This window comes from Fulvimarina uroteuthidis (assembly GCF_034321785.1).
Taxonomy (GTDB): domain Bacteria; phylum Pseudomonadota; class Alphaproteobacteria; order Rhizobiales; family Rhizobiaceae; genus Fulvimarina; species Fulvimarina uroteuthidis.
Map to the genome: position 1 here is coordinate 1 of NZ_JAXLPB010000001.1, position 461,373 is coordinate 461,373.

The window sequence follows — 461,373 nt, forward strand, 5'->3', positions numbered from 1 at the left end:
GCCCCGCGGCACCGAGCGGCTCCGCATCACGCCGACCCCCCTCCACGACGACACCCTCGTCGAGCACCTGAAGATCGCCCTCGTCGAAACCTGGCAAACCCTCGGAATCGCGTTCGCCTCCGACCGCCCGGATGCGGAAGAGTGTTCGTCCGAAGTCACACCGCTCGTCGTCTCGAAGGCCGGCGGCTGACCATCGGTCAGGGAGTCTCTTCCCCGACGCCGCCGCGACGATCTTTCCTCCGGATGCTGCGTGCGAGAAACGGCACGATCAGCGCGATCGCCATGAAGCGAACCACGTGGTGCGCGGCCACATAGGCCGGATCCACGTCGAACTGGAACGCCAGGACGGTCAGCGCCTCGAGCGCGCCGGGCGCATAGGCGAGCGCCACCTTGCCCGGATCGAGCGGCAGGATCAGAACGGCGACGAGACCTGCGAGCGCCGAAAACGCGATGCCGATCGCAAAGCAGATGACCGAGACCGGCAGGAGCGTTGCGAGCGCCCGCCTCTCGACACCGTAGATCCGCGAGCCGATGACGGTTCCAAGAAGGACCAGGCAGGGCAACGCGATGACGTCCGGCACCGGTACGGAGGAGAGTTCCGTGCCGTGCAGGACGGCGCTGCCGATCAGCGCGCCGAGCATCATGCCGCCCGGCAGCCGCACGAGAGCTCCGAACAGCGCGCTCGCGAGGCAGACAGCCAGCAGCACGGCGTAGTCGAACACCGTCCCGCCCGCACCTCGCGCCAGCTCCAGACCGCCGCCGCCGCCGCTCTCGAGCCAGGCGAGGAACGGCGTCAACGCCCCGATCAGGAGGAGAAGCCGCGCCGTCTGGACGATGAGCATGCGCTGCATGTCGGTGTTGGTGTCCTCGGCGGCCGCGACCACGAAGGCGAGCGCGCCGGGAAGGCTGGCGAACAGAGAGGTCTCGTGGTTCCAGCCGAGAAGGTGGCGCAGATAGACGTAGGTGCCCCCGGTGATGAGCAGGACGCCGGCCATCTGGATCGCGAAGGAAAACGGCCAGATCGCGAACTGGTTCACGACATCCGGCGTCACGCCGGAGCCGGCCTGGACGCCGAGCACGAAGAAGGCGATCTGCCGAAACGGTCGGGGCAAGCGAGTGTCGAGCCCCAGAACGCTGGCGATCGCGATCGCGACAAGCGGCCCCAGCAGCCATGCGACGGGCATGGAGAAAGCGGCGGCCAGCGCGCCGCCCGCCGCCGCCACGAGAAGCGCCACGGCGACCTGCCGGATGCGCTGCCGTCGCGCGCTCGTCATGACACCCATGGCTAGGCGTTCCGGCCGATCCAGTCGGCGATCCGGTCCGCGGCCATCTCGACCTCGTCCAGACGGCGGTGGAAACAGGCGCGCAGGAATTGCGGCCCGACCGGACCGAACGCGGTACCCGGCGCGAGCCCGACGCCCGCCTCGTCGATGATGCGGAAGGCGGCAGCCCGCGTGTCGGTGACGCCGTCGATCGCGAAGAACGCATAGAACGCGCCGGCCGGCGGCGTCAGGGACACCCGGTTCGTCGCCATGAGACGTTCGGAAAACAGATCGCGCGCCGTGTGGGCGCGGGCGATCTGCTCTTCGACGAACGGCTCGCCGTCGCGCAGCGCCGCGATCGCGGCCCGCTGCATGAACGGCGCGACGCCGGACGTCGAATATTGAATGAGATTGGCGATGACCGCCTCGAGTTCCGCCGGCGCCTCAATCCAGCCGATGCGCCAGCCGGTCATCGCCCAGTTCTTCGAAAACGAATTGACGAACAGGATCGTGTCGCTCTCGTCCATCACATCGTGGAAGGACGGGGCGCGCGCGCCGCCATAGTAGAACCGGCTGTAGATCTCGTCGGCGATGATCGCCGTGCCCGTCTCCCGCGCGATCGCGAGGATCGCCCGCAACTCGTCCTCGCTCGCGGTCCATCCGGTAGGGTTGGCGGGCGTGTTGACGAAAATTGCCTTCGTGCGCTCCGTCACCGCGCTGCGCACCTTGCAAAGATCGAGGTGCCAGGCACCTTCGACGGGCTCGAGCGCCACCTCCACCGGTCTTGCGCCCATCAGTCCCGCGGCGGCGGCGAAATTCGGCCATGCGGGACCGAAATAGACGACCTCGTCACCGGCGCCGGCCAGCGCGCCGATGGCGATCTGGATCGCCTGCATGCCCGACCCGGTGACGAAGAACCGCTCCTCGCTCTGGGGCCGGCCGTAAAGCCGCGCCGTATAGTCCGCGAGCGCCTGACGCAGCTCGGGAAGGCCGCGCTGATAGGTGTAGAAGGTCTCGCCGCGCGCAAGGCTGTCGGCGGCCGCCCGGGCGATGAAGTCAGGCGTCGGGAGATCGCCCTCGCCCGCCCACATCGGCAGCAGGCCCTCGCGGCCGAGCGCATACTGGATGACGGCGACGATCCCGCTCGCGGGGGCATTGAGAGCTTCGGAGCGCAGGCGCGACAGATGGGTCATGGGAAAACCGAACGGACAAGAGGTGAGGGAACGGAAGGCTCGTCGAGCTTCGGAAACGAGCTAGACCGGAACCGTTCCGGAGCCAACCCTTTCCGGCGCCCGGACCATCGGAAAACGCGAAAAACGCGCCAGCCTTGCCGGCTGCCGCGCCTGTCTTCGTCCGATGTCGCGCCGGGTCCGAACCGCGGATCGATCGTCCGGGCGTCAGCCGGCGAGCTTGGCCGCGATCTGCGCGATGCGCCTGCCCTGGAACTTCGCGCCGCCCAGATCGATCTCGCTCGGCTGACGCGAACCGTCGCCGCCCGCGATCGTCGAGGCACCATAGGGCGTGCCGCCGATAACCTCGCCGAGCTCCGTGAGCTTGTCGTAGGAATAGGGAAGCCCCACGAGGATCATGCCGTGATGCTGCAGCGTCTTCTGGATCGAGATCAGCGTCGTTTCCTGGCCACCGTGCTGGGAGGCGGTCGAGGTGAACGCACCGCCGACCTTGTCGATCAGCTTTCCGCCGGCCCACAGACCGCCGGTGCGGTCGAAGAAGGACTGCATCTGCGAACTCATATTGCCGAACCGCGTCGGCGAACCGACGATGATCGCATCATAGTTGGCAAGATCGTCCGGCTGGGCTTCGGGATGATCGGGATTGCTACGGAAACCGGCCGCCTTCACGACCTCCGCGGGGGCGGTCTCGGGCACGCGCTTGATGTCGACGTCGGCACCGGCTTCCCGTGCGCCCTCGGCAACCGCGCCGGCCATCATTTCGACATGGCCGTAGCTCGAATAGTAAAGAACGAGAACTTTCGTCATTCCTGTCACCTTTTCCGTGTCTCTATGCGTGCAAGGACGCACTTAGAATGAATGCCCGGGTCCGGCGAGCCCAAAAGTGGATGACGGAACGTCGCCTCCCGGTTGACGTTCGGCGCGCGATGCCGATCTCGTCCAGGCGAAACGACAAGGGCGAAATGATCGTGACCGAGCCAGTGCCTTCCACCGCCGCCATGCTCGCCATCGGCGACGAAATCCTGTCCGGGCGGACCAAGGACAGGAACATCGGCCATTTCGCCGAGGTCATGACGCTCGCCGGCATCGATCTTGCCGAGGTGCGCATCGTGCCGGACGACGCGGCTCGGATCGTCGAGGCGCTGAACGCGCTGCGAGCACGCTACGATATCGTCGTCACCTCCGGCGGCATCGGCCCCACCCATGACGATATCACCGCGGATGCCGTCGGCGCGGCCTTCGGACTGCCGGTCGGCGAGCATGAGGAAGCGGTCGAACGGCTCCGCTCCTATTACGAAGGCCGCGACCTGCCGTTCACCGATGCGCGCCGCCGCATGACCCGGACGCCCCAGGGGGCGAGCCTGATTGACAATCCGGTCTCCACCGCGCCAGGCTTTTCCATCGGCAATGTCCACGTCATGGCGGGCGTGCCGCACGTCTTCCAGGCGATGCTCGAAAATCTGGTGAAGAGCCTGCCGCACGGCATCCCGATCGAAAGCCGCGCCGTTGCCTGCCCGCTCGGCGAGGGCGATATCGGCGGTCCGCTGGCCGAGATCGCCAGGGCGCGCGACGGGGTATCGATCGGCTCCTATCCCCGGTTCGCCGAAGGTCGCTACACCACTGAGATCATCATCCGGTCGCGCGACCGGGCAAAGCTCGACGAGGCGGAACAAGCCGTCCGCGCCATGATCGACGCGCTGTCCTGATCGACGCGTCGCAGAAGCGGCCTTGCAAAGAACCGTCCGGCCCGCTTATCGGTGCCTTTCCTGAACCAACCCTTGAAGGCGCAACGCGATGACAGCGGTCGAAAAATCCTTTCCTGTCTCCTGGGACCAGTTCCACCGGGATGCGCGCGCGCTCGCCTGGCGGCTGTCCGGCTTGGACAAGGACTGGCGCGCGATCGTCTGCATCACGCGCGGCGGTCTCGTTCCGGCCGCGATCATCGCCCGCGAACTGGGCGTGCGCATGATCGAGACGGTGTGCGTGGCCTCCTATCACGACTATTCCGAGCAAGGTCAGCTGCAGGTGCTGAAAGGCGTGTCGGCGGAACTGACCGCCGATGGCGGCAAGGATGTCCTCATCGTCGACGATCTCACCGACACCGGCCGGACCGCACGGATCGTGCGCGACATGTTGCCCGCGGCGCATTTCGCCGCCGTCTACGCCAAGCCGATGGGGCGCCCGCTCGTCGATACGTTCATCACCGAGGTGAGCCAGGACACATGGATCTTCTTTCCCTGGGATCTCGGCCTGACCTTCCAGGCGCCGATCGGCAAGGAGACGAAGGGCTAGACGACGCCATCGCCCATGCTGGCCGGCAGCGCCGGAACAGTCGGCGGCGAGGCGAGACGAAGCTGCATCCGGATCGTCAGGCCGTCCGCGTTGAGCTCGCGTTCGATGGACCCCTTTAACTGGTTCGTCACGAGGATATGCAGCAGTTCGGATCCGAAACCGCTTTCGTCCGATTCGTGAGGGTCGAGGCGGGCCGCCTCGCCAAGATTGGTTTCCCGCCACAGAAAATGCAGACGCAGGTCCGTCGCCTCGGTCTCGCTCCACCATCGCAGCGAAAGGAACCCGTCGGAATTGGGGCGCAGCGCCCCGTGCTTGACGGCGTTCGTCACCAGTTCGTGGACGATCATCCCGACGAACACGGCCTCGTTCGCCATGATCGGCACGCTGGATCCGGCCATATGATAGCTTTCGGGCCTTGCGAGCGGCGAGAGCTCACGCTCCACCACGTCGGAGAACAAGACCGTACCGCCGGGCTGCCGGGCGATCAGGTCCTGCGTCGAGGACACCGTCGAGATCCGGTCGATGATTTCGAGCTTCAGGGGCATCAGCGCCTTGTCCCGCATCGACAGGGAGATCACTGCCTGGACGATGGAGAAGGCGTTCCGCGCCCGGTGCTGCAGCTCTCTTGCAACGAGCAGGATCTCGGCCTCGGCCGCCTCGCGCCGGGCGACCTCGAACCGGAGCTCGATCTCGCGCGAAATGAGTTCCGCAAGTTCGGCGAGAACGCCGATATCGTCGTCGCTCCAGGCGTTCGGTCGGTCATCGATCGCACAGAACGAACCGACCCGCTCGCCGGTCGGCAGTTTGATCGGCACGCCGAGATAGGCGACGACACCAAGCGCTTCGATGGCCGGATCGTCCTTCAGCCGAGCGTTGAGGCGCGAGTCGGCGACGACGATCGGCTTGCCCTCGGCCACCACGTCGCTGCACAGCGAATGGATGATCGGCGCTTCGCGCAGATCGGCCCAGGCTTCGGGCAGTCCGACCTCGCTCTTGAAAACCTGCCGGTTCGCTTCCATGAACGTGATGAAGGCGGACGGCACGCGCAGATATCGCGTGGCCAGACGCGCTATACGATCGAATTCGCGCTCGGGCTCGGGCCCGAAGATGCTCCAATCGGCCAGCCGTCCATCCTTCCATGCCATGAGGGGAGCCTCACAGGTTCAAGCGAGGTTTTGCCAAGTCTATCCTGTGTCGATCCCAAAGACAGCGGCCCCGCACTGCGTGTGGGCGTGCGACGACGCCAGGCCGGACGGGCGACAGATGCGCGTAAGCACCTGAAAGGCCGGTCTCTTCCCGTCCGTTACGGGGCTCGTTCGCGGTTTGCGCCATACCGTCGAACGATAACACCCCGTCCGGTCTTTCGAAGATTTCCACAGGCTTTTGTTCAAAAGCCGAAGTCGGTGGACATGTGTCGTTGACGATTTGCCCGAATCGCTTGGGCGACCTACTCTCGCAGCAAGGCAAGCGCACCGCAATCCGCGGCCGGAGGGCTCGCGGAAGCGGTGCATAAGTCCCGTCGAACCGTTCGGGTGACTGCGTTCAGACTCGCTTAAGCCTCTTCGTTCTACTATATATAGCGTCAGCGAACTCTCGGACGGGCATATGTTGTAGCTCCACTGGATGCCACGTCTGGCATGGTGGCTGTTCCAGTGACCATGCCGTCCCGGAGCCACTGCCACGAGCACAATTCAGAACGAACGAGGCCGTCATGGGCATGAAGATCGAACGCCGCTACACCAAGGCCGGCGAGAGCGCCTACGAGACCGTGGAATTCCGCAAGGCGACGAGCGAGATCAAGAATCCGGACGGCTCGATCGTCTTCCGGCTGGCCGATATCGACGTGCCCGCGCAGTTCAGCCAAGTCGCATCGGACATTCTCGCGCAGAAATATTTTCGCAAGGCCGGCGTTCCCGCCCGCCTGAAGCGTGTCGAGGAGAACGACGTTCCCTCCTTCCTCTGGCGCTCGGTCGCCGACCATGACGCGCTCGCCGAGCTTCCCGAAGACGAACGCTTCGGCTCGGAAATGGACGGCCGTCAGGTCTTCGACCGGCTCGCCGGCACCTGGACCTATTGGGGCTGGAAAGGCGGCTATTTCAACAGCGAGGACGATGCCTGCGCCTTCAGGGACGAGCTCGCCTACATGCTGGCGACCCAGAAGGTCGCGCCGAATTCGCCGCAATGGTTCAACACCGGCCTGCACTGGGCCTATGGCATCGACGGCCCCGGCCAGGGTCACTTCTACGTGGACTACAGGACGGGCGAACTCCGCGCGTCCGATTCGGCCTACGAGCATCCGCAGCCGCACGCCTGCTTCATCCAGTCCGTCGCCGACGATCTCGTCAACGAAGGCGGCATCATGGATCTGTGGGTGCGCGAGGCGCGTCTCTTCAAGTACGGCTCGGGCACGGGCTCCAACTTCTCGCACCTTCGCGGCGAAGGCGAGAACCTGTCCGGCGGCGGACGCTCGTCCGGCCTCATGTCCTTCCTGAAGATCGGCGACCGGGCGGCCGGCGCGATCAAGTCCGGCGGCACCACGCGCCGCGCGGCCAAGATGGTGGTCGTCGACATCGACCATCCGGACATCGAGAAGTACATCTCCTGGAAGGTGCGCGAGGAGGAAAAGGTCGCCGCGCTCGTCACCGGCTCCAAGACCGTCGCCAAGCACCTGAAGATCATCCTGTCGGCCTGCATCAATTGCGACGGGCCCGACGGCGACTGCTACGATCCGAACAAGAACCCTGCCCTGAAGCGCGCCGTCAAGGACGCCAAGAAGGCCCAGGTTCCGGAGAACTACGTCAAGCGCGTCATCCAGTTCGCGCGCCAGGGCTTCACCGACATCGAATTCCCGGTCTACGACACGGACTGGGACTCCGAGGCCTACCTGACGGTGTCCGGCCAGAATTCCAACAATTCGGTCTCCCTCACCGACGATTTCCTGCGCGCCGTCGAGAACGATGAGGAGTGGAATCTCGTCCGCCGGACCGATGGCAAGATCCACAAGACCGTCAAGGCGCGCGACCTGTGGGAGCAGATCGGCTACGCCGCCTGGGCCTCCGCCGATCCGGGCCTCCACTTCAACACGACCATGAACGACTGGCACACCTGCCCGGAGGCCGGCTCGATCCGCGCATCCAATCCGTGCTCGGAATACATGTTCCTCGACGACACGGCCTGTAACCTCGCCTCGCTGAATCTTCTCCAGTTCGTGGAGCGGAACGGCGAGATCAAGCGCTTCGATACGGCAAGCTTCGAACACGCGACGCGGCTGTGGACGATCGTGCTCGAGATCTCCGTCCTCATGGCCCAGTTCCCGAGCCGCGAGATCGCCCGCCTTTCCTACGACTACCGCACGCTGGGCCTCGGCTATGCCAACATTGGCGGGCTTTTGATGTCGGGCGGCATTCCCTACGATTCGAAGGAAGGCCGCGCCATTTGCGGTGCGATCTCCGCGCTCATGACCGGCATCGCCTACAAGACCTCCGCAGAAATGGCGGCCGAACTGGGCACATTCCCCGATTACGAGCGCAACGCCGAACATATGCAGCGCGTCATCCGCAACCATGCCCGCGCCGCGCACGGCATCGCCAACGGCTACGAGAAGCTCGCGGTCGATCCGGTTCCGCTCGACCATGCGAACCTTCCCGACAAGCGCCTGTCCGCCCGGGCCAAGGCCGCCTGGACCGAAGCGGTCGAACTCGGCGAACGGAACGGCTACCGCAACGCCCAGGTTTCCGTCGTCGCGCCGACGGGCACGATCGGCCTCGTCATGGATTGCGATACCACGGGCATCGAGCCGGACTTCGCCCTCGTCAAGTTCAAGAAGCTCGCCGGCGGCGGCTACTTCAAGATCATCAACCGCGCCGTGCCCGAGGCGCTGCGCACCCTCGGCTATTCGGAAGCCCAGCTCGCCGAGATCGAGGCCTATGCCGTCGGCCACGGCAATCTCGACCAGGCGCCGGCGATCAATCCGGGCTCGCTGAAGGCCAAGGGCTTCACCGACGAGCTGATCGGCAAGATCAACGACGCGCTGACGGCGGCCTTCGACATCAAGTTCGTCTTCAACCGCTACGTTCTCGGCGACACCTTCATGAAGGAGACGCTCGGCGTATCCGACGAGCAGCTGAACGATTTCACCTTCGAGCTCCTGCCCTTCCTCGGCTTTGCCAGGAAGGACATCGAGGCCGCCAATGTGCACGTCTGCGGGGCGATGACGCTGGAAGGCGCGCCGCACCTGAAGGTCGAGCACTATCCGGTGTTCGATTGCGCCAATCCGTGCGGCCGCATCGGCAAGCGCTATCTCTCGGTGGACAGCCACATCCGCATGATGGCCGCCGCCCAGCCCTTCATCTCGGGTGCGATCTCCAAGACCATCAACATGCCGAACGAAGCGACCGTCGAGGATTGCAACGCGGCCTATATGCTGTCCTGGAAGCTCGCCCTCAAGGCGAACGCGCTCTATCGCGACGGCTCCAAGCTGTCCCAGCCGCTCAACGCCTCGCTGATTGCGGACGAGGAGGACGAGGACGACACGGTCGAGGAGGTGACGGCCGCCCTCATGGCCGCGCCCCCGGCCGAGCAGGCGGTGCAGATCGCCGAGCGCATCGTGGAACGCGTCGTCGAGAAGGTCGTGCGCGACCGCGAGAAGCTGCCGAACCGGCGCAAGGGCTACACCCAGAAAGCCATTGTCGGCGGCCACAAGGTCTATCTGCGCACCGGCGAATTCGACGATGGGCGCATCGGCGAGATCTTCATCGACATGCACAAGGAAGGCGCCGCCTTCCGCGCGATGATGAACAATTTCGCCATCGCCATCTCCCTCGGCCTGCAGTTCGGCGTGCCGCTCGAGGAATATGTGGAGGCCTTCACCTTCACCCGCTTCGAGCCGGCCGGCATGGTGCAGGGCAACGAGGCGATCAAGAACGCCACGTCGATCCTCGACTATATCTTCCGCGAGCTCGCCGTGTCCTATCTCGGCCGGCACGATCTCGCCCACGTCCAGCCGGACGAGTTCGGCGCCTCCACCGTCGGGCGCGGCGTGGAGGGCGACAAGCCCGCCTCCCTGCCGATCTCGAGCGGCATGGTGCGCGGCCAGACCTCGAAGTTCCGTCTGGTCTCCTCCAGCGAGGCGCAAGGCGCGCTCGCGGGCAGCGACAAGCCGGGCAACGCCCGTCCCGCCGGCGGCGCCGCCCCGGTGACGACGGCCAAGGCTTCGAGCAATATCGCCCAGATCGGCACCAAGCCCGGCGCGGCGGGCGCGGCCAAGACGCCCGGCCCCCTCGCCGTCGTCTCCGGCGGCCAGGCCACGGCGTTCAAGCGCGACTACGAGACGGCGCCCGTCTCCGAACCCGCGCCGGTCGCCGACCAGTCGCCGGCCCATGGCCTGTTCGACCAGCCGCTCGCCTTCCCGGCGACCGGCAAGGACACGGCCAATGTCGCCAACGCCCGGATCTCGACGCCCCGCGCCCGCGATGCTGGCGGCGATGCTGCCCCGACGGCCAGCGCCGTCGCCCCCCAGGCCAACGCCACCGTCGGCGAACGCCGCGCCGTCGCGATGATGAAAGGCTACACCGGCGACAGCTGCACCGAGTGCGGCAACTACTCCATGGTCCGCAACGGCACCTGCCTGAAATGCGACACCTGCGGATCCACAAGCGGCTGCAGCTGATCGCCCGGAGGAGTACTGGCATACTGCGATAGGTAAGTTCGCCGAACGATATGGCGTTCGCCGCCGTCCCCGGATCGTCGCGATCTTGCGTCGGACCGGGGGACGGGTCGCGGCTGCAACCGTTCAAGGACGAGGAATGTCGCCTGACATGTCTCGTCCTTTTTCGTTCGGCCGGATCGGTGCGGCGTCCCTGGCGAGACGAGGACCGCGACCGGGACCGTATCATTGGATCTTTCATGTCGAACGACGATCCTTGCGGATAGGCGCGCGGCCCGCAAATGCGGTTCTGACGGCGGTCAGTCGGGAAGCCGAGACATTGCGTGCGATCGGACGCCCTTGCGGCGCACCCGATATCCGATGTCCGACAGCCGCGATCGCGGCGAGCCGGCAACGATCGTCTCAGGGCCGGCGCGATCGCACCGTTCGCGCCTTGCGAGCATCCCCGCGCGCGACGACCTTAAAAGCGGTAGCCGATGCCGGCGCCGACGAACACCATGTCGGCGTCGGACTCGAACGATGCGCCGCCGCCTTGGTAGACCTGCTCGGGAACGACGAGATATCTCGCGACCGCGTTGCCGAACCAGTCGCCGGAGATCCGATAGTCCGCGCCGGCCTGGATCAGGAGGCTGGTCTGGGCCTTCACGTCGAAGTCCGAAACACCCCTGGCCGGTTTTGTCGAGATCGGATGGGAGTAGCTGGCCCCGATGCCGACATAGGGGTTGAGCCGCTGATCGGGGAGGAAATGGTACTGGATCGAGCCTGACACCGCCGCGCTCCAGATCGTGCCGATCTCGAACTCGCCGATGATCGAGCCGACGATCCTCGGGCGCGTCCGCACGACGCCGGCCTGGCCCTCGACGGAGATCCGATCGGTCAGGAAGTAGGCGATCTGCAGATCGGGCAGGATCATGTCCGGCGTCTCGATCCGGCCGCCGATGAGGCCGACCGACGAGGTCTCGTCGACCGGAAACAGGCCGGCGATACGCGCCCGGACGAGCCAGTCGCCCGCCTCCAGTCCCGCAGCCTGTTCTTCGGTCGGGCGCGGCATCGGAATGGCAGCGTCCTGCGCCTGCGCCAGCGTTGCCGCCATCATCGTGCCGGTGAGGGCGAGAGCGCGGACAAGGCCCGGAAATCTGACAGTCGTGGAATGCATTTTCGAACCTGCGAGCGTCCCGGACATATGTGGATCGGGCATTGCCCGTGATGGATCTCCCTCAGACGCCGTCGGACCGTCGAAGGGGGCTTGCGAGCGGCGCAGCCCCTGCGCGCCATGCCGTTGCGAATGACCCGTAACACGGGCGTGTTAACACATCCTATAAGTAATATTCATGAGCGCTTTACGTGTCCGTGGTTTTCTGATGCTACAGACCGCATCCCTTGTCGGCCTGGTGTCGCGAACATGAAAACCGGCCAGCGAAAGCCCCGCACTTGAGACGCCCACATCCCATCCCGTTATCGAACCATCGCATCACCGGGCGATCGCGACCGAGTTTGCGCCATGCAGTTTGATCTCGAAACGCTTCATCTTTCGAGCGCGCTCGGCCGCTGCGCCTATCTGATCGTCTTCACCATCGTGGCGGTCCGAAATCCAGGCGAGCGCTGCCACTGGCACTGGATCGGCGCGATCTTCGCCTCGATGATCGGATCGACGATCATGGCGCGCGTGCCCACCACCCGATGGATGACGTTCGCCGAAGCCTGGGTCATCTACACCTTCTTCGCCGGCAGCCTCGCGCTGTCCTGGAGCGGACTGCGCGAGTTCCATGGAAAGAGCGTGCCGATCCGCACCCTGGCATGGATGATCTTCGTGCCGGGGCTCGTCTATGGCGGCATGATGCTGGCGGGCGTTCCCCTGCGCGTCGCGCTGTCGGCCGCCGTCGTTGCCGGCGCCGCCTATGCGGCTCTCGGCGCCTATGAGGCGGTGCAACGTTCGCAGGGGCAACGCCTGTGGTCGGCCTATATCGTGGCCGGGGCGCTCGGTTCCTATGCGGTGATGCTCTGTCTGACGCTGGTCCTGCTTGTCGCGACCGACATACCGATGAATTCCACCGAAAGCGCCACCGCCTCGATGATCGTCGACCAGGCATCCGGGATCCTGATCTATTTCGGCTATATCGCGATGGCGAACGAGCGTGCGCTTCTGACCATCGAGCGTCTGGCCTATACGGACCCGCTGACCGATCTCGTCAACCGGCGCGGCCTGCAGATCAAGCTGGCCCAGATCCATTCCAACGCGACGCCGGAGGGTGTGGACGGGGTTCTTCTGGTCGACATCGATCATTTCAAGGCGATCAACGACACCTATGGGCACGATGCCGGCGACGCGGTGCTCGCGACCTTCTCGCAGCGATTGCGCGACTCCATGCGCCGGAGCGACATCGTCGCGCGCTGGGGGGGAGAGGAGTTTCTCGTGATCCTGCCGAAGACCGGTTTCTCGGACCTGTTCGCGGTCGCCGAGCGTCTGCGTCGCACGATCGAGGCCGAGCCGTTCGCGCTTCCGGACGCCCAACCAATCCGGGTCACCATCAGCGTCGGCATCAGCGAAATGGTCTTGGATGGCTTCGAGGAAGCAATGCGGCAGGCCGACAGCGCGCTCTACAAAGCCAAGACCTGCGGCCGCAACCGGGTTTGCGGAACGCGACACGACCGGATCGCGCCTCTCGGCATGACGGCCTAGCGAACCTTTCGCACGGGCACCCTGTCGCTTCCGGTATCGCGAACGCACGTTTGATGGCTTTGCGCGCCCGTCTTCGAACGCCGCCGGCCTAAGTCAGGGAGGGTCGCCGGAAAGGGACGAAGGCGGAACCGGCCAGCCGTCGCCGTCCGCAAGTCGTGACTGCGCGGCGATGCTCAGGATGCGGCGGCGTTTCGACCGGCGTAGCGCTTTCGCCCCTTTGAACGTTTCGCTCCCGGCCGTCGGGCCCGCCCGGTCAGACGGACCGCGCCTTCACGAGATGAAACCGCACGAGGAGCCGTCTGAGGGAACGGCGAAACCCGTAATGGACCATGGCGTGCTGGTGCATGTCGAAACGTCCACGCTCTCCGCCACAGGACGAGCGCCCGACGATGATATCTGCAAGCATTGGATTCCTCCCGACAGTTTTTTCTAGTGTATTCCAAGAGACTTAACCGGACGTTGCGTCATGTTTCCGGCGGATGCGCGGAACCGGCGACGCGCCATCGGCTGTTTTCAATAAGGTGCACATCGTGCGTTTTTTCAACCCTTCGAAAGCGCACCTCGTGCATTTTTATTGCCAAGGGTCGGCGGTGCGTTCGGGCGTAACCGACGCCAGGCATTCGCGATTCCCGATTTTGCGCCGGCTTGCGCCTGGTTCGGCCATGGTTGACAGGGAAACCCGTTCCGGGGATTGCAACACGCGACGAACAAGACGCGCGACGATGGATGGAGTTGCCGATGACGCCCGCAGCATTCAGGACCTGGAGAAAGGGTCTCGGGCTCAAGCAGAAAGACGCCGCCGACAAGCTCGGCCTGAAGAAACGGGTGATCCAATATTACGAAAAGGGCGCGCGCGGCGGCAAGGAGGTCGATATTCCGAAGACCGTGGAGCTCGCCTGCTTCGCGCTTTCGATGGGCATCGAAGGCTATGACGGACGAACCCTGCCCGGCGTTGCCGAGATCACCGGCCCGACGTCCCCTTCGCAGTGATCGCGGCCGCCGTCAGCGTCCGGCGGGATCGCGAACGGGACGCGGAAGGCGACCGGTTCCGCCATGCCGCAAAATGCGCGGCTGTCCCCTTTCCCCGTGAACGACTTGTCCCTATAAGGCGGCCTTAGCCTTGAGACCTGTTTGCGCCGCGACCCGGGAACGCTTCTTTGAAAGCCCCGGTGCGGTTTTGCGCGCGAACCCCGTGAAGCGGATGAGAAGCCCATGCCCAAACGTACCGATATCCGATCGATCCTCATCATCGGCGCGGGACCCATCATCATCGGGCAGGCCTGCGAGTTCGACTATTCCGGCACGCAGGCCTGCAAGGCGTTGAAGGCCGAAGGGTACAGGATCATCCTCGTCAACTCGAATCCGGCGACGATCATGACCGATCCCGATCTCGCCGACGCGACCTATATCGAGCCGATCACACCCGAAGTCGTCGCCAAGATCATCGAGAAGGAGCGTCCGGACGCCCTCCTGCCGACGATGGGCGGCCAGACCGCGCTGAACACCGCCCTCTCCCTGCAGCGCATGGGCACCCTCGAGCGGTACAATGTCGAGATGATCGGCGCGAACGCCGAAGCGATCGACAAGGCGGAAGACCGCGCCCTGTTCCGCGAGGCGATGGCGAAGATCGGGCTGGAGACCCCCCGCTCGGTGCTGGCGAATGCCGCGGGCCCGAAGGCCGAGGACCGGAAGGTGCACGAAGACCAGCGCGACGAGATTCGCGCCCGGCTGCCCACGGGCGACGCGCGCAATACAGCTCTCGACGAACTCGAGGTCGCCTGGCAGCTCGGCCGCTCGGATCGCAAGCAGCGCTACATGAACCATGCGCTCGCGGCCGCCGCACAGGCGCTCGACGAGGTCGGCCTGCCCGCCATCATTCGCCCCTCCTTCACCCTCGGCGGCACCGGCGGCGGGATCGCCTACAACCGGCAGGAATTCTTCGAGATCGTCGAAACCGGGCTCGACGCCTCCCCCACGACGGAAGTTCTGGTCGAGGAAAGCGTTCTGGGCTGGAAGGAGTTCGAGATGGAGGTGGTCCGCGACCGGGCGGACAATTGCATCATCGTCTGCTCGATCGAGAACATCGATCCGATGGGCGTCCATACCGGCGATTCCATCACCGTCGCCCCGGCCCTGACGCTGACGGACAAGGAATACCAGATCATGCGGAACGCCTCGATCGCGGTTCTGCGCGAGATCGGGGTGGAGACCGGCGGGTCGAACGTGCAATTCGCGGTCAATCCGGAGACCGGCCGCCTCGTGGTGATCGAGATGAACCCGCGCGTTTCGCGCTCATCGGCGCTGGCGTCGAAGGCGACCGGCTTTCCGATCGCCAAGATCGCGGCCAAGCTCGCGGTCGGCTACACGCTCGACGAACTCGAGAACGACATCACCGGCGGCGCGACGCCCGCGAGCTTCGAGCCCTCGATCGACTATGTCGTCACGAAGATCCCGCGCTTTGCCTTCGAGAAGTTCCCGGGCGCCGAGCCGATCTTGACCACGGCGATGAAATCCGTGGGCGAGGTCATGGCGATCGGCCGCACCTTCGCCGAATCGCTCCAGAAGGCGCTGCGCGGCCTCGAGACCGGGCTCACGGGCCTCGACGAGATCGAGATCCCCGGATCGGGCGAAGGCGACGATCTCAACGCGATAAGGGCCGCGCTCGGCACGCCGACGCCCGACCGGCTTCTGATGGTGGCGCAGGCCATGCGCATGGGCCTGACCGACGGCGATATCTTCGCCGCCTGCAAGATCGATCCCTGGTTCCTTGCCCGCATCCGCGCGATCATCGAGATGGAGGCACGCGTACGGGAGCATGGCCTGCCGGAGGATGCGGACAATATGCGCTTCCTGAAATCCTGCGGCTTTTCCGATGCCCGTCTCGGCACGCTCGCCGGCGTGGAGGAGGCCGCGGTCACGAAGCACCGGCATGGGCTGGACGTGCGCCCGGTGTTCAAGCGCATCGATACCTGCGCGGCGGAGTTCGCCTCGCCCACCCCTTACATGTATTCGACCTATGAGCGCCCCTTCGCCGGCAAAGCACGCTCGGAGGCCGACGTGACCGATGCCAAGAAGGTCGTGATTCTCGGCGGCGGTCCGAACCGGATCGGCCAGGGCATCGAGTTCGACTATTGCTGTTGCCATGCCGCCTTCGCGCTCGGCGACGCCGGTTACGAATCGATCATGATCAATTGCAATCCGGAAACCGTCTCGACCGATTACGACACGTCGGACCGGCTCTACTTCGAGCCCCTGACGGCCGAGGACGTGCTGGAAATCCTGCATACGGAGAAGCAGCGCGGCACGTTGCACGGCGTCATCGTCCAGTTCGGCGGGCAGACGCCCCTGAAACTTGCCGAAGCCCTGGAAAAGGCCGGCATCCCGATCCTCGGCACCTCGCCGGACGCGATCGACCTGGCCGAAGACCGCGATCGCTTCCAGCGCCTCCTCAACGATCTCAAGCTCAAGCAGCCGAACAACGGCATCGCGCGCTCGGTGGACGAGGCCCGCACCATCGTCGACCGGATCGGCTATCCCGTCGTCGTTCGCCCGTCCTACGTCCTGGGCGGCCGGGCGATGGAGATCGTTCGCAACGACCATCAGTTCGAGCGCTACATGCGCGAGGCGGTCGTCGTGTCCGGCAAGTCGCCGGTCCTGATCGACGGCTATCTGAAGGATGCGATCGAGGTGGACGTCGACTGCCTGTGCGACGGCACGCACAGCTATGTCGCCGGCATCATGGAACATATCGAGGAGGCCGGGATCCATTCGGGGGATTCGGCCTGTTCGCTGCCCGTCCATTCCCTGTCCGCCGCGATCACCGACGAGCTCGAACGCCAGACGAAGGAGATGGCCGTCGCCCTCAAGGTCGGCGGGCTGATGAACGTCCAGTTCGCGATCCAGGGGGACGAGATCTTCGTCCTCGAAGTCAACCCGCGCGCGTCGCGCACCGTGCCCTTCGTCGCCAAGACGATCGGCAAACCGATCGCCAAGATCGCCGCGCGGATCATGGCCGGCGAGAGCCTCGACGAGGCGTTCGCGGCCTATGGCGGCAAGCCGGACATGACGAAGCTCACGCATATCGCGGTGAAGGAGGCGGTGTTCCCGTTTTCCCGCTTCCAGGGCGTCGACACGCTGCTCGGCCCCGAGATGCGCTCGACGGGCGAGGTCATGGGCCTTGCCGGCACCTACGCGCTCGCCTTCGCCAAGAGCCAGCTCGGTGCCGGCGTCGATCTTCCGCGCGAGGGAACCGTCTTCGTGTCGGTGAAGGATGCCGACAAGCAGCGCATCCTGCCGACGATCCGGCGCCTCAGCGAGATCGGCTTCTCGGTGATGGCGACGGGCGGCACCCAGAAGTTCCTGACCGAAAACGGCATCGACGCGGTGAGGGTCAACAAGGTTCTCGAAGGACGTCCGCACATCGAAGATGCCATGCGCAACCGTCAGGTCCAGCTGGTCTTCAACACCACGGAAGGCGCGAAGGCGCTTTCGGACTCCCTGTCCCTGCGCCGGGCGGCGCTGCAGCACAAGCTGCCCTACTATACGACGCTCGCCGGCATGGAGGCGGCGGCCGAAGCGGTCGACGCGCTGAAGACGGGCAATCTTGAAGTCAGGCCGCTTCAGTCGTATTTTACAGCCGCCTGAGGTTTTACGACAAGCGCGTCGGGGCCCCTCACGACAGGGCGCTGGCGGGGCTGTTTCAAAGTCCGATCAACCGGCTGGAACCGAGCGATGTCCCCATCGCCCGGGACGGCCTGTCTTTGTATTCCGGATCCGCTCGACCGCGCGTCGGACGGGACCGCACGAACGATAAAAAGACGCGCCGGCCCGTGGGCCGACCGTATCGAAAGGTGGAGTTGCGAAATGCAGAAGGTCCCGATGACGACCAAGGGTTTCGAAACGCTGAAGGAAGAGCTGCGCCGCCGTCAGCAGGAAGAGCGTCCGCGGATCATCCTTGCGATCTCCGAAGCGCGCGCCCACGGCGATCTGTCCGAGAATGCCGAATATCACGCGGCCAAGGAATCGCAGAGCCTCAACGAGGGCAGGATTTCCGAACTCGAAGACTATACGGCCCGCGCCGAGGTGATCGACGTTTCGCGATTGTCGGGCGACAAGATCAAGTTCGGCGCGACGGTCAAGCTCGTCGACGAGGAGAGCGACGAAGAGCGTCTCTACCAGATCGTCGGCGATCAGGAGGCCGACGTGAAGCAGGGCCGGATCTCGATCTCCTCGCCGATCGCCCGCGCGCTCATCGGCAAGCAGGAAGGCGACACGGTCGAGGTCGCGGCTCCGGGAGGCGCACGCTCCTACGAGATCCTCGAAGTTCTCTGGCGGTAGCCGATCTTGAACCACCGGACCGGTCGCAGGAGAGGTTCGGCGCGTGACGTGATCGTCATCGCGCCGAACTTCAAGCGCCGCCTTTCGGGCGTCACCTCCACCATCGTCCAGCTCCTGCCGCTTCAGGCAAGGCGGATCGCCATCGCATCGATGGGGCCCGACGTCCTGCCCGCCGCGATACCCCGCCTGCCCTGGACCGCCCTGCCCGCCCTTTGGGCACGCCCGCGCGAAAAGCCGTTTCGCATCTGGCACGCGCGCCGCAACACCGAAATGCTGCCCGGCCTCGTCATGCGCGATATCCTGCGCATGCCGCTGAGGCTCGTCTTCACGTCGGCCGCTCAACGGGAGCATTCGGCCTACACCCGCTTCCTCATCGGGCGCATGGACGCCGTGATCGCGACATCCGAACGAAGCGGCTCCTATCTGAAAGTGCCGCACACCGTCATTCCGCACGGCATCGATTGCGAGCGCTTCACGCCGGACGGGCCGATGCCGAAGCTGGACGGCAAGCTCGCCGCGCAGCTTAAGGGAAAGCGCGTCGTCGGCTGTTCGGGCCGCATTCGCCACCAGAAGGGCACCGACCTGTTCGTCGAGGCGATGATCGCGGTCCTGAAAGACCGGCCGGACTGGGTCGCCGTCGCGACCGGTCGCACCACCGCCGAACATCGTGACTTCGAAGCCGGCCTGAGACGCCGGATCGCAGAGACCGGAATGGGCGAGCGCATCCTGCTCGTCGGCGAGGTGGACGACATCGCGCCCTGGTTCCGCCGGTTCGATCTCTACGTCGCGCCGCCGCGCAACGAGGGTTTCGGACTGACGCCGCTCGAAGCCATGGCGAGCGGCACCCCCGTCGTCGCGACGGATGCAGGTGCCTTTCGCGAGCTGATCGTCGAGGGAGTCACCGGCTCCGTCGTCGACGCGTTCACGGGAGACGCGATCGCCCGTGCCGTCACCCCGCTGATGGACGATCCGGCAAAACGCGATGCTGCCTCGCATGCGAGCCTTGCCCATGTGCGGACGCGCTTTCCGCTGGCGCGGGAGGCCGGCGAGATCGCAGCCGTCTACGACGCGCTCTGGTCGCGGGAAAATTCCGACAGATCGACGCGCGGCTGGCGAAACTCGTAGAACGTTCCGCGCCCCAGATGCAGCGGCACGAGCCGCAGATGGGTGAGAAAGCGGCGCCAGCCGAAAAGCCAGTTTTCCGGCCGCGCGCTCGAAGGCGGGCGCGGCGTGTGGATCTGCGTGACGGTCCGGATCCCGGGGTCGATCCCGTTGCGGTGCAGGATTTCGGCTTGAACGGCGAGCGCCGGCTCCATCTGCGTGATGTCGAGGCGGCCGCTGGCATAGAGAAATGCGTCGGCCGGCGCGGCGTGCCGATCGAGATCGGCCAGTGCCTTGCGAGCGCCTTCCGGCGAGATGATGTAGGCGGCGGCCCCGGCCTTGTCGCGTGCGACGTCGAACATAACCCCGTCGCTCGCATAGCGGCGATAGAACTTGCGCCGTGCGAAATATTCCAGATTGATCAGGTCGAAGGCCGGCAGCGTGCCGGCCAGGACATCCGGCAGGCGCGGCGACAGGACGGCATCGTCCTCGAAGATGGCGATCGGCGCGTTCGTCTCCATCGCCCGTTGCCACAGGCCCGCATGGGACAGGAGCGCGGCGACCTCGGTGCGCGTCATGGGACGCTCCCAGCGATCGTGCAGGGCCTCGAACCGGACCTCGTCCACATCGTCCGTCGAGATGGCCGCGAACCGGGCCAGATCGAGACCGAGGCGCTCTGCCTGGCCTTCCATGAACGCGCGCCGCTCGCTAGCGCGGGAAAGATTGATGTAGGCTGCAGCGATCATTCCCGGTCTTTCAACTCAGTCGTTCCAGGTGGCCGGGAAGAGCAGGATCAGGACCGTCACCAGCTCGAGGCGCCCGAGCAGCATGGTGACCGAAAGCACCCACAGCGCGCCGTCCGGCAGGGACGAGAAATTGCCCGCCGGCCCGATCACCTGTCCGAACCCGGGCCCGACATTGGCGAGCGCCGTCAAGGTTGCGGTGAACGCGGTGATGAGATCAAGCCCATACATGGACAGGATCACGGTTCCAAGCAGCAGCGTTCCGAAGAACAGGAAGAAGTAGATGGTGACGGTCTGGACGCCTTCCGGGGCGATCTCGTTGTTGCCGTATCGCATGCGGATGACGGCGTTGGGGCGGACGAGACGGCGGAAGTTCGCCTCGACGACCTGATAGAGGATGTAGAGCCGGTTCGCCTTGATGCCGCCCGTCGTGGAACCGGCACATCCTCCGAGGAACGTCGCCAGGAAGAAGACGCCGATCGCCGCGTTCGACCAGAGCGTATAGTCCTCGGACGCGTAGCCCGTCGTGGTGATGATCGAGACGAGGTTGAACGCCGACGAGATCATCGCCTCGTCGAACGGTGTGCCGTTGATGATCCGGCGCGAGATCGCGATGGTCAGGCTCAGCACCAGGCAGAGCGTGAGGAAGACCTTGATCTGGGGATCGCGCCACAGATGGAACCGGCGCGGCAGGAAGGCCCGGATGTAGATGACGAAGGGCAAGGCGCCGAGAATCATGAACAGGGTCGCCGTCAACAGGATCCGGTTGTCGTCGAAATAGCCCATGGACAGATCATGGGTGGAGAACCCGGCCGTCGCCACCGTCGTCATGGCGTGGTTGACAGCATCGAAGAACGACATGCCGAGACCGGTATAGGCGACCGTGCACAACATGGTCAGCACCATATAGGCCGCGACCAGCCCGCCCGAGAGCTGGTTGATACGGGGCAGGACCTTGTCCGACTTGTCGGAATTTTCCATGTGAAACAGCGCCATGCCGCCGGTTCGAAGCGTCGGCAGGATGAGCAGCGCCATGCCGATGATGCCGATGCCGCCGATCCACTGCAGCAGCGAACGCCACATCAGAATGCCGCGCGGCAGTGCGTCGAGCCCGGAGATGACCGTCGCGCCCGTGGCGGTGATTCCGGACATGGATTCGAAGAAGGCGCCCGCCGGCGTCAGATTCACCGAGGAGACGTAGAGCGGAACCGTCCCGACGACCGCCCCGAACACCCAGACCGAGGTGACGATCAGGAAGCCAAGTCGCTGGGTGAAGCGCGGCTTGTCACCCCGCGTCGCCATGAAGACCAGGGCGCAGAGCATGCCGATGAGGGCGCTCGAGCCGACGAACACCTTCCAGTCCTGATTGTTGTCGGCAATATCGACCAATGCGGGAATCAGCATGGCTCCGGCAAGGGCCAGGCCAAAACTCGACGTCACATTGGCGATCGTCTTGAAAATTGCCGACTCCCCTTCTGCAACGCTGTGCTTTTCGGGTTCCGGGGTGGCCGGCCCTCGAACATGTCTCAACCGGATACAGACTGGCGGACGAGGCGGCAACGGCGAAAGAGCGCGCGCAAGCGCACTTGTTGCTGCCCTGCATCCCTTTCGTTCCGGGGAGCGGGCGAAACCGGTCAGTCGGTCCAGGTGGCGGGAAAGAAGAGAATGAGCACGGTCACGAGCTCCAGCCGGCCGAGCAGCATCGTCGCCGAGAGCACCCAGAGCGCACCGTCGGGGATCAGCGCGAAGTTGCCGGCCGGCCCGATCATCTGGCCGATTCCCGGGCCGACATTGGCGAGCGCCGTCAGCGTTCCCGAAAAGGCCGTGTCGAAATCGAGACCGAAAAGGCTCAGCGCCACGGTGCCGATCATCAAGGTGCCGAAGAACAGAAAGAAGAAGATCGTGATGGTCTGCACGGCTTCGGGCGCGACCTCGTTGTTTCCGTATTTCAACCGGACGATCGAATGCGGCCGCACCAGCCGGCGGAAGTTCTGCGCGACGAGCTTGTAGAGGATATAGAGCCGGTTGGCCTTGATGCCGCCGGAGGTCGAGCCGGCGCATCCGCCCAGGAAGGTGGCGAAGACGATGATGCCGACAGCCGCGTTCGACCAGAGCGTATAATCTTCGGAGGCATAGCCGGTCGTCGTGATCACGGAGACGAGATTGAACGCCGAGGACACGAAGGCCTCCTCCAGCGAACTGTCATTGTAGATCCGTCGCGTGATCGCGATCGCCACCGTCAGCACCAGGCAGATCGTCAGGAAGACCTTGATCTGGGGATCGCTCCACAACTGGAAGCGTCGCGGCAGGAAGGCCCGGATGTAGAGGACGAAGGGCAAGGCGCCGAGGATCATGAACAAAGTGGACGCGATCAGGATTGCGTCGCTGTCGAAATAGCCCATCGACAGATCGTGGGTCGAGTAGCCGCCGGTCGAGAGCGTCGTCATTGCGTGGTTGATGGCGTCGAAGAACGTCATGCCAAGGCCCGTATAGGCGACGGAGCACAGCAGCGTCAGCGTGACATAGGCGGCGGCGAGACCTCCGGACAGTTGGCCGACCCGCGGCAGGACCTTGTCCGACCGGTCCGAGCTTTCCATGTGGAACATGGCCATACCGCCGGTCCGCAGCACCGGCAGGACGAGAAGCGCCATGCCGATGATGCCGATGCCGCCGACCCATTGCAGCAGCGAGCGCCACATCAACACGCCGCGCGGCATCGCATCGAGCCCGGCAAGCACCGTCGAGCCCGTCGTCGTCAGTCCCGACATAGCTTCGAAGAAGGCGCCCGCAAAGGTGATCTCGACGGACGAGATGTAGAGCGGGACCGCGCCGATCAGCGCGCCCACCAGCCATACCGACGTGACGATGAGAAATCCGAGGCGCTGGGTGAAGCGCGGGCGATCACCCGCGGTCGCTGCCGATACCAGCCCGCATATCGCGGCGATCAGGACGCCGGACCCGACGAAGACCTTCCAGTCCTCGTTCCTGTCCGAAATGTCCACGAGAGCAGGAATCATCATCGTTCCGGCCAGCACCAGACCGAAATTCGAGGTGACGTTGGCGATCGTCCTGAAAATGGCGAGATTCCCCATAACCGAAACGCCTTGCGGGGCATTCCATCCCTCTGCGTGGCGCGCGCACAGTTACAGGCAGTCGGAACGGCCCGCAACGGCACGGCTTGTTGATCGTCGATCATCAAGCCGTGTTGCGAGCCTTCCGCGCCTGCCTTATTGAACCGGGGAGACCGGCAGGCCATCTGCGGAATGCCAACGACAGACGATGAAGAGGGTCACATGACCGAACGGCACACGGAAGTCCTGATTCTCGGATCGGGCCCCGCCGGATACACGGCGGCGATCTATGCGGCACGCGCCATGCTGAAGCCGCTCGTCATCGCAGGCCTCCAGGAAGGCGGCCAGCTCACGATCACCTCGGACGTCGAGAACTATCCCGGCTACGCCGATCCCGTGCAGGGGCCGTGGATGATGGAGCAGATGAAGACGCAGGCGACGAATGTCGGGGCCGAGATCGTCAACGACCTGATCGTCGACGCCGATCTCGACGTTCGCCCGTTCCGCCTGACGGCCGATTCGGGCGACGTCTATACCTGCGACGCGCTGATCGTTGCGACGGGTGCCCAGGCCAAATGGCTCGGGCTGGAGAGCGAAGCGAAATTTCAGGGTTACGGCGTTTCCGCCTGTGCGACCTGCGACGGGTTCTTCTATCGCGGCAAGGACGTCGTCGTTGTCGGCGGCGGCAACACCGCTGTCGAGGAAGCGCTGTACCTGTCCAACATCGCCAGATCGGTCACCGTGATCCATCGGCGCGATGCGTTCCGCGCCGAGCGCATTCTCCAGGAGCGCCTGTTCGCCGCCGGCAACATCCACACCCGCTGGAACGGCGAGATCGACGAGATCCTGGGCGACGAGAAGCCGATGCGCTCGGTGACGGGCGTGCGGGTCCGCGACACGCGGAGCGGCGAGACCGAGGAACTGGCCGCGGACGGCGTTTTCGTCGCCATCGGGCATGCGCCGGCGGTCGAACTCTTCGAAGGCAAGCTGAAGCAGAAGCCGTCGGGCTATCTGTGGGTCGAACCCGGCACGGTCCGCACGTCGATCGAGGGCGTCTACGCTGCCGGCGACGTGGCGGACGACGTCTGGCGCCAAGCCGTGACGGCCGCGGGCATGGGCTGCATGGCAGCGCTCGACGCGGAGAAATGGCTGCAGGCGCGCTCCATCGAACGTCACAAGCTCGCCGCAGAATAACACTAGGTTCGCGCAGCGTGATTTGTTATGCTGCAGTGCAATATAATCGATTGCCAGAAAATCGATTGCCTCCAAGAGACCGGCAGAACGGATTGCGATCATGGCCCTCGACTGGGACAAGCTGCGAATATTTCACGCGGCAGCCGAGGCTGGATCCTTCACCCGGGCTTCGGAAAACCTGAACCTCAGCCAGTCGGCCATCAGTCGTCAGGTGGCGGCGCTGGAAGCGGAAGTCGGTGTTCCGCTGTTCCATCGCCACGCGCGGGGCCTCGTCCTGTCGGAACAGGGCGAGATGCTGTTCCAGACCGCGAACGACGTGCTGCAACGGCTCGAAGCGGTCCGCATGCAGCTGACCGAGACGAAGGAAAAGCCGAGCGGCAAGCTGCGCGTCACGACCACCGTGGGGCTCGGGTCCGGGTGGCTGACCGAGCGTTCGAAGGAATTCCTCGAACTCTATCCGGAAATCGAACTGCAGCTGATGTTCGACAATGAGGAGATCGACCTCACGATGCGCCGGGCGGATGCCGCCATCCGCCTTCGCCAGCCTCAGCAGCCGGACCTCATCCAGCGCCGGCTCTTCACCGTGCATCTGCATGTCTACGCCTCGCCGGTCTACATTTCCCGTTTCGGCGCCCCGCAGACGATCGACGATCTCGACCAGCACCGCATCATCACCTTCGGTGAACCCGCACCGCCCTATCTGCGCAACCTGAACACGCTCGAGACGATCGGCATCGAGCATGGACAGCCTCGCTCGGCGATCCTGCAGATCAACAATCTGATCGCCATCCGCTCGGCCATCGAGAGCGGCATCGGGCTCGGCCTCCTGCCGGACTACATGATCGACCAGCGCACGAAGCTCGTCCAGATCCTGCCGGAAATCGAGATGCCGACCTTCGATACATTTCTCTGCTATCCGGACGAACTGCGAAATTCGGCGAAGCTGAAGGTCTTTCGGGACTTCCTGATCTCGAAAGCCCGGACCTGGACGTTCTGACGCGGCGATCCTGCGTCCCCGGTCGGGACGCTGGCAAACGTGAAGGGCATGTGACGCGATGATGGCGACGAATCCCGCCGATCTCTTTCCGACGCTTGAACGGCGCGCAGCCGCTCTCGACGCGGACGGCCAGCCGAAGCGCATCGTCGCCATTGCCGACGTGCATGGAATGGCGAGCCATCTCGACCATCTCGTTGCAGGCGTGAATGGCATCGATGCGTTCGCCGACGCCGCCTTCTTCATTCTGGGGGATCTGGTGGATCGTGGTCCCGATTCGCGTGGGGCGATCGACCGTGCGCTTGCCCTCGCGAAGGGGCGCGCGGGGTCCCGTATCTTCCTCGGCAATCACGACGAATGGTTTCTTCGGTTTCTGATTGACGAACTGGCGGCGTCCGAACTGTCGAACTGGATCGAACAAGGCGGCCGCGAAACCCTGGCGAGCTATCAGGCGGGAACCGACCGTTCGCCGCAGGGCGTACGAGAGGCGATTCTCAAGGACTGTCCATCCCATCTCGAATGTCTGAGAAGGGCGGACACGATCGCCCTCGTCGGCGATCTTGCGTTCGTCCATGCGGGCGTCGATCCGACGAAGCCGCTCGACAACCAGTCGGCGCGTGACTGCGTCTGGATCCGTGCCCCCTTCATGCGTCATGCGGGCCCGCTCAGCCATATCGTGGTTCACGGCCATACGCCGCAGAAGGACAACCGTCCGACGCTGACGGAAAACCGCATTTCGATCGACACCGGCGCCTGCTACGGCGGCCTGCTGACGGCCGCCCTGATCGACCGCGAGGCCAAAACGCTGGATTTCCTGTCGACCGATGGCGTCAACCTCGTGATCCGGGAGCCCGTCTTGACGGATCGCGGGTTCGGAACCGTTCGCAAGGCCTACCGACCGGGTGGCGCGCTTGTCTTCCGCAACGAAGCCTAGCGACCAAGGGAGCCCGCACCCCAGGGAACGCGGGCTCGGTTCGCGGCGACGTGGCAAAGCCGGAACGGTTCGGGCGGAGGGCTCTCGCCGGTTCGTTACTCGCCGGCAGCTATGCCTGCGATCGACTTGATGCCGGCATCGTAGATTCCGGTGATCACGCCGATCGCCTCCTCATCCGTCGCGCCCTCGGCTGCGTCGAAGGTTCCGTCCCATGCGAGGGTCGTCAGATTGTCGTTGCCCGACACCGAGATCGTCGATTCGTAATTGGCGACGGGCAACGGACCCTCGACGATCCGATAGGTATAGGTCATCGCGTCATCGTCGCGTGATACGAGGTCCTCCACGAGAGTCCCACCGCCTTCGAGGCTCAGCGTGCGACGCTGCGTGCCGTCGACTTCGCTTTCCTCGCAGGCGGTGACGGCCGGGTGCCAGTCGGCGATCGCGCAGAAACCGCCGACCGTCGACCAGAGCTTGGCCGGATCCGCCTCGATCTGCGCCGACTGGGTGACCTCCAGTGCAAGCGCCGGCGTTGCAAACAGCATGAGACCCGCAAGCGGTGCCGCCACCCTGATCAGGTTCTTCTTCATCTGTGTTTCTCCCGAATTATCGCGGCGTCCGTCCTCTTGCTGGACGTCGGACGCCGTGTACGCGTGCCCAGACGAAAGAGTGGGGCTGACGTTGGGTTTGACAACGCCGCGCCGACCGATGCGGCGCCATGTCCACCGCAGTCATCGGAAATGGACAAGAAAAACCCCCGGCGATGGCCGAGGGTTTTTCGAAGATCGATCGCCGGGCACGCATGTGCCTGAGAGCGATCATGTTGTTGATCTCGGCTTACTGAACGGCGCCGGTGTTCGGCTCGTCCTGCACGACCGAACGCTCGGTATCGGCCGCGTTCTCCGGAGCGAACGTCGCACCCGAACCCGGGATCAGCTGCTCTTCGCCGGCCGCACCCGTGCGATCGGTGGTCTCGGCGGCCGTGCCTTCAGCAACGGTCTCGCGCTCGGCCGCTTCGTTCAGTTCGATCTGCGCCTCGTTGCCCGGGACGATCGTCTCGTTCTCCGGATTGGCGACTGCGTTTGCCGGCTGCGAAAGATCGACGTCGCTCTCGGCGGCGACATTGGTGCGGGTTTCGGCTTCGTTTTGCTCGACGGCGGTTTCACTGCCCGGAATGATCGCGTCCGAGGTCTGGGCCAGAGCAGGCATTGCAAATGCCGAAACGGCGGTCAGGAGCGTGGCGATACGGATTGTCTTCAACATAATGATTCGTTTCCAAAATTCTTCAGCATCGATATTCGATGCAGTGTTGTCTCAGCCTTTACCGGCTGTCGTGATTTGGCTCTTCGTGAACCTTTCATGACGAAGACGTCTGAGCGCGCCAAACGTTGCAGGCGGCGGCGTTGACAGCCTGTATACCGTGCGGCGACAATTACTTCACGCTTGAACAATCACCGCCGCGCATCGCGGCACGCGGATGGACGCGGCAGTTGGTGGAGAGCGCAGTCACACATCCTCGACGGATGGCTGTTGTTCGTTCCACCTCGCCGACCTGCGTCCTCGTTCTGCGTCGTCGTCCCACCTTGCCCGAACAATCCGGCACCGCCCGTTCCAACCATCCGCACGAAAAAACCCCCGGCCGCCAAGCCGGGGGTTTCATCAATCCTTACCGTTCAATCCGCGAGACCGCCGATCGACGACGCTTATGCGAAATTACTGTGGCTGGTCGGGCGACTCGTCCTGAATGACGGATTCCTGACCCTCAGGCTCCGAGGCCGGCGAGAAGGTTGCGCCCGAACCGGGTACCAGCGGTCCGCCATCGCTCTCGGCACCCGTCGTCTCGCCCATGCTCTCGCCTGCGGCAACGCCTTCGCGGGTCTCGGCATTGTTGAGTTCGATCTCGGATTCGTTGCCGGGAACGATCGTCTCGTTCTCAGGATTGGCGGTCGGGCTGTCAGTCGCGGCAGCCGGGTCATCGGCGACGTCCGTCCGGGTTTCGGCCTCGCCCTCCTCCACTGCGGTCTCGGAACCGGGCACGATCGGCGCTGCGGTCTGTGCAAGGGCGGGCAGTGCGAATGCGGAAACGCCTGCAAGAATAGTGGCAGTGCGGATTGTCTTCAGCATGGTGTCGTCCTTTGTCTCGATGCGGTTGTCACGCCGGGTAAGGCGCGTTCTCGCTGGCTGTGTCGTGGTAATCAGCCTCAGGTAAGAAATGTTTTGCTGATAAAATGGTTGCGAGACAGGCCGATAACGCTGGCGTGACTGATCGGGTGACCGGGGCGCCGGGCTCTTGGCGCGTTGCAACCGAAGGACTGGCCGCCATCGCCTTGCGTCAGGGACCGTTTTGCCCGAGGCAGTGCGTGGACGCACGCGCCGGATGGCTGCACACGCACGGAGGAATTCACGCACCCACAGCGGTTGCGCCGCCACAGCCGGCACGCAGGCGTGTTTGGCGCCATGCGAAAGCCCGCGCTACGGTGCGCGCCGTCGCGGCAGGTCGGCGATCCGGAACGAAATGATGGCGCAGGCTGTCTCGTTCGGCGGCGGTGTGGGTTCGCGCTTCGTGCGTGACGGAATGATGAGAAAGAGCAGTTCGCATGGTCGGTTTAGCGACGAAAGCCAACGAAGATCGCGTTCTTCTGGGGATCGGCATGATGCTGGTCGCCTATTTCGCCTTCTCCGGAATTGATACGAGCGCCAAATGGCTGGGGCTTGCCGGGTTTCCGGCGCTGCAGATCGCCTTCATGCGCTATCTCACGCATTTCGTCATTTCCGCGGGCGTTATCGCCAAGGATGGTCTGGAGATCGACCGGTTCCGCTCGCACAGGGCCGGTCTCGTGGTTCTTCGCGGCGGATTCCTGATGGCGTCGACGATCGCCAACTTCATCGCGCTTCGCTATCTGCCGCTCACCTTGACCGCGACGATCATGTTCTCCGCTCCGATCTTCATCTGCGCGCTCTCCTGGTCGATGCTCGGAGAGCGCGTCGGTCCGTGGCGGTGGGGTGCGATTCTCGTCGGGTTCTTCGGCATCATGATCGCCATCCGGCCGTTCGACGCCGACTTCCACTGGGCCGTCTTCCTGTCGCTTTTCGGCGCGGTCTGCATGGCTTTCTACACGATTCTGACGCGCAAGCTCGCCGGCAGCGTCCATCCCGAAACCATGCAGTTCTACAGCGGCCTCGTCGGCACGCTCGCAATCGCCCCGTTCGCGTTCGTCGTCTGGCAGATGCCGGAAGATTGGACGTCGCTGACGCTGCTACTGATCATCGGCGGGTTCGGCTGGTTCGGCCACGAACTCCTGACCCGGGCGCATAGCTATGCGGACGCCTCGGCACTGACCCCCTTCTCGTACGTCTTCATCGTCTACCTGACGATTTCCAGCATCGTGTTCTTCGACGAGTGGCCCGACGCATGGACAATGGTCGGCGCCGTCATCGTCGCGGGCGCCGGCCTCGTCATCTGGTTCCGGGAGCAGCGGCAGGACCGGAAACGGCGAGCGTTGCTGCTGCGCCCTCCCAGTTGAAGCCGGTCAGCGCGATTCCTGACCGGGAACCAGGCCGCCCGACGGCGTCGACGCGCTGATCGTCGGCGTCACGCCGTTGGTGGTGGGCAGGCCGGACGGCGCCCCGCGGGCATCGCCGAAGCCATAGAGGAACGGAATACCGCCCGCATCGACGGGTCTCAGGACGACCCGGCCATCGGGAAGGCGCACCGGACGGCTTTCCTCGCGCTCGCGTTCGCTGAGGCGGATACCGACGATATCGTAGCCGTCCCGGTCCTTCAGACCATTTGCGACCGCGCTCGTCGCCGCGGGAAAGGACGCAAGGGTGAGAGCCGCGGTTGCGGCGAGAAGTCCGACGGAACGCATCAAAGTCTCCTGTTCGAGCAAGTGTGCTTTCCAAGAAGACGGCAGAGGCGCGCCAAGGTTCCCCACACGCGGCAGGGCCGAACGCATGGTCGGGGCTCGCGGCGCGCCGGTCAGAAATGCTTCGGAATGTCGTCGCGGATCTTCTCGCCGGGATGCAGTTCGCTGAGGAGCGCGTGGATCGGTTCGCGGACCTCGGAAAGTTGCATGCCGTCGATGGCGCAGAACATGGTGAAGAGCCGGCCGCCGGACGTCCAGAACCAGATCGGCACCGTCAAGTCGCGATCGTTCACATAGGGACTGTAGACCCGCCGCGCGAACGCCTCGCCCTTGATTTCGAAGACCACCGGCTCATCACGCGCCGACCATTCGCTGACCGGAAGCGACGGATCCTCGATCGGGTTCGACGCCATTTCGTTGAGCTTCGTGCCCATCCACGTCTCGACCGAGCGCCAGGGCCATACTTTCGGGTTCGAGACGTCTTCCGGTTTCAGCCAGCGCGAGGCCGGAGGCCGCGGTGGAGCCGCAGCATAGAGGCACGAGAAGCCGCCGAGGCATTCGGGGCCATCGCAGCGATGGATCTGCCCCACGGCCATCGTCGCGTCCTCGTCTGGCCCGGCGGACCAACCCGAGACGGGTTCGGCGGCGCCGCTGGACATGCCGAGACCGAGGGCGACGAGGCCCGCCGCGAGACGAACTGCGAGACTGGGCATGAAGGCGCATCCGATGGCTGTTCAGGATCGGTCGAAGCGCGATCATGCCTTCCAAGACTTGCCGCAACCTTGGAACGCCCGTGGCCGGGCGCACCAAGGAGTTCCTAAACTCGAAGCCTAGTCGGGCAGCTGTCCAGGAACGATGCCGTCGGACGGCGTTTCCTGATTGTTGATCTCGGTGGTGGCCGCGCTGTTGTTCGATGTGCATGCGCCAAGGAAGACCAGAGCCGCGACGATGGGGAGAAGGGTGATTTTCATGTTCGCTCGTTTCGCTACGATGTTGGTGTCTTGCGGAGTATCGGCCCATAGGCCGAAGGTCGGAATGTCAGCCTTTCCGGGCGACGACGAGATGGCCAGGCGCCGGAAGCCCGTCCTGCATGCGAACCGTGATGGCCTCGAAATGTTCGATCGAAAAACCGAAGACGGACAATCTGTCACGCACATAAGCCTCGCCATGGTGAAAGCGCTGGGCTTTGCCGACGGCGAAAGCGCGACCGGCGAGCATGGCGTCGTCCATGGTTTCGGTTGAGAAACCGACGAGGCCGCCCGGCGACAGCCGCTTGGCGAGGCTCGAGAAGAATGGGTCCAGATCGCCGAGATAGGGCAGCACATCGGTCGCGACGATCAGATCGTAGACCGGGGGCTCTTCGTGCTTCTGGAGAAAGCCGACGGCTTCGGCGACGTAGAGCTTGTCGTAAATATCCTTTTCGCCGGAAATGCGGATCATCTCCTCGGACAGGTCAACGCCGGTCAGCCTGTCCGCCACTGCCTCCAGATACTGGCCGGCGAGCCCGGTACCGCAGCCGAGATCGAGGACGTGTCCGTAGGACGCGCCGCCCGACTTCAGCCGGTCGGCCAGCTGTTCGGGCACGCCGTAACGCAACTGCCGGACAAGGATGTCCTCGAACGATTCTGCGTGCTGGTCGAAGAGCGTGGCGACATAGGCATGACCCGCGCTTGCAGGCGCTTCGCCCTCGCCCATTCCGGCCAGCCGGATCGTCGCCCCGACATGATCGGCGGGGTCGATCTCGAGGCACCTGCGATAGGCCGCTGCGGCCGAGGCAATGTCGCCCCGCTTCTCCGCTTCGAGACCGGTCACATAAGCCTCGCCCAGTTCATCTTCGTCGAACGATGTCAAGGGATCGCGGCTCAGCGACGAACGGCGATGGAGCCGCCGGTCGTTGCCGTATCGTTCTGCAATGGAAGCGGGTTCGCGCTCGACGTGGAAGGGGCGGCCATGCCGATCGCGCCGACATTGTTCTGCAGTCCGCCTGGACCCTGAACACGGACCTTACCGGCCCCGTCCGAGAGATCGACACCCGGCAGACCCGAGAACTCGTCCCGCGCCGTCGTCGGGAACTGGCCGTTCGTCTCGTAGACGACTTCGCCGTCCGGCGCCTGCATGTCGGCTGCGCCCTGCGCGTGGGCTGAGGGCGCCGCGAGACCGGCGGTGACGAGGGCGAGCGCGGCGATCCTGGAAAAGCCTGTAAAGGTCGAGGCCATGAATATTCTCCGTCCTGATGTTACGGCGATAACAGGTCAGGGCCGGTTACGTTCCCCGTGGCGCCGCCTTCTGCGCGGCATCCGCAGGTCGAAGACGCCGATATCAGGCGCTCGCGACCCTGTCTTCGACGGCTGGCCCGGTTCCGGGGAACGTACGGCTCAACCAGTCGCCGAGGACGCGGGCGAACTGGAACAGGGCGGCCGCGGAGATGGAATTGAACACGGCCGGCAGATCCGCCGGACCCTTCAGGAGATCTTCCACCATCTCATCGGTGACGGGCACGTGGATGAACCCGTAATGTTCGATCCCATAGTCTCTCGCATGATGGGCGAGGCGATAGAGCGTATCGTTGCACAGATACGCGCCGGCATTGGTGGACCATTCGAAATCCAGCCCCTCCTGCCGCAGCAACGCGGCGATCTGCGCCCAGGGAAGATGGCTGTCGTACCGTTCCGGCCCGTCGAGTATGCTGGGCCCGGACGGAAACGCCCCGACCCGGTCCTCGCGTCCAAGCTCCCGCTTGTTGCGCGCGCAGAGTTCCAGCCGCACACGCTCTGTCTTCATGTGCAGGCCGAACAGCAGGACGTTGCGCGGGCGATGCTCCTCGATCACGGATTTCAGGACGGTCCAGCTTTGCTCCCAAGCGACCGGCAGCACGACGGAACGAACGCCGTCGATCGGTGGCGCTTTCTGCAAAGCCTCGACGAGCTGGCCGGAAGGATTGAATGGCGCGCCCGGAAACGGCGCGAACCCGGCTATCACTGTCGTCATGCGCCTCAGGCCATTGTTTTCGTGGAACGTTACGATTTCGGCGTATCTATATAGGCACAAAGTCATGTAAGAAAAGTTTTACTTGCCAACGCTTGCCAACGCATGCATCTTTATCGCCGTTCGGGCAATTTCGCGAACGCTAGGTATGGACGATATGCGCATCGGAAGCGCTTTTTCCGAGTGGCCTTGGCTGCGATCCATTTGTTCCTTCCTTAAGCACAAGACTTGCCTGCAGATGCCTTCGGGCGACAATGAATGCTAAGGATCAAGGGTTCATATCATGGCGCAGACCGGTACGGTCAAATTCTTCAACACCGAAAAGGGTTTCGGGTTCATCAAGCCCGACAATGGCGGTGCTGATATCTTCGTTCACATCTCGGCCGTTCAGGCGTCCGGCCTCACGGGCCTCGAAGAAAACCAGAAGGTGTCCTACGAGACCGAGCCCGACAAGCGCGGCAAGGGCCCGAAAGCCGTCAATCTCGAATCCGCCTGACACCGGGCCTAGAATCGCGAACGCGACTGGAAACGAACCGGTCGCGCAGGTCGTGATCGCCGACCCTCGTCCGGTCGTCGTGGGGAACAGGCGTTCGTTTCCTGAGTGGGAGGCGCCGCACAGATGCGGCGCTTTTTTTTTCGTCTTCCAGGATCCCCGATCCGGCATCGAGGCGGCACCCCGCATCGGCGTGCGATCCCTGGCTTCCCCGCCGTGACGCAACTCAAGGAGCCCGACCCGGGAACGTGGGAATGTGGAACTGCGGTGCGTAGGAGTCTCCGTCCGCGATCGTCGACACCTAGCGCAGAATATTCTGCCGCGTCCGCGCGCATCGGGCAATCCGGTCTAAAGCAGCTCCCACGAGTAACTTAAGACCCGGCTCGAACCGCACGCTCGCAGGCCAACGGGACGGCGACGATCGTACGGAACGCAAGGGGTAGCCTTCGCCGTCGAGGTACAAGGCTTTCTCGCAGCCCCGCCGTCCGCCCCCCCCGATCCGAGATAGGATCGGAAGGCCAATCGCGTTTCGCACGGCTTTCCGCCCGAGTGCCCTGCCGTCAGCTCGAAATCAGAGCCACCGACACGACCGCGGTCCAGCCCAAGACCGCGGCAGCGAGAATTGCGTTTTCAGCCAAACGATAATTCATCAACATGGCGTCCTTTCCTGCACCGTCCTCATCGGTGCCAAGCCGGCATCATGATTTAGACATAATTGAACCGGGCAGAATGACAACGCTTTGCCACAACCATGCTTAGCGACTTCAAAAGAAAGCCGATCTCGATTCCTCAAGAAAACGTTAACAGCCAGGGCGTGCGGCGATTGCGGCGCGAACGCGGCGAAGGCTCACATGTCCGTGTTCTCGTCGAACAGCGATGGAAGATCGTGAAGCGTCGCAAGCAGATCGTCGGCCCCGAGATCCTCGTCCGAAAGCGCGGTGTAGCCACCCTTTACTGCCGCGATCCTTGCTCCGGCCGCCTTCGCGGCGTTCACGTCGTTCTCGCTGTCCCCCACGAAGAGACAATCGGCGACCGGCACCGCCAGCCTGTCGGCGGCATGATAGATCAGGTCCGGCGCAGGCTTCGGCCGCGGCCCCGCGTCTCCGCCGACGACGAGATGGAACCGATCGAGGAGTCCGAAATGGTCAAGAATGGCCTCGGCGGGCGCTTGCGGCTTGTTGGTCACGAGCGCGACCTTCGCACCATGACGATGGCAGGCCAGCAGCGCATCCTCGGCACCCGGCAGAAGCGTCGTCAACCGCGTCGCGCGCGGTGCATAGAGCGACAGGAACCGCCGCACGAGCAATGCCCGGTCCGTGTCGTTCATAGAGGCATTGCGACGGTCGAGCGCGCGTTCGATCAGGAGCGGCGAACCGCCGCCGATCATGCGGCGGACGGTCTTGAGATCGAACGGTGCGAGATCCCGTTCGGCAAGCGCCTCGTTCAGCGCCTCGCGAATATCGGGCGCGGAATCGATCAGCGTGCCGTCGAGATCGAACAGGACGGCAAAGGGCCAGCGGGAAGATCGGGGATCTGACGTCATGGTGCGGGCTTTCGTTTGTCCGGCGGCGACCGGCAACATGGATCGGCCGCGCGCCTTCGGCTTCGGCGCCGCGATCCTTCGGTGCGCGTCCAGCGGGGTGAATGATGGTTTGGGGCCGGCCGGGCGCAAGCCGAGGCCGGTTACGCCACCTGGCCGTCGAACATGGCGATCGTGATCCAGTCGGCCGAGAGCGCCGGCTTGACGGATTTCTCGATTTCGATTTCCGCGTTCCAGGAGGTCTGCAGGCTGACCGCCCGCTCCTTCAGCGCCGTCATCCTGAAGACGCCGCGCACCCGCGAACCGGTCTTCACCGGGCTCAGGAACCGTACTTTGTCGAAGCCGTAATTGACGCCCATCTTCGTTCCGGTCACCCCGGGCAAGGCGTCGTAGGCCAACGTCGACAATAGCGACAATGTCAGGAAGCCGTGGGCGATCGTCCCGCCGAACGGCGATTGCGCCGCCGCCCGCACCGGATCGACATGAATGAACTGGTAGTCGCGGGTCGCTCCGGCAAAGGCATCGATCATCGCCTGATCCACCGTCAGCCATTCCGACTGGAACGCCTCGCCCCCGACATAGGCGCGATAGGTTTCCAGCGGAACCAGACGTTCGCGCAAGCGCCTTTCCGTGTCCTCGACCGAACTGAGTGCCATGCGCCATCCTTACGTGTCGTGATTTCGAACTGGCGGACCGCGCCCTTAAAGCGCGGCGCGTCCATGCGTCTTGCATGCTGCTTATATCGCGGCCGGCGCACAAATCGAGCACCGTCGCATCCGTTCCGGGCGCTCGCCTCGCGCTTGCAGCCGCAACGAAAGCCGCCGGCCGCCGTTCGTCGAACAGACACCCGCTTGTGGAAACGAAGCGAAATCCCGAAAGGCATGTGATGACCGATCTACCGACCAAGATGAAAGCCCTCATTCTCAACCATGACGGCTATTCCGGCACGGCCGAAGGCCCGAGCCTCGACGATCTTGCCAGATGGGTGACCCTGAAGGAGATCGACGTGCCGAACCCGACCGACCGGCAGGTGCTCGTCGAGATGACCTATGCCAACGTCAATCCCTCGGACATCCATTACATCAAGGGCGAGTACGGCAAGCCGCGCGACAAGGGCATGCCCGCAGGCTTCGAGGGCTGCGGTACGGTCGTTGCAGCGGGCGAGAAGGCCGGGGATATGGTCGGCACCCGCGTCACGGTTTCCACCAGCCAGGGTGGCAGCGGCACCTGGGCCGAATATGCGATGACCGACATGGCCTCCGTGATACCGGCGAGCGAAGGCCTGAAGGACGAGGACGCCGCGGCTCTGATCGTCAATCCGATGACGGCTTTCGCGATGGTCGATCTGGTGGAGCAGTCAGGCGCCCACAGCTTCGTCATGACCGCCGGATCGAGCCAGCTCGGCAAGCTGATGGCCTCGCTTGCGCGGGAGCGGGGGCTGCACTCCATCGCGACGGTCCGTCGCGAGGAGCATCGTTCGGCGCTCGAGGGATATGGCGTCGGCACGGTCCTCAACACGGAGCGCGACGATTTTCCGGACATGCTGAAGCAGGCGATGAAGCAGCATGCGCCGACCGTGATGCTCGACGCCGTCGGCGATACGGTCTCGGCGAGGATCTTCAATGCGATGCCGCCGGGCGCGCGCTGGATTCTCTACGGCAAGATGAGCCCGGACGTGCCCTCCCTGCCCGATCTCGGCCAACTCGTCTTCATGAAAAAATCGATCGAGGGCTTCTGGCTCTCGCAGTGGATGAGCGAGGCGTCGCCGGAAGAAAGGAAGCGGGCCTTCCAGACGGTTCAGCAGCGTTTCATCGAGGGCAAATGGCGGACGGACGTCGCCGAGACGCTGCCGCTCGCGGAAGCGCCGGCCAGACTTGCGAAGGCGATGGAGGGCATGAATCGCGGCAAGATCCTGTTGCGGCCTTGAACGCGGAATAGGCCGGGTTTCATCCCGCACTGCAAGATTTTTGCGCGGGTTCGCGGTGTCGGTTTGGGATCGGTGGGCTATATCCCCCACACGAACGACCCAATCAGACGATCGGAGACCCTATGTGCGGCATTTGCGGTGAGATTCGCTTCGACGGAGAAAGCGCTTCGCCGGAGCGAATTCAACGCATGGGCGATTGTCTCGCCCGGCGCGGTCCCGACGGCTCGGGCCAGGTGATGCGCGGGCGGGTCGGCTTTGCCCATCGCCGTCTCAAGATCATCGACCTGTCGGAGAAAGCCGAGCAGCCCATGGTCGATCCGACTCTCGGACTGACGCTGACCTTCAACGGCTGCATCTACAACTATCCGGAACTGCGCAAGGAACTGGAAGCGAAAGGCTACGCGTTCTTCTCGACCGGCGATACGGAGGTCATCCTCAAGGCCTATCACGCCTGGGGCCGCGACTGCGTCAAGCGTTTCCACGGCATGTTCGCCTTCGCGATCCACGAGCGCGAGACCGGCCGTGTCATGCTCGCCCGCGACCGGTTCGGCATCAAGCCGCTTTATCTCAGCCAGAACGAGAAGCGCCTCTACATCGCCTCCTCGCTGCAGGCGATCCTGAAGACCGGCGATGTCGACACGGGCATCGATAAGGTCGCGCTTCATCATTACATGACGTTCCATGCCGTCGTGCCGCCGCCGCATACGATCATCAAGGGCGTGAGGAAGCTGCCGCCGGCGACGACACGGATGATCGAAGCCGACGGGTCCTACGACGACGCGGTCTACTGGTGGCCGGACTTTACCGCGCGCGACGGCGATGACAGGCTGTCGTCAGGCGACTGGCGCGATCTGGTCATGGACGCGATGAAACTCGCCGTCGATCGGCGCATGGTCGCCGACGTTCCGGTCGGCGTGCTGCTGTCGGGCGGTGTCGATTCCTCGCTCATCGTCGGGCTTCTCGCGGAGGCCGGCCAGAAGGATCTCAACACGTTCTCGATCGGCTTCGAGGATGCCAATGGCGAGGTCGGCAACGAGTTCGAATATTCCGATCTCATCGCCAAACATTACGGAACCGAGCATCACAAGCTTTTCATCCCCGGTGACGAGCTGGTCAGGGAGCTGCCCAACGCGATCGAGGTCATGTCGGAGCCGATGGTCTCCTATGACAATATCGGCTTCTACCTTCTGTCGCGCGAGGTCGCCAAGCACATCAAGGTCGTCCAGTCCGGCCAGGGTGCGGACGAGATCTTCGCGGGCTATCACTGGTATCCGAAGGTTCACGGCGCGAACGATCCGCTTGCCGCCTATCGCCGGGCCTTCTTCGACCGCAGCCGCGAGACGCTCGCCACTCATCTCAGCCCCGAATGGCTCGCCGAGACGGACGTGTCAGGGGATTTCGTCGCCGCACACTTCGCCAAGGAAGGCGCGACGCTCGCCGTCGACAAGGCGTTGCGCATCGACGCGCACGTGATGCTCGTCGACGACCCGGTGAAGCGTGTCGACAACATGACGATGGCCTGGGGCCTCGAAGCCCGCGTTCCGTTCCTCGATCACGAACTGGTGGAGCTCGCAGCGCGCGTTCCGGCCGAGGAGAAGCTGAAACAGGACGGCAAGGGTGTCCTCAAGGATGTCGCCCGCCAGATCATTCCCTCGGACGTGATCGACCGCAAGAAGGGCTACTTCCCCGTGCCCCAGCTCAAATATCTGTCCGGATCGACGCTCGATTTCGTCAAGGACGCGATGCACTCGGACGCGGCGAAGTCGCGCGGTCTGTTTCAGACGAGCTACGTCGACGAACTGTTCGAACATCCGTCCGATCACATCACGCCGCTGCGCGGTTCGGAACTCTGGCAGGTGGCGCTGCTCGAAATGTGGCTTCAGTCGCAGGGAGTGTGATCGTGGGCCAGTCCGAAGCGGATCACCGCGCCAAGTCCGGCGCCGAATTGCGGCTTAGAAAGAAGCGTTCGACCAGCCTTGCGGCACCGGGCGCACAGGGTGGAGACCGGATGAAGGACGTCGAACCCGACGCCTTTCTCGATTGCGGCTGGGGCCGGCTGGTGTTCGCGCAGACGTTCGAGGATACGGGAAACCTCGTCGCGAACCTGCGCGAGGAGGGACCGGACCGACGCGACATCGCGTTCTACGTCTCGGACCCGCACGTCCTTCTCAGCTACGCGCCGCAGGAACTGTTCCTCGACCCCTCCCACACCTACCGGCTCGACCTGTCCACCTACCGGCCGGGCTCACGCCGTCCCCGCGGCTATTTCATCCGCCGCATGGCGAGCGATCAGGACGGCTCGGAGATCAATCGGATCTACCAGACCCGCAACATGGTGCAGGTACATCCGGCCTTCCTCAACGCCAATCACGACAATCGCTCGCTCACCTATTTCGTGGCCGAGGACGAGACGACCGGCGCGATCGTCGGTACGGTGACCGGCGTCCATCACCGCAGGGCCTTCGCGGATCCGCAGAACGGGTCGTCGCTCTGGTGCCTCGCGGTCGACCCTCAGGCGGTCCATCCCGGCATAGGCGAGAGCCTCGTGCGGCGTCTGTCGGAGCACTTCCAGGCGCGCGGCTGCGCGTTCATGGACCTGTCGGTCATGCACGACAACGACAAGGCGATCGCCCTCTACGAGAAGCTCGGATTTCGCCGCGTTCCCTATTTCGCCATCAAGCGCAAAAACCAGATCAATGAGCAGCTCTTCACCGGACCGGACGAGTTCGAGGAGCTGAACCCCTACGCCAGGATCATCGTGAACGAGGCGCGTCGGCGCGGGATCCACGCCGAGGTCACCGACGGGCCGGGCGGATTTTTCCGGCTGACCCAGGGCGGACGCACCATCCATTGTCGTGAAAGCCTGTCCGAACTGACGTCCGCGGTTGCGATGTCGATCTGCGACGACAAGACCGTGACGCGCCGCATCGTGGAAGCAGCCGACGTTGTGGTTCCCGACCAGATCGACGGCGACAAGGCGGACGATGCCGACATCGCGGCCTTCATCGAGAAACACGGCAAGATCGTCGTCAAACCGGCCCGTGGCGAACAGGGTCGCGGCATCGCCGTGGGCATCGACAATCTCGAGGATGCGAAGGCGGCCATCAAGACCGCGGCCGAGGTGTCAGAGCGGGTACTGCTGGAAGCCTGCTTCGAAGGCGACGATCTGCGCCTGATCGTCATCGACTACCGGGTGGTCGCGGCGGCCTTGCGCCGGCCGCCGGAAATCATCGGCGACGGTGCGATGACGGTCCGGGAGCTGATCGAGGCCATGTCGCGCCGCCGCTCGGCGGCAACGGGCGGCGAAAGTCGCATTCCGATGGACGGCGAGACGACGCGCTGCGTGAAGCATGCCGGCCATTCGATGGACGATGTCCTGCCGGAAGGCGAGAAGATTTCCGTGCGCAAGGCCGCCAATCTTCACACCGGCGGCACGATCCACGACGTCACCGGCCAGCTTCATCCCGCCCTCGTCGAGGCTGCCGTCAATGCGGCGAGGTCCATCGAAATCCCGGTGACGGGGATTGACCTTATGATCAAGAAACCGCACGAACCCGACTACGTCTTCATCGAAGCGAACGAACGTCCGGGGCTTGCAAATCACGAGCCACAGCCGACGGCCGAACGGTTTGTCGATCTCCTGTTTCCCCGCTCGATGCCCTACGCCATGCGAAACGCCCGCAATCGGCAACGAAAGCAAAAGGAATAGCAACCGTGCCACGCCTCGTCATCGACGCCCATTACCTGACGGAGCAACTGAAGGCACTGCTCGATATTCCAAGTCCCACCGGCTACACGGATACGGTCGTCCGTTACGTGGCGAACGAATTGGAACGGCTCGGGCTCAAGATCGAACTGACGCGCCGGGGTGCGATCTCGGCGCTGCGGCAGGGATCGCGGCGGGCCGGCGCGCGCGCCATCGTCAGCCATGTCGACACGCTCGGCGCGCAGGTCAAATATCTCAAGCAGAACGGCCGTCTGGAACTCGTGCCCGTCGGAAACTGGTCGGCCCGGTTCGCCGAGGGCGCGCGGTGCCAGATCTTTTCCGAAAGCGGCATCTATCGCGGCACGATCCTGCCGCTGAAGGCGTCCGGCCATACCTACAATGACGAGATCGACAGCGCGCCGGTCGGCTGGACGCATGTGGAGATGCGGGTGGATGCCCTGTCGCGCAACTATGACGAACTTTCCCGGCTCGGCATCCATATCGGCGACATGGTCGCGATCGACCCGCAGCCGGAATTTCTCGAAAACGGATTCATCGTTTCGCGCCATTTGGACAACAAGGCCGGCGTCGCCGTCATGCTCTCGGCGATAGAGGCGCTCGAGCGCGAGGGCGCCTCGACCCCCGTCGACATCCACTGGCTCTTCACCATCGCCGAGGAGGTGGGCGTCGGCGCATCCTCGATCCTGACGCCCGACGTCGCCTCGATGATCGCGATCGACAACGGAACATCGGCGCCCGGCCAGAACTCGTCGGAATTCGGCGTGACGATCGCCATGGCCGATCAGACCGGACCCTTCGATTATCATCTGACCAAGAAGCTGATCCGCCTCTGCGAAGACGAGGAAATCAAGTTCGAGCGGGATATCTTCCGCTATTACCGGTCGGATTCGGCTTCGGCCGTCGAAGCCGGACACGATGTGCGGACCGGCCTCATCACGTTCGGCGTCGACGCCTCGCACGGATATGAGCGCATTCACGTCCATGCGTTGCGCTCGCTCGCAGAACTCGTGACGGCCTATGTGACGTCGCCGGTCGAGATCGAGCGGGACCGCAATCTGCATGCCGGACTGAAGGGCTTTACCCATCAGCCCAACAGCGAGGCCACGCAGGAGCTGGCCGAGGACTCAAACCCGGCGGAGTAGTGAGCGGACGACAAGCATGAACGAGGTTCTGGACGAGGGCACCGGAAGCATCGACGCGCCAATTCCGGACGCCGGGCCGGCGTTCGAGACGGTGCATGCCTGGCTGGCGGAGCCATCGTTCCGCGTCCTGACCGAAGCCCTATCCGCCCTCGCCGCCCGTGCGGCCGATCATCCAATCGTCGCGATCGTCGCGATTCTGTCCGTCCTCGCCGCGCTGTTCCTCGTTCGGAGCGTCCTCGTCCTCGTCGCGGTGTCGTTCTTCGCCATCGCCGCCGTCGCCGGAACCGAGCCGGTGATGGACGGCCTTGCCCGGGCGGTCTTTCCCGTCGGCTGCTTCCTGTCCCTCGTCCTCATCATGGCGCACGCCCTGTCCCAGCGCCGCAGGATCGACCGGCTCGAACGGGATGCGCCGCCGCCGGGTCGAAGCACCGGGCGATCGGGCGAGACGTAGGTTCCATTCGACGATCCGCAGCGCGGCGCCGCCAGCACGTTACGGACCGGCGTCGGATCGACCACCCTTCATCCGCGGCGGTCGATCCCCGTCAGAAAACCTTGGATCATGCCGACGGTGCGGGCCTTGGAGAAGGCGCAGACCGCGCGCGTTGCGGCGCACGGCAGTGCGCAACCAGGATGAAACAGCGACATGGGACGACAATCCGAAATCGTTCGATCCAAGATCGGACTCCGGCGCGTCACGCTCGATGGCAGGTTTTGAGACACCGTCGCACCGGTGAGACCGTCAGGCCGGCCGCTCGCCGTCCGACGCCGCGCGTTCCACGCGTTCGGCCTCGATCTGGGCGATCGAGAGGCCCTCGACCTTGGTCACGGTCAGGCGCAGATCCTCGATCTCGATGCTGTCGCCGTTCGCCGGAGCCTTGCGCAGATGCTCCAGCATGAGACCGGCGATCGTGCTGGACTTCGACGTTTCGAGCCGCCAGCCGTAGCGCTCGCGCAGGCGGTAGACCGAGGTGGTGCCGGGAATCTTCCAGCGGCGGCCCTGAAAGTTTTCCGTGTCGGGAACGTCGACCTCGAAGCCGGTATGCACCTCGCCCACCACCTCTTCCATGGCGTCCTGAAACGCGACGGCTCCCAGAACGCTGCCATATTCGTCCGCGACAAGCGCCATGTGCGTGCCGTGCTTGCGCATATTGTCGAGGAGCGAGGCGGTGTCGACGCTCGCCAGCGTCTTGGGAAGCGGCCGCAGCATGGTTTCGAGCGTCGCCGCGTCGAGCGGGGTGCCCTCCTCGGTCTTGTGCCGGATGACGTCCTTGACGTGAACAAGGCCCAGGGCATGATCGAGTCCGCCGCGGGTCACGGGGATGCGGCTCGGTCCGGCATCGAGGATCCAGTCGGCATAGTCGTCCGTCTGCACCCGGTCGAGATCGAGGATGATCACGTGCCGACGCGGCGTCATCAGCTCCTCGGCGCGGCGTCCCTGCATCTTGACGATGTTCTGGATGAACTCGGCCTGCTCGTGGGAAATCGAGCCGCCCTCGCCGGAATCCTCGGCGATCGCCGCGAGTTCGCGCGGGGTGTAGTAGCGCGCTTCCGCATGATCGAGCCCGAACAGGGACAGCAGCGACTGGCTGATGACGTTGAGAAGCCAGACGAACGGCCGGAACAGCAGCTCGAAGAACCGGATGATCGGCCACATGACGATAAGGAGGTTCTCCGCGCCCTTGAGCGCCATCGCCTTCGGGATCATCTCGCCGAAAACCACGTGGAAATAGGTGAGAATCACCACCGCGAGGACGAGCGCGACGAGGTGGACGGCCGCGCCATCGATCCCGAGCGCAGCCATCGGCGCTTCGAGCCAGAGCGCGATCTGGTGCTCGCCATACATGCCGAGCCCGATCGAAGCGAGCGTGATGCCGAGTTGGGCGACGGCGACGAAACGATCCTGCGCCTCCGGCCCGTCGAGCTTACCGGCGATCGATCGTCCGTTCTCGGAGATCGCTTCGAGACGCGACAGCCGGCTTCCGACAATGACGAACTCCATCGCGACGAAAATGCCGTTGATGGCGATCAGCGCGACGATGATACCGAGGGCGATCATTTCGGCGCCTCCACGCTGGTGGCGGCACTCGGAAACGAGACCAGCCGCGGCAATCCGTTCTCGACGCTTTCCACGGTGAAATCGACGCCGCCGATCGCCACCTTCGAGCCGCGCTTTCCGTCCTTGACGCCAAGCTTCAGGCCTATGAGGCCCGACATGCTGTCGGCCCGATCTTCGGGAAGCTGAAACGCGAAGGTGCGGTTGACCTCGCGAACCGGAAGATCGCCACGCAGGACGACGCGATCGTCCCGCCGGTGAATCCGCGGCGCCTCTTCGTCGAACTCGTCGACCACCTCGCCGATGATTTCCTCGACGAGATCCTCCACCGACACGATGCCCGACACGATGCCATACTCGTTGAAGACGACGGCGATCGTCGCCCGGCTGTCGTCCAGCCGGCTCCATACCTCGGCAAGCGTCAGGCTGTCCGGCAGGGTCTGGACCGGGCGAATGATGCCCTCGATCGAAGCGTCCGGATCCCGCCGGCTGAGTTCGAAGACCTCGCGGATGTGAACGAAGCCGACGGGCCTCTCGTTCTGCGCATTGTCGATGACGGGAAACCGGGTGAAGGGGGTCGCCAGCATCTGGCGCAGGGCTTCGGCGGCGCTGGGCTCCGGCGTCATGAACTTCACCCGCACGCGCGGCACCATTACCTCGCTGACGGTCCGGTCCTGAAAGGCCAGCACCTGACGGAGCATCTCGTGGGCGTCACGCTTGATCTCGCCGCCTTCGAGACTGTCCTCGATCAGCTGGCGCAGCTCGTCGTGGCTGTGCTCGTCGCCGGCCTCCTTGGGCTTGTCGAGACCCAGCCGGCGCATCACGAAGATCGCCGAACCGTTCAAGAGGCTGATGAAGGGTCCGAGAACGAACAGCGACCAGCGCATCGGACGTGCGGTTCCCATCGCGGTGCGCTCCGGGGACCGCAGGGCGATCGATTTGGGAAACAACTCGCCGAAGATCACCTGAAGCGTCGTCAGGACGATGAGGATGAGGGGTGCGCCGACGACAGCGCTGGTCCACCCGTCCGGCAGCATTTCGTCGAGCGGCGGGCCGACATAGGGCATCAGGGCTCTCTGGCCGTAGACGCCGATGACGAGGCTGGTCAGCGTGATCCCGACCTGGGCGCACGCGATGTAACGATCCATCCGGTATTCGTCGGTCACGGTCCGTTCGAGAAAGCGGGCCTCGGCGTTTCCGTCCTCGGCCTTGGCTTCGAGCTTCGGCTTGCTGGCCGAGACGGCCGCGAACTCGGCAGCGACGTAGAACGCATTGCCGAGCAGCATGGCGCAGATGACCAGTATGATGACGAAGAAGGCCATGTCGCCCGCCCTTTTCTCAAATTCCGTTCGAACGGCAAGGACCGGCGGCGTGTTGAACGCGCCGATCCCTCCGGAAGCGGATCGATCCTGTCAGCGGTTCAGTTGGCGCGTCCCTCGGGACACACCGGTCCCGATGGCGACACTCTCGCAACGCACCGGAACGTCTTCGACACTGCCTTGTGCAGTCGGAAGCGCCCGATCGCCGCGAAAGTTCCGTGCGCGGGCGAGCAAACGTTCGATCAGGAGGTCTCCGCCTGGCGATCGGCGCGCTGTTCGAGCGGCTTGTCGGGTCGGCGGATATGCGGGACCGCCTCCAGCACCAGCGGATGAAGTTCACCCGTGTCGTTCGCATCGATCTTGGCGAACAGCTGGGTGCGCATTCTGGGCTCCCAGAACCGGTTGATGTGGTCGGCGACCCCTTCGGAACGCGCGCCTTCCGGCGTCGACTGAAAAAACGTGGCGATCTGGTTCGCCATATGTACGAGCTTGTCGCGTTCCATCGTGTTTCCTCGCTCAATTGCCTTGCGCGCCTTATGCCCGCAGCTTGCCGTCCGTGTCGAGCGCGTCCACCGCGCCTTCGATCCGTTCGGGACAGGTGAAGATCTCGAACTCGTCGCCCCTGACGATCGCGGCGAGCGTGACATTGGCCGCGCGCGCTTCGTCGATCGCAAGCTCGGTCGGCGCGGAGATCGCGGCGATCAGGCCGCATCCCATGCTCGCCGCCTTCTGGATCAGTTCGACCGATACCCGGCTCGTCATCGTCAGGAAGCCCGGCGCAGGATCGACGCCCCGTCGCGCCAGATGCCCGGTCACCTTGTCCAGCGCATTGTGACGGCCGACATCCTCCCGCAGAACGATCATCGCCCCGGCCGCATCATGGAACGCGGCGGCGTGGACGGCGCGTGTCTTCTTCGAGAGATGCTGGCCCGTCGCCATGTCGGCCATCGCCTCCCGGAGCCGCGCCGGCGCCACCATCGCCCGGTCCCTCACCACGGGCAGGACACGCCCGGCAAGCTCCAGGGATTCGACGCCGCAAAGACCGCACCCCACAGGCCCGGTCATCTGCCGGCGGCGCGCGACGTAGGTTGCCGCGCGCTGCGGAACGAGACGAATCTGGCAATCGATGCCGGCCTCGGTCTCGACGATTTCGACCGCCTCGATCTCGCCGATTCCGTCGACGATCGCCTCGTTCAACGCAAGACCCACGCCGAGCTCCTCGACATGGGACGGCGTCGCCATCATCACCGCATGGGTCGATCCGCCGATGGAGATCGCGACCGCCCGTTCGGCCGGCACGCTCCTCGTCTCGCGAACAAAGACGCCGCCGCGGAAGGCAAGGCTCGTCACGGAGGTGAATTCAGGCCCGTCCGGCACGGCGTCGATCCGATCTTCAGTTCTTCGTCAAACGAGCGAAGCCGCGACAATGCGCGGCTTCGTGTCCCATACGTGCGTCCCCACCTTGCGTCCGATCAATCGCGCCGCGATCTTCGACCTTGCATGGATCATCCACCCGCGCGGGAGGGACGCCGTCGTTGCGATGGGCCCTATTCGGCCGCTTCCAGAGGCGCGATCGTACGGCTTCTCCGGGAGAATTCCTCGTAATCGTCCTGCCATTCGGTCGGACCGTTGGAGGGCGACACCTGAACCGCGGTCACCTTGTACTCCGGACAATTGGTCGCCCAGTCCGAGAAGTCCGTGGTGATGACGTTGATCTGCGTCGTCGGGTGATGGAACGTCGTGTGGACGACGCCCACCGCCATCTTCTCGGTGATGAGCACCTTCAGCGAGGTCTCGCCGACGCGGCTCTGGAGCTTGACGAAATCGCCATCGCGAATGCCGCGCTGCTCGGCATCGTGCGGATGCATCTCCAGAAGATCCTCCGGATGCCAGGCCGTGTTGTGGGTGCGTCGGGTCTGCGCGCCCACATTGTACTGGCTCAGAATACGGCCGGTGGTCAGAAGCAGCGGGAAGCGCGGGCCGACCTTCTCGTCGGTCGCGACATATTCCGTCCGCACGAACTTGCCCTTGCCGCGCATGAACTCGCCGATATGCATGACCGGCGAGCCGACCGGATGCTCCTCGTTGCAGGGCCACTGCACCGAGCCCTCCTTGTCGAGAAGATCGTAGGTGACCCCGGCGAAGGACGGGGTCGTCGCGGCGATCTCGGCCATGATCTCGGACGGATGGCCATAATTCATGTCCATGCCGATGGCACGCGCCAGAAGCTGGGTCACTTCCCAGTCGGCATAGCCGTTCTTGGGTTCCATCACCTTGCGAACCCGGTTGATGCGGCGCTCGGCATTGGTGAAGGTGCCGTCCTTTTCGAGGAAGGTCGAGCCCGGCAGGAAGACGTTGGCGTAGTTCGCCGTCTCGTTCAGGAAGAGGTCCTGGACGATGAGGAGTTCCAACGCGCCGAGGCCCGCGGAGACGTGTTTGGTGTCGGGATCGGACTGCAGAATGTCCTCGCCCTGCACGTACAGCCCCTTGAAGGAGCCCTCGACGGCCGCGTCGAACATGTTCGGGATGCGCAGACCGGGTTCCTTGTCGATCTTCACGTTCCACAGATCCTCGTAGATCTTGCGGACCGCATCCTGCGAGATGTGGCGATAGCCCGGCATTTCGTGCGGGAACGAGCCCATGTCGCACGAGCCCTGCACGTTGTTCTGGCCGCGCAGCGGGTTCACGCCGACGCCCTTGCGGCCGATATTGCCGGTCGCCATGGCAAGGTTCGCGATCGCGATGACGGAGGTCGAGCCCTGGCTGTGCTCCGTCACGCCGAGACCGTAATAGATCGCCGAATTGCCGCCCCGCGCGTAAAGGCGGGCCGCACGGCGGATCAGATCGGCGGGAACGCCGGTGACGATCTCGACGGCCTCGGGAGAACGCCCTGGCTGCGAGACGAACTCGCTCCAGTCGGCGAACTCGTCGGCATCGCAGCGCTCCTTGACGAAGGTTTCGTTGACGAGGCCCTCCGTCACGATGACGTGGGCAAGCGCGGTGAGAACGGCGACGTTCGTGCCCGGACGGATCGGCAGGTGAACGTCCGCCATCACATGGGGCGTCTTCACGAGATCGATCTGGCGCGGATCGATGACGATGACCTTCGCGCCTTCGCGAATGCGCTTCTTCATGCGCGATGCGAACACCGGGTGGGCGTCGGTCGGGTTCGCGCCGATGACGAGGATGACGTCGGTATCCTCGATCGAATCGAAGTCCTGCGTGCCGGCGGACGTGCCGAAGGTCGTGGCGAGACCATAGCCCGTCGGCGAATGGCAGACGCGGGCGCAGGTGTCGATATTGTTGTTGCCGAAACCGGCGCGGACCATCTTCTGGACCACGTAGATTTCCTCGTTCGTGCAACGCGAGGAAGAGATGCCACCGACGGCACCGCGACCGTATTTTTCTTGGATATCCTTGATCTTGCCCGCCGCGAACGCCATCGCCTCGTCCCACGAGACGACTTTCCAGGGATCATTGTAGGTCTCGCGGATCATCGGCTCGAGAACGCGATCCTCGTGCTTGGCATATTCGGTGGCGAAGCGACCCTTCACGCACGAATGGCCGCGATTGGCTTTGCCGTCCTTGTAGGGAACCATGCGGACGACCTCCTCGCCCTGCATCTCCGCCTTGAAGGAGCAGCCGACGCCGCAATAGGCGCAGGTCGTCACCTTCGAGGAGGTCGGCATGCCCTTGGCCTTCACCGTCTTTTCCTGAAGCGCCTCGGTCGGGCAGGCCTGGACGCAGGCGCCGCACGACACGCATTCGGAGGTCATGAAATCGTCGACCGGCGTGCCGGCGCGGATCCGGCTGTCGAACCCGCGGCCTTCGACCGCGAGCGCGAAGGTGCCCTGCACCTCGTTGCAAGCGCGGACGCAGCGCGAACAGACGATGCATTTCGACGAATCGAAGGTGAAATAAGGATTGGACTCGTCGAGCTCGGCGTCGAAATGATTGCGCTCGGACGCGTCGTAGCGAACCTGCGACAGGCCCACCGCATCGGCGACCTCGTGCAGTTCGCAATCGCCGCCGCCGTTGCGCTCGTCCCACTTGCCCGGATGATCGGAAACGTAGAGTTCCATCACGCCCTTGCGGATCCGGGAGAGACGGTCGCTCTCGGTCCGCACGACCATGCCCTCGCCGACGGGCGTGGTGCAGGAGGCCGGCGTACCGCCCTTGCCCTCGATCTCCACCACACAGACGCGGCAGGAGCCGAACGCGTCGAGCATGTCGGTCGCGCACAGCTTGGGAACCGAGATCTCGGCCTCGGCCGCCGCCCGCATGATCGAGGTGCCTTCCGGAACCGTGACCTCGCGTCCGTCGATCGTCAGGGTGACCGTCTTCTCCGCTTTCGAAGCGGGTGTTCCGTAATCTTTTTCTTGAACCAGAGACATGACGTCCTCCCGTTGAATTCCTGTCCGGCGCGGCATGGTCGACCTATTCGGCCGCCTCGCGCATCGGCGTTCCCTTGAAGTCCTCCGGGAAGTGGCGAATGGCGCTCATCACCGGATATGGGGTGAAACCGCCGAGCGCGCAAAGCGACCCGAACTCCATCGTGTTGCAGAGATCCTCGACGAGTTCGAGATTCTCCTCCGGCCGTTCGCCGGCGATGATCTTCTCGACCGTCTCGAGGCCGCGCACCGCGCCGATCCGGCACGGCGTGCACTTGCCGCAGGATTCGACCGCGCAGAATTCGAAGGCGAACCGCGCCTGCTTCATCATGTCGACGGTCTCGTCGAAGATCACGATGCCGGCATGGCCGATGAGACCCTTCTTCGCGGCGAACGATTCATAATCGAACGGCGTGTCGAACAGCGAGCGCGGGAAGTAGGCCCCGAGCGGGCCACCCACCTGAACGGCACGGATCGGTCTTCCCGAGTTCGTGCCGCCGGCGATGGTCTCGACGATCTCGCCGAGGGTCAGGCCGAACGCGACTTCGAAGAGGCCGCCATTCTTCACGTTGCCGGCAATCTGCAAGGGGATGGTGCCGCGCGAGCGGCCCATGCCGAAATCCTTGTAGTAGCGCGCACCCTTGGCCATGATCTCCGGGGTCGAGGCGAGCGAGATCACGTTGTTGATCACGGTCGGCTTGCCGAACAGGCCCTTGATGGCCGGCAGGGGCGGCTTGAAGCGCACCTGCCCGCGCTTGCCTTCGAGGCTGTCGAGGAGCGACGTCTCCTCGCCGCAGACATAGGCGCCTGCGCCGACCCGCACTTCGATATCGAAGGCGTGTTCGGAGCCGAGAACCGACACGCCGAGCCAGCCGAACTTTTCCGCCCGCCTGATCGCCTCGCGCATGACCCGGATCGCCACCGGATATTCGGACCGCAGATAGATGTAGCCCTTGCTGGCGCCGGTCGCGACGGCCGCGATCGTCATGCCCTCGATCAGGCAGAACGGATCGCCTTCCATGATCATGCGATCTGCGAACGTGCCCGAATCGCCTTCGTCGGCATTGGCGACGATGTACTTCTTCGGGCCCTCGGTCTTCATGACCGTTTCCCATTTGATGCCGGTCGGAAAGCCCGCCCCGCCGCGTCCGCGAAGACCGGATTCCTTGATTTCCTCGACGGTGGCCTCGGCACCGATCTCGAGTGCGCGCCTCAGGCCGAGAAGCCCGCCATGGGCCTCGTAGTCCTCCAGCGACAGCGGATCGGTGATGCCGCAACGCTTGAAGGTCAGACGTGTCTGGCCGGTCATGAAGGGATGATCGAGCGGATTTCCGATGCGCTTGTCATGGGCGCCGCCGGTCATGAAGCCGGCGTCGAGCAACGCCGCCATCTCGCCGGGCTCGACCGGACCGTAGCCGATGCGCCCGTCCAGCGTCTCCACCTCGACCAGCGGCTCCAGCCACGCCATGCCGTGCGAGCCGTTGCGGATGATCGTGATGCCGAGACCGCGATCGTCCGACAGCTTCTGGAGTTCCTCCGCGATCTCGTCCGCACCGTTGGCGACAGCGAACGAATCGAGCGGGATATAGACGCGGGTCATAGGCGGGCCTCGGCGGCAAGTTTCTGGACGCGGGCCTCGTTCAGACGGCCGACGATGCGGTCGTCGAGCATGGCCGAGGGCGCGGTCGCGCACAAACCCAGGCAATAGACGGCTTCGAGCGTCACCGCGCCATCGGCGGAGGTTTCCCCGATCTTCACGCCGAGCGCCTGTTCGAGGGCGTCGGCAACGGCATCGCCGCCGGCGGCCTGGCAGGCTTCGGCCCGGCAGACCTTCAGGACATGGCGCCCGTGCGGTTCGCGCTTGAAGTCGTGATAGAACGACACGACGCCGTACACTTCGGCGCGCGTCAGATTGAGTTCGCCCGCGATCACCCGCACGGCTTCGTCGCCGATATGCCCGTAGCGATGGCTGAACGCATGGAGGATCGGCAGGAGCGGACCTTCCAGGTGCTTATGTTCTTCGACGATGCTGATCGCATCGTCCGCGTCGAATTCAACGTGATATGCCACGCCGGCGCCTCCCCGCATGGTTATGATATTTCCATCTGAAGCAAACACGGACCTAAACGTTTGATCAAGTTCCGCTTTCCATCCCTCAATAGAAACATTCTATCATAGCGGCTTTCGCATCACGAAACGAAATTCGCGGGGTTTGGTGGGCTTCGAACCCGAACCTCAACGGAATCAAGGGGCTGGACAGTCTCCGGTGGCTTGGGAACCGTCGCCCGGATGGTCCGGTCGCGCGGCGTTTCTCAAGCGCCCCATAGAATGCGCCAGTCACACCATGCGGTTTTCCGCCGCCCTCGCCTGCTGCGCGGAGCGTTTCCTTCGTCAGCCGACCGGATCGGCCTGTTCGCTCGCCTCGCTCCAGAAGGCCGCCACGATCGGCGGGCGAAGGTCCCGGCGGGCCGTCACGAGGGCGATGGTATAGGTCACGTCCGGATCGTCGAGCGGAATGGCCACCAGCGGATCGCCGAGGCCCAGCATGGTCGCTACGTGGTGCGGCATGATCGTCGCGAGCCCCGCCATGCGGACCTGTGCGAGGATCGCCATCATGGAGTTCGATTCCATCACCGTTTCGAGCACGGCGCTCTTTTCGCCGAGATGTCGGTTCAGGATCCGGCGGTTCTGCATGGAGGGGCTGAGCAGGCACAGCGGCACGGCGTTGGCCTCCTGCCAGCTGATCCTGTCGCGATCGGCGAGAGGATGCCCCCGCGTGGTGATGAAGCTGTAGCGTTCCTCGAAGAGCGGGCGGGCATCCACCCGCCGCACCCGGTCGTCCTCGTGATAGGTCAGGCCGACATCGATCTCGAAATTCTCCACCGCCGCCAGAAGATCGAGCGAGGAGAACGAGGTGACGTCGAAGGTGACGTCCGGGTGGCGCTCGCGGAACGGCGTCGTCAGACGTGGAACCAGCGAGAGAGCGGTCGGGATCGCGCCGATGCGCAGATGGCCCGACAGGCCCCGCCGCACGCTGCGAACCTCCTCGCGCATGGTGCGCACGTCGTCCGTGATCTTGCGGGCCCAGGCCAGCACCCGTTCGCCCTCGCTCGTCATGCCCTTGTAGCGCGAGCCACGGTTGACCAGCGTCACGCCCAGCCGTTCCTCGAGCTGGCGGATGCCGGCCGAAAGCGTCGGCTGGGTGATGCCGAGCTTGTCGGCCGCGCGGCCGAAATGGCGCTCGTGCGAGAGCATGATGAGATATTCGAGCTTATCGATCATGGCGACGGCCCTCCCACGGCGGCGCCATGGTGCGCAGGCAGACGCCCGGCCGTCCAGAGCGCGGAAACGACCGCGACACGAACGCTCCGGCCGGCCGCGATCCGGATAGGCCCGGTCAGCGCCCCATGCCCATCTCGCCCGCCAGTTCGTCGAGCCCCAGCCGCACGGTTTCGACGATCGTGTCGATCTGGCTGTCGTCGATGATCAGCGGCGGGCAGAAGGCGAGCGTGTCGCCGATGGCGCGGGAAATCACGCCGCGCTCCTGGATGAGGCCGAAAGCCCTGGCAGCGAGCGCGCCGGGGGGCTGGACGGCGATTCTGGCCTTCTTGTCGGTGACGAGTTCGACGCCGGCGATCAATCCCACGCCGCGCACTTCGCCGACGAGCGGGTGATCGGACAGCGTGCGAAGGCCCGCCTGCAGACGCACGCCGCGCTCGCGCGCGTTCGCGACCAGATCGCGTTCTTCGATGATCTTCAGATTTTCCAGCGCGACGGCGGCGGCGACCGGATGGCCGGACGTGGTGAAGCCGTGGCCGAACGTGCCGATTTTCGCCGATTCGTCCGCGATCGGCCCGTAGACCCGCTCGTTCACGAGGACCGCCGAGATCGGCAGGTAGGACGAGGACAGGGCTTTCGACACCGTCATGATGTCCGGCTTCATGTCGTAATAGGTCGAGCCGAACATTTCGCCCGTTCGCCCGAACCCGCAGATCACTTCGTCGGCGACGAGCAGGATGTCGTGCCTGCGCAGAACCGCCTGGACCTTCTCCCAATAGGTCGCGGGCGGAACGACGACTCCGCCGGCGCCCATGAGCGGTTCGGCGATGAAGGCGGCGATCGTCTCCGGCCCCTCCGCTGCGATCATGGCCTCCAGATCGTCGGCGCAGCGGGTCGCGAATGCCTCCTCGCTCTCGCCCTCATGGGCTTCGCGCCAGTGGTGCGGGCACGTGGTGTGGAGGATGCCCTCCATCGGCAGGTCGAAGGAACGATGATTGTTCGGCAGGCCGGTGAGGCTTGCGGAGGCGAGCGTGACACCGTGATAGCCCCGCAGCCGGGATATGATCTTCTTGCGGTGCGGCTCGCCCATCCCGTTCGCGCGATAGCGCAGAAGCTTGACGATGAGATCGTTCGCCTCCGAGCCGGAATTGGTGAAATGCACCTTCGACATGGGAACGGGGGCGAGTTGGATCAGCTTTTCGGCAAGATCCACGACCGGCGCATGGGTCTTGTGCGTGAAGGCATGATAATAGGGCAGCTCCGCCATCTGGCGCGACGCGGCCTCGACCAGCCGTTTTTCGGAAAAGCCCACCGCGACCGACCACAGGCCGGCCATGGCCTCGATGTAGCGCTTGCCGTCGACATCCTCGACATAAACACCATCCCCCTTCGCCATGACGATCGGGCCGATCTCCTCGTGCCGCCGGGCATTCGTGTAGGGGTGAAGATGAAAGGCAATGTCGCGCGCTTCGATCGAATTGGGCAGGGGTGGCATCGGGGCGTTTCGCTCATCTTGAAGGGGCTTGTCGCCTGGAGGAAATCCGAACGCGGCGGCGAGCGCAAGAGGCCGGGCGCGATCGACCGGTCAACCAAGGAACGAGAACGCTTCGCTTGATGCCGCGCGGATCCCGATCGGTCTTGGCAGACCCCGCGCGGTCCGGGCGTCCGGTCATGAGAAAATCGCCCGGCCCCCATGATGAGGAGCCGGGCGATCGGTGGTCTGCCGCGTGCGGAAATCCCGGCGTCAGTCCTTGAGCGAGCCGCAGAAGCGCTGGATGCGCGAGCAGGCTTCCTCGAGCAGCGCCTCGGACGTCGCGTAGGAGATGCGGAAGTTGGGGCCGAGGCCGAACGCCGAACCCTGCACGACGGCGACGCCCTCGGCTTCCAGAAGCCCGGTCACGAAATCGGCGTCCGTCTCAAGCGTCTTGCCGGCCGGGGTCGTCTTGCCGATCAGCGCCTCGCACGAGGGATAGACGTAGAACGCGCCTTCCGGCGTCGGGCATTTCAGCCCATGCGCCTGGTTCAGCATGCCGACGACGAGGTCGCGGCGGCCCTGGAAGATCTCCCGGTTCTTCGGAATGAAGTCCTGCGGGCCGGTCAGCGCTTCGAGAGCCGCCCATTGGGAGATCGAGGCCGCGCCCGACGTCTGCTGGCCCTGGATCATGTCCATCGCCTTGATCAGCTTCAGGGGCCCCGCCGCATAGCCGATGCGCCAACCGGTCATCGCATAGGCCTTGGACACGCCGTTCATCGTCAGCGTGCGCTCGTAAAGGCCCGGCTCGACCTGCGCCGGCGTATGGAAGGTGAAGTCGCCATAGACCAGATGCTCGTACATGTCGTCGGTCAGCACCCAGACATGCTCGTGACGCATCAGGACATCGGTCAGCCCCTTGATCTCGTCGCGCGTATAGGCGGCGCCGGAGGGGTTCGACGGCGAATTGAACAGGAACCACTTGGTCTTCGGCGTGATCGCCCGTTCAAGGGCTTCCGGCGTCAGCTTGAAGTTGGAGTCGATGCCCGCCTCGACGAAGACCGGCGTGCCGCCGCAGATGGCGACCATTTCCGGATAGCTCACCCAGTAGGGCGCGGGAATGATGACTTCGTCGCCGGGGTTGAGCGTCGCCATGAAGGCATTGAACAGAACCTGCTTGCCGCCGGTGCCGACGATCGTCTGCTCGGCCTTGTAGTCGAGACCGTTCTCGCGCTTGAACTTCGCGGCGACGGCCTCGCGCAGCTGGGGAATGCCGGAGACGGGCGTATATTTGGTCTCGCCACGCGCGATCGCTGCGATGGCCGCTTCCTTGATGTTGTCGGGCGTGTCGAAATCGGGCTCGCCCGCGCCCAGACCGATGACGTCCATCCCCTGCGCCTTCAACTCGCGGGCTTTCTGGCTGACGGCGATGGTGGCGGACGGCTTTACGCGATCGAGGACATCGGCAAGGAATGCCATGGGAAAACTCCGGCTTTCGGGAACTTCGAGGAAACAGGCGGGCGCGCGCATCGAACGACGACGCCCCCGGCGAAGGGCGAGCGGACCGTAATCCTGTCGCGGGAGAGGCGCAAGCGCGGAAAGGCCGGGACATCCATCATTCAGATCGATGGCCGCGCAACGAGGTTTGATTTGTGCCGGGCCGCCCTGCCCGCTCATCATGGCAATTTCGTGCAGCATGAGGAGCCGCGGTCGTGATCACCCTCTACGGAATGCCGGATTCGGGCAATTGCTACAAGCCGCGACTGCTGTGCGCCCTGACCGGCCGAGCCTTCCGCCACGTGCAGGTATCGATGCTCGATGGCGGCACCCGGACGCCCGGATATCTGGCCATGAACCCGAACGGCAAGGTGCCGCTCCTTCGAACCGGCGACGGGCGCTTCCTGCCCGAATCGAACGCCATTTTGACCTTTCTCGGCGAGGGCACACGGTTCATGCCTGACGATGCGTTCACGCGCGCCGAGATGTTCGCGTGGATGTTCTTCGAGCAATACAGCCACGAGCCGACGGTCGCGGTGCGGCGATCGCTGATGATCTATCCGGACCTTGCCGCGGATGCGACGGCCGAACGTCTCGCCGAGACTCTCGAAGGCGGCGGGAAGGCGCTCGCCGTCATGGAAGGCCGGCTGGCACAGGCGGAATGGCTCGCCGGCGACGCGCCGAGCCTCGCCGACCTGTGCCTCTACGCCTACACCCATGTCGCCCCCGAAGGCGGCTTCGAGCTCGACGCTTATCCCAATCTGACGGTCTGGCTCGAACGGGTCGCGGGCTTGACGGGCTTCAGGCCCATGGACTGGCTTCCCGACGATTGACCGGACCCGTTCGCCGGACCGCCGAACTGTCCCGATCGCGAAACGGGACGGAAAAATATGAGTATCCGGCCAACCAAACAATGCGTGCATTCATGACGAGGTCATGTTGGATCGACACATTGCGACGCCATATGAGGGGACGCGACCGGCCACACCCAACGCCCCTCCAAAGCCATGAACCAACTCAGGTTTTCTGACATATCGTCGGGGCCGGACGTCATCTTCGTGCAAGGCGGACGGGATAGGTGTGGAGTGGCCCGCGCCCTCGGTGGCTCGTCGTCAGACGGGCGGCATCGGCGGCCCTTCGGCTCCGGCCTATGCGGCTTGAGAGACGAATGGTAAAATAGTAAGTCGTAGTTATCAACGGCTTCCGGGACTTCGGCGATCGATAAGCCGGCGCTCGAAAAACGGGGAACGGAAACAGACATGAGCTATCATTTGCGTCACAGGATTCGCCTCGAAGTGGAGAAGAGTCGTGCGCGGGATGCCATCATCGATGTGGGTGCGCTCGCCGCCCTCCTGTCGCAAGAGATCGATGGTGAGAGCTCGACGACCGCGATCATGCTGCAGCGTTTGATCATCGACGAGTGCGCCCATGCCGGAATCGGCATGCGTGTCGGCGGCTCGCCGTTGGAAAAGGCCCATACGGTCTGACGGGGATCGGCAGGCGATCCGACCGATCCCCTGCCGCCCTGCCGCCCTCGCCTCGATCCGGTGCGGAGGTGCGGAACCCGATCGCAAAACCACCACGCTGCAAACCGGGCTGCATGCACAGCCCCGATGAGACGCGGCGGAAGCCCCGTGTTCGCCGCCGCTCTTCCCAACGATCGATGTCGGGCTCGAATGCGCCCCGCGGGCAGCGGCCTTCCGTCAACCGTTCGTCCGCGCCGGATCGGCAAGGCGGGCAGGTTCGGGAGGGGCACCGTCGGCGGGTGCCGGCCAGCCTTCGCGCTGACGGCCGCGCATGCCATCCAGAGTCTCCGTCTGGTCGTGGAAAAGCGAGATCCGGGTCTCGAAAGGCATGTCGATCCCGGCTGCATCGAGTGCCGCCTTGATCTCGGCAAGCGCGGTGGATTGCGTATGGACGACATCCTTGCGCGCCGATGCTGTCCACCACCGCACCCGGAGCGTCACCCAGCTCGCCGCGAGATCCCAGACGAGAACCTCCGGGGCCGGCTCGGTCTCGACACCCTTGGCGCGCGACAAGGCTTTGCGGATGACGCTGGACGCTTCGGCAATATCGTCGCCATAGCCGATCCCGACATCATATTGCGACCGGCGCTTCTCATAGGCGGTATTGACCGTGACCGCCTGGGAATAGACGTCCGCATTGGGAATGATCACGCGGCGATTGTCGTAGGTGGTAATGATGGTCGCGCGGGTCTCGATCCAGTCGACGGTGCCCTCATAGCCGTTGACGACGATCTGATCGCCCACGTGAAAGGGCTGCCGGATGAGGAGCAGGAGACCAGCCAGCCAGTTCTGCAGGATATCCTTGAACGCAAAGCCGATCGCCACCGAACCGATGCCGAGACCGGCCAGAAGGTCGGCCGGATTGAGCGACGGGATGATGATCGTGAGGCCGAGGAGAATGCCGAACAGGACGATCAGCCATTTGACGAAAGACCCCATCACCGAGCCGAGATTGTCCCGGCCGTGCCGCTTCGCCCAGCGATTGAACGCGTGGTTGAACACCCAGCCGATGATCCAGAAGAGGCTGACGACAACCACCGCGACCAGGATGTTCGGCAAGAGCTTCTGGATGCCGATAATCCAGGATTCCACCTTGCCGAGTGCGATCGCCGGGTCGAGATCGACGGCCTGTTCCAAGGATTGGGGCCGGTCGGCCGCGGGGTCGGCCGTTTGCGCGAATGCCTGCATGGGATGTCGGGTCCCGTCGCTATCGTGACGAAAAAGAAGCGCCGGGAGCTTCCGGCGCTTCGGATGGATCGGGAAAGGTCGCGGCGCGTCGAGGCCGGATTGGAAGCCTTTGAAGCCGCCCGGTTTACTGGGCCGGGGCGATGATGCCGCAGGCAACGCGGTCGCCCGCGTCGCCGGAGGGCTGCGATTCGTAATCGTCCGCGCCGCCATGCACCATCACGGCCGAACCGTCCGCATCCATGATCGGCGCGTCGCCTCCGGTCACCGTGAGGTTCGCATTGAACGCGGCGAACTTGGCCGCGCCATCCTCGGCTGCGGTGAAGTTCTCCATGTCGCCGGCATGGGGGCCGCCCTCGACCTTGAAGCCATGCTCCATGTCGGTCGGGTTGTAGTGGCCGCCGGCGGACGTGAAGTCACCTTCGCACGTGCCCGTCTCATGGATATGAAAGCCGTGCTCGCCGGGCTCCAGGCCCGACAGGTCGGCATCGAAGAGAAGACCGTTCGGGGTCGGCGTGATCGTCACGGTGCCGCGGTTCGAACCGTCCTGTGCATTCATGGTGATGGTCATCGGCTCCATCGAGGCCGAGGCGCCGTCACCGGTCGCTGCGGCATCCTGCGCGAAGGCGGGGGCGGCGGCGAAGGCAACGGAGGCGAGTGCTGAAAGAAGGATCGTTTTCATGGATGGGTTCCCGAATGTTTCGCGTTCACGACACGCTGTGAAATTCGTGACGCGGCGTCCATGGCCTGGAAATCCATGCAACGCCGAACTCCATCGGGGAACGAGACGTTGACGGCGTTTGTTCCGGGAGTGCAAGCACGTGACGCACCGCATAAGGCGCGGCGATCGGAACGAACGTGAAGGAACATCATCCATGGGCAAGGTTCTCAAGATCGCGGCCGCGAGCGTCGGCATCCTCGGGGTCGCGGCGATCGGCGCATTCTGGGCGCTCGGACCGGCGAAGGTCTGGCGGGTCGCGGGCGATCCCGACCAGGGTTCGGTCGACTGGGATCATCTGGAACGAAGCGGCACGCCGAACGATTCGTTCGTCGGCTCCGTCGGCGCCTGTGCAACCCCCGCCGACATCACGCTGTCGGCCTACAACGAGCCGCCGGACGCGCTCATCGGGCGGGTCGATGCCGTGATCCGCAGCGGCATCCTGTCGGGCGACGTCCAGCGGGTGGACGATGGTCAGGACAGGCTGGCGCGGCGTTACGTCGTCAGAACTCCGACCATGGGCTTTCCCGATACGCTCAACGTCGCGGTCCGCGCGATCGACGGCCAGAGCGGCCTGCTCCTCTATTCGCGATCGCTGCTTGGCCGGTCCGATCTCGGCGCCAACGAGAAGCGGCTCATGCGTATCGTCGAAGCCCTTCGCGACAAGGCGATCGCCAGCGACTGACCTGCCCCCGATCTCAATCGAGAAAGAAGGAAGCGAGCGCCCGATACGTCTCCTCGGGCGCCTCCTCGACGATGAAATGGCCTGCCTCGAGCGGGCCTCCTTCGACAGCGACGCACCAGTTCGACCATATGGTGGCGGGATCCTCGCCGGCCGCCGGAATGCCGTCCGCGCCCCAGAGCACGAGCGTCGGGCAGGCGATCCTGTTGCCCGCCGCCCGGTCGGCACGATCGAGCGCCCAGTCGATCGTCGCCCCAGCCCTGTAATCGTTGCAGGCCGCATGGACGGCGCCCGGCCGCTCGAAGCTGCGTCGATAGTCCTCGAGGGCTTCGGGCGCGAATGCCGACAGGTCCTTCGCCTTCGTCCAGCTGGCGATCGTGTGGTCGAGATAGTAGACCGGATCGGCCATGATCAGGGTTTCGGGCATGGGCGCCGGCTGGGCCAGGAACGTCCAGTGATAGGTCTTCATCGCGGCCTTGGCGTCCATGCGCTCCCAGACCTCGGCGACGGGCACGATGTCGAGAACCGCCAGCCGCTCGACGGCGTCCGGATGATCGAACGCCATCCGATAGGCGACGCGCGCGCCGCGATCGTGGCCGGCCACCTGGAAGCTATCGTGACCGAGCGCGTTCATCACCGCGATCATGTCGGCCGCCATGGCACGCTTCGAATAGGCGAGATTGTCCGCATCATTGTCGGGCGCCGAAGACCTGCCATAGCCGCGCAGATCCGGCACGACCACCATGAAGCGTTCGGCAAGGCGCGGCGCGAGGCCAGCCCACATGGCGCCGGTCTGCGGATAGCCGTGCAGAAGGAGAAGCGGCGGGCCCTCACCCTTCACCCGCACGAAGATCCGGGCACCCGGAACCTCGATGGTTCTCGTTTCGAATGCGTCGAACATGGACATGGTCCGGCCCTTCCCGATGGTTCGGCTTCGAGGGGAAGCTAAGGGAATGCCGGTGCTTGAGAAGACGCGGGCACGCGATCAGTGCCGGCGGATGTCCGGCGAGGCCTCAATAGTCGCCGGTCGCCACCAGACCGTCGAGAAACGCCCGGGCTTCGCGGCGCGCCGTCGCCACCTTGTCCTCGTTCATCCGGTCGAGGGTCGCATAGGTCCGGTTGAGCCGCGGATTGCCCTTCAGCCGCGCCCTGTTGCGGGCGATGAAGTCCCAGTAGAGCAGGTTGAAGGGACAGGCGCCCTCACCCGTCTTCGTCTTCGGCGAATAGACGCAATGTCCGCAATAGTCCGACATCTTGTCGATGTAGTTCGCCGAGGCGGCATAGGGCTTGGACGCGAACAGGCCGCCGTCGGCGTAGAGGATCATGCCGACGACATTGGGCATCTCCACCCATTCATAGGCATCGTGATAGACCGTGAGGTACCATTCCTGCACCTCGGCCGGATCGAAGCCGGCGAGGAGGCAGAAATTGCCGATGACCATCAGCCGTTGGATATGGTGGTTGTAGGCGCTCGCGCGCACCTCTGCGATGGACTGGCGCAGGCAGTTGAGCTCGGTGTCGCCGGTCCAGAAGAAGTCCGGCAGCTTGCGGCGTGCGTCCAGCGCGTTCGATGCGGCATAGTCCGGCATTTCCCGCCAGTAGACGCCTCTGATGAACTCCCGCCAGCCGATGATCTGCCGGATGAAGCCTTCGACCGCGTTGATCGGCGCATTGCCCTCCCGGTAGACGTCCTCGGCCCGGTCGCACACCTCGCGCGGATCGAGCAGACCGCAATTGATCAGCGCCGAAATGTGCGAATGGAACAGGAGGGGCGAGCCCTGGCGCATGGCGTCCTGATAGGTTCCGAATTCGGGCATCGCCTCGTTTAGGAACCAGCGCAGATAATGCAGCGCCTGGCGGCGGGTGACCGGATAGTCGAAATCGTCCAGCGTGCCGAAATGGTTGCCGAAGCGCGAGCGCACGAGGTCGAGAACGTCCCGTGTCGTCGCGTCCACGGCATAGGTCGGACGCTCGGGCGGCGTGATCCGCGCCTTCAGCGGTTCCCGGTTCTGATGGTCGAAGTTCCACTTGCCCTCGACCGGCTCGTCGCCCTCCATCAGGAAACCGGTCCGGCGCCGCATCTCGCGGTAGAAGTACTCCATGCGCAGTTCCTTGCGCCCCTCGGCCCACGCATCGAACGTTCCGTGGTCGCACAGGAACCGGTCGTCCGGCCGGATCTCGACCTCGACGTCGAGGGTCTCGCGCCAGTCCTTCATCATCTGCAGGACGCGCCATTCGCCGGGTTCGGTCACCACGACGCTCGTGGGCCCGTGCCGGGCGACGGCGCGCTTCAATTCGTCGGTGAACGATCCCGTGTTCGCCTCGTCATCGAGCGTGACGTAATCGACGGTGACGCCGCGCCCGCGCAGATCGCCCGCAAAATGCCGCATGGCGGAAAACAGAAACGCGATCTTGCGCTGGTGGTGGCGGACATAGTTCGCCTCGTCCGCGACCTCGCACATGAAGACGATATCGCCCTCGGCCAGATCGCGCAGGGCGGACAGCTCGCGACTCAACTGGTCGCCGAGGACGAGGCGCAGGCAGGCCAATTCGGATCAGCTCCTCATGACGCGGATGGAGGAGCGCCCGCCATCGACGCCGATGACCTGCCCGGTGATCCACGATCCCGCATCGGTCAGCAGCAGTTCGCCCATGGCCGCGATATCGTCCGGTGTGCCGAGGCGCGGGATCGCATGCATCTTCGCGACGGCATCGGCCATCTTCTCGTTGCCGGCGACCGTCTGGCCGAGCGGCGTATCGACCAGCGAGGGTGCGATGGCGTTGACGCGCACCTTCGGCGCGAACTCCGTGGCAAGGGTGTGCACGAGCCCGACGACCGCGCCCTTCGCCATGGCGATGGAGGCATGGGCCGAAAAGCCCTGATCGACAGCGATCGTCGAAAAGAACAGCGCACTTGCCCCGGTCTCACTGGCCGAAAGGGCCTTGGCCGAGCCCTGGAAAGCCATGGCCGCACCCAGGGCGTTGAGCCTGAAATCGGTCAGCAAATCGTCCGCGGTCAACTTGGCGAACGGTTTGAGATTGATCGATCCGACCGCATAGCAGAGCCCGTCCAGAACGTCGCCGGCCTCTGCGGCACAGGCCGCGATCGCCCCTTCGTCCATCACGTCGCAGACGATCGTCTTCGCCGACAGCGCTTCGCCGATCCTGGCAAGTTCGGATTCGTTGCGGCCCGCCAGAACCAGTTCGTGTCCGGCCTTCGAAAGCCGCCGCGCGATCGCCGCCCCGATGCCGCCATTGCCGCCGTAAATCAGATACCGTCCCATGAGCCGTCCTCTCCGCGCACCAATGCAGGAAGAAATGGCCGGAAAGGACGGCGTATCAACTGCGGCGCGCAGCCACGGCTCGCCGGGTCGACAATCGCCCGAACGATAAACGCGTAACCATGCTCGCCTACGAAATCTTCAGGTTCGTTTTTTATTCTTGGGGAATAACGAAGAGAGATCTGCCACGATGAGCCCGCTTGAACAGAGCGTCGACGATGCCCTGACGCACGTTGTTGTCCTGATGCTGGCGCTCATGAGTGTCCTCTTCATCGCGATCATCTCGCTGAGCCAATATCAGACAGCCAGGGCCCAACACAGAGAAGCCCAACTCGCCAAGTCGACACTCGACGTCCGCGGCGACCTTATTGGCGGACTGGCTTACGACTATTCGACCTGGGAAGACCTGGTCGAGAAACTCGTAGCCGGGAGAGATTTCGATTGGGCCGACGAGAATGTCGGAAAATGGGTCTTCGATAATAATCATTTCAACGTCACCGCCATCGTCGCGCCCGATGGATCGACGATTTACGCAAGCGTCGACGGTGTTCGCACGGACGCCGATGTGCACACCATCCTCGAAGGAGGCGTCGACCAGCTCATCGCCGAATTTCGAGATGGCGCACCGGGCAAAACCCATTCGGCTCTGCTGTCGGACAAGGGCGCACCAACCATTGCCGCAATCGCGCCGATCACGCCGACACCCGATGTCAAGAAACCCCGAAGCAAATATCATCTTCTGATATTTGCAGAAACGCTGAGCGGCGCCACGCTGAACCAAATGGGACGCGACTATCTATTGCCCAATCTGCGTCGGACAGGCGCCGCGATCAACGCGCCAAACGACGGTATATCGATCCCCCTTATCACGGCGAGCGGAGAAACACTGGGCCATCTGACATGGGATGGCGCGTCGCCGGGCATCACATTGCTGAAATTCGCGATCCCGATCTGGGCCGTGTTGTGTATCGTGTTTGCCCTCCTGATGAAGTTCTTCATGCGAACGGTCACGCTGAGCGCGCAACGGCTTCGCGCGAGCCAGCACCGGGCGACCCATGATTCCCTGACAGGGCTTGGCAATCGCGCCCTTCTGGATGATTTCTTCGAACTGTCGGCGCTGTTGGAGGCTGGTGCCGACGCGAAACCGCTTTCGATCCTCTATCTCGATCTCGATGGTTTCAAGCAGATCAACGATCTGCACGGCCACCAGGCGGGGGACGAAGTTCTCAGAACGATCGGCGCCCGAATATCCGCATTCGTCACCAGAGGCGATCTGGCCGTGCGGCTGGGTGGCGACGAATTCGTTCTGGTCCTTAACGCAAAGTGGGAGACAGACGGCATCGAAACAGTCGGGCGCACGATCATCGAATCGGTGGAGCGACCGATCCATGTCTCGGGCGGAGCTTCAGTTTCGGTCGGCGTGACGATCGGCGTCTCTCTGGCGCCCCATGACGGCACGACCGCCGAGACGCTTCTGAGACAGGCCGACGACGCCTTGCGCTACGGCAAGGCGCTTGGCAAGCGTCAGGTGTTCTTTTACCGGAACTTACCGGCGGAGCCGGGTGACAGGGACAGTCGGCCCGCAGGCCCTCGAACGGAAGAACCCGACGTCCGCTCTTTTCCGATCGCCATAGCAGGCTGAACCGAAAGCATAGGGTCTTGGCAGGCGTCTGTTAGGGCGATGTCGAAGCTCATTGGACACCGTCAATCGATTTGATGTCGGCAATCAGCCGGTCGGCAAAGGCGCGCACGACGGGTCTCATGAACCGCACGGACGGATAGGCGAGCACCATCTCGGCTGAACTCACCGCATAATCCGGCAGAACGCGGACAAGCCGGCCATCCCTGAGCGCTTCGCCGGCAAAGAGCGTCTGGATCGGTCCACAGGCATGGCCGGCGAGAAGCGTGTTCAGGATGACATTCGCATCATTGGTGTGAAGGAAGGGCTGAACCGGGATTTCGCGATGAACCCCGTTGCGAGTGAGGGTCAGCATCTTTCGCGGCGAGATGACCTGGGCGGTCGTGACGAGCTTCATGCCTTCCAGACGACCGGGACTGTCGATCCCGCCAACGGCATCCAGAAAGGCCGGACTTGCGACCAGCAGCCGCTCGACGGTTCCGATCTTGCGCACCACCACATCCTGATTTTCGGGCCGGGAATATCGGATCGCCATGTCGAAATTGTCGAAGACGAGATCGATGGCGCGGTTTTCGAGGACGAGATCGACCGAGACATTCGGATGGTCACGCTGGAAGGCCATGACGATCGGATGGATGACCTTTCCGCCGACGCAGGACTGCGCATGTATGCGCAGACTGCCTTCGATCGCGCCTGTCTCGACCCGGATGCCTTCCATCGCGGCGTCGATCGCGGCAAGCCCGGACCGCGTTGCCTCGTAGAGCGCCTGGCCTGCGGCCGTCGCACGCACATGCCGGGGTGAGCGCTCGAGCAGACGTGCCTTTACGTGACGCTCGAGATTGGCAAGATGCTTGGAGATCGCCGGCTGGCTGACGCCGAGATCGTCGGCCGCACCGGTCATCGAACCCCGTTCGATCGTGCGCGCGAAGGCCCGCAACGCGGATGTTACATCCATAGCCATTCCTTACGGTTATAGGACCCATGCTCCGATTGCCATTGTTTATAATAGACCCCGAAGTTTGGGTCATCCCGTTCCGTCCACCACCGCGAAGACCGACATGACCCATTCACCCAGCCCGCTGACTCGTCGCACCCTTCTCGTCGGCGGTGCCGCGATAGGACTGGCCGGCTGCACGACTCCACGTCAGCAATCGAGAAACCTCGTCCCGGCACCGCTGCGCGCTGAACAGGCAGACCTGGGCGCGCCGACCGATCCACGCGAGGCACTGCGCACGAATGAGCTCGACGCACGGTATGCCGCCGTCGTGGACGATGGGCATTCCCTGCCCGCGATCCCCTACTGGAAGATGCAGCCGCGCTTTTATCGCCAGCGCGTTCCGAACCCCACGGGCGAGCCCGCGGGAACGGTGATCGTCGATACGCCGAACAGGTTCCTCTATCTCGTCGAGGAGGACGGGATGGCGATGCGCTACGGCGTTGGCATCGGTCGCGACGGGTTCGAATGGAGCGGCGAAGGCATCATCCATTGGCGCCAGCATTGGCCGCGCTGGAAGGTGCCGGACGAGATGATCGCGCGCAAGCCGTCGCTGGAGATCTATTCCGTCGCGAACGGCGGCATGGCGCCGGGCATCGACAATCCGCTCGGCGCGCGCGCGCTCTATATATTTCATGACGGCAAGGACACGCTTTACCGTCTGCACGGGACCCCCGAATGGTGGACCATTGGCGGTGCGAACTCGTCAGGCTGCGTGCGGCTTGTCAACCAGGACGTGATCGATCTTTATGAGCGCGTTCCATACCATGCGCGCATCGTGGTGCATCAATCACCCATCGGCCAGCAGATCGCCGCCCTCTGACGAACGCCGCCAAATCCAAAGAGGGCCGCCTCGAGCGAGCCTCGTTGGATTTTTCACCAGCAGAATCCTCAGTCGCCGGAACCGGGCTCGGGGGAGAAGTACTTCTCGAACTTGCCTTCCTCGCCGTCGAACTTCTCAGCGTCCTCGGGCTTGTCCTTGGCGATCGTGATGTTCGGCCATTTCTCGGCATATTCGGTGTTGATCTTCAACCATTTGTCGAGACCCGGCTCGGTGTCGGGCTTGATCGCCTCCGCCGGGCATTCCGGCTCGCAGACGCCGCAATCGATGCACTCGTCGGGATGGATGACGAGCATGTTCTCGCCCTCGTAGAAACAATCGACGGGACAGACCTCGACGCAGTCGGTGTATTTGCACTTGATGCAATTGTCCGTCACCAGATAGGTCATGTAAAATTCCTCGAAATCGTCTCGGTTCTCGTCCGGCACGTCCACGGGACGGCGCGGTGTCCTCGTCGTTTTTGCGAACTATCGGCTGTACTGAAGTGTTGCAAGGAAAAACGATGTCGCGGCGGCGGGGCTTTGGAGCAAAAGCGGCCCAACCCTCCCGCGTCTGCCGTCCGGGCAAGACGCCTGCGTCCTACCAGGTTTCGCGCATGCTCTTGGCCTTGCGCGCCGTCCGCCGGTCCTTGTCGCGCTGGACCGGGTCCCTGCGGCCCCGTCCGATATCGTCGAACACGCCTTCCATGACGGCGACCACCGGTTCCGCGGACGGTTCATCCGCCGCGCTTGCCGCGACGGCGGCCGCGGGAACGCTCAGATCCTCGTACAGCGCCTGCGCCTCCGCCGGAGAGCCGCGCCGTTCGGCAAAACCGGTCACCTTGAGAACGTGGACTCGGCTCGAATAGCTGATCGTCAGAACGTCACCGAGGCGGATGTTGCGCGCCGGATTGTCGATCTTGTCCTTGTTCAGGCGGACTTTCCTGGTCTCGACGAGCTGCTGGGCGATCCCGCGCGTCTTCACGATCCGTGCGAACACCAGCCATTTGTCGATGCGTTGGGAGGCGGCCGCAACCACCTCCGCCTCTTCCACGAACGGGCGACGCTTATTTGCCAAGCTTGTCCTTCAGTGCCGCGAGTTTGGCGAAGGGCGAATCCGGATCGACGCGCTGCGGACGGGTCTCCCGCTGGGGTTGTGCGCTGCCGGGCTTGGCCTGGGCGCCGTGATCGGGGCGGTCGCCGCCCTTGCGCTCGCCACCGCTTCGCTCGCCCTGCGGCTTGTCGAAACGACGCTTGCCGCCGCCCTTGCCGCCCGGCCGGTTCTGGCGGCCGCGTGCATCCTGCTGCTCGCCGCCCTCCGCCTGGCCGCCTTCGGTTCCGCCACCTTGGGCCTGACCACCGCGCGCCTGGCGACCGCGCGGTGCGCCCGAGCGCTGACCGCCGCGCTGGCTCGTGCGGTCGCCGCGATGCTGACGCCAGACGAGAACGGTGCGCGGCTCCTCCGGCTCGTCGGTCGAAGCGGCGACAAGATCCTGCCCGGCCGTCTCGCCCTCAGCCGGTGCTGCGGTCGCGCCGGCTTCGCCGCCCGTCTGGTCCTCGCCCGTGGGGGCCACATCCGTATCGGCGTCCTCGCCCCTATCGGGCGATCCGTCGTCGTCCGTCGCCGGGGCGTCCGCCGTTCCTTCGTTTGCGTCCGAGGCCGGCGCGATACCAGCATCGGCATCCTCAGGCGATGCCTTGGCCGCCGGTTCGCCGGACGAGGCGTCATCCGTCGGCGCTGTACCCGCTTCCGGCTTCGCCGCGTCCGCGGGGTCGGCATCGGCTGCGGCCTCGCCATCCGTGCCCATGGCCACGGTTTCGCCCCCGGCCGGTTCCTGCGCCGGAGCGGCACTCGACGCGGCGATCGCCGCCTTGGCGGCATCGGCGTCGCGCGCGGCGGCGATCCGCGCTTCGGCGTCGGCATCGAACTGGTCGAGTTCGACCTCGACCGTGTTCGCGTCCTTCGGGTCGGCTCGGTAGCCGAGGCCCTTCAGGATCTCTTCCATATCGTCCGCGGTCGCGCCGAGGATCGACAGCATGCCCGGCGTGATCAGGAACTGATTGCCGGAATAGCCGCCGTCAGGGCGCCGTCCCTCGCCGGGCTTCCACGAAAGCGCCGGGCGGATGAGATCGGCGAGCCGCTCGAGAATATCCACGCGAACGGCACGGCGGCCGAGCAGGCGATAGCCCGACAGCGCGTAGAATTTCGGATCATAGGTCGGGTCGGCGACGGCCGAGGTCCGTCCGGTCGCCAGAAGGCCCGGAACGTCGCCATAGCCCGGCCGGTCGCGCGCATCGTTGTGGATCGCCCAGAGAAGCGTGATCAGATTGGCCGGTGCGGGCTTCACCAGCAGCGGCACGAAGATGTGGTAGGCGCCGAACCGGACGCCGAGCCGGCGCAGAGCGGCGCGTGCGGCCTGATCGAGCCCGCGAATGTCGTCGGACACGTCCCGGCGCTGAACGAGGCCGAAATTCTCGTACAGCCGATACGCGATGCCCTTGGCGGCGCCCTCGAGCCCTTCGCCTTCGCGCAGGTCGATCAGCGGCTTGAGGACTGTCGTGACCTGATAGCCCAGAAACCGGTCGATGCGCGCGGCGACCTTGTCGCGCGTCGGTCCGTTCAACTGGTCGTCGGCCAGAAGCACGAATTTGGGCTTCAGCGGATCGTCGCTGCCGGACAGCGCGGCCACCGGCGCACCGAGCCAACGCACGATCGCGTCCGATCCGATCGCGAAGTCGCCGTTCGGCGCATTGGCGAAACGCTCCGCACGCTTTTCGAATTCGCCAGCGAGCGCCTTTTGCGAGGCGGCGCGGACGGCCTTGCCGTCCTGCCCCTCGGCGCTCGTGTCGATCGTAAAGCGAAATCCCTGGAGTTCGCCAACGGCATGGCCTTCGACCATAACGGTGCCGTCGTTCGCGATCTCTGCTTCCATGAATGCGTTCTCTCTTAGGCGCTTCATTAATACGCTTGTCCTGCGGTCTACGAAGCGTTTCGTCAACCTGTCGTGCAAGGCGTCGGAAAGACGGTCCTCGATGCTTCGCGTCTTTTCGCGCCAGTGTGTCGGATCGGCCAACCAGCCGGGCCGATGGGATATATAGGTCCATGTCCGGATTTCGGCGATGCGCTGGGACAGCGTATCGATCTCGCCATCGGTGCGATCGGCGCGCGCGACCTGCTTGCCCATATAGTCTTCGGCCACGTGGCTGCGCTTGGCAAGGTCGCGATAGATCGTTGCGATGATCTCCGCATGCTGGGCCGGGGCGATGCGGCGATAGTCCGGCAGCTTGCAGGCTTCCCAGAGAAGCTCGACCTGCTTGGGCGATTGCGCCAGATCCATCACGTCCGCGTCGCGGGACAGAAATTCGAGCGCGCGGCGATCGACCGCCGGCAAGGCCTTGGACAGATTCGTCTGCGTCGGCGTGACGTCGAGACTGTCCTTCAAGGCGTCGACGGACGCGAAGTCGAACCGCGAAGAGCGCCACTGCAGAAGGGGCACGGGCTGGAAGCTGTGGGCCTGCAGGGCATCGACGAGATCGTCGTTCAGAGGATCGACATGGCCCGTCACCCCGAACGTGCCGTCGCGCAGGTGCCGGCCCGCCCGCCCCGCGATCTGGCCGTATTCGGCGGGCGTCAGCTGGCGATACTGGAACCCGTCATATTTCCAGTCCTGCGCGAAGGCGACATGGTCGACATCGAGATTGAGACCCATTCCGATGGCGTCGGTGGCGACCAGGAAGTCGACCTCGCCGTTCTGGTATAGTTCGACCTGGGCGTTGCGCGTGCGCGGCGACAGCGCGCCCAGGACCACGGCCGCACCGCCGCGCTGGCGCCGGATCAGCTCCGCGATCGCATAGACTTCCGACGCCGAGAAGGCGACGATCGCCGATCGGCGCGGCAGGCGGGTGATCTTCTTCTGGCCGGCATAGACGAGGTTGGACAGGCGGGGACGCGTGACGATGGTCAGGCCCGGCAGAAGGCGGCTGAGCACGCCCGCCATGGTCGAGGCGCCCAGCAGCAGCGTCTCCTCATAGCCGCGGCAATTGAGGATGCGGTCGGTGAAGACATGGCCGCGCTCGAGATCGGAGGCGAGTTGCACCTCGTCGATCGCGACGAAGGCGGTCCCCGGATTGCGCGGCATCGCCTCGACCGTGCAGACGGAATAGCGCGAATGGGGCGGCTTGATCTTTTCCTCGCCGGTGATCAGCGAGACGTTCGCTTCCCCCACCCGGTCGCAGACCTTCTGATAGACCTCGCGGGCCAGAAGCCGCAGGGGCAGACCGATCGTGCCGCTCGAATGGGCGACCATCCGTTCGATCGCAAGAAACGTCTTGCCGGTGTTGGTCGGTCCGAGAACCGCAGTGACGTGCGAGTGGTCGGTCTTGACCTTCGCACGTGCCGAAAGGACTGAAACGTTCATGACGACCCATATAACAAGTCGCGGCCCGATGCGCAGGGGGCGCACGCCCACGCGTCTTCCTTAGCACACAGGTCCGACGCGTTGCGATGGCCGCGAATGTCAGCGTTCGCGCGTCAGGAAATGCCGCGCATAGGCCTCGCGCAGCTCAGTCTTCAGGATCTTGCCGGTCGCGGTATGCGGAATTTCATCCACGAACACGATGTCGTCGGGAAGCTGCCATTTGGCGACGTGGGCGGAAAGATAATCGCGGATGGAGGCGGCGTCGGGCGTCGTGCCCGGCCGGATCACGGCGACCAGGAGCGGCCGCTCGTCCCATTTGGGATGCGGAATGCCGATCACAGCCGCCTCGGCGACATCCGGGTGACCGACCGCGGCGTTTTCCAGGTCGATGGACGAGATCCACTCTCCGCCGGACTTGATCACGTCCTTCGAACGGTCCGTGATGCGCATGACGCCGTCGGCGTCGATCGTCGCGACATCGCCGGTCTTGAACCAGCCCTTGTCGTCCACGAAAGACCCCTCCTGCCGGAAATAGCCGTCCGCCACCCACCAGCCGCGCACCATGAGGTCGCCGAAGCTCGTTCCGTCGTGGGCGAGCGTCTCGCCGCCGTCTCCGACGATCTCGATCTCGACGCCGTAGAGCGGCCGTCCCTGGCGCGAGCGGATCTCGTCGAGCGCCTGCGCATCGAGCGTGGCCTCCCCGTGCGAGACGCGAGCGATCGTGCCGAGCGGGCTCAGCTCGGTCATGCCCCAGAAATGCACGATCGTGACGTCGTGGCGCTCACGAAACCGCGTGATCAGCGAAACCGGACAGGCCGAACCGCTGACCACGAGCGTGCGCAGCGTCGGCAGGGTCCGGCCCTCCGCCTCCAGAGATTGCAGGACACCCAGCCAGATCGTCGGGACGCCGCAGGAAATCGTCACCGCTTCCGCCACGACGAGTTCGGTGATGTCCGCACCGCCCAGCTGGTTGCAGGGCAGGACCAGCTTCGCGCCGGCCAGCATCGCGGCATAGGGAAGTCCCCACGCATTGGCGTGATACATGGACGAGGCCGGCATGACGCAATCGCGGGCGGAAATGCCGAACGCGTCGGGCATCACCGAGGCATAGGCGTGGAGGATCGTGGAGCGATGGGTGTAGAGAACACCCTTGGGATGACCGGTCGTTCCCGAGGTATAGCAGAGCGCGGCGGCCGTTTCCTCCGGAAATTCCGGCCATTCGAAGACGTCGTCCTCGGCCGCGAGAAGCTCTTCATAGCAAAGGACGCCGGCAAGTCCCGCATCGTCCGGCATCTCCTCGCGCCGGCAGAGCGCCACGAAGGTGCGGACCGACCCGCAGTTCCGCGCAATGTCCACCACCAGGTCCGTAAAGGTCGGATCGAAGAACAACACCGTGTCTTCGGCATGATCGACGATGTACTGAATCTGATCGATGAAGAGGCGCGGATTGATGGTGTGGCAGACCGCGCCCGACCCCGAGATCGCATAATAGAGTTCGAGATGGCGATGGGTGTTCCAGGCGAGCGTTCCGATGCGGTCGCCCGCCGTCACGCCGATGCGGCGAAGCGCGTTGGCAAGCTGGCGGGCGCGCTGCGCGGTCTCGGCATAGGTCGTGCGATGGATCGAACCGTCGATCTGGCGTGAGACGATCGGCGTCGCCGCGTTCACCCGTGCGGCATGCTCGATGAGGGAGGAAATCGAAAGCTGTCGATCCTGCATCAGGCCTTGCATCGCGAACCACTCCCTGCCGCTTCATCGCAAATCCGTGCCATAGCGCAATTTGCTGCACTGCGGCAAACGATGAAACGGCAGGGCCGGATCCAAGGGCGTCAGCCCTTGAGGCGGTCCCACCCTGCGTCGGGCGTGAAGCGGGGACCGTGCTTTGCGGCGAGACGGTTCATGGTCGAGACGATCTCGTCCACGCCGCGCGTCTTGGCATAATGGATCGGGCCGCCGCGGAAGGGTGCGAAACCGGTGCCGAAGATCATCGCTCCGTCGGCCACGTCCTCGTCCTTCACGACGCCCTCGCGCAGACAGGCGACGACGGCATTGAGCATGGGCAGGATCAGGCGATCGATCAGGTCGGGATCGTCCTTCGACCCGTCCTTCAGCGCCTCGACGGGCTTCTTGATCGGCTTGCCGCTCTCGTCGAACTTATAGAGCCCCTCGCCGGTCTTGCGGCCGAGCTTGCCCTCGTCGACGCGCTTCTTCAGCCAGGCGGGCGTTTCCGGAAAGTTTCCGCCGAGGCGTTCGCGCAGCGACGTCGCGACATCCAAGGCGACATCGAGACCCACCTGATCGTTCAGCTCGATCGGGCCCATCGGCATGCCGAACCGCTCGGCGCGATCGTCGATACGCTCCTTCGGAATGCCCTCGTCCATGAGGATCATGGCCTCGGCCATGTAGGGAAGCAGCGCGCGGTTGACGAGAAAACCCGGCGCGGACTTGACCGGGGCCGGCAGGCGAGAAAGCTCCACGGCGAAGTTCGTCGCCCGCCGTGTCGTCTCCTCGCTGACCGCGTCGTGACTGACGATCTCGATCAGCTGCATCCGGGAGACCGGGTTGAAGAAATGCAGGCCGACGAAGCGAGAGGGATCGGACAGGCCTTCGGCAAGGTCCGGCAGCGGCAGGGCCGACGTGTTGGTCGCGAGAATCGCGCCCTCCTTCATCTTCGCCTCGACGTCCGCATAGATCTTGCGCTTGAGATCCAGTTTTTCCGGCACGGCCTCGATGATGATGTCGGCACGGGCGATGCCGAGCCCGTCCGTGTCCGGGATCAGCCGGTCGAGCGCCTCACGCACCTTGATCGGGTCCTTCAGGACCGCCTGCAGCATTTTCGACGCGGCCTTGATCGCCTTGCCCATGGGCTTGAGGGAAACGTCGCCGAGCGTGACCGTGAAGCCCTGCTTGGCCGACCATGCCGCGATCTCGCCGCCCATGGCGCCCGCACCGATCACATGCACATGGCGAATGCCGGACTTGCCCTGGCGCAGGCCGCGCATGGTTTCGCGCAGGAAGAAGACGCGCACGAGATTGCGTGAGGTTTCGGTCTCGACGAGGTCGGAGAAGCTGAGGATCTCCGCCTCCTGCATCGCCTTTTCCGAACCGCCATGCTGTTCCCACAAATCGATCAGCGCGTAGGGCGCGGGATAGACGTCCTTCTTCGCCTTCTCCGCCGTTTTCCGGCGCATCTGTTTGGCGGCCAGCGAGCGGGCGGGCTTCAGTCCGAAGGCGCTCCTCTTCAGGCTGCCCGAATCCGAACCGATCTCGTCGTGACGCGCCGCCTCGATCGCGCTTGCCACATGGCGCTCCTCGACCACCGCATCGACGAGGCCGATGGATTTCGCCTTTCTGGCGCTCACCGACTTGCCGGTCAGCATCAGTGTCATGGCCTCCAGCGGATCGGCCTTCATGGTGGAGCGGTAGGTGCCGCCGAGGCCCGGGTGCAGGCCGAGCATGACCTCCGGAAAGCCGAGCGAGGCGTCCGATACGGCGATCCGCTTGTCGCAGGCGAGCGCGAGTTCCAGTCCACCGCCGAGGCAATGGCCGTGTATGACGGCGATCGTCCGGGCCTGTACGTTCGCCAGCCGGTCGAGGATGAGATGGGCTTCCCGCAACATGCCGCGAATATCGCCGGTCGAAGCCCCGACGAACTGGTTGATGTCGGCGCCGGCGGCGAAACCGGCAGGCTTTGCCGAGCGAATGACGACGGCCGCCGGCTTCTGGTCGACGATATGGTCGATATGTCGTGCAAGCTCCGCCAGCACGTCGCGATTGATCGTGTTGACCGACTTTCCCGGGCAATCGAGCGCGAGCCAGTAGACATAATCCTCGTCGATCGCTCCGCGCCAGTTTCCGTCTGGCTCCGCAAGGCGTACGGGCCCGAGTTCGAGAGCACGGTCTGCAAGTGCGGAAAGCATTCTACCCATCGGTCATCTCTCTCGTCGTTTGGGGTCGCGGCCCGCCACGATCGCCGACGAAACCGTCGTCTGGACCGATGCGCCCGCGCAAAGGAGCCCGACCGGACCGGCACAGGGCCGTCCGGTCGTCACGAAAATCCGGCGCTCAAGCCGCTTCCAGCAGCATGGCGCCGCCCTGCCCGCCGCCGATGCACTCCGTCGCGATGCCGCGCTTCCTGCCGAGGCGCTTCATGGCGTTCGCCAGATGCAGCGTGATGCGGTTGCCGCTGGTGCCGACGGGATGACCCATCGAGATCGCACCGCCGTCGACGTTCAGATTGTCGCGCGCGATCCGGCCCCCTGCGCCGTGAAGGCCGAGCACGGTGTCGGCGATGTCCGGGGTGTCGAGCGCCTCGACACAGGACAGGACCTGCGCGGCGAACGCCTCGTTGATTTCCCACAGATCGACATCGGCGACCGCCATTTTCTGGCGCTTCAGGATCGGCGCGGTCGAGACGACCGGACCGAGCCCCATGATCGAGGGGTCGAGCGCGCCCCACTCGGAATCGACGATGCGTGCCAACGGCGTCAGCCCGTGCTTCTCGACGGCCTCTTCCGAGGCGAGGATCACCCAGGACGCGCCGTCGGTGATCTGCGAGGAATTGCCGGGGGTCACCTTGCCATAGGGTCGCTCGAAGACCGGCTTCAGCTTGGCGAGGGACTTGACGTCGGAGTTGGGGCGGTTGCCGTCGTCGTGATCGTAGACCGAACCGTCGCGCGCCACCATGGACAGCATTTCGTGCCGGAACCAGCCTTCCCGGGTCGCTTGGGCGAGCCGGAGATGGCTGTCGACGGCGTAGGTGTCGGCGTCACGGCGGGTGATGTTGAACAGATGCGCCAGGATCTCGGCGGTCTGGCCCATGTTGAGATTGGTGATCGGATCGGTCAGTCCGCGCTCGAGCCCGATCACCGGCTTCAGGAAATCGGGTTTGAGCCCGCCGAAGACCTTCAGCCTGTCGCCGGTCGTCCGGGCGCCGTTCAGCCTGGCGAACCAGTCCACCGCACCGCGCCTAAGGACGAGCGGCGAATGGCTGAGCGCCTCCGCGCCGCCCGCCATGACGATATCCGCCGTGCCGCGCTCGATGTAGCGGAACGCGGTGTCGATCGACTGCATGCCGGAGCCGCAATTGATCTGCACCGAAAAGGCCGGCGTCTCGTCGGACAGACCGAGCCTCAGGGACGCGACGCGCGCCGGGTTCATCTCGTCGGCGATCACGTTGACGCAACCCAGAATGACGAGATCGATCGCGGTCTCCGGAAACGGCTGGCGCATCAGCAGGGGCCGCCCGCACTGGACCGCAAGATCCACGGGCGTGAACGGACCCGGCTTGCCGCGCGCCTTGATGAAAGGCGTACGGGCACCGTCGACGATGAAGACCGGTTTCGGCATTATTCGGCAGCCTCACGATGGGTTTCAGGGGTTTGCTGGTTCGAGCCGCGCGCGTCCTCGGCCGTCAGGTGCGAGATCTCGGACAGCTTGAACGAATCGACCATGACGACCTTGCGCTTGGCGGCGAGATAATTCGACAGCGTGTCGAACTCCTCGGTCGTGATCACGCCCTGGTCGCGCGCGACCTCGCTGTCGCGAACCTTGGCCTGGCGCATCTTCTTCTCGATCGGCTCGACTTCGACGGCAAGCTGGAAGGCCCGCTCGAGGTCCTGCAGCGGGTGGTTGTCGCGGCCTTCGCCGAGATAGAGATCCGGCGTCAGGCGATCGCGCTGGGACGAGGGACGCATCAGGATATCGGCGACCTCGCGGACGAGTTCGTCGGACGGCGCCTGATAGGGGACCCCGAGCGGGAACGCGACGAAGCGCGTGAACGCTGCGGCCCAGCGGGCCGGCATGTTGTCGAGAACGCCGTTGAAGGCGAGCGACATGCGGTTGATGCCGTTCTGCATGATGAACTCGATGATCGGCTTGTCCGCCTCGGGCCGACCTTCGTCCTCGAAGCGCTTGAGGCTCGCCGAGAGCAGATAGAGTTCGGACAGAATGTCGCCGAGGCGGCCCGAAATCATCTCGCGGCGCTTCAGGCTGCCACCCAGCGTCAGCAACGAGAGATCCGACAACATGGCGAAGGCCGACGAAAGCCGCGACAATTGCCGCCAGTGACTGGTGAGCGCAGCCTTCGGCGCCGGCGCAGCGAGACCGCCGGTCCAACCGCGCAGGAAGGCCCGGAACACGTTCTTGGCCGAATGGCCGACATGGCTCCAGAACGCCTTGTCGAAATCCTTCAGACCACGTGTCTGATCCTCGTCGGAAAGCGCCAGAAGCTCCGTCAACATGTAGGGGTGCGCGCGGATCGCGCCCTGGCCGAAGATCATCAGGCTGCGCGTCAGGATGTTCGCGCCCTCGACGGTGATGGCGATGGGGACGCCGCGATAGGCCGCCGCCAGATAGTTCGACGGCCCCTCGATGATCGCCTTGCCGCCCAGAATATCCATGCCGCGCTCGATCGATTCGCGCATGCGATAGGTGGCGTTGGATTTCATGATCGCCGAAATGACGGACGGCTTGTGGCCCTCGTCGAGCGCGGCGACCGTCAGGCGGCGCGCCGCATCGACAAGATAGGCGTTGCCGGCGATGTCGGCGAGCGGCTCCTGAATGCCCTCGAACATGCCGATCGGCACGTTGAACTGGGTGCGCACGCGCGAATAGGCACCGGCGGTCCGGGCGCAGAGCGCCGTGGACGCGCTCGACTGCGACGGCAACGAGATGCCGCGACCGGCGGCGAGCGCCGTCATCAGCATCGTCCAGCCCTGGCCGATCTGCTTCTCACCGCCGAGGATCCAATCCATCGGGATGAACACATCCTTGCCGTAGAGAGGACCATTCTGGAAATAGGTGTTGAGCGGCACGTGGCGCTCGCTCTGGTCGACGCCCTTGGTCGAGGTCGGGATCAGCGCGACCGTGATGCCGAGATTCTCGCCGCGACCGAGATGGTTCTCGGGGTCGCGCATCTTGAAGGCGAGACCCATGACGGTCGCCACCGGTGCGAGGGTGATGTAGCGCTTCTCGAAGTTGAGGCGGATGCCCAGAACCCGCTCGCCCTCGTGCTCGCCATATTCCACGACGCCGACATCGGTCATGGCGGCGGCATCGGAGCCGGCTTCCGGCGATGTCAGGCCGAAACACGGAATTTCCCGCCCGTCCGCAAGGCGCGGCATCCAATAGTCACGCTGGGCGTCGGTGCCGAAATGCAGCATGAGCTCGCCGGGTCCCAGAGAGTTCGGGACCATGACCGTCACGCCCGCCGCGACCGAGCAGGACGAGATCTTGCGCACGACCTCCGAATGGGCGGTGTTCGAGAAACCGAGCCCGCCATACTGCTTCGGAATGATCATGCCGAAGAACTTCTTCTCGCGCATGAAGGCCCATGCCTCGGGCGCGAGATCATGGTCCTTGTTGATGATCTGCCAGTCGTCGATCATCTTGCAGAGTTCGGTGGTGGGACCATCGAGAAAGGCCTGCTCCTCCGCCGTCAGGCGGGCGGGCGGCATGTCGACGAGGCTCTGCCAGTCGGGATTGCCGGTGAACAGTTCGCGGTCGAACCAGACGGTTCCCGCATTGATCGCCTCGCGCTCGGTTTCCGAGATCGCAGGCATCACGCCCTTGGCCCATTTGAAGATGGGACGGGTCAGTTTTTCGGCTCGCCAGGACATTGTTTTGCGCTCCTCATTGCCTCGCCCCGTCCACCCTTGGTTAACGTAGGCGATTCGAATTGGTTTCCAGACCATCCATGACGAGCGGACCCGAAAATCTCGCGATCTCGGGTCCGTCACAATGGTCGCGACGGTATGGCTACACCTTACGTAAACGGAAGAGGAAAGTGAAGGGGGGAAGCGGCGACGCGATGTCGCTTCGCGGATCGATCGGTCGGACGGCGCAGCCTACGGTGGAAAGCCGGGGCAATGCGCTCCGGGCAAGGCGAGGGCCCGATCCGGAGCGAGCAGTGCTTCGGCCTTAAATCGAAATCGATTTTCGGAAAGCCTGACGCGAGAAATCCCGCGGATTGCTAGAGCATCGTCCGCCTGGACAGACGCACGATGCTCTAAGCGGCCGCGGTCGGCTTTGTCAGTGCGGCAAGGGCCGGATAGAGCGCACGGTACCGGCGATAGGCATCCTCGAACGCTTCCACCTGCGACGATGAAGGTTCGAACGTGCGCGCGATCGGCGGCATGGTCATGACGCTCGCGGCCGCCTCGCCGGTCGCCGCGCACCGGCCGAGACGGGCGGCGCCCAGCGCGGCCCCGAAGTCGCCGGCCTCGGGCAGGACGATCTCGGTCTCGAGCACCGTCGCCATCAGTTGCAGCCAGTAGGCGGAGCGTGCGCCGGCCCCCACCGCGACGAGGCGGGTGGCCCGAGACGATGCGGCACCTGCTTCCAGGCAATCGCGCATCGAGAAGGCCACCCCTTCCATCACCGCGCGGGTCATGTCCGCGCGGCTCGTCCCGGCTTCGAGACCGACGAACACGCCCCTGATGTCGGCATCGTTGTGCGGTGTCCGCTCGCCGGACAGGTAGGGAAGGAAGAGCAGCCGTCCGGGCTCGGCAACCGTGTCGCCGAGGGCGCCTGTGAGGGCGGCGGGTTTTTCCTGCAGCAGGCCGGAGAGCCATTCGATCGACCCGGCGGCAGACAGGGTCACGCCCATCTGGTGCCACAGACCGGGGATGGCGTGGCAAAAGGTGTGGATCGCCGTATCGGCGGCGGGATGATAGCCGGCGGACGGCGTGAACAGGACGCCGGACGTGCCGAGCGAAAGAAACCCGCTGCCGGGCTCCGAGACGCCGACCCCGCAGGCGGAGGCGGCATTGTCCCCGGCGCCACCGGCGACGGTCACGCCCTTTCGAAGGCCGAACCGTTCGGCGAGGCCGGCGCGCAACGTTCCCGAGGCCTCGGTGCCTTCGACGAGGCGCGGCATGTGCGAGCGCGACAGATGCGTGCGGTCCAGCATCCTGTCCGACCAGTCGCGCGCGCCGGTGTCGAGCCAGGCGGTCCCGGCGGCGTCCGACATGTCGGAAACCTTCTCGCCGGTGAGCCATAGCCTCAGATAGTCCTTCGGCAGGAGCACGGCGGACACCTTGTCGAAAATCTCGGGTTCGTTGGCACGCACCCAGTCGAGCTTCGGAGCGGTGAAGCCGGGAAAGACGATATTGCCCGTGATCCGCCGGGCCTGCGCATCGTCGAGCGATGCGGCCTGCCGGGCGGCCCGCGTGTCGTTCCACAGGATGCAGGGCCGAAGCGGTCCCTCGTCCGCGCCGATCAGGGTCGCGCCGTGCATATGGCCGGACAGGCCGATGCCCTCGACCGCGGCGAGCGCCTCGCCATGCTCGGCTCCGAGCCTCGCGAGCACCGCCTCGCAGGCGACGATCCAGCTTTCGGGATTCTGCTCGGACCAGCCGAAGGCCGGCCGCTCGACGGAGAGGCTCTCGCTCGCCGAGGCCAGCGGCAGGCCGTCCTCCCCGACGATGAGCGCCTTGAGGGAGGACGTACCGAGATCGAGGCCAAGGGTAACGGGCATGGGGTGGGTCCGGCTGTTGTGAACGGGCGCAGAATCGCCTGCCATCGTGTAGCCGAAAGCCTGGTTTCGGCAAGTCTTCGCCTTACCCGATCCGCCTGCCCGTCGCCCGTTCAGACCGTGTTCTGGACGGCGACGTAGCCCGCATAGGCCAACAGCAGCGCGGCGCCGACGCCGCGTCCGACAATGGTCACCCTGTACAGGTAGAGGGCGGCGGCAGCGGCGACCGCGATCATGATCGGCCCGTCGACGCTCGCGAACCGGTCCGCCACCGGAATCGGGCTGATGATCGCGGTGATGCCGAGAATGCAGAGAATGTTGAAGATGTTCGAGCCGACGACGTTGGCGAGCACCACTTCGGCCTCTCGTTTGCGCGCGGCGACGATCGCGGTCGCAAGCTCCGGCAGGGAGGTGCCGATGGCGACGATCGTCAGGCCGATGACGGCTTCCGAAATGCCGAGATCGCGGGCAATTCCCGTCGCGCCGTCCACCATGAATCGGGCGCCGAGAACCAGCATGACGATGCCCGCGACGACGAAGAGGCCGGCGGGAAGCGGCGCAAGGCCAGGCGCCTCCTCCCGAAGCTCGACCTGCACGGCCTTCCTGCGCCGGCGTTCCAGACCGTAGCTGACGACGAGGTAGACGCCGAGCGCCGCAAACAGGCCGATGCCCATGACCCGGTCGATCGTGCCGAACAGGAAGAGCGCGCCGATCAGAAGGGACGCCGCGACCATGACGACGAGATCGCGCCGAATCGACGTGTCCGTGTTGGCGATCGGTGCGATGACGGCGGCCACGCCCAGGATAAGAAGAATGTTGGCGATGTTGGAGCCGACGACGTTGCCGATGGCGATATCGGGCGAACCGGCGAGCGCTGCCTGGATGGACACGAGCAGTTCAGGGGCGCTGGTGCCGAATCCGACGATGACGAGCCCGACGATCAGCCGGGACAGTCCGAAGCGTATCGCGATCGAAGTGGCGCCCTTTACGAGGCCTTCGCCGCCGATGAACAGCAGGACGAGCCCCACCGCCAGAAACGCCAGATCCCACACAAGTCCCATACGGCTTCGTCCCTTCGCTCGTTTCGTTCGGGCGCATCAACGCCCCCCAGGCTCCCGACATGGGCCCGCAGGGGCGCGTTTGGTAGAAGCCATTCGGCGGAATCTGAGCGAAAAAGGCCCGGCTTTGCGGCATTCTCGGCGACGGGTCGGCGACCGCCGTACCCCTGCTGGGACGGCGTGCCTATTCGGCTGCGATCATGCCGACGTCGGCGGCGCCATCGATCCGGTGCGCTTCGAATGTCGCGCGGTCGACCGATGGAAGCGCCTCGAACGCGGGCTTGGCGAAATAGTAGCCTTGCATCAGCCGGACGCCCGCGCTGCGCAGTTCGCGCAACTCCGCCTCGGTCTCGATGCCTTCGGCCAGCACCATGATGTCGAGCTGCCTGGCGACCATGAGAATCGCCGCGACGATCGATCGGCGTGCCGGCGAGGCGTCGATGTTCCGCACGAGATGCATGTCGATCTTGATGAGATCGGGCTGGAAGTCGGCGAGAAGCCCGAGCCCGGCATAGCCCGCGCCGAAATCGTCGAGGGCCGTGATGAAGCCGACGCGCCGATATTCCTCGATGATCCGGTGCAGATGCGCCACGTCGACGACCTGCTCGCCTTCGGTGAACTCGAACATGATCGAGGTCAGCGGCAACCGGTTCTTGCGCGCCGCCGCGAGCGTGCCGCGCAGGCATGTCGCGGGATCGTAGATCGCGTTGGGCAGGAAATTGATCGACAGCCGGGTTCCCTCGCGATCGAACAGACCGGCGGCCAGTTCGATCGCCTTGGTGCGGCAGGCCTGGTCGAAGCGGTATCGCTGTTCCTCGGTCACCTGGGAGAGGATCGACCATGCCCCCTCGCCCGCAAGACCCCGCACCAGCGCCTCGTAACCCCAGACCCGCTCGCCGACGATGTCGACGATCGGTTGGAACGCCATCGAGAACGCAAAACCCAGCGGCTTCGACGTCCGGCAGCCTACACAACTGGTTTTTGACATGTCAGGTTCTCGAACTGCGTCTTAAGGTAGCGATCACACTGAAGCGATTTCCTTGCCGGATCCTTAACGCCGCCGGTTGAAACACTGTTTTCCAACATGCGAACCGGCTCGAAACCCTGCCCCCCGGGAGCAACGCTCCCGGAGGATCGAAGCTCGGCGGCAATCCTCAGCTCTGCGCGGACAGACAGTCCTTCAGCGATGTCGCGAGATTGCGCATCAGTTCGAAGTAGAGGTCCGGCCCGTCGGCCAGGGTTGCGCCGAGCGGGTCGAGCGTCCCTGCGCGGGCGCTCGTGCCCTCGATCAGAACATCGACGAGCTTCGGCTCGAACTGGGGCTCGGCAAAGACGCAGGTCGCCTTCGTCCTCTCGATGGTCTCCCTCACCTCCGCCACATGGGCAGCGCTCGGCGTGCGGTCGGGGCTCACCGTGACGGACGCGTCGGGCGTGATTCCGAATCGCTCGGAAAAATGGGTGTAGGCATCGTGGAAGACCACGAAATGGGCGTCCTTCACCGGTTCGATTTCGGTCTCGATCTCACCTTCCAGCGCCGCGAGACGCAGTTCCAGGGCTTCGGCGTTGGCGGCGTAGGTCGCGGCATTCTCCGGATCCGCTTTCGAGAGCGCTTCCTCGATCCGGTGGACCATGCTCGCCGCCTCGTCCGGGTTGAGCCACACATGCGGATCGCCGCCCTCGTGCGAATGCCCGTGCGCCGCTTCGGCTTCGGTGCCGTGTTCGTGCTCGTGTTCGTGTTCGTTTTCGTGGGCATGGCCCGCTGCTTCGTGCGCATGCTCGCCCGAGGAAGCGCCCGCTTCGCCTTCGTGCGCGTGCCGGTCGGCGCCGTGCTTCTCGCTTTCCTCGTGGCCAGCATGCGCGCCGCCATCCCCATGGCTTTCCAGCGCGGCCTCCATCAACGGCACGGATGCACCGGCGCCGAGTGTTTCGATCGGCCGCGCGAGGAATGTCTCGAGGATCGGACCCACCCAGAAGACGAGGTCGGCATCCTGAAGCATGGCGGCCTGGGTGGGGCGCATCGCATAGGCGTGGGGCGACCCGGCACCCTCGACGATGAGTTCGGGCTCGCCGACCCCGTCCATGACGCCAGCGACCAGGGAATGGATCGGCTTGATCGACGCGACGATCTTGGGCGCAGCCTGCGCCGCGACCGAGACGCCGGACGCCAGCAATGCAAGGGTGACGAGCTTCAACGTGTAGCGAGTTGAGAAAACAAGGTTCGGCATCGTTCGATTCTCCGCGACAGGGCGAGTTGCATGTTATAATGTTACACGACAAGACTGTTATAATGTAACATCCATAAAGCCAAGCCCCATGATGAAATTCGGATCTCACAGCCCCTCGAGGACGCCGCACCCCCTGCCGACGCAGACATTCGGGGAAGGCGACGCTCCACTCGTGTCGCTCCGTGGTGCCGGCGTCTACCGCTCGGGACGCTGGCTTCTGCGCGGCATGGACCTCGACGTGGCGCCGCGCGAGATCGTCACGCTGATCGGCCCGAACGGGGCCGGCAAGTCGACGACGGTCAAGATGGCGCTCGGCATCCTGGCGCCGGACGAAGGCAGCGCCGAACGCAAGGCATCGCTACGCGTCGGCTACGTGCCGCAGAAGTTCGCCATCGACAGGACGCTCCCCCTCACCGTCGAGCGGTTCATGCGGCTGACCCAGCGCCTGACCGGGGACGAGATCGCAGAGGCGCTCGCGCGCACCGGCGTCTCGCACCTGTCGAGGACGCAGGCCGGCAATCTTTCGGGCGGCGAGTTCCAGCGTGTGGCACTGGCGCGCGCCATCGCCCGCAAGCCGGATCTCCTGGTGCTGGACGAGCCCGTACAGGGCGTCGATCTCGGCGGCGAGGTCGCGCTCTACGAACTGATCCAGGCGATCCGCACCGAGATCGGCTGCGCGGTGCTGCTGGTCAGCCATGATCTCCACCTCGTCATGGCCGCCACGGACCGCGTGCTGTGCCTCAACGGCCATGTCTGCTGCCATGGCGCGCCGCGGGCGGTTGCCGCCATGCCGGAATACCGGTCGCTCTTCGGGGCGCGGGCCGCCGAGGCACTGGCGGTCTACGAGCACGATCACGACCACGTCCATCTGCCGGACGGACAGATCGCCTACGGGAACGAAGAACAGGCGCCCGCGGCGGCGCATGGCGGCGTCGACGCTTGCGGCCACGACCATCGTCGCGGCGTCCACACCCTCTCGCATGAGCCCGGCGCGCCCGCCCATGCCCATGCGCACGGGACTGGCGCGACCGGCGAGACGCGCGTCGGCGCCCGCGAGGAGACCGGCCATGCTCGATGATTTCTTCACGCGCGCGCTCGTCGCCGGCATCGGCGTCGCGCTCGTGGCGGGGCCGCTCGGCTGTTTCGTCGTGTGGCGGCGTCTCGCCTATTTCGGCGACACCCTCTCCCACGCGGCGCTTCTCGGCGTGGCGCTCGCCTTCCTGTTCGAGGCGAACGTGACGATCGCCGTGTTCGCGGTCTCGCTGCTCGTCGCTTTGTCGCTGCTCGCCTTGCGCCGCTCCGGCTCGATCGCCTCCGACACGCTGCTCGGCCTTCTGTCCCACTCGGCGCTCGCCATCGGGCTCGTCGCTTTGTCCTTCATGGCAAGCGTCCGAATCGATCTGATGGGCTATCTGTTCGGCGACATTCTGGCCGTCTCCCGTCTCGATATCCTGCAGATATGGTTGGGGGGCGCCGCCGTGCTCGCCGTTCTCGCCCTCATCTGGCGCCCCTTCTTCGCGGCGACCGTCAGCGAGGAGATCGCCAGCGGGGAAGGTCTGTCGCCGCGCAGGACCGAACTCGTCTTCATCGTCCTGATGGCTGGCGTCGTCGCCATGGCGCTGAAGATCGTCGGCGCGCTTCTCGTCACGGCACTGCTCCTCATTCCCGCGGCGACCGCGCGCCGTTTCGCGCCGAACCCGGAGATGATGGCCGTCCTGGCGGCGCTGATCGGCGCCTTGGCCGTCATTCTCGGGCTTTACGGATCCCTCAGCTTCGACACGCCGTCCGGACCTTCGATCGTCGTGGCGGCGCTGATCCTGTTCATCGGCTCCCAATTGAAATTTCCCGCGAACCGCAACGCCCCGCCACCCGCCGACATGAAGGACGCGTCCCGATGAGCGACGATCGCCACGCCCATGCGCCCATCCAGAAGCTGACACGCAACCAGTCCCTGGTTCTCGGCGAATTGCGGGGCGCCGAGCGCCCGATGAGCGCCTACGCGATTCTCGACCGGCTGCGCGCCGAAGGGCTGAAGGCGCCGCTTCAGGTCTACCGGGCACTCGACAAGCTGGTCGCCATCGGCAGTGCCCACCGTCTGGAGAGCCTGAATGCGTTCGTCGCCTGCAGCCACGGCGGATGCAGCGATCATTCCGCCACCGGCTTCCTGATCTGCGAGACCTGCGGAAGCGTCGCGGAGTTCGAGGACGAAGACCTGTCGGACGATCTCACCCGACGGGGCGAGGCCAAGGGCTTTGCCGTGCGCCGCGCCAATATCGAGCTGATCGGCATGTGTTCGATCTGCAACGCGGCGTGACGCTTGCGCCGCGCGGTGAACGCTGCGGTTACGATGTGTGATGGAACTGTCGTCTTCGCGATCTATTAGAAAGGTAAGCTGACCGCATGGCGACGAAGATCCGTTTTGGAACGGATGGCCGCCGCCGCGGTGGATCGGCAATCTTAAAGATTTCAAGGACACTCATCATGGCAACCAAGCGCCAGCCAACGCTGCATCCCACCAAGCATCCGCTTTCCGAGAACACGCGCGGCGCGATGGTGGAACTTCTGCAAACCCATCTCGCGACGGCCCTCGACCTTACCTATCAGACCAAGCAGGCCCACTGGAACGTGAAGGGCATGAACTTCATCGCCGTTCACAAGCTCTTCGACGAGCTCCACGAGACCGCGGAAGAATATGTCGATTCGATCGCGGAGCGTCTGACTGCCCTGGGCGGCCAGGCCAAGGGCACGGTCCAGGCGGCGTCCGAGAACTCGATTCTCGAGCCCTATCCGCTCGATCTCGTCGATTCGGAGGCGCATCTTCGCCGCCTGTCGGATTCCTATGCCGTCTGGTCGAAGGCCCTGATGGCCGCGATCAGCGAAGCCAGCGAGGCGGGCGACGATCTGACCGAGGACCTGATCACCGAGGTCGGGCGCGGCATCGACGAGGCTCTCTACTTCCTCGAAAGCCATTTTCAGGTCGTGAAGACGGACTGATCCGCCGACGTTCGATATGTCGGAGAGGAAGCGCTGCGGCGATGCCGCGGCGCTTTCTTCGTTTGGGGCGATCGATTCCTATATCGTTGCGATAGTCCGCGAAATTCGAATCAGGATTGCATGTGAAGGACGAAGGCGACCTTTTCCCCGCACCAACCGTCCCCGTCCTCGTGCCGCTTCCGGTCGATGGGCCCTATTCCTACGCGGTGCCGGAGGGAATGGCGGTCAGGCCGGGCTCGATCGTGCAGGTGCCTCTCGGGTCCCGGCAGGTCGCCGGCGTCGTTTGGGATGCGGACGCGGGCGGATCCGTCGATCCGAAGAAGCTGCGCGCGATCACGCGGGCCTTCGATTGCCCGCCGCTGACCGACGAGATGCGCCGCTTCATCGACTGGGTCGCCGACTACACTCTCTCGCCTCCGGGTCTGGTCGCCCGCATGGCGCTTCGCGCACCCGCAGCGTTCGACCCGGAGCCCTGGATCGAGGGGCTTGAGCTCGGCGAAACAAGGCCCGACCGCATGACGGAGGCCCGCCGCCGGGTGCTCGAAACGGCGGAAGAGACGTCGGTCTGGACGAAGTCCGGGCTTGCCCACGCGTCCGGCGTGACCGCTTCGGTCGTCGACGGCCTCGTCAAGGCGGGCACGTTCCGGGCCGTCCGCTTTCCCCCGCCGCCCGCCGTCGCCGAGCCCGACACGGCCTATGGACGCGCCGCGCTCAGCCGCGAGCAGGACGATGCGGCCAGTGCGCTGGCCACGACCGGTGCCGAGGACGGATTTTCCGTGACGCTCCTCGAAGGCGTGACCGGCTCGGGCAAGACCGAGGTCTATTTCGAGGCGGTCGCCGCCGCACTCGATGCCGGGCGGCAGGTGCTGATCCTCCTGCCCGAAATCGCCCTCACCCAGAGCTTTCTCGACCGCTTCCATGCACGATTCGGCGCGCCGCCCGCCGAATGGCACTCGGACGTGTCGCCGAAGATGCGCGAGAAGATCTGGCGCCAAGTCGCGGAGGGTCGGGTCCGCGTCGTCGCCGGCGCGCGCTCGGCGCTGTTCCTGCCGTTCGAAAATCTTGGCCTGATCATCGTCGACGAAGAGCACGACCCCGCTTACAAGCAGGAGGACCGCACCTTCTACCATGCTCGCGACATGGCGGTGGTGCGCGGCCGTGTCGCGAACTTCCCGGTCATCCTCGCCTCGGCCACGCCCTCTGTCGAAACGCGGGTCAATGCCGCGCAGGGGCGTTATCGCCATCTTCTCCTGTCGAGCCGGTTCTCCAATGCCGCCTTGCCGGACCTGTCGCTGGTCGACATGCGGCGGGTGCCGCCGGCGCGGGGACGGTTCGTCTCGCCGCTGCTTCTGACCGCGATCAGGGAAACGATCGCACGCGGCGAGCAGGCGCTCCTGTTTCTCAACCGGCGGGGCTATGCGCCGCTGACGCTGTGCCGGGTCTGCGGCCACCGGTTCCAGTGCGCCTCCTGCTCGACCTGGCTGGTGGACCATCGTCTGCGTGGCATCCTGCAGTGCCACCATTGCGGCTTTCAGACCCCGCGCCCGGAAGCCTGCCCCGAATGCGGAACGCTGGATCATCTGGTGGCCTGCGGTCCCGGCGTCGAACGCATCGCGGAGGAGATGCTGACCGATCTGCCCGAGGCGCGCACCATCCTTCTATCGTCCGACCTGCCGGGCGGCGCGCGGCGCCTGAGGCGCGAGCTCGATGCGATCGCCGACGGCGAGGCCGACATCGTGATCGGCACCCAGCTCGTCGCCAAGGGGCATCATTTCCCCATGATGACGCTCGTCGGCGCGATCGACGCGGATCTCGGCCTTGCCAATGGGGATCCGCGCGCGGCCGAGCGGACCTTTCAGCTCCTGCACCAGGTGACGGGGCGGGCCGGACGCACCGGCCGGGCCAGCCGGGGCATGATCCAGACCTATCAGAGCGATCATCCGGTGATGAAGGCGATCGCGTCCGGCGATGTCGAGGCGTTCTATTCGCGGGAAATCTGCGAACGCGAGCGATCGCAGCTGCCGCCGTTCGGGCGGCTCGCCGCCATCATCGTGTCGGCCAACACGCGCAAGGAGGCCGAGACCCATGCGCGCGAGATCCGGAAGGCCGCACCCGACGATCCCGATCTCGAAGTGCTCGGCCCGGCGGAAGCGCCGCTCGCCGTCCTGCGGGGGCGGCATCGCTTCCGCCTTCTGATCCAGGGTTCGCGCCGCGCCCCGCTTCAGTCCTATTTGCGTGAGACGCTCGCGCGGGCGCCCAAGCCGCGCGGCTCGGTACAGATGCAGATCGACATCGATCCGCAAAGCTTCTTGTGACGCCGCGCACCTGCCGTTACGTTCCGGGTGCGTCGAGACAGTGCGAACGCCGGGAGATGGACTGAGCATGAGAACCGTGGGCGAAACGAAACGCCATTTTTCCACCTCGATCGCGACCGCGCTCGTCACGATCGCCGGCCTCACCCTTTCCGCCTCCGCCCAAAGCGCATTGTCCGGCATGCCCGACGAAGGCGCGCTGAAACCACCCCCCTTCGAAAGCACCGTTCCGGGCCAGTCGAAACAGGCCAATCTCGGCGACCCGTCGCGCAGCCTCGTGCTCGGCGAACTGCATTGGGCGCCGATCGAGAGCCAGTGCGGCTTCACCGGCGGCACGGACGCGGCACCCGTCATGAAGACCGAGAAGGCCCAGCCCCTGGTCTTCGTCACCATGGCATCGCCGACCGGCGAGACCACGCCGCCGCTCGAGCGCGGCTACATCATGGCGAACGGGATCGTGCGGGAACTGGAGCGGGGCAAGTCCGCACCGAACAAGCAAGGCACGGTCATCACCGTGTGGCGCTCGGCGGGCGAGCCCCGGATCAACGTGTCCGTCGCGATCTCCGAGACGAAACAGACCGAAAACGGTGTCGAATATATCGGCTCGATGACCGTTCACTGGGGCGACAAGAAGGAGGATGTCGAGATCCAGGGCCGGTGCGCCGAGCAGCACGGAGCCTCGAGCGAGCGTTGACGCCAGCCTCGGCGAGCGCCCGCGCGTTCGCCGTCCGGACCCTGCGACAGGGCGGTCGCCGCATGGGGTGCGGGGGACGAAGCCACCGTTCGACGAACGGCCTTTCGGCGCGCTTCGCGTCCGCCCGGTGCGACCAAATCGCGTCCGTCTCTCCGTGGGTGCTTGCCCCGCGTTGACGAAACCGTAAGCTGGCGGCCACAACGCGCCGCACCCTTGCGGCCAAACGACAACTTCAAGAGGCGTTCCGTATGTACAAAGCTCCCACGGAAGAGATCGCCCACATTCTGCGGCATGTGGCAGGTCTCAACGCGGCGATCGATGCCGGCAAGGCCGGCGATCTCGACGGCGACGTGCTCGACGCGATCGTCGAGGAGGCCGGCCGCTTCGCGAGCGAGCGAATGGCCCCCGCCCTCGCCGACGGGGACCATCAGGGCGCGCGTCTGGCGAAAGGGGACGTCACGACCCCCGAGGGCTGGCCGACGATCTATCGCGAATGGCGCGAAGGCGGCTGGAACGCCCTCACCGGCCCGCAGGCCCATGGTGGCCAGGAGCTGCCCATGGCGCTCTCCACCGCCCTGTTCGAAATCTGGAATTCGGCCTCGATGGGCTTTGCCATCGGCCCGTCCCTGACCATCGGCGCCGTCGAGGCATTGATCCAGCACGGCTCCGACGCGCTTCGGGCGCGCTATCTCGACAAGCTCGTCTCCGGCGAGTGGATGGGAACGATGAATCTCACCGAGCCGCAGGCCGGCTCCGATCTTTCCGGCATGAAGACCCGCGCCGAGCCCGCCGGCGACGGCACCTACCGGATCTTCGGCTCGAAGATCTACATTACCTATGGCGAGCAGGATTTCACCGACAATATCGTCCATCTCGTGCTTGCCCGCCTGCCGGATGCACCGGCCGGCGTGAAAGGCATCTCCCTCTTCCTCGTCCCCAAATTCCTGGTGAACGAGGACGGCTCCCTCGGAGCCCGCAACGATGTCGTCTGCAGTGCGCTGGAAAAGAAGCTCGGCATTCACGGCTCGCCGACCTGCACGATGATCTATGGCGACGGGACGGGCAACACCGGAGAGCGCGGTGCGATCGGCTGGCTCGTCGGCGAGGAGAACCGCGGTCTCGCCTGCATGTTCACCATGATGAACAATGCGCGGCTGCTCGTCGGCATCCAGGGCGTCGGCGTCGCGGAGGCGGCAACACAGAAGGCGCTGGACTTTGCCAGGGAGCGCCGGCAGGGCCGCTCGACGCGCCTTGCGAAGGGACCGGAGGGGAAAAGCCAGATGTCGGCGATCGTCGATCATCCGGACGTCGCGCGCATGCTGTTGACGATGAAGGCGCTGACCGGCGCCGCACGCTCGATCTGCTATGCCTGCGGCCACGCCGGCGACATGGCGAAGCACCACGCCGGGACGGGGGAAACGGACGCGGCCAGATCGTGGAAGGATCGCGTCGACCTTCTGACGCCGATCGCCAAGGCGTTTTCCACCGATATCGGTGTCGAAGTCGCCAATCTCGGCATCCAGGTGCATGGCGGGATGGGGTTCGTGGAAGAAACCGGCGCGGCAAGGCTCCTGCGCGACGCCCGGATCGCGCCGATCTACGAAGGCACCAACGGCATCCAGGCGATCGATCTCGTCACCCGCAAGATCGGGCTTTCGGGCGGCGGCGCGGTCGAAAGCTACATGCTCGAACTGCGCGCGGTCCTCGAAGCCCTGGAGGGCCGCGACGCGCCCGATTTCGGCCGCTCCGCCGCAGCGCTCGACGCCGCCCTTCGGGAACTGGAGACGGCGACCCGCTACCTGCAGGATGCGCTGGCGCGCGGCGAGACGGATACCGCGCTCGCCGGCGCCACCGCCTATCTGAAACTGTTCGGGCTTTGCGCCGGCGGCATCTATCTGGTGAAGAGCGCGCTCGCCTCCGACCCGGACGGCGCGCGCACGGCGCTCGCCCGCTTCATGGCCGAAAACCTCCTCGCCGAATGTGCCGGCCTGTCGACGCAGGTCCGCGAGGGCGCCGAAAGCCTTGCCTTCGGGCGGATCGCACTCGGACTGGAGGCCGCATGAGCCAGCATATCGAAACGTCGAAGGCCGATGGCGTCCTGACCATCCGCCTCAACCGCCCCGACAAGAAGAACGCCCTGACCCGCGAGATGTATAGGCAGATGACGGCGGGCTTTGCGACAGCCGCGTCCGACGAGACTGTCGGCTGCATCCTCATCACCGGGACGCCCGGCGCGTTCTGCGCCGGCAACGATCTCGCCGACTTCATGGAGATCGCCCGAGGCGGCGGCCTGCCGAACGAAGTGCGCGATTTTCTTCATGCGCTCGCAAAGGCCGAACTGCCGGTCTTTGCCGCGGTCGATGGTCTTGCCATCGGCATCGGCACGACGATGCTGTTCCATTGCGACATGGTTCTCGCGACTCCGCGGTCGGAGTTCAAGACGCCCTTCGTCGATCTCGGCCTTACGCCGGAGGCCGCGTCCAGTCTCATCGCGCCGCGCCTGATGGGCGCGCAACGCGCGTTCCAGATGCTGGCCATGGGGCGGCCGTTCGATGCCGCCTTCGCACGAGAATGCGGGTTCGTGACGGAAATCGTCGCCGACGACGTGGAAGGGTCGGGATTTCGCGCCGCCAAGGCCCTCGCCGCCAAGCCGCGCGAGGCCGTGCGGCTGACGAAGGCCCTTATCCGGGGCGACCGCAGCGACGTTCTGTCCTGCATCGACGACGAGATCGAGATCTTCGCACGGCGCCTCGTCTCGAGCGAAGCGCGACAGGCGTTCGAAGCCTTCTTCAGCCGCAAGGGATGAGGCATTGGACGACGCCTGCCGTGAAAGCCGCCGGCATGCCGTGACGGGCCATGACCCGTCCGCATGCCGCGGGGCGTTCCCGAATGCCGGGCGTGAACCATCTAGTCCGGCATGACCGAACCATCCTTTTCCCTCGCCACGCCGGACGGCGACGATCGCAGCCGCCAGATGTGCGACCGATGCGGCTTCGTCCTTTACGAAAATCCGAAGATCGTCGTCGGCTCCGTCGTCCGGCACGAGCGGAGGATCCTCCTGTGCCGCCGGGCGATCGAACCGCGCCGCGGATACTGGACGATCCCCGCCGGCTATATGGAACTCAACGAAACGCCCGAGGAGGGAGCGCGGCGCGAGGCATCCGAGGAAGCCAATGTGGCGCTGCACATCGAGCGCCTGCTGGCGGTCTATTCCGTTCCCAGGATTTCGCAGGTCCAGCTGATCTACCGGGCCCGGCTTGCCGAACCGTCTTTTTCGCCGGGACCGGAGAGCCTGGAGGTCGAGCTGTTCGCGCCGGACGAGATCCCCTATGGGGATCTCGCCTTTCCGTCCGTACACTGGGCGCTGAGGCACGACGCGGAGGCCGAAGCCGGCGCGCCGCCCGTCCCCTTCACCAATCCCGAGGGCGAGACCGCCACCATGATGCCGGGTGGCGAGACCGTCAGGCCCGGGGATTTCTGAGGTCGCGGCCTATTCGGCGCCCGTCGTCTGGCGGATTTCGCGCGCAAGGTCCGGGGGGAGATCGAGCCTCGAGGCCAGAAGATCGAGATAGGCGCGCTCGGCGGGATGGTCGGCGTCGATCGCCAGCACCGATGCGGTGTAGATCTCCATCGCGATCTCCGGGGTCCTGGCTTCGGCGGCGAGATCGTCGATCGTCTTCGGGCGGCGCAACTCGTCCATCACGAGGCCCTTCTCGTCGGCCTCCATCTCCATGTCGTCGATCCGCCCGTAGATCGCGCGCTCCTCGTCGGCATCGATATAGCCGTCGGCCTTGGCCGCCGCGATCATGGCGGACAGCATGAGACGGGCGCGGGCATCTTCCTCGCCGGACGGCATGAAGGCCGTGCCCGCGGGCGCCGGCAGTTCGTCGTCCCGGTGCGCGGCGGGCAGGCTGGGGACCGGCTGGGCGCCCGGCAGCGCGGTGGCGCCGCTTTTCGCCTGGTAGGACTGGTATGCCTTGTAGGCGAGACCTGCGACCAGCGCCGCGCCACCGAGCTTCAGGGCGCTGCCGCCGATGCCCTTGCCGAAGCTCTTGCCCTTCTTGCTGAAGAGCTGAGAGGCGAGACCGCCGACGACGGCGCTGGTGACGGCCGTGCCGCCCCTGCCCTGCATCATGCCGCCAACCTGGTCGAGGAGCGAGCCGCCGGACCCCGACGCCTGCCCGACGCGGGAATTGGTGGCTCCATGGGATGGCTGTCGTTGCGGCGATCCCTGCGTCTGCTTGCCGATGAAGTCGGAGAGTAGGCGTTGGATATCCATGGGCGTCAATTCCTCGAGCGTTCGATCACTATCTTCCGGATATCGAGACGCGGGGCCCGTTTCGCAATATCCCGGCCCTCGAGAGGAAGGCAGGCGCGGCTCATTTCTCGCCGGCGCCGTTCGGCTCCAGAGCGTGCCGCCTGATCATCGGATATTGGGTCAGCATGAAGATGACGGTGATGGGCATCGTCGCCCAGACCTTGAACGCGACCCAGAAATCGGTCGAGAAATTGCGCCAGACCACTTCGTTCACGACCGCCAGGAACACGAAGTACAGGCCCCAGTTGAGCGTCAGCTTGCGCCAGCCCTCGGCATCGAGCTTGAAGGCCTGATCGAAGACATAGCCGAGCAGCGACTTGCCGAAGAAGAGGCCGCCGAGCAGGATCGCCGCGAACAGGCCGTTGACGATGGTCGGCTTCATCTTGATGAAGGTTTCGTCCTGAAGGTAGAGCGTCAGGCCGCCGAACAGAATGACCACGACGCCCGAAACGAGCGGCATCATCGGCAGGGTCTTCTGCACGGCCCAGGAAATCGCCAGCGAAATCGAGAGCGCGGCCATGAACAGGGCCGTCGCAATGAAGAGCGGTCCGCCCAGCTCCTGCAGAACGGGGAAACGCGCCGCGATGTCTTCGCCCCGCGAATTGGCGAAGAAGAAGACCAGAAGCGGGCCGAGTTCCAGGGCGAACTTGAGAAGCGGGTTCATCTCCTTCTTCGCCGGATCGTTCGGAGAGCGTTCGATGATGCGGTCGGTCATTCAGGTCTCGCGGGTTCTGTCTCGAGGGCTCGGACGCAGGGCGCGTCCTGCATCATATCGGTCGGCTTCGCGGCAATTCGTAGACGGGCTCGAAACCGGGGCCTGATTTTCGCCGACACGCAACCCTATATTGCCGCGGACCGCAACCAAGACCGATGAGAGCGACCCGCCGCCATGCGAGACATTTCCGACCAAGACGACACCGGCCGCTACGGTCGCGGTCGTGTTTCCTACAGGCTCGAGCGCTTTCTCGGCGGCTCGCCGCTGGGTGTCGGCGTTCGCCTGATCCTCATGTCGATCGTTGTCGGACTGCTCCTGTCCTGGTTCGACATCTCGCCGCGCCGCGTGATCGACTGGGGCATCAGCGCCTTCAACCGGATCGTCGAGGTCGCGTTCGGCTCGGTCGAGAACGTCGTCACCTATTTCCTGCTCGGCGCGGTCATCGTCGTTCCGATCTTCATCGTCATGCGCATTCTGAAGATGGGCGGTCGCTGAGCACCGCCCGGTCGAGGTTCCGGACGCCGATCGCGCGAGGCAAGCCGCGGTTCGCCTCAAGCTTCCGCCGCGAAGGGCGGGGCGTGACCTTCTCTAGTCGGCGGCCGACTTCAGCGCGGCGCCGGCCGCGAGCGGCCCGATGGTCCCGAAGAACAGGGTCAGCGCGGTCAGGATGAGGAAGGGCGGCAGGAACGAATCCGGATCGTTCACCGCGCCGTAGGTCGCGGACACCCCGAAGATCAGGACCGGGATCGCCAGCGGAAGCACCAGCACCGATACCAGAAGCCCGCCGCGCGGCAGGGCGACGGCCACCGCCGCGCCGACCGCGCCGATGAAGGTGATCGCGGGCGTTCCGACGAGCAGCGTCAGCGCGGTGGCGAAGATGGCGATCGGCTCCAGCGCGAGGAACAGACCCAGAAACGGCGCGGCAAGGACCAGCGGCAGGCCGCCGGCCGTCCACAGGGCCGCGCATTTGACGGCGACGACGATCGGCATCGGCATCTGGCCCATGATCAGAAGATCGAGGGTTCCGTCTTCGCGATCGGCCTGGAACAGCCGGTCGAGGGTGAGAAGCGTCGAGAGAAGCGCGCCGATCCACAGGATCGCCGGTCCGATGCGCGACAGGAGGTTGAGATCGGGGCCGATGCCGAACGGCACGGTCGCGATCACCGCGAGAAAGAAGATGACGCCGGTCATAGCTCCGCCGCCGCCCGAGATCGCGAGCCGCAGGTCGCGGCGGAACAGGGCTCCAAGAGAGGTCACAGCCAGCCCTCCGCTTCGACGAGTTCGTCGTCGCTGACATTGACGCCCGGCCCGGCCGGGCGGCTTTCGCGCAGGTCGGACCGCGACAGGTCGAGACGCCTTGCATGTTCCAGGCCGAGGGGCTGGTGCGTCGCCGCGATGATCAGCCCACCGGTTTCCAGGTGGCGTTGCATGAGCCGGCCGAAGAGCGCCTGGCTTTCAGCGTCGAGCGCTGCCGTCGGCTCGTCGAGGATCCAGATGTCGCGCGGGGCGACGAGGAGCCGGGCAAGGCTCGAACGGCGTTGCTGGCCGGCGGAGAGATAGCCGAACGGCACGGCGGTCAGATCCGGCAGCCCGAGCGCGAGGAGCGCCGCTTCGTTGGGCACGGGCGTACCGGCAAGATCGAGGGTCGCGCGCCAGAAATCGAGATTCCGGCCGACCGATATTCCCGGCTTCATGGCGTTGCGATGGCCGACATAGTGCGCGATCTCGGCGATCGAACCGACCGGTTCGCCGTCGCCCGCAAGACCGCCCGAGACCGCGATCGTGCCGCCGAGCGCCGGCAGGAGGCCGGCGAGCGTGCGCAGCATCGTGGATTTGCCGGAGCCGTTCGGCCCGGTCACGACGAGGCCCTCGCCCGCCGCGAGCGCGAAGTCGAGAGGGCCCGCGGCAATGGCGCGTCCGCGTCCGACGAGGAGCCCGTCCGCAGCAATCGTCAGCATGAATGGTCCATCAAAGAGTTCGTCCTGCACGCGCGGGGATAGCGGCGCCGGTTCGTTGTGCGGTGTAGCATAAATTCGCGGCTTGAGGTCCGGCGGCCCTTTATCACCATTCCAAACAGCGCTAGATGACAAGTGCAACTATGCCAGCGACCGGTGTGGAACGTTATCAGAGCCGATACGGAGGCACCTTATTCCCGAGGGTGCCCGGGGCGGACACAGCGGAAATGGTCGTACCCGCATCTTCGACGCGCGTTTTTCCGCCGCGCGAAGCTTGTTCGCCCTTCGGCCGTCGTCTCGGTTCGAGAAGGAACGACATCCTCCATGTCACATCATCCAGACAGCTTCAAATGCCGCAAGACGCTCGACGTCGGCGGCAAGCCCTACGTCTACTACGATCTCAAGGACGCCGAGAAGAACGGCCTCGAAGGCATTGCCCGCCTGCCGTTCTCGTTGAAGGTCCTGCTCGAGAATCTCCTGCGCAACGAGGATGGGCGCACGGTCACCCGGGACGACATTCTCGCCGTCGCCAAATGGATCGAGGACAAGGGCAAGGCTGGTCATGAGATCGCCTACCGTCCGGCCCGCGTGCTGATGCAGGACTTCACCGGCGTTCCGGCCGTCGTCGATCTCGCCGCCATGCGCGACGCCACGAAACAGCTGGGCGCCGATCCGAAGAAGGTCAATCCGCTGGTTCCCGTCGATCTCGTCATCGATCACTCGGTGATGGTGGATTATTTCGGCCAGAAGGATTCCTTCGAGAAGAACGTCGACGCCGAATATGGCCGCAACGGCGAGCGCTACACGTTCCTGCGCTGGGGTTCGGAAGCCTTCCAGAACTTCCGCGTCGTGCCGCCCGGAACCGGTATCTGCCATCAGGTCAATCTCGAATATCTCGCCCAGACGGTCTGGACGCGCGAGGAGAACGGCGAGACGACGGCCTATCCCGACACGCTGGTCGGCACCGATTCGCACACCACCATGGTCAACGGCCTGTCGGTCCTTGGCTGGGGTGTCGGCGGCATCGAGGCGGAGGCCGCCATGCTCGGCCAGCCGATCTCGATGATGATCCCCGAGGTCATCGGCTTCAAGCTCGACGGCAAGCTGCCGGAAGGCACGACCGCGACCGATCTGGTTCTCACGGTCACGCAGATGCTGCGCAAGAAGGGCGTCGTCGGCAAGTTCGTCGAGTTCTACGGCCCCGGCCTGTCGAATCTCACCCTCGAGGACCAGGCGACCATCGCCAACATGGCTCCCGAATACGGCGCGACCTGCGGATTCTTCCCCGTCGACAAGGACACGATCGCCTATCTCGAGGCGACCGGCCGCGAGAAGGATCGCATCGCCCTCGTCGAGGCCTATTCCAGGGCACAGGGCATGTATCGCGAGGACGGAACGGAAGATCCGATCTTCACCGACACGCTGGGCCTCGACCTTTCCACGGTCGTGCCGTCGCTTGCAGGTCCCAAGCGGCCGCAGGATCGCGTCGCGCTGACCGAAGCGGCCTCGGCGTTCCACAAGGCGCTGCACGAGATCCGTGGCGGCCGCAAAACGGACGACAACCCGACATCGACGGGCGATTCGCGCTACATGGACGAAGGCGCGACCCTGCCGAACGACGTGCCGTCCGACGTCGGCTACCGCCACGACGTGGAGGGCGCGGCGCACGGCCTGTCGCATGGCGACGTGGTGATCGCGGCGATCACGTCCTGCACCAACACCTCGAACCCGAACGTTCTCGTCGCAGCCGGCCTCGTCGCGCGCAAGGCACACGAGAAGGGCCTCACCGTGAAGCCCTGGGTGAAGACATCGCTCGCGCCCGGCTCTCAGGTCGTGACCGAATATCTCGAAAAGGCCGATCTCCAGAAGGATCTGGACGCGATGGGCTTCAACCTCGTCGGCTATGGCTGCACGACGTGCATCGGCAATTCCGGCCCGCTTCCCGAGCCGATTTCCGAGGCGATCACAGCCAACGATCTGGTCGCCTGCTCGGTGCTGTCGGGCAATCGCAACTTCGAAGGCCGCGTCAATCCGGACGTGCGGGCGAACTATCTCGCCTCGCCGCCGCTCGTCGTCGCCTACGCCATCGCCGGTTCGATGTTCGTCGACATCACGAAGGATCCGCTCGGGCAGGACAAGGACGGCAACGACGTCTTCCTGAAGGACATCTGGCCGAGCACCCAGGAAATCGCCGACATCGTCCGCAAGACCGTGACCCGCGAGATGTTCGAAGAGCGCTATGCCGACGTCTTCAAGGGCGACGAGCACTGGCAGAAGATCGACGTGTCCGGCGGCCTCACCTATGATTGGGACGACCGTTCGACCTATGTCCAGAACCCACCCTATTTTGAGGGCATGGGACAGGAGCCGGAGCCGGTCACGGACATCAAGGAGGCCCGCATTCTCGGCCTCTTCGCCGATTCCATCACGACCGACCACATCTCGCCCGCGGGCTCGATCAAGAAGGACGGTCCGGCCGGCGATTATCTTGTCAGCCATCAGGTCCGTCCGATCGACTTCAACTCCTACGGCGCGCGTCGTGGCAACCATCAGGTCATGATGCGCGGCACGTTCGCCAACATCCGCATCAAGAACCAGATGGTGCCGGGCGTCGAAGGCGGCGTGACGATCCATCATCCGAGCGGCGAGCAGATGCCGATCTACGACGCGGCGATGAAGTACAAGGACGAGGGCGTTCCCCTCGTCGTCTTCGCCGGCAAGGAATACGGCACCGGCTCGTCACGCGACTGGGCGGCCAAGGGCACGATCCTTCTGGGCGTGCGTGCCGTCATCGCCGAAAGCTTCGAACGCATCCACCGTTCGAATCTCGTCGGCATGGGTGTCGCGCCGTTCGTCTTTGCCGAAGAAGGCCAGTCCTGGGAGACCCTCGGCCTGAAGGGCGACGAGAAGGTGTCGATCGAAGGCCTCGAGACCATGAAGCCGCGCGACCTGATGGAAGCCCGGATCGAGAAGGCCGACGGCTCGACGGAGACCGTGAAGATCAAGCTTCGCATCGATACGGCCGACGAGATGGACTACTACACCAATGGCGGCATCCTGCATTACGTGCTGCGCCAGCTGGCGGCGTAATCTGCGGCCAGAGCTTCGTGCGTCTGGTCGGACGCACGAAGCCCACGCTTTACCCTGGATGCCACGCATCGGGCGTTTGCGAACATCGATTCCGCTTTGTCGGGCCGATGGTCCAGCCGAACACCCCATTGACGAGAGCCGCCGGATGTCTTCATCCGGCGGCTTTTTCGTGCGCGCGGCACCCGTTCGGACACAGACCGGCGCACCGCATCACGGCAAAATCGCAAATTCGTTTGCGCCTTCACTGCGACGTGACTGGATGGATTCGCGCCCGCCTCTTATCGTGCATGCAAATCGCACGACTTCGTACGATATTGAACATGAAACAATCAGGTCCCGTATTGATCGTGCGTTCCCGTGCCGCTTCCGCGCTGTTCACGTTCCCCGCATCCAAGGCGGGACTTAAGGCCCGGACCCTCACGATCGGACTTTCGGCCTGTCTTGCGATGTTCGTGGCTTCGTCCACCCTTGGGAGCGAGCGAGCGGCGCCGACTGCAACCTCCGCGCCCGTCACCCATGTCATCGAGCTGTTCACCAGCCAGGGCTGCAGCGCCTGTCCGCCGGCCGAGGCGCTTCTCACCGATCTTGCCGACGAGCCAGGCATTCTCCCGCTCGCCTATCATGTCGACTATTGGGACTATATCGGCTGGAGCGACACGCACGGCGCGCCGGAAAACACCGCCCGTCAGGAAGCCTACGGCGTGAGCTTCGACATTTCGACCCTCTACACGCCGCAAATGGTGATCGACGGACGTCGCCAGGTCGCCGGTGGACAAGCCGAAGCGGTGCGCGAGATCATCGACACGCTTCCGGAGATCGTTTCGACGGGCAAGGCCTCGGTCAGCGCGCGCATCGTCGGCGACGACGTGAAGATCACCGCGAGCATGACCGACGTCGACACGCGCGGTCCGATGCCGGTGCTCATCGTCGTCAGCTACGACAGGAGCGCGCAGACGGTCGTGACGCGAGGCGCGAACCGCGGCAGGACCCTCGTTGAGACCCATCCCGTGCGCGACTGGCGCATCCTCGGCGCCTGGTCGGGCGAGCCGATGAAGATCCGCCTGCCGCTCGCCACCTTGACCGAAGGGGCGCACGGCGACAACGGCTTCGCGATCTTCATCCAGACCATGTCGAAGCTCGGCAAGCCCGGCGCGATCCTGGCCGCGGCCCGCCTCGATCTTACCGCGGCCCATGGGAGCGCCTCCGCCGTCCGCGACTGAAATCGCGACACGACCCCCGCGCGACCGTCCGCCGTCGGCGCGCACGGCGACGGCTGGTCTCCGCCGGGGAAAGATACGGGTTTTGCGCCCCCCGAACAGCATGCCCGGACATCGGACGGGACGTCACGCGATGCCGCAGGTGTTTTGCCGCGCTCGCCATTCCATGTCACCATGGCGTCATGAACGGGACGGGCATCGTCGAACGAACGGTCCGTTTTCCCCGTTGTCGGTCGCAAACCCCATGGAAAAGGTGCCGAGAGCCGCATGACAGTCGTGAGTTCCACCGAGACATCGAACCTCATCGCATTTCCGGGAACGAAGGGGGCGGATGCGCAGATCGTCTTCGATCGAAAAGAGCTTTCCGCCATTCTCAAGGTGTACGGGCGGATGGTAGCGGCCGGTGACTGGCGCGACTATGCCATCGACATGCTGAAGGATCGCGCCGTGTTCTCGATCTTCCGGCGAACCAGCGAGATGCCGATCTATCGCGTCGAAAAGAATCCGAAGCTCGCCAGAAAGCAGGGTGCCTATCAGGTCGTCGCCGCCGGTGGCCTCGTCATGAAGCGGGGGCACGATCTGGGGACAGTGCTGAACGTCTTCGACAGGCAATTGAAGGGCGCCGAACAGGACTGACGCGACAGATTTGAACGGGCTTGCCCGGCAGGCCTCGTGCGCGATGCCGCGACGCTTTCTTCTTCCGATGCGCGCCGGCTTCTCCAAAGCGACGAGACGGCGAAGCGGCCGCTCTTCCGTCGGCGGGGAGCGTAGAGCGTTTCACGTGGTGTGGGATGCAGGGCCGGCGCCTGTGGAGCCGCTGCGCCATTCGTCCGGCCGATGGCCGTGACGAGTTGGCCGAGTTGGCACCCGATGTCCGCGACATTTCGTTTCGGGCCATCGCATCGCGCGGTGCACAGGCCGTGACGCCGCGCTCGGCGAACGTCCCTTTCAGATCCCGGGAGCGGGGCGAGACGCAAGGAGACGGGGGGTCCGACCTGTTCGTCGGGGTTTCCTGTCAGAAAAAGACGTCGGACAGGTCCTCGTCCCCGTCACCGTTTTCGCAGGACGCCGCCGATGCGGGCTCGCCGCTCGGACCCTCCGCTTTCGTCGGAACGGCGGTCGGACGCGCCGGAGCGATGGCGAAGATTGTCTCGAAGATCTGGCGCTCCTCCCGCATCGTGTATTGGCGCGAGACGGCCTCGGCGAGCGGAGTGTAATCCACCTCGATCTCGCCGCGATCGCCGAGAGCTGCGCACAGCGCGGTCAGCGCGGCGACGGCGCTGTCCATGAGCTCGCAGCCTTCGACATAGCGTCCCATCAGCGATCGGGCCCGGCTGACGCGGTCCGGCAGGCTGGTGGCGGCGTCTTCGTTGGCGCTCAGCTGGGCGAGGCACTCGGCCTCGGCTTCGGTGAATGTCGTCACCATCAGCGCGATCGCGGCGCGGATCGTCTCGACGGCGGCATCGGAACGGGGCAGGACGTGATCCTGAAGTTCGTTCGCGGCGACCAGCGCCGCCTCGATGCCCGAGCGCACGCGATCAGCGCCAAATTTCGCACCGGACGCCTGTCCGCGAATTTCGCGTGCGATATAGCCGATCGCCTCGTCGCCCTGTTCGATATGGGCGGCGCGGATGGCGGCATTGAACCCGGCGATCTGCAGGTGAAATTCCAGGCTGTCGAGCTGGGCGGTGGTGGCCGAAAAGAAGCCGGCTGTCTCGATATAGGCATCGAGCCCGCTCTGCAGGGCGGTGCGCAATGTCTCGCTCTGGGAGAAGCTTTGCTCGATCTGCCTCGCGCCGCCGAGAAGCGGGGTCGATTGGCTGTCCTGATCGCCTTCGAGCGCGTTGAGGACGAGCCCGGAGCAAAACTGCGATTGCTCGAAGATCCGTCCCAGATGATCTTCGATGTCGCGCATTTTCCCGTCATAGGCGGCGGCGAGATCGCCGAGCTGAGCGATCTCCAGATCGGCCAGCTTGGCGATGAAGGCGTCGCGCGCCTCCGGGCCCGGCGGATGATCCCGACCTGGCAGCGCGACGCCTTTGGCCAGATCGATCATCAGCCGGATATTGGCACTCGTATGTTCCAGCCGCTGGCGCGCGATATCGTGGAACTGGAGGCCGGACACGACACCGGCCACCGCCGCGGCCGCCGCGCGAAACGCCTCGCGTTTCTTCTCCTGGGCCGCCTTGGCGCTTTCCTGACGCGCTGTCAGGGCCTCGTCGATCTCGCCGATCGCGATCGGCAAAGGCCGCGCTTCGTCGCTCGCGCGGCGGCGGGTGGTCTCGAGGATCCCGACGCTGTCCGACAGGCAGTCGCCGAGCTGATCCAGGCGCTCGCCAAGCATGGTCGCCGTTTCCTCGCCCGTGTTGACCAGGTCGACGACATTGTCGACGAAGGTATCGAGCTCGCCGGTGGAGATCGGCATCGAGCGGATATGGGTCCGTCCGACCAGCGTCACATAACGAAGCATCTGGAAGACACTGACGACGCCGAGCTTGCCCTCGATCGCCTCGCTCCGACCGGCGATTGCCGTTCGGATCAGATCGTCGATCCGGTCGATGCTGCCGGACAGGACGGCGGCTTCCTCGACCGCTCGCACGAGCTCGTCATGGACGGCGGCGATGCGCTCGCCCGTCATGATGTCGATCGTTCGCGACAGCGTTGCCTCGATCGTGCACAGATCGGCGTGGATGGCCTGCAGCTCCTCGCCGGTCTTCAGATAGACGCTCTCGCTGGACGTGTTCCATTGGTCGAGAAGGGTCATGACGCGCGCGATCGCGTCGAGATCGGCCGCCGGCGCAGGTTGCTCGAGCAGGTCCGCGTCAGCCGGGACACTATCGAAATGATAAGACGCCATGATCAGGCCACCGCACTTGGAATATCGTTCTGGGCGAAACGCATGATCTCGGCGCCCAGACGATTGAGCGGCATCTCCTCGACCACGGCGCCGAGTTTCTTGGCCTCCTTCGGCATGCCGTAGACGATGCAGCTCGCCTCGTCCTGGCCGAGGGTTCTTGCGCCTGCATTGCGCAGTTCCAAGAGCCCCTTGGCCCCGTCGTCGCCCATGCCGGTCATGATGATGCCGAGGGCATTGCCGCCGGCAGCGCGCGCGGCCGACCGGAACAGGACATCGACCGAGGGCCGGTGGCGCGAGACCAGCGGGCCCTCCCGGACCTCGACCCGGTACTGTGCGCCGCTGCGATGCACGATCATATGATAGTCGCCCGGCGCGATGAGGGCGAGACCGGGGACAAGCCGGTCGCCGGTCGTCGCCTCGCGAACCTCGATGCGACAGAGGCCGTCGAGACGCTGGGCGAACGCCTTGGTGAACGTGCCGGGCATATGCTGGACGATGGCAAGGCCGGGCGCGTAGGCGGGCAGCCCTTCGAGCAGCTTGCGCAGCGCCTCGGTGCCCCCGGTCGATGCGCCGACCACCACGACGCGATCGGTCGTGCGTTCGATCGTGCGAGCGTTTCTCGCGGGCGGCAGGACGGCATCGGCGGTCAGCTTGGCCTGCACGTCGATCTTCGGCGCCACGCGCTCGACCCGGGCCTGGGCCGCACCGCGGACCGCGTCGCAGATCCGGGTGCGCGATTCCAGCAAGAACCGCTGCGTCCCCATTTTCGGCTTGGTGATCACCTCGACCGCGCCCGCTTCGAGGGCGGCAAGCGCCATGCGCGAGCCGGTCTCGGCGAGAGAGGAACAGATCACCACCGGCACGGGGCGCTGGTTCATCAGTTTCCGGATGAAGGTGATGCCATCCATGCGCGGCATCTCGATATCGCAGATGATGACGTCCGGCACCTCGCTTTTCAGACGATGGGCGGCGAAATAGGGATCGGACGCCGTGCCCATGATGCTCATGCCCGGCTCCGATTCGATGATGTTGGACAGGGCTTCGCGAACGCTGGCGGAGTCGTCGATGATGAGTACCTTGATATCGGCCATGTCGCTTCAGTCCTTCCGGCGCTCATAGATGTTGTTTCGAACCAGCCGCAGGGGCAGCGTCGTGTCCCTCAGGACGTCGGCATGTCCGAGGATGAACAGTCCACCGGGCCGCACATGCCTGCAAAGCCGGGCAATGATCTCCTGCTGGGTCTTCGTGTCGAAATAGATCAGGACGTTCCGGCAGAAGATCACATCCATCACGCGTCCCGGATTGAAGCGTTCATGCATCAGATTGATCTGTCCGAAGCTGACATGCTTTCGCAGATCCGGGCCGATGCGGACGGCGTCGCTGGCCCCGTCACGGGCCCGCAGGACATAGGCCGAAAGAAGCGAGGCGGGCACCCGGTCGAATTCGCGCGCCTGGTAGACGGCGCGCCGCGCCTCCGCCAGGACCTTGATCGAAATGTCCGTCGCCAGCACCGACCAGCGCCAGCGCTCGCTCTCGGGCAATCTTGCGGCGGCGGCGGCGGCCACCATCGCCATCGAATAGGCTTCCTCGCCCGTCGAGCATGCCGCCGACCACATTGCCAGATGGCCGGGTTCGCCCTCCATGGCCAAGCGGGTCAGCGTCGCATCGTCGAGAAAGTCGAAATGCGGCCGCTCCCGGAAGAACGAGGTCTCGTTGGTGACCACGCAGTCGACAAAGGCCTGCAGTTCGCCGTTTCGCCCCTCGGGCGAGGTGAGAAGCGCGTAATAGCTGCTGAAATCGGTCAGGCCGTTGGCCTGCAGACGCCGGTGAAGCCGCGTCTGCAGCATGAGTCGCTTCGAGGGCGCCATGGAGATGCCGCAGACCGTGTGAACGAGATGCAGGAATTTGCCAAGCAGGGCGTCGTCGAGCGTGGCCTGCATCCAGCCCGGTGTCTCGATCGCTCGCCTGGCGGGCGGGACGGTCTTGAAGGCGCTGTCCGTCGGCGCGTTCCGGCTGCGCGGGCCCTTGGCGCTCGCCGCGCACGGCGAAGGCGCGTCTTGGGATAGGGGCCGGGTCGCAGTCTGCATGTCTTGATCTCTTTGCCGCTTCCGGTTCGCTTTCGCGACGCGGGTTGAAAGGGTCCGGTGCGAACGGGGGCGATGCGCCCTCGCCGTGCAGCATCAGGTGATGAGCCGGCATCGCCCGATGCTGGCAGTTTGTGGCTCGGCGTGCCGGGTGGTCGAAAAACCGGTGCCCGCTCGTGCGCTCGGCGCCCGAAGCTTGGAAACCCGGCGGGCCCGGTGACCCGCCCGGTTCAAGGTCAGCTCAGGCAGCGAGGGTGTCGGCGAGCAAGTGCCGGTCCCCGCAAAACACCGCGTCGATGTCGAGGAAGGTCAGGAATTCCCGCTCACGTCGGCCGAGACCGTGCATGAAGCTCGCATCCCAACTCTCGCCGAATTGCGGCGGCTCTTCCATCGTCTCGCCGTCATATTCGACCACTTCGTGGACCGCGTCGGCGACGATGGCGATGACCTTCCGGGTCGTATCCGGGCCGATTTCGAGAACCACGATGCGCGTCTCGGACGTGGTCTCGTTCTCGCCGCCGATCATGCGAAGCTTGCGCTTCAGATCGACCACCGGCACGCCCGTTCCCCGCACGTCGATGATGCCGATCAAGTTGGCAGGCGCGCTCGGTATCGGAGCGATCTTCGTGAAATCGAGAACTTCACGAACGTGACGCACGTCCACCGCACAGACGGTGCCACCCAGCCGGAAGGTCAGGATCTGCCTGGCCTCCTCCTCCTGGCCGTCGGATGCGGCCAGGAGGGTCTTGTCGGCTTGAGAGGCGCGTGTCATGCGCTCATCCTCTCGAAGCCGACCTCTTCCGTCTCGTCGTCGAGGTCGAGATTGTAGCCGCCCTGGGCCGTCTTCTGGGCGGGCTTTGTGGCGGCTTTGGTCGGCTTTTTGGACTGTGCCGTCGGGCCGGTCAGCGCCTTGCGGGTGGCAAAGCTTTCGACCTTCGCTTTCAGCTCCCGAATATCGGAACCCTTGCTGGCGCTCGGCGCCTTGGCCGTCTGTTCGAGGGTGAAGAACGAAGCGCGCTCGTTCAGCATGCTGGCCTGGGCCGAAAGCTGTTCGGCGGTTGCCGAGACTTCATTGGCCGCGGCGGCGTTCTGCTGGGTCACCTGATCGAGCTGCTGAATCGCCTGGTTGATCTGCTCGGCGCCCATGTTCTGTTCGCGGCAGGCCGCGGTGATCTCGCCGACGAGCTCGGCGGTCTTCTGGATATCGGGCACCAGCTCCTGGAGCATGCGACCGGCCTCTTCGGAAATATTCAGCGTCGAGGTCGACAGTTCGCCGATCTCGGAGGCTGCCTGCTGAGACCGTTCGGCCAGCTTGCGGACCTCGGACGCGACGACAGCGAAGCCCTTGCCATGCTGTCCGGCACGCGCCGCCTCGATGGCCGCATTGAGGGCGAGAAGATCGGTCTGACGAGCGATTTCCTGCACGATGCGGATCTTGTCGGCGATGGTGCGCATGGCTTCCACCGAATTGGTGACGGCTGCACCGCTCTTGTCGGCATTGGTGCTGGCCTGAACCGCGATCTTCTCGGTCTGGGCCGCATTTTCGGCGTTCTGGCGGATATTGGCCGCCATCTCTTCCATGGCTGCCGAAGCCTGTTCGGTCGCGGCCGCCTGTTCGGTCGACCCCTGGCTCAGCTGCTCGGCGGTTGACGAGGACTGCTGGGAGCCGGAGGCCACCTGTTCGGCGGACGAGAGGACATCGCCGGCGATGTCGCGAAGGTTCTGGTTCATGGTTTGCATGGCGCGCAGCAGATCGGCGATCTCGTCATTGCCCTTTGCATCGATGTCCTGGGTCAGATCGCCCCGGCCGATCGCTTCGGCCGCATTGACCGAGCGGGTGAGGCCGCGGGAGATCGAAATGGCCATCCAGATGGCGGCGGCAACGCCGAGGGCGATCGCAACGAGGATGAGGGAGATCAATGTGATGCGCGTGCTTTCATAGGTCGCAAGGGCAGTGGCACTGGCATTGTCCGACGCGTCGGTCGCGGCCTTGGCGATCCCCGACAACGTCTGGGACAAGGTTTCCGAGATGGGCCGAAGACCGTTCATCGCATTCAGCGCGGTGATGCGATCCGACTCCAGAGCGACGGCCAAGGTCTTGTCGATGACTGCAGCAGCGCTCGACCAGTTCGACTTCAGAGCCGCAAAACCGCTGGCCAATTCCCCGCTGTAAAGGGGAAGCGCTTCGATGTCCGTCAATTCCTGGTTCACGGCGGCAAGCGCCTCCTGGGCGATCGCGACCGTCTCGCGCACCCTGGCGGGATCGACGCGCGAGGCAGACGCGACGGCCTGGGTGCGGGCAGTCGCAGCGTCTCGTTCCACCGCATGGAGCAGGTCGAGTGTGCGCGATATCATCTCGATCCGGTCGCGGTCAGCGGCACCATTGCGATCGAATTCACGCTGGCGCATGTCTTGAACGGCGGTCTGAAGAGTTGCCATCGTCTCGTTGAACGCGCTGATCTGTTCGTTCGTGTCGTTGAACGCGGTCTGGGCAGATTGCGGATCGGCTTCGGCGCCCTTGGCGATCGCATCGGCAGCCGCATCCCTGAACGTCTGCACATCCGTTTCGAGACTGGCATATTGGGCGCGCCGCTCAGGTTCGAAGGCCGCGAGAAGTCGTTCCACTTCTCCGGGAAGCGAGTCGGACTCCTCCTTGAACTGCTGCAAACGTCGCGCAATGTCTTCCGGGGCGGTCGCGAGATAGGTCTGCGCGACGAGACGACGTATTTCGGTCGCCGAGAGGCGAATTGCGCCGGCATTTCTGACTTGTTCGAAAGGGCCCGAGGTGAAACGTGTCATGAGATCGTTGGCCCCGCTGAGGCTCGAAACGGCGATATAGCCGCTCCCGCCCATCAGGAGGAGGATCGTCGCAAACGATGCGATCAGTTTGGTTTTGATGGTTAAGCGCATGATGTTGTTCCTGTTTTCAGTCGATTGAAGCCGATGGAGTTCAGTGGATTGTTGGGGATCTATTGGGGGTTGGCGTCGCCGGTGCCGCGGACGACATTGGCGATATCGAGGAGGAGGACGAAGCGGCCGTCGCGCTGGATGACACCGGACATCAGGTCTCGGGGCCAACGCGTTCCGTTCTCCGGCAAGGGCTGGATGGCTTCGGGAGCGATGTCGAGAACCTCGTAGACCGCGTCGGCCTTCAGCCCGACGAAATAGGTCTCGCCGAGACGCTCCACTTCGGTGACGATCACGCGGGTCGTCTCCCCGTCTTCCCTCTCGTCCATATCGAAGCGCTTGCGCAGATCGACGAGCGGCATGACATTGCCGCGGACATTGATGAGGCCCGGCGCATGCGAGGGCGCGTTCGGCACCCGTGTCATGACCGGGGGATCGAGCACCTCGTGTACGCTGCCGACGCGCATGGCGAAGATGTCGTCGTCGAGGGCGATGGTGAGATAGTCTCGGCCGTGGATCTGATCGTCACTGTCTGTGTCCGCCATGGCAGACCTCCTTCTTGAACACGCGTGTCAGGCGGCTTGCAATTCGTGGGACGAGCGGGTCGGATCCATGGGGCGCCCGATAAGGCTGCGCCGGGCGAGAGCCCCGACATCGAGGATGAGGGCCACCGAGCCATCGCCGAGGATGGTCGCGCCCGCCAGGCCCGGCGTGTGGCGATGCAGCGGCGAGAGAGGCTTGATCACCGTCTGGTGCTGGCCGATCACCTGATCGACCACGACACCGATCTTGCCGGTCTCGGTCTCGACCACGGCGACGACGGAGCCGCGCCGATCGGTCCCGAAAACCTTGTCCATCCACAGCAGCTGAACCATGGTTCCGCGAATGTCGACGAAGTTGCGGCCGTTGGAGGTCCGGGTCGCGACCTGATCGAGCTCGACGCATTCCTCGACGCTCGACAGGGGCAGGATGCACATGGCGTGGCCGACGGCCACCTGGAGCCCGTCGATGATCGCCAGCGTCAAAGGCAGGCGCAGCACGAAGCGTGTGCCAAGGCCCGGCTGGGTGAGGATCTCGATGGTGCCGTGAAGATCCTGGATCGTGCGCTTGACCACATCCATGCCGACACCGCGGCCGGACAGGTTCGAAACGCTCTGCGCGGTCGAAAGCCCCGGATGGAAGATCAGTTCGTCGATCTCCCGCTCGCTCAACTCGGCATCCGGCGCGATGACGCCGTTGGCGATGGCCTTGTCGCGGATCCTCTGCCGGTTCAGCCCGGCGCCGTCATCTTCCACCGTGATGATGATTTCGGTGCCCGACTGGCGGGCCGAGAGCTGAAGCCGGCCGCGGCGCGGCTTGCCGCGCGCAACGCGAACCTCCGGATCCTCGATGCCGTGATCCACGGAATTGCGGATGATATGCACCAGCGGGTCGCCCAGCCGATCGAGCACGGTCTTGTCGAGCTCGGTCTCCTCGCCCGACATTGTGAGTTCGATTTCCTTGCCCAGATTGCCGGACAGATCGCGCACCACGCGGCGATAGCGCCCGAAGAGCTGTTCGATGGGCAGCATGCGCATGTCCATCGCACTGTCGCGCAGATCGGCCGAGAGGCGCTCCACCTCCTCCACGATCGCCGAAAGCGCCGGGTCGTGCCGATTGTGCGCCAGCGTGGCCAGCCGCGTCTGGGCAATGACCAGTTCGCCGACCTGATCGAGAAGCGTGTCGAGCCGGCTCGCCGAGACGCGCACCTGAGACTCGCCCTTGTCCTGGCGCGGGGCCGACGTTTCGCCCGTGGGCGGCTCGTTGCCGGTGCCGGCTTCGGGGCTGATCGTCGTCCGCGAAGGGGCGGCGTCTGCGGCGTCTGTGGCGTCCGCCGGTTCGACCGACAAGGCGGGCGCATCCAGTGCCTCGATCGTGATCGCGCCCGGCTCGTCGACGAAGATGAACACATCCTCGATCGCAGCGTGGCCCTGATCGGTGGCAAGCTCAATCAGCCAGCGTATATGCAGATCGCGCGGCTCCAGGGTCGCCAGATCCGGAATGTCGTCGGTGCAGGCGGTGACGGTGATCTCACCGAGATCGGCAAGCTCGTCCAGAAGGGTCAGCGGATTGGTGCCGTAGACAAGAGCGTTCTTCGGCAGGGCCATCCTGATGCGATAGACGCAGCACGCCTCACGCGCTTCCTTGAACGCGGCTGGCCGCTCGGCGGGCGCTGCGCCAGTGGCCGGCCCCGACGTGCCGACTTCGGCCTCGAGCGCTGCGACGAGACGGGCGCTTTCGGCGTCATGATCGCCGCCCGCCTCGAACAGAAGGCGCCGAAGCTGATCGGTCGATTGCAGAAAAACTCCGACAAGGGTCGGCGTCAGAGGAACCAGGCCCTGGCGGACCTTCTCGAAGGCATCTTCCAAACGGTGGGCGAAGGCTGCCATGGCCGGCGGCCCGAACATGCCGCCCGAACCTTTCAACGTGTGGAGAGCCCGGAACGTCGTGTTCACCAGGCCGGCGTCATCGGGACGCTTCTCCAGATCGAGCAGCGCCTCTTCGAGTTGCTCGAGAAGCTCTCGTGCCTCGGCCAGAAAGGTCTCATTGGGGTCCGAATTGTGCACGATGTCCTCCGGGTGGAATAGATTGGCGCTGGGCAGTCACGACGGTCTCGGTCGGGGGGACCGGACATTCCGGGCAGGCCCGCGCGACGATCAGGCGGGCCCGGCGGGAAGCGCGGGGGTCAGGCCGGGCCGACCAGCTTCTTGACGACGGCCAGAAGCTTGGCCTGATCGAAGGGCTTCACCAGCCAGCCGGTCGCGCCCGCCGCTCTGCCTTCCTGCTTCTTCATGTCGTCGGACTCGGTGGTGAGCATGACGATCGGCACGCCGGAATGCTCCGGCATGTCGCGGACCGCCTTGATCATCGAGATGCCGTCGACATTCGGCATGTTGAGATCGGTGATGATCATCGACGGGCGCGCAGTTTCGAGCTGAGCCAGCGCATCGGCGCCATCGACCGCGGTCGCGGCGTCGTAGCCGGCGGTCTTCAGGGCAAAAGAAACCATCTGCCGGATGCTGGCAGAATCATCGACGCAGAGAACGGAACGTCCCACGGGAAGCAACCTCACGAATTGAGACAAATTTGGTGGTGATGCGACGCGTTCCCGGAACGAAACGCGTCGTAGTCCGGCGGAAATCGCGCAAGCTTCTGCAAGCTCGACGGTTTTCCTGTTCCCTCAGCCCCATGATGCGTCGGCACCCTGAGGCGTTGGCATAAGACGAAAGGCAAAGGCCCGGTGTTGCCGCGAACCGTCGTCCGCGCGCCAGGGGCATCGCACCGAACGTGGAGCTCCTCCGGGAGAGCGGCGTACGCGTTCCGATCATCGTTGCAGGCGTCATCCGCTTTTCATGAAGCCGATCGACGCCTGCTGTTATCCGTCAGACCCCTGGCGGCAGGCAATCGGCGTTGCGGGCAACCGGTCACGGGTTTCAACCGGGGCTCTCACGCCGTCGCCTCGAGCGACAGGCCCGCGCGCTCGACGGCACGTTTGAGAGGCTCGGACATGATGATCGCGAAGGATCTACCGCTTGCGCCAAGCTGTTGGCGGGCGGCCGCGAGAAGCTGGAGAAAACTGACATCGACCGTATCGACTGCCGAACAGTCGATCAGCAGACCGGCCGGCGCGTCCCGCAAGACGGCCTGAAGACTATCCTGCACGGCCACCGCTTCTCCCAGGGTACACGAGCCCGAGAAGGTGACGTTCGCTGTCATGGGACTCTCCGAGTGTCGGGGTGGAAATGTCCGGACCCTTCGGCATGGACCCGGAAGCCGCCTCGCGACGGCTTGAACTGCGTTTCCACAGAGGTTTCAGATTGATGCGCGCCTTCGCGCATCGTCGATAAAAACAGCGGCGTCTTGCCCAAGGGGCAATGCCTGCTGCAGGTCCTGGCTGTATGCAATCTGCTTGCGACACGGATATATGTACTACTCCGGGTCCCTTAAGAATCTCTTTAACAGAAGAGACTTTCACATCTGTTTACTCTGAAAGCGGGGTCGACGTCTCGAAGCGGAACCGGGCGGACGGTCGAGCAGCACCGATCGGACGTGCTTGCCGCTTGCCGATTCTACGGACATACGGGGAAGGCCGGCAGGCATTTCATGCCCGGGACCCTTGGTGAAACCGGGATGTTCGGCGTCGGCAACGGAGCCGAAACGGTCTCCGGTTCTCGGTTCGGTCGCGTCGAAATCCGAACAGCCGACAGGGGGATGTTCCGCTCGAGGGCAGCATGAGGCCGCGAGCGGGGCCATGATCATGGCATTGCGACCGTGAGGGTCGAGCCCTTTGGCGGCAGGACCGTCGCCCTCTGCCGGACGATCGATCAACCTTGCAAAGCGCGGGCGCCGGCCGACCCGGAGATGGTGGCGGGCGATGGGTGCGGCACGGCTTGTAGCATCGGTCCGAAATCCGGAACCGATTTTCGCAAAGCCCGAGGCGTGACGGCAAACAGCGATCCCGATCATCTGCGTCCGAATGGACGCACGATGATCTAGCCGAGCGTTCCGGGATAGGCATCGCTCTGCGGGATCGACGTGGCGCCCTCGCCCATCGCGCGCTGCATCAGCACCGTATCGATCCAACGGCCGAACTTCAGACCGGTCGCCTTCATGGTTCCGACCATTTGGAAGCCCTGATTGGCATGGACCTTGATCGATCCCCGATTGTCCGAGCCGCCGATGACGGCGACCATCTGCCGGAACCCGAGGCGTTCGCTGTCGGCGATGACGTTGCGTAGGAGCTGGGACCCGATGCCCCGGCCACGGGCGTCCGGCGCGAGATAGATCGTGTCCTCGACCATCCAGTTGTAGGCAGGTCGCGGACGGTAGGGCCCGGCATAGGCGTAGCCGAGGATCGTGCCGGCGGCGTCGACCGCGACGATGTAAGGGTAGTGCCTGTCCGTCAAGCCCGTCATGCGCGATCGCATCTCGCTCTCGCCCGGCGGCACCAATTCGTAGGTCGCCGTGCCCGTCAGGACCTCCTCGGCATAGATGGCGGTAATTGCCGGAATGTCGGCCGGTCCGGCCGGACGGATCGTAATGTCTGCACTCATGCCTGAACCCTCGTCTAATGCACGGCGGGCCCCTAACGCCCATTGCCGGCGACGGCCCCGCATTTTTAGAAAACCGCAACGAAAAGGGCGGCCCGAAGACCGCCCCTTCCCTTTATTCCATCGCGCGGACAAGTCCATGTCCGCCCGTTGTGACGCTTAATTATTCGCGGTTGCCGAACAGGTTCAACAACATGAGGAACATGTTGAGGAAGTCGAGATAGAGGCGAAGCGCACCCATCACGGCCTTGCGTCCGGCAACGGCAGACCCGTCGCCCTCATAGTACATTTCCTTGATCTGCTGCGTGTCGTAGGCGGTCAGGCCGGCGAAGACGAGAACGCCGATCACGGAGATCGCGAACTGGATTGCGGGCGAAGCAAGGAAGATGTTCACCACCATCGCGATGATGATGCCGATCAAGCCCATGAAGAGGAACGATCCCCATCCGGAAATGTCACGCTTCGTGGTGTAGCCCCATAGCGAGAGCGCCCCGAAGGTTGCTGCCGTGATGAAGAAGACCTGGGTGATCGATTCGCCGGTATACACTGCGAAGATCGAAGCCAGGGACACACCGACCATCGCCGCATAGACCCAGAAGGTCGTCTGTGCCGCTGCGACGCTCATCTTGTGGACGCGGAACGAGAGGAAGAGGACCATCCCGAGCGGGGCGAGCATGACAAGCCACCTGAGAGGCGTATTGAAGACCGTATTGCCAAGCTGCGTCAGGCCGATGACCTCACCGGCATCGTTGGTCACGAAAGACAGCATATACATGGCGTATGACGCGACGCCGGTCAGTGCGACACCTCCCGCCATTAGGTTGTAAACCTTCAGCATGTAGGTGCGAAGACCGACGTCGACATCTGCTCTCGTACCGGCAGCAGGCACGGTGCGCGTGCTGGAGTTCCGATAATCAGCCATATTTCGTATAATCCTTCTACGAGTGTCCCGTCGGGTACTCGATGTTGGCTCTCGTCAGACGAGAACGGGGTGATCAAGGGCCGCTGGCGGGACGCCCAGCGATGGCTTCAATATGCGGTGGGAAACAGCGCTTCACAAGAGTTCTGGCGGTGTCCGGGAAAGATTCCGGTTCTGTTTGCGCGAAATTGTCGTCAACAATTCGTAAACCCGCCTCCGCCCCGTGGCGGCACGGGGCGGAGGCGTGGGATGTCATCCAAGGGTTGCGCGAGCGTCAGAGATTGCGCAGGACCGGCGCGGCCTTTTGTCCGAGGATCCGCCACGTTCCGGCAAGTCCGAACCCGACCGTCAGCACCAGCGACACCACCAGCGTGGTCAGCGCCACCGTCCAGTCGAACCGGTAGGGCAGCGTCATCACCTGATCGACGACGAACCAGGACGCCGCCGCACCCGCCGCGATCGCGAAGATGCCGGTCGCAAGGCCGAGCAGCGCGTATTCGGTGGCGAACGCCTTGATCAGCGTGGCCCGCGTCGCCCCCAGCGTCTTGAGGACGACCGCATCGTGGACGCGGGCCCGGTTTCCGGCGGCCAGAGCCCCTGCGAGCACCAGAACCGACGCGACCAGCGCGACGCCCGCCGCCACCCGGATCGCCAGTGCGAGCTGGGCGATCAACTGGTTGACCGCATCCAGCGCGTCCTTGACCCGGACCGTGGTCACCGCCGGGAACGCGTTGGTCAGCGTGTTCACGATCGACTTTTCGCGCTCGGTGACGTCGACGCCGGAGCGGTCGGCCCCGCCGTCGTCGAGCGTCAGCGTGGCGAGCCAGGCATGCGGCGCGCCCGCGAAGGTGTTCGGCGAGAACACCATCACGAAGTTGATCGACAGGTCTTCCCACTCGATCGCCCTGAAGTTGGCGATCTCCGCGGTGATCGATCGCCCGAGCACGTTGACGGTGATCGTCTGGCCGATCTCAAGACCGAGTTCGCGCGCCTCCTCGTCGGCGAACGAGACGAGCGGCGGTCCGTCATGGTCGCTCGGCCACCACTGGCCGGCGGTGAGCGTCGAGTTCGCCGGCTCCTCGGCGGCGTAGGTGACCCCGCGATCGCCGCGCAGGACCCAGCCGCCCTCCTCCGGAATCTCCATCGTCGCCACGTCCTGATCTCCGAGATGGGTGATCCGGCCGCGCAGCATCGGGACGGCGTCGAGGGTCGAATTCGGTGCGGTTTCCTCGACGGTCCGGCGAAATTCATCGATCTCGTTGTTCTGGATATCGACGAAGAAGAAATTCGGTGCCCGGCCGGCAAGCCCGGTTCCGACCTCCTGACGCAGATCGTAGTCGATGATGGCGAGGGTCACGAGAAGGGTGAGCCCGAGACCGAGGGACAGGACGACCGAGGAGGTCAGCGCGCCCGGCCGGTGGATGTTTCCGAGCGCCAGCCGAAGCGGCGTCGACGAGACCCGGGGCGCCCGCCGCGCCAGCGCCATGACGCCGGCGGCGACGAACCTGAGGATGACGAACGCCGCCGCCGTCCCGGCGAGAAAGATCAATGCGATCTCCTTGTCCCGCGCCATGAAGATGGCGAGCCCCGCGATGCAGAGCGCCAGAACGCCGGTCATGATCACATAGGTCCAGCGCAATCTGCCCGAAGCCGTCGCGCCCGCATCGCGGAAAAGCGCGGTTGCCGCGATGTCGCGGGTCTGGCCGAGGGGCAGGAGCGCGAAGGTCAGGGCGGTCAGAAACCCGAAGATCGCGGCGATCAGGAGTGCGCCCGGATAGAAGGACGCGCTCGCCGAGACCGGGATGACGCTCTCGAGAAAGCGTGCGGTGACGAATGGCGCGATCGCGCCGAGCACCAGCCCCATCGCGACGCCCACGGTCGCCAGCGCCATGATCTGGAGGAGATAGACCAGAACCACCAGCCGTCCGGCTGCGCCGAGGCTCTTGAAGCTCGCAATGACCGGACGTTTTCCGTCGAGATAGGCCCGCACGGCGTTGGCAACGCCGACCCCGCCGACGATCAGCGCCGTCAGGCCGACGAGGGTCAGGAACTGCGAGAACCGCTCGATATTGCGCTGGAGAGAGGGCGCCGCATCGTCCGACGTCCGCACCCTGAAGCCGGCCGTCGGGAAGGCTTGGCGCGCCTCCTCGGCAATCGCCTCCGGATCGCTTCCCGCCGGCAGCTTCACCCGCCAGTCATACTCGACGAGACTTCCCGGCTGGATCAGCCCGCTCGCATCGAGCCCTGCGCGGGACATCATGAGGCGCGGGGCGAAGACGAACCCGTCGGACAGAATGTCCGGTTCGCGATTGAGGACGCCGGTCAGTTCGATTTCGGCATCGCCCAACCGGACGATGGCGCCGGGCGCGATGTCGAGGCGGTCGTAGAGTTCCTGCGCGGCAACCGCGCCGTAGCGGCCGTTGCGCTCCTCGAGCAGGGTCTCGAGCGCGATGGGCGGCGTCGTGTCGACCGATCCATAGAGAGGATAGGCTTCGTCGACCGCCTTGACCTCGGCCAGCGACTGGTCCGATCCGTCCGCGAGCCGGATCATCGAGCGCAGTCCCGCAGTCTGCGACATCTCGCCGAGCCCGTCGATATAGGTCGCCTCTTCGGGCGTGCGCTCCCGCTGGACGAGCTGGAAGCGAAGGTCGCCGCCCAGAATCGCCTTGCCCTCGCGCGCGATCCCCTCGCTCATCATGGAGGCGACGGAATTGACGGCCGCGATCGCACCGACACCGAGCGTGATGCAGAGAAGGAAGATGACGAAGCCGGACAGGCCGCCACGCATCTCGCGGAGCGCGAACCGCCATGCAAGGCGCATGGTCGGCACGATCCCCGCATTCGACGGTGCGGCGTTTGTTGCGTCAGGCGTGGCGGTCCCGATGGCGCTCATTCGGCGGCATCGCGGGTTTCGGTGGCGCGCTCGCCCTCGATCCGGCCGGAACGCACGCCGATCTCGCGTTGGCAGCGACGGGCCAGATCGGGATCGTGGGTGACGAGAACCAGGGTCATGTTGCGGCGCTCGCGCTCGGCGAACAGGAGGTCGGCAACCTGGCGCCCGGTCGTCTGGTCGAGATTGCCGGTCGGCTCGTCGGCGATCAGGATCGCAGGTTCGGGCGCGAGCGCCCTAGCCATGGCGACGCGCTGCTGCTCGCCGCCGGATAATTCGCCGGGATAGTGCGTCGCGCGATCCTTCAGGCCGACATTGTCGAGCTCCCTCAAGGCGCGCTCGAACGGCTCGGAGGTCCCCGCCAGCTCGAGCGGCACCGCGACGTTCTCGAGGGCGGTCATGTTGGGAATGAGATGGAACGACTGGAAGACGATGCCGACGTTCCGGCCACGGAAAGCGGCGAGCTGGTCTTCGGAAAGCCCGACAAGGGATTGTCCGGCGATCTCGATCTCGCCGCTGTCGGCGCGTTCGAGCCCTGCCAGCACCATGAGCAGCGTCGACTTGCCGGACCCCGATGGCCCGACGATCCCGACGGAATGGCCCCGTTCGACATCCAGATCGATCCCTTTCAGAACGTGAACGGAACTCGCTCCGCTGCCGAGCGTGAGATGGACGTTTCTTAATCGGATCGCTGGTTCCGCCAAATCGAGGATCGCCTATATGAGTCGTTGATCGGTGCGCTCGAAATCGCGCTACGCTGCCATATGGGGAACATGATGCAACGCTTCCAACCGGTTCCGGCGATCCTGACGCTCCTGTTACATTTCGTAATCGTTCAGCCGGCGTTGGCGCAGGATGCCGCCACACCATCGCAGCGGCAGATCGTCGCCTTCGGCGACAGCCTCTCGGCAGGCTACGGCGTCGGCCCGGGGGAGAGTTTTCCCGAACAACTTCAGGCAGCTCTGCGGGCCAGGGGATACGATGTCGCGGTCGCCAATGCCGGCGTCTCGGGCGACACGACGAGCGGCGGATTGTCTAGGTTGGACTGGTCGGTGCCCGAAACCGCGGATCTCGTCATCGTGGAACTTGGCGCAAATGACGCACTGCGCGGGGTCAGCCCCGCGATCACGCGCGACAATCTCGACAAGATCCTCGCGCGTCTGAAGGCGCGCGACCAGACCGTCATCCTCGCCGGCATGCAGGCGCCGCCCAACATGGGCGGGGACTATGCCGCGGCCTTCAACCCGATCTTCGCGGACCTTGCCGAGAAGCACGACGTCGCGTTCTATCCGTTCTTCCTCGAAGGCGTCGCCGCCGAGGCCGGCCTGAACCAGTCGGACAAGATGCATCCGAACGCGGAAGGCGTCGCCGTGATCGTGGAAAGGATGATGCCGACCATCACCAAGACCCTGGACGCCGATCCCGAGGAGAGCTGAGACCGGCGACGACCAGCCCGACGACGGGCGCCGCCATAACGGCCGCTCAGGAGGGTGACAGGCCGAAGATCCGGCGAATCGGCTGGCACATGCGGGTTGAGGTCCGGACCGGAAGCCTCGGACCCTGCTGCCGCGCGGCAGGGTCACGCGCCAGCGCCTCGGCGTCCCGCGACCCGACGACCCGACGACCCTTCGTCTCCCGCCGCTTGCGTTCCGTTTCATCTGTTTGCCACGAACCGGATCGAAAAGGGGATATCCTGCAGGACAGGGCCGCGGCCCTCTTGCGGCATGGCCCGAAGGATGGAAGTCTCGGTGGAGAACGTCCCGCTCCGCCCGCCACGACCGAACGGAGAGCCGCTATGCCCCGCCTGTTCACGGCCATCGAGATCCCGCAGTCTGTCGCGACGACCCTGTCGTTCCTGACCGGCGGATTGCCTTCGGCGCGCTGGATCGACCGGGAAAACTATCACCTTACCCTACGCTTCTTCGGCGATATCGAACCGCGCGCGGCGGACGAGCTGGTGGAGGCGCTCGACCGGATCCGGCGCGCGCGTTTCAGCCTGACGCTGCTGGGCCTCGGCGTCTTCACGCCGAAGAAGCCACATTCGATCTATGCGAGCGTCGAGGCTTCGCCCGAACTGATGGAGCTGCAGGCCGAGATCGACCGGATCGCCAAGCGGTTGGGTCTGCCGGTCGACAATCGCAAGTTCACGCCCCACGTGACCATCGCCAGATTGCGCCAGCCCAGGGATCGGGACGTCGCGATCTATCTGGCGCAGAAGGGCGCCTACCGCTCGCCCGCGTTCGAAGCCAAGCGCTTCGGCCTCTACTCGTCGCGCGCCTCGCTCGGCGGAGGTCCTTACGTTCTGGAAGAGCCATTCCACCTCGATGCCGGCTTGGGGGAGGACCGGGTCGCCGTCTCAGCCGATGCAGCATATCTCGGCGGATCCCACCCCTGACCTGCATGCGCGCTTATCGTGTTTGCCGACGAGCTCGGCTGGCGGACATTCGCCGTCGGCCGTGACCGGCATGCCGCCGGCAGGGTCCCCGGCAGTTCAGCCTTCTCGCGCGAAGCCGCACGGTGCCTCTTGAGACGAAGGGCCCTCCTTCCCACCTAATCCGGAACGATCGGGAAGGGTGACGCATGGCGCTGGACAGGGCACGAATTCAGGAAATCTTGCGGCCCGGGACCGCGGACGAGCAGGAGGACAAGGAGAAGACCGTTCGCGCTTCCTTCTTCGACAAGGTGCGCCAGAACCTGAAGCGCATTCCGTTCATGGAAGACGTCGTCGCCTCCTACTATTGTGCGACCGACAGCCGGACGCCGATCGCCAGCCGGGCCATCCTGTTCTCCGCGCTCGCCTATTTCATCATGCCCATCGACGTCATACCGGACATGTTCCTCTTTCTCGGCATGACCGACGATATCGCGATCCTCCTCGCAGCCTTCAAAGCCGTCCAGGGCAATATCAGGCCGGAGCATTATGACCGGGCACGCGAAACGCTCGACGGGCTTTAGCAACGGGCGCGAGGCTTCGCCCGTTCTGCGCGAAGCCGCATCGATCGCGGCCCGGCAACGGCGCCTACGGCATCGAACCGTGCTCTCGTGAACCGTCCCGGCCGGTCTTGGCGCGTTGTTTTTGATGTTTCAGCCGCACGCGCCGTACTGTCGCCCGATTCGTTCGGTTCTACCTCGGACCTGATCGCGTTTGCGCCGTTCGACGGGCGGAGTCTTCAATGTGCCTTGGCAAGGGCGACGGTCCAGTCATAGAATCGCGCTTGCCTTAAGACTCCTGAACGAACCGACATGTCAGCGTTAACCCGCGGTAAAGGTGGAACATGCAATTGTTCCATTCAGGCGATGCTTTCGGAAACGCGGCAAGGGTCCGAAGGCACCCATCAGGCCTTTGGCCATACGAACACGCAATCGAAGTGGGGAACCATGAACTTTCAGAAAATCCTGACGGCGACGGCGGCGATCCTCATCGTTTCGAGCGCCGCAAGCGCCGCTCAGACGCCGACGCGGATGAACCAGTACAATGACTGGGGAACCTATTCATACTCGGATACGAGCGGAAAGGTCTGCTATATCCTCTCGACACCGAAGCAGATGCAGCCGGCCAATGTCGATCATGGCGACATCTTCTTTCTCGTTTCGCAGAAGCCCGGCCAGGGCATCGCCTACGAGCCGCAGCTCGTCATGGGCTACGAGCTGAAGGAAGACGACAAGGTCGAGGTCGATATCGACGGAACGAAGTTCACGATGTTCTCCAAGAAGGATTCGGCCTGGATGGAGAACGCGGCGCAGGAGCCGCAGCTCGTCGCCTCCCTTCGCGCCGGCCGCTCCATGACGATCTCGGCGACGTCCAAGCGGGGCACCGATACGCGCTACACCTACTCCCTCTCCGGCGTGACGGCGGCCCTGAATTCGATCAAGGACTGCAAGTAGGACATTCCGGAATCGTCAAGAGACAGCGCGATCCCTCGATCGCGCGCGATGACAGAAAGGAAGCGCCCGGCCCTGCCGAGGCGCTCTCTTGCTTTGGGCCGACCGGATCATTTCGGCGGGTCCGGGTTGAAGATCGCGTCCCGCGCAGGCATGTGAAGGGTCAACAGTCCCGCCTTGGTTTCACCAAGACAATGCACCATGGCGCGCGGGACATCCAGAATATCGTCCGTCCGTCCAACCGCACGAAGGTTTGCTTCCATGTCCGTGTCCCTCGATCTTGCCGACCCGAAGACACGGCCCGTGGTCGAAGCGCCGGCCCTCCATCCGGTAAGGGCGGGCGGCGAGGACAAGCCGTCGCTCATCGGCATGAGCCGGGACGAACTCGGCGACGCGCTCGTCAATGCGGGCGTGCCGGAAAAGCAGCGCCGCATGCGCACCGCCCAGCTCTGGCACTGGCTCTACGTGCGCGGCGTCTCCGACTTCTCCCACATGGCGAACGTTTCCAAGGACCTGCGCGCGCGGCTTGCCGAGGACTACACGATCGAGCGGCCGGAAATCGTCACCGAACAGATCTCCGTCGATGGCACCCGCAAATGGGTCCTGCGCTTTCCGCCGCGCGGGGCCGGACGGCCGGTGGAAATCGAAACCGTCTACATTCCGGAGGAAGGTCGCGGCACGCTTTGCGTCTCCAGCCAGGTCGGCTGCACCCTCACCTGCACCTTCTGCCATACGGGCACCCAGCGGCTCGTGCGCAATCTGACGTCCGGAGAGATCGTCTCGCAGATGCTTCTCGCCCGCGACCGTCTCGGAGACTTTCCCGACATCGATACGCCCGCGGGCGCGATCGTGCCGAGTGCCGGCCGCCTGATCTCCAACGTCGTGCTGATGGGCATGGGCGAGCCGCTCTACAATTTCGACAATGTGGTGACGGCGCTCGGCGTCATTTCCGACAATGAGGGCCTGTCCATGTCCCGGCGGCGGATTACGCTGTCGACCTCGGGCGTCGTGCCGGAGATCGTTCGCGCGGGCGAGGAAACCGGCGTCATGCTCGCCATCTCGCTTCATGCCGTGAACGACGAGCTGCGCAACGAGCTGGTGCCGATCAACAAGAAATATCCGCTGGACCAGTTGCTCGACGCCTGCCGCAACTATCCCGGCTCCTCGAACGCGCGCCGCATCACCTTCGAATACGTCATGCTGAAGGACGTCAACGATTCCCTCGAAGACGCGAAGAACCTCGTCAGGATGCTGCAGGGCATTCCGGCGAAGATCAACCTCATTCCGTTCAATCCCTGGCCTGGCAGTCTCTACGAGTGCTCGGACTGGGACCAGATCGAACGCTTCGCCGACTATGTGAACCAGGCCGGCTACGCCTCCCCAATCCGCACACCGCGCGGCCGCGACATCTTCGCGGCCTGCGGCCAGTTGAAGTCGGAATCGGAGCGCATGCGCAAATCCGACCGCGAAAGGATGGAATCGGCACGCATTCTGGAGCTGTCGGGCAATGGCGAAGCCTGACCGGCCCGATCGCCTTCATTCGGTTCGGTCGCATCGGGCGGTGGCCCATGCCGACCGCGATCCAACAGCGTGACCCGCGCTCGCCGACACGTCCGCCATTCTGCGAGCCCCGTCCCGCGGACCGGGCGACGCACCAGCGGCGAAAACGACCATCGCAATCTGCGCGATGAGACTTAGGTGTGACGTCATGATCATGGTCTCCCACTTCATGCGGCCTCCGGCCGAAGTCCGGCTGCCGCATCCGAGAACGCGACGCGCGCACCGGCCTGCGTCGGCGCCGAGCCGTGATCGCACCATGCGAAACTGTGCATAGGTCCGCAAGAATGGCGGTGGTCCTGCGTTTTCTCATTCTCATTCCGTTCGGGTTCGTCACGGCTTGCCTGACGAGCGCCTTCACGATGCTGTGGCCCTATGTCGGGCGGGACGGCTCGGACTTGCTGGCAAGCCCGGTGGCCCTCGTCCATTCGACCTTCGCGTTCTGGGCGCAAGGAGCGCAGATCGGTTCGACGGTGCTGATACCCTGGGGCATCTTCATGGCGGTGACCGAAATCTTCGGTCTCTCCTCGATCGTGCTGCACATCGCGGCGGGGATCACGGGCGCCGTCGCAATCATCATCCTCGCCTATGGCGAGGCCGCGCCGAGCGGGTCCATCCAGGCGGCGATCGTCATATCGGGCCTCGTCTTCGCGCTTTCCTACTGGATCGTCGCGGGCCGCAGGGCGGGATCCTGGAGGCCGGACCGGCGCAAGCCCGCCGGCGAGAGCGCCGGACCCCGCCATGACGAAGGCTGAGACGCCGGACGCGGCGACCATGCGCCCAGCCGGCGCCGACATTTTCCTGGCCCCTATCGACAGAATCACGCCGGACGCGCTCAGCGCCTGTCAGGTGCTTCTCGATGCCGGCGAGGCCGACCGCCACGACCGGTTCAGGGTGCAGGGCGCGCGGCAGGAGTTCCTCGTCGGCCGCGCCCTGCTGCGAACCCGCCTCAGCGCCGCATGCCCGAACGTCGCTCCGTCCGACTGGCGGTTCTCGCCGAACGCGTACGGACGCCCGTCCATCGACTGGCGCGCCATGGGAGGCGACGGGCGCGCCAGCGCCGAGCCGTCCGACCTGTTCTTCAACCTGTCGCACACGCGCGGCCTCGTCGCGCTCGCCATCGGCCCGCGTCAGGAGATCGGCATCGATGTCGAGGCGATCTCCCGCGGCGCACCCGGACAGGACGTCGCGCGGCGGTACTTCACGACCGGCGAGGCCGACTGGATCGAAGGCGACGCCGACGAAGGCGCCCGAACCGAGCGGTTCTTCGCCCTGTGGACCCTCAAGGAAGCCTATATCAAGGCACGCGGCATGGGCCTGTCGCTGCCGCTCGACGGCTTCTTCTTCGATTGCTCGAAGAGCCCGCCGCCCATCGCCTTCAACGGCAAGATCGACGATGTGCCGTCCCGATGGCGGTTCTCCCGGCGGACGATCGGCCCGCAGCATCGCCTGGCCCTCGCCTTGCCGGCGGATTTCGAGGAGCCACGCTTCTTCGAGGTGCATCCCCCTCATGGCACGCCCGCCGCGTTCGCTCCCGGCGAGACAGCCGCGTTCCCATGAGGTTGTTCGCCGTCTCCGACCTTCATCTCGGCCACGAAGCCAACCGCGAAGCGATGGATGACATCCGCGCGCGGCCGGACGACTGGCTGATCCTGGCCGGCGACGTCGCCGAGAAGAACGACCATATCCGGTTCGCTTTCGAACATTTCGGCAGGAAGTTCAAACGTCTGGCCTGGGTGCCCGGCAATCACGAGCTCTGGACGCGGCCGGGCACGAAGATCGCGCGCGGCGTCGATCGCTACGAGGAACTGGTTTCGCTCGCCCGCGAATACGACGTTCTGACGCCCGAAGACGCCTATCCCGTGCTCGATCTGACAGACGGCCCCGTGCGGCTCTGCCCGCTGTTTCTCCTGTACGATTATTCGTTTCGCCCGGACGACATCCGGCTGGAAGATGCCGTCGCCTGGGCCCGCGAGAGCGGCGTCCTGTGCTCGGACGAGTTCTTCCTCTCGCCGAGACCGTTTTCGTCGCGGGGCGAATGGTGCCGGGCCCGCGTCGAGACCACGCGGACCCGGCTTGATGCCCTCGACGACGATCTTCCGACGGTTCTCGTCAGCCACTGGCCGCTGCGCCGGGATGTCGCGCGCACGCCGCGCGTGCCGCGCTTCTCCATCTGGTGCGGCACGGTCGAGACCGAAGAGTGGCACAGGCGATACCGGGCCAGGGCCGTCGTTTCCGGCCACATCCACATTCCCTCGTCCCGGCTGATCGACGGCGTGCGGTTCGAGGAGGTGTCCTTCGGCTATCCCAAGCAATGGCAGGGCCGGCGGCCCCACCCGGATCTGGCGGTCCGGGAGATCGTGCCGGAATGAGGTCGATCCCCGCCCCGAATATCGGAACCGATCGTCGAAAAGCCCGATGCGTGAAACCCGGGAGATGGCGAGAGCATCCCGCGCCCGGATAGACGCAGGATGCTTCAGACCGCAACGCCCTTGCCGAGCCGATCGAGAATGCGCGCCCAGGACCGCTGGCCCTTGTGGAACGAGGTCATCTCGTACTTTTCGTTCGGCGAGTGGATGGCGTCGTCGCCATTGCCGAAGCCGACGAGCAGCGTCTCCATGCCGAGCCGATGCTTGAATTCGCCGGCGATCGGGATCGAGCCGCCCATGCCGATCATCGCGGCCTCGTTCGGCCATTCGTCGGTCAGCGCCTCGCGCGCGGCGGCGATCCAGGGACTGTCGAAGGGAAGCTGGATGGCGCCCGAGCCGCCATGGGCGTGGAACTCCACCGTGCAATCGGCCGGCAGCTTGGCGGTGACGAAGGCGCGGAACGCCTCGCGGATCGCGGCGGGGTCCTGGTCGAACACCAGCCGGAATGAGATCTTGGCCCGTGCCTCCGCGGCGATCACCGTCTTGAAGCCCGCACCGGTGTAGCCGCCGATCATGCCGTTGACCTCCGCCGTCGGCCGCGACCAGGTCTGCTCGAGGACCGAGCGCCCCTTTTCGCCGGCCGGGACCGACAGCCCCACCTCGCCGAGAAACGCCTGTTCGGAAAAACCGAGATTGTCCCACTGAGCCTTCACCGCGTCCGGCACTTCGCCGACCCCGTCGTAAAAACCGGGGATTGTCACCCGGCCGGTCTCGTCGTGCAGGTCGGCGACGATTTTCGACAGGATGTGCAAGGGGTTCGCGGCCGCGCCGCCGTAATAGCCCGAATGCAGGTCGCGGGACGCGGCCTTGATGACGATCTCCTCGCCGACGAGACCGCGCAGGCCGGTCGAGATCGCCGGCGTCCGGCGGTCCCACATATTGGTGTCGCAGACCAGGGCCGCATCCGCCTTCAGCTCGTCCCTGTGCGCTTCGAGAAACGGCAGGAGCGACGGCGATCCGGATTCTTCCTCGCCTTCGAACAGGATGGTCACGCCGCAGGGCAGCGATCCGGTTTCGGCCTTGAACGCGCGGCAGGCCTCGACGAACGTCATCAGCTGGCCCTTGTCGTCGGCGGCCCCGCGCGCCACGATACGCTTGCTGCCGTCGGGAGCCTCCTTCACGACCGGCTCGAAGGGCTCGGACGTCCACAGTTCGATCGGATCGACCGGCTGAACGTCGTAATGGCCGTAGAACAGCACATGGGGCGCTCCTTCGGGGCCCTCGTGACGCGCCAGCACCATCGGATGACCGTTCGTGTCGCGCACCGAGGCCGCAAAGCCGATCGCAGCGAGATCGCCCGCCAGATAGTCGGCGGCCCTGCGGCATTCGCCCTTGTAGTTCGGATCCGTCGAGATCGATGGAATGCGCAGGAGATCGAACAGCCGGCCGAGCGAGCGGTCGAGATTGAGATCGATGCAGCTCAGAACGCTGTCGAGTGACGCCATGGGTCTTGATCCTCACGAAATGCCTGTGTCGCGGCGACCATAAGGGCAAGACGCCCGCGAACCAACCGGATTTGGAGAAGGAGGCATCGGACCGGGGTGACGCCTCTGGCGCGCGGTTAATCCGCTGCGTGTCGGAAGACCTTACGGCGTCGGATCGTCATCCGGGAACGCTACGCGATCGGCAAGAATCGCCGGACTTGCGGGGAAGACCCGCCGGGGTTCATCGATCGTCGAATATTTTTTCGGGAGGTTGAAAAGCGAAGAGAGCCGCTCGGCCTGGAGGGGGATACGCCGAACGACTCTCTTGCTTCTTCTCGATGAGCTGCGGTCCCCGAGAGGGGGGAAGAGGACCATGCGCTCGACACTGTTCCGGCTGTAAAGCGGGGGGACATGCTTTAGGGCCGAACCGGCGTTCAAGACCGCCGTTGCTATGAACATGCTATGGGGAGAGCATAAAATCAAGCGTGGACGGCTGAGCGACCCGTCACATCCGCGTGAGTTAACGAGCGTCTTTCAATCACGCTTCGCAGACGCTTGCAACCCAAAAGATTTCATCGCCCTGCATCTGTTGCAACTTGACAACGGCAAGCGATCGACATTCGCACTGGCTCGTCCGTGGCGTTCACGGAACAAGGGCGTTGGGGCAGTTGTCGCCGTCGCCGAAGCGCTCGATGATCGCCGAAGACATCAGGAACAGTTCGGACGGGGACAGGCGCGCCATGCCGAAGGTCTTGAACTGGCTTTCGGCAATGTCGACCCGGGTCATCAGAACGACGCCCGAATGACGCGGATCGTTGGAGATCTTCTGGAACAGGGCGTCGACGGTCTCCGCCTCCCCTTCCAGAATCTGGGTGATCACGCGACCGTCATAGGCGATGACGCCGCATATCCCGCGTTCCCCGTTCCGCTTTGCCGACGAAGCGACGATTTCGTGAAATTCGTCCCGGGAAAGATCGTTCGCAATGCTGCTATAACTGATATGTCGCATCAACCGTTGATCGTCTTGATTTTGCACCGCTATCGAGAACGGTTCCATGTCGGTGGCCGACAGGTTCGTCGCGCCAGACTATCAAACAACCGGGCTGCAGGTCAAAACGCGGCCGCTTAAGTAGTATTCCCACCCGCGCAGATGCGCCTGCCGGGGATCGCGATGCGTTCCGGACGATTGACAGATCGCCGGAGCTGGTCGATTTCCTCAAGGTGACACGATCATGAGGAAGGCATCCAACGTGACCGACATGACTGCCGTGAACGATCTCGAAGTTGCGAGTGAACTGAAGACCTTCATCGACGAGGAGGCTCTCCCCCATACGGGGATCTCCTCCGAACAGTTCTGGCCCGCCTTCTCGTCCCTTCTGAACGATCTTGCGCCGAAGAACCGCGAATTGCTCCAGATCCGCGAGGATCTGCAGGCCCGGATCGACGATTGGCATCGTGCCCAGCGCGGCAAGCAGATCAATGCCAACGAATATCAGGCGTTCCTGCGCGAGATCGGATATATCGTTCCGGAAGGCCCCGATTTCGAGATCCAGACCACGAATGTCGATCCCGAGATCGCGGTGGTTCCCGGCCCCCAGCTCGTCGTTCCGATCATGAACGCGCGCTACGTGCTGAATGCCGCCAACGCACGCTGGGGCTCGCTGTATGACGGGCTCTACGGCACCGACGCCATGGGCGACGAGCCCGAAGGCAAGGATTATGATCGCGCCCGCGGTGCCCGCGTCGTCACCTGGGCCAAGAGCTTTCTCGACGGCGTCGCGCCGCTCGATCGCATCTCGCATATCGACGTGGAGCGCTACACCGTCGCCGACGGCATGCTGATCGCCAAGTTCAGCGGCGAGAAGACCGCGCGTCTGAAGAACCCGATGGCCTTTGTCGGCTATGCGGGCGACGCCGAGACGCCATCCGCGATCCTGTTCAAGCACAACGGCCTGCATGTCGAGATCAAGATCGACGAGAAGGATCTGATCGGCAAGAACGATCGGGGCCATGTGGCCGACGTGGTCCTCGAATCGGCGGTCACCGCGATCTGCGACTGCGAGGATTCCGTCGCCGCGGTCGACGCCGAGGACAAGACCGTCGTCTATCGCAACTGGCTCGGCCTGATGAAGGGCGATCTGGAGGAGAAATTCGAGAAGAACGGCAAGACGGTCACCCGCAGGCTCAATCCGGACCGCCAGTACACCGCTCCCGACGGCTCGACCCTGACGGTTCCGGGCCGCGCTTTGCTTCTGGTGCGCAATGTCGGACACCTGATGACCAATCCTGCGATTCGGCTGAAGGACGGATCGGAGGCGCCCGAGGGCATGATGGACGCGATGATCACCACCATGATCGCGATCCACGACCTGAAGAAGATGGGCGGCCTTCGCAACTCGCGCGCCCGCTCGGTCTACATCGTGAAGCCGAAGATGCACGGCCCCGACGAGGTCGCCTTCTCGGACGAGATCTTCAGCCGCGTCGAGGATGCGCTGGGCCTCGAACGCAACACGATCAAGATCGGGATCATGGACGAGGAGCGCCGCACGACGGTCAACCTCAAGGAATGCATTCGCGCCGCCAAGCACCGGGTGTTCTTCATCAATACGGGCTTCCTCGACCGCACCGGCGACGAGATCCACACATCGATGGAAGCCGGTCCGATCGTCCGCAAGACCGTGATGAAGGACCGGACCTGGATCAACGCCTACGAGAACTGGAATGTCGACGTGGGTCTTGCCTGCGGTTTCCGCGGCAAGGCGCAGATCGGCAAGGGCATGTGGGCCGCGCCCGCCAGGATGAACGAGATGCTGAACCAGAAGGTCGGCCATCCGCAGGCCGGCGCGAACTGCGCCTGGGTGCCCTCCCCGACTGCCGCGACCCTGCACGCGACCCATTATCACCGGGTCGACGTCCTGTCCTGGCAGGAGGCGATCGCCGCCAAGGGTCGGCGCGCGATCATGTACGACCTTCTGACGATCCCGCTCGCCAACCGCGCCAACTGGCCCGAGCAGCAGATCAAGGACGAGCTCCGCAACAATGCGCAGGGGATCCTCGGCTATGTGGTGCGCTGGATCGACCAGGGCGTCGGCTGCTCGACCGTGCCGGACATCAACGATGTCGGCCTGATGGAAGACCGGGCGACCTGCCGCATCTCGTCCCAGCACATCGCCAACTGGCTGCACCAGGGCGTCGTCTCCGAGGACGAGGTCATGGACGCCATGAAGGAGATGGCGGCGAAGGTCGACGAGCAGAATGCCGGCGATCCGGCATACGAGAAGATGGCGGGGCGGTTCGACGAGTCGATCGCCTTCAAGGCGGCCTGCGACCTCGTGCTGAAAGGCCGCGTCCAGCCGTCGGGCTATACCGAGCCGATCCTGCATGCGCGCCGTTTGGAGAAGAAGGCCCAACTGGCGGGCTGACCGACGGTTGGAAACCAAAGACGCTGCAGCGCCGGGGACCTTGAGGGTCTCCGGCGTTTGCATGAGGGCGCCGAGGCGTTCCGTGTCCGGCGTTGCGGTCGCATGGGATGCGGAGACAAGCAGCTCGTCCGCGTGCCGGTCATCAGACCGGGGGCCGCTGCGCCGCCCGCCGCCGAAAGCCCTATCGCGAGGAGATCCGGTCGCTTCGCGGCAACCGCCTGTCCGGGCGGGGCCGTTCGGCATCGACCGCGACGGTGACGGTCTTCGTCTCGATCGCCCGGCCCTTACGCAGGATATCGACCGTCAGCGTCCATCGGCCGGGCGCCGGCGGGCCGCCACGGCCGACGAATTGAAGATAGGCGGCCTTCCGATGGCGGAGCGGCTTGCTCGTGCGCTCCAGAGCATTCGAGCCGTCGGGCGCCGTCATGGTGAAGCGCAGCCTGTCGCCCTTGCGAAGGTTCAGGAACCAACCCCAGCCGATCGTCGCGCGATCGCTCGGTTTTGCATCGGGCGGCACGCCGTCGAGCATCAGCCGATGGTAATCGGGCGCGGCGCCGGATACTCCGATGGCCATCGTATGGACGGCGGCCCTGTCGAGAAATGCCGACGCCGTCCGCGACCAGAGCGGCTCGCCCTCGCCTTTTGTCTGGCATCCGGTGCCGACCGACCGGCCGGTGAAGGGATCGATCGCGATGCCATGCCTGCGGACGGTCAGGTGGAGATGGGGAAACGCCGCCATGCCGGAGGAGCCGACGGCGCCGATCGTCTCGCCCGCACGGACCTTGTCCCCGGCGCGCGCCTGCAGCGAGCCCTTGCGCAAATGGCAGTACTGGACTTCGAGGCCGTCGCCGTGATCGATGATGAGGCCGTTGCCGCAATGGTTGCGGCTGAACTTCGGCCATTCGGCCGGGCTGAGGACCGGCCTGTCCTCCTCCGTATCGCGCGTCCGCAGAACGGTGCCGGCCTTCAGCGCCAGGACGGGCACGTTCTTCCGGATGTCGGACATTGCGGGGATGCGGATGTCGGTGCCCTTGTGCCCGTTGTAGCTCGCGGCCCCGCAGAACGGGTCGGCGACGCCGGCGCCCGCATCCATATCGGCATATTGCTGGACGAAGCAGGTTCGGCCCGCCTCGCATGCGACGGGCACGCCGAGGGGGCCGCCCGCCGATGCGGCTTCGATGCCTGCCGCGGAGACCGTCAGGGACGAGAGAAGGAAGACGGCGGTTGCTTTCAAAGGATGCAAAACATAATCCTCCTCGTGCGATCGCACCCGTTCACGGGCCTGTCGTTCGGTGACGTTTCGATGTCGCACGCGTTGCCACGCAGCGTGGACATCCCGTTAAAACCTTGAAGTTAAAACAGAATAACTCGAATTGCCAGACCCGTACCGGGGTCCTTGCAACAGAACAGGACAGATTATGGCGCAGCGCAAGCTCCTTCTTTTGCCGGGCGATGGAATCGGCCCCGAGATCGCAGCCGAAGTCTCGAAGCTGATCGCGATCCTCAACGATGTCGTGTCGGCCGGCTTCGAGACCGAGACGGCGCTCGTGGGCGGATCGGCCTATGACGATTGCGGCGAGGCTGTGAGCGATGCCACGATGGACCTTGCAATGGCCGCCGACGCGGTTCTGTTCGGTGCGGTCGGCGGACCGAAATGGGACGGCGTGCCCTACGATAAACGCCCGGAGGCCGGTCTCCTGCGGCTGCGCAAGGACATGGAGCTGTTCGCCAACCTGCGCCCCGCGATCTGCTACCCCGCTCTTGCGGACGCCTCGTCCCTGAAGCGCGAGATCATCGAGGGCCTCGATATCCTCATCCTGCGCGAACTCACCGGTGGCGTCTATTTCGGCGAGCCGAAGGAGATCGTCGATCTCGGCAACGGCCAGAAGCGCGCCGTCGACACCCAAGTCTACGAAACCTACGAGATCGAGCGCATCGCGCGTGCCGCCTTCGAACTCGCGCGCACCCGGCGCGGCAAGGTAACCTCGATGGAAAAGCGCAACGTCATGAAGACGGGCGTGTTCTGGAACGAGGTGGTCACGCGCATTCACCGCGAGGAGTTTCCGGATCTGACGCTCGAGCACGAACTCGCCGATGCCGGCGGCATGAAGCTCGTGCGCGCGCCCAAGCAGTTCGACGTGATCGTGACCGACAATCTCTTCGGCGACATGCTGTCGGACATCGCGGCCATGCTCACCGGCTCGCTCGGCATGCTGCCGTCGGCCTCGCTCGGAAAGCCCGACGCGGCGACCGGTCGGCGCAAGGCGCTGTACGAGCCGGTGCACGGCTCGGCGCCCGACATTGCCGGCCAGGGCATCGCCAATCCGATCGCCATGCTCGCCTCCCTCGGCATGTGCCTTCGCTATTCGTTCGCGATGAACCGGGAAGCGGACGCACTCGACGCGGCGATTTCGCAGACCCTCGAAGCGGGCATCCGCACCGGCGACATCATGGCCGAGGGCTGCACGAAGGTCGGCACGGGCGGCATGGGCGACGCGGTCGCCGAACGGTTCGAGGCCGCTCTCTCGAAGGCCTGACCCGTCTGGCGGTTCATGGCGCCAGCCTGTGCCGCGCGGTCAGCCGCAATCCCACGACGGAGATCCACATCAGCATCCAGCTTGGGTTTCCGCGTGAGAACAGGAAGGATTCGAGGAACGAGTTCAACAGCATGAAGGTCAGGATCATCAGGAACAGGTCGGCGGCGCGCTGATTTTCCCGCGCCCCGTCGCAACGGACATAGTCTGCGAGCGGCAGGAACAGGAGAACGATCACGCCCATGGCCAGACCCGGCCAGCCGATGGAGATCGCAAGGTCCAGATAGCCGTTATGGGCGTTGACGATGCCGCGCGGATCCCAGTTCAGTTCGAACGGCGGCTCCGCCGTCATGACGATCGGCCCCGGCCAGAACGATTCGATGCCGAAGCCGACCCATTGCCGCGTCTCCATCAGTTCGAGGGTGAAGCGCCACAGATCGGTCCGGCCGGTAAAGGTGGTTCCCGGAAGCACCCATTGCAGGAGAGTGTCGAGCGTTTCGCTCATGACCGAGCCGAGCGTCATCATGGCAAGGCCGGCGACGGCGCAGAAGACGAGCAGGGCGGCCAGGGACCGGCTTGCGAAGACGCGGCCCGCCAGCACCATGACCATCACGGCGGGAATCAGGACGAGGGTCGTCTTCGAGCCGGTCTTGTAGGCGAAGAAGAAACTGAGGGCCGCGATCAGGACCGCGGCCTTCCGATTGCCCGAGCGCCAGAGATAGAGGCCGACGAAGCCGAGCGCGGCCATGACCTGGCCGGCAATGTTCTTGTGGCTGTAGATGCCGCGCCAGAGGCCGGAATGCTGGCTTTCGATCTCGAAGCCCTGATGGATCGCGATGTCCGGCTTCAACAGGACGCCGTAATAGCAGAAACCGAGCACGGCGAGCGCCATCACGGTGAGGCAGAAACGGAAGGACCGGGCGTTTTCGGGCAGCGACAGGGCACCGGTCGCGGCGATCATCGCGGCGAGCGTGAACAGGCCCGAGCGAAAGGCGAGGTCCGGCCAGATGGAGTTCAGCGAGGACAGGAGGAGCCATGCCGCCAATACGAGCCAGGCCGGCCTGAGAAGCGTCAGGGCGACGCGCTTGTCGGCGAACATGAAGAGCCCGACGAGGGCCAGTGCCGCCAGCGCGCTGTAGCCGTATTTGTTGACCGGGTTCCCGTCGAGCGTGGGGATCGCCTCGTACGACATCGGAAACGGCTCGAGCGTCATCACGAGCACGGTCATCAGGGCGATTGCGAACAGCGAACGGCCGGCAGCGAGAAGACGCTGTTCCAGGGGAAGCTGGAGCTCGTAAGCCGGATAGGTGGATTGTTGCATGGGGCCGCGCATCGCCTGTTTCGAAACGACAGGAAACACGACGGCGCCTAAGACGCGGTAAACCCGCATCGCATTCACGCAGCAAACGGCCGTTCAGATCGCGACCCGGGTCGGGCGGTAAGATTACCGCTGCACGACGACCCGCGTGTTGCCCATTCCATGACGCTGGACGAGATTGTAGAACCGCTTGGCGTTGGCCGGATGCAGGCGCACGCATCCGTGCGATGCCGGACGGCCGAGGCGCGAGATGGCGCCGGTGCCGTGGATCGCGTATCCGCCGCTGTAGAACACCGAATAGGGCATTGGGCTCATGTCGTATTTGCGCGAATACCACATGCGATGGATGCGCTTCGGCTTCCAGGTGCCGGTGGGTGTGCGGTATCCTTTGCGGGCGGTCGAGACCGGCCAGTTGTAAAGCACCTGGCCATTGTGGATGACGGTCATTCGCTGTGACGAGAGGTCGACCTTGGCGATCAGGCGCGCTTCGGCGCCGTTTGTGAAACCAAGCGTCAGGAGACACAGCGCAAACGCCAGGCAAGCAGACATGTTCTTCATTCACGGCCTCCGGTGGGTGGAATTGCAGGTCTATGGACGGTCGGCTTTGCCGCTTTTTCGTCGCATCATGGCCTAATTTTCGCCAAAGTCCAGATCGTCCGAAAGCCATTCTCGACCGTGCCGGTTCGCGGCTGTCGCCGTCGCACGGCGAATGTTCGGCCGTTGCGGCATGGTGCCGTTCGCCGCAGCCGACGCAGATCGTGGAGACAGCCGCAAAGCCCGATCGGAACGGGCACCGGAGCGAAGATCCGCGGCAGCACGGCGAACCTGACGAGACCGGGTCCCGGCAGGACCTTCAGGAGAGGCGGCCATCGTTCCCGCGCGCAATCAAAGGCTCTCTTCCTAAGCCCACGAAATTATTTACCTCTCGGGGATAATGTTCGGACGGGACCATCGAACGCGAGCAGGCAAATCGTGCTGAACGCACTGAGACAACATGTTGCGGTCATCGCCGGGGGCATTGCGATTGCGGGATTCGTGATCGTGAGCGTCCTGTTCGTCGGCTCCTCTGCCGTTGGCGACATTGTCGAGACAGAAGTTGCCAGCCGCGCAGACAATTTTTCCGATCTTCTCCTGACCGAGCGAGGCGCGCTCGATGCCTTCATGACCGGCATCAGCCGGGCGTCCGATACCGAAGCCCTGATCCGGAAAGTGTCGAACCTTTCCGGCATCGAACGGTTTTCCCTCTTTGACGCGGACGGCAAGGAAATCTACCAGTCCCGCTCGGATCGCTACGGTTGGCTGATGCGCGATCGGCCGGGCGGCATGTCCACCGGCGATTCCCTGTCGGACAGCATCGTTGCGCGAAAGGGCCAGTGGCGGGTCTTCGTCAAGAACGAAAGCACGCGCCCCTCGGTGATCAAGCCGCTTTTCCGCGATGGCCGCCGCATCGGATTTCTGCAGGTCCAGGCCGACATCACCGCCGACCGCAGCCTCTACAAGAGCACGCTCTTCAAGGCGTTCTCGCTGACAGGGCTGATCCTTCTCGTTGCGACCGGCGTGCCGTTTCTGGCCTTCCTGTTCCGGCGCCGCAAGATCGTCGAAGCCGATGCGCGCATCGAATTTCTGGCCAACCACGACAATCTGACCCAGCTTCTCAACCGCCGCCGCATGCAGGAGGAGACGGACCGCATCATGGTCACGGCGCGCGCAACCCGCGAGCGCATGGCCTACATCTTCGTCGATCTCGACGAGCTGGGCGAGATCAATGCGAGCCTCGGACAGGCCAATGGCGACGAGGTGCTGAAGATCGTCGCCAAGCGCATCAGCTTCGCCTGCCAGAAGGACGATCTCGTCGCGCGCATCGGCCCGGACGATTTCGCCATCCTCAAACGCCGCCAGTCCAGCACCAACGATGTGCGCGCCTTCGCGCGCCGCCTCGCCAACGCGCTCGGCGAACCCATCGAGCAGTGCGGTGAGATCATCAAGCCGCGCATCTCGATCGGATGTGCCATGGCGCCGACCAATGGCCGCAGCCACACCGAACTCGTCAAGCACGCCGAACTCGCCCATTTCCGGCACAAATCCTCCAAGCAGGACGATCTCGTCTTCTTCGAGGCCTGGATGGACGAGGACAGCCATCGCCGGCGTAATGTCGAGGCGCAGGTCCGCCATGCCATCGAGAACGACGGCTTCGAGCTTTACTACCAGCCCCTGGTCGATGGCTCGACGCATCATGTCGTCGGCTTCGAGGCGCTCGTGCGGCTGCGCGACAACGAGAACAATCTGATCTCGCCGACCGAGTTCATCCCGGTCGCGGAAGCCCGCGGCTACATCAAGCGGCTTGGCACCTGGGTCATCCAGGAAGCAACGAGCCAGGCCGCCGCATGGCCCGAGGACATCTTCGTCTCCGTCAATCTTTCGACCGTCCAGTTCGCCGATGGCGATCTCGTCGGCATCGTCACGAAAGCGCTGGAGCGGGCCGGCATATCGGGACGCAGGCTGGAGCTCGAAGTCGTCGAATCCCTCGTTCTCGACCAGTCAGAAGCCGTTCTCGACCAGCTGAGAAGCCTGCGCGAGCTTGGCATCACCGTGTCCATGGACGATTTCGGAACCGGATACTCGTCGCTCAGCTATCTGTGGCGTTTCCCGTTCGACAAGCTCAAGATCGATCAGAGCTTCATGTTCGCCATGGCGAACGGCGAGAAGAAGGTGGAGCAGCTCGTCCGCACGATCGTCTCCATGGGCCATTCCATGGGCATGAAGGTCGTCACGGAAGGCGTCGAGACGGAGGATCAGGTGAGGATGCTGCGCGAATGCGGATGCGATCTCATCCAGGGCTATTTTTTCGGGCGCCCTGCCCCGGCCAACGAGATCGCCATGGAAACGCTGACGAGATTTCGTGCCCATACGGCACGAGCGGACGGTCCGCGGCAGATCGAGACGACACCCGCCCTCGAGGAGGTCGGTCGCGCCGGTTCGGGTCGCCGGGCATGATCCGGATGGTGTTCGGTCACACCGCCCGGCGTGCGGGAGAGCGGGCATGCCTTCGGCGTGCAGTTTCGGTGCGGCAAGACGACGAGGTTCAAGAATGGATGAAGCCTTCTGGCACGAACGGTGGAAAAAGGGTGAAACCGCCTTTCACGAAGGCAGGCCGAACCGTTTTCTCGTCGCGCACTTCGCCTCGCTCGGCCTCGCAGCCGGCGCGCGCGTCTTCATGCCGCTCTGCGGCAAGTCCGTGGATATCCACTGGATGCTGGCCGAAGGCTTCCGCGTCGTCGGCATCGATCTGAGCGCGATTGCGATAAGCCAGCTGTTCGACGATCTTGCCCTGACGCCGGTGCTACGGAAACAGGCGACCGGCGACGGCGAACTCATCCTCTCGAGCGCCGATCGCATCGACATCTTCGTCGGCGATCTGTTCGCACTCGACGCCGCATCGCTCGGACCCGTCGACGCCGTCTACGACCGGGCAGCCCTCGTGGCTCTACCGCCGCCGATGCGCGAGCGCTATGCGCACCACATCGCACGGATCACCAACACCGCCCGACAGCTCGTCGTGAGCTTCGATTATGATCAGGCGCTGTTCGACGGCCCGCCGTTCTCGGTCCCGCAGGAGGAGGTCGAACGCCTCTACGGGCCGTTCTACGAGATCGAAAACCTTCAGCAGGACAGGGTTCCGGGCGGGCTGAAGCGCCGCGCCGAGGTCGACGAAACCGCCTTGCGGCTGACGAAGCGATAGGGTCGCCGCCCGCCCGCCAAGGAACGGTTGCGACCAATCGGACCGGAGGCGCAGGGCAGAACAGGCGTCCGCCATCGAGACGAACGCCTTGCGGCACCGGATCTTATCCGGGCACCGGCACGGGAAAGCCTACCGAAAGGCGTCTGAGTGAGGAGGCGCGGAACCGCTCAGCGGTGCGACGCCCCGTCCCGCGATCCCTGAACCCTATTCGGCAGCGGCCTTCTGCGCCTCTCGCGAGGAACCTGCCGCGTCGGATTTCAGATGCTCGGCGAGCAGGAATGCAAGTTCCAGCGCCTGATTTGCGTTCAGCCGCGGATCGCAATGGGTGTGGTAGCGATCCGACAGATTTTCCGGCAGGACCGGCCTGGCACCGCCGATGCACTCGGTCACGTCCTTGCCGGTCATCTCGATATGAATACCGCCCGGATAGGTGCCCTTGGCATTGTGAACGGTGAAGAACGCCTCGACTTCGGCGAGAATGCGCTCGAACGGGCGGGTCTTGTAGTTGTTCTGCGAGATCGTGTTGCCGTGCATCGGATCGCACGACCAGACGACGCTGCGCCCTTCCCGCTCCACCGCATCGATAAGAGCCGGAAGGTGCCTGTCCACCTGATCGTGACCGAACCGGGTGATCAGCGTCATCCGGCCGGGCTCGTTCGAAGGGTTCAACTTGTCCAGAATGCGGATGAGACCGTCCGGATCCATGCTCGGCCCGCATTTGAGGCCGATCGGATTCTCGATGCCGCTACAATATTCGATATGGGCATGGTCTTCCTGGCGCGTGCGGTCGCCGATCCAGATCATGTGTCCGGACGTTGCGAACCAGTCGCCTTTCGACGTCGAATCCTGCCGGGTCAAGGCTTCCTCATAGCCCAGGAGCAGCGCTTCGTGGCTGGTGTAGAAATCGGTTTCCTGCAGCGAGCGATGGTTCTGCGCGTTGATGCCGATGGCGCTCATGAAATCGATCGTCTCGGTGATCCGGTCCGCGATACGCCCGTAACGCTCCGCCTCGGGACTGCCGGCGACGAAGCCGAGCGTCCACTTGTGAACGTTCTCGAGATTGGCGTATCCGCCCTGCGCGAAGGCGCGCAGAAGGTTGAGCGTCGCCGCCGACTGGCGGTAGGCGGCGACCTGGCGCTCGGGGTCGGGAATGCGGGAGCCTTCGTCGAAGTCGATGCCGTTGATGATGTCGCCGCGATAGGATGGCAAGGTCTTGCCGTCCTTGGTCTCGCTGTTCGACGAACGTGGCTTTGCGAACTGCCCCGCGATGCGCCCGACCTTGACGACCGGCTTGGAACCGGCGAACGTCAGGACGACGGCCATCTGCAGGAACGCGCGGAAGAAGTCGCGGATATTGTCGGCGCCATGTTCGGCGAAGCTTTCGGCACAATCGCCACCCTGCAGGAGGAAAGCCCGGCCCTGTGCGACTTCGCCGAGACTTTTCTTGAGCTTGCGCGCCTCACCCGCAAAAACCAGCGGCGGAAAGCTCTTCAGGCGCTCTTCCGTTCGAGCAAGAGCGTGCGGATCGGGATAATCCGGGACCTGCTCGATCGGCAGATTGCGCCAGCTCGATGGTGTCCACTCCTTCGCCATGCCTCGATACTCCCCAGAAACTTCTCATTGACAAGCGTTGCGCCTACCGCGCTTGTCGCGAAGGGTCAATGCGGGAACCGATCGCGACGCGACGCGACGTCCACCCCGCCATCCCGAATGTGGGGGTGTGCCTTACGGTTTGCGAGGCTTTGGCGGGAGCCGGAGGGGAAGCATCCACCGCGCGTCAGTAGCCCGAAAGTTCGCCCCTGATCACGTATGCCAGGATCTCGACCACCTGTTCGGGACGCTCCACGACGGCACTCGAGGCGGCGCAGACTTCCTTGAGGGCGTGCGCATGTTCGGGCCGGTGCATCACGATGAGGTTCTTGCCGAGCGCTGCCGCCATGCCGGCATCGAAAGCCGCGTTCCACTGCTTGTACTCTTCACCAAAGCGCACGACCACGATATCGGCGTTCTCGATGAGCGTCTTCGTGCGGATCGAATTCATCAGGGCACCCTTGCGGTCGTGCCACGCCTTGTCGGCTTCCGGCCCCAGAATGGCGACGCCGCAATCGTCGGAGGCCGCGTGATGGGTGACCGGAGCGGACAGGACCACCGGAAGCCCGGCGGCTTCGATGCCCCTGGCGATCTCCGTGCGCCAGTCCGTATGGATCTCGCCGGACAGATAAACCCGCCAGATTTTATCGGCCATCGCCATATGCCTTCCAACTCGTGTCGTTCGGTTCAACTCAGTTCGATCGCATGCGCACCGCGCGCATCGACGAGACTGTCGAACAGTTCCGCCTCGCCCGCCTCAAGCGGCACCGAACGCGGGTAGCGCGGAGCCGATCGATCGCGCAGCAGCCGGGTCTCGAAGCCTTCGGTGCGCTCGACGAAGCGCTTCAGCCCATCGTCGCCGTAGAGATCGCGGAAGCCCTGCATCACCGCATCGAGATAGCTCTGCAGGATCGCCGACCCCATCTCCGCCGCATCGCTCGCGCCGGGCGACGCCTCGTAGATATAGACGGGAACGCCCGGAAGCGGCGCGTCCTCGATGGTCAGCGCATCGGGATCGATGACCTGCCGGTTGTAGCCGGCCTCGCGCTCGTCGACGCTCGGAAGATGGTCGGCCAGATCGTAGACGACGACGCCGTGGATGGATTCGGCCGCATGCGGATGGACCGACAGCAGCGCCATTTCGGCCGCCGGATCGCGCGGCTGCCAGAAGCGCTGCCAGCCCTTGGCCTCGGCCCGGCGAATGGCGAGGAACTTCGTGCGCAAGGTGCGCGGGTTGACCAGGGAACCATATCCGAAATAGGCGACCACGCGTCCTTCTTCGGCGAGCCGCGCCAACTCCGGCGAATCGGGATGGATGGGGGGCTTGGGTGCCATGTCAGCCTTCCACCCTTTCGCCCTTCCTGAGAAGGTAGCTCGGCTCGTACATCGTCACCAGTTCTTCCGCGGCGCTCGGATGCAACGCCATCGTCGCATCGAACTGGCTCTTCGTCAGGCGCGCCTTCACCGCAATGCCGAGGACCTGCGCCAGTTCGCCGGCGTGGGGACCGAGCACATGGACGCCGACCACGCGATCGCTCGCCCGATCGACGACGAGCTTCATCATCATGCGCTCGTCGCGGCCCGACAGCGTGTTGACCATCGGCTTGAAGTCGGTCTTGAAGATCGCGACGTCTTGGAACGTCCTGGCCGCCTCGGTCTCGGTGAGCCCCACGGTCCCGATCTCGGGCTGTGAGAACACGGCGGTCGGGATCGTGTCGTAGTCTGGCCTGGTCGGATTGTTCCGGTACACCGTCTCGACGAAGCACATCGCCTCGTGGATCGCGACCGGCGTCAGCTGGACCCGGTTGGTGACGTCGCCGACCGCGTAGATGTTCTCGACAGTCGTGCGCGAATAATCGTCCACCTTGATGCCGCCGCGCTCGTCGAGTTCGACGCCGGCGGCCTCGCAGCCGAGATTTTCAGTGTTCGCCTTGCGCCCGATCGCGAGCAGCACCTCGTCCGCATCGAGAACCTCGCCATTGTCCAGAACGGCTTCGAACCCCCCGTCGGGCTTGCGGCGCACCTCGGAAAAGGTCTGCCGGCACCGGACGGACATGCCCTTGTTGCTCATCTGCCGATGCAGGCCGGTGCGGATGTCGTCGTCGAAGCCCTGCAGGATCTCCTGTCCCCGGTAGACGAGCGTGACGTCGGTTCCAAGCCCGAGGAAGATGTTGGCGAACTCCACGGCGATGTAGCCGCCGCCGAGGATCACGAGCCTTTCCGGCTGCTTCTTCAGGTGGAACAGCTCGTTCGACGTCAGGCAGTGTTCCGCTCCCGGCAGGTCGGTATGCGGATTGGGCCGTCCGCCGACCGCGATCAGGATCTTGTCGGCGCTCACAACCGTGTCGGTATCGGTGAGCCTGATCCGGTTCGGACCTTCCAGAACCGCGCGGCTCATCAAGGTCTGGACGCCGGATCTTTCCAGATTGGAGCGATAAAGGCCCTCCAACCGGTCGAGCTCGCCGTCGATATTGGCGACGAGCGTTTCCCAGCTGAAATCGCGCGAGCCGACATTCCATCCGAAGCCCGCCGCATCCTCGAAATGCGCCGAGAACTGCGAGGCATAGACCATCAGCTTCTTCGGCACGCAGCCGCGAATGACGCATGTTCCGCCGTACCGATACTCTTCCGCGATCGCCACGCGCTTGCCGGCTTGTGCCGCCCGCCGTGCCGCGCGAACGCCGCCCGAACCGCCTCCGATAACGAAAAGGTCATAGTCATGGGTCGTCATCGTGCGCGTCGTCCTGCTTTCATCGGCATGCGGCCAACCTCCGGTCGGACGGCATTCGTGTTGCGTCTCGGGTATTCGGTGATGGACGCGCCTATTGGGGGGTCGCGCCGGTGTCTTCGGCGGGCGCGGCCGGCGCGGCGCCGTCCTCGGCGGCCGGAGCGTTGGCCTGATAGATCTCGTTCATGCCTTCGAGCGAGGCCTGGCGCAGATCGCGCAGGATGCCGTTCGTCCAGACATTGGCCGCCCCGAGCGATTCACGGGCCGCCTTCGGCCCTTCGGTCAGAAGCTTCTTCCCGGCCTCGGTGCTGTAGAAGTCGGCGATCTCGTTGAGCTCCGCCTCCGAGAACAGGCCCGCATAAACCCGTGCGACTTCCGTTTCGAGCGCCGCACGGCGCGGCGCAAGGGCGATCGCCTTGTCGTCGACCATGTTCGAGATTTCGGTCTGGAGGTCGGGATTGTTGGGAATGAACTCCGCCTTGGTCTGGGTCGCCGCGGTCAAGAGGATGGTGTCGAACTCTTCCGTCGCGCCGATCGCCTCGATCGCCCGCCTCGCGGCACTCAAATGGCTTTCGGAAACCGGCTCGGCCGCAGGCGCTGCGGCAGTGGAATCGGCGGCCGGCGCGGCAGGGGCGGCGCCGGTGTCCTGCCCGAGCGCCGGGGCGGCGAGAAGCACCATGCCGCTCACGGCGAGGGCGCCGAACGTCGAAACAAAATTCGTCTTGCGCAAGAGATCAATCTCCTTCCGTTGGTCGGGCGCCCGCAACCGTTCCGCGCGCGTCCCGCCGTTGAAACCATGTCATGTCGAGGTCGGCGATAAGGAGGTCCGCGTCAAGCGTTCAACATCTCGATACCATCCGGGCCGGCCAGAATTGCCATGCTGGCCAGGTTGAGGAACAGGCCGTGTTCGACGATCCCCGGGATCGTCGCAAGCGCTGCGCTGAGGGCTTCTGGGTCCGGAATGCGGCCAAAAGATGCGTCGAGAATCAGATGCCCGCCATCGGTGATGAAAGGTTTGTCCCCGGATTTGCGCAGCACGATCTCGCCTTCGAGGCCGAGGGTCTCGGTCAGGCGGCGGATCGCCATGAACGTCGACGTCAGCCCGAAACCGTTGACCTCGATCGGCAGCGGGAAGGCACCGAGCGTCTGGACCTTCTTCGAACTGTCGGCGATGACGATCATCCTGGCGGAAGAGAAGGCGACGATCTTCTCCCGCAGCAGCGCGCCGCCGCCGCCCTTGATCAGCCGCAGGTCGTGATCGACCTCGTCGGCGCCGTCGACGGTGACGTCGAGGATCGGCAGTTCGTCGAGCGTCTTCGTCGACACCCCGAGTTCCCTGCAGAGCGCCTCGGTGCGCTCGGACGTCGCAACGCCCGTGATCGCGAAACCGGCTGCGACATGTTCGGACAGAACCCTGACGAACGCCTCGGCCGTGGACCCGGTCCCGATGCCGATATTCATGCCCTCTTCGAGTTCGGCGAATGCCGCTTCCGCAGCTTTCCTCTTCAAGGACGTAGCGTCCGACATCGATCGTCTCCTCTGACGGTTCCGTGCCGTCCGGCCATATGGTGACGGTCCGGTTCGCACGTCCATGCCGCTTTGCGGCGTCCAGGCGTTGAGATAAGTCTGATCTCGCTCTTGTCGACAGGTGCGCGGTTTCAAACTTGCCCCATATGCGACTGTCGCGCATCCGGCAGCCCGGCCGCCGGGACTGCGCGAATACGAACGACGACATGTAAACCAAAACGGATATGCAGACGGATGACGAAGCTTGCGGTTTTCGATCTCGACGGCACTCTGGTCGACACCGCACCCGATCTGACAGCCAGCCTGAACATGTGTCTTGCGGCCGACAGGCTCGCGCCCCTGCCCGTCGATCTTGCGCGACCCCATGCCGGCCACGGCGCCCGCAAGATGCTCGGCTTCGCCTACGGGCACCACGGCCGCGATCTTCCGGACGCCCTGGCCGATGAGCATCTGGAACGGTTTCTTTCCCACTACGAAGCCAACATCGCGGACCTGTCGCGGCCGTTCCCCGGTGTCGTGGCCGCGATGGATCGCCTGTCTCGTTCGGGATGGTCGCTGGCCGTCTGCACCAACAAGCGCGAGAGCCTCGCCGTCAAGCTGCTCGACGCGCTGGATCTGTCCGATCGCTTCGTCGCGATCTGCGGACAGGACACGTTTGCCGGCATGAAACCGGACCCCGCCCATCTCGGCGGAACCATCGACCGGGCAAGGGTGCCGCGCGACCGGGTGGTGATGATCGGCGACACCATGACGGACGTCGCGGCGGCGCGCGCCCTTTGCGTTCCCTGCATTCTGATGGATTTCGGCCATGCCGAGATCGAGGCCGGGCGCAAACAGGTCGCCGCCGTGCTCACCGACTACGATCAGCTGACGCCGACGCTCGCCGACGCCCTTCTCGAACCCGAGCCGTCGCCGGCCGGGCGGTGAGCATGGCCGGCGCGGAGAAGGCGCTCAGGCCTGCTTTTCGGGAACCGTGACGGTCAGCCCGTCGAGCCCGTCGCGCACGATGATCTGGCAGGACAGGCGCGAATTGGGCCGCTGGTCGAACGCGAAGTCGAGCATGTCCTCTTCCATCGGCTCCGGCTGCGGGAGCTTGTCGGCCCAGGCTTCGTCGACATAGACGTGGCAGGTGGCACAGGCGCAGGCACCTCCGCATTCCGCCTCGATACCCGGCACGTCCTGGCGCACCGCGTTTTCCATCACGGTGGTTCCGCTTCTCGCGTCGACTTCCATGCGATCGCCTGTCGGCGTGACATAGATCACCTTGGGCATGATATCCGCTTCCCGGTCCGTTTGTCCCCGCGGCAGCGACCGGTATTCGGTTCGCCCGCTTCCGCGGAGCTATCGACAAGGCGCGGGCGCCTGTCAACCGCGCGCCAGAGCCCGGCGAACATCGGCGCGCGGCGGTGTTTTCGCAGCGGCCGGGCGCCTCAGCAGAGCTCCGAGGCGAATTTCCGCGTCGCCGTCATGTGATCGATCAGCTTCGTCAGCGCCAGCTCGTTCGAGGGCCCGTCCTCGAGACGTGCCGCCGCATCGGCGAGCGCGAAAGCCCCCACATTGCGGGCGGTACCCTTGAGGCCGTGCGCCAGAATGGCCCGGTCACGCGACGGCAGAAGGCGCAACTGCGTTTCGGCGAGGCGGATCTGCCGTGCGAGCATGGCAAGGACGTTGCGCTCCAGCGCGCGATCGCCGCATGTCTGCGTCGCCAGATGGACGAGATCGATCGGGCTCGACGAAGACGGGCGGCGTTCGGTGACGGGCATCGACGGACCCTCGGGGTATTTCTGATTGGACGCAGCGGACATGACCGACCCTTATCGCAACGGCTTGGAAACCGATCCCCTCGCCGCCCCGCGACGCCTGAGACGGAGCATGTGAGCGGGCGGAATCGGTCAGCTCCGGATGTTCGAGCGTGCGCCCTTCGGATCACCAAAGCGTTAACGGAGCGACGCCGGCTGCCGCGCCGGGCGAGCGCGACACGATCGACGCGCCGGGGAGAACCAGCGTCCAGGCCGGCCGGCCGATCGCGTGGAAGGCCTGGATGGGCTAGAGTTCGAAGTGTGCCTGCGAACAGGTTAACCTTCTTCTTAAACTTGTTGGAACATCGCGGTTTAACAGTTTCTTTCCGGTTTTGGGGCCGGTACGATAGGGGTTACCATGGCGCCGGGCTCCCGCAACCCGATGCCGGGGTCGTCTGGGTGGAGGTGTCTCCGCAAGATTCGGGGTTCGATGGGTGCGAACGGACGTTCGCAAACGAGGTCGATCGCGAAAATTGAGTAACGAGTATGAAGGCGTAACGACGATGGCGAAGTCCAAAGCCTACGATCCTCTCTCCGACGAAGCCGTGAGTGAGCTCGAGGCCGTTTTGGAAGCGGATCTCAATGCCTGGTCCGAAGAGACCGGCGACGCGAGCGCCCATATGGAAACGCCGCAGAATCCGGAGACGACCGAGGTCGACTTCTCGATCGAGGATTTCGAACGCCAGCTCGGCGAGACGGCGAACGAATTGCGCGCAGAGAACATGGCGCCCTCCTGGGATGACTATCCGTCGCCGGACGAGGTGCCGATCGCGCTGACGCCGGCAGCCGCCGCACCCTCGGCAACGCCGGTTCCGCCTGAAGCGCCGAGCGCGCCGATCTCGCAGGCGGCCAACCAGGATTCCCATGCCAGGGGCTTTGCTCCGTCATCGGCGGCGAGCGCCGAGGAGTCCGGGCCCTCGCATCCCCACCGGGCAGCGAACGACGAAGAACGCCGATCCGCCATCATGGCCGACGCGCTCCTGTCCCGGCGCGCCTCGCAGGCGCCCCTCTGGGTCGCCACCGGCGTCTCGGCCCTGTGGGTCGGGTTGACCTGTCTTGCCGCCTATCAGCTTTTCGGCGACCGGCTGTTTCCGCTCGATCGGGCCCTGTCCGATCCCGAACAGACGACGCTGCTGACGCTTCTTGCCGCCGCCGGCATCATTCCCGTCCTCCTGGTCTTCGCGTTCGCCGTTCTCGTGCGCCGCTCCGGCGATCTCCAGCTGATGAGCCGGTCCCTGGCCGAGGTCACGTTCAAGCTCATCGAACCGGAGACGGTCGCCAGCGAGCGCGTGGCGAGCGTCGGCCAGGCGGTCCGCCGCGAAGTGTCGTCTCTGGGCGAAAGCGTCGAGCGCGCCCTGTCGCGGACGATGGAACTGGAGAACGTCGTTCATGGCGAGGTCTCCGCGCTCGAGCGCGCCTATGCCGACAACGAGGCGAAGATCCGCACGCTCGTGCAGGATCTCGGATCGGAACGCGAGCAGATGCTCTCCCATGCAGAGCGCATGCGCTCGTCCGTGGTCGGCTCGCACGAACAGCTCGTCACGGACGTCGACCAGGCCTCCGGCCAGATCCTCCAGCGGATCGAGGAAGCGTCGGCCCGGTTCACCGCCCTCTTCGAGGACCGCTCGCGCGCGCTCGCCGAGGATTTCACGCAGCGCTCCGACACGATGGCGAACCTCTTCGACGACCGGTCGAGCGAGATCAGCAACCGCCTTACCGCCAACAGCGAAGACCTGATCCAGCGCATCACCCAGAGCGGCGAGCAGGCGACCGAAACCCTGCGCCTGACGGGCGAGAGCGTGTCGGGCGAGCTCGATTCGCGCCTTTCGGCCATGAGCGAGCGCTCGGACCGATTGATGGAGCGACTGTCCACGATCGGCGAGGATATCGAGAACCGCATCCAGACGTCCGAGGCGCGGATCGGTGCCCTGCTCGAAAGCCGGGCCCAATCCCTGACCGCCAGCACCGACGAACTGGCGACCCGGCTGACGGCGATCGGCCAGGAAATGGAACAGCGCCTCGTCGCCTCCGGCGAAGCGATCAGCGGACTGCTCGCCAGTCGCGCCTCCAATCTCACGGGAGAGAACCAGCAGTTCCTCACCGACCTGACATCGGCTCTCGACGAGCGGTCCGTCGCCATGTCGTCGGAAACCCGCAATTTCCTGTCGGGCCTCGAGGCCGCGTTCGAGAACCGGCTGCGCGAGCTGGCCGAAAAGAGCGGCGGCTTCCTCGGCGATCTCGACCGGGTCATCGAGCATCGCAGCGAGGAACTCGACGGCAAGACGCGCGGGCTGATCATCGACATCGACGGTCGCCTGTCCTCGCGCACGAGCGAATTCGACGAGAAGTCGACGGCCCTCGTCGACCGCCTCGAGCATCAGGCGCGCGAGTTCGATCGCCAACTGATGGCGACGGGCGAATCCATGACCGGCCTCTTCGAGGCCCGCGGATCGGCGCTGACCGACGAAAGCGGTCGCTTCCTGTCCGACCTGGCATCCGTCTTCGACCAGCGCCTGCAGGGCCTTGCCGGCGAAGCGCAGAATTTCCTCGCCCAGCTCGACGGCGCCTTCAACGAGCGCCTGCGCGAGATCGGCGAGCGCGACGCCGACTATATCGGCAAGCTCACACGGAGCATCGACAGCCGCCGCACCGAGCTGGACACCCAGTCGGAACGCTTCCTGGCGACCATCGAGGAAAGCCTGACGGAACGCACAACGCGCGCCGCGCTCATGCTGTCCGACACCAATGCCCGCACGATCGGCGATCTCGACGCGCGCCTCGAGGCGATCGACCGCACGCTTTCCGAACGGGGCGGCGGACTGGTGGACGCGCTCGACGCACGCGCCAACATCATCGCCGATGCAGCGCAGCGGATCTCGGATTCCCTCGAGAAGCGTTCGCGTGAATTCGCGCAGGCGCTGGCGGAGCGCGCGCAGGAGATCGTCGGCGCGTTCGAAGCCGGGCACCAGATGATAGTCACGCGCACGGACGATGTCATGCGGTCGAGCGAACAGGTCATGGACCAGCGGTCCTTCGAACTTCGCGCACTTCTCGACGAACGTCTGTCGGGCCTCAATTCTCTGCTCGACGCCGGCTCCGGCGGGATCGTCGCCGCGTTCGAGGCCGGAAACCGGAACTTCTCCGAGCGCGGCGAGGACGTTCTGGCCCAGGCCCGCGCCCTGTTCGACGAGCGCAACGCCCAGGTGTCCAGCCTGATCTCCCAGCGCATCCTCGATCTCGGGGAGGCGTTCGACGCCCAGCAGTCGCGCTTCGACGGGAAGGCGCAGGAGATCGGCAGCCTTCTCGACAACCGGATCGGCACGTTCAACGATGCGCTCGACGAGCGCTACGCCCGTTTCGACAGAACGTTCGGCGACCGCCAGTCGACCTTCGAGAACCAGGCCGAATCGCTCCGTTCCGTCCTCGAAGAGCAGCTTGGAAACCTCGGCGGTCTGCTCGCGGCAAGTTCGGGCCTGATCACGGGCTCCTTCGACGAACGCCAGCGCGAATTCGAACAGCAGGCCGATCAGGTCCGCGCCGTCTTGGACGCGCGTCTGGAAAGCCTCTCCGCCATGCTCGACGCGCGTGCCGGCGCGATCTCGAATGCGTTCGAGGGTCGCCAGTCCGCCTTCGAGACGAAAGCCCGAACCGTCGCGAACGATCTCGACGAACGCCTCGTCGAACTCGGATCGTTGCTGGATTCGCGCGGCGGCCAGATGGCCGGCGTCCTCGACGATCGCCGCAACGCCTTCATCGAATCGGCCGACATCGTTCGGATCACCATCGACGAGCGGCTGGCGGGGCTTGCCGCGATGCTCGACGAGCGCTCGGGCGCGATCGCGAGCTCGATCGACGAGAGACGTGGCATCTTCGATGCGGTCGCCGGCGAACTCCGCGACGTCCTCGATCGACGCCTCGAGGGTCTGAACACCCTTCTCGCCGACAGTTCCGGCGCCATCAACAGTGCCTTCGAAGCCAAGCAGGGCGAGTTCGATCGCCGCGCCGATGCCGTTCGCGCCTATCTCGACGACCGGCTCGGCGAGCTCGGATCGCTGATGGAGGCGCGGTCCGGCCAGATGGCCGGTCTGTTCGACGACCGCCGGCACGCCTTCGACGCGAAGGCCGAGGAAGTGCGCTCGCTCCTCGACGAACGGCTGGAATCCCTGTCGGACATGCTCGACCGCCGCCGCCAGGCGCTCGGCGATACGCTCGACGAGAAGCTGCACGCGATCGACACGTCCACCGGTTCGAAGATAGAGGCGCTGCAACAGCGCAGCGCGATGATCGGCGAAGCCCTCGCCTCGGCCGTGGGCAATCTGGAGAAGCTGCTGCAGAATCGCCAGAACCAACTCGAGCAGATCCTCGGCGATCGCGGCGCCGATCTCGAGGCGAGCCTTGCCCTCAATGCCCAGACGCTCCTGTCCGGCATCGAAGGTCAGTCCGGCCAGATGAAGACGGCTCTCGAAGAGACCGTCCTGCGCGTCGAGGCGCTGATCGGCATGGCGGACGGCGTCATGGCACGCGGCATCGACGAAAAGCAGGAAGACCTCGCCCGGTTCCTGGACGAGCGCGGGCGCGCGATCGAAGCTCTGGTGGACCGCACACGAAACTCGCTCACCGACAATCTCGACGGCCGCATCGAACAGATCGCCGGCCTCCTGTCCGATAGCTCGATGCGCCTGAACCAGTCGCTGGAAGACCAGGGCAACAGCCTGATCTCGACCTTCGACGAACGCTCGAACGCGCTTCGCGGCGATCTCGACGACCGCACCGCGATCCTCTCCTCGATCACCGAGGAAGTGCGCGAGCGCATGTTGTCCGCCCTCGACGAGCGGATCGGTTCGATGCGCGGCGGCTTCGATACGCTCGCCAGCGAGATCGCGGCCGACGTTTCCCATAAGGTGGATGCTCTGGCGGCGGCCATGGAAGGCGCCCGCAATGCGATCCGCGAGAGCATCGACAGGCAGACGGAGCTGTTCCGCGACGAACTCGACGAACGCTCCAGCGCCTTCTCCGTGCGCATCGGCCAGAGCACCAACGGCCAGATGGAGAAGATCGAGCAGGCGCTGTCGATGATCATCACAGGTCTCGACGAGCGGACCGATCGCATCCGGGAAGTCGCCCAGTCGGCCGAAACCCGGCTCGTCGACGATCTCGACAACCGTGCTCGCACGCTCGCCGATCAGGTGGCCGGACGGGTCCAGCTGGCCGAGGAAGGACTTCAGGTCCGCGCCGAAAGCCTGCGTTCCATCATCGGCGAGGCGCAGCGTCTTCTGGTGGACGGTCTCGACGAGCGGCTCGGCGCACTCGCCGCCCTTGTCTCGGCGTCCGAAACCTCGATCCTCCACGGCCTCGACGAGCGCCGCGATGCCATTGCCAGCGAACTGTCCGGCGGGCGCGCGGCGATCGCACGCACGATCGAGGAGCGCGTCAACGAGATTTCCGAATCTCTGCTTGCGGCCGACCTGAAGCTCTCGACCATCCTCGACGAGCGCCGCGACAGCTTGACATCCACCCTCGAAGAAGCCTCGCGCGCCGCCGCAGCGACCCTCGGCGATCGCAGCGACGAGGTTCGCCGCGCGATCGACGAGAGCGTCGCGAACGTCTCGACGGCGCTGGAAGAGCGCCGCGGCGAACTGGTGTCGGCTCTCGATCTCGGCTCGACCTCGTTGAGCCAGGCGCTCGACGACCGCACGGCCGCCATCTCGACGGCGCTGGAGCGCGGGCTCGGTAATGTCGAGCGGACGTTGAACGCCCGGGCCGGCGCGATCGCGGACACGATCCGCGAGACCATCGCAGAGGCCATGCAGACCATGCAGACGCAGGTGGCGGAGGCTCGCGAGGGCCTGCAGGGAGAAACGAGCCGGATGGCCGAAAACCTTTCCGGCATCGAAACCCTGTTCGCCGCATCCGGCGATGCCGCGCGCCGCCAGATCGAGGACGAGGCGAACCGTCTCTCCGAGCGCCTCGCATCGCTGGCCGCCGATCTTGCCGCAAGGGCGAACGAGGCCCAGAGCTCGCTCACCGACGAAGGCAACCGGATCGCCGAGAACATCTCAGGCGCGACCACCGCCCTTCAGACCCTGTCGTCCGAATCGCGCATTCGTTTCTCGGCCGAAGCCACGGAACTGTCGCGCACCGTCGCGGGACTTGCGGGCGAGCTGAACCGGGAAGTCGCGGGCGTTCAGGAAGGCCTGGCGGCCCAGCGCATGGCGCTCGCGGACGCTCTTTCGAACGTTTCGATGCAGGTCGCAGGGGAGTTCGAACAGAACACCAGGCGCTTCGAGGAATTGATGCGCTCGGTGGAAAGTCGCGTGGCCGATACCTCCAGCGAAAGCCGAGACGTGCTGCGGGCGCAGGCCGAAGCCATCGCCGCGGAAATCGCGAACGCGGCGAACCTCATGCGCAGCCAGGCCGAAACGAGCCAGGCCCTCCTGCGAGACAATACGGACGAATTGGCTCAGCGGATTTCCGGTGCATCCTCGAAGCTGCGTGCCGAAACCGACAATGCGGCCAAGAGCTTGGAAGACCGCGCGCAGCGCTTCTCCGAAGAGCTTTCCATCGTCTCGGTGCAACTTGAGGAGCTTCTCCAGTCGAGCGCGCTCGGCGACGGGCTTCGCCAGGCCACGGAAACCGTGCGCACGGAGATCGCCAATGCTTCCGCCTCCCTGCGCCTCGAGGCGACGACCATCGCCGGCGAACTGCGCGGCGACGTGGTGAGCTTGTCGCAGTCGTTCGTTCACGACGCCGAACAGGCCCGCGCGGAGCTCCTGTCCCGCAGCGCGGACATGTCCGGCCAGTTCGCGACGATTTCGGAAACGATCCGCAATCAGACCGAACAGGCGCGTCTGCAGCTTATCGAAGCGGCCAGTTCCGTCGGCGAGGAGCTGTCGAACAAGATGGGCGAGAGCGAGCGCCAGATCGCCGCGCGCGCCCGTATCCTGTCGCAGGATCTGGAAGCGCGTACCCGTGACATGGCCGCCATGTTGTCGGCAAGCTCCGGCGAAATCGCCCGCATTCTCGACACGGAGCTGACGGAGCGTCTTGGCGCGAGCGAACGCGGCATCACCGACCGGGCCCGTCTCCTCGGCGAAGAGCTCGAGGGCCGCACCCACGAGCTGACCAATGTCATGACCGCCCAGCGCACCGAGCTCGTCCGGCTTCTTCAGGAAGACGCCCAGCCGCTCGTCAGCCAGCTTTCGAGCCGGGCCGAGGAAACGATCATGGCGCTCAACCAGGCGTCGGAAAGCGTCATGGCGGCGTTCGACGAACGGGCCCGCGACGCCGCGGCCGACGTCTCCGACCTGCGCGAGCGCCTGTCGGGAGAGATCGGCGCGCTGCTCGGCCGCCTTGGCCAGACGTCGGGCGACCTTCGCGGGCTCGTCGAAGAAAGCGCCACCAATCTGGGCGCGATCGACACCTCGCTCCAGCAGTCCGGCGAGCGCTTCACCGCCGTGGCGGAGCAGGCGTCGAACCAGATCGCCCTCACCGCCCGCATGCTCGAAGACAATGTCGACAGGCTCGACAAGATGTCGATGGGGGCCTTTTCGAAAGTCGCCTCCGTCGTCGATCGCTTCGCCGAACACAGTGCGGCGCTCGGCGAGGTCGTGCGCCAGATCGAGACCGGCGAAGGCCGCCTGAAGGAAACGCTGGAAGGCGGACGCACCGGCCTCGAGGAACTCGCGAGCGCACTCGTCGCCCGCTCCGAGAATATCGGCGGCACGCTGCGCTCCTTCGAGGACCTGATGACGAACCTCTTCGATCGCACGGAAGAGCGCTCGCGCGAGATCTCGTCGCGCCTTGCCTCCGACATGGGCGGAACGCTCGAGGAAGCCGGACGGCAGATCGACAGCACGGAGCAGCGCTCCCGCGCTGCCGCCGACGCGATCCGCTCGACCGTGCGCAGCGCCATCGAGGAAGCGACGCAGCGCTTCGAAGGCGCGACCGAGGAGATCCGTCAGACGGCGTCCGCGATCCGCGACGAAATGGCGGCGGCGCGCTCCGAGATCAAACAGGGCGTCTTCGAACTCCCCGAGGAAACCCGCGAATCGACGGCGACCATGCGCCGGGCCGTGTCCGATCAGCTCCGCGCCCTGCGCGACCTGTCCGAAATCGTGCAGCGGACCGGAGGCGCGCTCGACGTCGCACCGATGGCGGCGATAGCGGCCGGCAATGCCGCGGTAAGCGCGTCTTCGCAAAGCCGGCCGACACAGCGTCCGTCGACCGCGCCCCGGAGCGCGCAGCCGGCCCCGGACGCGAGCCCCGAGCCGCGCCGTGCGGCACCGCCGGCTGCCCGCGCCGCTTCGCAGTTCGACGACGAGGATTTCGAGGAACGGCTGGCGGCATCCTTCCTGACCGACGGCAATCTCGCCCGAGACCTGCGCGGATCGGACACTGGCGGCCAGAGCCAGGCCCGTGCCACGCCCGAGCAGACCGCCTCGTCGCGGACAGGGCCGTCCCGCGGCCAGGGCAGTGCGCCTTCGAACCTGCGCGGCAGCACGGCTCTCGAAGTCCGCCCGCCGTCCGGCCCCCTGCAGGGCCCGCCGCCGGCGCCCGCCACGCCGGCTGCGCCGCCCGCGCGTTCAGCGCCCCCTTCTGCGTCTTTTGAAAAGCCGCAGCAGCCGGAGCCGACCGTCGCCGAGCGCATGGGCGAGGATCGGGCGTCCGAGCCGCAAGGGCCCGGCTGGGTATCCGATCTGCTGCGCCGCGCATCGCGCGACGACGAGCCATTGCCCAAAACCGCGCCCGTCGGGGCTCCCCAGTCTTCGGACAAGGGTCAACAGCTCGGCAGCCTCACCGGCGAGATCGCCCGCGCGATCGACGCCCGTACGGCGGCCGATCTCTGGGAGCGGTATCGGCGCGGCGAGACGAACGTGTTCAACCGCCGGCTCTACACGATCCGCGGTCAGCAGACGTTCGATACCGTGCGTCGACGCTATCAGCGGGAGGAGCAGTTCCGCGCCGGGGTCGAGAGCTATATCGCGGACTATGAGAAGTTGCTCGCCGAGGCTGCGCGCAAGGATCCGGACATCGACCTGACCACGGCCTACCTGACGACCGAGAGCGGCAAGGTCTATACGATGCTGGCCCATGCTGCGGGCAAGCTCGACGGCTAGATCGACGGCGGGTCGCGCAGGATCGCCGGACGCTGGGCCGCAGCGGCTGCGGTCATGGGCGGCCCGACAAACCGGTCCCGGTTTTCGCACGTCCTGTCGGCGAGACGCGGGCGCGCCGGGCATCGCGATCGGACCCGGTCGCAAGGGACGAGGCGCCCGACCGGGCGTCGAACTGGGGGTCATGCTCAGTTCGCCAGAGCGGTTCGCACCGCCGATGGTCGATCCCGGCGAGCACCGCCGACGTCTCTCGCGCGGAAAGGACAGGGTCGGCCGGGCAACGGCGCGGCAAAGGCCGGCGCCGTGTGCGATCAGGCCGGCAAGACCTCGCCCGGCCGCGGAACGCGCTTCAGGTAGGTCGCCTGGCTCGGCACAAGCACGTTCAGCGCACCCGGCTCGATTTCGATCACGGTCTCGCGTTCGAGCCGTTCGAGCTCACCGTCCTTGACGGCCCGATTGTCCTGATGGCGCCCTTCGTAGACGATCTTCACGCGCCGGGCTTTCTGCGTCACGAGATGGGGATTTTGACGCCACGTGCCCATCAGGATGTCGAGGATCAGTTTCGACATGCGCCCGACAGTGTCGGCCTTGCAGATATAGACCCCGAGCACGCCTTCGGTCGGGTCGTCGGCGAACGGAATGTGCCCGTTTCCATAGAAATTGTTGGAGAACGCCACCGCTGCGGATTTGATCGTCTGGCTCTCGCCGTCGAGGTCGATGGTGAGCTTGACGCTCGGATGGCTTCGGATTGCCATCCAGCCGGCTCTCCAGGTCGCGACGACCTTGCCGATGCGCGAGCCATAGGAGAATTTCTTGCGCATGCGTACCATGCGCGCATGCAGGCCCACCGCATATTGATGAACGAACACCTCGCCATTGACGCGCGCGACATCGACCTTGGTCAGCGTTCCGGAGGCCAGCGCCTGGATCGCCGGCTCCAGATCGAGCGGCACCTGGAGCGTGCGGGCGAAGAGGTTCATCGTACCGGCCGGCAGGATACCCAACGCCGTGCGCGTTCCCGCGCATGTCGCCGCGGCAGCCGATACGGTGCCGTCTCCGCCGGCCACGACGAGCACGTCCGTATCTGCGCGCGCGACGGCGTCCTTGATGGACTGGACGACAGCCTCGCCCTTGCAGCGCGAGACCTCGATCTCATGGCCCTGAACCGTGAACTCGTCCTTGAGAAGACCCGAAAGCCAGTCGAGATCCGTCGTTTTCAGCGTCCCGCCATCCTGGTTCAGAACCACCAGAATTTTCATATGCACGCCTTTCCTGTTGAGCGACCGGCGGGACGATCCGGCCCGACGCCAATCGCTGCGCGTGGAGATGCGTCTCGTTCGAGCGCAGATGGAAGACCCGTCCTCGATGGCGTATGCCGATCGGGTCGCGCCTATACATAAGTCAATACGGTGTTCCGGTGAGGCCGCCGCGCCGAATCGGCCGAAATTAATATTCCGGCGGCCGCCTTCCCGAAGCGCGCACAGCTTCTGCTTCGTCGCAAAGCGGACCGACATGCCGGCTGCGATATTCGCCGACGGCACGCCCGAACGGCGTTTCGACCGAAAACGCGCGGCGTCGGGCAGACGGATGTCCGATCGTCGCCGGGATCGGCGCCGCGCAGGTTCGCGAGCGTGCCTGGACGTCCCGTAACCACCGCGGCGGCGCCTTCCGCAACAGTGCCTGCCAGCGCAGATGACAAGCTTGCAACGGGGATGAGACGGTCCCGGAGCGGCCCACCCCATCTTTTTGCATCTTGGTGGGAACCAAAGCGCTTTTTGCGTCGGCCCTCTACTTGCGAATGCCTAACCCTTGCAGTGAAAGAGGCGGAATGCGGGGACTTACGAAGATGAACCGGGACTGAACGCTCCGCGCCCGGACGGAATATTTCCCGTTCGGTCGAAATTTACTCCGGCGACCGGAACCGGGCGGTCCGCTTCCTCATTTCTCCCCCATCAACGCCGTCGAAGACGCGCACCGCGCATCGACGGCGCTGTCTATGAAACGACAGACAAGGATAACACCCATGCTACGCAAGCTTCTCGTCACCACGGCACTCGCCGGCGTTCTCGCCACGGGCGCCTATGCTCAGGATGCAGCGCCGACCGAGCCGGCCGCCCCTGAGGCCAATCAGGACATGGACAGCACATCCGGTGCTGCCAGCACCGATACGCAGGCATCGATGGATGCACCGGCAAGCGGTGACTATCTGCAGAGCCTGTCCGACGATCAGTATCTCGCGGCGAACATCACCGGACAGTCCCTCTACGCAAGCGATGCGCAGGACGCCGAGGCCGTCGCCACGATCGACAACTATCTCGTCGGGTCCGACGGCCAGATCGTCGCGGCCATCGTCACGACGTCCGGCGATGCCGCAAAGACCGTTGCGGTCCCGTTCGATCAGATCAGCTGGTCGATGAATGAAGACAACGAGCCGCGTGCCACGATGGCGTCGGGCGGCAGCGATCTTGCGTCGATGCCCGCGTTCACCTTGCCGAGCGAGCAGCAGGCCGCCACCGAGGGCATGGCCTCCGACGGAACGGCCGCCGGTGACATGGCCGCGACCGGCGGTTCGGCGACAGCGACGGATCCCGCCGCGGGCGGCGCATCCGGCACGGCAGCGACGGGCGGCGCGGCAACCGATACGGCGGCGTCCGGCACAGCTGCGACCGGCACGGCTGCGACCGACGCTCCGGCGACGGAGCCGGCTGCAACGACCGATGCGGCCGAGACCTCGTCCACGTCCGATACGCCGACGATGGTCGGCCCGGACCAGTACCTGACCGAGAACGTCATCGGCGCTGACGTCACGACCGGCGCTGGCGATAACGCAGAGAGCTTCGGGGAGATCAACAACCTCGTCGTCTCGTCGTCCGGCGAAGTCGTCGCAGGCGTCATCGGCGTCGGTGGCTTCCTCGGCATCGGCGAGAAGGATGTAGCCGTTCCGTTCGACAATCTGACACTCAATCGTCAGGAAGACGGAACGCCGCAGGTCGTCTACGCCTCCGATCGCGCTCAGCTGGAGGAAGCGCCGTCGTTCTCGGGAGACCGTGAGAGCGATACCGCCGAAGGTGAGCAGGCGTCCGGCATGAGTGCCGAGAGCACCGCTGCCGCGACCGGCGCGGCTGCAGGCGCCGCGGCAACGGGCGCAGCAAATTCGATGGAACAGGCAGGCGATGAAGTCGCCCAGTCCACCGACAATGCGACCGATGCGATGACCGAGACGGACGCTTCGACCTCCGCAGCGTCGGGCGCCGGGACGGTCGACGGTGTCGCGACCGAAAACGGTGCGGCCACGAGCACCGGCGACACGACCATGGCCGCCGACGCGCAGGCCGACATGCAGCCGGTCGACGATACGTCCACCCTCACGGCCGACGATCTGATCGGTACCTCGGTCGTGGGTCCGACGAATGACTCGGTCGGCGACGTGGGCGATATCGTTCTCAGCCCCGAGGGCGGCATCGAGGCTGTGATCATCGACGTTGGTGGTTTCCTCGGCATCGGCACGAAGCCGGTCTCGGTCAATCTGGACGATCTGCAGTTCATGCGTGACGCGAACGGATCGCTTGCGGTCCAGACCGCACTGACCTCGGAGCAGCTGGAAGCTGCGCCGGAGTTCGAGGAGGACGCGGCGACCGGCGCGGCGGCAACCGGCGCGGCGGCAACCACCGAGCCGGCAGCCGGCACGGCCGAGCCGGCCAACTAAACCACTGCGATCGTCATGGTCTGACGACAGGGAATGGGCTCGCCTTGGCGGGCCCATTTTCCGTTCCAGAGGTCGTGCCGCTTCGAGCCGCCAAGTGATTCGATCGGTCGGGACATGCCGCCGCCCGACCATGCGCATTGCATTGTCCCGATCTTCACGAAGCAGTTCGAACATTCGAACGGCTGCGCACACATATCCGATCTTAGATCATCGCGCGTCGAATGGCTTTGCGAGATGAAAGGATTCGGGAACGGTCACATCCCTCGCACATTCCGGTTCGGCGCACCGGCATGCGGACCCACACGCACCTTGCTCGGCCGCATCACATAGGCGTGCTGTGACGAACTTGCCGGTTGACGGAGCCGCGGCGAAACATTTCCCTTCGAAGGACCGAACAAGACTTTATCAGCGCGCCGCGAACCCCGTCGCCGTTTGTTCGGCGTTTCACGTTTCGAGACTGCGGCGCGCGCCATCCACCGATCCTGGAGATGATCTTTGACCCAACGCTTCGCTTCGATCCTGTCCGCTGCGGCAAGTGCCGCCTGCCTTCTGTTCATCACGCCGGCGCAGGCGCAGCAAACCGAGACCGCTATTTTCGCCGGCGGCTGCTTCTGGTGCGTCGAATCCGATTTCGACCATGTCGACGGCGTGCTCGACACGACGTCCGGCTATATCGGCGGGAAGAGCGAGAACCCGACCTACCAGGATCACTCAGGCCATGTCGAAGCCGTCCGCATCACCTACGATCCCTCGAAAGTGACCTACGACACGCTTCTCGACGTCTACTGGCATTCGATCGATCCGACCGATGGCGGCGGCCAGTTCTGCGACCGGGGCTATTCCTACACGTCGGCGATCTTCGCGGTGAATGCGGACCAGCTCGCCAAGGCCAACGCGACCAAGGCCGAGGTTCAGCAGCAGCTCGGAACGGTCGCGACCGAAATCCGCAAGGCCCCGAAGTTCTGGGACGCGGAAGGCTATCATCAGGACTACTACTTGAAGAACCCGGTCAAATATAAATTCTACCGCAGTGGTTGCGGCCGCAACGACACGGTCGAACGGGTGTGGGGCGACAAGGCGTTCCAGGGCATCAAGGGCGCCGTCAGCTGACGCATCGGCCCGGAAATCGCAGTCGATTTCTCAAGACCCGATGCGTGAGCTCGAAACGAGAGCTGAAGCATTCTGCACCTGAACCGGTGCAGGATGCATAAAGTCGACCCGGTCCCCTCTTCCGAAACGACGCGGCCTCTCGGTCTGTGGGTCGAATTTCGATCGCACTTTTTCGTCCGTCCGAATTGCGATGGCGGGCCGGCATCACGCCCGCCCGGCGCTGGCCGGCCGCTTTGGCGCGACCATCCGGTCGGGCCCCGGCATAGCCGATAGCGAAGCGATCCCGGAATGTTCCGAACGACCGTCCGGACCGCGATCGCGATTGCAGTGCAGATCCGCTTTCAGGACGGACACAGGCGCTGCGACGTCGCGCGATGCGCATCCGGTTGATCCGGCGACCGGACGCGGCATCCGCTCCGTTGCTTCAGCCGTTCCGCTTCTCGATGACGGCGTAGATGATGTTGCCGTTCTCGCCCCGTTCGACACGGATATCGGCGCCGTTGCGGTCGACCGACGCGTTCACGATGCGCCACACGTCCGCGTCGCTGCGCAGGAGAAGCGACCAGTTCATCATCGTCTCCATGAAACCGTCGTCGACGATGTCGTCCGCGAAGTTGGCAAGGAGGAACCGTCCGCCGGGCTTCAGCATGGCCAGACACGCCTGTGTGAGCTTGATGGCCACCGGTTCGGGAAGATAATCGTACAGCCCCGCCGCATAGACGAAATCGAACGTGCCAAGGGTGTATTCGCCCTTGAGGATGCCGCGGACGGACCCGTTGATCGGCTCGACGCAGGATTGCGCCAGATCCCGCATCATGATGCCGATGCTCATGGGATCCTGGTCAAGCGCGACCCAGCGTTTCGGGACGCCCGTTCGATAGGCATCGCAGAGTTCGGCTTCCCGCAGGTGACCGGCCGCGATGGTGAGGATCTCGGTATCCGCGCCGACCCTGGCCGCGACCCCATCCACCTCGCGGGCGAGAATCCGGCGTCGCTCGCGCACCGCCGCAGCTGCCGGAGCTTTGTTTGTGTAGGCGTTGATCGCCTTGCCGCGCGCCGTCGCCGCGTTCATCTCCTCGGCCATCGACGGATGCTCGTAGATGAAATCCAGAAGGCCGGCATCGCCGGAATAGCCGCGCGGCTTTTCGAACGAGCGATGGGTAAAGGGATCTTCGTGAACGATCGCGGCAACGGGGTGTCCCTGGATCATCGGAACGAGGTCCCGCCAGACGGAGGGCGCGAAACGCGCTCTGGCCTTGTGCAGCTCGCTGAAGAGCGTGGCGATCGCCGCCCTCTCGGACCCCGGCACAGATAGGCGCTGACGCGTCACTTCGAGAAGGAGGGCCACATGGGCAAAGGCGATCGCGGTCTCCTGGCCCGACGAGATCGGCTCCGTCTGAACGATATTCTCGTCGATCATATCAGGCGTTATCAAGCTTTCGCCATCGAACGCAAAACCAGCCCGCTTCATCTTGTGCTCTCCTTAAGACGCCCTGCCCCGGAAGATAACAAGCTTCACGATCCTTGTCTTAGCATATCCCAAAATATCATTAATTTGAATCAATTCCCATAGGTCATGAGCTATCGAAAGCTTGCCGAAACCTTCGATCGGGGTCATGCCTAACGTTTTTGTCATCGGTCGATGAAATGCTTCCTCAATCATTCCGACGCATTGTCTGTCTTGCGTACAAATCCCGATCCGTCGTGGTTAAGCGCAAATTTTGAGGGATGGTGGACGAACCGGCCGGTGAGCGACACAGTTTTAAACGAGAACGTGCAGGCGGAGCTCGCTCTTCCCTGGTACGCTGGCCGGAGAAGGGAACTCGTTCGTCTTTACGACGAGCGTCGTGAAGCCTCTCGCCGCAGCGCGACCCGCTACACCATGTGGGTTGCCGTCATCATCTATACGGGCTTCGCGCTCGCCGACTATTTCCTGATCTACGACGTCTTCGTGCTGACGGTGCTCGTGCGTTTCACCTTCGGGGCCCTGACGCTGGCCGTGACCGAGTTCATGTTCCGGTCCAGATCGTCGGCCGACATGATCGACGATATCTGCGGCCTCGCGATCATCGCCTGCTATGCGGCGTGGCTGTTTTCCGCGACGCAGACCGCCGATGTCCTCGCGCTGTCCTATTATCTCGTCTACGGCGCGCTGTTCATGATGGTGGCCAGTCTCTTCTTCGATTTTCCCATCCCCATCGCCCTGCGCACCTGCCTTGCGATCCTGGCGGGCGGCCTCGTCTCGGTCTACTGGATTCCCCAGCCGATGGAGAACTACGGGCTCGCCTTCGCGATCTTCTATTTCGGTTGCTTCGCGGCGGTTTCCTACGTCAACTGGAAGCTCGACCGGGAGCGCTATTACGTTTTCCTGAACGCGCTGAAGGCCGAGATCGGGCAGCGCGAGGTCGAAAAGCGCGGGAACGATCTTCTGATGCTGTCGCGCACCGATCCGCTGACGGGTCTCTTCAATCGACGTGCGACGGACGAGAAGCTGGCCAGGTTCTGGCAGGGCTGGCTGCAGAGCGAACAATCCTTCGCCATTCTTCTCATCGATGTCGATTACTTCAAGCCTTACAACGATCATTACGGCCACCAGAACGGCGACGAATGCCTCGTCCGGCTGGCCGACGTCTTCAGTTCGATCGCGCGATCGCGCGACTGCGCGACCGGTCGCTACGGCGGCGAGGAGTTCATCTTCATCATGCCGACGGACGACCTGCCGTCCGTGATCGAACTGGCTGAAACGATCCGAACATCGGTGGAACGCCTTGGCCTTCTGCACGATATGCGGCCCGATGGCCGCAAGGCCGTCACCATCAGCATCGGCGCCGCCGTCTGTCATTCGTCGCAGAGCGATACGATCGAAGCGCTGATCCACGAAGCCGACCGGGCGCTCTACCGCGCCAAGGACCAGGGACGAAACCGCATCGAAATCTTCGATCCGTCCCATCTTTCCCGTCAGCATGGCGGCGAGGATATCGCCGCACTTCTCGAAAAGGCGATCGATACGGGACTGGTCTCGCTCGTCTACCAGCCCGTGGTGGACCTGCGGACGGGGCGGACCGTCGCCCTCGAGGCACTGATGCGGCTCGAGCGGCCCGATGGAGGCACGATCGGGCCGAACATCTTCATTCCCATCGCGGAAAGCACCGGCCAGATCGTCTCGATCGGCCGTTGGGCGCTTCTGACCGCATGCCGGGACGTGCTTGTCGCCGACAGGGCGCCGATCGTCAGCGTCAACATATCGATCGTTCAGTTGAAGACGCCGGGCTTTGCGCTCTATACCGCCGCGCTTCTCGGCCGGTTGAAGATCAATCCCGCCCGGCTCGCTCTGGAGATCAGGCGCAGCCAGGCGATCGAAGAGTTTCCCGAAGCGCTCGGCGCCCTGGCCGAATTGCGCAAGATCGGCGTCAAGATCTGGCTCGACGATTTCGGCACCGTCTCGTCCGGCCTGTCATGGTTGAAGGCGCGCAATTTCGATTCGATCAAGATCGACCGCTCGTTCCTCGCCGAAACCATGAATGCGCGTGACCGGACGATCCTGTCGGATCTGATCCGGATGGTCCGGCATCGCGGCAACGACGTCATCATCGCCGGCGTCGAGACGGAAAAACAGGTCGAACTTCTGAAAACGTACGACGTCGCCTATGCGCAGGGCTTCCAGTTCCATCGGCCAGCGTCACTGGCGGCGCTCGAGGCGAGCGGCGCGATCGATGCGGCCGCGCCGACCGAAGAGCCGCGGATCGATCGGGCCAAAACGCGCTGAGACTTCCGGCCGCTCGGCCTGGACCTTGCGGCGACAGGGTTCATGCGGCCCGCGTCTTCGTCGGCTTGACGTGAAAAAGGGTGCCGCAGCGCCCTTTCCCTGAACCGCCTCGTTCAGGCGGAAATGCGCACGATATCGGCGCCGCAGGCCGTGAGCTTTTCTTCCAGGCGCTCGAACCCGCGGTCCAGATGATAGACCCGGTTGACCTCCGTTTCGCCCTCGGCGACGAGCCCGGCGATGACGAGGGAGACCGACGCGCGCAGATCCGTCGCCATGACCGGCGCGCCCTTCAGCACGGGCACGCCCTCGACGGTCGCCGTCTGGCCGGAAAGCGAGATCCTCGCGCCGAGACGAGCGAGCTCCTGCACGTGCATGAAGCGGTTCTCGAAGATCGTCTCGGTGATGCGCGACGTTCCGCCGGCCCGGGTCATCAGGCCCATGAACTGCGCCTGCAGATCGGTCGGGAACCCCGGATAGGGATCCGTCGTCACGTCGACCGGCTGAATGCCGCCCCCGTTGCGCACGACGCGCAGGCCGCCGGGCATCTCGGTAACCTCGGCACCGGCCTGCCGCAGCGCACCGATCGCGTTCTGGAGAAGCTCGGCGCTCGTATTGGTCAGCGTCACGTCGCCGCCGGCCATGGCGACGGCCATCGCGAAGGTTCCGGTCTCGATCCGGTCGGGAAGAACCGCGTGGCGGGCACCTGCGAGCTGAGAGACGCCGGTGATCGTGATCGTCGATGTACCCGCCCCCTCGATCTGCGCGCCCATCGCTTTCAGGCATTTGGCCAGATCGACCACTTCCGGCTCGCGTGCGGCGTTCTCAAGAACGGTTTCGCCCTTAGCGAGCGTCGCCGCCATCATCAGAACGTGGGTCGCCCCGACCGAGACCTTCGGAAAGACGAAGCGTGTTCCGACGAGACCAGCCTTCGCATCCGCGATGGCGTAACCGCCCTCGATCTCGATGTTCGCGCCGAGCGCGCGCAGGCCGTCGATGAAGAGGTCTACGGGACGCGTTCCGATGGCGCAGCCGCCCGGGAGCGAGACCTTGGCCCGCCCCATGCGCGCCAGAAGCGGGCCGATCACCCAGAAGCTCGCCCGCATCTTGGAGACGAGCTCATAAGGCGCGTGGGTGTCGACGATGTTGCGGGCGCTGAAATGAATGGTCCGCCCCATGCCGGAATTCTGCCCGACCCGCTTGCCCGCCACGGTGTAATCGACGCCGTGATTGCCGAGAATGCGGATCAGCTGTTCCACATCGGCCAGATGCGGCACGTTTTCGAGCGTCAACTGATCGTCCGTCAGAAGCGAGGCGATCATGAGCGGCAGGGCGGCGTTCTTGGCGCCTGAAATCGGAATTGTTCCGTTCAGCGTGTTGCCGCCACGAATTCGAATGCGATCCATCGATGAGGTGCCCAGTCGTGCAATTGAGAAAATCCAGCGGTTCCTACACCAGCGTTCGGGCGATCACAAACCTTTGCTGGCAAACGGGATCATCGCCGCGCTGCCGACGCATGGCAAACCGGATCTCGCGAACGCCGCCGCCCGCTTGTCCCGAACGGGACGCTCTCGGCGCCGGCTCAGGGACGGATCAGGATCACCAGGCTGAAGATCGCAAGGCCGGCGAGCGCGATCTTCCAGAAATCGGCGCGTCGCCTGAGGCCTGGCACACCGAAAGGCCGCACGAGATGGGCGACCATCAGGATCAGGAAAAGCAGAGACAGGATCTTGCTCAACGACCTGCGCTCACTGCGGTGCAAGGCCGCTTGTGTCGAGAGCCTCCCCGACGAGATAGAGCGAGCCGCAAATCAGGAAACGCGGCGCGGGGGGTTCGCTCCAATCGTTGGATATCGTACGGATCGCAGCCTCGATCGTGTCGACCGCCAGGGCATCGAGACCTGTATCGAGCGCGAATTCGGCGAGTTCCTGGGGCGCGATCCCCGCATCCGTCGTCCGCAGCGGCACGGTCAGGACACGGCGCGCAATTCCGTTGAACGCTTCGAAGAAGCCGGTCGGATCCTTGGTGTTCAGCATGCCGCAGATCAGGAACAGGGGACGCGAGACACGGTCTTCCAGATTGGCGAAGACTTCCGAGATCGCAGCGCCCGCACCGGGATTGTGGCCCCCGTCGAGCCAGAGCTCGCCGCCGTCCGGCACTGCGGCAAACAGCGGGCCGGACGTGATCTTCTGCAGCCGGCCGGGCCATTCGACGCTCGTCATCCCGGCTTCGAGCGCCGCGTCGCCCGGCGCAAAGCCGCCCTTGCGCAAGGCCGCGATGGCCGTCGCCGCGTTCGAGATCTGGTGGCGTCCGCTGAGGCGCGGCAGGGGCAGGTCGATCAGCCCTTCCCCGTCCTGGTAGACCAGACGGCCCCGCTCCTCGAACGCGAAATAATCCTGGCCGTAGATGGCGACGGGCGCGCGGTTGCGCGCCGCGATCCGGGTGATGACCTCGGTCGCCACGGGTTCGGTCTGCGCGCCGATGACGAGCGGGACGCCCGGCTTGATGATGCCCGCCTTCTCGGCCGCGATCAGCTCGACGCTGTCGCCAAGATAGGATTGATGATCGAGCGACACCGGCGTGATCACGGTCACCGCCGGCCGTTCGATGAGATTGGTCGCGTCGAAGCGGCCGCCAAGCCCCACCTCGACGATGGCGGCGTCCGCGGGATGCTCGGAAAACAGAAGAAACGTCACCGCCGTCAGGATCTCGAACACGGTGATCGGCATGTCGCCGACCGCCTTTGCCGCGCGCGCGACGGCGTCTGCGAGAACCGCGTCGGGAACCAGACGGCCCGGCCCGTCCGCCCGCCCGAGGCGATAACGCTCGTGCCAGGAGACGAGGTGGGGAGAGGTGTGGACATGGACGCTGGTCCCGTCCGCTTCGAGAATTGCGCGGCAGAAGGCGGACGTCGATCCCTTGCCGTTCGTGCCGGCGACATGGATCGTCGGCGGCAGCTTCAAATGCGGGTTGCCGAGCCCGGCCACCAGCGTCCGGATCCGCTCGAGCGAGAGATCATATCCCTTCGGCAGGCGCGACAGAAGCGCGTCGATCTCCGCATGGGCCAGTGAGGTCATGGTCATCGCGCCGGCCTAGGACGGAAAGGGACCGGAGGCAAAACCGCTTGCGCGGTTCTGGCGAGACGGTCTCATGGGCATTCTTGTCGACCCTTGCGAAAGACGGATGTGGGGCGACGTCGAACCGGATTGGGCTTCAGGCCGCATGAGTTTCGGCTTGCTCCTGCGTCGTCATGTCGCCGGACGGTGCGGGCTCCTGCTCGGGTGACGGCATGCTCGCGCCGGCCGACACCGGCGTCTTCGTCCAGATTTTCAGGAGAGAGGCGATGGTGGATTTCATCTCATGGCGGTGCACGACCATGTCGACCATGCCGTGCTCCAGCAGATATTCGGCGCGCTGGAACCCGTCGGGCAGCTTCTCGCGGATCGTCTGCTCGATGACCCGGGCCCCGGCAAAGCCGATCACCGCGCCGGGCTCGGCAATGTGCACGTCGCCGAGCATCGCATAAGACGCCGAGACACCGCCTGCCGTCGGATTGGTCAACACGACGACGTAGGGAAGCCCCGCCTCCTTCAGCATTCCGAGCGCGGCCGTGGTGCGCGGCAACTGCATCAGCGACAGGATGCCCTCCTGCATGCGGGCACCCCCGGAGGCGGAGAACAGGACCAGCGGACGGCGTTCGGCGAGGGCCGTCTCGAACCCCTTGATGATGGCCTCGCCCGCCGCCATGCCGAGCGATCCGCCCATGAAGGCGAAATCCTGGACCGTCGCGACGATCGGAAGGCCTTCGATCGCGCCCTTTGCGACAAGAACCGCATCCTCCATCGAGGTCTTGGCGCGATATTCCTTCAAGCGTTCGGTGTAGCGCTTGGAATCCCTGAACTTCAGAGGGTCGACCGCCACTTCCGGAAGATCGACAGCTTCGTATGCACCGCCATCGAAAAACGCCTTCAGGCGATCGTTCGCCCGGATCTTCATGTGGAACCCGGACGACGGCACGACCCACTGGTTGGCCTCCAGGTCCTTGTGGAACACCATCTCGCCGGTTTCCGGACATTTGATCCAGAGATTGTCGGGCACGGTTCGCGGACCGAGAAGGCTCGAGAACTTCGGGCGAACGTAGTTGGTGATCCAGTTCATGAGGGCCTAGCTTCTAGCTCGTTGATCGCAGGTCTTAACGCGTGATGTGGGCCAGGGCTCAGGACTTCTCAAGCGCTGGCCCGCGAACGCCGTCGGCAAGCTCGCGCACGATGCCGGTCACCGCATCGACCGTGCCAGCGCTCGCCCGGCCCTCGTCGAGCGATGCCTCGATGGCCGCGATGATGGCCGATCCGACGACGACGCCGTCGGCGCTTCTGCCGATTTCGGCCGCCTGCTCGGCGGAGCGGACGCCGAAACCGACGCAGACCGGAAGATCGGTGTGCCGCTTGATGCGCTCGACCGCCTTCGCGACCTTGCCCGCATCGGGCGCGGCCGCCCCGGTGATGCCGGTGATGGAGACGTAGTAGACGAAGCCCGACGTGTTCTTCAGGACCGCCGGCAGGCGCTTGTCGTCGGTGGTCGGGGTTGCGAGCCGGATGAAGTTGAGGCCCGCTGCGAGCGCCGGAATGCAGAGTTCGTCATCCATTTCCGGCGGCAGGTCGACGACGATCAGGCCGTCGACGCCGGCTGCGAGCGCGGCCGCGATGAAGCGATCGACGCCGTAGATGTAGATCGGGTTAAAATAACCCATCAGGATGATCGGGGTCTCCCGATCGCCTTCGCGGAACGCCGCCACGAGATCGAGCGTCTTCTGGAGGCTGCCGCCGGCTTTCAGAGCTCTCAGGCCGGCCTTCTGGATCGATGGGCCGTCGGCCATCGGATCGGAAAACGGCATGCCGAGTTCGATGATGTCGGCGCCCGCCTCAGCCAGCGCCTTGACGATGGCGAGCGATGTCTCGTGATCGGGATCGCCGGCCATGACGAAGTTGACGAGTGCGGGACGCCCCTCGTCCCTGAGCTTTGCGAAACGGTCCTCGATACGTGTGGTCATGGGCTGCTTTCAGGTTTTCGTGCGGCTGCCGGGCAACGCGGTCGGCGAATATCATGGGCGTCTTTACGCCATCGTGCGATGGGGTGCAAAGACCCGGCGGCAAACCGGGCGGCGATCCGGTCTCCGGCGACCCGATCACCCTTCAGACTTTCGTCCGTCCCGTTTTCTCTCGCGATCCGGCTTTCACTTACGCGGCCGGTATGGCCGATGCGGGACGTCTCAAACTTCGTCCCCGATCCTCTCCGCGCGCTGGTCCCAAACCCGGAGGATCTCGATCCGATTGCTCCTGACGGTGTAGATCGGCAGAAAGGGCGTGCGTCCGATTGGGATGTCCTTCGTGTCCTGCAGGCCCGAACGCCCCGCAAGAGGGTGGCGGCGAAGGATTTTCAGGATCCTCGAAAACTGACCTCTCGCCCGGTGCGCCCCATCCGGAAAACCTGGCTGTCAGAGCGTCTGAACCAATCGAGATCGTCCACCGCTTTCGCGAGAAAGACGATCTTCATCGGTCAGGGAACATGTCCGGTTCGGGTCGAGGACGCGCGTCGGGCGTGCCCCAACCGTTCATCCAGTCTTCGACGGCGCCTTCCGAGATGAAAACGCCGTCCTCGGCCTCGGTAAGCGCCTGGCACACCACCGCGCGCTTGCGTCTGCGGCCATCGAGATAGCCGGCTATGGCATTCTGCGCGATTTCGCCGGCGGTCTCGTTGGAACGTCGCGCTTCAGCCTCGAGCTCGGCATTCAGCGCGCCGTCGATTTCAACGGAGAGACCGATCGTTCCCATCTTACGCATCTTCCTTGCGACCGAAGCCCGGCAGCTCGCATGACGCGATGCCGCCATGCCCGGTTCGGGAATGACCTACATCTCGATCCCGAGATGCTTCGCCACCGTATGTACGTCCTTGTCGCCGCGGCCGCACAGGTTCATCAGGATGATCTGGTCCTTATCCATCTTCGGCGCGCGCTTCATGATTTCGGCAAGCGCGTGGGCAGGCTCCAGCGCGGGGATGATGCCTTCGGTGCGCGTCAGAAGCTGGAAGGCCTCGAGCGCCTCGGTGTCCATGATGGGCACATATTCGACCCGGCCGGTATCCTTCAGCCAGGAATGCTCCGGCCCGATGCCCGGATAGTCGAGGCCGGCCGAGATCGAATGGCCTTCCATGATCTGGCCGTCCGAGTTCTGCAGGAGATAGGTCCGGTTGCCGTGGAGGACGCCGGGCGAGCCCGCCGTGAGCGAGGCGCAATGCTCCTCCCCGTCCAGCCCCTTGCCGCCCGCTTCCACGCCGACCATCGCGACGTCCTTGTCGTCGAGGAACGGGTGGAACAGGCCGATGGCGTTCGAGCCGCCGCCCACGGCTGCGACCAGAAGGTCCGGCAGGCGGCCTTCGACGGCCATCATTTGGTCCCTGGCCTCCTTGCCGATCACGCTCTGGAAGTCGCGGACGAGCTCGGGATAGGGGTGCGGGCCGGCGGCCGTACCGATGAGATAATAGGTGTCGTCGACATTCGTCACCCAGTCCCGAAGCGCCTCGTTCATGGCGTCCTTCAGGGTGCCGTGACCGGCGGTGACGGGAATGACCTGCGCGCCCAGAAGCTTCATGCGGAAGACGTTGGGTGCCTGCCGCTCCACGTCCGTCGCGCCCATGTAGACGACGCAGGGCAGCCCGAAGCGGGCGCAGACCGTGGCGGTCGCGACCCCGTGCTGGCCGGCCCCGGTCTCGGCGATGATCCGCGTCTTGCCCATCTTGCGCGCCAAGAGGATCTGTCCGAGGCAGTTGTTGATCTTGTGCGAGCCGGTATGGTTGAGTTCGTCGCGCTTGAAATAGACTTTCGCCCCGCCGAGATGCTCGGTCAGGCGTTCGGCGAAATAGAGCGGCGACGGACGGCCGGTATAGGTCGCGTTGAGGCCGTCGAGCTCGCGCTTGAATTCGGGATCGGATTTCGCCCGCGTCCAGTGGTCCTGCAGATCGAGGATCAGCGGCATCAGGGTCTCGGCGACGAAACGGCCGCCGAACTTGCCGAACCGGCCTTCTTCGTCCGGCCCGGCGCGAAACGAATTCGGGTTGAGTGGCTGGTTCATGATCGCGATTCTCCGTGAAGTTCCGGCTCTGCGATCCGCGCGAACGCGTCGAAGAACCGGTTCAGGCGACCGATATCCTTGATACCGGGCGCGCTTTCGACACCCGAAGATATGTCGAGACCGGAGGGTTGCGCAATGCGCACCGCCGCCTCGACATTTTCGGCGTCCAGCCCGCCGGAGAGCATGAAGGGGATGGCGGGGTCAAGCGCGGCGAGGAGCCGCCAGTCGAACGAAACACCGTTGCCGCCCGGCAGGTTCGAGCCCTTGGGACGCCTGGAATCGAGCAGGATACGGTCCGCGAACGCCATATAGGGCTCGATCCGGTCGAGATCCTCGATATCGGCGACCGGCAGCGCCTTCATCACCTTGAGGCCTGCCATGCGCCTGACGTCCCGGACCCGCTCCGGCGTCTCGCCGCCGTGAAGCTGCAGCCAGTCGGGCCTGACGTCGGATGCGAACCGCTCGACCAGATCATCGTCCGGATCGACCGTGACGATGACGGTCTCGGCGCGCCCCTGGACGTAATCGACGAGCTCGGCCATCTCCGCAATGTCCACATGGCGCGGGCTCTTGTCGAAATGGACGAAGCCGACATGGCTCGATCCGCGCGCGATCGCCGTATCGATCGCCTCGAAGGTGGACAGTCCGCAGATCTTGATGTCGATGGTGCTCAAAAGGAACCCGCTCGGCTTCGTGATTGGTGATGGTCAGCGGTAGCACTGGCAGGTAGGCCGGTGCAAAGGGACGATCTCTCGAAAACGCTTCGTCCCGATCGTTTTTCATGCCTTTCGGGGCTTGGCCCGCGCCGTCGGCCTCGCATTCGCGGGATCTTCCGGCCATTCGTGCTTCAGGTAGCGGCCGCGCAGGTCGGCACGCACGTCGGCCCAGGAACCGGCCCAGAAGCCGGGAAGATCGCGGGTGATCTGGATCGGGCGATGGGCGGGCGACAGCAGCTCGATGGTCAGCGGCAGGCGCCCGTCGGCAATCGCCGGATGGTGCTTGAGGCCGAACAGCTCCTGCACGCGGATGGCGAGAACCGGGGCCTCGTCGTCGTAGCGAATCGGATGGCGATTGCCGGTCGGCGCCTCGAAATGGCTCGGCGCGAGCTCTTCCAGCCGGCTTCGCAGATGCCCCGGCACGAGCGCGTGAAGCGCTTCCCGCAACGCCCCTTCGTCGATGTCGGACAGGGCCTGCGCGCCCGGAACGAACGGCGCGAGCCAGTCGGAAAGGCCCGATCGGAGCGCTTCGTCGGACAGGTCCGGCCAGATGCCCGGCTGGGCCCTCGCGACGAAGCGCAGGCGGCGCAACAGCCGCTCGCCGTCCTTGCCGAGCGGCAACGCCCTAAGGCCGAGACCGGCAAGGCCCTCCATCAAGGCGGCGGTCGCGTCCGGCCCGGACGGGTTGGGCAGCGGCGTTTCCGACAGGACGATGCTTCCCAGCCTCTCGACCCGCCGCGCCCGGACCGCTTTCGCGCCCCTGTCGAACGTCACGACGTCCTCGGTCTCGCCGTCCCGTTCGAACAGAAGGGCGAGCGCTGCGTCGGACAGGGGCGCCGCCGAGAGGATCCGCCCGGCCCGCGCCGCGCCTTGCAGTTCGGCGACGACGAGCGCCCGGTTCCTTGCCAGCGCTTCGACGGGATCGAGCTGGCCGCCGCGTCCGTTGGCCAGGACGTAGGCGCCCGGCGCGCCGCGCCGGAGGGCGACCCGGTCGGGGAAGGCGAGCGCCAGGAGCATGCCGGGTTCACCGGCGATCGCGGTCTCGTCCTCGAGCGAAGAGACCGCCCTTCCGGCCATGTCGGCGATCCGCCGGGCGAGCTGGTCCGCGGCCCTTGCGCGCGGCGACCTGTCCACCGCGAAGCGGCGCAGGCGCTCGGAAAGATCGGCATCCGTGCCGCCGAGCCCGCGCTCGGTCAGAAGAACGGCGAGACGCGCCGCCGTCTTGCGCCCGTCGCGCGGCGCGGCAGCGACCATGCGCGCAAGACGGGGGACAAGCGGCAGGCCGCGCATCGCCTCGCCCGTCGCGGTCAACCGCCCTCCCGCGTCGAGCGCGCCGAGATGGCCGAGGAGCTTCCGTGCCTCGTTGAGGGCGCCCTCCGGCGGCGGATCGAGGAAATTGAGATCGCGGGGGTCCGCAACGCCCCACGCGACGCAGTCGAGGACGAGGCCGGACAGGTCGGTTCCGAGGATTTCCGGGGGATCGAACGCGTCCAGCGCCTTCGTCTGCTCGGCCCGCCACAGGCGCACGGCGATGCCGGGTTCGGTGCGGCCGGCGCGCCCTGCCCGCTGCGCGGCCGAAGCTTGCGAGACGCGGACGGTCTCCAGCCGCGAGAGCCCGGTGGCGGGCTCGAAGCGCGGACGCCGCGACAGGCCGCTATCGATGACGACGCGCACGCCGTCGATCGTCAGTGACGTCTCGGCGATCGAGGTTGCCAGCACCACCTTGCGTTCGCCGCGCGGCGCCGGCCGCACCGCCCGGTCCTGCGCGGCTCCGTCCATCGCGCCGAACAGCGGCGCGACGACGACGCCGGCCGGCACGCGGTCATCGAGCCGCTCGGCGGTGCGCTGGATCTCCCGCTGGCCGGGCAGGAAGGCCAGGATGCTGCCGGTCTCGTCGGCCAGCGCCTCGCGGATCGCCGCCACCATGACGTCCTCGATGCGCTCGGTTCCGGCATGGTCCCGGTAGCGCACCTCGACGGGAAACGCCCGTCCCTCGCTTTCGATCACCGGAGCCTCTCCGAGAAGCCGCGCGACCCGCGCGCCGTCGAGGGTGGCGGACATGACGAGAAGCCTCAGGTCCTCGCGCAGCGCGCCTTGCACATCGAGCGCGAGGGCGAGGCCGAAATCGCCATCGAGCGAGCGTTCGTGAAACTCGTCGAAGATCACGAGTGCGACGCCCGAAAGTTCCGGGTCCGACAGGATCATCCGGGTGAAGACGCCCTCGGTGACCACCTCGATGCGGGTCTTGGCCGACACGTTCGTATCGAGCCGCATGCGCCAGCCGACCGTCTCGCCCACCGTCTCGCCGAGGATCTCCGCCATGCGGCGCGCGGCGGCGCGTGCGGCGAGACGCCTGGGTTCGACGAGCAGGATCCTGTCCCCGCCGGCCAAAAGCGCATCGAGGAGGAACAACGGCGCGAGCGTCGTCTTGCCGGCCCCGGGAGGGGCGACGAGAACGGCGGCGCCGTTCGCCGACAAGGCATCGCCGAGGGCGGGAAGGACGGCGGACACCGGGAGGGTCGGAAGCTTCGTCATCGCCGACCCCTACGAACGGCGCGGCACGAGTTCGACCAGCGGACCGCCGGCGGCCTCGGCGTCCTCGCGGTCGTGGGTGACGAGCAGGGCGGGAATCGCCCGTTCGCGCACGAGACCGAACACGAGTTCGCGCATTGCCGTGCGCAAGGGCGCATCGAGCCGAGAGAACGGCTCGTCGAGAAGCAGGGCACGGGGTTCGGCGAGAAGCGTGCGGGCCAGCGCCACACGCGCGGCCTGCCCGCCGGACAAGGTCGCGGGATCGCGGTCGAAAAGGCCTTCGAGCCCGACGCGGGCGAGCATCGCCCCTGCCCGCTCGCGGCGCGCCGCCTGTCCCCTCGCGTCGCGTTTCAGGGCGAACAGCAGATTTGCGCCGACGGACATATGCGGGAAAAGCAGCGCATCCTGGAACAGGAGCCCGACCGAGCGGCGCTCGGGGCGTTTTTCGTCGATCGCCTCGCCGTCGAGAAAGACGCGCCCCTCGGAGGCGAAGGCCGGATCGAGAAAGCCCGCGATCAGCGCGAACAGCGTCGACTTGCCGGACCCCGACGGCCCCATCACGGTCAACACGTCCCCCGGCGCGATCAGTCGATCGATCTCGATCAGCGTGCGGCCGTCGAGGCGGATCGCAACGTCCGCGAGGCGCAAGCCTCGTTCCCTTGGCGAATATGGTCTCATGCGCCTTCCATGCCGCGTCTGCTTCGGAACGCCAAGCCCGGCAGGAGGCTCGCGACGAGAAAGACGAGCGCGGGAATGATCGTCTGGAGTAGCGCGTAGACGCCGATGACACGCCGGTTGCCGCCCGAGGCGAGCGCGACGGCCTCCGTCGTGATGGTCGTCAGGCGGCCCGCGCCGATGAGGACGGTCGGCAGGTACTGCCCCACGGAAACCGCGAAGCCGATGGCGAACGATGTGAGGATCGGCGCCAGGAGCAGCGGGACGCGCACGCGCAACAGCGCATCGAGCCGGCCGTGCCCGAGGCTCGCCGCGACCACTTCGTAGCGCGGTTCGAGCGCGAACCAGGGTCCGACGAGGGCGAGCGCCACATAGGGCGCGACGAAGACGAGATGAACCGCGACGAGAAGCCAGAGCGAGGGCTCCGCGCCGGAGGCGACGACGAGGATCTGAAGGCCGAAGACGAACGCGATCTGCGGCACGATGAGCGGCAGGTAGAGAAGCCCGGCGATGAGCGCGGGCAGAACCGGTCGCGATCCCGCCATGCGCGGGGTCGCCTGCCGGTGGGTCTCCAGCATGAGGATGACCGCGCCGAGCGCGATCAGGCCCGAAAGGGCGGCGACCAGCGCGGTCGTCACCAGCGGATCTTCGACGCGCGGCAGCGCCCGGGTCCAGGTGCTCAGCGAAAGGGAGGGCGGCAGCGGATCGGGAAAGCTCCAGAACCCGGAGAACGACCAGAGCACCAGCATGAAGAGACCGAGAACCAGCGACAGACCGGCCAGGACGACCGGCAGGGACGCCCCCGCCCGCAGCGCGCCGTCGCGCGAAAGGCGCCGCCCGTGATTTGCGAGGCGCTCCCGGATCGCACCGCCCGCCCGTTCGAGCCATATCCAGACGATCAGCGCAGCCGCGGTGACGGCAAGCTGCAGGAGCGCGCCGGCCGAGGCGAGGAACCGTTTCGACAGGTCCGGGTCCCCCATCCATTCGAGCAGCCGGACGGCAAGGGTCGGGGGAACGGACGGCCCGAGAATCAGCGCGACGTCGACAACCGACGAGGCGAAGGCGACGACCGCGAGAACCGGCAGGCGGATCTGCCGGTAGACCGCCGGCCACACGGTGAAGAGAAACGCCGCCATCCGACCGTAGCCGAGCGATCTCGCCAGCATGGTGCGCCGCTCGGGATCGGCCTGGGGCATGGCGGCGAAGGCGACCAGCAAAAGGAACGGCACCTCCTTGGCGATCAGCCCGGCCATCATGGCGAGCCCGAACGGATCGCCGACGATCAGGAGGTCGGGCGGACGCTCGAGGCCGAGCGGTCCGGCGGCAAGACGCACGAGGAGGCCGGACGGCGCGATCAGAAAGGCGAGCCCGAAAGCCGCCGCCGCGTGCGGGATCGCCAGAAGCGGACCGAGCGCGCGCCGCGCGATGCGCACCGGCCTGGATCCGGCATAGGCGGCGAGAAACAGGGCGACGGCCATGACCGAGACGAGCGTCGTGATCAATCCCGTGGCAAGCGACAGGAGACTGGAGCCGAGAAGCCCGGACTGGACCGCGAGATCGCGAAACGGATCGAGCGTGAACGCCTCGCCGCCCAGCGCCGGCAGATAGCCGAAGGCGGGCAGGATGACGCCCGCAAGGCCGACGGCAACGGGCGCGGCAAGAAGGCTGGAGACGATCCAGGGGACAGAGCGGAGACCTGTTGGCGCAGGGCTCACGTGGTATGCCGATGAATTGGAGCAGGATGGGTCAGGTGTAGTGCCTTCGGCATGCGACAATCACGAGCGACTGCGCCTCACCGGCGCCTTCGACGCGGTAGACCAATCGGTGTTCCTTGGAAATTCGGCGAGACCAGAAGCCCTTGAGCTCGCCCTTCAGCGGCGCCGGCTTTCCAATCCCAGAGGACGGATGGCGACTTGCATTTTCGATGAGCGCATTGATACGACCGAGTTCGTTTCGGTCGTGATCGATCCACCAGACGTAATCAGCCCAGGCCTTCTTTGTGAAGACGATCCTCACGAGCGAACCAGTTCGCGCTCCTCGAAGTCGCCGCGATCAGCGTCCGCGATCGAAGCGCGGAGATGAACCCTGTTGGCGGGATCGCTCAGGAGAAAAATCGTCTCTTTCATGGACTCCCATTCGCGGCAGGATACCAGAACCACGGCATCCGCGCTGTCGCGGTTCACGACGATCTCGTCCCGCCCAGCGTCGAGATGCTCAAGATGGGCGTCGAGATACGCCTTGAAATCGGCAAGAGAGATCTCGGTCATGGGAAAGCAAAGCTCCACGAAGTAAGACCCCTATATTAGAGGTCGGGCTCCTCCTCATCAACTGCCGTAGCGGGTCAGCCATTTTTCCTCGATCCTCGTCATCCACGAGGGATGCGGTTCGGGTAGCACCGGACCGAGTTCGTCGGGTCCGAGCGTCGCCACGCCCCGGTCGATCGCGGCGAAGGCCTCCCGTTCGGCGTCCGAGAGCTTGTCCAGGGCGAGAATCGTCGGATCGCCCCAGACTTCCGGCTTTTCCTTGCGGATCTGCGCTTCCGGCGAAATCAGGAAGTTCGCGACGACCTTGGCCGCCTCCTTCGATCCGGAATTGTAGGGAATGGTCACGAAGTGCGTGTTGCCGAGGGTTCCGCCCGAAAAGACGAAGGAGCGCACCGTGTCGGGCAGTTCGTCGTTGGCAATGGCGCTGGAGGCTTCCGCCGGATTGAACGCGAAGATGATGCCGAGCTCGCCATCGGCCAGAAGCTGCTTCATCGCCGGATAGTTTGCGGGATAGTCCCGGCCCGAACGCCACATCACAGGGTCGAGCTGATCGAGATATGCCCAGAGCGGCGCCGTCACGCGCTCGAAATCGGCGTCAACGACCGGGTTCTCGAGCACCGCCGGGTCCTCGATCGTTTCGGACAGAACCTGTTTCAGGAAGCTCGATCCCATGAAATCGGGCGGCGCGGGATAGGAGAAGCGGCCCGGATTGGCCTTGGCCCATTCCAGAAGCTCGCCGGCCGAATCCGGCATGGTCTCGAGTGCGCCGAAGCGCGCGGAATCGGTGAAGAAGACGAATTTGGCCCCGCCCCAGGGGCTTTCGCGCCCCTCGGTCGGAACCGTGAAATCGGTGGTGACGCTCGGATTGTCCTGATCGACGAGGCGCCAGTTCGGAAGGCTCGAGGCGAAACCGCCGGCCAGGAGATCCTGCTCCTTCATGGAAGCGAAGTTCTCGCCATTGATCCAGATGAGATCGATGCCGCCATCCTCGTTGCGACCGGCCGCTTTTTCCGCCACGACCTGTGCCACGGCATTGGCGGTGTCGTCGACCTTCACATGTTCGAGCGTGATGCCGTACCGGTCGTCGACCTCTTCGGCCACCCAGCCGATATAGTCGTTGATGTTCTGCGATCCGCCCCAGGCGTTGAAATAGACCGTCTGGCCCCTGGCGGCCGCGACCGTCTCGTTCCATTCGCCGGCGCTTTCGCCGCCATCCTGCGCAAGCGCACCAAGGCCCGTCGCGCCGAGCAGTGCCGCGCCGAGCAGGAGTGTCCTCATCATCGTCATTGGCTTTCGTCCGTCCCTTCGAGGAAGCGCTTCGCACGTGCGCTCCCCTCCGTCTTCGTATTTTCGGTTTCCGACATTACATATGCAACATACGCGGACAGTCGTCCCCCGGACGCGTGTTTGCAACGAAGGCCGCACAAACCTTTGGCGCTCTCCAACGGATCGTTTAAAGGGTGGTGACGCATGCGCAAGACGAGCCGGCCGCCGCAATCGATCGATGACCCCATTTCCCGAGGAGATTTCCCCCATGTCGGACACGCCGCGTGACGAACGCAAGACGCTGGTTCTGACGGGAGCATCGCGCGGCATCGGCCATGCGACGGTCAAGCGCTTCTCCCGCGAGGGCTGGCGGGTGATCACCTGTTCGCGCCAGGACTTTTCCGACGATTGCCCGTGGCCGGCCGGTGCCGAAGACCATATCCGGGTCGACCTCTCGGATCAGGAGGATGTGGGTTTTGCCGTGTCCGAAATCCGGCAGCGGCTCCAGGCCAACGGCTCGCAGCTCAACGCGCTCGTCAACAATGCCGCGATCTCGCCGAAGATCGAAGGCGGCGCGCGCATGGATTCGATCAGGACACCCATGCATCTGTGGCGCGACGTCTTTCAGGTGAACTTCTTCGCGCCCATCATGCTGGCGCGCGGCCTGTTCAAGGAATTGCAGAACGGCAGGGGCTCGATCGTCAACGTCACCTCGATCGTTGGAAGCCGCGTGCATCCGTTCGCCGGCACCGCCTACGCGACGTCGAAAGCAGCGCTCAACTCCCTGACCCGCGAGATGGCCGCCGATTTCGGGCCCTCCGGCATCCGCGTCAACGCGATCGCGCCCGGTGAGATCGAAACCGCGATCCTGTCGCCGGGAACCGAGGACATGATCGGCGACATTCCCCTGCGCCGGCTCGGCCAGACGAAGGAAGTCGCGGACGTGATCTATTTCCTGTGCTCCGAGCAATCGTCCTATGTGAGCGGCTCGGAGCTGCACATCAATGGCGGCCAGCACGTCTGAGGGGCGCCCCGCCGCCGGCGGCGGTTGCTGAAGATTCGTCCGCGCGATATCCGCGCGGACGATCGATCCGGCCTTGCGAGGCGATCGACCGGCCCTGGGGACGAGGCGCGTCAGACGGCCGAGCCGCCGACCACCCTGTAGTCCGGCGTCACGCTGCCGGTCGTCACGAGCATCATGTTCGGAAGATCGTTGTCGTCGAGCTTGGCCTCAAGCGCGGCGCCCGTAAGCCCGAGATCGATCCAGCGCCGCGTCAGGCGGGCCCGCAGGACCTCCTCGGGAACATCGAGAAACACCGTGACGTCGAAGAACTCGCGCAACGGTGCCCAGTCCGGATCGTCGAGAAGCAGATAATTCCCTTCGGCGATGACGATCGGTGTCTGCCGCTCGATGATCCGCGCGCCGGCCCGGGCGATCTCGATCGATCGATCGAACACCGGCACGGCGACGTTCGGTTCCCGATTGTCCCTGAGGCGGCGAAGCGTGGCTGCGAATCCACCAATGTCGAACGTGTGCGGCGCGCCTTTTCGCGGGCGGTGCCCCCGCATCGTCAGAACCGTGTCGTCGTAATGATAGCCGTCCATCGGGAGGATGGCGGCGGTGCCGACACTTGCCTCGTTCAGCAAGGACACGAGACGTTCCGAAAAGGTGCTCTTGCCCGATCCCGGCGCCCCGGCGATCGCGACGATATGACGGCGTGACGCGTCGAGACCGGCGATCGTCTCGAGAAGCTCGTCAGGCGAAACCGAGGCCGATCGGTCCGGCATGGGGCGGGTGTCCTTCTCGTGCATCGTCCGGCAGCCTCTCGCGCCCACCCGACCGCACGAGGCTCCGGCTGTCGCTTCGATCTTACGCATGGGACGTCTTTCGAACATCGATTCCGATCTTCGGAAAAAAGCCCTAAAGAGCCGTTCGCGCCCGCATGGCGGCCGAGAGCGTGCCCTCGTCGAGATAGTCGAGTTCGCCGCCGACGGGAACGCCGTGCGCCAGCCGCGTCGCCTTCACGTCCATGCCGTCGATCTGGTCCATCAGATAGTGCGCGGTGGTCTGGCCCTCCACGGTGGCGTTCACCGCGATCACCAGTTCCTTCACCCTGCCCTTCGAGACGCGCTCGACGAGCTGGCGGATGGTGAGGTCCTCCGGGCCGACGCCTTCGAGAGGCGACAGGACGCCGCCGAGGACATGATAGGCCGCGTTGAGGGCCTTGGCCCGTTCGAGCGCCCACAGATCCGACACGTCCTCGACCACCACCACGACCGACTGGTCGCGCGCGGGGTCCTGGCAGATCGTGCACGGGTCGCTCGTGTCGATATTGCCGCAGACCGAGCACTCGCCGACCTTGTCGAGCGCGTCGGCCATGGCAGCTGCGAGCGGTCGCAGGATCGGCTCCCGCTTCTTCACGAGGTAAAGGGCGGCCCGGCGCGCCGAGCGTGGCCCGAGGCCCGGAAGCTTGGCGAGCAACTGGATCAGCCGCTCGATTTCCGGCCCTGCAATGGGTTTGGCCATGGGACTACGATCTGTCTTGCAAAGCGCACGCGCGGGGGCCGGCCGATGCCGGGTCCACGCAGCCTAGAAGGGCAGCTTCATGCCGGCGGGCAGGTTGAGACCGGCGGTCAGTTCCTGCGTCTTTTCCTGCATCGCGGCGTCGAGCTTGGTCTTGGCGTCGGCATGCGCCGCGACGATCAGATCCTCGAGAATATCGGCTTCCTCGGCGTTGATCATGGACGGATCGATGGTAACGCCCGTCATCTCGCCCTTGCCGCTCAAGGTGACCGAGACGAGGCCGCCGCCGGACTGGCCCGACATGGACATCTGCGCCAACTCCTCCTGGAGGCTCGCCATCTTGTCCTGCATGGCTTTCGCCTGCTTCATGATGTTCATCATGTCTTTCATCGGGCTCTACCTGTCCTCGTTCTCGTCGTCGCTCTCGCCATCGTCGGCGAATTCGTTGTCGTCCATTCCGATATCGTCGTCGTCACCCGAATAGTCCAGCCCGTCCTCGACTTCGGGCAGGCTGCCCATCGCCGTATCCCCGCCTTCGGCCAGTTCGGCAAGGTGCGTTTCCGCCTCTTCCGTCTCGACCTCGCCACGCAGCCTGACGTCGGCGATGCGCGCGCCGGGAAAGGCCCGGAGGACGGCGGCGACGGCGGGATCGAGTTCGGCGTCGCGCAGCAGCGTCCGGCGCTTCTCGGCCCTCGCCTCTTCCAGCGTCGGCGTCTCCACGTCGCGCACGACGGTGACGACCCAACGCGTTCCGGTCCAGTCGTGCAACCGCTTCATCAGGTCACCGACGAGGCTTTCGGGAGCCTCGTCCGTCAGGCCGATCTCGATCCGGCGATCGCCGATCGATTTCAGCCGCATGTAGCGACGGATCGACGCTTCCATCCGCGAATCGCGGTTGGACTTGGCAAGGGCGGCGATATCCTCGAGCGCGTCGATCCGGACATTGGCGAGTTCGGGATCGACCGGCGTGTCCTGCCGCCGGGCGGCGGACATGTCGGGCGCCGAATTCGATGCCAGAGACAGGGGCATCCGGGCCGGCATTCCGCCGCCCGCCATCCTCGCCCCGTGGGCGGCCTGCAGGCGCCGTTCGGGCGATGCCGATGCCGGAACCTGGCCCGACGCCGGCGTGGATGCCCCCGTCTGCGCGGACATTGCCGGACGGTCGAGGCGCTCGGTCCGGGCAACGGGCGAAGACCCCTCGCCATGCGCCCCGGCGCCGGACGATGTATCGTCGCGTGCCGGGCCATCGTCGCGGGCGGGAGAAGATCCGGCATCCGGCATGCGCGGGTTCGGCAGCCTGTCCGAGGCGCCTTCCTTCAGAAGTCTCAAAAGATCGTCCGGCGAGGGCAGGTCCGCGGCATGCGCGATCCGGATCAAGGCCATCTCGGCCGCCTGTTTCGGCGAATCGGCGTTGCGGGTTTCCTCGATCGCCTTCAGGAGCATCTGCCAGACCTGGCCGAGCGTTCGCACCGACAGGCTCTTGGAGAATGCCAGCCCGCGCTCGGACTCGTCCGGCGACAGGACCGCATCGGCCGCCGCCTCGGGCGCGTAGCGAAGCGTCGTCACCAGGTGGGTGAAATCGGCCAGATCGCCGAGCACGACGGAAGGATCGGCGCCGCCGGTATACTGGTCGCGCAGTTCGGACAAGGCGGACGCCGCATCGCCCTTCATCACGAATTCGAACAGATCGATGATCCTGACCCGGTCGGCAAGGCCCAGCATGTCGCGCACGGCGGCCGCGTTCACCGCTCCTGCCCCGTGGGCGATCGCCTGGTCGGTGAGCGAAAGGGAATCGCGGACCGAGCCTTCGGAGGCGCGGGCGATCAGCCGCAGTGCGTCGTCCTCGATCTCGACCTCCTCCTTTGCCGCGATCGTCTTCAGATGGGAGATCAGGACGCTCGCCTCGACCCGCCGCAGATCGAAACGCTGGCAGCGCGACAGGACGGTGATCGGGACCTTGCGGATTTCCGTCGTCGCAAAGACGAACTTCACGTGCTCGGGCGGCTCTTCGAGCGTCTTCAGCAGGCCGTTGAAGGCCTGCGTCGACAGCATGTGCACCTCGTCGATGATATAGACCTTGTAGCGCGCGGACACCGGGCGGTAGCGGACCTGCGCGATGATCTCGCGAATATCGTCGATGCCGGTGTGGGAAGCGGCATCCATCTCCACCACGTCGACATGCCGGCCTTCCATGATGGCCTGGCAGTGGATGCCCGGCTCCTTCATGTGGATCGTCGGCTGGTGGATGGCGTCCGTCTCGAAATTGAGCGCCCGCGCCAGGATCCGCGCCGTCGTCGTCTTGCCGACACCGCGCACGCCCGTCAGCATCCAGGCCTGGGCGATCCGCCCGGTCTCGAACGCGTTCGTCAGGGTGCGGACCATCGGCTCCTGGCCGATGAGGTCGTCGAAGGAATGCGGGCGGTACTTGCGGGCGAGAACGCGGTAGGCGCCCTGCGCATCGCTCGCGGCCCTATCCGGCGCCTCGCTCATCGTCCGCGCACCGGCCTTTGATCCGCCTCTGCGCCTTCGCAGACGGGCGATCGGGACGACGGGGACTGCCGGAAACCGTCCATTCGGGCCTTTTCCATTCTTGAAAGCACGCTGAAGATCGCGCCATGATCGATGGAGCGCGCTTCTGTTTTGCGGCGAATGACGGCGCGGCGCAACCCATCGCCGCCGATGGACCGCGCGACCTTCGGCGCATCGTGGAGCGCACGCGAAAAACCGCTCCGGCCCGCGACGGGCAGGACGGTTCGCGCAAGGTCGAGATCGCCAAAAGGGGAAAAGGTGGGAGGCTGGCACGGTGACCCGTGCCGTTCTCGTTGGGGCTGCTTCCTTCCGGACCTGACCCGGTTGGCGAGTGGCTCGTCCACCACCAACCTCCCGGGCTCCATATCGCCGATGGCCGCCCTAATTGCAAGGCGAAGCAACAGGAAAATGAGGGGACGATGACATCACAGACAGGCCGGTTCGCGCTTGACCCGACCCTCGAAGCGGACTCGCTGCCGGTCAAGAAGCTGGGCCTTTGCGAGCTTCGGCTGATCGATGACAGCCGCTGGCCTTGGCTCATTCTCGTGCCGCAGCGCCCCGATATCGTCGAGGTGTTCGACATGACCCATCTCGACCAGACCATGCTGAGCTTCGAGTTCGGGCTCGTCGCAAAGCCGTTCAAGATGCTGACCGGATGCGACAAGCTGAACCTTGCCACCCTCGGCAACGCGGTTCCCCAGTTTCATTGCCATATCGTCGCGCGCTCGAAGGACGATCCCAACTGGCCGAAGCCGGTCTGGGGTTTCGGCGATCGTGTTCCTTACGATAAGGACGTGGCCGACGCGTTCATCGCCGATATCGTAAAGGCCATTCTCCCCGTATGAGTGCTTCGACAGACCGGACCATCCCCCCCGCGAACGCCCCGCTCGGCTTTGCGACGAACAGCCTCGATCGTTCGAGCGAGGAACGGACGGCGGCCTCGCTCGGCGAGGCGCTGGCCCATGCCGACCCGGTCTTCTTTCTCCAGACGGAGACGGGGTTTCTCTGCGACCTGTCCGGCCCCGCGCCCGAGCCGCGTTTCGCCCGTGATCGCGCGGCGGCGCTTGCCGATCTCGATCACCCGGACATGGTGCTCCTCGGTTATGACGACGCCCGCGTTCCGTTCGTCGCGGTGCCGACGGCGGACGACCGGGAAAGACCGGAGCACATCCGGTCGGTCAATCTGCGCTCGCTCGCCTCGCAGGGCGTGCTCGATCCCGAGACGGAAGGGCGGCTCGCTCAGGCGCGGCATCTGCTCTTATGGCACGGAGACAATCATTTCTGCGCCAGATGCGGCGGACCCACCGTGAACGAGGCCTCCGGCGTACGCCGACAGTGCACGCGCTGCGCAGCCGTCATCTTTCCGCGCACCAATCCCGTCTCCATCATGCTCATCCACGACGATGCCGGCCGATGTATCCTGGGACGCCAGCCGCATTTTCCGCAACATTCCTGGTCCTGCCTCGCCGGCTTCGTGGAAGCCGCCGAAACGCTCGAATCCGCGGTCATTCGCGAAACGCGCGAAGAGGCCGGCATCGAGGTCGGGGATGTCCGCTATCTTTTCAGCCAGCCCTGGCCGTTTTCGAACAATCTCATGCTCGGCTTCATGGCGCGCGCGAAATCGCATGAGATCCGCTTCGATTCCAACGAGCTCGAAGCCTGTCGCTGGTTCGAGCGGGAGGAAGTCCGCACCATGCTGGAGGGCACCCATCCCGACGGCCTGATCGTGCCGCCGCCCCTTGCCATCGCCCATCACCTGATCCGCGCGTTCGTCGATGGCGATGCCTGAACGTTCGGGCGTTCGCTCGCCCCTTGCGCCGGCCGTACCCACCCGGCGCATGGATGGACCGACCTTGAACCCACAGCCTGAACGAGACCGCTCATGACCTATTCGATCATCGGCCGCGATCCCGAGACCGGCGCCGTCGGCGGCGCGGTCCAGTCGAAATTTCCGGGCGTCGCATCGATCGTGCTGCACGGCGACGCACGCTCCGGCATGGTCCATACGCAGGCCTTTTCCAATCCCGACCACGGCCGCGACGGCCTTGACCTGATGCAGCTCGGCGCCTCGCCGCGCGAGACGATCGACATTCTGACCCGCAGCGACGCGGCGCGTGGGCAACGGCAGATCGCCGTGATGAACCTTCAGGGCGAGACCGCCCACCATACCGGCGCGCAGATCGGCACATGGCAGGGCGTCAGCGGCGGCCTTGCCGGCACGGATTGCGTCGCGATCGGCAATTCGCTCTCGAACGACCGCGTCCTTGCGGCGATGACCGACCGCTTCGAGCAGGCGACAGGCGATCTGGCGGCCCGCCTCGTCGCGGCGCTCGCGGCCGGACGCGATGAAGGCGGCGAATTTCGCGGCGTGCAGGCAGCCGGCGTTCTCGTCGTGAAGGCGGGCGGCGGCTATGGCGGACGGTCGGGCCGGCTGGTCGACATCTCGGTTTACGATTCAGCCAGTCCGATCGAGGAACTTTCCCGCTGCTACCGGTTGCACCGCCTGTCCTACTTTCCATCGCGGGACGCGGACATCGTCCCGATCGAGCCGGAGACCGCGGCCTATCTGCGCGCGGTCCTTGCCAGGGTCGGTCTTCTCGAGACGCCGTCGCACGGTGCCTGGGGCGAGCGCGATATCGCGGCGATGGCGCGCTTCATGGGACAGGAGAACTACGACAACCGGATCCGCGACGATGCGCGGATCGACGTCGAGGTCCTAGCCGACATCAGGGCGCGACACGGCGAGGCATAGGCCCTGCGGGTCTCAGGGCGTCCCGGCGCGCCGATCCCGCCGCCGCTCGAGGCCCAGCCGGCTTTCGCGCCAGATGATGAAGATGCCGGCCATCACGACGATGCCGCCGCCCAGCAGCGTCGAGACTTCGATCACCTCGCCGAAGAGCAAGGATCCGATGAGGATCGCGAGGATCAGCGAGGAATATTCGAACGGGGCGATGGTGGACGTGTCGGCGAAGCGGTAGGCCGCCGTCAGCAGCAACTGGCCGATACCGCCCAGAATTCCGGCGACGACGAGTAGCACGGCCTGGCTGAGCGTCGGCACGACCCAGCCGAACGGCACGGACAGGAGCGAGATGACCGTCGCGGCCAGCATGAAGTAAAGAACGATCGTCGCGGTCTTTTCCGTCTTCGTCAGCTTGCGCACCTGGATCATTGCAATCGCGGCGAAGATCGACGAGACGATCGCGGCGATGATGCCGATGCCCTCCGGCCCCGACAGCGCCCCCGGCCCCACGCTGAGGTTCGGGATCGTGACGACCCCGACGCCGACGAGGCCGATCGCGACCGCGGTCCAGCGATAGGCGCGCACCGCTTCCCCGAGGAACAGCGCCGCGAAGACGACCGTGATCAGCGGCGTCGCGTAATTGATCGTGATCCATTCGGGATAGGGCAGCCGCGTGATCGAGAAGAAGCCCAGCCCCATCGCCGAGACGCCGATCAGGCCGCGAATGGCGTGGCCCTTCAGATCGGCCGTGGAAAATGCCGTGCGCAGATCGCCGAGCCAGGCGAGATAGGCAAGCACGGGGGCAAGCGCGAAGAAGCAGCGGAAGAACACGACCTCGCCCGCCGGCACGCTCTCGCCCGTGGCCTTGATCGCCGTCTGCATGCCCACGAAGGAGAGAATCGACAGGAGCTTCAGCGAAACGCCGAGGATCGGGCTGTCCGGTTCGGCGGCGCCATCGGGCATGGGGTCTGGCTTTCGGATCATTGGACGTGAAAGGCGGGAACGGTCCCGTCCCGATAACGAATGCGGCGATGAAATTGCAAATCGGCGACCCGTGTCTACCTACGTTGCAGACATGAAGGGAACGACACCATGCTTCGCACCGATACCGGCCAGACCGTCAAGCTCGACGCCTACTCCGAGACCGATTTCGTCTTCGAGAGCGTCTTCCTGACGATCCGGCTGTTCGACGGCTCGGCTGAGATCGAAAGCGAGATTCGCCTCAGACGGCGCGAAGGGTCCGGCGCGGACGCCCCGCTCGTGCTCGACGGCGACGAACTGACCCTGACCTTCCTCAAGCTCGACGGCGATCGACTTCCGGACGCCGATTACGATGCCGAACCGGGTGGCCTGACCATCCGCAGCCTGCCGGCGGCCGAGGCGTTCACCCTGACGATCGGCACCCGCATCGTTCCCGAAGAGAACACCAAGCTGATGGGGCTTTACCGCTCCAACGGGATCTGGTGTACCCAGTGCGAGGCGGAGGGCTTCCGCCGCATCACCTATTTCTATGACCGGCCCGACGTCCTGATCCCCTACAAGGTGCGGATCGAGGCGCCTAAGGTGGCGGCGCCCATCCTCCTGTCGAACGGCAATCCCGGCGAGACGGGCGATCTGGACAGCGGACGCCATTTCGCGGTCTGGGACGACCCGTTCAACAAGCCCTCCTATCTCTTCGCCATGGTTGCGGGCGATCTGGAGCGTGTCGGCGACACCTTCAGGACGGCCAGCGGACACGACGTCACGCTCGCCATCTTCACCGACAAGGGCCGCTCCCATCAGGCCGGCTACGCCATGGATGCGCTGAAACGCTCGATGGCCTGGGACGAAAGGCGCTTCGGCCGGGAATACGATCTCGACGTCTTCAACATCGTCGCGATTTCCGACTTCAACATGGGGGCGATGGAGAACAAGGGCCTCAACGTCTTCAACCACAAATACGTGCTGCTCGACCCCGATACCGCAACCGATCAGGATTATGCCGGCGTCGAAACCGTCATCGCGCACGAATATTTCCACAACTGGACCGGCAATCGCATCACCTGCCGCGACTGGTTCCAGCTCTGCCTGAAGGAGGGCCTGACGGTCTTCCGCGACCAGGAATTCTCCTCCGACGAGCGCGAACGCACGGTCCAGCGCATCGGCTCGGTGCGCCGGCTGAAGAGCATGCAGTTCCCCGAAGATCAGGGACCGCTCCAGCACCCGGTTCGCCCGAGCGAATATCGCGAGATCAGCAATTTTTACACGGCGACGATCTACGACAAGGGCGCCGAACTCGTTCGCATGATCGCGACATTGCTCGGCCCGGAGGACTTCAGGGCCGGCATGGATCTCTATTTCGAGCGCCATGACGGAGATGCGGCGACCATCGAGGCGTTCGTCAAGGTGTTCGAGGACGTGGCCGGAATCGACCTCTCCTCCTTCGCCCTGTGGTACCATCAGGCCGGAACCCCGACCCTCACCGTCACCGAGGCCTATGACGAGGCGGAGGATCGCTACACGCTGACCCTTGCCCAGTCCCTGAAGCAGGGTGCGGCCGGGACCGGCACGAAGCCGATGCTGATGCCGGTCAAGATCGGCCTCGTCGGACCGAACGGCGAAGACCGTCCGCTGAACCCGAGCCAGGGTGGCGAGATTCGCGAGGACGTCATCCAGTTGAGCGAGGCGGAGGAAACCTTCGTCTTCGACAAGGTCGGCGGACGTCCCTATCTTTCGGTGCTGCGCGACTTCTCCGCACCGGTGACGCTCGACCACGACCAGTCCGAAAGCGACCGGTTGGCGCTTGCGCGGCTTGATCCGAACCCGTTCAACCGCTGGCGCATTCTCAACGATCTCATCGGCGAGCGGCTGGCGGCGGCAGCGGGTGGAACGAGCGAGCCTGCGCAAAACCCGCTGGGCGACGAACTCGTCACCGCCATTCTTGAGACGGCCGGCGACGACAGGCTCGATCCCGCCTTTCGGGCGCAGGTCCTCAACGTTCCCGCCGATACGGAGATCGCGCGGCTGATCGGCGAGAACGTGGACCCGCTGCGTGTCTACGAGACCGCGACGCGTGCGAGGAAGACGATCGCGACGGCCGGGACGCAGGTGTTCGAACGCCTGGTCGCGGCAGCGCCCGCCGACGCCGCCTTCTCGCCGGATGCCGCGAGCGCCGGAAAGCGGGCGCTCGCCAACGCCGCGCTCGGCTTCGCCACCCTTTCCGACGGCCATCCGGACCGCGCCTTCGCCCGCTTCGAAAAGGCCTCGAACATGACGGACCGGCAGGCGGCGCTCGCCATTCTCGTCTTTCGTTTTCCCGAGCACGAGACGACGCACAGGGCGCTCGACGCGTTCTACGCACGCTACGAGGACGACGCGCTGGTCCTCGACAAATGGTTCGCGCTTCAGGCCGCAGCCCCCGGCGAGGACACGCTCGACCGTGTGCAGAAACTCTCCACCCATCCCCGCTTCACCCTGAAGAACCCGAACCGCGCGCGCTCCCTCATCGGCTCGTTCGCGGGGATGAATCCGACCGCGTTCCACCGCCGGGACGGCCGGGGCTATGCCTGGTTCTGCGAGCGTCTCATCGAGCTCGACGCCATCAATCCGCAGATCTCAGCGCGGATGGCGACGGCCTTTCGGGCATGGCGGACATTGGAGAGCGAGCGGCGCGCGAAGGCCGAAGACGCCCTTCGGGACCTTGCAAAACTGCCACATCTGTCGCGCGATCTGAGGGACATCGTCGACCGGACGCTTGCCTGATCGTGTCAAGCGCAATCGCTCAAAATTTACGCTTTGGAAAGGTGTGGACAAGTTGATTCGCGTCTGTTGATATCCTGTTGATTCGGGTGTGTGGCGTATCCGAATCGACAGGTGCGGCAACGGGGAAATTCGACATGCGCGCAGACGCGATCATCGCGTCGGCTGGAGATCTTTTGTCCAAAATCTGGACGATCTCCAACGACAAGTCCCTCTCTTCCGATCTATCGCGTGTCTTTCTTCAACCCTGCGCGCGCCGGGCTCTTCGCCGGGACGAATTCTGGCGGCGCGGCGTTCCCGTTTTCCTCGTCAGCTTCCTGTGCCTCCTGGCGATCATCCGCTTCATGTCGCTGGTCGAGCAGCATGGATCGATCGAGCTCGAGACCCAGCGCGACCTCAGGATCGCGGCGCGGTTTCTCGAGGCGGAGAGCCTCGCCCTTTCGTTGAGCGAGACGGACACCCCTGCGATCGACGAATTGCTGACGAGCCGGCTGCCGGACGAACTCCTCCAGGACGGCCGTTTCGTGGTCGTCAGCAGCAGCGATGGGGTCATCCAGTCGACCACGCCAACCTACGAATTCCTCATTGGATCGAACCTCGTCTCAAAGCTCTCCCTCTCGCCGAGCGCCATCCAGATCGGCCGCGGCGAGACGGCCGTTCCGGGTATCTTCGACGAGAACGCCATCGTGACCACCAGCGTCGATCTTGCCGGGGGCCTCGGTCTTGCGACGATCGTGCAGATCGAATCCGTCGCGTTCGCGAGCTGGCGCAAGTCTCTTGCCGTCAACGTGTCGCTCTTCACTTTCACCAGCCTCGTGCTCCTCGGCATCGTGCTGGGCTATTTCCAGCAGGCCGCGCGCGCCGCGGGCATCGAGGACGACTATAACGAGACCCACGAGCTGGTCGAGACAGCCCTCAATCTCGGTCATTCCGGGCTCTGGAACTGGAACGTGTCCCGCGGGGACCTCCAGCTCTCGGCCTCTCTCTACGAGCTCCTGGGCCTCTCGCCGGTGGAGGGAGCCATCGGCTTTCCCGAGATCGAGAAGCGGCTTCACCCGTCCGACCTGTGGGTCAAGAACCATATCTACCGCGTCGTCGCGGGCAATCTCCAGAGTTTCGACCAGACGTTCCGGCTGCGCCACCGCGACGGCCATTATCTGTGGCTCCGCGCCCGCGCGGAGGCGACGAGCAAGAGCAATGGCGAGCGCCATCTGGTCGGCATCATCGTCGACGTCAGCGAGCAGCAGGCGCTCACCGAGCGCACGCAGGAAGCCCATCACCAGCTTCACAGCGCGATCGAGAACATTCCCGAGACCTTCGTTCTGTACGACAGCGACGACAGGATCGTCCTGGCCAATTCGCGCTATCGCGCCGTGTTCGGCCTGACCGAGGAGGATACGCGGAGCGGCACGCATCTTTACGACGTCGTCAGGAAATCCCGCAAACCGATCGGCGGCTCGGCGATCTCCGGAAGCATCACGCGCGACAGCGAGAGCGCATCCGAGATCAATATGCCTGACGGACGCTGGCTGCTCCTGTCGGAGCGGCGCACGGGTGACGGATACATCTCGATCGGCGCCGACATCACGCAGCTCAAGATGCACCAGAGCCGGCTGAGGGAGTCCGAGGGTCGCCTGACGGACATCATCCATACGTTGAGCGAAACGAAGAAAGACCTGACCCGGAAGGCAAACCAGCTCGAGGATCTCAACCTCAATTTCCGGGCGGAAAAGAACCGCGCCGAAGCCGCATCCCGCGCGAAATCGACGTTCCTCGCCAATATGAGCCATGAGCTGCGCACGCCCCTCAACGCCATTCTCGGTTTTTCCGACATCATGCGACACGGCCTTCTCGGCCCGCTCGGGTCGGACAAGTATACCGGCTACGCAAACGACATCTTCGAGAGCGGCACGTTCCTTCTGCAGCTGATCGACGACATTCTCGACATGCAGCGGATCGAGAGCGGCCGAACCACGATCGTCCCCCATGCCTTCGACCTCTGCGAGGCCGTCGAGGAGACGGCGCGCATGGTGGAAGCCTCCAGCGCCAAGCGTGGCATCAACATCACCATCGAGCGGCCGGAATCGGTGACGCTCGTCGCCGATCGGCGGATGATCGCCCAGATCCTCATCAATCTCATGACCAATGCGGCGAAGTTCTCCGATCCGGGCGGAGAAGTCCGGGTGTGCGTGAAGGAGCGCGCGAATGCCGTCCTCCTCAGCATCACGGATCGCGGCGAGGGAATTTCCGCCAAGAACCTCGAAAAGATCGGGCGTCCGTTCGAGCAGACCGAAAGCGAATGGACCCGCACGAAGAAGGGAACAGGGCTCGGCCTCGCCATTTCCCGCTCCCTGACCGAACTGCACCATGGCCGGTTCCGGATCGCGTCCACGCTGGGCGAAGGCACGATCGTCTCGATCCGCCTGCCCAAGGACACCGCGCACGCCGGAGGCGTCGCTTGAGGCGCATGCCTTGAGCGGAACGGTCCGGCGCCGAATGTGGCGCCATTGATCAATTGTTAGGCCCCCACCCCTAAACTCGGCGCGAATTGAACGCTGGCGACGCATGGCTTCCCGCAAGCCGTGAGCCTATGGCGGCGAACGATGTCCGGGGACCGCAATGGACCATATCGACCAATATTCGGATCTCCAGAGCCTGAAGGCACATACGCCCGGCCCCGCCGTCACGCCGGACCAGGCAAGCCACGCCGAACTCAACAGCCTCGCCGCCCGGATCGCCCAGCACTACCGCACGGACTTCATCACGCCGCACCTCCTGACCGGCTATCTGCGCCTTGTCGAATTCACGGTGCTCGCGCTGCTCGGCTCGGTCTTTCTCGTCTTCTACGTCGAACTCTCGACGCGGCTTCTGTGGTCCTACGTCACCGTCATCCTCCTCGGCTCGGCGCTCGGAGTGATCGCGATCAATCTGGCCGGCGCCTATCGGCTGACCTTCCTGCGCCGTTCCGTCCTCGCCCACTGGCGCGTGGGGGCGGCCTGGATGGCAGTCGTATTCGGCATGACGGCCGCGCTGTTCTTCCTCTATGACGACAACGATCATTCCCGTGTGTTTCTCGCAGGATGGTTCCTCAGCGGCTTCGCGGCCTTGAGCGTCATCCGCCTGGTCCTGTGCTCCTTCATCCGCAAATGGGCGCGCGACGGGCGCATGGAGCGCCGGGCGGTGATCGTGGGCGGCGGCAAGAACGCCGAGGATCTGATCCGCGGGCTCGAAGCCCAGTCCGATTCCGACATCCGGATCTGCGGCATCTTCGACGATCGCAACGATCGTCGCTCCCCGCCGGTCGTCGCCGGTTACCCGAAGCTCGGCACCATACCCGAGCTCGTCGCCTTCTCGCGCATGACACGGATCGACATGCTGATCGTGACGCTTCCCCTGTCGGCGGAGCAGCGTCTGCTGACGCTCCTGAAGAAGCTCTGGGTGCTGCCCGTCGACATCCGGCTTTCGGCGCACGCGACCGAACTGCATTTCAGGCCCCGCAGCTATTCCTTCATCGGGGAAATCCCGATGATCGACGTGCTCGACCGGCCGCTGGCCGACTGGGACTGGATCGCCAAGCGCGTATTCGATGTCGTGGTGGCGGCGCTGGCGATCCTCGTTCTGTCGCCGGTTCTCCTGATCACGGCGCTCGCCGTGAAACTCGATACGCCGGGCCCGGTCATCTTCCGCCAGAAGCGCCATGGCTTCAACAATCAGACGATCGAAGTGTTCAAGTTCCGCTCGCTGCGCCACGAATTCTCCGACCCGGAGGCAAGGCGGGTCGTCACCCGGAACGATCGCCGCGTCACCCGGGTCGGCGCGTTCATCCGCAAGACCTCGATCGACGAGTTGCCGCAGCTCTTCAACGTCCTGCGCGGCGAGTTGTCCCTCGTCGGTCCCCGTCCCCACGCGCTGCATGCGCAATCGAGCCAGAACGAGACCTTCACGTTGATCGTCGACGGCTATTTCGGACGTCACAAGGTGAAGCCGGGCATCACGGGCTGGGCGCAGATCAAGGGCTGGCGCGGGGAGATCGATCAGCCGGACAAGCTGAAACGGCGTTTCGAGCACGATCTCTACTATATCGAGAACTGGTCGCTTCGGCTCGATCTCTACATCCTGCTGATGACGCCGATCAGCATGCTGAGGAAGACCGACGGGGCATACTGACGCGTACACCCGCGAACGCCGAGATCGGGCATCGTCCGGGCGCGTCCGATCCGGCGGCGGCCATGGGCGGAGCGCTCAGGCGGTCGGGGGCACCTGCCGCCGCTTCCATTCCCGCGTCGATACCGCGACGCCGGTCGCCGCGACCACGAGCCCGCACAGTTGCAGGAGGGTCAGGGTCTCGTCGAACAGAAGGAACGCCATGATCGCGGTGACCCCCGGCGTCAGGTACATCAGCGCGGCCACCGAGGAGACGGCGCCCTCGCGGATCAGCACCATCATCAGAAAGATCGCGCCGATGGACAGGACGAGCGTCAGCCATGCGAGCGCGAAGACGAGTTCACCCGTCCATGCGATCGTCTGGGTCTCGATGAAACTGGCGAGAATCGCCGTCGGGATCACCGCGCCGAGATATTGAAACGCCGTGCCGGTGCGCAGATCGACGCCCGACACGAAGCGTTTCTGCCAGATCGTACCGAGCGAAATGCCGAGGGCGGACGCGAACACCGGGAAAAGGGTCCGGACACCGATCGTGCCGCCGGCCCCGAGCTTGGGGAAGATGACCATCGCGATGCCGGCCAGTCCGAGCGCAAGGCCGAGGACGTGCCGCGGGCGCACCCGGTCGCCGAGAATGAAACTGGCGAGGAACGTCGTCAGGATCGGCTGGAGACCGACGATCAGCGCCGCGATTCCCGCATTCAGCCCGTGGCGCACGGCGTAGAAGACACCGCCGAGATAGACGCCGTGAATGAGGCTGCCCGCAATCATCGAGTGGACCGCCTGGCCGCGCGCGGGCATGCGCGCGCTGACCGCCACCGACAGGGCGACGAGGACCGCGAGAGCCAGAGCATAGCGCAGGGCCAGGAAGGTGAACGGCTCGGCATACGGCATGGCGTAGCGCGCGCCGATGAAGCCGGTCGACCACAACAGCACGAAGAGCGGCGGAAAAAGCCAGAGGAAGCGGGCGATCGGACAGGTCCCCAGAAACGACTATCGACGTCGAGCCCTTAAGCATTCGTCCGGAAATCGACAACCGCTTTTCGGTTTCGCAAGCGCTCGACCGGACCGCGGCGCAGCTTCCATCCTCGCCCGGCAATCCGTGCCGTCCACCGGCGCCGTTCGGCGATCACGACGCGATCGGGCACCCCGGCGAACCGATGCCGCCTTGTTGATCGGCGCCGATGCCGGGTCGTTTGCCTCGCCGCCCCCGCCCAGCTATCGCAAAGCCCATGCAGACCATCCTCGATATCATCGTTCCCGTGTTCGGCCTCATCGCGATCGGCTTTCTTGCCGGCCATTTCAGGATCCTGTCCGAGGATGTCGGTCAGGCGCTGGCCAAATTCGTCTTCGTCGTCGCCGTGCCGGTGCTCCTGTTCCGCTCCCTCTCCCAGGCCGCGTTCGGCGGTTCCAACCCCCTGGCGCTCTGGGCCATCTATTTCGGCGCCGTCGCGCTCGCCTGGACGATCGGCACGGTGCTCATTCGCCGGATCGCGAAGGCCGATCACCGGACCGGCGTGATTGCCGGGATCACGTCGAGTTTCGCCAACACGGTGTTCGTCGCCCTGCCGACGATCCAGCGGGCCTATGGCGACATCGGCCTCGAGCCGCTGCTGCTGATTCTCGCCATCCATCTGCCGATCATGATGATCGCATCGACGCTGATGGTGGAGCGCGCCGTCATCCTCGACGCCCGGACGGGCGACGGGCAGAGCGAGCGGGTCGATGTTTCCGCGACGCTGAAACGGGTCGGCCGCAACCTTGCGACGAACTCGATCATCATCGGCATCGCATGCGGGCTTCTGTGGCGCGGCACGGGCCTCGAGCTCGAAAGTCATTTCGACCAGATCACCCAGCTGATCGGTTCCACCGCCGGACCGCTGGCGCTCTTCTCGCTTGGCATGTCGCTGACGCGCTACGGGCTGAAGGGCGATCTCGTCTCGGCATCCCTCATCACGTTTGTGTCGCTGGTGGTTCAGCCCGGCCTCGTCTGGCTGGCGGCGTCGCAGTTCGGACTGACGACCCTCTGGCTGAACGTCGCCGTCCTGACGGCCGCGGCGCCGGCGGGCGTCAACGCCTACCTGTTCGCCGCCTATTTCGGAACCGGCGAAAAGCTGGCGGCGACCACGATCCTCCTGTCGACCATGCTGTCGGTCGTCACGCTCAGCCTGTGGCTATCGGTTCTCGGCGTCGGATGAACCGGTCGTCAGCGGCGGAACCTGCGAGCAGACGAGGTCCTGCACCCGGCCGGCTCGATCCGCCTCGTCGCCGACGGCCTTACCGTCGGTGCCTGGCGGCGTCGCCGCGCCGCAATCCATGACGACGGTCTGCCGCTCGGCCGGAACGCGCCGCTCCAGGAAATAGAGATCGACGCGAACGGCATCGGGATCGTTGGCGTTGCGCCGCGCGCCGCCGACATCGGCCGCGACGAACCGTTCGGCCACGGGAAAGACGAAGCTCCAGGGGCGCCAGACATTGGACTGGCTGACCTTGTCGACGACGACGAGACGATCGGGCAGAGCCGACGCCGTGCGCGCGGCCCATGTATAATCACCCCAGACGGCGAAGCCCACCAATGCGAGCGCGGCCATGACGGGGATCGCCGTCTTCGGCAGGCGGCCGCCGGAGAGCTTGCGCAGGAAGACGACGAGGCCGCCGACGCTGAGGGCGAGCGCGATGGCTGCGAGAAGTTCCAGGATCATAAGGTCGTCGCTGTCTCGTTGGGTTCGGACCGCCTCCCGCCCGGTGGCGGCCAAGGGGGCAGGTTGCCGGACGCGCTGACCTGCCGCAAGACTGCCGCACGGGTCAATGGGAAACGGCCCGCCTGTTCGCAGGCGGGCCGTCTCGTTGCATCGGATGTTGGCTCGGGTCTGTCGCCTTAGTGGCCGGTCGCCGTGCTCGCGCCGCGCGGAACGCGCAGGGATTCGACCATTTCCTGGATGCGGACCGGGGGCGCTGCCGTCATCTTCGACACGATGATGGCCGTGACGAAGTTGAAGAGTGCGCCGATGGCACCGAACGAGGTGGACTTTACCGAGAGGAAGAGCGGGTCCGCGTCCGTGAAGCTGTTCGTATCGGGAACGAAGAACCAACCCTTGTGCAGGAAGATGTAGAGGACGGTGACGACGAGACCGACGATCATGCCGGCCACTGCGCCATGATTGTTGATCGTCTTCGTGAAGATGCCCATCATCAGCACCGGGAAGATCGACGCCGCCGCGATGCCGAATGCCAGCGCCACGGTCTGTGCGGCAAATCCGGGCGGGTTGAGACCGAGATAGGTCGCGACCGCGATGGCCGCGGCCATGGCGACGCGAGCCGCCATCAGCTCGCCCTTCTCCGATATTCTCGGATTGATCGCGCCCTTGACGAGATCGTGCGAGACCGCGCTCGCGATCGCCAGCAGAAGACCTGCCGCCGTCGAGAGAGCCGCAGCAAGGCCGCCGGCCGCCACGAGTGCGATCACCCAGCCCGGAAGTCCGGCGATCTCGGGGTTGGCGAGAACCAGAATGTCGTTGTTGACCTCCAGTTCGTTGCCCTGCCAGCCGTTCTGCTCCGCCGTCGGTGCAAAGTCGGCGTTGGTATCGTTGTAGATCTGGATGTTGCCGTCATTGTTCTTGTCGTCGAACTGGATGAGATTGGTCTTCTCCCAGTTCCGGACCCACTCGGGACGCTCGTCATAGGCAAGCGATTCTTCCGCGACGCCGTTCGGATAGACGGTGTTGATGATGTTCAGACGCGCCATCGCACCGACGGCCGGGGCCGTGAGGTAGAGGAGCGCGATGAACACCAGGGCCCAACCCGCCGAATAACGGGCGTCGGACACTTTCGGCACCGTGAAGAAGCGGATGATCACGTGCGGCAGACCCGCCGTACCGATCATCAGCGTCAGGGTGAAGAGGAAGAGGTTGAGGTCGGTATCCTGCTGGCCGGTGTAGCTGGCGAAGCCGAGCTCGCCGATGACCGTGTTCAGCGTCGCGAGGATGGGCTGTCCGGAACTTTCGAAGTCGGAGAACAGGCCGAGCGGCGGAACCGGATTGCCAGTCAGCTGCAGCGAGATGAAGATGGCCGGGATGGTATAGGCCAGGATCAGCACGATGTACTGGGCGACCTGCGTATAGGTCACGCCCTTCATGCCGCCGAGAACGGCGTAGAAGAACACGACCGCCGCACCGATCAGGAGACCTGCCGTGTTGGAGACCTCGAGGAAGCGCGAGAACGCGACGCCGACGCCGGTCATCTGGCCGATCACGTAGGTGACCGAGGCCACGATCAGGCAGATGACGCCGACCATGCGGGCCGTCTTGGAGTAGAAACGGTCGCCGATGAACTCGGGAACCGTGTAGCTGCCGAACTTGCGCAGATAGGGTGCGAGAAGCAGCGCCAGGAGCACGTAGCCGCCGGTCCAGCCCATCAGATAGGCCGAGGCGTCGTAGCCGCTGAAGGCGAGAATGCCGGCCATCGAGATGAACGAGGCGGCCGACATCCAGTCGGCGGCGGTCGCCATCCCGTTGGTGATCGGGTGGACGCCGCGATTGGCAGCATAGAATTCTTCCGTCGATCCGGCGCGCGCCCAGAAGGCGATGCCGATGTACAACGCGAACGTTGCCCCCACGAAAAGCAGATTGAGATAATATTGATCCATGACGATTTCCCTCCCGAGCCCGCTTATTCTTCGTCGACGTTGAACTTCCGGTCGAGCGCGCTCATCCGAAAAGCGTAGAAGAAGATGATGATGATGAAGACGAGGATCGATCCTTGCTGGGCGAACCAGAAACCGAGATCCGTGCCGCCGATCGCGATGCTGGCGAGAAGCGGACGCAGCAGGATCGCGAACCCGAACGACACGATCGCCCAGACGATCAGGCAGCCAGCCATCAAGCGGACATTGGCTTTCCAGTATGCGGCAGGGCTGCGATCTTCCGATCCACCTGGCGTATTCAAGTTACTCATGCAAATTCCTCCCATTCACACGGTTTGCTCTTAGCACGAGTGTCCCCCCTTCGGTAAAGATCACTTTCATTTATTGTTCGACGGGGAAATGCTGCAGTGCGAAAAACTTTTTTCGCACGCGCGTTGGAGGCGATACTTGGACAAAAGGTCGTTTTCTGCCATTTTCACGGTCGTTCATACACGCGAAAGGAGTCGCTCATGGGATTGTTGTCGGGCCTTCTGGGACTGACCAGCGATGTCGACATCGCAGAGGTTCGCGACGATCTGGCGCCGGTCCTGATCGAGGGCGAGACGGTGACCCTGGCCTTCAAGGTCGTCCGGGACCTGATGGTGTTCACCGAGAGGCGCCTGATTCTTGTGGACAAGCAGGGCCTGACCGGCTCGAAACGGCGAATTCTCTCAATCCCCTACCGGGCCATCACCAGTTTCGCCATCGAGACCGCGGGCCGGTTCGATGCCGATTCGGAAATGACCGTCCATGTGTCGGGGCAGGCACCGATCAAGCGGGAGCTTTCGCGTTCGGCCAATATCAGCGGCATTCAGAAGGCCCTCGCCACGGGCGTACTTGGTTCGTGACATGGGACAGAACGAGCCATTCGGCGTTTGCGCGTCACGTCGCCGATGAGGCTCTTTTAAAGGACGCCTCTTGATGGTTAAGATCGCAAGGGACGATCGCCTGCCGCGCAATCGGCGAGGCCACGGAGCTGCGGCTCGAGAGACGGCGCGGATGCGACGATGACGACCACATTGACCGATATCCGATATGCGCGGGAGACGGACGCCCTTTGTCTCAACCGCATTCATGCAGCCTCCTGGCGGCAGGCCTACACCGGAATCATTCCGTTCCGAAGCCTGCACGCCATGATCGGCCTGCGCGATGCCGGGTGGTGGTCGCGAACCGTCAAGTCCGGCGCGGCGATCCTGGTTTGCAGTTTTGGGGGAACGATCGTCGGCTATGCGACGCTCGGCCAGAACCGGACCCGCAGCCTGCCCGTCGACGGCGAGCTTTACGAGCTCTACCTCGACCCGACATTTCAGGGGGTCGGCCTTGGCCGCAGGCTCTTCAACGCCGCGCGCGACTGCCTGCTGAGGGACGGGGCCCGGGGTTTTGCGATCTGGACCCTGGCCGAGAACGACCGGGCCGTGGCGTTCTACACGAGCCTCGGCGGCACCGACGTGGCGGAGGGTATCGAGACCTTCGGTGGGAAAACGGTCTCGAAGGTCGCTTTCCTCTGGACGTGAGGCCGTTTCTGCGCTCTGGCGCTTCTTCCCGCAGGCACGCGACCGTCCCGCCCTGCCCCATGAGAGACGAGCGCGCACGATGAGCCAGTTTCCAGCGCTGACACTCGACAGCGCAAGCGGCGCCGCCCTTCACGTCTATCGCGCGGTGCCGGCAGTCCCCAAAGCCGTGATCCTCCTCTTTCACGGGCTTGCCGAACATGCGGGCCGCTATGGGCGCGTTGCCGGCATTCTGGCGGATGCGGGATATGCGGTCTATGCCCACGACCATCGCGGCCATGGTTCGACGGTCGCCCGGGACGCGCCGCTGAGACGGTTCGCACGGCGCGATGGGGCGGACGCGGTTCTTCTCGATTGCCGGACGGTCTTCGATTTCGCGCGAAGCAACCATCCCGCTCTTCCGCTCTTCGTCTTCGGCCACTCCATGGGCGGCCTCGTCGCGATCAATTTCGCCGAGCGCCATGCGCGCGAAAACACGATCGCCGGACTTGCGATCTGGAATTCGAGCGTCAAGGCCGACTGGCAGCTGCGCCTCGGCGCGTTCGGGCTTCGCATCGAAAAGGCGCTCAAGGGATCGGACGTCGCCAGCGGCCTCTTCCAGCGCGCCATGTTCGATGCCTGGGCAAAATCGATTCCGGCCAGACGCACCGAGTTCGACTGGCTGTCGCACGACCCGGGCGCGGTCGACGCCTATATTGCCGATCCGCTTTGCGGCTTCACGCCGACCGTCTCGATGATGGACGATATCATCACCCTCATCCGCAAGGGCGGCGCCCCCGCGTCGATCGCGGCGCTTCCCGACGATATTCCGGTGCATCTTCTCGGTGGCTCCGAAGATCCGGTCACCGGCAAGGGCGAGGCCCTGCATTGGCTCGCCGGCCGCCTGCGCGACAAAGGGCTCGGCGACGTGACCCTGTCGATCGTCGAAGGGGCTCGCCACGAGACCCTCAACGAGATGGCGAGCCTGCGCGATCCGGCGATCGCCGATCTCATCGCCTGGATGGACGCACGCATTGCCCAGCGCACCGGGCGGAAACGTTGATTCCGGTTTTTCGATCGATCCGGCGCGCCAAGCACTAAACCTTAAGTCGCAGGCGATGCTGAGGTGTCGCCTGAGGCTATCGAGCAGGTGCGTCCATTCGGACGCGCGATGCGCCTGTTGTCCTGTTGGTTTCCCCATCGGCCCTGAAGGAGCCGGGGCCGATCGGAACGCGCCCGATCGACCGGCGGGTCAGACCGCCTTGTTCGAAACCGCAGCCTGCTCGAAGGTCGCCATGCCGGTGTGGCACTGGCATGCGGCCTTGACGATGCCGGCGGCGATCGCCGCGCCCGTGCCTTCGCCGAGACGCATGCCGAGGGCGAGCAGCGGCACCTTGTCCATGATTCCCAGCGCCTTGATGTGACCGGGCTCGGCCGAGACGTGGGCGAACAGGCAATGGTCGAGGGTCGACGGGTCCATCTTGTGAAGAACGGCCGCGGCGGCCGTCGCCACGAAGCCGTCGATGATCACCGGCACGCGCTGGGTGCGGGCCGCCAGGATCGCGCCGGCCATCGCCGCGAACTCGCGGCCGCCGAGCCGGCGCAGGACTTCCAGCGGATCCTTCAGATGCCCCTTGTGGGTCTCGATCGCCCTGGCGACGATCTTTGCCTTGTGATCGATGCCCGTCGTGTCGAAGCCGGCGCCGGGTCCCACCCAGTCGGCGGGACTGCCGCCGAACAGCCCGCAGTAGAGCGCCGCCGCGACCGTGGTGTTGCCGATCCCCATTTCGCCGAGGCAGAGGAGGTCGGGCTCGCCGGCCATGACCTCCATGCCGAACGCCATGGTCGCTGCGCAGGTCTTCTCGTCCATCGCCGCCTCGACGCTGATGTCGCCGGTCGGAAACTCCAGCGCCAGGTCGAAGACCTTGAGGCCGAGATCGTAGGCCGCGCAGATCTGGTTGATCGCAGCGCCGCCCGCGGCGAAATTCGTTACCATCTGTTGGGTCACGTCCGAGGGAAAGGGCGAAATTCCCTGCTTCGTCACCCCGTGCGTGCCGGCGAAGACCGCCACGACCGGACGCTGGATCGTTGCCGAGCCGCGCCATGCGGCAACCCATTCCGACAGGTCCTCGAGCCGTCCGAGCGCGCCGGCGGGCTTGGTCAGTTGGGCCTCACGCTCGCGTTTTGCGTGAACCGCCCGGCGATCGGAACCGGGCATCGTGGCGACGAGTTCGCGGATATCGTCGAAGGGAAGGCCGGATGCGGACATGAAAAGCTCCTGAAGAACAAGGCTCGCTCGACCGGAAACGGGAGCGAAACGAAGGGGATCGTCTGATGAACGGATGAAACGCTTCTAGCTTGATTGCCGCGCTGGGTCATCACGGGCCTGACGGGTTTCGGCAAAGCTCTCGACCAGCGCACGTTCCAGACGCAGCGCCTGATGCGCCTCGCCCGGATTGCCGAAGCGGAGCCATTCGGGCGCATAGCCAAAGGGCCGGGTGAGGATGTGGCGACGGCAGAGCGCGCCGTGAAGGGCATGGGCGAAGGGGTGGTGAACCGTCGCAAAGAGCTGCGTCTGTCCCACGACATCAAGGCCGACGCGGGCTAGGACGCCGAAGAGCGTGTCGGTCTGGATCCCGAGCGCAACGCGCACCCGGGCGATCAACGCACGGTCTTCGAGAAACGCCGTTCCGATCGCAAGGGCCGGCCCCGAGACCGCCCAGGACCCGAGCCGTGCGGCAAGGCTCGCGGCGAGCGCCGGCGTCGTCAGCGCGAAGCCGAGACGCAGGCCCGCCAGGCCGAAGAACTTGCCGAATGAGCGAAGCACCAGAAGGCCGTCCCGTCCGGTTTCCTGCGCGACGCTCAAACCGGGTTCGGGATCGGTGAACGCCTCGTCGACGACGAGAAGGCCGCCGCGGCGTGCCAGCCGATCGGCCAGATCGAGAAGATCGCGCCGGGCGAACCTCTTGCCGTCCGGATTGTTCGGATTGACGACGACGACGATCGTCGCCGCATCCGCAATGGCGGCGAGATGGGAGAAGCTGCAGGGCGTGTGGCCCGCCGCCGCGAAGGCTCGTCCGTGCTCGGAATAGGTCGGATCGAGGATCGCGACGGTTCGCGGCTCGAAAAGGTACGGCAGGAGCGAGATCAGCGCCTGCGTGCCGGGCGCAATGGCGATTCCCGCCTTGGCCGGCGCGCCATAGGCGCTGCGCGCAGCGTTCGCGAGCCGCTGTTCGGCGGCCCGTTCGGGAAGCCTCGACCATGTGTCGGGAAGAAGATCGGGCACGGGCGGCGGCGCAGGGTTGATGCCGGTCGAAAGATCGAGCCAATCGGCCCGCGACCCGCCATAGCGTTCGATCGCGGCGTCGAGCGCGCCGCCATGGGTCTTGAACGGGGTCTCGATCACGTCGCGATCCGGTCTATGAGATGCAGAAACGAGCCGCACACATTGCGGTCGATCTGACCATAGCATCCGAGCGCCGTACCCCGCGCGTCCCCGGCCTCGAAAAGCGGCGCCCTTCCATCCTGTGAAACGATCGTCGCATAGTGGAATTCGTGGGCCGTCATCGCCCCTTCGAACGGCGAGCCGGCGCAAGGGCTCACCCGGCGATAGCCGAGATGCAGCCGGCGCGCTTCGAAGCTCGTGACGAGCGGCAGAAGCCCCAGCATCGCGTGCCGTTCTCCATCGGCATCGATCAGCCCCTCGCCGAGGGCCATGTAGCCGCCGCATTCGCCATAGATCCGAGCGCCGCGCCGCGCCGCCGCCTGAAGTCCGGCCTTGAAGGCCAAGGCGGCGGCGAGGCGTCCGGCATGAAGCTCGGGATAGCCCCCCGGCAGGTAGATCGCATCGGCGCCGGCGTCCGGCGCCTCGTCCGCCAGGGGCGAAAAGACCGAAAGTTCGGCGCCCGCCGCACGCCATCCGTCGAGAAGATGGCCATAGGAGAACGCAAAGGCCGCGTCGCGTGCGATGGCGATATGCTGGCCGAGCGGCGGCAGTGCGGAAACGGACGTCTCGCCTCCCTCGCCCATGCCGTGCGGTCGCGCCAGCGCGGCGAGGGTTTCCAGATCGGCATGCGACGAAAACCAGTCAGCCGCCCGCGCGAGGAATCCTGCCAGATCCTCGTGCTCCCCGGCCTGGACGAGACCGAGATGGCGCTCGGGCAGCAGAAGATCGGCCCGGCGCGGCAGACAGGCGAGAACGGGAATCGCCAAGGGCGCGAGCGCCTCGCGCAGCAGCGTCTCATGTCTTGGAGACCCCACCCGGTTCAGAATCAGGCCGGCGATCGGCAGGGCGGTCCTGAATCCGGCGAAGCCGGCGACGAGCGCAGCCACCGAATGGCTCTGCCGCGCGCAATCGACGACGAGAACCACAGTCAGCCTCAGCATCTCGGCGAGATCGGCCGGCGATCCGGTGCCGTCGGCGGCGCCGTCGAACAGGCCCATCATGCCTTCGACGACGAACGCATCGGCGTCGGCATCGGCGCAGGCCGTGGCGCGAAGCGCTTCCAGAAGCCCCGGCCGCATGGCCCACGGATCGAGATTGACGCAAGGGTGTCCGCTGGCCGCGGCATGATAGGCCGGGTCGATATAGTCAGGCCCCGCCTTTGCCGAGGCGACGCGAAGCCCACGCTGCGCGAGCGCGGAGATAAGGGCGAGCGTCACGGTCGTCTTGCCCGCCCCCGAAGACGGCGCGGCGATCAGCAGGCCGGCCATTCGATCAGGCCACGCTCTTGCGCTTCGGGCGAAGCACGTGGACATGGTCGCCGTCGTAGAGCCTTGAATCGATGAAGTCCTTCGCACCCAGTCCGCGCCCGACGAGGATCAGCGCCGTGCGCGTGAGCTTCGCCTCGCGCGCCTTGCGGTGAAGCTCGCCGAGTGTGCAGCGGATGAAGGTCTCGTCCGGCCAGCCCACCCGATAGGCGATGATGGCCGGGCAGTCCTCGCCGTAAGCGTCGACCGGCACCAGTTCGCGCTGAATATGCGGGATGTTGCGGACGGACAGATGGATCGCCATCGTCGCACCGCTTTGCGCGAGCGTCGCGAGCTCCTCGCCCGCAGGCATCGCGGAGGACTTCATCGCGGTGCGGGTGAGGATGACCGTCTGGCAGACCTCCGGCACCGTCAGTTCGGTCTTCAGCGCCGCCGCAGCCGCGGCGAAGGCCGGCACGCCGGGCGTCACGTCGAACGGAATGGCGAGCGCGTCGAGCCGCCGCATCTGCTCGGCCGTCGCCCCGTAGAGCGAGGGATCGCCCGAATGGACCCGGGCGACGTCGAGGCCCTTCTCGTTCGCCGCGACGATCTCGGCGATGATCTCGTCCAGCGTCATCGGCGCCGTATCGAGAACGCGCGCCTCCGCCGGCGCGGCCTTGACGATCTCCTCGGGCACCAGCGATCCGGCGTAGAGACAGACGGGGCAGGACTGGATGAGCCTCAGCCCGCGCACGGTGATGAGATCGGGCGCGCCGGGTCCGGCGCCGATGAAGTGAACAGTCATGCCATCTCGCCTCGTGGTGTTCGTTTCAGGCAGCGCTTGGGTGCCGGCGCCTTCGTCGAAGAAATCGGGTTCGCGCTCATGTTCCGATCCCGGTGCCGTGCTTCCGGGCATAGCCGCGCGGCGTGTAGACCCAGTCGCGGCCATCGCCGGTCTTCACGACCCGGCTGTTGGAGGAGCCGACGAGGACGACGGTGAGCATGTCGACATCGTCCACTTCGAGCTCCGCTAGGGTCACGATGCGCAGCGTTTCGGTGGGGCGGCCGAGATTGACGCCGAGGATGACGGGGGTATCGGCGGGCCGGTGCCTCAGGAGTTCGTCCCGCGCATGGGCAAGTTGGGTGCGGCGTTTCCTCGAGACCGGATTGTAGAACGCGATCACGAAATCGCCCTCGGCCGCGGCCTTCACCCGCCGCTCGATGTCCTCCCAGGGCGTCAGGAGATCGGACAGCGAAATCGTGCAGAAATCATGGCCGAGCGGCGCACCGGCCCGGGCGCTGGCCGCCTGCAGCGCGGAGATGCCCGGCGAGCACTGGATCTCGATCCGCCTGGCGCCGTCGGGAAGGTCTCCCCTGTCGAGAAGCTCGAAGACGAGCGTCGCCATCGCGTAGATGCCGGCGTCGCCCGAACAGACGAGGGCGACGGTCCGACCCTCGCCGGCAAGTTCCATCGCCCGGCGGACGCGCAGTTCCTCGGCGCCGAGATCGAAATCGTGGCGCGCCTTGCCGTCGGCCAGCGGCCCCAGAATGTCGAGATAGAGCGAATAGCCGACGAGATCGGTGGATGCGGCGATCATGGCGGAAACCTCGGGCGAGCGCCAGGCCGCCTGGCCCGGCCCGATCCCGACGACGAAGAGCGTTCCCCGCGCCCGGCCGATCGCGCCTGGATCGAGAGGTGTCGGCGCCTGTCCGAGCGCGGCGGTGACCCGTTTCGACTTGATCTTCGGGAGGATGAGGCGACCGTCCCGGCCGACGCCGGCGAGCGCCGCTCCTTCCGCGACGCCGTGGCAGCCGATTTCGGCGAAAACGATCTCGGACGGGTTCACCAGCCTGTCGCGCTCGGCTTCGAGATCGTGCGCCGCGAAGAACCTTGCGGCCACGCCGAAATGCGCCGCAACCGCATGGACGGCCGCTTCGTCCGCCTTCAGATCGACACTGGCGACCGCGGCCAGGCAAAGCGGGCTGACGCCGGCCGTCCGCAGCGCGGTCTGCGCGAGCTCGATCGCCTCGTTACCCGGCGCGCCGCGTTCCGAGCCGATGCCGAGGACGAGGGTCCTCGGGCGATAAAGGAGTTCGCTCGGTCGGGGCGCGCGGGCGTCCTGCGAAAGGGTCAGGCCGATCTCGGCTTCGTGCGAAAGCGTGATCGGCGAGCCGGACAGCCAGGGCGCATCCCCTTCGATGCGTGCGGCCGAACCGGCGAGAAGGTCTGCCATGACACGCTTCGCATCCGCCAAATTTTCGAGGACGTAACCGGGCGGCGGCGCGTCGAGGGCAAGGCCGAGAGCGAGATCGCCGGCGGTGGTAATGGCCGCATGGCCTTCGGTCACCGCCGCGATCCGGCGCGCCAGATCGTTTGCGCCGTGATGGCCGCCCAGAAGCGGCACGATGCTGGAGCCGTCTTCGGCGACGCACAGGACCGGCGGTTCGGTGAGTTTGTCGGCGAGACGCGGCGCCAGAATGCGGATCAGGGCGCCGCTCGCCATGACGGCGACGATCGGCGTCCCGTCGGAAAACAGCGAGCGGAGATGGTCGCCCGCATTGTCGAACGAGGTTGAGACATTCGCGGTTCGGGACGAGGCCCCGTGAACCTCGCCGTCGATCGCGTCCGCGATCCGCGCGGCAAGAGCGCTCGCGGAGGCGGACAGGATGACGATGGCGGGTTTGGGCCTGGCTGGCGGAACGCCTGTCATCGATCTTCCATTCTTCGTCCAGCGCCGGGCAAGGGTGCGTTGAGGATCGCAGGTTCGTCGCCGCGATAGCCGAGGATCATCGAAAAATAGGGTGCGACGTCCCCGGTCTCGGCAAGCGGTGCGATCGTCTGGTTCGCGAGCGTCACCCGCTCGCAATAGCGGCAGCTGCCGCTCAACCCCATGGTTTCGAGGAGGGTCTTGATGCGGGCGAAGTGCCGGCCGAGCTTCATGATCGCGAACGCCTGCGCGCCCTCGATCCGGGTCTTCAATTCCTGGTCCGGCAAAGGTCCCGGAATGATGGTCAGCACGTCGTTGCGCGCGGCGAGCGGGCGCAGGCTCGCAGCGCTCGCGGCCATCACCGAGGAGACACCGGGAACGATCACCGTCTCGAAACGGCCCGCCAGCCGCTCGAACAGATACATGAACGAGCCGTAGAAGAACGGATCGCCCTCGCACAGAACCGCGACGTCCTCGCCCCCGTCGAGGCGCGCGGCGATGTCGCGCGCCGCGCGGTCATAGATGCCGGCGGCCGGAAACCGCTCGACGCGCATCGGCACCGCGATCGCGATCTCCACCTGCCCGGGCGCCAGGAACTGGGCGACGATCGCCCGCGCGAAGCTCTCGCCCTGTTCGGGCTTGGGGTAGGCGACGACCGGCGACGCGGTCAGGATCCGGTGCGCCTTCAGCGTCAGAAGGTCCGGGTCGCCCGGCCCGACGCCAAGGCCGTAGAGCACGCCCGGCTTCTGATCGGATCGGCGGGTCACGGAGTGCCGGCCCTCTTGCATGGCGCTCCCGCCGCCCGCGCCGGGATCGACGGCCGCTCGTCGGACCGCACGGCTCAGCGCATCGACTTCGGGCCGAGCGGATGGTCGGCGTGGGGATAGGGATGATGATGGTGATCGTGGCCGCCGCCATGGGCATGGCCGGCCCCGTGGGAATGCCCATGCTCGTGCCCATGCTCGCGCCCGTGCGAATGGCCGTGATCGTGATCATGAGAATGGCCGTGATCGTGCGGGTGATCGTGGGCATGGTCGCCGGCGTGCGAATGGCTGTGCGCCGCTCCCGGAACGGGGCCCGGCGCGGGGACCGCGCGGCAGGCGCCCGTGCAAATATCGTCGCACAGCGCGCAGTCGGCCGAGGAGCCGACGCCTTCCACATGATGGTGGTGGCTTTCCTGGGCCAAGCCCACCTCGGCCTCGAAGCCCAAAACCTGCTCGCGGTACTTGCACATCTGGCAGTTCATGTTGTTGGTGCCTTCCAGCACCTCGCGAAGCCGGTCGGCGAAGGTTTCGACGACGAGATCGTGGGCGCCCAGATAGGGCGCCTTCAGGAAGGCGATCTCCGGATGGGCCTCGGCGACCTTGTCGGTCTGGTCGTAGATCCGGCGCACGAGAACGCCGGTGAATAGGAAATAGGGAAACACCACGATGCGCCTGTAGCCGAGGCGCGCGGCATGGGTGAGCCCCGGTTCGACCAGCGGAAAGGTGACGCCGGAATAGACCGTCTCGCCCCACGCGAACCCGAGCCCCTCCCAGAGCATGCGCATCACCTTGGACACGTTGGAATTGGCGTCGGGATCGGAGGCGCCGCGCCCGACGACCACCAGCATCGTGTCGTGCAGGGGCTCGCCGTCCCGCCAGCCATTGGCACGCAGGCACTCGCGGATGCGCTCGCCGGCGGCGCGAATCATCTTCGGATCGATGCCGAGTTCGCGGCCATAATGGATGGCGACGTCGTTGGCAGCGGCATAGGTGTTGAGCACGGAAGGAATGTCGTTCTTGGCGTGGCCCGCGGCAAACAGCATGCCGGGAAGCGCGACGATCTCGCGCGCGCCACCATTCTTCAGCCTGTTGAGGCCGTCGCGGATCACCGGCTTGGCAAATTCCAGATAGCCATGCTCGGTCGTCCAGTCGGGCAGCCGTTCGCGCAACTTCTCGGCAAGGCCGCCGAACTCTTCCATCGCGCCCTTGTCGCGGCTGCCATGGCCGCACAGCATCAAGGCCTTCATGTCGTCCTCCTGACGCGGGGGTCGCCGCGTGTTCGCTCATGGCCGGAGGATCGCGGGGGACGGGCTCTCGCCGCGCCGCCTTCGATGCAGATCCGACAGCTTCCGTCTTGGCCCCCGATCGGGTCGGCCGCACCGGACATGAATTTCAGCCGGGTCAAGATGCCCGGCTCCGTCGTGTCGTCAGGACTGGTAGACGCGATGAATGCGCGGGTCAAATCGAATGACCCGCAGGAAAACGACCCAGGTGCGGCGCGCTCAGGCGGCCTTGTGGCGGCTTGCGGTTCTCGGCGAAACCGCCGCGACGAGATCGCAGGGTCTGATCAGGCCGATCGTCCCGCCGTTCTCCTCGACGCGAATGGTCGCGCCCGTGCCGAGCCGATCCATGAAGGTGCCGATCGGCGTTCCCGGGGCCACCGCATCGCCCTCGGAGGCGGACGACCCGTCGTCCGGCTTCATGACGTCGCGGGCCCGCAGGATCTGGAGAAGGTTGGTATGCGCCACGAAATCGGCGACATAGTCGTCGGCCGGGTTCTGGATGATTTCGGACGGGGTGCCGCACTGGACGATGCGCCCGCCCTCCATGATCGCGATCCGGTCGCCGAGCTTGAACGCCTCGTCGAGATCGTGGCTGACGAACAGGATCGTGCGCTTCAGGTTCTGCTGAAGGTCCAGAAGCTCGTCCTGCAAGCGCGCGCGGATCAGCGGATCGAGGGCGGAGAACGGCTCGTCCATCAGAAGGATCGGCGCCTGCGTCGCGAAGGCGCGCGCAAGGCCGACGCGCTGCTGCATCCCGCCGGACAATTCGCCCACTTTCCGCTCCGCCCAGTCGGACAGGCCGACGAGCTCGAGCTGGGTGCGGACCTTTTCCTCGCGCTCCTTCTTCGACATGCCGGACAGTTCGAGGCCGAGGGCGACATTGTCGAGAACGTTGCGCCAGGGCAGAAGCCCGAACTGCTGGAACACCATGGAGACGCGCGAGGTGCGGATCTGGCGCAGCGTCTTTTCGTCGGCATTGGTGACGTCGGTCATGCCGGTGCCGTCATTGACGAGAACCTTGCCGCGACACACCGGATTGAGACCGTTGACGGCGCGCAGCAAGGTCGACTTGCCGGAGCCCGACAGACCCATGAGAACGAGGATCTCGCCCTCGCCGACTTCGAGCGAGCAGGCGTGGACGCCGAGCACCTGGCCGGTTTCGGCCTGGATATCGCTGCGCTTCTTGCCCGCATCCATCAATGGCAGGGCGGAGACCGGCTGCTTGCCGAAGACGATGTTCACGTCGTCGAAGATGATCGCCTTGCTCATGCCTTGCTCCCGATCCGCAGGACGCGATCGAGCATGATCGCGACGACGACGATGATGAAACCGCTCTCGAAGCCGAGCGCGGTGTTGACCTGGCCAAGTGCCCGCATGACCGGAACGCCGAGCCCGTTGGCGCCGACGAGGGCCGCGATGACCACCATCGACAGGGACAACATGATCGTCTGGTTGAGGCCGGCCATGATCTGCGGCAGCGCGTAGGGCAGCTCGACCTTGGTCAGCTTCTGGAACCCCGTCGCGCCGAATGCGTCGGCCGCTTCCAGAAGCGGCGTCGGGGCGGATGAGATGCCCAGATGGGTCAGGCGGATCGGCGCTGGCAGCACGAAGATGACGGTTGCGAGCAGCCCGGGCACCATGCCGATCCCGAAGAAGACGATGGCGGGAATGAGATAGACGAAGGTCGGCAGCGTCTGCATCAGGTCGAGGACCGGCTGCAGGAACTTGTAGAGCGTCGGCCTGTGCGCGGTGGCGATCCCGATCGGCACGCCGACGGCCATGCAGACGACGCAGGCCGAGATGACGAGCGTCAGGCTCTGCACCGTCTCGTCCCAATAGCCCTGGTTGACGATGAACAAAAAGCCGAGAAGCACGAACAGCCCCATCTTCCAGCTTTTCTGCAGCCACCAGGAGAAGATCGCGAACACGGCGATGACGAGGAGCGGCGGCGGGGTTTCGAGAATCCAGAGAAGCGCGTCGATCAGGCTCTCCATGGCGCTCGCCAGCCCGTCGAAGAACCAGCCTCCGCTGGTCTGCAGCCAGTCGAAGAAGAATTCGGCGGTCCTGCCGACCGGGATCTTGTAGTCCGTCAACCAGTCCAAGCGCTCAACTCCCGTGTCCCATTCGGATCCCGTGCCTTCGTCGAAATCCCCCGGCCGGCCGGGCGACCGGGGGCTTCACTCAACTTCGCGATGGAATCAAAGGCCGAGATGGGCCTTCACGGCGTCGAGACCGGGCTCGCCGTCGACTGTCGTCACGCCTTCGAGCCAGCCTTCCCACTCGCCCGGATTCGCCTTGAGCCAGGCCTCGGTCGCATCGGCCGGGTCCGCACCATCGTCGAGGATCTCGCCCATGATCTGGTTTTCCATGGGCAGGGTGAACGTCTGGTTGGCAAGAAGTTTCGCCATGTTCGGGCATTCTTCCGCATAGCCCTTGCGCACCACGGTCTGGACGATCCCCTCGCCGCCGAAGAACTCTTCGCCGCCCGGCAGATATTTGAGATCGTAGTTGGCGTTCATCGGATGCGGCTCCCAACCGAGGAAGACGATCGGCTCCTCCTTCTGGTAGGCGCGGCCGACCATGGCCAGCATTCCCTGCTCGGAGCTCTCGACCACCTCGAAGCCTTCGAGATCGTGCTTGTTCTCGGTGGTCAGCGACACGAGATAGCCGTTGCCCTCGTTGCCGGGCTCAATCCCGTAGATCTTGGCGTCGAGCTCTTCGCGAAACTTGTGGATATCGCCGAAGCTCTTCAGGCCCGCCTCGTAGGTATAGGCCGGAACGGCGAGCGTGTACTTGGTGCCGGTCAGGTTGGTGCCGACGACCTCGATCTCGCCGGAATCGAGATAGGGCTGGATCGCGCCCTTCTGGGCCGGCATCCAGTTGCCGAGGAAGATGTCCACATCGTCGCTTTCCATCGAGGCGAAGGTCACCGGAACGGAGAGGATCTTCACGTCCACCTCGTAGCCGAGTCCCTCGAGGATATGCTTCGTCGTGGCGGTCGTCGTCGTGATGTCGGTCCAGCCGACATCCGAGAAGGACACGGCCTTGCAGGCGTCGGCGACCTGGGCGGACGCCGGTGCACAGAGCGCGCTGGATGCAAGAAGGGTCAGGGCGCACATCGAAGTGGTCTTGATTTTCATGTCGTTCCTCTCGGGTTGATTTTCGTGTGGCGGCAGTTTTTGATTGATCAGTCAGTTAAAAAACATATATTGCCTGATGTAAACACTGGCATTCGCTGTTTCTGATTATTTTAAGAGCAAACCGGGGGCTTGATGCCGAAGATCGGAATGGAGCTGGTACGGCGGGAGGCGCTCATCAGCGCCGCGATCGCCGAGATCGGCGCCGCCGGCTCCGTCGACGTCACCGTCAGCCGGATCGCGCGGCGCGCCGGCGTCTCGTCGGCCCTCGCCCACCATTATTTCGGCTCGAAGGAACAGATCATCATCGCCGCCATGCGGCACATCCTCGATGCGTTCGGCCAATCCGTCAAGCAGCGTTACGCAGAGGCAGGAACGCCGCGCGCCCGCATCGAGGCGGTGATCGCCTCCTGCTTCGAGCCGGAGCAGTTCGACAAGGCGATCGTGTCGGCCTGGCTCGCCTTCTACGTCGAGGCGAATCGCTCGCGGGACGCGGCGCGGCTGCTGCGCGTCTATGCAAGACGGCTGGATTCCAACCTAGTCCACGCCCTGCGCTCGCTGATGCCGATCGCGCTGGCGCGCCAGACCTCGCAAGGTCTCGCCTCGATGATCGACGGCCTCTACATTCGCGCCGCGCTTCAGGAGCGCGCGCCCAGACCGAAAGACGCGGCGGCGCTCGTCGTCGACTATCTCGACAAGGCTTTGGCAAAGGGAAACTGCACTTGAGCAAGAAACCGAACATCCTGATCCTCATGGTCGATCAGCTGAATGGAACGCTGTTTCCTGATGGGCCCGCCGATTTCCTGCACGCGCCGAACCTGAAGAAGCTCGCCGAGCGCTCGACGCGGTTTCGCAACTGCTACACCGCCTCGCCGCTCTGCGCGCCTGCGCGTGCGAGCTTCATGTCCGGCCAGTTGCCGCGGCGCACGCGGGTCTACGACAACGCGGCGGAATTTGCCTCCGACATTCCCACCTACGCCCATCATCTGCGCCGCGCCGGCTACCAGACGACCTTGTGCGGCAAGATGCATTTCGTCGGGCCGGACCAGTTGCACGGCTTCGAGGAGCGCCTGACCACCGACGTCTACCCGGCCGATTTCGGCTGGACGCCCGACTATCGCAAGCCCGGCGAGCGGATCGACTGGTGGTACCACAATATGGGTTCGGTCACCGGCTCGGGGATCGGCGAGATCACCAACCAGCTCGAATATGACGACGAGGTCGCCTACGAGGCAAGGCGCAAGATCTACGATCTCGGGCGCTGCAAGGACGAGCGTCCGTGGATGCTCACGGTCTCCTTCACCCATCCCCACGACCCGTACGTCGCGCGCAGGAAATACTGGGACCTCTACGAGGATTGCGAACACCTCCTGCCCAAGGTCGGCCCGATCGCCTATGCGGACCAGGACCGGCATTCCCAGCGCATTCTCGACGCCAACGACCGCACGAACTTCGACATTTCGGACGCCGATATCAGCCGCTCGCGCCGGGCCTATTTCGCCAACATCTCCTATATCGACGACATGATCGGCGAGATCTTCGAAGCGCTGGAGACGACCGACCAGAGCGAGGAGACGATCGTCCTCTTCCTTTCGGATCATGGCGACATGCTGGGCGAGCGCGGCATGTGGTTCAAGATGAGCTTCTTCGAGGGCTCGGCCCGCGTGCCCATGATGATCTCGGCGCCGGGCATGACGCCCGGCCGGATCGACCGGCCGGTATCCACCATCGACGTCACCCCGACGCTCGCCGATCTCGCCAGGATCGATCTCGGCGGCATCATGCCGTGGACCGATGGCGAGAGCCTCGTGCCGGTCGCGAACGGCGCGGACCGGACGAACCCGGTTCGGATGGAATATGCCGCCGAGGGGTCCGAGGCCCCGCTTGTCGCGCTCCGCGAGGGGCGTTGGAAATACACCCATTGCGAACTCGATCCGCCGCAGCTCTTCGACATGGACGCCGATCCGCAGGAACTGACGAACCTTGCCGCCGATCCGGGCCATGCCGACATCGTCGCCGAATTCGACCGGGCCGTGAGGGCGCAGTGGGACATGGCGCGTTTCGATGCCGAAGTGCGCGAGAGTCAGGCGCGGCGGTGGGTGGTCTACGAGGCCCTGCGCAACGGCGACTATTATCCGTGGGACTTCCAGCCCCTGAAGAAGGCGTCCGAGCGCTACATGCGCAATCACATGGACCTCAACGTCCTCGAGGCGTCCCAACGCTATCCGAAGGGGGATTGATCCGATGATCACGGTTTATGGACGCGCCGATTCCAACAATGTCCAGCCCATCATGTGGCTCATCGGCGAGCTCGGCCTCGACCATGAGCGGCTCGATGTCGGCCACAGGTTCGGCGGCACAAGGACAGCGGAGCATCTCGCCATGAACCCGATGGGTCTCGTGCCGGTCCTTCGCGACGACGGGGACGAACCGATCGCCGAGATGGGCGCGATCCTGCGCTATCTGGCGGCACGCTATGGCACGGACGACGACTTCTGGCCGGCCGATCCCAGCCACCGGGCGCAGGTCGATCGCTGGGCCGAATGGGCCAAGGTCGAAGTGATGGCCGCGTTCCAGGCTCCGGTCTTCTTCGCGGCCGTGATCGCCAAGCCGGAAAAGCGCGATCCCGTCGCGCTTCAGTCCGCGCTCGCCAAGCTCGACGTCCGGCTCGACGTCGCGGAGGCCCGGCTGGCCGACCGTCTCTTTCTTGCCGGTGACCGCTTTACCCTGGCCGACACGGTCTTCGGTTCGGTGCTCTACCGCTATTTCGCCCTCGACATCGCCCGCCCCGAGCGACCCAACCTGTCCGCCTACTACCATCGGCTCGAAGAGCGCCCGGCCTATCGCGACCATGTGATGGTCTCCTTCGACGCCCTGAAAGGAACCGTATGAGAGCCCAACCCAAAGCCAGCCACTTCATCGATGGCGACTATGTGGAGGACACGGACGGCACGCCGTTCGAGAGCGTCTATTCGCTGACCGGCGAGACGATCGCCCGGCTGCACGAGGCGACGCCGGCCATCATCGAGCGCGCGATGGCGGCGGCGGCGAGAGCCCAGAAGGAGTGGGCGACATGGGCGCCCGTCGCGCGCGCGCGCGTCCTGCACAAGGCCGCCGAGATCATCCGCGAACGCAATCAGGCGCTGTCCGAGCTCGAAACGCTCGACACCGCCAAGCCCCTCCAGGAGACCCTCGTCGCCGACGCGACGTCGGGCGCCGACGCCATCGAATGGTTCTCCTCGATCGCCGCGACCATGGGCGGATCGAGCGTGCCGCTCGGCGGCGACTTCGTCTACACGGTGCGCGAACCGCTCGGCGTCTGCGTCGGCATCGGCGCGTGGAACTACCCCATGCAGATCGCCTGCTGGAAGTCCGCGCCGGCCCTGGCCTGCGGCAACGCCATGGTGTTCAAGCCATCGGAAATGACGCCGCTGACGGCGCTGAAGCTGGCCGAGATCTACATGGAAGCCGGCGCGCCCAAGGGTCTCTTCAACGTGGTCCAGGGCATGGGGCGCACGGGCGCCGCGCTGACGACGCATGCGGCGACCGCGAAGGTTTCCCTCACCGGCTCCGTTCAGACCGGCGCGAACGTGTTCAAGGCGGCCGCCGGCGGCATGCGTCACGTGACCATGGAACTCGGCGGCAAGTCGCCGATCCTCGTCTTCGACGATGCGGACCTCGAGAACGCCATTTCCGGCGCGATCCTCGGCAACTTCTATTCGGCCGGCCAGATCTGCTCGAACGGCACGCGCGTCTTCGTTCAAGAAGGCATCAAGGACCGGTTCCTGGAACGGCTGGCCGAGCGCGCGGCGACGATCCGGATGGGCGACCCGATGGATCCCGCGATCCACATGGGCCCGCTCATCTCGAAAGCCCAGCATGAAAAGGTCATGGGCTATATCGAGACCGGCAGGTCGGAAGGCGCAAGGCTCGTCTGCGGCGGCCATGTGCCCACGATCGAAGGCTTCGCCGACGCGCCCTTCGTCGCGGCGACGGTGTTCGCCGATGTGACGGACGACATGACCATCGCGCGCGAGGAAATCTTCGGCCCCGTCATGTCCGTCCTCACCTTCGAGACGGAAGCCGAGGCCGTGGCGCGCGCCAACGGCACGCCGTTCGGTCTTGCGGCAGGCGTCTTCACCAGCGACGTCACCCGCGCGCACAGGGTCGCGGGTGCGCTGGACGCGGGCATCACCTGGATCAACACCTACAATCTGACCCCGGTCGAGGCGCCGTTCGGCGGCGTCAAGGAGTCCGGTTTCGGCCGGGAGAACGGCCATGCGGCGATCGAGTTCTATTCCCAGCTCAAGACCATCCATGTCGGCCTCACCCCAGTCGAAAGCCCCTACTGACCCATGACCTCCAACGACACCATCATCGCCGAAGCCGATTACGTCGTCATCGGTTCGGGCTCGGCGGGGGCGGCGCTCGCCTACCGTCTTTCGGAAAGCGGCCGGCATTCCGTGATCGTCCTGGAATATGGCGGAACCGATATCGGGCCGTTCATCCAGATGCCGGGCGCCCTCTCCTACCCGATGAACATGAGCCGCTACGACTGGGGCTTTGCGACCGAGCCGGAGCCGCGTCTCGGCAACCGCCGGCTCGCCACCCCGCGCGGCAAGGTGATCGGCGGGTCGTCCTCGATCAACGGGATGGTCTATGTGCGCGGCCACGCAAAGGACTACGCCCACTGGGAAGCCTCCGGCGCCAGGGGCTGGGATTACGCCGACGTGCTTCCCTACTTCAAGCGCATGGAGAACTGGCATGATGGCGGCCATGGCGGCGATCCGGCCTGGCGCGGCAGCGACGGCCCCTTGCATGTCGGGCGGGGCCCGCGCACCAATCCCCTGTTCAAGGCTTTCGTCGACGCCGGCATCCAGGCCGGCTTCGAGGCGACCGACGACTATAATGGCGAGAAGCAGGAAGGCTTCGGACCGATGGAGCAGACGGTCTGGGAAGGCCGCCGCTGGTCGACCGCCAATGCCTATATCCGCCCGGCAATGGCGCGCGAGAACTTCGACCTCATCCATTGCTTCGCCAACCGCGTGCGGATCGAGGACGGCCGGGCGACGGGCGTCGAGGTCTCGAAGGGCGGCACGCGCGGCGTGGTCAAGGCCCGCCGCGAGGTGATCGTCTCGGCCTCCTCGATCAACTCGCCGAAGATCCTGATGCTGTCGGGCATCGGGCCGGCCGAGCATCTGCGCGAGCACGGCATCGCGGTGGTCGCCGACCGGCCCGGCGTCGGCGGCAATCTGCAGGATCATCTCGAGGTGTACATTCAGCAGGCCTGCACCCAGCCGATCACCCTCTACAAGCACTGGAACCTGTTCGGCAAAGGCTATGCCGGGGCCGAATGGGTGGTCGCCAAGACCGGGCTCGGCGCCTCGAACCAGTTCGAGAGCGCCGGTTTCGTGCGCTCGCGGCCCGGCGTCGAATATCCCGACATCCAGTACCATTTCCTGCCGATGGCCGTGCGCTATGACGGCAAGGCGCCCGCGGAAGGCCACGGCTATCAGGCCCATGTCGGCCCGATGCGCTCGCCCTCGCGCGGCCGCATCTCGCTGAGGAGCGCCGATCCGTCCGAGGCACCGAAGATCGTCTTCAACTATATGTCGACCGACGAGGACTGGGTGGATTTCCGCCACTGCGTCCGCCTCACGCGGGAGATCTTCGGACAGGCCGCGTTCGACGACTATCGCGGCAAGGAGATCCAGCCCGGCGCGTCGGCCCAGTCCGACGACGAGATCGACGCCTTCATCCGCGACGAGGCCGAGAGCGCCTACCACCCGTGCGGCACCTGCAGGATGGGCGATCCCGGCGAGCGCGACACGGTGGTCGACCCGCAGTGCCGGGTGGTCGGCGTCGATGCCCTGCGGGTCGTCGATTCCTCGATCTTCCCGCGCATCACCAACGGAAATCTCAACGCCCCCTCCATCATGGTCGGCGAAAAGGCCGCCGACCACATTCTGGGCCAGTCCCTGCCGCGCGAGGAAGCCCGGCCCTGGATCAACCCGCGCTGGGAAACGAGCGATCGTTAACGCAGCGGCTTGAAAATCGAAAAGCGATTTTTGGAAAGCCTGCTGCGTGAGATCGAAGCGATGGCCGGAGCATGGCCGCGGTGGTCACGCCACTCACCGGCCGCCCCCGCCCCGGAGGGACGCTTGCCCTCGGGCGGGGCTCCCACGTTCGATCGCGCCCCGACGCCGCTTCCTACCGGCCGAACTGAAAGGACTGGTCGCTTCCCTTGCCGAAGGCGAAGCAGTTCCGCCCCCGCTTCTTCGCGGCGTAGAGAGCGCGGTCGGCAGCGGCGATGATCTCGTCCAGCGACCGCCGCGTGTCGATCGAGCAATGCGCGATGCCGATACTGACCGTCACGACGCCAAACCCGTCATAGCGGGCGGGATGGGGAATATCGAGCTGCGCGATCGCCTGCATGACGGATTGCGCGAACCGCGCCGCATCGAGTTCGCTGCAATCACTCAGGACAAACGTGAACTCCTCGCCGCCGAACCGTGCGCAGAAAGCGTTTCCCGCCTCGGCCGCGACCTGTGCGAACGTTTCGGAAACGCGTTGCAGGCATTCGTCGCCGGCCGGATGACCGAAAGCGTCATTGTATAGCTTGAAGTGATCGATATCGACCATCAGCACGGTGAGCGCCCGACATGCGGACAGTTCGTCCTCCAGCCGTTCCGTCAGATGGCGACGATTGGGAAGCCGCGTCAGCGCGTCGGTGCGGGACAGATCCCGAAACGCAATGCGGTCGGCATGGGCATTGCGAGCCTCCACCAAGGCTTCGAGCGTGGCCAGATAGTCGGAGCAGCGCCGACGTTCCTGGCGATAGTTCGCATAGATCGCGAATGTGCACGCCGTCACGATCTGGAGCGAGAAGGCGAAACGGAGGGACGGATCCAGTCCGGTCTTGGTCGCGACCGCAAGCAGGGTAATCGCTAGGGAGACGGACGTGAAGACGACTGCGTTGGGAAAGCGCAGAGCCAGCAGCATGTTGGCGTAGACGATGGTAAGCGGCAGCTCGCCGAAGGTGTAGAGGCTGGAAGGATCGTGCGAGACCCAGAACAGGAAGACCGGCACGAGATAGGCGTTTAGAATGCCCAGCGTCACCAACCGTTCGGTCCAACGCGGGCTCGTCCGTCCGATCAACCATACCAGTGCGAGCGAGGTCGACGTCACGAGACCGAGCCGCAGGGCAACCGACATGATCAGGCTGTCCGCCAGAAGCACGACGCTGGAGAAATTGTAGACGTTGTAGAGCACGAGCCCCACGAAGATGGCGGATCGCAGTTCCGCCAAACGGCTCGCAGCGTTCTCCGCGTCGTAACGAGCCTGAATGGGCTCGGCGAGCCGCAGCCATCCATCCATCGGCGCGCGATGACCAAGGTGGAATGCGGTCTGCAAAGGGGTCGCGGTCATCGGGGTCGCCAGATCGAGAGAAGTCGACATTGGCACGCGGTCGTGAATTTCCCGCAAACATTTATACGAAATTTGCGCTGATAGACCGATGCATAACCGGTGATCCGCCGATCTTCGGGCATGGGCTCATAGGGCAGGTTGCGACGCGTTCGAGCCGTACGCCGACTGTCGGAAAATTACCTATGATTGCAATTCCGTGGTGCGGTTGGGCGCCCATCGGCAACAGCCTTCCGAACCGAACCGTCGGCCTCAGGCCCGCATGACAGTGAGCCCCAAAGACCCGGGGCCCGCGCGGCCGCTCCCCGGCTCAGACACGACCCGGCAGGATCCGGTCGGGAGGTCTGTGCCCGTCCATCAGCGTCCGCACATTGATGATGACCTTTTCGCCCATGTCGATGCGGCCCTCCAGAGTGGCCGAGCCCATATGGGGAAGAAGAACCACCTTGCCGCTGGCGGCGAGTTTCATCAGGCGGGCATTGCTGGAGGGGGTGGTCTCGAAGACGTCGAGACCCGCGCCGGCAAGCCGGCCTTCGTCGATCATCTCGATCATCGCCTTCTCGTCGATCACGTCGCCGCGGGCGGTGTTGACGATGAAGGCGTGGGACTGGGCGAGCGCCAGGCGGCGGGCGGACAGGAGATGGAAGGTCGCCGGCGTCGAGGGGCAGTTGACGGAGATGATGTCGGCGCGCGCCAGCATCTGGTCGAGGCTTTCCCAATAGGTGGCGCCGAGCTGCTTCTCGGTCTGCGGATCGACGCGCCGACGGTTGTGATAGTGAATTTCGAGGCCGAAGGCCCTGGCGCGCCGCGCCACCGCCGTGCCGATGCGCCCCATGCCGACAATGCCGAGCTTCTTGCCCCAGATCCTTCGGCCGAGCATCCAAGTGGGCGACCAGCCCGCCCAGGGTTCGGCCGACTGGAGCAGATTGGCGCCTTCCACGAGGCGGCGCGGCACGGCAAGGATCAGCGCCATCGTCATGTCCGCGGTATCTTCGTTGAGGACGCTCGGCGTGTTGGTGACGTAGACGCCCCTCTCGTGCGCGGCGGCGACGTCGATATTGTCGACCCCATTGCCGAAATTGGCGATCAGCTTCAGGCGCTCGCCGGCCTTCTCGATGACGGCGCGGTCGATCCGGTCGGTGATGGTCGGCACCAGCACATCGGCCTCGCGCACCGCACCGACGAGATCGAGATGCGACATTGGGCGATCGTCGGCATTGACGCGCACGTCGAACAGTTGGGCCATCCGCGCCTCGACCGGCTCGGGCAGCTTGCGCGTGATGACGACGAGCGGTTTCGGGCGCTCCGACATGGGGTTCACCTCAAACATTCATTAACCGAACGGGGCGATACTCACACCGAACGCTCGAAGCCCCGTCCTAACAAGTCGCGCCTGCGAAAACAAAATGTTTTGCGGGGGCTCGGACGCGAGGGCGCATCGAAGACCGAACGAATGTCTGGAGTTCACGAATGCCGCGTCACCCTCTCGCCAAAGCCGGTTCCGCAAGCCTGAAGCTGGCGCTCGGCGCCGCAATGGTCGCATCGTCGCTTCTCGCCCTGCCCTCGCTGGGCGCGGCGAGCGAACTCGGGCGCTACTCCAAGCTGCCGCTGCCGCGCTATGTGAGCCTCAAGTCGGGTCGCGTGAACCTGCGCAACGGGCCGGGACGCGAGCACAAGGTGAACTGGCTTTATCTGAAGTCCGGACTGCCGGTCGAGGTCGTCCAGGAATTCGATCACTGGCGCAAGATCCGCGATTCGGACGGAACCGAAGGCTGGGTCTACCACTCGCTCCTGTCGGGCGAGCGCACCGCGATCGCCGCGCCCTGGCTGAAGGGCAAGGAAACCTATATCGACGTGTTCGCAAGCCCCGCCAAGGACGCGGGCCTCGTCGCACGCATGGAGCCGGGCGTCGTCTCGAAGGTCGAGACCTGCCGCTCGGGCTGGTGCCAGGTCGCGGTCGCGAACCGTGAAGGCTATGTGGAGCAGCGCGAAATCTGGGGCGTCTATCCCGACGAGACGATGGAATAATCCTCGCTCAGGCCGCAGGGCGCCGTGGCTTACCCGTAGACGACGGGCGAGCCGCGGCCGTCACGCGTTCGATCGGGAGGAATGGCTTTCAGGCGCCGGGCTTGCGGCGCAGGCGCACCACAACGTCGACATTGACGATTTCCATGCCTTCGGGCGGCTCGGGCAGTTGACCGAAATTCAGCGTGCCCTCGGGAATGTCGACCATCTCGCCATCGTCCTCGTTGAAGAAGTGATGATGGTCCGACGTGTTGGTGTCGAAATAGGTACGCTGGCCCTCCGCCGTCAGCGGGCGCACGAGCCCGACATCGGTGAACTGGTGCAGCGTGTTGTAGACGGTGGCCAGCGACACGGGCTCGCCCGCCTTGTGCGCTTCGGCATGCAGCTCCTCGGCCGACAGGTGACGGTCGCCGCGGCCGAACATCAGATTACACAGGGCCACCCGTTGCCGCGTCGGGCGCAAGCCCACCGATCGCAATCTCGAGAAAACACAGAATGCCTGGCCGCGCCCCGTCGTTTGCATGTTTGTCTCTGCCTGCCTTGCGTGTTGTCAGCTGTTGTCAGCTTCGGCCCGAAAAAATGGCCGGGCGCTGAAACGAACTCTTCCCTACATAATACAGGCACATCGAGAGCACAAACCCCGCCCCTGCCGCAATACCTGCATTCGTGCCATTCACGATTGTCCGCAGCGTCGAACAAGGGCCTCGAGCGCGGCGCCCGACCCTTTCAGCGGAATGACGTAGCGGCCCGCGGGACTGGAGATCTCGACGCTCTCGCCCTTCTTCAGGTCCGCGATCAGACCTTCGAGGTTGGAAAGCGAATCCTCGTGGACCAGCACCGAATTGCCGCGGACCCTGAACGATTTCGTCGAGAGGATCCGCGCCAGCCCGTCCACCGAGACCCCGACCCGATACGTGGCACCCTCGGGAAGTCTTTGCGAAAAGCCCGAAAAATTCACGCTGACGCGCGGTCCCGCGCATCGAAGGAACATGCCGTTCGGCGCGCCGTCGACATAGAATCCGCCGATCGTTCCGAGGGTACGCCAGGATTGGGCATCCGCCGAAAACGGCATCAGGATCAGGCACATGGAAAGGGCGAGCCAGGCTGCCACCGCACCGTGCGCAAGCCCCCCCATGCCGCAGGATCGCCGCGTCCGCTGCCTGGTTCGCCTCTTCATCGCCTCGCCCCCGCCCCTTGTCTCTGCACCGTCGCCGAACCAGTTCCGTCCCATGAAACGCCCCTTGGACTTGTGTTTCCCACGAAACGATTCCCATGGTAAGGCGACCAAAACACGATGAGCGCTGGTACGACGAGCGGCGAAAAAGGCGGACACGAAGCACCCATGACGACGCGAAAGACATCCTTCGACTACGACGATCTCATCGCCTGTGGCCGTGGTGAGTTGTTCGGCTCCGGCAATGCGCAGCTCCCGCTTCCTCCCATGCTGATGTTCGACCGCATCACGCATGTCAGCGAGGATGGCGGCGAGAACGGCAAGGGTGCGATCTATGCCGAGCTCGACGTCAATCCCGATCTCTGGTTCTTCCAGTGCCATTTCCAGGGCGATCCCGTCATGCCCGGCTGCCTGGGTCTCGACGCGCTTTGGCAGCTCACCGGATTCTATCTCGGCTGGCTCGGCGAACCGGGACGCGGGCGTGCGCTGGGCGTCGGCGAGGTGAAGTTCACGGGCCAGGTCACGCCGAAGGTGAAGCTGATCGAATATGGCGTCGAGTTTCGCCGGGTGATGCGCTCCAAGCTGAAGCTCGGAATCGCCAACGGCTGGATGAAGGCCGACGGCGAAGTGATCTACCGGTCGAGCGACATGCGCGTCGGCCTCTTCACCGACGAGCAGGCAGACGCCGCCTCGGCCTGAGCCGGGCGCCCTTGAACAGATGTTGAGTAGAACCTTCGAGGAAGGATGCGAACCATGAGACGCGTCGTCGTAACCGGAATGGGTATCGTGTCGTCGATCGGCGACGACGTGGCCGAGGTCACGCAGTCGCTGCGCGAGGCGAGATCCGGCATCAGCTTTGCCGAAGACTATGCCGAACTCGGCTTTCGCAGCCATGTGCACGGCAAGCCGAAGCTCGACCCCGCCGACATTCTCGACCGCCGGGCGCTGCGCTTCCACGGCGGCGGCACCGCCTGGAACCATGTGGCGATGGACCAGGCGATCAGGGACGCCGGCCTCGAAGCGTCGGACATCTCGAACGAGCGGACCGGCATCATCATGGGGTCGGGCGGACCGTCGACCGTGACGATCGTCAATGCGGCCGACGTCACCCGCGACAAGGGTCCGAAGCGGATCGGACCGACGGCCGTGCCGAAGGCGATGTCGTCGACGGCCTCGGCGACGCTGGCGACCTGGTTCAAGATCAAGGGCGTCAACTATTCCATATCCTCGGCCTGCTCGACCTCGAGCCACTGCATCGGCAATGCGTACGAGATGATCGCCTACGGCAAGCAGGACGTCATGTTCGCGGGCGGATGCGAGGACCTGCACTGGTCGCTGTCGAACCTTTTCGACGCGATGGGCGCGCTGTCCTCCGATTTCAACGACGATCCGGCTCACGCCTCCAAGCCCTACGACAAGAACCGCGACGGGTTCGTGATCGCCGGCGGCGCGGGCGTGCTCGTTCTCGAGGAATACGAGCGCGCGAAATCGCGCGGCGCCACCATTCTCGGCGAGATCGTCGGCTACGGGCTCACCTCCGACGGTGCGGACATGGTGGCACCGTCGGGCGAAGGCGCGGTGCGCTGCATGACGATGGCCATGCAGGGCCTTACCGGGCCGATCAACTACATCAATCCGCACGCCACCGCGACACCGGTGGGCGACCGGTCGGAGGTCGCGGCGATCCGAAAGGTGTTCGGCGACAAGATCCCGCCGATTTCGGCGACGAAGGCCCTCACGGGTCACAGCCAGGGCGCGACGGGGGTGCATGAGGCCATCTACTCGCTCATCATGATGCGCGAGAATTTCATCGCCAGGAGCGCGCATATCGGCGAGCTCGACCCCGAATTCGAGGGCTTCCCGATCGCCTTCGAGCGTCAGGACGACGTGAAGCTCGACCGGATCATGTCGAACTCGTTCGGCTTCGGCGGCACCAATGCGTGCCTCGTATTTCAACGCGTCGAATAGAAGGCCGGCCGCACGCCCCTGCCGCGTGTGACCTGCCTTCCTTCGGCTCAGACGATTTGGATCGATCGGCACTTCGGTGCCCGACCGGTCGAGAAGGATGACGATGTCAGATTTGATGAAGGGTAAGCGCGGGCTGGTGATGGGCGTCGCCAACCACAACTCGATCGCCTGGGGTGCCGCGAAGGCCCTGGCCGACCAGGGCGCGGAGATCGCGCTCACCTATCAGGGCGAGGCGTTCGGAAAGAGGGTCAGGCCGCTGGCCGACAAGATCGGATCGACGCTGGTGCTGCCGTGCGACGTCGAGGACATCGCGACCGTCGACAAGGTTTTCGACGATCTAAGAGAGGCATGGGGCGGGATCGACTTCATCGTCCACGCCATCGCTTTCTCGGACCGCAACGAACTCAAGGGGCTCTATGCCGAGACCTCGCGGGAGAACTTCACGCGGACCATGGTCATTTCATGCTTCTCGTTCACCGAGATCGCCAAGCGCGCCGCGGCGCTCATGAACAATGGCGGCTCGATGATCACCATGACCTATGGTGGCTCGACCCGCGTCATGCCGAACTACAACGTCATGGGTGTCGCCAAGGCCGCGCTGGAGGCCTCCGTGCGTTATCTCGCGTCCGATTACGGACCGCGCAACATTCGCGTCAACGCCATCTCGGCAGGACCCGTTCGCACGCTGGCGGGCGCCGGGGTCTCCGATGCACGGCTGATGTTCAACTATCAGCGGCGCAATTCGCCGCTTCGCTCCAACACAACGATCGACCAGGTCGGCGGTGCGGCGCTGTACCTGTCGTCGCAGCTTTCTGAAGGGGTGACCGGCGAGATCCACTATGTCGATGCCGGCTACAACATCATGTCGATGCCGGATCTGGAGGAGCTGAAGAAGCAGGAGCGCGGCGCCGAACTGGTCGAGCACGTGGACGAAGGCGGCGCGCCCGAGGAGCTGTGACGGGTCGGCAAGCGTCACACCCCCGCGTCCGCCCCGGTCGTCTCGTAAGCGAGAATCGCCGCACTCAGGTCTTCGATCGCCGTGCCGACGCCCTTGAACAGGGTGATCTCGCTCTCCGATCGACGCGGATAGGCGTCGGTCCTGCACAGATCGACGAGCGTGCCCGCGATCGCGTCCTCCGCGAGGACGCCGCGCTCGAGCGGCGAGCGGATCTCGCCGCTCTCGATCATCGCATGTTCGGTGTCGATGAAGATGCGGCTGCGACGGATCGCGGTGTCGTCCACCTCGCGCATCGCCGGCGTGAAACTGCCGATCAGATCGACGTGCTGCCCCTCCCGCAACCATTCCCCCTTCAGAAACGGCTCGGTCGCAAGGGTCGCGCACGAAACGATGTCCGCGCCGGCGACGGCGCCCTCGAGGTCGTCGACGGCGCAGGCGGACACCCCCTCGCTTTCGAGCTTCGCCGCCAGGGCCTCGGCCCCGGCATGGGTCCGGTTCCACACCTCCACGGTCCCGATCGACAGCACCGCGCGATAGGCGTGGGCAATGTTGGACGCGACGCGCCCCGCCCCCACGACGAGAAGTTTCCCGCTATCAGGCCGCGCCAGCCGCTTGGCGGCGAGTGCGGAGGCGGCGGCCGTGCGCCGCGCTGTCAGTTCGCCGCCGTCGAGGATCAGGCAATGGCGACCGGTCCTGCGATCGAACAGGACATAGGTCGACGAGATCGCGGCAAGACCGAGGGCACCATTTCCGGGATGAACGTTCACGAGCTTGATGCCGCCCCAGCCTTCGTTCTGCCAGGCCGGCATCAGGAGCAGCGTATCGTCGCTCCGGCCTTCATTGACCATCTGGTGATGGTGGCGGAGCGGGGCGACAACCTCGCCCCGAAATCCCGCGTCGATCGCCTCGATCAGCCGGCCGAACGGCAGGGCGTCGATCGTTTCCTGTTGCGAACACACTTTCATGGCTGATCCCCGCTTCATATTTCGACAGTCCCCGACATTCTAGCGCACACTTTGGCCGATGGCGCCGAACCGGGCCGCATGGAATCCGGTCGCATCGTCCAGTCAGGCCCCGGCGCCGGCGACCTCGTCGAAGAAGCGCAGCATTTCGCGGCTGGCATCGGGCCCCGACGGATCGGTGTAGGAGCCTTTCGGGTCCCCGCCGGACCAGGCGTGCCCCATGCCGGCAAGAAGCCATGTTTCCTGCCTCGGTGCGTCCGGCCGCGTGCTGCCGGACGCCGCATGGTGGATCGTCCGCGTAAACGACACGCCACCATCGGAACGGCCGGTCACGACCGTCTCGCGCGTGCTTGCGCCGCCCCTCGCCTGCTCGCCGACGCTTCGCGCATTGTCGGGCGCCACCGTCGTGTCGCCGGTCCCGTGGAAGACGATGGCGGGGATCGATGTATCGCCGCTGCTGGCGCCGCCCCGTCCCTGCATCGCGGCGAAGGCCGATGGCATGTCCCTGGCCGCGCCGCAGGCGAGCCCCGAATGGACGCCGATCGCCGCGAAGAGATCCGGATAGCGCTGGCCGAGGATCGCCGCGGCCGCGCCGCCCGCCGACAGACCTGCGGCGAACACCCGGCGCGGATCGACATTGTAGTCGCCCATCACGCCGCGAACCATGTCGGCGATGATCTCCGGCTCGCCGCCATGACGCTGCTGGTCCTTGGCGGAGAACCAGTTCCAGCACATCGACGCATTCGCGGCCTTCGTCTGGCCGGGATAGAGAACGAGACAGTTCCGTTCCTCGGCAAGTTCGTTCATCTTCGTGCCGATCGCGAAATCGTCCGGCGACTGGGTGCAGCCATGCAGCATGACAATCAGGGGACGCGCGTCATCTCCCGCCTTGTACGTGCTGGGAACGTAAAGCTTGTAGGGACGCGCGCCGACAGCGCTCTGGAAATCCTTCTCGAGGAAGCTCGCTCCCGCGGCGACGGGCACCGCGACCGCCTCCCGCTTGCGAAACCCAGCCGGGACGGACTGGCGCAGCTTGTCGGCGAACGGGGCGGAAAACAAGTTCGTCTTGATCCGGTCGGCAAGTTCCGACGGGTGGGCCGTGCCGGAAGCCTTGCCGGCACCCGGCGCTTCGCGTCCCGAAGGCTGGCGCGGCGCCTGTTTCGGCGCCCGGCCGGGCATCGACCATTCGTCGCCGACGCGGCGCAGTTCCACCGTTTCTCTCTCGCTGCGGGCTTCCGGCTGGCGCGCTGGCGCCGGCTCCGCACGTCCGCCCTGAAGAAGTCTCATCGCCTCCTCCAGCCGCCCCGCCTGCGTGAGGCGCGTGACTTCCATCATGTCGATATTCATGGACGATTTCATCGGGTCGAATTCCTGGTTCGCAAGGTCTCGGGCAGGATGCGCGAGACGAAAAAGAGGGAGGGGCCGGTCAGGCCATACGGTCCTTGAGGGCGGCCTTGACGGCCGGCGAGGCCTGCAGCGCGCCGAGAACGCGCAGGGAGCCGATGGCGCTTGCCGCCAGCTCCGCGGTGACGTCCGGATCGATGATCGCCAGCCCCAGAACTTCAGCGTTCAACCGTTCGCCCGCCGTCACGAGCGCTTCGAGATCGTGACGCGTAAACCGGCGGAGCCCCAGATCGATGCTCCGGCGCTCCACCGTCTTCTTCAGCGTCTCGTCATGGCGCGCGATCTGGGCGCGGATCGCTGTGCGGATGAGGTCAGTGCGGTTGGAATAAAAGCCTTCCTCGACGAGCAGGTCGATCTGGCCGAGGTCGACAAGCCCGAGATTGATGGTGATCTTTTCGCTGTCGATCGCCCGGGGCTTTGCGTCCTTGGCTTTCCTTGGCATTGTACGACTCCAAAACATCATCCACTTGGATGTTATCTGGAGTGTAGGACGCGTGAGTGCAAGGGGTGATGCGGCCGCATCTTCGCCAGCCACGTTCCGGGACGCGGGTGGGCCGCGCCGGCGGGCGTACTTCGGCATGCCGGAAACGGGCTGACCTCGTGAGGCGACGCGCATTGCCTGCCGGGCCTTGGGCTGCGGCCCGGCGACGCGCCTTGCGGCTGGCGCGGAATACGAAACGGATGCCCGCGTCGAGGGACGAACCCTATCGCTGCATGGCTTTCCGGCGGGCGTCCAGTATGGCGTTGAAGGTTCCGGAAATCGCCGCGAGCAACGGGTCCGCGTCGCCGCGTTCCGCGGCGCTCAGATAATCGAGGATTTCGAGATCCGACAGCGCCGCGAGGAGGTGCCTGCGCACGAGCTGATCGGCAACCGGGCTCCCCGGACCCTCCAGTGTCGGCGCGAGCGTGGCAAGCCGGGTGAGAACCGGACGGAACGCGCCGGCGACGGCCGGATCGGTCCGGGCCGGAACGGCTGCGGCCTTCGGCAGATATCCGGCGTCCGACGCCCGCGACAGAAGCGTGTCGATGGCGGCGAGCCGCTCGGCCTCGCTGGCGAGCGGGATCTGGGTCTCGACCTTCATCGGAAGCCCCGGATCGATGCGCGGGCCGTAGCTGACGGACGGGCCGACCTGCGACACCGCCATCATCATCGCCCGCCCGGCACCCATGGAATCATATCCGCGGCGAAGTTCGATCGCGGGGTTCAGCCCCTCGACCGGTCCGACGAGCGCGATCGGCCGCAGATCCGGAGCATAGCGCGGCTTGGGCACCGGCCGCATGACGGCGCCTGCCTCGGCGATGCTCCGGCGCGTGCGCACGGCCTGCGCGTCGGCAAGCTCGCCCAGCGAGCGCCCGCCGCCGGCCGAGACCCGATCGAGATAAGCTCCGAGGACGGACACGAAATTCTCGACGCCGCCGCACAGGAACGGCGCCGGACCCTGGTCGATGAAATCGGTGAGGTCGGCGATGGTCCGGTCGACGATCCAGCGCCCGTCGGCGCTCGCGGTCCAGCTCGGCCGGCCCTGGGCTTTGGCAAGATCGACCGAGGCGCGCAGCGCCCGCATCTCGTCGCCATCGCGGCGAACGCGCGGCGGCGACATTACGAGCTTGCCAGGCAGGCGTTCGTCACCTTCCCGCGCGATCGCGCGCAGCGCCTTGATCGCGTCGAACGCGCGGCGCGGCTCGCCCTTGAGCGCGGCATGGAAGCGCGTCGCGCACTCGGCCGGCGAGGCGTTCTCGGCCGACACCGTCGACGGGGCGAAGCAGACCGTGAACAGAAGGGCGGACAGGATCAATGAGGATGAACGAATCATTCTGGCGCAAAGCCCCCGGTAAAGGACGGCCGAATTCCCGACATCGTCGCGTCACGACCGCCTTCGCGCCCGACCGCAAAGCGACAATCGATTGCCGACGCGGACGTTGCGGGAGGCTCGACGCCATCGAGCAGAGCCTCTTCGTCCGGAAGAGACGAGGCGGCGCGCTAGGGCGTACCTGTGACGACACGGGGACCCGGCCATGTTCCTTCGACGGTAAACGGAATTGGTTGAGGGCCCGTGAACTCGCCGCTTCGGGCAGCGCTCGATGCGGTCTGCGACAGCATCTCGGACGTGCCCTCAAGGTCGATCGTGCCGGTCGCGAGTTCGGCTTCTCCGACGAGGTCGAGGCGGTAGCCGGCATTGCGCATCGACACGCTGTCGAAGGCGAGGTTCGGCCCCACCATGCGGATTTCGGCGTCGAGCCTGTCGAAGGGAACCGCCCCGCCGGTGAAGCCGCTATAGATCGATCGCGTGCCCGGATCGGCGAAGGCGACCGGGTCGAAGCCCGAAAGCACGCCGCTCTGCGCCTGAAGGTCGAGCTTGGCCCGCGCCACCCGGAAGATCGTGCGCCAGTCGTCGGCGCGGGTCGTGACTCTCGCCTCGAACTTGCCGGAGCCGGACAGGCTGAGCGTGGGCGATCCCAGCGCGTCCGAAAGCTGGGCGAGATCGACGTCCGTCCCCATCAATTCGCCCGAGATCCGGGTGGTTTCCCGGTCCTCAAGCAAAAGCTTGCCGAACGCGCGGCCGCCATACAGGCGAGCGTCCCCGAGTTCCAGCGAGACATCGCCGTCACCGACGCTGAAGACCGCCGCGACATCCGAGAAGGCGAGCGATCCGAAACGCGCCTCGTTCGCCGAAACGCGAAGCGCGAGGTCGGCGGACTTCGCAAATTCCGCCTTGATCGGCCGGACCAGCCCGAATGGGCCTGCCGGAAACGGCACGATCGATTCGGCGATCTGCGTGAGATCGAGGGTCGTGAACGCAAGCGTCCCGTCGACGCGGTCGCGGTCGAGATCGTAGTCGAGCGCGCCGATCGCGGTGCTCCCGGCGATGGTGATCTCGGCATTCTCGATCGCGAGCGTACGGTCGGCAAGAACGAGATCGCCGGCCATGCCGATCGCACCGAGCGCGGGGACCGGGAACCTTGCATCGGAAAGCCACCGCGCCGTGCGGGCAAAGGATTCGCCGCGCCCTTCGAAGCGCCCCTGCAGCCGGGGTGCGTCGCCGAATGCCATCGTTCCGTCGAAGTCGACGCTCAGCGGCGGAGATCGAAGTTCGAACGAAACGCCGCTCTCGCCGCCGGCCTCGAGGTTCGTCGTCGAATCCACCCGCATTTCGATGTCGGTCGGTTGACCGTTCCAGGTGAAGCTGCCGTCCAGCAGGAACGCGCTGCGGCTCGATGACCGGGTGATGGTCAGATTGGCGTTGCTGATGCCGTTGGGGCCGAATTCGTCCGCGCCCGATCGCCAGACGCCGTTGCGGATCACGAGAATTTGAAGCGTGTCCAGCCGCTCGATCGACCGGCGGGCGAGATCCTCCAGGTCCTTGATGATGGTGGCGGCGGTCGGGCGCGCACCCGCCGCGCCCCGGACGGTATCCGCGACCGCGCCCTCGCCGCGAACAAGGGTCGGGCCCGGGACAGGGCGATGTTCGGGCCGAACGAGGACGATGCGAGCGATATTGGCGCGGCCGAACAAGGCGTCGACGGGATCGAAATCGGCAATGATGGTGTCGATGGTGATGCCGGCCCCGCTGCCGATCGCAATGCGATGGGCGACGAGCCGGGTCCGCGGCAGGATGGAGAATTCGACCGAACCTGACAATTCGACGGGCTCGCCCGTCAGCGCCTCGATGCGCGAGACCAGTTCCGCCCGCGCGACATCGGAGACCAGAACGACACGCGGCAGGATCAGGATCGCCGCCGCGATGATCATGATCGCCGAAACGCCCCAGATCAGTCTGCGCTTAAGGGGCCTGGGCCGCATGATGCTCCTCGGGACTGAAAGACGGCCGCATCGCCCTACGGCAATCGCCGGTGCCGCGTGGCACGTTGCTTCGATCGTCGGCTCCGTTTCGCCATCGCGATCCGGGCCGCGGCGCCTGGACTAACCCAACGTAAGCACCGCGAACATACGCCAATCACCTCCTGCACGTTGCAGATGGCATGATCATGGCCGGACGAGGATCGACGCGTGCGACCGGGCACCGGCCCTGTCCCGGCACGCCCCGGACCTTTCGAGTTTGATCGTCGGCACGCGATCGGTTCCCGGGCGCGCCACGCGCGGCGCGTCCGGACGGGCGATCACCCGTCCAGAAGGTCGAGATATTTCTCCGGCTCCCCGGTCTCGATCTCGACGAGCCAGAAATCGGGATCGAACCGGGCTTCCCGCTCGAAACGGGCCTGGAACGTCGATTCGTCGGTGGCCGGCTCCCGCACGAAGGCGCGCATTCCGCCGTCTTCGACGAGGCTCTGGAACGCCGGAGCGAACAGCGTCACCTGCCCCAGCCTGTCGCGCGAGACGATGTAGATCGCACCGGCCGCCTCCGCCCCCTTGCGTTCGATGGCCGCGAACCCGCCATCGTTGAAGACGCGGCGGGTCAGCTGGGACACGAAGAGTTCGCTGGTGATACGCATGGCGTCGATCTAGTCGTTCGGCGCCGGCAAGGCCAGCCTCGCGGCGTAGGTGCGCCGAGGCGTCGGCGCTTCAGCCGGCGAATGCGCCGACGCGGATCAATTCCTTCAGCAGCGCTTCGTCGGGGCGGCCCGTGACGTCCAGACCCTCGACCTTCTCGAACTCCTTGATGGCCATGATCGTCTGCTGGCCGGCGATCCCGTCCGAGACGATCGTCTCGGTGCTGATCGCGTTGAGACCCGTCTGGATCTTGCGCACGAGTTCGGCCTGACTGAGGGTTTCGACCTCGCTCAGTTCGATGATCGAGGACAGGCTGTCGGGCGTCTGCAGGACGCGGTCGCCGCGGCCGTCCGCCGCCGTGGCGCTCAGTTCCCGTTCCTCGGTGTCGGTCCATTCCACCGGCTTGCGGCTCGGACTCGGAGCCCCGAGATCGGCGACCTGGCGTACGCGCGTCAGGAGTTCGGGCGTCGGGCGCCCGTCGACGGTGAGGCCGTTCTCGCGCTGGAAGCGCTCGATCGCCGCGCGGGTGCCCGGCCCGAAGCGGCCGTCGATGGTCTTCCGGTAATGGCCCGTTCGCGCAAGGCCCGATTGCAGCGACTGCAGCAGCGGATCGAAGGTCGAGCCGGTCGCCGCCACGTCGAGGCTCGGATCGATCGTGCCGCGCGTCATCACGAGGGGAGCGGGATGAGCCTCGTGCTGCGCGAACAGCGCATTGCCCGCGACCCAGACGAAAAACGCCCCGAACGCCGCCGTCCCGAGCGAGATGGCAGGGTTACGGCGCAGCTGGCCTGCGCCCCTCTTCAGGAGGGAACCTGCCGCCAGTCCTGCGTTGACGCAGACCCGGCGAGGGATCTCAAGCCGTCCGGCGCTGCGCTGCATGGGCAAGACTTTCATTGTGCGATTTGCGGGCATGGTTCAACGTCGTGATTGTCTGATCTTCGGTAAGAACCGCCTGACGCGGCACGAGCGGCAGGTCGAGGGTGACGGTCGTGCCCTTGCCTTCCTGGCTCTCGATCATCATCGTGCCGCCATGCAGTTCGCTCATGCCGCGCACATAGGCGAGACCGAGCCCGGTGCCCTCGTAGCGACGGGCAAGGCCGCACGAGGCCTGGACGAAAGGCATGCCGAGCTTGCCGATCTGGTCGGCGGCGATGCCGATGCCGGTATCGGCGACGGAAAGCCTCAGATCGCGGCCCACGCGCTCCCATGTCAGGGTCACGGTGCCGGAATCGGTGAACTTGACCCCGTTGGCGAGGAGGTTGACGAGCATCTGGTGCATCGCCCGCCTGTCCCCGTGGATCATGGTGCCACCGGACGGCCCGGCGATCACGATCTCAATCCCCTTGTCCGCCGCCTGGCAGCGCAGCATGGCGTTGGCCTCGTCGATCAGATCGTCGAGAAGAAAATGCTCGCACTGGAGCTGGTAGGCACCGGCCTCGATCTTCGAGACGTCGAGAATATCGTTGACGACGGACAGCAGGTGGCGACCGGAGCTCTGGATCAGCCCGACATATTCACGCTGGCGGTCGGTGCCGAGCTTGCCGAAAAGTTCGTTCTCGAGAATGCCCGAAAATCCGATGATGGCGTTGAGGGGGGTGCGCAACTCATGGCTGACCGCCGCGAGCACCGCCCCGGACGGGTTGCCGGCCTGCGGCTCGCTGACGGGCGGGGCTTCGGGCGGCGCACTCAACACGGCGATGGCGTTCCAATCGTTGCGGGCGGCGACGATATGCAGGCACCGGACGGCACCGCCGCGCAGGCGGACATCGACCGGCGTCGCGCTCCGCTCCTTCAGCGCCGCCATGGCGACCGAGCGGCTCTCGGCGGCGAGGAGGTCGAACAGGACGGGCGGATCGAGCCGGGTCGGAAGAGCACGCGTCAGATCGAGGCCGGCCTGGTTCGCGGTCTCGATCGAGCCGGCGGCCGTCACGACGAAGGCGGAGGCGCCGAACAGATCGGCGATCGGCAACGCCGCGGTGGAGGAAACTGTCTGAGACGTCTGCAAGGGCTGTCCGGCCGCTGCGTTCTTCGAACGGATCGGGGCGACGAGCGAAGCCGCCGCGACGGCGATGCCGGCAAGGAACAGGGGCGCTGCGACCACGGCACCGCTCAACCCGGCGGCGATCATCACCGGCGTTGCGACCGATGCCAGAAGCGCGCCAGCCAGGAGAGTGCCGATCGTGACCTTGTGCCGGCGCGACGCGGATGCCGCCTCGGCACACCCGCAGGCCAGGGCCGCGGCGATCGGCGTCTCGAACGCACCGGACTGCAAGCCGATCTTGCCTCCCGGCGAGGCAGCCGCGCCATCTGGCTGAATCATCATAAGCAACACTCTTCATGCCATTCGCGGAACGGACGGGCCTTGCGTGCCCGGCCGCTTCACTTCGATAAGAAGCTCGAATGCAAGAATGCCGGAGAGTTTTTAAGGAAGGCATAAACCCTAACGGGCCACGGGCCGGATGACGCGAAAAACATCTCATCCCCATGATTTTATTGCACGAATTATTTCGCGGAGAATGCGCCATCGCTCAAGACAGGGTCCGGCCCCTCGATCGCCCCATTCTCGATCATCTCGGCGAGGTGGGCCCTGACCGAAAAGCCCGCCGCCACCGCAAGCGCTTCGCCGATGCCCGGATAGAGGCGCCCGACGAGGTCCTGGACCGTCCCCGGTCCCTTGCGGAGTTCACGCAGGATCATCGCCTCGCGCTGCCTGCGATGGGCAAGGATGCTGCGCACCAGCCGGCGCGGACGTGCGATCGCGTCGCCATGCCCCGGCAGGAAGAGCCGGTCGGAGCGCCCGAGCAGGATTCTCAGTGATTCGCGATAGGCCCGCATCGAACCATCGGGCGGAATGACGACGGTGGTCGACCATCCCATCACGTGATCGCCCGAAAACAGCACGCCATGCTCAGGCAGGGCGAATGCCAGATGGTCCGAGGTATGCCCCGGCGTTGCGACGACGTCCACGGCGTGGCCCGCAAGATCCAGCCGGTTGCCGTGCGCAAGGGCCCGATCGGCGTGCAGGCGACCGAAATCGACGGACGCCTGATAGGGCCGTTCCGGTGACGGGGCGGCCAGGAGCGGCGCGCCGAAGCGGGCCATCGCCTGCGTCACGAGACCGCTATGGTCCCCGTGCCGATGGGTCAGGAGGATCGCCTCGACGCGGCGCCCCGCGACGGCGCGATCAAGCGCTTCCAGATGGGCGCCGATATCGGGGCCGGGATCGAGAATGCAGCAGGACGTCTCGTCGCCGAAGACGTAGCTGTTGGTGCCGCGAAAGGTCATCGGACCGGGATTGTCGGCGGTCACGCGCAGGATCGTGTGGGGCAGGTCCGGGCTTTCAGTCTCGGCCATGCGGATCGGCCTCCGCGCCGGATGGGACGGACGAGACCGCCGCGGCGGGGCGATGCCGCGCGGCGATCGCGCCAAGCTCGGCGCGCGCCGAATTGCTCCTCGGCTTCCACAGGCCGCGATCGATCGCTTCCATCATCCTGTCCGCCATGTCCTCGAAGGCATGGACATTGTTGTCCTCCATGAAGCGGCGGACCTCGTCGTCCAGCACGAAGGCGCGGTAGACCGCGTCGAAATGATGGTCCTTGACGGCGCCCGTGGTCGCCGCGAATGCGAACATGTAGTCGACCGTCGCCGCCATCTCGAACGCGCCCTTGTAGCCGTGGCGCATGACGCCGGCGATCCATTTCGGGTTGACGACGCGAGCCCGCACGACGCGTCCGATCTCCTCGTCCAGCGCGCGGATCACGGGGCGCTCTGGGCGCGAATGATCGTTGTGGTAGATCGCCGGCCGCTTGCCCGACAGGTGCTCGGCCGCCGCCGTCATGCCCCCTTCGAACTGATAGTAGTCGTCCGAATCCAGAAGATCGTGCTCGCGATTGTCCTGGTTCTGGACGACCGCGTCGATCCCGCCGATCCGCCTCTCGAAGCCTTCGCGCTCCGGCATGCCCTCGCCGTCGCGGCCATAGGCGTAGGCGCCCCAGGTCAGATAGCTCGCGGCGAGATCGGCCGCGCTGTCCCACCCCTTCTCGTCGATGAGCGCCTGCAGCCCTGCCCCGTAGGCGCCGGGCCGGGAGCCGTAGACCCTGAAGCTTGCGCGCCGAAGCGCGTCCTCTCGCGATGCGCCGGCGGCCACGAGATCGCCGGTCTCCGCCGCGACCCGGGCGGCGATCGGATTGTCGTCGGCATCCTCGTCGAGGGCGGCGACGGCCCGCACCGCGCTGTCGAAGAGCGCGATCTGGTCCGGAAACGCATCCCGGAAGAAGCCGGAGATCCGCAAGGTGACATCGACCCGGGGCCGGCCGAGTTCGGCCTGCGTGCGGATGCGAAAGCCGGTTACGCGGCGCGAGGCCCGGTCCCATTCGGGCGCGACGCCGATCAGCGCGAGCGCTTGCGCGATGTCGTCGCCGCCGGTGCGCATGTTGGACGTGCCCCAGGCCGTCAGACCGATGCTCGCGGGATATTCGCCATGGTCCTGCAGGTGACGCGTCACAAGAAGCTCGGCGGACCTGCGCCCGAGCTCGTAGGCCGCTTCGGTCGGCACGGCGCGGGTGTCGACCGAGAAGAAGTTGCGTCCCGTCGGCAGCACGTCCGGCCGCCCGCGCGTCGGCGCGCCGGAGGGACCCGGCTCCAGAAAGCGCCCGGCGAGCCCCGTCAGGATGCCGTCGATCTCGGCGTTTCCGCAGGCCGTCACCGACGGCATGATGCGGGCGCGGATTTCGGCGAGCACCAGGGCCGTGGCTGCCATGTCGGTGCCGGGCTGCCGGCGTTCGGAAACCAGCTCGCCTGCCAGGATCTCGATGCGCTCGACCGTATCGCCCTTCGTGCGCCAGGGATCGTCGAGGAGGTCCCGAAGGCAGGCTGGACGCGGCCCCTGCCAAGGCTCGGCCATGGCGCAGTCGAGCGGGTCGAACCCGATCTCGCCGCCGCTGAGGAGATCGGCCGCGATGGCCCGGTGGAGCGATCCGTCGCCGGGACGCGAGCCGCGCGGCAGGCGCGCCAGCGCGACCGTCAGATCGGTGAGCAGCCGACCCTCCGGCGCCTTGCCGAAAATGTGCAATCCGTCGCGGATCTGCATTTCCTTGAGGTCGCACAGATAGGCGTCGAGTTTCTCGAGCGCGGCATCGTCGCCGTCTCCGGCGCCGATGCCGGCATCATGATCGACGCCGATATCGCGCACGAGATCGAGAATGCGCGGCCTCAGCAGCACGAGGCGTCGTGGATCGGAACCCGACGCTTCGTAATACTCGTCCACCAGCACTTCCAGATCCTTAAGGTCGCCATAGGTCTCGGCGCGGGTGAGCGGGGGCGTCAGATGATCGACGATCACCGCGCTGGTGCGCCGCTTGGCCTGGGTGCCCTCGCCCGGATCGTTGACGATGAAGGGATAGAGATGCGGGATCGCGCCGAGGACGGCTTCCGGAAAGCAATCCTCCGAGAGCGCCAGCGCCTTGCCCGGCAGCCATTCCAGATTGCCGTGCTTGCCCATGTGGACGATCGCGTCGATCCCGGCCTTCGTCCGCAGATAGGCGTAGAAGGCAAAATAATTGTGCGGCGGCACGAGGTCGGGCGAGTGGTAGGTTTCCTTCGGATCGATATTGTAGCCGCGCGCCGGCTGGACGCCGATCAGGGTCTGCCCGAACCGCGCCAGCGGCAGCGCGAAGACGGTTTGCCCCCCATGTTTGAGAACGAACGGATCGCTTTCCGGCGCGCCCCAGCGTTCGCCCACCCTGGCGCGGACGCCGTCCGGCAGGGTCTTGAAGAAGGCCTGATAATCGTCCAGCGAGAGGGTCTCGCGGATGTCCCGCGCCGTCGTCCCGGCATTGGTCGGGCCCGCCATCAGATGGTCGATCAGCGCATTGCCGTCGCGCGGGATGTCGCCGACCCGGTAACCCGCCGCCGCCATGGCCTTCAGAACCTCGATCGTTCCGGCCGGCGTATCGAGGCCGACGCCGTTGCCGAGCCGTCCGTCGCGATTGGGGTAGTTGGCGAGAACGATGGCGACCGTCTTCCCGCCATTGGCCTTGTTGCGCAGACGCGCCCACCGGGCGGCGAGATCTGCGACATGGCGGATGCGATCTGCGACCGGCTTGTGGGCGACGATGTCGGTCTCGGTGTTGGCGTCCCATTCGCCGGCGGTCTTGAAGGCGATCGCCCGGGACAGGACCCGCCCGTCGACCTCGGGTAGCGCCACGCTCATGGCGAGATCGCGGGCTGACAGACCCTGGCTCGACGAGATCCAGGCCTCGCGCGCGCCGCTCGCCAGCACCGCCTGCAGGACGACGGCGCCGCCTTCCTCCAGAACGGTCGGCGTTCGCGTGCCGCTCGGGGAGGAAACCGCAAACCCGGTGAGATTGACGACGATATCGGGCGGGTTCCTGGCAAACAGCGTGCGAACCGTCTCGATGGATACGGGATCCTTGAGGCTGGAGACGAACACCGCTTCTGCGTCGAGACCCGCATCCTCCAAGGCGCGGCAGAGCGCTTCGATCGCGCCGGTCTGTCCGCTCTGCACGAGCGCGCGATAGAAGACGACGGACGCCTTCGGGCGGTCGTCGCTCAGACGGCTCCCCGTTCGCGCGCGGTTCGCGATATCGAGCCGGCCGGCCTTCAGGAGCGGCCGGGCGTCTTCCGGCATCTCGCCGCCCTCGATCACCGCACGGGCGGCGCGCAGGAAATTCTCCGCGTTCTGGGCCCCGCCTTCGGCGAGATAGCGAAACAGCCGGTCGCAGGTTTCCGGCGGAAGCGTCGAATAGGCGGAAAGTCCCGCGTCCGGCTTGTCGTCGCCGGGCAGCACGCAGAGCCTTGTTCCCGATCCTTGCGTGGCGGCGCGGAGCGCGTCGAGACCGTAGGGCCAGTAGGCCCTGCCGCCGAGGAGACGCAGGACGACGAGCTTTGCGTGGCGCAGCGTCCGCTCGACATAGACGTCGACGGACATCGGGTGCTTCAGCCGCAGCACATTGGCGAGCCTCAGCGTCGGCGCGCCGTCACCGAGGCGGCCGGCGGCACCGGCGAGGCTGGCGATCTCGGTATCGGCGGCGGACAGGAAGACGATATCGGCCGGCGACTGGCCGAGATCGACCGCCTCGCCGCCCTCGTCGATCGTCCCCTTCTGGGCAAGAAGCAGATGCATCGGGTCGGACTACTCGGCCGCCTGGCGCGCCTCGCCCGCGACCATCGCCCCGAGTTCCCGCTCGATCGCCTCGCGCGTCTCCCGCTTGAGACCATCGTGCAGCCCGATGACGACGAGGCGCGTCGCCCGGGTCTCGTCCGCCTTCCAGGGGCGATCGAAATAAGTCTCCACGCGCTTTCCGACAGCCTGCACCACGAGACGCATCTTCTTGCCGGGAACGTCGGCGAAACCCTTCATGCGCAGGATGTCGTAGCGGGCGAGAAGCTCGGGCAGGCGGCGTTCGAACGCCTCGCGGTCCGCGAGCGCGCCGAAGCTGGCGACGAAACTCTCGAACTCGTCGTGGTCGTGATCATGCGGCTCGCCGGATGCATGCTCCATCTCGTGATGGGACTTGCGCTCGCCGATCAGCTCTTCCGTGCCGGCCTTCATGCCGAGGAGGACGTCGGTGGGCAGCCTGCCGTTTTCGGATGCGACGGTGCGCACCGAGCGGCTGGTTTTCGCGGCGATTTCGGCGCGCACTTTCTCGAGCGTGTCGCGATCGATGAGATCGGCCTTGTTGAGAACGACCAGATCGGCTGCGCGCAACTGGTCCTCGAAAAGCTCCTCGAGAGGATTGTCGTGGTCGAGGCTTTCGTCGGCCGCGCGCTGGGCGGCGACCTTCGCCTCGTCGTCGGCAAACCGCCCCTCCGCGACCGCCGCCGCGTCGACGACCGTGACGACGCCGTCGACCGTGACGCGGGTCTTCACCTCCGGCCAATTGAACGCGGCGACGAGGGGCTGCGGCAGCGCCAGGCCGCTCGTCTCGATGACGATATGATCGGGTGCGTCCTTGCGCTCCAGAAGCTTCGTCATGGTGGGAATGAAATCGTCGGCGACGGTGCAGCAGATGCAGCCATTGGTCAGTTCGACGACGTCCTCCTCGGTACAGGTCTCGATCCCGCATCCGGTCAGGATATCGCCGTCGACGCCCAGATCGCCGAATTCGTTGATGATGAGCGCGATCTTCCGGCCACCGGCATTCTGCAGCATGTTGCGGATGATCGTCGTCTTGCCCGCGCCGAGGAAGCCGGTGATGACGGTTGCTGGGATTTTCGACATGAGGTGAACCCTTTGAAAGCGGAATGCGTGCGATCCTCCCGGCGGAGGATGCCCTTGCGGCCCTTGTCGCCCATCGGCAGGCCGAGGTCGAGACCCCGCATGCTCTTCCGACATCCGGCGCGGATTGGACGCGCGGATGCGCGGCACGCAGGCGCCATCCCCGCCATTCGGGAAGGGCGCAACCATTCGTGATGTCGAACCGAAGATGCGGCGAAGCGGTCGCTCGATCCGCCGGCTGGCCGAACCATCGGACGGCATCGGGCACCGGCCCTCTCGCGCGTCGGTCGCGGCGTCAAGCGCATGGAGACCGGAAAAAAGCTGAGTGGTTCTGCGGCGTTCACCCGAGCGGGCACCCGACCGGGCGGGAGGCGTGCGGACGACAAACGCGGCCGACATCGCCGGATGTCGTTCGGCGCTCCACCGGGCCGTCGCCGGGTTCGCCATCACGATAAGCCGGACCGATCCCGATCGACCGGCTTATCGCGGATTGTCCGTCAAAACGGAGCGTCAGGTTCTACCGCAAAGGTGAGAACCGAACGGCGGTGGATATTACTGGGATGTTCCCCTCAAGCGTTCGATCTGATCCTTGAGCTGCAATTTGCGAAGTTTCATCTCCTTGAGTTCCGCATCGCTCGTCGCCGGCTGCTTCGCGATCATCGCAGCCAGATTGGCGTCCAGCACCGAGTGGCGCTGTTCGAGCTTGGCGATATGATTTTCCAAGGACATGCAAATCTCCTTCCGTTGGCAGCCCGGGGGGCCGAACCCATCCGGGCAAGAACAAAGCGAGCGTGTCACAAAACCGTCGTGCTGTCGAACAAATCGGCACAGCCTCGGACAAGTTGGTTGATAGCCCGCTATCGAGAATGTCGGGATCTTGCTAAGGACCGGCTATGCTGGGCGCGAACACGTTTTCGCGACCGATTCGCGATGGACGTTCGGGATTGAAGGGGATCTGATGGCGGACCAGGAACAGGCGGCGTTACGGATGCAGACCGCGAAACTTCGCCAGGAGCACGCCGATTTCGACGCCGCGATCGAGGCGATGGAACTTCACGGCTGCGACAAGCTCCGCATCCAGCGCATGAAGAAGAAGAAGCTCGCGATCAAGGACCGCCTCAAGGAGTGCGAAGACCAGATCATTCCGGACATTCTCGCATGAGCCCGCAGCCTGCCGAACGCCCCGTCGTCGCCATCATCATGGGCAGCCAGTCGGACTGGCCGATCATGAAGAACGCAGCCGACACCCTCGAACGTCTCGCCATTCCCTTCAGCGCGAAGATCGTCTCGGCCCACCGCACGCCGGACCGGCTCTACCGGTTCGCGCACGGCGCGAAACATGCGGGCTTCAAGGTGGTGATCGCGGGCGCCGGCGGCGCCGCGCACCTGCCCGGCATGGCCGCCGCGATGACGCCCCTGCCGGTGTTCGGCGTTCCGATCGAGAGCAAGGCGCTGAAAGGCCAGGACAGTCTCCTGTCGATCGTCCAGATGCCGGCCGGCATTCCCGTGGGTACGCTCGCCATCGGCCGGGCGGGCGCGGTGAACGCCGCGCTTCTGGCCGCCAGCGTCCTCGCCCTGTCGGACGAGGGCATCGCCGACCGGCTGGACGCCTACCGCACCGCCCAGAGCGAGAGCGTCACCGAAGAACCCGTCAACGAGGAGCCCGCTCGATGAACGCGCTCAACCCCGGATCGACCGTCGGCATCCTGGGCGGCGGACAGCTGGGCCGGATGCTCGCCATGGCCGCCGCACGGCTCGGCTACCGCACCATCGTGCTCGACCCGAACCCGGAATCGCCCGCCTTCCAGGTGGCGAACGAAGCGATCGTCGCCGCCTATGACGATCGCAAGGCGCTGGTGCAACTGACCAGCCGCTGCGACGTCGTCACCTATGAATTCGAGAACGTGCCGGTGGGCCCCGCCCGCCAATCGATCATCGGCACGGGGCTCTACCCGCCACCCGAGGCGCTGGAGGTCGCGCAGGACCGCGTCGTCGAGAAGGCGTTCCTCAACGGGATCGGCATCGAGACCGCGCCATGGCGCGCGATCGGCAGCGTCGAGGAGCTGGGGCACGCGCTTGTCGACATCGGCACGGACTGCATCCTGAAGACCCGCCGCTTCGGCTATGACGGCAAGGGCCAGGCCAATATCCGTCGTGAGGGTCCGGTCTCGGACGCCTTCGAGAGCCTCGGCGCCAAGCCCTGCATCCTGGAAGGCAAGGTGCCGTTCGTCTACGAGGCGTCGCTGATCGCGGCCCGCGGGCAGGCAGGCGACATCAAGGCCTACGATCCCGCGGACAACGAGCACAGCCTCGGCATCCTGCGCCGCTCGAGCGTGCCCGGACGGGTCTCCGCGACGGTCGCGGACGCCATGCGAAAGACCGGGGCGGCGATCCTGGACAAGCTCACCTATGTCGGCGTCATCGGCGTCGAGTTCTTCGTGCGCGCCGACGACACGATCCTCGTCAACGAGATCGCGCCGCGCGTCCACAATTCCGGCCACTGGACCGAGGCGGCCTGCGCCGTGTCGCAGTTCGAGCAGCACATCCGCGCCGTCTGCGGCCTGCCGCTGGGCGATCCGGTGCGTCATTCCAACTGCGTGATGGAGAACCTCATCGGCGATGAGGTGCGCAAATCGGAAAGCCTGATGGGCGAGAGCGATCTCGTTCTCCACCTCTACGGCAAGAGCGAGGTGCGGGCGGGCCGCAAGATGGGCCATTTCACGCGTCTCACGGCCATGTCCTGACGGCCGCGTCCCATCGCCGGGACGTCACCCCGGAATTGCGGGCGGAAAGGCGTCCGATCACGTTGACAATTCCGCCGTCGCTGGCTAAACGCCATGCAAGATAACTGAATGGACGAACGCGTCTCACGGCGCGTTTTTTGTTTGAGCGGCGGCAGGCCTTTCGTTCCCGTCGCACGAAGAGACGGTCAGGATACCGACATGAAGATCAAGAACTCGCTGAAATCCCTCAAGGGCCGCCATCGCGCCAACCGCATGGTTCGCCGCAAGGGCCGGATCTACATCATCAACAAGGTGGCACCGCGCTTCAAGGCCCGCCAGGGCTGAACGCAGGACACCGAAAGGCCGTGACGCTTCGTCCCGAAGCAGCCATCACGGCATTTTCAGTTTGACGGCTCCCACGAGGTCGGTAGTCTGCGACCTCATGAGAGCCGTTTTTCGTTTGCCCGCCGCCTTCGTCATCGCAGCCATGTTCGGCCTTGCCGCGCCCTCCGGTTCGTCGGCGCAGCGGGCGGACGATCCGTCCGTGATCAATCCCGACGCGGCGCCCCCCGGCTCCATGCCGGAACTGCCGATGCCCGACATGCCCATGCCGCCGGACCCCGGCGATCAGGGACCGATGGTGCGGCCTGCACCCGATGCCGATCCGGACGTGCCGCCCGAAGCCTTCGGCGGCCCCCTGGAGGACGGGGACGCGGCGGACGCCCTCTCGCCCGAGGGTGATCCATCCTCCACCGATCTGGCCGAGCCGGCCGAACGGGCGCCGGAAACCCTCGACAACCTGTTTTCCGACCTGAAGAAAGCCGGTGACGAGCGCGAGGCCCGGCGCACGGCCCGGAAGATCCAGAAGCGCTGGCAGGAAAGCGGCAGCGCGACCGTCGATCTCCTGATGCTCCGTGCGACCCAGGCCATGGGCCACAAGCAGCCGGACATAGTGCTCGACCTTCTCGATCAGGCGATCATTCTGGAACCGGATTTCGCGGAGGCGTGGAACCGCCGCGCGACGGCACATTTCGCAAGCGGCGCCTTCGGCAAGTCGATTGCCGATATCGAGCAGACGCTTGCCCGCGAGCCCCGGCACTGGGGCGCCTTGATGGGGCTGGCGCTGATCTTGGAACGCACGGGAAACGACGAGAAGGCGCTCGAGGTCTACCGGGAGGTTCTGGACGTCTACCCGGCGCTCCAATCGGCACAGGATGCCGTGGGCCGGCTTGCGGAAAAGCTGACCGGTCCGGCCATCTGACCCAGCCGAGTGTCGCGAAAGACCTATCCGTGCAGCTTCAGCGCCGGACCCTTGGTGGGTGAGATCGCATCGGCGAAGATCGCCACCGAGCCGCGCAAATAGCCGAGAACGGCCCATTGATGCTTGCGCTGGATGCTCTGATAGGCGGCCTGCGCGAACTGGCCGTGGACGAGGAGATCGTTCCTGGAGCGGAACAGGCTGATGCTCCCGACCGAGCCCCCGCGCGCCAGCGAGATCAACCGCCCCTTGTCGTCATATTCGAACGGCTCGGGCGTACCTCCGGCGATCGTCGTGGGGATCGCCGCGGCCAGATAGGCCGCCTGCTGACTGGCGCATTGGGCGGTCGGCGGCAAAGGCTGCGCATCCGCCGCGGGCTTGAAGCTCGCCGCGTCGCCGAGCGCGTAGATCCTCCCGTCCACCGTCGTCTTCAGCCGCGCATCGACGATGATGCGGTGCTTATTGTCCATGTCGAAGTCCGACAGGCCTTCCAGACACGGATGGCCGACGAGACCGGCCGCCCAGACGGTGATGTCGGTCGGCCACCGCTCGCCATTCTCGCCGACGACGGCATCGGCCTCCACCGAGGCGATCCGCGCACCGACACGCGTCTTGATGTCGAGCTTTGCGAGGCGGTCGCACACCGCTTTGCGCAGATCGCCGGACGCGCCCGGCATGATCTCCGGCGCAGCTTCGAGAATCACGATATCCAGCAGCCGCTGCTTGCGGCCCGTGACGGCATCGTTGATGAAGCTGCGCTCGGACACCCTCAGATGTGCGGCAAGCTCGGTTCCGGTCGCTCCCGATCCGACGATCGAGACACGGGCCGGTTCGCCGCATTCCCGGGCTTTCAGGAGAGCTGCGACGAACAGGTCGCGGAAATCGTCGGCATCGGCCTTCTCGTCCAGGCGAACGGCGTGGTCCTCGACGCCCGGGGTCCCGAAATCCGGCGTCACCCCGCCGAGCGCGACGACGAGGCGGTCGTAGGCGACATCGCGCGAGGGCCCCTCGATGGCACCGTGCCGGCTGCGGACGGGCCCGAGGCGGACCAGGCGGTTCTGCGGGTCGATCGTGACCACCCGGCCCTGCTCGAAGCTGAAGCCGCGCATGGAGGCCAGCATGTAGAAGCTCATTTCCGACAAGGTCGAATCGACCGTTCCAGCGGCGAATTCGTGCAGCCGGGGCTTCCAGACATGGGATCCGTTGACGTCGACGAGGGTAACGGCGACCGCGCCGCGACCTGCGAGACTGCAGGCCAGTTCGAGACCGCCCGCACCGCCGCCCAGAATGACGACGCGTTCCCTGCTGTGCGCCATCGGATCAGCCGGCCGTGCCGGACGCGATCTGGTTGATGAGATCCGGGAAGAGCCCCGAAACGCCCACGAAGATCAGATAGATCGCGACGATGAAGCTGAGGAGACGCGGCATGATGAGGATGAGAACGCCGGCGACCAGGGCGACGATGGGCTGAAGGGAGATGATTTCCACGATCGGGGCCTTTCGAAAGCAATGCCGGACGGATAATCGCGCCCCGCAAGCAGGATCTGTGTTCGGGTTTCGAGAGTCAACGTCGCGGAAGCCGGTATCGTTCACGGGCGCGGTCCGCAAGATGCGGGAGGCCGGGCGTCAAGCCGGCCCGCCCTTCGGGCGTCCGGTCTCTACGCACCGATCAGCCCGCCTCGCCGGAAAAATGCAGCACCACTTCGCGCCGATGGGGCCGGACCCTGTGTTCGACCACGTAGAGACCCTGCCAGGTTCCCAGCATCATCCGGCCACCGCTGACGGGAACCGCCAGGCTCGTTTGCGTCAGCATGGTCTTGATATGGGCCGGCATGTCGTCCGGCCCCTCGACGGTGTGGAGATAGTCGCCGTCAGCGGGCGCGAGACGAGCGAGCGCGTCGAGGAGATCGTGTCGGACGTCCGGATCGGCGTTCTCCTGGATGGTCAGGGAGGCGGAGGTGTGGCGGATGAAGAGCGTGAGGAGCCCTTCCGAAGCACCCGCCGCCGCCAGCTTCCGCGCGACGTCGCGCGAGATGTCGGTGAACCCCTGCCCCGGCGTCTCGATGATGATCGTCTCGATATGCTGGTGCATCCGGTCCTCGTCGCGTTCGCGTTCGGGCATCGGCGCGGTTTTGCGCTGCCGATCCTTGTGGCGTCAACTGGCCATGGCGGCGGACATGTCTAGTTGATGCCGGGACGAAGAATTCCCCAACGCGACGGAACACCTGCCTCATGTTTCCCCTGCCCGCCCCCCATGCATTCGATCCCCATCATATCCCGGCCGACCTCCGCGCGCTGAACGAGACGATCAGGGCCGAGCACGCGAAACGGCCGGACACCTGGTCGGTGCCGATCGAGGAGGTGCGCCGGGCCCGGATCGAGGGCAAGGGCATCTTTCCAAGGCCCGAACCCGATCCCCATGCCGAGATCGTGGAGATCGCGGGCCGCGACGGGCGCGCGATCCGCGTGCGGGTGCTGAGGCCCCGAACCCGCGAGGCGCGCGGAACCTTCTTCCATGTCCATGGCGGCGGCTGGGTGTTCGGCAGCGCGATGGAAAGCGATCCCCGTCTGCGCAGGCTTGCGGAGGCAACGGGCCTCGTCACGGTGTCGGTCGATTACCGGTTGGCGCCCGAGCACCCGTTCCCGGCGGCGGGCGACGACTGCTGCGAGGCCGCGCTCGCGGTCACCGGCGGCGGGGTTGCCGACTGCCCGGACGGTTTCTTCGCCATCGGCGGCGAATCGGCCGGAGCCCATCTGTGCGCCGCGACGCTGCTCAGGCTGCGCGACGATCATCATGCGCAACCGTTCCGGGCCGCGCTTCTCGTGGCCGGCTGCTACGATCTGGGCCTGACCCCGAGCGTGGCCAATTTCGGGGAGGATCGCCTCATCCTCAACAGCCGGGACGTTTCGCAGTTCGCATCCCTCGCGGTCCCGCGGGCGGAGGCGCGGCGCACGCCCGAGAATTCGCCTTTGTGCGCCAGGCTGCACGACATGCCCCCGGCCTTCTTCTCCTGCGGCACGGCCGATCTCCTGATCGACGACACGCTGTTCATGGCCGCGCGCTGGCAGGCGGCCGGCAACCCGACGCAGATGTCGCTGACCAATGGCGGCTGCCATGTCTTCGAGGTCTTCGGCACACCAAGCGGCGAAGCCTCGCTCGCACGGGCGGAAGCCTTCCTGAACGCCGAGATCGGACGAGGGAACCGATGATCCTTCACCGCGACGCCCCATGGCGCGCCGGGGCGCGGAACGTGAGGCGGATGCAACCAAGGATTAACCTTTAGTGAAAGTCGTACCGATCGCTTAACCATTCGAACGCTGAAACCGGCCACTATCGGGACATGCCAGCCGGCTCATGCCCGGCGTTTCGAATGGATCGGCCGAATGCAAAGCTCAACACCAAGACTGTCCGCGACCTTCGCGGCGCTCGTCCTCGTTGCAACATCGTTTGGTGGAGGCGCCCTCCCGGCGAAGGCGGACCAGCGCTATTCGCCCCGCCCGCCCGTCGAAGCCCCGCAGGAGGTCCGCGATGCCTGGCTTTTCCAGCTGAAGCGGGAAAGAGGCGTCAATGCCGCGGGCGTCGTGTTCGGCGGTCCGCTTCCCCAGGCCACCCGCACGGCCGGCCGCTCGATCTTCTCGCCCCACCCGTTCGCGCCTGAGCGGCCGGTCGCGGTACGCGGCTACCAGCCGCGCCAGGCGGTTCGGCCCGGCCTTACCCGGCACGCCCGGCCGTACCCGGCCGCCACCCGCCAGGTCGCGCCGCAGCGGATGGTCGATCCCGCGTTTCTGCCCCAGCGCGTCCCCTACGGAACGCGCCAGAAGCCGGGCACGATCGTCATCGATACCAAGGCCCGCTTCCTCTATCATGTCGGCTCGGACGGCACCGCGATGCGCTACGGCGTGGGCGTCGGGAAGCCCGGCTTCTCCTGGCGCGGCACCCACAAGGTTACCCAGAAGAAGAAATGGCCCGGCTGGACACCGCCCCGGGAAATGATCGCGCGCGAAAAGAAGAAGGGCCGCATCCTGCCGGCCTACATGCCCGGCGGTCAGGAAAACCCGCTCGGCGCACGCGCGCTCTATCTCGGCTCGACGCTCTATCGCATCCACGGCACCAACCAGCCCTGGACCATCGGCCAGGCCGTCTCGTCCGGTTGCATCCGCATGCGCAATCAGGACGTGGAAGCGCTCTACGAGCAGGTCGGCGTCGGCACCAAGGTCGTCGTTCTCTAAACCCGGCCGTGAAAGGTCCGCGGGACCGAAGCGATCGCATCGGGCCGCCCTGTGACGATCCGGCCGCCTGATGTTGGACGTGCGCCAGGGAGCAGGCGACACGGATCACGCGGCGGTTGGAGAATTCAAGGACGGTTCCTGGAGAATGGCTTGTGGGCAAGGCCCCGGCGTCTGCCGCGATCTCGGACGCTCCGGATCGGGCATTCTGCCCGGTCTCTTCGGCGGCTGAGCGTCGCCGGGCATCACCGACGGGCAAAAGGGCCGCGGCGTCCCCCGCCACGGCCTTTCCTGGTGCTTCGAGGCTGACGGAGAAGCGGTCAGCCCGTCGAGCGCGTCGCGTTCTTCGGGATATAGTCGAACTGCTCGATCAGGACCTCGCGAACGATCTCGTCGCCGTAACGCTCATTGACCGACACCTTGATGGCCGTCATCAGGCTCTTCAGGTCGTAGCGCGACGGATTGTCAAAATCGAAATCGTCGCTCGAATAAAGTCGGCGGAAGGCCTCGTCGAGGACGAAGGGCTCCGGCGGGACGGTCAGTTTCTCGGCCACCTTTCCATCGATCGTGTAGACGAAGCGGGCGACGATATAGCCCTGGATCCGCTGTTCCGAAATCATCGGAACGGTGATGGCACCGGTCGAGCGATAGTCGAGACCGGCGTAGAAATCGGATTCGGCTTCCGCCACGGCCTGCTCGTCGCCCCCGCTCATAGAGAGTGCGGCATAGCTGGAGCCGAGGGCGACGAGGGTCGCCCAGATGCCGACGGCGAGAAGCTTGATCACCGAACGCGTCCCGCAAATTCAGGCCGGCTCGAATAGGTGCCGTCGGATTCGGCCGCCTCCAGCGAGCGCGCCATGATGCCGGAAATCTCGTGGCTCGCCTCGACGTGTCGCGCCAGCACCGACTGATTCTCGTGGAGCTGAGACCGCAGGGTCGCAAGGCGCTCCCGCATCGGTACGTCGAGCATGTCGGGGCCCACCTCGCGCGTCAGCCGCGTCAGCTCCAGAAGCGACTGGTTCTTGCGGCCGGCGGTCTCGACAAGGTCGATCCGATAGCCCCCGTTGAGAGCGTCGATTTCGCGTGTCAGCACCGCTTCGAGGCGGGCGACGGCGTTGGACAAGGCGGTCTGCATGAGGTGTTCCCGTTCAGTCTCAAGGTTTGCCGGTTTGCGCGAGAACGGCGTCGAAGCGCATCCTCGCAGTCTGGCTTTGCTGGCTTCGAATTTCGCCCTGGGCGTCGGCAGCCACGCCCCGGTCGCTGGAGATCATGTCGGCGATGCCGATGCCGCCGCCACGGGCGAGCTGGTTGCCCAACTGCTCCGCCATCATCGAGCGCCAGATATTGCCGGCGGTTCCCGCGCCGAAAAAGTTCGTCGCCTCGGAGGGCAACATGGATTCCACGAAGCTGCGCAAGGCGAACGCCTCGAACTGCTGCATCGGCGAGAGCTCGTTGTCGGCGCGCCTGATGCGCGGGCCCGCCGGGCGCTCGGGCGCGATCCCCGAAGCGGGAGCGGCTTTCAATCCATCGATGGGCGCAACGGTCATGGCGAAAAGCTGTCTGTGATGTTTCCGGTGGTGTTCAACGGGAGATTAAGCCCGGCGCCTTATCCGAGACTGTTTGACAGGCGCGCGAGGAAGCTTTCCACGTGGCCGTCCAGGGCAATGGCCTCGTCCTGTGCGGCGGCATCCTTTCCGGCCTGCGTCAGGCGTCGCTCCACGCCCTTTTCCTGGCGGCGCGCCTCGGCAAGCCGCACCTCGCCCTTCGCGCGTTCCGCCTCGTTCTCGCGCCGGGCCGCATCGTTGCGCCTGAGGCTGTTCACCTTGGCACCGATGAACAGGCCGTGCAGCTCCGAACTCGGCGCAAGACTCTGGAGGATCTCGCTGTCGGACCGGTCGATTTCGGCGCGCTTGCGTTTCAGCTGGGTCAGCGCCCATTCCTCGATCTGCCGCTTCTGGCCCTGCACCTTCAGGATGCGTTCCAGGCGCTTCTTCCGGCTCTTCGCATCGTTCATCCGGCCAGCACCCAGCCTTCGAAGGCGTTCATGAAGATGATCAGGAAGTCTCCGATGATGTAGCCGAACAGCACGAGGCCGCCGGCCAGGACGAACGGCAGCGAGATGAAGTAGACCGGAATCTGCGGCGTCAGCTTGTTGGCAAGGCCGACCGCGAAGTTGACGATCACCGCGTAGAGCACGAACGGGCTCGCGATCCGCAGGCACAGGACGAAGGTGATGTCGAGATTGTCGGTGAGATTGATGAGGCTCGTCTGGATCGCGAACCCTTCGGTCGCGGGGATGGCGGTGTAGGATGCGACGATCGCCCGGACGACTTCCGCATGCAGGTTGGTGATGAAGATCAGCACCGTCGCCGTCAGCGTGACGAGCGTTCCGATCGCCGGGTCGGGCGCGTCCTCGAAGACCGGCCCCATCGACTGCCCCATGCCGATGGCGTTGGCGATCACGTAGCCGATGAAGGACAGGGCGATGAGGAACGTGCGCCCCAGGAGCCCGATGAAGAACCCGATCATCATTTCCGAGAAGATCAGCTTCAGGCGCTGTGCGTCGTTCGCCCCGGTCACCAGCGGCTCGAGGATCGGCAGGAGAAGCGGCGCGAGGGCAAGGGAAATCGCGATGGCGAGGAACAGCCGGATCTGCGCCGGAATGCGGCTCGAGGAATAGCCGGGCAGCAGCATGAGGCAGGTGCCCACCCGGCAGAAGATCAGGAACAGCGCGAAGACGAGCGCCGAGGCGGTCTCGCTCACGAGATCGACCCGATCGCCTTCAGCTCGACGCCGCGGGCGATCTCCACATGGGACAGGACCGGAAGATTGACGAAGATCCGCTCGATCATCATGCGCACATAAGGTCGTGCGTCCGGCGCTGCGACGAGCGCGAAGACCTCGCCCTGATCCATCTTCTCGCGGATGACCTTGGTCGCCTCCTGGGCGAACTGCTCCACCGTGCGCGGATCGATGTCGAACTCGATGACGTCGCCCTTGGCATCGCGCTTGAGAGCCTGATGGAAGGCCAGATCCCACTGATTGCCGAGGCGCAGCACGCAGAGCGACCCCTTGTGCAGGAGATCGCCGCAGATCTGCTGGCTCATGCGCATGCGCACATGCTCGACGATCTGCTCGGAACGGCGCACATGAGGCGCGATTTCCGCGATCGCCTCGAGAATGAGATTGAGATTGCGGATCGACACGCGTTCCGCGAGCAGGAGCTTGAGCACCGCCTGGAGGCCGGAATAGGACATGTGCGAGGGAATGATCTCGTCGATCAGGCGCTTGTATTCCGGCTCCAGCCGATCGATCAGCGCGCGCATGTCCTTGTAGGACAGGAGCTGGGCGAGATTGTTGCGCAGGATCTCCGACAGGTGCGTGAGGACGATCGTCAGCATGTCGATCGGCTCGTGGCCCTGGCGCTTGACTTCCGAGGCGAAGCTTTCGGAAATCCACGCCGCCTTCATGCCGAAAGCGGGCTCTTTGGTCATGTCGTGCGGCACCTCCGGCGGTGGCAGGTCGCCGAGCACCACGAGCAGTTCCCCCAGACGCATCTCCTGGTTGGCCACCGTGGTGCCGTGGATCTTGATCTCGTAGTTCTTCGTGCCGATGGCCAGATCGTCGGAAAGCTTGATCTCGGGCACGACGAAGCCGTAGCGCGAGGCGAAGCGCCGGCGCATCTTCTGCACGCGGTGTGCGAGCTCGTCGCGCTGGAGCACCAGCGACGCCGCCATCTGCTTGCCGAGGACGAGCTCGATCTCGACGATCTTCAGGCTTTCCTTGACCGAGTTCTTCTCGGTCTGCGCGACGGCCTTTTCCTGCGCGTCCTTCTCGGCGACGTCCTTGGCGATCAACTCGGCGCGGCGCCTTGGAATGACGAAGGCGACGAAGGCGAGCATCAGGCCGAGGGTGGTGAAGGGCAGCATGGGCAGCCCGGGCATCAAGGCGAGAATGAACATCAGGCCGGCCGAGACCGAAAGCGCGCGCGGATACTTGCCGAGCTGGCCGACGACGGCTTCCTGCGCCGCGCCGCGGGTGCCGCCCTTGGAGACCAGGAGACCTGCGGCGAGCGAGATGATGAGCGCGGGGATCTGGGAGACGAGGCCGTCGCCCACCGACAGCTTGGTGAAGACGTCGGCCGCGACGCCGGCTTCCATGTCGTGGCGCAGGATGCCGATGACGATCCCGCCGAAGATGTTGACGGCGGTGATGATGAGGCCGGCGATGGCATCGCCGCGCACGAATTTCGAGGCACCGTCCATCGCGCCGAAGAAGGAGGATTCCTCCTCGAGCTCTTTGCGGCGCAACTGTGCTTCGCGCTCGTTGATGAGGCCGGCCGACAGGTCGGCGTCGATCGCCATCTGCTTGCCGGGAATGGCATCGAGGGTGAAGCGGGCGCCGACTTCCGCGATACGCGTCGCGCCCTTGGTGATGACCATGAAGTTGACGATGATCAGGATCGCGAAGACGACGAGACCGATGAAGAAGTCGCCGCCCATGACGAACTGGGAGAAGCCGCCGATGACGCTGCCGGCGGCTTCGACGCCTTCGTGCCCCTCGCTGAGAATGACGCGGGTGGTCGCGATGTTCAGCGACAGGCGCAACATGGTGGCGAGAAGCAGGACGGTCGGGAAGGCGGAAAATTCCAGCGGCTTGTCGATCCAGAGCGCCACCATCAGGATCAGCACGGACAGTGCGATGGACAGGGCCAGCCCCATGTCGATGAGGATCGGCGGGATCGGGATGAACAGGATCGTCAGGACGAAGACGACCGCCATCGCGAAGCCGATTTCGCGGCCACCGAGATTCGGCTTCACGGCGCCTGCCGAACCAGCCGCGCCGCCGGATACATTCTTCAAGGTGTCGATCGCCATGGATATGCTCTCAGCCTGTCCTGCAAGTCGGTCTCGTCGGCTCGCCGTCGCGTGTCCCCGTTCGGCGAACCGACCGGAGGAAACGGTTAAGAGACCGTTAACCTGCTTATCCTCGATCAAGCTTGCGCCGGAATGAGCCCGGCCCGGCCTTCGACGCATGGACATTGCGGCGGCCCTGTTGCCGGCGCGCTGCGGGGAGGCTTAAACGAATGAAAACACCGGGCGCCGGAACGGTGCGATCGGCGGCCGGGCGAGCCGGAGCGCGACGCGTTTCCACCATCGATTGAACGGCAGGACTTTTTCCCGTTACCGATCCGTAAGAGCCGGTCCCCTTAACAATCCCGTTCCGGTTTGTTATCTAGGTCATGGTGGGCACCGATATAAAACGTATCGGCATAGCCCGAACGAACCATGTTGGGAGACATAAAATGGCTTGGAACAAACCCGTCATCACCGAAGTTTGCGTCGCAATGGAAATCAACGGCTACATGCCGATCGAATTCTAAGAATTGCAGACCGATCATGACAGCCGTGGGCGAGGGAAACCTCGCCTGCGGCTTTTGGTTTTAGGGGCAGCCGCGGGCGGCGGATACCCGCAATGGAACTGCCTGTGCGAAACCTGTCGCCTCTTCTGGGAGGGAGACGAGAGAGTTCGCCCCAGTTCGCAATCGTCGATCGCCGTGACGGCGGACGGCGAACATTGGCTCCTGCTCAACGCTTCGCCGGACCTGCGCCAGCAGATCATGCATCTTCGGCCCATGCGTCCGAGCGAGACGGGCGCGGCATCGCGCGGCGCACGGCGCGCCTCGCCGATCGCCTCAGTGTTGATCACCAATGGCGATGTCGACCATACGGCCGGCCTTCTGACCTTGCGCGAGAAGCAGGACTTCACGCTCTACGCGACGGGAGGCGTCCACGATATCATCGCGGCCAACCCGGTGTTTCAGGTTCTCGACCCGAACCATGTGCCGAAAGAGAAGGTCGCCGTCGGCGAACCGTTCGAAGCCGCGCCCGGTCTCGTCGCCGAACTGTTCTCCGTACCGGGCAAGGTGCCGCTCTATCTCGAGACCGAAACGGTCGATGTCGGCGAGGAAAGCGAGATGACCGTCGGCGTGAAGCTGACCGCCCACGGCAGGACGATCTACTACATACCCGGCTGCGCCCATGTGCCCGATCGTCTGAGGGCGCGCGTCGCCGGCGCCGACGCGCTCCTCTTCGACGGGACCGTGTTCGTCGACGAGGAAATGAAGAATGCCGGCGTCGGCGTGAAGACCGGCCGGCGCATGGGGCACATGCCGATTTCGGACGAAGGCGGCAGTTTGCACGCCTTCGATGACGCAAACATCGCACGCCGTATCTATATCCATATCAACAACACCAATCCGATCCTCGTCGACGGATCGGACGAGAAGAGAATCGTCGAGGCGGCCGGGTGGCAGGTCGCTTATGACGGAATGGATCTGAGCCTATGACCGAGATGATGTCGAAAACGGACCTCGAGGCTGCCCTGCGCCAGATCGGCGAAGAGCGCTACCACTCGAACCATCCGTTCCAGATCATGCTTCAGGAAGGCCGGCTGTCCAAACAGCAGGTTCAGGCCTGGGCGCTCAACCGCTATTACTACCAGTCGATGATCCCGGTGAAGGATGCGCATATCCTCGCCCGCCTCGACACGGTGGAGCTGCGCCGGGAATGGCGCGAGCGGATCATCGACCATGACGGCACGGAGACCGAGCGCGGCGGCATCGTCAAGTGGATCGCGCTGGCCGACGGCGTGGGCCTCGATCGAGAATATGTGATGTCCGGCAAGGGCATTCTGCCCGGCACGCGCTTCGCCGTCGACGCCTACGTGCATTTCGTGCGCGATCGTACCTTGCTCGAGGCCATCGCCTCGTCCTTGACGGAACTGTTCTCGCCGAACGTCATCGGTGTTCGCACCCGAGGCATGCTCGAACATTATGATTTCATCACGAGAGAGACGCTCGCCTATTTCGACAAGCGTCCGGTGCAGGCCAAGCGCGATTCCGATTTCGCGCTGAGCTACTGCCTCGAACAGGCGACCCGACCAGAGCTTCAGGAGGCGGTGATGAACGCCCTGAAATTCAAATGTCAGGTGTTGTGGGCACAGCTCGACGCGCTCATGCATGCCTATGTCGAGCCCGGCCACCTGCCGTTCGATGCATGGCAGCCGGGCACCCATGCCCGGAACGGCGATGCGACGGATAGGGCGGCCTGAGATGAGCGAGATTGCCGACGCGACCGTTCCGAAACTGCCCCACGGCGTTCGCTTCCGCGAAGACAGGGCGCGTGGCGGCTACATTCTGGTCGGTCCGGAGCGGATCTACAATATCGACGGCGTTTCGGTCGAAATCCTGAAGCGCGTCGACGGCACGACCAGCCTTTCGGGCATCGTCGCCGATCTCGCCAGGGTCTTCACGGCCGAGGAGGCGGTGATCCGCCCGGACGTCGAGGCCTTTCTGACCGATCTTCGCGACAAACAGATGGTGACGCTATGAGCGAAACGCTGATCGACGATCGCCCGAAGGTGGGCGCGAAGCCGAAACCCCAGCCGCCGATCGGGCTGCTGGCCGAACTCACCCATCGCTGCCCCTTGCGCTGCACCTATTGTTCGAACCCGGTCGAACTCGAAGGGCGCTCGGCCGAGCTCGACACCGAAACCTGGAAACGTGCGTTCAGCCAGGCGGCCGATCTCGGCGTCATCCATCTGCACCTGTCCGGCGGCGAGCCGACGGCCCGCAAGGACATTGTCGAGCTGACCCGGCACGCGGCCGAAGTCGGCCTCTACACCAATCTCATCACGTCCGGGGTGGGCGTCAAGGAAAGCCAGCTGGACGCCCTCTTCGACGCCGGCTGCGACCATATCCAGCTCTCCATGCAGGGCGCCGACGAGGCGATCACCGTGGCGGTCGCCGGCATGAAGGGCGCATTCGAGCGCAAGGAAGCGTTTGCGCGGCAGGTCGTCGCGCGCGGCTTCCCTTTGACGCTCAACTCGGTCATCCACCGCCAGAACATCGACCAGGTCCCCTTGATGATCGAGAAGGCCGTGGAGTTCGGCGCCAAGCGCATCGAGATCGCCCATACGCAATATTATGGCTGGGCGTTGAAGAACCGCGCGCACCTGATGCCCACGAAGGCGGCCGTCGACAGGACGATCGAACAGGTGGAGGAAGCGCGCGAGAGGCTGAAGGGCATTCTCGTCATCGACGCGGTCTTCCCCGATTACTACGCAAAATATCCCAAGCTGTGCAATGGCGGCTGGGGCACGCGCACCCTGAGCATCACGCCGTCCGGCAAGGTGCTGCCCTGCCATGCGGCGGAGACGCTGGACCATCTGGATTTCTGGTCGATCCGCGACCACGACCTGTCCGACATCTGGTATGACGGACCGGCCTTCCAGGCCTATCGCGGCACGGATTGGATGCAGGAGCCTTGCCGCTCGTGCGAACGCAAGCATATCGATTTCGGCGGCTGCCGCTGTCAGGCGCTGGCGCTGACGGGCGACCCGAACGCGACCGATCCGGCCTGCATCAAATCGCCGGACCATCAGATGATCGGCGACCTTGCCCGCTCGGAATCAGCCTATACCCCCGATCCGACCAAGGTCAGCTACCGGCTCATCGGCGCGGCCTGAGGCAGGCCAGGACCGTGCGCGTGCGGGGCTTGCGGATGGCTCTCGGTGCGCGCCGCCGGGAGAACGCCGCTCGCGGCCTTTGCGCCCATGGCTGCAAGCCTTGGTCGTTGCCCCTCGCCCGTGACGGCGGCGCCGTGCAAGGCACGTCTCTCCGATTTTCGCTCAGCGGATGCTTTTGGAGACCTGTCGAGCAACGGGCGCGCCGGCATGAAGATCGGAACCGATGTTCGGACAGCCTGATGCATGGAACCGGATCAAGTGCGAAAGCATCGTGCGTCTCAATGGACGCACGATGTAAGGCGACGCGATGCGCGAGCACCGGCGCCAAGTGAATTCTCAGGCCCGCGTCCGGCTCATGCCTTCCTTGGCGGGGGCGTAGTTCGGATCGAGCTGCGCCGCCTTGGCATAGGAACGATAGGCCTTCTGCCGGTCGCCCTGGCGTTCCAGGAGGACCGCCTGATTGACCCAGTATTCCGCCTTGTTGTTGTCGAGCTTCAGGGCGACCTGAAAGTCCGTGGCGGCGTTTTCGGTGTCGCCCAGCGCCAGATAGGAGACGCCGCGCCCCGAATAGGGTTCGGCGGCCGTGGCTTGCAACGAGATCGCCTTCGAGAAATCCTCGATCGCCTGCTTGTGCTGGCCGTCGATCTGATAGAGCAGGCCGCGATTGTGGTAGGCGCGCGGGTCGGTCGTGTTGAGATCGATCGCGCGCTGGAAATCGGCGAGCGCCTCGCGGTTCCGGCCCGCAAGACGGTAGATGTTGCCGCGTCCGATATAGGCCGACGTGTAGTTCGGATCGATCTGGAGCGCCCGATTGTAGTCCTCGACGGCCTTCAGCCGCTCGCCGGTCTGGCGATAGATCAGGGCGCGGTTGGCGTAGGCCTGATGAAAGTTGGGGTCGAGCGAGATCGCGGTCGTGAAATCCTGGATCGCCGCCTCGTTCTGGCCCGATCGGCCATAGGCGGTTCCACGCACATTGTAGGCTTCGGGATCGCGCGGATTGGCGTTCACCGCCTGGCTCAGCGATGCGATGTTCTGGTCGAGGCCCTGGCTGGCATCCAGCGCGATCGCATTGACCATGGGTTCGCCGGCCGTCTGGCAGCCGGCCAGAGCCAGCGTCGCGGCGCACAGCGCCAGGACCGGCTTTGAAAGTTTCGGGCGAGCGTCTGGATTGTGCACCGTCACGGGTCGAACAGGCTCCGTTGGATCAAGCGGTTTCGAAATGTTGACTGCCCGCAGGACTAAACGGCGAAAGGGCCCAATTGGAGACGGGGAGCGCGGACGATGCGATCGGGCCACGCACTGTGGCCGATTGAACACTCCGCAAAACGCGACAGCCGACCCCCAGGGATCGGCTGAACGGTCGGTCACGGACAGCCGTCCGGACAGAAAAGGCCGGCGGGACGGTCGGCCTAGTGGCCGCGGCCCGGCACCACGCCTTCGCGCTGGGCCTGCTTGCGGGCGAGCTTGCGAGCGCGGCGCACGCCCTCGGCCTTCTCGCGGACCCGCTTTTCCGACGGCTTTTCGTAGAAACTGCGCTGTTTCATTTCACGGAAGACGCCTTCGCGCTGAAGCTTCTTCTTGAGCGCACGGAGGGCTTGATCGACATTGTTGTCTCGGACGATGATCTGCAAGGACGGTTCCGCCAGTCTACTGGGTTTGAACGAACGAGGCTCCTGGAATCGATTGCTCCAGCAAAAGCCGATTGAATTTCGGTCGCGCCATTAGCAGAGCGGGAAGCGTTTGTCGAGACGGAACCTGTCTTCGGCTCCCCTTTCCTGCCCGCTCCGAGGCGCGAAAACACGGTTGCGGGCGGCGCTCTGTCCTTGCGAACCACCGCTGGCGCGGGCGTCTTGGCAGGATCGACCGAAGCCTGGGGGCGATTCCAAGGCCTCGCCTTGCGGTGCAATATCCGGCACGCTAGAAAATGACCCATCGTCACCCGACCGAGCGGCCGTTGGATTGAACGGATCGGTGCCTCAGACGTTCTGCGCGTGTAACATCGGACGTCCGCCAGCCTTTACTCGGTTCGGCTGCCGTCTTTCGTCAAGCTTCTAGACATCGGATGCAGACAGTATGGCCATCGGCGAATATCGGAGAGAGCGCTACACGGGCAGCGCGAGCGCAGGCACCAAGGCACGGACCATCGTCTGGGGTGCGGTGATTGCCGGCGTCATCCTCGCCATCGCCGTCCAGCTGATGCTCGGTCTTCTCGGCCTCGGCGTCGGGCTGGGCGCGCTTCCCGGCTCCGATCGCTCGATCGCCGCCCTTGCGTCGACCGCCGGCATCTATTCGCTGATCGCAGCCTTGATCGGCCTGTTCGTCGGCGCCTTCGCGACCGTCCGGTTCGCGGGCCTCGCCGAGAAGATGGACGCGATCCTGCACGGTCTGGTGACCTGGGCGGTCGCGACGCTGCTCGTCGTGCTGGTTCTCGGCGGAACGGCGTCCTCGGTGCTCGGCGGTGCGTTCGGCGCCGTCGGATCGGCGGTCGGCGGGCTGGCAAGCGCCGCCGGTGCACTCGACCAGCCCGGCGCGGGAAGCGACGGCCTTTTGCCGGACAGCATCCGATCGGACCTTGCCGCGCTCACCGCCGGCGCGCCGGATGCGGGCGATGCGCCGGCAGCGGAGGCAAACGGCGAAACCGGCGCGGCGCAGGCCGAAGCGGGCGAGACGGCCCCCGCCCCCGTGCAAGGGGGTGCCAGCTCCGGCGAAACCCTCGCCGCGATCGCCGCCGGATTGTCGGAAACCGCGAGCGACGCCGAGCGCCAGGCAGCGGTCGCCGCCATCCAGCAGGCCGGCGGGCTTTCGCGAACCGCCGCCGAACAGCGTCTGGCAAGCTACCAGCAGTCCTTCGACGACATGGTCCGGACGGTTCGCCAGAGTGCCGACGACGCGGCCCGCGCCGTCGCCTCCGCTTCCTTTTCCGCCTTCGTCGCCCTGCTTCTGGGTGCCCTCGTCAGCGTTTTGGGCGGTTTTCTCGCCCGGTCACGTTACGAAAAGGCGTAAGGCCGTCTGCCCGCAATCGCGCGGGCGATCGTCGGGCGAGACCGGGGTGCCGCCGCACTGATGAAGGTCGGCCCGGCTGGATCCTGCGCCGGAACCGGCCTCAGTAACGGAACTGCTCCGCCAGGATCCGCTCGTCCCACGAATGGGTTTCGTCGAACAGGATCAGGCATCGGTCGGTTCCGCTTTCGCGGATCGTGACCTTGCGCACGGATTTGACCTCTTGGTGATCGGCGACCGCGTTGACCGGGCGCTTGCCCGATTCCAGCACCGTGATCTCGACGCTCTGATGGTTGGCCAGAAGCGCTCCACGCCAGCGTCTCGGCCGGAACGGGCTGACGGGCGTGAGGGCGAGCAGCGGCGCCTCGATCGGGATGATCGGCCCCTGGGCGGACAGATTGTATGCGGTCGATCCGGTCGGGGTCGCCACCATCACCCCGTCGCAGACGAGTTCTTCCAGTCGCACCGTTCCGCCGACCGCGATTCGCAGGCGGGCCGCCTGGTAGGACTGGCGGAAAAGCGACACCTCGTTGATCGCGAGTTCTTCGCGCACTTCCCCGTTTTCGTCCTCCGCGGTCATCGCCAGGGGATGGATCCAGTTCTCCACCGCCGCCTCGAGCCGCTCGTGCAGGTCGGTCTCGCGATATTCGTTCATCAGGAAGCCGACCGTGCCCCGGTTCATGCCGTAGATCGGACATCCGGTGTTCATGAAGCGGTGGAGCGTCTGGAGCATGAACCCGTCGCCGCCCAGCGCCACGATGATGTCGGCCTGGTTGGGATCGTCCTGACCGTAGATCGCCTTCAGGCGGTGCGCCGCCTCGAGCGCCCCCGGGGCGTTGCTCGCCATGAAACTGATCGACATGCTTTTGGTGGACATCAAGAGCGGCTCGTTGCGTTGGCTTCGGTCTCATCCTCGTTCGCAGCCAGCCTTCGCCGGAAATGCGAGCCCGCACAAGGCCATTCTGGCGCATCCACCCGCCTCGCGCGAGCGGAACATCCGTGACATATGCGCCGCGCGCGCCGGATCGCCCGGCACGTCGCCCCTTGCGAAGGCGCCGTACGACGGCGAGGCGACCGCCGCTCTCCTTAATTCCAGCAAGAAGCCTTTGGGCCGATCGGGAAGACGGAACGGTTCCGGAAAAAACCGGCCATTCGCGTGCGAACTCCCATCAGGGGCGTTGCGAGCCTTCGCACCCTGTTGTATGGACAGCGCCCAGGGGCCGGCGTAGCACAGCGGTAGTGCAGCGGTTTTGTAAACCGAAGGTCGGGAGTTCAATCCTCTCCGCCGGCACCAATATCCGACATATCGGCGACAACGACGGCCGCCCGCTTTGCGTCAGCACGGGTTCCGCGCATGCGTCCCGATCCCTGCCGGACAGGCGATGTTTCCAGCGTCCGCATGGCTCTTGCGGGGCGGCTGGGTGGACGCCGCGAGCCGCACGGCGCGCGTCGCCGACGCGGTCAACGCTACTCTTGACTTAGAATCAGGCTATCTCCCCTCTTGACCGCGTCCTTTCGGGGAGGACGGGCGGTCTTGTGAAGCAAGGGACGGACCGATGCGACCGGAAGAGCGATATCCGAACGGCGGCGAGAAATCGTCGGGGAAAATCTATGTCGTTCTCGCGATCCTGGCCATCGTCGGATTTCTCGCGGTGGTCCTGATGGATTACCGATCGGGCATGAGCCCTGCGACACCGCCGGCAGCGGCCAGTCCCGATCTCGGCATTCCCGTCCCGCCCACGCAGTCCCCGCCGCAATAGGCGTTTTGGCAGGGTTCGACGACACCGCCGAAGGCCGTGACGCTCCCCTGCCGACTTGACGGGGGACCTCGAAACGACCTAGAGGATCGCCTGCCGGGGCAAGAAACCCCAAGCGGCCGGAACCGCTTCGCGTCGAACCGGCTTCGACAGGCGATCCCGATCGCATGAGGTCCGCGAGGCCTTCTCGCTCCGGGCGGTTAGCTCAGTTGGTAGAGCGCCTCGTTTACACCGAGGATGTCGGGAGTTCGAGTCTCTCACCGCCCACCATTCCCCTGCCCTGCATAGCCTGAAGCCCTTGCCACACAGGCTTTTGCGTCCCAAATTGGTTCCCAATCGAGTTCCCAATTTCGGACGCGCTCATGGCAACGCCCTACCCCCCATACGTTCAAGAGAAAAAGGGCCGCTTCTATGTTCGGCTCGTCGTGCCGATCGAGCTTCGTCCGTTCGCTGAAAACAGCAAGTCAGAGATACGATTCTCGCTAGGTCACAGCCTCCGCGAAGTGAAGGCGAACTACGCTCGCGCTCTTGCCACCGCACAAGACGAACTGGACTCGATCAAGCGCGCGAAGGCCGATGCCGAGAACCGGGAACACGTCGCCACAGCAAGACGCTACACCGCGCGTTCCCATGACGAGATCGCGCGCATCCACTACGCCGATGAACTTGCGGAAGACAACGCCGCACGCCTGTATCCCGATCGCTCGATCATGATGGATATGAGTTGGTCGAGGCCCGCCCGGCTCGACGCGCTTCGACGGGTAAGTTCTGGCAACGCCGCCAACGACGAAATGGCAGCACTCGTCGGATGGGCCATTGACGAATACCAACGGCGAGGAAATCACGCCCTACCCTTCGGATCGGCAGAATGGCGCGCGCTAGCCATGCAAATCGCTCGCGCCGACATTGAAGTTCTTGCTCGCCAGGAAGAGCGAGATCGTGGCGACTTCCTTGGTCAGCCGCTTCTGCCGGCATTGACCGTCGAGGACGTGGAAGAGACACCGCCGGGCCGGCTGACGTTCGAAGAGATCATCGATGCCGAAATGAAGCGCCGCACGGCGGGAAAGAACGCGAAGGGTGTCGTCCCTAGGACGATCGAGAAGTTCCGGCGCGAGTGCCGCTTGTTTGCCGAGCATCGCAAAAGCGACAACGCCGTGACGGTCACGAAGGCCGAAGCAGTCGCTTGGATCGAGCATGTTCAGACGAACGGGACGTGGAGCAATTCAACGCTCGCGAAGGCCCTCATGAACATTAAGACGGTTCTCGGATGGGGCAGGAAGCATCACTCCGACGTTATGCCTGAGATCGATCCCCTCGCCCGCGTCGAGCCGCCACAATGGGAGGAAGTGCCTTCCTATATGCGAACCTATACGGTCGAAGAGGCGCGAACGATCCTTCGCGCCTCGCTCACCGAAAGCCGTTCCTATCGTCGTTGGGTGCCATGGCTATGCGCCTACTCTGGCGCACGCATTTCGGAGATTGCGAGCCTTCGTCCCGAGGACTTTTTCGAGGTCGACGGGAACTGGTTCTACGTCCTGACGACAACCGGGGGCCGGCGCAAGAAAACCGTTTCGAGCATTCGCCGAGTTCCTTTGCATCCGACGATCGTCGAACAAGGCTTTGTGGACTTCGTGACAGGGAGCCAGGCGGGAAAGCCGATCTTCCCGAATGGCGTTCAGCAACGCATGGGCGAATGGATACGCGACGACGTTGGCATTCGCCGCGAACATCTCGCCCCGTCGCACGGCTGGCGTCACCTCTTCGAAGACCTTTGCACGGTCGCGGGCGTCTCGGATGACGCCCGGGCCTACATCACAGGTCGTGCGACCGGCACTTCACGCGATCGCTACGGGCGCAGCGATGCTGCCCTGCCCGGTCTCGCGCGCGAGATGGCGAAGATCGAGCCGCTTATCAAATCCTGAGGTCAGGCGGGTGCTTCGCAAGCACCCGCGCGCCATGGCATAAGATTAGCCGACTGTCGTGTTCGTGCCAGACGATCGCAGCCCAAAATCTCCGCGCCCATCGCAAGTCGGTGAACTCGGCAATCACTACGTCCCGAAGATCGCCCGGCTCTAGCAGCCGCTCGATAACGAACCTTTGTTCCGTGCGGCGCGCCATCTCTATAGCCTATTATCGATCACAAGATTGCGGCGAATGATAGGAACAACGAAGCGAACGTAAAGAAATAAATCCTAGTTTATTAGGAAAATTAGCTTGCCGGCCGATTCGCGGCGTGAGACAATAGTGTCAAGTTAAAAAACTTGGTTAGTCTCATGCGCCTTTCGGCGATCACAGAAAAGATCGGAAGTCTTCTCACACCCGTCGAGACAAAGAGCGCTCTTGCGCCGATCGACCTCTGGGGTATCGAAGGTTTCTTCGCGTCGAATACCATCGCTGGGCCTTCCATCAATTCCCGAACGGCAATGAGCGTTCCTGCAGTCTCGGCTGCCGTCTCGCTTATCTCTTCGTCACTCGGCACCCTCCCCGCGAAAGTCTATGAGCGCGGTGGCGATGCCAAGACGATCGCAACCGATCATCCCGGCCATCGCCTTGTTCACCGCAAGGCGAACGAATGGAGCGCAGCCGGTGCGCTTCGCAGTCAGATGACGCAGGACGCGCTTCTAACCGGCAATGCCTACGCGATCGTTTCGCGTATGGACGACGGACGCCCCTCTGAACTCTTCCGCGTCGATCCGTCTGCGATGGCCGTCGAGGCCGACGCCTTCGGCGCACCCGCATACAAGCTCACCACAACCGGCGGCGTTCGGCGCTACGGCTTCCGCGACGTTCTTCACCTTCGCGCGCTGACGAGCTTCGACGGCCTGAAGGGTGAAGCACCGATCTCACTCGCGAGGGAAGCCATCGCGACCCTTGCTGTCATGGAGCAACACGGATCGCAGCTTTTCCGCGACGGCGCACGCCCATCCGCTGCCGTGACCTATCCGACAGAAGCCGCCCGCCCGATGCCGGGGCAGGACAATTCGACCGCGCGAACGAACCTCGTCAAAGCCGCCCGCGCTGGCATTCAAGGCGTCGACAATTCGGGCAAGTTGGCCGTCTTCTTCGATGGTGCGACTTTCACCCCGTTCGCCTTCTCGTCGACCGATGCGCAGTTCGCCGAACTTCGCCGGTTCGCGATCGAGGAAGTCGCCCGCGTCTTCCGTGTCCCGCCGCACATGCTCTTCGAAATGGGCCGTGCGACCTGGGGGAACGCCGAAGAGATGGGCGCAACCTTCGTCCGCTACACCCTTCTTCCATGGATCGAGGCTTGGCAGGACGCCTATTCCCGCGCACTTCTCGATCCTGACACCGACGACGCCTTCTCGATCGAGTTCCTCGTCGACGACCTTCTCCGGGCAGATACCGCGACCCGCTTCTCCGCATATTCGCAGGCCATTGCCGCTCGCATCCTGAACCCGAACGAAGTCCGGGCGATGGAGAACCGCGCGCCATACGAAGGCGGCGACGAATTCCTCAACCCGAACACGACGAGCAACGCCAATGGCTGACGCGCCTACACCGAAGGCGCCGGCCTTTGCACTCACGTCTCTTCTTACCGATCCGATCACGAAGGCGGTTCACGCCCGGTTCCTCGTCGAGGGCCGCGACGGCATGTCCGTCATTGTCGAGGCTGATGGCAGCGATGATCCACGCGGCGCGATCCGTTCGGCGCTTCAGTCCGCGCTGAAGGCGATGCCGGCATGAAGCCCGTTCGCCAGTTCTTCGGCGATGCCGAACGCGACTTCGTTCTGACGCAACCCCTCGTCGAAGAGATCGAGCGCAAGGCCGGCGTCGGCATCTGGGCTTTCTGGAACCGCCTTCAGGCGCGCGAAGCCTTCCTCGCCGATCCGTTCGAAGTCGTTCGTCTCGCCATGATTGGCGGCGGCATCGATCCGCAGGAAGCGAAGGCGCTTCTCGACACCTACGCCCGCCCGCGGCCGGTCCTCGAAACGCTTCTTCTCGCACTCGACATTCTCGGCACCTTCCTCGTCGGCACCGACAACGAAGAGGCCGCGGCATGATCGAGCATATCGAATGCAAAGCCGCGATCTCGATCACCGACGAAGGCGCGATCGAAGTTCTCGCATGGCCGTTCGGTTCGGCTGACTCTGTTGGCGACATGATCGAGCCGACTGCCGAGATCAAAGTCGCTTCGCCCCTTCCGGCGCTTTGGCACCACGACCCCGCAACGCCGATCGGCGAATGGGAAAGCGTCGAGATCACCGCCCGCGGCATCGAAGCGAAGGGCCGTCTTCACCTCGACGGCGAACGCGCCCGCGCGGTTCGAACCCTCATCCTCGACAAGGGCGCTTCCGGCGTCTCGATTGGTTTCAACGAAACCAAAGCCACGCGGCGCAACCCGCGCGGCCGAACCATCACCGGCCTCACTCTTCGCGAGATCAGCGTGACCCCGACGCCGTGCCATCCCGGCGCGATCGTCCTGACTGCAAAGACCCTCCCCACGTCTTCCGAAAAAGGAACCCCATTGGAAAACGAAACGACCGAAGCCGCGCCGGATAGCGCGGCGATCACCGCGCTCGAAAGCCGCCTTGCGGCCGTCGAGAAGAAGGCGCTCTCGATCGACAAGATCGAGGCTCGCATTGCCCGCCCGGCAATCGTCACCGAAACCAAGGAAGAGCCGATCGAGCGGAAGGCGTTCGAAACGATGATCCGTTACGGTGATGGCCGTATGGACGCCGAAGAGCGCAAGGCGCTCGTCGTCGCGAACGATGCGCAAGGCGGCTATCTCGCACCGGAAGCGATCGGCAGCGAACTGCTGAAGAAGCTCGTCGAGTATTCGCCGATCCGCGCCTATGCCCGCGTCATCACGATTGGTGCCGAGTCGATCAAGTATCCTCGCAAGACGTCCTCGACGGCGGCTTACTGGGTCGACGAGACGGAAGACCGCACGGCATCACAGCCGGCGTTCGAACAGATCAACATCAAGCCGCACGAACTGGCGACGTTCACCGACGTTTCCAACCAGCTTCTCGAGGACAACGCCTATAACCTCGAGAACGAGCTTCTGACGGACTTCGCCGAAAACTTCGGCAAGACCGAAGGCCTCGCTTTCGTCAACGGAACCGGCGTCGGTCAGCCGAGGGGCCTTCTTAAGGCCGCGGGCATTGCCGAGATCAAGACCGGCGTTGCCGCGGCGTTCCCGGCTGCGAACCCTGCCGACGTGCTTATCGGCATGTATCACACCCTGCCGACCGTTCATGCGCAGCGCGCCGCGTGGCTCATGAACCGCAAGACGCTCGGTGAAGTCCGCAAGTGGAAGGACGGAAACGGGCGCTATCTCGTCATCGATCCGATCTCCGAAGGCGCTCCGATGACCCTTCTCGGTCGTCCGATCGTCGAGGCCGTCGACATGGACGACATCGTTGCGAACGGCTTCCCGGTCATGTTCGGCGACCTTCAGGGTTATCGCATCGTCGATCGCGTCGGCTTCGCCACGCTCCGCGACCCCTACAGCCTCGCCACCAAGGGCCAGACCCGGTTCATCGCTCGCAAGCGCGTCGGTGCGGATGTCACGCATCCCGATCGCTTCGTGAAGCTGAAGATTGCGGCATAAGGGGCGGACAATGGCAAAGGTAGGTAAGAACACCAAGCTTTTCGTTGGTCCCGTCTCGACGGTCGATAACCCGGACCTCGCGACCTATACGGCGGTCACGGCAGGCGATTGGAAACAGGTTTCCAAGCTGAAGGAATTTCCGGAGATCGGCGGCGGAAAGCGGGAAGTCGTCCGCGACGAACTGCTCGACGAAGACAACGTCTCGAAATTCCTTGGCGTGAACGACTTCGGTTCCGGAACGATCACCGTTCAGCGTGAACCGGCCGATGCAGGCCAGCTTGCCATGAAGGCTGCACAGGCCACGGGCGACCGTATTCTCGGCAAGCTCATCTATTCGGATGGCGCGATCCAGTTCTTCACGATGCTCGTCGCATCGGCGCAGAACGACACGGCCGGTCCGAACAGCGTCATGGTGACGAGCTTCGAAACCGAGTTCACCGGCGTCGTTCCCGAACAGGCGGCGGTTTAACCCATGTCGCGGCTCGCAAACGAAACCCTGAAGATCACAGTCGGTTCTTCCTTCACCGACTGCCGTCCGACCTTGCGGGCCGCGATCCGCTTGGGGCGTCGTCATGGCGCCCTAAGCACCATCATGAAAGGCATCGCCGAAGGATCGATGACGATCATTTCGGATGTCATTCGGGAATGCGCGCTCGATCCAAACGCGCTACCGGACCCGCTCTTCGAAAGCGGCGAACATGCAGTTTATCGCAACATCGCGGCGCTTCAGGCACCGGCAGTCGAACTCGTCTACGGTCTAGCCGGCTTCAATCCTCTCGACGATCACGAACAGGACGAAGACGAGGAAGGTGAAGAGGCGAACGACGATACGCCCTCGACGACTTTTGTCGCTCGCATGGAGAATCTCTTCGGCTTCGCAACTGGAATGCTCCGGTGGACGCCCGAAGAAGCCTTGAACGCAACGCCCTCGGAAATCATCGCAGCCTATCGCTTCCGCGAACGCGCGTATGCGCCGAAAGAAGCGAAGCCTGAAGACGCGATCCGCGCCGGCTTCGCGAACCTCTCCGATCATCTTTATGCGCAGGGGAAGACCGATGCCGTCTAAGCCCGGCCGCATCTGCCCTTGTGGCTTCAAGGTTCCCGGTGGCGAGCGCTGCAGTTGCCAGCTTCGCCGCGACCGCGAGCGCAAGGCACGCCACGACCTGAAGCGCCCCTCGTCGAGCGCGCGCGGCTACAACCCGGCTTGGCAGAAAGAGTCTGCCGAGTTCCGGCGCGCAAACCCGTCCTGTCGACGTTGCGGCGCACCTGCGACCCTCGTCGATCATATCGAGCCGCACCGCGGGAACATGAAGCTCTTCTGGAACCGGGCGAACTGGCAGCCCCTCTGCACACCTTGCCACAGCCGGGCGAAGCAGGCCGAAGAAAAGGCACCTCGATAATGGTGCTCGAAACCCTCACCCCGCCGGTCTCTCCGTCGATCGGCATGACGGACAAGCCTGAAATCAAGATCGCGCGAACCGACTTCGGCGACGGCTACACGCAGACAACTCCGCTCGGCATCAATCATATTCGCCGCGTCGTCACGCTCCGTTGGAACGTCCTCGCGCTCGACGATAAGGAAGCGATCGAAGGCTTCCTCGTCAGGCATGGCGGTTACAAGCCGTTCTTCTACCGCATCCCGCGTGAGCCGGCAGTGCTGAAGTGGACGTGCGACGACTGGAACACCTCGCGCAACACCGGCGGCTTCGCCTCGATCGAGGCGACCTTCCGTCAAAGCTTCGATCTCCGCACATGACGATCGCCCGAACCTACACCCATGACGGCAAGACGATGACGCTAACAGAATGGGGCGATCACCTTTGCATGTCACCTCGCACTCTGGCCGGGCGGCTCAAGCGCGGCTTCGATTATAAAGACGTGTTCACCGCGCGCTCGCTTGCCGCAACGCATCTCGTCAAAGCCTTCGGCGAATGTCTTTCGATCGCGGAATGGAGCCGGCGCTACGGCACCAATCAGCGAACCATCCTCGGACGCCTGGAGAAAGGCGAAGCGGCCGAAAGTGCCATCACCCGCAAGAACCAAATGGGCGAAGTCATTCGTGCAACCGACAAGCGTCTCGACAGTGAACACGTCAAGGCAGCCCGCGCTCGGAACAAGGCCGAACGTGAAGCACGACGAGCCGAACGTCTTGAAGCAGAGCGCAGCGCAAAAAAGGCGGAAGTTCGCGACCGGATCGAGCGAGAGAAGAAAGAGGCTCTCCGCTTCGAAGCGCTGAACAACCGGCGCGAACGCGAAGAGGCCGAGCGCGCCAAGGTCGTTGCGAAGGCGAACGGCGAGCGTGTGAAAGCCCATGCCAGTCGCGGCACAATCAGCGCCGAGTCCATGGCTTTGATCGAGAAGGCAAAGGTCAACGCGAAGACGAAAGCCGAAGTCGAGTTCGCCCGCGCCATGGCCGTGAAGCTGGAAGAGCCGGATACACGACCAACGGTCTCGACGAAGCCCCACAAGATGAGCTCGTTCGATGGTCTAGCGGCCTACAAGCCGGCGTTCGATGGCGTTCGGGGCTTCGCCCTCGACGAGGACGAGACCGGGGGTGGGGTCGAGACTTCGGACGATGACGCCCTGACCGGCGGGTCTCCCTCCGCACAACATTCTTCGCAAATGAGATTTTTTTCATGACGATCGCACTCGACGACCTGAAGGCTCACCTGAACCTCGATCACGACGAAGACGACGCGCTTCTTTATCAGAAGATCGCGAGCGCGAAGGCGTGGATCGCGAGCTATACCGGCGCGACCTATCCCGACGAGAACACGCCGGCCGATCTAGTCGAGGCCGTCCTTCAACTCGTCACGCACTTATACGAACACCGCGGCGAAGAGGCTGAAGCCGACGTTCCGGCGTCCGTGCGCAGCCTCGTTGCGCCCTACTACGTGTGGGCCTTCTGAATGGCGCGCTCGTCGGATCAATTGAGAAGGCTTTCCCGGAGATTTGAAGCGGTGCCGAAGGCGGTCAAAGCAGCCGTCGACAAAGCCGTTCAACAGTGCGCCGAAGAACTCGTCGCGCTCGCCATCACGCTTGCGCCGGAAGATCGAGGCGACCTGAAGGCTTCGATCCGCGTCGCGGCCGGCGAACACGACCTTGCCCGCAAGATCGTCGCGGGCGATGCCGACGCCTTCTATGCGCGGTGGATCGAGTTCGGCACGGTCGACCAGCCGGCGCAAGCCTTCCTTTTCCCGGCCTATCGACTGCTTCGCGAGAAGTTCAAACGGCGCATCGATCGCGCCGCGCGTAAGGCCATCAAAGAGGGATGGGGCCTATGATCGTCGAACCGTGTTTCGCGCTTCAGAAGGCCATCCGCCGGGCGCTCGTCGCTTCCGAAGACGTGACGAGCCGCGTTCCAGCGCGCTCGATCATCGACGGCACGCGCCGGCCTGAAGACTTCCCATCAATCATCATCGGCGAAGGCCAGACGGTGAACGAAGGCTTGAACTATTCCCGGTCCCTCATCCGCGTCTTTCTCGATCTTCACGTGTGGACAAAGGGCGAAGCCCTTGCCGACACGAAGGAGACGGTCGCGGCCATCACCGCTGCGCTTGACGAGGAACCTATTGTCGAAGGCGTCGAGCTTGTCGATTTTCTGCTTTCTGGCACTCGGTTTCTTCGCGATCCTGTTGGCCTTTATGGACACGCCATCGTCAGCATCGAAGCCCTCGTCGAGGTGCTTCAATGATCCGCGCCGGCAAGCTCGATCGGCGCATTGTGATAGAACGGGAGACAGAGATGGTCGACGATGCCGGCCGTGTTGCCCGCGCATGGGCGCCGATCGCTACGGTTCGCGCCGAACTCGTCACCTTCACCGTCGAGGAAGAGGCACGCGCCTTCGGCGAAGCCTCGCCTGCCGATCTCGTCTTTAAGCTTCGCTACCTTCCCGGCATCAGGACGGCGGATCGCGTTTCTTATAACGGCAAGGCGTTCAACATCCGGCGCATCGTCGAAATTGGTCGTCGTCGCGGCATGGAGCTTCGCGTCGAGACGTCCGAATGAGGGGACGCAAACCGACTTCGATCGCGCCCGGAACCTCGACGGTTGTTGAACTGCCGAAGGCTCCGACGGTCCTTTCGCGTGAAGGGAAAGCCGAATGGAAGCGTGTGGCGGCGATCCTCGTCGGACGCCGCGTTCTTACGGATGCCGATCTCGGCATTCTCGAAGCCTATTGCATGGCGTTCAGCCGAATGCGGGAAGCCGAACGGATCATCGCGCGCGACGGATCGACCGTCGTCAACGCAAAGGGTGAGCATAAGCGCCATCCTGCTTCCTCTCTTCAGGACGCGGCAATCAAGACCTTCCGGCTATGCGCTGGCGAACTCGGCTTGACGCCCGATGCTCGATCCCGAACCCGTTTCAAGGTGGACGATGGCGACGACTCCGACTTGGATTAACGACGGCTCGGAGATCCCGGACCCCTTCGGCTTTGGCGAAGAGGCCGTTCAGTGGCTCCGAAAGCTGAAGCATCCGAAGAACCCCGCGCCCGGCCATCCGTTCGAACTGTCGGAATGGCAGGAGCGGATCATCCGTAAGATTTTCGGGCCGTGCTACACCGAAGACAACCCCGAACTCGGTCAGAAGAAGGGGCATCGGATCGCGCGGCGCGTTTGCCTGTTGCTACCGCGCGGCAATCGCAAAACGTCGCTTTGCGCTGCGATCTCGCTTCTTATGCTTCGCGGGCCTGCGCGCCTTCCCGGCACTCTTCTTCTTTCGGCAGCCTCGACGGCGGACCAGTCGCGCGAACTCTTCAGAGAAGCGGCGTTGATCGTTCAGCACGATAGCCGGCTCGACAAGCACATGCAGGTGAAGACCGGCGTCGGCTCGATCTCCTATCCGAAGTCCTCGACGCTCTACCGCGCCGTCTCGGCGAACGGTCCCGGCATGCACGGCAAGACGCCCTATCTCGTGATTTGCGACGAGCTTCACGCATGGGAGGGGAACGCCGGCCGCGAACTCTGGAAGTCTCTCGACTCGGCTCGCGTCAAAGTGCCGAACTCGCTCTTCATCGTCGCGACGACGGCGGGTCGCGGGCAAGAGAACCTTGCATGGGAGTTCGTCAGTCGCGCGATCAAGGTCCAGAATGGGGAGATCGACGATCCGGGCTTGTTGCCGATCGTCTTCGCTGCCGATAAGGACGATGACTGGAAAGACCCGGACCTATGGCGGCTCGTCAATCCCGGCTTGTCAGAAGGCATGGTCGATCTCGCGACATTCGTCGAGAAGGCGAAGCTGTCGGAAACGTCGCCCTTCGATCGCGCGAGTTTTCTTCAGTTCAATCTGAACGTCTGGCAGGATCGATCGACTTCGCCCTTTGTTGATATGTCCGTTTACGACGAGGGCCGCGAACCGATCGGCGACGAGCTTCTCGATCGCTTGAAGTCGCTTCCTTGCTTCGTTGGTGTTGACTTGTCCGTGTCGAACGATCTCACTGCGATCGTCGCGGCATGGCGCGACCCTGACGACGAGAAGGGCTTTATCGTCAAGCCGTGGTTCTTCTGTCCTGCCGACGAACTTGCCGGCCGTGCCGACCGCGATGGCGTTCCTTATCGACAATGGGCAAAGGATGGCTTGATCGAGCCGACGCCCGGTCCTGTCGTCGATCAAGATCGGATCGGTGGTTTCCTTCACGAGCTTTGCAGCGAGTTCGCGGTTGCCGAGATCGCTTATGATCCAGCACGCGCATCGCTCTTGATGACGAAGCTTGCCGGCGAGGGTTTGCCGGTTCTTCGGTTCGATCAAAGCTGGCGAATGATGGCACCGGCGGCCGATACACTTCAGCGCGCCATTATCGGCAGGAACTTCCGCCATGGCGGCAATCCGATCCTGCGATGGCACTTCGACAACATCGCCGTCGTTCGCGACCGAAACGATAACATCGCATTCCACAAGTCCAAGTCGACCGACCGCATTGACGGCGCGATTGCCGCCGCCATGGCCGTCGCGCGCGCCGCGGCGAACGACACCACACCTTCAATCTATTCCGATCCCGACTGCGACCCGGCGTCGTGGTTCGAAGCCGCCTAAAGGAACCCCATGCCACGCGCTGCCGAATACGACCTTTCCGTTCAGGTCGAAGCGAAGATCGACCGCCTCGAGAAGCAGATGAAGCGCGCCGACGCGCTCGTCGATCGTCAATTCCGTTCGATGGAACGCCGCGCAGAGACCGCAGCCGGCCGCTTCGAGCGTTCCATGGCGAAGGCAGCGTCGGGAATGCAGACGCGGCTGGCCGGGCTCGGCAAAGGCTTCCTGATTGGCACCGCTGGCGTTCTCGGTGTCCAGTCCGGCCGTGAGATCGCGCGCTACGCCGACGAATATCGCGGCCTTCAAAACTCGCTTCGTGACGCGGGCCGTGAAGGCAAAGACCTGACGAAGACTTTCGGCGATCTCTTCAGGATCGCGCAGGATCAAGGGGCCGCGCTTGGCTCGCTCGTCGGCCTGTATCGCGACGCTGCGGCGGCGGGCGATGTTCTGAACGCGACCGAAGCCGACCGGCTGAAGTTCGCGTCCGGTGTGGCAAACGCCCTTCGGATCGAGGGGAAGAGCGCGCAGGAAGCCGCCGGTCCGCTTCAACAGCTTGGGCAGCTTCTCGCTGCCGGCACGGTTCGGGCCGAAGAGTTCAACAGCGTGAACGAGGGAACGCGGCCAATCCTTCAGGCCGTCGCCGACGGGCTGGAAGAGGCCGGCGGGTCGATCGCGAAGCTTCGCAAGCTCGTTCTCGACGGGAAGCTCTCGTCGGAAGCCTTCTTTCGCGCCTTCCTCGCGGGCAGCGACAAGCTGGCCGAACGTGCTGATCGCGCCGAAGGCCGCATCGGGCAAAGCATGAACCGCATCGGCAATGCGATGGTCCTTCTCGCCGGTCATGTCGACGAGGTATCGGGCGCGTCCGACAACGCGGCGGCAGGCTTGAACCACGTTGCCAGCGCCATCGAAGCGTTGCCCGGCTACATCGATGCGGCTGTGTCGGGCATGGCGAGCCTTCGCAAGTATCTGAACGATCTCGGAAACGCGCCGATCTTCGGCAAGATCAACGAAATGCTCGGCATTGCCGAGATGACGCCCGACGAGATGCGGGCCTTGGGCATCAATCCCGTAGCGGGAACACCCTCGACGACGCCGGACGGGCGCATTGCGCAGGCATTCGACGCAACGAACGGGACCGGCATTCCCGAGGGCGTTGTTCAGGCCGGCAAGGCGGGCCGCGTCATCGGTGAAGGTGCACAGGAAGCCAAGGTCTCGTTGAAGGACTTCGCGACGAGCCTTGACGACGCATCCGACGCGACGAAGGCGAAGAAGTCGGCTCCGATCGAGACCGCGCGCGATTACATCGGGCTCGACGAGAACCGGGACCGCGACGTTCTGTCGAACCTCTTCAAGCAGGCCGGACATTCCATCGATCCGAAGATGACCGCGTGGTGCGCGGCCTTCGTCAATGCGGTCCTCGCGACGAACGGCTTGCCCGGAACCGGCAAGCTGAACGCTCAAAGCTTCCTCGACTACGGCGAGAAGACTTCGAAACCCGAGCAAGGCGACATCGTCGTCCTGAAGCGTGGAAAAGAGGCTTGGCAGGGGCATGTTGGCTTTTTCGAAGGATATGACGCCCGCGGCGGTGTTCGCGTTCTGGGAGGCAATCAACGCGATGGCGTGAACGTTCAGAGCTTCAGTGCAAACGACGTTCTCGGCTATCGGCGCATTCCCGGCGCTGAAACCGGCGGGGCTCCAGAATCCAACGCGGCTGATCTCATTACGCAACGGATCGAGGCTGAAGAAGCCGCTCGCGATGCCATTGCCAAGGCGCGCGAAGAAGCGGCAACGGAACGGCAGCGCGATGCCGAAGGCTACGCCGCAATTATCGCTGGGTCGAACGAATTCTCGGCAGCGCAGCAGCTTGAACAGCAGGCGCTCGGCATGTCGGCACAAGCCGCAGCGGCGGCTCGATACGAGGCTGCGATGCTCAATCAGGCCACGAGGGAAGGCATCGCTCTTTCGCCCGAACGGCGCGCAGAGATCAAACAGGCCGCGGCGGGCATGGCCGAACTCGAACAAGCCACCCAGAAAGCCGCGACCGCGCAGAGCGACATCAAAGCCGCGCAGGACTTCTTTGCCGGTGGTGCCAGCGACTTCTTCACGTCGATCATCACCGGCAGCGCTTCGGCCGAACAAGCCCTTCAGCAACTTCTCGCCAGTCTCGCGAAGGCGGCGCTTGAAGCGGCGTTTTTAGGCTCCGGGCCTCTTGGCGGACTCTTCGGTGGCGGTGGCGGCATCTTCAGCGCGCTCTTCGGCTCGATCTTCCCGTTCGCCGAAGGTGGCATTGCTGCGAACGGACGGCCGGTCTCGTTGCCGAGGTTCGCGAAGGGCGGCGTTTCGCGCTCGGCCGCGATTTTCGGTGAAGCCGGACCCGAAGCGGCAGTGCCGCTTCCCGATGGTCGCTCGATCCCGGTGGATCTCCGCACGCCCGACGTAGGCCGATCGCCCGGAGCCACGAACAACGTCCAGAACGTCACGATCGCGCCGACGATCTCGGTGAAGGTCGACGGTCGCGGCAACGACGAGAAGACGAACGGTGACATGGCGCGGCAGACCGCAAAAGCTGTCGAAGGGCAGCTGCGGGCAATCGTCCATCAAGAGCTTCGACACGTCCAAAGGTCGAACTTAGGCAGGCGGTAAGAACGCTGACAGAAGAATGACGAATCCCTTGTTTTTCAGGGGCTTCAGCCAAATTTCTAGTGCATTCAGGTTGGTTAATAGTTATACTAATAGGGACATCAATCATGGAGTTCCCACGTGTCTACTACTACCACCCTGTTTCGCCTGCCGATTGAGTTCGCCGATCAACTGAAGGCCGTTGCCGGCGCGCTCGATAAAACCGTTGTCGAAGTGGTCCGCGACTACCTCGAAGATCACAAGAACGCGGGCACGATCACCCGAGACCTTCGCGGCGTTGGATCGACGGTCATTCGCGGCTTTCTCCTGTTTCAGATCGACGCCGATGACGGCTCGCCGATCGGTTTCCAGCGGATGACGGCGAAGAACGCCCGTGATCTCGCCAAAGCAATCGATGACGTGATCACGACCGGCAAGGCACAGAAGGCGACGATCGGCGGCGAGACCCTTGGTTTGGTAAAAGTCGGCATGGGCTTCGCCTTTATTCAGGGCGACAAGCGCCGCACCATGGCTGCGACCGTAGCGCCCGAAGTTGCACGGCACTTGATGGATGCGGCGGCAGAAGTCGAGCGCGTCCGGCCTAACATCATCGCAGCATAGACTAGCACAAAAAAAGACGCCCGGCACAAGACCGGGCGCTAAGAACAAGAAGTTGAACCCTGAATTGCTCAACAGCTACATGATAGCATGATCAAAGACTCGACGCTACTAGAAAAACAGGTCGACCGCGTTGTTTTGCGCCATCTGTCGGCGCTCGATGACTTGCATGATGATGTCGTCACCGAGGCCGCACCGCTTTCGTTCAACGACTGGCACGAAGCCTTTCAGGGAGAGCAGGCGCGCAAGCATATCACCGGCTTCAAGAGCCCGATCTTGCGCGACCTAGCCGCGTTCGCCTTCGCCCGTAAGCAGGCCGACGCCGACAATTTTGTAAATTCCCCGGCCCCGAATACAGCATCGGTGCGTAAGGCTCAAAGCCCTGCCGCACATGGCGTTGCGACCCCTTCGAAGGCCTTGATTCAAGCGCCCCGTTCCCGCACCCCTTTAGATAAGGGCCCCAACACCTCGGATAAGAGCCCCAACACCTCACTTCCCACCCCCCAGACCACACCGTCACAAGCCCCTTCTACGACAACGCCCATGACGCCGAACGCGACCGCAGGGCGCGTTCGAAGGGGTAGCAAGCACTACGCCGACGAATACAAGATAAGCGAGTGGCGCGAGGCTATGTCAGGGCACGTCTACCGCGTCGATCTTCGCCTGAGCACCGAAACGCTTGCTAAGATCGACGCCTTGATCGCCAGGGACGGCGACAAGGCCGAACCCCTTCAGTGGTTGCAACGTCGGTTCGCTCGCTGGATCAAGCCCGCCCTGGGCTACACCCCGGCCTCGATCTGGGCCGGCGGCATCAAAAGCAAGAGCGGCGATGCCTTTCATGCTCACGTCTGGATATCGATCGAGGACACTGAGCATCTACGAACCGTTCGGCACGCCATGCACAACGCCGCCGGACGCTCCAAGGACAAGGCCTTCGCTAGACGCCAAGTCGATATCGAGCCGATCGTTGAAGCCAAGGCCAGGGGCCGCGACTGGTATCTCGCCAAGAACGCCGCCGAGGCTCGCGCCGCCGGCGTCCCTGGCAAGCTTATCGTAACGTCAGGAGCAATCAAAAGCGCCGCAACAACCACAAAGAAAGCGAAAATCCAATCCATTCGTAATAACCACGAAAGCACACGGTTAGTCAAAAATGACAAACCCACAAAAAATACTTCTGATACTGAAACAAACCCTCTTGTCACCGACTCCGGTCTGACTCATAGAAGCCGCGCGGGCACTTCCGACCCGAGGGGAAAGACCAATGAAACACCTGAACACAGCCGACATGAAGGCCCTGGTCGACGCGCTTGTCGAGGCGGCATTCACGAACGCGCCCGACATCGCAGTCGTCGCGGATCGGAACGCCATGCTCATCGCCCTGGGCGAGATCGCCGACGTTTGGACAGGCCCGGCAGAAGCGCCCGAGGCCGTAGCAGGCTGACGACGATGACGAGCGCGACCGGACCGCCCTAGGTCGTTAGCCACCTAACTCACTGCCTACAATCGCCACGAGAAAACCTACACGAATCATGGTTGAGAATGTCGGCTAGGTCGACTTACCGGCCTAGCGTCACTCTCACGTCAAAGGACGCACCATGTATCACTACCTTCCGAACGTCGATTACGGCGTGTTGATCGAACGCTTGTGCGAGTTCAGCAACCTCGCCGAAGCCACAGCGGCGGAATGCCTGGGCGAGCAGGGCATTCTCCCTGCTCTGGCAGAACCGTTCGTCGACGGCTCCTTCCGCGACCTTTCAGGCGTGAACTTCATCGGCGAGGGAACACGCGGCGAAATCCGCTTCCTTGAACCGTTCGAGGAGATCCTTCCGGCGATCGCGGACGTTCTGGCCGATCGGGTTGAAAACCTCTGTCGTGTCGACGGTCGCCATGAGGCGGCGAGACGGGCCTTCATGGTCGAGGTCGACAAGATCAACCGGCATGGCTTGTCAAAAGATGCTTGACGCCTGACTTTCTGTATGTCGTTGGTAGGGCGCGGAATTGCTGCCGCGCCCTACCGACTTGCGTTCACTACGGTCTGTGGCGGACTGTGAACGCGATCGCGAGAACTACTGCAAGAAAGCAGACTGCCATAAGGGCAGTCTGCCCTTGCGCCGCTACTTCCCACTTGTCCAATTTCAATACAAGCTTCTCTATTGAAGTGCTCCTGATCGTGCTTCTGCCGAATGCGGCATCAACAGCGTTACAGCAAACAATAAAGGTGTAGAAGCCTTTCGCCTTTTCCATCCACACAGACCCACGGGTAATGGTCGGTCTCGAGCAGGAAAAGTGTCGTCATCGAGCGCGATTTGGTCGTCTATTCGCGTCTATTCTCGATCGTTTCAAGCAAGTTCGAGCATGTTCGAGCATGTTCACGCGTTTTCAGGGTGTTTCAGGCCGTTTCGGGGTGTTTCATGCTGTTTGAGGGTGTTTCGAACTGCTTCAACACAAAGAACGCAATTTTGGATTGCATTTTGCAATTATTAAGAAATTCCGCGCGCGAGCAATCAATTTCGCGTGATCAGCAAAGGTTGTGGATAATGCGTCTGTTTGCGAACGGTCGTCGCTTGTGCAGCTTGAGCTAATTGAAGGCGGTCAGAGATCCCAATCCACAAGTCATCCCAGTTCCCAATCTCGAATTTTTTGTTCGAAATTCCTCAACGATTTCAATGCCTCTGGTGAGAGTTCGTCATTTCGAGTCTCTCACCGCCCACCATTCCCCTGCCCTGACGAAGCGTCGGCGACGGCCCGTGCAGGCGGACGGTCACGGTCGGGCGGCCATTCGCGGGTCCGACCGCCATCCGCACCGAACAGGCCTTGCAAATCGTGGCGGAACCGTCGCGCCGCTCAGGATGTTCGCGCGATTGTCAGAAAACCGTTCGCACGGCCGATGTCCTTGATCAGAATTCGGTCCAGTCATCGCCGCTCGGTGCCGGCGCCCGCGCCGGATTGCCGGAAAATGCGGTGTGGAGAGTGTCGACGAGTGTTCGGGCCGGCGAGGCGGCGTGGCGGCTGCCGCCGTCGATGGCCGGTGCGGCTATGCGGATGGCCGGGTTCGTGCTGCGAACGGGTGCGGTCTTGCGCGGAGCGCTCGCCGCCCGCGCGCCGGGCTTTGCGGTGGACGCGCCGGCGGCGTTCGAGCGCGCGAAACCGAAGCTCGACAACAGGGCGCTGAGTTCCGACGCTTCCAGAGCGAGATTGGCGCAGGCCGCCGCCGACTGCTCGACCATCGCGGCGTTCTGCTGGGTATTCTGATCGATCGAGCGGACGTTGCGGCTGATTTCCGCAAGCCCGTTCTCCTGGCTGTGGGCCGTCGCGACGATGGCGCTGACATGGGTGTCGATCTCGCCGACCTCCGTCGAGATCGCGGTGAGAATACGCCCGGTTTCCGCCCCGAGCGTCACCCCTTCCTTGATCTGGTCGCCCGACTGGTGGATCAGCCGCTTCACGTCCCGGGCCGCATCTGCGGAGCGTTGTGCGAGATGGCGGACTTCCTGCGCGACGACGGCGAAGCCTCGGCCGGCCTCGCCCGCGCGCGCAGCTTCCACGCCCGCATTCAGGGCGAGAAGGCTGGTCTGGAACGCGATGTCGTCGATCATCCCGATGATCGCGACGATCTCCTTGGACGAGGTTTCGATCTGACTCATGGCCGTCACGGTGCGCGCGACCACCGCATTGGAGCTTTTCGCCTCGCCCGATGCATGGGTCACGAGATCGCCGGCATGGACTGCGCGGGCCGTCGACTGCTTGACCGACTGGGCGATGTCCTCGAGCGTGGCCGCCGTTTCCTCGATCGAAACGGCCTGCTGCTCGGTGCGCCGCGAAAGGTCTTCGGTGGCCTGGCTGATTTCGGACGTCGCGCTCTCGATCGAGATCGCGGTTTCGGCGACCTTGTCGATGACGTTTTCAAGGACGTCCAGCGAGGCGTTGAAGTCGACGCGCAGCTTTTCCATCTCCGGCGTGAAGGGGTCCGAAATGCGCTGCCTGAGGTCGCCCTCCGCAAGCTGTCTCAGCCCCTTGCCGATCGACTGGACGGCGTGGACCCGGCCGGTGACTTCGCTGGCATATTTGACGATTTTCGTGACATTGCCCGAAATGTCCAGAACCGGGCTGTAGATCCCCGACAGATGCACCTGCCGGCCGCACTTGGCGACGCGGGCGAACTCGCCGGTCACCGGCTGGCCATCGTGCAGGGTCTGCCAATGTTGCCGATAGGCGGCGCCGCTCGCCAGAACGGGATCGACGAACATGCGATGATGGCGCCCGACGATCTCGTCGAGCCCGAAGCCCATGCAGGCTACGAAGTTCTCGTTGGCCGTCAGGATGGTGCCATCGGGCAGGAACTCGATATAGGCCTGGACGCGGTTGATCGCCTCGATCTGGCTTTCCACCTCGAGGAGCTTCATCTTGTCGTAGGTCACGTCGGCGGAGATCTCGACGATCTTGTAGGGGCGGCCGTTCTTGCCGAGGATGGGATAGTACCAGACCTGCAGGAAGACGAAATCGCCGGTCTTGTTCACCCGCTTCATCTCGGTCCACTGGAATTCGCCCTTGCGCACATTCTCGAAAATCTCTCGATAGGCCGCACTGCAGGCAAATTCGGGCTCTTGGATGCTGGCGTGCGGACGGCCGGGAAGGGTCTTGGGATCGTGGTCGAACATGTCGAAGAAGATGTCGTTCGCATGCCGGATCGTGCCGTCCAGCTCCATCTCGATCATGATGAGCGTCTTGCTCAGCGCCTCGATGATATTCTGGCTGTCTCCCGAGCCGAACAACGATGAAAACCGCATTTTTCGCGCAATCCCTATCCGCAACGATCCGATGTCAGTGCCGTGAAATCGCCAGCGCCGATACGTTATGGATAGCTGATAATTAGATAAGTTTTGGTTACCTTCTTTATCACCGTGAATTACGGAATGCGCGCCTCGAGCCTTGGAGACGCATGCGGGGAACCGGGCGTCTCGCCGGGCGGTTCGGTGCTCCTAAGGGGCTGGTCCCGGCGCCGAAACCGCGCGATGCGGCGACGTCAGAAGAAGTCGCAGTCGTCGTGCGCCGACGGGTCCTTTGCCGGTGCCCGATTCTTCGAGAGTCTGGCATAGAGATCGCTCATCAGCATCGTCTCGCGCAACGAGACGTCGCTGAACCGATTGTCGTCGCAAATCGACGAGGACACACGCTCCAGTAGGCACGACAGATTGGTGAGGATCTGCGCGCTGCGGTCGATCTCCTGAAGCCTGATCGATGCGTCCGGCGCCGTGTCGGCGTTCTCCATGATGGCGCCACCGAGGTCCTCGATCCCCTCGGCGATCGCACGCATTTCGGCGGCGACGGAGACGAGCAGTTCCGAAACCTGTTGATGATCGTCGTCCGCGTGCGCGCCATAGGCCGCGCACGCGTGAACCTTCAGATGTTGCATGGGTCCGGTCGCTTCCTGGGCACTAGAAGAATTCGACTTCGCCGAGCGAGGCCGGCGAACGGATGGGAATGCTCGGCGACACGTTGGCGAGGGCGACCTTCTCGCTCATCAGGAGACGGCGCGAACGCCCGGTCTGCGGCCAGTACTCGATACGCCGTCCTCGAACGCCACCCACATCCACGCAAACGCAGGCGATGCCTTCGGTCTGCAGGAATTCGAGCGCGAATTCGGCGTTGCGGCTGCCGATGTCGCTCATGAGATCCATGGTTCTCGCCCCGCCGAACACTTTCGCCTGGAGGGCATGGCGCCGCGCGCCCTTCGTCAGCAGGCCGTTGATAAGCAGTTCCATCAGGTAGGCACCATAGCTTTCGGATCGGCTGCCAAGCCCGTTGTTGGACTCGCCCGGAAGAAGGAAATGGTTCATCCCGCCAACGCCGGCCTCGCGATCGCAGATACACGCTGCGATGCACGATCCGAGAAGCGTCGTCAGGACGATGTCCTGCCGTGTCACGTAGGCCTGGCCCTGGATCACCGTATGCTTTTGGTAACGTACCTGATCTTCGTTCATTGCAGGCGACCGACAACCGCCTCGATCGTCTTTTTCAGGACCGGCACCGTGATCGGCTTGAGCAGGTAGTTGTTGGCTCCGAGCCCGATCGCCTGCTTCACCAGCTCCCGATCGCCGCGTCCGCTCAGGATGAGGAACGGCGTCTTGGTCGTCGGCTTGTAGCTGCGCAGGGCCTTCAGCAGCTGAAGCCCGTCGAGCTTGGGCATGTTGAAGTCGGAAATGACCATGTGGGCGGGACTGGCCATCATCATCTTCAGAGCCTCCTCGCCGTCGCCCGCGATGACGACATTGCTGATGCCAAGCTGATTCAGCGCGTCCACCACGATCATGCGACTCGTGCGGTGATCGTCCGCGATCAAAACTTTGAACAAGTTCTTGGTACTCATGTCGTTCCTCTTACCATTCTTTCCTTCGGCGGATCGCGCGGGACACTGCCGGAACCGTTTTGTCTTCGCTCATCGACGCCGGTGCATGCTGCCCTCGTCGCCGTCACGCGCTGCCGCTTCGGGCTCCGTCAGCTGAAGATCTCTTTCGTGATCTTGTGCAACGGCGTGCCCTTGCTGACCGCTCCGATATCCCTTGCGGCCCGCGGCATGCCGTAGACCAGCGACGTCGCCTCGTCCTGGGCGAACGTGCGTCCCCCGACTTCGCGAATCGCCAACAGTCCCTCCGCCCCGTCGCGGCCCATTCCGGTCATGAGGACCGCGCTTGCCGACTTGCCGAATTCCTTCGACACGGATTGGAACAGCACGTCGACCGATGGACGATGTCCCTGAACCGCGTCGGAATCACGGTATACGCAGCGGGTTAACGCTCCGCTTCTGACGACCAGATGTCGGCCACCGCGCGCAAGATAGACATGCCCCCGCTTCAGCGGTTCGCCGTCCACCGCCTCCGTCACGGTCGCCTTCGAGGCCCGGTTCAGCCGGTTCGCGAAGGAGGCCGTGAAGGTCTCGGGCATGTGCTGCACGATCACCGTCGGCGGACAATCCTCCGGAAAATCCGACAGGACCGCGATCAGAGCCTCCACGCCGCCGGTGGAGGCACCGATGGCGACGACGTCCGGCCAGCCTGCCTTGCGGGTCAGGGCAGGCTCCGCGCGGCCCGCCGAACTGGCCGCGCGCGGCCCGCGCTGCGCGATCTGCCGTCCCGCGGCCGCCGCCTGCCTGACCAGGTTGGGAAGCGCCTCGAGGCTCGATCGGTTGCGGCCGTTCGGCTTCTCGATGCAGTCGAACGCGCCGTATTCCAGTGCCGCCACCGCCGTCGCCGCACCCGGCGCCGTCAAGGTGGAGACCATGATCACCGGCAGGGGCCGGAGCCGCATGATCTTTTCCAGAAACTCCAGCCCGTCCATGCCCGGCATCTCGACGTCGAGCGTCACGACGTCGGGATTGAGCTCCTTGATCTTCTGCCGGGCATCGGCCGCATCCCTCGCCTCGCCGATCACCGTCACGCCTTCGTCGCCGCTCAACGCGTTCCGGACGAAGGCTCGCATGGTGGCGGAATCATCGACGATCAGAACGTTGACGTTGCTCATCGCGCTTCTCCGCGCAAACGGTAGGTGGTCGAGGCCTCGGTCGCCAGGCGCAGGCTCGCCGCACCGCTGACCCGCTCGGAGTGACCGACATAGAGGAAGCCGGCCGGATCGAGATAGTCGCAGAACCGGTGCCAGACCGTCTCGCGGGTGGCCTCGTCGAAATAGATCAGGACGTTGCGGCAGAAGATGGCCTGGAAGACACCGGTCATCGGCCATTGGCCGATGAGGTTCAGTTCGCGGAACGAGACGAGATTCTGCATCTCGGCAACCACCTTGTAGTGGGCGCCGCCTTCGTGGGACACGAACCACCGTTTCCGCAGGGCCATCGGAATCGGCTCGACGGCGGCTGCGTCGTAGATCCCGGCGCGACCGAACGCGACGACGTAAGGGTCGATGTCGGAGGCCAGGATCTTGATGTCGTACTTGTTCGCATCCGGCATCAGCGACAGGATCGTCATCGCGATCGAATAGGGCTCGTGCCCGTTCGAGCAGCCGGCGGACCAGAACCTTACCCGCCCGCCCTGCCTGGCGGCTTCCAGGAGCGGCGGCAGCGTCACGTCGCGCATATGCTCGAAATGGTGGTTCTCGCGGAAGAAGTTGGTGACGTTCGTCGTCAGCGCCGCCAGCATCTCGCGTCGCTCCGGATGGCCGGCATCGCTCGAGACCAGATTGCAATAGTCGCCGAAACCGGCGAGGCCGAGCGCGCGCACGCGCCGTGCGAGGCGCGAATAGACCAGCGCCATCTTCAGCGGTTTCAGAACGATGCCGGCATCGTCGTAGATGATCGCGGCGATCGTCCGGAAGTCCTTGTCCGAAAGGTCGTATTCGTTGGCGCGGTCGCTCCTCGCGCCGCCGCCCGATTCCGCTTTCGCGCCCGCCATGCCGTGCCGGGCAGCCGAGCCAGCCATGGTCATGCCGCCAGTTCCAGCGCCTGGGGATGGATGTTGGTCGCTTCGATGATGGCGATCATCCGGTCGTCGATCGCCATCATGCCCGTGACGAACGAGCGTGCGCGATCATTGCTGATGTCCGGATTGGGCTGGATCAGGTCCTCGGTGACGCTGAGAATGTCCGAGACGGCATCCACCAGCAGGCCGAACAGCTGCGGACCGAGCTTCACCACCATGATCACCGAACGGGCCGTCGGCTCGATCGCCTTCAGGCCCATGCGCAGTCCCAGGTCGATGACCGGCAGGACCGTACCACGCAGGTTGATCACGCCGACGACGTAGTTCGGCGTCTTGGGCAAGGGGGTCGCAGCCACGTAGCCGCGGATCTCGCGCACCGTCCTGATGTCGATGCAGAATTCCTGTTTCGCCATGCGAAAGGCGATGAGCTCGCGCTTTTCGCCACTGTCTTTGCTCACCGCGATCATGTTGCTCATCTTCGTTACTCCGCCGCTACCAGCTGGGTTTCTCTTGCGCCGCCTTCGGCAATCACCGAGGATGTCAGGGAATCGACATCCAGAATAAGGGCGACGCGACCGTCGCCGAGGATGGTGGCGGCGGATACGCCTTCCACACGTCCGTAATTGGTTTCCAGGCTCTTGATCACGACCTGACGCTGTCCCTGGATCGCATCGAAAAGGAGTGCCTGGCGCGCGCCGCTTTCGGTTTCCACCAGCACCGTCACGCCCTCGCTCGGATCCTTCGCCTCGGTGCGGAAGCCCATCACGCGGGCGACGTCGACCACCGGCAGGAACTGGTCGCGCAGGCGGATCAGGGAGGATTCGTTGCAGAAGCCCTTCACGTCCGAACTCGTGGGCTTGAGGGTTTCGAGAACCGCGGTCAGGGGCAAAACCAGCGTGTTCTCGCCCGCCGTGACGATCATGCCGTCGAGCACCGCGAGCGTCAGCGGAAGGCTCAGGATGAACTTCGATCCGAGTCCTGGCTGCGAGGAGATCGTGACGCGCCCGCCCAGCGACTGGATGGACTGTTTGACGACGTCCATGCCGACGCCGCGCCCGGACAGTTCGGAGGCCTGCTCCTTCGTGGAAAAGCCCGGCAGGAAGATGAGATTGTCGATCTCCTCGTCCGACAGGTTGGCGTTGGCCGGAACGAGACCCTTCTTGACGGCGATGTCGAAGACGCGGCCGCGATTGATGCCGGCGCCGTCGTCGCTGATCTCGATCACGATGCGGCCGGAGCGATGGGCGGCGGACACCCAGATCGTGCCTTCGGCAGGCTTGCCGGCGGCGATACGGTCCTCGGGGGATTCGACGCCATGATCGATCGCGTTGCGGATCATGTGGGTCAGGGGATCGGAGAGGCGTTCGATGACGGTCTTGTCGACTTCGGTATATTCGCCCTCGGTCAGAAGGCGCACGCTCTTGCCGGTGGCGATGCAGGATTCGCGAACCAGGCGCGGCAGCTTCTGGAAGACCGATTTCACCGCCTGCGCACGGATCGCCATGACGCTGTCCTGCAGCTGGCGCGTCAGCTGTTCGAGTTCCTCGAGGCCGACCGTCATTTCCGATCCCGGCGCCAGTCCCGACTGCATCGCGCGCTGGGACAGCATCACCTGATGGATGACGAGTTCGCCGACGAGATCGATCAGCCGGTCGACGCGCTCCAGATCGACGCGAATCGTCGTCGAGGCCGGCACGGCACGGTTCTTGGCATCCGCCGCGCCGGCCCGAACCTGCTCGCCCATAGCGTCCTTCGGAAAGGCGGCATGTTCGTCGCCGTCGCCGGCGTCGAAGTCGGCCGCGGCGGCGACCGGATCGACGTCGGCATCGTCGTCATTGTCGTGAGGTTTCGCCTTGCCGGCGTCAGGCTTGACGCCCTTCGGCGCGGACGCCGCGCTCGCAGCCTTCGGCTCTGCGTCCTGGACGCGCGCCTCCGGCTTGGGAAGGTCGAGGTTCAGCATGGCGAGAAGATTGGCGACGCTGTTGTCGACCTCTTCGGGTGACAGCTCCGCGGGATCGGGATCGGAGCCGTCATCGCCCCGGAACGACTGTTCGATCGTCAACTCGCAGTCGCCGTCCACGAATTCGAAGATCTCCTCGATGGCCGAGCGTGGCGCCTCCGTCTCGAGTTCGATCTCGAAGGTGAGGTAGGCATCTTCCGGATCCATGACGTCGAGATCGGGGATCTCGCCCTGGTCGCAGCGGACCTGGCCGCTGCCGAGCGCCAGGAGTTCGCGGATCAGCCGCGAGCTTTCGTTGGCATTGGCATAAAGGCTGCGGAACGGCTTGAAGACGATGGTAAAGACGTTCGGCCCGTCACCGGCGAGGAGCTCGTCGAGATTGACGCGGACGGGTTCGAAGACGAGATCGCCCATGCCGTCATTGTCGTCGTCCTCCTCTTCGACGACGGCGCTCGCCTGCGGAGCGCTTCCCGCGACCTTGCCCTTGAGGCGGTCGAGCGACTGGGACACATCGGCGAAGGCTGCCGTATCGACGGGTTCGTCCTCGCGAGCAAGATCGACGAGATCCGTCAGAACGTCGGCTGCCCGAAGGAGAACGGCGAGAACGTCGGCGGATGCGGCAAGCTTGATCGAGCGGACCGCGTCGAGGACCGTTTCGAACGAGTGGGCGAAGCCGACCAGCTCGACGAGGTGGAACGCGCCTGCGCCGCCCTTGATCGAATGGACCGCACGGAAGACCGCATGGACGGTCTCGGAATCCGCTTCGCCGGTCTGCATGGCCAACAGGCCCTGCTCCAGTTCGTCGAGCTGTTCGGCACACTCTTCGAAGAAGGTCTGTCGAATTTCGTCCATCCCAGTCATGACTGGTCCTTCGTTTCAGGGGCAAGTGAGGCGCGGATTGATAGGAGGAGCTTCGGGATCAGGCGGCGACGCGGTTGACGGCGCTCACCAGCTTCGGCGGATCGAACGGCTTGACGATCCAGCCGGTCGCGCCGGCGTTCTTGGCGCGTGCCTTCTTCTCCGCATCGCTTTCGGTGGTCAGCACGAGGATCGGAATACCGCGATAGGCCTCGTCGAGCCGGACGGTCTCGATGAAGGTCAAGCCGTCCATGCGGGGCATGTTGACATCCGTGATGATGACATCGGGACGTCCCTGAGCGAGCTTCTCGATGCCATCCATGCCGTCTTCCGCCTGGGTGACCATGAATCCGGCCTCCTGCAGCGTTCTGCGCAGCATCTCGCGCATCGTGCGAGAATCATCGATCGTCAAGATGGTTTTCATTGTTCGTTGGTCTCCAGAGCGAACTCTACTTCGTGAAAATCGTCCATCGACAGGCCGATCAGTTCGAGACTGGCGAGGAAAGGCTCCGAGGCCGACGTGATCCGGAAGTCGATTTCGTCCGCCTTCCAGCTCTTGGATGCCGCCAGAAGCACCTGAACTGCCTGTGTTCCTGTCTTTTCCACCTGCGAGGCGTCGATCGCCAGCGGGGCGCCCCTGTGGGCGCGCAGGCGATCGGCGAGCGGTGCGGCGGCGGCAATATCGAGAATGGGTGGCAGTTCGATCCAGCGCATGTCCGCGCCGTTCGAGATCGGGTCCGTCATTGGCTCCATCAGAATTCTTCCCAGCTTTCGGTCTCGGCAATCGCCTTCGGCTTGGGCTGCGCCCCGCCTCGGCCAATGGTCTTCATAGCGACGACGGGTGCGCGCTCCTTGCGGCCAGCCGCAGGCTCGAGGCGCGGGACGGCGCTCTTGCGGCCGCCGGTCTTCGTCGCCTTCGCCATGTGGAACAGGCCCACGGTCTCGTTCAGTCTTACCGTCTCGTCGGCCAGGCTCCGGCTGGCGGCAGCCGTCTGCTCGACCATCGCAGCGTTCTGCTGGGTCACCTCGTCCATCTGGTTGACGGCGACGTTCACTTCGCCGAGGCCGTTGGCCTGCTCCTGCACGGAGCGCGACATGGTGGAGACGAGCCCGTTGATCTCGTTCACCTGCTCGACGATCCGCTCCAGCGCGCCGCCCGTCTGCTTGACCAGCTTCACGCCCAGTCCGACCTGCTCGCCGGACGCCAGGATCAGCGTCTTGATCTCCTTGGCAGCTTCCGCGGAGCGCTGCGCCAGGCTGCGGACTTCCGAAGCGACGACCGCGAAGCCGCGACCGGCGTCTCCGGCGCGTGCGGCTTCCACGCCTGCGTTGAGCGCCAGAAGATTGGTCTGGAAGGCGATCTCGTCGATCACGCCGATGATCTGGCCGATCTGGCGCGACGACGTCTCGATCGAGTCCATCGCCTTGATCGCACTGCCGACGACTTCGCCGGAGCGGATCGCATCGGTGCGGGCGATCGAGACCGCGTCATGCGCCTTGGTCGCGTCGCTGGCCGTCTTCTTGACGGTGACGGTGATCTGGTCGAGCGCGGCGGCCGTCTCCTCGAGGCTCGCAGCCTGGGTTTCGGTACGCCGCGAAAGATCGTCCGTCGCGGCGGAAATCTCCGCGGTGCCCCTGCCGATCGCGTCCGCACTCTCGACGATCTGGGTGAGCGTCGCGGCGATCTGCTCGATCGAGGCGTTGAAATCCTCTCGCAGCGGTTCGAAGACCGGCGAGAAGATGTCGTTGAGGCGGCAGGTCAGATCGTTCTGGGAAAGCTGTGACAGGCCAGCGCTGATGGCGTTGATCGCGCGAACCCGGTCGCTGACGTCGGTCGCGAACTTGACGACCTTCACGATCTTGCCGCCGCGGCCGTAGATCGCGTTGTAGGATGCCTGCAGCCAGATCTCGCGTCCGCCCTTGCCGACCCGCCGGAACTCGCCGGACACCGACTCTCCCCGGTTCAGTCGCAACCACATCTCGATGTAGTCGGGCGACTGCGCCGCCTTCGGCTCGACGAAGATCCGATGATGGGACCCGACGATCTCCTTGAGCTGATAGCCGGTCGCCGCCAGGAAGTTCTCGTTGGCCGTGATGATTTCGCCCGAGGGAAGAAACTCGATGATCGCCTGAACGCGCGACAGGGCCTGCATCTTGCCCTCGGTCTCGAAAGACCGCAGCTTCTCCTCGGTAATGTCCGTCGCCTGCTTGACGACGCTGAGAACCTTGCCCCGCGCGTTCATCACCGGGCGGTAGCAGGCGTGCAGCCAGACATCCTCGCCGGACGTGTTGACGCGCTTGAATTCGCCGACCTGTGCGTGTCCTTGCTGCAGCTTCTCCCAGAAGTCCTTGTAGGCGGGCGTGGCCGCTTCGCCGACCGCCAGGAGGCCGCTGTGATGACGTCCCCTGATCCGCTCCTGATCATATCCGAAGAGCCGGCAGAAGACGTCGTTCGCATCGAGAATCTCTCCGGTCGGCGTGAACTCGATCACTGCCAGCGATCCGTCGGACGCCCCCCGCACTGCGGAAGATCCATGATTGCGGCCGGTACGGAAAAGCTTCATTTACGACTCGTTCAAAAGGAATTGCGGTATCGTCCACGGGAAAATCCTGGAGCCGTTTTTTTGCACGGACCTCATTAACATTCGATAAAGTTCGAACCTTATCCGAACGCTTCCTCCTGTTTCGGGAAACGTTGCCCCACAACGGCCCGCCGGACGTTCCCGGCGCCGGCGCGGCAGGCGCGGATCCCGGACTTTGCCCGGGTGCGATGTTGCGCCGCAGTCTCGCACCCGGGAGGCCGATGCGAGGCATCACCGCTCCCAAACCGAGGCATCATGGGCGTCGGCGATGCGGCCTCGACGACACGGGCGCCGAACGCACGCCATCCAGTGTCACGCGCGCCTTGCATCGGGTTCGACTGCGCGAACGGAAGACACGCGGCCGTTCCGAAGCATGCACGACGCAACCAAACCCGCGACGGACCGGTTTCGGTTGCCTGGACCAAGCCAGCCAAAACGGAGACGGCATGCATATCGATCTTTCAGGAAAGACCGCCCTCGTGACGGGCTCGACGGCAGGGATCGGCCTTGCCAGCGCGATCGGGCTTGCGAAGGCCGGCGCCAGGGTCATCCTCAACGGGCGCGGGTCGGACCGCGTGGAAGACGCGGTGCGCAAGGCCGTGAGCGAAGCGCCCGGTGCCGATATCTCCGGTGTCGCCGCCGATCTGTCCGGGGCCGACGGCGCCGCGCGGCTGGCTGGGGCAAGCGGGCCTGTGGATATCCTCGTCAACAATGTCGGCATTTTCGGGCCGAAACCGTTCTTCGAGATCGAGGACGAGACCTGGGAGACCTTCTTCCAGCTCAACGTCATGTCCGGCGTCCGCCTGTCGCGCGCCCTGATGCCGGGCATGATGGACAGGGGCTGGGGCCGCGTCGTGTTCCTGTCCTCCGAATCCGCGCTGAACATTCCGGCCGACATGATCCACTACGGCTTCACGAAGACCGCCCTTCTCTCGATCTCGCGTGGCCTTGCCAAGCTCGCATCGGGAACCGGCGTGACCGTCAATGCCGTCCTGCCCGGCCCCACCCGCTCGGAAGGTGTCGAGACGATGCTCGAGGACATGGCGCGCGACGACGGGATCTCCGTCGAGGAAGCGGGCATCGCGTTCGTGAAATCGAAGCGGCCTTCTTCGATCATCCAGCGCCCGGCCGAAGTCGAAGATATCGCGAACATGGTCGTCTATGCCTGTTCGATGCAGGCCTCCGCCACCTCGGGCGCGGCCCTGCGTGTCGATGGCGGCGTCGTCGATTCGATCGTGCCGTAGGCAGCGCCCGTTCCGGAGGACGCACACCGCCGTCCGGCATCGCCTGCGGTGTCGAAACAAAAAGAGCCCCCGCATCGCTGCGGAGGCTCTTTCTGTTTCATGAAAGGTCCGGAGACCTCTAGAAGAGATCGAGCGAGAAGCGCTTGGAAATGCCGAGCCCGAAATAATACTGATCCTCGTCGCCGGCCTTCGTCACCACCGGCGAGTCGCCGGCATCGTCGACGAGACGATCCCAGGACGCGTCCGCGGTCACGAAATAGTCGGTGAAGACTTCGTAGCGCGCCTCGCCCGCCACGCCGACGCTCTGGAAGCCGCCGCCCGCATTGTAGACGTCGAAACGGCCGTTGGAGCGCAGGAACTCGCGCGGGCTCACCGAGAAGTAGGAGGCGTTGTAGTCGGACGATGCGATCGTCGCGGTCGGCCCGACCTTCAATGAGAGCTGTTCGGTCGGACGGGCGATCAGATTGGCGCCGATGTCGCCGACGAAGCCCTCGGCACCGCCGAAGGCATAGCGCACCGAACCGTAGACCTCGGCATGGTCCCACTCGTAGCCGGCCCGCAGACCGAGCTCATAGGTGGCATCGACCGGATCGAGGCCGCGCAGATCGCTGAAGTCGCGCTCGCCCACATAGTTGACGGAAGGGCCGATCGAGAATCCGCGCCCGTCGCGGCCACCGAAGGAACCGATACCGGGAATGTTCACATATTCGACCGACGCGATGCCGTAGAGTGCCGCCATGTAATCGTCGGAGCCGAGATATTCCGGCTGCACCGCGCCGCCGATGCCGAGCTCGAAGACGAAATCCGTCGCGCCATAGTCGTCGGCCGCGACGACCGGCGGCGCCGGGTTCGGATCGTAGGGTGCATAGACGTCCTGCGCCATGGCCGGCATGGCGGCGGCGAGAACGAATGTTGCGACCGTAACGGCGAAACGCATCTGCATGATGTCCTGATACTCCAAGATTGCCGCGCTCGTTGAAGCCTGTTCGTGCGATGCTGTTCGCATCGCTGTCCGGACCGGCGCGGCTTGATTCGTTTCTGGCGCGCAGGAACCCGAAGTGCAATTCACAGGAACCATGAAAACGTGTGCCGGCAAGCCTTTGCGATCGGCCGTTGCAGGCAGGGCACAATGGCGGCCCGGCGCTTGCCGTCCCGTCCGCCGTCGCGACGGGTCCCGAAAGCCGTTGACGAAATCTCGCGCATGTCCAATTAATCGGCAGGCTACCTTCGCACTTGCGAATGAGCGGCGTCGGCAGCCATAAGACACCTGCCTGAGTGGTGGTCCGCGCGCGACTAGACGCCCCGCCTACCACGAGCCCTTCAAGGAGCCCACAGCGTGTCGATCCGTAAAATTCTCGTCGCCAACCGATCCGAAATCGCCATTCGCGTGTTTCGCGCAGCCAACGAGCTGGGCATCAAGACCGTCGCGATCTGGGCCGAGGAGGACAAGCTGGCGCTCCACCGTTTCAAGGCGGACGAGAGCTATCAGATCGGACGCGGGCCGCATCTTCCGAAGGATCTCGGCCCGGTCGAGAGCTATCTGTCGATCGAGGAGGTGATTCGCGTCGCCCGGCTCGCGGAAGTCGACGCGATCCATCCGGGCTACGGGCTGTTATCCGAAAGCCCCGAATTCGCCGATGCCTGCGAGGAGAACGGCTTCATCTTCATCGGCCCCTCGGGCGATACGATGCGCAAGCTCGGCAACAAGGTCGCCGCGCGCAATCTGGCGATGGAGGTCGGCGTTCCCGTCGTTCCCGCCACCAAGCCCTTGCCGGCCGACATGGCCGAGGTGCGCCAGATGGCCGACGAGGTCGGATATCCCTTGATGCTGAAAGCCTCCTGGGGCGGCGGCGGACGCGGCATGCGGGTCATCCGTTCCGAGGGCGAACTGGAAAAGGGCGTCATCGAGGGCAAGCGCGAGGCCAGGGCCGCGTTCGGCAAGGACGAGGTCTATCTCGAAAAGCTCGTCGAGAAGGCCCGCCATGTCGAGGTGCAGATCCTCGGCGACAAGCACGGCACCGTGGTCGATCTCTTCGAGCGCGACTGCTCCATCCAGCGCCGCAACCAGAAGGTCGTCGAGCGTGCGCCCGCCCCCTATCTCAACGACGAGAAGCGCAGGGAACTGAGCGCCTACGCCCGTAGGCTCGCCGATGCGACGAACTATGTCGGCGCCGGCACCATCGAGTTCCTGATGGATGCCGAGACCGGGGACTTCTACTTCATCGAGGTCAATCCCCGTATCCAGGTCGAGCACACGGTTACCGAGGAGGTGACCGGCATCGACATCGTCAAGGCGCAGATCCACATTCTCGACGGCGAGAAGATCGGCGACCCGGCCTCCGGCGTTCCGAGGCAGGAGGACATCAAGCTCAACGGCCACGCCCTCCAGTGCCGGATCACGACGGAAGATCCCGAACAGGACTTCATTCCCGACTATGGACGCATCACCGCCTATCGCGGCGCGACGGGCTTCGGCATCCGGCTGGATGGCGGCACGGCCTATTCCGGCGCGGTGATCACGCGCTTCTACGATCCGCTGCTGGAAAAGGTGACGGCCTGGGCGCCGTCGGCGGAAGAGGCGATCAAGCGCATGAACCGGGCGCTGCGCGAGTTCCGCATCCGCGGCGTGGCGACCAACCTCACCTTCCTCGAAGCGATCATCGATCATCCGAAATTCCAGGACAACAGCTACACGACGAAGTTCATCGACGAGACCAAGGAGCTGTTCCAGCAGACCAAGCGCCGCGACCGCGCGACCAAGCTTCTCACCTATCTCGCCGACGTCACGGTGAACGGCCACCCGGAAACCAAGAACCGCCCGCGCCCGTCCGCGGATCATGCGGCCCCCGTGGTTCCCCGCTTCGATGCGCCGATCGTCGACGGCACCCGCCAGACGTTCGAGGAGCTGGGGGCGCAGGGCTTCGCCGACTGGCTTCGCGCGCAGAAGCAGGTCTTCATGACCGACACGACCATGCGCGACGCGCACCAGTCGCTGCTCGCCACGCGCATGCGCACCCACGATATCGTCGCGATCGCAGACTCCTATGCACGCGGGCTGCCGAACCTGTTCTCCCTGGAATGCTGGGGCGGCGCAACGTTCGACGTGTCCATGCGCTTCCTCACCGAGGACCCGTGGGAGCGCCTGGCCCAGGTGCGGGAAAAGGCGCCGAACATCCTTCTGCAAATGCTGCTTCGCGGCTCGAACGGCGTCGGCTACACCAACTATCCGGACAATGTCGTGCGCCGCTTCGTCGCCGAAGCCGCGAAGGGCGGCGTCGACGTCTTCCGCGTGTTCGACTGTCTCAACTGGGTCGAGAACATGCGCGTCTCGATGGATGCGGTGATCGAATCCGGCAAGATCTGCGAGGGCGCGATCTGCTACACGGGCGACATCTTCGATCCCAACCGCGCGAAATACGATCTCAAATATTACGTCGATCTCGCCAACGAGGTGAAGGACGCCGGCGCGCACATTCTGGGCGTCAAGGACATGGCCGGCCTCCTCAAGCCTGCCGCCGCGCGCAAGCTCTTCACAACGCTCAAGGAAGAGGTCGGCCTGCCGATCCACTACCACACCCACGACACGTCCGGCATCGCGTCGGCGACGGTCCTGGCCGCCATCGAATCCGGTGTCGACGTGGTCGACGCGGCGATGGACTCCCTGTCGGGCAACACCTCGCAGCCCTGCATCGGCTCCATCGTCGAGGCGCTCAAGCATTCCGATCGCGATCCCGGGCTCGATGCCGAATCGATCCGGCGGATCTCGTTCTACTGGGAAGCGGTGCGCAACCAGTACGCCGCATTCGAAAGCGATCTGAAGGGCCCGGCCTCGGAGGTCTATCTCCACGAGATGCCGGGCGGCCAGTTCACCAACCTGAAGGAGCAGGCGCGCGGCCTCGGCCTCGAAACCCGCTGGCACGAGGTCGCCCAGACCTATGCCGACGTGAACCAGATGTTCGGCGACATCGTGAAGGTCACCCCCTCCTCCAAGGTGGTCGGCGACATGGCGCTGATGATGGTCAGCCAGGATCTCGACGTCTCGGACGTGATGTCGGGAAAGGACATCTCCTTCCCCGATTCCGTCGTCGCCATGATGCGCGGCGATCTCGGACAGCCGCCGCAGGGCTGGCCGAAGGAGTTCCAGAAGAAGGTGCTGAAGGGCGAGAAACCCTCGACCGCGCGTCCCGGATCGCTCCTGAAGGACGCCGATCTCGCCGAAGAGCAGAAGACCATCGAGGACAAGCTCGGCCGCGACGTCAGCGCCCAGGAGTTCGCCTCCTATCTGATGTATCCGAAGGTCTTCACCGAGTTCGCCAAGACCATCGAGAATTACGGTCCGGTCTCCATGCTGCCGACGCCGTCCTATTTCTACGGCATCGAGCAGGACGAGGAGATCCTCGTCGATCTGGAGCGGGGCAAGACGCTGGTCATCCGCTGCCTCGGCTTCGGCGAGACGGACGAGAAGGGCAACCGCACGGTGTTCTTCGAGCTGAACGGCCAGCCGCGCCGCGTCAAGGTGCCGGACCGGGCGCATGGCGCGACGGGCGGCGCCGCGCGGCCGAAGGCGGATGCGGCGAACGAGAACCATGTCGGCGCGCCGATGCCCGGCGTCGTCTCGCAGCTCTCCGTCACCAAGGGCCAGAAGGTGAAGGCCGGCGACGTGCTCCTCTCCATCGAGGCCATGAAGATGGAAACGGCGATCCACGCCGAGAAGGACGGCACGATCGAGGAACTGCACGTGACGGCCGGCGCCCAGATCGATGCGAAGGATCTTCTGGTCGTCTACGCGGCCTGAGCACCGCCTCCCGTCCGGCATGAACGAAGAGCGGCGGTCGCAGGGTCGTCGCTCTTTCGTGTTTTTGCGGTCGGTGCCGAATGCTGGCATGATCGCCGGCAGACGGGCCGGCTGTCGACGACAGCCTGTTCCCATGGCGAAATTCCCATCCCAGCGGCGTAACGATGGCCTCCTTCGAGACGAAACCCTTCCTATGAAGCCAGGCACACGTCCGGCGCACGATGATCTCGGCGGCCTTCTCAGAGCCTCGCTGGATGGCGACTCGGCCTGCTACGGCCGCTTCCTCGACCGCGTCGCGAGAATGATGCGGGGCTTCTGCGCACGAAAACTGCCGCCCGGACTGCCGGGCTTCGATGCGGAAGACCTCGTTCAGGAGATATTGATGGCGGTTCACGCCAAGCGGCACACATGGAGGACCGACGAACCGGTGGAGCCCTGGCTCTTTGCGATCGCGCGCTACAAGGCGATCGATGCGTTCCGCAAGCACGGCCGGCGCATCGAGGTCGACATCTCCGACCATTTCGACGCGGCCACGGTCGAGCCGGACATGTCGGGTCTCGTCGCCGCCGACGTCAGGCGGGCCGTCGGCGGCCTCGACGGGCGCACGCGCGAGGTCGTGACGGCGATCTCGATCGACGGCCACAGCATCGACGAAACCGCGGAGCGGCTGAACATCAGCCCGGGCGCCGTCCGCGTTGCCTTTCACCGCGGCCTCAAGGCCTTGTCGGAACGCCGGGGATCCAGCGAATGAACACCGAACAGCTCATCGAACGCCTGCAGCGAGAGGCGAGCGCCGCGCCCGCGCCGCGCGTGGCCGACTGGTGGCTGGTCACGCTCTGCGCCGTATCGGCCGCGGGTCTGGCTCTGCTGACGACGCTCGGCGTGCGCCCGGATTTCGAGCGCGCGATCCAGACCATGCGCTTCGACTACAAGTTCGTGATCACCGCCGCCCTTGCCGCATGCGCCCTGTTCGCGGTGCGCGAACTCGCGCGCCCGACAGGCCGCAGGCGCTCCCTCGCAGTCATTCTCGCACCCCTCATGCTCCTCGCCTGCGCGGTTCTGGTCGAGATGGCGGTGACGCCCGCAGGGCTGTGGGCGGAACGCGCCATCGGCCGGAACGCGGCGGCCTGCATGACCTTCATCCCGCTGGTCGGCATCGTGCCGCTCGCTCTGTTCCTGCACGCCTCGCGCGAGCGGGCGCCGGCCTATCCGATGCTTCAGGGCGGGCTCTGCGGCCTTGCCGCCGCCTCCGTCGCGGCCTTCTTCTATGCCGCGCACTGCACCAACGATTCGCCGCTCTTCGTCGCCCTGTGGTATTCGCTGGCGAGCGGCATTCTGGTGGCGGCGGGCGCGCTTATCGGCCGGCGGCTTCTGCGCTGGTAGGCGCCTGCGGCCATCGGGCGCCTGCACCCTTTTCCGATGGCTGCCACGGACGACGCATGATGACCCCGCTCAAGAGCACCTTGCGATCGCTGGCCTTCCTGACGCGGTTTCCGCCCGTGGACGGCGCCTTTCGCGGCGGCGACCATCCGCTCGGCGAAGACGTGCCGGCGTTTCCGCTCGCGGGGCTCGTCGCCGCCCTGCCATCGGCCATTCTTCTTCTCACCCTTCCCGAGCTCGGCATTTCCGCCCTGCTCGCCGCGGTGCTTTCGGTCGCCCTGTCCGTCTGGGTCACCGGCGCCCTGCACGAGGACGGGCTCGGCGACGTCGCGGACGGGCTGTTCGGTCACCTGCCGCCGGAGCGTGCGCTGACCGTGATGAAGGACAGCCGTGTCGGCAGCTACGGCGCGCTCGCGCTGATCCTTTCGGTTGTCGCCCGCATCGCCCTCCTTGCCGAACTCGTCACCCATTCGCCGGTTGCCGCCGCCCTCGCCCTTCTCGGCGCTGCCGCCTACAGCCGCGGCCTGATGGCCCTTCTCTGGGCAAGCCTCCCGTCGGCCGACATTGGCGGCCTCGCCGACAGGGTCGGCCGCCCGACCCGGCGCGCCGGGTGGATTTCGGCAGCCCTCGGCGGCTTGATCTTCGCAGCGTCCGCCGCGATCGGGTTCGGATGGGGCGCCATGCTGCTCGGGCTCGCCTTTGCCCTTCTCAAGTTCCTCGGATTCCGGCGCTGGCTGAAGCGCCGGCTCGGCGGACAGACCGGCGACACGCTCGGAGCCGTCCAGCAACTCACCGAGATGGCCGCGCTTTTCGGCCTCTGCCTGGCATGACGTTTTCGCGGAAGCCGCGAGCGCGTATAAGCGTTGCATGAGCGAAACGATCGGCCATGAACGGCGGAAGGACGGCGCGACGGGGCTTCGTCGCGGCTGGACGACGGGCGCCTGCGCCACCGCGGCGACCAAGGCCGCCCTTTCCGCCCTGTTGACCGGCAGGTTTCCCGATCCGGTCTCAATCACCCTTCCGAAGGGCGAGACGCCCGCCTTCGCGCTCTGCCATCAGGAAAGAACCGACGCCTATGCTCTGGCCGGGATCATCAAGGATGCCGGCGACGACCCCGACGTCACCCATCTGGCGGAAATCGTCGTCGAAGTCCGGTTTCTGGGGCCCGGCTCCGGCATCGTCTTCAAGGCGGGGGCGGGCGTCGGAATGGTGACCCGGGAGGGCCTGCCGATTCCGCCGGGCGAGCCGGCGATCAATCCCGTTCCCCGCCAGATGATGCGGGACGTCGCAACGGAGCTATGCGCAGAGCACGCTCGCGCGGCCGATGTCGAGATCACCGTCTCGATCCCCGGCGGCGACCGCCTTGCCGAAAAGACCTGGAACCCCCGCCTCGGGATCGTCGGCGGCCTGTCGATCCTCGGCACGACGGGCATCGTCCATCCGTTCTCCTGCGCCTCCTGGATACATGCGATCCATCGCGGGGTCGATGTCGCACGGGCGGCCGGCCTCACCCATCTCGTCGGTCCCACCGGTTCGTCGAGCGAGGCGGCCGCGCGCGCGCTCTATCCGCACCTGCCCGAGCTCGCCTTTCTCGACATGGGAGACTTTGCGGGCGGGCTCATCAAATATCTGAGGACGCACCCGGTCGAGCGGCTGACGATCGCCGGCGGGTTCGCCAAGCTGACAAAGCTCGCGCAAGGGGCGATGGATCTTCACTCGGGCCGCAGCCAGGTTGATTTCGCGTTTCTCGCCCACCTCGCCGAAGCGGCGGGCCATGCCGACCTTGCACGGCGCATCGCCGGCGCGAACACCGCGAAGGAAGCGCTCGATCTCGCCGGCGACGACCGCTTCGATCTCGCCGCGCCGATCGCCGAGGCCGCAAGGCGCGAGGCGGTGAAACTCCTGCGCGGCGCGGCGATCGCGGTCGACATCGTCGTGACGGACCGCGCCGGGACGGTGGTCGCCCGTGCCGGCTGACCGGGGAACGCGGCGCCGGATTCTCGTCCTTGGCGGAACAGGCGAGGCGAACGCGCTGGCGGCCAGACTGCAAACCCACATCCCGAACGTCGACATCATCCTCTCGCTTGCCGGCCGCACGCGCCATCCGGTCGTCCCGTCGGGTGATCGCATCCTTTTGCGGACCGGCGGATTCGGCGGCGTCGAGGGGCTTTCGGCCTATCTTGCCGGCGAGCCCTTCGCAGCACTCGTCGACGCGACCCACCCGTTCGCGGTCCAAATCGCGGCGAACGCCGCCGCCGCCGCGGCAAGGACGGGAACCCGCGCTATCAAGCTTTCCCGCCCGCCCTGGACGATCCTGCCCGGCGACCGATGGACTATGGTCGCCGACGAGCCGGAGGCCGCCGCCGCCTTGCCGGACGGCGCAAGACCCTTCATCGCGCTCGGCTCGCAGCATCTTGCCGCCTTCGAACACCGGCGCGACCTGAAGCCCGTCCTGCGCATGATCGAGCCGGCCGCGGTTTCGCGCCCGCCGGCGGCGGAGATCGTCAGGGCGGGCCCCGGCCGATGCGCGAGCGACGAGGCGAGACTGTTTCGGGAGCGGACGATCACCCATCTCGTCTGCCGGAACGCCGGCGGTCCGGCGTCCTATCCCAAGATCGAAGCCGCGCGAACCCTCGGCCTCGAGGTCGTCATGATCGAGCGCCCGGCGACCGCCGGCCCCATTCGGGTGGTGCCGGACGTCGAGGCCGCGATGGCGTGGATCTCCCGGTGCATGATCGCCTGATCGAACAGGCGTCGCGTGCCGCTGTCAATTCGACTGGTCTTCGGCCCGCAGGCCGGATAGGCATGCGGACCTGCAGCATCGGGCGCCGGGATCGCATCGCCCTTTGCGGCCGGCTCATCATCGTCGCGCCGGGGGCCGAGGAACCGGAGGCCACCGTTTCCCGGCGCTGCAGCGACACGCATGTCAGGGAGATTCGTCATGTCATCATCCGTTCTGGACCAACGCCGTCTCGGTGTCCGCGCCATCCTCGAGGCGATCGCCGCCGGATCCATCACGCCGGGGGACGTGATCCGCGAATCGAGGCGGCGGATCGATGCGGGGGACGCCGAGGTGAAGGCGTTCACCCGCCTGTCGCAGGTGGCGGACATGCCGGACCGGGGCCCGCTTGCCGGCATTCCCGTCGGCATCAAGGACATTTTCGACACCGCGGACATGCCGACCGAGATGGGATCGGCGCTCTATCGTGGCCACCAGCCGCGCTTCGACGCGGCGCTTGTCGCGATGGCGCGCGCCAAGGGCGCGGCCGTCATGGGCAAGACCGCGACGACGGAGCTCGCATCCCTCGATCCCGTCGAGACGACCAATCCGTCGGCTCCGGGCCGCACGCCCGGCGGCTCGTCGTCGGGATCGGCGGCATGTGTCGCGGCGGGCTTCTGTGCCGCCGCCTTCGGCTCGCAAACCGGTGCATCGGTCGTTCGCCCCGCCGCCTTTTGCGGCATTGCCGGTTTCAAGCCGAGCTATCGCCTGCTTCCGACGGTCGGCATGAAGACCTTCGCCTGGTCGCTCGATACGGCGGGTCTGTTTGCGGCGAGCGTCGCGGATGTGGCGCTGTTCGCGGACCGCCTCACCGACCGCGCGCTCACCATTCCGGCGGAATTCGACCTGTCCGGCAGGACCATCGGGTTCTATCGCTCGAAAGTCGACGAGACCATCGAACCTTCGATGGCCGGTGCGATCGAAACGGTCCGCCGGTGGCTGGAAGATGCCGGGGTCCGCACCGTCGACGTTGCCGAACCCGGCGCACTGCACGAGGCGCGCCAGAGCCACACGGCGATCCAGGGCTACGAATCGACCCGCGCGCTCATGCACGAGCACCGCGCCGAAGGCGCACGCATGGGGCCCAAACTGAAGGCGATCCTCGACGAGGGTCTCGATGTCACGCCCGAGGCGTACGATATCGCAAGACGCGCCGCGCGCATCGGACGCAAGGCTGCAAACGCCCTGTTCGAGGATGTCGACGCGCTGGTGGCGCCCTCGGCGTTCGGCCCGGCTCCCGAAGGCTTCGGCTCGACCGGCGATCCGACGATCTCGAAACTGTGGACCCTGACCGGCAATCCGGTGGTCAACGTTCCGGGGCTCGCAACGGACGCCGGATGGCCGCTCGGCGTGTCGGTGATCGCGCGGTTCGGTCGCGATTCCCATGCATTGGCGATCGCCGCATCGATCGAGCGCTTGATCGCGAACCGCTGAGGCCGCCCGGACATGATGCGCCGACAAGTTTCGATGTGCATTTGCGAGAAGAGGGAGGCCTGCATTTACAGCGTGTTACGTCGTCAGTTCAGAAAACATCCTCGACATGCTGCAGCGCAACATCGATAAAAGCTTGTTTTGCTTGCTGAAGTCTACCAAGTTCGAGTTTCGGGCGTTTCGTTGCGCGTGCCGCAGACGCTGCGCGATCGAAGCGACCGAAGATCCGGGATCGGAATTGCATTCATGCGAATGGATGCGACGCTTGCCCGAAGGAGGAGAGAGACACATGGAAAACGTGCGTTCAATCGACTTGCTGATGGCGTTCGCCGCTCTGGCTTTCATCGGCGCGATGGTGGCCGGGGTGATCTGAGGACGAAGGTCCCTGCGCCTTCGTCGTCCCACCGACGAGTTTCGAAAACCGGGCTTCGTGCCCGGTTTTTTCGTTTCCGCAAGAAGCCGGAGGCTACTCCTCGTCCTCGGTGCGGATCTCATCCCCGGACAGGAATGCGCCGAACGGGGCAAGCGCGCTGATATAGGTTGCAAACACCTTGATCGTGACCATGAGCGGCACGGCGAGAAACATGCCCATGACGCCCCAGATCCAGCCCCAGAAGGCAACGGACAGGAACACGGCGGCCGCGTTCATCTGCAGGCGTCGCCCGACCACCAGCGGCGTCACGAACTGTCCTTCGATCGTGGTGCACGCCAGATAGATGAGGACCGGCACCGAGGCATCCCCGACACTGCCGAAATCGGCCAGCGCGATCACGCCGACGAGCGCCATTCCGAAGAGGGAGCCGAGATAAGGGATGAAGTTGAGAAGCGTCGCCAGTGCGCCGAACACCACCGGACTGTCCATGCCGACATACCAGAGGCCGACGCCCACGGCGATGCCGAGACCCGTATTGATCAAGGTGATGGTCAGGAAGTAGCGCGAGAGTTCGCGTTCGATGTCGTGGGCGATGTGCAGCGCCCGCTTCTTGTCCGACAAGGTCGGCATCAGGCGCACGAGCTTGGAGTAGAACATGTCGCCGGAGGCGAGGAGGAAGAACAGGAAGACGAGGGAAAACAGGATCGAGGCGAGAAGCGTCGGCAGTTCGTTGGTGGCGCTGTCGATGAGCCCCGGATTCTGAACCACCACCTCCTGCGGGCCGTCCTCGGGCGCGGGCCGCGTGAACGGTGACGGCGGCAACGCATCGGCGGCATTCTCGCCCTCGCCCGCCTCCGCATCCTCGCCGACGCTCTCGCCGGCCTCCTGCAACCGCTGGAAGCGCGCCTGGATGCTGCGGATCTCCCGGTCGACGGCCGTCACATAGGTCGGCGCATTGGTGATGATGTTAGCGATCGGATTGCTCAGCATGTAAAAGCCGAACGTCATCACCATCAGCGATCCGATGACGAGGATGAAGGCGGATACCGGCTCCCAGATCCGCAACCGACGTCGCAGAAACCGGACGATCGGGCTCATGATGAGCGCGAAGAGCAGCGCGACGATCACCGGCAGGACGAAGCTCGCCGTCAGGTAGAGAGCGCCGAAGAGCAGGATGAAGAAGATGCCGATGACGGCCCATCTCGGACCCACCTCGACTGTCTGTTTCGCTACGAGACCGATCGCGGTCGCAGTATTCGGGCCATTGCGCGACGGCTTCACTTCTTCGTCTGACAAGATTTTTGCCTTAAGGCGTGAGCAAGCCACGCGTCTGTAATGTCCCACCGAGCTAACGCAAAAGGGGTTTGGTCGTTCCGGCGCCGATCGCCCAAATAAACGCCCCAACCGCACCTTGCCGCGAAAGTCCCGTTCGCGCCGGCTTCAACACCGCAAAACCGACGCGAACCAAGGGTTCTGCGGGCCTGAAAGGGGAGCTTGTCCCGGCAGCCGACCAGGACCGACATTCGCGCTTGTCCGGCTTTGCAGGCCCGGCCGGACGGCTCGGCTGCGCAGGACAGGCGAAGAACGAGCCCGGCGCCGGCGCGCTAGTGCAGGATCTGCGACAGGAAGAGCTTGGTGCGCTCATGCTGCGGATTGTCGAAGAACGCCTTCGGTTCGTTCTGCTCGACGATCTGCCCGCGATCCATGAAGATCACCCGGTTCGCGACCTGGCGCGCAAAGCCCATCTCGTGCGTGACGCACAGCATGGTCATGCCCTCTTCCGCAAGGCCGACCATGACGTCGAGCACTTCCTTGATCATCTCGGGATCGAGCGCCGAGGTCGGCTCGTCGAACAGCATGATGCGCGGGCTCATGCAGAGCGAGCGCGCAATGGCGACGCGCTGCTGCTGGCCGCCCGAGAGCTGGCCGGGATATTTGTGCGCCTGTTCGGGAATCTTGACACGCTCGAGATAGTGCATCGCGATCTCGTCGGCCTGCTTCTTGGGCAGCTTGCGAACCCAGATCGGCGCGAGGGTGCAGTTTTCGAGGATGGTGAGATGGGGAAACAGATTGAAGTGCTGGAACACCATGCCGACCTCACGCCGCACCTCGTCGATCTTTTTCAGATCGCCGGTGAGCTCGATGCCGTCGACGATGATCGTGCCCTTCTGGTGTTCCTCGAGCCGGTTGATGCAGCGGATCATGGTGGACTTGCCCGAGCCCGAGGGGCCGCAGATGACGATCCGCTCACCCTTGTGCACGGTGAGGTCGATGTCGCGCAGGACGTGGAACTCGCCATACCATTTGTTGACCCTGTCCATCTCGACCGCGATTTCGTCGGAGATCTGAGGCGTTCCGGACGGCACCGGGGCATTGCGTTCTGTGTTCGACATGACTGTCGCGTCCTTATCGTTTGTGTCCGGTGTCGAGACGGCGTTCGACGAAGATCGAGTAGCGGGACATGCCGAAGCAGAAGACCCAATAGACGAAAGCCGCAAAGAGAAGCCCGGTGGCGGGCGTCGACGGGGCGATCCAGGTCGGATCGGCAAAGCCGCGCTTGACCGTTCCGAGCAGATCGGCAAGGCCGATGATGTAGACGAGCGAGGTATCCTTGAAGAGCCCGATGAAGGTGTTGACGATGCCGGGGATCACGATCTTCAGCGCCTGCGGAAGAATGATCAGCCGCATCTTCTGCCAGTAGCTCAGCGCCATCGCGTCGGCGCCCTCGTACTGACCCTTGGGTATCGCCTGGAGACCGCCGCGGATCACCTCGGCCATGTAGGCGGAGGCGAAGATCGCGACACCCACCACCGCGCGCAGGAGGGAGTTGAAGTTGACCCCTTCCGGCATGAACAGCGGCAGCATGAACGTCGCCATGAAGAGCACGGTGATGAGCGGAACGCCACGCCAGAACTCGATGAAGATGACGCAGAAGAGCCGGACGGCCGGCATGTCCGATTGGCGGCCGAGCGCCAGGAGGATGCCGAACGGCAGGGACGCCGCGATGCCGGACAAGGCCACGACGAGCGTCAGCATCAGGCCGCCCCAACGGTTGGTCGGAACGTGGAGGAGGTCGAAGTCGGCGGTCATGGCGAAGATGAAGAGGACGGCCACCAGGCCCGGCACCACCATGCTTCTGACGCTGGTCTGCTTCGAATTGATGCCGACGAACGCGCAGAGGGCGATCGAGCAAAGGGCGCAGAGCGACGAGGCGAACGTCAGATAGCTGAATGGGAAACCGGCAAGTTCGAGCGAGCCAAGATCGAGCACGATCGCCGCGAGCATCAGGACGAGGGCGGCGCCGATCAGCCAGATCGCGATCCGCATGTCGGGTCGCGAAAAGCTGATGCGCGGCACCGAACCGGCGGCGCTCAGGGTCGCGAGAGCGGCAAGGACGAAGACGAGGGCGATCGCGCCACCGGCCATGTCGAACTCGCCGCCGGTGAGGAGCACCAGCGTGACGACCGGAAAGACCGCGAACAGGAGGATCGCGTTGGTTTTCTTGTAGGGAATCTTCGGGATCAGGAGGCCGGCAGCGAGGACCGCCAGGAGCACGAACAGCGTGTCGACGCGCCATCGCTGGCCCTCGGGATAGGTGCCGTAGATGAACTGGCCGAGCTTGGCCTCGACGAACGCCCAGCAGGCGCCGGCGTGCCCCCCGCCTTCGACGAGACAGGCTTCGCGGTTCTCCCCCGTGAACACGGCGTCCAGCCAGACGAAATTGAAGAGCTTCCACACCGCCCAGACGAGAAAGGTGCCGCTGACGAGGGTCAGGATGGCGTCGATCGGCGTGGCGAAGAGGTTCTTGCGGATGGTGGCGAGCGGGCCGCTTTCGTTCTTCGGCGCCGGGCGCTGCGGCAGATCCTCGGTCGAGACGAAGGCGCTGGAATGATCGTTCATGGGGTCTCGTTCCTAACGCTCGGCCAAGGCCATTTTCGAATTGAACCAGTTCATGAAGATCGACACCGCGATCGAGATTGCGAGATAGATGCCCATGCAGATGACGATGATCTCGATCGACTGGCCCGACTGGTTGAGAACGGTCGTTCCGATCGCGAACAGTTCGGGATATCCGATCGCAAGGCCCAGCGAGGAATTCTTGATGAGGTTCAGATATTGGCTGGTGAGCGGCGGGATGATGACCCGGAACGCCTGCGGCACGACGACGAGCCGAAGCGTCATGCTGCGGCGCAGGCCGAGTGCGGACGCCGCCTCCGTCTGCCCCTTCGAGACCGAAAGGATGCCCGCGCGCACGATCTCGGCGATGAACGCGGCCGTGTAGAGCGAGAGGGCGAGGAACAGCGCGACGAATTCGGGCTTGATCTGGAAACCGCCCTGCAGGTTGAAGCGGGAGGGAACCGGGACATCGATCGTCGCCGGCAGTCCCGTCACGACGAAGGCGAGGATCGGCAGGCCGATGACGAGGCCGAGGACCGGCCACAGGATCGATTTTCGCTCGCCGGTCTTGAGCTGCATCCTGGTGTTGCGGCGCGCCAGGAGAATGGCGGCGACGATACCGGCCGCGAAGACCGCGACCGAAACCCAGGCCAGCGCCTCGAATATCGGGCTCGGCGTCTGAAGGCCGCGATTGGTAATGTAGAATCCGAACGGATTCTCGGCGATCCCGCGCGGTCCGCCGAGAACGGACAGGACGCCGAAATACCAGAACAGGATGACGAGAAGCGGCGGAATGTTGCGGAAGATCTCGACATAGACCGTCGAGAGAAGCCGCACGAGGAAGTTCTGCGACAGCCGGCCGACGCCGACGATGAAACCGACGATCGTGGCGAACACGATCCCCGCTCCGGCGACGATCAGCGTGTTCACCAACCCGACGAGCAGAGCCTGCCCGTAGGTCGATGAACTGGTGTACGGGATCGCCGACTGGCCGATGTCGAAGCCTGCGCGATTGTCGAGAAAATCGAATCCGGAGGCGATATTGGCCTGCTCCAGATTGCGCGACGTGTTCAGCACGAGCCACCAGACGAACAGGCCGAGGGCGATGAGCAACACTGCCTGGATCGCGATCGATCGGTACAGCGGGTTGTTCAAGATTCCGGAAGACGATGAGGCGTGGGCACGCGCGCTCCCGTGCGTCTCGATGTCGGCCGCCATTCATACCTCTTTGGGTGGAGGCGCGTGCCGTGCGAACGGACGGTACGGCGTGGCGCCTCGGGGCTTCTTGTCATTCTGGCTTCTGTCAGGAAGCGGGACCGGCATCGTTGGCCGTTCCCGGAAGGGTCGAACGCGGACATGGCCGAACCACGCCCGCGCTCCTGAGACGATGCCGTTCAGCGAACCGGCATGCCGTACTGAAGGCCGCCATCGGTCCAGAGCGCGTTCTGGCCACGCTGGATCTTCAGCGGCGTATCGACGCCGATATTGCGCTCGAAGATCTCGCCGTAATTGCCGACGGCGGCGATGATCTGGGCGGCCCAATCCTGCGGCAGGCCGAGCGTCTCGCCGAAATTGCCGTCCTGGCCGAGAAGACGGCGAATATCCGGATTGTCGGAGTTCTTCATCTCTTCGACATTGGCCTGGGTGATGCCGAACTCTTCGGCATTCAGCAGCGCGTAGTGCGTCCAGCGGACGATATCGGCCCACTGGGCGTCGCCTTGGCGCACGGCGGGTCCGAGCGGCTCCTTGGAGATGATCTCGGGCAGGATGGTGTGGTTGTCCGGCGTGCCCATTTCCAGCCGCGAGGCCGCAAGGCCCGACGCATCGGTCGTCAGCACGTCGCAGCGGCCCGAATCATAAGCCGAGTTCACGTCGGACTGGGATTCGATGACGACGGGATTGTAATCCATGCCGTTGGCTTCGAAATAGTCGGCGAGATTCAGTTCGGTCGTCGTGCCGGACTGGACGCAGACGGTCGCGCCCGAAAGCTCCAGCGCGGAATTCACGCCGAGCTCGTTCTTCACCATGAAGCCCTGGCCGTCATAATAGTTGACGCCCGCAAAATCGAGACCGAGCGACGTGTCGCGGTCCATCGTCCAGGTCGTGTTGCGCGCCAGGATATCGACCTCGTTGTTCTGCAGCGCGGGAAAGCGCTGAACCGCGGAGAGCGGCGAGTAGGTCACTTTCGACGGATCTCCGAGCACCGCGGCGGCGACCGCCTTGCAATAGTCGACGTCGAGACCCTGCCATTCGCCCTGATCGTTCTGGGACGCAAAGCCGGGCAGACCCGTGTTCACGCCGCATCGGAGCATCCCGCGTTCCTTTACGGTGTCGGCCGTCTGCGCCAAGGCGCCCGAGGTCGCGAGAGCTGCAACCGATAGGCCGAGGGCTGCGGTCAGAAGTTTGAATGTCATGATGACTTCCCTGTTCGTTCTTCTTTTTGCATCGTCAGGCGATCGATGGAGGATCTAAACGGAGGCGAGCGCCCGGCATGGTCTCTACCGGTCCGGACGGACGCCCGCCTCGCTGCAAGGCCATCGTTCCGGGACATGACATGACAAATATTTGAGCAGGTCAAGCGCCTGCATAAAGTTTCGCGTTGCGCACACGGCGTGATTGGGCTTCAACCCTGCAAGGAGCAGCGAACGGGACTATTTTCGTGAGTGACAAGACCAGACCGGAGCCTGACGAGCGCCGAATCGATACCAGGCTCGTTCATCCCCCCTACGATCCGATGAGCATGCATGGCTTCGTCAATCCGCCGATCGTGCGCGGATCGACCGTCCTGTTCGAATCGACTGCGGCGATGCTCGGCCGCAAGGACCTGAAATACAGCTACGGCCTGGCCGGCACGCCGACGACGACGGTGCTCGAGGACCAGTTGAACGAGCTCGAAGGCTCGTTCGGCACCGCCCTCGTCCCGTCGGGCCTGGCGGCGGTCACCCTGCCCCTCCTGGCCTTCGCGTCCGCAGGCGACCATGTTCTCATCGTCGATTCGGTCTATGCGCCGACCCGCAGCTTCTGCCGGCAGGTTCTGGAGCGGATGAACGTGACGGTCGAATATTACGACCCTTACGTCGGCGCGGGCATCGCCGACCTGATGCGACCGGAAACCTCGATCGTCTTTCTGGAGGCGCCGGGCTCGAACACGTTCGAGATCCAGGACGTGCGCGCGATCTGCGATGCGGCCCATAAAGGCGGCGCGGTGACGATGCTCGACAATACCTGGGCGACACCGGTCTTCTTCCGGCCGCTCGATCACGGCGTCGACCTGTCGATCCACGCGCTCACCAAATATCCCGGCGGCCATTCGGATCTGCTCATGGGATCGGTGTCGGCGAGCGAGCGGACATGGGGCGAGCTTCTGAAGACGCAGACGGCGCTCGGCATCAACGCCACTCCCGACGATATCTCGTTGGTTCTGCGCGGCCTGAAGACGATGGGCATCCGGCTGCGCCACCACGAGAAGGTCGCGCTCGATCTCGCCGGCTGGCTCGAGACCCGAAGCGACGTTCTCTCCGTCCTGCATCCGGCCCTGCCCTCCTTCAAGGACCACGCGGCTTTCAAGCGGCAGTTCACCGGCTCGACCGGCCTCTTCAGCCTCGTTCTCGACTGCGAGCCGGCGGGCGCGAACCGCTTTCTCGACGCGCTGCGGATCTTCGGTCTCGGCTATTCCTGGGGCGGGCACGAAAGCCTCGCCGTTTCGGTCGACCTGTCGGATCGCACGATCGCGAAGGGGCCGGGCCAAGGGGCGCTGATAAGGCTGCAGATCGGGCTCGAGGATATGGAAGATCTGAAGGCCGACCTTGAGCGCGGTTTCGCCGCGATGGCCGGCTGATGTCGGGGCCGGCCGGCGGCAAGCCAGCCTGCCGGCCGCCCGTTCGCACTGTCCGCCGACCCGTCTGGGAAACGGTTCAGGGCGTCAGCCATTCTCCCCGATACGGCGCGTTGCCGGCCTTTCTTCGAAACCGGGCCCGGCGATGGCCTTCGCTTGCCAGATAAAGGATCTCGATCTCGTTGCAGGCAACGAGAACCGCGGCGAAATTGTCCGACCCCGGATCGGATGCGATGTCGCCGTCGAGACCATCCGCCACATCCTGATGCGCGTACCCGTCAGGCTCCGGAATGACCGTTCCAGGGCCCGGTTCGACGCGGTAGCACACCCGGCTGCCCGGCCGCGCGCCGGCGAATGCCGCCGCCGCCCTGTCGTCCGGCCGGTCATCGGCGAGCGTCAGGATCCTGGCGGTCCCGCGCACGCGGACCTGAAGCTTGCGGTCTTGATCGTAGAAGAGCAGCGAGACGGCCTCATGCACACCCAGTTCGACGATCTTTCGCGATCTCAGATCGGTGTGGAAGCGAACTTCGCCCACCGCCGCGTCGACGCCGCGCAACACGACAATGCGCGAACGGGGCGCACCATCCAGCCCTATGGTCGCGACGGAAAATGTCCGGAAACCGTGGTCGCGTTCGTCCACGGCATCTTTCAGCTCTTCAAGCACATTGCGAAGCATACCGCCCAGATCGTCGTACCAATCGGGAGATTCGGCCATGGCTGCGCTCCGTCTGCAAAGGCTTGGATTCCTCTGTCCAGGCCAGATGGCGCAGGCCGCACGCAAGCAAAGACCGCGATCGCGGATTATTCGACACTCCTGCCGTGCACGCGCCGCACCGGATGTTTCGGGCCCATCGCCCGCGTTTCCGCAACCACACCTTGTGCAGGGGAAAGCCGGACCCGAACGGCAAAAAAGAGGCGGCACGAGGGCCGCCTTAGAGTTTTGCTGGAGTATCAGGTTATGGAAGACCTGATGTTCCTCAATGCGCCAACCGGTGCGAAGTTGCGGCGATCTCGGTTATTTTTCGATGAATCACCGCCCTCTTCCGGCCGTTGGTGGCGCAAACACGCGCCCGCATGGAACCGAATCGCCCGCCCCTCGCAACCAAGTCCGCAGGCTCTACGTTGGCGGTATGAGACAGGTCGGGCACGCGCTGCATGGCGCAGCGCGCCCGGGCGTCATTTGGATAATGCAGGAGTTTTTCATGAGCCGCGACCGTTCCCTCATCGACGGATTGTCCGACAGCCTCAATGCGATCGGTGAGCGCTTGTCGGAGCTGGAGCACGATATCGAGACACGGTTCGACCCGCGCCCTTCGCGCACCGAGCGCGCCCGCCGCGCTCTCGTCAGGGCAAACCCGTTTCATCACGAGCCGACCTTCACCGCCCGCTATCTGCCCGATTTCCTGACCGGCTGGAGCGCGCCGACATCGTCCGATGCCAAGCGCCAGATTCGCGCCCTCCGCGATGCGTCGGAGGACGGCTATTCGTCGGCCCGCGGTTCGCTCGCCTCGCTTGCGGCCTCCTTTCCCGATCTGCGCCTGCCCCGCACCACCAGCTTCAAACGCGGCATGGAAAGCCAGCGCGGCATCGACAAGATCCGCGCGGCCGTCCAGAGCCGCGACAAGGAACTGACGGTTCTCCTCGTCGCCGGCGGAGCGGTGGCCGCACTCGGTGCCGCCTACTACATCACGAAGAAGGTCCAGGAACACGCCGAGGAGCCGGGCTACGACGTGGTGCGCGAGGACGACGAGGTCGAGATCCGCGACTATGAATCGATGATCGTCGCCGAGACCGTGAAAAGCGGCTATCACGAGAAGGCACGCCGGGCCGGTTTCGACACCCTTTACGATTACATCGCAGCCAAGAACCGCGGCGGCAAATCGATCAAGATGACGACGCCGGTTCTCCAGCAGCTTTCGGACTCGGACGGCCACACCAAGGGCTGGGCCATTCGCTTCGTCATGCCGAAGAAGCACACGATGGCGAGCCTCCCCGATCCCGCGCAGTCGGACGTGGCGCTGAAGGAGGTGCCGGCGCGCCGTGTCGTCGCGATCCGCTTCAGCGGCAACTTCAACGCGACGCTCGCATCGAAGAAGCTCATGACCCTCTACAACTATCTCGCCGACAACAATCTGAGCCAGAAGGGCGATCCGGAATATGCGTTCTACAATCCGCCGTGGACGCCGGGCTTCATGAAGCGCAACGAGATCCTCATCGAAGTCGAGCGGTGAGAGCGGATCCTCGATCCTCATCCCTTTCGTTTGAACAGACAGGAGGCCGGAGCATGGCCGACAACGACAAGACCCCGCTTCCCAAGGGCGGCGACAAACCCGCCGGGACGATCGATCCCGACATTCTGAGCGAAGACCAGCTGGCGTCGGAACGGATGGGCGACAACGCCTTGCAGGCCAAGGATCAGGAAGCTCGGCACAACGAACGAAAGACGCAGGCCGGCTATACGCGCGAGCCGGACGACGAGACGCTCGACGCGTTTCGCAAAATGGACGACGAAAAGTAATACCAAAGCAACATCGATCCAAACGAAAAGCCCGGCCATGCCGGGCTTTTTATTATCATTTTATGCTTAACCTCGATATCATAACGGGGCGTCCTTTTCCCAAGCCAACCTTGCCTTCCCGCCGGACTGCATGACTAATACTTCCCACGGACTTACCATCCATCTCGAACGGGAGTGTTTCGATGCGTCGCCTGACCGCTTTTCTTGCCCTTGCCGCCAGTTGCAGCCTGGCCGTCCAACCCGCGATCGCCGGCGGCTACGGCGCGTCCCTCGAATGCTACCAGCCGGTTCATCAACCGGCGCAATATGGCAGCGTCGCCGAAACGGTTCTCGTCTCCCCGGCCCGCACGGTGCACGACACCGTTCCGGCCCGCTACGGCCATCAGGCGCGCACCATCGTCGTCGCGCCGGCTCGCGTCGCCTACGAGATCGTTCCCGCACAGTACGAGACGGTCGCCCGGCAGGTTCTGGTCGAGCCGGCCCGCACGGTTCATCGAACCGCACCGCCGGTCTACCGGACGGTGAGCGAACGCGTGCTGGTCTCCCCGGCGCGGACCGGCTTCGAATGGCGCGTGATCAACGGGCACCGCGTCTACTGCAAGGTGCAGATACCGGCCGAGTACGCGCATCGGTCCCGCCAGGTCATGGTCGACCCGGGCGGCACCTATGCCGAGACGATACCGGCCGTCTACGGGGTTGCCCATGAGCGTGTTCTGGTGCGCCCGCAGCAGACGGTCGCCCGCCACATTCCGGCCGTCACCCGCACGATCTCGGAAAAGGTCCTCGTCGAGCCGGCCCGGTCCGTCGCACGCATGATCCCGGCCGAATACACCACACGCCACCGCCAGGTGAAGGTGCGCGACGCGGTCGATGGCTGGCAGCAGGTAAGCCTGCGCGGATCCTGCTGAACGAGCGAACCTGCGATCGGACGGTTCGGCTGCCAGGGTTCCGGCGAAGCGGCGCTCGATCGCGGTCGGGCCCGTGCCCCCGCGCCGCGATCCGCCGGCTTTCGTGGGGAACCGTCGGAACGTTGACGACCCGCAAGCCTCAGCCGACACGCACCGGTCCTTGTCGGTGCATCGGTTAGGGCGCCGGGCGAAAACGTGAGATCCGGTTGTTCGATCGACCCGGCGCGCCAAGCAATGAACCTACAGTCTCAGGCCATGCTGAGGTGTCGCCTGAGGCTGTGGCAGGGAGACCGCGCGCCGTTTTCGGCGCGTGGTCCTTTCGTGTCGAGGCGGGGTTCAGGCGCCGGCAAGCGCCTGATCGAGATCGGCGATGATGTCGGCGACGTTCTCGATGCCGACCGAGAGGCGCACGACATCGTCGCCGGCCCCTGCCGACTTGCGCTGTTCTTCGCCCAGCTGCTTGTGGGTCGTCGAAGCCGGATGGATGACCAGCGAACGCGTATCGCCGATATTGGCCAGGTGGGAGAAGAGCTTGAGGCTTTCCACCAGTTTCACGCCGGCATCGTAGCCGCCCGCGACACCGAAGGTCAGCACCGCGCCGGCGCCGTTGGGCGCATAACGCTTCATGTTGGCGTGGGACGGATCGCCTTCGAGCCCGCCATAGGAAACCCAGGCCACCTTCTCGTGCTGCTTCAGGTGCTCGGCGACCGCCTTGGCATTGTCGGAATGGCGCTGCATGCGCAAGGGAAGCGTCTCGACGCCCATCAGGATCATGAAGGCGTTGAACGGCGAGATGGCGGGCCCGAGATCGCGAAGGCCGAGAACGCGCGCGGCGATGGCGAACGACATGCCGCCGAAGGTCTCGTGAATCTTGACGCCCGCATATTCGGGACGCTCCTGCGACAGCATCGGATATCGGCCGGACGCCGACCAGTCGAAATTGCCGCCGTCGACGATCAGGCCGCCCATGGAATTGCCATGGCCGCCGATGAACTTCGTCAGGGAGTGGACGACGATATTGGCGCCGTGCTCCAGCGGGCGGCAAAGGTAAGGTGTCGCCATCGTGTTGTCGACGATCAGCGGAAGCCCGTGCTTGCGGGCGATCTCCGCGACACCCCCGATATCGGTCACGACGCCGCCGGGATTGGCGATCGATTCGATGAAGATCGCCTTCGTCTTGTCGGTGATCGCGGCTTCGAAGCTCGACAGGTCGTGAATGTCGGCCCATTTGACGCGCCAGTCGAAGCTCTTGAACGAATGTCCGAACTGGTTGATCGACCCGCCATAGAGCTGGCGCGCGGCGACGAACTCGTCGCCCGGCGCCATGATCGTATGGAAGATCAGGAGTTGCGCCGCGTGGCCCGAGGCGACCGCGAGGCCCGCCGTTCCGCCCTCGAGCGCGGTGACCCGCTGTTCCAGCACGTCCTGCGTGGGGTTCATGATGCGGGTATAGATGTTGCCGAAGGCCTGCAGGCCGAAGAGGGACGCGGCATGTTCGACGCTGTCGAACTGGTAGGACGTCGTCTGGTAGATGGGCGTCGTGCGGGCGCCCGTGGTCGGATCGGCCTGTGCGCCGGCATGGATGGCCTTGGTTTCGAACTTTTCGTCGGACATTGCGTTTCCTCCTCATATCGCCCCGGTCGAACGGGGTCGTTTTCGACCTTATCAGTAGCGCAGCCGAAAGGGCTTTCACAGTCGAAGCAGAGCCGGGAGCGGTTCGACGCGTTCCCCGCGTCGCGCCTCGGCACAAACGCGGCTGCGTCCGAACGGTCTTGCGCGATCGACGCCGATCCCCCTTCGGGACCGGCTGGAACCAGACAGATCAGGAGTTTTTCATGCCAAGTCTCGAAGGCAAGATCCGGTACGGCGTCGTCGGCGCGGGGTGGATTTCCCAGTGCGCATTCATGCCGGGCGTTGCCCAGACGACGAACTCGATGCTGACCGCCCTCGTATCGGGCACGCCCGAGAAGAACGAGCGACTCGGCATCGATTACGGCCTCAATACCTACACCTACGAACAGTATGACGAACTGCTCGCCAGCGGCACGATCGACGCGGTCTATATCGGTCTGCCGAACGATCAGCACCGCCGCTTCGCCGTGCCGGCGCTCGAGGCGGGCATTCACGTTCTCCTCGAAAAGCCGATGGCGACGAGCCTCGAGGATGCCGAGGCGATCGAGGCGGCCGCACGCGCCTCCGGCGCCAAGCTGATGATCGCCTACCGCCTGCATTGCGAACCGGGCACGATCTCGATGGTCGAGGCGATCCGCAAGGGCGAGATCGGCAAACCCCGCTTCTTCACATCGACCTTCTCGCAGGAAGTCGCGGCCTGGAACTATCGCGCGAAATCGGGCTTCTGGGGCGGCCCGGTCGCCGATATGGGCAATTATCCGATCAACGCCGTGCGCAATCTGTTCGAGGCCGAGCCCATCGAGGTCTCCGCAGTCGGGTCGCGGACCGAGCGCGATCTGGACTGCGACGATACCGTGTCGGTGATCCTGAAATTCACCGAAGGCCGGCAGGCAAGCTTCACCGTCTGCTACTCGTCGGAAAGCACGGAGATGTTCCACGTCGTCGGCGATGCCGGCGCGATCAAGGCCGGCCCGTGCTTCGGCTTTTCGCCGAGCCTTGCCATCACCTACGAATTGACCAGGGGCGACGAGACCGAGACCGTCGAGGCGCCGGTCACCGACCAGTTCGCCGGTGAAACCGACTATTTCTCCCATTGCATCCTGAACGACCTCGACCCCGAACCGAACGGCGAGGAAGGCGTCCTCGACATGCGCGTCATCGCGGCCATCGAAAAGGCGATCGAAACAGGCCAGACGCAGACGCTCGAGCCGCGTTCGCGTACCCGACGCATGGACGTCTCCCTGAAACGCGAGCTCTCCTACGGCAAGCAGCCGGAAATGGTCGCTGGCAAGCCGCCGGTCGGGTAAGGGTCGCGACGGGAACAGAAGCGGCGTGAAGACGCGCGCGCCGCCAGGCTTCGGCCGAAGCGCCATCGAGACTTACGAGGAGACTGACGTGCTCTTTATCGCCTGGCTTTTGAACGCGCTGCTGTGTCTGGCGGCCGTGTTCCTGCTTTTCTACGGCCTCCTGTTCGCCGCTTGGTCATGGTTCGCGCTCGTCCCGATCGGGCTCGGGGTCAGTCTGCTTCTCATCTCGTTCGGCGCCGGACGCATGATCAGGCGCCGGGCGCTCGGGACGAAAGACGCCTCCGGCCTCGGGCCCCGCTGAACCGTTCGCCGGGTGTCGAACGGGCTCGGCGCCGGGACGATCGCGTGCGGTCGTCGTGGGGGACGCTCAGGAGTTCGTCCACTTCGGCGCGCGCTTGTCCAGAAAGGCGCCGATTCCTTCTTCGGCGTCCTTCGCCAGCATGTTCTCGACCATGACGCGCGCCGTGTAGTCGTAAGCCTCGGACAGCGGCATTTCGAGTTGGCGATAGAACGCCTCCTTGCCGGTGCGCACCGTCAGCGCCGACTTGGCCGCGATGGTCGTTGCGTACTTGCCGATGATGGTGCCGAGATATTCCGGCGGCACGACGCGGTTGACGAGGCCGAACTCGCGGGCCGAACGCGCATCGATCCGTTCGCCGGTCAGAAGCATCTCCATCGCCTGCTTGGGCATCACGTTGCGCGACAGCGCCACCATCGGCGTCGAGCAGAACAGGCCGATATGCACGCCCGGCGTCTGGAACTGGGCTTCTTCTGAGGCGATGGCCAGATCGCAGCTGGCCACCAGCTGGCAGCCGGCGGCCGTCGCAAATCCGCCGACTTCCGCGATCACCGGCTGCGGCAGGCGAACGATCGTCCGCATCAGGTCGGCGCAGAGGCGCATGGTGGTTTCGAAGAACGCCCGCCCACCATCCGCATCGCCGCGGTGGGCGGTGAGCTCCTTGAGGTCGTGGCCGGCGCAATAGGTCTCGCCCTTGCCCGCCAGAATCACGACGCGGCAGTCCGGATCTGCGGCGCAGGCGTCGAGCGCGCCCTTCAGCGCCTCCATCATCGCGATCGAAAGCACGTTCGCCGGAGGATTGGTCAGCACGATGCGGGTGATGCCCGGCCCTCGCTGGACGTCGATCAGGGCAGCGTCCCGCGTCTGCGGCGATAGTTCGACGATGTCGGCCATGGGAAGTTCTCTCGTGTCTGATCCGGTGTTTCGGGTGATCTGGGTGGTGCCGACGGGTCCGTCGACCCGGACGCACGGGCGGGCGGCGCACCACCGGGCGGGTTGTAACGGCACATGACCGCAGCATAAGACCCGTGCTCGAACCGAAGCAAGACGCCGGAAGGAGAGCGCAATGCAGCCGATCGAGACGCCGGACGCCATGAACGCCTTTCTGGACGAGCATTTCCCCGAGCTCGACCAGTCGCTCGGCGGCTACCGCATCATGGCGGTTGGAACGGGCGACGTGACGGCGAGGCTGGAGACGACCGGCCGGCACCTGCGCCCGGGCGGCACCGTCTCGGGGCCGACCCTTTTCGCCATCGCGGACGTGACCCAATGGCTGGCGATCCTCACCCGGATCGGCCCGGTGGCCTTGACCGTCACGACGAACCTCAACATCAACTTCCTGCGCAAGCCGAAGCCGGGCGCGCTGATCGGCAGGGGCTCGGTGCTGAAGCTCGGCAGGCGTCTCGCCGTCACCGAGGTCTCGATCCTCAACGAGAGCGACGGCGAGATCGTCGCCCATGCGACCGCGACCTATTCGATCCCGCCGCACTGACAGGGTCCGGCTTCCCCGACGCTCCGTCGAGCGGACATCGGCCCGGGGTTCCGCAGACATGCTCGCCTTCCCCGATGACAGGACCGGCCGACGCCGTCTCGTCACGGCGCGCCGAAAAGACGTCCCGCGCAGCCGGAACAGGCGCGGCGCGCACGAAATACAGTGCGGTATCATGATACCTTAAGCTTTGAAACCCCTGCGGATCAGGCGTTTCGACCGGCTGGCTTGTTCCAGCAACGGCTTGACAGACTCCATCGCGCCCCGTAAGTCACCGTTCCAGGGAGCGCGGGTCTTGATGGCCCGCTCTTTTTTGTAGGGCGCGCGCCATGGCCGACGCCGATTGAAATGACCAGCACCGGGACCAACCCCATGAAGACTTTCTCCCAGAAGGTCGAGACGATCGAGAAGAAGTGGATTCTGATCGACGCCGAAGGACTTATCGTCGGCCGTCTCGCCTCGATCGTCGCGCTTCGTCTGCGCGGCAAGCACAAGCCCACATTCACGCCGCATGTCGACGATGGCGACAATATCGTCATCATCAATGCCGACAAGGCCGTGTTCACGGGCAAGAAGTACGAGAACAAGACCTATTACTGGCACACCGGCTATCCCGGCGGCATCAAGGAGCGCAAGGCGCGCGAGATCATGGAAGGCCGCTTCCCCGAGCGCGTCGTCGAGAAGGCGATCGAACGGATGATCCCGCGCGGCCCCCTCGGCCGTCGCCAGCTCAAGAACCTCCGCGTCTACGCCGGCAGCGAACATCCGCATGAGGCGCAGCAGCCAGAGACGCTCGACGTCAAGGCGATGAACCCCAAGAACGCGAAGGCGGCCTAAACCATGTCCCAGCTCTCGTCTCTCGAAGAACTCGGCACGGCCGAAGCCGGCGGTCAGCCTGCAGCGCCCGTCCACGTCCAGAAGCTCGACAAGTTCGGTCGCGCCTATGCCACCGGCAAGCGCAAGGATGCGGTCGCCCGCGTCTGGGTCAAGCCCGGCTCCGGCAAGATCATCATCAACGAGAAGGACTTCTCCGAGTATTTCGCTCGCCCCGTCCTTCAGATGGTGCTGCGCCAGCCGATCGTCGCGGCAGACCGTGACGGCCAGTTCGACATCATCGCCACCGTCGCCGGCGGCGGTCTCTCGGGTCAGGCCGGCGCGGTTCGCCACGGCATTTCCCGCGCCCTCACCTTCTACGAGCCGGGCCTTCGCCCCGTTCTCAAGAAGGGTGGCTTCCTGACCCGGGACAGCCGCGTCGTCGAGCGCAAGAAGTACGGCCGCGCCAAAGCCCGTCGTTCGTTCCAGTTCTCCAAGCGCTAATCGCGCGCTGCCCGGATGCCGGTGCGCTCACGCGCCGGTGGGGCACGCGTCTGGTGACCATGACAAAGCCGCCGAGACCCTCGTCTCGGCGGCTTTTTCGTTTGCGCCTCGCTCAGCATTGCCCCGCCCCATCGCCGGTCGCACGCTGCGCGGATGCCCCGTTCCGCAAGCGCTCGACGCGACATGTGACCGGCCGGCCCGACGCATCGAACACCGATGAGCGAAGCTTTGCGGGCCGCCGGTGGAACCGGTCGGGGTTCCTTCCGACAGATCCGTCGATGTTTACGGATTCAGCAAAAACCATCGTCCCAAGGAAAGATCGCGCGTCCCGCCCGTTGAGGCACCGGTTGCCCCGCGCCGATCGCAGAACGAATTGAAGAAAATTGTCGATAACTTTAAAGGCAATTGGCAACGTTAACAATAAACCAAATACTAACCAACTTTCATTTGCGATTGATGGTCGTCCGCCTTAATCTTTCAGTAACGCTAAATACTACCCAAAGGACTTCCCATGCAGACGATGTCCCTGACCGATACGGGCTGGTCGAAACCGGATCCGATGAGCAATCCGAAGAGCCTGGAGCGCGGCTTTCGGGCGAAGCGCTTCGCGCAGGTCCGCATCCTCATCGATGCCAGCATCGAGAAGAAGGGCCGGGCCGACATTCTCGATGTCGGCGGCACCGAGGCCTATTGGGTCATCGGCAGCGACTATCTGCGCGAGCTCGGCGACAAGGTCTCGATCACGATGGTCAACAATGAGGAGGCGCCGCCGGCCAAGGGCGCCCAGTTCACCCATCTCCTGGGCGATGCCTGCGCACCCGATCTGTTTCAGGGCCGCACCTTCGACATCGTGCATTCCAATTCGGTGATCGAGCATGTCGGCCCCGAGGACAAGATGCAGGCCTTTGCCGACAATGTGCGCCGGCTGGGCGAGGCCTATTACGTCCAGACCCCGAACTACTGGTTTCCGCTCGAGCCGCATTTCCGCGTGATCGGCTTCCAGTGGATGCCGCTCGCCCTGCGCGCCAATCTGATGAAGCGCTTCAACATCGGCTTCTACCCGCGCGCCAGGACGTCCGAGGAGGCCTGGAGCAATGTTCGCGACATCAGGCTTCTCGACAGGGCCATGATGGCCCGCTTCTTCCCCGATGCCGAGATCAAGCTCGAAAAGGTGGCAGGCCTCAACAAGTCGATCATGGCAGTTCGCAAGGCCGACTGACGGTCGCCGCCCGTCACGAAGACACGGCACCGGCCGACATTCCCTGTCGAGGGTCGGCCGGTTCTTCGTCGAAGGCCTGGATTCGGCCTCGAAGTGCCGCGATGGCGAACCATATCGCCTCGGGTCAGCCATGATCATGCGAGCCCGCCCGTCCCATGCCGAAAGCCCCCATCGACCACGCCTTCACCGCATCCGGCAATCGGGGAGCGGCGTCCGATCCGACCTATGCGGCCGCCCTGTCCTTCATGCGCCGCAGGTTCACGAAGGATGTCGCGGGCACGGACGTGACGATCTGGGGCGTACCGTTCGACGCCTCGGTCTCGAACAGGCCCGGCGCCCGTTTCGGGCCTCAGGCCATGCGCCGCGCGTCGGCGATCTTCGACAACGATCCGCAATACCCGTTCCGGCGCGACCTGTTCGATCAGCTGTCGGTCGTCGATTACGGCGACTGCGCGCTCGACTATCGCCGGCCGGAAACGGCCCATGCCGCGATCCGGGCCGAGGCGAGCGATCTTCTGGAAAAGACCGGCTTTCTCCTCACCCTCGGCGGCGATCACTCGGTGACCTATCCGCTGCTGCAGGCGCTGGGCGAGTGGCATGCGCCCCTCTCGCTGGTCCAGTTCGACGCCCACCAGGACACGTGGGACCATGCCGGGACGGATGCCGACGGCTCGCCGCGCGTCGATCACGGCTCGTTCGTCAAGGCGGCGGCCGAGACCGGGCTGATCGACCCCGAAACCTCGATCCAGATCGGCATCCGCACCCATGCGCCCCAGACCTGCGGCATCGAGATCCTCTATGGCTACGATGTGGAGGAGATGAGCGCGAAGGCGATCGCCGAGCGCATCCATGCGCGCACGAAGGGCACCAATGTCTATCTCACCTTCGATATCGACTGCCTCGACCCGGCCTTCGCGCCCGGCACGGGAACCCCGGTCGCGGGTGGCCCCTCGTCGGCCAGAATGCTCGCCGTCCTCCATCATCTGAAGAACCTCGAATTCGTCGGCGCCGATATCGTCGAAGTCTCGCCGCCCTACGACCATGCCGATCTGACCGCGATCGCCGGCGCCACCGTCGCCATGTCCATGCTGGGCATCCTGGCGGAGAAGAAGGCGACGTGAAATCGCGGCGCAAGCCTGGCGAAAGCCTGCGCGTGAGCGCGCTGGCGGAGGCATGATGCGGCCACAAAGGCCCGCAAGGTGGATGTCCGGCGAAGGACGTAAGGAACCCGTCGTGCGATGGGCCGGCCCCTCGGTAACGGTCCGTCATGTTTCTTGACTGGCGCCGTGCCGTCTTTTGCGCCACGCGTGACCGACAACCCACCCCGACTGGACAAGACATTCCATGAACCGGACACCTCCGCCGCAGGCCATTCCCTTCATCGATCTCGCCACCCAGCGCGACCGTATCCGCGACGCGGTGGACCGGCGCATGGCGGCGGTCCTCGATCATGGCGCCTACATCATGGGTCCGGAGATCGCCGAACTCGAGGAGAAGCTCGGCAGCTTCGGCCGGGCCAAGCATACGCTCTCATGCTCGTCCGGCACCGATGCGCTGGCGCTTCCGCTGATGGCCTGGGACCTGCGGCCGGGCGACGCGGTCTTCTGCCCGAGCTTCACCTTCGCCGCGACGGCGGAGGTCGTCGCCTGGCTCGGCGCGACCCCGGTCTTCGTCGATGTCGATCGCGATACGATGAACATGGATGCGGCCCATCTCGACACCGCCATCGAGGCGGTGAAGCGCGAGGGCAAGCTGACGCCGAAAGTGGTCATCGCCGTCGATCTGTTCGGCCTGCCCGCCGACTATGCGGCGATCCGCGCCGTCTGCGACGCGCACGCTCTGAAGCTGATCTCGGATGCCGCCCAGGGCTATGGCGCGACGACGAACGGCAAGCTCTCGATCGCATGGGCGGACGTGGTCGCCACCAGCTTCTTCCCGGCCAAGCCCCTCGGCTGCTACGGGGATGGCGGGGCGATCCAGACCGATGACGACGAACTCCAGCGGATCATGCATTCGCTGCGCGTACACGGCCAAGGCAAGGACAAATACGACTGCGTCCGGATCGGCATGAATGCGCGCATGGATACGCTGCAGGCCGCAATTCTCCTCGAAAAGCTCGCCATCTTCCCCGGCGAGATCGAAGCCCGCATGCGGATCGCGCAGCGCTACGGCGACCTGCTCAAGGACCATGTGATCCCGCAGGCGCTTCCGGAAGGCTTGGTCTCGACGTTCGCCCAGTACACCGTGCGCCTGCCCGAACCCGACAGGCGCGAAGCGGTCCAGGCGGCCCTGCGCGAGGCCGGCGTGCCGACGGCGGTCTATTATCCGATCCCGCTGCATCGCCAGACCGCCTACGAACGCTTCGAGGTCGCCGGCGGAGAATTGCCGCGGACCGACGCCCTGTCACGCGAAGTGATCAGCCTGCCGATGCACCCCTATCTTGCCGAAGAGACCCAGGATCATATCGTTGCGAGCCTGATCGGCGCGCTCTGAGGCGTGCGCTTGAGCGCCATCCGCACTTTACGCGCTGCCGCGGAAACGGTACGCGACGGGCACACGGCCGGCCGCGACGAAAGGGTCGCGGCGGCGGCCGGGTCACGGACGAGAAGAGGCAGGGTATCGTGGAAAAGATCAAGGTCGGCGTTCTGGGCGCAAGCGGTTACACGGGTGCGGATCTCATGCGCCTCGCCCTTCGCCATCCGGCAATCGAGCTGACCGTGCTGACGGCGAACAGCCATGCCGGAAAGCCTGTGAAGGACGTCTTCAAGCATTTCTCCCATGTCACGCTTCCCGATCTCATCGCGATCGACGAGGCCGACTGGAAGAACGTCGACGCCGTGTTCTGCGGCCTGCCGCACGGTACGACCCAGGCGATCACCAAACAGATTTTCCAGACCCATCCGAACGTCAAGATCATCGACATGTCCGCCGATTTCCGGTTGCGCGATCCGGTCGCCTACAAGGAATGGTACGGGCTCGATCATGTCGCGACCGAGATCCAGCCCGAGGCCGTCTACGGGCTGACCGAACTCTACCGCGACGAGATCGTGAACGCGCGGCTGATCGCATGCCCCGGCTGCTATCCGACGGCGGTGCTGCTGTCGCTCGTTCCGCTGGCCCGCGAGGGTCTCGTCGATGCGACCGATCTCGTCATCGATGCGAAATCGGGCGTGTCCGGCGCGGGCCGTGGCCTGAAGGAGAACACGCTGTTCTGCGAAGCGGGCGAAGGTCTTGCACCCTACGCGGTCGGCAAGCATCGGCACATGGCGGAGATCGAACAGGAAATCGGCAGGGCGGCGGGCCTCGACGGCCTGCGCGTCAACTTCACGCCGCATCTCATCCCGATGAGCCGGGGCGAATTGACGACCAGCTATGTGCGTATGAAGAACGGCGCCTCGGCCGCCGACCTCAAGGAGGTTCTCGCCTCGACCTATGCCGAAGATCCGTTCGTCACCCTTCTGGAGGGGGAAGCCCTGCCGCAGACCCAGATGGTGCGCGGGTCGAACTATGTCGCGATGAACGTCATTCCCGACCGTATTGCGGGCCGGGCGATCGTGATCTCGACCCTCGACAATCTGGTGAAGGGCTCGGCGGGGCAGGCGCTGCAGAACTTCAATTTGGCCTATGGCCTCGATGAGACGCTCGGACTGGAGCAGCTGCCGCTGTTTCCGTGACCGGCCGCGATCGCCCGGCCCGACCGTGATCGACGAAAGACACCGCCCGGCGACAGGCCGCGCGGTGTCTTCGTTCGTGCCAAAGCCGACGATCGGCCTATCCGAGATTGTCGTCGAGAAACGCCTCGAAGATCGCCCAGGAGTTCTCGTCGGCGCGCTCCCGATAGCTGTCGGAGCCGAAGACGGTGAAGGCGTGCGGAGCGCCGGAATAGATGTCGAGCTGATAGGTCACGCCCGCCTCTTCGAGCGTCCTGGCAAGATCGGCCGCCTCGGAGATCGGGATCGAACTGTCTGCCCCGCCATGCTCGATCAGGATCGGCGCGGTGCCTTCGGCATAGCTCTGGCCCTCGGGCGTGGCGAGCCCGCCATGGAAGGTCGCGTAGCCGGCGACGTTCTCCGCGCTGCCCGAGCGTGCGAGTTCGAGAACCGCCGCGCCGCCGAAGCAATAGCCCATGACGACGGCTTCTGCTTCCTCCGACTGCCCGCGTGCCGCTTCGAGCCCGGCGAGGATGCGTGAACGCATGGTCTCGCGGTCGTCGTAGAGCTTGGCGGTCTCGGCCTTCTTGCCCTCGGTCGTATCGGGGCGGTTGCCGGCGCCGTAGAGATCGAGTGCGAAGGCGTCGTAGCCCATCTCGGCCAGCATATCGGCCCGCTGCTTCTCGTAATCTGTCAGACCGTCCCAGTCGTGGATGACGAGGACGAGACCCTTCGTCTCACCGTCGCCGGTGCTCGGCGCGTAATAGCCCTCATAATCGGCGGCGTCGATCTGATAGGTGACTGCCTCGCCGGCCTTGGCGGCGTCGAGGGCGATCATGGAGAGGGCGGCGGCGGCAGTACCTAGAAGGGCGGTGCGAAGGGTCATGGATGGTCTCCCGGTTGATGGTCCTGATCCCACAAGCCTATCGGACCGGACGCGATTGAAAAGGCAAGCGCGACGACACGTCGCTCAAGGCTTCGTCGATCCGTCGTACGGCGCGGGTGCCCTCACCGTTCAGGCCGGCGCGTTCGCGGGCGAAGCGAACGCGGCCTTCGGATATTCGCCCTTCAGGCCGCGCACGTGCACGATCGCGACGGCAAGCACGAAGACGCCGCCGAACTGGTGCAGGAGGCCCCAGGAGATCGGCACGACGAGAATGAGCGTCACGATGCCGATCATCGCCTGGGCAAGGACCGTTGCGAACAGCGCCCATGCCGTTCGCGAATGGGTCGTGCCGGGGGCGATCGACTGGGCCGCGAGGGCATGGACCAGCGTGACGGCGAACAGGAGATAGGCGGTCATCCGATGCACGAACTGGACCGTCAGATGGTCCTCGAAGAGACTGCGCCAGGCAGGCGTCATCGCGAACAGGTCGGCCGGGATCAGCGCGCCATCCATCAACGGCCAGGTATTGTAGATGAGGCCGGCATTGAGCCCCGCGACGAGCCCGCCGAGATAGATCTGCAGGAAAACGAGCGCGAGGATGCCGAGGCCGACCGGCAGCGATCCGCGCGTCGGCGCCGGTGGCCGCGCCCGCGATTTCAGCCCCTCGGCCACCCACAGGCAGGCCGCGAGGATGAAGGAGGCGATGATGAGATGGGTCGCAAGCCGGTACTGGCTGACATCGGTGCGGTTGACGAGGCCCGAGGCCACCATCCACCAGCCGACACCGCCCTGCAGGGCGCCGAGCGCGAGAATGCCGGTCAGGCGTGGCTTGAGAAACGGTTCGAGGCGCCCGGTCGCCCAGAAGAACAGGAAGGGAATGGCGAACACGACACCGATGGTGCGCGCGAGAAACCGGTGCGCCCACTCCCACCAGTAGATCGTCTTGAACTCGGACAGGCTCATGCCCTTGTTGATCTGCTGGTACTGGGGGATCTGCTTGTAGAGCGCGAACTCCTCCGCCCACTCGTCGGCCGACAGTGGCGGCACGACCCCGTGGATCGGCTTCCACTCGGTGATCGAGAGCCCGGATTCGGTGAGGCGCGTCGCGCCGCCCACGACGACGATCGCGAACACGAACACGACGACGACGAGAAGCCAGATGCGCACGGCGGTGCGGTTTCGCTGCTGGGACGGATGGGCCGTCTCGGCGGCCCGCTCGAAAGTGGCTGTGATCATGCCGTCCCGTTTGCACCCGAACCGTGTTCGAGACAAGCGGATCGAGCGTCGCAGGCCGCAACGATCCGGGGCATGGGCGACCGATCGCCATCGGCGCCGATGCGATCGGTCGCGCGCGGTTGCGGTGGAAATCGCACGGGAGAACCGCCATAGAGGAAGCAATGGCGTGATCCGCGAAATCGTCTCGCCGTCGAGATCGCCGATTGGCACATGATGAAGGACAGTGAATGCCCGTTCGCCTGAAGAAACTGATCGGAACCTTTGTCCTGATCGTGCTCGTCGTCGTCTATGCGCTCCTGGCGACCACCATCGCCGTCGGCTTCCTCGGCGAATCCAGCGGCTGGGTGCATCTTGCCTATTTCTTCTTTTCCGGCTTCCTGTGGGTGATACCGGCCATGGTCGTCATCAAGTGGATGGAAACGCCGCCGAAGAGCAAACCGTCACGGGCCCCGTAACGGACGAACTCACGCCGCGCCCTTCGAGAACTCGGCCGGGTTGAGCCGCCAGACCGAATAGTTGAGGCAGGCCGCGGCCGTGACCCAGACGAGATACGGCACCAGCAACAGGCCCGCGATGGTGTCGATCGGCAGGAACACCGCAATGTTCGCGGCCACCGCGAACCACAAAGCGACGACGTCGCCGAAGGCGAGATCGGCGCGGCGCATGCCGAAGAAGAAGGCGGACCAGGCGGCGTTCAGCACGAGCTGCAAGGCGTAGACGGCAAAGGGAAGCGTCGCCAGTCCCACGAGTTCGTAGACCCGCCAGCCGGCGACCGCGATGAGCACGTAGAGGATCGACCAGACGACAGGAAACGCCCAGCCCGGCGGGGTCCAGGACGGTTTGTCGAGCTTCATGTACCAGGGGCCGGGCTTGAAAACGGCACCGCTGAGCGACACGAGGAAGACGAGCGCGAAAAACACGATGAAACTGATGACCGAATCGCTCAACATTCTGCGTCCTCTTCCAAGACCGTACGGGCGGTAGGCCTGCACCCTTCAATCGTACGTCTCGGCCATTTTCGCAAGTGCACACACGCGGCACGCGCCGTGCTTCGGCCGCCGGGGACGATGCGGGCGATGCGCACGCGCAGCCGCTTGCCGCCGGCCCGATCGACCTGGGAGCGCGCGCTAATTATGGATCGCGAGCGACGCCCCGAGCAGAAATGGCAGGGGCGTCCAGAGCCCAGTCGCAATGCCGGCCTCGCGCAGCATCTGCCCTGTCCAGGTGTTGCAGCCGAACAGCACCTGAAAGCCGCCCCTGGCCTCGTAGAACCGGTCGAACGCGCCATAGCCCGGCACGGGAAGCAGCGCCGGCGCGCCGCTCGGATCGTCCTCGAAACTCGCCATGATGGCGTCCACGAGGTCGGCATAGCGTTCGGGCGACAGCACCAGCGGCGTGACGTGAGGTGCGGCTGGATCGATCCGGCCGGCCAGTTCCACATGCATCACGGAGCGGTCGCCGAGCACCGACTGGACGACGGGCATCACCTCGAGATCGGACCATGTCGGCGTCCGCACGTAGAAGGTCTCCCCGCCCCACCCCAGGACCAGCCACTCGGCATCCGGCCTTTCGATCGGAAGGCCGGCCGAGGCGACGAAGCCGAACGCGGCCCGGGTCTCGGCATTCAGGGGAAGCGCGATATCGGTATGGATCGCGTTCGACAGGACGAGAATCGTCCGCTGCGCCCCGGATCCCGCCCCGACGTCTGCGTCCCCGCCCGCTTCGCCGCGCGGGATCAGCGTTCCGAGGGCGAGCACGAGGACAACGAACGCGACGCCGATCGCCGTTCTTCGGAAAATGGCCCGCAAACGCCGGGGCGACACCCTATTGCTCGCCGAGCTTCATCGCGGGGTCGTAGACCGCCCCCTCGACCTCCTTCGTCACCGCCTGTCCGCAGCGCATGGTGCCGCTCGCCGCGTCGAAGGCATAGGTCGGCGAGCCGTGCAGCTCCCAGCCTTTCGAGAGCGCGAGGCAGACCTTGTGGCAGAAGGACGAATCGTCCGGGCCACTCAGAAAGCGGTAGATCCTCATGACGTGGCCTTTCGTTGAGCGGTTTGCGCGCCCGTTCCGGTGCGGGCCGCGATCGCGTCCCCGAGCTTCAGGATGCGATCGGCCTCGGTCAGGTGCAGTCGGTCGATCGTGCGCCCGTCGAGGGTGGCGACGCCGTTCTGCATGTCGGGCGAGACCGCGAACGCCTCCATCACCTTCTGCGCCCATGCCGCGGCATCGGCGTCGGGCTGAAACGCGGCGTTCGCTCCGTCGATCTGGCTCGGATGAATAAGAACCTTGCCGTCGAAACCGAGGCGCCGCGCTGCGCCGCATTCGGCCGCAAAGCCCGCAAGGTCGCGGACATCGGCATGATAGCCGTCGATGGCGCTCAGCGAATGGGCCTTGGCCGCAAGGGCGACGGCCGACAGCGCAGGCAGGAGTTCGGACCGGTCGGCATCCGGCCGCATGCCGGACGAAAGCTTCAGCAAAGCGATGCCGACGACGAGGCAACTGAGCCGGCCCGAGCCTTCCGCCGCGATCGATGCGGCATTCAGCACGCCGAGCGGCGTCTCGATCATCGCCCAGAGCTTGAGGCGTTCGGGCGCATCGGTCTCGTGCAGCGCGGACACGATCTGGCGAACGATGCCCGGCTCCTCCACCCGCGTCAGGACGATCGCATCGACGTTCGCCCCGCGCGCGGCAAGAAAATCCTCGGTTCCCCACTCCGTGTCGAGGCCGTTGATGCGCACGACGCGTTCGCCGGGAAAGCGCGAGGCCGCCAGATGATCGCGCAGGCGCTCGCGCGCATCGGACTTGTCGGCTGGCGTAACGGTCTCGGACAGATCGTAGAGGAGCCCGTCGGCGGCCAGATCGTCCGACGCCGCAAGGGCGCGAGCGTTGCCGGCGGGCACGATGAGCAGGGATCGACGGGGGCACATGGAATAGGACATGACGGGTGTTTCGCGTGCCTTCGTGCGATTGGCAACAGGGCGCGAGCGGGCGGATCGATTTTCCGCGAGAAAAGCGCGACGGTCCCGCTAAGCGACCCTAGATGCGAATGGCCTGCCGTTCGATTGCGGCCCATCCGCCGCTGCACCGTCCCCCACCTTCATCGAACGCTTGGGCAGCGCCCGCGGCACGAGACCGGAACGAGGAAGAGATCGATGGACGTCTGGACCTTTATCGGCGAGCACACCAGCGAACTCAGCATGCTTGCCAGTCTGGCCATGCTGCTCGTCTGGATCTGCTATCTTCAGCTCATGTACAATGGCTATCGGCGCCAGCGTCTGTCGGCGATCCTCATCACACGGGGCGCGGGCACGGGCATCAAGGCGCGCTGCCTGATCACCAATATGAGCCAGGAGCCGATCTACGTCATCAGTCTCGTGGCCGAGCTGTTCACGAACGGGGAAAGCAGCGAGGTCCAGCTGACCGATCTGCGCGAACTGCCCGAAGACCTCGGCAGCGACCCGCGCTCGGCCATGCGTCAGGGCAGCCTCCAGTGCGGACAATATCTCGATATCGGTCATTTCGATGCGCTCATCGATCAGCTCGTGGGCAATTGTCCGGCCATAACGAACCCGGCCGACGTCAACGAGATCGAACTGACCGTCGTCGCGCTCTACGGGCCGGAGGATCTTCCGGTCGGCGCCCGGCGTTGCTTCAGGATCGATCGCTCATCCCAGAACGGTCCGCGCGTCACGCCCCGCACCGTCAACACGCTGCAGATTCACAAGGCCGGGGAACGTCGGAACCTGCGCAAGGAACTCGAACGCTTTCTTTAGCAGCCTCGGCAGGGACCGGACGCCCAGCCGTTCGGGCAAGGCCCCCGGCGCGATCACGGGAAACCGACGCCCTTGTGCGGCGCTGAACGATCGGCCCGGCGAAGGCCCGCCCCCCCGCCTTGTCCTCGAGCGGGCCTGCGACTTTGAGGCGCGGTCGGGAGCGGCCGGTACGCCGCGCTTGTCTTTAAACTATAACCGTTCTTAACTGGCGGAGGAACGGGATCTCGGGAGGATCGAACGCCATGTGTCAGTTGTTTGCCGGCATTCCAGCCCACGATATCGAGGGTGAAACGCGCTCGGTGCGCCTCGGCGGCCATTCCACCTCGATCCGTCTCGAAGCCGCGTTCTGGCGCACGCTCGAAAGCCTTTCCGAGAGCCAGGGAATGACGCTCGGAAAGTTTCTGACGAAGCTGCACGACGAGGTGCTCGACCTGAACGGCGAGGTCAGAAACTTCGCCTCCCATCTCAGATGCGCCTGCCTCGTCCATCTGCAACGCGAAGACAGCGCGACGACGCTGCGCGCCCCGCGCGATGCGGACCGCTTCCGTCGGCGCGAGAGCGGCCAACCCGTACAGATGCCGATCGCGAGCTGATCGCGGCGCGGCCGCGCACGGCGCCGATGCCGGCTCCCCTTACCGATCCGCCGCGCCAATTTTTCGCGTAACACCATTCTACTACCTGCCCCGCGCGAGCGGGGTCTAGGATGCGTCGATGCCCTCGAATTCGTGGCCGATCGCGGCTCCGGAACGAGCGCATGCCTCTATGCCCGGAAGGCGTGTCCACGACCGGCCCCTCGGTTCGCACGCGTTGCGGAAGCCGGTTTCGGCGCACGCCCGTCCGGAAGAAGACCATGAACGAGGATAACTCACCTTGGCCAAGACGATCCACACCATGATCCGCGTCCTCGAAGAGGCGCGGTCGGTCGAATTCTACGAGAAGGCCTTCGGGCTGACGATCGCCGATCGCTTTCCGTTCGACGATTTCACGCTGGTCTACCTCTCGAACGAAGAGGCGACCCACGAGCTCGAACTCACCATCAACGGCGATCGCAGCGAGCCCTACGATCTCGGCGATGGCTATGGCCATATCGCCGTCTCGGTCGCCGATGTCGGCGCGGAGCGCGAGCGCATGCTCGCCGCCGGACTTTCGCCGAAGGACATCAAGGAGATCGTGCACAACGGATCGATGCTCGGCCGCTTCTTCTTCATCGAGGATCCGGACGGATACAAGATCGAGGTGCTGGAGCGCGCCGGCCGCTTCAAGTAGCGGGCGCCGCGGGACGCAAGGCGTCGGCCTGCCTTGGGAGAGGGGCCGGGCGACGCGCATTCTACCTTCAACGCCATCGGGAGGAAACGATATGGCGCTTCGAGACGACAGACGGGTCCAGAGCCGGCGAGGCTTCCTCAAGACGGGCGCGGGCCTTCTCGCCATGACGATCATGCCGTCCGGCCTGATCGTCGGCAGTGCCTGGGCCAACATGCCCCAGGCGACCGATCCGGAGGTGTTCGCGACCCTCGTCCAGATGTCGCGCGACTGCTATCCGCACGCGCAGATCGAGGACCGATACTACGCCGACGCGGTCAGCATCCTTGACGAGGCGGCCCGCTCCTCCGCTGAAGCCCGCACATTTCTCGAGGACAATGTCGCCAGCCTCGACCGGGCGGCGAGCGATGCCCATGGCGTTCGCTATCTGGAAGTCGCGTCCGAGGAGGACCGCACCGCGCTCCTGAAGCGTATCGAGACCGATCCGTTCTTCCAGAAGGTGCGCGGGAATCTGGTGGTCGGGCTCTACAATCAGAAGGAGCTCTGGCCGGTCTTCGGCTACGAGGGCGCCTCCGCCGATCAAGGCGGCTATATCGATCGCGGCTTCAACGATATCGACTGGCTGAGCTGACGCTCGGACGCGCCCGGCCCGATCGGTCGAGGCCCACCCTTCGATGACCTTTCATGCAGGAAGAAGCCCGTCCGCCCGAGCCTCGATGAGGCGGCGTGGACGCAGTCGCTTCGGGAGGAGACATCATGCCAGCACCTTATGACCATAATGATTCCAGCGTCGTCGTCGTCGTCGGCTCCGGCGCGGGCGGCGGCACGCTCGGGGCGGAACTCGCCATGAAGGGGATCGACGTCGTCATCCTTGAGGCCGGCTCGCGGCACGAGACCTGGGACTTCATCAACGACGAATGGGATTCGTTCAACCAGCTTGCCTGGAAGGACAAGCGGATGACGTCGGGCGACTGGCGGGTCTCGAAGGACTTTCCGAACCTTCCGGCCTGGATCGTCAAGGCGGTCGGCGGGTCCTCGGTCCACTGGGCCGGCGCGTCGCTGCGCTTCCAGGAGCATGAGTTCAAGACCCGAACCCATTACGGTGAACTGGAAGGCGCCAACCTCCTCGACTGGCCGATCGATCTGGCGGAGATGGAGCCCTGGTACGCCAAGGCGGAGGACCGTATGGGCGTGACCCGCACGAACGGCATTCCGGGGCTTCCGGGCAACAACAATTTCAAGGTGCTGGAGGCGGGCGCCAAGAAGCTCGGCTACAAGGAAGTCCACACCGGCAACATGGCCATCAATTCGGAGCCGCGGGACGATCGCGCCTCCTGCATGCAGATCGGATTCTGCTTCCAGGGCTGCAAGTCCGGCGCCAAATGGTCGACCCTTGTGTCCGAGATTCCGAAGGGCGAGGCCACGGGGCGCCTCGAAGTGCGACCGGACAGCCATGTCATGCGCATCGAGCACGATGCGTCCGGCAAGGTCACCGGCGTCGTCTATGCCGACAAGGAGGGCCGCGAGCAGCGTCAGAAGGCCCGCATCGTCGCGGTCGCCGGCAACTCGATCGAGAGCCCGCGCCTTCTCCTGAACTCCCATTCCTCGATGTTTCCGGACGGCTTGGCCAACTCGTCCGGCCAGGTCGGCCGCAACTACATGCGCCACACCACCGGCTCGGTCTACGCGGTCTTCGAAAAGCCGGTGCACATGTATCGCGGCACCACCATGGCCGGCATCGTGCGCGACGAGGCGCGGCACGATCCCTCGCGCGGCTTCGTCGGCGGCTACGAACTGGAGACGGTGTCGCTCGGCATTCCCTTCATGGCGGCGTTCATGGATCCGGGCGCCTGGGGTTCCGAGTTCTCCGGCGCGCTCGACCAGTATCGCAACATGGCTGGCCTGTGGATCGTCGGCGAAGATATGCCGCGCGCCGAAAACCGCATCACGCTCGCCGAGGAGACCGACGCCTACGGCTTGCCGATCCCGAACGTGCACTTCTCCGACCATGCCAACGATGTCGCCATGCGCGAGCATGCCTATCGGCAGAGCGAGGCGATCTACGAGGCGGTCGGCGCGATCCGCACCATCCGCACGCCGCCCTACCCCTCGACCCACAATCTCGGCACCAATCGCATGAGCGAGAAGCCCGAAGACGGCGTCGTGAACCGCTACGGCCAGTCGCACGACATTCCCAACCTGTTCGTCTCGGACGGGTCCCAGTTCACGACCGGCGCGGCCGAAAACCCGACGCTGACGATCGTCTCCCTGGCGTTGCGCCAGGCCGATCACATCGCCGGCCGCATGGGCCGGGGCGAACTCTGAAGGCCGCCGCTTTCTTCGAGGACCCCGAAACGCAAACGGGCTCCGCTGGAATGCGGAGCCCGTTTGCGTTCTCTCATGGTGCGATCACTTGGACTGGCACCGGTTGCACTGCTCGCGGCTGGAGGGCTTGGTGTTCGTTTTCTCCCAGCCAGGTGCCGGGTAATTGTTCAGATCGCAGGACGTCTCCCAATGATAAACGTCGGTGCTCGTCTTGTAATAATAAGGCGCTTTGGGTGTGCTCATGGCTCAATCCTCGGTGGGTGAATGCAACCGTTATATGCACCCATAGCGCGAGTCGAACAGTAAAATTCTCGTTATGAGTGCAGGACGATGATCCGGGAAATCAGCGGCCAGACGATCGGCGTCGACCGTGTGCGCCGGGGCGGGCGCGCCGGGCCCCGTCGCTTCGAGATCGACGGATCCTCCGCTCTCGAGATCCGTTCAGGCGCGTGATACGAAAAAGCCGGCCATCGTTTCCGATGACCGGCCTCGAACCTGGCTGGAAGAATGTCCGGCGCCTAGCGGTTCATGAAGCTTGCAATGCCGGAGCGGATCCGCTTTCCGTCCTTGTCGTAGCCTGCGCGGCGGTGCTGCTCTGCCGCATAGGCCCCGGCGGAGATCTTCTCGCCCGTGCGGTAGCTGAAGGTCGCAGACTGCGCGAAATCGCTTTCGCTCATCGTCGAGACGAGTTCCTCGACCTTGCTGTCCTCGCCGTAATGCTTGGCGATGACGGGCTCCGGCAGGGCGAAGCTCGGGCAAGGCCCCGTCGGGTCGAGCGTCGCGACCGTCGCCGCACTCTGGTCGAACACGTAGGAACGGTCGCAGACGCCGACATGCGGCGGCTTGCGCGTGACCTCGAAATAGTCCGAGCCCTTCTTGAGCATCTTCCAGAACTCGTAATGCTCGGAATTGCGGTGACGGGCCATGTTCTTCGGCGTCATGCGGAAGGGATAGGCCTGGATCTGGAAGTTGCGCTGGCCGCCCTGGAACGAATGCCGCGCAAGGCCGTAGATTTCCTGCACCTGCTCGTCGTCCATCGCATAGCAGCCCATCGAGCTGCAGGAGCCGTGGATCATCAGATGGCTGCCGGTGCGGCCGTTGGCGCGATCATAGGTGTTCGGGTAACCCATGTTGATCGCCAGATGATAGCTCGAATTCGGGTTCAGCTGGCTTGGATTGACGTTGTAGAAGCCTTCCGGAGCCTGGCGGTCGCCCTCCGCCTTCTTCGGGCCGAGCTTTCCCGACCAGGCGCAGATCTCGTATGTCTTCAGCAGCGCATAGGTGCCGTCGGTCTTCTGCTTCCAGATTTCGAGGTCCGATTCTTCCTTGAAGAGGCGAACGAGGATCGGCGAGTTGACGCCCATCCCGTTGGCCTGGATCGCCTTGACGAGTGCGGCCGGAAGCGGCGCCTCGGCCGGGATCAGGTCGGAATATTTGCACGCCGAAACGGCGAACATCGCGGCTGCGAGCACGGCCCCGGTCAGGATGCGGCGAACGATCATGGTTCTTCAATCCCCGAAGAGGAGCGCGGGGCGGCCATCCCCATAGCCGTTACCCGCGCTCTGTCTTGTCCGCGACATGGACCGGCCTTGCGGCCCGCCCGATCGCATCACGTGAAGAGCATCGGCAGATGGCCGGCTCCTTACGCGTTCCCCTCATCCTCTCAGAAGCGGATTAAGAGGTCCTTAAGACATCCCATCCGCCCTGGCCTGCTCACTCGGCGCTGAAGCAGCGACGGAGGCGAGCCCGGCCGACCCAAAGGGTCGCACAACCGCGGCTATATTTAGGCAGCGCGACGCAACGTAACGCAAGAGCGATGTGTTGCGGCCGGACAACGACCCTCAGAGATCGCGACCGATGGCCAGGAATTTCTCGCGGCGCTCGCGCTTCAGCGCCGGGCCGTCCAGACCGGAAAGCTCTGAAAAGCCGACGCGAATCGTCTCCGCGGCCGCCTCGATGGCGCCGGACGGATCGCGGTGGGCGCCGCCGAGGGGCTCCTCGATGATCGCGTCGATGATGCCGAGATCCTTCAGATCCTGCGCGGTGATTTTCATCGCCTGGGCGACGTCCTTCGCCCGCGTCGCGTCGCGCCACAGAATCGAGGCGCCCGCTTCGGGCGAAATCACCGAATAGATCGCGTGCTCGAGCATGTAAACCCGATTCGCGGTCGCGATCGCGATGGCCCCGCCCGAGCCGCCCTCGCCCAGCACCAGCGAAACGATCGGCACCGTGAGGTTGAGGCAGGTCTCGATCGATCGCGCGATCGCCTCGGCCTGGCCACGCTCCTCGGCGCCGATGCCGGGATAGGCGCCCGCGGTGTCGACGAGGGTCAGCACCGGAATGTCGAACCGCTCGGCAAGCTCCATCACGCGCACGGCCTTGCGATAGCCTTCGGGCCGCGCCATGCCGAAATTGTGCTTCAGCCGGGTCTGGGTGTCGTTGCCCTTTTCCTGGCCGATCACCGCGATCGACTGGCCGTCGAGCCGGCCGAAGCCGGCGATCATCGCATAGTCCTCGGCATAGTAGCGGTCGCCGGCGAGCGGCGTGAAATCGGTGATCAGGCGCTTGATGTAGTCGTTGCAGTGGGGGCGGTCGGGATGGCGGGCGACCTGCGTCTTCTGCCAGGGAGTCAGCTTCTGGTAGAGGTTTGCGAGCGCGTCGCTGGAGCGCGCCTCGAGACGTTCGATCTCCTCGTGGACGTCGACCGCGCCGTCTTCGGCTTCGATCTTCCGCAGTTCGAGGATCTGGCCCTCCAGGTCGGCGACCGGCCGTTCGAAATCCAGATAGTTGTACATATGTTTCCGCTCTTCGCCTGCTGGCTGGCTTGCCGCATACGCAGCTAGGTTGGCACCGTCAGGATGTCAAAAATCAGTTTGCCCGTCTGTTATCAGTCGCCGCGCCCCACCGAAAGGGGATGATGCTCGGTGACGAGCCTGTGCAGGCGCTCTTCCAGGACGTGGGTGTAGATCTGCGTGGTGGAGATGTCGGAATGCCCGAGCAGTTCCTGCACGGCCCGAAGGTCGGCACCGTTCTGCAGGAGATGGCTGGCGAAGGCATGGCGCAGCACATGCGGCGAGATCTTGGCTTCCGAGATCCCGGCCCGCGCCGCGAGCGCCTTCAGCTCCCGGGCGAACACCTGCCGGCTGAGATGGCCGCTTTGCGAATCGGCGGGAAACAGCCAGGGCTCGCCCTCGCGCGGACCGTCGGCCGCGACGAGCTGCGCATAGGCGTCGAGCGCTTCGCGCGCCTGGGCGCCGATCGGCACCATGCGCTCCTTGTTGCCCTTGCCGAGCACCGTGATCGTCCGCGCGCGCGTGGTCAGAAGGCTCCTGGGCAAGGATACGAGCTCGGACACGCGCAGGCCCGTTGCGTAGAGCAGCTCGACCAGCACGCGCAGGCGAGCCGCCCGCATGCGCTCGCTCGGCAGGAGCGCGGCGTTGCGCGTTTCGGTTTCGGCCAGTTCCAGCAGGCGATCGACCTCGGCCTCGCTCATGATCTTCGGCAAGGAACGCTTCTTTCGGGCGCCCTCGATGGTGCCGGTGGGATCGTCGCCGCGCTGGCCCTCGGTGTAGAGGAACCGGTAAAGCTGGCGGAGCGCCGACAGCCTGCGCGATCGCGTCGCCTCCGAAAGGCCTTGCGACGACAGATGGGCGAGATAGCCCCGGACGGCCTCGCTGTCGGCCTTCATCAGGCCGCCATGGGCGCGCAGGAAACCGCAAGCCTCCTCGAGATCGCGGGCATAGGCCTCGAGCGTGTTGTCGGCCGCCCCCCGCTCCACCGCCATCATCTCCAGAAACGCTTCGATCAGCGCGCCGTCGCCCGGCCCGGCGAACGGCGTCTCCCGATCGGTCGCGCTCATTGTTCGCCATCGCCTTCGCCGGGCGCGACGGTCGGCGGGACCGCCTGCGAGCTGCCCTCGGAGAATGTGGGTTCGGGCTCGGCCGGCCGCTTGGGCGCGATCGCGATCAACGGCTTCAGCGGCACGTCGATCGTCAGCTCGGTGCGCGTCGGCTCGACGAAGTAGACGAGCGCGGCCATGATGCCGTAGATGATGCCGGCAATGAGGGCGAGGATCGTAAGAAGACGGAAAAGGGTCGGCATCGCGGCGTTCGGCGATTTTCGTGATGCTGCTTGTAAGGAGCGGCGTTTGAAAAGAGGGCGGCAGTGTATCGACCACGCTTCTATCGCGGCACGCCGGATTTGCAAAGCATAACTGGGCTTTCGGCCTCGCACGCGCCCGTCGCGCCATGCCACGGAGCATTTGCGATCGCCGGAGCGATGAGGCATGCACGGGATCGATGAGGGGAGAGACGCAACACAATGACATCGGCTTCGACCACGCTCGAATTTCCCGACGTCCGGGACAGGCTGGGGGACCGGTCGATCGCGCTCGTCGGGCTGATGGGTGCCGGCAAGACGACGGTCGGGCGCCGGCTTGCGGCGATCCTCGGCCTTCCGTTCTCCGACAGCGACCATGAGATCGAGGAGGTCTCGCGCATGAGCGTTCCCGAACTCTTCGAGGCCTACGGTGAACCCGAATTCCGCGCGCTCGAGGCACGTGTCGTGTCCCGCCTCGTGCAGGACGGCCCCCGGGTGCTCGGCACCGGTGGCGGGGCCTACATCAATCCCGAAACGCGCCTGCACCTGAAGACGCACGCGGTCACGGTCTGGCTGAAGGCCGATCTCGACACCTTGATGACGCGCGTCATGAAGCGCTCCAACCGGCCGCTTCTGAAGACCGCCGATCCCAGGGCCACGATGAAGACGCTGATGGACGAGCGCTACCCGGTCTATGCGGAGGCGGACATCACCATTGCCTCGCGCGACGTGAAACGCGAGGTCATCGCAGCCGAGGCCGCCGAGGCGGTTCAGCGCTTCCTGACCAGCCGAGCGACCGCATGAGGACTGATCGATCCATGAACGCGACCACCCCCGCGCACCCGCAAAGAACGATCCGCGTCGCGCTCGGCGAGCGCTCCTACGACATCGTCATCGGGCCGGGTCTTGTCGACGAGGTCGGTCCGCGCATCGCCGCGCTGCTGCCGGGCGCGCGCGCCGCGATCGTGACCGACGAGAACGTCGCGCGCCTGCATCTCGAGCGCCTGACCCTGTCGCTGGATGCGGCCGGCGTCGAGCACCGCGCGATCGTCCTGCCGGCTGGGGAGACGACCAAGTCCTATGCGGGGCTGACGCGCGTCGTCGAGGCTATCATCGAGGGGCGGTTCGAGCGCGGCGATGCGGTTCTCGCCTTCGGAGGCGGCGTCATCGGCGATCTTGCGGGCTTTGCGAGCGCCGTCGTGCGCCGCGGCATGCGCTTCGTGCAGATGCCGACCAGCCTCCTGGCGCAGGTCGATTCGTCCGTGGGCGGCAAGACGGGGATCAACTCGCCGCAGGGCAAGAACCTCGTCGGAGCCTTCCACCAGCCGACCCTCGTCCTTGCCGACACCGCGCTTCTCGACACGCTTCCGCCGCGGGAATTTGCGGCCGGATATGCCGAAATCGTCAAATACGGCCTGATCGACAGGCCGGACTTCTTCGAATGGCTCGAGACGAACCGCGAGGACATCTTCGCCGGCACGGATGCGCTGATCGACGCGATCGCGATCTCCTGCGAGGCGAAAGCCGCCGTCGTCGCCGCCGACGAGACCGAACAGGACAGCCGGGCCCTCCTGAACCTCGGGCACACCTTCGGCCATGCGCTGGAAAAGACCGTGCGCTACGAGGCGAGCCGTCTCGTCCATGGCGAGGGCGTCGCGATCGGCATCTGCCTGGCGCACCGGTTCTGCGCCGCCAGGGGCCTTGCACCGGAAGAGGACGCGCGGCGGGTGGAAGCGCATTTCGCGGCGGCCGGACTTCCGACGCGCATTCAGCACATTGCCGGCGAGACGCCGCCCATCGCCGATCTGATGGACGCGATCGCCCAGGACAAGAAGGTCACGCGCAGCGCCCTCACCTTCATTTTGACGCATGGCATCGGCAAGGCCTTCATCGCGCGCAACGTCGATCCGGCCGACGTCGGCGATTTCCTGGCTGAGGAACTTCTCCCATGACATTCGGTCTCTGGATCCTGCTGGCATTCGTCCTTCTGCTGATCTGCTGCTCGGCCTTCTTTTCCGGTTCCGAAACCGCGCTGACGGCGGTCTCCCGCGCCCGGCTGATGAGCTACGAGAAGAACGGCGACAGCCGGGCGACCCTGGTGCAGAAGCTGATCGAGAAGAACGACAAGCTGATCGGGGCCCTCCTGATCGGAAACAACCTCGTCAACATTCTGGCCTCCTCGCTCGCCACCACCGCGTTTCTCGGAATCTTCGGCTCGACCGGCGTCATCTATGCGACGGTCGGCATGACCATCATCGTCGTGATCTTCGCGGAAGTCCTGCCCAAATCTGCGGCCATCGCCTCGCCCGACGGGTTCGCGCTCAAGGTCGCGCGCCCGGTCTCGATCGTCGTGGCGCTGCTCGGACCCCTCACCCGCATCGTCAACGGCATCGTGCGCCAGCTTCTCAGACTGCTGGGTGCCGGCCGCGACTCCTCGGCGTCGCTGCTCACCGCGCACGAGGAACTGCGCGGCGCCGTCGAGGTGCTTCACCGCGAGGGCTCGCTCGTCAACGCCGATCGCAACAGGCTGGGGGGTCTGCTCGATCTCCACGAGCTCGAAGTCTCGGACGTCATGGTCCACCGCACGGGCATGCGGCAGGTCAATGCGGAGGACTCGCCGTCCGACATCGTCCGGCAGATCCTGGAAAGCCCCTATACGCGCATGCCCGTCTGGCGCGGCCACTACGACAATATCGTCGGCATCGTGCATGCCAAGGATCTCCTGCGCGCCCTGCACGAGGTCGACAACGATCCCTCGCGCATCGACATTCTGAAAGTCTGCTCCAGCCCTTGGTTCGTGCCCGAAACCACGACCCTGCAGGACCAGCTCAACGCGTTCCTGCGCCGCAAGACCCATTTCGCGGTGGTCGTCGACGAATATGGCGAGGTCGAGGGTCTCATCACGCTCGAGGACATTCTGGAAGAGATCGTCGGCAACATTGCCGACGAACACGATCTCGACATGCAGGGCGTGACGACCGAGGCGGACGGCTCCGTCGTCGTCGACGGCCAGATCCCGATCCGCGACCTGAACCGGGCGCTCGACTGGAACCTGCCGGACGAGGAAGCCGTCACCATTGCCGGCCTCGTCATCCACGAGACCGGAACGATCCCCGAGGAACGCCAGGCCTTCACCTTCTTCCAGAAGCGGTTCACCGTTCTCAAGCGCGACAAGAACCGGATCGCCAAGCTCAGAATCAGGCCGGCGACGATCGTCGTCCCACCTAAGAAGGGCGCGCTGGCCGTGCTGGCGGCAGGTGCCGCGCAATCGGCGGACGACAGCGATCTCGACGAGAGTGAAATTCTCGACGCCGATGCGTTCGAGGACGACGACGCGACAATGGATGGCGGGCGCCCCGCGGAAGCCCGTCACGAGGCCGATGCGGAGCGCGACGACGCTCGCGACCGCCGGCCCGGCCGGCCGGATTCCTGAACCGGCTTCGGCGCTTCAGACAGAGACCTTGCGGGACCCGTAGTCCGGGTTTCCGAAGACCGCCAGATAGCGCTTCACCGCGTCCGGATCGCCGGTCGCCTTGGCGGGGTTGTCGGAGAGCTTGACGGCGGGCCGGCCGTTGGCGCTGATCACCTTGCAGACCAGCGAAATCGCATCCAGCCCGGTCGCGGGTTCAGGCGCGACGTCCCGGAAGTCGTTGGTAAGGTTCGTGCCCCAGCCGAAGCTCATGCGCACCCGTCCGTGGAAATGGTGGTAGACCTCTTCGATCGTGTCGGAATCGAGCCCGTCGGAAAACACGATCAGGCGCTCGCGCGGATCGATGCCCCGGGATGTCCACCAGGCGATGATATCCTCGCCCCCCTCGATCGGCGGCGCGGAATCGGGCCGGAATCCCGTCCATTCGGCAAGCCAGTCGGGCGCATCGCGCAAAAAGCCGCCGGTTCCGAACGTGTCGGGCAGGACGATCAGCAGATTGCCGCCATAATAGCTCTGCCAGTCTTCGAGCACCTTGTAGGGGGCCGCCTTGAGGGCCGCCTCGCTTTGCGCGAGCGCCGCGATCACCATCGGCAGTTCGTGGGCGTTCGTGCCGATCGCCTCGAGATCGGTCTCCATCGCCAGAAGCACGTTCGACGAGCCGATCAGTCTCTGGCCGAGGCCCTCCTTCAGCGCCTCGACGCACCATCTCTGCCAGAGGAACGAGTGGCGCCGACGCGTTCCGAAATCGGAAATCTTCAGATCCGGTAGGGATTGCAGCCGCTCGACCTTCTCCCACATCTTCGCCTTCGCCCGCGCATAGGCGATGTCGAGCTCGAACCGCTTGAAGGTCCGCATCGCGGCGCGCGAACGCAGCTCGTTGACGATGGCGAGCGCGGGGATCTCCCACATCATGGTGTCGGTCCAGGGACCTTCGAAGATCAATTCGAACTGACCGTCGACGCTCTTCAACTCGTAGGGCGGAAGTTGGAAATCGGCGAGCCATTCCAGATAATCCGGTCTGAAGATCTGGCCGGTCCCGTAGAACGAGTTGCCGGCGAGCCAGATCATTTCCCGTTTGGTGAAGGTCAGCGTCCGCGCGTAATCGAGCTGCGCGCGCAACTCTTCCTCGTCGATCTCCCGCGCAAGCTTCACCGAGACCGTACGGTTGATGAGCTGGAAGGTCGCCCGGACATCGGGATAGAGACCGAACACCATCTGCTGCATCAGGAGCTTGTAGAAATCGGTATCAAGCAGGGAGCGGACGATCGGATCGAGCTTGAAGGTGTGGTTCCACACCCGTGTTGCGATGTCGGTTGCGACCATGCTTCTCGCGCTTTCTCCGCCTGATGCTTCGCGTCGCGCAACCGGTGGGCGCGATGGCCTGCCCGTGTTCCGCATTTCTCGTCAGCACATATGGACCCGGCGCCATAAGGCCAGACGAAACGGCAGGCTTAGCACCCCCAGCTCCGGAGCATGCGTTAACCGACCTCTTTGCGGCGCGTAAGGCCGGCGGGGCCCCGGCACGAAAAAGGGTGGGCAACACACTGTCGCCCACCCTTCGTATCGTTCGGTCCTGCGTGACCCGAAAAGCCCTAGAGGCTTCGCGCGACATGCTCCACGCGGAAGCACTCGATGATGTCGCCTTCGCGAATATCCTCGTAGTTCTGGAACGCCATGCCGCACTCCTGGCCGCTCTGGACTTTCGAGACTTCGTCCTTGAAGCGCTTGAGCGTCTTGAGCGTGCCCTCGTGGATGACGACGTTGTCGCGGATGAGGCGGACGCCCGCACCACGCTCGACCTCGCCTTCGGTGACGAGACAGCCGGCGACCTTGCCGACCTTGGTGATGTTGAACACCTCCCGGATCTCGGCATTGCCGAGGAAGGATTCGCGGCGCTCGGGCGAGAGCAGCCCGGACATCGCATCCTTCACGTCGTCCACCAGGTCGTAGATCACGTTGTAGTAACGGATCTCGATGCCGTCGCGGGATGCGGCCTCGCGCGCCTGCTTGTTGGCACGCACGTTGAAGCCGATGATCGCGGCCTTGGACGCCTCGGCGAGCGCGATATCCGATTCCGTGATCGCGCCGGCACCCGAATGGATGATGCGCGCCTGCACCTCGTCGGTGCCGAGCTTCTCGAGCGCATTGTCGATCGCCTCGATCGAACCCTGCACGTCGCCCTTGATGACCAGCGGGAAGGTCTTGAGACCGGTATCCTGAAGCTGGCTCATCATCTGCTCGAGCGAACCGCGCTGGCCGGCGGACTTGGCCACCTGCTTCTCGCGGGTCACGCGCTGGCGGTATTCGGAGATCTCGCGGGCCTTGGCCTCCGATTCGACGACGGCGAAGCGGTCGCCGGCCTGCGGCGTCCCGTTCATGCCGAGCACTTCGATCGGCATGGAGGGCGCTGCCTCCTTATGCTGATCGCCCTTGTCGTCGACGAGGGCGCGCACGCGGCCCCATTCGTCGCCGGCCACGACGATGTCGCCGCGACGCAAGGTACCGGTCTGCACCAGAACGGTCGCGACCGGGCCACGGCCCTTGTCGAGCTGCGCCTCGATGACGACACCCTCGGCGGTCCGGTTCGGATCGGCCTTCAGATCGATCAGTTCGGCCTGCAGCAGGATCGCCTCGAGCAGCTTGTCGAGGTTCTCGCCGGTCTTGGCCGAGACCTCGACGTCGAGAACTTCACCGCCCATGGATTCCACGAACACCTCGTACTGCAGAAGGCCCGACCGGACCTTCGCGGCATCGGCTTCCGGCTTGTCCATCTTGTTGATCGCCACGATGATCGGCACGCCGGCCGCCTTCGCGTGATTGATGGACTCGATGGTCTGCGGCATCACGCTGTCGTCGGCTGCGACGACGAGGACCGCGATGTCCGTCGCCTGCGCGCCGCGGGCCCGCATCGAGGTGAAGGCGGCGTGGCCGGGCGTATCGATGAACGAGATCTTCTGCCCGTCCTGCTCCACCTGGTAGGCGCCGATATGCTGGGTGATGCCACCCGATTCGCCCGATGCGACGCGCGTCTTGCGGATGGCGTCCAGAAGGCTGGTCTTGCCGTGGTCGACATGGCCCATGATCGTGACGACCGGCGGCCGGGTCTGGAGGTTCTCGCTCTTGTCCTCGACGTTGAAGATGCCTTCCTCGACGTCGGATTCAGCGACGCGTTCCACCGTGTGGCCGAACTCGCCGGCGATGATCTCGGCCAGATCCTGGTCGATGATATCGCCTGGCTTCATCATCTGTCCCTCTTTCATGAGGTACTTGATGACGTCGACGGCACGCTCCGACATGCGGTTGGCGAGTTCCTGGATGGTGATCGTTTCCGGAATAACCACGACGCGCGAAATCTTCTCTCTCGGCACGCTCTGCTGCGACCGTTTGAACTTTTCCTGGCGGCGGCGGATCGAGGACAGCGAACGTCCGCGTCCGCCATCGTCACCCGACAGCGCCTTGTCGAGCGTCAGCTTGCCCCGGCGGCGATCGGCCGGGGTCTTGGCCGCGCGCGGCGCTTCGGCCGGGGCCTTGGCTCCGCTCTTGCGCGAACGGACGCCGCCGCGGGCATCCTCGTCGTCGACGCCCTTGCGGCGGGCATCGGGGCGCGTGCCGCGTGCCAGTGCGGCTTCCGCGTCCGCGGGTGACATCGGATCGGGCTGCGCGGGCGCCGCGCCGGCACGGGGCTTTGCAGCAACCGGCTTGCGCTTGGCGTCTTCCTCGGCCTTGCGGCTTTCCTCGGCCTCGCGAGCCTGGCGCTCGGCGGCCTCCGCCGCACGCTGCTCGGCCTCGGCCCGCTCGCGCTGACGGCGCTCGTCCTCGGACTTGCGACGGGCCTCGTCCTCCTGGAAGACGCGGCGTGCCTCGACTTCGCGCTGCTTTGCAAGTTCGAGAGCCCGGCGACGGGCATCCATCTCGCGCGACGACAGATCCGACAGGACGGCGCCGCGAGGACGCTGGCCGGGCGCTGCCCCCGTATTGGAGGGACGACGATCGTCCCGTCCGCCCGGACGGTTGGGCCCGCGATTCTGCTGGCTGTCCGGACGACGATCGTCGCGACCGCGCGGCGCGTTCTGGCCCGGACGAGCCGATGGTGCCTGCGTGCGGCCGGCTGGCTGCGCGGGAGCACGCCCCGGAGCGGCCGGCGTTGCCGGCGCTGCGGTCTTCGCCTCGGCGCTCGGCGCAGGCGTTGCGACGTCAGCCTTCGCCTCCGACGCGGATGGCTCGACCTTCGGCGCTGCAACCGCCTCTACCGGCGCGCTTGCCTCCGGCGACGGCGCTTCGGCCGGCTTTGCGTCGGCCACGGCCTTCGGCGCTTCGTCCGCCGCGCTCTGCGGCGTTTCGGCGACCGGCTCGGCCTTGGGCGCCTGCGGCTTGGCGAATTCGATATTGCGCGGCTTGCCGCTCGGCGCCTGCGGACGCGCGGCCGGCGGCGTCACGCCACCTGGAGCGGTCGTCGGCGCCAGCGTCTCCACCGGCTTCTGGGGCGCCTGGGCGATCGTCGGAGCCGGCGTCGCGACCTCCGGAGCCCTCGGCTTCAACCCTGCTGCGACGGAAGGAGCCGCCGTCTCGCCCGCCTCGGGCCGGGTGACGCGCCGCTTCTTCGTCTCGACCACGACGTTCTTGGTGCGCCCATGGGAAAAGTTCTGCCTGACGGTGCCGGGTTCGTTTCCGCCACGCTTCAAGGACAGGGTCTTCTTCTGGTTTACGCTCAGCGTCTTGTCGTCGCCGGACTTGGTATCGCTCATCTATGCTTCCGTTTCTTGGCGCGGAACATTCGTCGCGCCCGTTCTTTTGGGGGAATGCCGCCTCGCAAGGGTGCGTTCCCAATCTCAGTTCAATTCATCGCTGGACCTCGCCCTGCGCTTTAAACATCCGCTTCCACGTCATCGGTCCCGAGGGCTTTCACCCCGATATTCCAAGAGCGCTCGAAAGCGTTTCTCGGCGGCCGACCCCGCATCACCGGAAAGGATCGCCGCATGTATCACATTTCCCCCCCCAAGCGCCAAATCCATTTCTTCACCGGTTAACGGACTGGCGACGGGGACGGCATCCTCCATCACGCCGTCCGCGCCGGCATAGCGCGCGGCGGTAATCTTTCTTCGCCCGTCCTCGCTCGCCTCCAGGGCGTGCAGAATCAGGATCGCCTCGCCCGAACGGGCCGCCATCTCGACCTTGGCCGAGCCCGTGACGACCTGTCCGGCCTTCTTGGCCATGCCGAGCGCGCCGAGCGCGGATCTGACGAGCAGCCTGTCCACGTCGCCGGCGAGATCGGCCGGCCCCTTGACCTCCGCGCGGAACGCCCGCGCGAACAGCTTGCGACGCATCGCCTCCGCGACCAGGGTCCGGTCGCATCTGACATGGGCGCCCCGGCCCGGCAGGCGCCGCCGAAGGTCGGCAACCACCTCAGACCCCGGCCCGAGAACGAACCGGATCAACCGGTCGGGATCGGATTTCTCCCGACTGACGATGCAGGTCCGGTCGTTCAGGACCATGTCCTCCTCGTTGGTCGTCTCATCCATGGCCGCGATCATTCGTCTCGTGCCTCGAAGCCGTGTCGGTGAACCCGATCACCGATTCGTTCGCCCGGGACCTCAGGCAGCCGCGCCTTCGGTCTCGTTCTCTTCGCTCTCCTCGACGTCGCTCGCCAGATCCGACTCGGTGATCCAGCCGGCCTTGAGGCGGGCGGCGAGGACCATCTGCTCGGCATCGGCGCGACTCACGTCGAACTTGCTCAAGGTGCCCTCGAAGCGCTTCGTCTCGCCCTTGGCCCGCTCGCTCCAGCCGCACAGATCGTCGACCGCATAGCCGGCGAAATCCTCGACCGTCTTCGTGCCGTCCTCGCCGAGCGCCACCAGCATCTCGGTCGTCAGGCCCGGGATCTCGCGCAGTTCGTCCGCCACGCCGAGCTCGACGCGCCGGGCATCGAAACCGGCCTCGCGGCGATCGAGATATTCCCGCGCCCGGCTCTGGAGTTCCTCGGCGGTGTCCTCGTCGAAGCCCTCGATCGAGGAGACTTCCTCCGCATCAACATAGGCAACTTCCTCGACGGTCGCAAAGCCTTCGGAAGCCAGAAGCTGGCCGACCATCTCGTCGACGTTGAGAGCATCCATGAAGACTGCCGAGCGCTCTGTGAATTCCTTCTGGCGGCGCTCGGATTCTTCTTCCTCCGTCATGATGTCGATGTCCCAGCCGGTGAGCTGGGAGGCGAGACGCACGTTCTGGCCGCGGCGACCGATCGCCAGCGACAGCTGGTCGTCGGGAACGACGACCTCGATGCGCTCGGCATCCTCGTCGAGAACCACCTTAGAGACTTCCGCCGGCTGAAGCGCGTTGACGATGAAGGAGGCGGCATCGGGCGACCAGGGAATGATGTCGATCTTCTCGCCCTGCAACTCAGCGACGACGGCCTGGACGCGGCTTCCGCGCATGCCGACGCAGGCGCCGACCGGGTCGACGGAGCTGTCGGACGAGATCACGGCGATCTTGGCGCGCGAGCCGGGATCGCGGGCGACCGACTTCAGCGTGATGATGCCGTCGTAGATTTCCGGCACTTCCATGGTGAAGAGCTTCGCCATGAACTGCGGATGGGTGCGCGACAGGAAGATCTGCGGCCCGCGCGGCTCGCGGCGCACGTCGTAGACATAGGCGCGCACCCGGTCGCCCGGACGGTAGAGTTCGCGCGGGATCTGCTCGTCGCGACGGATGATCGCCTCGCCCTTGCCGAGATCGACGATGACGTTGCCGTACTCGACGCGCTTGACCGCGCCGTTGATGATCTCGCCGACCCGGTCCTTGTACTCGTCGAACTGCATGTCGCGCTCGGCTTCACGCACCTTCTGGACGATGACCTGCTTGGCCGACTGAGCCGCGATGCGGCCGAAATCCATCGGGGGAAGCTGCTCGGCGATGAAGTCGCCGGGCTCTGCGTCGGGGTTCTTGTCGCGCGCAAGCTCCAGATAGATCTGGGTGTTGGGGTCCTCGACCTCCTCGACCACCTCAAGAAGACGCTGAAGCTTCATTTCACCGGTCTTGGTGTTGATGTCGCAGCGAATGTTGGTTTCCTGGCCGTAGCGGCTGCGCGCCGCCTTCTGAATCGCATCGGCCATCGCCTCGATCACGATCTCGCGGTCGATCGTCTTTTCACGCGCGACGGCATCCGCAATCTGCAGAAGCTCGAGCCTGTTCGCACTCACTACCATCTTGTCGTCCTTCCGATCAGGATCCGGCCGGACAAAAACGGCGCGGCCGGGATCTCGAATTCTTGTCCATGTACCGGCGAAAGCGCCGGGCCTTGCCGCGCGCCGTGTCCGGCGCGCCGTCATGTCCGATCAATGGGACGGGCGCCCGCCCGTCTCGTCATCCGCTTCGTCGTCCAGCTCGACGTCGCCGCGCCCCTTGCGCCGCGCCTTGTCGGCCTTGAGCGACGCCTCGATCAGGTCGTCGGTCAGGATGAGGCGCGCTTCGGCGATCGCGTCGAGGGGGATCTCGACGGACGCCGGCTCGCCATAGGCCGGCTGGTCGCGCTCGACGGTGATCACCTTGTTCTCGACCTTCACGACCTTGCCGCGATAGCGCTTGCGCTCGTTCACGAGGCGCGAGGTCTCGAGCTTCATGAGAAAGCCCGCCCAGGTCTCGAAATCCGATTCGCGCACCAGCGGACGATCGATGCCCGGCGAGGACAGCTCGAGATGGTAGGCGCCATCGATCGGATCGTCGGCTTCGAGCACCGGCGAAATGGCCCGCGAGACGGCCTCGCAGCCCTCGACATCCATGGTCCCGTCCGGCCGCTCGGCCATGATCTGGACCGTCTTGCCGTTCATGTTCGAGATGCGGACGCGCACGAGGCGATAGCCCGCGGCTTCGATCGCCGGCTCGACGATCGCGGCAATCTTGGCTTCCATACCGTCTTCGGTAACGATTCGTTCCTGACGCTCAGTCAAATCTGTTCCAGCTGCTCTTCAAAATAAGCCCGGCGCGAAAGAGCGGCAGGCATGTTGTCAGATGATCTGCAGCGCTCGGCATCGGGCCGCCGGGATTTGAGATGGGGCCAACCAAAGCCCCGATAACAAAAAAGAGCGGGACCGGGTGGACCCACTCTCTCGATACACCGCAGAGAATATGCAGTTGATATACGCTGATCGGCGTTTGCGTTCAAGGGCGGTGTTCGAGGGCTCGGTTTCAGACCCATCGCCACTGCGATCCGGTCGAGCGCGACCGGTTCTCGCGTGGACCTTGTATCGATGAAGCCGAATATAATGAAAGTGTTTCAGAAACGGAGCATACGAAGGACTGGGATAGGTGGTGGTTTGCAGACCATCTTCTTTCGGGCAGGCTACTGTAGGGACGGACATAGCCAGAACGATATGAAATGGGTGTCATGAACGAAACCAATCGAGACATGATCAGCATTCCCGCCAAACAAGGCAGACTCAGCCTCGCGGGCGTTGCCATTTTAGTGATTTCTGTATGGCTGGCTGTGCTCTGCTACTCATCGCTGGATCCAGATTGGGTTTCGGGTTCAAACAGGTTCGCGTGGGTAGACGATTTGCCACCGATCGTCCGAGCCTCGATCTTTCTGTCCGTCGCCGCGTACCTGCTCCTTTACGGCTTCCACTTTCTTCGACTTGGTAATTCAGGAACGATCGCGATCTTCACCAACAAGGAAGCCCGGGTGAAATCAATTACAGGATGGCGGGAGATCGGCTGGGAGAATATCTCGCGTATTGAGATCAAAGGAGGGCTAAATCCAATTATTATTCTCCGTCGCCGCAGGGCTTCCGGGGTCGAGCGCGTATGGCCTAGTTTTGATCCCTGCATTCCGATCAATCAGGTTGCCTTATCGAAAGATGCGCTGCTCGCAGAACTCTCGGGGCGGCGCCCCGATTTATTGGATCCCGCGATACATCAGAAGCCCGATTCGATCGTGCCTAATGCCCTGCAGCACGTTCCCATAGCGCCAGCTCGCACGGTAGAGGTGAACTCAAAGAGCTGGACCGGCTGAGTGTTTCAGCTGTCGGACGCCTGCTTTGGGTGCTTTATGAAATTAGTCGCTGGGGGCGAAGACAGCCACTGGGTCCAAATCTGAAACAAAATTGATTACTCTGTTTCAGATCTTTTCTCGATCTTTGCTTGCGTTCACTCGCTCTTTGGAAAAAACCAAGCTTTCACTCCAAGTCAAGCCTATCCGCACCACGCCTCACCCCCGCAAAAACGTCAAATAGGCTGGCGTCCGCCCCTCCCGGTAGGCTTTCGCCTCGTAGCGCGTGCCCGGCCACGCCTCGTAGGGCGTGTGCCAGTCGGCCGGCCCGTCCGCCCGCCAGACGAACGCATCATGGTCGCGGCAGTGGAGAAGCGTCCAGTTCACATAGGTGTCGATATCGGAGGCGAATCGGAAGAGGCCGCCGGGCTTCAGGACCCGCGCGAAGCGGTCGAGGTTCTTCTCGTTCACGAACCGCCGCTTGAAATGGCGCGTCTTCGGCCAGGGATCGGGATAGAAGAGATCGATGCCCGAAAGGCTCGCCGGCGGCAACCAGTCGAGAATGAGGGCCGCATCGTCGTCGAACAGGACGAGATTGTCGCGCGGCGTCTCGTCGAGAACCCCGAGGAGCTTGGCCATGCCGTTGACGAAAGGTTCGACGCCGATGAAGCCGACATGGGGAAAGCGTCCCGCCTCATGGTGAAGGTGCTCGCCGCCGCCGAAGCCGATCTCCAGGCGCACGGCCTCGACCGGATGCGGGAACAGGTCGGCGAGATCGAGAGGAGCGGGCCGTGTCAGGTCCACCCGGCATTTCGGCAGCGCCTCGTCGATCAGCATGCGCTGGCGATCGCGCAGTTTCGGCCCCTTCAGGCGTCCGAAGAAGGCCTCTCTCTGGCGGGTCGGATGATCGCTCGTCGCGTCCTCGGTCATGGGCAGATCAACTTCGTCATCGTTCCCGGCATCACGCCGGTCATGTCATATCGGTGAGATCGCACGAAAGACGGGGGCGCGGCCTTGGCGGACACGGTCCCGTCGTCTCATGGCGCCGCAAGGGTCCAGCGTCGGGACCGGCGTTCCCGGCTTAGGGCTTGATCGCCGCCTTCAGCTTCGAGGCAAGATCGAGCTTTTCCCAGGAAAACGAGCCGTCGCGGCCCGGCTTGCGTCCGAAATGACCGTAGGCCGCCGTCTTGGCATAGATCGGCTTGTTGAGGTCGAGATGCCGGCGAATGCCGGTCGGCGACAGGTCGACCGTCGCACGGATCGCGTCCTGGACCTGGGCTTCGGTGACGTTGTTCGCGGTATCGTGCAGATTGACGTAGACCGAGACCGGCTGGGCAACGCCGATCGCATAGGCGATCTGGATCGTGCATTTGTCCGCGAGCTTGGCCGACACGACGTTCTTGGCGAGATAGCGCGCCATGTAGGCCGCCGAACGGTCCACCTTCGTCGTGTCCTTGCCCGAGAACGCGCCGCCGCCATGGGGGGCCGCGCCGCCATAGGTATCGACGATGATCTTGCGCCCGGTGAGCCCCGCGTCGCCGTCCGGGCCGCCGATCACGAACTTGCCGGTCGGGTTGATGAACCAGACGCAGTCGTCGGCGATGGGCAGGCCTTCCAGCGCTTCGCGGATGTAGGGCTCGCACACCTCGCGAACCTTCTTGGAATCCCAGCTTTCGTCCATGTGCTGGATCGAGAGCACGATCGACGTGGCCTCCACGGGCTGGTCGTTCTCGTAGCGGATCGAGACCTGACTTTTGGCGTCGGGACCGAGCTTGCCGGGTTCGCCCTCGCCCTTCTTGCGGGCGGCCGAGAGAAGCTCGAGAATCCGGTGCGAATAATAGATCGGCGCCGGCATCATCTCGGGCGTCTCGCGGCAGGCATATCCGAACATGATGCCCTGATCGCCCGCGCCTTCCGCAACGTCGCCGCCGCCTTCCTGGTCGCGCGTCTCGTGCGACTTGTCGACGCCCTGCGCGATGTCGGCGGACTGGGAGTGCAGGAGCACGTCGATCTTGGCGGTCTTCCAGTGGAAGCCGTCCTGCTCGTAGCCGATATCCTTGATGGCGCGGCGGGCGGCCGAGCGGATCCGGCCGGCATTGACGACTTCCTTGCCGTCCTTGTCGGTCTTCATCAGGCTCTTGGGAAGACGCACTTCGCCGGCGATGATGACGCGGTTGGTCGTCGCGAGCGTCTCGCAGGCAATGCGGACCGCCCATGGATCGGCATCGGTCTTGCGCGCTTCGCGGTAGATCAGGTCGACGATTTCGTCCGAGATCCGGTCGCAGACTTTGTCAGGATGGCCTTCGGAGACGCTTTCGCTCGTGAATATGTAGTTGGCATGCGCCATTCAAAACAACTCCTGCTGCGCGGAAATCCAGATCTACCGGGCACGGCTTCTACCGCAAGGCGAAACGCTTGCCCCCCATGGCCATGCCTATGAAGCGATCGGGCGCACAAGGTCAAGACGGAACGGAGATTGCGGCGACATTGGGAAATATTGCGACACGATATCGCGTCAGCCGCCTGGGCCGGTGCGGTGCGACTTCAGCTGCCCGCGAACCCGGGCGGACCGCAGGTTCAAGACCCCGCCTTACGATCCGTGGGTCCTGGTCGATACCGCCCGGACCCTGCCTGCCTGCCCTGCCCTGCCCTACCCAGCTTCGGGCGGGCGGTCCCGGCGATGCGACCGGACCGGCGGGCGCGGTCAGACGGCTTGCCGCTCCTGCGACGCGCTCTCGGAACGATCGTCGGCGAGCGAACGCACCAGTTCGACGACGCGGCGCCTCACCTTCGGGTCGGAAATCCGCACGAAGGCCTTGTTCAGTTGCAGGCCTTCGGATGTCGACAGGAAGTCGACGACGTAATCGCCGCCGTCCGGCTCACGCATGCCCTCGATGGCCCCGCCCGTCGACGGCGCATCCTCGAAGAAGAAGGAAACCGGGACGTTCAGCACTTCCGATATCCGCTGCAGGCGGCTCGCGCCGATGCGGTTCGTGCCCTTCTCGTACTTCTGGACCTGCTGGAAGGTGATGCCGAGCGCTTCGCCGAGCTTTTCCTGGCTTTGCCCCATCATCGTCCGGCGCAGGCGCACGCGCGACCCCACATGGATGTCGATCGGGTTCGGCGTCTTCTTGGTAACCGGCATCGCACGCCCTTGAATTGCGTCGTGATCTTTGCAGAACGCTCATATCCTTTCAAGCGCATTCTGGCGATCGAAAGGCGAACCCGGGTGCGAATCGCCGCGCGAAACCCCCTTGTTTGCGGGACAGTAAGAGCCGCCTCGCGATGGCGGTGTTAACCAATCCCCGGACGCAAAGCAAATCTCATAACGAGTGCAATGACCGAAACCGTGAGAAGGAGTAGAAGGAACGGCAGGTCCCGATACGTCCTGTAGGGGGTCACCATGGCGTTGGCCGGCAGCGCCGAGACGAGGTTGCCCTGCCGGTTGAGGCCAAGACCGCCGATTTCGCGTCCCACCGCATCGGTCACGACGGAAATGCCGGTGTTGGCGCTTCTCACCATGGGAAGCCCGAGCGCGACGGCCGTGACGGTCGCCATCCGCACGTGCTGGTAGGGCCCGGGCGTCGCGCCGTACCAGGCATCGTTGGTGACGTTGAGGATGAAACCCGGAACGGGGTCGCCGACCGGAACCTCGCGGGGGAAGATGATTTCGTAGCAGATGAGCGGCAGGAAGGCCGGGGCGCCGTCCAGCGGAACCGGTTCGAGCGCGGGGCCGGCCGAAAAGCCGCCCGGCATGTCAACGAGGCTGGAAACCCCGAGCGATTCCAGGAAGTCCTGGAACGGCAGATATTCGCCGAAGGGAACGAGATGAACCTTGTCGCTCGCCGCCTTGATCGTCCCCTCGTCGTCGATGACGTAGACCGTATTGTAGACGCGCTGGCGCCCCGCCTCCGAGCGATCGACGCGGGCGGCCCCGGCGATCAGCGTTTCGCCCTCGGAGAGACTTTGCGCAAGGCGGGAAATCGCCTCGGGCCTGTCGGTGAGGACGAACGGAACCGCCGTTTCCGGCCAGACGATGAGGCGCCGCGGGGCGCTCGCCTTGCCCTCGGCCCGGCCGCCCGGAGAGCCGGGAGACGCCTCCTTGCTGGTCGTCATCTCGATCAGCGTGTCGAAGTTCTGGCCGGCGATCTCCGGATCCCATTTCAGGCTCTGCTCGATGTTCGGCTGGACGATCTGGATCACGACCGTCTGGTCGAAGAAGGTCGGATTGTCCTGAAGCCGCCAGAGGCCGTACCCGATCTGCCCGACAAGCAGCACCGTGGCGAGCCCGAGCATCGGCCAGCGGCCGCGATTGTCGAGAAGGATCGCGGGCACCGAGAAGACGATGACGGCGAGAATCGTCAGCCCGTGGACGCCGACGAGACTGACGACCTGCATCAGGACCGGATGGCTGGCCGCCATGACCCCGATCTCGTTCCACGGAAAGCCGGTGAAGATCCAGGATCGCAGCCATTCGGCAAGACCGAGACAGGCGGCAAGGCCGAGAATGCGCCAGGCCGAATCCGACCAGACGAGCCGACACAGCGCGACGGCGAAACCGAAGAAGATCGCCAGCACCGCCGGCAGTCCGAGAACCGCCAGCGGCAGGAACCAGACGAAGGTGCCCGCATCCACCAGAAGCGCGGCTCCCAGCCACCAGAGGCCGGCGACGAAGTAGCCGAACCCGAACAACCAGCCGGTCCAGAACGGACGAAGGCTTCGGCGCAGCGCCCCTGCCTCGACATCGACCCCGGTGCCGTCGATCAGCCAGACGAGAACCGGGAAGGCGACGAAACCGGCGAACGGGAAATCGACCGGCGCGAGCGCCAGGGTGGCGAAGGCACCGGAAAGAACGGCCAGAAGCGCGCGCCGCCAACCCGCGGCGAGAACCACGCGGCCCGCTATCCGGTCGAACAGCGACCGGCTCCTGATGAGTTCGCCCCGTGCCACGTCTTCTTACCCGCCGTTTTCGATGCGGAGCCCGCCCATGGGGACTGCCGCGTCACCTTCAAACGGATCGTCCTTACGCGTTCGGCCTGTCGCGGAACAGGCCCCCTTCCGCGTCCATCCCGCCTCAGGAGGCGACGGCCAGCCCCTCGACGATCCTGCGGCGCTTCTCGCCCTGACGGATGCGGACGATCCGCACGCGCTTGACGCGCCTCGGATCGGCCTCGAGCACTTGGAATTCGAAGCCCGGAACCGCCTGGACGACCTCACCCCTCGTCGGCACGCGACCGAGCTCGGAAAACAGCAGACCGCCGATCGTGTCGGCTTCGTCCTCATATTCCGAAATGTCGAAATCCTCGCCGATCATCGCCTTCACCTCGTCGAGCCCGGCACGGGCGTCGGCGGTATAGATCCCGTCGCCCGCAAGCCGGATCATCGGCGCTTCGTCGTCGTGCTCGTCCTCGATATTGCCGACGACCATCTCGATGACGTCCTCCAGCGAGACGAGCCCGTCCGTCCCGCCATATTCGTCGATGACCAGCGCCATCTGCGTGCGGGTCGCCTGCATGCGCGCCATCAGGTCGGAGGCCGGCATGGAGGGTGGCACGAACAGGACCTTGCGCAGGATGCCGAGGCTTTCGACGGTTCGCGCAAGGTTGATCTGGCGCAGATCGAGCCCGGTCTTCGGCTTCCTGTCCTTGTCGGCCCCGTTGCGCTCACCCGGCGCGAGCGCGAGCGCGCCGCGCTCGCGCAGCCACGTCTCGGCCCGTTCGCGATCCTCGAATGCGGCATCGCCCGTTTCGCCGCCGTTCTGGACGCCGTTGGGACCGGTGCTCCGGTTGCGGGCGGGCCGCGCCACCCGCGTGATGTGTCCGACGACGTCGCGAATGTGGATCATGCCGCGCGGATCGTCGAGGCTTTCGCCATAGACGGGCATGCGCGAATGGCCGCTCGATTCGAACAGTTTCATGAGGTCGCCGAGGGTCGTCGTGATGTCGGCCGCCTGAATGTCGGCGCGCGGCACCATGATGTCCTCGACCCGCACTTCGCGAAGCGCGAGGATGTTGTTGAGCATCGCGCGCTCTTCCGGCGAGAAGGAATTGACACCGTCCTCGTCGTCGCTCTGCTGGGAAAGCGCCTGGGTCAGGTCCTCGCGCATGAGCTTGGGCATGCGCGGGCGAAACCGCCACAAGACGTTGGAGAAGAACCCGTCCCGGTTCCTCGCCTCGCCTTGCGGCCGACTTCGGTCGTCGCCGCTTGACGGTTCGGTCTGGGATCCGCTCCGGTCGTCGCCGCTCGATTCGCGGGTCATGCCTGAATGGTCCGTGGCAGTCGTGGAATTGCTCATCGCTCTTTGTGGTTCGTGAATGTCGTATCGGTCGATGGGGTCTGGCTGGCCCCGAAGGTCGTCAGCGTCCTAGAGTGGCGTTTCGTCCTGCACGCGATTATCGCCCGAAGGCCCGCCGTCCGCAATGTCGTAGGGATCGGGAATGCCCATTCCCGCAAGGATGGCCCGTTCGAGATCCTCCATCTCCTCGGCCTCCCCCTCGTCCATATGGTCGTATCCAAGACAATGAAGGAAACCGTGGACGAGAAGATGGCGGGCATGGTTCACGAACGGCTTGCCTTCGTCCCCCGCCTCTCGCGCGCAGGTCTCGAACGCCAGGACCAGATCCCCGAGCAGCGGACCCGGCCTGTCGCCGGGCTCGAGCGCCTGCATCGGAAACGACAGGACATTGGTCGGACCGTCCTTGTCCCGCCATTGGCAGTTGATTTCATGCACCGCCTTGTCGTCGGTGAGCGTCACCGAAACTTCGGTCGCGACCGCGTCGAGGATCTTCAGGTGACGCGCCGCATGGTGCAGTGTCTCCTCGACCACCACGTCCGCGCGCTCGAGCGCGCTGTCCCACCGAACGTCCTCGACGGACAAAGCAAGCGTCAGCCCGGTGGATCCGCCGTCGGACGGCGCAAGGGTCATTCTGTCGGCGATCGTCACGGTCTAGCGGCTCCGAGCCAGGGCGCACGTCAAGTCAACGGCAGGCACCATCACTCCGTTCCCGAACGGCGCACCGGCCGGCCACCGGCGGGCCCGGCGGACTGCGGCGCACGGCGGGCGGCATCCCCCTCATAGGCCTCGACGATCGACTGGACCAACGGATGCCGCACCACGTCGGCGGCCTTGAAGCGAACCGTGACGATCTTGGAGACCCCGTCGAGGACGCGCAACGCCTCGACGAGGCCCGATACCTGGCCGGGCGGCAGGTCGACCTGACTGGGATCGCCGGTGACCACCATGCGGGCGTTCTCGCCGAGGCGCGTCAGGAACATCTTCATCTGCATCGAGGTGGCGTTCTGGGCCTCGTCCAGAATGATCGCGGCGTTCGCGAGGGTGCGTCCGCGCATGAAGGCGAGCGGCGCGATCTCGATGGCGCCGGCGGCCAGCGCCCGCTCCACCTTTTCCGCCGGGATCATGTCGTAGAGGGCGTCGTAGAGCGGTCGCAGATAGGGATCGACTTTTTCCTTCATGTCGCCGGGCAGGAAGCCGAGACGTTCGCCGGCCTCCACGGCAGGACGCGACAGGATGATGCGGTCGACGGCCCCGCGCTCCAGAAGCATGGCGGCATGCGCGACCGCGAGATAGGTCTTGCCCGTGCCGGCCGGCCCGACGCCGAAGACCAGTTCGGACCGGTCGAGGGCACGCATGTAGGCGTCCTGGGTGGGCGTTCGCGCGTGGATCGTCCGCCGCCGCGTCGAGATCTGGGCAAGCGACATCTTGCCTTTGGTCTCTAAAGTCGGAAGATCGAGCTGGTCGTCCTCGGCCACCGCCATGCGGACCGCACCCTCGACGTCCTTGACGCCGATCTCCGCGCCGCCCTGCAGGCGCTCGTATAGGCTTTCCAGGGCGCGGCGCGCCTGTTCGGTCGCCACCGCGTCGCCCTTGATCTCGACCTGGTTGCCGCGCGCCGCGGCCTCGATCTTCAGCTTCTGCTCGATGACGGCCAGATGCTCGTCGAACTGGCCGAACAGGGAGCCGGCCAGCCTGTTATCCTCGAAAGTCAGCATGATATGCGCCATGTCGGACGCACCGGTTCGGGCTGACTTTTCGCGTGTGTGACTCAAGCAACGGACCTCATGGTTGGTGCTTCTTGTGGGGACTGGAACTGGGCAACGGGCTTCGTCATGCCTTCGGCCAGAAGCGAGTTCGGGCCGGTCGACGTGATGGTCGCCTCGACGATGTCGCCGATCACGCCGATCTCCTCCGGCAGGACCACCGGCTGAAGATAGGGGGAACGTCCGGCAATCTGCCCGGGATGGCGTCCCGGCTTCTCGATGAGGACGCTGAGACGCTTGCCGACGAGGCTCTGCGCGAATTCGGTCTGGTGCTGGCGCAGAAGCGCGTTCAGCGCCTGCAGGCGCTCGTCCTTGACCGCCTCGGACAAATGGCCGTCCATCTCGGCGCCCGGCGTTCCGGGACGCGGCGAGTATTTGAAGGTGAAGGCGGACGCATAGCGAACCGTGCGCACGAGGTTCATGGTCGCCTCGAAATCGGCTTCGCTCTCGCCGGGAAACCCGACGATGAAATCGCCGGACAGCGCGATGTCGGGCCGCGCGGCGCGGATCGTATCGAGGAGCCTCAGATATTCGTCCGCCGTATGCTTGCGGTTCATCGCCTTCAGGATCGTGTCCGACCCGGACTGAACCGGCAGATGCAGATAGGGCATCAGGCCCGGCAGGTCGCGGTGCGCCGCGACGAGTTCGCCGTCCATGTCGCGCGGATGGGACGTGGTGTAGCGCAGGCGCGCGAGACCGGGAATATCGGCCAGGCGGTGCAGAAGCCCGCCGAGGCCGATGGGCCGCCCCGCCTCGTCCTCGCCGTCCCAGGCATTGACGTTCTGGCCAAGCAGGGTGACCTCGCGCACGCCCGCCTCCGCAAGGCGCCTCGCCTCATCGATCAGCTGGGCGAACGGCCGCGAGACTTCGGCCCCGCGCGTGTACGGCACGACGCAGAAGGTGCAGAACTTGTCGCACCCTTCCTGGACGGTGAGAAACGCCGTGACGCCGCGACCGGAGATCTGCCGGCGATCGGATTTCGGCAGTTCGGCGAACTTGTCCTCGACCGCATAGTCGGTCTCGACGACCTTCTCCCCGTCGGAGACGCGCGCAAGAGCCTGCGGCAGGCGATGATAGGTCTGGGGGCCGATGACGAGATCGACGACCGGCGCGCGCGCGATGATCTCGCGCCCTTCCGCCTGCGCCACGCAGCCGGCGACCGCCACGCGCGTCTCGAGGCCCCTCGTCGCCCGCTCGGCCTTCATGTCGCGGATACGGCCGAGTTCGGAATAGATCTTCTCGGCCGCCTTCTCGCGGATATGGCAGGTGTTGAGAAGAACGAGATCGGCCTCCTCGATGACCAGCGTCGGCTCGTAGCCCTCGCCGGCCAGCGCATCGCCCATGCGCTGCGAATCATAGACGTTCATCTGGCAGCCATAGGTCTTCACGAACACCTTCCGCGTGTTCGGTCGGGTCTGCGCGGGCGCGTCGCCGCCTGCCGCCGTCGAAAATCCACCCTTCGTCGATGCAATGTCGGTCATGTCGCCTTTCGATCGGTTCCCGGTCGCTCTGAATGCCCAACGGGCAACCGACCTGGAACGATCCATCTGGTCTTCGGAGCGTCGTCGTTCAGACCGTCTTATTCCGACCTCCGCCATCACGCAAATGCCCTCGGCGGGGACGGGTTTCAAGCTTGCCCATCAGCGCCTGCGCAAGCAAGCGTCTCACCGCGTCTTCGCACTGTTTCGCGACAATCTTGCGATCCGATGTCGGCCCGAAGCGGATCGGTTCGCCGAACGCGACGATCGCATCCACCGCCCCTTCCTCGACGAACCGCACCAGATGGGGCCCGAGCGCCACGTTCCCCGGCCAGGCCGCGAGCGGGCGGCCCGAGCGCCCCAGCGGAAAGCCGTGCGCATGGGTATAGGCGATCGCCACCGGCTGGACGAGCACCGTCTCGAAGGCGGACATCCTCAGCGATGCCTGGGCGGCGCCGAAAAGCGCGGTCTTGAACGGCAGAACCTCGTTGCCGTCGGACGTGGTCCCTTCGGCAAACAGCACCATGACGTCGCCGGCCGAAAGCCGCGTCGCGATCGCATCGGCCTGTTCGCCCGTCCGCCCCCGGGCCTCGCGCGCGACGAAGACGGTGCGCTGGAGAACCGCCAGCCAGCCGAAGACCGGCCAGCGCCGGACCTCCGCCTTCGCAATGAAGGAAAGCGGCAGCACGGACCCCAGAACCGTGATGTCGGCCCAGGACACGTGGTTGGACACGATGAGAAGCGGATGCTCGCGCGAGGGCGTTCCGGCGAGACGCACCCTGATGCCGACGATCCGCGCAGCCACGCGTTGCCACACCATGGGCAGCCGGTTGGCGAGCTTCCAACCGAGCGCCATGGCGAGCGCCTGGGGCACGAGGAGACCGAGGGTGGTGACCAGAAGGGCGACCCCGACGAAGACGAGCCGAAGACGGGCGATCATCGCGCCTCGGGCGGGCGGGACGCGTCCTCGCGGCAGGCAGTCCAGAAGATCATCGAGGGTCCGGCGTCAGTTGAGCTTGCGGCTGAGGGTCAGCGCGCTCGTCCGCGTGCCGTCCTCATGGGTGTAGTAGGCGGGGCGGCGCCCCACTTCCTCGAAACCGAGCCGGCGATACAGCGCCCGCGCGGCGGTGTTCACCTCGTCGACCTCGAGGTGGATGACGTCCGCGCGCTCGGCGTAGAGATGGGCAAGGACCGTATCCATCAGGAGGCGCCCGACGCCGCGTCCGCGCGCCTCAGTCGAGACGGCGATGGTCAGGATCTCCGCCTCGCCCTCGACGAGGCGCGCGAGAACGAAGCCGAGCGGCGGCTGGCCGGGCGCGCCGACGCGCCGGGCGGCGAAGCCGAACGTCGTGCTCTGGGCAAGCAGCGAGCCGAGTTCGTCGCCGGACCAGGCCTGCGAGAACGCTTCGGCATGCAGTTCGGCCGAGGCGTCGAGTTCGGCATCGACAAGGGGCGTCGCCACGATGTCGCCGCGCTGAACCAGACCGTTCATGAACGATACGGACCAAATCCAAGGCAACATCCAGTACATCTCGCATCCTCCTCAGCCGCGTCACGACACCGGATCGACGAAGGCTCGGACAGCCCTGTCAGCCGGTGCGAAACCCTGCGAAGTCCGGCATCACGTCGCAGAGCCGGAAGGATAGCAGAACGCAAAACCGTTGGGCCAGTGCGCGTTTTGAATCTCAGGCTTTTTCGGCGAACAGGCTGAACGGCCGCGACGACGGTTTGGCATCGGCGCCGCGAAGATAGAGCGGCTTGGCCGGCAGAACGCCGCGCGAGGCCGCGGCAAGCCGCGCAAGGACCGCGATGTCGATCCGGCTGGTTTCGTAGCGAATGCGCAGCCGGCTGCCGCCGAGCATATCCTGTGCGATCCGCGCGCCCGATCCCGTGACGTCGATCAGCGCTTCGGGCCCGAGCGCCTTGCCGACGAAGGCCGCGAGGGCATCGGGCGCGAAAGCCTCGGACGCCCGGAGAACGTCGCCGTCGGCGGCCATCAGCAGCCCGTAGACCTCGCCGCGCCTGGCGTCGTGGATCGCCAGCACGGGTCTTTCGTCCCGCACCGCCTCCGCCATGGCATGCAGCGTCGCAAGGCCGACGACGGGCACGGCGAGGGCGAGCGCATAGCCCCGCGCCGCCGACACGCCGACGCGAACGCCCGTGAACGATCCGGGACCCACGGTGACCGCGATCCCGGTGATGTCGGCGAAGCAGTGCCCGCTCGCCTCGAACAGCCGGTCGATGACGGACGGCAGGCGTTCGGCATGCCCGCGCCCGATGGTCTCGCTGATCGCGGCGACGATGGTTGACCCGCGGGCCCGCGCACCCGCCCCGGAGCCTGTGGCGCACAGGGCCGCCGAACATTCGTCGAACGCGGTGTCGAGGGCGAGGATCAGCCCGTTTTCATGGCCTGCCATCGGATCCACCGGAGAAAAGCGCCGACGGATCAGGCCGCCTCGACCTCTTCGACTTCCGGCACGAAGTGGCGCAGGAGGTTCTGGATGCCGTGCTTCAGCGTCGCCGTCGAGGATGGGCAGCCGGCGCAGGCGCCGCGCATGTTGAGGTACACCGTCCCGTCGCGATAGCCGCGGAAGGTGATATCGCCGCCGTCCTGCGCGACCGCCGGGCGCACGCGCGTCTCGATCAGTTCCTTGATCGTGGCGACGGTTTCCTCGTCGCCCTCGTCGTAGAATTCCTCGCCGGCTTCGAGATCGGCAGCGGCGGTCTCGGCCATCACCGGACGATTGGCGACGAAGTGCTCCATCAGGCCGGCAAGGATCGCAGGCTTCAGATGCGCCCAGTCGCCGCTCGCCTTGGTGACGGTGACGAAATCGAAGCCGAAGAAGACGCCGGTGACGCCCTCGACCTCGAACAGGCGAGCGGCCAGCGGCGAACGCCGCGCCGCCTCGTCCACATCGGTGAATTCCTCGGTGCCCTTTTCCAGCACGACGCGGCCTGGAAGGAACTTCAGGGTTGCCGGGTTCGGCGTGACTTCGGTCTGGATGAACATCGCTCGATCCTTCTGCATCCGTTCGGTCGTGCGAGCGGCGCGTCTTGTTTGGAATTGTTCTAAACCTAGTGGCTCGGCCCGTTTTCCGCAAGCGGGCCGCACCGTTCCCAAGCCCCGGAACCGAAGCCCCGAGGCCGCCTCAACACAAGCTCGCGATCTCGTCCTCGTCGAGCGAGAAGGGGATGATCGTGACGGGAATGGGAAAGGCCGCACCCTTGCCGACGGCGGCCGAAACCAGCGGTCCCGGACCGTCCTTGCCCTCGCCGGACGCAAGCACGAGGATCGCGATTTCCTGGTCCTCTTCGATCACCTTGCCGATCTCGGCGACGATGTCGCCCTCGCGCACCAGCGTCTCGGGTTCGACGCCTACCTTCTCGCGCAGATTGTCGGCGATCCGGCCGAGCCGCGTGCTGGCCTCCTCGGTCGCCTCGGCGCGCATGATCTCTTCCACGCCGAACCACTGGCCCTGGAATTCGCTGGAATGCACGACGTAGAGGAAGACGGCGGCGCCGCCCGTCGTCTTCGCCCGCCATGCGGCGTATTCGGCCGCACGCAGGCATTCCGGCGTATCGTCGATGATCGCCAGGAATTTGCGCTTGCCGCCCTCGGAGGGGCTGATCCGTTTCGATACCATTGCGATTAGATGGCAGCCTGACGCGCCAAGGGCAACCCGTCGCAGATCTCCATGACCATCAGTCCCGCAACATGCCGATGATGTCCTTGACGTCCCGGATGGTCCGGGAGGCGATTTCGTCGGCCTTCTCGCCGCCCGCCTTCAGGACGCTGTCGATATGGCCCGGATCCTCGATCAGCCGGCGCATCTCGCCCGTGACCGGTGCAAGCGACGAAACGGCGAGATCGACGAGGGACGGCTTGAACTCGGAGAACTGCCGGCCGCCGAACTCCTTCAGCACCGCCTTGCGCGACTGGCCGGCGAGCGCGGCGTAGATGCCCACCAGATTGTCGGCCTCGGGGCGCCCGGCCAGACCGGCCGGCTCGGAAGGAAGCGCGTCCGGATCGGTCTTCGCCTTCTTCACCTTGCGCGCGATCGCCTCGGCGTCGTCGGTCAGGTTGATGCGCGACAGGTCGGACGGGTCCGACTTCGACATCTTCTTCGATCCGTCCTTCAGGCTCATCACCCGGGTCGCCGGACCTTCGATGATCGGATCGGTGATCGGGAAATAGCCGTTCACCGTCTCGTTGCCCATCCGGATTTCCCGGCCGAGACCGGTCGCGGCGATCTTCTGGGAAAAATCATTGTTGAACTTGATCGCGATGTCGCGCGTCAGTTCCAGATGCTGCTTCTGGTCCTCGCCGACCGGCACGTGGGTCGCCCGGTAGACGAGAATGTCCGCCGCCATCAGCGAAGGATAGGCCAGAAGACCCAGCGAGGCATTTTCGCGGTCCTTGCCGGCCTTGTCCTTGAACTGGGTCATCCGGTTCATCCAGCCGATGCGGGCCACGCAGTTGAAGATCCAGGCGAGTTCGGCATGTCCCGAGACCCGGCTCTGGTTGAAGATCACCGAGCGCTCCGGGTCGATGCCGGCGGCCAGATAGGCCGCGGCGATGGACCGGGTCTGGCCGGCCAGATCGTCCTGGACGAGCTTGGCCGTGATCGCGTGAAGATCGACGACGCAGAAGAGGCAGGGCATCTCGTCCTGCATCGCGACGAACTTCTTGATCGCGCCGAGATAGTTGCCGAGATGAAGATTGCCGGTGGGCTGGATGCCCGACAGGACGCGCGGCGCGAAATCGCTCATTCCGGCATGCTCCTAGTTCCTGGGAAAAGACGACGATGGGGGTCGAAACGCCCGCGCTTATGAACGGGTGTCGGGAAAATCGCAACGCTTTGGCGACAATGCGGGCCATGGCCGAATGTCTCGACCCCGTCCCGCGCGGCCGCGCTCAGATCGTGATCGACCAGGCAAAGCTGCGATGCTCGCCCGCTTCGAGAACCAGGATGCCCGGCTTGTCGAAGATATCGGCATCGAAGCCTTCAGGACTCGCCATCGAGTACCAGGGTTCGATGCAGACGAAGGGCGCGCCGCCCGGCTTCGACCAGATGCCGAGATCCTTGTAGCCGTCCCACGACACGGTGAGCGCCCGCGCGACGTCTCCGGTCTCGGAAACGGCCTGATAGGTGACGGAACGGCTGGCGATTCCCGGCATGACCAGCGCGTCCTCGGCAAACAGCGCGTCCGACAGAGGCAGGCTCTTGCCGTCGAAGGGCAGTGGGCACGGATCCGACAGAAGACCGCCCTCGACGCCGAGCGCCTGGCCGCTCTCGCGTTTTTCGAAGACGATCCGGTGCCGGTCCTTCGGCACGCCTTCGACAAGCGGCCAGGCAAAGCCCGGATGCGCGCCGATGCCGCAGGCAAGGGGCGTGCCGCCCGGATTGGTGATGGTCGTGCGCACCGAAAGCGTCGTGCCGATCGCTTCCACGTGAATGTCGAGGACGAAGGCGAACGGATATTGCGCCCGTGTCTCCTCATTGTCGACGAGGCGCAGCGCGACGCTTCGCTCGTTCTCCTCCACGATGTCGAACACCATGTCCCGGGCGAAACCGTGCTGGAACATCGGATAGGATCTGCCGCCATGGTGCAGGCGGTCTCCGGTCAGCCGGCCGACCACGGGAAACAGCACGGGCGCGTGGCGCGGCCATTCGGGGCCGGCCTGCCACAAGAGTTCGCTGCCGTCCTTGCCCTTGAGGCTGCGCAGTTCGGCCCCGATGCGGCTCACCACGGCCGTGACGCCCACGCTTTCGATTTCAAACGTCCGGTTCACCGGCGGTTCCTTTCGAGTGGCCCCCGACGATCAGGGGCTTGAGAGAAGAGCGGCGGCGATGGCGAGCATGGTGAGTCCGACGATCAGGTCGAGCACGCGCCAGGCGGCAGGCCGAACGAAAAGCGGTCGCAGCAGCCTTGCACCGTAGCCAAGCGAGAAGAAGAAGGCGAACGAACTCGACACCGCCCCGACGCCGAAGACCAGCGCATCGCCGTCGAACTGGCTGGCGATCGAGCCCAGGAGGACAACCGTATCGAGATAGACGTGCGGATTGAGAAAGGTGAAGGCGAGGCATGACAGGATCGCGGCCTTGAGGCTCGTCGTGACCTCGCCCCCGGTCTCCAGCGCGCCCTCGCCGCCGCGCCAGGCCGCCAGGAGCCGCGTTGCGCCGTACCAGACGAGAAACGCCGCGCCGAACCAGCGCATGTAGATCTCGACGCTCGGCAGCACCTTCGAAACCGCGGCGAAGCTGGTGACGCCGATCGCGATCAGCACGGCATCCGACAGGGCGCAGGTGAGAACCACCGGCAACACATGTTCGCCCCGCAGGCCCTGACGCAGCACGAACGCGTTCTGGGCACCGATCGCGAGAATCAGGCTGAAGCCCGTCGCAAACCCGATTGCGAACGCGGATAGGGTGGCGGTCATCAAAAACGTCTCGGCGACTCGACTGGCTGGAAGTGCCGGCAGACTTCTACGAAACCCGGCGCCCATCGGCCAGATGTCGTGCGAACACACTCCTCAGCGATAAATCGGCGATGCGACGATAGCCCGTCACCGTGTCGTCATGCCTCTTCCAATTCGTCAGCACACATTCATATAAGCATGGCAGATTAATCGTATAAGCGTCGCAAACAAATCGTATTTTCACGACATTCGATCCATGCTCGGAGTAGCCGAAACGCAACCTCATGCCCAAACGCCGAAGACAGACTGCCGCCCTTCCCTATCGTCTTTCGTCCGATGGCGCATTCGAGGTTCTGCTCGTGACGTCCCGGGACACCGGGCGCTGGGTCCTGCCCAAGGGCTGGCCCATGCCTGGCAAGAAGCTGAGCAAGGCCGCGGAGATCGAAGCCTACGAGGAAGCGGGCGTCATCGGCACGACGGCGAAGAAATCGATCGGCACCTATGATTACGACAAGGTCGAGAGCCGCAAGCGGCGGATCCCGTGCCGGGTGCATATCTTTCCGCTGCCCGTCGACAGCCTTCTCGACAAATGGCCCGAGCGCGGTCAGCGCACCCGCGAATGGTTCGCCCCGAAGGACGCCGCCACGAGCGTGGACGAGAAGGATCTCCGCCTGCTTCTCGGCAGGATCGAGACCGTCCTGCGGAACTGAGATCGCCGTCGCACCCTCTTGTCAACGTCACGCCTCGGCCGGTTTGGCCGCATCGGGATCGCCGAGACGGGCGACGAAGAGGGTCCGGACCTGCGACGTCGCACGGTCGAGCGCCTCCGCGATCCCGTTCGCATCGGCGACGTTCAACGCCTGCGCGATTCGCTCGACCAGCCGCGCCGGCAGATCCTCGATCTCGTTCGTGCCGGCCGGCGCAAGGCGTGCAAGCTGCATGACCGCAGACAAGGTCTGCATGGCCTCGGTCAGCGGCGTCGGGCCGGATGATCCCGGCCCGCCACCGGCTGCGGCGCGCTCGTAGGCCGCGAGGATATCGACGGTCTCGCAGCCCGGATCGGGCGAGATCTGCCCGGACAGTTGCGCCCACTGGGCGATGAATTCCAGATCGACGAGACCGCCCGGCCTCAACTTCAGATCGAGCGTTCCGCGCGGGGGCTTGTCGCGCCCGATCCGGCCGCGCATGGTCACGACATCCTTCGTGACCGCCTCGGCATCGCTCGGGCGGGCAAGAAGTTCGGCAATCGTGTCGCCGACGATCGCCCGCATCTCCTCGTCGCCCGCGAGCGTCCGTGCCCGGGTGAGCGCCATGCGCTCCCACGTCCAGGCCTCGGTTTCCTGATATTTGCGGAACGCCTTCCAGCGGGTGGCGAGCGGCCCGGCATTGCCCGAGGGGCGAAGCCGGAAGTCCACCTCGTAAAGGGTCCCCTCACGCATCGGCGAGGTGAGCGCCGCGATGAGGCGCTGGGTGAGGCGCGTGAAATAGACCTGCACGGCAAGCGGCCTGTCGCCATCGGACGTCTCGGCCTCCTCGTCGTGATCGTAGAGCAGGATCAGGTCGACATCGGAGGACGCGGTCAGCTCCCGGCTTCCGAGCCGGCCCATGCCCAGAAGCACGAGGCGCATGCCGTCGACCCGGCCGTGGACGCGCGAGAACTCGGCGACGGCGGCGATCAGCAGCGCATTCAGCACCACGTCGGCGATGTTGGAAAAGGCAGGTCCGGTCTCCGCCAGATCCACGACGCCCGACAGCATGCGCGCGCCGACGAGAAAGCGCTGCTCGGACGCAAAGATCCGCAGCCGCGCCAGGACGTCCTCATAGCCGTTTGCATCGGCCAGAAACGCTTCCAGCCGCGCTTCCATCAGCGCGCGATCCGGTACCTCGTCGTAGAAGGCCGGATCGAGAAGCGCATCGAAGACGTGCGGCCTTTGGGCGAGCGTCGCGGCCATCGAGGGTGCCGCCGTCAGGATCAGCAGCAGGAGATGAAGCGTCTTCGGATTGGAGGCGATCAGCGAGAAGAACTGGATGCCCGACGGCAGGCCGGCGAGGAACCGGTCGAAGGCGGCGACGCTGCCGTCGGGGTCCGGCGCATCGGCGAACGCCTCGAGGAGAGCGGGCAGAACGTCCGACAGGCGCTCGCGGGCCTTCTGGGTCCTCGTCGCGCGGTAGCGACCGATATTCCACGATCGCACGACCCGCGCGACGTCGGCCGGGCGGGCAAAGCCCATGGCCTCGATCGCCGCGATGCCTTCGGGATCGGTATCGCTGGCCAGAAGCCGGAGAACGGCGTCGGGTTCGGGCGCTTCCGCGACCTTGCGCGAACGCCCGTCGTTGAACAGCGCGTTGAAGCGCTCGTCGACGATCCGAAGCGTGCGCAGGAACCGCGTCTCGAACGCCTCATAGGCGGAAAAACCCAGAAGGCCGGCAATGCCGGCAAGCCCCGCTTCGTCCTGCGGCAATTCGTGGGTCTGCTCGTCATGCTCCATCTGGATCGCATGCTCGACGCGGCGCAGGAACCAGTAGGCGTCGAGGAGATCGTCCCGCTGGGCGGCACCGAGCCAACCGTATTGCGCCAGCAGGCCGAGCGTCTCGTCGGTCCGGCGCGTGCGCAGCGCCGGATTGCGCCCGCCCGCGATCAGTTGCTGGGCCTGGACGAAGAACTCGGCCTCCCGAATTCCGCCGCGCCCGAGCTTCACATTGTGGCCGGCCACGACGACGTCCCCGAAACCGCGATGGGTATCGATCCGGCTCTTCATGTCCTGAATATCGGCGACGGCGGCGAAATCGAGATATTTGCGCCAGACGAACGGCGAAAGCTCGTTCAGGAACGCGCGCGCGACCCAGCGGTCGCCGGCGACGGGCCTCGCCTTGATCATCGCCGCGCGCTCCCAGTTGCGGCCCGAACTCTCGTAATAGGTCATCGCCATGTCGGTGGTGATGGCGAGCGGCATCGCGCCGGGATCGGGGCGAAGACGCAGATCCGTGCGGAAGACGTAGCCGTCGCCGGTCCGCTCGTTGAGAAGGCGGACGAGGCGTCTGACGATCTTCGAGAATTCGGGGACGGCCTCCATCGGATCGGCGGCGATCCCGCATTCGGCATCGAAGAAGACGATGAGATCGATGTCGCTGGAATAGTTGAGTTCGCGCGCGCCGAGCTTGCCCATGGCCAGCACGAAGAGGCCGCAACCGGTCTCGGGATCGGCCGGATCGGGCAGCACGATCCTGCCGGCCTTGTGGGCGGCCGCAAGGCAGAACCTCAGCGCCGCGCCGATCGCAGCCTCCGCAAGGCGCGACAGGCATTCGGTGGTGTCGGCCGGCGATGCCGCCCCGAACAGGTCCCGGAGCGCGATCAGGAGGGAGACTTCGCGTTTTACCTCGCGCAGCCGCTTCATCATCGCGGCCTCGGTGGTCTCGCCTTCGGCACCGTCCGCCATGGCCCCGATCAGACGGTCGATCCGGTGCCCGGCATCCTCCTCGAACAGATCCTCGAGAATCGCCGGACGCCATTGGATCGAGGCGCGAAGATAGGGCGAAAGCGCCATCACCGCCCCGAGCCGGGCCGCATCGGCCGAGCCGGACCGACAGAAGCCGGCAAGCCGGGACAGGTCCGCGTCCGCCGCGGCGTCCGCCAGTTCGCCCAGCCAGTCGCGGACGCCTTGCCCCGAGGAGAGAACGCGTGGGTGAAGATCTCCGCCGATCTTCGGGCCGGGCGCGCTCGCCCCGTCAGTTCGGCTTGTCGTCATGGCTCGCGCGGTCCTTCACATGCTTGGGCAGTCGAAGAACGACCTTAAGCCCTGGACCGGCATCCTCAAGCGCCAATCGTCCGCCATGCACACGGGCGATCGCCTGGACGAGCGACAGGCCGAGCCCCGAGCCCGGCAGCGTGCGGCTCTCGTCGAGCCGGTAGAAGCGCTCCAGAACGCGCGGGCGCTTGTCCTCCGGAATGCCGGGACCATTGTCGGCGACCGAGATCACCGCGTCGCTCCCCGTCTCCTCGATGGCGATCGTCACATGGGCCGCGCCCTCGTGCGGCCTGCCGTATTTCAGCGCGTTGTCGACGAGATTGGAAATCGCCTGCGCGACGAGTTCGCGGCTCGCCGCGATCTTCGAGGGGCCGGAAGCCCTGAACTCCAAGGCCGCGCCCGCTTCCTCGGCGACCGGTTCGTAAAGCTCGGCGACATCGCCGGCGATCGCCGTCAGATCGACTGTCGTCTTCTGGATCGGATGGGAGCCGGCCTCGACGCGCGAGATCATCAGGAGGGCATCGAAGGTGCGGATCATCGTGTCGGCATCGCCGATGATGCCCTCGAGATTGTCGCGCGTCTCGTCCGATTCGGCAGCCTGCTGCGCCGCCTCCGCCTTCGAGCGAAGCCGCGCGAGCGGCGTCTTCAGATCGTGGGCGATGTTGTCGGACACCTGGCGCAGGCCCTCCTGCAGAAGGGCGATGCGGGCGAGCAGCGTGTTCAGGTTCTCCGACAGGCGATCGAATTCGTCGCCGGCCCCGAAGACCGGCAGTCGCTCGCCCAGATCGCCGGCCAGAATGCGGCTCGAGGCCGCCGACATGCGATCCAGGCGCCGCAACGCCCGCCGCCCGATGCCGAACCAGGCGATCAGCGCCAGCCCGCCCATGGCGGCAAGCGCCAGGATCAGCGCGGATTGCACCACTTCGCGAAACCGCAGGGCGTCGCTCTGGTCGCGGCCCACGAGCACCCGCATGCCGTTCGGCAGCGACACCACGTCGGCGATCGCCTTGTGGTAGACGCCCGTCTCGCCATAGCGGGAATAGCCGAACGCGTCGGGCGTCGAGCCGGCCTCGTCGAGGACGCCGGCCTGAAGGCTTTCGACATTGCCGGCGATGATGCGGCCGGTCGCGTCCGTTGCCAGATAGAGGCCGGCGCCCGGCTGCCGCGCCCGCCGATCGATCGAACGGACGAGACCGACAATGCCGGCAAGCCGGTAGATCTGCGCGAGTTCGGCCTTTTCTTCGACGATCCCGGCGCGCGCCTGGCTTTCGATGATGTCGCTCGCCGTGTTGGTGACGTAGTAGACGAGACCCACGGCCCCGAAGGCGAAGATCAGGAAATAGACGGCGGACAGGCGCACCGCCGTCATCTTCAGGAGGGCTTTCAGACGCCGCACGGCCGATCAGCTGTCTTCGCGCATGATGTAGCCCGAGCCGCGCACCGTGTGCAGCAGCGGCCTGTCGAACTCGCGCTCGATCTTTGATCTGAGGCGCGAGATATGGACATCGATCACGTTGGTCTGGGGATCGAAATGATAATCCCAGACATTTTCCAGAAGCATGGTCCGCGTCACCACCTGGCCGGCATGCTTCATCAGATATTCGAGCAGGCGGAACTCGCGCGGCTGAAGCACCACGGGCTTACCGGCGCGGCGCACCTCGTGAGACAGCCGATCGAGTTCGAGATCGCCGACCTTGTAGCTCGTCTCGACCTCGCCGGTGGAGCGGCGGCGGCCGAGAACCTCGGCGCGGGCGAGCAGTTCGGACATGGCATAGGGCTTGGTCAGGTAATCGTCTCCGCCCGCCTTCAGCCCCTCGACACGGTCGTCGACCTGGCCGAGCGCCGACAGGATGAGCGCCGGCGTGTGCGAGCCGCTCTTGCGCAGGTCAGCGATCACCGAAAGGCCGTCGCGCTTGGGCAGCATCCGATCGACGATCAGCAGATCGTAGTCGCGGCCCTCTGCCATGTTGAGGCCGGTCTCGCCGTCGGCCGCATGGTCGGCGCCATGGCCGGCCTCCTTCAGCGCCTTCAGAAGGTAAGAGGCCGTCTCGCGGTCGTCTTCGATTATCAAGATGCGCATCGCGCCGTCATTTCGCTCTGATCGTGAGGATTGAAGCGTGGCGCCGGTCTGGCCGGTACCGCGCGATCCGGGTTCGCGTTCCTTAGGATGTCGTCGCAGCATAGCGTTTCCAGCCCCTTTGCGAAGGATGGTGGAGAAATCGATGGAGGGAATGTTCGGCGGCGGCGCATCGGGAACGGGCGAACGTGCCGGGCGCCGCCGCCCGCGCTCCGGGGCCGGGAAGACATTCTACGCATTCTTCCCGGATCCTTCGGAGCGCGATCCGTGAGCTGCGGCGCGTCGCGAGACCCGCGACCGTCACTGGCGCGGGAAGCCGGCAGACGCGGCTGTGACACCGTTCCGCCGGCCTGTCGCTCGCGCACCCCGTGCGGGCATCCCGATGAGGGGGTCGGGAGCGTGGCGCTGGATTTCGCCGAGGCTTTCCGGCGCCACGCTCCCGCTTCGTCAGCTCTTCTCGATCGGCAGGGCGACGAAGCGGTTCTCGCCATCGGCGTTCTTCAACTGGAAGAGCGCGGCGCGGCGTCCGTTCTCGGCAGCCGTCTCGATCGCGGTGCGGATGTCTTCCTGCGAGGAGACGTCGGCTCCGTTGACGGCGACGATCGTATCGCCGGCCGAAAAGCCCTTCTCGGCCGCCGAGGAATCCGGATCGACATCGGTGACGACGACGCCGGCGCCGTCCTCCGACGGCATGACGGTCATGCCGTAACCGTCGAGCGCGGACGGATCGACGGGCGAACCGCCGGTTCTGGGCGCGTCGAGCGAGGCGGCCTCGTCGAGCGAGCTGAGATTGCCGAGCTTCACGTCGATCGTCTCGCTCTTGCCATCGCGGAAGACCGCGATCTCGACCGTGGCGCCGGGATTGTAGTCCGCGATCATCCGGGCGAGGTCGCGCGGGCTCTCGACCGCCTGGCCATCGACCCCGGTGATCACGTCGCCGGTCTCGATGCCGGCCTTGGAGGCCGGCGTCTCGGTGTCCGGCAGGGTGACGATCGCGCCCTTGGCGCTGGCAAGGCCGAGCGCCTCGGCGATGTCTTCCGACACTTCGCCGATCTGGACGCCGAGCCAGCCGCGCTCGACCGTGCCGTCGTCACGCAGCGATGCCACCACGTCCTTGGCGACGGACGCGGGAATGGCGAAGGCGATGCCGACATTGCCGCCCGAGGGCGAGAAGATCGCCGTGTTGACGCCGATCACCTTGCCGTCGAGACCGAAGGCGGGACCGCCGGAATTGCCACGGTTCACCGCCGCGTCGATTTGCAGGAAATCGTCGTAGGGACCCGCACCGATATCGCGGCCCCGGGCCGAGATGATGCCGGCCGTGACCGAGCCGCCAAGGCCGAACGGGTTGCCGACGGCCACCACCCAGTCGCCGACGCGCACCGCATTGTCGTCGCCGAACTCGACATAGGTGAACTTGGTGTTGTCCGCGTCGACCTTGAGGAGGGCAAGGTCCGTGCGCTCGTCGGTGCCGATCAGCTTGGCGGTATATTCCTTGCCGTCGTCCATCACCACCGTATAGGTCGAGCCATTGGCGACGACGTGGTTGTTGGTGACGACGTAGCCGTCATCGGAGATGAAGAAGCCCGAGCCCTGCCCGATCGAAGGCCGGTCGCGGTCGCGGCGGTCGGGGTTCAGGCCGCGTGGCATCTGCGGCCCGCCATCGGGCGTGCCGAAGAAGCGGCGCAGCGGATGGTCATCCGGCAGATTGCCGAAGGGGCTGGCCATGTCGCCGCTCAGATCCATCGAGGGCTCGTCGGCCTGCGTGACGCGGACGGAGACGACGGCCGGAGAGACCTGGGAGACGACGTCGGCAAAGCCGAAATTCTGCTGCGGGGCCTCGACCTTGACGGGCTCCGCATTGACGGCGGGCGTGTTGGACAGGACGCCGGTCGACAGCGCCGCTCCGGCGACGCCGGCGGCAAGGACGCCCGCGAAAAACTTGTTGCGCTTGGACTTGGTGGACGTTGCGTTCCGCATCTGAACTCCGAGGGTCATGTTCGGGAAAACTTCTGGCGCACGCCTCGTCGAGGTCGTCCGCCGATGCCTCGCAACATAGGGATGGCAAGGTTACAGTGGCTTTTCGAGCGTGTGAAAACTTCGTAAGGTCCCAGAATGCGAACGGGCCGCGCGCGCCACGGCCCGCGTTCCGGCAAGGCTTGACGGGCCGGGGGCCGCCTTTCAAATGGGATCATGATTTCCCAGCGCGCCCGCTACGCCATTCGCGCGATGCTCAACATCGCTCCCCGCACCATACCCGTCTCCGCGACGGTGATCGCGGACGAGGAAGCGATTCCCAAGAAGTTCCTCGAGGCGATTCTCGCCGATCTGAAGAAGGCCGGACTGATCGAGAGCCTGCGCGGCAAGAACGGCGGATACCGGTTCGCAATATCGGCCGGCGACATCAGCTTCGCCGACGTCCTGCGGGTGGTCGACGGACCACTGGCGCTGGCTCCATGCGCCAGCCGCACGGCCTATCGGCGCTGCGACGACTGCAGGGACGTGGAAACCTGCGAAACCCGCATGGCGCTCCTTCGGGTGCGCGACGCAACGGCCGCCATTCTCGAAAGCCGGACGTTCGCTCTCGCCTCCGTGGAAGAGGCGGAGCGGGATCCGATTCGCCAATGACATCTGCACGATATTTCACGTGCCGGCCCGCAAACGGAAAATTCCTATCGTTTCAGTATGATTTTCGGGCGTTTATCGCCTACAGGAGAAATCGGAATTTGGGCTAGTCTTCGTCCGCGACAACGACGGAGCGTGCCATGTCCGATTTTCTTCTGTTTCTTCTGGTCGGTGCCCTCGCCCAGCTTGTCGATGGCGCCCTCGGCATGGCCTATGGGGTCGTCTCCTCGACGGTCCTGATCTCCTTCGGCGTCGCGCCGGCGGCCGCATCGGCCACGGTTCACACCGCGGAAGTCTTCACGACGGCAGCCTCCGGTGCCGCCCACGCGCTGAACCGCAACATCGACTGGAAGCTCTTCTGGCGGCTCGTGCCCTTCGGCATCCTCGGCGGCGTCGCCGGCACCTACGTGCTGACGAGCTTTCCCGGCCATGTCATGAAGCCCTATGTCGCCGGCTACCTCTCCATCATCGGCATCTACCTCGTCGTCCGCTCGTTCCGGAAGATCCCGAGCCGTCCGGTTCCAGGTTCCGTCGCACCGCCCCTGGCGCTGGCGGGCGGATTTCTGGATTCGGTCGGCGGCGGCGGATGGGGCCCCGTCGTCACCACCGGGCTGCTGGGGGCCGGCGGCGCGCCGCGCTACGTCATCGGCACGGTGAACACGGCGGAGTTTCTCGTCACTCTCGCCGTCTCCCTGAGCTTTCTCTTCGCCCTGTTGTCGGGCCATTGGGAAGAAGCAGGGGATTTCGCCTCGCACGGGCTTGCGATCCTCGGCCTGATCGTCGGCGGCGTCTGCGCGGCCCCGTTTGCCGGCTACATCGTCAGGCGGCTCAAGGAGACGCTACTCCTGCGCCTCGTCGGCGGCCTGATCACCACGCTCGGCCTTATCCAGATCGCGCAATGGCTAGCCTGAGGCCGGCTTCGGTCGAGCCGGCCCGCCACGCGAGCGCCTCCGGTCCGGCCCGCTCTGTCCGCCCGTTTCCCGCATCGCATGCGCCGGCCGAACGGATCGACCCCGGCGTCCGCGAGCTTTCGGACGCAAAGCGCGACCGAGCCGCTTCGAAACGCCTCGCGGGCTTTGCGGCGATCGAGGCTTGCGCGGCCGCGCGGCACGCGTCAAACAGCCTCCGATGACCCATGACGCAATCATTCTCGGGGCCGGGGGAGCCGGGCTCCTGGCGGCGGCGACCGCCGGCAAGGCCGGGGCGCGCGTCCTGGTCGTCGATCATGCCGACGAGCCCGGCAGGAAAATCCTGATTTCCGGCGGCGGGCGCTGCAACTTCACGAACATGAACGTCGAGCCGCGCTGCTTCCTGTCGGACAATCCCCACTTCATGAAATCGGCGCTCAAGCGCTACACCCAGTGGGATTTCCTCAGCCTCGTCGACCGCTATCGCATCGCCTGGCACGAAAAGACGCTCGGCCAACTCTTCTGCGACGGCTCGGCCCGGCAGATCGTCGATATGCTGCTCGACGAATGCAAACGCGGGTCGGTCGAGATCCGGCTCTCGACTTCGATCGGCACGATCGGCCATCGTGACGGCCTCTATCATGTCGGCCGGGCGAGCGCCCCGAACCTCGTCATCGCGACCGGGGGGCCGTCGATCCCGAAAATGGGCGCGACCGGCGTCGCCTTCGAGATCGCCGAACGTTTCGGCCTTCGCCTCGTCACGCCGCGCCCTGCCCTCGTGCCCCTGACCCTCGGCCGGGACGAGAGCCTGTTCAAGGACATTTCGGGGGTCGCCTGTCCCTCGATCGCCCGGGTCCGGGACGTGAGTTTCGCGGAGGCGACGCTGTTCACGCACAAGGGCCTCTCCGGACCGGCGATCCTTCAGGTGTCGTCCTACTGGAAGCCGGGCGAGACGATCGCGCTGTCGCTCGTCGACGATGCTGCCGAAAAGCTGAAGGCGGCAAAGCGCAGGATGCCGAAGGCAGGCCTCAAGGCCGCGCTCTCGGAACTTCTGCCGAACCGCCTCGCGGATGCGCTCGCGGCGCGGATCGGGTTCGAGAAGAAGCTGGGAGATGCCGCCGACGCAGAACTTGAACGGGCCGCCGAACATCTGTCCGCCCTCACCTTCCGCCCGAGCGGAACCGAGGGCTACGCCAAAGCGGAAGTCACCGCCGGCGGCATCGACACGGCGGACCTCTCATCGAAGACGATGGAGGCGAAAGCGGTTCCCGGCCTCTATGCGGTCGGGGAAGCCGTGGACGTGACCGGCTGGCTCGGCGGCTACAATTTCCAGTGGGCATGGGCCTCCGGCGTCGCCGCCGGCAAGGCGATCGCGCAGAAGATCGCGACCGCCTGACCGGTTCCCCGCTTCCTGCCCCGTCAGCCTCGCCGCCAGGGTCCGCGTCAGAACGAGCAGGCGCTTTCGGGCCGGTCGAGACCCATCGTGTCGAGATCCGAGACCTGGTGCAGGAAGCCTTCCTGCGGCGACGCCGAGACGACCGAATCCTCGGTCGCCAGGAGCACCGGCTGGCGCAGCTGCCAGTTCCAGTCGCGGAACGTCAGGCGCTGTCCCTTGAAGGCCGCGACGGTGAAATCGTCGGACTTGATGAATTCGTCGAGCACCTCGGGGTCGGTCGACTGCGTGCGCGAGGCCGCCTCGCCGACGATCCGCACCGCCGTCCAGGCCTGCATGTCCTTCGATTCCATGCGCCGGCCGCTGGCATCCTCGAAACGGTTCTGGATCTGCGCGCCGCCCCACTGCTCGCTCGCCGGGTGCCAGGAGCCCGGCGTCAGACCGGACGTGCCGGCGACGGGCCGCGGAATCCACGTTCTCCACGGAACGTAGGAGCCGAAGACCTCGCTTTCGTCGGCCACGATCAGAACGTCGTGTTCCGGGAGATCCTGAAGGAAGACCGGGAGCTGACGCTGAACGAGCGCCTGTCCCGAATCCGTCGCGCGCGCCCCGCCCGCATCCTCGAAGGTCTTCTCTCCGACGATGTTGCCGCCGAACTTCGTCGCCGATCGCTTCATCGATTCCGCAAACAGCCTGTCCGGCTCGTGCTCGCCCGCGACGAGCGCCCAGTCGCGCCACTGCTTCCACATCAGATATTGCGCCAGCCCGTCGGTGAGCATCGCGTAGGAGGGCGCGGTGTGCAGCATGTTGGCGCGACAGTCCGCGTCGCGAAGCCGCGTGTCGAGCGCTCCGGCATTGAGGACGAGGGCATTTTCGGCAGCGGCCAGATCGGCGACGGCGAGCGTGTCGTTCGCATTCAGATCGGTGACGATGTAGTGGACGCCGTCAGCGAGCATCTTCTGCGCCGCCGGCGCCACATCGTCGCCGGGCGCGAGCGTGACGACGTCCAGGGTGAAATCCTGCCCCATGAACGACCCGGTCGTGTTGTTGTCGGCGATGGCGACCTCGGCACCGGCAAGGCCGATATCCTCCGGCGGGATGTCGAGGACGGACAGGGCGAGGGTCGGCTCGTAGGTGCGAAGATAGCCGATCTTGACCTCGGACGCCTGGTTCTGGGATCCGGACGCGGCGGGCTGTCCGGGTGCCGGGGACGCTGCCGGCGCGGGATCGGCCGGCGCGTCCTGCGCCTTGACCATGCCGGCGCCAGCCGTCATTGCGAGCGCCAGCGGGGCAGCAAGCAAGGCGTTGCGGAAATGCGTCGAGCGGGTGTTTGCGGTCATGGCTGCGTGCGCCTCTTCGTGAAGGATTGCTTGCCTCGGTCAAGACCCGTTTCGGTTTGATCGCGGGTCGGCGTGCGTTAAACCTATGTATCTTAAAGAGCGGTGGGCGCCGCGATGGGAGGCAATCATGGTCGAAGCACATGTTCTCGGAGGCAGGAAAGCAAGGCAAGCTGGATTTTTTCCCGTTGTCGTCGCGGCGATCGCCCTGATGACGACGGCGTCGCTCGCGCAGGAGCCGGCGGCTTCCGCGCCGGACACGAACGCGGCAGCCATTGCGCAGACGCAGCGCGTCGCCGTGTTTCCGTTCGAGCTGGTCGATTCCAGCCTCGAAGGGTCGATGATGGGCGTGAACGCCGACGAAACGAAACGCCTGGCCATGATGGCACCTGCCATGCGCAAGAATTTCGAGACCCTCGACGGCTTCGAGGTGATGGATTCATCGGCCGCAGACGAGAAGGTCGCGAACGTCCATCTGGAGAGCTGCGGCAATTGCGGGGTGACCTTCGCCCGCGACCTGGGCGCCGACGTCGTGGTGCTGGGCACCGTCCAGAAGGTCTCGAACCTCATCCTCAACATCAACGCCTATGTCTACGACGTCGCATCCGGCGAACAGATCGCCCGCGGCAGCGCGGACATCCGCTCCAACACCGATAAGAGCTGGCAGAAGGGGCTCGAATATCTGTTCGAGAACGTTCTGAAGACCCAGATCGAGACCCGGTCCTGATGATCAAGCTTCTCGCCAGCGTCTCGGGCCCTGCCGAAGCGCTCGTCGCCCTGCGCGGCGGTGCCGACATCATCGACCTGAAGAACCCGTCCGACGGCGCGCTCGGCGCCGTCTCCCCGAAGATCATCGAGGAGACCATCGCGGCCGTCGGCGCGCGGCGCGCGATCTCGGCGGTCGCCGGCAATCTGCCGATGGAGCCGGAGGCGGTCGCCCGCGCGATCGAAGCGCGGTGTGCGGCCGACTACGTGAAGATCGGCCTGTTTCCGGCAAGCCGCGAAGACATTGCGGCGGTGATCGAGGCGGCGAGCCATTACAGCGAGAAGAGCCTCCTCATCGCGGTGCTCTTCGCCGATCGCGAGCCGGACTTCAGCCTTCTCGAAGAGCTCGCCGATCACGGCTTCTGCGGCGCGATGCTCGATACGATGGAAAAAGGCGCGGGCGGGCTGACGCGGCACCTGTCGCCGGCGAGATTGCGCGACTTCGTCACCCGCGCCAAGTCGCTCAACCTGATGGTCGGGCTCGCGGGCTCGCTCGAAGCCCCGGACGTCCAGCGCCTCAGCATTCTCGAACCCGACTATCTCGGTTTTCGCGGGGCGCTGACCTCCGGCCGGCGCGATGCCGCGATCGACGAGGCGCGGGTCCGCGAGATCGCGACGCTGATTGCGGGAACCTCGAGCATCGCGCATCCTCTCTCCGATCCCTCCCATGCTCTGGATCGGCAGGACGCCCCGGTCATGGCCGGCGGAGATCGCGTCTTCGTCGAGGACTTCGTCCTGCCGCTGGAAATCGGCGCCTATGCGCACGAGCATGGCCGCACGCAGGAGGTTCGCTTCAGCGTCGAGGCGATCGTCGCGCCGATCCCGTCCGCGGCACGGACGATGGCCGACATCTATTCCTACGACGTCATCATCGATGCGATCCGGACGATCGCAGAGGCCGGCCACACCGTGCTCGTGGAGGAACTCGCAACGCGGCTGGCGGAGGATTTGCTTTTGGACCCGCGCGTGCGCCAGATACGCGTCCGCATCGAAAAGCTCGGTCTCGGACCGGGTGCCGTCGGCGTCGAGATCGCGCGCCGACGGCCACAGTCCGCACCGCTTCGCTGATCTTGATCGTGCATCGGCAAGGCCACGGTCCGTCGGTGTCCGCGAACGAAGGGAGTCGTCCGTCCAGAAGAGAAGGCCGTGTCGCGGCGACGAGAAATAAAACGTGCGTTAGCGCTTCAGAAGAGTCATGGTCCGAATATGAAACCTATCACCTTGGTCAAATTGGGCGGCAGCACCGTTCGCTCGCCGAGCCTGCGGAGCTGGATCGCCGCCATCGAACTCGCGGTCGAACCGGTCGTCGTCGTCCCCGGCGGCGGGCCGTTCGCCGACACCATCCGCCGTCATCAGGCCCAGCTCGGCTATGACGATGCGACGGCTCACGAAATGTCCGTCCTGGCGATGGAGCAGTTCGGATGCGTGCTGCTCAATCTCTCCCGGCGGTTCGTCGCCGCAGACAGCGAGGAGACGATCGCCACGGCACTCGAGACCGGCCGTGTGCCGGTCTGGCTTCCGCGCAAGATGGTGATGAGCGCACATGAGATCCCCCAGGACTGGACGGTGACGTCGGACTCGCTTTCGGCCTGGCTCCAGACGCGCCTCGACGCCAGAAACCTCTGTCTGGTCAAGCTCATCGACGTGCCGAAGAATTCCTCGGTCGACGCGCTCTCGCGCGCGGCGGTGGTGGACATGGCCTTTCCGACCATGATCTCGCACGACGCCCTGCTCTATATCGCAGGTCCCGCCGATCTCGGCTCGGCCGGACGGCGGTTTTCCGTCGGCGACGTTCCCGGCCAACTGATTCCCACCTCGGCCGGCTCGACCTCCGGTGACAGTGTGGAGGCTGCGGAATAGGCACGCACCTTTCCGATCGTGCCTTGGCAAACTCCGTCATTTCGGTGACATAGCGGCAATGGCGCGAGAACGCATTCTCTTCCTGACCGGACATCTGGCCCGGCCCCGGCTCGAACGGCTCTTGACCGGTCTCGGCGAGACCGAGTTCGCGTGGTCGATCGCCGATATCGGCGTGAAGGTCGCAGCGCTCGCGACCGGCGACATCATCGAACGGCGGCTGAAGCGGCCGGTCGAAGCCGACAAGGTGGTCCTGCCGGGCCGCTGCCGGGCCGATCTCGACCGCCTGCGCGAAAGCTTCGGCGTGCCCTTCGAGCGCGGACCCGACGAACTCGCCGACCTGCCGGCCCATCTCGGGCGCCAGGGCCCGCCGCCGGACCTGTCCCGTCACGCCATGCGCATCTTCGCCGAAATCGTCGATGCCTCCGCTTTGTCGGTCGAGGAGATCGTCGCCCGCGCCCGTCCGATGCGCGACGAGGGCGCCGACGTCATCGATCTCGGCTGCCTGCCCGATACCCCGTTCGACCACATGGAAGAGACGATCGCCGCGCTGAAGGCGGAAGGGTTCGCCGTCAGCGTCGATTCGGCGAACCGCGACGAGCTTGGCCGGGCGATCGCGGCCGGGGTGGATCATGTCCTGTCTTTGACGGAAGACACGCTCGATCTTGCCGAGGGATCGAGCGTGATGCCGGTCCTGGTGCCGGCGATACCACACGACATGGCCTCGCTCGCCCGCGCGATCGACAAGGCTCGCGCCATGGGCATCCGTTTCATGGCGGACCCGATTCTCGACCCGATCCATTTCGGCTTTTCCGCCTCCCTTTCGCGCTATCACCAGCTGCGGCAGGACTTTCCCGACATCGAGATCCTGATGGGCACCGGCAATCTGACCGAGCTGACCGATGCCGATACGTCGGGCGTCACCGCCATGCTTCTCGGCATCTGTTCCGAGCTCGACATCGGCCATCTGCTGATCGTCCATGTCAGCCCGCACACGCGGCGCACAATCGCCGAGCACGACGCGGCGCGGCGGATGCTGTTCGCGGCCAAGCGGGACAACGCCCTGCCGCGCGGCTATTCGTCGGCTCTCCTGCAGATCCACGACGTCCGACCCTTCACGGCGACCCCCGCCGAGGTCGCGGAGCTGGCCGCGGACGTCAAGGACCGGAACTACCGCATCCAGACGAGCCAGGCCGGGATTCATCTCTACAATCGCGACATACACGCGACGAAGACCGACGCGTTCGAGTTCTTCCCCCATATCGACGTCGGCGGCGATGTCGGCCACGCCTTCTATCTGGGGGCCGAACTGCAGAAGGCCGAGATCGCCTTTCGGCTCGGCAAGCGATATGCGCAGGACAATCCCCTGGACTTCGGCGCCGCCGCCCTCGCCCGCGAGGAGGATCGCACGCGCCTGGAGGCGGCCGGGCATACGCTGAAGGCGGGAAAAGACAAACGAGCCAGGACGAAAGATGCCGCGCCGTCCGGCTGACGCCGGGCGTTCGGCATCGAGGAGAGAAGCAGGACGATGGCATATATCCGCGAAAGCGTTTTGACGACGAGGGCCGAGGACGGGAGCGTGCACATCGCGCCGCTCGGCATCATCGAGGATGGCGAGCACTGGATCGTCGCGCCCTTCCGCCCGTCGACGACGCTCGCCAACATCGAGACGACGGGTCGGGCCGTCGTCAACTATACGGACGATGCGCTGATCTTCGCCGGGTGTCTCACCGGTCGCAGGGACTGGCCGCTCGCGCCGGTCGAAGGCTGCGACATTCCCCGGCTCGCGGCGGCGCTCGCCCACGATGTCCTCGAGGTCGTCGACGTGAAGGAGGACGAGACGCGCCCGCGCTATCGCTGCCGCATCGTCTCGTCCGGCCAGCACGGGCCGTTCACGGGGATGAACCGGGCGAAGGCCGCGGTCTTGGAAGCGGCCATCCTCGCCTCCCGGCTCTCCATGCTGCCGTCGGAGAAGATCGAGGACGAGATCGCCTATCTGAAGATCGCCGTGGACAAGACCGCCGGCCCGGACGAACACAAGGCCTTCGGCTGGCTTCTGGAAAAGATCATCGATCATCTGGCGCGGATGGAGATGGACGAGAAGGCCTAGGCAGCCAAGGGCTTACCCCCTTGCGCGCCGCCGATCGTTAGACCATTCGTCGCATTCGAGCGACGCTCCGCCGCCGGCTCCCCTTCCATTCGGCGTCAAAACCGTCTAGCCGACCGGCTTGAAGCCGGACGTTTCCCAAGGCCGGCATGACCCGACGCGATCAGAGGAGCCTCTTCGATGGCCCATCCCGATTATCCGACCCACGCCAAGATTTCCGGACCGATCGTCATGATCGGCTTCGGCTCGATCGGCAAAGGCACATTGCCTCTCATCGAGCGTCATTTCGACTACGATCCGAAGCGGTTCGTCGTCATCGATCCGGTCGATGACGACAAGCATCTCCTCGACGAGCGCGGCATCCGCTTCGTCAAGGAGGCCGTCACCAGGCAGAACTATCGCGACCTCCTCACGCCGCTCCTCACCGAGGGCGAGGGCCAGGGCTTCTGCGTCAACCTGTCGGTCGACACGGGCTCGCTCGATCTCATCAAGCTGTGCCGCGAGCTCGGCGTCCTCTACATCGACACGGTGGTCGAGCCCTGGCTCGGCTTCTACTTCGACAAGAGCATGTCGAACGCCGACCGCACCAATTATGCGCTGCGCGAGACCGTACGCAAGGAAAAGCGGGACAATCCCGGCGGCACCACGGCCGTCTCGTGCTGCGGCGCCAATCCGGGCATGGTGTCCTGGTTCGTCAAGCAGGGCCTCGTCGACGTCGCGAACGCGATCGGCATCGACTATGAAGAGCCGGCCTTCGACGATCGCAACGGCTGGGCGAAACTGATGAAGAAGACGGGCGTCAAGGGCGTCCACATCGCCGAGCGCGACACCCAGCGCGCCAAGAGCCCCAAGCCGATGGACGTGTTCTGGAACACCTGGTCCGTCGAGGGCTTCCTGTCGGAAGGCATGCAGCCCTCGGAGCTCGGCTGGGGCACCCACGAGAACTGGATGCCGAAGAACGCCAAGACCCACAAGAAGGGCAACCAGGCCGCGATCTATCTGGAGCAGCCGGGTGCCAACACGCGCGTGCGCTCATGGTGCCCGACCCCCGGCGCCCAGTACGGCTTCCTCGTCACCCACAACGAATCGATCTCGATCGCCGACTATTTCACCCATCGCAACAAGAAGGACGAGGTGACCTACCGTCCGACCTGTCACTATGCCTATCATCCGGCGAACGATGCGGTGCTTTCCCTGCACGAGCTCTTCGGCGCCGCCGGCAAGGTTCAGTCGAAGCTGCACGTTCTCGACGAGACCGAGATCGCCGACGGCATCGACGAATTGGGCGTCCTCCTCTACGGGCACGACCGCAACGCCTACTGGTACGGCTCCCAGCTTTCGATCGAGGAAACCCGCAAGATCGCGCCCTACCAGAACGCGACCGGCCTGCAGGTGACGTCCGCGGTGCTCGCCGGCATGGTCTGGGCGTTGGAAAACTCCGAGGCCGGGATCGTCGAGGCGGACGAAATGGACTATAAGCGGTGCCTCGAAGTCCAGTCGCCCTATCTCGGTCCCGTCAAGGGCTACTACACGGACTGGACGCCATTGACCGATCGTCCGGGCCTCTTTCCCGAGGATATCGACGCGGAAGACCCATGGCAGTTCCGGAATATCCTCGTGCGTTAAGTCTTTCCCGACATTCGCTTTCAGGTCCGGTGATGAAGGCGCGGCGCGCGGACGGTCGAGGCAACCCGATCGTCCGCGTTGCGTTATACCGGGGCTGGAGAGTAACGAATGACCAATCTCGATCAAAAACGCCACGTCGTCGAAGACGTGATGCGGGCGGTGATGACCGGTGAAACCGGATCGATCGCAAAACGCTTCTACCCCGGCGCGCAGGTCCTGCAGCGCAGCAATGCGGGCGCGACCGACGCGCCCTGGTTCGAGCGGATGGAAGGCGAGTTCTTCCTGGCCGGAGAGGAGGAGACCGGCGCGTTCCTGCAGGAACTCCTGAAGCGCGCGAGCTACCTCTCCTACGAGATCCGGGGCCTCATCTGCGAGGACGACGAAGCCGCCAGTCGCTGCGACTGGTCCCGGCGCGACGATGATACGGGCACGCTCGTCACGGGCACGACCATGTACTGGTTCACCTTTTCCAGCGACAACCGCATCAAGTCGCTCGAGACCCTGGGCGCGATCCACTCGGTCCTGCCGCGGCGGAGAAATCCGACCTAGCGACGTACTCACGCGTGAGGCAGGCATTAACCACGCGGCAAGACCGACCGCGCTCCCCACTATCGGCGAGCGTTGAGAATTGATTAAGATTGTTCCCATCGAGGTTTTCCTGCAACCGGGCCGGATCTCCGACTCGCTCACGCACGATGGACACAAGGGTTTCTGACGCCATGCGCCGTATCGCACTCACCACAGCACTCGTCTCGACCGTTTTTCTCGCCGCCTGCCAGACCGGCGGTCAGGAGGATCTGCCGCCGGCCGCGCCGCAGGGCGTCGACGGGCGCTGGACCTCGGTCGGCGGGCCGGTCAGCTATTCGGCGAACTTCACCAACGGACAGTTCCGCTCGGTCGAACAGGCCACCGGCGCCGTTCTGGCGCAGGGCACCTATTCGAACCTGGGCCCCGGCCAGATCAGCATCGTCTACCGTCCGACGACCCGCAACGAGGAAGTGGCCGCGAACTGCAATCAGGTCGAGGCGAACAAGCTGGCCTGCGCGACCTCGACCGGCAACCGGTTCGAGCTCCTTCGAGCCTGATCTCGCAAGGCTCCGCCGTCCGGGCGCCCACCTTCCGGGCAGGTGCGTCCCGCGCGAGTGTGTCCCGGGCGATCCTGCAGCCGCGCCATGACGGCGTCATGCCTTTCCCGAAGAGGCGTGTCCGGACGCGTTTGGTCGGCACGAAGCCGCCCGCACCTCATCCGCACCGCACTGTATGCCGGGAACGCGGCGCGCGGGCCGATCGCAACCTTCGGGCGCGGATGGCCCCGCGCGGCCGATTCGCCAGCGAACTTTCTCCCCTTTGCGCCGCTTCGCCACGTTTCATCGCGCGGCGAATTCATTATATCGGGGCGACGCTCCGTGCTCCGGCTCGGCCGGAGGTCACGGGTGCCGGACGAAATCCGCCTCAGGATGGTCCGTCGAAAGCTTCTGAACAGGGTGCGCAAAGGCGAGAGTAATGAACGCGTTGACGAAAACCATGGCCGAACGGGCCATCGGCCCCCTTCCCGCCGGCCATCCCGTCGTCCGCACTCCGAAAGTTGGCGTCCTTCTCGTCAATCTCGGCACGCCCGACGGCACCGACTTCAAGCCGATGCGCCGGTATTTGAAGGAGTTCCTGTCCGACAGCCGCGTCATCGAATGGCCGAAGATCGCCTGGTATCCAATCCTCTACGGCATCGTTCTCAACACCCGTCCCAAGAAGTCCGGCAAGGCCTATGCCGAGATCTGGAACGAGGAAATGAACGAATCGCCCCTGCGCACCTTCACCCGCGCGCAGGGCGAGAAGCTCGCCGTGCGCATGGCGGCGCACGAGAACGTCGTCGTCGACTGGGCGATGCGCTACGGCCAGCCCTCGATCGCGGAACGCACGGACTTTCTGATGAGCCAGGGTTGCGAGCGCGTGCTCGTCTTCCCGCTCTATCCGCAATACGCCGCCTCCACCACCGCGACGGTGAACGACAAGTTCTTCGAGCACATGATGGGCCAGCGCTGGATGCCGGCCGTGCGGACCGTCCCCGCCTATCACGACGAGCCGGTCTATATCGATGCGCTCGCCCGCTCGATCGAGAGCCATTTCGCGACGCTCGATTTCGTACCCGAGCGCGTGATCGCCTCCTATCATGGCATTCCGCAGAGTTACTTCCGCAAGGGCGATCCCTATCACTGCCATTGCCAGAAGACCTCGCGACTGCTCGAACAGCGCCTCGGCTGGGAGCCCGGCCGCTTCATGACCTGCTTCCAGTCCCGCTTCGGCCCTGAGGAATGGCTGCAGCCCTATACCGACAAGACCGTCGAGGCGCTCGCCAGGGAGGGGATCAAGAGCATTGCGGTGTTCAATCCGGGTTTCGTCTCCGACTGCCTGGAAACGCTCGAGGAGATCGCGGGCGAAGCCGGCGAGATCTTCCACGAGGCCGGCGGCGTGAACTTCACGCACATTCCGTGCCTCAACGATTCCGAGCCCGGAATGGACGTGATCGAGGCAATGGTCCGGCGCGAGCTCCGGGGCTGGGTTGACTAGACCAAGCGAAGGCGACCGGTTGCCCGAGGCAAGGGCGAAGCGCACGGTCCCGCCGCGAAAGACGGGACTGAACCATCTGATCGCCTCGACGCGCTATTCCTGTGCGGGGTTCCGGCGCGCATTGCACGAAGCGGCATTCCGACAGGAACTGGTCGCGTTCGCCATCGTCATGGCCTGGCAGGTCGGCCTTCAATCGCCGCTCCTCCTGATTCTGGCGCAGGCGGTTGCAGGGTTCGTACTTCTGGCGACGGAAGCCCTCAACACCGCGATCGAGGAAGTCGTCGATCACCTCACCCCGGAATACAGCACGATGGGGAAGAACGCCAAGGATCTCGGCTCCTTCGCCGTCTGCTGCCTTCTCGTCGCGAACGGGCTGATCGCGCTGGCGGCCTTCTTCGTGTGACGTCGCCCCCACGGCCACACGTTTCCCGCCGGCGGGAAATGATGCTATCTAGGATCCGTGTGAATTGCGCGTCTGGCGCGAACGAGGATTTCGGTCGTGGATCTCTTCCTGTCTCCCGGTCTGATCGCCACCATCGTGCTGGTCCTGATCGTGCTGTTCATCCTGAAGTCGATCATCAAGGTCGTTCCGCAGGGCTACAACTGGACGGTCGAGAATTTCGGCCGCTACACGCGCACCCTCACCCCCGGCCTCAGCCTTCTCGTGCCGTTCATCGAACGGGTCGGGCACAAGATGAACATGATGGAGCAGGTGCTCGATGTTCCGACACAGGAGGTCATCACGCGCGACAACGCCTCCGTCGCCGCCGACGGCGTCGCCTTCTACCAGATCCTCGATGCGCGCGCGGCTGCCTACGAGGTCTCCGGTCTTCAATATGCGATCCTCAACCTCGTCATGACCAATCTGAGGTCGGTCATGGGCTCGATGGATCTCGACGATCTCCTTTCGAACCGGGACTCGATCTCGGAGCGCATCCTGCGGGTGGTGGACGAGGCCTCCCATGCGTGGGGCATCAAGATCACCCGGATCGAGATCAAGGACATCAACCCGCCCAAGAACCTCGTCGACGCCATGGCCCGGCAGATGATGGCCGAGCGCGAGAAGCGTGCCGACATCCTCGAAGCCGAAGGCTCCAAGAACGCCGCGATTCTGCGAGCCGAAGGCGAGAAGCAGGCGCAGATCCTGAAGGCCGAAGGCATGCGGGACGCAGCCTTCCGCGAGGCCGAGTCCCGCGAACGCCTCGCCGAGGCCGAAGCCAAGGCCACCCAGATGGTCTCCGAGGCGATCGCGGCCGGCGACGTGCAGGCGATCAATTACTTCGTCGCGCAGAAATACACCGAGGCGCTCGGCAAGATCGCCTCCGCACCCAACCAGCGCGTGGTGCTGATGCCGCTCGAAGCCTCCTCGATCATGGGATCGATCGCGGGGATCGCCGAGCTTACGAAGGCGGCGTTCGGCGAGGAGGGACAGGTCAGGAAGCCCGGCCCGCATCCCGCGCCGAGGCCCAGCGGCCCGGCAGCCGCGACGTCCGAATTTCCCGCGTCGCGGACGACCCGCGCGCCAAGCGACGGGTAACCCATGTTCGATCTCTTCGAACCCGAGCACTGGTGGTGGATCGCGGGCTTCGCCCTCATCGCGCTGGAGCTTGCCGTACCCGGGATCTACTTTCTCTTCTTCGGTCTTGCCGCGCTGATCGTCGGCACGAACGCATTCTTCCTGCCCGCAGGCCTTTTCGGCGTCGGGCAACAGCTCTTGGCCTTCGCCGCCGTCAGCGCCGCCGCGATCTATCTGGGCGGGCGCTGGTATCGCGCGAGCCGGGGAACGAAAGACGACGCGCCCGAGAACCCGGCGCACAGGCTGGTCGGACGCGAGACCACGCTCAGCCAGCCGATCCGTGCGGGACGCGGACGCGTGAAGCTCGGCGACAGCTGGTGGACGGTGGAAGGCCCCGAACTTCCCGAAGGCACGCCGGTGCGTGTAACCGGCATCACGGGCAGCATCCTGACGGTGGAACCGACAGGCGCCGATCCGGAAAGGCTCGGCGGAACCGCGCCATGACGGCGTCCGGCGGCGGGTTCAGTCCCGGCGGGCGATCGGGCCTTCGTCGGAAAAGCCCCATATCGAGACGGACAGCCGGCCTCCTTGCGTGATCGCCCGGCGCGTCAACCCGCCAGCGCGCCGCCGAGAAGGCCGACGCCCAGGAGCATCAGGAGAAGCGCGCCGGCGATCTCCAGCACCCGTGCCAGAAGCGAGGCGTAGGGCGTGAACCGCCCGGCCCGCTCCAGCGCACCGCGCCCGAGAACCGTCAGCGATGCGAGCACGGAGACGGTGATCGCCGTGCCGAGCGCCATGGCGAAGACCGAAAGCACTCCGCCGAGATAGAGCCCGTTCAACAGGCCGAACGTCAAGATGACGATCGCTCCGGAACAGGGCCGAAGCCCGACCGCGAAGACGGCAGCGACGCCGGATTTCAGCGTCAGGGGGCTCGACAGTGTGTGCGGGGCGGGCATGTGGGCACGGCCGCAGCCGCAATCATCGGGATCGTCGGCGCAAACGGCAGTCCGGTCGAAGCCCTCGGCGGCGGAGATCGAGGTCGCCTGCGCCGGCCGGGCGTTCAGGGAAAGGGACGAGACGCGCGCGGGCGCAGCCGCCTTGCCGGCCGTTTCGCCGCCGCGCCAATCGCTGTCGGCCTGGCTCGCAAAGGCAAGCTGGGAGGAAAACGCCGCATCGCGCCCGGCCATGCGGCGAAATGGCGAGAGCGAGCGGCCGACCCCGGAGCGCACGAGCGGTTCGCGCACCAGCTTTCCGCACGCCCTCGCCAGAAGCCACAGGCCGACGGCGAAGACGAGCGCGTAGGATGCAAGCTCCGCCCAGTCGGTCGCATCGGTCATGGACACGGCGGTTCCGCGCAGGAAGAACCAGCCGAGACCGACGAGAACGAGAGCGCTGACGGCCTGGACGAGGGAGGAGACGAAGGACAGGAAGACGCCGCGCTTCAGCTCGGCCCGGCTTGCCAGCATGTAGGCCGAGATGACCGCCTTGCCGTGGCCGGGGCCGGCGGCGTGAAACACGCCATAGGCGAACGAAAGGCCGACCAGATAGAGAAACCCGTCATCGCCGCGCTTGAGCGACACCAGCGCATGGCGCAGGGCCGAGAAGAACTCGCGCTGCCAAAGGGCGATCTGTGTGAAGAGGCCGGAGAAGATTCCGTCCGACACGGGTGCCGCGACTTCGGCGGTTCCGATGCCGAGCGACGAGCGGGCAAGCGCTTCGCCGCCGGCAAGGCCAATCACCAGTAGCGATCCGAGAACGCGGGAAAGCCGGGTCATGTCGCCTCAGCTCTCGGCCGCGCAGGTCAGTTCCAGGCGGGTCGCCATCACGTCGGCGAACGCGCCGCCTTCCTCGCCCACAGCCTCGTCGGGCCCGAGGGTCGCGATCTCGTCCATCCAGCGCGCCGCCGCTTCGTCCTCGTCCGGCACGTTCAGCGCCTTGCGGCATGTGCCCGGCAGACCGACCAGCTGGAAGGCCTCGGCGCCGCCGGTAAAATCGAAGGCGACGAAGAAGCTCTCGTCGAAATTGGAGACCTTGACGGACTGGGTCGTCAGATCGATCGCCTCGTCGACCGGCATCTCGAAGAAGAGGATCAGCTGCCCGTCTTGGAAGAGCGCATGGACCTTTTCGGGATCCTTCAGCTTGACGTCCCGCACGCCGAGCTCGGCGAAGGTGTAGAAGCCCCACTCGGCGATCGATTCGCGGATCGTCTCGCCGATCGCATCGAGTTCCTCGGCTTCGAGGACGCCCGTCGCATTGGCATCGAAATCGATGACCACGGACGAGGAGAACAGCTCGTCCATCCGCCAGACATTGCGGATCGACACGAACCTGCCGGTGTCGTCGCCGACGAGTTCCACATGGGACTGGATGAACACATGTGGATGTGCCGCCGCCGGCGTGGCCAGACCCATTCCGACCGTTGCCAGTCCGGCCAAGGCCAGCCCTTGCGCGAAAACGCCCATCGATCCACCGCTTATCCGAGACCATATCATTGCTGACGCAGCTCTTGGCGCAAAAGCATGGCCGAAGTTTGAGCGGCGCGAAGGGCCATCACAGCTCCGCGCAAGTCCGGCGAGAACGATCAGCGCAGGACGCGAACCTCGGCGCCGACATGGACCCGCTCGAACAGGTCCTTCACGTCGGCATTGCGCATTCTGAAACAGCCGGCGGAGGCCGCGCTGCCGATGGACCTCGGCGCATTGGTGCCGTGGATGCGATAGGCGCCCCAACCGAGATTGATCGCCCGCTCGCCGAGCGGATTTTTCGGCCCCGGGCCGATGGATTGGGGCAATGAGGGATTCTTCTCGCGCATGGAGGGCGTCGGCACCCAGGTCGGCGCACGGCGCTTCTTGGACACCCAGCTCTTGCCGAACCATTGTTCGCTCGGCTTGCCGACGGCGATGTCGTAGATCATTGCCCGGCCGGGCGCGGTGACGAGATAGAGCTTGCGCTCGCTCGTCTTGATGACGATCGTACCGGGTTCGCCCTCGATTGAGACCGAAGCCTCGGGGCGATCGTCAGCGCCCTCGAGCGCGGCGTTCGCCGGGCCTGCGAAGAGAGCGGACAGGAGGACGACAAGGGCGAAGCGATCAGGTCTCATCATGGGCGAAACGCTAACATGGCTTGCATGGAGCTTGCGTTAACGCCCGCCTTGCCCGACGAAGAGCGACGAGCGGCCGTCGCCGAAAGGACACAGGCCTCGGCGGCACGGATCGGCACGGGCGTTCCGCACCGAGGACGGCCTTTTCGACAAAGGGACGATGATATGGGACCGCGAAACGCGTGATCGACGAAAGACGGGGAGAGACGGCCGTGAACGAGGATGGGCCGAGCCGCGATAGGGCGGAGGGAATAAAAGCCATGCCGGACTGGATCGCGGTCGACTGGGGCACGTCCCATCTGCGCGTCTGGCTGATGGAGCGAAGCGGGGCGGCGATCGGGCAGCGAACATCGAGCCGCGGCATGGGCACCCTCGCCCCGCACGAGTTCGAGCCGGTGCTTCTCGACCTGATCGCCGACAGCCTGCCGGACGCAGGCCCGTTGCCGGTCGTCTGCTGCGGCATGGTCGGCGCGCGGCAGGGCTGGTCGGAAGCGGCCTATGCGAGCCTGCCATGCCCGCCGCCCACGACCGAAACCGCGACGAGGGTCGCGTGCGAAGACGGCCGGATCGAGGTCTTCATTCTGCCCGGCGTTAAGCAGGCCGATCCGCCGGATGTCATGCGCGGCGAGGAAACCCAGATCGCCGGCTTCCTCGCACAGGAGCCGGCCTTCGACGGCGTCCTCTGCCTGCCGGGAACCCATACCAAATGGGTGAGGGTCAGCGGCGGCGAGATCACCGGCCTGCGCACGTTCATGACGGGCGAGCTGTTCGCGCTCCTGTCCACCCGATCGGTCCTGCGGCATTCGGTCGGCGGCGACGCATTCGACGCGGCCGATTTTCGCCGTGCGGTCTCGGGCATCGTGGACGACCCCGCAGGCCTGGCGGCCAGGCTGTTTTCCATCCGGGCGGGATCCCTGCTCGACGGCGACGATCCGGGACGTTCCCGCGCGACGCTTTCGGGGCTCCTGATCGGCGCCGAGCTTGCCGCTTCCGCCGATATCTGGAAAGGCCGAAACGTGTGCATCATCGGTGCGGGCGGCCTGTCCGACCTGTACCGCCAGGCCATCGAGACGAAACAGGTTTCCGTCCGCACGGTGTCCGGGGATGGTATGACGCTCGCGGGACTCGTCGCCGCCTATCGCGAACTCAGAAAGACACACCAGCCATGACACGAGACATCATCGCCATCCTGCGCGGACTGACGCCCGGCGAAGCCTGCGAGATCGCCGACGTGCTGATCGAGGCGGGAATCACGAAGATCGAGGTGCCGCTGAATTCCCCCGAACCCTTCGACAGCATTGCCCGCATGATCGCTCATGCGGGCAATGCTGCCATCATTGGGGCCGGCACGGTTCTCGACGTGGGCGCCGTGGAGCGACTGGCCGGTATCGGCGCTCAGATGGTGGTGTCGCCCGATGCCTTTCCCGACGTGATCGGCGCGACGAAACGGGCCGGCATGCTGTCCTATCCCGGCGTGATGACCGCGACGGAGGCGTTTGCGGCGCTCAGAGCCGGCGCCGACGGGCTGAAGTTCTTTCCCGCCTTCAAGCTGGGAACGGACGGATATGCGGCGCTCTCGGCTGTGCTCCCGAAGGGCACCCGGTGCTTTGCGGTGGGCGGCGTCGGGCCGGACGATTTCCAGGCCTGGCGCGACGTCGGCATTGCGGGCTTCGGCATCGGAAGCGGCGTCTACAAGCCCGGCATGAGCGCCGCCGACGTCAGGACCCGTGCGAACGACCTCGTCTCGGCTTACGACACCGCCTTCCGCTGACGCGTGTCCATGTTAGACACGTCGACCTTCGCGCTGATCTATCTTCTGGCGGAATGGGCGATCCGGCTGGTGATGATCGTCGTCATCCCGCTGCGCCGACCGCCGGAGGCGGCGCGCAGCTGGCTGCTCCTCGTCCTTTTCCTGCCGATCCCTGCCCTCGTCTTCTATCGCCTGATCGGGCGCGCACGATTTCCGGCATGGCGACGCAGGCGGTTCGAGGCGACCGAGCCTTCCCGGCGCGCGGCTGCCACGTCCCTCGCCGCCCGGTCTTTCGTCCAAACGCCGCTGTCCCGGCTCGCGCAGACGCTCGGCGGGTTCCCCGTCTGCGAAGGCAATGCCATCACGCTCCTTACGGGCTACGACGAGACGATCGAGCGCATGGTGGACGACATCGACCGCGCGCGAACCCGCGTCCACCTTCTCACCTACATCTTCGCCGACGACCGGACCGGGCAGATGATCGGGCGCGCGCTGGGACGCGCGGTGCGCCGCGGCGTGGCGGTTCGCGTTCTCATCGATGCCCTGGGAAGTCGCCCCTGGGCCGAACGGTCGATGGCCATGCTTCGGGCCGAGGGCGTCGATGCGCGGCTCGTCCTGCCGGTGCGGCTCGCCGCGTTCCGCAGCCCGCGCAGCGACCTGCGCAATCACCGCAAGCTCTGCCTGATCGACGGCGCTGTCGGCTATATCGGCTCGCAGAACATCGTCAATCGCGACTTCAAGCCGGGCATCGTCAACGACGAACTCGTCGCACGGGTCGCCGGCCCCGTCACCACCGCCCTCGACGCCTTGTTCTCGAGCGACTGGTATCTGGAGACGCAGGAAGAACTGAAGCCGCCGGCGATCGCCGCACGCGCCGGCGACGCGGAGCTTCAGACCATGCCGAGCGGACCGGATTTCGGCGTTCCCGGCTTCGAGCGCCTGCTTGTCGAACTCGTCCACACGGCACGGCAGCATGTGGCGATCGTCTCGCCCTACCTCATTCCCGACGAGGCTCTGCTGGTCGCCTTGAAAAACGCCGTCGCGCGCGGCGTGGCGGTCGATCTCATCGTCTCCCGGCTTGCCGACCAGCGCTTGGTGAGCCTTGCGCAGCACTCCTACTATGACGAGCTTCTTGTCGCCGGCATCCACATCCACCGTTACCGCGACCATCTCCTGCACGCCAAGAACGTGCTGATCGACGGCTCTATCGGCGTCGTCGGCTCGAGCAATGCGGACGTGCGGTCCTTCGTGCTCAATGCCGAGGTCAGCCTGATCCTCCACGATGGCGCTACGGCCGGCGCGCTGGCCGTCGTCCAGAAGGCCTGTGTCGCCCGGAGCGATCCGCTGACGCTCGAGGCCTGGCGGTCCCGGCACCGTGCCCGCCGCATCCTCGAAAACGGCGCCCGCCTGGTGAGCCCGCTCCTATGACCGCGCGCGGCGACGCCTGACGAGAAAGACGAGGCCGCCCGCGGCCGCGCAAGCGGCGAGGACGGCGAGCACCACATGTTCGACCGATCTGATCCGCCCGAAGGCCGCCTCGATCGCTTCGCCGAACAGATAGCCGACCGAAACGAAAGCCGCGCCCCAGACGAGAGCCGCCACGAGGTTGATCGCGAGGAAGCGGGTGGCGGCAAGATCCGTGGTACCGACCGCGACGGGGCTGACGGTCCTGAACCCGTAGGCGAACCGGAAGCCGAAGATGAAGAGGACCGGATGCCGCTCGAAGATCGCGAGCGCCCGCCCGAACGCCGGCCTCGTCTTGATGCGCGTCACGAAGGGATGATGGCGGAACCTGCGGCCGAGCATGAAGAACAGCTGATCGGCGACGAACGATCCGGCGGCCGCGCAAAGCATGACGGGCACGAAGGCCAGGATATCCCTGTGCACCATGATCCCGCCCAGAATGACGACGGTCTCGCCTTCGATTCCCGCGCCCAGAAACAGAGCGAACAGCCCATAATGCTCTATGATGCGGGCGAGATCCAAGTCAATCGTCTTCGGTTGCGAAAAGTCGGACGGACGGCTCGCGGATCACAATGGGCCCATGCGGCACGTGCTGTCGAGTCCGCGCGCTCGCCGTTCCGACCTTGCCGGCGAGCGCGAAAGGACGGACGCGAAAGGACGGACGCATGCGGCACTCAGTCCTTGACGAGAATGGTTCCGGTGACGGCGATGCCGAAGCCGGTCAGGCCGACATAGGCCCGCTCGTGGGTCGCGATCTCGCGGATCGAACGGATCTGCAGATCGCGCAGGATCTGTGCGCCGAGCCCGACCTCGCGCCAGCGCTTGCGCCGCGAAATCGCCGACTGGTGCTTCTCCCCGTCGGCATGGTCGACCGCCTGGTCGCCAATGTCGAAATCGTCGACTTCGGGGGTCCGGAGAAGCATCAGCACGCCATGGCCGATCTTGCCGATTTCGTCGACGGCGATCTCCACCCACGTCTTGGCGTTTCGCGTCCGCCCGAACAGGTCGGTCACCGGCTGTTCGCGGTGGATCCGCACCGGCACGTCCTCACCGCCGCGCACGTCCCCGAATATCGCCACCACGTGCTGCAGGTCGTCGAACGGCGTCTCGTAGATGCGGATCTCACCGCAAAGACCGCCGATCGTCATGACTTCCGTCCGGACCGAGGTGACGAAGGATTCGCGGCGCACCCGCCAGGCGATCATGTCCTCGATGGAGACGATCTTGAGGCCGTTCGCCCGTGCGAACGGCACGAGCTGGGTCAGCCGCATCACCGTGCCGTCGTCATTGACGACTTCGGCCAGCACCCCGACCTCGGGAAGGCCTGCAAGGCGGGCGAGGTCGGTCCCGGCCTCGGTATGGCCGGAGCGGGTCAGCACGCCGCCGTCGCGGGCGATCAGCGGGAACATATGGCCGGGTTTCAGGAAATCGCCGCCCGCTGCATTGTCGTTGGCCAGCGCCCGCGCCGTGTTGCACCGCTCTTCGGCGGAAATGCCGGTCGTCATGCCGACCTTGTAGTCGACCGAGACGGTGAAGGCGGTGCGCATCGGATCGAGATTGTTGGCGACCATCGGCGGAAGGTTCAGCCGGTCGGCCCGCTCCCCCGTCATCGGAACGCAGATGATCCCGCTGGTATGGCGGATCATGAACGCCATGGTCTCGGCCGTCGCCTTGGACGCGGCCATGATGAGGTCGCCCTCGTTCTCCCGATCGGCATCGTCCACAACCACCACGAGCTCGCCGCGCTTGATCGCCTCGATCGCGTCCTCGACCTTATCGAGTGTCAGATCGTTCTCGCTCATGTCTTACCCACTTTCGAAAGCTCCGCCGGACAGACCGCCGGCGCCATGGAATCATCGCTCGAAACGCGACTTAATCGGTTTCGCCCCGAATTTGAATGGAGGCGTGCGCCGCATTCTGCGCCGGCCGGGTCTCAACGCAGGCTCGCGACGATGTGACCGCCGATGGTCGCACGCTTACAAATCGTTACGCCACCTCGACATGCCTGCCGTATAACGGCCTTGGAAAGCCGTAACGCTCGTCGGAACGTGCATGTCCTTCTCAAGGCTTCATCGCTCAAGCGGATCAAGATGGTCGGATTTATCAAGCAGATACTCGTCACCGTGGTGATTCTGATCATCGGCCTCGCCGGCCTCGTCTGGATCAAGCCGGACGTCGGCCGCACGATACTCGCCAGCGACATTCCCTACAAGGAGACGGTGCGCACGCTCGTCGTCCTGATATCTCCGGAGGCGGGCGAAGCGGCGCCGGACCAGGCGCGGGGACCGGGCGACGGCGCCTTCGGTGGCGGTGGCAATACGCCGGCCATCGTGTCCGCGGTGCGCAACGAGACGAGCGCAACGGATCTCAAGGCGCTCGCCAGCGCCGAGGCCATTCGCTCCGTGACCGTCTATCCCGACAATACGTCCGGCGTGATCGAGGAGGTTCTCGTCTCGTCCGGCGACCAGGTGCGCGCCGGTCAGCCGCTAGTGCGCCTGGAAAGTTCGTCCCAGGCCGTGGCGGTCGACCGCGCGACGCTGATGGCCGAGGCCGCCGAGGACAAGCTCGTGCGCTACGAACAGCTGCGCCAGCGCAACGCCGCCACCAATGTCGAGCTGAGCGACATCGCACGCGAACGCGACGCCGCGCGGCTCGACCTGCGCGATGCGCAGATCGCGCTTTCCAAGCGCGAGATCACGGCCCCGATCGACGGCCGCATCGGCATCGTCCAGGTCGAGCGTGGAAGCCTCGTCGAGAGCGGCACGGCGATCGCGACGATCGATGCGCGCGACCGCCTCAAGCTCGTCTTCTATACCCCCGAACGCTACCTCTCGGACATGGAGGTCGGAACCGATCTCACCGCCGTGTCCGTCGCGCGTCCCGACGAGACCTATTCCGGCGAGATCGCAGCGATCGACAGCCGCGTGGCCGAGGACAGCCGCACAGTGCGAACCGAAGGCGTCATCCTCAACCGGGACGACAGGCTGCGACCCGGCATGTCCTTCTCCCTCACCATTCCGCTGCCGGGCGAAACCTATCTCGCCACCGATCCCTTGGCCGTCGTGTGGGAGCGCACCGGGCCCTTCGTCTGGGCGGTGCGCGACGGCAAGGCGCAGAAGGCGCCGGTGCGGATCGTGCAGCGCGATATCGACCAGGTCCTGATCGTGTCCGACGCGCTCGCGGTCGGCGATCTCGTCGTCGTGGAGGGCGTCCAGTCGATGCGCAACGGTCTCGAGCTCGATGTCGAGATAAGGAACGATGCGCCCGTGGCCAGCCGCGACGCCGGGCCGGCGGAAGTCGTCAGCGCCGATATCTCCGCCGACGTCTCCACGGCGCGCGCCGGCGAAGCTTCGGGCATGGCGCGGATCGGGGAAGGTCCCCGCCGCAGCGGCGTGCCCCTGCCCGAACCCGCCAACCGGAGCGGATCATGACCGGCACGTCCGACAAGCCGAGCGCACTCGGCAGCTTCGCGGCGCTCGTCGTCAAGCGGCCGGTGCTGACCATCGTCCTCAATCTCCTCATCATCGTCGCCGGGCTTGCCGCCTTCAACGCGGTCGAGGTTCGCGAGCTTCCCAATGTCGACCGGCCGGTCGTCACCGTCGAAGTCGCGTTCGAGGGCGCATCGCCCGAGACCGTCGATCGCCAGCTGACGAGCCAGCTCGAAAGCGCCGTGTCGCGTGTCTCGGGCATCGCCTCGATCTCCTCGCGCTCCTCCTTCGGCGAAGCGCGCGTCACCATCGAATTCAACGATACGGTCGATCTCAACGTCGCCGCCAGCGACGTGCGCGACGCGGTGTCCCGGGTCGCCGACAGCCTGCCGGAGAACGCCGACAATCCGGAAGTGGTGAAAGCGGACGCGGACGCGCAGGCGATCATGCGCCTCGCCGTGACCGCGCCGAACATGCAGATCGAGGATCTGACCACCCTCGTCGAGGACCGGATCGCCGACCAGCTCGCGGCCGTCGAGGGTGTCGCCGATCTGCGGATCTACGGCGAGCGCGAGCGCCAGATCTTCGTCGATGTCCAGCCAGACCGGCTCGCCACCCGCGGGCTGACGATCGCGGACATTGCGAACGCCCTTTCCAACGCCAGTCTCGACGTGCCCGCCGGCCAGCTGCAATCCTCCTCCCAGTCGCTGATCGTTCGGGCGGACGCCAACATCTCGCAGCCCGAAGAGTTCGAGACCATCTATCTCAACGATCGCACCCGCCTCGGCGACGTGGCGAGCGTGCGGTTCGGACCGGACGACGCCGCCACCTCCCTCAGGGTCTCGGGCGTCACGGGGATCGGCATGGCCGTGATCCGGCAGGCCGGGTCCTCGACCCTCGAAATCTCGCAATCGGTTCACCAGGAGGTGGATCGCCTCAACGCCTCCCTGCCGGACGGTGTGTCCATCGAGGTGACGAGCGACGACGCGGTCTTCATCGACGGCGCGATCAGCGAGGTCCAGATCACGCTGATCCTCGCGGTGCTCATCGTCACCGCCGTCATCTTCCTCTTCCTCCTCAACATCCGCGCCACGCTGATCCCGGCCGTCACCATGCCGATCGCGCTCATCGGGGTCGTCGCCTTCATCTACATGGCCGGGTTCTCGATCAACATATTGAGCCTGCTCGCCCTCGTTCTCGCAACGGGCATGGTGGTGGACGATGCGATCATCGTCCTCGAGAACATCGTGCGGCGGCGCGACATGGGGCTGACACCCAAAGCTGCGGCCGTGGTCGGCGCGCGCGAGATGTTCTTCGCCGTCGTCTCGACCACCGCGACGCTCGCCGCCGTCTTCGTGCCGATCTCGTTCCTGCCGGGCCAGGCCGGCGGTCTCTTCCGCGAGTTCGGCTACGTTCTGGCGGCGGCCGTCACCATCTCGTCCTTCATCGCCCTGACGCTGTGCCCGATGATGGCGGCCTATCTCCTCAAGGACCTCGAAAAGGAGAGGAAGCCGAACATCTTGGTGCGCGCCGTCCAGGTCTTCGGAGGCTGGCTGGCGGGGCTCTACGCCGTCAGCCTGCGCGGAACGCTGAACTATCCGCTGGCCACCATCATCGTCGCGGCCCTGTTCTCGGGCGCGGCCTATCTGAGCTTTCTCCAGCTTCCCCAGGAGCTCACCCCGCCCGAAGACCGGGCCGTCGTCCTGCTCCGGATCTCCGCGCCGCAAGGGGCGAGCCTCGACTACACCACCGCGCAGATGCGCAAGGTGGAAGAGATCCTGATGCCCTACGTGGAGGGTGGCGAGGCGAACAACGTCTTCGCCATCTCCGGCAATGGCGGCGCGAGCTCCGGCTTCATGGTGCTGTCGCTCGTCGGCTGGGACGAACGCATTCGCGGGCAGGCCGAGATCGTTGCCGAGATCAACGCGAACCTGCGCAGGATTCCGGGCGTGCGGGCCTTCGCCATCCAGCCGAACTCGCTCGGCATCCGGGGCGGCGGCGAGGGCCTGAGCTTCGCCGTGGCCGGCCAGGACTTCGACACGCTGGCCGATACCGCCGACAGGGTGGTCACCGCCATGGAAGAGGACGGGCGCTTCGGACGGGTGCGGCTCGGCTCCGAATCGACGCAGCCGCAGCTGTCGGTCTCGATCGACCGGGCGCTGGCCTCCGACCTCGGCATCGGGATCGACGGGCTCGCGGTCGCCATCCAGGCGCTTCTCGACGGGCGCCAGATCGGCGAGACCTACGTCGCGGACAAGGAAGTGCCGATCCGCCTGATCGCCTCCACCGATCCGATCAACGATCCGGGCGATCTGCAGAACGTCTTCGTCAAGGCGGGCGATGGACGGATCGTCCCGATCTCGACGATCGCCCGCATTTCCGAAGAGGCGGTTGCACCGCAGTTGACGCGGGAGAACCGCGCCCGTGCGGTCACGATCTCGGCCGACCTGCCCCAGGGCATGGCGATGCAGGACGCCTGGGTCGACGTGCAGGGCCTGATCGGCCCCACGCTGGAGCCGAATCAGCGCCTTGTTCCCTTGGGAGAACTCGCCACCATCGGCGAGACCAATAGCGGCCTCGCCCTCGTCTTCACCTTCGCGATCGTCGTCATCCTCCTGGTCCTGTCGGCCCAGTTCGAAAGCTTCGTGTCGGCCCTCATCATCATCGCGACGGTACCGCTCGGCGTCGCCTGCGCGGTGTTCGCGCTGGAATTCTTCGGCGCGACGCTCAATCTCTACAGCCAGATCGGGCTGGTGCTGCTCGTCGGCATCATGGCGAAGAACGGCATCCTCGTCGTCGAGTTCGCCAACCAGTTGCGCGAGGAAGGCGCAGGCGTGCGCGAGGCGGCGGAGCGGGCGGCCATCATCCGGCTTCGACCGGTCATGATGACCATGGTCGCGACCGTGGTCGGCGGCGTGCCGCTCATCCTGTCGTCGGGCGCGGGCGCCGAGGCACGCCAGGCGCTGGGCATCGTGATCGTCGGCGGTCTCGGGCTCGCGACCGTCTCCACCCTCTATCTGACGCCGGTCGTCTACCTGCTGCTGGGACGGCTCTCACGGCCGAACGCCGAGCGGACGGCTCGGCTGGAACGCGACCTTCGGGCCGCGGAGACCCGGATGGTGCCGGCGGAGTAGGATCGCTTCGGGCCCGAGGGCGCCGTCGCGTCTGGTCATTCGTTCAGGCAACCGCCTTCGCCGTTTGCGGATGCGGATGCGGCGCATCGATCGCATCGATCGCCTCCATGACATCGCGCTGCGTGAGCCGTTCGTCTTCACCATCGACGCGGTAGCAGGCCTTGCCGCACCCCTTGGCCCGGTAGAGAGCCTTGTCCGCCCGGCCCATCAGCTGGTCCACACTGTCGCGGGAATCGGCCGCGAGCTCGCTGACGCCGAGACTGGCCGTGACGCGAAGCTTCGTTCGGCCGACCCGCACCGGATTGGCGATCGCGGAGAGGAAACGTTCGCAATATCGCATGCCCCGCAGCCTGGCTTCCTTGCCTTCGATGATGACGGCGAATTCATCGCCACCGATCCGGTAGGCCGTCTCGCCGGGCGCGCAACACAGTTGCATGCGATCGGCAACGACCCGCAGGAGCGTGTCGCCGGCATTGTGGCCAAGCCGGTCGTTCACCGACTTGAACCCGTCGAGATCGAGCAGCACCGCCGCACAGTCCTGTTTGCCGACCGTCATCTCCAGATCATGCTGAAGCGCATACCGGTTGCGGATGCCGGTCAGAAAGTCTGTGCGAACGGCATCCTCCAGCTTGCGGTTCTGGACGAGGATCCGCCGGGTCAGAAGCAGACAGAACGCCACGAAGAAGCAGATGAGCACACCCATGGCGATAAGGGAGTTCTCGAGCCGCGCCTCGGTCTCGGCGATGGCGTCATTGGCTTCGTCCCCGAACATGGAGGCGAACTGCAGCATATCGGCGGCGATGTGGTTCAGTCTCTCGAAGATCTCGGTCGAAGACGACGTCCATTCCGGGTCCGTGAGCGTCGGTTCGAGGCGACGCACGTCCTGCTCGATGTGCCGGTGAAAGCGCACGAGATCCGGTGACAGAGCCGAAACGTCCAGGTCGCCCAGCCCTTCGAGCGTTCGCTCGTACTGGCGGAGCATGACCGTCTGGTCGCGAGCGGTGGAAATCCCGCCGTACCTGACCGCGAGAAGCAGGCTGTAGATGTCACGGGCGAGAAGGTTGGTTGCAACCGTGTCGTATCGGGCATGGACGCTGTGGACGCGGGCGCGATCGTTCAAGGTGATCGCCCCCATGAGCACGCCGAGACCGACGATCGCGACCGCCCCGAGCGTAAGGGACGTCTCGCGGCGCAGCAATGCAAGACGCCTCAGTAGGTGCGAGGCCGGTTTTCGTAACGATCCCATACGGTAAGTCCGAGGTCTTGTTGAATAAGATGCGATCTATTCCGTCAATGTCCTCAAGAGTACGCCGCACCAATGAACACACTACTAAACGGAAACCTAATAAAGGGCGCCAGGCCCCGGTCCCGTCGTCTTTCCGTGTTCTTCAACGCGAGCCCGGCGTTCCGGTCGCCGGGTCCTTGCCAGGCTTCGCATCGGTAACCGACTGACATTCAATCGGGAACGACCCCAGGCAATCGGCTTTCCTCCCAACGGCTTTGCCGACGCTTTGGACCGAAAAAAAAGTCGCGCCAAGCGCAGCGCATCCGCCGGTCCATGAGAACGCGACATCGGCGCACGAAAAAGCCGGCTTCGCCGGCGCTGAAAGCGACGTCGAAGCCGGCTGTCTTCTCCACAGGCTGAAACTCAGTCCTCGTGGACCATCACCACGGTACCCAGCGGCGGAAGGCTCAGCGCGATCGAATAGGGCCGACCGTGGACCGAATGTTCCTCGGCTTCCTTGCCCCCCATATTGCCGACGTTCGAGCCGCCATAAATCTCCGAATCGGTGTTCAGGCGCTCTGTCCACATGCCGGGCTTCGACACGCCGATGCGGTACTCGTGGCGCGGAACCGGCGTGAAGTTGCAGACGACGAGGACCGTGCGACCCTTCCGATCCTTGCGGGCGAAGGCAAGCACGCTCTGCTCGACGTTCGCCGTATCGACCCATTCGAAGCCGTCCGGCTCGCAGTCGAGTTCGTGCAGCGCCGGGATCTCGCGATAGATCGTGTTGAGGTCGCGCACCAGTCGCTGCAGGCCCTTGTGCCGGCCCTCGCCTTCGTCCAGCAGATGCCAGTCGAGGGACTGGTCGTGGTTCCATTCGCGCCATTGACCGAACTCGCAGCCCATGAACAGAAGCTTCTTGCCGGGATGGGTCCACATGAACCCGTAATAGGCGCGCAGATTGGCGAACTTCTGCCAGGCGTCGCCGGGCATCTTCTCGATCATCGAGCCCTTGCCGTAGACGACCTCGTCATGACTGATCGGCAGGACGAAGTTCTCCGAATAGGCGTAGACCATTCCGAAGGTCATGTGGTGGTGGTGATAGCGCCGGTTGATCGGGTCTTCCTGCATGTAATGCAGCGTATCGTGCATCCATCCCATGTTCCACTTGAAGTGGAAACCGAGCCCGCCGGCATAGGTCGGACGCGAGACATCCGGGAAAGCGGTCGATTCCTCGGCGTGGGTCGTCGCCTTCGGGTAATATTCGCCCACGCGCTCGTTCGTGTCGCGCAGGAACGCGATCGCCTCGAGGTTTTCGCGCCCGCCATGGATATTGGGCTCCCACTCGCCTTCGTTGCGCGAATAATCGAGATAGAGCATCGAGGCGACCGCATCGATGCGAAGACCGTCGATATGGAACTGGTCGAGCCAGTAGAGCCCGTTGGCGACCAGATAGTTGCGCACTTCGGGGCGGCCGTAATCGTAGATCAGCGTGTTCCAGTCCTTGTGGAACCCGCGATTGGGATTGGGATGCTCGTAGATCGGCCTTCCGTCGAACAGCCCCGGCCCGTGCGCATCGGTCGGGAAGTGGCCCGGCACCCAATCGACGAGAACGCCGATCCCCGCCTGATGCAACTTGTCGACGAAGCGGGCGAAATCCTCTGGCGAACCGAACCGCGAGGTCGGCGCATACATGCCGATCGGCTGATAACCCCACGAACCGTAGAACGGATGCTCGGAGACCGGCATCAGTTCGACATGGGTGAAGCCCATCTCGTTGACGTAGGCCGCAAGCTTCTCGGCGATCGCATCATAGTTCAGGAATTCGTTGTCCGGCCCGCGCTGCCACGAGCCGAGATGGACCTCGTAGATCGAGACCGGCTTCTCGCGGTCCTGCCAGTCGGCCTTGTGGGCCTGGAACGCCTCGTCCTGCCATTCGTGCTTGACGAGCCCGTCGACGATCGATCCGGTCGAGGGCGCCTGCTCCTGGTAAAAGCCCACAGGGTCGGATTTCAGCGGCTGCGTCGTGCCGTCGGCGCCGATGACTTCGTACTTGTAGACCTCGCCCTTGCCGATATGCGGCACGAACAGTTCCCACACGCCGCATTCGTGACGCTTGCGCATGACGGAGCGGCGCCCGTCCCAGGAGTTGAAGTTGCCGACCACCGAGACGCGGCGCGCATTCGGCGCCCAGACCGCGAACGCGGTGCCGGCGACGCCGCTCATTTCGGTCGGGTGCGCGCCGAGCTTCTCGTAGAGCCTGTAATGGGTGCCTTCAGCGATCAGATAGACGTCGTGCTCGCCGAGGATCGGGCCGAACCGGTAGGGATCCTGCTCCTCCCAATGGGTGCCGCCATGGCTGTAGCGCATGCGATAGGGCCGGTCGGCCGACAGGCCGGGAACGACGCCGGAATAGAAGCCGTCCGGACCGAACGCCTCCAGGGCGCCGAGGTCCTTGCCGGCGTCGTCGATGACCGTCGCACTCTCGGCGCCGGGCCGGAAGACGCGGACGATCGCGCCGCCCTCGACCGGAAACCGGCCGAGAACGGCGAAGGGATCGCCGTGAACGCCCCGACCGATTTCCCACGCCTGTGTTTCGTCAGGGCGATGGTCGATTTCGGATGTCTGGGGTGTCGAGATCATTTCAAAACCTGTCTTTTTTCGAGAAGTGCGATGATGCCGCGCAGCGGAATCGAGAGCCAGGCGGGACGCATGGCCGCTTCGTAACGCAGTTCGTAGAACGCTTTCTGGAGAACGAAGAGATCGAGCAAGCGTGCCGTGGCATCGTCGTCGAGCGAGATGCCGGAGGCCGTCGACCAGTGCTTCAGGAAATCGCCGGTGACATCGTCGCGCCAGGAGAGCGACATTTCGCGAAGGCGTTCGGACGTGGATTCGTCCACCGGCCCTGCCCGGTCGCGGGCGGCGAAGGCCGCATAGTCGAACGAGCGGATCATGCCCGCGACGTCGCGGAGCGGCGAGAACTTCGCGCGCCGCTCCTCGAGCGGCCGGCCCGGCTCACCCTCGAAGTCGAGTATCACGACGTCGTTCTTGGACACGAGGATCTGGCCGAGATGAAAGTCCCCGTGAATGCGGGTCTTGTGGGTGTCGACCTTGAGGCCGCCGAACCTGTCGAACCAGGTGAGGATGTCCTTTTCGGAGGAGACCAGCCGGTCGACCGCCTCGATCTCGTCGCTCGGGAGCGTCGCCCGCGCGCCGCGCAGGATATCGAGCGCCTCGGCGGCCTCCCGCTTGGCCTCGTTGACGAGCTCCATGAAGCGATCGTCGTCGAAGGGCTCGGGATCGAAGGCGGCATCCCCCGTCCGCGTCGCGAGCGCGGCATGCATCTCGCCTGTGCGGCGTCCGAGGACCTCGCCCGGATCGATCTGCATCATCAGCTGATTGTCGGACGCTCCGTCGAGATCGCCGCCGTCGCCATCGTCCGGCTGGTGGACATAGGCATTGTCCCGCAGGAACCGGGCGAGCGCATCGACGATCACCGTCCACGCATCGCCCTGATTCTGCACCTGCTCGAACAGGGCGGCGATCGCCGTGCGGGTCCCGTCGCCGCGAACCAGTTCGATCGAGCCTAGGAGAGCGGGCGCCGCATCGAAATCGGTCTTCTCGGTCAGGAACCGGGTGACCTCGAGTTCGGGCTGGATGCCGTCGCGAAGGCGGCGGTAATATTTGAGGATCGCCTGCGAGCCGACGAGAACCGACGTGTTCGACTGCTCTCCGGTCAGCACCCTGATGCTGTCGACATCGGCCTGCAGCGCCTCGGCGATCGCGTCCTTCTCGCTCGGCGAGGCCTCGATGACGAGCCTGCCGTTCGTCAGGTCGATATCCTCGCCGGCCGCGATCATCGCGACCACGAGCTTGGCCATCTCGCCGCTGCGCGCGCCGTCGACGAGGGCGCCGATCCGCGGCCCCTGCCGAATCTTCGAGATCGTATAGGGAAGGTTCGGAGCATGGGCGTTGAGATTCTGCTCGCCCCACTCGACCGAAAGCGGCAGGAGATAGCGTTGCTCGCCGTCGCCCGTCTTCATCGAGACTTCGGTCAGGAGATGGCGCCGGGCGTCGCCCGTGGGCTTTCCGAGAACCGTCATCTCCATCCGCTTCGGCGCGTCGGACTTGGCCGCGAACCAGCGCTGGCCGCCGACGAATTCGGGCAGTGCGCCCTGCAGTTCGGTGAGATTGCGGCCGCCGACGGTCGATTCCAGATCGCCGGGCGAGACGAGGGTCGAGAAGGCGGGAAGCGGCGTCGGCGCGTTCTGGCTGCGGCTCGCGACCGATGTCGACGACAGGTCGAACCAGAAGAAGCCGTAGGCCGGCAGGGTCAGCATGTAGGGCAGATCGCCGATCTGCGGGAAGGCGGACAGACCCAGCATCTCGACCGGCGTCGCACCGGCATGGGCGGTCAGATCGAGCTCGACGGCCTGTGCGGACGAGGAAAGATTTGCGACGATCAGCACCTTCTCATCGCCATATTCGCGCAGATAGGCGAGGATCTTGCGGTTGGATGGAAGCAGGAAGTCGATCGTGCCGCGCCCGAATGCCTCCTTGGTGCGCCGAACCTGGATCAGGCGACGGACCCAGTTGAGCTGGGAGGCCGGATTGTTCGACTGGGCCTCGACGTTCAACGCCTGGTATCCGTAGATCGCATCCTGGATCACCGGCAGGTAGAGGCGCTGGGGATCGGCCCGCGAAAAGCCGCCATTGCGGTCCGCCGACCATTGCATCGGCGTGCGCACGCCGTCGCGGTCGCCCAAATAGTAATTGTCACCCATGCCGATCTCGTCGCCGTAATACACGGTCGGCGTGCCGGGCATCGACATCAGCAGCGCGTTCAGCAACTCGATCTTGCGGCGATCATTGCCCATCAGCGGCGCGAGACGGCGGCGGATACCGAGATTGATGCGGGCCCGGGAATCGGCCGCATAGGTCGACCAGAGGTAATCGCGCTCCTCCTCGGTCACCATTTCGAGCGTCAGCTCGTCATGATTGCGCAGGAAGATCGCCCACTGGCAGTTCTCGGGAATTTCCGGTGTCTGCCGCATGATGTCGGTGATCGGGTGCCGGTCTTCCTGCGCCACCGCCATGTACATGCGCGGCATCAGCGGGAAGTGGAACGCCATGTGGCATTCGTCGCCGTCGCCGAAATAGGGACGCGTATCCTCGGGCCACTGGTTGGCTTCCGCCAGCAGCATCCGGCCCGGATAATGCTTGTCGAGGTCGGCGCGGATCGCCTTCAGAACGTCGTGGGTCTCCTGCAGGTTCTCGTTGTTGGTGCCCTCGCGCTCGACGAGATAGGGGATGGCGTCGAGACGCAGCCCGTCGACACCCTTGTCGAGCCAGTAGTGCATGATCGAGAGCACTTCCTCCATCACCTTCGGATTGTCGAAGTTGAGGTCCGGCTGGTGGGAGAAGAAACGGTGCCAGAAATATTGTTTGGCGACCGGATCCCAGGTCCAGTTCGACGTCTCGGTGTCGGTGAAGATGATGCGGGTGAGATCGTAGCCCTTGTCGTCGTCCGCCCAGACGTAGAAGTCCCGCTCCGGCGAGCCTTTCGGCGCGTTGCGCGCGGCCTGGAACCAGGGATGCTGGTCGGAGGAATGGTTGATCACCAGCTCGGTGATGACCTTCATGCCACGCTTGTGGGCCTCCTCGATCAGACGCTCAACGTCCTCGATGTTGCCGTAGGACGGATTGACCGAGCGGAAGTCCGAGATGTCGTAGCCGTCGTCGCGAAGCGGCGAGGGATAGAACGGCAGGAGCCAGATCGCCGTGACGCCAAGTTCCTGAATATAGTCGAGCCGGGACAGGAGACCCGCAAAGTCGCCAATGCCGTCGCCATTGGAATCGGCGAACGTCTTGACGTGGAGCTGGTAGATGATCGCATCCTTGTACCAGTCCTGCGCGTCGGGATCGATTCCGCCCGTATTGTCGAGCGATGCGGCTGTGACGATTTCATTCATCGAGGGTGACGTCTTTCGAATGGAGCAATTCATGTCTTGAAGGCCAAACGGCCCTGTTCGGCTGGCGTCGCATCAAGCGCTAGGGCGCGGTCACCTTGAAGACGGCGTAGGGGCATTGCTTGGGATCGAGCCACCAGTGCTGGATCTTGCCGTGCCATGCCACCACCTGACCGCTGGCGAGGTTTTCGGCATTCACAGTCCCGTCGTCCGGCAGGCCGAACTCCCACAGCGGAACCTCGAAATGGCCCCCCTGGGCATGGTGGGGGTCGAGGTTCACCATGAACAGGAGGTAGGAGGACCGGTCCGCCGTCCGCTTGGCGTAGTACAGGATCTTGTCGTTCCAGAAGTTGAAGAACGCCAGACTGCGGAAGTCCTGAAGCGCGGGCTCCCGGTTGCGCAGTCGATTGAAGAACGCGACATCGTCGCGGATGTTGCCTTCCGCGTGCCAGTCATAGGCGCGGATCTCGAACTTTTCGGAGTTCAGATATTCTTCCTTGCCGGGAATGGGCAGGAACTCGCACAGCTCGAAACCGGAATAGACGCCGTAATTGCCCGCGAGCGTTGCGGCGAGCGCGAGCCGCGTGCGGAAACCGGGCCGCCCGCTGGTCTGCAGATAGAGCGGGTTGATGTCGGGCGTGTTCACGAAGAAGTTGACGCGCATGTAGTCGACGCACTCCTCCTGCGTGAGTTCCGTCAAATAGGCCTGCAACTCGCCCTTTTCGTTGCGCCAGGTGAAATACGAATAGGACTGGTTGTAGCCGATCTTGGCGAGACGCTTCATCACCTTGGGCCGCGTGAACGCTTCGGCCAGAAAGATGACCCCGGGATCGACCTTGTGCACTTCGGCGATCAGCCATTCCCAGAACGGGAACGGTTTCGTATGCGGATTGTCCACCCGGAAAATGCGCACGCCGTGATCCAGCCAGTGAAGGAACATGTCGCGCATGTCGTGCCAGATCGACGGCAAGGCGTCGCGGTAGAAGTGGAAGTTGACGATGTCCTCGTAACGCTTGGGCGGGTTCTCGGCATATTTGATCGTGCCGTCGGGCCGCCAGTCGAACCATTCCGGATGCTCCCTGATCCAGGGATGATCCGGCGAGGCGTTGAGCGCGATGTCGAGAGCGATCTCGAGCCCGTGCTCCCTGGCGGCCTTCGACAGGCGGGCGAAGTCGTCGAAATCGCCGAGTTCGGGATGGATGGCGAGATGGCCGCCTTCGTGGCTGCCGATCGCATAGGGGCTGCCGACATCGTCCTCGGTCGGGGTCAAGGTGTTGTTCTTGCCCTTGCGATTGGTCTTTCCGATCGGATGAATCGGCGGGAAGTAGAGGACGTCGAACCCCATCTCCTGAATGTCGGGCAGGCGTGCGATCACGTCGTCGAACGTCCCGTGCCGGTCGGTCGTACCGGACTGGGAGCGCGGGAAGATCTCGTACCAGGCGGAGAAGGCTGCGGCGCGCCGGTCGACCCAGACCGGAATATCGCCCGGGAATCGCGACAGGTTGGTGCGATGGCCGGCGGCATCCAGCAGCGCGATCGTGTCCTCGTGCATCATGAGCGAATATTGCGCCGTCGCATCGCCCTTCTCGGCAGCCTTTTCGAGCCGCTCGTGCAGCTTGGCCAGCGCCTTGCGATCCTTCGCGGCGCCGCGCCCCGAATCCTGCGCGGCCCTGACGAGGTCGCGGGCTTCGGTAAGTTCGAGATCGGTGAGCTTTCCCGCGTCGAGCTTCTTCTTGGCTTCGTCGCGCCATGTCGCGTAGAGATCGCGCCAGGCGATGATCGAGAAGCGATAGGGTCCGGGCTTTTCGAAACGGATCGTCGCCTGCCAGCGATCGTTGGTGACGAAGACGAGCCGTTCCTCGCTCCAGTCCTCGCTTCCGGCCGGACCGTAGACGATCGCCGCATCGATCTCGTCGTGACCGTCGGAGAAGACGTCCGCCGAAATCGTCAGATCCTCGTTCTCGACGCGCTTGATCGCGAACCTTCCCCCGTCGATGAGTGGCGTCACGCCTTCAATCGCGATGCGGTTCTGGGCGAGTTGCATCAGGTCGGCGTCGAGGGGCGTTGTCGTCATCTGGCTCTTCGCCTTCGGTTTGGTCTTCTTGGTGTCGGACTTTTTCGCGTCTGGCATAAGCGATGTCTTCCGATTTTGGCTCGATGATCGCGGTGGTCTGCCACCTGGAATTCCAGGCGATGCTCTCTCAGGTTAGGGATAGGAACGTTTCGCCGCATGTCCAGCGATCGGCCCCCTATTCCTTGCTGCAGTGCGGTCAAGTTGGTTTGAAGAGAGGCCCCCTTGCGCTCGCGGCAAAGCGCAAGGCACCCTTGCGTTCCGGCCGTCAGGCGGCCTTCACCACCTGCCGCTGCTCTCCCAGCCCGTTGATGCCGAGAGTGACGATGTCCCCGTCCTTCAGAAACTGCGGCGGCTTCATTCCCGCCCCCACCCCGGCCGGTGTGCCGGTCGTGATCACGTCGCCCGATTCCAGAAGCATGAATTTCGACAGATAGGCGACGATGAAGGCTGCCGAAAACAGCATGTCCTTCGTCGTGCCGCGCTGGCGCGTCTCGCCGTTCACGTTCAACCACAGGTCCAGCGCCTGCGGGTCGCCGAGCCGGTCGGGCGTCACGAGCCAGGGGCCGAGGGGGCCGAAGCCCGGCGCGCTCTTGCCCTTGATGAACTGGCCGCCACGCTCCTTCTGGAAGGCGCGCTCGGACACGTCGTTGCAGAGGCAGAACCCGGCAATATGGTCCATGGCCCGATCCTCGGAGATGTCGAACGCCGGATCGCCGATGACGATCGCCAGTTCCACCTCCCAGTCGAGCTTGGTCGAGCCCGGCGGAATGGGCAGTTCGTCATGGGCTCCGGAAATGCAGGACGGCGCCTTGGAGAACACCATCGGCTCGGCTGGCGCCTCGGCCCCCGTTTCCTCGGCGTGATCGGCATAGTTCAGCCCGATCGCGATGAAGTGTCCGATCCGGCCGACCGGGGCGCCCAGGCGGTGAGACGGGTCGACCTTGGGCAGGCTCTTGGGGTCGAGCGCCGCCAGACGGGCCATTCCGGGCTTTCTCAGGACCTCGCCGGCAATGTCGTCCACCTCGCCCGAGAGATCGCGCAGGACATGATCATCGTCGATCAGCCCGGGCTTCTCGGATCCCTTCTTGCCAAATCTCACCAATCGCATGACTTCGGTTCCTTCTGAAAAAACGGGGCGTTGCGCGCGGCCGTCGCAATCATCAACATTGGACCGGGATTCGATCCGTCTAGAGCGCGGTGCGCCCATTCGCGATGGGGAATCGCGCGGACCTCCAGCGAAGACCGCGTCCGCCAGCCGTGGGGTCGGACCGTCGATCGCCTGCGCAGCATCGGGCGTGACAGGCCATGGCGGCACGCATGCCGAAGAGCTGGCGAGAGCGTTGGGCCGGCCGCTTTGCGCAAGCGCCGGGGCTTGACCTTGGCGCCTTCCGGACAAGCTACAGACCTGTCTGGAATTGCCGTGCCGTTTACGCAGCCGACGTTCACGCATCGTTCAGGTCTGAGGGAGCCTTATGAAAGCTCCCCCCTCGATGAGGAAAATCGATCCATGTCTTTCTTCAAAATCCTCGGCGTCAAGATTCTGGCGCTCGCCCTCGCCTTCTCGCTGGCCCCCTCGACCATGCCTGCAGGCTTTTCCGTTCCCGGTATCGGGGTGAGCCAGGCGGAAGCCGGTTCGCGCTGGGACCGCGGCGGTCGATATTATGGCGGCGGACGTCACTATCGTGGTGACCGCTATTATGGTCATCGTCGCGGCTATCGCGGCGGACACCGCCGTGGCGGCGATGCCGCAGCGGCTGCCGTGATCGGCGGCATTGTCGGTCTCGGCATCGGTGCCGCGATCGCCAGCCAGCCACGTTACGTGGAGCCGCGCTACGTCCAGCCGCGTCCGGTCTACCGCACCCGTCCCGTCGTCCAGTCCTACGGCGCTCCGCGTCCCTGGTCCGGCGAATGGTACCGTTACTGCGCGGCCCGCTATCGCTCGTTCGACGCCGGTTCGGGCACGTTCCAGCCCTATCACGGACCGCGCCAGCTCTGCCGCTGAGGCAGGACAGCCGACCGACCTTCGAAAGACGCCGCTGCCGGACATTCGGCAGCGGCGTCTTTCGTTGAGCGGGACAGCAAGGGGTCAGCCCGGCGGCGTGCGCCCGATCCGCGCGAACCAGCCATCCTCGTCGATCACCTCGACCCCGAGTTCGCTCGCCTTCTTCAGCTTGGAGCCGGCGCCCGGACCCGCCACGACGAGATCCGTCTTCGCCGATACCGAGCCTGCCACTTTCGCGCCCAGTCCCTCGGCCATCGCCTTGGCCTCGTCCCGCGTCATCTTCTCGAGCGAGCCGGTGAACACGATCGTCAGACCCGCGACGGGCGAGCCGGCGGGCACGCCCGCCCGTTCGTTCGTGGTCGAAACGCCCGCCTCCAGCAGAGCCTCGACCGCGCTGCGATTGTGATCCTCGGAAAAGAACTGGAAGAGAGATTCGGTTGCGGCCGGGCCGATGTTCCCGTCCTGCGACAGGCGGCGAAACGCATCACCGGGTCCGGCGTCCTGCGCCTTCAAGAGCGTTTCGCGGACGGTGTTCGCATCGCCGAACCGTTCTTTCAGAGCCGCGCGCTGGCGCACGTTCAATCCGGCCGACTTGTCCCGCAGCGGATCGAACGCCGGATCCTCGAGCCTATCGCGGTCGATGGCCATGAGCTTCTGCAAGGTGCCCTCGCCGATGAAGGGAACGGTCTCGAGCGAGACGAAGGCTTCGCCAGGCCGTGCGTTCGCGGCCGCATCCACCCCGTCGACGAACGCCTGCACATCGTCGAAATGCCGGGCCAGTGCCTTGGCGGACGTCTCGCCGATCTGCGGAATGCCGAGCGCGAAGATGAAGCGGTCGAGCGCCACCGTGCGCCGCTCCTCGATACCTGCAAGGAGGTTCTCGATCGCCTTCGTCGTCTCGGCCTTCTTGGCGGGCTTGTCCGGCTCGCCCTTTCCTTCCGCAAGGCGCCGGGCTTCGGACACCGCCCTTCGTCGCGCCTCGATCGCCTGGCGGAGCGGCTCGAATGCCAGCGTGAAGATATCGGCGGGCTGGCGCACGAGGCCCGCGTCGAACAGGGTCTCGATATAGGTGTCGCCGAAGCCCTCGATGTCGAAGGCACCGCGCGAGACGAAATGCTTCAGCCCTTCGCGCCCCTGTGCCGGGCAGGTCAGGCCGGCCGTGCAACGCCGTTTGGAATCCGGCTTGCCCGTGCGCGGGTTGGTCAGGCGGGCCGCCTTCGATCCGCAGACCGGGCAATGGTCCGGGAAACGGAACGGCGCGGCGTCCGGCGGACGCTTGTCCAGCACCACGTCGAGCACCTGCGGAATGACGTCGCCGGCCCGCTGGATCAGGACCGTATCCCCGATGCGGATATCGCGCCCCTCGCGCAGCAGGTCGCCGTCCGAATCGCGCCCCGCGATATAATCCTCGTTGTGCAGCGTCGCGTTCGAGACGACCACGCCACCGACGGTCACCGGTTCAAGCTTTGCCACCGGCGTCAGCGCGCCGGTGCGTCCCACCTGGATATCGATGTCGCGCAGGATCGTCGTCGCCTGCTCGGCCGGAAACTTGTGCGCGATCGCCCAGCGCGGGGATCTGGAAACGAAGCCCAGCCGCTTCTGCAGATCGAGATCGTCGACCTTGTAGACGACGCCGTCGATATCGTAGCCGAGCGTCGCGCGCCTGGCCTCGATCTCGCGATAATGAACGATCAGGTCTTCGATGGTGGTGAAGCGCCGCATCAGCGGGTTGGTGCTGAAGCCGAAGCGGCCAAGGGCCGCCACCATTTCCATCTGGGTCCTGCCCGGCAGGTCGGAGACCTCGCCCCAGGCATAGGCGAAGAAGTGCAGCGCACGCGATCTGGTGATCGCGGCATCGAGCTGGCGCAGGGAGCCGGCGGCGGCGTTTCTCGGATTGGCATAGATCTGCCCGCCGCTCTCGGCCTGCCGCGCATTGAGGTCGGCAAAGGCGGCATGGCTCATATAGACTTCGCCGCGCACCTCGAAGATGTCAGGTGCACCCTCCGGCAAGCTGTGGGGAATGCCGTCGATGGCGCGGGCATTGGCCGTGACGTTCTCGCCGACCGCGCCGTCGCCGCGCGTCGCCGCGGACACCAGCGAGCCGTTTTCGTACCGGATCGAGAGCGACAGCCCGTCGATCTTCGGCTCGGCGGTGATGCCGAGGCGCGCATCCGCGCCCAGTTTCAGGAACCGGCGGACGCGTAGGGCGAAATCCGAAACGTCCGCGTCGCTGAACGCATTGTCGAGGGACAGCATGGGAACGGCATGGCGGATCTTCTCGAACTTTTCCGAGACCTGGGCGCCGACCCTCGACGAGGGCGAATCCTCGCGGATCAGCGAAGGAAAGCGTGCCTCGATGCTCGCATTGCGCCGGCGCAGTTCGTCATATTCGCCGTCGGAGACGGACGGAGCGTCGTCGCGATAATAAGCGCGGTCGTGTTCGAAGATCGCGCGCGCCAGACGTTCGAGCTCGGCCTTGGCGGCTGTCTCGTCCAGCTCATCGATCGGCCTGTCCGCCATCTGTCATTCCCGTCGTTGCATAGGAGCGGCCTGTCCGAACACGGGTGCCGGCCGTCATCCGATCATAGCCATTCCGGCTGCTTGAGGTGAAGAGCCAACAGCCGGTTCGCGGCGCGCCTCGCGACGCCCGGAACGCGCAGGGCCGCCGGCAGGGCAAACCGAACCGCCGCCCCTGCCCAGGCGGGCGGGGCGGTGATGAAATCCGTCATCGCCCGTGTTTCGTCCAGAACCGCCTTCACGACCGGCACGCGGCGGGACTCATATTCGCTCTGCCGTCCTTCGGCCAGCAGAAAGGCAAGCCACGCCGCGTCCCACACGCCGAGATTCATGCCACGCCCGCCCACCGGCGAATGAACGTGCGCGGCATCGCCGCACAGATAGATCTGACCCCGCGACATGCGCTCGGCATGGCGGAACGCCACCGCGAAACGCGAGGTCCAACCGACCGAGGCGATATCCGGCCACCGGGCGACCAGCGCGTCCGGCGTCTCGCAGACGCCGATCAGGCGGCCGCCATGTGGACCGAACGGCAGGAACGCCGCCGTTGCCTGATCTTGCGACAGAAGGACCTTGGCGCATTCCGCGTCGATCTCCTGCCCGCACACGATATCGGCCAGGGCGAACCGGGCAGGATGGTCGTCGCCGACGAAGGGAATATCGAGGCTCCGGCGCACGGTGGAGTGCATGCCGTCACACCCCGCGATCGCCAGCGCCTCGATGGTCTCGCCGGTCGAGAGCGTGGCGGTGGGGCGCTGGGTGTGCGCGAGGTCGGTCAGCGCGATGCCCCATTCGACCGGAACCCCATGCGCGCCGAGCCAGTCGATCAGCGCCCGCTCCGTGCGCGCCTGCGCCAGCGACAGGATGAACGGCGTCGGCGTCTCGGCAGCGTCGAGGCGGATGGTGGCGGCGGGCCTGCCGTTCCATGCGATCGCGACGCGGTGGATCGGCTGGCCCTCGGCCAGGAGCCGGCCCGCGACACCGGACGCTTCGAGAACGGCGAGCGTCGTGGGAAGAATGCCGAGCGCCCGCGATTGATCAGCCGGCGTCGGGCCGCTCTTTTGGTCGCAGATCCGAACGGCCAAACCGCGCCGCACCGCCTCAACGGCGAGCGCCAGTCCCACCGGCCCGGCACCGGCGATCACGAGCGGGCTGCGCGACGCGCCGCCGCTTCTCACGCGCCGATGCCGATCAGCTTGGCCGCCGCCGCGCGGGCTTCCTCCGTCACCGTCTCGCCCGCCAGCATGCGGGCGATCTCTTCCTGGCGCGTCTCGCTCTCGATCTCGAAAACCCGCGTCGAGACACGGTCCTCGTTCCGGGCGCCGGCCTTGGAGATCAGGAGATGGGTCGTCGCACGCGCGGCGACCTGCGGGGCGTGGGTGACGGCGAGCACCTGGACCGTCTTCGACAGACGTGCGAGCCGGCGCCCGATCGCATCGGCCACGGCCCCGCCGACGCCGGTATCGATCTCGTCGAAAACCAGTGTCGGCGCCGAGCCGCGATCGGCGAGCGCAACCTTCAGCGCCAGGAGAAACCGCGAAAGCTCGCCGCCGGAGGCGACCTTCATCATCGGCCCTGCGCGCGTGCCGGGATTGGTGCGGACATGGAACTCGATCTCGTCGACCCCGGCCGCCGAGGCCCTGTCGTCGTCCCGGGTGATCGCGACGATGAAATCGGCCCGCTCGAGCTTCAGGTCCGGAAGCTCGGCCATCACGGCGGCACTCAGCGTCTCGGCCGTTTCGTGGCGCCGGACGGAAAGCGTTTCGGCCAGCGCGTCGAACGCCGCCCGATGGGCCGCAACTTCGGCTTCCAGCTGGTGGACGCGCTCCTGGCCGGCATCGAGTTCGGCAAGGTCGCCGATCATTCGCGCCGTCAGTTCGGGTAGGGCTTCGACCGGAACAGAGAACTTGCGGCTCGCCGCGCGCAGGGCGAACAGGCGTTCCTCGGCTTCTTCGAGCGCGCGCGGGTCGAACTCCAGCGTCCGCATCGCCGCCTCGAGCGCCATCTGGGCGTCGGCGATGGCGTCGACGCCCGCGGCGAGCCGGTCGATCGCCTCGTCGAGAAGGCCCGGCACCTCGTCGCGCTTGCGGTCGAGCCGCTTCAGGAGATTGACGAGCGACGGCATGGGCGAGCTCGAACCCGACAGTTCGTCGTTCGCATCGTTGACGTCCGTCGCGATCTTTTCCGAACGCATCATGATGGCGCGGCGCTCGGCAAGCTCCTCCTCCTCGCCGGCGATCGGCGCGAGCTCGGAAAGCTCGTCGACGCCGGCGCGCAGATAGTCGGCCTCGCGCGCGGCTTCTTCCATCTTCTTCAGGTGGTGGTCGAGGGCGGTGCGCGCCTTTCGCCAGGCGCGGAACGCTTCCCCGACCTCGAGGACGAGTGGCTGGAGCCCGCCGAAGGCGTCGAGCAGGTTGCGGTGGGCGGCGGCATCGACCAGCGCGCGGTCGGCGTGCTGGCCATGGATCTCGACGAGCGCCTCGCCGATCTCCTTCATCAGGCCGACGCTCGCGGGCCGGTCGTTGACGAACACGCGCGTGCGGCCATCGGCGTTCTGGATGCGGCGCAGGATCACGTCGCCATCATTGTCGTAGCCGTTCTCGGTCAGCATCTCGCGCACGCGATGCGCGGTCGGCACGTCGAAGACGGCTGTCACCTCGCCCCGGGTCTCGCCATGGCGCACGAGCGAGCCGTCGCCGCGCCCGCCGAGGGCGAGCGACAGGGCGTCGAGCATGATGGATTTACCGGCGCCCGTCTCTCCGGTCAGCACGGCCAGGCCCTCGCGAAGCGACAGGTCCAGCCGTTCGATAAGCACGATGTCGCGGATGGCGAGATGAACCAGCATGTCCGGAAATGGGTCGGCACGAGGAAAGGGCGAAGGACGAGCGGGGCCGTGAGACGATCGATCCCCTGTGGCCCGTTAGATAGGCCAGTCTCGGCCGTTTGCCTATCCTCAAGGACGAAACGGCCCGCGACATGCGGGCCGTCCGGTCATGAAACGCGTCTCGACGGCGCGGCCGGCCGGTATCCGCCCGTCAGCTTCGGCCCTGCAGCAGCGCGTAGGAATCCTGGTACCACTGGGAATCGGGATAGTTCTGCCCAAGGACCGATGCCGAGGCCTGCGCCTCGCGGACGAGACCCATGGCCAGATAGGTCTCGGTCAGGCGTGCGAGCGCTTCTTCCACCTGCCGGGTCTCGGGATAGACGTCGACCACGTTCTTGAAGCGGTTGATCGCAGCGGCGTACTCGTTGCGCTCCTGATAGTAGCGCCCGACCTGAAGCTCCTTGCCGGCGAGCTGGTCGCGCGCGATTCGAAGCTTGATCTTCGCATCCGGCACATATTGCGAATCGGGATATTGCTCGATGACCGCGCGCATCGCCTGCGCCGTACGGCCGGCATTCGCCTGGTCGCGGGTGATGTCGGGGATCTGGCGCCAGTAGGACAGGCCGATGATGTATTGCGCATAGGGCGCTTCGTCGGTGCCGGGATAGAGCGAGAGATAGCGCTTGGAGGAATTGATCGCCTCTTCGTAGGCGCCGGAGCGGTAGCTCGTGAAGGCGCGCATGACGAGCGCCTTGCGGGCCCATTCCGAATAGGGATGCTGGCGATCGATCGCTTCGAACTTGGCCGAAGCTTCGCTGAGGCGTCCACCTTCGAGATTGGCAAGCCCTTGATTGTAGAGAACTTCAGGGGGTTCGGTCTGCGCGGCCAATGCCAGAACGTCGACATCGGACCCGCCGTCCGACATGCAGCCGGACACGGCGCCCGCGCTCGCAGCCAAGACGAGAACGAGCGATGCCTTGCGGATAGATGCGCCGAAAGTCGTCATGATCCCCTGATCATCCCCTAGTCAGTTTTTCCTGGCCCCATGGATGGGGTCCCATCCTCCAGTGAAAAACTCAATACCCCGGTCATGGTTAAGACAGGGATGAAGCGGCGTTTTTGTGACGATGTGACTTCGAAAGCGCGGCCGCAAGGCGGTTCGGACCTTGCGGCAGGTCGGCCTTGCCTGCTTGCGGCAGTGCCCTCAAAGCATCTGGGGACCATAGGCCGGTGCGGCGACGGCGACCAGCGGCGCGTGGCGGACCGGATCCGTGCGACGTGCCGGCAGTTCGACATATTCGAACGCCGAGGCGTCGGACAGAAGCGCCTGCAGCGCCATCGCGTTCAGGCGATGGCCACCGCGATAGGAGGCATAGCAACCGATGATCCGCGAACCGGCAAGCGCCTGATCGCCGACGGCATCGAGCGCCTTGTGGCGGACGAACTCGTCCTCGTAGCGAAGCCCATCGGGATTGACGATGCCGCCATCCACGTCGATGACGACGGAATTCTCCAGCGAGGAGCCGAGCGCATATCCGGCGGCCCACAGCCGCTCCACATCCTTCATGAAACCGAAGGTGCGGGCTTTGGCCAGATCGCGCTTGAAGCGATCGGCCGTGAGGTCGGCGGCGTAGGACTGGCGGCCGATGGCGGCGCAGTCGAAATCGATCTCGACCTCGAAGCGGGTCGCGTCATGCGGGCGGTACTCGGCGCGGGCGCCGTTGTGCTCCACCGTGACGGTCTTCAGCACCCGGATGTAACGGCGCTTGACCGGCTGGCTGACGAGGCCCGCATCGTCGATGGCCGCCATGAAGGCCGCGGCGCATCCGTCCATGATCGGGGTCTCGCCGGCATTGATCTCGACGATCGCATTGTCGATGCCTGCCGCATAGAGCGCCGCCATCAAGTGCTCGATCGTCGCGATCACGACGCCGTCGCCATCGCCGATCATCGTGGACAGGTCGCCCTGCGGGGCATTGGCCGAGATCGCCCTGACGTCGCGAACAGCGCCATCGTCGAGGCGGCGGCGGAACACGATGCCCGTATTCGCCTCCGCAGGGATCAGAACGAGCGAGACGGGCATGCCGGTATGGACGCCAACACCATGGAAGGCGACTTCTGCGGCGATCGTCTGCTGGTACATCAACACGTGCGGCAACCTTTCACGCCTGCTCTTCGTTGCAGCGCGCGCTGGCTGCAAGACTGGCTGGACGGATTTCCCCATAAATTCCGGAACACTGTCCGCCGGGCACCCCCATGCCCCGCAGAATCCGGTCTCGTTGAAAATTACCTAAATCGGAGCGGCGCATTCGCCAAATCACGCTTCTTTACTTCGTATTACCGGGAAAGCCTCAGGTCAGGTTAGAAACCGTTGTTTTACAAGACCTTAATACGAAACAGGCCCGCTGCATGATGCAGCGGGCCTGTGTCCCGTTTACAATAGACGGACTGTTTAGTTCGCCTGACGGCGCAGGAAGGCCGGGATCTCCAGATGATCGTCCTCGGCGAGCGCCCGCGGCTGGGGTGCTGGACGGGCAGCCGACTCGGCCGCCTGACGCCGCGGCGCGGCCTGCGGTGCCGGCATCGGCGCCTCGGCCTTGCGCGGCTCGGAGGCGACGACCTCTTCCACTTCCTCGCGGCGCGACAGGCCCGTGGTCAAGCGGCGCAGAAGACCCATCGGTCCCTTGTCGTCGCCCGCATATTCGGCCTGGGCCGCCCGCGTCTCGATCTCGTTCTTCACGACGGGCGGGAAGTCCTCGATCTTCGGCATGCGCGAGGGCGCGGCGTGGATGACGGGCTTCGACACACGGGGCGCGAGCTGCTCGATCTCCGCGGCAAGGGCTGCCGAGAAATCATCGTCCATGTCCAACGGGTCGTTACGCATCTGCGGCTGGCTTGCAGGCACGCTCTGGCGTGCCGGCTGGGCCGGGGCATGGGCCGCTTCCTGGCGGCGGGTTTCGGCGACCGGCGCGTGTGCGGCCGGAGCCTTGGCCGGCACGGACGGCGCGGCGGCGGCCGGTCGCTGTGCGGGCTCGGACTTGGGCGCGACCTTCTCGGTGTCGAGCTTGTCGATGCCGGTGGCAACGACCGAGACCCGGATGATGCCTTCGAGCGCCTCGTCGAACGTCGCGCCGAGAATGATGTTGGCGTCGCTGTCGACCTCCTCGCGGATGCGGGTCGCCGCTTCGTCGACTTCGAAGAGCGTCAGGTCGCGGCCGCCGGTGATCGAGATCAGGAGACCGCGCGCGCCCTTCATCGAGGTCTCGTCGAGAAGCGGGTTGGCGATGGCGGCTTCCGCGGCGGCCAGGGCACGGCCCTCGCCCGACGCTTCGCCGGTGCCCATCATGGCCTTGCCCATCTCGCGCATCACGGAGCGAACGTCCGCGAAATCGAGATTGATGAGACCTTCCTTGACCATCAGGTCGGTGATGCAGGCAACGCCCGAATACAGCACCTGGTCGGCCATGCCGAAGGCATCGGCGAAGGTGGTCTTGTCGTTGGCGATCCGGAAGAGGTTCTGGTTCGGAATGACGATGAGGGTATCGACGTTCTTCTGCAGATCCTCGATGCCCTGGTCGGCGATGCGCAGCCGGCGCTGGCCCTCGAAGTGGAACGGCTTGGTGACGACGCCGACCGTGAGGATGCCCTTTTCACGGGCGGCCCGCGCCACGACCGGGGCGGCGCCCGTGCCGGTTCCACCGCCCATGCCGGCGGTGACGAAGCACATGTGCGAGCCCAGGAGATGGTCGCAGATCTCGTCGATCGATTCTTCGGCCGCCGCCCGTCCGACTTCCGGCTGCGAACCGGCACCGAGCCCCTCGGTGACCGCAACGCCCATCTGGATGACGCGTTCGGCTTTCGAGGAACGAAGCGCCTGCGCATCGGTGTTGGCGATGACGAACTCGACGCCTTCAAGGCCGGCACTGATCATGTTGTTGACCGCGTTGCAGCCACCGCCACCAACGCCGAAAACGGTGATGCGGGGCTTCAGCTCGGTGATGTCGGGCTTGTTGAGGGTGATGCTCATTGCCTTGATCCTCTTTTCAAATTCGTAGGCCGTTTTGCCGCGCGGCCGGATAATGCTGGTCTGTCGGGCGACGCGCGGCACGCGCCGTTTGCTGTGGCCGGCCCACCCCGCGGGGCGGGACCGGACGTCGTCTAGATGCTTCGTTTCAGCCAGGTTCCGAACCTGCCGGTCCGGGTCGATTGGTCGAACATGCGCGCTGTGATCGAGGTGGTCGTGACGGTCTCGCGGTGCACCACCTGCGGGTAGATCAGAAGGCCGACGGCGGCCGAGAACGCCGGTGACTTGTGGGCGGTCGTCAGCCCGGCGACACCGACCGGACGGCCGAGCCGCACATTGCGCTGCAGGATGGCGCGCGCCGTGTCCGGCAGGCCGGAGAGCTGGCTGGCGCCGCCGGTCAGGACGACGCGCTTGCCGATGACGTGGCCGAGATTGGATTCGTTCAGCCGGTCGCGCACGAGTTCGAGGATCTCCTCGACCCGCGGCCGCACGATCTTGCAGATCGTGGCGCGCGAGACGGTGACGCTCTCGTCGTTGCCCGCTTCGCCCAGCGACGGGATGGTGATCATCTCGTCGTCGGTCGCCAGATGCGGCAGCGTCGAGGCGTTGACCACTTTCAGGCGCTCGGCGTCGGCCGGGTGGATCGACAGACCCCGCGCCAGATCCATGGTGATGTGGTGACCGCCGATCGCGACCTGGTCGGCATAGACGAAGCGGCCATTCTGGAAGATCGCGATGGTCGTCGTGCCGGAACCCATGTCGATCGCCGCCGAGCCCATCGCCGCCTCGTCCTCGACGAGCGTGGCGAGCGCGCTGGCGTAGGGGGTGGCGACGAAGGCCTCGACCTCGATATGCGCCTCGTTGAGCGCCGCTTCCAGATTGCGCAGCGGCGCTTCTTCGGCCGTGAGAACGTGCATGTCGGCGCCGAGCGTGCGCGCGGTCATGCCGATCGGGTTCTCGACCCCGCCCTCGCCGTCGATCGAGAGATCGAACGGCACCGAGTGAAGCGCCAGACGCGAGGGCTCGAACTGGATGCGGGCAGCCTGCGCCTCGACGAAATCGACGTCGGCCTGGGTGATGGCGGCCAGCGGATTGAGAAGAGCGCTTCCGCGATAGCTCTTGAGACGGCCCGCCGTCAGCGAGACGATCAGCGATCCGACCGAAAGACCGGCTGCGGCCTCCGCCGCGTCGATGGTCGCGCGGATGGCCCTGGCGGCCGCCTCGATATCGATGACGTTGCCGGACTTCACGCCGCGCGAGCGCTGATGGCCGACGCCCAGAACCTCGATCGTGTGCGAGCGGCCCGGCAGAATCTCGCCCTCCGGCCGCGGACGCAGCTTCCCGATCATGCAGGACATTTTTTCCGAGCCGATGTCGAGCACCGAAACGATCTGGCCACGGCGCGGCGAGAGCGGTTTCATGCGCGGGACATCGGACGTCTTGCGGAAGAAGAAACTCATGACACCCTAACCTTTCGACTGCCGCTTGAGAATCTTCTTGCGCTCTGCGAGCGCAGCGTTGCGCCGCTCCAGAGCGTCCGGCGTCAACTTGACGACGACCCGGCCATCGACCCGAAGATCGACGGAGACGATGTCGCGTCCCAGCAGATTGTGTTCCCGGTCCATGCGAGCGACCTCCGCCAGTGCCGCGATCGGTTCATCTTCCGGCAGACGGATCGTGACGCCGTTCTTCAGCGCAAGGTCCCATCGCCGGTCTCCGACCCGAACGTAGGCCTTCACGCTTGCGCGAAGCTCGGCAAACTCTTCCATCTCATCAAGGATTTGCGCGGCTGCCTCCGGCGCACCTTCCCCGACGACGACCGGCAGCACGTCGAAACGGCCGGCCGAGAACGGAACGATGGCCGAACCTTCGCGGTCGACGATCGTGAAGCTCTCGCCGCTCTGCCAGACGGCGTAGGGACGATGCTCGATCAGTTCGATGCCGATCCGGTTGGGGTAGAATTTCGAGACCGAGGCCCGCTCGATCCACGGCATGGCTTCGAGACTGTCCTGCGCGGCGGACGGATCGAGACTGACGAGGGTCTGGGACCCCGTGGCCCAGAGCGTCTGGAGAATGTCGATCTCCGACGTTTCGGAATTGCCCGACACGTCGATCACCTTGATCTCGAAGCCGAGCGGCATCGCGACGCTGTCGATGACCGCCGTCGAGTGGCCGCCGAGGACCACGCCATAGCCGATCGATCCGGAAACGAGCACGCCGGCGATGAGGCCGAACCGCGGAAGCCTGAGCTCCGACAGGCGCGTGCCGAACTGTTCGATCCGCGAGGCGAAGCGGCGCGAGGCGATCGAGAATGCGCCGTGCCCGGCCGAAGTCGATCTCATCTCCCGCATGACGCATCCTCCACCATCCAGCGAACCAGCTCGGTGAAGCTGTGGCCCGAATGGGCGGCGATGTCGGGAACCAGGGACACCGGCGTCATTCCGGGCTGGGTGTTGACCTCGAGCCAGGCGATCTCGCCATCCTTGCCGAAGCGATCGTCGTAGCGGAAATCGGAGCGGGTCACGCCCCGGCAGCCGATCGCACGGTGGGCCAGAAGCGACCATTCCTGGATCTTGCGGGCGATGTCGCCCGGAATGTCCGCCGGAACGATGTGCACCGACCCGCCGTCGGAATATTTCGAATCGTAATCGTAGAAAGCATGGCCTTCGGTCGTGATCTCGCACACGTCGAGCGCGACATCACCCATCACGGCGCAGGTGAGTTCGCGCCCGTGCACGAACTGCTCGATCAGCAGATCGTCGCCGTAGGCCCAGTCGGACGAGGACAGGGACTGGGGCGGATGGGCCTGCTCCTCGCGCACGATCAGGACGCCGAAGCTCGACCCTTCCGCGATCGGCTTGATCACGTAAGGCGGGCTCATCGGATGCTTGAGCGCCAGATCGTTGCGCTTCATCACCCGGCCCTTGGCCACCGGCACGCCGGCCGTCTTCGCGACGGTCTTGGCCAGGAGCTTGTTCATGGCGAGCGCCGAGGCGGTGACGCCCGAATGGGTGTAGGGAATTTGCAGATATTCGAGAATGCCCTGAATCCGGCCGTCTTCGCCATAGGGGCCATGCAGCGCGTTGAACGCGACATCGGGCTTGAGCTTTGCCAGCGTCTCGGCCACCGAGCGATCCACATCGACACGGGACACGTCGAAGCCGTCCGCCTCGAGCGCGTCGGCGCAGGCTTCGCCGGAGCGAAGGCTCACCGGCCGCTCGGAGGATAAACCGCCCATCAATACCGCGACATGCTTGGCCATCGGTTACCAAAACCCCTTGAACTTGGTTCTGGTCGACCATCACCCGGATTTGGTTAAACAGACGTTAACGCGGAGAATTTGCGGAAAGGTCTAGGAAACGATCCTCAACGGTTTCTTACGATGGGGCTTTCCTGTGGCGCAAATGCAATAGGTGTTGCCGATGGGTCATCCGATTCGGCGCATGGCCCGCCGCATGCGGCACGGGTGTCGCAGGCGGTCGGGCTTGGACAGGACGGGGCGTTTCGGTCATCGGAGCGGAAGAACGGCGCCTGACGTCCTCGCGCGCCCCGACGCGGAACGCATGGCGGGCCCTTGCACGGACCGGCGGGCACCTGCGTCCGGCTTCCTCGAAACCGAACCGGCCAGCGCAGGCTGCGACACACCGCCCACGCCTCAACGGCGTGTCGGAAAACCCCGATGCGTGAAATCGAGGAGACAGCCAGAGCGTCGTGCGCCTGACCAGATCCGCGCTCTAGCCCGAGATCTTCGAGAAATCGGCGACCTTCTCGCAGGCCGCCCGGATACGGGCGAGAAGTGCGAGGCGGTTGGCGCGGACGGTCTCGTCCTCGGCGTTCACCAGAACCTTGTCGAAGAACGCGTCCACCGGCGCGCGCAGCCTGGAAAGGCCCGCCATGGCGGCTGCATAGTCGCGGGTCTGCAAGGCCTGCGCCACCTCGATCTCGGCCCGGTCGATCGCGCCGGCGAGCCCCTTTTCCTCGTGCTCGCCCTTTTGGGCGATCAGATCGGGATCCACGGCGGCGGCGATGGTCGTGCCCTTCTTTTCCTCTGCGGCCAGAATGTTCGCCGCCCGGCGGGTGCCTGCCAGGAGGTTTTGGCCGTCCTCGTTGGACAGGAACGCGCCCAGCGCCTCGACCCTGCGGGTGACGTCGAGGAGATCGTCGTTCGCGCCCTCCCCGCCGCTCGAAAGAACCGCATCGACGAGATCGTGGCGCGCGCCGGAATCGCGAAGCTGGACCTTCAGGCGGTCGTGGAAGAAGCCGAGGAGATCGCCGGAGACGCCGAGCGTCTCGAGCGGCAGGACCAGCCTTCGCTCCACCAGAATGCGAATAATTCCCAGCGCCGCGCGTCGCAGCGCATACGGGTCCTTCGAACCGGTCGGCTTCTCGTCGATCGCCCAGAACCCCATCAGCATGTCGAGCTTGTCGGCGAGCGCCACGCAGATGGCGACCGGGTCGGTCGGCACCGCATCCGTCGGCCCGAGCGGCTTGTAATGTTCCTCGATCGCGGTCTGCACGCTTTTGTGCTCGCCCTGGAGCTCGGCGTAATAGCGGCCCATCAGGCCCTGAAGCTCGGGGAACTCGCCGACGGCCTCCGTCGGCAGGTCGGCCTTCGAGAGGACGGCCGCGCGGCGCACCGTGCGCTTCAGTTCATCGCGCGCGAACTCCGATTGCGACGCGGTCTCGCCGTCGGCGCTCACCTGCCCCGCGATCGCGCCGGCAATGGCTTCAGCAAGCGCCGCGATGCGCGCGACGCGCTCGCCCTGCGTGCCGAGCCTGGCGTGGAAGGTGACGCCGAGCGCGTCGAGCTTGGCCATCCGCTGGTCGAGCGGCTTCTTCAGGTTGAGGTTCAGCTTTTCGGCCGAGGGCCTGAGGCTTTCCAGATCCGGCAGATCGGCCTGGTCGGTCTGCCAGAAATAGAGCGCGTCGGACAGGCGCGCGCGCACGACCTTGCCGTTGCCACGCGCGATCTCCTCGCCGCCATCGCTCGCCTCGATGTTGGAGACGAGAATGAAATGGTTGGACAGCGCGTTCGCGGTTCCCCCGCTTGCCCCCTGGGGCCGCGTCACGAAGCATTTTTGGTTCGCCTTGATGGTGAGCTGGATCACCTCGGGCGGGATCTGCAGGAAGGCGTCCTCGAACGTGCCGACGAGCGCGACCGGCCATTCGACGAGGCCGGAGACTTCCTCGAGCAGACCCTCGTCCGGCACGACCTCGAGCCCCAGCGCGAAGGCACGGTTCTCGGCATCGTGGCGGATGATGTCCTTGCGGCGCTCGGCATCCAGAACGACGTAGGCCTTTTCCAGCTTGTCGACATAATCTTCGAAGCGCCGCACCGTGAAGGGTTCGGGCGCGTGGAAACGGTGACCGGCGGTCGTGTTGCCGGAGCGAATGCCCGCGATCTCGAAATCGACCACCACCGGCTCTTCGGTTTCAGGTCCGAAGGTGCACAGGATCGATTGCAGCGGGCGCACCCAGCGAAGACTGCCGGGCTCCGCCGACGCCTTGCCCCAGCGCATCGATTTCGGCCACGGAAAATCGCGGATGATTCCCGGCATGATGTCGGCGATGATCGCCTCCGCGGGCCGGCCCGGCTTGGTGATATGCGCGACGTAGAAGTCGCCCTTCTTCGGGTCCGACTGGACGCTCGCCTCGTCGATCGAGGAAAGCCCCGCCCCGCGCAAAAACCCCTGCAGCGCCTTTTCCGGTGCGTCGACGCGGGGACCCTTGCGTTCCTCGGTCACGTCCCGCGAGCTTGCATCGACGCCGCGAATGTCGAGCGTCAGCCGGCGCGGCGTCCAGTATTCGCGCGCGCCCTCGTATGTGAGCCCCGCCTCCACCAGCGCGTCGGTCACGAGCTTGCGGAGATCGCCGGCAGCCTTGCGCTGCATGCGGGCAGGAATTTCCTCGGAGCGAAGTTCGAGAAGAAGGTCTGGCATCAGTGGCTCCCCGCCCGCATGCTGTCGGCTGCCGTGCCCGTCCTCGCAGCGCTGCGGGCGAGCGGGCGAGCAGGTATGTCCTCGGAGCGAAGTTCGAGAAGAAGGTCTGGCATCAGTGGCTCCCCGCCCGCATGCTGTCGGCTGCCGTGCCCGTCCTCGCAGCGCTGCGGGCGCGCGGGCGGGCAGGAATTTCCTCGGAGCGAAGTTCGAGAAGAAGGTCTGGCATGGGCCGATATCGATCAAAAGTTGGAGGCAGCGCCTTGCACCATGACCGTGGACCGATTGCAAGCGATACCGGCTCCGCCGCCGGTTTGCCGGCGACAGATCCTTGCGCAGATCACGCGATAGTCGACGGCGCCGACACGGCAAGGCACGACGCGATCCGGACATGAGTGAAACCTGTCGAGAGTGGCATCACTTCGGCTCGACCGCGTCCCATGTGGTTCCGGTGCGTTCGATCCGCCTCAGAAATCGAGAGATGTCCCGTTTCGACGCAAGCCGATACTTCATCTTCCCGAACGCTTCGAACTCGATCTCCTGTCGCGGTCGTGAATGTTGCGGGAAGGTCCAGGCCCATCGCAGGAATTCCATGTCGAAACGTTCCGGACACCCGTCCGCCATATCAGGGCGGACGGTCCCGTAATTTCGGACGAGACGCCGGATGATTCGCGGAAAGGTGATCCAAAGCGGCAGATCGAGCCAGATGAGGCTGTGAGCCTTCTCGAGCCGCATCTGAAGGGTACCGGAATTGTTGCCGTCGAAGACCCCGCCATCTTCGGAAATCGCGGCTGCGACACGCTTCGCCAGTTCAGGCTTCGGCGTCGGTTTCCAACCGGGCTCGAAGAAGAGCTGGTCCATATGCACCGCCCGAAACGACCGCCGAGAGGCCAGTTGCCGGGCAAGACTCGACTTACCGCTGCCGGGCGCGCCGATAATGCAGACGTTCCGACCAAGATGTGTCGTGTTCTGAGGCAAGCCGGAGCCCTCACGGTGTGGTCGGGCCGCCTACAACTGCCCCTGCAACGTGTCGCATTCGCCGAAATTGCCGGACTGATAGCCGCGCTTGAACCATTCCTGGCGCTGGGCCGAGGTGCCGTGGGTGAAGCTGTCGGGGACCACCGTGCCCTGCCCTCTTCTCTGCAGCGTGTCGTCGCCGATCTGGAAGGCCGCGTTCAGCGCCTCGTCGATATCGCCCGGCTCGACATAGCCCGCCGCGCGGGTGTCGTGGGCCCAGATGCCGGCATAGCAGTCGGCCTGAAGCTCGACGCGCACCGACAGCGCGTTCGCCTGGTCCTGTGGAAGGCTTTGACGGGCCGAGTTCAGCTTGCCGAGGACGCCCGTGATGTTCTGGATGTGGTGGCCGACCTCGTGGGCGACGACATAGGCCTGCGCGAAATCGCCGGGCGCGCCGAGCTGGCTCTCGAGCTGGTCGAAGAAGGTCAGGTCGATGTAGAGCTTCCGGTCGCCCGGGCAGTAGAACGGACCGGTCGCCGAACCGGCGATGCCGCAAGCGGACTCGACGCGGTCGTTGAAGAGAACCAGCGTGGGTTCGGGATAGGTTTCGCCGGCTTCCTGAAACCGCGTCGACCAGACGGTCTCCGTGTCGGCGAGAACGGTCGCCACGAAATTGTCGGTCTCGCCCGGGGTCGAATCGACCCCGCCGCCCGCACGTCCCGTCTCGCTCGTCTGGTAGCTGCCCTGGCCGCCCATGTCGCCGCCGAAGAGGGTGAGCGGATTGATCCCGAACACGAACCAGGCGATCGCGCCGACGATCAGCATGGTGACGATGCCGCCACCACCGGCCTTGACCGGAATGCGCAGTCCGCCGCCACGCCGGCCGCCGGAAAAGCCGCCGCCAGAGCCGCGCCGGTCCTCGATATTGCTGGATTGCCTGCGTCCGCGCCACTGCATCGTCTTCGGCCCTAACCGTCTCTCACCCGCAAAATGGGTGAATCATCGCCTTCGGGTCATGAAGATACGCCAGTATGACAGAAAGGAAATGACGCCGGTGGCAAATGTCGATCCTCGCTGCGGGATCATCATTCGCGGTCTTATGTCGAAGACGAAGAGATGGTGGCTTCTGAAGGCCACCATCTCTTCAGGCGATCATCGATCAGCTTTTCAAAAGACGCTTGTTCTGCGGGAACATGTGAGCCCGCGCGTCCTCATCCATCTCCTGCTTGAAGGTGAACTGCTTGGCGAGCGCGTTGACCTTTTCGGCAGCGGGCCGCCCATTGATCGTGTCAAGGAGACGCTTCACGTTCGGAAACTGGTCCCAGGCATTGTCGCCGAAGATGAACGGAATGGCGCGTGCCCAGCCCCAGACCGACATGTCGACGATGGAATAGCTATCACCAATCATGAACGTCTTGCCGCGCAGCTTTTCCTCGATGAGGAGCCAGTGCCGCTCGGCCTCGACCGAATAGCGATTGACCGCATAATCCTTCGGCTCGGGCGCGAAATGCTTGAAATGCACTGCCTGTCCGCAATAGGGGCCGATGCCGGTGGCAATGAACATGAGCCAGGACAGGCCCTCCGCGTCTGTCGCCGATGTGCCCTCGAATCCGAACTTTCCACTCTTGCGCGCAAGGTAAAGCAGGATGGCGGTCGAATCGAACAGAACCGCGTCACCATCGGTGAGCGCCGGCGTCTTGGCGTTCGGATTGATGGCCAGATAGTCCTCGTGATGCTGCTCGCCCTTGCGCGTGTCCACCGGCATGGTCTGATAGTCGAGACCTGCCTCTTCGAGGAACAGCGCGACCTTCGCCGGATTGGGTGACGGGTGGTAATAGAACTTGATCATCTTGACGCTTTCTCGTGCTCGCACCCGATGAGAGGGTGCAGTCCGTCATGGCTATCACGAGGACGTCTCGGTCTTAAGTCACCGAAACCGGAAACGGACCGGCACCTTTCAGAACGGCCTGACCTTCAGGCCGCCGCCGCGCCCACTGCGAAATCCACCGCCGCCAAAACCGCGCCTGTCCTCGATATTATACCGTATCCGGCTGATTAGGCCGGGTACGGTATCGAAGCCCGCGCGGCGCCTGAGCGTTTTAAAAATCCGGTATCGCGAAGCGATCAAACGGATTTCGTATCATTGGATTGTCTGCGCCCGCGCCATTGCATTGTCCGCATTCTCCTATGGTTGGAAGAGAAGCTTGCGCCGCCGGCGATAAGTCAAGATGCGGGTTGAAGATGTTGGGCGATCCACTCATCGAGAGCCGATCGGCGCTCGCGCGGGAGGATCGCCTGAGATGATCAAACGTTCCGGGTGATTGTCGTCGGCATTTGCAGAACGACGCGTTCCGGAAGGTGCTCTTCCACGGTCAATGTCTCGCGGTTGAAGGAGAATGACTTCTTGAAACTGGACTGGATGGTGTCGCCCGCCGAGCGGATCAGTAGGCCTCCGGCGGAGTCCATCTCAAACTCCAGTTCTTCGGTCTCTTTCATCGGTCCGTTGAACCTGACGGATACCGAGGCCTCCCCGCCGTCGATCGCAATCGTGACCGTATCGGCCGAAATGCGAGAGAAGGTCAAGCGGCTGAGATCGAAGAAGTCACTCTTGTCCGTCAGCCCGTGCAGCACGATCGCCTCATCGGTCTCGATCAGGTCATGACCCTGACCGACCACCACGCTGGAGGCATATTTCATATTGCCCTTTCCTTCGAAGACGATCCGGTCATTGCCTGCGCCGCCGTTGATGAAGCTGCCTGATCCCTTGATGTAGATTTCGTCATCGCCGTCACCGCCCATAACGCCGAAAGCAGCCTCGGCGTCGATTCGGATCGTATCGGCACCGTCGCCACCCTCCACGGCGGCGACGCTGTTCGCCACGATGTCGATCTCGTCGTTGCCGGAGCCACCGTCGACCGCAAAGACATCGCCCTCCGTTTTGATGGATACGGAATCGTCACCGGCACCAGCCAGCACCCGAGTGACGGTCAGTCTGTCTCTCGGTGCGCCGGGGGAGCCCGACGGGTAGGCGTGATCGATGGAGATTCGATCGTCGCCCTCACCGCTATCGACAAGGTCCACAGAGCCATCGCTGTCGATGGAAATTGTATCATCGCCTCGTCCCGAATACACGCCATAGATCGAGTCGAGCGGCGGGCTCTTTTCACTTGGAGAGTTTCCGGCACGCGTCATGATATCGACCGTGTCATCGCCCGCTCCCGAAGAGACGCGGCCCACCGCTTCGGCCCGAAGCTCAATGGTGTCGTCGCCCCGCCCGGTCTTTGCAGACACCGTGCCGTCCTTCGACGATCCCTGGACCGTGCTGTCGCCATTGGCCTGGCTCACGATGGAGAGGATCGTATCGACGGCCTTGTAGACGCCATACAGAGTCGAGCCCGATTGCCCGAAGACTATGGTCGACAAGTCCGAGCCGGGACGCGCGTCGCTGAGAATCGCGTCCATCGAGGCCAATCCCTCAAATTGTCTGTTATCGACGAAAAGACTGAGCACGAGGCTTTTCGACTGGCTGAAACCTGAGAGAGGCGGCATGCGCGGCTCCTTTTGACGACCGAACCTGACCTCACAGGATGCGTCGCTCTGGACACTTTATGATAATAGACTTATTATTTTTGATAATAGACTTATTATTTCTGGTTATTATTGCGACAAGCCGAAGCTCGACGAGGCGCCAAGCCCGTGCGTAAACCATGTCTTTAAGTTGTAAAATTCACGTTAACGAGGCGCGTCGGCTCGGTTGGGCTGTGCGCGCGATGGTCGACGCCATTCCTCTCGCCGGAAATGTAGCAAGCGAAACACGGGGGATCAGCTCGAACGTACCGGGAGGGGAAGCGCGGAAATTCCGCTGACAGCGATCAGGCCGCAGCCTTGCCGTCCTCGCCTTTGGCCCCGCCGGCATCGGTCGTCAGGAACGCCTCGCCGCACATGCGGGCGAGATTGCGCACGCGCAGGATGTAGCTCTGGCGCTCGGTGACGGAGATCACGCCGCGCGCATCGAGAAGGTTGAACGCGTGGGACGCCTTGATGCACTGGTCGTAGGCCGGCAGCACGCATGTGTGCAGAGATGCACCCTCGCCGGACGCAGTCCCGTCGGCGAGGGCGTCCGGCGCGCCGGCTTTCAGGATCGCGGCGCACTGGGCCTCGGCCTCGTCGAAATGCCGGTGCAGGATATCGGTGTCGGCGATCTCGAAATTGTAGCGGGAATATTCCTGCTCGGCCTGCAGGAAGACGTCGCCATAGGAGATCTTCTCGTCGCCCTCGCGGCCGTTGAAGTTCAGGTCGTAGACGTTGTCGACGTTCTGGACGTACATGGCGAGCCTCTCGAGGCCGTAGGTGAGCTCCCCGGCGACCGGCGCGCACTCGATGCCGCAGACCTGCTGGAAATAAGTGAACTGCGAGACCTCCATCCCGTCGCACCAGCATTCCCAGCCGAGCCCCCAGGCCCCGAGCGTCGGGCTTTCCCAATCGTCCTCGACGAACCGGATATCGTGCACGGAGGTATCGATGCCGATCGCCTTCAGCGAGCCGAGATAGAGCTCCTGCAGGTTGGACGGGTTCGGCTTCAGGATCACCTGATACTGGTAATAATGCTGGAGGCGATTGGGATTTTCGCCATAGCGCCCGTCCTTGGGACGGCGCGAAGGCTGCACATAGGCGGCATTCCAGGGTTTCGGCCCGAGCGCGCGCAAGGTGGTCGCCGGATGGAAGGTCCCCGCCCCGACCTCCATGTCGTAGGGCTGGAGCACGACGCAGCCATAATCGGCCCAGTAGCGGTGAAGCGTCAGGATCAGCGCCTGGAAGGACCGGCGTGGGTCCATGTGCGGGGGCAATTCGGCCATGGGAACGAGCTCTCGTCAGCATTTTCGCGCAGATCTCGGCAGGGCGCGCGCGCCTTGCGAAGGACTGCCGCGAGTTGCCACGAGGCGGCAATGCTGGTCAAGCCGAAGACGGCGAACGGCTGCGTGAGGAACGGCCGCCCCCCCCCCACGCCCCGCGCCGCTTCCGGCGCTTTGCCGAGCCGCGTCAGTCCTTCTTGAGGCGGTAGACCCCGTCCTGGTCGCGCACGAGCGTGCCCTGCGCGCCGGTTCGGGTCTCGGCCTCGCTGCGCCGATTGCGTTCGGACACGCGTGCCGCATCGCGCTTCATCTGCTTGTAGCCATAGAGCGCGGCGGCCCCGACGAGACCGAGAAGGAGAAATTGCGGCATGAGGTCGATCAAACTACCGGTTCCAAAAAGTCGTGACATTATGCTCGCTCACCGGGGAACCGGCAAGCTGGGAGCCTTCAATATAGTCCCGTCCGACGCCGCGTTCGATCACCGCGGCCTGACGTTCGCGTCAGAGACCGAAGCGGCCCCACAGAAGCCGCTCCTCCGCCAGCGCATGCACCTCCCGCACGGCGCCCGCGCCGATGTCGCCGGCAACGTCGGAAAGCGGCGCGCCGAGAGCGACGCCGGGCTTGGCGCGTCCGAACAGGCCGGTCTTCGCGGTGCAGAGTTTCGGCACGGCCTTGTCGCCGTAGAGCTCGCGCAGAACGCCGTGAAGATCGCCCAGCCGATCGACCAGCCCCAAGCCCACCGCCTGTTTTCCGGACCAGAAGAGACCGGTGAAGAGATCGTCATCGTCGGCCAGCTTGTCGCGCCGCGCGCCCCTCACCAGGTCGATGAACGTCGCGTGCACGTCGAGCTGCAGCCTCTTCAGCCGTTCGACGTCTTCTTCCTTCTGGGGCTGGAAGGGGTCGAGCGTCACCTTGTTGCGGCCGGCGGTATAGACGCGCCGTTCGATGCCGAGCTTGTTGATCGCCTCGACGAACCCGAACGAGCCGGAAACCACCCCGATCGAGCCGACGATCGAGGAGGGATCGGCAATGATCTCGTCGCCGGCGCAGGCGATCATGTAGCCGCCGGACGCCGCGACGTCCTCGACGAAGACCAGCACGCGCTTCTTCTTCTCGCGGGCGAGATCGCGAATGCGCTGGTAGATCAGCCGTGACTGCACCGGCGAGCCGCCGGGCGAATTGACGATGATCGCCACGGCGGGCGCGGCCCTGTGCGAGAACGCCTTGTCGAGCATCGGCGCGACGCTGGCGATCGAGAGCGTCTGGCGGCCGATCCCGCCCGTCGCCATGATCGCCCCCGACAGGCGCACGACCGGAATCTCGATTTTGTCCTTGCGAAAGCGTTTCGGAATGAACGTCTTCAGGAGATTGGCCACGGCAAACACTTTCGTCACATCATTGAGTCGCCCGCATGTATGGTCGCGGTGCGCGTTCTCAAAGGGCATGGCCGGACGGCCGGCGTGCGGCGGCCGAACTGCCGCACCGATCGCTCCGCTTTTTTAAGGGCCATCCGAACCGGCGCCGAACTCGCCGCATGCGCTGCGGCGAACAGAGCGGGTCGGATGCGGCGCGGCGCACCCGTGCCGTGCGATCACGCCCTATCGAATGGGAAGCATGAAACCCATCAGGATTGTCGATCGATCCATCGGCAAAATGGAGGGATTTCGCGGATAATGCGGCGATGCGCCTTGACCTGCCCGAATATCCGGCATCAGATCAGTATGACAAAAATATGAATGCCGGGCTGTGAGCGGAAAGGTTACGTAAAAGCGGGGCGAACCGCGCAATCGTCGTTGAAGTGCCGAAGGCGGCGGATCTCGGATCGCGTGAGTTCCGAGGCCTCAAGAGCGCACCGATGACTTCGTGCGGGCTCCGACTTGCATGCAGCGCCCCGACGATTCGCTACACATCCTGATTTCGGCATATCCGTATAGTATGATTACATTTCATTTAACCTGCTGATACTCGGCATGCCCTTTATGAAGAGGCCTGGCTTTTGACGACGACGACACTGATTATCGGGATCGATGGAAGCCGGGCCAGCAAGCGCGCGCTCGCCCACGGCCAGAGGCTTTCGAAGCTGATCGGAGAGTGCACCCTGCTCCTGGTCTACGTCATCGAATGGTCACCCTACAGCTTCCAGAACGCGGCGGAGAACGAGATCCGCCACAATCGCCGCGAGGAGGAGATCGAGGTCGCCCGAACCCGCGTGCTCGACCCCATCATCAGAAGCCTGAGGGCCGAAGGCTTCGACGCCGACTGCAAGGTCCGGCACGGCGATGCCGCGGAAATCCTCAATGCCGTCGCGCTCGAGACCCGGGCCGAACAGATCATCGTGGCGCGCGGCTCGGAAGGCGGTTTCGCATCGCGCTTCTTCGGCACCGTGTCGGTCAAGCTGGCCTCCTCCGCCAGCGTTCCCGTCACCATCGTATCCTGAGGGCCCGGCTCATGAACAGACATTCCCTTCTCACCCTGGCTCTGCTGGCCTGGCTGGCCTCCGGCGTCGCGGCCATGGCGCAGGACGCCGCGCCAGCGGGGCTCGGCATCGACGCGGCGGTCAACAACGGGTTCGCGATGGCCACAGGCTGGTTCGTCAATTTCATCTTCGCCCCACTTCCGGGAACCAGCTTTCCGTGGATCGTCCTCTGGCTCGTCGCCGGCGCCACCGTCTTCACCTTCTATTTCGGTTTCATCCAGTTCCGCGCCTTCAGGCACGCGATCCAGCTGGTGAGGGGCGACTATTCCGATCCGAACGATTCGGGCGAAGTCACCCATTTCCAGGCGCTCGCGACCGCGCTCTCGGGCACTGTGGGCCTCGGCAATATCGCCGGCGTCGCGGTGGCGATCGGCATCGGCGGCCCCGGCGCGACCTTCTGGATGGTGCTCGCCGGGCTGATGGGCATGGCCTCCAAGTTCACCGAATGCACCCTCGGCGTGAAGTACCGGAACGAATATCCGAACGGATCGGTCTCGGGCGGCCCGATGTACTACATGACCAAGGGCTTTGCCGAGCGCGGCATGCCGGGCGGCAAGTTCATGGCGGTGCTGTTCGCCGTCTTCTGCATCCTCGCCTCGTTCGGCGCCGGCAACATGTTCCAGGCGAACCAGGCTCACGCCCAGCTCGCCACCATTTTCGGCGACTTTCCCGGCTGGATCACCGGAGTCGTCTTCGCGGCCATCGTCTTTGCCGTCATCGTGGGCGGCATCAGGTCGATCGCGAGGGTCACCGAGAAGATCGTTCCGTTCATGGGCGTTCTCTACGTCGCGGCCGCCCTGGTGATCATCCTCGTCAACATCGATCAGGTCGGAACGGCGTTCTCACGCATCTTCGAAGGCGCGTTCACCGGGCTCGGCGTCGCGGGCGGTTTCGTCGGCGCGCTGATCCAGGGCTTCAAGCGGGCCGCCTTCTCCAACGAGGCCGGCGTCGGCTCCGCGGCCATCGCCCATTCGGCGGTCCGCACCAACGAGCCGATCACGGAAGGCTTCGTGTCGCTGCTCGAGCCGTTCATCGACACGGTCGTCATCTGCACCATGACGGCGCTGGTGATCATCATCTCCGACCAGCTCATCGTCGATCAGGCCGGCCTGTTCATCCTCAACGATGACGGGCAGACCATCAGGACGGTTGGCGACACGTCGGGCGTCGCCCTCACCTCGGCCGCCTTCGCCACCGCCTTTTCCTGGTTCCCCCTCGTCCTCGGCGTCGCGGTGCTCCTGTTCGCCTTCTCGACCATGCTCTCCTGGTCCTATTACGGCCTCAAGGCGTGGACCTTCCTCGTCGGAGAGGGCAAGACGAAGGAGCTGATCTTCAAGGTGGTCTTCTGTCTCTTCGTCATCATCGGCGCGGCAGCGAGCCTCGGCCCCGTCATCGACTTCTCCGATGCGGCGATCTTCGCCATGGCGGTCGTCAACATCTCGGCACTCTACGTCCTGATGCCGATCGTCAAGAAGGAGCTCCATTCCTACTGGTCGCGGCTCCAGGCCGGCCAAATCAGGAAATATACCGGCAGTTCGAACCCGGAGGCCAAGGCACCCGCGGAGTGATGCGCTCGTGCCCTTCTACATGAGGAAGACGGCGGCGGCTGCGGCATCCGCCGTCTTTCGGTCACGGGAAACGCCGCATCGAGCACGTCCCGGCCGGATGGAACAGGTCGCCTGCGACGGGTTGCGGAACGCCCGGACGACCTCGCCCTCGATGCCGCTTTCCGGACGCCGACGCGGGGTCCCTGAAACCGGGGCACCGGCGGCGCGGATCGGCGCGGGGCGCATCAGGCGTTCAGTACTGTGCGCTTCACGAGGATCCGCCATGTATCGCAAAAGAGCTGACCGGACAGATCCTCGGCCTCGAAAGGATCGTCGTGCGAAGCGAGGCGGGACGCAGGCAAACGCGCCGCCGGCAGCGGCACGTCGCGATAGAGGCCATCCGCGCTCACGCCGCCCACCTCCCCGTTGCGCAAGAAGTCGATCGCCCGGCAGACCGCCCCATCCGACGTGGTCTCGATCCATCGCTCGGCGACGAGAGGCTGATCGTCGATCGTAAATTTCAGTCTACAATAGCTTCTACTCTTTCCACCCATGAGGCGAACCTTGTTTTCTTCTTCCCGCATGCTCTGTCCATCCAAACATCGTCTCGCCATTGGCGACCTCGTTGGAAAATGAACTGCGCGCGCCGCTCTCATCGAAGAGATACCGTTGCGGAAGAAAAGACAAGGGGCTTCGCGATCGCTTGCGTCCGGTGACGATCAGCCGGGTCGCCGGATCGCGCGCGCGGGCATGGATCGGCGTGAGGACAAGCCCGCCCAGCTGCGCCGTCAGAACCGGCAGGCAGATCGGCAGGACGGCCGGCGGCAGGATGGTCGCCAGCCGCCCGCCATCCTTGAGGAGGGCAAGGCTCGACCGGAACCAGTCGCCCAAAAGGTCGTCGCTCGCAAGGTTGAGCGCCGCCCTTCGCAGCGGATCGTCCGACGGGCGATGGTCGGGGCCGTAGAACGGGGGATTGGTGACGACCCAGTCGAACGATCCGTCGGCAAGCCCCGCCGCTTCGCGCACGGCGCGCGGCGCGCGTATATCGGCCTCCACGACGGCGATGCGGCCGGCTATCGCCTCATTGACGGCAAGCGCGAGACCGGCCCGCGCGCACTGCGCCATCTCCGGCTGGTTCTCGATCATCGCGATCGAAAGGGCAGGCGCCCGCACCCCTGCCGCAAAGCCCACCGCGCCCGCGCCCGCGCCCACATCGGCGAGCCGTCCGCGCGCCTCAGCGTCGATCGTCGCGGCCAGAAGAAGCGCATCGAGGCCGGAGCGGTAGCCGGTGCGCACCGGCTGGACGAGGTGGAAGCGCCCGCCGTAGAATCCGTCGATGCGGGTTTCGAACGTGTCCGGGATCACGGCCTGGTCTTTACGAAGCGGTGGTGAGTTCGTGTCCGAGTTCGGAATCGCGCATCAGGCGCCTCGCCTTCTCGATCTCGTCGGCCTCCACCATGATGCGACGCGGCAGCGCGCCGATCGACCCGTCCATGATGCTCATATGCTGGTCGGCAACGAAATGCCCTATCTTCGCGTCATTGAGTAGCGCATCCACAAAGGATATGAGGACAGCATCGTTGGAGCGCATCAGTTCCATCATGTCGCTTGGGTCTCGCTTGCCGTGTCCGTTGCATGTCAAAGGTCAGCTTGATCGGCAAGCGCGGCGAAATGCAAGTGCGGCGCCGAAGGTTCGTGGAACCGCCGGGCGGGCTGGTGTTATGCCGGCGTCGCCCTAGGATTGGAATAACAGGTTCGAAATCTCGCCGCCCCGGCAGTTCGTTTCCTTTATCGATTGGAGTAAAATGGTGGTTGCTGCGAACCGCGTCGAGCACACGGAAGACCGCGGATCGATCGACACGATCGTGTCCGTGACCAAGCGTGACATGGCGCGGGTCAACGAGCTGATCCTGTCCATGGCCGGATCGCGCGTCGAACTCATTCCCGAGATCGCCAACCATCTGATTTCGTCGGGCGGCAAGCGCCTGCGCCCGATGCTGACGATCGCAACCGCCCTCGCCCACGGCTATGACGAGGGCGACGCACAGGTCAAACTGGCGGCGAGCGTCGAGTTCATGCACACGGCGACGCTGCTGCACGACGATGTGGTGGACGAAAGCGACCTGAGGCGCGGCAAGCGCACGGCGCGCACGATCTGGGGCAATCAGGCGAGCGTTCTCGTCGGCGATTACCTTCTGGGTCAGGCCTTCAAGATGATGGTCGACGTCGGTTCCATGACCGCCCTGTCGATCCTGTCGGACGCCTCCGCCATCATCGCCGAGGGGGAAGTCTGGCAGCTTGCGGCCGCAAAGCGCATGACGACCAGCGAAGCCGATTATCTCGCGGTCGTCGATGCCAAGACCGCGGCCCTGTTTGCAGCCGCCGCCGAAGTCGGCCCGGTGATCGCGGGCGCCGGCGACGAGGCGCGTGCGGCGATGCGCCGTTACGGCCGAAGCCTCGGCGTCTCGTTCCAGCTCATCGACGACGTCCTCGACTATGGCGGCGTGGCCGCCGATCTGGGCAAGAACACCGGGGACGATTTCCGCGAGGGGAAAATCACGCTTCCCGTCATCCTCGCCTATCAGGCCGGCGACGAGGACGAGAAGGCCTTCTGGCGCTCGGCCATGGAGGACGGCAACAATGACGATGCGGCGCTTGCCCGCGCGCTCGAACTGATCGAGCGCCACGCGACCCTAAAGACGACGATCGAGCGCGCCCGCGCGTTCGGCGCCGAGGCCTACGAGGCGGCCGCCGGCCTGCCGCCGTCCGCCGCACGCGACGCGCTGCTCGATGTCGTGGAATTCTGCATCTCGCGCATCAAGTGAGCGGCCATGCGTCGCGGCCCCGCATGCGACGCGTGGCGCAAGCCCCTCATCCGTCCCAATAAGGTCATGGTCGGGGCGCAGAATCCCATCCGAGATACCAACTTGCAATTTCGCCCCGGTTGTCGTCCTGTTCCGCGATGGTGCGGCCGTTATGCGGCCGTCTGATGAACGATGCTCCGAAGGCCGGAAGAAAAGGGACGCACGTGTTCTTGAAACGTCTTGCATATCTGTCCGCGACTGCCGCCCTTGCCGTGACGCTCGGCACGCAGGCGGCCACGGCGCAGGCCGCGTCCGAAAGCGAAGTTCCCGGCATTCCGCCCCTGGTGGCCCAGTCGCTGCCCGGCGCCTATCTCGCGGCCAAGCAGGCCCAGCAGTCGGGCGAACTCGAAGAGGCGACGTTCTTCTTCGATCAGGCCCTGCGTCTCGATCCCCAGTCCGAGATCCTTCGCCAGGACGCCATGCTGGCTTATCTCGCGGGCAGCCGGTTCCAGGATGCGATCGATCTCGCCGTGGATCTTCGCAACAGTCCGACGAGCGGCAAGATCGCCCGCATCGCGCTTGGCATCGACGGGCTTCGCAAGGGCCTCTACGACAAGGCGATCGCCGAATTCGACATCGTCGATCCGTCCGACCTCGACGCGCTTCTCCTCGGCCAGCTCATCGCCTGGTCCGAAATCGGTGCAGGCCGCATCGACGAAGCGCTCCTGCGCATCGACGACCTTGACGAGGTTCCCTGGTTCGAGACCTTCAACCTCTACCAGAAGGGCCTGATGGCCGAAGTGGCAGGCCGGAAGGACGTGGCGCGCGGCGCCTATGCCAAGCTCGTCGACGATCCGACGCTCGCCCGTTCATCGCCCGACGCCTATCTTTCGGCGGCCGAAAGCCTCGCACGCATCGAATCACGCGACGGCCATCGCGACGCCGCCCTGAAGGCGCTCGATAAGGGTCTGGAACTTGCGCCGAGCTACGATCCGCTGCGCGGCCTCAAGGATCGCATCGAGCGCGACGAGACGATCGAGCCTTCGGTCGCCAATGTGCAGGAGGGCGCGGCCGAAGCCCTGCGCATTCTCGGCCAGACCATCAATCGCGGCGACGGCCAGGATGTCGCGCTGCTCTATTTCCAGCTTGCAAAGGCGCTTTCGCCGCGCAGCCCCGGCATCCTGACCGCGCTTGCGGGCATTGCCGAACGCACCGAACAATACGACCGGGCGATCGCCTATTATCGCGCCATTCCCGAAAGCTCCGCCTATCGCCGCACCGCCGATCTGCAGATCGGCCTCGACTACTGGTATGCGGATCGCAAGGACGAAGCCAAGGAACATCTCAAGCGCGCCACGGAAACCTATCCCGACGATATTCAGGCCTATACGGCGCTTGCCGACGTCCTGGCGGCGGACAAGGACTATGCCGAGGTGACGGTGGCCCTGAACAAGGCGATCGAACTTGCCGAGCCGATCACCGCCGAAAACTGGAACCTGTTCTACCAGCGCGGGATCTCCTACGAGCGCCAGGATCAGTGGCCGAAAGCCGAAGCGGACTTCAAGAAGGCGCTGGAACTCTCCCCCAACCAGCCGCAGGTGCTGAACTATCTCGGCTATTCGTGGGTCGACCAGAACACCAATCTGGAAGAGGGTCTCGACATGATCCGCCAGGCGGTCGAGTTGCGGCCGAATGACGGCTACATCATCGATTCCCTCGGCTGGGCCTTCTACAGGCTCGGACGCTACGCCGAAGCGGTCGACGAACTGGAACGGGCGATCCTGCTTTCGCCGACCGACCCGACGATCAACGATCATCTGGGCGATGCCTACTGGCATGTGGGACGCGAACGCGAAGCCCGCTTCCAGTGGGAGCGCGCGCTGAACGGCGATCCGAAACCCGAAGAAGACCAGATCGAGCGCATCGAGGCCAAGCTCGAAGGCGGTCTCGATGCGGTTAAGGACGAAGGCGGGTCCGCCGGGCCCGATCAGCCGAAGGAGGCGAGCGCGAACGCCTCGGACGCGAAGACCGCGAGCTCCGGGACGGATCGCCGGCCCGATCGATCGAAGCCGGAACCCGATGCGGGCGAACGGGCGAACTGAGCCTCGTCTTGCCGCAATCCCCGTTCGAGGGGCGCATCGCCGCGCCCGCCAAGGTCAATCTCGCGCTTCACGTCGTCGGTCGCCGGGATGACGGCTACCACAGCCTCGAAAGCCTCGTCGTCTTCGCCGCCGGTGTCGCCGACGCGCTTTCGATCGGCATCGCCGAGGCCGACGACCTCCTCGTCGAGGGCCGTTTCGCGCAGGGCGTGCCGACGGACGGACGCAACATCGTCCGCAAGGCGCTTCTCCTTGCCCGCGCCGAGGCGGCTTGCATCGGCATGACGATCCCGCCGCTTGCCATCCGTCTGACGAAGAACCTTCCCCATGCCGCCGGAATCGGCGGAGGGTCGGCGGACGCGGCCGCCCTATTGCGCTTTCTCTGCGCCGACCGTCCCGATCTTCGAAAGCGTCTCGCATCGGGAGCCTCGAGGCTCGGTGCCGACGTGCCCATGTGTCTTGCCGGCACGCCGACCCTTGCGCATGGCGTCGGTGACGTGCTGACTCCCGTTGCAATGAGCCATATGCCCGCCATGGTCCTGGTCAATCCGGGGCGGCCCGTCGAGACGCCGGCGATCTTCAAGGCCCTCCGCAACCGCGACAACGCCCCCCTGCCGCCCCTGCCCGCCGCCGGACTGTCCGATCCGGACGTGCTTTTCGATTGGCTCGACCGCGCGAGGAACGACCTGCAGGAGACCGCGATCTCGATCGAGCCGACGATCCGCGAGGCTTGCCGGACACTTAACGCGCACGGCGCCCGTTTGGCGCGCATGTCCGGGTCGGGCGCGACCGTGTTCGGCCTGTTCGACAGCGGGACAGCCGCCGGCCAGTGCGCCGATACGGTTCGGGCGGCTCGTCCCGACTGGTGGGTCGCCGTTTCCTGATCCCTCCTTCCGCCCGTCTTCCATGATAGAATGCGGCGCGTCCGGCTCGGAACATCGTCGCCCCGACGAGGGTTCACCAAGGGACGCTTACGTTCCAATGTCAAAGCCCAGGTGATCACGACCATGCCGGACGTCAACGAAGCCAGCGACCCCGACCGCCAGTTCATCCCGCTTTCCATCGCGGTCCTCACCGTCTCCGACACGCGCACGGCGCAGGACGACGCGTCGGGCGACCGCCTGGCGCACCGCATCGGGGAATCCGGCCACCGGCTGGCCGACCGCAGGATCGTGCGCGACGAGCGCACCGAGATCGCCGACGCCGTCCGGGGCTTCGCCGACGATGCGACCATCGACGTGGTCATTACGACGGGCGGCACCGGCTTTACCGGACGGGATGTGACGCCCGACGCGCTCGAGCCCCTGTTCGACAAACGGATGGATGGCTTTTCGAGCGTCTTCCATCGCATCTCCTTCGACAAGATCGGCGTTTCCACGATCCAGTCGCGCGCGACCGCCGGGCTCATCGGCAAGACGTTCGTCTTCGTCCTGCCCGGTTCGCCAGGCGCCTGCGCCGATGCGTGGGATCATATCCTCGCCGCCCAGCTCGACTACCGGCACAAGCCCTGCAATTTCGTGGAGATCATGCCACGCCTCGACGAACATCTGCGCCGCGGGGGCCGGTCCGTCTGACCGGGCGAACGCGCGCCGCCAGCGTGGCGCGGCGAGGCGGTCCGGTCAATCGGCCGCGCGCCGCGGGCGGATCTCGGCCCGCAACCGTTTGGCCGCCAGTCCCGCGGCGAGCTCGGCAAGCGGCGCCGCGCCGCGCTGCCTGACCAAGCCGATGGCTTGCGATGTCTTCAGCAGAAGCCCGTCCGTCAACGCCGTTCGTTTCTCGGCAAGGCGGGCCAGAAAGCCGATCCGGTCCCGGGCGGCCGAGCGGAAGCGCGCGGCCTGGGGGCCACCCCGGGGTCCGTTGCCCGCGCCGATATGCTCGATGACTTCGCTCGTCCACCCCTCGAGCAGACGGCTGCCGGTTTCCACCCACAGGACCCAGTCGGACCGGTCGTTCCCGAGCGCGGCCTCGAGCCCGGACGGCGCGAGGACGCGGCACCCGCAATGATCACAGACCGCATGGGCTTCGGCGGACATGCCCCGGTCGACCACGGTCACGTTCCTGACGACACCCTCGACCGAGCCGGAGACGAGTGCGGACAGGGTCAGGGCGAGATGGCGGTCGTCGGGACCGCTGTCGATATAGACGCTTAACATGGACCACACTGTAGCGGAGGGCCGGCACGTTCGCCATCCTCCGGTTAATGTTCTTGTATTGTTCTCGTTGATGCGTTAACACACTCTTCAAGATGTTCACGGATTGTTCGAGGACCTGCCATGCTTGATATCGCTTCCGCCGACCGCGCTGCCTTCGATGCCTCGCTGGGCGTCGATATCGCCAACCGGATCATCGACGAAGGTGGCCACCGCATCGGCGCCTCGCGTCGTCGCGGCCGGGGTGCCGGAATCAATCCGGCGGGCCGTTTCGAGCCGTTCGCACGCCACGAGTTCGACGATGGATGGGATTCGCTCGAAGACCTTCCCGCCTTCAAGACCGACGTGCAGGTGGAACGGCCGCGAACCATCATCACGAAGAACACGTCCCCGGACATCTCGTTCGACCGATCGATCAATCCCTATCGCGGTTGCGAGCATGGCTGCGTCTACTGCTTCGCCCGGCCGAGCCACGCCTATATGGGCCTGTCGGCCGGGGTGGACTTCGAGTCCAAGCTCTTCGCGAAGCCGAACGCCGCCCAGCTTCTGGAGCGCGAGCTGTCCCGTCCGGGCTACGAGGTCCGCTCCATCGCGATCGGCACGAACACCGATCCCTACCAGCCCATCGAGAAGCGCTACGGCATCATGCGCGAGATTCTCGAAGTGCTGGAAGCGGCGAACCATCCGGTCGGGATCGTCACGAAGTCGGCCCTCGTGCTGCGCGACATCGATATCCTGGCGCGCATGGCCGACAAGGGCCTTGCACGGGTCGCCCTGTCCGTCACCACGATGGACCGCAAGCTCGCCCGGACGATGGAGCCCCGCGCATCAACGCCGGACAAGCGGATCGACGCCATCAAGCAGTTGAACGACGCCGGCGTGCCGACCATGATCATGACGGCGCCGATCATTCCGGGCCTGACGGATTCGGAGATCGAACGGCTCCTCGAGGCGGCTGCGGCGGCGGGCGCGAAGGAAGCGGGCTATGTACTCCTGCGGCTGCCGCTCGAAGTTTCGCAGATCTTCAAGGACTGGCTCCTGCGCCATTATCCCGACCGTTATCGGCATGTCCTGTCCCTGCTTCGCTCGATGCGCGAGGGCAAGGACTACGATGCCGAATGGGGCAAGCGCATGCGGGGCACGGGGCCCTATGCGTACCAGATCAAGCGCCGCTTCGATCTTGCTGCAAAGCGGCTCGGTCTCAACCAGGAACGCCAGACGCTGCGCACGGATCTCTTCAGCGCCCCGCGCGGCAGCGGCGTGCAGCTCTCCCTGATCTGACGGGCAGAACAGCATCACGGCGGGTCGCACCCCGTGAAACAAGGTCGTGTGCCGCCATACTGCCCAACGCACGCGGCCTTGTGAAGGATCGGAGATCGCGTAAACCTTGCCGCATCATGGTTTGCTCATCGTCCGATTCTCCCCCCATTTCGCCATCGTCTCCGCCGACCGGCGAAGAGTGTCCGACGCCTTCCGGTGCGCGGCGTGCCACCGGCAGGCCGCTTCGCATCCGGCCCGATCATTCACGGGAAGCGGCATTGATCGACAGCGGTTCGCGGTGGATCGCGGGGGTCGACGAGGTCGGCCGCGGTCCCCTGGCCGGTCCCGTGGTCGCCGCAGCGGTCGTCTTCGAAAGCGCGCGCGACGTGCCGGAGGGCATCGACGATTCCAAGAGACTGTCCGCCGATGAGAGGACGCGCCTCTACGATGCGATCCTCGCGAACGCGCATGTCGCCATCGCCTCGACCCCGGCCGCCGTGATCGACCGGATCAACATTCGGCAGGCGACGCTGAAGGCGATGGAGGGTGCGCTTCTTCGCCTCCCCATCCGGCCGACAAACTGCCTGATCGACGGGCGCGACCTGCCGCCGGCCTTCTCAGGGATCGCGACAGGCATCATCAAGGGCGACAGGATCAGCGTCTCGATCGCGGCTGCGTCGATCGTCGCCAAGGTCACGCGGGACCGCATGATGGCGCAGGCGGACCGAACCCATCCCGGCTACGGCTTTTCGGCCCATGTCGGCTACGGCTCGCCGGCCCATCTCGCGGCGCTGGCACGGCTCGGCCCCTGCCCGCTCCATCGCATGAGCTTCAGCCCGATCCGGACGCGGCCCATTCGCTGATCGGGATCGGTGAACGCCGGCGAAAGCATTCCTTCATCCGCCCTCTCTCGCGACGCGAAGCCGGCGTTCCTCGACCCGGCGATCCGGCGCGCACGAGGCACGAGCCCCGGCGTCCGGGAACACGGTCGAATAGCAGCGGGCCCGTCGGTCGCCCGGCTGGACGTTTTCCCGAACATCAAGGCTGCTTTTCGGAAAGCCTGACGTGGAGATCGTCCCGCAACCCGCGCGAGCCGATCCGACCGCTCCTGCGCAAACACAAACGGGAGCGCCTGAGACGCTCCCGTTTTTGACTCTTCGACATGTCGGCGAGACGGCAGAACCGCCTTTCGGGCCCAACGGCCCTTTGAAGACGCCGTCGATCTAGTTCAGGCGCTCGCGAACCGCGGCGATCGAGGACGAGACCGACTGGCCGGTTCCATCGCGCTGCGCGATGACCCGTGCGGCCGCGGCGATCGCAATGTCGACGGCGGAGGCGCGGACATCCTTGCGTGCGTCGGCCTCGGCCTGAGCGATCTGGTCCTCGGCCATGGCGGTCCGACGCTCAACGAATTCCTGATTCTTCCGGGCCGTCTCGGCCAGCATCGTCTGCGCTTCGCGCCTGGCCGCCTCGACGATGTCGCGGGCCTCCTGCTCGGCTTCGCGGCGACGCCGTTGATATTCGGCCAGCTGCTGCTTGGCCTCTTCCTTCATCTCCCGGGCTTCTTCCAGCTCGATCCGGATCCGCTTCGAGCGCTCGTCGAGCGAATCGTTGATGCGCCGGAAACCCTTGAAATAGACGACGACCGCAAAGAACAGCAGAAGTCCGATGAGAGCCCAGAATGAATTGTCCATGGCGGGCCTCCTTAAGACCTGGTCGCGGCGACTGCCGAAGAAACTTCGTCGCGGGTGACGTCGAGCTTGATCACGTCGCGAAGGATCGTCTCGGCGACATCCGTCGCCAGTTCGTCCATGCCATTCATCGCGCCGCTCTTGGCGGCCGCGATACGCTCGCGGGCCTCGTCGAGGCGGGCATCGAGTTCGGCCTCGAGCTTCCGTCGCTGCACGTCGCCTTCTTCACGCGCGTCGTTGCGCGCATCCTGTCCGATGGAGTGGGCGCGCTCGCGCGCTTCGGCCAGCTCCTGCTCGTAGGCGGCGTGCGCCTCGTCGGCTTCCTGCTTCGCCCGCTCGGCCGCTTCGACATCGATGGCGATGCGGTCCCGGCGATTTTCGAGAATGCCGCCGATCCGGGGAACGAGAACGTTCTTGAGAATCCAGTAGAACAGGCCGAAGGTAATCGCGAGCCACAGGATCTGCGACGGAAAGAATTCCGGATTCATCGGCGGGAAGCCGGCATCGTGGCCCGCGCCGGCGCCGGTCTCGCCGTGCAGGACGGCATCTTCGCCGCTTCCATCCGGAGGTGTGTTGCCCCCGGCGTCGGGCGTCTGCGCGTTGGCGGCCGTTACGAACAGCAAGACTCTACCTCCATATTAACGATCCGGCCGCCCCGTCGTGAAGCGGCCGGACGAACGATCCATTCCGGCTCGTCGGTTGATTAGACGAACAGCAGAAGAAGCGCGATCAGCAGCGAGAAGATGCCCAGAGCTTCCGTCACCGCAAAGCCGAAGATGAGCCGGCCGAACTGGCCGTCTGCCGCGGACGGGTTGCGAAGCGCACCCGCGAGATATTGTGCGAACATGTTGCCGAGGCCGAGGGCCGTCATGCCCATACCGAAACATGCAAGACCTGCGCCGATGTAGCGTGCTGCGTCAGCTTCCATGGAAAAACTCCTTTAGGTGGATCGTGTTGGCATTGCCAGGGTTACCGCCGGTGGGGGCGGAAGGGTTAGTGATGGGTGTGCACCGCATCGTTGAGGTACATGCAGGTCAGGACGGCAAAGACGTAAGCCTGCAGGAAGGCGACGAGGAACTCGAGCGCCGTGATCGCAACCGTCATCAGCAACGGCAGGATGGCACCGACCACGCCCACCGCGCCGAGCGAGGAGAGCGTGACGACGAAGCCTGCGAAGACCTTCAGCGTGATATGTCCGGCCAGCATGTTGGCGAACAGACGAACGGACAGCGAGACCGGCCGCGAGAGGAACGAGATGATCTCGATCAGCACCACGAACGGCAGGACTGCGGCCGGGACACCCGATGGCACGAAAACCCTGAACCAGCCGAGGCCGTTCTTCATGATGCCGTAGACGACGACCAGCGAGATCACGAGCAGCGCCAGCGCGAAGGTGACGATGATGTGGCTGGTGACCGTAAAGAAGTACGGGAACATGCCGATCAGATTGGCGACCAGGATGAAGGTGAAGATAGAGAACACGAACGGGAAGAATCGCATCCCGGCGGTGCCGGTCGCATCCCGCAACATGTTGGCCGTGAACTCGTAGGTGAGCTCGGTCATCGACTGCAGACGACCCGGCACGAGACCGCGTCCACGCGTCGAATAGTACATGAAGCCCGCGGCGATCGCGACCGTCGCCACCATGAACAGCGCCGAGTTCGTGAACGAGAAATCCAGCCCGCCGATATCGATCGGAATCAGCGGATAGACATCAAACTGGTGAATGGGATCGGTAGGGTTCGTTGCCAAACTCTGAAGTCCTTGTCGAAACGTCGTGGTCCTTGCGAGCCGGCCATGGCAATAGCCGCTGAAACCCGTATTCGCAACACCCCATCTGTACCGATCGCATCCGATATCTAGGAATTCACGTCGTTTTCTCTGCCGCCATCCGATTCGGCGTGTGGTTTCACAGGGGCCACGGGCTTCGGCGCGACGGAACGCAGAATGTTTCGGATCCCTGCGGCAAAGCCGAACATCAGGAAGATGATGAGCCCGAAGGGCGACGTTCCGGCATACCGGTCGAAGAAATAGCCGATGGCGCCGCCGACGATGATTCCCGCCGCGAACTCGCTGGCCAGCTTCAACCCTTCCGCCATGCCCTGCATGCCGGATCCGGACGAGGCGATGCGCTTGGCCTCGCTTGCCCTTTCGGAGGACCGCGCGGCCAGCTTCCGCTCGAGCGCCGCACGGCGCGCGGCCCATTCCTCTGGTGTCCGCTCGGCAGAAGGGCCCGGCTGGTCGCCGGGCCCCTGTCTCATATCGTCTTCCGGTTCGTTCATGGCGTCCATACTAGTCTCCGGCGCGCCGAAGCGCCAGCGAACCGGCAGCGGGTCGTCATCTGCTCGAGGAGCCGCCGAACCCGGTCTTCACGAGGCTCGCCACCGTGGTGACGACCAGAATGCCGATGATGACTATCAGCGACGTCGACGTCGTGATGTGCGGCGCCCATTCGATCGGCTGGCCATTGTTGAGGAACGGCAGCGTATTGTCTTCCAGGGCGTGGAAGATCAGCTTGACGCCGATGAAGGCGAGGATCAGCGACAGGCCGAAGCCGAGATAGACCAGCCGGTCGAGAAGGCCGCCGAGCAGGAAGTAGAGCTGCAGCAGGCCGAGAAGCGCGAACGCATTCGTCGTGAACACGATGTAGGGCGCGTCGGTGAGACCGTAGATCGCGGGGATCGAATCGAGCGCGAACAACAGGTCCGTCATCCCGAGCGCGACGATCACGACCATCATCGGCGTCATCAGGCGCTTGCCGTTCTGCTTGATGAAGAGCGCGTTGCCGTGGAACTCCGACGTCGTCGGGAAAGTGCGCTCGAACCATTTGACGACGAAATTCGGCTCGTATTCCTCTTCCGTCGTCTTCTGGTGCGAGAAGCTGTCATAGGCGAGCTTGATCGCGGTCGCCAGGAGGAACAGGCCGAAGAGGTAGAAGATCCAGGAGAACTGGCTGATCGCCGCCGCGCCGATCGCGATGAAGATGCCGCGCATGATGAGCGCCAGCACGATACCGATCAGAAGGGCCTTCTGCTGGTCCTCCCGCGGCACGCGAAAGCTCTGCATGATGATGACGAAGACGAAGAGGTTGTCGACCGAAAGGCTCTTCTCGGTGACGAAGCCGGCGAAATATTCAAGCCCGTGCGTGGCGTCCCATAGATACCAGATACCGCCGCCGAAGAGGATGGCGATGCCGACATAGAAGGTCGACCAGATCGCCGCTTCCTTGAAGCTCGGCTCGTGCGCCTTGCGAACGTGCGTCATGAAATCGAAAATGAAGAGCGCCGCGATCCCGCCTATGGTCGACAGCCAGATCCAATAGGGTACGCCGTCCCCGCCATTCGCCATGCTTTCCACTCTCGATACTCCTCGCCGCGTCTTCGATATGACTGTTTGATGGATTCGCGATACGAGAGCCTTCGGAAGATCTGGCCGGGCCGCACGCCACGAGGGCCGTATCTATGATGTGTTCCCGCAACCGCAATGGACCGCGCGGCCACACCGGCCGCAAAATTTTCGCGTCCCTTGCAACGCGCCGCGCTTTCGGACCTTGCGCTCGGCTGCACGGGTTGGAGACGGGCCGCCGGCCCTCGCAGAGCTCCGCCTGGCGCATTCCGGAACATGCATTTCGCAACGTTCGGCTAACATGACGGAGAGGTTACGCCGAACCCGGCCTGACAGGTGGGTCGCATTCCACCGTCCATGCGAGGGTTCCGGAGCGGACGGCGGAACCCGTGTCTCCGGCTTGCGTCAGCGCTTCGCGCAGGCCGCGCGGATCGCGGTCATGTTCGCGGCATAATGTTCGGGCGTCCCGCCCGTGAACACGGCGGAGCCGGCGACGAGCACATCGGCGCCCGCCTCGACCACGAGCGGCGCGGTCTGCGGCGTCACGCCGCCGTCGATCTCGATATGAATGTCCCGGTCGCCGATCATCTGCTTCACGCGCCTGACCTTCTCCACCACCGGTTGGATGAACGCCTGCCCCCCGAAGCCGGGATTGACCGTCATCAGCAGAACGAGATCGAGCCGGTCGAGCACATATTCGATGACGCTCTCGGGGGTCGACGGATTGAGCGACACGCCGGCCTTCTTGCCGAGCGCACGGATCGCCTGGAGCGAGCGGTCCAGATGGGTCGTTGCCTCGGCGTGAACGGTGATGATGTCGCATCCGGCCTGCGCGAACGCTTCCAGGAACGGATCGCAGGGCTCGATCATCAGATGGCAATCGAACACCTTGGGGGACGCGCCCCGCACCGCCTTCACGATCGGCGGGCCGAAGGTGAGATTGGGGACGAAGTGCCCGTCCATGACATCGAGATGGATCCAGTCCGCGCCCGCCTCGTCGACGGCGCGGATCTCCTCGCCGAGGCGCGAGAAGTCGCAGGACAGGATGGACGGCGCGATCAGAAGCGGTTTCATGGCGTGGCTTTCCAGAGGCAGCAAAGAAAAGGGGCGCACGCCGTCGAAGCGCACGCCCCGGTGTCTATCGGAACGATTCCCGCATTCAGGCCGTCAGCGCCCTGGCGGCCTCGATCACGGCCTTCGGCGTGATGCCGAAATGCTCATAGAGCTCGGGCGCCGGCGCCGATGCACCGAAACCGGTCATGCCGATGAAACGGCCCTTGTCGCCGAGCCAGCGATCCCAGCTCATCTGCAGCGCCGCTTCCACCGCGATGCGCGGCGCCTGACCGAGAACCGAGGCGCGATAGGCCGCGTCCTGCTCTGCGAAGAGTTCCATGCAAGGCATCGAGACGACGGCGGCCTTCAACCCCTCGGCCTTCAGGCCGTCCGCCGCCTTCAGCGCGATCTCGATCTCGGAACCGGACGCCATGATCGTGACGTCGCGCGTGCCGTCCGCCTCCCGCAGGACGTAGCCGCCTTTGGCGCTCATGTTCTCGGACACGTCGTCGCGAACCGTCGGAAGGCCCTGACGGGTCAGGGCCAGAACGGACGGACGGTGCGCCTGCGTCAGGGCGATCTCCCACGCCTCGACCGTCTCGATGACGTCGCACGGGCGGAAGACCAGCGTGTTCGGGGTCGCGCGCAGCATGGTCAGGTGCTCGACCGGCTGGTGGGTCGGACCGTCCTCGCCGAGGCCGATCGAATCATGGGTCAGCACGTAGACGACCCTGAGACCCATCAGCGCCGACAGGCGCATGGCGCCCCGCGCATAGTCGGAAAAGACCAGGAAGGTGCCGCCATAGGGGATGAGCCCGCCATAGAGGGCGAGCCCGTTCATCGCCGCCGACATGCCGTGCTCGCGCACGCCGTAATGGATGTAGCGACCGGAAAAGTCGCCGGCCTCGATCGGCGTGATGTTCTTGGTCTTGGTGTTGTTCGATCCGGTCAGGTCGGCCGACCCGCCGATCGTCGTCTGGACCACGTGATTGACGACGTCGAGGGTCATCTCGGAGGCCTTGCGGGTCGCGACCTTGGGCTTCTCGGCGACCAGCGCGTTGCGGAAGTTCTGCATCTCGCCGGAAAAACCGACCGGCAGGATGCCACGGGTGAAGATCTCGAAATCCTGGCGTTTCGGATGATCGGAAAGCTTGCGCTCCCACGCCTCGCGGGCTTGCCTGCCCTTCGTGGCGACCTCGCGCCAACCCTTGACCACGGCCTCCGGCAGGACGAAGGGCTCCGATTCCCAGATCAGCTCCTTGCGCGTCAGGGCGATCTCGTCGTCGCCCAGCACCTCGCCATGGGCGCTCTTCGTGCCGGCCTTGTTGGGCGAGCCGTAGCCAATCACGGTGCGGCAGGCGATGAAGGCAGGCTTGTCGCTCTTGCGCGCCTCTTCGATCACCTTCTCGATCTCGCCGGAATGGTGCCCGTCCACCTGGAAGGTGTTCCATCCGGCGGCCTTGAAGCGGGCGATCTGGTCGGTCTTGGAAGCGATCTCCACCTTGCCGTCGATCGAAATGCCGTTGTCGTCCCAAAGGACGATCAACTTGTTGAGGCACAGCGTGCCGGCCAGATCGATGGCCTCGTGACTGACGCCTTCCATCAGGCAGCCGTCCCCGGCGATCACATAGGTGTAGTGATCGACGAGCCCGTCGCCGAAGCGTGCATTCATCAAGCGCTCGCCGATCGCCATGCCGACGGCGGTGGCGATGCCCTGGCCGAGCGGACCTGTCGTCGTCTCGATGCCGGCGGCGTGGCCGTATTCGGGATGGCCCGCCGTGCGGCTTCCCAGCTGCCGGAAATTCCGGATCTGGTCGATGCCCATGTCCTCGTAGCCGAGCAGATGGTGGATCGCATAGATCAGCATCGAGCCGTGGCCGGCCGACAGCACGAACCGGTCGCGGTTCGGCCAGTCCGGTTTCGACGGATCGATGCTGATGAATTTCTGGAACAGAACGGTCGCGACATCGGCCATGCCCATCGGCATGCCGGGATGGCCCGAATTCGCCTTCTGGACCGCGTCCATGGTGAGGGCGCGGATGGCGTTGGCCATGTCGTTCGGATTGCGATCGGTCGTTTCGGGCGAAGGTTTCTCGGCCATGGCGGGTGGAGCTCTCTCGTCAAGCGGAATTTTCGATCAGGATGCGCGTCGTTTGCGCTCCATCAGTTTCAGAATCAATGGGGTGAGGATCAATTGCATCGCAAGGTCGAGCTTTCCCCCGGGCGCGACGATGCAGTTGGCCCGCGACATGAAGCTGTGGGGGATCATCGACATCAGATAGGGAAAATCGATGCCGCGCGGATTGGCGAAGCGAATGACGATCATCGATTCGTCCGGCGTCGGAATCCAGCGTGCCGTGAAGGGGTTGGACGTGTCGACGATGGGCACGCGCTGGAAGTTGATATCGGTCAGGCCGAATTGCGGGCAGATGTATTTCACGTAGTCCGGCATGCGGCGCAGGATCGTGTCCATCACCGCTTCGGTCGAATAGCCGCGCGTCGAACGATCCCGATGGATCTTCTGGATCCATTCGAGATTGATCACCGGAACGACGCCGATCTTGAGGTCCGCATGCCGGGCCAGGTCGATCGACCCGGTCTTCACGCAGCCGTGCAGGCCCTCGTAGAACAGGAGATCGGACTTTTCCCGAAAGGGCTGCCAGTCGGTGAACTTGCCCTCGGGCAGGCCGTACCGGCTCATTTCCTTCTCGCCGTGCACATAGTGCCGGGTGCGGCCCGTGCCCTTGCGGGCATATTCCTCGAACACCGCCTCGAGTTCCTCGAGGAGATTGGCCTCCGGCGAGAAGTGGGAAAATTGCGGATTTCCGTCGGCCGTCGCGGTCGCCATCTTCAACCGCATGGAATCCCGGTCGTAGCGATGGAACGCGTCGCCCTCGATGAAGGCGGCGTCCACCTGCTCGCGCCGGAAGATCTGTTCGAAGATATCCTTGACGGACGTGGTTCCGGCGCCGGACGAGCCGGTCGTGGCGATGATGGGGTGCTTGGCGGACATGGGTCTGGCGAGCCGTCGGACGTTCAGGCCGTCAAGGCCTGAACAGCGTCCGTTTGCCGAACAGCGGCGAGCGCTCGGCCAGCGCGTCCGAATCGGTCATGTAGCGGCCGATCCGCTCGACCTCGCGCTTGGAGCCGAACACCAGCGGCGTGCGCACGTGCAGGCTTTCGGGTTCGATGTCAAGAATGCGCCGGGCGCCGTCGGTCGCGGCGCCGCCGGCCTGCTCCATCAGCATGGCGACCGGGTTCGCCTCGTACATCAGCCGCAGGCGGCCCTTCTGGTAGCCCTTGCGCTCGTCGCCGGGATAGAGGAACACGCCGCCGCGCTGGAGAATCCGGTAGGCGTCCGCGACCAGCGAGCCGACATAGCGCATTCCGAAGTCGCGCTCGCGCGGGCCCTCCGCGCCGGCCAGGCAATCGTCGATATAGTTGCGGATGTGCACGTCCCAATGGCGGTAGTTCGACATGTTGGCGGAGAATTCGCGCGAGCGATCGGCCACCATCACCGAGGCGGCCTGCTCCACGAAGCCGCCGAACTTCGGGGAGAAGAGGAAGACGTGCGTGCCGTTGCCGACCGTCAGGACGAGCTGAAGCTGGGGGCCGTAGGTGAAGAAGCCCGCGGCGAGCTGGTTCGCGCCCTTCTGCTCGAAGACGCTCTTCGGGTTTTTCCGGTGGGCGTCCGTGACGGGCAGGATCGAGAAGATCGTGCCGATCGACACATTGGTCGAAATGTTGGACGAGCCGTCGAGCGGGTCGATCGCGATGGCGTGGAGACCATCCTTGGACAGGGTCACGGCCTCGTCCTGCTCCTCGGAGCCGAAGAAGGCGAACGACGAATCGCGTGCGGCCTGCAGGAACGCCTTGTCGGCGATCACGTCGAGCTCTTTCTGGATGTCGCCATCAGAATTGCTGTCGCCGCGCTGGCCGCCGAGATCGTTGCCGGAGCCGCCCTCGATGATCGTGTTGCGAACCTTGATGGATGCGGTGCAGAGATGCCGGATCGCCTCCGCGATCTGTCGCTGCCCCTCGTCGGCGTCGAGCGCGGATCTGAGGTAGGCGTCGAGCGACGATGACATGGCGTTCTCCTCTTCTTCGCGCGCGGGATACGCGCGCGTTTTCCTTACACTACGCGGACGGTCGAAGAGCAAGGTTCTCGGCCCGCAGAAAATGACAGGGGCGGCCGGGACGCGAGGGCGGACCGCCCGCGGGGGGCGACCGGGATGTATCCTCGGCGTGTTTGCCCGCTTCGCGCCGCAATGGTCGCCCGAAAGCGGCTACGCCTCGTCCGCCCGCACGCTCCGGTCGGGCGGGCGAGGCCCTCCGAGAAACGCCGGAGGATCGATGAGCGGGGCGCGCGCGAGCGCTCCGATCGTGCCGGAGCCGGTGCAGAAGCATGCGATCCTCAAGGTCTCGATCACGTCCTCGAAGTGAACGATCACGTCCTGCGTCGACCGGTCGGCGGCCTTCAGCGTCGCGGCCGCCTGTCCGACGATATCGGCGCCGCAGCGAATTGCCTGGGCGACCTCGATGCCGGTCGTCACGCCGCCCGAGCCGACGAGCGGTATGGACGGGCAGGCCGTGCGCACATCCGCGATGGCCCGCGCGGTTCCGATGCCCCAATCGGTGAACAGCCGCGCCACCGCCCTGCGGCGCGGGTCCTCGGTGCGCTCGGCCTCCACCGCAGCCCAGCTCGTGCCGCCGGCACCCGCAACGTCGATGACCGATACGCCGGCGTCCACCAGACGGCGGGCGATCCGGCCCGAAATGCCGGATCCGACCTCCTTGACCACGATCGGCACGCGCAATCGTGCGCACAGGCGCTCGATCGCCGGAAGAACCCCGCGCCAATCCGTGTCGCCGCCGCTCTGGACCGCCTCCTGCAGGGGGTTGAGATGGACGATGAGGGCGTCCGCGCCGATCATCTCCACCGCGCGCATCGCCTCGCGCTCGCCATAGCCGAGCACGAACTGCGCGCCGCCGATGTTTGCCAGCAGCGGCACGGAGGGTGCGAGATCGCGCAGGGAGCGATCGAGCCCGCCGCCGCCGCGTCCCTCGAGCGCGACCCGCTGCGAGCCGACGGCAAGCGCGATGCCGAGCGCTTCGGCGGCTTCGGCCAGACGGGTGTTGATGCGCCCGGCCCGGTCCGGTCCCCCGGTCATGGAGGAGATCAGCAGCGGCGCGGCCAGTCGCTTGCCCAGAAAATCGACCGAAAGGTCGATCCCGGCGAGGCTGAGTTCGGGAAGCGCGGCGTGCTCGAACCGAATGTCGCCAAGCCCGGTAGTTGCCCTGTCGCGGCGCGCATGGCCCTGCGAAAGGACGATATCGAGGTGATCGCTCTTGCGCCGGTCGATATCGCTGGGGACCGTTTCGCCGCTTTCGTTGCGCATGCTCATGAATGCGGTACCTGCATTTCCTGATCGTATTTCGCTGTAACCGTGTTAGCATCCGAACTGAGTATGTCGCCAGTCAGCGCAAGGATCGAGGTTACGTTGTCTTTCCGTGTCATGGGAACCGCAGCATGAGTTTGGCGGCTTCCGAAGAATTCAACCGCCTTCGCGAGCGGATCGAGAAGCGGCTTGGCGAGACGCTTCCCCCCAGCCTCGAAGGCCAGGCGTCCCTTCGCGACGCGATCGAGACCAGCGTCCTGGCGCCGGGCAAGCGACTGCGCCCGATGCTGGCGGTCCTGACCGCGATCGATCTGGACGGCGACGTCGATGCCGCGATCGACGGCGGCTGCGCCATCGAACTCATTCACACCGCTTCGCTCGTCCTCGACGACCTGCCCTGCATGGACGATGCCACCTTGCGGCGCGGCAGGCCGCCGACCCATGTGGCGTTCGGCGAGGACACCGCGCTTCTCGCCGTCATCGCCATCGTCGCGCGCGCCTTCGAGATCGTCGCCGCCACGCCCACCCTCAATCCCGAGCAGCGCACCCGCAGCGTCGCGGCGCTCGGCAAGGCGGTCGGCACCCACGGCCTCGTCGCCGGACAGTTCGCCGACCTCAAGGGCTCCCAGGAAACGCGCTCGGAAGACGATGTCGCGCGCACCAACGCCCTGAAGACGGGCGCGCTGTTTCTCGCCGCCATCGAGATCGGCATGATCGGCAGCGGCGCGCCGCAGGAAACGCGCCGCGAACTCGAGGCCTTCGCCCGTGAACTCGGCCTCGCGTTCCAGCTCCTCGACGACCTTCTCGACGACGGTCCGAACGCCGGCGCGATCGGCAAGGATGTCGGCCAGGACCGCGGCAAGTCGACGATCGTCTCGATGATCGGGCGCGCTTCGACGGAAGATCAGATCGACCGGCACATGCGCAGCGCGCTTGGCCATCTGGAAGCCGGACTCGGCCCGGACAGCCGCCTGGCGCTTCTGCTTCACGTCATCTGGAAGACCGCGCGCCAGGAGACCGCCCATCACAAGGCCGGCCAGGCGAAGGCCGGCGACCGCGTGGACGAACCGGCCGGGATGCAGTGATCCTTCGCCCGCGGCCGTCCGTTCCCGGCTGGCGCCCCGCCCCCGGGCGATCCGCCTGTTGATCATGACGCTTCAAGGCCGCGATGCCTGTTGATTCGCCGGACGAGAGACGTCAAGGATCGTCCATGAACGAGATGATCTACAAAATCATGACGCGCGCCGAGTGGAACGCGTTCCAGAGCGCGGGCGTCTTCACCGGTGCGCCGGTCGATCTTGCCGACGGATACATCCACTTCTCCACCGGCGGGCAGGCGCCCGAGACGGCATCCCGGCATTTTGCCGGGCAGGAGGATCTGTGGCTGGTCGCCGTCGATCCGGCTTTGCTGGGCGACGCGCTGACATGGGAGCCTTCGCGCGGCGGGGTGCTGTTTCCCCATCTCTATGCCGCCCTTGCGCTCGATCAGGTGGCCCTCGCCGAGCCCTTGCCGCTCGGCGACGACGGCCGCCACCGTTTCCCCTCCGGCGTGACGGGACCGGCCGCATGATGGCGCTTTATCGCCTCGCCAGGCCCGCGATCTTCCGCATGGACCCGGAGAAGGCCCACGATCTTTCGATCGCGGCCCTCAAGCGCGGTCTCGTCTCGGGCGGAAAGATTCCGGTGGACGATCGCCTGCGCACGACGGTCGCCGGCCTCGCCTTTCCGAACCCGCTCGGGCTGGCCGCCGGTTACGACAAGAACGCCGAGGTTCCGGACAGGCTGCTGAAGCTTGGCTTCGGCTTCGTCGAGGTCGGCACGCTGACGCCAAAGCCCCAGGACGGAAACCCGAAACCGCGCCTGTTCCGGCTGGCGGCGCAAGGGGCCGTCATCAACCGGTTCGGCTTCAACAATTGCGGCCATGCCGACGCGATCGAGCGACTGGCCGCCCGCCGCCGCAAGCCCGGCATCGTCGGCGTCAATATCGGCGCCAACAAGAATGCCGCCGACCGCGTCGCCGACTATGTGCAGGGCGTCACCAGTTTCGCGCCGCTCGCCTCCTATCTGACCGTCAACGTCTCCTCGCCGAACACGCCGGGCCTTCGGGAC

Annotated in this window: 412 protein-coding genes, 2 tRNA genes, 1 other RNA gene and 2 pseudogenes (1 of these 417 only partly in view); 175 read left to right on the forward strand and 242 right to left on the reverse strand. The window is 65.0% G+C overall.

All coding sequences use genetic code 11. The features are described 5' to 3' along the window. A pseudogene (locus U0C82_RS00005) lies at positions 1-190 on the forward strand (5-aminolevulinate synthase); the annotation flags it as partial. 7 nt (positions 191-197) lie between these two features. Here U0C82_RS00005 and U0C82_RS00010 read toward each other — a convergent pair. The 3 genes from U0C82_RS00010 to wrbA all read right to left on the reverse strand — a co-directional run bounded on the left by U0C82_RS00010 (position 198) and on the right by wrbA (position 3,259). After that, positions 198-1,283 carry an AbrB family transcriptional regulator gene (locus U0C82_RS00010; protein WP_322184625.1) on the reverse strand — a complete coding sequence of 362 codons (1,086 nt, stop codon included), beginning with the start codon at positions 1,281-1,283 and terminating at the stop codon, positions 198-200. 2 nt (positions 1,284-1,285) lie between these two features. After that, positions 1,286-2,455, reverse strand: a complete 1,170-nt coding sequence (locus U0C82_RS00015) for a pyridoxal phosphate-dependent aminotransferase (protein ID WP_322184627.1) — start codon at positions 2,453-2,455, stop codon at positions 1,286-1,288. Positions 2,456-2,659: 204 nt separating this feature from the next. Continuing rightward, positions 2,660-3,259 carry an NAD(P)H:quinone oxidoreductase gene (wrbA, locus tag U0C82_RS00020; RefSeq protein WP_322184629.1) on the reverse strand — a complete coding sequence of 200 codons (600 nt, stop codon included), beginning with the start codon at positions 3,257-3,259 and terminating at the stop codon, positions 2,660-2,662. A 161-nt stretch (positions 3,260-3,420) separates the two neighbouring features. Between wrbA and U0C82_RS00025 the strand changes: the two genes are divergently transcribed. Next, entirely contained in the window at positions 3,421-4,158 is a 738-nt protein-coding gene (locus U0C82_RS00025) for a competence/damage-inducible protein A (protein WP_322185945.1), read from the forward strand. A gap of 88 nt (positions 4,159-4,246) precedes the next feature. Beyond that, positions 4,247-4,744, forward strand: coding sequence for a xanthine phosphoribosyltransferase (gene gpt, locus U0C82_RS00030; RefSeq protein ID WP_322184630.1), 498 nt, complete (start codon positions 4,247-4,249; stop codon positions 4,742-4,744). On the opposite strand, the gene U0C82_RS00035 is transcribed toward gpt, so the two are convergent. Further along, a complete protein-coding gene (locus tag U0C82_RS00035; protein ID WP_322184632.1) occupies positions 4,741-5,889 on the reverse strand; it encodes a sensor histidine kinase in 1,149 nt (382 codons plus the stop codon). The two genes, gpt and U0C82_RS00035, sit on opposite strands and share 4 nt — an antisense overlap. 572 nt (positions 5,890-6,461) lie before the next feature. On the opposite strand from U0C82_RS00035, the gene U0C82_RS00040 reads away from it, so the two are divergent. Further along, positions 6,462-10,412, forward strand: a complete 3,951-nt coding sequence (locus U0C82_RS00040; protein WP_322185946.1) for a vitamin B12-dependent ribonucleotide reductase — start codon at positions 6,462-6,464, stop codon at positions 10,410-10,412. A 457-nt stretch (positions 10,413-10,869) separates the two neighbouring features. Here U0C82_RS00040 and U0C82_RS00045 read toward each other — a convergent pair whose 3' ends face one another. Continuing rightward, on the reverse strand, positions 10,870-11,565 hold the full coding sequence (locus U0C82_RS00045) for an OmpW/AlkL family protein (protein WP_322184634.1): 696 nt from the start codon (positions 11,563-11,565) through the stop codon (positions 10,870-10,872). 345 nt (positions 11,566-11,910) lie between these two features. On the opposite strand from U0C82_RS00045, the gene U0C82_RS00050 reads away from it, so the two are divergent. Next, positions 11,911-13,089 carry a GGDEF domain-containing protein gene (locus tag U0C82_RS00050; protein ID WP_322184636.1) on the forward strand — a complete coding sequence of 393 codons (1,179 nt, stop codon included), beginning with the start codon at positions 11,911-11,913 and terminating at the stop codon, positions 13,087-13,089. A gap of 253 nt (positions 13,090-13,342) precedes the next feature. On the opposite strand, the gene U0C82_RS00055 is transcribed toward U0C82_RS00050, so the two are convergent. Next, on the reverse strand, positions 13,343-13,495 hold the full coding sequence (locus U0C82_RS00055) for a hypothetical protein (protein ID WP_322184637.1): 153 nt from the start codon (positions 13,493-13,495) through the stop codon (positions 13,343-13,345). 332 nt (positions 13,496-13,827) lie between these two features. Between U0C82_RS00055 and U0C82_RS00060 the strand changes: the two genes are divergently transcribed. The 4 genes from U0C82_RS00060 (at position 13,828) to U0C82_RS00075 (ending at position 19,551) form a co-directional block, all read left to right on the forward strand. Continuing rightward, positions 13,828-14,079 carry a helix-turn-helix domain-containing protein gene (locus U0C82_RS00060; protein ID WP_322184639.1) on the forward strand — a complete coding sequence of 84 codons (252 nt, stop codon included), beginning with the start codon at positions 13,828-13,830 and terminating at the stop codon, positions 14,077-14,079. 222 nt (positions 14,080-14,301) lie between these two features. Beyond that, positions 14,302-17,733: a carbamoyl-phosphate synthase large subunit gene (gene carB / locus U0C82_RS00065; protein ID WP_322184641.1), complete on the forward strand. Its 3,432-nt coding sequence runs from the start codon at positions 14,302-14,304 to the stop codon at positions 17,731-17,733. 219 nt (positions 17,734-17,952) lie between these two features. After that, entirely contained in the window at positions 17,953-18,426 is a 474-nt protein-coding gene (gene greA, locus U0C82_RS00070; RefSeq protein ID WP_322184643.1) for a transcription elongation factor GreA, read from the forward strand. Between the two features lie 6 nt (positions 18,427-18,432). Further along, complete coding sequence (locus U0C82_RS00075; RefSeq protein ID WP_322184645.1) at positions 18,433-19,551, forward strand: glycosyltransferase family 4 protein; 1,119 nt, start codon at positions 18,433-18,435, stop codon at positions 19,549-19,551. On the opposite strand, the gene U0C82_RS00080 is transcribed toward U0C82_RS00075, so the two are convergent. The 3 genes from U0C82_RS00080 to U0C82_RS00090 all read right to left on the reverse strand — a co-directional run bounded on the left by U0C82_RS00080 (position 19,488) and on the right by U0C82_RS00090 (position 23,302). Continuing rightward, positions 19,488-20,273, reverse strand: coding sequence for a glycosyltransferase family 25 protein (locus U0C82_RS00080; protein ID WP_322184647.1), 786 nt, complete (start codon positions 20,271-20,273; stop codon positions 19,488-19,490). The two genes, U0C82_RS00075 and U0C82_RS00080, sit on opposite strands and share 64 nt — an antisense overlap. Before the next feature lie 15 nt (positions 20,274-20,288). Then, positions 20,289-21,674: a TrkH family potassium uptake protein gene (locus tag U0C82_RS00085; protein ID WP_322185947.1), complete on the reverse strand. Its 1,386-nt coding sequence runs from the start codon at positions 21,672-21,674 to the stop codon at positions 20,289-20,291. 230 nt (positions 21,675-21,904) lie between these two features. Then, positions 21,905-23,302 (reverse strand): TrkH family potassium uptake protein, encoded by a 1,398-nt coding sequence (locus U0C82_RS00090; protein WP_322185948.1) that lies wholly within the window; start codon positions 23,300-23,302, stop codon positions 21,905-21,907. 261 nt (positions 23,303-23,563) lie between these two features. Between U0C82_RS00090 and trxB the strand changes: the two genes are divergently transcribed. The 3 genes from trxB (at position 23,564) to U0C82_RS00105 (ending at position 26,463) form a co-directional block, all read left to right on the forward strand. Further along, entirely contained in the window at positions 23,564-24,535 is a 972-nt protein-coding gene (gene trxB, locus U0C82_RS00095) for a thioredoxin-disulfide reductase (protein ID WP_322184649.1), read from the forward strand. Between the two features lie 100 nt (positions 24,536-24,635). Continuing rightward, the gene (locus U0C82_RS00100) at positions 24,636-25,532 is read left to right on the forward strand and encodes a LysR family transcriptional regulator (RefSeq protein ID WP_322184653.1); all 897 of its coding nucleotides are present in this window, start codon (positions 24,636-24,638) and stop codon (positions 25,530-25,532) included. A gap of 58 nt (positions 25,533-25,590) precedes the next feature. Then, a complete protein-coding gene (locus U0C82_RS00105) occupies positions 25,591-26,463 on the forward strand; it encodes a metallophosphoesterase (RefSeq protein WP_322184655.1) in 873 nt (290 codons plus the stop codon). Between the two features lie 95 nt (positions 26,464-26,558). Here the strand turns inward: U0C82_RS00105 and U0C82_RS00110 are convergent, their stop codons facing one another. The 3 genes from U0C82_RS00110 to U0C82_RS00120 all read right to left on the reverse strand — a co-directional run bounded on the left by U0C82_RS00110 (position 26,559) and on the right by U0C82_RS00120 (position 28,584). After that, on the reverse strand, positions 26,559-27,050 hold the full coding sequence (locus U0C82_RS00110) for an SRPBCC family protein (protein WP_322184658.1): 492 nt from the start codon (positions 27,048-27,050) through the stop codon (positions 26,559-26,561). A 247-nt stretch (positions 27,051-27,297) separates the two neighbouring features. Further along, positions 27,298-27,723 (reverse strand): hypothetical protein, encoded by a 426-nt coding sequence (locus U0C82_RS00115; protein WP_322184660.1) that lies wholly within the window; start codon positions 27,721-27,723, stop codon positions 27,298-27,300. A 450-nt stretch (positions 27,724-28,173) separates the two neighbouring features. Then, complete coding sequence (locus U0C82_RS00120; RefSeq protein ID WP_322184662.1) at positions 28,174-28,584, reverse strand: hypothetical protein; 411 nt, start codon at positions 28,582-28,584, stop codon at positions 28,174-28,176. Positions 28,585-29,057: 473 nt separating this feature from the next. Here U0C82_RS00120 and U0C82_RS00125 point away from each other — a divergent pair, with 473 nt between their 5' ends. Continuing rightward, on the forward strand, positions 29,058-29,984 hold the full coding sequence (locus U0C82_RS00125; protein WP_322184664.1) for a DMT family transporter: 927 nt from the start codon (positions 29,058-29,060) through the stop codon (positions 29,982-29,984). 6 nt (positions 29,985-29,990) lie between these two features. Here the strand turns inward: U0C82_RS00125 and U0C82_RS00130 are convergent, their stop codons facing one another. From U0C82_RS00130 to U0C82_RS00155, 6 genes are all read right to left on the reverse strand, one after another. After that, the gene (locus tag U0C82_RS00130) at positions 29,991-30,329 is read right to left on the reverse strand and encodes a hypothetical protein (RefSeq protein ID WP_322184666.1); all 339 of its coding nucleotides are present in this window, start codon (positions 30,327-30,329) and stop codon (positions 29,991-29,993) included. 110 nt (positions 30,330-30,439) lie between these two features. Further along, positions 30,440-31,039, reverse strand: coding sequence for a hypothetical protein (locus U0C82_RS00135; RefSeq protein WP_322184668.1), 600 nt, complete (start codon positions 31,037-31,039; stop codon positions 30,440-30,442). 117 nt (positions 31,040-31,156) lie between these two features. Continuing rightward, on the reverse strand, positions 31,157-31,297 hold the full coding sequence (locus U0C82_RS00140; RefSeq protein WP_322184670.1) for a hypothetical protein: 141 nt from the start codon (positions 31,295-31,297) through the stop codon (positions 31,157-31,159). Between the two features lie 67 nt (positions 31,298-31,364). Continuing rightward, positions 31,365-32,177, reverse strand: coding sequence for a class I SAM-dependent DNA methyltransferase (locus U0C82_RS00145; protein WP_322184672.1), 813 nt, complete (start codon positions 32,175-32,177; stop codon positions 31,365-31,367). 11 nt (positions 32,178-32,188) lie between these two features. Further along, complete coding sequence (locus tag U0C82_RS00150; protein WP_322184673.1) at positions 32,189-32,542, reverse strand: hypothetical protein; 354 nt, start codon at positions 32,540-32,542, stop codon at positions 32,189-32,191. A 103-nt stretch (positions 32,543-32,645) separates the two neighbouring features. After that, complete coding sequence (locus tag U0C82_RS00155; protein WP_322184675.1) at positions 32,646-33,314, reverse strand: pyroglutamyl-peptidase I; 669 nt, start codon at positions 33,312-33,314, stop codon at positions 32,646-32,648. 280 nt (positions 33,315-33,594) lie between these two features. Between U0C82_RS00155 and U0C82_RS00160 the strand changes: the two genes are divergently transcribed. Next, positions 33,595-33,807 (forward strand): cold-shock protein, encoded by a 213-nt coding sequence (locus tag U0C82_RS00160; RefSeq protein WP_322184677.1) that lies wholly within the window; start codon positions 33,595-33,597, stop codon positions 33,805-33,807. 844 nt (positions 33,808-34,651) lie between these two features. On the opposite strand, the gene gph is transcribed toward U0C82_RS00160, so the two are convergent. Next, the gene (gene gph, locus U0C82_RS00165; protein WP_322184679.1) at positions 34,652-35,347 is read right to left on the reverse strand and encodes a phosphoglycolate phosphatase; all 696 of its coding nucleotides are present in this window, start codon (positions 35,345-35,347) and stop codon (positions 34,652-34,654) included. Between the two features lie 140 nt (positions 35,348-35,487). Further along, positions 35,488-36,000 (reverse strand): MaoC family dehydratase, encoded by a 513-nt coding sequence (locus U0C82_RS00170; RefSeq protein ID WP_322184681.1) that lies wholly within the window; start codon positions 35,998-36,000, stop codon positions 35,488-35,490. A 230-nt stretch (positions 36,001-36,230) separates the two neighbouring features. On the opposite strand from U0C82_RS00170, the gene U0C82_RS00175 reads away from it, so the two are divergent. From U0C82_RS00175 to U0C82_RS00195, 5 genes are all read left to right on the forward strand, one after another. After that, on the forward strand, positions 36,231-37,271 hold the full coding sequence (locus tag U0C82_RS00175) for an alcohol dehydrogenase catalytic domain-containing protein (protein WP_322184683.1): 1,041 nt from the start codon (positions 36,231-36,233) through the stop codon (positions 37,269-37,271). Between the two features lie 122 nt (positions 37,272-37,393). Next, entirely contained in the window at positions 37,394-39,169 is a 1,776-nt protein-coding gene (locus tag U0C82_RS00180) for an N-acetylglutaminylglutamine amidotransferase (RefSeq protein ID WP_322184685.1), read from the forward strand. Positions 39,170-39,171: 2 nt separating this feature from the next. Continuing rightward, the gene (gene ngg, locus U0C82_RS00185) at positions 39,172-40,980 is read left to right on the forward strand and encodes an N-acetylglutaminylglutamine synthetase (RefSeq protein ID WP_322184687.1); all 1,809 of its coding nucleotides are present in this window, start codon (positions 39,172-39,174) and stop codon (positions 40,978-40,980) included. Positions 40,981-40,985: 5 nt separating this feature from the next. Continuing rightward, positions 40,986-42,140 (forward strand): osmoprotectant NAGGN system M42 family peptidase, encoded by a 1,155-nt coding sequence (locus U0C82_RS00190; protein WP_322184689.1) that lies wholly within the window; start codon positions 40,986-40,988, stop codon positions 42,138-42,140. Positions 42,141-42,156: 16 nt separating this feature from the next. Beyond that, positions 42,157-42,591, forward strand: coding sequence for a hypothetical protein (locus U0C82_RS00195; protein WP_322184691.1), 435 nt, complete (start codon positions 42,157-42,159; stop codon positions 42,589-42,591). Between the two features lie 288 nt (positions 42,592-42,879). Here the strand turns inward: U0C82_RS00195 and U0C82_RS00200 are convergent, their stop codons facing one another. From U0C82_RS00200 to U0C82_RS00245, 10 genes are all read right to left on the reverse strand, one after another. Next, on the reverse strand, positions 42,880-44,196 hold the full coding sequence (locus U0C82_RS00200; RefSeq protein WP_322184693.1) for a hemolysin family protein: 1,317 nt from the start codon (positions 44,194-44,196) through the stop codon (positions 42,880-42,882). Further along, complete coding sequence (locus U0C82_RS00205; RefSeq protein ID WP_322184695.1) at positions 44,193-45,515, reverse strand: hemolysin family protein; 1,323 nt, start codon at positions 45,513-45,515, stop codon at positions 44,193-44,195. The genes U0C82_RS00200 and U0C82_RS00205 overlap by 4 nt, the downstream gene beginning before the upstream one ends. 239 nt (positions 45,516-45,754) lie before the next feature. Then, complete coding sequence (locus U0C82_RS00210) at positions 45,755-46,015, reverse strand: formate dehydrogenase subunit delta (RefSeq protein WP_322184696.1); 261 nt, start codon at positions 46,013-46,015, stop codon at positions 45,755-45,757. 31 nt (positions 46,016-46,046) lie between these two features. Continuing rightward, entirely contained in the window at positions 46,047-46,889 is an 843-nt protein-coding gene (gene fdhD / locus U0C82_RS00215) for a formate dehydrogenase accessory sulfurtransferase FdhD (RefSeq protein WP_322184698.1), read from the reverse strand. Between the two features lie 170 nt (positions 46,890-47,059). Continuing rightward, positions 47,060-49,906, reverse strand: coding sequence for a formate dehydrogenase subunit alpha (gene fdhF, locus U0C82_RS00220; protein ID WP_322184700.1), 2,847 nt, complete (start codon positions 49,904-49,906; stop codon positions 47,060-47,062). Between the two features lie 43 nt (positions 49,907-49,949). Then, complete coding sequence (locus U0C82_RS00225; protein ID WP_322184702.1) at positions 49,950-51,503, reverse strand: formate dehydrogenase beta subunit; 1,554 nt, start codon at positions 51,501-51,503, stop codon at positions 49,950-49,952. Continuing rightward, positions 51,500-51,973 carry a formate dehydrogenase subunit gamma gene (locus U0C82_RS00230; protein ID WP_322184704.1) on the reverse strand — a complete coding sequence of 158 codons (474 nt, stop codon included), beginning with the start codon at positions 51,971-51,973 and terminating at the stop codon, positions 51,500-51,502. The genes U0C82_RS00225 and U0C82_RS00230 overlap by 4 nt, the downstream gene beginning before the upstream one ends. Positions 51,974-52,294: 321 nt before the next feature. After that, entirely contained in the window at positions 52,295-53,185 is an 891-nt protein-coding gene (locus U0C82_RS00235) for a LysR family transcriptional regulator (RefSeq protein WP_322184706.1), read from the reverse strand. A 115-nt stretch (positions 53,186-53,300) separates the two neighbouring features. Continuing rightward, positions 53,301-54,677, reverse strand: a complete 1,377-nt coding sequence (locus U0C82_RS00240; protein WP_322184708.1) for an aspartate aminotransferase family protein — start codon at positions 54,675-54,677, stop codon at positions 53,301-53,303. A 249-nt stretch (positions 54,678-54,926) separates the two neighbouring features. Next, positions 54,927-56,132 (reverse strand): pyridoxal phosphate-dependent aminotransferase, encoded by a 1,206-nt coding sequence (locus U0C82_RS00245; RefSeq protein WP_322184710.1) that lies wholly within the window; start codon positions 56,130-56,132, stop codon positions 54,927-54,929. Between the two features lie 233 nt (positions 56,133-56,365). Here U0C82_RS00245 and U0C82_RS00250 point away from each other — a divergent pair, with 233 nt between their 5' ends. Then, positions 56,366-56,983: a glutathione S-transferase family protein gene (locus U0C82_RS00250; protein ID WP_322184711.1), complete on the forward strand. Its 618-nt coding sequence runs from the start codon at positions 56,366-56,368 to the stop codon at positions 56,981-56,983. 426 nt (positions 56,984-57,409) lie between these two features. Beyond that, positions 57,410-57,637: a hypothetical protein gene (locus U0C82_RS00255; RefSeq protein WP_322184713.1), complete on the forward strand. Its 228-nt coding sequence runs from the start codon at positions 57,410-57,412 to the stop codon at positions 57,635-57,637. Between the two features lie 216 nt (positions 57,638-57,853). Here U0C82_RS00255 and U0C82_RS00260 read toward each other — a convergent pair whose 3' ends face one another. Together U0C82_RS00260 and U0C82_RS00265 are read right to left on the reverse strand one after the other, a co-directional pair. Continuing rightward, positions 57,854-58,864, reverse strand: a complete 1,011-nt coding sequence (locus tag U0C82_RS00260; protein WP_322184715.1) for a mechanosensitive ion channel family protein — start codon at positions 58,862-58,864, stop codon at positions 57,854-57,856. Between the two features lie 124 nt (positions 58,865-58,988). Then, positions 58,989-59,543: a superoxide dismutase family protein gene (locus U0C82_RS00265; protein ID WP_322184717.1), complete on the reverse strand. Its 555-nt coding sequence runs from the start codon at positions 59,541-59,543 to the stop codon at positions 58,989-58,991. Positions 59,544-59,736: 193 nt separating this feature from the next. On the opposite strand from U0C82_RS00265, the gene U0C82_RS00270 reads away from it, so the two are divergent. Next, positions 59,737-60,264, forward strand: a complete 528-nt coding sequence (locus tag U0C82_RS00270; protein WP_322184719.1) for a DUF1499 domain-containing protein — start codon at positions 59,737-59,739, stop codon at positions 60,262-60,264. Positions 60,265-60,277: 13 nt separating this feature from the next. Here the strand turns inward: U0C82_RS00270 and U0C82_RS00275 are convergent, their stop codons facing one another. From U0C82_RS00275 to U0C82_RS00285, 3 genes are all read right to left on the reverse strand, one after another. Next, positions 60,278-61,162, reverse strand: a complete 885-nt coding sequence (locus U0C82_RS00275) for an alpha/beta fold hydrolase (protein WP_322184721.1) — start codon at positions 61,160-61,162, stop codon at positions 60,278-60,280. 112 nt (positions 61,163-61,274) lie between these two features. Continuing rightward, complete coding sequence (locus U0C82_RS00280) at positions 61,275-62,810, reverse strand: cryptochrome/photolyase family protein (RefSeq protein ID WP_322184722.1); 1,536 nt, start codon at positions 62,808-62,810, stop codon at positions 61,275-61,277. 6 nt (positions 62,811-62,816) lie between these two features. Then, on the reverse strand, positions 62,817-63,545 hold the full coding sequence (locus U0C82_RS00285) for an SDR family NAD(P)-dependent oxidoreductase (RefSeq protein WP_322184724.1): 729 nt from the start codon (positions 63,543-63,545) through the stop codon (positions 62,817-62,819). Positions 63,546-63,732: 187 nt separating this feature from the next. On the opposite strand from U0C82_RS00285, the gene U0C82_RS00290 reads away from it, so the two are divergent. Next, entirely contained in the window at positions 63,733-65,184 is a 1,452-nt protein-coding gene (locus U0C82_RS00290; RefSeq protein WP_322184726.1) for a sensor domain-containing diguanylate cyclase, read from the forward strand. A 49-nt stretch (positions 65,185-65,233) separates the two neighbouring features. Here the strand turns inward: U0C82_RS00290 and U0C82_RS00295 are convergent, their stop codons facing one another. After that, positions 65,234-66,136 (reverse strand): LysR family transcriptional regulator, encoded by a 903-nt coding sequence (locus U0C82_RS00295; protein WP_322184728.1) that lies wholly within the window; start codon positions 66,134-66,136, stop codon positions 65,234-65,236. Between the two features lie 103 nt (positions 66,137-66,239). On the opposite strand from U0C82_RS00295, the gene U0C82_RS00300 reads away from it, so the two are divergent. Further along, a complete protein-coding gene (locus tag U0C82_RS00300) occupies positions 66,240-66,998 on the forward strand; it encodes a L,D-transpeptidase (RefSeq protein ID WP_322184730.1) in 759 nt (252 codons plus the stop codon). Positions 66,999-67,066: 68 nt separating this feature from the next. Here U0C82_RS00300 and fdxA read toward each other — a convergent pair whose 3' ends face one another. The 11 genes from fdxA to U0C82_RS00355 form a co-directional block, all read right to left on the reverse strand. Beyond that, positions 67,067-67,405: a ferredoxin FdxA gene (gene fdxA / locus U0C82_RS00305; RefSeq protein ID WP_322185949.1), complete on the reverse strand. Its 339-nt coding sequence runs from the start codon at positions 67,403-67,405 to the stop codon at positions 67,067-67,069. Positions 67,406-67,595: 190 nt separating this feature from the next. Further along, a complete protein-coding gene (locus U0C82_RS00310) occupies positions 67,596-68,072 on the reverse strand; it encodes an RNA-binding S4 domain-containing protein (protein WP_322184732.1) in 477 nt (158 codons plus the stop codon). Then, positions 68,062-71,412, reverse strand: a complete 3,351-nt coding sequence (locus U0C82_RS00315; RefSeq protein WP_322184734.1) for a helicase-related protein — start codon at positions 71,410-71,412, stop codon at positions 68,062-68,064. Before U0C82_RS00315 ends, U0C82_RS00310 begins: the two co-directional genes overlap by 11 nt. A gap of 99 nt (positions 71,413-71,511) precedes the next feature. Beyond that, positions 71,512-73,143 (reverse strand): long-chain-fatty-acid--CoA ligase, encoded by a 1,632-nt coding sequence (locus tag U0C82_RS00320; RefSeq protein WP_322184736.1) that lies wholly within the window; start codon positions 73,141-73,143, stop codon positions 71,512-71,514. Between the two features lie 98 nt (positions 73,144-73,241). Next, positions 73,242-75,341 carry a 3-hydroxyacyl-CoA dehydrogenase NAD-binding domain-containing protein gene (locus U0C82_RS00325; RefSeq protein ID WP_322184738.1) on the reverse strand — a complete coding sequence of 700 codons (2,100 nt, stop codon included), beginning with the start codon at positions 75,339-75,341 and terminating at the stop codon, positions 73,242-73,244. 136 nt (positions 75,342-75,477) lie between these two features. Further along, complete coding sequence (locus U0C82_RS00330) at positions 75,478-76,761, reverse strand: acetyl-CoA C-acetyltransferase (RefSeq protein ID WP_322184740.1); 1,284 nt, start codon at positions 76,759-76,761, stop codon at positions 75,478-75,480. Continuing rightward, the gene (locus U0C82_RS00335; RefSeq protein ID WP_322184742.1) at positions 76,761-79,031 is read right to left on the reverse strand and encodes an acyl-CoA dehydrogenase; all 2,271 of its coding nucleotides are present in this window, start codon (positions 79,029-79,031) and stop codon (positions 76,761-76,763) included. The genes U0C82_RS00330 and U0C82_RS00335 overlap by 1 nt, the downstream gene beginning before the upstream one ends. A gap of 389 nt (positions 79,032-79,420) precedes the next feature. Continuing rightward, positions 79,421-80,890, reverse strand: a complete 1,470-nt coding sequence (gene xylB / locus U0C82_RS00340; protein WP_322184744.1) for a xylulokinase — start codon at positions 80,888-80,890, stop codon at positions 79,421-79,423. A gap of 110 nt (positions 80,891-81,000) precedes the next feature. Further along, on the reverse strand, positions 81,001-81,948 hold the full coding sequence (locus U0C82_RS00345; protein WP_322184746.1) for a calcium/sodium antiporter: 948 nt from the start codon (positions 81,946-81,948) through the stop codon (positions 81,001-81,003). A gap of 181 nt (positions 81,949-82,129) precedes the next feature. Beyond that, positions 82,130-82,933 carry an EAL domain-containing protein gene (locus U0C82_RS00350; RefSeq protein WP_322184748.1) on the reverse strand — a complete coding sequence of 268 codons (804 nt, stop codon included), beginning with the start codon at positions 82,931-82,933 and terminating at the stop codon, positions 82,130-82,132. Between the two features lie 166 nt (positions 82,934-83,099). Beyond that, on the reverse strand, positions 83,100-84,170 hold the full coding sequence (locus U0C82_RS00355) for a zinc ABC transporter substrate-binding protein (RefSeq protein ID WP_322184750.1): 1,071 nt from the start codon (positions 84,168-84,170) through the stop codon (positions 83,100-83,102). Positions 84,171-84,396: 226 nt separating this feature from the next. On the opposite strand from U0C82_RS00355, the gene U0C82_RS00360 reads away from it, so the two are divergent. The 9 genes from U0C82_RS00360 (at position 84,397) to U0C82_RS00400 (ending at position 93,651) form a co-directional block, all read left to right on the forward strand. Next, positions 84,397-85,248, forward strand: coding sequence for an ATP-binding cassette domain-containing protein (locus U0C82_RS00360; RefSeq protein ID WP_322185950.1), 852 nt, complete (start codon positions 84,397-84,399; stop codon positions 85,246-85,248). Continuing rightward, positions 85,238-86,068, forward strand: coding sequence for a metal ABC transporter permease (locus tag U0C82_RS00365; protein ID WP_322184752.1), 831 nt, complete (start codon positions 85,238-85,240; stop codon positions 86,066-86,068). Before U0C82_RS00360 ends, U0C82_RS00365 begins: the two co-directional genes overlap by 11 nt. After that, positions 86,065-86,484 carry a Fur family transcriptional regulator gene (locus U0C82_RS00370; RefSeq protein ID WP_322184754.1) on the forward strand — a complete coding sequence of 140 codons (420 nt, stop codon included), beginning with the start codon at positions 86,065-86,067 and terminating at the stop codon, positions 86,482-86,484. The genes U0C82_RS00365 and U0C82_RS00370 overlap by 4 nt, the downstream gene beginning before the upstream one ends. Positions 86,485-86,651: 167 nt before the next feature. Next, the gene (gene dps / locus U0C82_RS00375) at positions 86,652-87,164 is read left to right on the forward strand and encodes a DNA starvation/stationary phase protection protein Dps (RefSeq protein WP_322184756.1); all 513 of its coding nucleotides are present in this window, start codon (positions 86,652-86,654) and stop codon (positions 87,162-87,164) included. 122 nt (positions 87,165-87,286) lie between these two features. Continuing rightward, positions 87,287-89,479, forward strand: coding sequence for a primosomal protein N' (locus tag U0C82_RS00380; RefSeq protein ID WP_322184758.1), 2,193 nt, complete (start codon positions 87,287-87,289; stop codon positions 89,477-89,479). A gap of 67 nt (positions 89,480-89,546) precedes the next feature. Then, entirely contained in the window at positions 89,547-90,170 is a 624-nt protein-coding gene (locus U0C82_RS00385) for a hypothetical protein (RefSeq protein WP_322184760.1), read from the forward strand. A gap of 248 nt (positions 90,171-90,418) precedes the next feature. Then, positions 90,419-92,233, forward strand: a complete 1,815-nt coding sequence (locus U0C82_RS00390; RefSeq protein ID WP_322184762.1) for an acyl-CoA dehydrogenase family protein — start codon at positions 90,419-90,421, stop codon at positions 92,231-92,233. Beyond that, on the forward strand, positions 92,230-92,976 hold the full coding sequence (locus U0C82_RS00395; RefSeq protein WP_322184764.1) for a crotonase/enoyl-CoA hydratase family protein: 747 nt from the start codon (positions 92,230-92,232) through the stop codon (positions 92,974-92,976). The genes U0C82_RS00390 and U0C82_RS00395 overlap by 4 nt, the downstream gene beginning before the upstream one ends. Before the next feature lie 111 nt (positions 92,977-93,087). Then, on the forward strand, positions 93,088-93,651 hold the full coding sequence (locus U0C82_RS00400) for an NUDIX hydrolase (RefSeq protein ID WP_322184766.1): 564 nt from the start codon (positions 93,088-93,090) through the stop codon (positions 93,649-93,651). A gap of 9 nt (positions 93,652-93,660) precedes the next feature. Here U0C82_RS00400 and U0C82_RS00405 read toward each other — a convergent pair whose 3' ends face one another. Both U0C82_RS00405 and U0C82_RS00410 read right to left on the reverse strand, forming a co-directional pair. Next, a complete protein-coding gene (locus U0C82_RS00405; RefSeq protein WP_322184768.1) occupies positions 93,661-94,449 on the reverse strand; it encodes a tellurite resistance TerB family protein in 789 nt (262 codons plus the stop codon). 100 nt (positions 94,450-94,549) lie between these two features. Next, a complete protein-coding gene (locus U0C82_RS00410; protein ID WP_322184770.1) occupies positions 94,550-95,203 on the reverse strand; it encodes a septation protein A in 654 nt (217 codons plus the stop codon). 174 nt (positions 95,204-95,377) lie between these two features. Here U0C82_RS00410 and U0C82_RS00415 point away from each other — a divergent pair, with 174 nt between their 5' ends. Further along, on the forward strand, positions 95,378-95,698 hold the full coding sequence (locus U0C82_RS00415) for a DUF6460 domain-containing protein (protein ID WP_322184772.1): 321 nt from the start codon (positions 95,378-95,380) through the stop codon (positions 95,696-95,698). A gap of 93 nt (positions 95,699-95,791) precedes the next feature. Here the strand turns inward: U0C82_RS00415 and ccmB are convergent, their stop codons facing one another. Next, a complete protein-coding gene (gene ccmB, locus U0C82_RS00420; RefSeq protein WP_322184774.1) occupies positions 95,792-96,460 on the reverse strand; it encodes a heme exporter protein CcmB in 669 nt (222 codons plus the stop codon). After that, positions 96,457-97,158 carry a heme ABC exporter ATP-binding protein CcmA gene (gene ccmA, locus U0C82_RS00425; protein ID WP_416186612.1) on the reverse strand — a complete coding sequence of 234 codons (702 nt, stop codon included), beginning with the start codon at positions 97,156-97,158 and terminating at the stop codon, positions 96,457-96,459. The genes ccmB and ccmA overlap by 4 nt, the downstream gene beginning before the upstream one ends. 324 nt (positions 97,159-97,482) lie before the next feature. Between ccmA and acnA the strand changes: the two genes are divergently transcribed. The 3 genes from acnA to U0C82_RS00440 all read left to right on the forward strand — a co-directional run bounded on the left by acnA (position 97,483) and on the right by U0C82_RS00440 (position 102,101). Continuing rightward, positions 97,483-100,248 (forward strand): aconitate hydratase AcnA, encoded by a 2,766-nt coding sequence (gene acnA, locus U0C82_RS00430; RefSeq protein WP_322184778.1) that lies wholly within the window; start codon positions 97,483-97,485, stop codon positions 100,246-100,248. Positions 100,249-100,568: 320 nt separating this feature from the next. After that, a complete protein-coding gene (locus tag U0C82_RS00435) occupies positions 100,569-101,468 on the forward strand; it encodes a DUF1223 domain-containing protein (RefSeq protein ID WP_322184780.1) in 900 nt (299 codons plus the stop codon). A 264-nt stretch (positions 101,469-101,732) separates the two neighbouring features. Next, positions 101,733-102,101, forward strand: a complete 369-nt coding sequence (locus U0C82_RS00440; RefSeq protein WP_322184782.1) for a DUF2794 domain-containing protein — start codon at positions 101,733-101,735, stop codon at positions 102,099-102,101. A 379-nt stretch (positions 102,102-102,480) separates the two neighbouring features. Here U0C82_RS00440 and U0C82_RS00445 read toward each other — a convergent pair whose 3' ends face one another. From U0C82_RS00445 to U0C82_RS00505, 13 genes are all read right to left on the reverse strand, one after another. Next, positions 102,481-104,322, reverse strand: a complete 1,842-nt coding sequence (locus U0C82_RS00445; RefSeq protein ID WP_322184784.1) for a hypothetical protein — start codon at positions 104,320-104,322, stop codon at positions 102,481-102,483. Between the two features lie 2 nt (positions 104,323-104,324). After that, positions 104,325-105,413 carry a protein-glutamate methylesterase/protein-glutamine glutaminase gene (locus U0C82_RS00450; protein WP_322184786.1) on the reverse strand — a complete coding sequence of 363 codons (1,089 nt, stop codon included), beginning with the start codon at positions 105,411-105,413 and terminating at the stop codon, positions 104,325-104,327. Between the two features lie 6 nt (positions 105,414-105,419). Then, positions 105,420-106,409 carry a CheR family methyltransferase gene (locus U0C82_RS00455; RefSeq protein ID WP_322184788.1) on the reverse strand — a complete coding sequence of 330 codons (990 nt, stop codon included), beginning with the start codon at positions 106,407-106,409 and terminating at the stop codon, positions 105,420-105,422. Positions 106,410-106,647: 238 nt separating this feature from the next. Further along, entirely contained in the window at positions 106,648-107,178 is a 531-nt protein-coding gene (locus tag U0C82_RS00460; protein WP_322184789.1) for a chemotaxis protein CheW, read from the reverse strand. Further along, complete coding sequence (locus tag U0C82_RS00465) at positions 107,175-109,316, reverse strand: HAMP domain-containing methyl-accepting chemotaxis protein (RefSeq protein ID WP_322184791.1); 2,142 nt, start codon at positions 109,314-109,316, stop codon at positions 107,175-107,177. Before U0C82_RS00465 ends, U0C82_RS00460 begins: the two co-directional genes overlap by 4 nt. Before the next feature lie 59 nt (positions 109,317-109,375). Then, a complete protein-coding gene (locus tag U0C82_RS00470) occupies positions 109,376-109,858 on the reverse strand; it encodes a chemotaxis protein CheW (RefSeq protein ID WP_322184793.1) in 483 nt (160 codons plus the stop codon). Positions 109,859-109,885: 27 nt separating this feature from the next. Next, on the reverse strand, positions 109,886-111,919 hold the full coding sequence (locus tag U0C82_RS00475) for a chemotaxis protein CheA (RefSeq protein ID WP_322184795.1): 2,034 nt from the start codon (positions 111,917-111,919) through the stop codon (positions 109,886-109,888). A 119-nt stretch (positions 111,920-112,038) separates the two neighbouring features. Next, the gene (locus tag U0C82_RS00480; protein WP_322184797.1) at positions 112,039-112,410 is read right to left on the reverse strand and encodes a response regulator; all 372 of its coding nucleotides are present in this window, start codon (positions 112,408-112,410) and stop codon (positions 112,039-112,041) included. 389 nt (positions 112,411-112,799) lie between these two features. Next, positions 112,800-113,069 (reverse strand): STAS domain-containing protein, encoded by a 270-nt coding sequence (locus tag U0C82_RS00485; protein WP_322184799.1) that lies wholly within the window; start codon positions 113,067-113,069, stop codon positions 112,800-112,802. Positions 113,070-113,845: 776 nt separating this feature from the next. Continuing rightward, positions 113,846-114,406 (reverse strand): GNAT family N-acetyltransferase, encoded by a 561-nt coding sequence (locus U0C82_RS00490; RefSeq protein WP_322184800.1) that lies wholly within the window; start codon positions 114,404-114,406, stop codon positions 113,846-113,848. Between the two features lie 160 nt (positions 114,407-114,566). Then, positions 114,567-115,325, reverse strand: coding sequence for a Bax inhibitor-1/YccA family protein (locus U0C82_RS00495; protein ID WP_322184802.1), 759 nt, complete (start codon positions 115,323-115,325; stop codon positions 114,567-114,569). Positions 115,326-115,596: 271 nt separating this feature from the next. After that, on the reverse strand, positions 115,597-118,215 hold the full coding sequence (locus tag U0C82_RS00500; RefSeq protein ID WP_416186593.1) for an ABC transporter permease: 2,619 nt from the start codon (positions 118,213-118,215) through the stop codon (positions 115,597-115,599). Next, positions 118,212-118,916: an ABC transporter ATP-binding protein gene (locus U0C82_RS00505; protein ID WP_322184806.1), complete on the reverse strand. Its 705-nt coding sequence runs from the start codon at positions 118,914-118,916 to the stop codon at positions 118,212-118,214. Before U0C82_RS00505 ends, U0C82_RS00500 begins: the two co-directional genes overlap by 4 nt. Before the next feature lie 72 nt (positions 118,917-118,988). Here U0C82_RS00505 and U0C82_RS00510 point away from each other — a divergent pair, with 72 nt between their 5' ends. From U0C82_RS00510 to U0C82_RS00525, 4 genes are all read left to right on the forward strand, one after another. Beyond that, positions 118,989-119,648 (forward strand): arylesterase, encoded by a 660-nt coding sequence (locus tag U0C82_RS00510; RefSeq protein WP_322184807.1) that lies wholly within the window; start codon positions 118,989-118,991, stop codon positions 119,646-119,648. Positions 119,649-120,007: 359 nt separating this feature from the next. Then, positions 120,008-120,607 (forward strand): RNA 2',3'-cyclic phosphodiesterase, encoded by a 600-nt coding sequence (thpR, locus tag U0C82_RS00515; RefSeq protein WP_322184809.1) that lies wholly within the window; start codon positions 120,008-120,010, stop codon positions 120,605-120,607. A 191-nt stretch (positions 120,608-120,798) separates the two neighbouring features. Then, complete coding sequence (locus tag U0C82_RS00520) at positions 120,799-121,167, forward strand: YkvA family protein (RefSeq protein WP_416186613.1); 369 nt, start codon at positions 120,799-120,801, stop codon at positions 121,165-121,167. 423 nt (positions 121,168-121,590) lie between these two features. Beyond that, positions 121,591-122,097, forward strand: a complete 507-nt coding sequence (locus U0C82_RS00525) for an invasion associated locus B family protein (protein ID WP_322184812.1) — start codon at positions 121,591-121,593, stop codon at positions 122,095-122,097. 107 nt (positions 122,098-122,204) lie between these two features. Here U0C82_RS00525 and U0C82_RS00530 read toward each other — a convergent pair whose 3' ends face one another. After that, a complete protein-coding gene (locus U0C82_RS00530; protein WP_322184814.1) occupies positions 122,205-122,357 on the reverse strand; it encodes a hypothetical protein in 153 nt (50 codons plus the stop codon). On the opposite strand from U0C82_RS00530, the gene rlmN reads away from it, so the two are divergent. The 4 genes from rlmN (at position 122,356) to U0C82_RS00550 (ending at position 126,023) form a co-directional block, all read left to right on the forward strand. Beyond that, positions 122,356-123,615, forward strand: coding sequence for a dual-specificity RNA methyltransferase RlmN (gene rlmN, locus U0C82_RS00535; protein ID WP_322184816.1), 1,260 nt, complete (start codon positions 122,356-122,358; stop codon positions 123,613-123,615). The two genes, U0C82_RS00530 and rlmN, sit on opposite strands and share 2 nt — an antisense overlap. A gap of 323 nt (positions 123,616-123,938) precedes the next feature. Then, on the forward strand, positions 123,939-124,406 hold the full coding sequence (locus U0C82_RS00540; RefSeq protein ID WP_322184818.1) for a hypothetical protein: 468 nt from the start codon (positions 123,939-123,941) through the stop codon (positions 124,404-124,406). After that, positions 124,393-125,211 carry a 4'-phosphopantetheinyl transferase family protein gene (locus U0C82_RS00545; RefSeq protein WP_322184820.1) on the forward strand — a complete coding sequence of 273 codons (819 nt, stop codon included), beginning with the start codon at positions 124,393-124,395 and terminating at the stop codon, positions 125,209-125,211. Before U0C82_RS00540 ends, U0C82_RS00545 begins: the two co-directional genes overlap by 14 nt. Continuing rightward, positions 125,208-126,023: a metallophosphoesterase family protein gene (locus U0C82_RS00550; protein WP_322184822.1), complete on the forward strand. Its 816-nt coding sequence runs from the start codon at positions 125,208-125,210 to the stop codon at positions 126,021-126,023. Before U0C82_RS00545 ends, U0C82_RS00550 begins: the two co-directional genes overlap by 4 nt. A 104-nt stretch (positions 126,024-126,127) precedes the next feature. Here the strand turns inward: U0C82_RS00550 and U0C82_RS00555 are convergent, their stop codons facing one another. Together U0C82_RS00555 and U0C82_RS00560 are read right to left on the reverse strand one after the other, a co-directional pair. Next, a complete protein-coding gene (locus U0C82_RS00555; protein ID WP_322184824.1) occupies positions 126,128-127,525 on the reverse strand; it encodes a dipeptidase in 1,398 nt (465 codons plus the stop codon). 622 nt (positions 127,526-128,147) lie between these two features. Next, the gene (locus U0C82_RS00560; RefSeq protein WP_322184826.1) at positions 128,148-128,513 is read right to left on the reverse strand and encodes a BLUF domain-containing protein; all 366 of its coding nucleotides are present in this window, start codon (positions 128,511-128,513) and stop codon (positions 128,148-128,150) included. Positions 128,514-128,763: 250 nt separating this feature from the next. On the opposite strand from U0C82_RS00560, the gene U0C82_RS00565 reads away from it, so the two are divergent. Then, positions 128,764-130,926, forward strand: a complete 2,163-nt coding sequence (locus tag U0C82_RS00565; protein ID WP_322185951.1) for a malate synthase G — start codon at positions 128,764-128,766, stop codon at positions 130,924-130,926. Between the two features lie 181 nt (positions 130,927-131,107). Here the strand turns inward: U0C82_RS00565 and U0C82_RS00570 are convergent, their stop codons facing one another. Then, a complete protein-coding gene (locus tag U0C82_RS00570) occupies positions 131,108-132,169 on the reverse strand; it encodes a M23 family metallopeptidase (protein ID WP_322184828.1) in 1,062 nt (353 codons plus the stop codon). Positions 132,170-132,344: 175 nt separating this feature from the next. Here U0C82_RS00570 and leuB point away from each other — a divergent pair, with 175 nt between their 5' ends. Further along, on the forward strand, positions 132,345-133,463 hold the full coding sequence (gene leuB, locus U0C82_RS00575) for a 3-isopropylmalate dehydrogenase (protein WP_322184830.1): 1,119 nt from the start codon (positions 132,345-132,347) through the stop codon (positions 133,461-133,463). 13 nt (positions 133,464-133,476) lie between these two features. On the opposite strand, the gene U0C82_RS00580 is transcribed toward leuB, so the two are convergent. Both U0C82_RS00580 and U0C82_RS00585 read right to left on the reverse strand, forming a co-directional pair. After that, positions 133,477-134,781, reverse strand: coding sequence for an O-antigen ligase family protein (locus U0C82_RS00580; protein ID WP_322184832.1), 1,305 nt, complete (start codon positions 134,779-134,781; stop codon positions 133,477-133,479). A 123-nt stretch (positions 134,782-134,904) separates the two neighbouring features. Continuing rightward, a complete protein-coding gene (locus U0C82_RS00585; protein ID WP_416186614.1) occupies positions 134,905-135,327 on the reverse strand; it encodes a L,D-transpeptidase in 423 nt (140 codons plus the stop codon). A gap of 492 nt (positions 135,328-135,819) precedes the next feature. Between U0C82_RS00585 and U0C82_RS00590 the strand changes: the two genes are divergently transcribed. Both U0C82_RS00590 and tmpT read left to right on the forward strand, forming a co-directional pair. Further along, positions 135,820-137,772: a putative bifunctional diguanylate cyclase/phosphodiesterase gene (locus U0C82_RS00590; protein ID WP_322184836.1), complete on the forward strand. Its 1,953-nt coding sequence runs from the start codon at positions 135,820-135,822 to the stop codon at positions 137,770-137,772. A 94-nt stretch (positions 137,773-137,866) separates the two neighbouring features. Next, positions 137,867-138,517 carry a thiopurine S-methyltransferase gene (gene tmpT / locus U0C82_RS00595; protein ID WP_322184838.1) on the forward strand — a complete coding sequence of 217 codons (651 nt, stop codon included), beginning with the start codon at positions 137,867-137,869 and terminating at the stop codon, positions 138,515-138,517. A gap of 204 nt (positions 138,518-138,721) precedes the next feature. Here the strand turns inward: tmpT and U0C82_RS00600 are convergent, their stop codons facing one another. From U0C82_RS00600 to rpiA, 6 genes are all read right to left on the reverse strand, one after another. Then, positions 138,722-140,110, reverse strand: coding sequence for a class II 3-deoxy-7-phosphoheptulonate synthase (locus U0C82_RS00600; protein WP_322184840.1), 1,389 nt, complete (start codon positions 140,108-140,110; stop codon positions 138,722-138,724). A gap of 184 nt (positions 140,111-140,294) precedes the next feature. Beyond that, positions 140,295-140,762 carry a YtoQ family protein gene (locus tag U0C82_RS00605; protein WP_322184842.1) on the reverse strand — a complete coding sequence of 156 codons (468 nt, stop codon included), beginning with the start codon at positions 140,760-140,762 and terminating at the stop codon, positions 140,295-140,297. A gap of 32 nt (positions 140,763-140,794) precedes the next feature. Further along, entirely contained in the window at positions 140,795-141,442 is a 648-nt protein-coding gene (locus U0C82_RS00610) for a gamma-glutamylcyclotransferase family protein (protein ID WP_322184844.1), read from the reverse strand. Position 141,443: 1 nt separating this feature from the next. Beyond that, a complete protein-coding gene (gene gor / locus U0C82_RS00615) occupies positions 141,444-142,838 on the reverse strand; it encodes a glutathione-disulfide reductase (RefSeq protein ID WP_322184846.1) in 1,395 nt (464 codons plus the stop codon). Between the two features lie 91 nt (positions 142,839-142,929). Continuing rightward, positions 142,930-143,565 carry a DUF2059 domain-containing protein gene (locus tag U0C82_RS00620; protein WP_322184848.1) on the reverse strand — a complete coding sequence of 212 codons (636 nt, stop codon included), beginning with the start codon at positions 143,563-143,565 and terminating at the stop codon, positions 142,930-142,932. 101 nt (positions 143,566-143,666) lie between these two features. Beyond that, the gene (gene rpiA / locus U0C82_RS00625) at positions 143,667-144,362 is read right to left on the reverse strand and encodes a ribose-5-phosphate isomerase RpiA (RefSeq protein ID WP_322184850.1); all 696 of its coding nucleotides are present in this window, start codon (positions 144,360-144,362) and stop codon (positions 143,667-143,669) included. 234 nt (positions 144,363-144,596) lie between these two features. On the opposite strand from rpiA, the gene U0C82_RS00630 reads away from it, so the two are divergent. Beyond that, positions 144,597-145,289 (forward strand): HAD family hydrolase, encoded by a 693-nt coding sequence (locus U0C82_RS00630; RefSeq protein ID WP_322184852.1) that lies wholly within the window; start codon positions 144,597-144,599, stop codon positions 145,287-145,289. A gap of 24 nt (positions 145,290-145,313) precedes the next feature. On the opposite strand, the gene U0C82_RS00635 is transcribed toward U0C82_RS00630, so the two are convergent. Both U0C82_RS00635 and U0C82_RS00640 read right to left on the reverse strand, forming a co-directional pair. Next, positions 145,314-145,634 (reverse strand): 2Fe-2S iron-sulfur cluster-binding protein, encoded by a 321-nt coding sequence (locus U0C82_RS00635; RefSeq protein WP_322184854.1) that lies wholly within the window; start codon positions 145,632-145,634, stop codon positions 145,314-145,316. A gap of 158 nt (positions 145,635-145,792) precedes the next feature. Then, positions 145,793-146,125 (reverse strand): Hpt domain-containing protein, encoded by a 333-nt coding sequence (locus U0C82_RS00640; RefSeq protein ID WP_322184856.1) that lies wholly within the window; start codon positions 146,123-146,125, stop codon positions 145,793-145,795. A 539-nt stretch (positions 146,126-146,664) separates the two neighbouring features. On the opposite strand from U0C82_RS00640, the gene U0C82_RS00645 reads away from it, so the two are divergent. After that, positions 146,665-155,277: an apolipoprotein A-IV repeat region-like domain-containing protein gene (locus tag U0C82_RS00645; protein WP_322184858.1), complete on the forward strand. Its 8,613-nt coding sequence runs from the start codon at positions 146,665-146,667 to the stop codon at positions 155,275-155,277. Between the two features lie 308 nt (positions 155,278-155,585). Here the strand turns inward: U0C82_RS00645 and U0C82_RS00650 are convergent, their stop codons facing one another. After that, entirely contained in the window at positions 155,586-156,533 is a 948-nt protein-coding gene (locus U0C82_RS00650) for a diacylglycerol/lipid kinase family protein (RefSeq protein ID WP_322184860.1), read from the reverse strand. 764 nt (positions 156,534-157,297) lie between these two features. On the opposite strand from U0C82_RS00650, the gene U0C82_RS00655 reads away from it, so the two are divergent. Both U0C82_RS00655 and msrA read left to right on the forward strand, forming a co-directional pair. After that, a complete protein-coding gene (locus U0C82_RS00655) occupies positions 157,298-158,980 on the forward strand; it encodes a PRC-barrel domain-containing protein (RefSeq protein ID WP_322184862.1) in 1,683 nt (560 codons plus the stop codon). A 495-nt stretch (positions 158,981-159,475) separates the two neighbouring features. Continuing rightward, positions 159,476-160,090 carry a peptide-methionine (S)-S-oxide reductase MsrA gene (msrA, locus tag U0C82_RS00660; protein ID WP_322184864.1) on the forward strand — a complete coding sequence of 205 codons (615 nt, stop codon included), beginning with the start codon at positions 159,476-159,478 and terminating at the stop codon, positions 160,088-160,090. 424 nt (positions 160,091-160,514) lie between these two features. Here msrA and U0C82_RS00665 read toward each other — a convergent pair whose 3' ends face one another. After that, positions 160,515-161,561: a class I SAM-dependent methyltransferase gene (locus U0C82_RS00665; protein ID WP_322184866.1), complete on the reverse strand. Its 1,047-nt coding sequence runs from the start codon at positions 161,559-161,561 to the stop codon at positions 160,515-160,517. Positions 161,562-161,837: 276 nt separating this feature from the next. Here U0C82_RS00665 and U0C82_RS00670 point away from each other — a divergent pair, with 276 nt between their 5' ends. Beyond that, on the forward strand, positions 161,838-163,856 hold the full coding sequence (locus U0C82_RS00670) for a putative bifunctional diguanylate cyclase/phosphodiesterase (protein ID WP_322184868.1): 2,019 nt from the start codon (positions 161,838-161,840) through the stop codon (positions 163,854-163,856). A gap of 113 nt (positions 163,857-163,969) precedes the next feature. Here the strand turns inward: U0C82_RS00670 and murA are convergent, their stop codons facing one another. The 15 genes and pseudogenes from murA to U0C82_RS00740 form a co-directional block, all read right to left on the reverse strand. Then, positions 163,970-165,259: a UDP-N-acetylglucosamine 1-carboxyvinyltransferase gene (gene murA / locus U0C82_RS00675; protein ID WP_322184870.1), complete on the reverse strand. Its 1,290-nt coding sequence runs from the start codon at positions 165,257-165,259 to the stop codon at positions 163,970-163,972. A 176-nt stretch (positions 165,260-165,435) separates the two neighbouring features. Continuing rightward, complete coding sequence (locus tag U0C82_RS00680; RefSeq protein WP_322184872.1) at positions 165,436-165,591, reverse strand: hypothetical protein; 156 nt, start codon at positions 165,589-165,591, stop codon at positions 165,436-165,438. Positions 165,592-165,601: 10 nt separating this feature from the next. Further along, a complete protein-coding gene (locus U0C82_RS00685) occupies positions 165,602-166,936 on the reverse strand; it encodes a bifunctional folylpolyglutamate synthase/dihydrofolate synthase (RefSeq protein WP_322184874.1) in 1,335 nt (444 codons plus the stop codon). Positions 166,937-167,066: 130 nt separating this feature from the next. Then, a complete protein-coding gene (gene accD / locus U0C82_RS00690) occupies positions 167,067-168,011 on the reverse strand; it encodes an acetyl-CoA carboxylase, carboxyltransferase subunit beta (protein WP_322184876.1) in 945 nt (314 codons plus the stop codon). A 58-nt stretch (positions 168,012-168,069) separates the two neighbouring features. Further along, on the reverse strand, positions 168,070-168,903 hold the full coding sequence (gene trpA, locus U0C82_RS00695; RefSeq protein ID WP_322184878.1) for a tryptophan synthase subunit alpha: 834 nt from the start codon (positions 168,901-168,903) through the stop codon (positions 168,070-168,072). Between the two features lie 219 nt (positions 168,904-169,122). Beyond that, positions 169,123-169,314 (reverse strand): annotated as a pseudogene (locus tag U0C82_RS18900) (hypothetical protein); the annotation flags it as partial. Positions 169,315-169,402: 88 nt separating this feature from the next. After that, on the reverse strand, positions 169,403-169,684 hold the full coding sequence (locus tag U0C82_RS00700; protein ID WP_322184880.1) for a CopG family ribbon-helix-helix protein: 282 nt from the start codon (positions 169,682-169,684) through the stop codon (positions 169,403-169,405). Positions 169,685-169,759: 75 nt separating this feature from the next. Next, complete coding sequence (gene trpB, locus U0C82_RS00705) at positions 169,760-170,980, reverse strand: tryptophan synthase subunit beta (protein WP_322184882.1); 1,221 nt, start codon at positions 170,978-170,980, stop codon at positions 169,760-169,762. After that, positions 170,977-171,654 carry a phosphoribosylanthranilate isomerase gene (locus U0C82_RS00710; protein WP_322184884.1) on the reverse strand — a complete coding sequence of 226 codons (678 nt, stop codon included), beginning with the start codon at positions 171,652-171,654 and terminating at the stop codon, positions 170,977-170,979. The genes trpB and U0C82_RS00710 overlap by 4 nt, the downstream gene beginning before the upstream one ends. A gap of 105 nt (positions 171,655-171,759) precedes the next feature. Then, complete coding sequence (gene hrpB / locus U0C82_RS00715) at positions 171,760-174,231, reverse strand: ATP-dependent helicase HrpB (protein WP_322184886.1); 2,472 nt, start codon at positions 174,229-174,231, stop codon at positions 171,760-171,762. 9 nt (positions 174,232-174,240) lie between these two features. Further along, the gene (locus U0C82_RS00720; protein ID WP_322184888.1) at positions 174,241-174,906 is read right to left on the reverse strand and encodes an ATP-binding cassette domain-containing protein; all 666 of its coding nucleotides are present in this window, start codon (positions 174,904-174,906) and stop codon (positions 174,241-174,243) included. Continuing rightward, entirely contained in the window at positions 174,903-176,618 is a 1,716-nt protein-coding gene (locus U0C82_RS00725) for an ABC transporter permease (RefSeq protein ID WP_322184890.1), read from the reverse strand. Before U0C82_RS00725 ends, U0C82_RS00720 begins: the two co-directional genes overlap by 4 nt. Positions 176,619-176,649: 31 nt before the next feature. Beyond that, complete coding sequence (locus tag U0C82_RS00730) at positions 176,650-176,919, reverse strand: Txe/YoeB family addiction module toxin (protein WP_322184892.1); 270 nt, start codon at positions 176,917-176,919, stop codon at positions 176,650-176,652. Next, a complete protein-coding gene (locus U0C82_RS00735; protein ID WP_322184895.1) occupies positions 176,916-177,170 on the reverse strand; it encodes a type II toxin-antitoxin system Phd/YefM family antitoxin in 255 nt (84 codons plus the stop codon). The genes U0C82_RS00730 and U0C82_RS00735 overlap by 4 nt, the downstream gene beginning before the upstream one ends. 57 nt (positions 177,171-177,227) lie before the next feature. Next, positions 177,228-178,454 (reverse strand): ABC transporter substrate-binding protein, encoded by a 1,227-nt coding sequence (locus U0C82_RS00740; protein ID WP_416186594.1) that lies wholly within the window; start codon positions 178,452-178,454, stop codon positions 177,228-177,230. Positions 178,455-178,701: 247 nt separating this feature from the next. Here U0C82_RS00740 and U0C82_RS00745 point away from each other — a divergent pair, with 247 nt between their 5' ends. Beyond that, positions 178,702-179,457: an SDR family NAD(P)-dependent oxidoreductase gene (locus U0C82_RS00745; RefSeq protein ID WP_322184897.1), complete on the forward strand. Its 756-nt coding sequence runs from the start codon at positions 178,702-178,704 to the stop codon at positions 179,455-179,457. Positions 179,458-179,567: 110 nt separating this feature from the next. Here the strand turns inward: U0C82_RS00745 and U0C82_RS00750 are convergent, their stop codons facing one another. The 5 genes from U0C82_RS00750 to ffs all read right to left on the reverse strand — a co-directional run bounded on the left by U0C82_RS00750 (position 179,568) and on the right by ffs (position 183,841). Next, on the reverse strand, positions 179,568-180,221 hold the full coding sequence (locus tag U0C82_RS00750) for a nucleoside/nucleotide kinase family protein (RefSeq protein ID WP_322184899.1): 654 nt from the start codon (positions 180,219-180,221) through the stop codon (positions 179,568-179,570). 133 nt (positions 180,222-180,354) lie between these two features. Next, complete coding sequence (gene recR, locus U0C82_RS00755; RefSeq protein ID WP_322184901.1) at positions 180,355-180,960, reverse strand: recombination mediator RecR; 606 nt, start codon at positions 180,958-180,960, stop codon at positions 180,355-180,357. 63 nt (positions 180,961-181,023) lie between these two features. Beyond that, positions 181,024-181,347, reverse strand: coding sequence for a YbaB/EbfC family nucleoid-associated protein (locus tag U0C82_RS00760; RefSeq protein ID WP_322184903.1), 324 nt, complete (start codon positions 181,345-181,347; stop codon positions 181,024-181,026). 6 nt (positions 181,348-181,353) lie between these two features. Then, the gene (locus U0C82_RS00765) at positions 181,354-183,447 is read right to left on the reverse strand and encodes a DNA polymerase III subunit gamma/tau (RefSeq protein WP_416186595.1); all 2,094 of its coding nucleotides are present in this window, start codon (positions 183,445-183,447) and stop codon (positions 181,354-181,356) included. A 297-nt stretch (positions 183,448-183,744) separates the two neighbouring features. Next, positions 183,745-183,841: signal recognition particle sRNA small type (gene ffs, locus U0C82_RS00770), an RNA gene on the reverse strand. A 64-nt stretch (positions 183,842-183,905) separates the two neighbouring features. On the opposite strand from ffs, the gene U0C82_RS00775 reads away from it, so the two are divergent. The 3 genes from U0C82_RS00775 (at position 183,906) to U0C82_RS00785 (ending at position 186,238) form a co-directional block, all read left to right on the forward strand. Then, complete coding sequence (locus tag U0C82_RS00775) at positions 183,906-184,331, forward strand: HIT family protein (protein WP_322184905.1); 426 nt, start codon at positions 183,906-183,908, stop codon at positions 184,329-184,331. Then, entirely contained in the window at positions 184,328-185,275 is a 948-nt protein-coding gene (gene nudC / locus U0C82_RS00780; RefSeq protein ID WP_322184907.1) for an NAD(+) diphosphatase, read from the forward strand. The genes U0C82_RS00775 and nudC overlap by 4 nt, the downstream gene beginning before the upstream one ends. A gap of 93 nt (positions 185,276-185,368) precedes the next feature. Beyond that, positions 185,369-186,238 carry a DUF1028 domain-containing protein gene (locus U0C82_RS00785; RefSeq protein ID WP_322184909.1) on the forward strand — a complete coding sequence of 290 codons (870 nt, stop codon included), beginning with the start codon at positions 185,369-185,371 and terminating at the stop codon, positions 186,236-186,238. Between the two features lie 12 nt (positions 186,239-186,250). On the opposite strand, the gene U0C82_RS00790 is transcribed toward U0C82_RS00785, so the two are convergent. After that, entirely contained in the window at positions 186,251-187,189 is a 939-nt protein-coding gene (locus U0C82_RS00790) for a DMT family transporter (RefSeq protein ID WP_322184911.1), read from the reverse strand. 129 nt (positions 187,190-187,318) lie between these two features. On the opposite strand from U0C82_RS00790, the gene pepN reads away from it, so the two are divergent. The 3 genes from pepN to U0C82_RS00805 all read left to right on the forward strand — a co-directional run bounded on the left by pepN (position 187,319) and on the right by U0C82_RS00805 (position 194,131). Beyond that, positions 187,319-189,967, forward strand: a complete 2,649-nt coding sequence (gene pepN / locus U0C82_RS00795; RefSeq protein ID WP_322184913.1) for an aminopeptidase N — start codon at positions 187,319-187,321, stop codon at positions 189,965-189,967. A 173-nt stretch (positions 189,968-190,140) separates the two neighbouring features. Further along, positions 190,141-192,426: a sensor histidine kinase gene (locus U0C82_RS00800; protein ID WP_322184915.1), complete on the forward strand. Its 2,286-nt coding sequence runs from the start codon at positions 190,141-190,143 to the stop codon at positions 192,424-192,426. Between the two features lie 157 nt (positions 192,427-192,583). Continuing rightward, the gene (locus U0C82_RS00805) at positions 192,584-194,131 is read left to right on the forward strand and encodes an undecaprenyl-phosphate glucose phosphotransferase (protein WP_322184917.1); all 1,548 of its coding nucleotides are present in this window, start codon (positions 192,584-192,586) and stop codon (positions 194,129-194,131) included. Positions 194,132-194,206: 75 nt separating this feature from the next. Here the strand turns inward: U0C82_RS00805 and U0C82_RS00810 are convergent, their stop codons facing one another. Then, entirely contained in the window at positions 194,207-195,061 is an 855-nt protein-coding gene (locus U0C82_RS00810; protein WP_322184919.1) for a DMT family transporter, read from the reverse strand. A gap of 296 nt (positions 195,062-195,357) precedes the next feature. On the opposite strand from U0C82_RS00810, the gene U0C82_RS00815 reads away from it, so the two are divergent. Then, positions 195,358-196,323: an AEC family transporter gene (locus tag U0C82_RS00815; RefSeq protein WP_322184921.1), complete on the forward strand. Its 966-nt coding sequence runs from the start codon at positions 195,358-195,360 to the stop codon at positions 196,321-196,323. On the opposite strand, the gene U0C82_RS00820 is transcribed toward U0C82_RS00815, so the two are convergent. The 3 genes from U0C82_RS00820 to U0C82_RS00830 all read right to left on the reverse strand — a co-directional run bounded on the left by U0C82_RS00820 (position 196,300) and on the right by U0C82_RS00830 (position 199,078). Then, positions 196,300-196,827: a hypothetical protein gene (locus U0C82_RS00820; RefSeq protein ID WP_322184923.1), complete on the reverse strand. Its 528-nt coding sequence runs from the start codon at positions 196,825-196,827 to the stop codon at positions 196,300-196,302. The genes U0C82_RS00815 and U0C82_RS00820 overlap by 24 nt on opposite strands. Positions 196,828-197,003: 176 nt before the next feature. Continuing rightward, positions 197,004-198,770, reverse strand: coding sequence for a sodium:solute symporter family protein (locus U0C82_RS00825; RefSeq protein WP_322184925.1), 1,767 nt, complete (start codon positions 198,768-198,770; stop codon positions 197,004-197,006). Between the two features lie 23 nt (positions 198,771-198,793). Further along, a complete protein-coding gene (locus tag U0C82_RS00830; RefSeq protein ID WP_322184927.1) occupies positions 198,794-199,078 on the reverse strand; it encodes a DUF4212 domain-containing protein in 285 nt (94 codons plus the stop codon). A gap of 198 nt (positions 199,079-199,276) precedes the next feature. Here U0C82_RS00830 and U0C82_RS00835 point away from each other — a divergent pair, with 198 nt between their 5' ends. The 3 genes from U0C82_RS00835 to U0C82_RS00845 all read left to right on the forward strand — a co-directional run bounded on the left by U0C82_RS00835 (position 199,277) and on the right by U0C82_RS00845 (position 201,359). Further along, positions 199,277-199,654: a PH domain-containing protein gene (locus U0C82_RS00835; RefSeq protein ID WP_322184929.1), complete on the forward strand. Its 378-nt coding sequence runs from the start codon at positions 199,277-199,279 to the stop codon at positions 199,652-199,654. Between the two features lie 159 nt (positions 199,655-199,813). Further along, on the forward strand, positions 199,814-200,320 hold the full coding sequence (locus U0C82_RS00840) for a GNAT family N-acetyltransferase (RefSeq protein ID WP_322184931.1): 507 nt from the start codon (positions 199,814-199,816) through the stop codon (positions 200,318-200,320). Positions 200,321-200,399: 79 nt separating this feature from the next. Then, positions 200,400-201,359, forward strand: coding sequence for an alpha/beta hydrolase (locus U0C82_RS00845; RefSeq protein WP_322184933.1), 960 nt, complete (start codon positions 200,400-200,402; stop codon positions 201,357-201,359). 189 nt (positions 201,360-201,548) lie between these two features. Here U0C82_RS00845 and cobT read toward each other — a convergent pair whose 3' ends face one another. The 10 genes from cobT to choX all read right to left on the reverse strand — a co-directional run bounded on the left by cobT (position 201,549) and on the right by choX (position 212,880). Then, positions 201,549-202,565 carry a nicotinate-nucleotide--dimethylbenzimidazole phosphoribosyltransferase gene (cobT, locus tag U0C82_RS00850; protein WP_322184935.1) on the reverse strand — a complete coding sequence of 339 codons (1,017 nt, stop codon included), beginning with the start codon at positions 202,563-202,565 and terminating at the stop codon, positions 201,549-201,551. Positions 202,566-202,649: 84 nt separating this feature from the next. Further along, entirely contained in the window at positions 202,650-203,702 is a 1,053-nt protein-coding gene (cobD, locus tag U0C82_RS00855) for a threonine-phosphate decarboxylase CobD (protein ID WP_322184937.1), read from the reverse strand. Beyond that, positions 203,699-205,009 (reverse strand): cobyrinic acid a,c-diamide synthase CobB, encoded by a 1,311-nt coding sequence (locus U0C82_RS00860; protein ID WP_322184939.1) that lies wholly within the window; start codon positions 205,007-205,009, stop codon positions 203,699-203,701. Before U0C82_RS00860 ends, cobD begins: the two co-directional genes overlap by 4 nt. 4 nt (positions 205,010-205,013) lie before the next feature. Beyond that, positions 205,014-205,790, reverse strand: a complete 777-nt coding sequence (gene cobM / locus U0C82_RS00865; RefSeq protein ID WP_322184941.1) for a precorrin-4 C(11)-methyltransferase — start codon at positions 205,788-205,790, stop codon at positions 205,014-205,016. Positions 205,791-205,866: 76 nt separating this feature from the next. Beyond that, a complete protein-coding gene (gene cobJ / locus U0C82_RS00870) occupies positions 205,867-207,696 on the reverse strand; it encodes a precorrin-3B C(17)-methyltransferase (protein WP_322184943.1) in 1,830 nt (609 codons plus the stop codon). After that, the gene (gene cobI, locus U0C82_RS00875) at positions 207,693-208,460 is read right to left on the reverse strand and encodes a precorrin-2 C(20)-methyltransferase (RefSeq protein ID WP_322184945.1); all 768 of its coding nucleotides are present in this window, start codon (positions 208,458-208,460) and stop codon (positions 207,693-207,695) included. Before cobI ends, cobJ begins: the two co-directional genes overlap by 4 nt. A 74-nt stretch (positions 208,461-208,534) precedes the next feature. Continuing rightward, positions 208,535-209,704, reverse strand: a complete 1,170-nt coding sequence (locus tag U0C82_RS00880; protein ID WP_322184947.1) for a sirohydrochlorin chelatase — start codon at positions 209,702-209,704, stop codon at positions 208,535-208,537. Between the two features lie 255 nt (positions 209,705-209,959). Continuing rightward, positions 209,960-211,009: a choline ABC transporter ATP-binding protein gene (gene choV / locus U0C82_RS00885; protein WP_322184948.1), complete on the reverse strand. Its 1,050-nt coding sequence runs from the start codon at positions 211,007-211,009 to the stop codon at positions 209,960-209,962. Beyond that, on the reverse strand, positions 211,006-211,842 hold the full coding sequence (gene choW, locus U0C82_RS00890; protein WP_322184950.1) for a choline ABC transporter permease subunit: 837 nt from the start codon (positions 211,840-211,842) through the stop codon (positions 211,006-211,008). Before choW ends, choV begins: the two co-directional genes overlap by 4 nt. A gap of 96 nt (positions 211,843-211,938) precedes the next feature. Further along, positions 211,939-212,880, reverse strand: coding sequence for a choline ABC transporter substrate-binding protein (gene choX / locus U0C82_RS00895; RefSeq protein WP_322184952.1), 942 nt, complete (start codon positions 212,878-212,880; stop codon positions 211,939-211,941). Positions 212,881-213,012: 132 nt separating this feature from the next. On the opposite strand from choX, the gene betI reads away from it, so the two are divergent. Genes betI through betA form a run of 5 tightly spaced genes read left to right on the forward strand, consistent with a single transcriptional unit; the run spans position 213,013 to position 218,915 of the window. Continuing rightward, positions 213,013-213,603 (forward strand): transcriptional regulator BetI, encoded by a 591-nt coding sequence (gene betI / locus U0C82_RS00900; protein WP_322184954.1) that lies wholly within the window; start codon positions 213,013-213,015, stop codon positions 213,601-213,603. Next, a complete protein-coding gene (gene betC / locus U0C82_RS00905; RefSeq protein ID WP_322184956.1) occupies positions 213,600-215,117 on the forward strand; it encodes a choline-sulfatase in 1,518 nt (505 codons plus the stop codon). Before betI ends, betC begins: the two co-directional genes overlap by 4 nt. 4 nt (positions 215,118-215,121) lie before the next feature. Continuing rightward, positions 215,122-215,769 (forward strand): glutathione S-transferase family protein, encoded by a 648-nt coding sequence (locus tag U0C82_RS00910; RefSeq protein WP_322184958.1) that lies wholly within the window; start codon positions 215,122-215,124, stop codon positions 215,767-215,769. Beyond that, a complete protein-coding gene (betB, locus tag U0C82_RS00915; protein ID WP_322184960.1) occupies positions 215,766-217,229 on the forward strand; it encodes a betaine-aldehyde dehydrogenase in 1,464 nt (487 codons plus the stop codon). The genes U0C82_RS00910 and betB overlap by 4 nt, the downstream gene beginning before the upstream one ends. Positions 217,230-217,232: 3 nt before the next feature. Further along, on the forward strand, positions 217,233-218,915 hold the full coding sequence (gene betA, locus U0C82_RS00920) for a choline dehydrogenase (protein WP_322184962.1): 1,683 nt from the start codon (positions 217,233-217,235) through the stop codon (positions 218,913-218,915). Positions 218,916-219,087: 172 nt separating this feature from the next. On the opposite strand, the gene U0C82_RS00925 is transcribed toward betA, so the two are convergent. Beyond that, positions 219,088-220,335, reverse strand: coding sequence for a GGDEF domain-containing protein (locus U0C82_RS00925; protein WP_322184964.1), 1,248 nt, complete (start codon positions 220,333-220,335; stop codon positions 219,088-219,090). A 277-nt stretch (positions 220,336-220,612) separates the two neighbouring features. Beyond that, entirely contained in the window at positions 220,613-221,614 is a 1,002-nt protein-coding gene (locus U0C82_RS00930) for a 2-hydroxyacid dehydrogenase (protein ID WP_322184966.1), read from the reverse strand. A 158-nt stretch (positions 221,615-221,772) separates the two neighbouring features. Here U0C82_RS00930 and U0C82_RS00935 point away from each other — a divergent pair, with 158 nt between their 5' ends. Next, on the forward strand, positions 221,773-222,330 hold the full coding sequence (locus tag U0C82_RS00935) for an SH3 domain-containing protein (RefSeq protein WP_322184968.1): 558 nt from the start codon (positions 221,773-221,775) through the stop codon (positions 222,328-222,330). A gap of 88 nt (positions 222,331-222,418) precedes the next feature. Here the strand turns inward: U0C82_RS00935 and irrA are convergent, their stop codons facing one another. Together irrA and U0C82_RS00945 are read right to left on the reverse strand one after the other, a co-directional pair. Continuing rightward, positions 222,419-222,850 carry an iron response transcriptional regulator IrrA gene (gene irrA / locus U0C82_RS00940; RefSeq protein WP_322184970.1) on the reverse strand — a complete coding sequence of 144 codons (432 nt, stop codon included), beginning with the start codon at positions 222,848-222,850 and terminating at the stop codon, positions 222,419-222,421. Between the two features lie 150 nt (positions 222,851-223,000). After that, positions 223,001-223,462, reverse strand: coding sequence for a hypothetical protein (locus U0C82_RS00945; protein WP_322184972.1), 462 nt, complete (start codon positions 223,460-223,462; stop codon positions 223,001-223,003). Between the two features lie 207 nt (positions 223,463-223,669). On the opposite strand from U0C82_RS00945, the gene fabA reads away from it, so the two are divergent. From fabA to fabI, 3 genes are all read left to right on the forward strand, one after another. Next, complete coding sequence (gene fabA, locus U0C82_RS00950; protein WP_322184974.1) at positions 223,670-224,200, forward strand: 3-hydroxyacyl-[acyl-carrier-protein] dehydratase FabA; 531 nt, start codon at positions 223,670-223,672, stop codon at positions 224,198-224,200. 54 nt (positions 224,201-224,254) lie between these two features. Continuing rightward, on the forward strand, positions 224,255-225,469 hold the full coding sequence (gene fabB, locus U0C82_RS00955) for a beta-ketoacyl-ACP synthase I (protein ID WP_322184975.1): 1,215 nt from the start codon (positions 224,255-224,257) through the stop codon (positions 225,467-225,469). 103 nt (positions 225,470-225,572) lie between these two features. Continuing rightward, positions 225,573-226,427, forward strand: coding sequence for an enoyl-ACP reductase FabI (fabI, locus tag U0C82_RS00960; RefSeq protein WP_322184977.1), 855 nt, complete (start codon positions 225,573-225,575; stop codon positions 226,425-226,427). Between the two features lie 14 nt (positions 226,428-226,441). On the opposite strand, the gene lhpI is transcribed toward fabI, so the two are convergent. From lhpI to U0C82_RS01020, 12 genes are all read right to left on the reverse strand, one after another. Next, a complete protein-coding gene (gene lhpI / locus U0C82_RS00965) occupies positions 226,442-227,392 on the reverse strand; it encodes a bifunctional Delta(1)-pyrroline-2-carboxylate/Delta(1)-piperideine-2-carboxylate reductase (RefSeq protein WP_322184979.1) in 951 nt (316 codons plus the stop codon). Positions 227,393-227,494: 102 nt separating this feature from the next. Next, positions 227,495-228,748 (reverse strand): extracellular catalytic domain type 1 short-chain-length polyhydroxyalkanoate depolymerase, encoded by a 1,254-nt coding sequence (locus U0C82_RS00970; RefSeq protein WP_322184981.1) that lies wholly within the window; start codon positions 228,746-228,748, stop codon positions 227,495-227,497. A gap of 67 nt (positions 228,749-228,815) precedes the next feature. Continuing rightward, complete coding sequence (locus U0C82_RS00975; RefSeq protein ID WP_322184983.1) at positions 228,816-229,235, reverse strand: CopG family transcriptional regulator; 420 nt, start codon at positions 229,233-229,235, stop codon at positions 228,816-228,818. A 262-nt stretch (positions 229,236-229,497) separates the two neighbouring features. Further along, positions 229,498-230,607, reverse strand: a complete 1,110-nt coding sequence (locus U0C82_RS00980) for a hypothetical protein (protein ID WP_322184985.1) — start codon at positions 230,605-230,607, stop codon at positions 229,498-229,500. Positions 230,608-230,774: 167 nt separating this feature from the next. Then, positions 230,775-232,595 (reverse strand): AsmA family protein, encoded by a 1,821-nt coding sequence (locus U0C82_RS00985; protein WP_322184987.1) that lies wholly within the window; start codon positions 232,593-232,595, stop codon positions 230,775-230,777. Between the two features lie 317 nt (positions 232,596-232,912). After that, complete coding sequence (locus U0C82_RS00990) at positions 232,913-233,245, reverse strand: DUF1491 family protein (RefSeq protein WP_322184989.1); 333 nt, start codon at positions 233,243-233,245, stop codon at positions 232,913-232,915. Positions 233,246-233,315: 70 nt separating this feature from the next. After that, on the reverse strand, positions 233,316-234,122 hold the full coding sequence (locus tag U0C82_RS00995) for a peptidoglycan-binding domain-containing protein (protein ID WP_322184991.1): 807 nt from the start codon (positions 234,120-234,122) through the stop codon (positions 233,316-233,318). Then, positions 234,097-235,566 carry an ATP-binding protein gene (locus U0C82_RS01000; protein ID WP_322184993.1) on the reverse strand — a complete coding sequence of 490 codons (1,470 nt, stop codon included), beginning with the start codon at positions 235,564-235,566 and terminating at the stop codon, positions 234,097-234,099. Before U0C82_RS01000 ends, U0C82_RS00995 begins: the two co-directional genes overlap by 26 nt. 179 nt (positions 235,567-235,745) lie before the next feature. Continuing rightward, complete coding sequence (locus U0C82_RS01005; protein WP_322184995.1) at positions 235,746-236,597, reverse strand: MBL fold metallo-hydrolase; 852 nt, start codon at positions 236,595-236,597, stop codon at positions 235,746-235,748. Next, positions 236,584-240,387, reverse strand: coding sequence for a cobaltochelatase subunit CobN (gene cobN / locus U0C82_RS01010; RefSeq protein ID WP_322184997.1), 3,804 nt, complete (start codon positions 240,385-240,387; stop codon positions 236,584-236,586). The genes U0C82_RS01005 and cobN overlap by 14 nt, the downstream gene beginning before the upstream one ends. Positions 240,388-240,396: 9 nt before the next feature. Continuing rightward, a complete protein-coding gene (gene cobW / locus U0C82_RS01015) occupies positions 240,397-241,485 on the reverse strand; it encodes a cobalamin biosynthesis protein CobW (RefSeq protein WP_322184999.1) in 1,089 nt (362 codons plus the stop codon). 549 nt (positions 241,486-242,034) lie between these two features. Further along, positions 242,035-242,211 (reverse strand): YdcH family protein, encoded by a 177-nt coding sequence (locus U0C82_RS01020; RefSeq protein WP_322185001.1) that lies wholly within the window; start codon positions 242,209-242,211, stop codon positions 242,035-242,037. Between the two features lie 229 nt (positions 242,212-242,440). Here U0C82_RS01020 and U0C82_RS01025 point away from each other — a divergent pair, with 229 nt between their 5' ends. The 5 genes from U0C82_RS01025 to U0C82_RS01045 all read left to right on the forward strand — a co-directional run bounded on the left by U0C82_RS01025 (position 242,441) and on the right by U0C82_RS01045 (position 245,466). Next, positions 242,441-242,644, forward strand: a complete 204-nt coding sequence (locus U0C82_RS01025; protein ID WP_322185003.1) for a YdcH family protein — start codon at positions 242,441-242,443, stop codon at positions 242,642-242,644. Next, the gene (purE, locus tag U0C82_RS01030) at positions 242,641-243,156 is read left to right on the forward strand and encodes a 5-(carboxyamino)imidazole ribonucleotide mutase (RefSeq protein ID WP_322185005.1); all 516 of its coding nucleotides are present in this window, start codon (positions 242,641-242,643) and stop codon (positions 243,154-243,156) included. Before U0C82_RS01025 ends, purE begins: the two co-directional genes overlap by 4 nt. After that, positions 243,153-244,226 (forward strand): 5-(carboxyamino)imidazole ribonucleotide synthase, encoded by a 1,074-nt coding sequence (locus U0C82_RS01035; RefSeq protein ID WP_322185007.1) that lies wholly within the window; start codon positions 243,153-243,155, stop codon positions 244,224-244,226. The genes purE and U0C82_RS01035 overlap by 4 nt, the downstream gene beginning before the upstream one ends. Before the next feature lie 198 nt (positions 244,227-244,424). Continuing rightward, positions 244,425-244,550 carry a type B 50S ribosomal protein L36 gene (gene ykgO / locus U0C82_RS01040; protein ID WP_322185009.1) on the forward strand — a complete coding sequence of 42 codons (126 nt, stop codon included), beginning with the start codon at positions 244,425-244,427 and terminating at the stop codon, positions 244,548-244,550. 97 nt (positions 244,551-244,647) lie between these two features. Continuing rightward, on the forward strand, positions 244,648-245,466 hold the full coding sequence (locus U0C82_RS01045) for a tetratricopeptide repeat protein (RefSeq protein ID WP_322185011.1): 819 nt from the start codon (positions 244,648-244,650) through the stop codon (positions 245,464-245,466). A gap of 23 nt (positions 245,467-245,489) precedes the next feature. Here the strand turns inward: U0C82_RS01045 and U0C82_RS01050 are convergent, their stop codons facing one another. The 3 genes from U0C82_RS01050 to U0C82_RS01060 form a co-directional block, all read right to left on the reverse strand. Next, the gene (locus tag U0C82_RS01050; RefSeq protein WP_322185013.1) at positions 245,490-246,779 is read right to left on the reverse strand and encodes an NAD(P)/FAD-dependent oxidoreductase; all 1,290 of its coding nucleotides are present in this window, start codon (positions 246,777-246,779) and stop codon (positions 245,490-245,492) included. Between the two features lie 4 nt (positions 246,780-246,783). Continuing rightward, the gene (locus U0C82_RS01055) at positions 246,784-246,951 is read right to left on the reverse strand and encodes a DUF3096 domain-containing protein (RefSeq protein ID WP_322185015.1); all 168 of its coding nucleotides are present in this window, start codon (positions 246,949-246,951) and stop codon (positions 246,784-246,786) included. Between the two features lie 181 nt (positions 246,952-247,132). Next, the gene (locus U0C82_RS01060) at positions 247,133-247,585 is read right to left on the reverse strand and encodes a secondary thiamine-phosphate synthase enzyme YjbQ (RefSeq protein ID WP_322185017.1); all 453 of its coding nucleotides are present in this window, start codon (positions 247,583-247,585) and stop codon (positions 247,133-247,135) included. A gap of 110 nt (positions 247,586-247,695) precedes the next feature. Here U0C82_RS01060 and U0C82_RS01065 point away from each other — a divergent pair, with 110 nt between their 5' ends. After that, complete coding sequence (locus U0C82_RS01065; RefSeq protein WP_322185019.1) at positions 247,696-248,673, forward strand: alpha/beta hydrolase; 978 nt, start codon at positions 247,696-247,698, stop codon at positions 248,671-248,673. A 174-nt stretch (positions 248,674-248,847) separates the two neighbouring features. After that, on the forward strand, positions 248,848-249,693 hold the full coding sequence (locus tag U0C82_RS01070) for a L,D-transpeptidase (protein WP_322185021.1): 846 nt from the start codon (positions 248,848-248,850) through the stop codon (positions 249,691-249,693). A gap of 317 nt (positions 249,694-250,010) precedes the next feature. On the opposite strand, the gene U0C82_RS01075 is transcribed toward U0C82_RS01070, so the two are convergent. Genes U0C82_RS01075 through flhA form a run of 6 tightly spaced genes read right to left on the reverse strand, consistent with a single transcriptional unit; the run spans position 250,011 to position 254,567 of the window. Beyond that, positions 250,011-250,475, reverse strand: a complete 465-nt coding sequence (locus U0C82_RS01075; protein ID WP_322185023.1) for a hypothetical protein — start codon at positions 250,473-250,475, stop codon at positions 250,011-250,013. Then, entirely contained in the window at positions 250,472-250,825 is a 354-nt protein-coding gene (locus U0C82_RS01080) for a flagellar protein FlgN (protein ID WP_322185025.1), read from the reverse strand. Before U0C82_RS01080 ends, U0C82_RS01075 begins: the two co-directional genes overlap by 4 nt. A 19-nt stretch (positions 250,826-250,844) precedes the next feature. Beyond that, positions 250,845-251,237, reverse strand: a complete 393-nt coding sequence (locus U0C82_RS01085) for a rod-binding protein (protein WP_416186596.1) — start codon at positions 251,235-251,237, stop codon at positions 250,845-250,847. A 59-nt stretch (positions 251,238-251,296) separates the two neighbouring features. Beyond that, positions 251,297-251,704, reverse strand: coding sequence for a hypothetical protein (locus tag U0C82_RS01090; protein WP_322185027.1), 408 nt, complete (start codon positions 251,702-251,704; stop codon positions 251,297-251,299). Next, positions 251,701-252,453 (reverse strand): flagellar biosynthetic protein FliR, encoded by a 753-nt coding sequence (locus tag U0C82_RS01095; RefSeq protein ID WP_322185029.1) that lies wholly within the window; start codon positions 252,451-252,453, stop codon positions 251,701-251,703. Before U0C82_RS01095 ends, U0C82_RS01090 begins: the two co-directional genes overlap by 4 nt. Beyond that, a complete protein-coding gene (gene flhA, locus U0C82_RS01100; protein WP_322185031.1) occupies positions 252,450-254,567 on the reverse strand; it encodes a flagellar biosynthesis protein FlhA in 2,118 nt (705 codons plus the stop codon). Before flhA ends, U0C82_RS01095 begins: the two co-directional genes overlap by 4 nt. 428 nt (positions 254,568-254,995) lie before the next feature. Here flhA and pqqA point away from each other — a divergent pair, with 428 nt between their 5' ends. Genes pqqA through pqqE form a run of 5 tightly spaced genes read left to right on the forward strand, consistent with a single transcriptional unit; the run spans position 254,996 to position 258,219 of the window. Next, positions 254,996-255,073 carry a pyrroloquinoline quinone precursor peptide PqqA gene (pqqA, locus tag U0C82_RS18905; protein ID WP_007067894.1) on the forward strand — a complete coding sequence of 26 codons (78 nt, stop codon included), beginning with the start codon at positions 254,996-254,998 and terminating at the stop codon, positions 255,071-255,073. 45 nt (positions 255,074-255,118) lie between these two features. Next, positions 255,119-256,039, forward strand: a complete 921-nt coding sequence (gene pqqB / locus U0C82_RS01105) for a pyrroloquinoline quinone biosynthesis protein PqqB (RefSeq protein ID WP_322185953.1) — start codon at positions 255,119-255,121, stop codon at positions 256,037-256,039. Further along, a complete protein-coding gene (gene pqqC / locus U0C82_RS01110; RefSeq protein ID WP_322185033.1) occupies positions 256,036-256,803 on the forward strand; it encodes a pyrroloquinoline-quinone synthase PqqC in 768 nt (255 codons plus the stop codon). Before pqqB ends, pqqC begins: the two co-directional genes overlap by 4 nt. 1 nt (position 256,804) lies before the next feature. Continuing rightward, entirely contained in the window at positions 256,805-257,083 is a 279-nt protein-coding gene (pqqD, locus tag U0C82_RS01115) for a pyrroloquinoline quinone biosynthesis peptide chaperone PqqD (protein ID WP_322185035.1), read from the forward strand. Continuing rightward, entirely contained in the window at positions 257,080-258,219 is a 1,140-nt protein-coding gene (pqqE, locus tag U0C82_RS01120) for a pyrroloquinoline quinone biosynthesis protein PqqE (protein WP_322185037.1), read from the forward strand. The genes pqqD and pqqE overlap by 4 nt, the downstream gene beginning before the upstream one ends. A 336-nt stretch (positions 258,220-258,555) precedes the next feature. Here the strand turns inward: pqqE and U0C82_RS01125 are convergent, their stop codons facing one another. Together U0C82_RS01125 and rpsU are read right to left on the reverse strand one after the other, a co-directional pair. After that, on the reverse strand, positions 258,556-259,401 hold the full coding sequence (locus U0C82_RS01125) for a tetratricopeptide repeat protein (RefSeq protein WP_416186597.1): 846 nt from the start codon (positions 259,399-259,401) through the stop codon (positions 258,556-258,558). A 227-nt stretch (positions 259,402-259,628) separates the two neighbouring features. After that, positions 259,629-259,850 carry a 30S ribosomal protein S21 gene (rpsU, locus tag U0C82_RS01130; RefSeq protein ID WP_322185039.1) on the reverse strand — a complete coding sequence of 74 codons (222 nt, stop codon included), beginning with the start codon at positions 259,848-259,850 and terminating at the stop codon, positions 259,629-259,631. Positions 259,851-260,292: 442 nt separating this feature from the next. Here rpsU and U0C82_RS01135 point away from each other — a divergent pair, with 442 nt between their 5' ends. After that, positions 260,293-261,222, forward strand: coding sequence for a hypothetical protein (locus U0C82_RS01135; RefSeq protein WP_322185041.1), 930 nt, complete (start codon positions 260,293-260,295; stop codon positions 261,220-261,222). A gap of 100 nt (positions 261,223-261,322) precedes the next feature. Here the strand turns inward: U0C82_RS01135 and U0C82_RS01140 are convergent, their stop codons facing one another. Continuing rightward, entirely contained in the window at positions 261,323-262,096 is a 774-nt protein-coding gene (locus tag U0C82_RS01140) for an NAD kinase (RefSeq protein ID WP_322185043.1), read from the reverse strand. A 342-nt stretch (positions 262,097-262,438) separates the two neighbouring features. On the opposite strand from U0C82_RS01140, the gene U0C82_RS01145 reads away from it, so the two are divergent. From U0C82_RS01145 to U0C82_RS01255, 23 genes are all read left to right on the forward strand, one after another. Beyond that, positions 262,439-262,513: transfer RNA gene (locus U0C82_RS01145), tRNA-Thr, on the forward strand. Between the two features lie 262 nt (positions 262,514-262,775). After that, positions 262,776-262,979, forward strand: a complete 204-nt coding sequence (locus tag U0C82_RS01150) for a hypothetical protein (RefSeq protein ID WP_322185045.1) — start codon at positions 262,776-262,778, stop codon at positions 262,977-262,979. A gap of 191 nt (positions 262,980-263,170) precedes the next feature. Further along, positions 263,171-263,246 (forward strand) — tRNA-Val (locus U0C82_RS01155). Positions 263,247-263,338: 92 nt separating this feature from the next. Then, positions 263,339-264,898 carry a hypothetical protein gene (locus tag U0C82_RS01160; protein WP_322185047.1) on the forward strand — a complete coding sequence of 520 codons (1,560 nt, stop codon included), beginning with the start codon at positions 263,339-263,341 and terminating at the stop codon, positions 264,896-264,898. A 501-nt stretch (positions 264,899-265,399) separates the two neighbouring features. After that, positions 265,400-266,485: a phage portal protein gene (locus tag U0C82_RS01165; protein ID WP_322185049.1), complete on the forward strand. Its 1,086-nt coding sequence runs from the start codon at positions 265,400-265,402 to the stop codon at positions 266,483-266,485. Then, positions 266,478-266,681, forward strand: coding sequence for a hypothetical protein (locus U0C82_RS01170; RefSeq protein WP_322185051.1), 204 nt, complete (start codon positions 266,478-266,480; stop codon positions 266,679-266,681). The genes U0C82_RS01165 and U0C82_RS01170 overlap by 8 nt, the downstream gene beginning before the upstream one ends. Beyond that, complete coding sequence (locus U0C82_RS01175; RefSeq protein WP_322185053.1) at positions 266,678-266,998, forward strand: gene transfer agent family protein; 321 nt, start codon at positions 266,678-266,680, stop codon at positions 266,996-266,998. Before U0C82_RS01170 ends, U0C82_RS01175 begins: the two co-directional genes overlap by 4 nt. Next, positions 266,995-268,551, forward strand: a complete 1,557-nt coding sequence (locus tag U0C82_RS01180; RefSeq protein ID WP_322185055.1) for a phage major capsid protein — start codon at positions 266,995-266,997, stop codon at positions 268,549-268,551. The genes U0C82_RS01175 and U0C82_RS01180 overlap by 4 nt, the downstream gene beginning before the upstream one ends. 10 nt (positions 268,552-268,561) lie before the next feature. Next, on the forward strand, positions 268,562-269,020 hold the full coding sequence (locus tag U0C82_RS01185; protein WP_322185057.1) for a hypothetical protein: 459 nt from the start codon (positions 268,562-268,564) through the stop codon (positions 269,018-269,020). A gap of 72 nt (positions 269,021-269,092) precedes the next feature. After that, the gene (locus U0C82_RS01190; RefSeq protein WP_322185059.1) at positions 269,093-269,617 is read left to right on the forward strand and encodes a hypothetical protein; all 525 of its coding nucleotides are present in this window, start codon (positions 269,093-269,095) and stop codon (positions 269,615-269,617) included. Next, complete coding sequence (locus U0C82_RS01195) at positions 269,607-269,951, forward strand: HNH endonuclease (protein ID WP_322185061.1); 345 nt, start codon at positions 269,607-269,609, stop codon at positions 269,949-269,951. Before U0C82_RS01190 ends, U0C82_RS01195 begins: the two co-directional genes overlap by 11 nt. Further along, positions 269,951-270,307 carry a phage tail protein gene (locus U0C82_RS01200; protein WP_322185063.1) on the forward strand — a complete coding sequence of 119 codons (357 nt, stop codon included), beginning with the start codon at positions 269,951-269,953 and terminating at the stop codon, positions 270,305-270,307. Before U0C82_RS01195 ends, U0C82_RS01200 begins: the two co-directional genes overlap by 1 nt. Beyond that, positions 270,304-271,191, forward strand: a complete 888-nt coding sequence (locus U0C82_RS01205) for a hypothetical protein (RefSeq protein WP_322185065.1) — start codon at positions 270,304-270,306, stop codon at positions 271,189-271,191. The genes U0C82_RS01200 and U0C82_RS01205 overlap by 4 nt, the downstream gene beginning before the upstream one ends. Further along, positions 271,188-271,460 carry a head-tail connector protein gene (locus U0C82_RS01210; protein WP_322185067.1) on the forward strand — a complete coding sequence of 91 codons (273 nt, stop codon included), beginning with the start codon at positions 271,188-271,190 and terminating at the stop codon, positions 271,458-271,460. The genes U0C82_RS01205 and U0C82_RS01210 overlap by 4 nt, the downstream gene beginning before the upstream one ends. After that, positions 271,461-271,835, forward strand: coding sequence for an HK97-gp10 family putative phage morphogenesis protein (locus U0C82_RS01215; RefSeq protein WP_322185069.1), 375 nt, complete (start codon positions 271,461-271,463; stop codon positions 271,833-271,835). Next, positions 271,832-272,245, forward strand: coding sequence for a DUF3168 domain-containing protein (locus tag U0C82_RS01220; protein WP_322185071.1), 414 nt, complete (start codon positions 271,832-271,834; stop codon positions 272,243-272,245). Before U0C82_RS01215 ends, U0C82_RS01220 begins: the two co-directional genes overlap by 4 nt. Next, entirely contained in the window at positions 272,242-272,559 is a 318-nt protein-coding gene (locus U0C82_RS01225) for a phage head closure protein (protein WP_322185073.1), read from the forward strand. Before U0C82_RS01220 ends, U0C82_RS01225 begins: the two co-directional genes overlap by 4 nt. Then, the gene (locus U0C82_RS01230; protein ID WP_322185075.1) at positions 272,556-272,954 is read left to right on the forward strand and encodes a phage terminase small subunit P27 family; all 399 of its coding nucleotides are present in this window, start codon (positions 272,556-272,558) and stop codon (positions 272,952-272,954) included. The genes U0C82_RS01225 and U0C82_RS01230 overlap by 4 nt, the downstream gene beginning before the upstream one ends. Then, a complete protein-coding gene (locus U0C82_RS01235) occupies positions 272,929-274,584 on the forward strand; it encodes a terminase large subunit (protein WP_322185077.1) in 1,656 nt (551 codons plus the stop codon). Before U0C82_RS01230 ends, U0C82_RS01235 begins: the two co-directional genes overlap by 26 nt. Positions 274,585-274,593: 9 nt before the next feature. Next, complete coding sequence (locus U0C82_RS01240; protein WP_322185079.1) at positions 274,594-277,224, forward strand: TIGR02594 family protein; 2,631 nt, start codon at positions 274,594-274,596, stop codon at positions 277,222-277,224. A 117-nt stretch (positions 277,225-277,341) separates the two neighbouring features. Continuing rightward, complete coding sequence (locus tag U0C82_RS01245; RefSeq protein ID WP_322185081.1) at positions 277,342-277,821, forward strand: hypothetical protein; 480 nt, start codon at positions 277,342-277,344, stop codon at positions 277,819-277,821. Between the two features lie 87 nt (positions 277,822-277,908). Beyond that, positions 277,909-279,291 (forward strand): hypothetical protein, encoded by a 1,383-nt coding sequence (locus tag U0C82_RS01250; protein ID WP_322185083.1) that lies wholly within the window; start codon positions 277,909-277,911, stop codon positions 279,289-279,291. Between the two features lie 155 nt (positions 279,292-279,446). After that, a complete protein-coding gene (locus tag U0C82_RS01255; RefSeq protein WP_322185085.1) occupies positions 279,447-279,779 on the forward strand; it encodes a hypothetical protein in 333 nt (110 codons plus the stop codon). A 936-nt stretch (positions 279,780-280,715) separates the two neighbouring features. Here U0C82_RS01255 and U0C82_RS01260 read toward each other — a convergent pair. The 11 genes from U0C82_RS01260 to U0C82_RS01310 form a co-directional block, all read right to left on the reverse strand. Beyond that, positions 280,716-282,605, reverse strand: a complete 1,890-nt coding sequence (locus U0C82_RS01260; protein WP_322185087.1) for a methyl-accepting chemotaxis protein — start codon at positions 282,603-282,605, stop codon at positions 280,716-280,718. A 236-nt stretch (positions 282,606-282,841) separates the two neighbouring features. Further along, on the reverse strand, positions 282,842-283,231 hold the full coding sequence (locus U0C82_RS01265; RefSeq protein WP_322185089.1) for a hypothetical protein: 390 nt from the start codon (positions 283,229-283,231) through the stop codon (positions 282,842-282,844). A gap of 22 nt (positions 283,232-283,253) precedes the next feature. Continuing rightward, on the reverse strand, positions 283,254-283,799 hold the full coding sequence (locus U0C82_RS01270) for a chemotaxis protein CheD (protein WP_322185091.1): 546 nt from the start codon (positions 283,797-283,799) through the stop codon (positions 283,254-283,256). Beyond that, positions 283,796-284,185: a response regulator transcription factor gene (locus tag U0C82_RS01275; RefSeq protein WP_322185093.1), complete on the reverse strand. Its 390-nt coding sequence runs from the start codon at positions 284,183-284,185 to the stop codon at positions 283,796-283,798. The genes U0C82_RS01270 and U0C82_RS01275 overlap by 4 nt, the downstream gene beginning before the upstream one ends. 128 nt (positions 284,186-284,313) lie before the next feature. Further along, complete coding sequence (locus U0C82_RS01280; protein WP_322185095.1) at positions 284,314-285,336, reverse strand: protein-glutamate methylesterase/protein-glutamine glutaminase; 1,023 nt, start codon at positions 285,334-285,336, stop codon at positions 284,314-284,316. Next, complete coding sequence (locus tag U0C82_RS01285; RefSeq protein WP_322185097.1) at positions 285,333-286,250, reverse strand: CheR family methyltransferase; 918 nt, start codon at positions 286,248-286,250, stop codon at positions 285,333-285,335. The genes U0C82_RS01280 and U0C82_RS01285 overlap by 4 nt, the downstream gene beginning before the upstream one ends. Next, on the reverse strand, positions 286,247-286,711 hold the full coding sequence (locus tag U0C82_RS01290) for a chemotaxis protein CheW (RefSeq protein ID WP_322185955.1): 465 nt from the start codon (positions 286,709-286,711) through the stop codon (positions 286,247-286,249). Before U0C82_RS01290 ends, U0C82_RS01285 begins: the two co-directional genes overlap by 4 nt. Before the next feature lie 14 nt (positions 286,712-286,725). Continuing rightward, on the reverse strand, positions 286,726-289,065 hold the full coding sequence (locus U0C82_RS01295) for a chemotaxis protein CheA (RefSeq protein ID WP_322185099.1): 2,340 nt from the start codon (positions 289,063-289,065) through the stop codon (positions 286,726-286,728). A gap of 58 nt (positions 289,066-289,123) precedes the next feature. Next, the gene (locus tag U0C82_RS01300) at positions 289,124-289,486 is read right to left on the reverse strand and encodes a response regulator (protein ID WP_322185101.1); all 363 of its coding nucleotides are present in this window, start codon (positions 289,484-289,486) and stop codon (positions 289,124-289,126) included. Then, on the reverse strand, positions 289,483-289,815 hold the full coding sequence (locus tag U0C82_RS01305; RefSeq protein WP_322185103.1) for an STAS domain-containing protein: 333 nt from the start codon (positions 289,813-289,815) through the stop codon (positions 289,483-289,485). The genes U0C82_RS01300 and U0C82_RS01305 overlap by 4 nt, the downstream gene beginning before the upstream one ends. Further along, the gene (locus tag U0C82_RS01310) at positions 289,815-291,554 is read right to left on the reverse strand and encodes a methyl-accepting chemotaxis protein (protein WP_322185105.1); all 1,740 of its coding nucleotides are present in this window, start codon (positions 291,552-291,554) and stop codon (positions 289,815-289,817) included. The genes U0C82_RS01305 and U0C82_RS01310 overlap by 1 nt, the downstream gene beginning before the upstream one ends. Before the next feature lie 536 nt (positions 291,555-292,090). Between U0C82_RS01310 and U0C82_RS01315 the strand changes: the two genes are divergently transcribed. Next, positions 292,091-292,888 (forward strand): SDR family NAD(P)-dependent oxidoreductase, encoded by a 798-nt coding sequence (locus U0C82_RS01315; RefSeq protein WP_322185107.1) that lies wholly within the window; start codon positions 292,091-292,093, stop codon positions 292,886-292,888. A 118-nt stretch (positions 292,889-293,006) separates the two neighbouring features. On the opposite strand, the gene U0C82_RS01320 is transcribed toward U0C82_RS01315, so the two are convergent. Further along, positions 293,007-293,825, reverse strand: a complete 819-nt coding sequence (locus U0C82_RS01320) for a MipA/OmpV family protein (RefSeq protein ID WP_322185109.1) — start codon at positions 293,823-293,825, stop codon at positions 293,007-293,009. Positions 293,826-294,224: 399 nt separating this feature from the next. On the opposite strand from U0C82_RS01320, the gene pyc reads away from it, so the two are divergent. The 8 genes from pyc (at position 294,225) to U0C82_RS01360 (ending at position 303,646) form a co-directional block, all read left to right on the forward strand. After that, the gene (gene pyc, locus U0C82_RS01325; protein ID WP_322185111.1) at positions 294,225-297,683 is read left to right on the forward strand and encodes a pyruvate carboxylase; all 3,459 of its coding nucleotides are present in this window, start codon (positions 294,225-294,227) and stop codon (positions 297,681-297,683) included. Positions 297,684-297,876: 193 nt separating this feature from the next. Then, positions 297,877-298,434 carry a sigma-70 family RNA polymerase sigma factor gene (locus U0C82_RS01330; RefSeq protein ID WP_322185112.1) on the forward strand — a complete coding sequence of 186 codons (558 nt, stop codon included), beginning with the start codon at positions 297,877-297,879 and terminating at the stop codon, positions 298,432-298,434. After that, entirely contained in the window at positions 298,431-299,066 is a 636-nt protein-coding gene (locus U0C82_RS01335; RefSeq protein ID WP_322185114.1) for an NrsF family protein, read from the forward strand. Before U0C82_RS01330 ends, U0C82_RS01335 begins: the two co-directional genes overlap by 4 nt. Before the next feature lie 56 nt (positions 299,067-299,122). Then, on the forward strand, positions 299,123-299,893 hold the full coding sequence (gene cobS / locus U0C82_RS01340; RefSeq protein WP_322185116.1) for an adenosylcobinamide-GDP ribazoletransferase: 771 nt from the start codon (positions 299,123-299,125) through the stop codon (positions 299,891-299,893). Positions 299,894-299,930: 37 nt separating this feature from the next. Then, positions 299,931-301,040 (forward strand): cobalt-precorrin-5B (C(1))-methyltransferase, encoded by a 1,110-nt coding sequence (locus U0C82_RS01345; protein WP_322185118.1) that lies wholly within the window; start codon positions 299,931-299,933, stop codon positions 301,038-301,040. Beyond that, a complete protein-coding gene (locus U0C82_RS01350) occupies positions 301,030-301,806 on the forward strand; it encodes a cobalt-precorrin-6A reductase (RefSeq protein WP_322185119.1) in 777 nt (258 codons plus the stop codon). Before U0C82_RS01345 ends, U0C82_RS01350 begins: the two co-directional genes overlap by 11 nt. Positions 301,807-302,004: 198 nt before the next feature. After that, positions 302,005-303,276, forward strand: coding sequence for an amidase (locus tag U0C82_RS01355; RefSeq protein ID WP_322185121.1), 1,272 nt, complete (start codon positions 302,005-302,007; stop codon positions 303,274-303,276). 106 nt (positions 303,277-303,382) lie between these two features. After that, positions 303,383-303,646 (forward strand): hypothetical protein, encoded by a 264-nt coding sequence (locus tag U0C82_RS01360; RefSeq protein WP_322185122.1) that lies wholly within the window; start codon positions 303,383-303,385, stop codon positions 303,644-303,646. A gap of 93 nt (positions 303,647-303,739) precedes the next feature. Here the strand turns inward: U0C82_RS01360 and U0C82_RS01365 are convergent, their stop codons facing one another. The 5 genes from U0C82_RS01365 to U0C82_RS01385 all read right to left on the reverse strand — a co-directional run bounded on the left by U0C82_RS01365 (position 303,740) and on the right by U0C82_RS01385 (position 309,957). After that, complete coding sequence (locus tag U0C82_RS01365; RefSeq protein ID WP_322185124.1) at positions 303,740-304,942, reverse strand: AI-2E family transporter; 1,203 nt, start codon at positions 304,940-304,942, stop codon at positions 303,740-303,742. Positions 304,943-305,250: 308 nt separating this feature from the next. Further along, the gene (locus U0C82_RS01370) at positions 305,251-305,967 is read right to left on the reverse strand and encodes an amino acid ABC transporter ATP-binding protein (RefSeq protein ID WP_416186615.1); all 717 of its coding nucleotides are present in this window, start codon (positions 305,965-305,967) and stop codon (positions 305,251-305,253) included. Between the two features lie 85 nt (positions 305,968-306,052). Further along, the gene (locus U0C82_RS01375) at positions 306,053-307,546 is read right to left on the reverse strand and encodes an amino acid ABC transporter permease (protein ID WP_322185128.1); all 1,494 of its coding nucleotides are present in this window, start codon (positions 307,544-307,546) and stop codon (positions 306,053-306,055) included. A gap of 12 nt (positions 307,547-307,558) precedes the next feature. Beyond that, the gene (locus tag U0C82_RS01380; RefSeq protein ID WP_322185130.1) at positions 307,559-308,761 is read right to left on the reverse strand and encodes an amino acid ABC transporter permease; all 1,203 of its coding nucleotides are present in this window, start codon (positions 308,759-308,761) and stop codon (positions 307,559-307,561) included. Between the two features lie 176 nt (positions 308,762-308,937). Then, positions 308,938-309,957: an amino acid ABC transporter substrate-binding protein gene (locus tag U0C82_RS01385; protein WP_322185132.1), complete on the reverse strand. Its 1,020-nt coding sequence runs from the start codon at positions 309,955-309,957 to the stop codon at positions 308,938-308,940. A gap of 245 nt (positions 309,958-310,202) precedes the next feature. Between U0C82_RS01385 and metC the strand changes: the two genes are divergently transcribed. After that, a complete protein-coding gene (gene metC / locus U0C82_RS01390; protein WP_322185134.1) occupies positions 310,203-311,381 on the forward strand; it encodes a cystathionine beta-lyase in 1,179 nt (392 codons plus the stop codon). A gap of 76 nt (positions 311,382-311,457) precedes the next feature. On the opposite strand, the gene U0C82_RS01395 is transcribed toward metC, so the two are convergent. Continuing rightward, positions 311,458-312,159, reverse strand: a complete 702-nt coding sequence (locus tag U0C82_RS01395) for a pyridoxamine 5'-phosphate oxidase family protein (protein ID WP_322185136.1) — start codon at positions 312,157-312,159, stop codon at positions 311,458-311,460. A gap of 421 nt (positions 312,160-312,580) precedes the next feature. Here U0C82_RS01395 and U0C82_RS01400 point away from each other — a divergent pair, with 421 nt between their 5' ends. The 3 genes from U0C82_RS01400 (at position 312,581) to U0C82_RS01410 (ending at position 314,804) form a co-directional block, all read left to right on the forward strand. Continuing rightward, positions 312,581-313,609 (forward strand): SOUL family heme-binding protein, encoded by a 1,029-nt coding sequence (locus tag U0C82_RS01400; protein WP_322185138.1) that lies wholly within the window; start codon positions 312,581-312,583, stop codon positions 313,607-313,609. A gap of 53 nt (positions 313,610-313,662) precedes the next feature. After that, positions 313,663-313,896, forward strand: coding sequence for a hypothetical protein (locus tag U0C82_RS01405; RefSeq protein WP_322185140.1), 234 nt, complete (start codon positions 313,663-313,665; stop codon positions 313,894-313,896). Positions 313,897-314,078: 182 nt separating this feature from the next. Beyond that, a complete protein-coding gene (locus tag U0C82_RS01410; RefSeq protein ID WP_322185142.1) occupies positions 314,079-314,804 on the forward strand; it encodes a hypothetical protein in 726 nt (241 codons plus the stop codon). Positions 314,805-315,140: 336 nt separating this feature from the next. Here U0C82_RS01410 and U0C82_RS01415 read toward each other — a convergent pair whose 3' ends face one another. Further along, complete coding sequence (locus U0C82_RS01415; RefSeq protein ID WP_322185144.1) at positions 315,141-316,418, reverse strand: O-acetylhomoserine aminocarboxypropyltransferase; 1,278 nt, start codon at positions 316,416-316,418, stop codon at positions 315,141-315,143. Positions 316,419-316,639: 221 nt separating this feature from the next. On the opposite strand from U0C82_RS01415, the gene U0C82_RS01420 reads away from it, so the two are divergent. Then, positions 316,640-317,743, forward strand: a complete 1,104-nt coding sequence (locus U0C82_RS01420) for a Gfo/Idh/MocA family protein (protein WP_322185146.1) — start codon at positions 316,640-316,642, stop codon at positions 317,741-317,743. Between the two features lie 25 nt (positions 317,744-317,768). Beyond that, positions 317,769-318,044: a hypothetical protein gene (locus U0C82_RS01425; protein ID WP_322185148.1), complete on the forward strand. Its 276-nt coding sequence runs from the start codon at positions 317,769-317,771 to the stop codon at positions 318,042-318,044. Positions 318,045-318,110: 66 nt separating this feature from the next. Here the strand turns inward: U0C82_RS01425 and U0C82_RS01430 are convergent, their stop codons facing one another. Next, on the reverse strand, positions 318,111-318,935 hold the full coding sequence (locus tag U0C82_RS01430; RefSeq protein WP_322185150.1) for an enoyl-CoA hydratase: 825 nt from the start codon (positions 318,933-318,935) through the stop codon (positions 318,111-318,113). Between the two features lie 172 nt (positions 318,936-319,107). On the opposite strand from U0C82_RS01430, the gene U0C82_RS01435 reads away from it, so the two are divergent. The 7 genes from U0C82_RS01435 to argC all read left to right on the forward strand — a co-directional run bounded on the left by U0C82_RS01435 (position 319,108) and on the right by argC (position 325,740). After that, positions 319,108-319,533: a PaaI family thioesterase gene (locus tag U0C82_RS01435; RefSeq protein ID WP_322185152.1), complete on the forward strand. Its 426-nt coding sequence runs from the start codon at positions 319,108-319,110 to the stop codon at positions 319,531-319,533. Between the two features lie 369 nt (positions 319,534-319,902). Then, positions 319,903-320,367 carry a 50S ribosomal protein L13 gene (gene rplM / locus U0C82_RS01440; protein ID WP_322185154.1) on the forward strand — a complete coding sequence of 155 codons (465 nt, stop codon included), beginning with the start codon at positions 319,903-319,905 and terminating at the stop codon, positions 320,365-320,367. Positions 320,368-320,370: 3 nt separating this feature from the next. Further along, positions 320,371-320,847, forward strand: a complete 477-nt coding sequence (gene rpsI, locus U0C82_RS01445) for a 30S ribosomal protein S9 (RefSeq protein ID WP_322185156.1) — start codon at positions 320,371-320,373, stop codon at positions 320,845-320,847. A 511-nt stretch (positions 320,848-321,358) separates the two neighbouring features. Then, on the forward strand, positions 321,359-322,066 hold the full coding sequence (locus U0C82_RS01450; RefSeq protein WP_322185158.1) for a class I SAM-dependent methyltransferase: 708 nt from the start codon (positions 321,359-321,361) through the stop codon (positions 322,064-322,066). Positions 322,067-322,221: 155 nt separating this feature from the next. Next, positions 322,222-323,187 (forward strand): agmatinase, encoded by a 966-nt coding sequence (speB, locus tag U0C82_RS01455; RefSeq protein WP_322185160.1) that lies wholly within the window; start codon positions 322,222-322,224, stop codon positions 323,185-323,187. A 223-nt stretch (positions 323,188-323,410) separates the two neighbouring features. Beyond that, the gene (locus U0C82_RS01460; protein ID WP_322185162.1) at positions 323,411-324,559 is read left to right on the forward strand and encodes a DegT/DnrJ/EryC1/StrS family aminotransferase; all 1,149 of its coding nucleotides are present in this window, start codon (positions 323,411-323,413) and stop codon (positions 324,557-324,559) included. A gap of 128 nt (positions 324,560-324,687) precedes the next feature. Beyond that, positions 324,688-325,740: an N-acetyl-gamma-glutamyl-phosphate reductase gene (argC, locus tag U0C82_RS01465; protein ID WP_322185164.1), complete on the forward strand. Its 1,053-nt coding sequence runs from the start codon at positions 324,688-324,690 to the stop codon at positions 325,738-325,740. Between the two features lie 97 nt (positions 325,741-325,837). Here argC and U0C82_RS01470 read toward each other — a convergent pair whose 3' ends face one another. Continuing rightward, a complete protein-coding gene (locus U0C82_RS01470; RefSeq protein ID WP_322185166.1) occupies positions 325,838-326,602 on the reverse strand; it encodes a dienelactone hydrolase family protein in 765 nt (254 codons plus the stop codon). Positions 326,603-326,731: 129 nt separating this feature from the next. Beyond that, positions 326,732-327,838 carry a COX15/CtaA family protein gene (locus tag U0C82_RS01475; protein ID WP_322185168.1) on the reverse strand — a complete coding sequence of 369 codons (1,107 nt, stop codon included), beginning with the start codon at positions 327,836-327,838 and terminating at the stop codon, positions 326,732-326,734. A 227-nt stretch (positions 327,839-328,065) separates the two neighbouring features. On the opposite strand from U0C82_RS01475, the gene U0C82_RS01480 reads away from it, so the two are divergent. Further along, positions 328,066-328,293, forward strand: coding sequence for a DUF2842 domain-containing protein (locus tag U0C82_RS01480; RefSeq protein WP_322185170.1), 228 nt, complete (start codon positions 328,066-328,068; stop codon positions 328,291-328,293). 9 nt (positions 328,294-328,302) lie between these two features. Here the strand turns inward: U0C82_RS01480 and U0C82_RS01485 are convergent, their stop codons facing one another. The 4 genes from U0C82_RS01485 to U0C82_RS01500 all read right to left on the reverse strand — a co-directional run bounded on the left by U0C82_RS01485 (position 328,303) and on the right by U0C82_RS01500 (position 330,777). Beyond that, positions 328,303-328,788, reverse strand: a complete 486-nt coding sequence (locus U0C82_RS01485; protein WP_322185172.1) for a TspO/MBR family protein — start codon at positions 328,786-328,788, stop codon at positions 328,303-328,305. Between the two features lie 177 nt (positions 328,789-328,965). Next, positions 328,966-329,646 (reverse strand): TIGR02117 family protein, encoded by a 681-nt coding sequence (locus tag U0C82_RS01490; protein WP_322185174.1) that lies wholly within the window; start codon positions 329,644-329,646, stop codon positions 328,966-328,968. A gap of 16 nt (positions 329,647-329,662) precedes the next feature. Further along, on the reverse strand, positions 329,663-329,869 hold the full coding sequence (locus U0C82_RS01495) for a DUF1737 domain-containing protein (RefSeq protein WP_322185176.1): 207 nt from the start codon (positions 329,867-329,869) through the stop codon (positions 329,663-329,665). Then, positions 329,866-330,777: an HpcH/HpaI aldolase/citrate lyase family protein gene (locus U0C82_RS01500; RefSeq protein ID WP_322185178.1), complete on the reverse strand. Its 912-nt coding sequence runs from the start codon at positions 330,775-330,777 to the stop codon at positions 329,866-329,868. The genes U0C82_RS01495 and U0C82_RS01500 overlap by 4 nt, the downstream gene beginning before the upstream one ends. Before the next feature lie 213 nt (positions 330,778-330,990). On the opposite strand from U0C82_RS01500, the gene U0C82_RS01505 reads away from it, so the two are divergent. The 5 genes from U0C82_RS01505 to U0C82_RS01525 all read left to right on the forward strand — a co-directional run bounded on the left by U0C82_RS01505 (position 330,991) and on the right by U0C82_RS01525 (position 335,199). Next, positions 330,991-331,611 carry a hypothetical protein gene (locus tag U0C82_RS01505; protein ID WP_322185180.1) on the forward strand — a complete coding sequence of 207 codons (621 nt, stop codon included), beginning with the start codon at positions 330,991-330,993 and terminating at the stop codon, positions 331,609-331,611. A 242-nt stretch (positions 331,612-331,853) separates the two neighbouring features. Beyond that, positions 331,854-332,204 (forward strand): ribbon-helix-helix domain-containing protein, encoded by a 351-nt coding sequence (locus U0C82_RS01510; RefSeq protein WP_322185182.1) that lies wholly within the window; start codon positions 331,854-331,856, stop codon positions 332,202-332,204. A gap of 277 nt (positions 332,205-332,481) precedes the next feature. After that, on the forward strand, positions 332,482-332,877 hold the full coding sequence (locus tag U0C82_RS01515; RefSeq protein ID WP_322185184.1) for a VOC family protein: 396 nt from the start codon (positions 332,482-332,484) through the stop codon (positions 332,875-332,877). A gap of 91 nt (positions 332,878-332,968) precedes the next feature. Continuing rightward, the gene (locus tag U0C82_RS01520) at positions 332,969-333,505 is read left to right on the forward strand and encodes a gluconate 2-dehydrogenase subunit 3 family protein (RefSeq protein WP_322185186.1); all 537 of its coding nucleotides are present in this window, start codon (positions 332,969-332,971) and stop codon (positions 333,503-333,505) included. 125 nt (positions 333,506-333,630) lie between these two features. Further along, positions 333,631-335,199, forward strand: coding sequence for a GMC family oxidoreductase (locus tag U0C82_RS01525; protein ID WP_322185188.1), 1,569 nt, complete (start codon positions 333,631-333,633; stop codon positions 335,197-335,199). Positions 335,200-335,283: 84 nt separating this feature from the next. Here the strand turns inward: U0C82_RS01525 and U0C82_RS01530 are convergent, their stop codons facing one another. The 5 genes from U0C82_RS01530 to U0C82_RS01550 form a co-directional block, all read right to left on the reverse strand. Beyond that, the gene (locus U0C82_RS01530; protein ID WP_322185190.1) at positions 335,284-335,442 is read right to left on the reverse strand and encodes a hypothetical protein; all 159 of its coding nucleotides are present in this window, start codon (positions 335,440-335,442) and stop codon (positions 335,284-335,286) included. Between the two features lie 275 nt (positions 335,443-335,717). Further along, positions 335,718-336,701: a murein L,D-transpeptidase family protein gene (locus tag U0C82_RS01535; protein WP_322185192.1), complete on the reverse strand. Its 984-nt coding sequence runs from the start codon at positions 336,699-336,701 to the stop codon at positions 335,718-335,720. A 339-nt stretch (positions 336,702-337,040) separates the two neighbouring features. Beyond that, positions 337,041-337,994 carry an acetyl-CoA carboxylase carboxyltransferase subunit alpha gene (locus U0C82_RS01540; RefSeq protein WP_322185194.1) on the reverse strand — a complete coding sequence of 318 codons (954 nt, stop codon included), beginning with the start codon at positions 337,992-337,994 and terminating at the stop codon, positions 337,041-337,043. A gap of 92 nt (positions 337,995-338,086) precedes the next feature. Then, entirely contained in the window at positions 338,087-339,058 is a 972-nt protein-coding gene (locus tag U0C82_RS01545; RefSeq protein WP_322185195.1) for a site-specific tyrosine recombinase XerD, read from the reverse strand. After that, positions 339,055-339,300, reverse strand: a complete 246-nt coding sequence (locus tag U0C82_RS01550) for a hypothetical protein (protein WP_322185197.1) — start codon at positions 339,298-339,300, stop codon at positions 339,055-339,057. The genes U0C82_RS01545 and U0C82_RS01550 overlap by 4 nt, the downstream gene beginning before the upstream one ends. Positions 339,301-339,519: 219 nt before the next feature. Here U0C82_RS01550 and U0C82_RS01555 point away from each other — a divergent pair, with 219 nt between their 5' ends. From U0C82_RS01555 to U0C82_RS01565, 3 genes are read left to right on the forward strand one after another with little or no spacing between them, the layout of a single operon-like run. Further along, complete coding sequence (locus U0C82_RS01555; RefSeq protein ID WP_322185199.1) at positions 339,520-340,101, forward strand: shikimate kinase; 582 nt, start codon at positions 339,520-339,522, stop codon at positions 340,099-340,101. Positions 340,102-340,115: 14 nt separating this feature from the next. Continuing rightward, positions 340,116-341,249, forward strand: coding sequence for a 3-dehydroquinate synthase (aroB, locus tag U0C82_RS01560; protein WP_322185201.1), 1,134 nt, complete (start codon positions 340,116-340,118; stop codon positions 341,247-341,249). Further along, entirely contained in the window at positions 341,246-342,730 is a 1,485-nt protein-coding gene (locus U0C82_RS01565; RefSeq protein ID WP_322185203.1) for an HlyC/CorC family transporter, read from the forward strand. Before aroB ends, U0C82_RS01565 begins: the two co-directional genes overlap by 4 nt. A 15-nt stretch (positions 342,731-342,745) precedes the next feature. On the opposite strand, the gene pncB is transcribed toward U0C82_RS01565, so the two are convergent. The 5 genes from pncB to rimP all read right to left on the reverse strand — a co-directional run bounded on the left by pncB (position 342,746) and on the right by rimP (position 350,628). Then, the gene (gene pncB, locus U0C82_RS01570; protein ID WP_322185205.1) at positions 342,746-344,050 is read right to left on the reverse strand and encodes a nicotinate phosphoribosyltransferase; all 1,305 of its coding nucleotides are present in this window, start codon (positions 344,048-344,050) and stop codon (positions 342,746-342,748) included. 269 nt (positions 344,051-344,319) lie between these two features. Continuing rightward, on the reverse strand, positions 344,320-347,472 hold the full coding sequence (infB, locus tag U0C82_RS01575; protein WP_322185207.1) for a translation initiation factor IF-2: 3,153 nt from the start codon (positions 347,470-347,472) through the stop codon (positions 344,320-344,322). Between the two features lie 138 nt (positions 347,473-347,610). Continuing rightward, the gene (locus U0C82_RS01580) at positions 347,611-348,246 is read right to left on the reverse strand and encodes an RNA-binding protein (protein ID WP_322185209.1); all 636 of its coding nucleotides are present in this window, start codon (positions 348,244-348,246) and stop codon (positions 347,611-347,613) included. A gap of 72 nt (positions 348,247-348,318) precedes the next feature. Next, positions 348,319-349,926, reverse strand: coding sequence for a transcription termination factor NusA (nusA, locus tag U0C82_RS01585; protein WP_322185211.1), 1,608 nt, complete (start codon positions 349,924-349,926; stop codon positions 348,319-348,321). 129 nt (positions 349,927-350,055) lie between these two features. Beyond that, complete coding sequence (gene rimP, locus U0C82_RS01590; protein ID WP_416186599.1) at positions 350,056-350,628, reverse strand: ribosome maturation factor RimP; 573 nt, start codon at positions 350,626-350,628, stop codon at positions 350,056-350,058. A 476-nt stretch (positions 350,629-351,104) separates the two neighbouring features. On the opposite strand from rimP, the gene U0C82_RS01595 reads away from it, so the two are divergent. Further along, entirely contained in the window at positions 351,105-351,728 is a 624-nt protein-coding gene (locus U0C82_RS01595) for a hypothetical protein (RefSeq protein ID WP_322185215.1), read from the forward strand. Positions 351,729-351,923: 195 nt separating this feature from the next. Here the strand turns inward: U0C82_RS01595 and trmB are convergent, their stop codons facing one another. The 16 genes from trmB to U0C82_RS01675 all read right to left on the reverse strand — a co-directional run bounded on the left by trmB (position 351,924) and on the right by U0C82_RS01675 (position 367,682). Continuing rightward, on the reverse strand, positions 351,924-352,634 hold the full coding sequence (gene trmB / locus U0C82_RS01600; protein WP_322185217.1) for a tRNA (guanine(46)-N(7))-methyltransferase TrmB: 711 nt from the start codon (positions 352,632-352,634) through the stop codon (positions 351,924-351,926). Positions 352,635-352,785: 151 nt separating this feature from the next. Beyond that, positions 352,786-354,051, reverse strand: a complete 1,266-nt coding sequence (gene metK / locus U0C82_RS01605; RefSeq protein WP_322185219.1) for a methionine adenosyltransferase — start codon at positions 354,049-354,051, stop codon at positions 352,786-352,788. Between the two features lie 357 nt (positions 354,052-354,408). Continuing rightward, a complete protein-coding gene (locus tag U0C82_RS01610; protein ID WP_322185221.1) occupies positions 354,409-354,849 on the reverse strand; it encodes a helix-turn-helix domain-containing protein in 441 nt (146 codons plus the stop codon). Positions 354,850-354,998: 149 nt separating this feature from the next. Further along, complete coding sequence (gene lnt, locus U0C82_RS01615) at positions 354,999-356,654, reverse strand: apolipoprotein N-acyltransferase (protein WP_322185223.1); 1,656 nt, start codon at positions 356,652-356,654, stop codon at positions 354,999-355,001. Between the two features lie 124 nt (positions 356,655-356,778). Beyond that, positions 356,779-357,963: a hemolysin family protein gene (locus U0C82_RS01620; protein ID WP_416186600.1), complete on the reverse strand. Its 1,185-nt coding sequence runs from the start codon at positions 357,961-357,963 to the stop codon at positions 356,779-356,781. A gap of 105 nt (positions 357,964-358,068) precedes the next feature. Further along, positions 358,069-358,629, reverse strand: coding sequence for an rRNA maturation RNase YbeY (gene ybeY, locus U0C82_RS01625; protein WP_322185225.1), 561 nt, complete (start codon positions 358,627-358,629; stop codon positions 358,069-358,071). Between the two features lie 68 nt (positions 358,630-358,697). After that, positions 358,698-359,726, reverse strand: a complete 1,029-nt coding sequence (locus U0C82_RS01630; protein ID WP_322185227.1) for a PhoH family protein — start codon at positions 359,724-359,726, stop codon at positions 358,698-358,700. A gap of 41 nt (positions 359,727-359,767) precedes the next feature. Continuing rightward, positions 359,768-361,243: a tRNA (N6-isopentenyl adenosine(37)-C2)-methylthiotransferase MiaB gene (gene miaB / locus U0C82_RS01635; protein WP_322185229.1), complete on the reverse strand. Its 1,476-nt coding sequence runs from the start codon at positions 361,241-361,243 to the stop codon at positions 359,768-359,770. A gap of 88 nt (positions 361,244-361,331) precedes the next feature. Further along, complete coding sequence (gene olsA / locus U0C82_RS01640) at positions 361,332-362,180, reverse strand: lyso-ornithine lipid O-acyltransferase (RefSeq protein ID WP_322185231.1); 849 nt, start codon at positions 362,178-362,180, stop codon at positions 361,332-361,334. Between the two features lie 66 nt (positions 362,181-362,246). Further along, on the reverse strand, positions 362,247-362,771 hold the full coding sequence (locus U0C82_RS01645) for a GNAT family N-acetyltransferase (protein WP_416186601.1): 525 nt from the start codon (positions 362,769-362,771) through the stop codon (positions 362,247-362,249). Between the two features lie 154 nt (positions 362,772-362,925). Next, complete coding sequence (gene tsaB, locus U0C82_RS01650) at positions 362,926-363,657, reverse strand: tRNA (adenosine(37)-N6)-threonylcarbamoyltransferase complex dimerization subunit type 1 TsaB (protein WP_322185235.1); 732 nt, start codon at positions 363,655-363,657, stop codon at positions 362,926-362,928. A 29-nt stretch (positions 363,658-363,686) separates the two neighbouring features. Further along, entirely contained in the window at positions 363,687-364,250 is a 564-nt protein-coding gene (locus U0C82_RS01655; protein ID WP_322185237.1) for a NifU family protein, read from the reverse strand. 139 nt (positions 364,251-364,389) lie between these two features. Further along, entirely contained in the window at positions 364,390-364,884 is a 495-nt protein-coding gene (locus tag U0C82_RS01660) for a universal stress protein (RefSeq protein ID WP_322185239.1), read from the reverse strand. 58 nt (positions 364,885-364,942) lie between these two features. Beyond that, positions 364,943-366,010, reverse strand: a complete 1,068-nt coding sequence (gene trpS, locus U0C82_RS01665) for a tryptophan--tRNA ligase (RefSeq protein ID WP_322185241.1) — start codon at positions 366,008-366,010, stop codon at positions 364,943-364,945. Between the two features lie 145 nt (positions 366,011-366,155). After that, the gene (locus U0C82_RS01670; protein WP_322185244.1) at positions 366,156-367,034 is read right to left on the reverse strand and encodes an aldose 1-epimerase family protein; all 879 of its coding nucleotides are present in this window, start codon (positions 367,032-367,034) and stop codon (positions 366,156-366,158) included. A gap of 30 nt (positions 367,035-367,064) precedes the next feature. Further along, positions 367,065-367,682 (reverse strand): LysE/ArgO family amino acid transporter, encoded by a 618-nt coding sequence (locus U0C82_RS01675; protein WP_322185246.1) that lies wholly within the window; start codon positions 367,680-367,682, stop codon positions 367,065-367,067. Between the two features lie 263 nt (positions 367,683-367,945). Between U0C82_RS01675 and U0C82_RS01680 the strand changes: the two genes are divergently transcribed. After that, complete coding sequence (locus tag U0C82_RS01680) at positions 367,946-368,371, forward strand: NUDIX hydrolase (protein ID WP_322185249.1); 426 nt, start codon at positions 367,946-367,948, stop codon at positions 368,369-368,371. Positions 368,372-368,398: 27 nt separating this feature from the next. Here U0C82_RS01680 and U0C82_RS01685 read toward each other — a convergent pair whose 3' ends face one another. The 4 genes from U0C82_RS01685 to U0C82_RS01700 form a co-directional block, all read right to left on the reverse strand. Continuing rightward, positions 368,399-371,407, reverse strand: a complete 3,009-nt coding sequence (locus U0C82_RS01685) for a bifunctional [glutamine synthetase] adenylyltransferase/[glutamine synthetase]-adenylyl-L-tyrosine phosphorylase (RefSeq protein WP_322185252.1) — start codon at positions 371,405-371,407, stop codon at positions 368,399-368,401. Then, a complete protein-coding gene (locus U0C82_RS01690; protein ID WP_322185255.1) occupies positions 371,388-372,803 on the reverse strand; it encodes a sensor histidine kinase in 1,416 nt (471 codons plus the stop codon). Before U0C82_RS01690 ends, U0C82_RS01685 begins: the two co-directional genes overlap by 20 nt. A gap of 6 nt (positions 372,804-372,809) precedes the next feature. Further along, on the reverse strand, positions 372,810-373,487 hold the full coding sequence (locus U0C82_RS01695; protein WP_322185257.1) for a response regulator transcription factor: 678 nt from the start codon (positions 373,485-373,487) through the stop codon (positions 372,810-372,812). Between the two features lie 444 nt (positions 373,488-373,931). Further along, on the reverse strand, positions 373,932-375,464 hold the full coding sequence (locus U0C82_RS01700) for a Do family serine endopeptidase (RefSeq protein WP_322185957.1): 1,533 nt from the start codon (positions 375,462-375,464) through the stop codon (positions 373,932-373,934). Positions 375,465-375,677: 213 nt separating this feature from the next. Here U0C82_RS01700 and U0C82_RS01705 point away from each other — a divergent pair, with 213 nt between their 5' ends. The 3 genes from U0C82_RS01705 (at position 375,678) to U0C82_RS01715 (ending at position 378,413) form a co-directional block, all read left to right on the forward strand. Continuing rightward, positions 375,678-376,112 (forward strand): RrF2 family transcriptional regulator, encoded by a 435-nt coding sequence (locus U0C82_RS01705; protein WP_322185259.1) that lies wholly within the window; start codon positions 375,678-375,680, stop codon positions 376,110-376,112. Between the two features lie 137 nt (positions 376,113-376,249). Further along, a complete protein-coding gene (locus U0C82_RS01710; RefSeq protein ID WP_322185261.1) occupies positions 376,250-377,020 on the forward strand; it encodes a sulfite exporter TauE/SafE family protein in 771 nt (256 codons plus the stop codon). Positions 377,021-377,237: 217 nt separating this feature from the next. Next, the gene (locus U0C82_RS01715) at positions 377,238-378,413 is read left to right on the forward strand and encodes a BaiN/RdsA family NAD(P)/FAD-dependent oxidoreductase (protein WP_322185263.1); all 1,176 of its coding nucleotides are present in this window, start codon (positions 377,238-377,240) and stop codon (positions 378,411-378,413) included. A gap of 47 nt (positions 378,414-378,460) precedes the next feature. Here the strand turns inward: U0C82_RS01715 and U0C82_RS01720 are convergent, their stop codons facing one another. Next, a complete protein-coding gene (locus tag U0C82_RS01720) occupies positions 378,461-379,666 on the reverse strand; it encodes an ABC transporter substrate-binding protein (RefSeq protein ID WP_416186616.1) in 1,206 nt (401 codons plus the stop codon). Between the two features lie 211 nt (positions 379,667-379,877). On the opposite strand from U0C82_RS01720, the gene U0C82_RS01725 reads away from it, so the two are divergent. The 12 genes from U0C82_RS01725 to U0C82_RS01780 all read left to right on the forward strand — a co-directional run bounded on the left by U0C82_RS01725 (position 379,878) and on the right by U0C82_RS01780 (position 390,687). Beyond that, complete coding sequence (locus tag U0C82_RS01725) at positions 379,878-380,474, forward strand: DUF3280 domain-containing protein (RefSeq protein WP_322185268.1); 597 nt, start codon at positions 379,878-379,880, stop codon at positions 380,472-380,474. After that, positions 380,474-381,580 carry a (5-formylfuran-3-yl)methyl phosphate synthase gene (locus tag U0C82_RS01730; RefSeq protein WP_322185270.1) on the forward strand — a complete coding sequence of 369 codons (1,107 nt, stop codon included), beginning with the start codon at positions 380,474-380,476 and terminating at the stop codon, positions 381,578-381,580. The genes U0C82_RS01725 and U0C82_RS01730 overlap by 1 nt, the downstream gene beginning before the upstream one ends. A 138-nt stretch (positions 381,581-381,718) precedes the next feature. Then, complete coding sequence (locus tag U0C82_RS01735; protein WP_322185272.1) at positions 381,719-382,372, forward strand: amino acid kinase family protein; 654 nt, start codon at positions 381,719-381,721, stop codon at positions 382,370-382,372. Positions 382,373-382,430: 58 nt separating this feature from the next. Continuing rightward, a complete protein-coding gene (locus tag U0C82_RS01740) occupies positions 382,431-383,861 on the forward strand; it encodes a DUF6513 domain-containing protein (RefSeq protein WP_322185274.1) in 1,431 nt (476 codons plus the stop codon). A 36-nt stretch (positions 383,862-383,897) separates the two neighbouring features. Then, a complete protein-coding gene (locus U0C82_RS01745) occupies positions 383,898-384,479 on the forward strand; it encodes a DUF447 domain-containing protein (protein ID WP_322185276.1) in 582 nt (193 codons plus the stop codon). Positions 384,480-384,656: 177 nt separating this feature from the next. After that, on the forward strand, positions 384,657-386,102 hold the full coding sequence (locus tag U0C82_RS01750; protein ID WP_322185278.1) for a homospermidine synthase: 1,446 nt from the start codon (positions 384,657-384,659) through the stop codon (positions 386,100-386,102). A 108-nt stretch (positions 386,103-386,210) separates the two neighbouring features. Then, on the forward strand, positions 386,211-386,651 hold the full coding sequence (locus tag U0C82_RS01755; protein WP_322185280.1) for a nuclear transport factor 2 family protein: 441 nt from the start codon (positions 386,211-386,213) through the stop codon (positions 386,649-386,651). Between the two features lie 170 nt (positions 386,652-386,821). Continuing rightward, positions 386,822-387,187, forward strand: coding sequence for an Omp10 family outer membrane lipoprotein (locus U0C82_RS01760; RefSeq protein WP_322185282.1), 366 nt, complete (start codon positions 386,822-386,824; stop codon positions 387,185-387,187). A 418-nt stretch (positions 387,188-387,605) separates the two neighbouring features. Continuing rightward, positions 387,606-388,667 carry a ferrochelatase gene (gene hemH, locus U0C82_RS01765; RefSeq protein WP_322185285.1) on the forward strand — a complete coding sequence of 354 codons (1,062 nt, stop codon included), beginning with the start codon at positions 387,606-387,608 and terminating at the stop codon, positions 388,665-388,667. 19 nt (positions 388,668-388,686) lie between these two features. Then, positions 388,687-389,070, forward strand: a complete 384-nt coding sequence (locus U0C82_RS01770; protein WP_322185288.1) for a diacylglycerol kinase — start codon at positions 388,687-388,689, stop codon at positions 389,068-389,070. A 96-nt stretch (positions 389,071-389,166) separates the two neighbouring features. Then, positions 389,167-390,204 carry an SPFH domain-containing protein gene (locus tag U0C82_RS01775; RefSeq protein ID WP_322185290.1) on the forward strand — a complete coding sequence of 346 codons (1,038 nt, stop codon included), beginning with the start codon at positions 389,167-389,169 and terminating at the stop codon, positions 390,202-390,204. 3 nt (positions 390,205-390,207) lie between these two features. Next, entirely contained in the window at positions 390,208-390,687 is a 480-nt protein-coding gene (locus tag U0C82_RS01780) for an NfeD family protein (RefSeq protein ID WP_322185292.1), read from the forward strand. A 104-nt stretch (positions 390,688-390,791) separates the two neighbouring features. Here U0C82_RS01780 and U0C82_RS01785 read toward each other — a convergent pair whose 3' ends face one another. From U0C82_RS01785 to U0C82_RS01795, 3 genes are all read right to left on the reverse strand, one after another. Beyond that, positions 390,792-391,958: a nickel/cobalt transporter gene (locus U0C82_RS01785; protein WP_322185294.1), complete on the reverse strand. Its 1,167-nt coding sequence runs from the start codon at positions 391,956-391,958 to the stop codon at positions 390,792-390,794. A gap of 6 nt (positions 391,959-391,964) precedes the next feature. After that, positions 391,965-392,645 (reverse strand): DUF1007 family protein, encoded by a 681-nt coding sequence (locus tag U0C82_RS01790; protein WP_322185296.1) that lies wholly within the window; start codon positions 392,643-392,645, stop codon positions 391,965-391,967. Between the two features lie 119 nt (positions 392,646-392,764). Beyond that, positions 392,765-393,286: a L,D-transpeptidase gene (locus U0C82_RS01795; RefSeq protein ID WP_322185299.1), complete on the reverse strand. Its 522-nt coding sequence runs from the start codon at positions 393,284-393,286 to the stop codon at positions 392,765-392,767. Positions 393,287-393,543: 257 nt separating this feature from the next. On the opposite strand from U0C82_RS01795, the gene U0C82_RS01800 reads away from it, so the two are divergent. The 3 genes from U0C82_RS01800 to cls are packed head-to-tail and all read left to right on the forward strand — an operon-like array spanning position 393,544 to position 396,461. Continuing rightward, entirely contained in the window at positions 393,544-394,452 is a 909-nt protein-coding gene (locus U0C82_RS01800) for a 2-dehydro-3-deoxygalactonokinase (RefSeq protein WP_322185302.1), read from the forward strand. Beyond that, positions 394,449-395,054 carry a 2-dehydro-3-deoxy-6-phosphogalactonate aldolase gene (locus tag U0C82_RS01805; RefSeq protein ID WP_322185305.1) on the forward strand — a complete coding sequence of 202 codons (606 nt, stop codon included), beginning with the start codon at positions 394,449-394,451 and terminating at the stop codon, positions 395,052-395,054. The genes U0C82_RS01800 and U0C82_RS01805 overlap by 4 nt, the downstream gene beginning before the upstream one ends. Positions 395,055-395,063: 9 nt before the next feature. After that, positions 395,064-396,461 carry a cardiolipin synthase gene (gene cls / locus U0C82_RS01810; protein WP_322185307.1) on the forward strand — a complete coding sequence of 466 codons (1,398 nt, stop codon included), beginning with the start codon at positions 395,064-395,066 and terminating at the stop codon, positions 396,459-396,461. Here the strand turns inward: cls and U0C82_RS01815 are convergent. Both U0C82_RS01815 and ribB read right to left on the reverse strand, forming a co-directional pair. After that, positions 396,456-397,019 carry a DedA family protein gene (locus U0C82_RS01815; protein WP_322185309.1) on the reverse strand — a complete coding sequence of 188 codons (564 nt, stop codon included), beginning with the start codon at positions 397,017-397,019 and terminating at the stop codon, positions 396,456-396,458. The genes cls and U0C82_RS01815 overlap by 6 nt on opposite strands. Before the next feature lie 152 nt (positions 397,020-397,171). Beyond that, a complete protein-coding gene (ribB, locus tag U0C82_RS01820) occupies positions 397,172-398,299 on the reverse strand; it encodes a 3,4-dihydroxy-2-butanone-4-phosphate synthase (RefSeq protein WP_322185311.1) in 1,128 nt (375 codons plus the stop codon). Positions 398,300-398,587: 288 nt separating this feature from the next. Between ribB and U0C82_RS01825 the strand changes: the two genes are divergently transcribed. Next, the gene (locus tag U0C82_RS01825) at positions 398,588-399,928 is read left to right on the forward strand and encodes an efflux RND transporter periplasmic adaptor subunit (protein ID WP_322185313.1); all 1,341 of its coding nucleotides are present in this window, start codon (positions 398,588-398,590) and stop codon (positions 399,926-399,928) included. Continuing rightward, complete coding sequence (locus U0C82_RS01830) at positions 399,925-403,059, forward strand: efflux RND transporter permease subunit (protein ID WP_322185315.1); 3,135 nt, start codon at positions 399,925-399,927, stop codon at positions 403,057-403,059. Before U0C82_RS01825 ends, U0C82_RS01830 begins: the two co-directional genes overlap by 4 nt. Positions 403,060-403,102: 43 nt before the next feature. On the opposite strand, the gene U0C82_RS01835 is transcribed toward U0C82_RS01830, so the two are convergent. From U0C82_RS01835 to U0C82_RS01855, 5 genes are all read right to left on the reverse strand, one after another. Further along, a complete protein-coding gene (locus tag U0C82_RS01835) occupies positions 403,103-404,257 on the reverse strand; it encodes a GGDEF domain-containing protein (RefSeq protein WP_322185317.1) in 1,155 nt (384 codons plus the stop codon). Positions 404,258-404,707: 450 nt separating this feature from the next. Continuing rightward, positions 404,708-406,927: a 1,4-alpha-glucan branching protein GlgB gene (gene glgB / locus U0C82_RS01840; RefSeq protein ID WP_322185319.1), complete on the reverse strand. Its 2,220-nt coding sequence runs from the start codon at positions 406,925-406,927 to the stop codon at positions 404,708-404,710. After that, on the reverse strand, positions 406,924-410,256 hold the full coding sequence (gene treS / locus U0C82_RS01845) for a maltose alpha-D-glucosyltransferase (protein ID WP_322185321.1): 3,333 nt from the start codon (positions 410,254-410,256) through the stop codon (positions 406,924-406,926). The genes glgB and treS overlap by 4 nt, the downstream gene beginning before the upstream one ends. A gap of 79 nt (positions 410,257-410,335) precedes the next feature. Further along, positions 410,336-412,384, reverse strand: coding sequence for an alpha-1,4-glucan--maltose-1-phosphate maltosyltransferase (locus U0C82_RS01850; RefSeq protein WP_322185323.1), 2,049 nt, complete (start codon positions 412,382-412,384; stop codon positions 410,336-410,338). 208 nt (positions 412,385-412,592) lie between these two features. After that, positions 412,593-413,435, reverse strand: coding sequence for a fumarylacetoacetate hydrolase family protein (locus U0C82_RS01855; protein ID WP_322185325.1), 843 nt, complete (start codon positions 413,433-413,435; stop codon positions 412,593-412,595). 399 nt (positions 413,436-413,834) lie between these two features. On the opposite strand from U0C82_RS01855, the gene U0C82_RS01860 reads away from it, so the two are divergent. Next, positions 413,835-414,329, forward strand: coding sequence for a BA14K family protein (locus U0C82_RS01860; RefSeq protein ID WP_322185327.1), 495 nt, complete (start codon positions 413,835-413,837; stop codon positions 414,327-414,329). Positions 414,330-414,413: 84 nt separating this feature from the next. On the opposite strand, the gene ligA is transcribed toward U0C82_RS01860, so the two are convergent. The 17 genes from ligA to U0C82_RS01945 form a co-directional block, all read right to left on the reverse strand. Beyond that, the gene (gene ligA, locus U0C82_RS01865) at positions 414,414-416,849 is read right to left on the reverse strand and encodes an NAD-dependent DNA ligase LigA (RefSeq protein ID WP_322185329.1); all 2,436 of its coding nucleotides are present in this window, start codon (positions 416,847-416,849) and stop codon (positions 414,414-414,416) included. A gap of 62 nt (positions 416,850-416,911) precedes the next feature. Continuing rightward, a complete protein-coding gene (locus tag U0C82_RS01870) occupies positions 416,912-418,024 on the reverse strand; it encodes an FAD-dependent oxidoreductase (protein ID WP_322185331.1) in 1,113 nt (370 codons plus the stop codon). Continuing rightward, complete coding sequence (recN, locus tag U0C82_RS01875; protein WP_322185333.1) at positions 418,021-419,691, reverse strand: DNA repair protein RecN; 1,671 nt, start codon at positions 419,689-419,691, stop codon at positions 418,021-418,023. Before recN ends, U0C82_RS01870 begins: the two co-directional genes overlap by 4 nt. Positions 419,692-419,881: 190 nt before the next feature. Next, on the reverse strand, positions 419,882-420,676 hold the full coding sequence (locus U0C82_RS01880) for an outer membrane protein assembly factor BamD (protein WP_322185335.1): 795 nt from the start codon (positions 420,674-420,676) through the stop codon (positions 419,882-419,884). A gap of 198 nt (positions 420,677-420,874) precedes the next feature. Then, a complete protein-coding gene (gene lpxC / locus U0C82_RS01885; RefSeq protein WP_322185958.1) occupies positions 420,875-421,813 on the reverse strand; it encodes a UDP-3-O-acyl-N-acetylglucosamine deacetylase in 939 nt (312 codons plus the stop codon). A 309-nt stretch (positions 421,814-422,122) separates the two neighbouring features. Next, positions 422,123-423,697, reverse strand: coding sequence for a cell division protein FtsZ (gene ftsZ, locus U0C82_RS01890; protein WP_322185337.1), 1,575 nt, complete (start codon positions 423,695-423,697; stop codon positions 422,123-422,125). 131 nt (positions 423,698-423,828) lie between these two features. Then, on the reverse strand, positions 423,829-425,154 hold the full coding sequence (gene ftsA, locus U0C82_RS01895; RefSeq protein ID WP_322185339.1) for a cell division protein FtsA: 1,326 nt from the start codon (positions 425,152-425,154) through the stop codon (positions 423,829-423,831). A 6-nt stretch (positions 425,155-425,160) separates the two neighbouring features. After that, entirely contained in the window at positions 425,161-426,045 is an 885-nt protein-coding gene (locus U0C82_RS01900) for a cell division protein FtsQ/DivIB (RefSeq protein WP_322185341.1), read from the reverse strand. After that, positions 426,033-426,956 carry a D-alanine--D-alanine ligase gene (locus U0C82_RS01905; RefSeq protein ID WP_322185343.1) on the reverse strand — a complete coding sequence of 308 codons (924 nt, stop codon included), beginning with the start codon at positions 426,954-426,956 and terminating at the stop codon, positions 426,033-426,035. Before U0C82_RS01905 ends, U0C82_RS01900 begins: the two co-directional genes overlap by 13 nt. 472 nt (positions 426,957-427,428) lie before the next feature. Next, positions 427,429-429,633 carry a glycine--tRNA ligase subunit beta gene (glyS, locus tag U0C82_RS01910; RefSeq protein ID WP_322185345.1) on the reverse strand — a complete coding sequence of 735 codons (2,205 nt, stop codon included), beginning with the start codon at positions 429,631-429,633 and terminating at the stop codon, positions 427,429-427,431. A gap of 414 nt (positions 429,634-430,047) precedes the next feature. Next, positions 430,048-430,491, reverse strand: coding sequence for a P-loop NTPase family protein (locus U0C82_RS01915; RefSeq protein ID WP_322185347.1), 444 nt, complete (start codon positions 430,489-430,491; stop codon positions 430,048-430,050). Between the two features lie 147 nt (positions 430,492-430,638). After that, the gene (gene ypfJ, locus U0C82_RS01920) at positions 430,639-431,544 is read right to left on the reverse strand and encodes a KPN_02809 family neutral zinc metallopeptidase (RefSeq protein ID WP_322185348.1); all 906 of its coding nucleotides are present in this window, start codon (positions 431,542-431,544) and stop codon (positions 430,639-430,641) included. Between the two features lie 202 nt (positions 431,545-431,746). Beyond that, the gene (locus U0C82_RS01925) at positions 431,747-432,436 is read right to left on the reverse strand and encodes a glutathione S-transferase family protein (RefSeq protein ID WP_322185350.1); all 690 of its coding nucleotides are present in this window, start codon (positions 432,434-432,436) and stop codon (positions 431,747-431,749) included. A 455-nt stretch (positions 432,437-432,891) separates the two neighbouring features. Then, positions 432,892-434,136, reverse strand: coding sequence for a hypothetical protein (locus tag U0C82_RS01930; RefSeq protein WP_322185352.1), 1,245 nt, complete (start codon positions 434,134-434,136; stop codon positions 432,892-432,894). A 323-nt stretch (positions 434,137-434,459) separates the two neighbouring features. Then, positions 434,460-435,443: a glycine--tRNA ligase subunit alpha gene (locus tag U0C82_RS01935; protein ID WP_322185354.1), complete on the reverse strand. Its 984-nt coding sequence runs from the start codon at positions 435,441-435,443 to the stop codon at positions 434,460-434,462. 184 nt (positions 435,444-435,627) lie between these two features. Continuing rightward, a complete protein-coding gene (locus tag U0C82_RS01940) occupies positions 435,628-435,810 on the reverse strand; it encodes a hypothetical protein (RefSeq protein WP_322185356.1) in 183 nt (60 codons plus the stop codon). A 130-nt stretch (positions 435,811-435,940) separates the two neighbouring features. After that, positions 435,941-436,816 carry a S49 family peptidase gene (locus tag U0C82_RS01945; RefSeq protein ID WP_416186617.1) on the reverse strand — a complete coding sequence of 292 codons (876 nt, stop codon included), beginning with the start codon at positions 436,814-436,816 and terminating at the stop codon, positions 435,941-435,943. 620 nt (positions 436,817-437,436) lie between these two features. On the opposite strand from U0C82_RS01945, the gene U0C82_RS01950 reads away from it, so the two are divergent. Both U0C82_RS01950 and U0C82_RS01955 read left to right on the forward strand, forming a co-directional pair. Beyond that, positions 437,437-437,877, forward strand: coding sequence for a universal stress protein (locus U0C82_RS01950; RefSeq protein WP_322185358.1), 441 nt, complete (start codon positions 437,437-437,439; stop codon positions 437,875-437,877). An 11-nt stretch (positions 437,878-437,888) separates the two neighbouring features. After that, the gene (locus U0C82_RS01955; protein WP_322185360.1) at positions 437,889-439,484 is read left to right on the forward strand and encodes an alanine/glycine:cation symporter family protein; all 1,596 of its coding nucleotides are present in this window, start codon (positions 437,889-437,891) and stop codon (positions 439,482-439,484) included. Positions 439,485-439,708: 224 nt separating this feature from the next. On the opposite strand, the gene U0C82_RS01960 is transcribed toward U0C82_RS01955, so the two are convergent. The 3 genes from U0C82_RS01960 to U0C82_RS01970 are packed head-to-tail and all read right to left on the reverse strand — an operon-like array spanning position 439,709 to position 441,066. Further along, on the reverse strand, positions 439,709-440,017 hold the full coding sequence (locus U0C82_RS01960; RefSeq protein WP_322185362.1) for a hypothetical protein: 309 nt from the start codon (positions 440,015-440,017) through the stop codon (positions 439,709-439,711). Then, entirely contained in the window at positions 440,001-440,828 is an 828-nt protein-coding gene (locus U0C82_RS01965; protein WP_322185364.1) for a tRNA1(Val) (adenine(37)-N6)-methyltransferase, read from the reverse strand. The genes U0C82_RS01960 and U0C82_RS01965 overlap by 17 nt, the downstream gene beginning before the upstream one ends. Positions 440,829-440,838: 10 nt before the next feature. Then, on the reverse strand, positions 440,839-441,066 hold the full coding sequence (locus tag U0C82_RS01970; protein WP_322185366.1) for a putative signal transducing protein: 228 nt from the start codon (positions 441,064-441,066) through the stop codon (positions 440,839-440,841). Positions 441,067-441,268: 202 nt separating this feature from the next. On the opposite strand from U0C82_RS01970, the gene U0C82_RS01975 reads away from it, so the two are divergent. From U0C82_RS01975 to moaB, 4 genes are all read left to right on the forward strand, one after another. Beyond that, entirely contained in the window at positions 441,269-442,288 is a 1,020-nt protein-coding gene (locus tag U0C82_RS01975; RefSeq protein WP_322185368.1) for a polyprenyl synthetase family protein, read from the forward strand. Between the two features lie 209 nt (positions 442,289-442,497). Further along, positions 442,498-444,369: a tetratricopeptide repeat protein gene (locus U0C82_RS01980; RefSeq protein ID WP_416186602.1), complete on the forward strand. Its 1,872-nt coding sequence runs from the start codon at positions 442,498-442,500 to the stop codon at positions 444,367-444,369. An 8-nt stretch (positions 444,370-444,377) separates the two neighbouring features. Further along, entirely contained in the window at positions 444,378-445,250 is an 873-nt protein-coding gene (locus U0C82_RS01985) for a 4-(cytidine 5'-diphospho)-2-C-methyl-D-erythritol kinase (RefSeq protein WP_322185372.1), read from the forward strand. Positions 445,251-445,373: 123 nt separating this feature from the next. Next, complete coding sequence (gene moaB, locus U0C82_RS01990) at positions 445,374-445,940, forward strand: molybdenum cofactor biosynthesis protein B (RefSeq protein ID WP_322185374.1); 567 nt, start codon at positions 445,374-445,376, stop codon at positions 445,938-445,940. A 45-nt stretch (positions 445,941-445,985) separates the two neighbouring features. Here moaB and U0C82_RS01995 read toward each other — a convergent pair whose 3' ends face one another. Then, positions 445,986-446,519: a glycosyl transferase family 2 gene (locus tag U0C82_RS01995; protein ID WP_322185375.1), complete on the reverse strand. Its 534-nt coding sequence runs from the start codon at positions 446,517-446,519 to the stop codon at positions 445,986-445,988. A gap of 120 nt (positions 446,520-446,639) precedes the next feature. Here U0C82_RS01995 and U0C82_RS02000 point away from each other — a divergent pair, with 120 nt between their 5' ends. After that, a complete protein-coding gene (locus U0C82_RS02000; RefSeq protein WP_322185377.1) occupies positions 446,640-447,797 on the forward strand; it encodes a PA0069 family radical SAM protein in 1,158 nt (385 codons plus the stop codon). A 257-nt stretch (positions 447,798-448,054) separates the two neighbouring features. Further along, entirely contained in the window at positions 448,055-448,639 is a 585-nt protein-coding gene (locus tag U0C82_RS02005) for a ribonuclease HII (protein ID WP_322185379.1), read from the forward strand. Between the two features lie 360 nt (positions 448,640-448,999). Here the strand turns inward: U0C82_RS02005 and U0C82_RS02010 are convergent, their stop codons facing one another. The 11 genes from U0C82_RS02010 to fni form a co-directional block, all read right to left on the reverse strand. Continuing rightward, positions 449,000-449,470 carry a F0F1 ATP synthase subunit B family protein gene (locus tag U0C82_RS02010; protein WP_322185381.1) on the reverse strand — a complete coding sequence of 157 codons (471 nt, stop codon included), beginning with the start codon at positions 449,468-449,470 and terminating at the stop codon, positions 449,000-449,002. An 11-nt stretch (positions 449,471-449,481) separates the two neighbouring features. Continuing rightward, on the reverse strand, positions 449,482-450,090 hold the full coding sequence (locus tag U0C82_RS02015) for a F0F1 ATP synthase subunit B (protein ID WP_416186603.1): 609 nt from the start codon (positions 450,088-450,090) through the stop codon (positions 449,482-449,484). Between the two features lie 80 nt (positions 450,091-450,170). Continuing rightward, the gene (locus U0C82_RS02020) at positions 450,171-450,395 is read right to left on the reverse strand and encodes a F0F1 ATP synthase subunit C (RefSeq protein ID WP_322185383.1); all 225 of its coding nucleotides are present in this window, start codon (positions 450,393-450,395) and stop codon (positions 450,171-450,173) included. Between the two features lie 65 nt (positions 450,396-450,460). Continuing rightward, entirely contained in the window at positions 450,461-451,219 is a 759-nt protein-coding gene (locus U0C82_RS02025; protein WP_322185384.1) for a F0F1 ATP synthase subunit A, read from the reverse strand. 107 nt (positions 451,220-451,326) lie between these two features. After that, on the reverse strand, positions 451,327-451,758 hold the full coding sequence (locus tag U0C82_RS02030; protein WP_322185385.1) for an AtpZ/AtpI family protein: 432 nt from the start codon (positions 451,756-451,758) through the stop codon (positions 451,327-451,329). 46 nt (positions 451,759-451,804) lie between these two features. Continuing rightward, positions 451,805-452,815 (reverse strand): TerC/Alx family metal homeostasis membrane protein, encoded by a 1,011-nt coding sequence (locus tag U0C82_RS02035; protein ID WP_322185961.1) that lies wholly within the window; start codon positions 452,813-452,815, stop codon positions 451,805-451,807. 402 nt (positions 452,816-453,217) lie between these two features. Then, on the reverse strand, positions 453,218-453,886 hold the full coding sequence (gene rpe, locus U0C82_RS02040) for a ribulose-phosphate 3-epimerase (RefSeq protein WP_322185386.1): 669 nt from the start codon (positions 453,884-453,886) through the stop codon (positions 453,218-453,220). Between the two features lie 85 nt (positions 453,887-453,971). Next, a complete protein-coding gene (tkt, locus tag U0C82_RS02045) occupies positions 453,972-455,966 on the reverse strand; it encodes a transketolase (RefSeq protein ID WP_322185387.1) in 1,995 nt (664 codons plus the stop codon). A 36-nt stretch (positions 455,967-456,002) separates the two neighbouring features. Beyond that, on the reverse strand, positions 456,003-456,878 hold the full coding sequence (locus U0C82_RS02050) for a phosphoribulokinase (RefSeq protein WP_322185388.1): 876 nt from the start codon (positions 456,876-456,878) through the stop codon (positions 456,003-456,005). Between the two features lie 31 nt (positions 456,879-456,909). Beyond that, a complete protein-coding gene (locus U0C82_RS02055) occupies positions 456,910-457,953 on the reverse strand; it encodes a class 1 fructose-bisphosphatase (protein ID WP_322185389.1) in 1,044 nt (347 codons plus the stop codon). Between the two features lie 198 nt (positions 457,954-458,151). After that, positions 458,152-459,270, reverse strand: coding sequence for a type 2 isopentenyl-diphosphate Delta-isomerase (gene fni, locus U0C82_RS02060; RefSeq protein WP_322185390.1), 1,119 nt, complete (start codon positions 459,268-459,270; stop codon positions 458,152-458,154). A 125-nt stretch (positions 459,271-459,395) separates the two neighbouring features. On the opposite strand from fni, the gene U0C82_RS02065 reads away from it, so the two are divergent. The 3 genes from U0C82_RS02065 to U0C82_RS02075 form a co-directional block, all read left to right on the forward strand. Then, positions 459,396-460,349 (forward strand): polyprenyl synthetase family protein, encoded by a 954-nt coding sequence (locus tag U0C82_RS02065; protein ID WP_322185391.1) that lies wholly within the window; start codon positions 459,396-459,398, stop codon positions 460,347-460,349. A gap of 125 nt (positions 460,350-460,474) precedes the next feature. Next, positions 460,475-460,834: a DUF952 domain-containing protein gene (locus U0C82_RS02070; protein WP_322185392.1), complete on the forward strand. Its 360-nt coding sequence runs from the start codon at positions 460,475-460,477 to the stop codon at positions 460,832-460,834. Further along, positions 460,831-461,373: the beginning of a quinone-dependent dihydroorotate dehydrogenase gene (locus tag U0C82_RS02075; protein WP_322185393.1), read on the forward strand. It continues 558 nt past the right edge of the window; the window shows 543 of its 1,101 coding nt (coding positions 1-543); the start codon lies at positions 460,831-460,833; its stop codon lies off the right edge, out of view. Before U0C82_RS02070 ends, U0C82_RS02075 begins: the two co-directional genes overlap by 4 nt.

What these genes read in the sequence shown, in the direction of transcription:
- xylB (WP_322184744.1), bottom strand. Translation starts at nt 80,890, where the DNA reads ATGCCCGTTACCCTTGGCCTCGATCTCGGTACGTCCTCCCTCAAGGCG.
- U0C82_RS01275 (WP_322185093.1), bottom strand. Translation starts at nt 284,185, where the DNA reads ATGAGTACCAAGAACTTGTTCAAAGTTTTGATCGCGGACGATCACCGC.
- U0C82_RS00500 (WP_416186593.1), bottom strand. Translation starts at nt 118,215, where the DNA reads ATGAGCGCCATCGGGACCGCCACGCCTGACGCAACAAACGCCGCACCG.
- U0C82_RS01725 (WP_322185268.1), top strand. Translation starts at nt 379,878, where the DNA reads ATGGTCGAAGCACATGTTCTCGGAGGCAGGAAAGCAAGGCAAGCTGGA.
- U0C82_RS00825 (WP_322184925.1), bottom strand. Translation starts at nt 198,770, where the DNA reads ATGGATCAATATTATCTCAATCTGCTTTTCGTGGGGGCAACGTTCGCG.
- U0C82_RS01200 (WP_322185063.1), top strand. Translation starts at nt 269,951, where the DNA reads ATGGTGCTCGAAACCCTCACCCCGCCGGTCTCTCCGTCGATCGGCATG.
- U0C82_RS01750 (WP_322185278.1), top strand. Translation starts at nt 384,657, where the DNA reads ATGGCCCATCCCGATTATCCGACCCACGCCAAGATTTCCGGACCGATC.
- U0C82_RS01825 (WP_322185313.1), top strand. Translation starts at nt 398,588, where the DNA reads ATGGTCGGATTTATCAAGCAGATACTCGTCACCGTGGTGATTCTGATC.
- U0C82_RS00255 (WP_322184713.1), top strand. Translation starts at nt 57,410, where the DNA reads ATGAGCTATCATTTGCGTCACAGGATTCGCCTCGAAGTGGAGAAGAGT.
- U0C82_RS00175 (WP_322184683.1), top strand. Translation starts at nt 36,231, where the DNA reads ATGACCGATCTACCGACCAAGATGAAAGCCCTCATTCTCAACCATGAC.
- U0C82_RS00295 (WP_322184728.1), bottom strand. Translation starts at nt 66,136, where the DNA reads ATGGATGTAACATCCGCGTTGCGGGCCTTCGCGCGCACGATCGAACGG.
- U0C82_RS01555 (WP_322185199.1), top strand. Translation starts at nt 339,520, where the DNA reads ATGACATCGGCTTCGACCACGCTCGAATTTCCCGACGTCCGGGACAGG.
- U0C82_RS00640 (WP_322184856.1), bottom strand. Translation starts at nt 146,125, where the DNA reads ATGCCCGTCACCGAACGCCGCCCGTCTTCGTCGAGCCCGATCGATCTC.
- U0C82_RS01170 (WP_322185051.1), top strand. Translation starts at nt 266,478, where the DNA reads ATGGCTGACGCGCCTACACCGAAGGCGCCGGCCTTTGCACTCACGTCT.
- pncB (WP_322185205.1), bottom strand. Translation starts at nt 344,050, where the DNA reads ATGGTCGCAACCGACATCGCAACACGGGTGTGGAACCACACCTTCAAG.
- U0C82_RS00010 (WP_322184625.1), bottom strand. Translation starts at nt 1,283, where the DNA reads ATGGGTGTCATGACGAGCGCGCGACGGCAGCGCATCCGGCAGGTCGCC.
- U0C82_RS00635 (WP_322184854.1), bottom strand. Translation starts at nt 145,634, where the DNA reads ATGCCCAAGGTGATCTATGTCACGCCGACAGGCGATCGCATGGAAGTC.
- cobW (WP_322184999.1), bottom strand. Translation starts at nt 241,485, where the DNA reads ATGTCGAAAATCCCAGCAACCGTCATCACCGGCTTCCTCGGCGCGGGC.
- pqqA (WP_007067894.1), top strand. Translation starts at nt 254,996, where the DNA reads ATGGCTTGGAACAAACCCGTCATCACCGAAGTTTGCGTCGCAATGGAA.
- U0C82_RS01730 (WP_322185270.1), top strand. Translation starts at nt 380,474, where the DNA reads ATGATCAAGCTTCTCGCCAGCGTCTCGGGCCCTGCCGAAGCGCTCGTC.
- U0C82_RS01315 (WP_322185107.1), top strand. Translation starts at nt 292,091, where the DNA reads ATGCATATCGATCTTTCAGGAAAGACCGCCCTCGTGACGGGCTCGACG.
- U0C82_RS00285 (WP_322184724.1), bottom strand. Translation starts at nt 63,545, where the DNA reads ATGGGACGGTATCTGATTTACGGCGGCAATGGCGGCATCGGGGCGGCG.
- U0C82_RS01405 (WP_322185140.1), top strand. Translation starts at nt 313,663, where the DNA reads ATGGCCGACAACGACAAGACCCCGCTTCCCAAGGGCGGCGACAAACCC.
- thpR (WP_322184809.1), top strand. Translation starts at nt 120,008, where the DNA reads ATGCCCCGCCTGTTCACGGCCATCGAGATCCCGCAGTCTGTCGCGACG.
- U0C82_RS02065 (WP_322185391.1), top strand. Translation starts at nt 459,396, where the DNA reads ATGAGTTTGGCGGCTTCCGAAGAATTCAACCGCCTTCGCGAGCGGATC.
- U0C82_RS01610 (WP_322185221.1), bottom strand. Translation starts at nt 354,849, where the DNA reads ATGCCGGTTACCAAGAAGACGCCGAACCCGATCGACATCCATGTGGGG.
- tsaB (WP_322185235.1), bottom strand. Translation starts at nt 363,657, where the DNA reads ATGGCAGGCCATGAAAACGGGCTGATCCTCGCCCTCGACACCGCGTTC.
- U0C82_RS01225 (WP_322185073.1), top strand. Translation starts at nt 272,242, where the DNA reads ATGATCCGCGCCGGCAAGCTCGATCGGCGCATTGTGATAGAACGGGAG.
- U0C82_RS00415 (WP_322184772.1), top strand. Translation starts at nt 95,378, where the DNA reads ATGCGAGACATTTCCGACCAAGACGACACCGGCCGCTACGGTCGCGGT.
- U0C82_RS01180 (WP_322185055.1), top strand. Translation starts at nt 266,995, where the DNA reads ATGATCGAGCATATCGAATGCAAAGCCGCGATCTCGATCACCGACGAA.
- U0C82_RS01430 (WP_322185150.1), bottom strand. Translation starts at nt 318,935, where the DNA reads ATGGCCGACATCGTCGAACTATCGCCGCAGACGCGGGACGCTGCCCTG.
- U0C82_RS01080 (WP_322185025.1), bottom strand. Translation starts at nt 250,825, where the DNA reads ATGCAGACCGCCTTGTCCAACGCCGTCGCCCGCCTCGAAGCGGTGCTG.
- recR (WP_322184901.1), bottom strand. Translation starts at nt 180,960, where the DNA reads ATGGCCAAACCCATTGCAGGGCCGGAAATCGAGCGGCTGATCCAGTTG.
- rplM (WP_322185154.1), top strand. Translation starts at nt 319,903, where the DNA reads ATGAAGACTTTCTCCCAGAAGGTCGAGACGATCGAGAAGAAGTGGATT.
- U0C82_RS00120 (WP_322184662.1), bottom strand. Translation starts at nt 28,584, where the DNA reads ATGCTGAAGACAATCCGCACTGCCACTATTCTTGCAGGCGTTTCCGCA.
- U0C82_RS01855 (WP_322185325.1), bottom strand. Translation starts at nt 413,435, where the DNA reads ATGCGATTGGTGAGATTTGGCAAGAAGGGATCCGAGAAGCCCGGGCTG.
- U0C82_RS00435 (WP_322184780.1), top strand. Translation starts at nt 100,569, where the DNA reads ATGAAACAATCAGGTCCCGTATTGATCGTGCGTTCCCGTGCCGCTTCC.
- U0C82_RS00685 (WP_322184874.1), bottom strand. Translation starts at nt 166,936, where the DNA reads ATGACCATGACCTCACTGGCCCATGCGGAGATCGACGCGCTTCTGTCG.
- U0C82_RS00275 (WP_322184721.1), bottom strand. Translation starts at nt 61,162, where the DNA reads ATGTTCGACGCATTCGAAACGAGAACCATCGAGGTTCCGGGTGCCCGG.
- U0C82_RS00325 (WP_322184738.1), bottom strand. Translation starts at nt 75,341, where the DNA reads ATGGGTAGAATGCTTTCCGCACTTGCAGACCGTGCTCTCGAACTCGGG.
- U0C82_RS01415 (WP_322185144.1), bottom strand. Translation starts at nt 316,418, where the DNA reads ATGTCCGACGAAAAGTTCGAAACCAAGGCCATCCATGCCGGCGCACAG.
- nusA (WP_322185211.1), bottom strand. Translation starts at nt 349,926, where the DNA reads ATGGTAGTGAGTGCGAACAGGCTCGAGCTTCTGCAGATTGCGGATGCC.
- tkt (WP_322185387.1), bottom strand. Translation starts at nt 455,966, where the DNA reads ATGGCCGAGAAACCTTCGCCCGAAACGACCGATCGCAATCCGAACGAC.
- U0C82_RS01220 (WP_322185071.1), top strand. Translation starts at nt 271,832, where the DNA reads ATGATCGTCGAACCGTGTTTCGCGCTTCAGAAGGCCATCCGCCGGGCG.
- U0C82_RS00240 (WP_322184708.1), bottom strand. Translation starts at nt 54,677, where the DNA reads ATGCCACCCCTGCCCAATTCGATCGAAGCGCGCGACATTGCCTTTCAT.
- U0C82_RS01400 (WP_322185138.1), top strand. Translation starts at nt 312,581, where the DNA reads ATGAGCCGCGACCGTTCCCTCATCGACGGATTGTCCGACAGCCTCAAT.
- U0C82_RS00130 (WP_322184666.1), bottom strand. Translation starts at nt 30,329, where the DNA reads ATGCGTTCCGTCGGACTTCTCGCCGCAACCGCGGCTCTCACCCTTGCG.
- U0C82_RS01565 (WP_322185203.1), top strand. Translation starts at nt 341,246, where the DNA reads ATGACATTCGGTCTCTGGATCCTGCTGGCATTCGTCCTTCTGCTGATC.
- gor (WP_322184846.1), bottom strand. Translation starts at nt 142,838, where the DNA reads ATGACGACCCATGACTATGACCTTTTCGTTATCGGAGGCGGTTCGGGC.
- betI (WP_322184954.1), top strand. Translation starts at nt 213,013, where the DNA reads ATGCCGAAGATCGGAATGGAGCTGGTACGGCGGGAGGCGCTCATCAGC.
- choV (WP_322184948.1), bottom strand. Translation starts at nt 211,009, where the DNA reads ATGAGCAAGGCGATCATCTTCGACGACGTGAACATCGTCTTCGGCAAG.
- accD (WP_322184876.1), bottom strand. Translation starts at nt 168,011, where the DNA reads ATGAACTGGATCACCAACTACGTTCGCCCGAAGTTCTCGAGCCTTCTC.
- U0C82_RS00935 (WP_322184968.1), top strand. Translation starts at nt 221,773, where the DNA reads ATGCCGCGTCACCCTCTCGCCAAAGCCGGTTCCGCAAGCCTGAAGCTG.
- U0C82_RS01345 (WP_322185118.1), top strand. Translation starts at nt 299,931, where the DNA reads ATGAGCGAAACGATCGGCCATGAACGGCGGAAGGACGGCGCGACGGGG.
- U0C82_RS00170 (WP_322184681.1), bottom strand. Translation starts at nt 36,000, where the DNA reads ATGGCACTCAGTTCGGTCGAGGACACGGAAAGGCGCTTGCGCGAACGT.
- U0C82_RS00405 (WP_322184768.1), bottom strand. Translation starts at nt 94,449, where the DNA reads ATGGATATCCAACGCCTACTCTCCGACTTCATCGGCAAGCAGACGCAG.
- U0C82_RS00665 (WP_322184866.1), bottom strand. Translation starts at nt 161,561, where the DNA reads ATGAAGCGGGCTGGTTTTGCGTTCGATGGCGAAAGCTTGATAACGCCT.
- U0C82_RS01410 (WP_322185142.1), top strand. Translation starts at nt 314,079, where the DNA reads ATGCGTCGCCTGACCGCTTTTCTTGCCCTTGCCGCCAGTTGCAGCCTG.
- ybeY (WP_322185225.1), bottom strand. Translation starts at nt 358,629, where the DNA reads ATGACCCTTGCGCCGTCCGACGGCGGATCCACCGGGCTGACGCTTGCT.
- U0C82_RS01260 (WP_322185087.1), bottom strand. Translation starts at nt 282,605, where the DNA reads ATGCGGTTTTCATCGTTGTTCGGCTCGGGAGACAGCCAGAATATCATC.
- U0C82_RS01060 (WP_322185017.1), bottom strand. Translation starts at nt 247,585, where the DNA reads ATGCCCGAACGCGAACGCGACGAGGACCGGATGCACCAGCATATCGAG.
- U0C82_RS00460 (WP_322184789.1), bottom strand. Translation starts at nt 107,178, where the DNA reads ATGACACGCGCCTCTCAAGCCGACAAGACCCTCCTGGCCGCATCCGAC.
- U0C82_RS01780 (WP_322185292.1), top strand. Translation starts at nt 390,208, where the DNA reads ATGTTCGATCTCTTCGAACCCGAGCACTGGTGGTGGATCGCGGGCTTC.
- U0C82_RS01900 (WP_322185341.1), bottom strand. Translation starts at nt 426,045, where the DNA reads ATGCGGGAGATGAGATCGACTTCGGCCGGGCACGGCGCATTCTCGATC.
- U0C82_RS01955 (WP_322185360.1), top strand. Translation starts at nt 437,889, where the DNA reads ATGAACAGACATTCCCTTCTCACCCTGGCTCTGCTGGCCTGGCTGGCC.
- U0C82_RS01050 (WP_322185013.1), bottom strand. Translation starts at nt 246,779, where the DNA reads ATGGCGCACAGCAGGGAACGCGTCGTCATTCTGGGCGGCGGTGCGGGC.
- cobT (WP_322184935.1), bottom strand. Translation starts at nt 202,565, where the DNA reads ATGTCCGCATCCGGCCTTCCCTTCGACGATATCCGCGAACTCGTCGCC.
- U0C82_RS00445 (WP_322184784.1), bottom strand. Translation starts at nt 104,322, where the DNA reads ATGGCGTCTTATCATTTCGATAGTGTCCCGGCTGACGCGGACCTGCTC.
- U0C82_RS00985 (WP_322184987.1), bottom strand. Translation starts at nt 232,595, where the DNA reads ATGCGGCCCAGGCCCCTTAAGCGCAGACTGATCTGGGGCGTTTCGGCG.
- trxB (WP_322184649.1), top strand. Translation starts at nt 23,564, where the DNA reads ATGACCGAACGGCACACGGAAGTCCTGATTCTCGGATCGGGCCCCGCC.
- U0C82_RS01785 (WP_322185294.1), bottom strand. Translation starts at nt 391,958, where the DNA reads ATGACCCGGCTTTCCCGCGTTCTCGGATCGCTACTGGTGATTGGCCTT.
- rpiA (WP_322184850.1), bottom strand. Translation starts at nt 144,362, where the DNA reads ATGTCGGACGCTACGTCCTTGAAGAGGAAAGCTGCGGAAGCGGCATTC.
- U0C82_RS00630 (WP_322184852.1), top strand. Translation starts at nt 144,597, where the DNA reads ATGACGAAGCTTGCGGTTTTCGATCTCGACGGCACTCTGGTCGACACC.
- U0C82_RS00510 (WP_322184807.1), top strand. Translation starts at nt 118,989, where the DNA reads ATGCAACGCTTCCAACCGGTTCCGGCGATCCTGACGCTCCTGTTACAT.
- recN (WP_322185333.1), bottom strand. Translation starts at nt 419,691, where the DNA reads ATGCTGGTTCATCTCGCCATCCGCGACATCGTGCTTATCGAACGGCTG.
- U0C82_RS00115 (WP_322184660.1), bottom strand. Translation starts at nt 27,723, where the DNA reads ATGTTGAAGACAATCCGTATCGCCACGCTCCTGACCGCCGTTTCGGCA.
- U0C82_RS01215 (WP_322185069.1), top strand. Translation starts at nt 271,461, where the DNA reads ATGGCGCGCTCGTCGGATCAATTGAGAAGGCTTTCCCGGAGATTTGAA.
- U0C82_RS01360 (WP_322185122.1), top strand. Translation starts at nt 303,383, where the DNA reads ATGCTGCAGCGCAACATCGATAAAAGCTTGTTTTGCTTGCTGAAGTCT.
- U0C82_RS01915 (WP_322185347.1), bottom strand. Translation starts at nt 430,491, where the DNA reads ATGGACCAGCTCTTCTTCGAGCCCGGTTGGAAACCGACGCCGAAGCCT.
- rimP (WP_416186599.1), bottom strand. Translation starts at nt 350,628, where the DNA reads ATGGAAGCCAAGATTGCCGCGATCGTCGAGCCGGCGATCGAAGCCGCG.
- irrA (WP_322184970.1), bottom strand. Translation starts at nt 222,850, where the DNA reads ATGCAAACGACGGGGCGCGGCCAGGCATTCTGTGTTTTCTCGAGATTG.
- U0C82_RS01370 (WP_416186615.1), bottom strand. Translation starts at nt 305,967, where the DNA reads ATGGACAGGGTCAACAAATGGTATGGCGAGTTCCACGTCCTGCGCGAC.
- U0C82_RS02020 (WP_322185383.1), bottom strand. Translation starts at nt 450,395, where the DNA reads ATGGAAGCTGACGCAGCACGCTACATCGGCGCAGGTCTTGCATGTTTC.
- U0C82_RS01150 (WP_322185045.1), top strand. Translation starts at nt 262,776, where the DNA reads ATGCGACCGGAAGAGCGATATCCGAACGGCGGCGAGAAATCGTCGGGG.
- U0C82_RS00050 (WP_322184636.1), top strand. Translation starts at nt 11,911, where the DNA reads ATGCAGTTTGATCTCGAAACGCTTCATCTTTCGAGCGCGCTCGGCCGC.
- U0C82_RS00700 (WP_322184880.1), bottom strand. Translation starts at nt 169,684, where the DNA reads ATGGGAACGATCGGTCTCTCCGTTGAAATCGACGGCGCGCTGAATGCC.
- U0C82_RS00760 (WP_322184903.1), bottom strand. Translation starts at nt 181,347, where the DNA reads ATGAAAGACATGATGAACATCATGAAGCAGGCGAAAGCCATGCAGGAC.
- U0C82_RS00210 (WP_322184696.1), bottom strand. Translation starts at nt 46,015, where the DNA reads ATGGAACGCGACAAGCTCGTACATATGGCGAACCAGATCGCCACGTTT.
- moaB (WP_322185374.1), top strand. Translation starts at nt 445,374, where the DNA reads ATGCCGGACGTCAACGAAGCCAGCGACCCCGACCGCCAGTTCATCCCG.
- U0C82_RS00745 (WP_322184897.1), top strand. Translation starts at nt 178,702, where the DNA reads ATGTCGGACACGCCGCGTGACGAACGCAAGACGCTGGTTCTGACGGGA.
- U0C82_RS01305 (WP_322185103.1), bottom strand. Translation starts at nt 289,815, where the DNA reads ATGGAGCCAATGACGGACCCGATCTCGAACGGCGCGGACATGCGCTGG.
- U0C82_RS01470 (WP_322185166.1), bottom strand. Translation starts at nt 326,602, where the DNA reads ATGACCCTTCGCACCGCCCTTCTAGGTACTGCCGCCGCCGCCCTCTCC.
- lpxC (WP_322185958.1), bottom strand. Translation starts at nt 421,813, where the DNA reads ATGTACCAGCAGACGATCGCCGCAGAAGTCGCCTTCCATGGTGTTGGC.
- U0C82_RS00485 (WP_322184799.1), bottom strand. Translation starts at nt 113,069, where the DNA reads ATGACAGCGAACGTCACCTTCTCGGGCTCGTGTACCCTGGGAGAAGCG.
- U0C82_RS00335 (WP_322184742.1), bottom strand. Translation starts at nt 79,031, where the DNA reads ATGTCCTGGCGAGCCGAAAAACTGACCCGTCCCATCTTCAAATGGGCC.
- infB (WP_322185207.1), bottom strand. Translation starts at nt 347,472, where the DNA reads ATGAGCGATACCAAGTCCGGCGACGACAAGACGCTGAGCGTAAACCAG.
- U0C82_RS01475 (WP_322185168.1), bottom strand. Translation starts at nt 327,838, where the DNA reads ATGATCACAGCCACTTTCGAGCGGGCCGCCGAGACGGCCCATCCGTCC.
- U0C82_RS02010 (WP_322185381.1), bottom strand. Translation starts at nt 449,470, where the DNA reads ATGGACAATTCATTCTGGGCTCTCATCGGACTTCTGCTGTTCTTTGCG.
- glgB (WP_322185319.1), bottom strand. Translation starts at nt 406,927, where the DNA reads ATGATCTCGACACCCCAGACATCCGAAATCGACCATCGCCCTGACGAA.
- U0C82_RS01300 (WP_322185101.1), bottom strand. Translation starts at nt 289,486, where the DNA reads ATGAAAACCATCTTGACGATCGATGATTCTCGCACGATGCGCGAGATG.
- U0C82_RS00345 (WP_322184746.1), bottom strand. Translation starts at nt 81,948, where the DNA reads ATGGGACTTGTGTGGGATCTGGCGTTTCTGGCGGTGGGGCTCGTCCTG.
- U0C82_RS00290 (WP_322184726.1), top strand. Translation starts at nt 63,733, where the DNA reads ATGAGCCCGCTTGAACAGAGCGTCGACGATGCCCTGACGCACGTTGTT.
- U0C82_RS01660 (WP_322185239.1), bottom strand. Translation starts at nt 364,884, where the DNA reads ATGGTATCGAAACGGATCAGCCCCTCCGAGGGCGGCAAGCGCAAATTC.
- U0C82_RS01160 (WP_322185047.1), top strand. Translation starts at nt 263,339, where the DNA reads ATGGCAACGCCCTACCCCCCATACGTTCAAGAGAAAAAGGGCCGCTTC.
- U0C82_RS00440 (WP_322184782.1), top strand. Translation starts at nt 101,733, where the DNA reads ATGACAGTCGTGAGTTCCACCGAGACATCGAACCTCATCGCATTTCCG.
- U0C82_RS02055 (WP_322185389.1), bottom strand. Translation starts at nt 457,953, where the DNA reads ATGTCATCGTCGCTCGACGCCTACCTCAGATCCGCGCTCGACGCCGAC.
- U0C82_RS01090 (WP_322185027.1), bottom strand. Translation starts at nt 251,704, where the DNA reads ATGAACGATGCGAAGAGCCGGAAGAAGCGCCTGGAACGCATCCTGAAG.
- U0C82_RS01250 (WP_322185083.1), top strand. Translation starts at nt 277,909, where the DNA reads ATGATCAAAGACTCGACGCTACTAGAAAAACAGGTCGACCGCGTTGTT.
- U0C82_RS01925 (WP_322185350.1), bottom strand. Translation starts at nt 432,436, where the DNA reads ATGATCAAGTTCTATTACCACCCGTCACCCAATCCGGCGAAGGTCGCG.
- U0C82_RS01655 (WP_322185237.1), bottom strand. Translation starts at nt 364,250, where the DNA reads ATGTTCATCCAGACCGAAGTCACGCCGAACCCGGCAACCCTGAAGTTC.
- U0C82_RS01495 (WP_322185176.1), bottom strand. Translation starts at nt 329,869, where the DNA reads ATGAGGATCTACCGCTTTCTGAGTGGCCCGGACGATTCGTCCTTCTGC.
- U0C82_RS00400 (WP_322184766.1), top strand. Translation starts at nt 93,088, where the DNA reads ATGACCGAACCATCCTTTTCCCTCGCCACGCCGGACGGCGACGATCGC.
- U0C82_RS00370 (WP_322184754.1), top strand. Translation starts at nt 86,065, where the DNA reads ATGAGCGACGATCGCCACGCCCATGCGCCCATCCAGAAGCTGACACGC.
- U0C82_RS01045 (WP_322185011.1), top strand. Translation starts at nt 244,648, where the DNA reads ATGAGAGCCGTTTTTCGTTTGCCCGCCGCCTTCGTCATCGCAGCCATG.
- U0C82_RS00320 (WP_322184736.1), bottom strand. Translation starts at nt 73,143, where the DNA reads ATGCAAGGCCTGATGCAGGATCGACAGCTTTCGATTTCCTCCCTCATC.
- rpe (WP_322185386.1), bottom strand. Translation starts at nt 453,886, where the DNA reads ATGAAACCGCTTCTGATCGCGCCGTCCATCCTGTCCTGCGACTTCTCG.
- U0C82_RS00785 (WP_322184909.1), top strand. Translation starts at nt 185,369, where the DNA reads ATGACCTATTCGATCATCGGCCGCGATCCCGAGACCGGCGCCGTCGGC.
- greA (WP_322184643.1), top strand. Translation starts at nt 17,953, where the DNA reads ATGCAGAAGGTCCCGATGACGACCAAGGGTTTCGAAACGCTGAAGGAA.
- metK (WP_322185219.1), bottom strand. Translation starts at nt 354,051, where the DNA reads ATGGCGCATGCCAACTACATATTCACGAGCGAAAGCGTCTCCGAAGGC.
- fdhF (WP_322184700.1), bottom strand. Translation starts at nt 49,906, where the DNA reads ATGTCTCTGGTTCAAGAAAAAGATTACGGAACACCCGCTTCGAAAGCG.
- U0C82_RS00315 (WP_322184734.1), bottom strand. Translation starts at nt 71,412, where the DNA reads ATGAACGTTTCAGTCCTTTCGGCACGTGCGAAGGTCAAGACCGACCAC.
- U0C82_RS00975 (WP_322184983.1), bottom strand. Translation starts at nt 229,235, where the DNA reads ATGCCAAGGAAAGCCAAGGACGCAAAGCCCCGGGCGATCGACAGCGAA.
- U0C82_RS00245 (WP_322184710.1), bottom strand. Translation starts at nt 56,132, where the DNA reads ATGGCATTCCTTGCCGATGTCCTCGATCGCGTAAAGCCGTCCGCCACC.
- U0C82_RS01235 (WP_322185077.1), top strand. Translation starts at nt 272,929, where the DNA reads ATGGCGACGACTCCGACTTGGATTAACGACGGCTCGGAGATCCCGGAC.
- U0C82_RS01195 (WP_322185061.1), top strand. Translation starts at nt 269,607, where the DNA reads ATGCCGTCTAAGCCCGGCCGCATCTGCCCTTGTGGCTTCAAGGTTCCC.
- U0C82_RS01580 (WP_322185209.1), bottom strand. Translation starts at nt 348,246, where the DNA reads ATGGATGAGACGACCAACGAGGAGGACATGGTCCTGAACGACCGGACC.
- fdxA (WP_322185949.1), bottom strand. Translation starts at nt 67,405, where the DNA reads ATGACCTATCTGGTGACGGACAATTGCATCAAGTGCAAATACACCGAC.
- pqqD (WP_322185035.1), top strand. Translation starts at nt 256,805, where the DNA reads ATGAGCGAGATTGCCGACGCGACCGTTCCGAAACTGCCCCACGGCGTT.
- olsA (WP_322185231.1), bottom strand. Translation starts at nt 362,180, where the DNA reads ATGATCGCCCGTCTTCGGCTCGTCTTCGTCGGGGTCGCCCTTCTGGTC.
- ribB (WP_322185311.1), bottom strand. Translation starts at nt 398,299, where the DNA reads ATGAGCGAGAACGATCTGACACTCGATAAGGTCGAGGACGCGATCGAG.
- gph (WP_322184679.1), bottom strand. Translation starts at nt 35,347, where the DNA reads ATGACGTCAGATCCCCGATCTTCCCGCTGGCCCTTTGCCGTCCTGTTC.
- U0C82_RS00260 (WP_322184715.1), bottom strand. Translation starts at nt 58,864, where the DNA reads ATGCAGGCATTCGCGCAAACGGCCGACCCCGCGGCCGACCGGCCCCAA.
- pqqE (WP_322185037.1), top strand. Translation starts at nt 257,080, where the DNA reads ATGAGCGAAACGCTGATCGACGATCGCCCGAAGGTGGGCGCGAAGCCG.
- U0C82_RS00150 (WP_322184673.1), bottom strand. Translation starts at nt 32,542, where the DNA reads ATGGCCTCGACCTTTACAGGCTTTTCCAGGATCGCCGCGCTCGCCCTC.
- U0C82_RS01450 (WP_322185158.1), top strand. Translation starts at nt 321,359, where the DNA reads ATGCAGACGATGTCCCTGACCGATACGGGCTGGTCGAAACCGGATCCG.
- glyS (WP_322185345.1), bottom strand. Translation starts at nt 429,633, where the DNA reads ATGCCAGACCTTCTTCTCGAACTTCGCTCCGAGGAAATTCCTGCCCGC.
- U0C82_RS01795 (WP_322185299.1), bottom strand. Translation starts at nt 393,286, where the DNA reads ATGATGAGACCTGATCGCTTCGCCCTTGTCGTCCTCCTGTCCGCTCTC.
- U0C82_RS02000 (WP_322185377.1), top strand. Translation starts at nt 446,640, where the DNA reads ATGCTTGATATCGCTTCCGCCGACCGCGCTGCCTTCGATGCCTCGCTG.
- U0C82_RS00610 (WP_322184844.1), bottom strand. Translation starts at nt 141,442, where the DNA reads ATGGCACCCAAGCCCCCCATCCATCCCGATTCGCCGGAGTTGGCGCGG.
- U0C82_RS00080 (WP_322184647.1), bottom strand. Translation starts at nt 20,273, where the DNA reads ATGATCGCTGCAGCCTACATCAATCTTTCCCGCGCTAGCGAGCGGCGC.
- U0C82_RS00565 (WP_322185951.1), top strand. Translation starts at nt 128,764, where the DNA reads ATGACTGCCGTGAACGATCTCGAAGTTGCGAGTGAACTGAAGACCTTC.
- U0C82_RS00110 (WP_322184658.1), bottom strand. Translation starts at nt 27,050, where the DNA reads ATGAAGAAGAACCTGATCAGGGTGGCGGCACCGCTTGCGGGTCTCATG.
- U0C82_RS00180 (WP_322184685.1), top strand. Translation starts at nt 37,394, where the DNA reads ATGTGCGGCATTTGCGGTGAGATTCGCTTCGACGGAGAAAGCGCTTCG.
- U0C82_RS00925 (WP_322184964.1), bottom strand. Translation starts at nt 220,335, where the DNA reads ATGTCGACTTCTCTCGATCTGGCGACCCCGATGACCGCGACCCCTTTG.
- U0C82_RS00455 (WP_322184788.1), bottom strand. Translation starts at nt 106,409, where the DNA reads ATGCAGACTGCGACCCGGCCCCTATCCCAAGACGCGCCTTCGCCGTGC.
- U0C82_RS01675 (WP_322185246.1), bottom strand. Translation starts at nt 367,682, where the DNA reads ATGACCGCCACCCTATCCGCGTTCGCAATCGGGTTTGCGACGGGCTTC.
- U0C82_RS01830 (WP_322185315.1), top strand. Translation starts at nt 399,925, where the DNA reads ATGACCGGCACGTCCGACAAGCCGAGCGCACTCGGCAGCTTCGCGGCG.
- U0C82_RS00100 (WP_322184653.1), top strand. Translation starts at nt 24,636, where the DNA reads ATGGCCCTCGACTGGGACAAGCTGCGAATATTTCACGCGGCAGCCGAG.
- ykgO (WP_322185009.1), top strand. Translation starts at nt 244,425, where the DNA reads ATGAAGATCAAGAACTCGCTGAAATCCCTCAAGGGCCGCCATCGCGCC.
- U0C82_RS01685 (WP_322185252.1), bottom strand. Translation starts at nt 371,407, where the DNA reads ATGACGACAAGCCGAACTGACGGGGCGAGCGCGCCCGGCCCGAAGATC.
- U0C82_RS01740 (WP_322185274.1), top strand. Translation starts at nt 382,431, where the DNA reads ATGGCGCGAGAACGCATTCTCTTCCTGACCGGACATCTGGCCCGGCCC.
- U0C82_RS01680 (WP_322185249.1), top strand. Translation starts at nt 367,946, where the DNA reads ATGCCCAAACGCCGAAGACAGACTGCCGCCCTTCCCTATCGTCTTTCG.
- U0C82_RS00350 (WP_322184748.1), bottom strand. Translation starts at nt 82,933, where the DNA reads ATGTCAAAAACCAGTTGTGTAGGCTGCCGGACGTCGAAGCCGCTGGGT.
- betB (WP_322184960.1), top strand. Translation starts at nt 215,766, where the DNA reads ATGAGAGCCCAACCCAAAGCCAGCCACTTCATCGATGGCGACTATGTG.
- U0C82_RS01545 (WP_322185195.1), bottom strand. Translation starts at nt 339,058, where the DNA reads ATGAGCGCGACCGATCGGGAGACGCCGTTCGCCGGGCCGGGCGACGGC.
- U0C82_RS00450 (WP_322184786.1), bottom strand. Translation starts at nt 105,413, where the DNA reads ATGGCCGATATCAAGGTACTCATCATCGACGACTCCGCCAGCGTTCGC.
- ftsZ (WP_322185337.1), bottom strand. Translation starts at nt 423,697, where the DNA reads ATGAGCATCACCCTCAACAAGCCCGACATCACCGAGCTGAAGCCCCGC.
- U0C82_RS01530 (WP_322185190.1), bottom strand. Translation starts at nt 335,442, where the DNA reads ATGAGCACACCCAAAGCGCCTTATTATTACAAGACGAGCACCGACGTT.
- U0C82_RS00125 (WP_322184664.1), top strand. Translation starts at nt 29,058, where the DNA reads ATGGTCGGTTTAGCGACGAAAGCCAACGAAGATCGCGTTCTTCTGGGG.
- U0C82_RS00910 (WP_322184958.1), top strand. Translation starts at nt 215,122, where the DNA reads ATGATCACGGTTTATGGACGCGCCGATTCCAACAATGTCCAGCCCATC.
- U0C82_RS00135 (WP_322184668.1), bottom strand. Translation starts at nt 31,039, where the DNA reads ATGCCCAGTCTCGCAGTTCGTCTCGCGGCGGGCCTCGTCGCCCTCGGT.
- cls (WP_322185307.1), top strand. Translation starts at nt 395,064, where the DNA reads ATGTTAGACACGTCGACCTTCGCGCTGATCTATCTTCTGGCGGAATGG.
- U0C82_RS00655 (WP_322184862.1), top strand. Translation starts at nt 157,298, where the DNA reads ATGCTACGCAAGCTTCTCGTCACCACGGCACTCGCCGGCGTTCTCGCC.
- U0C82_RS01700 (WP_322185957.1), bottom strand. Translation starts at nt 375,464, where the DNA reads ATGCGGAACGCAACGTCCACCAAGTCCAAGCGCAACAAGTTTTTCGCG.
- cobS (WP_322185116.1), top strand. Translation starts at nt 299,123, where the DNA reads ATGATGACCCCGCTCAAGAGCACCTTGCGATCGCTGGCCTTCCTGACG.
- U0C82_RS01905 (WP_322185343.1), bottom strand. Translation starts at nt 426,956, where the DNA reads ATGGCCAAGCATGTCGCGGTATTGATGGGCGGTTTATCCTCCGAGCGG.
- cobM (WP_322184941.1), bottom strand. Translation starts at nt 205,790, where the DNA reads ATGACTGTTCACTTCATCGGCGCCGGACCCGGCGCGCCCGATCTCATC.
- trmB (WP_322185217.1), bottom strand. Translation starts at nt 352,634, where the DNA reads ATGACCGAGGACGCGACGAGCGATCATCCGACCCGCCAGAGAGAGGCC.
- rlmN (WP_322184816.1), top strand. Translation starts at nt 122,356, where the DNA reads ATGTCCGTGTCCCTCGATCTTGCCGACCCGAAGACACGGCCCGTGGTC.
- U0C82_RS00330 (WP_322184740.1), bottom strand. Translation starts at nt 76,761, where the DNA reads ATGCCGAAACCGGTCTTCATCGTCGACGGTGCCCGTACGCCTTTCATC.
- hemH (WP_322185285.1), top strand. Translation starts at nt 387,606, where the DNA reads ATGAACGCGTTGACGAAAACCATGGCCGAACGGGCCATCGGCCCCCTT.
- U0C82_RS01385 (WP_322185132.1), bottom strand. Translation starts at nt 309,957, where the DNA reads ATGACATTCAAACTTCTGACCGCAGCCCTCGGCCTATCGGTTGCAGCT.
- U0C82_RS00225 (WP_322184702.1), bottom strand. Translation starts at nt 51,503, where the DNA reads ATGACCCGCGTCTATATCCCGCTCGATTCGTTCGCTGTCGCCAACGGT.
- U0C82_RS01330 (WP_322185112.1), top strand. Translation starts at nt 297,877, where the DNA reads ATGAAGCCAGGCACACGTCCGGCGCACGATGATCTCGGCGGCCTTCTC.
- U0C82_RS01380 (WP_322185130.1), bottom strand. Translation starts at nt 308,761, where the DNA reads ATGGCGGCCGACATCGAGACGCACGGGAGCGCGCGTGCCCACGCCTCA.
- U0C82_RS00560 (WP_322184826.1), bottom strand. Translation starts at nt 128,513, where the DNA reads ATGCGACATATCAGTTATAGCAGCATTGCGAACGATCTTTCCCGGGAC.
- U0C82_RS01540 (WP_322185194.1), bottom strand. Translation starts at nt 337,994, where the DNA reads ATGTACAACTATCTGGATTTCGAACGGCCGGTCGCCGACCTGGAGGGC.
- U0C82_RS01320 (WP_322185109.1), bottom strand. Translation starts at nt 293,825, where the DNA reads ATGCGTTTCGCCGTTACGGTCGCAACATTCGTTCTCGCCGCCGCCATG.
- U0C82_RS00945 (WP_322184972.1), bottom strand. Translation starts at nt 223,462, where the DNA reads ATGGGGGGGCTTGCGCACGGTGCGGTGGCAGCCTGGCTCGCCCTTTCC.
- acnA (WP_322184778.1), top strand. Translation starts at nt 97,483, where the DNA reads ATGTCACATCATCCAGACAGCTTCAAATGCCGCAAGACGCTCGACGTC.
- ligA (WP_322185329.1), bottom strand. Translation starts at nt 416,849, where the DNA reads ATGGCGGACAGGCCGATCGATGAGCTGGACGAGACAGCCGCCAAGGCC.
- U0C82_RS01280 (WP_322185095.1), bottom strand. Translation starts at nt 285,336, where the DNA reads ATGAGCAACGTCAACGTTCTGATCGTCGATGATTCCGCCACCATGCGA.
- U0C82_RS00980 (WP_322184985.1), bottom strand. Translation starts at nt 230,607, where the DNA reads ATGATTCGTTCATCCTCATTGATCCTGTCCGCCCTTCTGTTCACGGTC.
- U0C82_RS01025 (WP_322185003.1), top strand. Translation starts at nt 242,441, where the DNA reads ATGGCGGACCAGGAACAGGCGGCGTTACGGATGCAGACCGCGAAACTT.
- U0C82_RS00720 (WP_322184888.1), bottom strand. Translation starts at nt 174,906, where the DNA reads ATGAGACCATATTCGCCAAGGGAACGAGGCTTGCGCCTCGCGGACGTT.
- U0C82_RS01695 (WP_322185257.1), bottom strand. Translation starts at nt 373,487, where the DNA reads ATGCGCATCTTGATAATCGAAGACGACCGCGAGACGGCCTCTTACCTT.
- U0C82_RS00775 (WP_322184905.1), top strand. Translation starts at nt 183,906, where the DNA reads ATGACATCACAGACAGGCCGGTTCGCGCTTGACCCGACCCTCGAAGCG.
- U0C82_RS00060 (WP_322184639.1), top strand. Translation starts at nt 13,828, where the DNA reads ATGACGCCCGCAGCATTCAGGACCTGGAGAAAGGGTCTCGGGCTCAAG.
- U0C82_RS02070 (WP_322185392.1), top strand. Translation starts at nt 460,475, where the DNA reads ATGAACGAGATGATCTACAAAATCATGACGCGCGCCGAGTGGAACGCG.
- U0C82_RS00140 (WP_322184670.1), bottom strand. Translation starts at nt 31,297, where the DNA reads ATGAAAATCACCCTTCTCCCCATCGTCGCGGCTCTGGTCTTCCTTGGC.
- trpA (WP_322184878.1), bottom strand. Translation starts at nt 168,903, where the DNA reads ATGACCACACGTATCGAGGACCGTTTCGCAAAGCTCAGGGACGAGGGG.
- trpS (WP_322185241.1), bottom strand. Translation starts at nt 366,010, where the DNA reads ATGAGCGATTTCGCGCCGCGCGTCCTGTCGGGCATCCAGCCCACCGGC.
- U0C82_RS01850 (WP_322185323.1), bottom strand. Translation starts at nt 412,384, where the DNA reads ATGCCAGACGCGAAAAAGTCCGACACCAAGAAGACCAAACCGAAGGCG.
- murA (WP_322184870.1), bottom strand. Translation starts at nt 165,259, where the DNA reads ATGGATCGCATTCGAATTCGTGGCGGCAACACGCTGAACGGAACAATT.
- U0C82_RS00790 (WP_322184911.1), bottom strand. Translation starts at nt 187,189, where the DNA reads ATGCCCGATGGCGCCGCCGAACCGGACAGCCCGATCCTCGGCGTTTCG.
- U0C82_RS00470 (WP_322184793.1), bottom strand. Translation starts at nt 109,858, where the DNA reads ATGGCGGACACAGACAGTGACGATCAGATCCACGGCCGAGACTATCTC.
- U0C82_RS00555 (WP_322184824.1), bottom strand. Translation starts at nt 127,525, where the DNA reads ATGGCGTCACTCGACAGCGTTCTGAGCTGCATCGATCTCAATCTCGAC.
- U0C82_RS01435 (WP_322185152.1), top strand. Translation starts at nt 319,108, where the DNA reads ATGCAGCCGATCGAGACGCCGGACGCCATGAACGCCTTTCTGGACGAG.
- U0C82_RS01800 (WP_322185302.1), top strand. Translation starts at nt 393,544, where the DNA reads ATGCCGGACTGGATCGCGGTCGACTGGGGCACGTCCCATCTGCGCGTC.
- U0C82_RS00410 (WP_322184770.1), bottom strand. Translation starts at nt 95,203, where the DNA reads ATGACCGACCGCATCATCGAACGCTCTCCGAACGATCCGGCGAAGAAG.
- U0C82_RS01935 (WP_322185354.1), bottom strand. Translation starts at nt 435,443, where the DNA reads ATGGCCGAATTGCCCCCGCACATGGACCCACGCCGGTCCTTCCAGGCG.
- U0C82_RS01510 (WP_322185182.1), top strand. Translation starts at nt 331,854, where the DNA reads ATGTGTCAGTTGTTTGCCGGCATTCCAGCCCACGATATCGAGGGTGAA.
- U0C82_RS00600 (WP_322184840.1), bottom strand. Translation starts at nt 140,110, where the DNA reads ATGGCGAAGGAGTGGACACCATCGAGCTGGCGCAATCTGCCGATCGAG.
- fabB (WP_322184975.1), top strand. Translation starts at nt 224,255, where the DNA reads ATGAGACGCGTCGTCGTAACCGGAATGGGTATCGTGTCGTCGATCGGC.
- U0C82_RS01230 (WP_322185075.1), top strand. Translation starts at nt 272,556, where the DNA reads ATGAGGGGACGCAAACCGACTTCGATCGCGCCCGGAACCTCGACGGTT.
- U0C82_RS01735 (WP_322185272.1), top strand. Translation starts at nt 381,719, where the DNA reads ATGAAACCTATCACCTTGGTCAAATTGGGCGGCAGCACCGTTCGCTCG.
- U0C82_RS01070 (WP_322185021.1), top strand. Translation starts at nt 248,848, where the DNA reads ATGCAAAGCTCAACACCAAGACTGTCCGCGACCTTCGCGGCGCTCGTC.
- pepN (WP_322184913.1), top strand. Translation starts at nt 187,319, where the DNA reads ATGCTTCGCACCGATACCGGCCAGACCGTCAAGCTCGACGCCTACTCC.
- U0C82_RS01005 (WP_322184995.1), bottom strand. Translation starts at nt 236,597, where the DNA reads ATGGCCGAGACTGAAAGCCCGGACCTGCCCCACACGATCCTGCGCGTG.
- U0C82_RS01790 (WP_322185296.1), bottom strand. Translation starts at nt 392,645, where the DNA reads ATGGGCGTTTTCGCGCAAGGGCTGGCCTTGGCCGGACTGGCAACGGTC.
- treS (WP_322185321.1), bottom strand. Translation starts at nt 410,256, where the DNA reads ATGAATGAAATCGTCACAGCCGCATCGCTCGACAATACGGGCGGAATC.
- U0C82_RS00205 (WP_322184695.1), bottom strand. Translation starts at nt 45,515, where the DNA reads ATGGCCTTCTTCGTCATCATACTGGTCATCTGCGCCATGCTGCTCGGC.
- flhA (WP_322185031.1), bottom strand. Translation starts at nt 254,567, where the DNA reads ATGGCGATCGACACCTTGAAGAATGTATCCGGCGGCGCGGCTGGTTCG.
- U0C82_RS00040 (WP_322185946.1), top strand. Translation starts at nt 6,462, where the DNA reads ATGAAGATCGAACGCCGCTACACCAAGGCCGGCGAGAGCGCCTACGAG.
- U0C82_RS00990 (WP_322184989.1), bottom strand. Translation starts at nt 233,245, where the DNA reads ATGCGTATCACCAGCGAACTCTTCGTGTCCCAGCTGACCCGCCGCGTC.
- fabI (WP_322184977.1), top strand. Translation starts at nt 225,573, where the DNA reads ATGTCAGATTTGATGAAGGGTAAGCGCGGGCTGGTGATGGGCGTCGCC.
- ypfJ (WP_322185348.1), bottom strand. Translation starts at nt 431,544, where the DNA reads ATGCAGTGGCGCGGACGCAGGCAATCCAGCAATATCGAGGACCGGCGC.
- U0C82_RS01630 (WP_322185227.1), bottom strand. Translation starts at nt 359,726, where the DNA reads ATGGCGCATATCATGCTGACTTTCGAGGATAACAGGCTGGCCGGCTCC.
- U0C82_RS01165 (WP_322185049.1), top strand. Translation starts at nt 265,400, where the DNA reads ATGAGCGTTCCTGCAGTCTCGGCTGCCGTCTCGCTTATCTCTTCGTCA.
- U0C82_RS01620 (WP_416186600.1), bottom strand. Translation starts at nt 357,963, where the DNA reads ATGACCCGCGAATCGAGCGGCGACGACCGGAGCGGATCCCAGACCGAA.
- U0C82_RS00740 (WP_416186594.1), bottom strand. Translation starts at nt 178,454, where the DNA reads ATGACGATGATGAGGACACTCCTGCTCGGCGCGGCACTGCTCGGCGCG.
- U0C82_RS00015 (WP_322184627.1), bottom strand. Translation starts at nt 2,455, where the DNA reads ATGACCCATCTGTCGCGCCTGCGCTCCGAAGCTCTCAATGCCCCCGCG.
- U0C82_RS00550 (WP_322184822.1), top strand. Translation starts at nt 125,208, where the DNA reads ATGAGGTTGTTCGCCGTCTCCGACCTTCATCTCGGCCACGAAGCCAAC.
- U0C82_RS01460 (WP_322185162.1), top strand. Translation starts at nt 323,411, where the DNA reads ATGAACCGGACACCTCCGCCGCAGGCCATTCCCTTCATCGATCTCGCC.
- U0C82_RS00805 (WP_322184917.1), top strand. Translation starts at nt 192,584, where the DNA reads ATGGACCATATCGACCAATATTCGGATCTCCAGAGCCTGAAGGCACAT.
- U0C82_RS00995 (WP_322184991.1), bottom strand. Translation starts at nt 234,122, where the DNA reads ATGCAGCGCAGCGCCGGACGGCTTGAGATCCCTCGCCGGGTCTGCGTC.
- U0C82_RS00035 (WP_322184632.1), bottom strand. Translation starts at nt 5,889, where the DNA reads ATGGCATGGAAGGATGGACGGCTGGCCGATTGGAGCATCTTCGGGCCC.
- U0C82_RS01715 (WP_322185263.1), top strand. Translation starts at nt 377,238, where the DNA reads ATGACCCATGACGCAATCATTCTCGGGGCCGGGGGAGCCGGGCTCCTG.
- U0C82_RS02035 (WP_322185961.1), bottom strand. Translation starts at nt 452,815, where the DNA reads ATGGCGAATGGCGGGGACGGCGTACCCTATTGGATCTGGCTGTCGACC.
- U0C82_RS01755 (WP_322185280.1), top strand. Translation starts at nt 386,211, where the DNA reads ATGACCAATCTCGATCAAAAACGCCACGTCGTCGAAGACGTGATGCGG.
- U0C82_RS01595 (WP_322185215.1), top strand. Translation starts at nt 351,105, where the DNA reads ATGAACGAAACCAATCGAGACATGATCAGCATTCCCGCCAAACAAGGC.
- U0C82_RS01000 (WP_322184993.1), bottom strand. Translation starts at nt 235,566, where the DNA reads ATGATGATTCAGCCAGATGGCGCGGCTGCCTCGCCGGGAGGCAAGATC.
- U0C82_RS00105 (WP_322184655.1), top strand. Translation starts at nt 25,591, where the DNA reads ATGATGGCGACGAATCCCGCCGATCTCTTTCCGACGCTTGAACGGCGC.
- U0C82_RS01805 (WP_322185305.1), top strand. Translation starts at nt 394,449, where the DNA reads ATGACACGAGACATCATCGCCATCCTGCGCGGACTGACGCCCGGCGAA.
- U0C82_RS01520 (WP_322185186.1), top strand. Translation starts at nt 332,969, where the DNA reads ATGGCGCTTCGAGACGACAGACGGGTCCAGAGCCGGCGAGGCTTCCTC.
- U0C82_RS01705 (WP_322185259.1), top strand. Translation starts at nt 375,678, where the DNA reads ATGATTTCCCAGCGCGCCCGCTACGCCATTCGCGCGATGCTCAACATC.
- U0C82_RS00860 (WP_322184939.1), bottom strand. Translation starts at nt 205,009, where the DNA reads ATGGCCGGCCTGCTGATCGCCGCGCCGTCTTCGGGGGCGGGCAAGACG.
- U0C82_RS00390 (WP_322184762.1), top strand. Translation starts at nt 90,419, where the DNA reads ATGTACAAAGCTCCCACGGAAGAGATCGCCCACATTCTGCGGCATGTG.
- U0C82_RS01995 (WP_322185375.1), bottom strand. Translation starts at nt 446,519, where the DNA reads ATGTTAAGCGTCTATATCGACAGCGGTCCCGACGACCGCCATCTCGCC.
- U0C82_RS01880 (WP_322185335.1), bottom strand. Translation starts at nt 420,676, where the DNA reads ATGACGACTTTCGGCGCATCTATCCGCAAGGCATCGCTCGTTCTCGTC.
- U0C82_RS00970 (WP_322184981.1), bottom strand. Translation starts at nt 228,748, where the DNA reads ATGAAATCGTCCATGAATATCGACATGATGGAAGTCACGCGCCTCACG.
- U0C82_RS01265 (WP_322185089.1), bottom strand. Translation starts at nt 283,231, where the DNA reads ATGCAACATCTGAAGGTTCACGCGTGCGCGGCCTATGGCGCGCACGCG.
- U0C82_RS00835 (WP_322184929.1), top strand. Translation starts at nt 199,277, where the DNA reads ATGGGATTGTTGTCGGGCCTTCTGGGACTGACCAGCGATGTCGACATC.
- U0C82_RS01375 (WP_322185128.1), bottom strand. Translation starts at nt 307,546, where the DNA reads ATGAACGATCATTCCAGCGCCTTCGTCTCGACCGAGGATCTGCCGCAG.
- U0C82_RS00540 (WP_322184818.1), top strand. Translation starts at nt 123,939, where the DNA reads ATGGCGGTGGTCCTGCGTTTTCTCATTCTCATTCCGTTCGGGTTCGTC.
- U0C82_RS01210 (WP_322185067.1), top strand. Translation starts at nt 271,188, where the DNA reads ATGACGATCGCACTCGACGACCTGAAGGCTCACCTGAACCTCGATCAC.
- U0C82_RS00735 (WP_322184895.1), bottom strand. Translation starts at nt 177,170, where the DNA reads ATGACCGAGATCTCTCTTGCCGATTTCAAGGCGTATCTCGACGCCCAT.
- U0C82_RS00395 (WP_322184764.1), top strand. Translation starts at nt 92,230, where the DNA reads ATGAGCCAGCATATCGAAACGTCGAAGGCCGATGGCGTCCTGACCATC.
- U0C82_RS00155 (WP_322184675.1), bottom strand. Translation starts at nt 33,314, where the DNA reads ATGACGACAGTGATAGCCGGGTTCGCGCCGTTTCCGGGCGCGCCATTC.
- U0C82_RS00490 (WP_322184800.1), bottom strand. Translation starts at nt 114,406, where the DNA reads ATGAGTGCAGACATTACGATCCGTCCGGCCGGACCGGCCGACATTCCG.
- U0C82_RS01940 (WP_322185356.1), bottom strand. Translation starts at nt 435,810, where the DNA reads ATGCCGCAATTTCTCCTTCTCGGTCTCGTCGGGGCCGCCGCGCTCTAT.
- U0C82_RS01085 (WP_416186596.1), bottom strand. Translation starts at nt 251,237, where the DNA reads ATGACCGTTGCGCCCATCGATGGATTGAAAGCCGCTCCCGCTTCGGGG.
- U0C82_RS01745 (WP_322185276.1), top strand. Translation starts at nt 383,898, where the DNA reads ATGGCATATATCCGCGAAAGCGTTTTGACGACGAGGGCCGAGGACGGG.
- fni (WP_322185390.1), bottom strand. Translation starts at nt 459,270, where the DNA reads ATGAGCATGCGCAACGAAAGCGGCGAAACGGTCCCCAGCGATATCGAC.
- U0C82_RS00355 (WP_322184750.1), bottom strand. Translation starts at nt 84,170, where the DNA reads ATGCCGAACCTTGTTTTCTCAACTCGCTACACGTTGAAGCTCGTCACC.
- U0C82_RS01135 (WP_322185041.1), top strand. Translation starts at nt 260,293, where the DNA reads ATGGCCATCGGCGAATATCGGAGAGAGCGCTACACGGGCAGCGCGAGC.
- U0C82_RS01645 (WP_416186601.1), bottom strand. Translation starts at nt 362,771, where the DNA reads ATGTACTGGATGTTGCCTTGGATTTGGTCCGTATCGTTCATGAACGGT.
- U0C82_RS01295 (WP_322185099.1), bottom strand. Translation starts at nt 289,065, where the DNA reads ATGACTGGGATGGACGAAATTCGACAGACCTTCTTCGAAGAGTGTGCC.
- purE (WP_322185005.1), top strand. Translation starts at nt 242,641, where the DNA reads ATGAGCCCGCAGCCTGCCGAACGCCCCGTCGTCGCCATCATCATGGGC.
- gpt (WP_322184630.1), top strand. Translation starts at nt 4,247, where the DNA reads ATGACAGCGGTCGAAAAATCCTTTCCTGTCTCCTGGGACCAGTTCCAC.
- U0C82_RS00300 (WP_322184730.1), top strand. Translation starts at nt 66,240, where the DNA reads ATGACCCATTCACCCAGCCCGCTGACTCGTCGCACCCTTCTCGTCGGC.
- U0C82_RS01970 (WP_322185366.1), bottom strand. Translation starts at nt 441,066, where the DNA reads ATGATGGAACTGATGCGCTCCAACGATGCTGTCCTCATATCCTTTGTG.
- U0C82_RS01240 (WP_322185079.1), top strand. Translation starts at nt 274,594, where the DNA reads ATGCCACGCGCTGCCGAATACGACCTTTCCGTTCAGGTCGAAGCGAAG.
- U0C82_RS00085 (WP_322185947.1), bottom strand. Translation starts at nt 21,674, where the DNA reads ATGCTGATTCCCGCATTGGTCGATATTGCCGACAACAATCAGGACTGG.
- U0C82_RS01710 (WP_322185261.1), top strand. Translation starts at nt 376,250, where the DNA reads ATGTCCGATTTTCTTCTGTTTCTTCTGGTCGGTGCCCTCGCCCAGCTT.
- U0C82_RS01335 (WP_322185114.1), top strand. Translation starts at nt 298,431, where the DNA reads ATGAACACCGAACAGCTCATCGAACGCCTGCAGCGAGAGGCGAGCGCC.
- U0C82_RS00820 (WP_322184923.1), bottom strand. Translation starts at nt 196,827, where the DNA reads ATGATCCTGGAACTTCTCGCAGCCATCGCGCTCGCCCTCAGCGTCGGC.
- miaB (WP_322185229.1), bottom strand. Translation starts at nt 361,243, where the DNA reads ATGACCGACATTGCATCGACGAAGGGTGGATTTTCGACGGCGGCAGGC.
- U0C82_RS00605 (WP_322184842.1), bottom strand. Translation starts at nt 140,762, where the DNA reads ATGGCCGATAAAATCTGGCGGGTTTATCTGTCCGGCGAGATCCATACG.
- U0C82_RS01020 (WP_322185001.1), bottom strand. Translation starts at nt 242,211, where the DNA reads ATGTCCTTGGAAAATCATATCGCCAAGCTCGAACAGCGCCACTCGGTG.
- U0C82_RS00160 (WP_322184677.1), top strand. Translation starts at nt 33,595, where the DNA reads ATGGCGCAGACCGGTACGGTCAAATTCTTCAACACCGAAAAGGGTTTC.
- wrbA (WP_322184629.1), bottom strand. Translation starts at nt 3,259, where the DNA reads ATGACGAAAGTTCTCGTTCTTTACTATTCGAGCTACGGCCATGTCGAA.
- trpB (WP_322184882.1), bottom strand. Translation starts at nt 170,980, where the DNA reads ATGAACCAGCCACTCAACCCGAATTCGTTTCGCGCCGGGCCGGACGAA.
- U0C82_RS00235 (WP_322184706.1), bottom strand. Translation starts at nt 53,185, where the DNA reads ATGATCGATAAGCTCGAATATCTCATCATGCTCTCGCACGAGCGCCAT.
- U0C82_RS01975 (WP_322185368.1), top strand. Translation starts at nt 441,269, where the DNA reads ATGGTGGTTGCTGCGAACCGCGTCGAGCACACGGAAGACCGCGGATCG.
- U0C82_RS00845 (WP_322184933.1), top strand. Translation starts at nt 200,400, where the DNA reads ATGAGCCAGTTTCCAGCGCTGACACTCGACAGCGCAAGCGGCGCCGCC.
- U0C82_RS02050 (WP_322185388.1), bottom strand. Translation starts at nt 456,878, where the DNA reads ATGTCCGCCAAGCACCCCATCATCGCCACGACCGGCTCGTCCGGCGCC.
- U0C82_RS00815 (WP_322184921.1), top strand. Translation starts at nt 195,358, where the DNA reads ATGCAGACCATCCTCGATATCATCGTTCCCGTGTTCGGCCTCATCGCG.
- U0C82_RS00645 (WP_322184858.1), top strand. Translation starts at nt 146,665, where the DNA reads ATGGCGAAGTCCAAAGCCTACGATCCTCTCTCCGACGAAGCCGTGAGT.
- U0C82_RS00545 (WP_322184820.1), top strand. Translation starts at nt 124,393, where the DNA reads ATGACGAAGGCTGAGACGCCGGACGCGGCGACCATGCGCCCAGCCGGC.
- U0C82_RS00045 (WP_322184634.1), bottom strand. Translation starts at nt 11,565, where the DNA reads ATGCATTCCACGACTGTCAGATTTCCGGGCCTTGTCCGCGCTCTCGCC.
- U0C82_RS00840 (WP_322184931.1), top strand. Translation starts at nt 199,814, where the DNA reads ATGACGACCACATTGACCGATATCCGATATGCGCGGGAGACGGACGCC.
- U0C82_RS00200 (WP_322184693.1), bottom strand. Translation starts at nt 44,196, where the DNA reads ATGATCGCCCTCGGTATCATCGTCGCGCTGATCGCCATCAACGGCATT.
- U0C82_RS00465 (WP_322184791.1), bottom strand. Translation starts at nt 109,316, where the DNA reads ATGCGCTTAACCATCAAAACCAAACTGATCGCATCGTTTGCGACGATC.
- choX (WP_322184952.1), bottom strand. Translation starts at nt 212,880, where the DNA reads ATGAAAATCAAGACCACTTCGATGTGCGCCCTGACCCTTCTTGCATCC.
- U0C82_RS01480 (WP_322185170.1), top strand. Translation starts at nt 328,066, where the DNA reads ATGCCCGTTCGCCTGAAGAAACTGATCGGAACCTTTGTCCTGATCGTG.
- U0C82_RS00580 (WP_322184832.1), bottom strand. Translation starts at nt 134,781, where the DNA reads ATGCAACAATCCACCTATCCGGCTTACGAGCTCCAGCTTCCCCTGGAA.
- cobN (WP_322184997.1), bottom strand. Translation starts at nt 240,387, where the DNA reads ATGCATCTGCTTCTTGCCCAGAAGGGGACGATCGACGAGGGCGGCGAG.
- U0C82_RS01860 (WP_322185327.1), top strand. Translation starts at nt 413,835, where the DNA reads ATGTCTTTCTTCAAAATCCTCGGCGTCAAGATTCTGGCGCTCGCCCTC.
- aroB (WP_322185201.1), top strand. Translation starts at nt 340,116, where the DNA reads ATGAACGCGACCACCCCCGCGCACCCGCAAAGAACGATCCGCGTCGCG.
- U0C82_RS00525 (WP_322184812.1), top strand. Translation starts at nt 121,591, where the DNA reads ATGAACTTTCAGAAAATCCTGACGGCGACGGCGGCGATCCTCATCGTT.
- rpsI (WP_322185156.1), top strand. Translation starts at nt 320,371, where the DNA reads ATGTCCCAGCTCTCGTCTCTCGAAGAACTCGGCACGGCCGAAGCCGGC.
- nudC (WP_322184907.1), top strand. Translation starts at nt 184,328, where the DNA reads ATGAGTGCTTCGACAGACCGGACCATCCCCCCCGCGAACGCCCCGCTC.
- leuB (WP_322184830.1), top strand. Translation starts at nt 132,345, where the DNA reads ATGGCGCAGCGCAAGCTCCTTCTTTTGCCGGGCGATGGAATCGGCCCC.
- U0C82_RS00365 (WP_322184752.1), top strand. Translation starts at nt 85,238, where the DNA reads ATGCTCGATGATTTCTTCACGCGCGCGCTCGTCGCCGGCATCGGCGTC.
- U0C82_RS01355 (WP_322185121.1), top strand. Translation starts at nt 302,005, where the DNA reads ATGTCATCATCCGTTCTGGACCAACGCCGTCTCGGTGTCCGCGCCATC.
- U0C82_RS01505 (WP_322185180.1), top strand. Translation starts at nt 330,991, where the DNA reads ATGGACGTCTGGACCTTTATCGGCGAGCACACCAGCGAACTCAGCATG.
- U0C82_RS01175 (WP_322185053.1), top strand. Translation starts at nt 266,678, where the DNA reads ATGAAGCCCGTTCGCCAGTTCTTCGGCGATGCCGAACGCGACTTCGTT.
- U0C82_RS00765 (WP_416186595.1), bottom strand. Translation starts at nt 183,447, where the DNA reads ATGAGCGAGGCGCCGGATAGGGCCGCGAGCGATGCGCAGGGCGCCTAC.
- U0C82_RS01930 (WP_322185352.1), bottom strand. Translation starts at nt 434,136, where the DNA reads ATGCCGCCTCTCTCAGGTTTCAGCCAGTCGAAAAGCCTCGTGCTCAGT.
- U0C82_RS01420 (WP_322185146.1), top strand. Translation starts at nt 316,640, where the DNA reads ATGCCAAGTCTCGAAGGCAAGATCCGGTACGGCGTCGTCGGCGCGGGG.
- U0C82_RS01720 (WP_416186616.1), bottom strand. Translation starts at nt 379,666, where the DNA reads ATGGTCAAGGCGCAGGACGCGCCGGCCGATCCCGCGCCGGCAGCGTCC.
- U0C82_RS01205 (WP_322185065.1), top strand. Translation starts at nt 270,304, where the DNA reads ATGACGATCGCCCGAACCTACACCCATGACGGCAAGACGATGACGCTA.
- U0C82_RS01500 (WP_322185178.1), bottom strand. Translation starts at nt 330,777, where the DNA reads ATGTCCTATTCCATGTGCCCCCGTCGATCCCTGCTCATCGTGCCCGCC.
- U0C82_RS01485 (WP_322185172.1), bottom strand. Translation starts at nt 328,788, where the DNA reads ATGTTGAGCGATTCGGTCATCAGTTTCATCGTGTTTTTCGCGCTCGTC.
- U0C82_RS01140 (WP_322185043.1), bottom strand. Translation starts at nt 262,096, where the DNA reads ATGTCCACCAAAAGCATGTCGATCAGTTTCATGGCGAGCAACGCCCCG.
- U0C82_RS01185 (WP_322185057.1), top strand. Translation starts at nt 268,562, where the DNA reads ATGGCAAAGGTAGGTAAGAACACCAAGCTTTTCGTTGGTCCCGTCTCG.
- U0C82_RS01290 (WP_322185955.1), bottom strand. Translation starts at nt 286,711, where the DNA reads ATGATCGCGGTGAGCAAAGACAGTGGCGAAAAGCGCGAGCTCATCGCC.
- U0C82_RS00385 (WP_322184760.1), top strand. Translation starts at nt 89,547, where the DNA reads ATGAGAACCGTGGGCGAAACGAAACGCCATTTTTCCACCTCGATCGCG.
- carB (WP_322184641.1), top strand. Translation starts at nt 14,302, where the DNA reads ATGCCCAAACGTACCGATATCCGATCGATCCTCATCATCGGCGCGGGA.
- ftsA (WP_322185339.1), bottom strand. Translation starts at nt 425,154, where the DNA reads ATGAGTTTCTTCTTCCGCAAGACGTCCGATGTCCCGCGCATGAAACCG.
- U0C82_RS02030 (WP_322185385.1), bottom strand. Translation starts at nt 451,758, where the DNA reads ATGGACGCCATGAACGAACCGGAAGACGATATGAGACAGGGGCCCGGC.
- U0C82_RS01550 (WP_322185197.1), bottom strand. Translation starts at nt 339,300, where the DNA reads ATGCCGACCCTTTTCCGTCTTCTTACGATCCTCGCCCTCATTGCCGGC.
- U0C82_RS01035 (WP_322185007.1), top strand. Translation starts at nt 243,153, where the DNA reads ATGAACGCGCTCAACCCCGGATCGACCGTCGGCATCCTGGGCGGCGGA.
- U0C82_RS01525 (WP_322185188.1), top strand. Translation starts at nt 333,631, where the DNA reads ATGCCAGCACCTTATGACCATAATGATTCCAGCGTCGTCGTCGTCGTC.
- speB (WP_322185160.1), top strand. Translation starts at nt 322,222, where the DNA reads ATGCCGAAAGCCCCCATCGACCACGCCTTCACCGCATCCGGCAATCGG.
- U0C82_RS00055 (WP_322184637.1), bottom strand. Translation starts at nt 13,495, where the DNA reads ATGCTTGCAGATATCATCGTCGGGCGCTCGTCCTGTGGCGGAGAGCGT.
- U0C82_RS00930 (WP_322184966.1), bottom strand. Translation starts at nt 221,614, where the DNA reads ATGTCGGAGCGCCCGAAACCGCTCGTCGTCATCACGCGCAAGCTGCCC.
- dps (WP_322184756.1), top strand. Translation starts at nt 86,652, where the DNA reads ATGGCAACCAAGCGCCAGCCAACGCTGCATCCCACCAAGCATCCGCTT.
- U0C82_RS01285 (WP_322185097.1), bottom strand. Translation starts at nt 286,250, where the DNA reads ATGACCATGGCTGGCTCGGCTGCCCGGCACGGCATGGCGGGCGCGAAA.
- U0C82_RS01270 (WP_322185091.1), bottom strand. Translation starts at nt 283,799, where the DNA reads ATGAACGAAGATCAGGTACGTTACCAAAAGCATACGGTGATCCAGGGC.
- U0C82_RS00495 (WP_322184802.1), bottom strand. Translation starts at nt 115,325, where the DNA reads ATGGCTGATTATCGGAACTCCAGCACGCGCACCGTGCCTGCTGCCGGT.
- U0C82_RS00750 (WP_322184899.1), bottom strand. Translation starts at nt 180,221, where the DNA reads ATGCCGGACCGATCGGCCTCGGTTTCGCCTGACGAGCTTCTCGAGACG.
- U0C82_RS00830 (WP_322184927.1), bottom strand. Translation starts at nt 199,078, where the DNA reads ATGAGTAACTTGAATACGCCAGGTGGATCGGAAGATCGCAGCCCTGCC.
- U0C82_RS00650 (WP_322184860.1), bottom strand. Translation starts at nt 156,533, where the DNA reads ATGAAAATTCTGGTGGTTCTGAACCAGGATGGCGGGACGCTGAAAACG.
- fabA (WP_322184974.1), top strand. Translation starts at nt 223,670, where the DNA reads ATGACGACGCGAAAGACATCCTTCGACTACGACGATCTCATCGCCTGT.
- U0C82_RS00530 (WP_322184814.1), bottom strand. Translation starts at nt 122,357, where the DNA reads ATGGAAGCAAACCTTCGTGCGGTTGGACGGACGGACGATATTCTGGAT.
- U0C82_RS00360 (WP_322185950.1), top strand. Translation starts at nt 84,397, where the DNA reads ATGGACCTCGACGTGGCGCCGCGCGAGATCGTCACGCTGATCGGCCCG.
- tmpT (WP_322184838.1), top strand. Translation starts at nt 137,867, where the DNA reads ATGGATGAAGCCTTCTGGCACGAACGGTGGAAAAAGGGTGAAACCGCC.
- U0C82_RS01760 (WP_322185282.1), top strand. Translation starts at nt 386,822, where the DNA reads ATGCGCCGTATCGCACTCACCACAGCACTCGTCTCGACCGTTTTTCTC.
- U0C82_RS00880 (WP_322184947.1), bottom strand. Translation starts at nt 209,704, where the DNA reads ATGAAGGCCTTGATGCTGTGCGGCCATGGCAGCCGCGACAAGGGCGCG.
- U0C82_RS01960 (WP_322185362.1), bottom strand. Translation starts at nt 440,017, where the DNA reads ATGGGTGGAAAGAGTAGAAGCTATTGTAGACTGAAATTTACGATCGAC.
- U0C82_RS00265 (WP_322184717.1), bottom strand. Translation starts at nt 59,543, where the DNA reads ATGAAAACGATCCTTCTTTCAGCACTCGCCTCCGTTGCCTTCGCCGCC.
- cobJ (WP_322184943.1), bottom strand. Translation starts at nt 207,696, where the DNA reads ATGACAGGCGTTCCGCCAGCCAGGCCCAAACCCGCCATCGTCATCCTG.
- U0C82_RS01065 (WP_322185019.1), top strand. Translation starts at nt 247,696, where the DNA reads ATGTTTCCCCTGCCCGCCCCCCATGCATTCGATCCCCATCATATCCCG.
- U0C82_RS00195 (WP_322184691.1), top strand. Translation starts at nt 42,157, where the DNA reads ATGAACGAGGTTCTGGACGAGGGCACCGGAAGCATCGACGCGCCAATT.
- lhpI (WP_322184979.1), bottom strand. Translation starts at nt 227,392, where the DNA reads ATGAAAGTGTGTTCGCAACAGGAAACGATCGACGCCCTGCCGTTCGGC.
- pqqC (WP_322185033.1), top strand. Translation starts at nt 256,036, where the DNA reads ATGACCGAGATGATGTCGAAAACGGACCTCGAGGCTGCCCTGCGCCAG.
- U0C82_RS00270 (WP_322184719.1), top strand. Translation starts at nt 59,737, where the DNA reads ATGGGCAAGGTTCTCAAGATCGCGGCCGCGAGCGTCGGCATCCTCGGG.
- betA (WP_322184962.1), top strand. Translation starts at nt 217,233, where the DNA reads ATGACCTCCAACGACACCATCATCGCCGAAGCCGATTACGTCGTCATC.
- hrpB (WP_322184886.1), bottom strand. Translation starts at nt 174,231, where the DNA reads ATGACGAAGCTTCCGACCCTCCCGGTGTCCGCCGTCCTTCCCGCCCTC.
- U0C82_RS01535 (WP_322185192.1), bottom strand. Translation starts at nt 336,701, where the DNA reads ATGATCGTTCGCCGCATCCTGACCGGGGCCGTGCTCGCAGCCGCGATG.
- U0C82_RS00585 (WP_416186614.1), bottom strand. Translation starts at nt 135,327, where the DNA reads ATGTCTGCTTGCCTGGCGTTTGCGCTGTGTCTCCTGACGCTTGGTTTC.